Here is a 461,373-nt window from a genome sequence, read left to right on the forward strand (position 1 = left end):
TCGCGGCCATGATGGTCACGGGCTCCTGTGTTGACGGTAGTTGGATGCGCGGCGCTTAGGCGGGGCACGCGGCTAAAGCAACCTATGCGGCCTTTTCCCAGCGGCCGGAGTCGTTCTGCTTCCAGTAGCGACGCTCGACGTCGTCGTGGTCGGCTAGCGCCTTCCAGGCGAGGCGGGCTTCGCGGATGGCTTCGTCGTCGAAGATGTGGAAGGCTCGGTCAAAAGTTAGGATAAGGTCACGCCAACGTCCGTCTACCACCGCGACGTTGCGGGCGGCGTTGGCGGGGGCGGTTTCTGGAATATTTTGAGCGATTAGAATGGGTTGGGCGGTGTCGTCGTTGCTGCCGACCTGGGCGTGGGGTAGGAAGCTCTCGGGAGCGTAGGACCAGAGCAAGCGGTCGAGCGCGACGCGCTGTTCTTCGGGTTCGGCGACTATCAGGAGGCGGCCGCCGGTTTGGACGACGCGCTCGGCTATGCGTGGGAGGACGCGGTCTAGGGGGCTGGTTTGGTGGTAGAAATCGACTTGCATAGTTTCCTCGCCCTAACAAAATCGCTCCGTCATCCCGACGGAAGTCAGCATCCAGAGCCATGGAGCGCATCGTTTGGTATCCTGGGTCCTGACTTTCGTCAGGATGACGAAGAAGAGGATGACGGGAGGGGGCGGCGTTCCCCCTCCCCGTCGTTCAGCCCTCGAAGTTGTCCGCTACGAACTGGTCGAGCAGGCGCACGCCGTAACCCGTCGCGCCCTTGTCGTGGTTGGTGCCGGGCTTGTCGGACCAGACCATGCCGGCGATGTCGAGATGCGCCCACTTCACGCCTTCGTCGACGAAGCGCTTGATGAACTGGGCGGCGGTGATCGAGCCGGCGCCGCGGGGGCCGACGTTCTTCATGTCGGCGATCGGCGAGTCGATCAGCTTGTCGTAGGCGGGCGACAGCGGGAAGCGCCACAGCGTGTCGCCGGTGGTCTTGCCCGCCGCGATGAGCTGATCCGCGAGCGCGTCGTCGTTGGCGAAGATGCCGCCATTCTCGGTACCCAGCGCGACGATCATCGCCCCCGTGAGCGTGGCGAGATCGACGATCGTGGTCGGCTTGTGCGCCTGCTGTACCCAGGTCACGCAATCGCAGAGCACGAGGCGACCCTCGGCGTCGGTGTTGAGCACTTCGATCGTCTGGCCGGACATCGAGGTGATGACGTCGCTCGGACGCAGCGCGGCGCCGTCGGGCATGTTCTCGACCAGGCCCATCACGCCGACGACGTTCGCCTTGGCCTTGCGGCCGGCGAGCGCCTTCATCGCACCGGCGACCGCGCCTGCGCCGCCCATGTCCCACTTCATGTCTTCCATGCCCGCGCCGGGCTTGATCGAGATGCCGCCCGAATCGAACGTCACGCCCTTGCCGACGAACGCGAGCGTGGGCGCGTCAGCCCCTGCCCCGTTCCACTTGAGCGCGAGGATGCGTGCTTCACGGCGCGAGCCCTGGCTGACGCCGAGCAGCGAGCCCATGCCGAGCTCGGTCATCTGCGCTTCGTCGAGCACGGTGATCTCGAGCCCGAGGCCTTCGATGTCCTTCGTCACCTTCTCGACGAAGCTCTCGGGATAGACGACGTTCGGTGGCGACGTGACCAGCCAGCGCGTCAGGTCGAGCCCCTCGGTGACCGCAGCCGCGTCGGTCCAGGCTGCATCGGTGCCCTCGGGCGCGCCGGCAACGGTGATCTCGGTCAGCGTCGGCTTCGACTTCTCGGCCAGCTTGGTGCGGTACGTGTCGTAGCGCCATGCGCGCTGAGCGGCGGCAGCGGCGAAGTGGGCGGCGGCCTCCGGGGTCGGTGTGCCGCCGGCCGAGAGGTCGGCGACTACCGAGGTTGCGCCCGAAGTCAGCAGGCGCGCGGTGATCGCGCCGCCAGCCTTCTCCCAATCGGCAGTCTCGCCGGCGCCAACTCCGACGAGCAGGACCTGGCGAACCGCGCCGTCGACCGGCACGAACAGCTCGACCACCGAGCCTGCCTCGCCTGCAAAGCGTGCCGCAGCCGCTGCGCTGGTCGCCACTGCCTCGACATCCCCGCCGATCGCGCTCCACTTGATCTTGGCCACGCCATCCTTTGCAACGGGGACGGCGAGGATCGGGGCGTTGGCGGGAACGGTCGGGGCGAAGACGATCTGCATGAAGAAACCTCGGGAAGCTTTGAACGGTAGGATGGGCTTGGCCCTAAGTTGATGCCGCGGGCTTGGCAAAGCAAGGTGGCGGCCTGTCATCTCACGGCGATTGCAGCGAAGCGCCGGTGGTGCGATAGGCGGGCGATAGGGCGGCAAACGGCTGCCGAGTGCCAAAGGGGTTGGTTCGGATCGTGTTGCGTATCGACCTTTTGACGGGTTGTGCCGTTTCGCTCGCCTTGGCGTGCGGACTGGCGAGCTCGCCCGTGCATGCCCAGGATTTCCAGAGCCGTCCGGTCCCGCCCCCCGTGCAGGACGCACCGGTCGCCAATGCGCCCGCCGCGACTCCCGCCGAAGACCAGGTGCAGTTCAGCGCCAACGGCCTCGAATACGACACCAACACGCAGATCGTCACCGCGACCGGCGAGGTCCGGATGTTCCGCCAGGGCAACCGCCTGCGTGCCGACAAGGTCGTGTGGAACCGCCAGACCGGCAAGGTCGTCGCATCCGGCAACATCGCGGTCACCAATCCCCAGGGCGACATCGCCTATGGCGACGAGATCAACCTGACCGATTCGCTCAAGGACGGCGTGGTCGACAACATGCTCGTCGTGCTCGAACAGGGCGGGCGGCTCGCGGCCAAACAGGGCACGCGCGACTCCGACGGTACGGTCAACCTCAAGACCGCCGCCTATACGCCGTGCGCGGTCGGCACCTCGGCGGGTTGTCCGAAGGAACCGACGTGGAAGATCACCGCGGTCCGCGTCACCTATCGCCCCGAGCGCAAGCGAATCTATTACGCCGGCGCGCGCCTGCATCTGTTCGGTCTGCCGAGCCTGCCGCTGCCCAAATTCTCGAACCCGGTCGGTGGGGACAGCGACAGCGGGCTGCTTTCGCCGAACGGCGGCTACAGCCGCGTCAACGGTCTCGAAGTCAGCGTCCCCTATTATTTCAAGCTCGCGCCCAACCAGGGGCTGATCGTCACGCCGCACATCTACAGCAGCGTGCTGCCGATGGCGCAGGTCGATTATTCCGCGCTCAGCACCAAGGGGGCGTTCAGCGTCCGCGCCTATGCGACCGAGAGCCGGCGCAGCGACGACCTCAACACCGCCAACCCGACCGATACCGAGATGGCGTTCCGTGGCTATGTCGACGGCATGGCGCGCTATCAGCTCTCGCCGAACTGGACCGCGAGCGGATCGCTTCGCCTGACCACCGATCGCACGTTCCTGCGGCGGTACGATATCTCGCGCGACGACCGGCTGCGCACTACCGCCAGCCTCGAACGGATCGACGACACCAGCTATTTCGCGGTCAGCGGCTGGTATGCGCAGACCCTGCGCGTCAAGGACAGCCAGGGCCAGCAACCAATCGCGCTGCCCGAGATCGATTACCGCAAGCGGTTCGACGACGGCCTGATCGGCGGTAAGTTCCAGCTCCAGCTCAACACGCTCGCGCTGACCCGCACCGATGGGCAGGACACGCAGCGTGCGTTCGCCAGCCTCCAATGGGACCTGCGCCGGCTGACCAATTGGGGGCAGGAAGTCACGTTCACGGCGTTCGCGCGCGGCGACCTGTATAATACGAACGATACGCTGGCGACGACCAACCTCAGCTATCGCGGCCTAGAAGGGTTCAGCCAGCGCGCGATCGGCGCGGTCGCGGTCGATGTGAAATGGCCGTTCATCGGCACGTTCCTCGGCGGTACGCAGCGCTTCACGCCACGCATCCAGCTGGTCGCGGCGCCGAAATTCGCGAACATCACGCTGCCGAACGAGGATTCGCGCGCAGTCGATCTCGACGACACCAATCTGTTCTCGCTCAACCGGTTCGCCGGCTATGACCGGTTCGAGGATTCGTCGCGCGCGACCTATGGCGGCGAATGGGCGTTCGATCTGCCGGGGATCAGCTTCACCACAAACGTCGGCCAGAGCTATCGGTTGAGCACGCGCCCGACGATCCTGCCCGACGGCACCGGGCTCAGCGATCGCTTCTCCGACATCGTCGGTCGTACCGAACTGCGGTTCCGGGATTTCGTGTCGATCGTCCATCGTTATCGGCTCGACAAGGATGGTTTCGCTATCCGCCGCAACGAGATCGACGCGACGATCGGGTCGCGCGCGACCTATGTCCTGGTCGGCTATCTGAAGCTGAACCGCAACATCGACGCCTCGATCGAGGATCTGCGCGATCGCGAGGAAATCCGCGCGGCCGGCCGCGTCCAGTTCGCGCGCTTCTGGTCGGCGTTCGGGTCGGCGGTGGTCGATCTTACGAACAAGTCGGAGGACCCGCTGTCGGCCAGCGACGGCTTCACGCCGATCCGCCACCGCGTCGGCTTCCAGTACGAGGACGACTGCCTCCGCCTCGGCGCGACCTGGCGGCGGACCTACAACAACACGGGCGACGCGCGGAAGGGCAACAGCTACCTGTTGACGCTGGCCTTCACCAATCTCGGCCGCTAAGCCCGCATTCAGCTACGATGAGGCAAGCCTTGACGGATGCGCCGCCATGACATGGCGACGCGGTCCGCTAGGCCGATGATGGGATATCGACACTTGAAGCATGATGTTCGACTGGCGGCGCGTGGCGGCCGTATGATCGGGACCGTCGTCCTGGCGGCGCTCGCCGCGAGCACGATCGCACAGACCGCGCCGCGCCGGGCGGCGCCCAAGCCGGCTGCGTCACGGGCTGCTCCATCGAAGGCTGCTGCTGCTCAGCCTGCTCCGTCCCAGCAGGCTCCATCTCAGCCGAATGCGGATCAGGCCAACTCGAGCCAGACAGTCCAGGATCAGAGCGTGCCGGACAATACCGGCCTCGATATCCCGACCAACCTCCAGATCTTCGGCAAGCTCGACCCCAACGTCCGCAAGCCGACCGCGGTCGTCAACGACACGGTGATCACCGGGACCGACGTCGACCAGCGGGTCGCGCTGGTGGCGATGGCGAACGAGGCGAAGTTGTCGCCGGAGGATCGCGATCGGCTCAAGCTGCAGGTGCTGCGCCAGCTGATCGACGAGACCCTCGAGATCCAGGAAGCCAAGACCGCAGACGTCGTCATCACGCCTGCCGAGATGACGCAGAGCTTCGCCGGCGTATCGAAGCGCTTCAACCGCACGCCCGAGGCGATGCGTGCCTATCTGCGCGAATCCGGGTCGTCCGAACGATCGCTCAAGCGGCAGATCGAAGGCGAACTCGCCTGGCAGCGCTATCTGCGCAAGCGCGTCGAGCCGTTCGTCAACGTCGGCGACGAGGAGGTCAAGTCGATCATCGACCGTCTCCAAGCCGCGAAGGGCACCGACGAGTTCAACCTGAAGGAAATCTATCTCGCGGCGACGCCGGCGAACAGCCAGCAGGTCTATGCGAACGCCAAGCAGATCCTCCAGGAGATCCAGAAGGGCGCGCAGCCGTTCGAGTATTTCGCGCGGCAGTTCTCGGAAGCGTCGACGCGTGCGGTCGGCGGCGATCTCGGCTGGATCCGTGCGGCGACTCTGCCGGGACCGCTGTCCGAAGCCGCGACCTCGATGCAGGTCGGCCAGGTCGCCGGACCGATCGAGGTGCCGGGCGGCTATTCGATCCTGTACCTGACCGACAAGCGCCAGGTGCTGACCGCCGACCCGCGCGATGCCAAGCTCAGCCTGAAGCAGCTCACGTTGCGGTTCCCGCCCAACACGACGCAGGCGCAGGCGAGCACGCGCGCGCAGGCCTTTGCCAAAGCGACGCAGGACCTGCGTGGTTGCGGCACCGTCGAGAAGGTCGCGGCCGGGATCGGCGCCGACGTGGTCGACAACGACACGGTCCGGATCCGCGACCTGCCGCCGCAGCTGCAAGAGATCATGCTGAAGCTCCAGGTCGGCCAGTCGACGCCGCCGTTCGGTTCGGCCGAACAGGGTGTGCGTGCACTGGTATTGTGCGGCCGGGACGAAGCCGCCGGTGGATCGGTGCCGAATTCGGAGCAGATCCAGGGCCAGCTCGAACAGCAGCGCGTCAACCTGCGTGCGCAGCAGAAGCTGCGCGATCTGCGGCGCGATGCGATCGTCGACTATCGTTGAGCGCGACGTGATCGCCACGCCGCCAATCGCGATCTCGATGGGCGATCCTGCCGGGATCGGGCCGGAGATCATCGCCAAGGCGTGGGACGCGCGCGTCACGCATCACCTGCCGCCGTTCGTCGCGGTGGGCGATGCGCGCGCGATCGAGCGGGTCTGGACGGGGCCGATCGCACGCGTCGCCGATCTGGCCGAGGCGGTCGCGGCATTTCCCTCCGCCCTGCCGGTGTTGTCGGTAGGCGATGGCGGCGCGATCGTCCCGGGACAGCCCGATGCGGATGGTGCGCGCTCTGCGTTGCATGCGCTGGAACTGGCGGTCGGACTAGTCCGGAACGGCGCGGCGCGCGCGCTGGTGACGGGGCCGGTGTCGAAGGCGCAACTCTACGCGATCGGCTTCACGCATCCGGGACAGACCGAGTTCGTCGCCGAGCGCTCCGGTGTCGCCGCCGATAATGCGGTGATGATGCTGGCCGGGCCGTCGCTCAAGGTGGTGCCGATCACCACGCATATCCCACTTAACGCTGTCTCGGGGGCGCTGTCGATCGAGTTGATCGTGGCGAAGTCGCGCGTGACCGCCCGCGGTCTGCTCAGGAATTTCGGGATCGCGAATCCGCGTCTCGCCTTTGCGGGGCTCAATCCGCATGCCGGCGAACAGGGCGCGCTTGGCCGCGAGGAGATCGAGATCATCGCGCCAGCGGTCGCTATCCTGCGCGAGGAGGGCATCGATGCGACCGGACCGTTCGCCGCGGACACGATGTTCCATCCGCGGGCGCGGGCGACGTACGATGTGGTCATGTGCTGTTATCACGATCAGGCGCTGGTGCCGTTGAAGACGATCCATTTCGACGAGGGCGTGAACATGACTCTGGGCCTGCCGATCGTGCGGACTTCGCCCGATCACGGCACGGCGTTTGCAATTGCCGGCAAAAATATCGCCGAGCCGGGCGCAATGATCGCGGCGATCGCGATGGCGGGTGAAGCGGCGGACCGGCGCGCTCAGACCGCTGCCCAGTCGTGAGCGAGGCTGCATTGACGGAGCTTCCCCCGCTGCGTGAGGTGATAGCCCGCTATGGACTGAACGCGAGCAAGGCGCTTGGGCAGAATTTCCTGTTCGACGGGCAGTTGCTCAAGCGGATCGCCGCGGTGCCGGGCGACCTTCAGGATGCCGAGGTGCTCGAAGTCGGCCCCGGTCCTGGTGGCCTGACGCGCGCATTGCTTGCGGCGGGTGCGCGGGTGACGGCGATCGAGCGCGATCGGCGGTGTATCCCTGCGCTGGCAGAGCTTGGTGAGGCGTATCCGGGGCGGCTCCGGGTGATTGAGGGCGACGCGATGGAGGTCGACGCGCCTGCGCTGTTCGAGGGCAAGCCGCATATCGTGTCGAACCTGCCGTACAACATCGGCACGGCGTTGCTGGTCGGGTGGCTGTCGACATCGTGGTTGCCGTGGTGGCAGTCGTGCACGCTGATGTTCCAGAAGGAAGTCGCCGAGCGGATCGTCGCGAAGACCAACGACGACCATTACGGGCGGCTCGCGGTGCTGGCGCAGTGGCGCTCGACTGCGCGGATCGCGATGCCGGTGCACCGGTCGGCGTTCACGCCGCCGCCGAAGGTGATGTCCGCGGTGGTGCATCTGGTGCCGGTGGAGGCGCCGGAGGGGGTGAACTTCGCGGTGCTGGAGCGGCTGACGGGCGCGGCGTTCGGGCAGCGGCGCAAGATGCTGCGGCAGAGCCTGAAGGGCGTGCCGGGCGCGCTCGATGCGCTGGAGCGGATCGGCGTGGAGGCTACGCGGCGAGCGGAGACGCTTTCGGTTGCCGACTTCACGGCGTTGGCGAAAGCTGTCGGTTGACCCCGTCTCCCCAAGACAATTTCGTCATCCTGACGAAAGTCAGGATCCAGAGTTACTGAGTACGACGATCGTCGCTCTGGATCCTGGATCAAGTCCAGGATGACGAGAAAATGGATGATCAGTCCTTGGCCGCTACTGGTGACTTCTCGACCTGAGCCGTTGCGATCGGTGGGCCCTTGGCGATCACCGCCGCGAGTTGCGTCGCTTCGGGGCAGACACCCTTGCAGAGCGTGCGGATCTTCACGAGATTGTCCTTCGCGCGTACCACGGCGCCCTTCGCGACCAGTGCCTCGCCCTGCCCCTTGAGCGCCGCGACGTCGTTCGGCTCCAGCAGCAAGGCCTCGCGGTACAGGCGGATCGCCTTGCCTGGCAGGTCACGCGTTTCCGCGACGCGCGCGAGCAGCAGGAACGCGGCGCGGTTTCGCGGATCGACCGCGACCGACGTCTCGAGCACATCCGTCGCGCCGTCGAGGTTGCCCGCCGTCATCAGCGAACGGCCCTGCGCCAGCAGCTGCATCGAACGCGCGTCGATCTGGGCGTCGGGGCGCTGCCCGCTGAGCGACGTCGACACGCATACGACGGTAAGCGCGGCGGCAAGGGCAACGGACGAAAAACGCATCATCGTCTCCAGGCGGGATACAGGTTTGGCCGTGAGTTGAGCCATAGGTCGGCTGGCTAGCACGCAGCCCGGAGGCGCGCGACAAAAAAGCCGTCGGTGCCGTCGCGGCCCGGTTCCAGGCGGACGCCGTGGCCGTGCTTCGCGCCGGCGGGGAGCGACAGGGCTTCCGTCGTCCAGCCGGGGTGCGCGTTGAGGAACCAGGTGACCTGGTCCGTTCCTTCGGCGTCGAGCAGCGAGCAGACGATGTAGACGAGCGCGCCGCCGGGCTTGACCAGCGTGGCGGCGACGGAGAGCACCTGCTGCTGCGTCGATTGCAGCCGCGAGACGCGGTCGGGGGTAAGCCGCCAGCGCGCCTCGGGGTTGCGCCGCCAGGTGCCGGTGCCCGAGCAGGGGGCGTCGACCAGAACGCCATCGGCGCGACCGGCCCATTCGCTGAGCGCCTCGATCTCGCGCGTCGGGTTGAGCAGGCGGCTCTCGACGATCGTCGCGCCGGCGCGCGTGGCGCGGGGGGCGAGGCGCGAGAGGCGGTTGCGGTCGGTGTCACACGCGAGGATCACGCCTTCGTTCTTCATCGTCGCGGCGAGCGCGAGCGTCTTGCCGCCGGCGCCGGCGCAAAGGTCGACGATGCGTTCGCCGGGCTTTGCCTGCATCGCGAGGCCGACGAGCTGGCTACCTTCGTCCTGCACTTCGAGCGCGCCTTCGTTGAAGAGCGGGAGCGCTTCGACGTTGGTGCCGGTGGGGAGGCGGATGCCATCGGGAGCATGCGGGGTGGCTTCTGCTTCGGGGAGTGCTGCCAGAACGGTCGCGCGGTCGGCGATCAGCGTATTGACGCGCAGATCGAGCGTGGCGCGGCCGGCTAGGTCGGTGAGTGCGGCACCGTCTAGGCCGGATGCGCGGAGGGCCTTGCTTAGCCACTGAGGCGCAACACCGGCGCGAGCGCGCGGTTCGTCCTTGGCGATCGGCGCGGGCGCGTGGGTGGAGCCGTCGAAGGTTGCAGCCACTTCCGGATCGGCGTCGGCGACGAGCAGCATCGCGGTGCGGCCGTTCTCGGGACGGTCTCCGGCCTTGCGGATTGCGGCGTAGACGAGTTCGCGGACCGCGCGGCGGTCCTTGGAGCCGGCGTAGCGGCGGGTGGCGAAATAGCGGGCGATCAGCGTGTCGGCGGCGGCGCCGGACTCGCGGGCGGCGGCGATGATCTGGTCGAGGAGTTCGATCGCGGCCTGGGTGCGTGCTGGGGGAGTCACTTCTGGGCTCCCGACTTCGCGTGGGTTCGGGGGGAGGCTTGGTACGGAGTGTTCGTCATCATCCCCTCCCCTAGCCCCTCCCGCGGGCGGGAGGGGAATAATTTCGGGGCTTGGGGTCGGGATCGTGGTGGTCACTATCCTTCCCTCCGTCATCCCGGCGAACGCCGGGACCCATGGACACGGTGGACCCGGCGATAGCGTGCAACCACCGCCCGGCCCGCAACCATGGGTCCCGGCGTTCGCCGGGATGACGGATGGGTGTGACCATTGCCGCATCGTTCTAGCTTTGGACTTACACACCATCGTCATCCCCGCGCAGGCGGGGATCCAGATCCTCGAAGGTTTGCGATCACATCGTGAGGCCAGCCAGTATGGGTTCCCGCCTTCGCGGGAATGACGATGGTGAGTAGGGACACCTCTCAGTCGCTTGCGAATAAGTAATTGGCAACCGACACACCCCCGGCCCCTCCCTTTCAGGGAGGGGGGAAGTTTCGGCCTTTACCGCGTGGGGTAGTTCGGCGCTTCCCGCGTGATCGTCACGTCGTGGACATGACTCTCCATCAAGCCTGCGCCGGTAATCTGCACGAACTCCGCCCGCGCTTGCAGATCCGGGATCGTCGCGGAGCCGGTATAGCCCATCGCCGCCTTGATACCGCCGACGAGCTGGTGAACGACATCCCTAGCCGGCCCCTTGTACGCGACCTGGCCCTCGATGCCTTCTGGAACCAGCTTCAGCTGGTCCTTGATATCGCCCTGGAAATAACGATCCGCGGAGCCGCGGCCCATCGCGCCGACCGAGCCCATGCCGCGGTACGACTTGTATGCACGGCCCTGGTACAGGAACGTCTCGCCCGGTGCCTCGTCGGTGCCTGCGAGCAGCGAGCCAATCATGACGGTCGACGCGCCCGCCGCGAGCGCCTTGGCCATGTCGCCCGAGGTGCGGATGCCGCCATCGGCGATCACCGGAACGCCGGCCTTGTGGCCCGCCTCCGCGCAATCCATCACTGCGGTGAGCTGCGGCACACCGACACCGGCCACCACCCGCGTGGTGCAGATCGAGCCCGGGCCGATGCCGACCTTGATCCCGTCCGCGCCTGCACCGATCAGCGCCCGCGTTGCTTCGCCAGTCGCGACGTTGCCCGCTACCACCTGCACCGAGTTCGACAGCTTCTTCACCCGCTCGACTGCGCGGCCAACGTCGCGGTTATGGCCGTGCGCGGTGTCGATCACGATCAGGTCGCAGCCGGCGTCGACCAGCTGTTCGGTCCGGTCGAAGCCCTTGTCGCCGACCGTCGTCGCGGCGGCCACGCGCAGACGGCCCGCCTCGTCCTTGGTCGCATCGGGGAACATCACCGCCTTCTCGATGTCCTTGACGGTGATCAGGCCGACACAACGATACTGCGCATCGACGACCAGCAGCTTCTCGATGCGGCGGGCGTGGAGCAGGCGGCGTGCCTCTTCCTTGCCGACTTCGGTCGAGACGGTGGCGAGGTTCTCGTGCGTCATCAGCTCGCTGACCGGCTGTTGCGGGTTGCCCGCGAAGCGCACGTCGCGGTTGGTAAGGATGCCGACCAGCTTGCCGTCCGCTTCCACGACCGGGATGCCGCTGATCCGGTGGCCGGACATGAGTGCCTGCGCTTCGCCGAGCGTCGCGGTCGGCTTGATCGTGATCGGATTGACCACCATGCCCGACTCGAAGCGCTTGACCTGACGGACGGCAGCGACCTGCTGCTCGACGGTCAGGTTACGGTGAAGCACGCCCATCCCGCCGAGCTGTGCCATGACTATGGCCATGTCGGCTTCGGTGACGGTGTCCATCGCCGAGGACAGAATCGGGATGTTGAGCGCGATGCCGCGCGTCAGCTGAGTCCGGGTATCGGCCTGGCTTGGCAGCACGTCCGATTCCCCCGGATACAGGAGGACGTCGTCGAAAGTGAGGCCGAGGCGGATATCCATGAGAGCTGCCGTTCCTGGGTGTGAGGTGGCGCGCCATGTAACCAAACGCGCGGCGTACGGCTAGGCCTGTCCTTCGCGCACGTGCTATAGCGGTGCGATACACGGATGGGGGATTGTTCGATGGGCCTGATCGTTGCCGCGCTCCTGCTGGCGCTGGTGCTGCTGTACCTCTTCACCAGCATCAAGATCGTCCACCAGGGCTATCAATACACGATCGAGCATTTCGGCCGCTTCACGACGGTCGCCCGGCCCGGCTTCAATTTCTACCCCGCGTTCTTTTACCGCGTCGGGCGGAAGGTGAACATGATGGAGCAGGTGATCGACATCCCCGGCCAGGAGATCATCACCAAGGACAATGCGATGATCTCGACCGACGGGGTCGTGTTCTTCCAGGTGCTCGACTCGGCGAAGGCCGCGTACGAGGTGTCGGACCTGTACCAGGCGCTGTTGCAGCTCACGACGACCAACCTGCGGACCGTGATGGGCTCGATGGATCTCGACGAGACGCTGTCGAAGCGCGACGAGATCAATGCGCGGCTGTTGAACGTGGTGGATCATGCGACAACGCCGTGGGGCGTGAAGATCACGCGCGTCGAGATCAAGGACATCCGCCCGCCGGCGGATATCGTCAACGCGATGGGGCGGCAGATGAAGGCGGAGCGCGAGAAGCGGGCTAACATTCTGGATGCGGAGGGTTCGCGGGCTTCGGAAATCCTGCGCGCCGAGGGGCAGAAGCAGGCGCGAATCCTCGAGTCCGAGGGGCGCAAGGAGTCGGCGTTCCGTGATGCCGAGGCGCGTGAGCGGGCGGCGGTTGCGGAGGCTTCGGCGACGCGTGCGGTGTCGCAGGCGATCGAGGAGGGTGGCGCGCAGGCGATCAACTACTTCATCGCGCAGAAATACGTCGAGGCGATCGGCAAGTTCGCGACCTCGCCCAATGCGAAGACGATCTTGTTTCCGGTCGAGGCTACCCAGTTGATGGGGACGCTTGGGGGGATCGGCGAGCTGGCGAAGGATGCGCTGCGTGACGCGACCGCGTCGCCGCCGGCTAAGCCTGCCGCTCGGGGACCGTTCGAGTTGTCGAAGTCGACTGAGGTTCCGAAGAACTGATGGACGTGATCGGGGCGGCTGGCGCTTGGTTGATCGCGGCGCTCGTGCTGGGGATTGCCGAGTTGGCGGTGCCGGGCGTGTTCCTGGTGTTTCTCGCGATCGCTGCGGCAGTGACCGGGGTCGCGGTGTACGTGTTGCCGGACTTGCCGGTGGCGGCGCAACTGGCTGCCTTTGCGGTCTGGAGCGCGGTTGCGGTGCTGATCGGGAAGCGCTGGTACCGGGATTACCCTGTCGAGGGCGGGGATCCTATGTTGAACGATCGGTCGGCTCGGTTGGTGGGTGAGGTTGTGGTGGTGGAGACTGCGATCGTTGGGGGGCGTGGTCGGGTGTTGGTGGGAGACGGGAGTTGGCCGGCTCGGGGTGAGGATGCCGCGGTTGGAATGCGCGTTCGCATCACTGCGGTTGTGGATGGCGAAATCGTAGTGGAGCCCCTCGACTCGTCATCCTGACGAAAGTCAGGACCCAGAGCCATGAGACGCGACGCCTGGTGCTCTGGGTCCTGACTTTCGTCAGGATGACGGGTGGGGACAGGGCACGCCGTATCACGTGCCCTCACCTTCCCACTCGACTTCGTCGTGCGGGCCCCTTCCTCTCCCCGGAGGGAGAGGAGGTTTAGGCTACCTCTCGAACCTTCGGGCCGCCTGCCTCACACCTTCGTCGACATGCTCGGCGAACTGCGCGAAGTTCTCGACGAACAGGTCGACGAGCTTGGCCGCCGTGGCGTCGTACGCGTCCTTGTCCGCCCAGGTCGTGCGCGGATCGAGGATCGCGCTGTCGACGCCCGGTACGCTCACCGGCACCTGGAACCCAAAATTCGGGTCCATGCGGAACTCGGCATCGTTCAGGCTCCCATCCAGCGCCGCGTTCAGCAGCGCCCGAGTCGCCTTGATCGGCATGCGGTTGCCGACGCCGTATTTGCCGCCGGTCCAGCCGGTGTTGACCAGCCAGCAATCAACGCCGCCCTTGGCGATCCGCTCCTTCAGCAGGTTGCCGTAGACCGACGGATGTCGCGGCATGAACGGTGCGCCGAAGCACGTCGAGAAGGTCGCGTCGGGCTCGGTCACTCCGATCTCGGTCCCGGCGACGCGCGCGGTGTAGCCCGAGAGGAAGTGGTACATCGCCTGGTCGGGCGTGAGCTTGGCGATCGGCGGCAGCACGCCGTACGCGTCCGCGGTCAGCATCACGATGTTGCGCGGCACCGGCCCCATGTTCTCGGCCGACGCATTCGGGATGAAGTCGATCGGGTACGCGCCGCGGCTGTTCTCGGCGAGCGTGTGGTCGTCGAGGTCGAGCAGCCGCGTCGCCGGGTCCATCACGACGTTCTCCAGCACCGTGCCAAAGCGCTTGGTGGTTGCGAAGATTTCGGGCTCGGCATCGGCGGAGAGGCGGATCATCTTGGCGTAGCATCCGCCCTCGAAATTGAAGACGGCTGTGTCGGACCAGCCATGCTCGTCGTCACCGATCAGCGTCCGGCTGGCGTCGGCCGAGAGGGTGGTCTTGCCGGTCCCCGACAGGCCGAAGAACACCGCGGTGTCGCCGTTCGCGCCCATGTTCGCCGAGCAATGCATCGGCATGACGCCCGTCGGTGGCAGCAGGTAGTTGAGCAGGCCGAACACCGACTTCTTCATCTCGCCAGCGTATTTCGTGCCGCCGATCAGGATCAGCTTGTCGGTGAAGTTGACCGCAATCACGGTTTCGCTGCGGCAGCCGTGACGCGCGGGATCGGCGCGGAAGCTCGGCAGGTCGACGATCGTATAGTCAGCGACGAAGTCCTTCAGCGCAGCCTGCTCGGGACGCACCAGCATCGTCCGGATGAACAGATTGTGCCACGCCAGTTCGGTGACGACGCGGACGTTGACGCGGTGATCGGCCTGCGAACCGCCGTACAGGTCCTGCACGAACAACTCGTCCTTGGCGGCGAGCGCAGCGAAGAAATCCTCCTTCAGCGCGGCGAAATGTGCGGGCTCCATCGCCTTGTTGCTCTTGCCCCACCAGACCGTGGTGTCGGTCTCGGCATCGCGAACGATGAACTTGTCCTGCGCCGAGCGACCGGTATGCGGCGCGGTCTCGACGACCAGTGGACCGTCGGCGGACAGCGTCCCCTCGCGGCGTTCGAGCGCGGCTTCGACAAGCTGCGCGGTGACCAGGTTCCAGTGCAGGGTGGCGCGGGTGTCTATCCCCTGCGCGGCTAGGCCGCCGGCCGGAATACGTTCGTTGGACAAGGCATCTCTCCAGATGGTTTCGCATACGTATGTATGTCGTTGATCGCGGATGTAGGCGGCGGCCCCGGACCGGTCAAATGCGCCGCTTCGACGCGGTCCCGATACGGCCCCAGTTGAGTGCCGCCGCGGATTGGCCTACGCCGATCCGCCAATGACCGAGGCGAGCAAGCCAGAGATGACGGCCCAGAAATGACGGCAACGATCGCGCTGGTCGACGACGACCGCAACATCCTGACCTCCGTGTCGATCGCGCTGCAGACCGAAGGCTTCGTCACGCGCGTCTATTCGGACGGCGAGACGGCGCTGAAGGCGCTGACCGACAACCCGCCCGATCTTGCGGTATTCGACATCAAGATGCCGCGGATGGACGGTCTCGAACTGCTTCGCCGGTTCCGCGAGAAGAGCCAGGTCCCGGTGATCTTCCTCACCAGCAAGGACGACGAGCTCGACGAAGCACTTGGCCTCGCGATGGGCGCGGACGACTATATCGCCAAGCCGTTCTCGCAGCGGCTGTTGATCGCCCGTATCCGCGCGATCCTGCGCCGGACCGAGCTGACCCGGTCGCCGGGCACCGAAACCGAGGCGGAAGCCGCCGGACCGCTTGCGCGCGGTCGGCTGAGCATGGATCCGGCGCGGCATCGCACGCTGTGGGGCGGCGAACCGGTGACGCTGACGGTCACCGAGTTCATGATCCTCGAAACGCTTGCGCAGCGTCCGGGCATCGTCAAGACGCGCAACCAGTTGATGGACGCGGCGTATCAGGACGACATCTATGTCGACGATCGCACCATCGACAGCCACATCAAGCGACTGCGCCGCAAATTCCGGCAGGTCGATCCCGCCTTCGATGCGATCGAGACATTATATGGTGCCGGGTATCGATTTTCTGAGGAATGAGCTCGGCGTCGATGGGCGCGATCTCACGCTGCGCTGGTCGGGGCAGATATCGCTCACGCGACGAATCCTGGCGGTCAACATCTTCGCGCTGCTGCTGCTGGCGGGCGGGTTCTTCTATCTCGATTCCTACCGCAGCCGGATCGTCGACAGCCGCGTCGCGCAGACCGCGCGTGAGGCGCGGCTGATCGGCGAGGCGATCTCGTCGGTCGATCCCACACAACGCAATCCGCTCGTGCTGAGACTGGCCGCCGACACCGGATCGCGCATCCGCCTGTTCGACGCTGGTGGCACGACGATCGTCGACAGCCGGGTGCTGGGGCTGCGGAATTTCGTGCTGCAGGACCCCGACAAGGAAGATCGCGACCAGGTCATCGCACGGTTCCTCGACGCGGCGATCGACGTCGTCGTGATGGCACCGCGACCGCCGCTCTACCGCGAGCGGAACGACGGACAGCGCTGGCCCGACGTCGCCGCCGCCGAGGCACGCCGCAAGGTTGCGACCACCGTCTGGCGCGCGCCCGACCGCACGCCGGTCATCACCGCGGCCGCGCCGCTTCGCACGGGCGGGGTGGTGATGACCACGGTCAATGCGCGCGACATCACGAAGACGGTGCGGATCGAGCGGTTCCGGCTCAGCATGGTGCTGCTGGTGGTCTCGATCGTCTCGATCCTGCTCTCGCTGTTCCTTGCGCGCACGATCGTCCGGCCGCTCCGTCGCCTCGCGCGCGCGGCGGTACGCGTCAGGCTCGGGCGTGCGCGCGAAGTGGTGGTCCCCCGCCTCCCCTCGCGCCGCGACGAACTCGGCATGCTCGCGCGCGCGCTCTCCGACATGAGTCTTGCGCTCAGGGCGCGGATCGACGCGACCGAAGCGTTTGCTGCGGACGTCACGCACGAGATGAAGAACCCGCTCGCCTCGCTGCGGTCCGCGGTCGAGGGATTGTCGCGCGTGAAGGACCCCGCGCTCCAGGCACAGTTGCTCGAAATCGTCCGCGACGACGTCCACCGACTCGACCGATTGCTCTCCGACATATCCGAAGCGTCGCGGCTCGATGCGCAGCTCAGTCGCGCCAAGTTCGAGCCGGTCGATATCGCGGCGATGATCGACGGGCTCGTCGCGCAGCGCGACGCGCGCGGCATCGAGCGCGGCATGCGCCTGGTATTCGACCGCAATCCCGACGCCCCCACCACGGTGCTGGGCGAAGGCGCACGGCTCGAACGCGTGTTCGAGAACCTGATCGACAACGCGCTCTCGTTCTCGCCCGACGATGGTCTGGTCGCGATCTCGGCGATCCCCGAGCGCGACGACCTCGTGATCCGCGTCGAGGACGAAGGCCCCGGCGTTCCCGAGGAGGCGCGCGACGCCGTGTTCAAGCGCTTCCACTCGGTCCGGCCCGACAGCGAGACGTTCGGCCAGCATTCCGGGCTGGGCTTGGCGATCGCACGGACGATCGTCGACGCGCATCAGGGATCGATCAGCGTCGAATCGCGCGAAGACCGGCTTTGCGGTGCGCGGTTCGTCGTACGGCTACCGCTGGCCGATCCGTCGTTGTAAGGACCGCACGTGGCGATCCCCTCCTCCGACCGGCTCCACGCCACCTCGGTCGCGATCGACGGCGTGGCGGTGCTGATCGAGGGCGCGTCGGGATCGGGCAAGTCCGACCTCGCGTTGCGCCTGATCGACCGCGGCGCGACGCTCGTCAGCGACGACCAGACCTTGGTAGTGCGCGCGGGCAAACTGTTGCTCGCACGGGCGCCGGCGACGATCGCCGGTCGGATCGAAGTCCGCGGCATCGGGATCGTCGCCCTGCCGCATGTCGACGACGTTCCGGTGGGCCTGCTCGTCCGAGTCGATGGCGCGGTCGAGCGGATGCCCGAACGCCGGGCCCGGAAGATCGCCGGGATCGACGTCCGCCAGTTCGCGGTCGACCCGTTCCACGCCTCCGCCCCGATCAAGGTCGAACTCGCCCTACGCAACCCGGAGCCTCTGACATGACCGTTTCGCTATGAGCCGCGCGAGCAAGGATATCCTGCTAGTTACCGGCATGTCCGGCGCGGGTAAGACCACCGTCCTCAAGACGCTGGAAGACATCGGCTGGGAAGTCGTCGACAATCTCCCGCTGCTGCTGCTCGACAGGCTGCTCGACGCGCCGTTGCCCAAGGGGTCGACCGACGATTCGCAGCCGCTGGCGATCGGGATCGGCGCGCGGACGCGCGATTTCGACCCCGAGCGGATTATCGGCCGAATCCGCGATCTTCGAGAGCGTCACGGGATGGAGGTCGGGATGCTGTTTCTCGACTGCGCCGGATCCGAGCTCGAGCGGCGGTATTCCGAGACCCGGCGGCGTCATCCGCTCGGACTCGACCGTCTTGCGCGGGAGGGGATCGGCCAGGAGCGTGAACTGCTTGCGCCGTTGCGCGACTGGGCGAACCGGTTGATCGACACCACGGACATGTCCGCGAACGAGCTCGCGCAGCAGATCCGGTCGAGCTTTGCGGGCGATCATCTCGGCGAACCGACGCTGGCGGTCCAGTCGTTCGGGTTCGCGCGCGGGCTGCCGAGCAACGCCGACCTCGTGTTCGACATGCGGTTCCTGCGCAATCCGCACTGGGACCCGATGTTGCGGCCCGGCACCGGGCTCGACGCCGACGTCTCCGCCTATATCGTTGCCGACCCTGCCTATGAGGATGCGGTCGGCCGGATCGAGGACCTGCTGATCCTGCTGCTCCCCCGCTACCGGGCGGAGGGGAAGTCGTACGTGACGGTCGCGATCGGGTGTACCGGAGGGAGACACCGCTCCGTCCATGTCGCCGAACGCGTGGCGCGGCGGTTGCGCGAGGAAGGTTTTTCGCCCACTGTGCGTCACCGCGACCTGGGGGCCGCACCGCAGGATGCGCTTGAGGGATCGTCGGTCGTCACATGAGTATGAATAGCCCGCTATGATCGGCCTTGTTCTCGTTACGCACGGTCGTCTGGCCGAAGAATTCGTTCGCGCGATGATCCATGTCGTCGGTCCGCAGGAGCGCGTCGCGACGATCGCGATCGGCCCCGACGACGACATGGAAAGCCGCCGCGCCGACATCGCTGCGGCGATCCATGAGGTCGATACCGGGCGCGGCGTGATCGTGCTGACCGACCTGTTCGGCGGCACCCCGTCCAATCTCGCTATCTCGCTGATGGAGCGCGGCCGGATCGAAGTGATCGCCGGAATGAACCTGCCGATGCTGATCCGGCTCGGTTCGGCGCGCAAATCGATGACCGTCGTCGCGGCGGTTGCCGCGGCGCGCGAGGCAGGACGCAAGTACATCTCGGTGGCATCCGAGGTTCTCGGCGAGGCCGCTGCGTGAGCGAGGTGTCGCGCACCGTCCAGATCACCAACCGGCGCGGGCTCCACGCACGGGCCAGCGCCAAGTTCGTCACGCTTGCCTCGTCGCATGCCGTCGAGGTGCGCGTGACCAAGGACGGCTCGGACCATGTCACCGGCACCTCGATCATGGGGCTTATGATGCTCGGCGCGGCGATGGGCGACGCTATCACGATCAGCGCGACCGGCGATGGCGCGGAGCATACGGTCGCCGCACTCGCCGAACTGGTCGAGGCGAAGTTCGGCGAGGATTGACGTCTTTCTCCCCTCCCGCTTGCGGGAGGGGTCGGGGGAGGGCATGAGCGACGGCGTGTTTACAAACCCCTCCCCCAACCCCTCCCGCAAGCGGAAGGGGAGCTAGATGCCCCGCGAGATAACCGCCTTTTCGAACCCGCTGATCAAGTATGTCCGCGACCTGCGCGACAAACGGCATCGGCGCGCTGCCAGGCAATTCCTTGCCGAGGGCCTACGCATTCTGACCGAGGCGCGTGAGACCGGCCGCCTGCCCCGCACATTGTTCTACGCCGCGGCCAGCGCCAACCACCCGCTGGTTCACGCATTGTCGATGGACGTCGAGGATGCCGGCGGCGACTCGGTTCAGACCACGCCCGACATTCTCTCAAAGCTGTCCGGCAAGGACAACCCGCAGGCGGTCGTCGGCGTGTTCGACGAGTTCGACGCGACGCTCGACGACCTCGACCGCACCACGTCCGGCATCTGGCTGGTCGCCGAGCGGCTGCGAGATCCGGGCAATCTCGGGACGATCCTGCGCACCGGCGATGCGGTCGGCGCGGGCGGGCTGATCCTGATCGGCGAGTCGGTCGACCCCTTCTCGGTCGAGGCGGTCCGCGCGAGCATGGGCGCGCTGTTCACGATCCCCGTGGTCAAGACCGAATGGGAACCGTTCCACACCTGGCTGCGCACCGGTCCGGGTCAACTTGTCGGCCTCAGCCTCGATACCGACACGGATTATCGGTCCGCGAAATATACCGGTCCGACCTTCCTGCTTACCGGTAACGAAGCGCAGGGCATGCCGCCCGAGATGGCCGAGGCCTGCGACGTACTCGTGAAGATCCCGATGCTCGGCAAGGCGGACAGCCTCAACGCGGCGGTCGCGACCGCGGTGATGGCGTATGAAGTGCTCGCCCGGCAGGAAAAATCCGCCGCTTCCGCCTGAACCGACGAAATAGGCCCGATTGGCAATGCTTAGCGAGTCCGGTTCAGCTATGGGTGGGGTGCGTCGTGCGAAAGCATCGACGAGATACGGGTAGACAGGATGAGTATGGCGCGCGGTTTGGATGATGGACGAGTGAAGAGCGGCATGGTCCGGCTGGCGCTGACGGCGGCACCGCTGCTGCTGGCGACGCCCGTGTTCGCGCAGGTGACGCCGCCGCCGATCGTCCCCTCGGTGCCGGCGGTCGTCCCGACGCTCGCGCCGCCGGTGATCACCGTGCCGACGCTGAGCGACAAGCAGGCGACGCAACTCGACAAGCTGCTAAACGGCGATATCGTCGCGCAGGGACTGAAGTCCGCCGCTACCGCGACGACGATCGCGCCGAGCAAGGACGAGCTGGTGCGCGCCGCGCTCGATCATGCGCGCGCGGTTCATGCCGGTCGCCTCAGCGAGGCCGATTTCCAGAAGGATTGGGGCTTGCGTCCGCCTGCCTATGATCCGACGCCGGCGTTCGCCGACGCGGTGCGGCAGGACCGGATCGCGGCGTGGTTCGCCTCGCTGCCGCCGCCCTATGCTGGCTATGACGGCCTGCGAAAGGGACTTCAGAATTATCGGTCGATCGCCTCGGCGGGGGGCTGGCAGACGCTGGCGTCGGGTCCCGACTTCACGATTGGCGCGACCGGTCCGCGCGTGCTCGCGCTGCGCAAGCGCCTGGCGGTTGAGGACAAGGACGTCGATGCCAACGGCGACAAGTTCGACGCGCCCCTGCTCGAAGCGGTTCGTCGCGCGCAGCGTCGCTACGGCCTGAACCCGAGCGGGATCGTCTCGACCCAGACGCTCGCCGCGCTGAACGTGTCGGCGGGCGATCGCGTCCATCAGATCATGGCGAACATGGAGCGCTGGCGCTGGCTGCCGCAGAACCTGCCGCGCGATCGGATCCAGGTGAACATCGCCGCTGCCGTACTGACCGTGTTCGACGGCGACGTCCCTGTGCAGTCGATGCGCGCGGTGACCGGTCGGCCGGGCGACGAGACGCCGATGCTGTCGTCGACGATCCACAGCATCGTCATCAATCCGCCCTGGAACGTGCCGACCTCGATCGCGACCAAGGAATTGTGGCCTAAGGAACGCGCCAACCCCGGATACTTCAAACGCAACGGCTTCAAGGTGATCGGCGGGACGCGGTTGCAGCAGCAGGCCGGCGACCAGAGCGCGCTTGGCCGCTTCAAGTTCGACTTCCCCAACGACTATTCGGTCTATCTCCATGATACGCCGAGCCGCGCCAAGTTCGCGAGCTTCAGTCGGCTTTCGAGCCATGGCTGCGTACGCCTTGAAAAGCCTGCCGAACTTGCCGACCTGTTGCTGAAAGGCGACCCGACCTGGACGCCCGAGATGGTCGACGCCACGGTCGCGAAGGGCGATACGGTCCGCGCGCCGCTGATCAAGCCGGTCTCGGTCTATTTGCTCTACTGGACCGCGTTCGCCAGCGGCAACGGCCAAATGAACTTCCGCGCCGATCCCTATGACTGGGACGGCATCCTCGCTTCCAAGATCGAGGCGCGCACCGCACGCCAGACGATCGCCGCTCGCTGAGAGACACGCCATGACGATATCCCGCACCCGTACCGCCATCGCCGGTGGCCTCCTCGCCGCGATGGCGCTGGCCAGCTGCTCGCGCTCCGAGCCAGAGCAGCCGCCGACGGATACCAACATGGTCGAGGATACCGGCGTGAGCGAGACCGAGGCGGCCCCCGCCCCGGTCGAGGCGGCACCGGTCGAGACTCCACCGCCTGCCCCGGCCATGGTCGAGCCGCCACGCGAGAAGCCGATCACGCCCGATGAGCAGATGCAGGACGACGCCGATGCCACCGGGATGACCGCCCGCGTCAACCGCGACGATGCACCCGCGGCGAACGAAGCCGAACCGCAGCAGTAGTTCGTTCTCCTGCGGACGCAGGAGCCCAGGATAACGGGCGTTGACGCCTGTGATCCTGGCTCCTGCGTAAGCAAGGTCAGGCTGCCATCGCCGCCATCACCCGGTCGCGCAGCGCGACGGGGCAGATCAGCAGGTCGGGCATGTAGACATCCCGACAATTATACACGAGTGGCGAACCGTCGATCCGGCTGCAATGCAGGCCGAACGCCGCCGCCACCGCGACCGGCGCGGCGGAATCCCACTCATACTGGCCGCCCGAATGGAGGTAGATGTCCGCCTCGCCGCGGACTACCGCCATCGCTTTTGCGCCTGCCGAGCCCATCGGGATCAACGTCGCACCTAGCACCTCGGCGACCTTCACCGCCTCGGGCGCGGGCCGTGTCCGACTAACGACCATCCGCAGCGGATCGCCCGGTGACGGCACCGGCGCAGGCTGGTCGGAGCGCAGCACCACGCCTAGTCCCGGCAATGCGACAGCACCAACGGTCGCGACCCCGTTGATCGCGAGTGCGACATGCACCGCCCAGTCGTCGCGCGCCTCACCATATTCGCGCGTGCCGTCGACCGGATCGACGATCCACACGCGCGACATCGCGGTCCGCGTGCCGTCGCAGCGACGTTCCTCCGACAAAAGGCCGTCGTCAGGCCGCGCGTCCTGCAGCGCATGGACAAGGAAGGCGTTGGCCGTCTCGTCCCCGGCCTTGCCGAGCGCACCCGGCGAAAACACGCCCGACCGCCGCACTTCAAGCAGCAAGCGCCCTGCCGTCTCCGCCAGATGTGCGGCGAGTTCGCCGTCGGTCATCGCGCTCATGGGATCAGCATCGCGACGATCGCGTCGGCCGCCTCGTCGGGGGTCATCTCCGTCGTATCGATCCGGATCTCCGGGTTGGCCGGCGCTTCATAGGGCGAGTCGATTCCGGTGAAGTTGGCGAGCTTGCCCGCGCGCGCCTTCGCATACAGCCCCTTCACGTCGCGGCGCTCGGCGTCCGCAAGCGGCGTGTCGATATGCACCTCGATGAACTCGCCCGGCGCGATCATCTGCCGCACCATCTCGCGCTCGGCGCGGAACGGCGAGATGAACGCGGTGATCACGATCAGCCCGGCATCGGTCATCAGCTTGGCGACCTCGCCGACGCGCCGGATATTCTCCACGCGGTCCGCATCGGTAAAGCCGAGATCGCGGTTCAGCCCGTGGCGGACATTGTCGCCGTCCAACAGGAAGGTGTGGCGGTTCATCCTCGCGAGCTTCATCTCGACCAGATTGGCGATCGTGGACTTGCCCGCGCCCGACAGCCCGGTGAACCACAACACCGCGGCCTTCTGGTTCTTCAGGCTAGCGTGCGCCTCGCGGCCGATGTCGGTCGCCTGCCAGTGCACGTTCTGCGCGCGCCGCAGCGAGAAGTGCAGCATGCCCGCCGCGACCGTTGCGTTGGTGATCTTGTCGACCAGGATGAATCCGCCGAGCTGGCGATTGTCCGCATAGGGTTCGAACACCAGCGGCCGGTCGGTCGACAGGTTCGCGACACCAATCGCGTTCAGCTCCAGCGTCTTGGCAGCAAGCCGTTCCATCGTATTGACGTTGATCGCGTATTTAGGCTGCTGGATGGTCGCCGTCACAGTCTGCGTCGCGAGCTTTAGCCAATAGGAGCGGCCCGGCAGCATCGCCTCGTCCGCCATCCACACGACCGTCGCCTCGAACTGATCGGATGCCTCGGGCGGCGAGTCCGCCGCAACGATCACGTCGCCGCGTGAACAATCGATCTCGTCTGCCAAGGTCAGCGTCACCGACTGCCCGGCGACCGCACGCGGCAAGTCCCCGCCGAACGCGACTACGCGAGCGATCGTCGAGGTCCGCCCGCTCGGCAGCACGCGTACGGCATCACCCGGCGCGATCGATCCGCTGACGACCAGCCCCGAGAACCCGCGGAAATCGAGGTTGGGCCGATTGACCCACTGCACCGGCATCCGGAACGCGCCCGCCTGATCCTCGCTGACGTCGAGCGTCACCGTGTCGAGATGGTCGATCAGCGTCGGCCCGTCATACCAAGGCGTGTTCGCGCTCGGGGCCGTGATGTTGTCGCCCTTGAAGCCCGAAATCGGCATCGGCGTGAAGCCGGCGATCCCGATCGAGCCCGCAAACGCCGCATAGTCCGCAACGATCCGATCGTAGGTCGCCTGGTCGTAGCCGACGAGGTCCATCTTGTTGACCGCGAGCACGAGGTGGCGGATGCCGATCAGATGCGCGAGATAGCTGTGGCGCTTGGTCTGCGTGAGGATACCCTTGCGCGCATCGACCAGGATCACCGCGAGATCGGCGGTCGACGCGCCGGTGATCATGTTGCGCGTGTATTGTTCATGCCCCGGCGTATCGGCGACGATGAACTTGCGCTTCTCTGTCGAGAAATAGCGATAGGCGACGTCGATCGTGATGCCCTGCTCGCGCTCGGCAGCGAGGCCGTCGACCAGCAACGCGAAGTCGATCTCTTGGCCTTGCGTGCCAACCTTCTTCGAGTCGCTCTCCAACGCCGCGAGCTGATCCTCAAAGATCATCTTAGAATCGTACAGCAAGCGCCCGATAAGCGTCGACTTTCCGTCGTCCACCGACCCGCAGGTGATGAACCGGAGCAGGCTCTTGTGCTGGTGCTGGAGGAGATAGGCGTCGATGTCCTCGGCGATAATATCCTGCACCTGATAGGCGGACTCCTGCGTGCGCGTAGCCATCAGAAATAGCCCTCCTGCTTCTTCTTCTCCATGCTGGCCGAGCCCGCATCGCGGTCGATCGCGCGGCCCTGGCGTTCGCTGGTGGTGGTCAGCAGCATCTCCTGGATCACTGCTGACAGAGTGTCGGCCTTGCTCTCGACCGCGCCGGTCAGCGGGTAGCAACCCAGCGTGCGGAAACGAATCGAGCGCTCGACCGGCACCTCGCCAGGCTCAAGCCGAAAGCGATCGTCGTCGACCATCAGCAACATCCCGTCGCGCTCGACGGTCGGGCGCGACGCGGCGAAATAGAGCGGGACGATCGGGATATCCTCGAGCTGGATATATTGCCAGACGTCGAGCTCGGTCCAGTTCGAGATCGGGAAGACGCGGATGCTCTCGCCCTTCGCTTTCCGCGCATTGTAGAGGTTCCAGAGCTCGGGGCGCTGCTGCTTGGGATCCCAGCGGTGATGTGCGGCGCGGAACGAGAAGACGCGTTCCTTCGCGCGGCTCTTCTCCTCGTCGCGCCGCGCGCCGCCGAACGCCGCATCGAATCCGTGCAGGTCGAGCGCCTGCTTGAGCCCCTCGGTCTTCCACATATCGGTGTGGAGCGCGCCGTGATCGAAAGGATTGATCCCGCGCGCCTCGGCCTCGGGGTTCTTGTAGACGAGCAGTTCCATGCCGCTCTCTGCCGCCATCCGGTCGCGCAGATCGTACATCGCCTTGAACTTCCACGTCGTATCGACATGCAGCAGCGGGAATGGAGGCGGCGACGGATAAAAGGCTTTGCGCGCGAGATGCAGCATCACCGCGGAATCCTTGCCCACGCTGTAGAGCATCACCGAGCGCTCGCACTCGGCGACCACCTCGCGCAGGATATGGATGCTCTCCGCCTCGAGCCGCTGGAGATGCGTGAGCGACACGGGGCCGGTATCTGAAGTTTTCGTCATCTCCTCAGACGTAGGGCGTCGGGGCGGCGCGTACAGCATCGTATTTCTCGCCCGCCCCCAAGATCGAGCATTACCCCTCGGCTGGATCCAGCATCAGCGGGGCATGCCGATCGACCAGCGTCGCGCTCGCCGTGTTCAGGCCGATGACCTCGACCTCGCGCCCGTGGCGGCGAAGCTTATCGACGACGGTTTCGAGCGCACCGACTGCGGTCACGTCCCAGAGATGAGCGTTGGTCAGATCGATGCGGACGGCGCGCGCTCTTTCGCGCAGGTCGAAGCGGTCGGCGAAGATGTCGGCGCTGGCGAAGAAGATCTGCCCGCTTACCCGGTAGATACGCGTGTCGGTTGCCACGTCGTGATCGATCGCGACGTCCATCAGCCGGGTGACCTTCCAGGCGAAGAACACGCCGCTCAGCAGCACCCCGACGCCGACGCCGAGCGACAAATCGTGCGTCGCGACGGTGACGACGACGGTCGCGACCATCACCGCGCTCGACATCTTGGGATGCCGCGCGAGGTCGCGGAGCGAGCCCCAGGAGAAGGTGCTGATCGACACCATGATCATAATCGCGACCAGCGCGGCAACCGGTACCTGCGCAACCCACGGCCGCAGCGGCACCATGACGATCAGCAGGAACACGCCTGCCACGAGGGTCGAAAGCCGGCCGGTGCCGCCGTAGCGGACGTTGCCGACGGTCTGGCCGATCATCCCGCACCCGGCGATCCCGCCGAACGCGCCTGCGGCGATGTTGGCCAGGCCGAGGCCGGTGCACTCGCGCGCTTTCGAGCTGGTCGTCTCGGTGAGGTCGTCGACCACGCTGGCCGTCATCATCGATTCCAGCAAGCCGACCGCCGCCATCGCGAACGCATAGGGCGCGACGATCCGCAGCGTCTCCCAAGTGAAAGGCACGTGGGGAAGGCCGAGCGACGGCAGTGAATCCGGCAAGCGGCCGAGATCGCCCACTGTCTTAAGCGGCATCGGAAACCACATCGCGATCGCGGTGAGGACGACGACGCAGATCAGCGGCGACGGGATCGCGCTCGAGATCCGGGGCATAAGGTAGATGATCGCGAGGCCGCCGGCGATCATCGCATAAGCCTGCGAGCTGACACCGACCATCTGCGGCACCTGCGCGGAAAAGATCAGGATCGCGAGCGCGTTGACGAAGCCGGCATGGACCGATTTCGAGACGAACCGCATCAATATGTCGAGCTTGGCGAGCCCGAAAGCGATCTGGAGCGCGCCGGCGAGCATCGTCGCGACGAGCAGATATTGCAGGCCGTGCGCGTGGACAAGCGCGGCGGCTACGAGCGCGACGGAGCCTGCCGCGCCGGAGATCATCGCAGGGCGTCCGCCGGCAAACGCAATGACGATGCCGATCACGAACGAGGCGAACAGGCCGACTTCGGGATCGATGCCGGCGACGAACGCAAAGGCGATGACCTCGGGGATCAGCGCAAAGGTGCCGACCATGCCGGCGAGGACGTCACGGCGCGCGGCCGTCGGGCCGCTGAACCATTCGGCCCGGTAACGAGAAAGTGATGTCATGTGTGTATCCGCAAAGGACGCTAGAACCGCGGCGGTTGCGCGGGCGGTTCATTCGAGCGGCGTCGGTGCGTTGTCCGGCGGATCGGCGGCCGGAATAGCCACCCGGAATTGCACCGGGTCCAGGGCGAGTGAAGCTTCGTTAGCGGAGCGGGTGCTGCATTGCAACATGCCGTGCGGATGGGGAACGCGACCTGCATACTTCCGTCATGCCGGGCTTGTTCCGGCATCCACGGCTCCGCATTCTCTGCAGCGTTTGATCTCGCGGAACCGTGGCCCCCGGAACAAGCCCGGGGTGATGGAGTGGATTGGGCGACCTCGCCTGGGGACGCTGATCAGCCCGTTACGTAAATAGATCCACGACCTCGGTGCCCTCACCCACCGCCTGCAACAACAGCGTCCGGTGGCAGTGACACGGGTCACGCTCGTAGCAGAGCAGCGCGCTCGGCTTCTCCGCTGCCAGCCCGAGCATGATCGCGGCCGCCGCCTGCGCCTCGGGCAATTCGAGTTGCTCGTCATACACCGCGGTCAGCGTCGCGACGTCGCCCTTCTTCGCTGCATCGCGTCCGCGCTTCGGCGTCCCGAGCGCCTTCAGATGTACGTAATCGATCTCGATCTCGCGCAACGCGGCGGCGAGCGAGGTCTTCGAAAACCCTGGTCGCCTCGACAAAGGAAGTGCACGGACGTCGATCACGCGCTGCACCCCCGCCGCCTTCAGCGCCGCCAAGAAATCGGCCATCGTCGTGGCTTCGTAGCCGATCGTGAAGATCTTTGTAGGTTTCGTCATACAGGCGAAGTGGGAGTGCCAGCCTGACACGACAACCGCTGACACGACGGGCATCCCGCGCTATCTGACCGGAATGACCCACGATATTCACGTCATCGGCGGCGGCCTCGCCGGTTCCGAAGCTGCCTGGCAACTCGCTGAAGCGGGCCTCAAGGTCCGCCTCTCCGAAATGCGCGGCAGCGGCGAAGAGACGCCTGCGCACCAGACCGACGGCCTCGCCGAACTCGTCTGCTCGAACAGCTTTCGCTCGGACGATGCGGAAAGCAACGCGGTCGGGCTGCTGCATCAGGAACTGCGCACGCTCAACTCGCTGATCATGCGTCAGGCGGACATCCACCGCGTCCCCGCCGGCTCGGCGCTTGCGGTCGATCGCGACAATTTCTCGAACAGCGTGACGGAGGCGATCGACCAGCATCCGAACATCACGTTGGTGCGCGAACGCATCGATGCGTTGCCCGATGGCCCGACGATCATCGCCACCGGGCCGCTCACCGCCGCCTCGCTCGCCGCGGGGATTGGCGCCGAGACCGGCCGCGAGGCACTCGCGTTTTTCGACGCACTCGCCCCGATCGTTCACCGCGACTCGATCGACATGGAGACGGCGTGGTTCGCGTCGCGCTGGGACAAGGGCGAGGGCAAGGATTACATCAACTGCCCGATGGACAAGGACCAGTATCTTGCCTTCCACCAGGGCCTGATCGATGGCGAAAAGACCCCGTTCAAGGAGTGGGAGAAGGACACGCCCTATTTCGACGGCTGCATGCCGATCGAGGTGATGGCGGAGCGCGGGGTCGATACGCTGCGCTATGGCCCGATGAAGCCGGTCGGGCTCGATAATCCCAAGACCGGGCGTTGGCCGCACGCCGTCGTCCAGCTTCGCCAGGACAATGCGCAGGGTACGTTGTGGAACATCGTCGGCTTCCAGACCAAGATGAAGCACGCCGACCAAGTCCGCCTGTTCCGCACCATCCCCGGCTTGGAAAACGCGGAGTTCGCGCGACTGGGCGGCTTGCACCGGAATACGTTCATCCGCTCGCCCGAACTGCTGGACGAGACGCTGCGGCTCAAGTCGCGCCCGAACATCCGCTTCGCCGGCCAGATCACCGGATGCGAAGGCTATATCGAGAGCTGCGGGATCGGCATGCTCGCGGGGCTGTTCGCCGTGGCCGAGCTGACCGGCAAGACGCTGACGCCGCCGCCCTACGCGACCGCGCTCGGCGCGCTGCTCGGCCACATCACTGGAGGGGCCGAGGTCGAGACGTATCAGCCGATGAACGTGAACTTCGGGCTGTTCCCGCCGATCCCCGGCCGGACGAAGAAAACCGATCGCAAGCGGATGTACACCGATCGGGGTCGCGTGGCGTTGGCGGAGTGGCTCAACTCTCCTCGGCAACAGCCTGAGCCGGTGGACAATTCACCCGAGCTGGCCCCTTCCGCTTGACCGCGGTCGTGGCAAATTCGGGCGCGGTCATCGCGCCCGATTTGTCACGGTCCGCGTCGGCGAACTTGGTCGTCGCCTTCACCGCCCATTCGTCGAACGACAGCTTGCCGTCACCGTCCACATCCAACCGCGCGTAAGCCTTGCGTCGCTGGACCAGATATTCCTCGCGCGTGATCTTCGCATCGCGATCCTTGTCGTAGCGATCGAACCGCTTCTGCTCGCGAGTCTTCTCCGTGGCTTCGGGGGCGGCATCGGGTAGCGGATCGCTGGCGACCGCGGCGCCGCCAACCTGCGATATCGGTTGCGGCGGCAGCAGCGGCCCAGGTCGTGCATCGCCGTTGAAAAACATGAACCCCGCGACGATCAACGCGATCACCGCCGTCCCGCCTGCCAGATACCGCCACATCGCCGCCGCTCCTACTGCCCAGGCCGTACGCTAGGCCTCGCGGGCGGCGATCCCCATTTGATTGGTCAGTATCCGGTCAGTCTATGCCACGCCAACCGCCCGACCCGCTTCGGGCTGCTCGGCGGCGCTGGCGAAGCCGAAACGTCGAACCGCGCCGACAGCGCCAGGGCACCAAGCGCGCGCGCTTTGACGGGCCAGCGGCGATGCAATGCCGCGTCGAGTGCCTCGCCCGCCCGCGTGCGTGCTAACGCACGACTGGGCGCGTCGCTTAACCGCTGCGACAGATCGGCGAGCGCCCAGCCCTCGCCCGCCTGCCCGATCCGCGAATCCGTCACCGACAGCACTGCACCGGCCAGTTCGAACAACCGCCGCCCCCGATCGCGCGCGAACCGGTCCACGGCGGTCGCATCTAGCACCGGCTCCAACAAAGCCTCCCAGCCATCGGTCATCCCCGCCAGCATCACCCCCGACACGCCCACAGGCAACACGCACGCCTGGAGTGCGGTCAAAACCGGTTCGGCTGGCGCCGGGGCAGTATCGAGCCGCCCCAGCGCCTCGTACCACCACGTCAGCCGCATCTGCCCGACCAAAGGCTCGCGCGTCGTCCGCAGGATCGCGCCTAAAGTATCGTCGAGCGCGAACAGCGCTTCCAAGGCGGGGCGCTCGGCCGCCTCGGCATAGCCCATCGCCAGCCGAAATTCAGGTTTCGTCATCGGGTTTCCTAAGCTTTACACCGTGGTCGATGCCGGATGGGCCAACCGCAGCGTAAACATTCCTTAAGTCGCGCATGCGATACGGATTTCGGGTGGATTCAGATCAACTATGACGATGCTTTACGACGATATGCCGGTACGGCGCCAGCTATCGCGGCCGGCTTGGGCAACGATCGTGCACGAAACGCGTGGCTCGCCGGCGATCGAGTTCGCCATCGTCGCGCCGATGTTGATCGCGCTCCTGCTCGCGATCACCCAGATCGCGCTGTTCTTCTTTGCCCAGCAAAATCTGGAAACCGTCGCGGAAAACTCCGTGCGCAAGTTAATGACCGGTAATGCGCAGCAGACCAACATGACCCAGGCCCAGTTCAAGAACGCGGTCTGCGCGGATCTTCCGCGTTTCATGAAATGCGCGAACCTGATGATCGATGTTCGTACCGCGAACTCATTCTCGGATGCCAATACGGGTGCGCCCACTATCACGTACGATTCGACGGGTAAACCAACGAATCTCCAGTTCGCGCCCGGCGGCGCGGGCAGCATCGTCATCGTCAAGACGATGTACGTGTGGGACGTCGCCGATGGACCGCTCGGCTTCGACATCTCGAACATGTCGAACAACAAACGATTGCTGATCGCCACGTCGGTCTTCAAGACCGAGCAATACGCATGACCGGCGCGCTTCTGGGCAGGCTTGCGCGTGACACGCGGGGAGTCTCGCTCATCGAGTTCGCGATCTCGCTGCCATTCCTGATCCTGCTTTTCACCGGCAGCTTCCAGTTGAGCGATGCAGTGGCGGCCAATCGCAAGGTCACCATGGCGACCCGGACGATCGCCGATCTCACCTCGCAATACACGGCCGTATCCGATTCAGACCTCGATACCATCCTGAATGCCAGCCAGCAGGTCTTGGCGCCTTATTCTGCAGATGCCGCGACAATGACGGTGACGCTGGTGAAGACCGACGCGCTGTCCCGGTCCACGGTCGCCTGGAGCGATGGGAAGAATACCACGGGTCTCAGGCCGTGTTCCGCCTTCAACCTGCCGCTTGCGATCAAGCAGGCCGGCACATCGATGATCGTCGCGCAGGTAGTCTATAAGTATAAGCCGACGTTCGGCGCGACCTATATCGGCATGATACCGCTGACCGAAACGATCATCATGAGTCCGCGTGGATCCACCACGATCACATACTCGGGCCCGTCATGCTAATGCTCCCGAAAACCGGTGTAACATCATGAAGATATCCTTCAAATCCTCAATGCGGCGGTTGATGGGAGATCGGCGCGGTAACGTGCTGATGATCATGGGATTTGCGACGATCCCGATGGTGTTCGCAACGGGCATGGCGATCGATTACTCGGGTGCCGCGCGGCTACGTACCAAGTTGAACGCCGTCGCCGACGCGGCCGCTCTCGCTGCGGTCACCACGCCGATGATGAGCCAGACGAGGGAAGCAGGCGCGCTTGCCGCCTACACCATGTTCACATCGCAGGCGTCTAACATCAAGGGATTGGAATACACCGTAACCTCTCCGGTGATCACCTCGACCGCAACCGTAGCGTCGTACGACTATGGCGCGTTCAAGATCGTCATCACGCAGACCAATTCCACCGGAATCAATCGCACCGCGGTCGTCAGCTACAAGGCGCGTTCGCAGAACAGCTTCGCCGGCGTGCTGGGCATGGCGACACTGCCGATCAGTGGATCCTCGACGACGAACGCGAAGGTCGCTCCGAACATCGACTTCTACGTCCTGCTCGACACATCGGGATCGATGGCGTTTCCAGCGACGTCCGGCGGGATCACCCAGTTGCGATCGCTGACCGGCGGCTGCGCATTCGCCTGCCATTCGACCAATGACGCGACTGCGCGGTCCAAGAATGGATCATACACTGATTATTACGGCGTCGCCCTTTCCTACGGTATCCCGCTGCGCGTCGATGAGGCCCGCAAGGCAGTGCAGTCGATGATGGCGCAGGCGACCCAGACATCGGCTAACAACAACGCCGATTATCAAGCCGCGATGTACACGTTCGCGGCGGCCGATCCTCGAGCCCCCAACAGCTTCAAAATGCTGGCAAGCCTGACTGATAATCTTCAGTATGTTTCGGATAGAGCGGCGCAGGCCCAGACATCATTATATTATAACAACGGCTGCCCGACCAAAGGTTTTTGCAATAACGATGCCGATACTGGATCGAGCGATGCCTTTGTGAAGATGAATGCCCTCATGCGCCTTCCCGGAAACGGAACCAATGTCCTAGGCGACAGGCCTCAAGGGATCATGTTCGTCATCACGGACGGTATGCGTGACGAGCAACGGGCATCGGGTGTTCCCGAGATCGCATTCGACACCTCATGGTGTGCTGCCGTCAAAGCCAAAGGTATTCGCGTTGCGATCCTCTATACCGAGTATCTAAAAATGTCGATGGATGGCGACGCGTGGTCCCAAGCCAATGTCGTGCCCTATCTGAGCCAAGTCGAACCCGCGCTACAGAATTGTTCGTCCGACGGGCTTTACTACAAGGTCACGACCGACGACGATATTTCGACTGCTCTCAATCGCCTCTTCTCGCAAGCCGTGTCCACCGCCCGCATCACGCAGTAGGCGGTGGACACGAGAAGCGTTATTACTTGTACGTAACCTTCTTCACCGCCTTCACGACCTTCGCGACATCGACCAGCATCAGCTTCTCAAGATTTGCCGCATAGGGCATCGGTACGTCTTCGTTCGTCACGCGCAGCACCGGCGCGTCGAGGTCGTCGAAGCCGTGCTCCATCACCACCGACACGATCTCCGAGGCGATCGAGCAGGTTGCCCAATTCTCTTCGACGATGATCATGCGGTTGGTCTTGGCGAGGCTCTTCAGCACCGTCTCGGTGTCGAGCGGGCGTAGCGTGCGCAGGTCGATGACCTCCGCGTCGATACCCTCCTCGGCGAGCTTGTCGGCGGCTTCGAGCGAAATGCCGACGCCGATCGAGTAGCTGACGATCGTGACGTCCTTGCCCTCGCGGACGATCCGCGCCTTGCCGATCGGCAGGACGTGGTTGTCGAGCTTGGGGACGTCGAAGCTGCGGCCGTACATCAGCTCGTTCTCGAGGAACACGACCGGATCCTCGGTGCGGATCGCGGCCTTGAGCAGGCCCTTTGCGTCCGCCGCGTCATACGGCGCGATCACGATCAGGCCGGGGACGCTGGCATACCACGCCGCAAAGTTGTGCGAATGCTGGGCACCCACGCGCGACGCCGCGCCGTTCGGACCGCGGAACACGATCGGGCAGCGCATCTGCCCACCCGACATGTAGTTGGTCTTGGCGGCCGAGTTGATGATGTGGTCGATCGCCTGCAACGCGAAGTTGAAGGTCATGAACTCGACGATCGGGCGAAGACCGCCCATCGCCGCACCCGCACCGATGCCGGCGAAACCGTATTCGGTGATCGGCGTGTCGATCACGCGACGGTCGCCGAACTCGTCGAGCAGGCCCTGCGTCACCTTGTACGCGCCCTGATACTGCGCGACTTCCTCACCCATCACGAAGACGCGGTCGTCCTCGCGCATTTCCTCGGCCATCGCGTCGCGCAAGGCTTCACGGACGGTCGTCTTGACCATCTCGGTGCCCTCGGGGATCGCCGGGTCGGAGATGCCGACCTTCTCGGCCGACGCGACCAGCTGCTGCGTGCCGCTCTCGGCCTTGGCGGGCGAAGCGCCTTCGGGAACCGGGGGAGCCTTGTCGTCCGACGGCGTTTCCTTGGGCGCCGCGTTGGCCGCATCGCCCGAGCGTGCTTCCGCAGGCTTCTGGTCGCTCGCGCTCTCGCCCTCTTCGAGGATCGTCGCGATGACGGTGCCGACCTTCACGTTGTCGGTGCCCTCGGCGACGCTGATCGAACCGATCGTACCTTCGTCGATCGCCTCAAACTCCATCGTCGCCTTGTCGGTCTCGATCTCGGCGAGGATGTCGCCCGACTTGACGCTGTCGCCTTCCTTGACGAGCCACTTGGCCAGCGTGCCCTCTTCCATCGTTGGGGAGAGCGCGGGCATCTTGATCTCGATCGCCATCAGTACTTCTCCACCAGAACGTCGGTGTAGAGCTCGGCAGCATCCGGCTCCGGGGTCTGCTCGGCGAAATCGGCGGCTTCGTTCACGATTTTCCTGATTTCCTGTTCAAGGGACTTGAGGTCCGCCTCGGTCACGCCCTGCGCGTCGAGCAGCTTCTTCATGTGATCGATCGGATCCGACTTGTCGCGGACCGCCTGAACCTCGTCACGCGTGCGGTATTTCGCCGGATCGGACATAGAGTGGCCACGATAGCGATAGGTCTTCATCTCGAGGATGACCGGGCCCTTGCCCGCGCGGACCCAGGCCAGCGCTTCCTCGGCGGCACCGCGGCAGGCGAGCACGTCCATGCCGTCGACCTGGATGCCGGGAATGCGGAAGCTCTCGCCGCGGCGATACAGCTGGTCCTCGGCGGAGGCGCGGTTGACGCTCGTGCCCATCGCATACTGGTTGTTCTCGATCACGAAGATGATCGGGAGCTTCCACAGCTCGGCCATGTTGAAGCTCTCGTACACCTGGCCTTGGTTCGCGGCGCCGTCGCCGAAATAGGCCATGCAGATGCCGCCGTCGTTCGAGTATTTATGCTTGAACGCGAGGCCGGTGCCGAGCGACACCTGCGCACCGACGATGCCGTGGCCGCCGTAGAATTTATGCTCGGTCGAGAACATGTGCATCGACCCGCCCTTGCCCTTCGAGATCCCCGAATTGCGCCCGGTCAGCTCGGCCATGATCACCTTGGGATCGATCCCGTAGGCAAGCATGTGGCCGTGATCGCGGTAGCCGGTGATCACCGAATCGGTCTCGCCGTTGAGCGCGGACTGCAGGCCGACAGCGACCGCTTCCTGGCCGATGTAGAGATGGCAGAAGCCACCGATCAGGCCCAAGCCATAGAGCTGGCCCGCTTTTTCCTCGAAACGGCGGATCAGCAGCATCTGCCGATACATTTCGAGCAGTTCGTCCTTCGACGCTTCGTACGGCTTTGGTTCGGCCGGTCGTTCGCGGTTCGTAATCGGCGGTTCGGCGATTGCGCGTGCTGGTGGGGGGGTCTTGGCCACGATGTGGGAAACCTCGTTTTCCGTAGGGGAGTTGAGGGAGCCTATAGGCGCGGACGGGGCGGAACATCAATTCCCGTCTGGGGTATGTCCGTTTTGGGGGCTTGGGATGGGGCGCTCGATAGGTCGCGCGAGCCCTACCGCACGAGCAAACCACCCCGGCGAAGGCCGGGGCCCAATTGGTAAGGTTGTAGTAACGACGCTCATCGCTCAGTTGGCGACGTCCCCCAATTGGGCCCCGGCCTTCGCCGGGGTGGTGCCGATATGCAGGGATAGCGGTGGTGACGATCCGGTTGCTCAGATGGGATACCCCCGCCTCCTTGTTCTCCCGCGAAGGCGGGAGCCCAGACTGGGCTCCCGCCTTCGCGGGAGAACATGCTACGTCCGACTGAGTCACTATCCCTACCCCAAGCAAAGCTCCGGTTGCCCTCCCCTTGCACCACCGCCTAAAGCCAACCGCAATGGACTCCACCGCAGACCCCCATCAGCATCCCTTACGGATCGCCAATTTCCGCGCCTATTGGCTGTCCCGCTTCACCGGCACCATAGCCGTCAGCGCGATGTCGATCGTGATCGGGTGGCAGGTCTACAACATCGCCCGTGAGACGATGGACATCCGCGAGGCCGCCTTCATGCTCGGCATGATCGGGTTCGCGCAGTTCGTGCCGTTGTTCCTGCTTACCCCGATCACCGGGCTCGTAGCGGACAGCTTCGACCGCCGCTGGATCGTCCGCGGCACGACCGCGCTGCTGGTTGTCACCGCCGCGACATTGTGGTTGCTGACCTGGACCGGCCACCTCACGCTCGGCGTGCTGTTCGTCGCCGCGGTCGCGTTCGGCGTCGCCCGAGCCTTCTCCGGCCCGGCTTATTCCGCGCTCGCCCCCAACCTCGTCCCCCGCGCCGTCCTCCCGACCGCGATCGCGATCAGCTCGATCGCCTGGCAGGTCGGCACGATCGCGGGCCCCAGCGTCGGTGGCCTCCTCTACGCGATCCACCCGGAGGTCGCCTACGGCGTCGCGACGATCCTGTTCGTCGTCGCGCTCCTCTTCATGTTCCTGATCGGCCCGGTGCCGCAGCCCGCCGCGCAGACCGATCATCGCCCCCTCGCCCGGATCATCGAGGGCTTCACCTATGTCCGGCGCAACCGCCTCGTCCTCGCGACGATCACGCTCGACCTGTTCGCGGTGCTGCTCGCGGGCGCAACGTCACTGCTCCCGGTCTATTCGCGCGACATACTCCACGTCGGGTCTCAGGGGCTTGGCGTGCTTGCGGCGGGCATGGGCATCGGCGCGGCGGTGACCGCGATCTGGTTCTCGTTCCGGCCGATGAGCAGCAATGTCGGCGTGAAGATGCTGATCGCCGTCGTCGTGTTCGGCCTCGCGATCCTCACCTTCGGCGTCGCCACACCGATCGTGAACCTGCTCGGCATCGCGCCCGGCACGATCGGCGGCATCCCCGTCCAGCCTGCCTTCGTCCTCAGCCTCGTCGCGCTGATCGTCGCGGGCGGCGCGGACATGATCTCGGTCTATGTCCGCCAGTCGCTGATCCAGCTCCACACCCCAGACGCGATGCGCGGCCGCGTCAGCGCCGTGTCGCAGCTCACGATTTCGGCGTCGAACGAACTGGGCGAATTCGAGAGCGGCGTGATGGCGTCGCTGCTCGGCCCGGTCGGCGCAGTGGTGTTCGGCGGCGTCGGTGCTATTGCGATCACGATCGGCTGGGCGCGACTGTTCCCGGAACTAGGCCGCGCCAAAACCTTTGATCCCCCAGAGATCCTAGAGACCGAACCCGAACACGGAGAAGCCAAGCCATGAAGGCCAACTCGATCCTCGATACGATCGGCAACACGCCGCACGTCCGCCTGTCGAAGCTGTTCCCCGAATCCGAAGTCTGGGTGAAGTCCGAGCGCTCGAACCCCGGCGGGTCGATCAAGGACCGCATCGCGCTCGCGATGATCGAAGCGGCCGAGAAGGACGGCCACCTCCAGCCGGGCGGCACGATCATCGAGCCGACCAGCGGCAACACCGGCATCGGCCTCGCGCTTGTTGCCGCGGTGAAGGGATACAAGATCGTCCTCGTCATGCCCGAAAGCATGTCGATCGAACGCCGCCGCCTGATGCTTGCCTACGGTGCGACGTTCGACCTGACTCCACGCGAGAAGGGCATGAAGGGCGCGATCGAGCGCGCGAAGGAACTGGTCGAGCAGACGCCGGGCTCGTGGATGCCGCAGCAGTTCGAAAACCCTGCGAACATCGCCGTGCATGTCGCTACGACCGCACAGGAAATCCTCGCCGACTTCCGCGACACGCCGATCGACGTGATCATCACCGGCGTCGGCACCGGTGGCCACATCACCGGCGTCGCCGAGGCGCTGAAGAAGGAATGGCCGTCGCTGAAGGTCTACGCGGTCGAGCCCGCAGCCTCGCCGGTGATCGCCGGCGGCCAGCCCGGCCCGCACCCGATCCAGGGCATCGGTGCCGGTTTCATCCCGGTCAATCTGCACACCCAGGCGCTCGACGGCGTGATCGAGGTCGATGCCGCGGTGGCGAAGGACATGGCGCGCCGCTCGGCGACCGAAGAGGGCATGCTGGTCGGCATCAGTTCGGGCGCCACGCTCGCAGCGATCCTGCAGAAGCTCCCCGATCTCCCTGACAACGTTCGGATTCTCGGCTTCAACTACGACACCGGCGAGCGCTATCTGTCGGTCCCGGACTTCCTGCCCGAACAGTGACACGTCCTACGTCCGCGCGCGGCGCATCCTCTTCCGCGCGCGGGTTTACCGCGTTGCATGGCATTCTGACCGGTATCGCCGGGCTGGCGATCGTCGGTCCGGCCTTGGTCGTTGCCAACGCGCCGGTCATCGTCCCGGCCAAGCGCATGGCGCTGCCGCGGCAACGCGTCGTCCCGAAGGCCGAGATACCCCAGGTCGAACCGTTGAAGTTCGTCGACCTGACGCCGACCGACGCCCGCGCCTTCAACGCGACCGTCCCGTTCTCGACCGAGCCCAATCCGGCGGCCAAGCCGTTCCGCTTCGCCGGTGCGCCGGACGACCTCACGCGGGCGACCGACTGTATGGCGGCAGGGATTCTCTACGAAGCCGGCGACGACACGCTCGGCGAACGCGCGGTGGCGCAGGTCGTGCTCAATCGCTTGCGCCATCCGGCCTTCCCCAAGACCGTGTGCGGCGTGGTGTTCGAGGGACAGGACCGTAGCACCGGCTGCCAGTTCAGCTTTAGCTGCGACGGCGCGATCACGCGTTGGCACCCGACCGAGGACGCCTGGCGTCGCGCGCGCGAAGTCGCCACCGCGGCGCTCGGCGGCGCGGTGTTCAGCCAGGTCGGTTATGCCACGCACTATCATACCGACTGGGTCGTGCCCTATTGGCAGTCGAGCCTCGACAAGATCACCGCGGTGCACACGCATCTGTTCTTCCGCTGGTCCGGCTGGTGGGGGACGCCGGCGGCGTTCGGCCGTCATCCCGAAACCGTCGAACCGGTCATCACCCAGCTCGCCGGCCTGTCCGACGCGCACAAGACCGGCGCGGCCTTCGACGAAGCGCAAGCGGCGTTGGCCGAGGCCTCCGCGGCGATGGGGTTCGTCACGGCAGCGGAGTCGGATGACGCTGGCGCCGATGACGCCTCCGCGCGGCGCATCGACGCGGATACCGTCGTGGTCGTGTTCCCGCGCGGGCAATCGCCCGACACGCTCGTGACGGCTGCGACGCAGTCGTGCGGTAATCGGTCGTTCTGTCGGTACATGGCGTGGCTCGACGGCACGAAGGTGCCCACGTCGCTGCCGCTCGACACCGCGCAGATGACCTCGCTGACGTTCAGTTATCTGCGCGATCGGTCGAACGGCTATGAACGCGCGTTGTGGAACTGCCGCGAGTACAAGCGCGCGGATCCATCGCAATGCCTCCAGCCGCCGGGAACGAAGATCGCGGCCCCACCGCCTGCGGCACCAGATGCCACTGCCAAGCCACCCGCAGCGGCGGACCTCAACGGCGTGAGGCGGAAGCCCGCGGCTTCGTCCGATCCAGTCGCACCGGCACCCAAAGCCGTCGCCGGTCAGTAAGTCGCAAAGGCCTGAAGGCGATCAACAGTTCGAGGGATGCGGCACATCGTCGCATCCCTCGCTTTGCGGCAGACCTTCTACTTAGCCAGACCGAGCTGTTGCAGCATGAACGCCTGCCACTCGGAGTTCTGCCGATAGCGTTCGAACCGTCCCGACTTGCCGCCATGCCCCGCCTCCATGTTGACGCGGAACAGCAGCGGGTTCTTGTCGGTCTTGAGTTCGCGGAGCTTCGCCACCCATTTGGTCGGCTCGTAATATTGCACCTGGCTGTCCCACAGCCCGGTGCCGACATAGAGCGCGGGATAGGCCTTCGCCTTGACGTTGTCGTACGGCGAATAGCTCAGCATGTAGTCGTACGATGCCTTCTGCGCGGGGTTGCCCCATTCGTCATACTCGAAGGTCGTCAGCGGGATCGATGCGTCGAGCATCGTCGTCACTACGTCGACGAACGGCACCTGCGCGATGATCAGCTTGTAGTCCGCCGGCGCCATGTTCGCGACGCCGCCCATCAGCAGCCCGCCCGCGCTGCCGCCCATCGCCGCGACGCGGTCCTTCGCCGCGTATTTCTGCGCGACGAGATAGCGGGTGACGTCGATGAAGTCGGTGAAGCTGTTCTTCTTGTTGAGCAGATGCCCGTCGTCATACCAGCCGCGGCCCATCTCCTGCCCGCCGCGGATATGCGCGATCGCATAGACCACGCCGCGATCGAGCAGGCCGATCCGGCCCGGATCGACGGCCGGGTCGCTTGAGATTCCGTAGCTGCCATAGGCGTATTGGAAGAGCGGCGCGGTGCCGTCACGCTTGGTGCCCTTGGCGTACACCAGCGAGACCGGCACGCGTGTGCCGTCGCGCGCCGGCGCCCAGACGCGTTCGGTGACGTATTTCGCGGGGTCGTAGCCCGGCACCGGCGCGACCTTCAGCACGCGGCGCTCGCCGGTCTTCGCGTTGACCTCGTAGGTCGTGGTCGGCGTCACGAGCGAGCCGTAGGTGTAGCGCACCCACGGCGTCGCGGTCTCCTCGTTGACGTCGAGCGACATGCGATAGGCAGGTTCGTCCGCCGTCACCGGCGTCGACTTGCCTGCATCGTTCAGCACGCGAATCATCCGGTTGCCGCCCTCGCGCTGGTCGATCGCGACGAACCCGTCGAACGGCTTGAAGCCTTCGATGAACACGGTGTCGCTGGCTGGCGTCAGGTCACGCCATGCCGCCGTGCCCTTGGCCAGATCGGCGTCGGCGACAGTGACGAGCTTGTAGTTCTTAGCGGCCTTGCTGGTGCGGATGATCCAGCGATTGCCGATGTGATCCGCGCTGTAGCGGAACTCGCGCGCGCGCGGTGCGACGATCGTGAAGTTGCTCGGGGCGGCAGCCGGTGCGCAGCGTTGCTCGTCGCTGACCGTGCTGCTGACGCCGATGCAGACGAACTTGTCGTCGGCAGTGCGCGAGACGCCCATCGAATAGGTGTCGTCCTTCTCCTCGTACAGCAGCCCATCGCTCGCGACGGGCGTGCCGAGGATATGCGCCTTAACGCGGTAGCCGCGCAGCGTGACCGGGTCCTTCTCGACGTACAGCAACGTCTTGTTATCGTCCGCCCAGACGACGTTCGGCTCGATGTTCGAGAGCGTGTCGGCGATCGTCGCGCCGGTCGCGAGGTCCTTGACCTTGAGGACATATTGGCGGCGCCCAACGGTATCTTCCGCCCAGGCGACGCGGGCGTTGTCGGGGCTCACCGCCCAGTCGCCCAGCGCGAAGAAGCTGTGTCCCTTCGCCATTGCCGGCTCGTCGAACAGCGTTTCGGCGGGCGCGGTACGGCTGCCCTTGCGGCGTTCGAGGATCGGGTAATCGGCGCCGGTCTGGAACCGCGACCCGTAATAATAGCCGTTTTTCGCGTACGGCACCGAGCTGTCGTCCTGCTTGATATGCGAGACGGTCTCTTCGTACAGCTTGGCCTGGAGCGGCTTCAGCGACGCGAGCTGCGCATCGGCATACGCGTTCTCCGCCGCGAGATAGGCGAGCATCTCGGGGTTTTTCCGCGTGTCGTCGCGCAGCCAGTAATAATCGTCCTCGCGCGCGCCGTTCGGCGACGTCACCTGGAACGGCTTCTTGGCAACGCGCGGCGGCTGGACCTGCGCGACCGCCGCGGTCGAGACCAGCGCCACGCCGGCGAGCATCATGTACCGTATCGTCATCGTGCTGCTCCCTGTGCCGGCGTCGTTACGCCTGCCGGCTTCCGGTATCGATCGAACCAGGCGATGATCGCCGACGCCTTCGCCGCGGATTGCGACGGGCGGGCGGCAAGGCCACCGTGGCTCGCGCCTGGCACCTTGACCAGCGCGGTCGGTACGCCGCGAATCTGAAGCGCCGCGTAATATTGCTCGGACTCGCTCACCGGCGTCCGGTAATCGTCGCCCCCGACCACCACCAATGTCGGCGTCTTCACGTTACCAACCAGGCTTAGCGGCGAGCGGTTCCAATAGCTCATCGGATCCTCCCACGGCAGCTTGGTGAACCAGTAGCGCGAGGTGAACAGCGTGTTGTCCATCGTCAGCGCCTCGCTGATCCAGTTGATCACCGGCTTCTGCGTCGCGGCGGCCTTGAACCGGTCGGTCTTGCCGACGATCCACGCGGTCAGCAGCCCGCCGCCAGAACCGCCGGTCACGAACAGATTGTCCGGATCGGCGGTGCCGTCCTTGATCGCCGCGTCGACCGAGGCGATCAGGTCGTCGTAATCCGCGGCAGGGTAGGTCTTGTCGATCAGGTTGGCGAACTCGGCGCCGTAGGAGGTCGACCCGCGCGGGTTGGTCCAGAGGACTGCGTACCCGGCGGCGGCGTAGAGTTGCATGTCGGTGGCGAAACCGGGGCCATACGCGGCGTTCGGACCGCCGTGGATCTCGAGGATCAGCGGTACGCGCTGGCCTGCGACACGTCCCGGCGGGGTGGCGATCCACGCGTCGATCGGTCGACCGTCGGGTGCGGTCACCGCGATCTTCCGCACCGACGCGAGCGCCTTCGATCCGGTCAGCACCGCGTTGAGCGTCGTCAGGCGGCGTGGCTTCCCGCCCGCCAGCACCCAGACGTCGGCGGGGGCGCTCGCATCGCCGCCGGTATAGGCGATCGTGCCGCCCTTCGAGACCGAGAACTCACCGCCGGTATAGGGCCGGTCGAGCCCGCCCCCCGCGACGTTGTCGATCAGCGGCGTGACGCGGCCGTCGACACCGACGCGCGCGACGCGGCGCTGGCCGTGGTCGTCGTAGGTCGCGTAGAGGCTACGGCCATCGGCAGCCCAAACCGCGTCCTCGATCGCGCGGTCGAGCGTGGCGGTCAGCGAGCGCGGCGCCGCGGCACCGCTGTCGCCGACATAGAGCTGCGTGTTCTCGTAGCTGCGGCGCTTGTCGTCGAAGCCGAGCCACGCGATCTTGCTGCCGTCTGGCGATACGCGCGGCTGCGCGTCGGGACCGTCACGCGTCGTCAGCGTCCGCATCGTGCCGCTTGTCGCGTCGACCGCGATCACGTCGGAGTTCATCACCTGGCGATCGGCGGCGGGTCCGCGGATCGCAGCGAAGACGATGCTGCGGCCATCGGGCGTCCAAGACAGCGGGCCGCCGTCGTCGAACTTGCCATATGTCAGTTGTCGCGCGGCACCGCCATCTGCGCCGACTACGAAGAGATGATCGTAACCCGGCTTTACATAGCCCGGCCCGTCGTTCCGGTAGTTCACCCGGTCGATGATCGTCAGCGGCTCGGCCCATTTCGCGCCCTCGGGCTTGGGCGGCTGCGTGCCGAGCTTGGTCCCCTCGCCCGCTACCGTCGCGATGTAGGCGAGCTTGGTGCCGTCCGGCGACCACGCGAGCGCCTGCGGATCACCCGGAAAACTCGTCACGCGCGCGCTTTGCGCACCGCCGATCCAGCGGACGAAGAGCTGCGATCCCTCGCCGTCGCGCGCGGCATAGGCGATGCGTGCGCCGTCGGGCGACCAGCGCGGGCTGCTGCCGTCGGTGGCGAACGGCGTCTGGCGACCGCTCGCGACGTCGATCAGCCAGAGCGAGGATTGCATCTTGTCGGTCATCACGTCGCCGGTGCGGCGAACATAGACGATCGTCTTGCCGTCCGGGCTGATCTGCGGGTCGGCCGCGATCGTCAGGCCGAACAGGTCGCTGCCGGTGAAGCTGCGCGTCGGGCCGTCGGGCACGGGGGCAGGCACCGGCGCGACCGGCTGTTGCTGGGCAAAGGCCGGCGTCGCCGCGAGCAGGAGGAGGGCAAGGGTCAAGCGCAACGAACGGCTCCTTCGAATGAACCGCGCGAGGATGACACACTATTACGGGGTGGCAAGCGGTACGAACGTCACCGGCAAACCATCCTTCGGGCGCGGGATCGGGAAGACCTGCCATGCATCGCCGCTGCCCGCCAGCGCCTCGATCCGGTAGCGCGTGAGCAGATGCGCGATCAGCAGTCGCATCTGCATCGTCGCGAAGTGCAAGCCGATGCACATGTGCGCGCCGCCGCCGAACGGGACCCAGGCGAACCGGTGACGGCCCTTCGACGCTTCGGGCGTGAAGCGGAGAGGGTCGAACCTGTCGGGATCGGGCCAGTGCTCGGCCATCCGGTGCGTGAAGGTGATGGCGGTGTTGACGCTCGTACCCTCCGGGATATCGAAGCCGCCGAAGCTGAAATCCTTGAGCGCGCGGCGCGGGATCGACGGCACCGGCGGCATCATGCGCAGCGATTCCTTGAATGCGTATTCGGTGAGGACGAGGCGATCGAGTTGCTCGGTCAGCGGCACGGCCGGGTCGAGCGCAGCGACCTCTTCGCGTAGCCGCTCCTGCCATTCCGGGTTGCGCGCGAGCAGCATCATCAGGCTGGTCGCGGACGAGGTGATCGTGTCGTGCGCCGCCATCATCAGGAAGTTCATGTGGTCGGCGATCGCCAGTGCGGACAGCGGCGCGCCGTCGTCATCGGTCGCGCGGCAGAATTGCGAGAAGAAATCTTGGCCGTTTCCGGTCCGCCGCGCGGGGATTTCACGCTCGAAAAAGCCGACCAGATACGCGCGCGCCTTCACGCCCTTGCGCATCTGCGTACCGGGCCAGGGTTTGCGGATCGGCGAAACGCTCGCCTGGACCTCGTCGACGAACGCCTGGTTGATCCGGTCCGCCTCCGCGCCGAGCGGCACGCCGAGGAAGCTGGTCGCGGCGAGATCGAGCGTGAGCTTTTTCACCACGTCGTAGAAGCGCAAGGTCTGCCCGGCCCAGCCGCCGATCGCGGACTCGATCCCAGCATCGAGTTCGGTCGCATAATGCCGCATCGGTTCGGGCTTGAACGCGACCGACAGCGCCTTGCGATCGGCGCGATGCTTGTCGAAATCCATCAGCATCAGGCCGCGCGGGAACAGCATGTTGAGCAGCGGCCCCCAGCCTTGCTCAGACGAGAAGATCTTGTCGCGATCGAACAGCACCAGTTCGTTCGCATCGGGACCGAGCAGGTTGACGCCGGTCCCGCCGAGCGCACGATTGCGATAGATCGGGCCGTACCGCGCTGCCATGCCTTCCGAAAATGCGATCGGATCGGCCAGCAGCTTGAACGTGTTGCCGACGAACGGCAGGCCGTTGCTGCCCGGAATATGGTCGAGCGCACCCTTAGGCTGGCGCGGAAGCCAGTGCGGGCTGGCATTCTGCAACATGGCGTGGCTCATCGTCGGATCCTCAGCGACATGCCGGCTTGGCAACGCCCGAATACGGACATAACTAATGTTCTGCAACCGGGGCGCGGATCCCGGCGCTTTGACAGGAGAGATGCATGGACCTCGCAAATAGTGCTGCCGTCGTAACGGGCGGCGCGTCGGGCCTGGGCGCCGCGACCGCGCGCGCGCTAGCGGCCAAGGGGGTGAAGGTGGCGATCTTCGACCTCCAGGCGGACAAGGGCGAAGCGCTAGCGGACGAGATCGGCGGGGTGTTCTGCAAAGTCGACGTGACGTCCGACGATAGCGTCGATACGGGGTTCGAGGCGGCGCGAGCGGCGCACGGGCAGGAGCGGATCCTAGTCAATTGCGCGGGCACGGGGAATGCGGCGAAGACCGCCGGGCGCTCGAAGCAGGACGGATCGATCAAGCATTTCCCGCTCGATGCGTTCGACCGGATCATCCAGATCAACCTGGTCGGCACGTTCCGCTGCCTCGCGAAATCGGCGGCTGGGATGTTGACGCTGGAGCCCGGCGAGGACGGAGAGCGCGGCGCAATCGTCAACACCGCGAGCGCGGCGGCGGAGGATGGCCAGATGGGCCAGGCCGCGTATTCCGCGTCGAAGGCAGGGGTGGTCGGGATGACCTTGCCGATTGCGCGCGATCTTATGAGCGAGGGGATCCGCGTGAACACGATCCTGCCGGGGATCTTCGACACGCCGCTGCTGGCGGCCGCGCCGCAGCAGGTGCGCGATGCGCTGGCGGCGTCGGTGCCGTTTCCGAAGCGCCTCGGGCGGCCGGAGGAGTTCGCGGCGCTCGCGCTGACGATGATCGAATGCGGGTATTTCAATGGGGAGGACGTGCGGCTGGACGGCGCGATCCGGATGGCGCCTCGTTAACGGGCTAAACGTTGGCTCATCCCCCCCCCCCCGGCGGAGGCCGGGGCCCAATTGGGGAACGTTGCTAACGAGGAGCTGCGCTCCGTTACTACGACCTTTCCAATTGGGCCCCGGCCTCCGCCGGGGTGGTGCCTCGTCGCCGAGGTGTTGCTTGTAGCGGTCCTCAGGCCGCCCGCGCCAGTTGTCGGCCCTTGATCATGTCCGCGGCCTTTTCCGCGATCATGATCGTCGGCGCGTTGGTGTTGGACCCGATCAGCGTCGGCATCACCGAGGCGTCCACCACCCGCAACCCCTGAAGCCCGCGCACCGCCAAGGTCGCATCGACCACCGCCAGTGCATCGTCTGCGGCGCCCATCTTGCACGTCCCCACAGGGTGGTAGATCGTCTCGGCGGTCCGCCGCACCCAGGCGTCGATCTCGTCGTCGGTCCGCACATCCTCGCCCGGCGACAATTCCCCCGCCCGGTATGGATCGAGCGCCGCCTGCCGTGCCACATCGCGACCGATGCCGACGCACGCGCGCATCACGCGCCGATCTTCCGCGGTCGCGAGATAGTTCGCGACGATCGTCGGATCGGCGAACGGATCCGCGGAGCGCAGCCCGATCCGTCCGCGACTCTGCGGCCGCAACTGGCAGAGATGCAGCGTGAAGCCGTCCTCGGTCGCCTTGATCTTCCCGTGGTCCTGCATGATCGCGAGCACCGCGTGGATCTGCACGTCGGGCCGCGACAGCCTCTCGCGCGACGACACGAACGCGCCCGCCTCGAGGAACTGCTGCCGCCCCGCCCCCTTGCCGCGCAACAGGTAATTGAGCCCGACGCCAATCATCCCAACGCCCTTGGTCATCGCATAGCCGGTGCGCAGCCCGCGCGATTTCCAGTTCATCACGACGTCGAGGTGATCCTGAAGGTTCTCGCCAACACCGGGCAGCGCGTGCACCACGCCGACCCCCGCCGCGGTCAGCCGGTCCGGATCGCCGATTCCCGACAGCTGGAGGATATGCGGCGACTGCACCGCGCCCGCGCATAGCAAGACCTCGCGCGTCGCCGTCACACTCTCCGCGCGCGCCCCCTTGTCGAGCACGTAATCGACGCCGGTCGCACGTCCCTTGTCGATCCGGATCCTAGTCGTCCGCGCGCCCGTGACGCAGGTCAGGTTGCGCCGCGACAGTACCGGCCGCAGATACGCCGCCGCCGTGCTCCACCGCTTCCCGTCCGCAACGGTCAGGTCGTAGCGCCCGAACCCCTCCTGGCTCGCGCCGTTGAAATCCTCGGTCACCGGATAGCCAGCTTGGCGCCCCGCCTCGACCAGCGCGTCGTAGAACGGGCTGTCGGACTCGCCGCCCGAGATCGTCAGCGGTCCCCCGCCACCATGCAGGTCGCTTTCGCCGCGATGATGCCCTTCGAGCCGCTTGAAATACGGCAGCACGTCGTCGAACGACCAACCGGGCAAGCCCATCTGCCGCCATTCGTCGTAATCCTGCGGATGGCCCCGCGTGTAGATCATGCCGTTGATCGACGAGCTGCCGCCCAGCCCCTTGCCGCGGGGCCACCATAGGCGACGGTTATCGAGATGCGGCTCGGGCTCGGTCGAGAAGCCCCAGTTGCTCGCATTCTTGCTCTTGATGAGTTCGCCGACGCCCGCGGGCATCCGCACCAGCACGCCGTCGTTGCGCCCGCCCGCCTCGAGCAGCAGCACGCTCACATCAGGGTCCTCGGTCAGCCGCGCGGCGAGCACACAGCCGGCCGAGCCCGCGCCGATAATCACGTAGTCATACGTCCGCATGCCCGCATCCCCCCGTTTCGCGCTCCGCTTTTTTACGGAGTCGCGTCAGTCCGCTACGCTAGCGCTCGCACAGCAGGGTCAGCAATCCCTCACGCAACACGCTGCGGTCGATCCCCTCGTCGGCATGGACCTGGCTGAGACCGATCGCCAGCAGCGCATAGCTGCGGATCTCTGCTTCGACCGCCTCGAATCCGTGAGCGACCAGCTCCGCGATCAGGAACGCCATCACCTTTTCGTCATGCTCGCGGATCGCCGCCGCCGCCCGCACGTCGCTCTTTCCCCACGCCCGCATCGCCAGCGCCAGCTGCGCCATGTCGTGATCGCGGACATGGTCCGCAAACGCACGGATCCGCTCGACCGGCGCAAGATCCGACGCGGAGAGCGCTACGATCAAGGGGTCGATATGCGCCTCGACGAAATACCCCGCGAGCGCCGCATGATACCCGTCGAAGTCCTTGAAGTGATGATAGAAGCTACCCGTCGATGCGCCAAGCGTCTGCGCCAAACCGCGAAGCTTCAGCGCGCGCAACCCGCCATCCTTCAGCAACTGCAAGCCGATTTCCAGCCAGTCGCGCGGCGCAAGATCCGCCCGTGGTGCCGTCGCGTCTTCCACCAATACCCTGCTTGACAAGCCATTCCCCATAACGAATGTTACGCCGTGCTGGCACCGGACGCAATCCGGCACCAGGCACCACGACCGAACCGGCGGGTGCAACAGGAGAGCGATGTGGCCGAGGCACTGATCATCGACGCCGTCCGTACCCCGCGCGGTATCGGCAAGACTGGCAAGGGCGCGCTTGCGCACATGCACCCCCAACATCTCGCCGCGACCGTCCTGAAGGCGATTGCCGAGCGAAACAAGCTGGATACCGCCGATGTCGACGACATCATTTGGTCGACCTCGACTCAGCGCGGCGAGCAGAGCGGCGATCTCGGGCGGATGGCGGCGCTCGATGCGGGGTATGACGTCAAGGCGAGCGGGACGACGCTCGACCGGTTCTGCGGCGGCGGGATTACCGCGGTGAACTTCGCCGCGGCGCAGATCATGAGCGGGATGGAAGACCTGGTCATCGCCGGGGGGACCGAGATGATGTCGCTCACCACGATGATGATGCAGGACGACATGGCGGCGGGTAAGCGACCGCTCGGGATCGGCTCGGGCAACGCGAGGCTCGACGCCGCGCATCCGCAATCGAACCAGGGCATCTGTGCCGACGCCATCGCCAGTATCGAGGGGATCGACCGCGAAACGCTCGAAGCGCTCGGGCTGGAAAGCCAGCGCCGCGCGGCGGTGGCGATCGCCGAAGGGCGGTTCGATCGCAGCCTCGTGCCCGTCACCGACGACACCGGTGCGCTGGTGCTCGAAAAGGACGAATACCCGCGTCCCGACACCACCGCCGAGGGGCTCGCTGCCCTCCGCCCCTCGTTCGCCGGGATCGCCGACATTCCGCTCGACGACAAGGGCACGACGTATCGCAAGCAGATCAACCGGCGTTATCCCGACGTCGATATCAAGCACGTTCATCACGCCGGCAATTCCTCCGGTGTGGTCGATGGCGCCGCCGCCGTGCTCCTCGCGAGCGCCGACTATGCCGCCAAGCACGGGCTGAAACCCCGCGCGCGGATCGTCGCGATGGCGAACATGGGCGACGACCCGACGCTGATGCTCAACGCCCCCGTCCCCGCCGCGCGGAAGGTGCTCGCGAAGGCGGGGCTGACGGTCGACGACATCGACCTGTGGGAGATCAACGAGGCGTTCGCGGTGGTCGCCGAGAAGTTCATCCGCGACCTGAAGCTCGACCGCGACAAGGTGAACGTCAACGGCGGCTCGATCGCGCTCGGCCATCCAATCGGCGCGACCGGCGCAATCCTGATCGGCACGATATTGGACGAACTCGAACGCCGTGACCTGAAGCGCGGGCTCGTGACGATGTGCGCGGGCGGCGGGATGGCCCCGGCGATCATCATCGAGCGCGTCTGATGCATCCCGTCGCGCACGCGCTGACGGCCCCCGACAAACCCGCCTACATCATGGCGGCGACGGGCGAGACGGTGACGTATCGCGACCTCGATTTGCGCGCGAACCAGGGGGCGCATCTGCTACGCTCGCTCGGGCTGAAGCGCGGTGACGGCATTGCGGTGCTGATGGACAATTCGCCGCGCTATCTAGAGGTGATGTGGGCGGCCGAGCGCACTGGTGTGTACTGCACCTGCCTGTCGTCGAAACTGACCGCGAGCGAGGCGGCGTACATCATCCGCGATGGCGACTGCCGCGTGCTGATCGCGAGCAAGGGTTGCGCGGAGGTTGGGGCGGCGTTGGTACCCTTGCTTGGCGACGTGGCTCGCTACATGGTCGATGGCGCGATTGACGGGTACGCGGCGTACGAAACCGCCCGTGACGCGATGCCGCCCACGCCTATCGCCGACCCCTCGCCCGGCGGCATCCTGCTTTATTCCTCCGGCACCACCGGCAAACCAAAGGGGGTAAAGCACGCGCTATCGGACGAGGAGTTCGGCACCAACGTCTCGCCGCTCGTGATGCTCGGCAAGGGGCTGTACGGCTTCACGCCCGAGATGGTCTATCTCTCGCCTGCGCCGCTTTATCACGCCGCGCCACTGCGCTGGTCGATGGCGGTACATCAGGTCGGCGGCACCGTCGTCGTGATGGAGCATTTCGACCCCGAGGCCGCGCTCGCCGCGATCGAGCGGTTCCACGTCACGCACGCGCAATGGGTGCCGACGCACTTCATCCGGTTGCTCAAGTTGCCGCCCGAAGTCCGCGCCCGTTACGACGTGTCATCGCTAAAAGCGGTGTGGCACGCCGCCGCGCCCTGCCCGCTGCCGGTCAAGCAGGCGATGATCGACTGGTGGGGGCCGATCATCGGCGAATATTATGCTGGCACGGAGGGCAACGGGTTCTGCGCGATCTCCAGCGCGGAGTGGCTGACGCACCAAGGCTCGGTCGGCCGCAACCTGACCGCGCAGACGATGATCTGCGACGAGGACGGCAATGCACTGCCAACGCGCGCTGAAGGCGACGTCTACTTCGCGGGCGGTGGGGCGTTCGAATATCACAACGATCCCGTCAAGACCGCGGAAGCCGCGAACGCGCATGGCTGGACGACGCTCGGCGACGTCGGCTGGCTCGACGAGGAGGGCTATCTCTACCTCACCGACCGCAAGAGCTTCATGATCATCTCGGGCGGCGTGAACATCTACCCCGCCGAGATCGAGAACCTCCTCGTCACGCACCCGAAAGTCGCCGACGTCGCGGTGATCGGCGCGCCAGACGACGAGATGGGCGAACAAGTGGTGGCAATCATCTGCCCCGCCGATCCGACCGAAGACCGCGCGCAACTCGCCGCCGAACTCAGCGCCTTCGCCCGTGCGAACCTCAGCCATGTGAAAGCGCCGCGCCGGATCGATTTTCGCGACACCTTACCGCGGCACGAGACGGGCAAGCTCTACAAGCGCCTGCTCCGCGACGAATATTGGGCGCATTCGAAGGAGTCTGCATGAACTTCGATTATTCCGACGACCAGAAATTCCTCAAAGACGAAGCGCGCAAGTTCCTGGCCGCGCACTGCGGCAGCGACCGGGTCCGCGCGGTGCTGGACGATCCCGCCAAAGCGTATGACGCGGAGTTGTGGAAAGCGGTCGGCGCACAGGGCTGGCTCGGCGCTGCGATCCCCGAGGAGTTCGGCGGGCTGGGCCTCGGCCACATTGAACTCTGCGCGATCGCCGAGGAACTGGGGCGGGCCTGCGCACCGATCCCGTTCGCCTCGACCGTCTACTTCGTCGCCGAAGCCTTGATGCTCTACGGCAGCGACATCCAGAAAGTCCGATGGCTGCCGAGGATCGCGGCAGGTGACGTCATCGGCGCCTTCGCGACCTCGGAAGGCGCGGGCCCGGTCACCGCGCGCTCGATCCGCACCACCGTCTCCGGCGGCAAGCTCACCGGCGAGAAGATCCCCGTCACCGATGGCGACGTCGCCAACCTGATCGTCGTCCTCGCGCGCGACGGCCTCTACCTCGTCGAGAAAGGGTCGGGCGTCACTGCGGAAGTCCTCGAAACGCTCGACCCGACGCGGAGCGCCGCCCGCCTCACCTTCGCCGACGCCCGTTGTGAGAAACTGGGCAGCGATGACGGCATCGCCGCGATGCAGGCGGTGTTCGACCGGGCCGCGGTCCTCCTCGCATTCGAGCAGGTTGGCGGCGCGGATCGCTGTCTTGAGATGGCGAAGGGCTATGCGCTCGATCGCTACGCGTTCGGCCGACAAATCGGCGGCTACCAGGCGATCAAGCACAAGCTCGCCGACATGTACGTGAAGAACGAACTCGCGCGCTCGAACGCCTATTATGGCGCGTGGGCGCTCAATGCAGGCGCCGCCGAACTGCCGCTCGCCGCCGCCACCGCGCGTGTCGCCGCCTCCGACGCCTACTGGTTCGCGTCGAAGGAGAACATCCAGACGCATGGCGGAATGGGCTTCACCTGGGAGTCCGATTGCCACCTCTATTACCGCCGCTCGCGCCAGCTCGCGCTCGTAGCAGGCAGCCCCGCCGCGTGGCGCGAACGCCTCGTCGGCCAACTCGAAATGCGCAACGCCGCCTGAAAGGACGAGCATGGACTTCAAGGACAGCGACGCCGAAGCCTCCTATCGCGCCGCCGCGCGCGCCTGGCTCGACGCGAACATCGCCGAGCATGATGCTGGCCACTACACCGACGATATGGTCAAGGCGAAGGCATGGCAGGCGCGGAAAGCGGCCGGCGGCTACGCATGCATCACTTGGCCGCAGGAATGGGGTGGCGGCGGCGGCACGCCGATCGAAAGCGTCATCTTCGGCCAGGAAGAGTCGAAGCACGCGGTCGACGGTAGCTATTTCACGATCGGCCTCGGGATGTGCGTGCCGACCGTGATGGCCTATGCGGACGGCGCGACCAAGCACCGCTTCGTCGGCCCGGCGGTGCGCGGCGACGAGATATGGTCGCAGCTCTTTTCCGAGCCCGCCGGCGGCTCCGACGTCGCCGCGATCCGTACGCGAGCCGTCCGCGAGGGCGACGACTGGATCATCAACGGCCAGAAGGTCTGGACCTCGGGCGCGCATTACAGCGACTACGGCATCGTCCTGGTCCGCACCAATCCCGACGTGCCCAAGCACCAAGGCCTGACGATGTTCTGGCTCGACCTGAAGGCGCCGGGGATCGAGATTCGCCCGATCCACCAGATGTCCGGCGGGTCGAGCTTCAACGAGGTCTGGTTCGAGGACGTCCGGATATCCGACGCACAGCGCCTTGGCCCAGTCGACGGCGGCTGGAAGGTTGCACTGTTCACGCTGATGAACGAGCGTCTCGCGATCGGCACGAGCGGCGGCGTCGGCCCCGAGGACATCCTTGCCTTCGCCGCGCAGGCCAATGGCGCAGACGGCCCGCTGCTGAAGGACGCCGCGTTCCGCCAGACGCTCGCCGACTGGTGGGTGCAATCCGAAGGCCTGCGCAACACCCGGATGCGAACGATCACCGCGCTGTCGAAGGGGCAGGTGCCCGGCCCCGAAAGCTCGATCGGCAAGATCGTCGCCGCCAACCAGCTACAGGCGATCGGCAACACCGCGGTCGAGGCGGGCGATCAATATGGCATCATATCCGACCCCGCGCTTACCCCGCTCAAAGGCGCGTTCCACGCCGCGACGATGTGGGCGCCGGGCTTGCGCATCGCCGGCGGCACCGACGAGATCCTCAAGAACATCATCGCCGAACGCGTCCTCGGCCTCCCCGGTGAAATCCGCGTCGACAAAGACCAGGCGTTCCGGGATCTGCCGGTAGGGGCGTGAGGCGCAGTGTTGCCCGCCCCGCATCCTTCGTCGCCGCCGACGCGGTGGAACGTCACGCCCGAAGACGTAGCCCATGGGGCAATGCCGTTGCTTCGCTATCTGAGGCTTGGGGGCTTGCCCGATGACCAACGGAGGTTCAGTTTTTACCGATGAAAAACTTGGATATCGCCGAACGCCGGTCGATCGGTCACGATCACGCCGCCGAAGTTTCGATCCGGATCGGCGCACGGACGAAATTCGATGCCCGCGTGACCAACGCTGGCCTGCTTTCCGTCGGCGTCCTCGTGTCAAGTATTCTGCTGTCGAGCGCCGTCATCGTCCTGGCAGCGGGAGGTAAGCACAAGCGAAAGCCGTTGGCACCGCCTCCCGCCGAGCACCGCAACTAACGGCGGTATCTACAACGTCACACGATCGCTTGGCGTTCGCTTTGACCCCGCACATTTTGCGAGGCGGGTTCGTTACCCATTCGAGGATGCCCCGATGACCGACATGCAGACCATCCTCACCGCCCAGCGCGAAGCGTTCATGGCCGAGCTTCCCGTCACCAAGGCGGTCCGGCTCGACCGGCTCAAGCGCGCCGCGGCGATGGTGCGGGACAATGCAGCGCGGTTCTGCGACGCGGTGTCGGAGGATTTCGGGCATCGCAGCCGTGAACAGACGATGATCACCGATATCGGCGCCTCGCTCGCGCCGATCGCGCATGCCGCCAAGCATCTCGATCGCTGGATGAAACCCGACCGGCGTCCGGTGCAGTTCCCGCTCGGCCTGCTCGGTGCGAAGGCTTGGGTCGAATACCAGCCCAAGGGCGTGATCGGGATCATCGCGCCGTGGAATTTCCCTGTGAACCTGCTGATCGGTCCGCTCGCGGGCGTATTCGCCGCGGGCAATCGCGCGATGGCGAAGACGAGCGAGTACACCCCCGCGACCGCCGCATTGTTCGAGGAGATCTCGCCGAAGTATTTCGCGCAGGACGAACTCGCGATCGTCTCGGGCGATGCAGAGGTCGGCAAGGCCTTCTCCGCGCTCCCATTCGATCACCTCATCTTCACCGGCGCGACCGCGATCGGCCGCCACATACTCCACGCCGCCGCGGATAATCTCACGCCGGTCACGCTCGAACTCGGTGGCAAGTCGCCCGTCATCCTCGGCGCGTCGGCGGATATCGCGAAGGCCACCGAACGCGTGACGCTCGGCAAGATGATGAACGCAGGCCAGATCTGCCTCGCACCCGATTACATGCTCGTGCCCTCGGCGGACGAGGCCAAGGTCGTCGACGGCATCAAGGCGGCGGCCAGCGCGATGTACCCGACGCTGCTCGCCAACGCAGATTACACCTCGGTGGTCAACGACCGCCATCACCAGCGCCTTACCGACTGGATCGCCGACGCCCGTGCGAAGGGCGCGACGGTCGAGGTCGTGAACCCCGCCAACGAGGATTTCGGTGCCGCCAACTCGCGGAAAATGCCGCTCCACATCGTCCGCGACGCGACCGACGACATGATCGTCATGCAGGAAGAGATCTTCGGCCCGGTCCTGCCGATCCGCCGCTACGACGGGATCGACGATGCGATCGCGCAAGTGAACCGCCGCGATCGTCCGCTCGGCCTCTATTATTTCGGCAGCGACGACGCCGAACGCCGCCGCGTGCTCGATCGGACGATCTCGGGCGGGGTGACGCTCGACGATGTGATCTTCCACATCTCGATGGAGGAACTCCCGTTCGGGGGCAGCGGGCCTTCGGGGATGGGCGCGTATCACGGCATCGACGGTTTCCGCACGTTCAGCCACGCGCGCGCCGTCTTCAAGCAATCGCGGCTCGACGTCGCCAAGCTCGCCGGATTGAAGCCGCCTTATGGTGCAGCCGCCGCCAAGACGATCGCGCGCATGATCCGCTGATCATCCGTCCGGATCGATTGGCTGCGTCGACAAGCAGGGAGGACAGGATGGCCAAGTGACAGGCCGCCCGCACCCGGCTACCCCCGATTCGTGTACCGTCTTCGCCGCCTTGCCCTGTCCCATCGCTACCTCGCAGCGTTGCTGTGCGTGGCGGCGCTGGCGATGAAGCTGCTGGTGCCCTCGGGCTACATGGTGTCCAGCGAGCACGACCGGATCGCGATCACCCTCTGCTCGGGTATGACCCCGCAGGACATGGCCCCAAAGGCAATCGCAATGCCGGGGATGCACGACGACGGTGCCGAGTCGGCGATGAACCACGATCGCTCGACCAAGCACGACAAGGCGGAAATGCCCTGCGCATTTTCCAGCCTGACCGCGCACGCGCTGGAAAGCGTCGATCTCGTCCTGCGGATCGCTGCGATCGCCTTCGCCATGGCGCTTGCGTGGCGGTATGTCCGACCGCTCCCGCGCGCGCTGACGCGGTATCTGCGCCCGCCGTTACGCGGCCCGCCGGCATACCTCTGATCCCCTGAAACGCATGTCGCCGAGCGCGATGTGTACCGCTTCATGACGCGCATACCCGAGCTGCGCGCCGATCACTGGAATTGCCGATGTTTCGATTCACGCCTCCCCACGAGGCGACGATGGCGCTGGCCGTCGTCGTGCCGCTGCTCGCCTTCGCCACCCCGAGTGCCGCGCAAACCGCCAATGCCCCGCCGACCGAGAGCGATACGCGCTTCACGATCGGCGATATCGTCGTGACCGCGCCGAGCATGGCGCGCTCGACCGGCAACGTCCTGACCTCGGTCGATCTGCTCGGCGGCGACGTCGCGCAGCGCCAGTCGGTCGACAACGCCTGGGAGATCTTTGCGCGGCTGCCGGGCGTCGTGCTGACCGACTTCAACCAGGGCACGACATCGGGCCGCTTCTCGATCCGCGGGTTCAACGGCGAGGGCGAAATCAACGCGGTCAAGCTGATGATCGACGGCGTCCCGACCAACGACAATGCCGGCGGGATGACCGGTATCGACATGATCGCGCCGCTCGACATCGCCGGAATCGAACTGGTCCGCGGCACGTCCGATCCGCGCTGGGGGCTCAACAACATCGCCGGCAACGCCAACATCCTGACCCGGATCGGCGGTAATTACCTCGACGCACGGCTTATCGGCGGCGCGTTCGGGACCGCCGATGGCCAGGTGTCGGCGGGTCTCGAACGCGGCAAGTTCAGCCAGAATTACCTGGTCAGCTATCGCCGGACCGATGGCTATCGCGACCATGCCGACCTCGATCGTCTCAATCTCGCGGGCAAGTGGTTCTACGATTTCGGCGCGACCCGCCTCGGCGCGATCGTCCGCTACTCGACCGCGACCGCACAGGAACCGGGCTATCTCACCGACGCCGACGCCTACACCGACCGGCAGCGATCCTATGCCGTGTCCGAAACCGATGGCGGCAAGCGTCGGATCGGCCAGTACAGCCTCCACCTCGATTCGGATCTGGCCGACACGCTGGCGCTCAGCGCGAAGGGCTATGCGAACAGCCTCACCGACGACCGCTATGTGCGGTTCTCGGCCAGCGTCGCGCAGCAGCGGCGGCTGACCGACGAATGGCAATATGGCGGCATCGTCGCGCTGCATTACCACCCGCACGTCGACTTTCTCCACGCGCTGATGATCGAGGCGGGGGGCGACATCCAGGTGCAGGACAATCGCAGCCTGCGCTGGCTGACCGATCGCCGCGTCATCACCAGCCAGACGCGCGACCAGCAATTCGGCCTGACCGTGTATGGCGGCTATATCCAGGCGGTGATCGAACCGACCGCCTGGCTCAAGATCACGCCGGCGTGGCGGGTCGACCGGGTCGACGGGCATTTCGCCAACCGGCTCGCGGGCACCACCGCACCGATCAACGACTATGGCACGATCAGCCAGCCCAAACTGAGCGTGGCGATCACCCCGGTCCGCGATGTCACGCTCTACGCCAATTACGGCCGGACGTTCCAGATCGGCGCGGGTTCGGGCGCCTATCTGGTGCCGCCGCGCACCGTCGATGTCGCCCCCTCGATCAACGAAGGATATGAGGGCGGTATCAAAGTTACACGGGGTCGCTGGCTCGAGGCGCGCGTCGCGCTGTGGCAGCAGACCGCGAGCGGCGAACTGAAGCGACGGCTGAACGATCCGTCGGGCGATTTCGACAATCTCGGCAAGACCCGGCGGCGCGGGATCGATCTCCAGCTCGACCTCAAACCCGCGCGCGGCGTCGACCTGTGGGGCAGCTATTCGCACCAGACCGCGACGATCGTCACGCCCGACCCCGCAACGCCGTCGCAGGCCGGCAACGCGATCGATCATGTCCCGCAGAACGTCGTCTCGGGCGGGCTCGACGTGACGGCGGTCGACCGGTTGCGGCTGTCGCTCTGGGGCAACGGCCAGTCGAGCTACGAACTCACGCCGGCCAACACGCAGGGACGCTATGGCAGCTATGTCGTGCTCAACGCCGAAGTCGCCTATGCCGTGACACCGCACGTCGAACTGTCGCTGCAGGTCAAGAACCTTGCCAACGACCACTATGAATATGTCTGGTACGACGGGACGCAACGGCTCCACGCCCCCGCCGATCCGCGCGCGCTGTTCGGCGCGGTGCGGCTGCGGCTCTGATGATTGCCCGGATTACCGCCCCGATCGCCGCCCCGATTCCCGCCCGACCACGATCGGCGCGCGTCGTCGTTCGTCACATCCATCTGTGGCTCGGTCTTTCGGTCGGACTGATCTTCGCGTTCGCCGGCCTGACAGGCAGCGCGCTCGTCTTCTACCCGGAAATCGACGCTGCCTTCAGCCAGGCGTTACGCGCGGTGCCGGACGGTACGCGCCCGCCATCGTGGCAGGCAGTCGTGGATACGCTCCACCGCGAGCATCCCGCGCGAACCGGTGCCTGGCGGGTCGAGATCGACCCGAGCGGCGGCGCGATCCCGGTCCGCTACTATACGCCGAAGGAGACCGCAGGCCGCGCGTTCGCGCCGATGCTGCTGTGGATCGACCCGGTCCGCCTGACGACGATCCGGACCGGCTTCTGGGGCGATACGGTCGTGACGTGGATCTACGACCTGCATTATCGCCTGCTGCTCGGCGAACCGGGCGGCATCGCGATGGGCATCGCCGGAATCGCGATGCTCGTCCTGATCGTCAGCGGACTCTGGGCGTGGTGGCCGAGACCGGGTGGATGGTGGCGGGCGCTGCGGTTCAAGCGCACCGCCGCCGCGATCCGCCGGCTTTACGATCTTCACAAGCTGACCGGGCTTATCGGACTGATCCCGCTGCTCGCGATCACCGCGACGGGCGTCCTGCTCGACCTGCCCGACCAGACCCGACCGTTGATCGCGCGCGCGTCGCCGCTGTTCCACATGCCTGCGCTTGTGGTCGAACCGGTTGGGCGCGCGCTGCCGGTCGATCGCCTGATCGCAGTCGCCCATCGCCGGTTTCCCGATGGCGCGCTTGCCTGGATCGAGACACCAGCAACGACCACGGCGCCGATCCGGATCAATCTCGCGCGGCCGGACGAGCCGAGCCGCCGGTTCCCCCGGACCAACGTCTGGCTAGACCCGTATACCGGCCGGATCCTCGCCGTCCGCGATGGTCTCGCCGACACCAGCGGAGATACCGTGCTGAGCTGGCTGCACCCGCTGCACGGCGGCGAAGCATTCGGACTGGTCGGGCGGTGGCTGGCGTTCGTCACCGGACTGGTGCCGAGCGCGATGCTGGCGACCGGGCTGCTGCGCTGGCGCCAACGATCGCCGCCCCGCCACCGGTCCTAGCACGCGGCTAGGCGATACCCGCACCGCGCCGAACCGCCAGCGCGACGCCCGCCCAGTCGACATCCTCGCCCTCGCTGGCGATCACCGAGCGCAGATGGTCGCGGACGATACCGAGGATCGGCATCGGCGCGCGCAAGGTGGTCGCCGCGGTGTCGGCCAGCGTCATGTCCTTGAGACCGAGCGGTGCGGCAAAGCCGGCGGGGTGGAACCGGTCCTCGACGAGGATGTCGCCATAGGTCTGGTAGATCGGCGCGCCGAACAGCGTGCCGGTCAGCACGTCGAGCAACGTCCTTCGATCGACGCCGCCTTTTTCGGCCAGCGTCATCGCCTCGGCCATCGCCTCGATCGCCGCCATGATCATGAAATTGCCGCTGAGCTTCACGAGGTTCGCAGCCGACGGCGTGTCGCCGATCCGGAACGTCCGCTGTCCGATCGCAGCGAACAGCGGCTCGCACCGATCGAGATCGGCCGGCGCACCGGCAGCGATCACGAATAACTTGGCGGCCTCCGCCGCGACCGGACGGCCGAACACCGGCGCCGAAACGAACCCGTTTCCTGCATCGGCTGCGAGCCGATCCGCGAGTGCGATGCCGATCGTGCTGTGCGACACGTGCAGCGCGGGGGCGCCTTGAATACCCCCCTCGCCGTACACCACCGCCTCGAGCGCGCGATCGTCCGCGAGCATGGTCATCACCACTTCGCCTTGCGCCGCGTCGACCGGCTTCTCGGCCAGGTGAGCGCCTGCTTCGACGAGCTTGGCGGCCTTGTCGGCGGACCTGTTCCACACCGTCACGTCATGCCCCGCCTTGAGCAGATTGGCGGCCATCGCGCTGCCCATCTGGCCGAGGCCGATAAAACCGATCTTCATGTCATCAATCCCTGTCCTGGTACGCCACATCAGAGCGCAGGGATGGCGCGGACGTTCCGATCGCGCATAGTGCCAATGACCGAAACCGCGTTAGTCCGACGATCGAACGAGTTCGACGATCTCGAAATCATACCGATCCCAGCCGCGCGCGATGCCGGGATCGCTGGCGGCAGCACGCTTGCGGCGGGCCTCGGCGAGCGACTTGGTATGGCCCCAGAACACCTCGGTCCGCCCACCGCCGAGATGTGCTACCAGTCGCCAGTAATGCGTGAACGGCGTCGCTGTGGGGCCGATCGTCTTCACATACCCGTCGGGCAAGGTCGCGGTCAGCAGATACTTCTTCTTCGCCATAGACTGCCGAGCATGCACCAAGATCGTCGACACGACCATTGGTCGTGCATCGGTGGGCATCCAGCGCGACGCACGTCCCGCACGGGGTTGCGCCTCGGCGATGCCCCGACGATGTACTCGCGATGGGCAGTGCGTGGCCTCACGTTCAGGCAAAGTGCGGCCCACCAGTGCGCAACGCCCCGCAACAAGGATGGAGACGATCTATGACGACGGCCTATGACACGAGCCTCGGCCTGTACATCGCTGGCGAATGGGTGAGCGGCGGCGGGCGCGAGACGCGCGACGTGCTCAATCCAGCGACCGGCGCAGGTCAGGCCGCGTTGCCGCTCGCGACCGCCGCCGATCTCGACCGCGCACTCGAGGCGACTCAGCGCGGGTTTATCGCCTGGCGCGCGACCCCGCCCGAAAAGCGCGCGGCGATCCTCATCCGCACCGCGCAATTGCTCCGCGAGCGCGCCGATCACATCGCCCGGATCGCGACGCTCGAACAGGGCAAGATCCAGGCCGAGGCGAAGGGCGAAGTCGCGTTCGCCGCCGCGCTGCTGGACTTCCACGCCGGTGAAGCGCTGCGCATCTATGGACGCGTGCTGCCGCGTCCGTCGGGTTCGCGCAGCCTCGTCCTGCATCAGCCGGTCGGCCCGGTCGCGGCGTTCTGCGCCTGGAACTTCCCGGTGATGAACGTCGTCCGCAAGATCGCGCCCGCACTCGCGGCGGGGTGCTCGATCATCATCAAGCCATCCGAGGAAACCGCGGGCAGCGCGGTCGAAGTGCTGAAATGCTTCCAGGATGCCGGCCTGCCCGGCGACGTCGCGCAGTGCGTCTTCGGCGTCCCCGACATGGTCTCCCGCCATTTGCTCGCCTCGCCGATCACGCGGAAGCTGAGCTTCACAGGATCGGTCCCGGTCGGCAAGGCGCTCATGAAGCTCGCCGCCGACACGATGATGCGGACGACGATGGAGCTTGGCGGGCATGGTCCGGTGCTGGTGTTCGACGATTGCGATCTCGACAAGACGCTCGACACGCTGGTCGCGCACAAGTTTCGCAACGCGGGGCAGGTCTGCGTCGCGCCGACCCGCTTCCATGTCCAGGACGGCATCTACGACCGGTTCGCGGCGGGCTTCGCGGAACGCACGCGCGCGCTGAAGGTCGGCGACGGGATGGCCGCGACCAGCCAGATGGGCCCGATGGCCAATGCGCGCCGACCCGAGGCGATCGCCGAACTGGTCGGCGATGCGACCGATCACGGCGCCAAGCTGCTGGCGGGCGGCGAATACGGCGGCAGCGGCGGGTTCTTCTTCCGGCCGACCGTGCTGTCGGACGTGCCGTTGTCGGCGCGCGCGATGAACGAGGAGCCGTTCGGCCCGATCGCGCTGCTCAGCCGCTTTGCCACCGACGAAGACGCGATCTCCGAAGCCAACCGCCTGCGGTTCGGTCTGGCCGCCTATTGCTTCACCGAGAACGGTCGCCGGCAGAACGTGCTCGGCGACGCGATCGAGGCGGGGATGATCGCGATCAACAACGTCCGGCTCAGCTATCCCGACAGCCCGTTCGGCGGGATCAAGGACAGCGGCCACGGCTCCGAGGACGGTCCGGAAGGCGTTGCCGCACACCTGATCACCAAGACCGTACACATCAGCTGATCGCGACCAACTCTCGTCGCGGACCGCGGCCGATGCACGCTATCGCGGTGCATCGGCCGCCTAGAATGCCTGGGCCAGCCGGCGATGCATCGAACGTACCGCACTCGGCAGCGTATCGGGCAGCGATTGCGCGGCGTCCAGCAGCGCGACCCGTCGATGCAGGTCCGTACTCGAGTCGATCAACGCACGCGCACGGGCCGGCAGGGATTCAAGCAGAACCCTGTCGGTAACCGGCCCATCTCCCAGGCGGCGCGACGGATCGAGCGCATCCTTGACGTCCAGCTCACCAGCTTGAACCGCACGCTGCGTGAGCAGCCATGCGATCACATGCATGAGCCGAGTCGTGACCTTGAGCGATTCGCAACTGAAACCGACGCGCACGAACGGATCGAGCCCGTCGCGCTCGTTGCGGCCCACTTCATCGAAGTAGGCGCGCGCTTCGTCGGCCAGCAGCATCGATTCGCTATACAGCGCGTCGATCAACCGACGATGCATCTGCGTTTCGTGTCGAGAGTCAGTCATGGACAGCGCGATGGCATAGCGCGCCTGCCTAGCCCATCATGGCAAACGCTGCGTTAACCAAGATCTGTCCCGAAATGCGTCGGTCGGTGCGACGGGCTTGTGATCTGAGCGCGGAGCTCGTCAGACGAGGACGGCGATCACGCGATGATGTCGGGGATCAGCATATCCTCGCGCGCGGCAATCTCGTCGCGGAGCCGCAGCTTGCGTTTCTTCAATCGCGCCATCTGCAACTGATCGGGCACGGGCTTGGCCGCCAGCGCCGCGATCGCGTCGTCGAGATCGCGATGCTCGATGCGCATGGCTTCGAGTTGAGCTTTGGTCTGCGCCTCGTCCACCTCGTCCCCCGGTATTAGTGGCTGCTGCCGTGCCCCTTAGCAAATCCGCCGACCGGCGCGAGCGCTAAACCGACCGGGCCGGCGATTTGCGTCGATGCGGGACGATCTCCGATCGGTGCACCGGTCATCGCGGAAAACCGGTCGTTCAATCGATTTGGTCCATTTCCGATGAAGACATTTCCATGACACAGTGGTTTACTCTGCTCCCCAACCCGAATGCAGGAGGTATCCTACCGTGCAGACGACGCATCAGACAGCTCTGGAAACCAAGCACGCCGTGCTCGACAAACGGATTGCAGCCGAAGCTCACCGGCCTTTGCCCGATGCGACCATCCTGGCAGGATTGAAGAAACAGAAACTCAAGCTGAAAGAGGAAATCGTCAGCCTCTGATCCGCTGCCTTTCAGTACCGCAGCACTCCCCGGACGCTGATCCGGGGGGACACTGCGAGGCAGTGCGCGCGATCAGCGTTCGGTCGTCGCCTTGGCATAGAAGGGCGTATTGGCCGATTGCGACACACCGGCAACCTTGCGGGCTTTCTTGGGATCGATCGGCGAGTCGAGCGCGATGCCGACGCGACCCTGGGTGCACCATGCGACCTTGCCGCCGATTTCGCCGAGGCCGCGCAGTTCCAGCAGTACCGGCGTTGCGATCGCGACGACCTTGTCCAGTTCGAGCATCAGTCCGCGCTCGGACAGATTGCGGACGCGAACCTCCCGAGGTCCCCGCTCGTCCGCCAGCCTGAGCTTCGCCATGAGAAACAGGCTGTCGCGGGTACCGACCCGGTTGCCCGACACATTTGGAGACGACGTGTCCTGCCTGTCTGCCGCGGCGTCAGTGGTCGTCGACCGGTCAAAAGCTTCTGTCACGCCATTCGTCCCGTTTGGTCGCCGTCCGCTCCCGGCCGCCCCGATCCATACCGCCGACGGATCATAGCATCATACTGCGACGAAAGACCTAACGGATCCGACGGATGCCGCTGACCCGCGCCGTCGACCCGCGGCGCTCAATCCTCGCGCGAGACCTTCTCGTGCCGCTCGTGACGTTCCTGCGCCTCGACGGTCATCGTCGCGATCGGTCGTGCCTCCAGACGCGCCAGACTGATCGGCTCGCCGGTGACTTCGCAATAGCCGTATTCGCCCTCGTCGATCCGGCGGATGGCGGATTCGATCTTCGAGACCAGCTTGCGCTGCCGATCGCGCGTTCGCAGTTCGATCGACCAGTCGGTCTCGCTCGACGCGCGGTCGGTCAGATCGGCTTCGCGCAGCGAATCGACCTGCAGCTGCGACAGGGTTTCCTGCGACTCCCGCAGGATCGCTTCTTTCCAGGCCTGCAGCTTGCGTCGGAAATAGGCCTGTTGGCGAAGACTCATGAAAGGTTCGTCGGCATCGGGACGGTACGCGCCGTCTGCGCCGTCATCCGCGCTACGGTCGTTTGCCGCGCCGTGGTTGGAATTGTCGGTATCGTCCATACGATTCATAACGGTCGCCATACCACTCTCCCTTTGGCCCCGTCGGATCAGCCACGCCGATCTCCAGAAGCCTCCCCCAAATGGTGAAAGCGCCTATAGTCGCAGCCGTCCGGCACCACAAGCGACCCCACTTGCGCATCCTGCATCAAAACGGACATTTTATTGCGTGGCTTGCCGCACACGTCGCGCGCCAACATTTGGCAAGACCGAACCGGACCTTATCCGCTGGCAGCACGCCCCCGATACCGCGGCACGCGCCTGCTTTTGGTGCTTTTATGTCCCAGCCCGGCACGTTAACGTCGATCGTGTCAGCTATGGATGCGTAAATAGTTCGTTACCTATACTAGGTTCGGATAATGCGGTTGCACTTAACCGTTTCTTTTGCAGTTAGTCGGATAGCAGGATGCAAGCTGCGGACGGGGTGCGGCATTACAGCGAATGTCGACAATGAAAGAATGACGATATGTCGGTGAGGATGGCTCTGGCTAAATTGTGCGCATGCGCATGCGGCGGTGCGTTGATCGGCGGGGGTGCGGTGCACGTCGCCGAGCGGCCGGCACGGACCGCGAACACCAAGCGCGTCCTGGTGAAACATGCGGTTCATCGTCAGGTCGCGTCGGTTGCCCGCCCGCGCCTGCGTCGCCGGGTAACGACGACGACCAGCACCGCCTGCACGCCGACGATCGTCACGGTCGCCAATGCGGCACCAAACCCCGCGATCGCGCCGGTCGGTAGCGGCTTCATCGGCGGCGGTGGCGGTGGTGGCGTTCCCGTCGTGGTCGGCGGCAGCGGCGGTTTCTTCGGCGGATCGGGTGGATTTGGCGGCGGCTTCGGGGGGGGCTTCGGCGGCGGTGGCGGCGGATCGAGCGGCAGCATCGTGATCTCGTCGACCTCGAGCGGTGGGTCGACGTCGTCGTCGACCGGCGGCGTCAGCAGCACATCGGCATCGGGCGGATCGAGTGGCGACGTATCGTCCTCGTCGAGCGGCAACGTGTCTTCGTCCTCGAGCGGCAATGTCTCGTCGTCGTCCAGCGGCAACGTGACGTCGGCATCGAGCAGCAGCACCTCCTCCGCCTCGTCGACCTCATCGGCAAGCAGCACGTCGACCAGCAGCAGCACGAGTTCCGGCGGTCATCATGGCGATCCGCCAGGATCCAGCGGTGGCCCGCCCGCCCCCGTCCCCGCGCCGCCGATGGTGTTACTGTTCGGCGCCGCCGCAGCCGCGCTGGTGGCCCGCAAGCGGTTCGCGAAACCGGCGGCGGCCAAGGCCTGAACCGGCCATATCGGCAACGAGCAGGAAAAAGGCCCCGGTGGATCGATCCACCGGGGCCTTTTTTGTTAGCGGCAATCAGGCGTTCTTGAGTGCCTTCTCGATATCCTTGATCGGATGTCCGGTCAGGTCCTTGTCGAGTTCGCCCTTGAGGCGGCTGACCACTTCCTTGTGATAATGCTTGCGCAGTTCGCCGAGAGTCTTCGGCGGCGCGACCACGATCAGCGAGTCATAGGTGTTCTTCAGCGCACCGCTCTTCAGGAAGTCGGCGGCGTCGGCAGCGAAACGGTCTTCCTCGATCTGGTGGAAATCGGTCGGCTCGACCGAACTCTGCACGCCGCCCTGTGGCGATGAGGCCCGGCCTGCGGAGTCGGTAGCCTGATCGCGGGTCGCCGGATTGTCCTGCTCCTGCGCCTTTTCGACGACGAGATTGGGGAACTCGGTGTCGCCCTCATTGCGCAGGAACAGCATTTTCCGGCCGTCCGCGACAAGCACGACGGAGTTGTGGGGAAGCTGCATGCGGTCTCTCCTTTTCGCTATGCGTATGCGGAGTGAACGCGTCGGGTACCGGGGAGGTTGCGCCGCCTTGCGTACGCCGCCAGCCCTCGGCATAGCCCAGCCATGCACGACATACGCCTGATCCGCGACGATCCCGCCGCCTTCGACGCCGCCCTCGCCAAGCGGGGTGTCGCACCGCAGTCCGCTTCGCTGGTGACGCTCGACGAGCAGCGCCGCGCGACGATCGCGGACTCGCAGACCGCGCAGACCCGCCGCAACGAACTGTCGAAGGCGATCGGCCAGGCCAAGGCGCAGAAGGACGAGGTCAAGGCGCAGGCTTTGATGGCTGAAGTCGCGAGCCTGAAGGAGGCGCTGCCCGCTCTGGAAGCCGACGAAGCGCGGCTTGGTAGCGAACTCCAGGCCATGCTTGCCGCGATCCCCAACCTTCCCGCGACCGACGTGCCCGAGGGCGGCGGCGAGGACGACAACGCGCTCGTCCACACGCGTGGCACGCCAGCGACCTTTGCTTTCACGGCGCGCGAGCATGATGCGATCGGTCCTGCGATCGGCCTCGATTTCGAGACCGGTGCGGCGATGTCGGGCGCACGCTTCACGCTCGTCCGTGGGCCGGCCGCCAAGCTGCAACGCGCGCTTGGCCAGTTCATGCTCGATCACGTCGCCGAAGCGGGCTTCGAGCAGGTGTCGCCGCCGCTTCTCGTCCGTGACGAGGCCGTATTCGGTACCGGCCAGCTCCCCAAGTTCTCGGAGGACCTGTTCCGGACGACCGACGGTCGCTGGCTGATACCCACCGCGGAGGTGAGCCTCACCAACATCGTCCGCGAACAGATCCTCGCCGAGGCCGAACTGCCGCTGCGCTTCACCGCGCTGACGCCGTGCTTCCGCTCCGAGGCGGGCGCTGCGGGTCGCGACACGCGCGGCTATATCCGCCAGCATCAGTTCGACAAGGTCGAGATGGTCTCGATCGTCACCCCCGACATGTCCGAGGCCGAGCATGAGCGGATGACCGCCTGCGCGGAAGGCGTGCTCGACGCGTTGCAGCTACCGTTCAGGCGGATGCTCCTATGCACCGGCGATATGGGTTTCACCGCGGCACGCACCTACGATCTCGAAGTCTGGCTGCCGGGCCAGGCGCGCTATCGTGAAATCAGCAGCGTCTCTACCTGCACCGACTTCCAGGCACGTCGGATGAACGCACGCTATCGGCCCGAGGGCGAGAAAGGCACGCGGTTCGTCCACACGCTCAACGGCTCCGCGCTAGCGGTCGGGCGGACGCTCGTTGCGGTGCTGGAAAACTACCAGCAGGAAGACGGCTCGGTCGCGGTACCGACGGTGCTTCAGCCGTATCTTGGCGGGCTGACCATATTGGAGCCCAAGCGCTGATGCGGATCCTGCTGACAAACGACGACGGTTATCATGCGCCCGGTCTGAAGGTGCTGGAGACGATCGCCCGGACCTTGTCCGACGATGTCTGGATCGTTGCACCCGCCGAGGAACAATCGGGCGCCGGCCATTCGCTCACGCTCTCGCGGCCGATCCGGGTGCGGAAGCATGGCGAGAAGCGGTATGCCGTCGCGGGCACGCCGACCGACGCGGTGATGATGGCGCTCGCCAAGATCATGAAGGATTGCCCGCCCGACCTGATCCTGTCGGGCGTCAACCGGGGCGCGAACCTTGCCGAGGACGTGACCTATTCGGGCACGGTGTCGGCGGCGATGGAGGGCGCGCTGGGCGGCATCCGGTCGATCGCGTTGAGCCAGATCTACAGTCGCGAGGGCATGGGCGACAGCGTGCCGTTCGAGGCGGCGGCGGCCTGGGGCGAGCGCGTGTTGCGGCCGTTACTCGACGCACCGATGGCGCCGGGAACGCTGGTCAACGTCAACTTTCCCGCCGGCCCCGCCGATGCGGTAAAGGGCGTGCGTGTGGTCAGCCAGGGCCTGCGGGACTACGGGCGGTTGGAAATCGTCACCAACACCGATCCACGCGGTTACGAATATCACTGGTTCGCGCTGGGTCGGACGGTCGAGACGCCGGCGCATGCGACCGATCTCGAAGCGACCGCGGACGGATTCGTCTCGGTGACGCCCCTGCATCTCGACCTGACCCACACCGAATCGCTGGACGTGCTCACCCAGGCCTATCGGTGATGGTCCGCGCGCGGTCCCTGCTGGCGGCGGCCTCGCTGCCGTTGCTCGGGCTCGCCGCGTGCATTCCGCAGGTCGAACGCCCCGCCGGCTACGGCCAGCCGGCCCCTGACCGTCGTCCGCAGCGCCCGTACCGCGATCCACCCGTTCAGCGTTACAATCCGCCACCTCGTCGGGATCAGGCCGTACCGCAGGACAGGTCCGACGACCGACCCGGCCGCGATACCGGCGCGGTGACGACCCTGCCCGCGCCGCGCCCGGCCTGGGAGGCGCGTCCGGTCCGCGCTGATGCCAAGACGATCCCTGACACGACGTATCTCGTGCAGCCCGGCGATACGCTGAGCAAGGTCGCCGATCGGAGCGGTGCGGGGCTCGAGGCGATCGCGCGCGCGAACGGTCTAGACTCGCCCTACACGATCGAGACCGGCGAGCGGCTGACGATCCCCGGCGGGCGCTATCACCAGGTCCGGCGCGGCGAGACCGGCATCGCGATCGCGCGTGCCTATGGCGTCGAATGGTCGCGGATCGTCTCGGCCAACGCGCTGGTCGAGCCATACGTGCTGCGCGCCGACCAACGGGTCCTGATCCCCGACGCCCCCGGCGGCGGCAGGCCCAGTGCCGCGGAACGCGCCTCGGCGTTCAAGCTCGACATCGACGACATCCTGACCGGCGGCGAGCCGGCGCTCGCCAATAACCAGGCACCGGCGAAACCGATCGCGACGCCGCGACGCGTGCTGCCGTCGAACGCCGTGGTAACCGCCCCCGCGAGGATCGCGAGCGGCGGTTTCCTCTGGCCGGTCGACGGCAGGGTCGTAAAGCGCTTCGGCCCCGGCGCAAGCGGCGAGCGCAACGACGGCATCAAGATCGCGGTGCCGATGGCGACGCCGATCCACGCCGCGGCTGACGGCGTCGTCGCCTATGTCGGCGACGGCATCGCCGCGCTCGGCGGTCTGGTGATCGTCAAGCACGGCGGCGGCTGGACCAGCGTCTACGGCCACGCGTCGAAGCTGCTCGTCCAGCGCGGCCAGAGCGTGAAGCGCGGCCAGACGATCGCGCTGTCGGGCGACACGGGCTTCGCGGATCGCCCCGAACTCCACTTCGAACTTCGCAAGGGTCGAACCCCCGTAGACCCCACGTCGCAGTTGCCACGGAGCTGAATCCCCCCTCCCGCTTGCGGGAGGGGTCGGGGGAGGGCATGGGGGCGTGGAAGCCCCTCCCCTAACCCCTCCCGCAAGCGGAAGGGGAAAGAGACGCACCATGACCTACCAGTCCGACCTGCTCACCACGCTGACCTCGCGCGGCTATGTCCACCAGATGACCGATGCCGCCGCGCTCGATGCGCTCGCCGGCAAGCAGGTGGTGCCCGGCTATATCGGCTTCGATCCGACCGCTCCGTCGCTCCACGTCGGCAGTCTCGTCCAGATCATGCTGCTCCGTCGGCTCCAGCAGACCGGGCATAAGCCGATCGTCCTGATGGGCGGCGGCACCGGCAAGATCGGCGACCCGAGCTTCAAGGACGAAGCGCGCAAGCTGCTCGGCGAGGACGGGATCAAGGCCAACGTCGCCTCGATCCGCCGTATCTTCGAACGCTTCCTGACCTTCGCGCCCGAGGGCGAGGTGGGGGGGCCCACCGACGCGGTGATGCTCGACAATGCCGAGTGGCTCGACGCGCTCGAATACATCCCGTTCCTGCGCGATGTCGGCCAGCATTTCTCGGTCAACCGGATGCTCGCGTTCGACTCGGTCAAGCTCCGTCTCGACCGCGAACAGTCGCTGAGCTTCCTCGAATTCAACTACATGATCCTTCAGGCGTACGACTTCCTCGAACTGTCGCGGCGCGCCGACTGCCGGTTGCAGATGGGCGGCTCGGATCAGTGGGGCAACATCGTCAACGGCATCGAACTCGCGCGTCGGATGGACTCGACCGAGGTCTACGGCGTGACCACCCCGCTGATCACGACCGCGGACGGCGGCAAGATGGGCAAGACGATGTCGGGCGCGGTCTGGCTGCACGAGGACCAGCTGCCGCACTTCGATTACTGGCAGTTCTGGCGCAACACCGACGATCGCGACGTCGGCCGCTTCCTGAAGCTGTTCACCGACCTCCCGCTCGACGAGATCGCGCGTCTCGAGGCGCTCGAAGGCGCCGAGATCAACGCCGCCAAGATCGTCCTCGCCAACGAAGCGACCGCGATGTGCCGCGGTCGCGATGCTGCCGAACAGGCCGCCGAGACTGCGCGGAAGACGTTCGAGGAAGGCGCTTCGGGCGACTCTTTGCCGAGCTTTGCCGTCGCCGGCGGCGCGATTGGGCTAGTCGAGGCGCTGGTCAGTCTGGGCTTCGTCGCGTCCAACGGCGAAGCCCGCCGCAAGATCGCCGAGGGCGCGGTGCGGGTCGATGGTGAGGCCGTGAAGGAGCCGACCGCCTCGATCGACGTCGCGGCGCCGGTGCGCCTGAGCCTCGGGAAGAAGCGACACGGGATGCTAACCCCTTCGTAACCAACGCCTTTATGTTACGGCAAACACGGTATTAAGCATCCCCGTTTGCACCGGCTTCACCGCAAATGGGTTAAGTCGGTGATCTTCGAAACGGGGGACGTCCGATGCCAAACTATGCCACGGCTGTTCGAGACCATCGCGGCGAACCGCGCGACGAGGTGATGCACCGCACGCATGCGATCGACGGCGACGGCCGCAAGATGAAGCTGGTACTGGTCAACATGTCCGCGAACGGGCTCATGGCGCGGTGCGAGGGGGCACCTGAGGCTGGCGACCGGTTGCGTATCGCCCTGCCGATCCTGGGCGGAGTCGATGCGATCGTGCGCTGGTCGCTGGGCGGACGGATTGGCTGCGAACTCGAACGGACGATACCGCTCTCCGATTATTACGGCATGCTCACGGTGATGGTCCGCAACAGCTGACGTCAGCCGGCGCGGACGAGCAGCACGCCGCCGATCACCAGCACGACGCCCGCGACGCGCATGAGGCTGATCGGCTGGGCGCTGAGCCCGAGCAGACCGAACCGGTCGAGTACCAAAGCGGTCACCAACTGGCTCCCGACCGCGATCGTCAACGCGGATGCGAGCCCTAGACGCGGCGCCGCATAGGCCAGCGCAGCGACGAAGCACGCACCGTAAAGCCCGCCAAGCCAGGCCCAGCCCGGTGCGCCCTTCAAAGCCGACGGCATCGTCCGATCGGCCGCCGCCCAGATCGCGAACAGGATCGCGGTGCCCATCGCGAACGACACGAGCGATGCCAGCCAGACCGAGCCGGACGCCTTTGCCAACGCAGCGTTGGTCGGCGGCTGGACCGCCAGCCCGACGCCGGCGAGCAGGACGATGAGGATCGGGAAGAGTGCTGGCATGCGTCCCCCGTGTCGTCCCGCGCGGACGAAAGCAACAGGTCTTACCCCGATCGCAGCAGCGCTACCCCGGCATCGCGGTCGAACAGGTACAAGGCCGTCCTCGCCGCCTGCCCTCTCGGTCCTTCAAGCCCGCCGTCGCGATCGATCAGCAGCCGCGCGTCGTCGTGCGCGCATTGCAGCAGGTCGGCCATCATGTCCGGCGTCGCGAGCCGGAACGCCATTTCGCCCGACTGTTTCGTGCCGAGCAGTTCGCCCGCGCCGCGGAGGCGCAGATCCTCCTCGGCGATGCGGAAACCATCGTTGGTCTCACGCATCAGCGCGAGACGCGCGCGGGATGTTTCGCTGAGCGACGACCCGCGCATGAGCAGGCAGATCGATCGCCCGGTGCCGCGCCCAACCCGCCCGCGGAGCTGGTGGAGCTGGGCGAGGCCGAAGCGGTCGGCGTGCTCGATCACGATCAGCGTCGCGTTGGGGACGTCGACGCCTACCTCGATCACCGTCGTCGCGACGAGGACCGACGCGCGCGCAGCCGAGAACTCGGCCATCACCGCGTCTTTCTCCGCCGGCTTCATGCGACCGTGGACCAGTGCGACCTTGTCGCCGAAGCGGGCGCGCAGTGTTTCCGCGCGCATTTCGGCGGCGGCGAGGTCGCTCTTCTCGCTTTCCTCCACCAGCGGGCAGACCCAATAGGCCTGACCGCCATCCGCCAGATGCCGGCCGAGCGCGTTGACGACGTCGTCGAGCCGGTCCTCGGAGATTACCCGCGTCTCGATCGGCTGGCGGCCCGGCGGCATCTCGTCGAGGCGGCTGACGTCCATCTCGCCGTACTGGGCGAGCGTCAGCGTGCGCGGGATCGGCGTCGCGGTCATCGCGAGCAGATGTGGCGGCGCGACGCCCTTCGCCTGCAATGTCATCCGCTGCGCGACGCCGAAGCGGTGCTGCTCGTCGACAACGACGAGCCCCAGGTCCTTGTAGCCGACCGCGTCCTGGAAGATCGCGTGCGTACCGACGAGGATGTCGATCTCGCCACTCGCTAGCGCCATCAGCGTCGCCTCGCGTACGCGGCCCTTGTCGCGACCGGTAAGCACACCGATCTCGATAGGCAGCCCGGCGAGCGTTTTCCGGAGCGTCTCGTAATGCTGACGCGCGAGGATTTCGGTGGGCGCGAGCATTGCCGCCTGCGCGCCTGCCTCGACCGCGATCAGCATCGCCATCGCCGCGACCAGCGTCTTGCCCGAACCGACATCGCCTTGCAGCAGCCGCAGCATCGGCGCGGTCTGCGCGAGATCGCCCTCGATCTCGCCGACGGTCCGCGATTGCGCGCCGGTCAGCGTGTAGGGGAGCTTCAACATATCGCGCAGCCGTCCGTCGCCCTGCAGCGCCCGCCCCCGCCGCTTGCGGGTGTCCGCGCGGACGATCGTCATCGCCAACTGGTTCGCGAATACCTCGTCATACGCCAGCCGTTCGCGTGCCTTGGCATCCGACGGGTCGGCATGGATGCGTTCGAGCGACTCGTGCCAGCCCGGCCATTCGCGTTTTGCCTTCAGCCCAGGTTCGATCCACTCGGGCAGGTCCGGCGCGCGCGCGACCGCCTGCGTGGTCAACGCCGCCAGCCGCCGCGACGTGAGGCCTTCCGACAGCGGATAGATCGGCTCGCGCTCGCGCAGCTCCTCGTCCGGCTCGACGATGTCGGGATGGACGATCTGCAATTCCTGCCCGTATTCGTCGAGCCGGCCAGAGATGCGCTTGGCCTCGCCGATCGGCAGCAGCTTCTTCGCCCAGCCCGAACTCCCGCCGAAGAATACGAGGCTGACGTAATTACCGTGCTCGTCGGTCGCCTGCACCCGCGTTGGGCCGCGGCCGGCGCTGATCCTGTAGTCGCGCGGGGTCAGCGTGATCGTGATGATCCGCCCGGCATCGCTCGACATCAGCTCGGTGCGCGGCAGGCGATCGACGTAGCCGGTCGGCAGATGGAAGGCGACGTCGACGACGCGCGCGAGCCCGAGCCGGTCGAGCGGCTTGGCGAGCGCGGGCCCCACCCCCTTCAGGACGAGGGTTTCGGCGAACAGCGGATTGAGGATTTCGGGTCGCATGACTATCTGGCCTCTATAGCCTAGCCGACGCTCGCTGCTACAGGTCCCAGCAAAGTAGTAGTTTGCAGGGTGGCCCGCCAGCGGTCGCCGGCTCTTCGTGTTTGGAGTTCGAAATGGACCACGAGACCCGCCTCAAGCGCCTGGGCTTTCGCAGCTCGCACCGCGGCACGCGCGAAGCCGACATGATGATCGGCGGATTCTTCGCGACCTATGGACGGACGTGGACACCGGAAGAGCTCGACTGGTTCGAGGCGCTGCTGGAGGAACAGGACGTCGACATCATGGGCTGGGCGATCGGCTCGATCGTGTGCCCCCCCGAGTGGGACGGCCCGATGATGCAGGCGATGCGCGACATCAACTACGTGACGGTCGTGAAGTAACATACTCCCTCTCCCCTCCGGGGAGAGGGTCGGGGTGAGGGGCAGCCAAGCAGTGCGGCGCCCGGAACAGCCCCTCACCCAACCCTCTCCCCGGCGGGGAGAGGGCTTTAGGAAAACAATGCCAGACCTCAAGACGATCCTTTCCTCGACGAGCCCGCTGATCCTCTCCGGCGTACCGTCCGGCTTCCAGCCGTCGCTGCTCGCCGACCTCGCGCGCGCCGCGAAGACCCGCGCGGTGTTCATCGCGCCGGACGATGCGGCGATGCGCGCGGTAGCCTCGACCGCGGCGTATTTCGCGCCCGATCTCGAAGTGCTGAGCTTCCCGGCCTGGGATTGCCTCCCCTACGACCGCGCCTCGCCGACGCTCCGCATCATGGCCGAGCGTGTTGCCGCGCTCCAGCGACTCCAGGGCAAGCAGAAAGGTCCGCAGCTCCTACTGACTACTGCGAACGCGGCGACGCAGCGCGTCCTCACCCCGTTCCGCATCCGCCAGCTCGTCGCGCGGCTTGCGCCCGGCGAACGGATCGGCCGCGACAAGCTCGCCATGCTGCTCCAGGCGAACGGCTATGTCCGCACCGACACCGTCCACGACCAGGGCGAGTACGCGGTGCGCGGCGGGATCGTCGATCTCTACCCGTCGGGCGAAGACCACGCGCTGCGACTCGATTTCTTCGGCGACGAGATCGAGAGCGTCCGTACCTTCGACGCGGCGGATCAGCGCACCACCGGCCGGATCGACGGCTTCGTCCTGCTCCCCGCCTCCGAAGCGCTGCTCGACGAGGACTCGATCAAGCGCTTCCGCACCCGCTACCGCGACGCTTTCGGCGCGACGGCGACCGGCGATCCGATGTACCAAGCGATCTCCGAAGGCCGCCGCATCGCGGGCATGGAGCATTGGCTCCCGCTGTTCGAAGAGAAAATGGCGACGCTGTTCGACCATCTCGGCGCCGACGACGTGGTGGTGCGCGACAACGGCGTCGCCGCGGCGGTGGAGAGCCGGCTCGAATCGATCGCCGACTATTACGAGAACCGCAAGCGCGCCGAGGCCGCCCAGCCCGGCAGCTATCGTCCGATGCCCGCCAAGGCGCTCTATCTCGACGCGCAGGAATGGTCCGGCGGCGTCGAGGCGTTCGCCGCGCATATCACCTCCCCGTTCCACGAACCGCCGAGCGACACCGTTCTCGACTTCGACGTCGACGGCCCACGCGATTTCGGTCCCGAGCGCGCGGCGCAGGCGAACATCTACGAAGCCGTCGCGGATCACGTCGAGAAACTGCGCAAGCAGGGCCGGAAACCTATTCTCGCCAGCTACTCGATCGGCGCGCGGGAACGCCTTGGGAGCCTGCTCGCCGACCACGGCATGAAAGGCGGCAAGCACGCCGAGACGTGGCAGGACGCGCTCGGCATCGCCGACACTGCGCGCAGCTTCGGCGTCGCGCTGATCGTCCTGCCGCTCGATCACGGCTTCACCGCGCCGGGGATCGCGGTGCTCACCGAGCAGGACATGCTCGGCGACCGCCTCGTCCACCGCAAGAAGCGCAAGAAGTCCGCCGACGCGTTCCTCGCCGAACTCGCGACGCTGACGCCGGGTGATCTGGTCGTCCACACCGAGCACGGCATCGGCCGCTACGAGGGCCTTACCTCGATTCCGGTTGGCCAGAGCCCACATGATTGCGTCGCGCTGAGCTATGCCGGCGGCGACAAGCTGTACGTGCCGGTTGAGAATATCGACGTCCTCTCGCGCTACGGCTCGTCCGAGGAAGGCGCGACGCTCGACCGGCTTGGCGGCGAGGGCTGGCAGCGTCGCAAGTCGAAGATGAAGGAGCGGATTCGCGAGATCGCCGGCGAACTCATCGCGACTGCCGCCGAACGTGCGCTGCATCCGGGCGACGTGCTCGAACCCGATGCGAGCGGGTATCCCAGCTTCGTCGATCGCTTCCCGTACGAGGAAACCGAGGACCAGGACCGCGCGATCGAGGACGTGCTCGGCGATCTCGCCGCGGGCAAACCGATGGACCGACTGGTGGTCGGCGACGTCGGCTTCGGCAAGACCGAGGTCGCGTTGCGCGCCGCCTTCGTCGCGGCGATGGGCGGCAAGCAGGTCGCGATCGTCTGCCCGACGACGCTGCTCGCACGCCAGCACTACAACAACTTCGTCGCCCGCTTCGAAGGCTTCCCGATGAACATGGGCCGCCTGTCGCGGCTCGTGACCGCGAGCGAGGCGAAGGCGACCAAGGAGGGGCTCGCGAACGGCACGATCGACGTCGTCATCGGCACGCATGCGCTGCTGGCGAAGAACATCGATTTCAAGCGCCTCGGGCTGGTCGTGGTCGACGAGGAGCAGCGGTTCGGCGTGACGCACAAGGAGCGGCTCAAGGCACTGCGGGCGGACGTCCACATGCTGACGCTGACCGCGACGCCGATCCCGCGCACGCTGCAGATGGCGATGTCGGGGATCCGCGAGCTGTCGGTCATCCAGACCCCGCCGGTCGATCGTCTCGCGGTGCGGACGTACATCATGCCCTTCGACCCGGTCGTGCTGCGCGAGGCGCTGCTGCGCGAGCATTACCGTGGCGGGCAGAGCTTCGTCGTCACGCCGCGCGTCGCGGATCTGCCTGAGATCGAGGATTTCCTGCGCGAACAGGTGCCCGAGATTCGCTTCGTCGTCGCGCACGGCCAGATGTCGCCGACCGAGGTCGAGGAGCGGATGTCGGCGTTCTACGACAAGAAGTTCGAAGTGCTCGTCTCGACCACGATCATCGAGAGCGGGATCGATATCGCGTCCGCCAACACGATGATCGTCCACCGCGCCGACCGCTTCGGCCTCGCCCAGCTGTACCAGTTGCGCGGGCGCGTCGGACGATCGAAGACGCGGGCCTATGCGTATCTGGTGACGCCGCCCGAGCGCCAGATGACGGTGACTGCGGAGAAGCGCCTGAAGGTGTTGTCCGATCTCGATTCGCTGGGGGCTGGCTTCCAGCTGGCGAGCCACGATCTCGATATCCGTGGTGCCGGCAACATGCTCGGCGACGAGCAGACCGGGCATATCAAGGAGGTCGGATTCGAACTCTACCAGGCGATGCTGGAAGAGGCGATCATGGACGCCAAGGCCGGCGGCATGACCTCGTCGCGGCCGCGCGATTTCTCCCCGCAGATCACGGTCGATGCGCCGATCCTCATTCCCGAGGATTACGTGCCCGATCTCGACCTGCGGATGGGGCTGTATCGCCGCCTCAACGATCTCGACGAGAGCCAGGAGATCGAGGCGTTCGCGGCCGAGATGATCGACCGCTTCGGCCCGCTGCCGGATGCGACCGAGAATCTGATCAAGGTCATCGAGATCAAGCTGAACGCGAAACGCGCGTGCGTGTCGAAGATCGACGTCGGACCTAAGGGCGTGCTGGTCTCGTTCCACGACGACAAGCCGCCGAACATCGACAAGCTGCTGGCGTATGTCGAGCGGCTGAACGGGGTCGCGCGGTTGCGGCCCGACAGCAAGCTGGTGCTCCAACGCGCGTGGGGCGATCCGAAAGCTCGGCTGCATGGGGCGCTGCAGTTGTCGAAGGGGTTGGCGAAGGCCGCTTCTTAAGCCCTCTCCCCCTCGGGGAGAGGGTTGGGTGAGGGGCGCCGCGAGCGCTGCCCTCTGCAACGGCCCCTCACCCCGGCCCTCTCCCCGCAGGGGAGAGGGAGCAGGGTAACAAAAGGGCCGGACTACCCTGGGGTAGCCCGGCCTTTTTATCGTCGCGGAAGCCTTAGCTTACTTCGGCAACACGACGCTCGGCCCGATGCTGTCCACAACCTTGCGCGCATCGAACGCGCGGATATTGTCGCGCGGGATCGGGCCCTTGCGCATCACGATCTCGGCGGTCGCCTCATAGCGATCGATCGTGCGGACATCGAAGTCGTTGCCCCATGGGCCACCACCGAAACCGCCATAGCCGCCGCCGAACCCGCCGCCAAAGCCACCATAGGGGCTCCAGTTACGCCAGCCGAAACCGCGGCCGTAATAGCGCCACGACGGACCCCAGTAGCCGCCGAAGCCGCCATATCCGAACCCGCCACCGAGACCCGGCGTCGTATAGGTGCGCGACTGAAGGTTGGTGTCGCGGTCGGCCATCAGGTAGTAATCATAGCCGTTCTGCAACGTCAGCTCGGCGGCACGGAAGAAGAGGTACCGCTCGACGGTATCGCGCGACGTGACGCTGTTGCCGGCGAAGCTCACGAGGAAGCGGCCGGGCTCGACCTGGCGGTCGCTGTAGCCGGTGCGGTTGAACCCCTGCCCCGTCGCGGGGCGATAAGCGGTCTCGGTCGCGCATCCGGCCAGCAGCAGCGCGCCCGTTGCGAGCGCTGCGAGTGCGACCTTGCGACCCGGTGTCTTGAACATGGTGTCGTCTCCGTTCGCGGCGAATGCGGCGAAACGCCGCTTATTAGCCGTCAATGGTGGAACGGTTGATGAACGGGATCGCTCCAATACGCCACCATACTGACTCATTTTTCATGATCCGCGTTACTCGCCAATGACATGCAGCGCGAGCGTGCGACGATGCGGGCGGCGGCGGTGTTCGAACAGGTAGATGCCCTGCCATGTGCCGAGCGCGATTTGGCCGTCGATCAGGGGGATCGAGAGTTGGACCTGGGTGAGCGCGGTGCGGAGGTGCGCCGGCATGTCGTCCGGGCCTTCGTCGTCGTGTTCGTACTTGTGCGATTCGGGAGCGATGCGGGCGAAATAGGCTTCGAGGTCGGTTCGAACCTCGGGCGCCGCGTTTTCCTGGATGAGGAGCGAGGCGGAGGTGTGGCGGCAGAATACCGTCAGGAGGCCTTCGGTGAGGCGTTGGTCGCGGGTCCAGCGGGCGATCTTGTCGGTGACGTCGACGAGGCCTTGGCGGGTGGTGTCGATGGCTAGGGTCGTGGTGGCTTGGCGCATGGGGTCCTAACGATCGGTCGGACGGGTTGCTCCACCGTTCCCCCGCGAAGGCGGGGGTCCAGGAGTCCCATAGGCCATCGCCAGTAGCCTGGACTCCCGCCTTCGCGGGAGAACAGAAGGCCGCATCATACTGCCCCACCCCGGCGAAGGCCGGGGCCCAGTTGGGGGACGTTGCTAACTGCGGACACGCTTCGTTACTCCGACCTTTCCAACTGGGCCCCGGCCTCCGCCGGGGTGGTGAACGGTTGGGAGGTTAGAGCGTCAGGTCACTCAGCCGCTCAAACAGCCCCGTGGCACTGCTTGTACTTCCGCCCTGACCCGCAAGGGCAAGGCGCATTGCGGCTGACCACACCCTCCCAGTTCGCCGGATCCTCGCCGATGTCGGCCTCCTGCGGCTGAGGGATCTGCAACGGCGGCATCGTCGACGTAATGTGACCCCGCGTCCCCGCATCGAAGTCGTTCGAATCATCCTCCCCTGTGAACGGGTCGAAATGCGTCGTGATGAAGTCCGGCAACTCGGGCAACCCGACCGGCGCCTGCATCTGGAACTGCGCATGCGCGATCGTCTTGGTCACGTCCTCGCGGATCGTCTCGAGCATGCGCTGGAACAGCGAGAACGCCTCCTGCTTATACTCGTTGATCGGCGTCTTCTGCGCATAGGCGCGGAGGTGGACGACCTGGCGTAGTGCATCGAGCGTCGCGAGATGCTCCTTCCAGTGATGGTCGAGGTTCTGCAACAGGATCGACTTCTCGACCGACGTCCACGTCTCCGCATCGAGATCCGCCGACTTCTGCGCGATCGCCTCGTCCGCCATCGCGCGGACGCGCTCCTCGATCACCTCGGGGTCGACCGACTCCTCCAGCAGCCATGCATCTATCTGCGGCTCGAGGTTCATCACCTCGGCTAGACGCGTCTTCATCCCCGCCACGTCCCATTGCTCGGGATACGAGTTGGGCGGGCACGCGTCGCCGACGATCACGTTGACCGTCTCCGCGCGCATGTCGGTCACCACGTCGCCGACCGTATCGGCATCCATGATGTCCGCGCGCTGCTCGTAGATGACCTTGCGCTGCTCGTTCATCACGTCGTCATACTCGACGACCTGCTTGCGGATGTCGTAGTTGCGCGCCTCGACCTTCTTCTGCGCGGTCTCGATCGCCTTCGACAGCCACTTGCTGCCGATCGCCTCGCCGTCCTCGATGTTGTTGCGCATCATCTTGGCGAACAGCGTGTCCGGCCCGAAGATGCGCAGCAGATCGTCGTCGAGGCTGAGATAGAAGCGCGACAGACCAGGATCGCCCTGACGCCCCGAGCGCCCGCGCAGCTGGTTGTCGATACGCCGGCTCTCGTGCCGCTCGGTACCGAGCACGAACAGACCGCCCGCGGCGAGCACCGCCTGCTTCTCCGCCTCGATCTCGATCGTGATCCGCTTCGCCGCCTCGTCATATTCGGGCGTGCTCTCGACCAGTTCGGGATGCTCGTCGAGCATGCGGAATTCGAGGTTGCCGCCGAGTTTGATGTCGGTGCCGCGGCCCGCCATGTTGGTCGCGATCGTCACCGCGGACTTGCGCCCGGCCTGCGCGACGATGTGCGCCTCCATCTCATGGAAGCGCGCGTTGAGGACCTTGTGATCGACGTTCTCGCCGACCAGGAACTCGCTAAGCATCTCGGACTTCTCGATCGACACCGTGCCGACCAGCACCGGCTGGCCAAGGTCGGCGTGATGCTTGATCTTCTTGGCGATCGCCGCGAACTTGTCCTTGGTATCCTTGTAGAACTCGTCTTCCTCGTCGACGCGCTTCACCTCGACGTTGGTCGGGATGCTGACGACGTTGATCTTGTAGATGTCGTAGAACTCGGCCGCCTCGGTCGCCGCGGTGCCGGTCATGCCACCGATCTTGGGGTACATGCGGAAGTAATTCTGGAACGTGATCGAGGCCATCGTCTGGTTCTCGGGCTCGATCTGGACGCCCTCCTTCGCCTCGACCGCCTGGTGCAGGCCGTCCGACCAGCGCCGGCCGTCCATCATGCGACCGGTGAACTCGTCGATGATGATGACCTTGCCGTCCTTGACGATGTAGTCGATGTCCGACTTGAACATCACGATCGCACGCAGCGCCTGGTTGAGGTGATGCACGACCTGCGTGTTCTCGAAGTCGTACAGGTTCTGCCCCTCCAGCAGTCCGGCCGCCTCGAGCATCCGCTCGACCTTCTCGGTGCCGTCCTCGGTGAGGATGATCGTCTTCTGCTTCTCGTCCTTGTCATAGTCGATCGGATCGAGCTGCTTCACGACCGCGTCGACCTGCATGTACAGTTCGGACTTGTCGTCGGTTGGACCCGAGATGATCAGCGGCGTACGCGCCTCGTCGATCAGCACCGAATCGACCTCGTCGACCACCGCGAAGTTGAACGCACGCTGCGTCATCGCGCTGCGCTCGTACTTCATGTTGTCGCGGAGATAGTCGAAGCCGAACTCGTTGTTGGTGCCGTAGGTGATGTCCGCGGCGTACGCGGCGCGGCGTTCCTCGTCCGACAGGTTGGGGATGATGACGCCGATCGTCATGCCGAGGAAGGTGTAGACCTGCCCCATCCACTCGGCGTCGCGCGCCGCGAGGTAATCGTTGACGGTGACGACGTGGACGCCGTCGCCGGGGAGCGCGTTGAGATAGGTCGCGAGCGTGGCGACGAGCGTCTTGCCCTCGCCGGTCCGCATCTCGGCGATCTCGCCACGGTGGAGGACGATGCCGCCGACCATCTGCACGTCGTAATGGCGCTGGCCGAGCACGCGGTGCGCCGCTTCACGGACCGTTGCGAACGCCTCGGGAAGCAGGTCGTCGAGCTTCTCGCCCTCTGCGAGCCGAGCACGAAACTTGACGGTCTGCGCGGAGAGCTCTTCGTCGGACATCGCCTGAAGCGACGGCTCGAACGAGGCGATCTTGGCGAGGATCGGGTTGAGCGACTTGACGTAGCGGTCGTTGGACGAACCGAACAAGGATTTGGCGAGGCCACCGAACATGGGCTGATTTCCTGAATTTGAGACGCGGCGGCACGCAGGGGGCGCACGCGGAAGCGGATCGCTCTGATCCGAAGGTTACGACAAGGTCACACCAAGACGCTATTCGCGGCGGCGCTCTGCCCATAGCGGATGCGAGACGACTGCTATCGTGCGCAGCGTGGTAGCGACCGCGACCTGAGGAAGAACGGGAAGCCCAGATACGGGTCTTATCAAGACCTTGGCTGGCGTTGCTGCTATTGACTGCGAGCAGACGCTGCCCTGTGCTACGGCCTGTGCCGACTGACCACGCCCGCCCGGCACCGCGCCGGTCAGCGCGGACAAGAGTGCGGAGAGGAGTAGCAGCAGGTTCATGCGGAACCGGCTGTATGCGAGCCCGTGCGATAAATCTACCATTCGTCTTAACAGAGCACCCGGCGGACGCGGCGGGGGAGCGTCCGCCCGGGCGATCTCCGCGCGCGTCGTCTTGCCGCCCGCCCGGCAAAGACTATGAAGGCGTCATGCAGACCTCGCCCCTCGCCTTGCCCTTCCCCGACGCCCCTTCGATCGACGGAGTCGCGCTGCATGTCGCGCGCGCGCAATACAAGACCTGGGATCGGTGCGATCTGACGTTCGTGACGCTCGATCCGGGGACAGTGGTCGCGGGCGTGCTAACGACGAGCAAATGTCCCTCCCCCGAAGTCGAATGGTGCCGTGCGGCGCTGACGCTTGGTCAGGCGCGCGCGCTGGTGGTGAATGCGGGCAATTCGAACGCCTTTACCGGCTCGCGCGGCCGGGCGGCGGTCGAAGCGATCGCGGCGCGAACGGCGGCACATCTCGGGTGCCAGCCTTCGGACGTGTTCGTGTCCTCGACGGGCGTGATCGGCGTGCCGTTGCCGATCGACAAGGCCGAGGCCGGATTGGACGCCGCGTTCGCCGCGGAACCCTGCGGCTGGGAGGATGCCGCCGCGACGATCATGACGACCGACACCTTCACCAAGGGCGCGGTGACGACCGCGGTGATCGGCGATCGCACCGTCTCGCTGGTGGGGATCATCAAGGGCTCGGGGATGATCGCGCCGGACATGGCGACGATGCTCGGCTTCATCTTCACCGACGCCGCGGTCGAGCCGGAATTCCTGCAGGCCGCGCTGTCGAAGGCGAACGCGCCGAGCTTCTCGTGCATCACCGTCGACAGCGACACCTCGACCAGCGACACGGTGCTGGCGTTCGCGACGGGCAAGGCCGGTAACGTCGCGCTGGCGGACGATGACAGCGTGGGGGCGGACGCCTTCCGCGCTGCACTGGCAGACCTGTGTCATCAACTCGCCATGCTCGTCGTTCGTGACGGCGAAGGCGCGCAGAAGCTGATCGAGATCCAGGTAACTGGCGCGGACAGCGACCGCAGCGCACACCGCATCGCGATGAGCATCGCCAACTCACCCCTGGTGAAGACAGCAATCGCCGGCGAGGACGCCAACTGGGGCCGCGTGGTCATGGCGGTCGGCAAGGCCGGCGAACCAGCAGATCGGGACACGCTCTCGATCCGCTTCGGAAATACGCAGGTTGCCGAGGGTGGCTTGGCGCTGAGCCGCTATGACGAGGCGCCAGTAGCTGCGCACCTGAAAGGCCACCAGATCGAAATAGGCGTCGATCTTGCGCTCGGCGAGGGTAAAGCCACGGTATGGACTTGCGACCTTACGCACGGCTACATTTCGATCAACGCCGACTATCGGTCGTGATCACGACAGCAGGCTAGAGTGCGTCGATTGCGAGAATCCTCTCGACCACTACCATGCCGGGAAAGGCGCCTTCGTGCCCAAAGCATGACGACCGTCCGAAGGAGTCGCGATCATTGCAATTCATGTTCAGCGTCTCGGCCCCCACGAACCGGACCCGATAGGCATGCGGCGTCATAACCTCTGCAATGCGGTCCGCTAAATTGGCGCGGACGAGAGCTTCCCTCCGGTTTATCTCGAGCCAGACACTCGAACGCGAAGCGGGAATGACCGCCAACGTCGTGGCACGGTCAAAAAATTGCTGCCCTTCGAACGTGTCGTACCAAACGCCTCCGTATATCCGAGCCGGCTTCAGCGGAATACATGCCCGGATCATAGCAGTGTGGTCTTGGCGTCGACGCGCTGCCTCACACGCGTCTGACCTATATAGGTCAGACGATGACGGCGCTGCCGCCAGAAGCAGCAGCGCCGTCATTAACATCAGGCCAGCTCACCCTCGAGCCATGCCTTCAACCGGCCCTTGGGCTCGGCGCCGACCTTGGTCGCTGCCGGTGCGCCGCCCTTGAAGAGGATCATCGTTGGGATACCGCGCACGCCATACTTGCCCGGCGCGTCGGGGTTCTCGTCGATGTTGAGCTTGGCGATCGTCACCTTCTCGCCCAATTCTTCCGAAATCTCCTCGAGCGACGGCCCGATCATCTTGCACGGGCCGCACCATTCCGCCCAGAAATCGACGAGCACGGGCCCGTCGGCGTTCAGTACGTCCGCATCGAAGCTGGCATCGGTGATCTGCTTGGTCGCCATCGTAAATTCTCCTTGGTTGAGTCGTATCTAAGGTCGCCCGCGTGTGCGCTCAACCACCGGGGCGCTAGCTTTGCTCCGTGGGCCGATAGTGCGGCTTGTTTGCGACCAGCGTCTCGTCGTTCAGCACGATCAGCCGCGGGCCGGCCGTGTACAGCAAGGCTGCCTCGACCGACCGGCCGGGGAAGATCACGCTCAAGGCTTCGGCATAGGCTGCCATCTGCTTCAGATGGTATTCCGGCACATCGTCGAGGCTGCGCGGTGCGCGGCGGCCGGTCTTGAAGTCGACGACGCGGATGCGGTCGGGCTCGATCAGCAGGCGATCGACCGTCCCCGACACGACCATGCCGTTCGCGAGGGTCGCGGCGATCGGCGCTTCGGCCAGCGTATCCGCGCTGAAAAGCTCGGCAAAGCGCGGATCGTCGAGCACTGCGACCACGCTCTGCACGATCTCGGAGCGTGCGGCGGGATCGTCGACGCCGCCAGCCTTCGCCAGCCAGCGATCGGCTGCCGTCGCACGATCGGTGGCAGCAACCGCCGGCAGACGCTCGAACAGCGCATGGATCAACCGGCCCCGCTCCGCTGCGACGCGCATCGCCGGCGTCGGCGGTGGATCGGACACCGCGTCGTCACCCAGCGCAGACGGCGACAGCGGACGAGGCGGACGCGCTTCTTGCGGTGCGGGTTGATGCGCCCAGGCAGGAAGCTGCGCGTTAGCCGCAATCTCGACCGAAGCCGAAGCCTTGGCGATCACCGCAGGCTGAGGCTCGACCCCGGCGAACGTCCGCGCGCCCTCGCCCACCGGTACCTCGAGCGCCGTCAGCGCACGATCGGACGCAGCGTACCAGCTGTTCTCGGGCGGCACGCCCTTCGCGCGCGGCCCGAGCGCACCGGCGATCACCAGCCGCTCTTCGGCGCGCGTGGCGGCGACGTAGAACAGCCGCCAATGCTCCTCCAGTTCGCGCTGCTCGGCGGCCGACACGACGGCATCCAGCGGCCCGCCCCGCTCGCTCGACCGCGGCCGGAACACCGGGATCGGCGCGGCCCCCGGCTCGGGCGCCCATTTCAGGATCGAGCGTGGCGCCGCCGACGGATCCGCCGTCGCATCCGCGAGGATCACCAGCGGCGCCTGCAACCCCTTGGCGCCATGTGCGGTCATCACCCGGACCGCGTCGAGCGGCGCCGACGGATCGCGGACGATCTCGACATCGCCGCGGTCGAACCAGTCGAGGAAGCGCTGCAATGACGGCGTCGTCGTGCTCTCGAACGTCAGGGCGGCGTTGAGCAGTTCCTCGATCGGATCGCGCGCCTCGGTCCCCAACCGCCGAATCAATTTGCGCCGGCCATCGAGCGGCCCCGACAGTAGCTCCTCCAGAAACTGATACGGCGTGGCGATATCGGCGCGCGCGAGCATCGCCAGCAAGGGCGCGAGCCGCGTGGCGGGTTGCGTGCGTTGCAGGTGCCGCCAGAGCGGCCCGGCCTCGCGCGGTGCGGCGGCCATCAATTCGTCCTGCGTCCAGCCGATCAGCGGCGACACGAGCAGCGCCGCGACGCTCAGATCGTCCTCCGGCTGCAACACGAAGCGAATCGTCGCGAGCAGATCCTGCACCGCGAGCGGCGCGTTCAGCCGCAGGCGATCTACGCCCGCAACCGGCACGCCCTCGGCGTAAAGCCGCGCGACGATCAGCGAGGCGAGATCGCCGCGGCGCTTGACCAGGATCATGACGTCCTCGGGCCGCAACCGCCGCCCCTTGCTCTCCAGCATGAGCCCGGTGTCGGGGGCGAGCCAGCTTTTCACCGCGCGCGCGATATCGCTCGCGAGTTTACGGACCGCGTCGTCGACCCAGCCCTCTTCGTCGTCCTCGCTGCCGCCCGCCGACACCGGTGGCCATAAGGTCACAGTGCCCGGCCCGGCGACCTCGCTTGCGTGACGCTCGACCTCGCCGGCAATACCCAGCCCCGGCTCGCCGATCGCATCGATTGCTGCATCGACGAACTCCAGCACGGTGCGCGTCGAGCGGAAGGAGTGGCGGAGCGACAAGCGCGCCAACGGCAGCCCACGCTCCTCTTCGGGCCAGTCGTCGTCGCCCTCGGCCTCGCTCGAACGGCCGCCGAAATACTGCTCGGCGGCCTGGAAATTGAGCGGATCGGTGCCCTGGAACCCGAAGATCGCCTGCTTGTAATCGCCGACCGTGAACAGCGTCCGCGTCGACGGCGCATAGATGCCGCGGCCGACGAAGAACTCATCCGCCAGCGCACGCACGATCCGCCACTGGTGGCCGTTGGTATCCTGCGCCTCATCGATGAGCAGATGCTCGGTCGCCTGGTCGAGCTTGTAGCGGACCCACTCGCCGATCCCCGGCTGGTCGAGCAGCGCCACCGTCGTCGCGATCAGGTCGTCGAAATCGACCGCGCCCGCGCGTCGCTTGGCCAACGCATAGCCCCGCGCATAATCGCGCCCGACCTCCAGCCCGTCGGCGAGCAGGTCGCAATAGGTCGCGCGCTGCACCATCGACAGCACGTCGGTGCACGCCTCACCGAGATCGCGCGCGAGAATTTCGTAATCGGGCTCGGCATCGATCAGTTTATTCGAGGCTTTGCGCTGCGTGCCCGTGCCGGTCAGCACGACGCTGGCGAGCTCGTCCAAGGTCGCCGCGCGATCCTCTGAGTCGAGCCACCGCTGCACGGTCGCCGCCGCGGCTTGCCCGGTGGCCGTCCCCCACGCGCGGTTCGCCGCGGCAATGCGCGCGATCGCGTCGAGGTCGAGCGCGTCGCACCACTCCGCGATTGCCTCGTCGATATCGCCGGAGGGCAGGCCGAGTTCACGTCGCAGCCAGGGCTGGATACCGACTGGGAGGGCCTCCAACGCGGGCAGCGCGCGGGCGCAGGCAAGCAAGAACGCCTCCGCCCCACCCTCGCCCATGCGAAGCGACAGTCGCCCGACGATCTCGACCGGGCGCTCGCGGCCTTCGCGCTCGGCGTCCGACAGCATCGACGCCAGCGCCTCGCGTGCGAGCCCCGCCTCTTCGCGCGCTTCCAGCGGTCGGAAGCCCGGCGTCAGCCCGGCCTCGACCGGGAATGCTGCCAGCAATCCCTGGCAGAAGCCGTGGATCGTCTGGATGCGGAGCCCCCCGCCCGGCGCATCGAGCACCTTGGCGAACAACGTGCGTGCACGGTCCTGCAGAGTCTGAACCGGGCTCTCGCCGAGCGCGATCAGGTCCGCCGCCAGCGCCGGCGCGGGCATGCGTACCCATGCCGCGAGCCTGCCGTTGATCCGCTGCGCCATCTCGGCCGCGCCTGCCTTGGTGAAGGTCAGGCACAGGATCGCGCCGGGATCGACGCCGCGCAGCAGCAGTCGGAACACGCGGGCTGCCAGCACCTGAGTCTTGCCGGTACCCGCCGACGCCGATAGCCAGACGTGCGAGGCGGGGTTGCTCGCATCGGCCTGCGCGCCCCTTAAGCGGGGCAGCGTGGCGAGCGCGTCACCGCTCACGACCATACCATTCGTCGCGTCGCATCAGCTGGTCATACTCGGCATAGGGGGCGTATTCGGGGACGAGTTTCGCGGTGAACGCGGCGCTGCCGGTCAGCCATTCGCCGACGACTTCGGTGAAGTTGTGCGCGGCGATTGCCGTGAACTCGGCGGTCGGTATCTTGTCGCGCTTGCCCTCGGCATCGACCGGGCTCTCGATATAGCCGAACGCGTCGCGCTTCTTGCCGAGCGACCAATATTCGAACGCGCCCGCAGTACCGCGCACGTCCTCGAACCCGCCGCGTTCGGCGATCAGGCCGAGCAGGCCGAGTTGCAGGCTGTACCCGGCGCGCACCGCGGTCGGGGACGGTGGCTTGCCGGTCTTGTAGTCGATGATCGCGAGACGTCCGTCGGGCAGCGTGTCGATCCGGTCGTAGCGTCCCGACAAGGTCACGCCGGCGATCTCGATCTTGCCCTTGCCCTCGGCGCTGGCGACGGTGCGCCCGTCCTCACCCTGCGCGACGATCGCGCCCGCGATCCAGTCGATCGCCTCGAGCAGCCGCGGCTGCCAGAGCGCGCGCATCATCGGATGCGTCCGCTCGTCGTCGAGCATCGCCTTCGCGCGCTGTCGCAGCGTGTCGACGGTGCAGTTGTCCTGCTTCCACCATTGCTCGAGGATGTCGTGCACCGCGGTCCCGCGCCATGCTGCACTTGGATCGGCATCGACCGGATCGAGCGGCATCAGCCCGAGCACGCGGCGGGCGTAGAAGGCGTAGGGGTCTGCCTTGAGGCGATCGACCTCGGTGACGGAAATGGCCTTCGGACGCAGCAGCGCGGGCGGCGAAGGCGCGGGACGGTCGGCGGGGAGATGCTCGCCCGGATCGTCTAGCGCTCGCGTCCAGCCTTCAAGCGCGGTGGCGCGCTCGAACCGGTCGCCGGCAAGCGCCTGCAACCGCAACCATAAGCGCGACGCCAGCGCGGGCGACTTCGCATCCCTCCGCGCACGGGTGACGACCGCGCGAGGAGCGCCAAGCGCCTGCGCGAAATCATGCGCCGCGGTACCGACACGTCGCTCCAGACCCGGCAGGCCAAGCTCCATGCGGATGCGGGGCGCGAGCCACGGGTCAGGCGCAGGACGACCCGGCCAGACGCCTTCGTTCAGGCCGCCGAGCACCATGACGTCGGCGGTCTGCAACCGCGCTTCGATCAGGCCGTAGATCGCCAGCCGTGGGTGGCCGCCCGGCGCTGGCCGGACCGCGACCTCGTCGAGCAACGTCCGTAACAGTTGCGGCAGTTCGCGTGGATCGATCCGCGGCGGCCCGGCGGGGGCTTCGGCTTCCAGATTGGCAAGGAACTCCGCCGCGGCACGCCCTGCGAGACCAGACCAGAGATTGTCGCCGCACAAGGTCTGCGCCGTCTCGCGCAGGCAGGCGAGCACCGACGCCAAGGGCTGCGGCCCCTGGTCGAACGCGTTCGCCAGCGGCGTCAGCAACGGCTGGACGTCTGCCCACCATGTCGCTGCCGTGCCCTTGCGCTCCTCCAGATGTCCGGCGATCCCGTCGAGCCCCGCTGCCGGCCGTGGTCCGCGCAACCGCCGGTCGAGCGCACGCGCACCGTCTAGCCATTCAAGGCGTATGGAGCGTTCGGAGGGCTTGTCGCCCGCCCGGACAAGCGGGTGCTTCAGCAACGCCAGTAATGCGAGCGGCGAGAAGCGCTGCGCCGCCGCTTCGGCCAGCGCGAGCAGCAACGTCCCCGGCGGCAGGATCGACAAGGGCCGCCCCGCGCTGTCGTCGATGCCGATGCCCCAGCGCCCGAGATGCGCTGCCACTCGCCGCGCCAATGCACGATCCGGCGTGACCAGCGCGGCGGTCCGCTCCGGCACTTCCAAAGCCTCGCGCAGGACCAGCGCAATCGCTTGCGCTTCCTCTGCTGGCGTTGCGAGTTCGGCGGCGGTCACGCCCTTCAAGCGGCGACCCTCCGCTGCGATCTGCGTCCACTTGCCGGTGAAATCCGCGGGCGCCAACGCGTTGGCGATCGCGCGGCCGCGTGCGGCGTCGGCGTCATGTCCGCCACCTTCACGCCATGTCTGCACCTCGCCGCGCGCGATACCCATGCGCAGGAGCATCAGTTTCGCGTCGAACTGCGGATGGGTTTCGATCGAACGACGCGTGAGCCCGGTCACCGGGTTCGGATCGTGCGGACCGAGCGCGTCCCACTCCTCGTCGGGCAGCGCGAGGTCGAGGCCGGCGAACACCACCATGCCCTGCGGCATGTCGGCGATGCAGCGGAGCAGGCGCGCGACCGCTGGCGCGGAATCGGTCACGCCCGCCGCGCAGACGATCCCGGCGGGTGGCGCATTCCGCCAGCGCTGGGCGAGCCCGTCGAGCAACGCCGAGCGCCGCGTCGCTTCATCGATCCGCTCCAGCCGCGCGAGTTCGCCCGGCCAGCGTTGCAGGACGATCTCGAACGTCGCCAGCGCGCGCAGCCAATGCTCGGTCAGTTCGGGGCCAAGCTCGATATCGCGCAGCTTGGTCGGCGGCACTTCCTCGACCAGCAACTGATCGAGCGTCCGCGCGAGTTCGCCCGCGAGGCGCACCGCTTCGGCGGCATCGACCGGATGGCCTTCGCGCGCGCGCTCCTCTGACACCAGTCGGGCTAGGATCATCCGCCGCTGATAGGGCGGTACCGCGGGCAGCGGCGGATCGATGTCGTCCGCCGGATCGAGTGCGGCGCCAACCGCTTCGCCCATCTCCGGATCGCCCAACGCCACAAGCCGCGGGAGGACGAGGCCACCAGCGCTGGCACGAACGAACGCTTCGGTGACGGCCTTCACCGCGCGGTTGTTCGGCAGCACGACGAGCGCGCGGGCGAGTGCGAGCGGATCGCGCCCCGCCCGCCGGGTCAGTCCGGCGACCAGCGCATCGGCGAACGCCCGGTGCGCGGGGATCGTGTAGAGCGTCGGGCGATCCGCCGTGGCGACGTCAGCCATCCGCGAGGATCGCCTCGGTCTTCGGGATCGCGGCCGGCGTGCCGACGTCGAACCACAAGCCCTGATGGACCTGACCGTAGGCGCGGCCGGCGGCGATCGCGCGGTCCCAGAAGATGTTGGTCGAGAACGGCCCCTCCGGCCAGTCGGCGATCAATCGCGGGTGAAGAATTTGGATGCCGGTATAGGCGAACGGTGCGACTCGGCCGGGCTTGCGGCGGCCGGCGATCCGCCCGTCGCTGCCGAGATAGAAATCGCCCATGCCGCCGTGGTTGTTGGCGCGCGCGAGCGGCACCATCAGCAACAGCGCGTCCATCGTCGCATCGTCCCAGCGCGACGCGAGCAGCCGGATCGCATCGACCGGTCCGTCGATCCACAGATTGTCGCTGTTGACGACCAGCACCGGCGCATCGCCAAGCAGGCCACGCGCCTGAACGAGGCCACCACCCGTCTCCATCAGCATCTTGCGCTCGTCGGAGATCACCACGTCGATCCCCACGAACCGGTCGGTGACGTGCGCCTCCAGCGTGTCCGCGAGATAGTGGACATTGACCACCGCGCGCTTGATACCGGCGGCCTGGAGCCGTTCGAAGACGTGGTCGATCAACGGCTTGCCCGCGACCTTGACCAGCGGCTTGGGTCGCGTCGCGGTCAGCGGACGCATCCGCTTGCCGAGGCCGGCTGCCATCACCATCGCCGTTTCGGGGACAACGCCACGCGGTGTCGGCCGGATCGTCTGCTGGCGGGTCATGCCGCGATGGCCAGCGGATCGCCGCGTCGATCGGCGGGGACGTTCGCCGCGAACCATGCCGCCACCGGGGCAAGCACCGGTTGTGCCAGATCGCGCTCCAGATAGCGCCACACCCGCGGGCACATCGTCGGATAATGCGGCTTCCCGTCGCGCTGCCAAAGCCGCGTGAAAATGCCGAGGATCTTGGCATTCCGTTGCGCGCCAAGCACGTGATACGCGTTCATGAAGTCGTTCCCTGCATCGGCCACCGCATCGGACGCCGTCCGGTAGCGCGCGAGCATCGCCGCCTCGACCGCCGGATCGACGTCGCGCCGCGCATCCTGCAACAGCGACACCAGATCATAGGCCGGATGCCCCGCCAAGGCGTCCTGAAAATCGAGCAGTCCGAGCGACCGCTCAGACCCCACCAGCATCAGGTTTTCGGCATGATAATCGCGCAACACCGTCACCGGCGCCAAGGCTATGGCGTGATCGAATACCGCATCCCATGCCGCATCCCAGCCCGCCAGATCGGGTTCGATGCCGACCGCCGGGCAGTACCATTCGACGAACAGCGCCGCCTCGCGCTTCAGCACCGCACGATCATAGGGGGGCACGGGTCCGGCAGGATGCGTGCGCAACCGGACCAGCAGATCGATCGCCGGTGCATAAAGCGACAGCTCGTCGTCGGGCGCGGCATCGACCGCCTCGCGCAGCCGATCGTCGCCGAAATCCTCCAGCAGGACGAGGCCCTGATCGAGATCGCTCGCGAGGATCTCAGGTGCCGCGAACCCGTGATCGACCAACCACCGCGCGATCGCGATGAACGGCCGCGGATCCTCGTGCGGCGGCGGCGCGTCCATCAGGATCGCCTGGCGCCCTGCTTCAATCGCGCGGAAATAGCGGCGGAACGACGCATCGCCCGCGACCGGGAGGATCTGCGCCCCACCCCAGCCATGAGCGTCGAGAAAAGCGGCGGCGCCGGGCGGCGGGGTCATGTCGGCCATCGCGACCTCCAAGCTTCCGGGGCTCCCACTGTCAAGCTGCGCGTGCCGTCCGGCTCGATCGTCAGGCTCAAGCGAAGAGCATCCGGCCAGTGATCGGGCCCTGCGCGCTCCGGCCATTCGACCAGCAGCAGCGAATCATAGCGCGCGTCGTCGAGCGCGAGTTCCTCGATCTCGGCGGGGTCGTCGATCCGGTAGAGGTCGACATGGAGCACGGGGAAGCGCACTTCGGGTGGCTCGTAGGGCTGGACGATCGCGAAACTGGGCGACGGCGCTTCGCCGGCGAGCCCGAGTGCGGCGAGTAGTCCGCGGGCGACGCTGGTCTTGCCGGCGCCGAGCGTGCCCACAAGCGTGATGACGTCGCCGGGTCGGACCAGATCGGCAAGCATAGCCCCGAACGCTTCGGTAGCTTGCGGGTCGGGTAGTCGGATCACGCGCACGAGCCCTCTCCCCTCCGGGGAGAGGGTTGGGTGAGGGGCTGTTCCGGGCGACGCACTGCTTGGCTGCCCCTCACCCCAACCCTCTCCCCGGAGGGGAGACGGAGTAGATTCAAAACGATCATCGACGTGGCAATTCTACGGTGATCAGCGTGCCCGCGCCGGGTTCGGATACCAGCTCGATCGTCCCGCCATGCGCCTCGACGAACTGTTTCGCCAACGGCAGTCCGAGACCCAAAGCCCGATCCCCCATCGGCTTCGACTCCGCGAACCGGTCGAACGCATGCGCGACCGCCTCCGCATCCATCCCGACCCCATCGTCCGACACCACGATCCGCGCCGACGTCGCATTGCCGTCGGTATGCAACAGCACCCGTCCGCCATCGGGCGTCGCCGCGACCGCATGCCGCAACAGATGCTCGACGACCTCCTTCAGCCGCTTCGGATTGCCGTTGACGCGTCCCGTCGACCGCGCGACCTCGACCGCGAAGTCGAGTTTGCGCCGTTTCGCCGACGGCAGGATCGTCTCGGCCGCGGCGCGCACGGTGTTGGCGAGATCGACGTCGCTGCGGTCGGTCTCGTCGCGGTCGCTCTCGGCGCGCGTCAGGTCGAGCACGTCGTCGACCAGCAGCCCGAGCCGCTCGACCGACTCGAGGATCGCGCCGACATACCCGACGGCTTGCGGCGTCATCTCGCCCGCATAGCCGCCGTGCAGCATCTCCGCGAACCCGCTGATCGACGTCAACGGCGTGCGCAGTTCATAGCTCATGTTGGCGACGAACGCGGTCTTGACCTTGTCGGCGGCCTCCAGCGCGTCGGCACGGTCGCGCAACGCCTGCTCGGCGCGCCGGCTGTCGGTGATGTCGAGCATCGTGAACAGCGCGTTGCCATCGGGCAGCGGCACTCCGGCAAACTCGAAATGGCGCCCGTCGGCGAACGCCACGCGCCCGCCGCGCTGCTGGCGCTCGACCGTCGCCGAGCGGACCAGATCGGGGATCAGCGCCGAACGGCTCGGCGTCGCGAGCTTGCCGCCGACCGCCTCGGCGAACGCGTCGACCCGAGGATGTGCCGCCAGAAACTCCTCCTCGAGCCCCCACAACAGCCGGAAGCGGTTGTTCCAGACCTGCAACCGGCCATCGGCGGCGAACACGCCGAGCGCCTCGAACAGATTGTCGAACGTCGCGGTCCTCACCCGCAACAGCGTGTCGCGCGCGCTGGCAAGCTGGACCTGCTCGGTGCGATCCTCGAAGATCAGCAGCAGCCCGCCATCGGGGAGCGGCTGCGCGACGACGCGGAGATGCGTGCCGCCGCGCAAATGCCAGTTCTCCTCGATCGCGCCGCCGCCGACCGGGCCGCTCTGCGATCCGCCGGTCTGCAGGAACCAGTCGCGCCGTTCCGCCTTCCAGCTCGGGAAGTCGCGGACCTCGGGCAGGCGATTGGCCTCGCGCATTCGCTCGAGCACGCGGTCGAATTCGGGGCGGTCGGCGAGCCATTCGCTGCGCATCGCGAACATCCGACGGAACGGCTGGTTGCAGAACACGAGCGACCGGTCGCCGCCGAACTGTGCTACGCCCGCGGAAAGCCGGTCGAGCATCGCGCGCTGCGCTTCGGCAAAGCGCTTGGCGCCCGACCGCGCCTGTTCCAGCTCCTCGATATCGATCGCGAACCCGGCGACGCCACCGCTCGGCAGCGGCACGTCGTAGATCTGCAACGAGCGTCGTGCGCCATCGATCGTCGCCGGCAAGACCTGCTGATGCGGCCGGCCTTGTTCCCGCGCTACTGCAGCCCCGGCGAGCGGCCCGCCGCGCCCCGATCCCTCGACCAGCTCCAGCCCGCGCGCGACGACGTCGGCGGCATCGCGCCCTTCGACCGCATCGACATAGGCGGTGTTGACCATCGTCAGACGCAGATCGTTGGCGCGGTACCACATCGGCATCGGCGCCGCCTCGATCAGCCCGGTCAGCGAGTCGTACGCCGATCCCAGCCGCGTGGTTTCGGCGCTGAGTCGGGCGATCTCCGCCTCGCTGTCGGTCGCATCGAACGCCCACAGCAAAACCGCCCCCGCCGCGCCCATCTCGCCGGGCGCACGGCCACCGCGAAACGTGATTGCCCGGGTCGAGCCGACCAGCCGCACCGACCGCACGAACGGCCGCCCCGCGCGCTGCGCCGCCGTGATATCCGCAATCAGCCGCGCTGCGTCGTCGGCGGACAGCCCCGTCCCGCCAGTGGCAAGTTCGGCGATCGAGCGCGGGGCCACATCCAGCCCGAGCCAGTCCGCCATCCGCTGCGTCATTTCGATCCGCCCGCCGGAGCGGATCACGGTGACGATCGCGGGCGATCCGTCGAGCAGCGTCTGAAGATGCGCATTGGCCTCGATCATTTCGGCGGCAGCGGATCTGGCGCGCAGGCCCGCGTACAGCAGCGCCAATCCCGCGAGGATCGCCAACAGCAGGAATGCCCCCACCGTTACGGCGGCACCGGTCCCGAGGACCATCATCGGGAAGCCCGGTTCGACATCATTCGTCCATGTAGGCCAAACCGTCCCTCGGGGGAAAGCCACCAGAAAACGAAAAGGGCGAGCCCGACATGCGGACCCGCCCTTCACGGTCTACCACTACGTGGTCGACATATCCCTCAGCTTAGAGCTTGACCGACGCACCGATATACATCGCACGACCGATGTTGTCGTAGATCGCGTCGCCGTCACCGTTGCCGAGTAGGCCGTAAGGCGGCTTCTTGTCGGTCAGGTTATCGACGCCGCCGTATAAGGTGAAGCGCTTGTCGACGTCGACCGACGCGCGAACCGCATGATAGATCACCTTCGGATGATACACGACGTCGGCGTAAGTCGGGTTGAGCGCCGGAACGCCGTTGGTGTCGTGCTGTGCTTCCCAATCGGTGATCGACTGGCGGCCGATATACCGCACCTGATACCCGAGCGTGAAGTTCTTGTGCGTCAGGTCGACCGAGGCGTTGACGTTCCAGATCGGATCGCCGAGCTCACCCCTCACCCGATCAGGCCGGCTGGGCTCGTTAAGATACGGGAAATCGGTCCGGTCGCGGACCCAGTTTCCGATCACGCGGAACGTTGCCTTGGTATCGGCACCGAAGCGGCGGTTGTAGCTCGCGTCGAAATCGATGCCCTTGGCCTTCAGCGCAGCGAAGTTGACCGTGCTCTGCAACAGCGCCGGCCGCGCGAACAGGCCGTTCGCTTGGCGCGGATTGATCAGGTTGCAGAAGGTGTTGCCGAGCGTCGGAGCGTCGTAGCATGCATCGAGGATGGTCTGTGCGTCGACCGACTGGATGACCTTGTTGATCTTGATGTCGTAGTAATCGACCGTAAGCGCGAAACCGGGAAGGAAGCTTGGCTGGAAGATCGCGCCATAGGTCCAGCTCCGCGACTTCTCAGCCTGCAGATTGGGGTTTCCGCCTGAAAGGATCTCGGTCGAGCCGGCCCGTGCGGTGCTGTTGACGAAGCCAGCCGGAACACCTGCCGCCGCGCAGTTAGCAGCACGCGTCGAGCGCCCCGTGTTGATGAAGTTGACGTCGCACGGATCGTCGAGCTGCGGGAAATCCTGGCTGTTCGAGGCGTAAAGGTCGTTCAGCGTAGGTGCACGAACCGACCGCGAATAATTCACCCGGAACTTGATGTCGTTGATCGGCGCGTAGATCCCGCCGAAATTGTAGGCGTAGACCGTTCCGGTGGAACCCTTGTAGTCCGCAACGCGACCTGCGCCGTTGACCGTCAGCTCCTTGGCGAAGCTGATGTCCTTGAGCAGCGGAACTTCCAACTCGCCATAGGCTTCCTTCACAGCAAACGCCGGCGGGCGGAAGTCGGGGATGACGTTGAAGAACGTGTCGCCGCCCTTGATCGTGTCATCATAGGCCGAGAACGCCGTCTCGCGACGATACTCGCCGCCGACCGCGAACCGAACGGGACCGCCGGGCAGTTCGAACAGCTGCGAGCTGTCGCCGACGATGTTGGCCGTCACGTCGAATTCGGTCGCCTTGCCGCGGCTGGTCGACGTCGTGTTGATGTAGTTCAACGCCGCCTGGCTCGCGCGACCCTCGCCCAGGATGTCGAGCGGCGCGCACGACGGATCAACCACAGTCGCCTGGTTGATACGGCACACGATCTGGCCTGCGCCGTTACGAACAGCGTCGATCGCGTTGTAGAAGCGCGACTGGAACTGGTTGTTGTAGAACTTCGACTTCGTACGGAACTCGCCGTAGTTCACCGAGACGTCGTACTTCCAGTCGTCGTTGAATTTGCCCTCGGCACCCACCACGATCCGATACGTGTCGCGGCGATCCGCCTCGTCACGCGTCCCCAGATCGGAGTTGTTGCGGTTGACCCGGAAATACTCCGAACCGGCCGGCAACAGCGAACGGATAGTCGCTGCCGCCTGTGGGTTGAGATAGGCATTGTCGAAGGCAACCGGAATGCCGCTGGCCAGATACGTCTCGCCCTCGGCGCCATCGCCCTGCGTACCGCCTTGGTTGAACGTACCCGTGCCCTGCGCATAGCTGTCGACACGCACGAACTTCGCCTCGAAGAACGGCTTGAACGCCTCGGACACATCGAAATGCCCGATCAGATTGGCCACGTACCGCTTCAAGCCGGGGTTCAGCGTACCCTTGTCTCGCAGGGTCGGGCCGCTCCCGTTCTGGTTGCTGTTGTTGCCCGACGGACGAAGATCGTTTCCGTAATTATACTCCGACAGCGTCCCGTCGGTGCCGAAGCCGAACACGCGCGGCGCGCCATTGGCCCGGCAAGCCGCGGCGACGCTGTTGCAATCCAGCAGGTTGCCGTCGCCATAGGGGATGAAGTTGCCGCCATTGTCGTAGCCGAAGCTATGCAGGCCCTTCAGGAATGTCCGCTCCGGGACGCCTGCGCCATTCGGCGCAACGCGGGTGATCTGATTGCGACCCGAATAGATGCCCGTCAGTTCGGGGCGGTCGGCATAGGTCAGGAGGTCAGCCTGATTATACTCCAGGCCGAGCGCGATGTTGCCGCGACCCTCGGCGAAGTTCTTGCCGAACGTGCCCGACAACCGATACGTGCCGCGATTGCCATTGTCGGCGATCCCGCTCTGCGCGTTGAGCGAGACGCCGTCGAAATTGCGCTTCAGCACGAAGTTGACGACGCCCGCCATCGCGTCCGAACCATAGACTGCCGAGCTGCCGCCGGTAACGATATCGACGCGGTCGATCAGGTCGGTCGGGATCGTGTTGGTATCGACCAGGAAGTCGCCAACCGATCCAGTGATGTGGCGGCGGCCATTGACGAGAACGAGCGTACGCGTTGGTCCAAGACCGCGAAGATCGAGCAGGTTGATACCGGCGGTACCGATGAACTGCGTCGAATTCGCTTGGCTGTAGGTCGAGCGCAGCGACGGCAGGTCGTTGAGTACGTCGCCGATGACGACCGCACCGGTCCGCGTCAGATCGGCCTGCGTCACCGTGGTCACCGGAATCGGCGAATCGAGCGTCGGGCGCGCAATGCGCGAACCGGTTACGACGATATCGCCACCGGCGTTGGCTTCCGGCGCCACGGTCTGCGCGACCGAACCCGTCGTGGTGTCGGAACCGACCGGCGCGGCAGGATCGGTACCGGGAGCCTGGGTCTGCGCGTCTACCGGTGTAGCCGTTTGCGCTGCTGCCGGGATCGCCGCAGCCAATACGAACGCGACCGTGGACGCCGTTACGAACAATCCGGACTTCCGGACCGAAATACCAACCATTGTGAAGAACCCCTGAACCTGAGCTTTTTTGCTGAGGCCGAAAGGACACCTTTTATGCCGCTTTATCAACGGGGGTGGCGAAACATTACAAACATGTTGCATCGCTGCAACACGGATCCGCAACGAAAAAGCCGCGCCCGCCTGATGGCGGACGCGGCTTTCGAAAACCCTACGGAATCCTGAGGATCAGTAGCGGTAGTGGTCCGGCTTGAACGGGCCTTCGACCGGCACGCCGATGTAGCCGGCCTGCTTGTCCGAAAGCTTCGACAGCTTCACGCCGAGCTTCTCGAGGTGGAGCATCGCGACCTTCTCGTCGAGGTGCTTCGGCAGGACGTAGACTTCGTTCTTGTAGTTCTCGCCCTTGGTCCAGAGCTCGATCTGCGCGAGCGTCTGGTTGGTGAACGAGGCCGACATCACGAACGACGGGTGGCCGGTTGCGCAACCGAGGTTCACCAGGCGACCCTTCGCCAGGATGATGATCTGCTTGCCGTCCGGGAACTTCACCAGATCGGTGCCGGGCTTCACTTCGGTCCAGTCGTAGTTCGACAGCGCGGCGATCTGGATCTCCGAGTCGAAGTGGCCGATGTTGCAGACGATCGACATCGGCTTCATCGCCTTCATGTGATCGGCGGTGATGACGTCGGCGTTGCCGGTCGCGGTGCAGAAGATGTCGGCGCGGCTGACCGCTTCTTCCATCGTCACGACCTCGAAGCCCTCCATCGCCGCCTGCAGTGCGCAGATCGGATCGACTTCGGTGACCATCACGCGCGCGCCGCCGTTGCGGAGCGACTGGGCCGAGCCCTTGCCGACGTCACCGAAGCCGGCGACGCAGGCGACCTTGCCGGCGAGCATGACGTCGGTCGCGCGACGGATCGCGTCGACCAGCGATTCCTTGCAGCCGTAGAGGTTGTCGAACTTCGACTTGGTGACCGAGTCGTTGACGTTGATCGCGGGGAACGGCAGCTCGCCCTTCTTGGCGATCTCGTACAGGCGGTGGACACCCGTGGTGGTCTCTTCCGAGACGCCCTTCAGGTTTTTGACGGTCTCGGTGAGGTAGCCGGGGTTCTTCGCGACGTACGCCTTGAGCGCACGCTGCATCTCGACCTCTTCCTCGTTCTCGGGCTCGGGCATCGTGTGGCCGGCTTCGAGCTTGGCACCCCAGAGTGCGAACATCGTCGCGTCGCCACCGTCATCGAGGATGATGTTGGCGGTCTGGCCCTCTACGTCGCGATCCCACGAGAAGATATCGCCGACATAGTTCCAGTAATCGGCCAGGCTCTCGCCCTTGATCGCGAACACGGGGACGCCGGTCGCGGCGATGGCGGCGGCGGCATGGTCCTGCGTCGAGAAGATGTTGCAGGTCGCCCAGCGGACATCGGCGCCGAGCGCGGTCAGCGTCTCGATCAGCACCGCGGTCTGGATCGTCATGTGCAACGAACCGGTGATCCGCGCGCCCTTGAGCGGCTGCGCGGCGCCGAATTCGGTGCGCAGCGACATCAGACCGGGCATCTCGGTCTCGGCGATGTTGATCTCGGCGCGGCCGAAATCGGCGAGGCTGATGTCGGCGACGACGTAGTCGGCCTTGGCGTCGGTCTTCGTAGGCGCAAGCGTGGTGGCCACGAGGAGTCTCCTGAGAATATCGTGATCGGCGAGCCTCATGCCCGTGCCGGATACTGCATCATAGGAGAATTGAGGCCCCAAATCAAATATAAAGATATCTTTATATGAGGGGTCGGAGGGCCGTGAGTTTGCTCGTGCCACCCAAGATGGTCATCCCCGTCAAGGCGGGGATCCACATCCTCAGCCGTTCAAGACTCGATCGCAAGGTTAGCCAATATGGGTTCCCGCCTCCGCGGGAATGACGATCACGAGGTCGGGCCGTTGCCCCCGAAGTCAGGCCCTACCCGTCTCCGCGACGAGCAACCGCGGATCCACGCCAGCCTGCGCGAAAGCCAGCGTCCAGCGATCCTCCGCCGCGGTCTCGAACAGCAGTTCGGCGTCCCCGGCCACGTTGAACCACCCCGGCCGCGACAGCTCGCCCTCGAGCTGTCCGCCATCCCAACCGGCATAGCCGAGCGCCACCACCCACTCCGACGGGCCCTTCCCTTCGGCGATCGCGCGGAGCACGTCGACCGTGCTCGACAGCTTCCACCGCCCGGCGACATCGACCGAGTCCTGCCCGCCCCAGTCGGACGAATGTACGACGAACCCGCGCCGCGGCTCGACGGGGCCACCGAAATGCACCGGCGCGTTGGGCGCGTCGCCCGGCTCGATCCCGAACTGGTCGAGCAGGTCGTGGAAGCCCAAACCATCGATCGTCGCGCCGATCCCGATGCCGATCGCGCCGTTCTCGTCATGGCTGCACATCGCGATCACGGCGCGGGCGAAGCGTGGGTCGCTCATGCCCGGCATCGCGAGCAGGAATTGTCCCGAAAGAAAGCGCGTCTTGTCCATGACCAGGAACATAGCGTTGCACGTACCCCGTCGCCACGCTTGAAATCCGCCGTCCGGCGTCCAAGGTACGCACCGCGCGCGACGACCGCGCGGCACAGGAGATTTCAGATGACGATCAGCGTCGGCGACCGCCTTCCCACCACCACTCTCGTCAAGGCCACCGCGGATGGCCCCGATCAGGTCGATACCGACAGCTTCTTCAAGGGCCGCAAGGTCGCGCTGTTCGCGGTCCCCGGCGCGTTCACGCCGACCTGCTCGGCCAAGCATTTGCCCGGTTTCGTCGAGAAGGAAGCCGAGCTGAAGGCCAAGGGCGTCGACGAGATAGCCTGCGTGTCGGTCAACGACGCGTTCGTGATGGGCGCGTGGGGCAAGTCGGCGGGTGCTGGCGATATCACGCTGCTCGCGGACGGCAATGCCGATTTCGCCAAGGCGATCGGGTTGACGATGGACGGCTCGGGCTTCGGCATGGGCACGCGCAGCCAGCGGTATTCGATGCTGGTAAACGACGGCGTCGTCGAGCAGCTGAACGTCGAGGCACCCGGCGAGTTCAAGGTCAGCTCGGCCGAACACCTGCTCAGCGAGATCTGATCATTCCTCCTCGGCACGGGGAGGTGGCAGCCCGTCAGGGCTGACGGAGGGGGCTCTCCGCGAACGTACCGTGTGCGGCACGCCCCCTCCACCCTTCGCTTCACGAACGGTCCCCCTCCCCGTGCCGGGGAGGATTTCGAAGTCTTGCCACCGTAACGTCCGCCACCTAACACTGCCCGATGACAATCGCATCCGACCTCGTCGCCAACCTCGACCGCCTCTACCGCGCCTCCGTCGAGCGCCTCCAAGCCGCGATGAGCGCCTATATCGCCGACGGAACGACGCCCGATCCAACCAGCCGCACCGACGGCTCGTTCGCCTATCCCGAGATCCGGCTGACCTATAAGGGCGGCGTCGATCGCCCTACCCCGCTGCGGTCGTTCGGCCGCCTGGTCAACGCAGGCGAATACCGCATCAGCGTCACCAAGCCCGCGATCTTCGCCGAGTACCTGATCGAACAGCTCACGCTGCTGATCGAGGATTACGACGTCACCGTAGAGGCGGTCGAGGGTCGCCAGGAAATCCCGTTCCCCTATGTGATTGAGCCCGGCCACGCGCTGAGCCTCGACGAGGTGTCCGCGACCGAATTGTCGCGCCACTTCCCCGCGACCGAGCTCGCGCATATCGGCGACGAGATTGCGGACGGCCTCTGGATCGCGCACGACGAGACGCGTCCGCTTGCGCTGTTCGACGGCCTGCGCACCGATTTCAGCCTTGCCCGCCTGCGTCACTACATGGGCACGCCGGCGGAGCACGCACAGCGCTTCGTGCTGTTCACCAACTATCACCGTTATGTCGACGAGTTCGTCCGCTGGGCCGGCACGCAATTGGGGGAAGGCAGTCGCTTCACCAGCCTCTCCGGCGCAGGCGGCATCACCATCTCGTCGGGCGACGACATCGACAAGATCATCTCCGACAGCGCCTGGCGCCGTCACCAGATGCCCGCCTATCACCTGATGGCGGACGACCGCACCGGTATCACGCTCGTCAACATCGGCGTCGGGCCGTCGAACGCCAAGACGATCTGCGACCATCTCGCGGTGTTGCGCCCAGAGGCGTGGCTGATGATCGGCCATTGCGGCGGGCTGCGGCCGAGCCAGCGGATCGGCGACTATGTTCTGGCGCATGCCTATCTGCGCGACGACCATGTCCTCGACGACGTCCTGCCCCCCGAAATCCCGATTCCCGCGATCGCCGAAGTCCAGCTCGCGATGGCGAAGGCGGCCGAGATCGTCTCGGGCCAGTCGGGCGAGGAACTCAAGCGCCGCCTGCGCACCGGCACGATCGTCACCACCGACGACCGCAACTGGGAGCTGCGCTACTCGAAATCTGCACTCCGCTTCTCGCTCAGCCGCGCCGTCGGCATCGACATGGAATCCGCGACGATCGCCGCGCAGGGCTATCGCTTCCGCGTCCCGTATGGGACGTTGCTCTGCGTCTCGGACAAGCCGCTCCACGGCGAGCTGAAGCTGCCGGGCCAGGCCAACCGCTTCTACGAACGCGCGATCAGCGAGCATCTGCGGATCGGGATCGAGACCTGCGAACAGCTCCGCCTGGAGGGCCCGAAGCTCCATAGCCGCAAGCTCCGCGCGTTCGACGAGCCGCCGTTCCGATAACGTGGGCCGCTAAAAATCGGAGCGGATCGCGCGAGAATGGGTTACGCATCCGGAATCATTGCTGAGGGAAGATAACCGTGGCCGACACCGACACGCCCGATACGGAAGCAAAGAAGCCCGTCACCCGCCGCCGCGCGCCGCGCAAGGCGAGCGCGCCCAAGGCGGCACCGGCCGCCACGTCCTCGACCAAGCCGGTCGCGCCGAAGCCGGTGCCGACGGCAAAACCGGTTGCGGACAAGCCCGTGGCCGCCGCGCCGCCAAAGCCCGCAGCCAAGCCGACGCCAAAGCCACGCTCGACCAAGCGCAGCACGCCGCGGCCGGTCCCCGCGCGCAACTCGGCGACGCCGGTCCCGGTCGCCAAGCCGCCGGAAAAGACGCGCGGCAAATGGGGTGCCGCGGCGATCTTCAGCGGCGTTGCGGTTGCGGGAGCGGCGGTTGGCGCGCTGCTCACCTTGCGAGGCAGCACGCCCAAGGCTCAGCCAGCGCCCAAACCAAAGGGCAAGCACGCGCATCAGGCCGACGGCGCGGACTCGTCGAAGTCGTTCGACGCCGGCATCGCCGATCCAGGGACGGTTCCGGAGTAGGCGCCGCTCCTGCTCCCAGATGAATACTCCACCCCGGCGAAGGCCGGGGCCCAATTGGAACGTCCTTTGTCACGAACCGCACCGCCCATTCAGTGGCGTTTCCCAATTGGACCCCGGCCTTCGCCGGGGCGGTAAAACACAAGAGCCGCGCTGCCGACCGTTCCCCCGCGGAGGCGGGGGCCCAGCTAAGACCACGGAAGCGTTTGTAACCCTGGGCCCCCGCCTTCGCGGGGGAACCAGAAGTTAGTGAGCAATCCCTACTCTTTGAAAAGCGACGTCCGTCAGGATGACGGACGAAGCTTCGCGTGCTTACCGCGCGAGAAAGTCCGCGATCGCCTGGCCGAGTTCGGGCTTCACGACCGCACTCATATGTCCACCGGGAGTCTCGACGTATTCCCCATGTAACAAAACCGCCGCTAGGTCCGGCGCAGACCCGTTGTCCTGATCCTCACCGCCGCACACGACCAAGGTAGGCTGCCGGATCGCCTTCACCGTATCCAACGGCGTATCCACGAACGTCTCGAGTATGCCGAGCAAGGCGACCGGATCGCCGCCGGTGGTCTTGAGGAACGCCTCCGCCAGCCACTCGGGCGTGCCCTGCACATGCTGCCCGAGCCTGGTCAGGATGTTCCGGAAATGCCCGGCACGCCGCGACGTCTGCGTCAGCCCCTCCAGCCCCATCCCCGAGAAGATCACCCGACGCGGCGTCGCGCCCGTCGCCAGCATCCGCGACGTCGTCCGCGCACCCAGCGAATAACCGCCCAGATCATAGTCGGTCAGCCCGAGATGCGCGATCAGCGCATGCCCGTCCTGCGTCAGCGCGTCGGCCGGATACGCCTCCAGCCCATGCGGCTTGTCGCTCTCGCCGTGCGCACGCAGGTCCGGCATGATCACGCGAAACCCCTTCGCGGCGATCTTGGCGGCGTGGCCATAGCGGATCCAGTTGGTCTTCGCGTCGGAGAAATAGCCGTGGATCAACACCACCGCGCGCGTATCATCGGTGGTTGGGCCGACCTCGTGCCACGCCAGCCGCGTGCCGTCGAAGCTCTCGAAAAACTGCGTCTCGCTCGGGGTGCTGCTCACAAACTCATCCTGCATTGCCTGTCGTCGCCAGATCCAAGGGCGGCGACACGCCGTCGCCGCCCCGCGCGTTCACGCCTTCTGCAAATGCCGACGCCCGAGCAGCTCGGCGATCTGCACCGCGTTCAGCGCCGCACCCTTGCGGAGGTTATCGCTGACGCACCACAGGTTGAGGCCGTTCTCGACGGTCGGATCCTCGCGCACGCGGCTGATGTAGGTCGCGAAATCGCCAACGCACTCGATCGGCGTGATGTACCCGCCGTCCTCGCGCTTATCGACCAGCATGATGCCGGGCGCCTCGCGGAGGATGTTCTGCGCTTCCTCGGCCGAGATCTCGTTCTCGAACTCGATGTTGATCGCTTCCGAATGGCCGACGAACACGGGTACCCGGACGCAGGTCGCGGTGACCTTGATCTTCTTGTCGAGGATCTTCTTGGTCTCGACGACCATCTTCCACTCTTCCTTGGTCGAGCCGTCGTCGAGGAAGCTGTCGATGTGCGGGATCACGTTGAAGGCGATCTGCTTGGTGAACAGCTTGGGCTCGGCCGGATCGCCGACGAAGATGTTGCGGCTCTGCTCGAACAACTCGTCCATCCCCGCCTTGCCCGCGCCCGACACCGACTGATAGGTCGAGACGACCACGCGCAGGATCTTCGCCGCATCGTGCAGCGGCTTCAGCGCGACGACCATCTGCGCGGTCGAGCAGTTGGGGTTGGCGATGATGTTGCGGACCTTGTAGCCGTCGATCGCCTCAGGGTTCACCTCGGGCACGATCAGCGGCACGTCGGGGTCCATGCGGTAGAGCGACGAATTGTCGATCACCACGCAACCGGCGGCGGCGGCGATCGGTGCGTAGACCGCGGTGCCCTCCGAGCCGATCGCGAACAGCGCCATGTCCCAGCCGTTCCAGTCGAAATGCTCGATGTTCGTGCATTTGATCTGCTTGCCGGTGTCGCCGTAGTCGACCATCAACCCCTGGCTGCGCGACGACGCGACGCAGGCGATCTCGTCGGCGGGAAACTCCCGCTCCGCCAGGATATTGAGCATCTCGCGCCCGACATTGCCGGTCGCCCCTGCGACCACCACCCGATAACCCATGTTGTCACTCCGATTGGACTTGGCCGCGCAGTACCGACGTTGCGCGGCGAGGTCCAACGGCTTTCGACTTGTTGCGCGGATAGGGGGAGTTTGGGAGGGCGGGTGGCGATAGCCGACATTGGGCAGTTGCCGCCTTTCCCGAAAAGGATGGTGAAGCGGGAAAACTTCCGCAGGCGTATTAACGGGCCGGCGACTGCATAAGCTCTATCGTGATATGATCGGGGCCTGAAACGTATGCCACCAACGTACCCTTCCGGGGACCACCCGCGATCGGCAGTGGGCTACCCTTGGCCTTCCATCCTGCTGCTTCGACGCGGGCAATAGCGGCATGAATATCCTTTACGGTCAGCGCCAGGTGGGCCGCTCCGATCGATCCCGCGCTGGAAGACACCGCCCCGTTCTGGTGCCCTCTTGAATATTGCAACAGTTCGACAACGTAGCCGTCTGGTGCCCTGACAATCGCCGTTTTCACACTCGGATCATCGACACCTGTCACCTGATGCAGGAAATCGCCCCCCATCTCCGATTGTCGCTCAAGTGTGAAACCGAGCGCTCCCGTCCAAAACCGAACGGCTTCGTCCAAAGACGATACAGCGAAACCCGTGTGGTCCACGGCAATTACGTTTGCGGCGTCGTTCATTGCTGCACTCTCACTGGGCCTGAACGTCCCGGGGGTGGGTGACTTCAGACGTTGGCAACGTCAACTCAGGCATCGTCCAACTTCCTGCACCCGTCAGTCGTGCGTCCTGGCCTGCCACGTCGCATGCTCGATTCCGTGCACCTTAGCCAGGTGATCCGTGATCGCATCCAGTTCCTCCGACGGCACGTTCGTCGCCACCAGAGTCGCGGCGATCTCGACCCGGTCCTCGCCGCGCTCGGTCACGGCCAGCTCCGCCACCTGCAGTTGCGCAGCCTCCAGATGCTCGACCACCAGATCGCCGATCGGCCCCGCATCCCCCGCCGCAACCGTCACCATCACGCTGTAGGTGGCCTCGATCGTCCGCCCCTCGGTCGGGATCCGGTTGATCCCGTCGACCAGCGGCCGCAGCGCGGTGTTCGCCAGCAGCACCACGAACGTCAGCAACCCCGCCTCCGCGATCATGTCGCTGCCCGCGCACGACCCCACCGCCGCCGAGCACCAGAGCGTCGCCGCGGTGTTGAGGCCGCGGACGTTCATCCCCTCCTTCATGATCACGCCTGCGCCGAGGAAGCCGATCCCCGACACGACGTAAGCGATGATCCGGATCGACTCGACGTCGCCGCCCAGCCGCTGGCCGAGGTCGACGAACGCGGCCGACCCGAGCGCGACCAGCGTGTTCGTCCGCAACCCCGCGGTGCGCTGGCGATATTGCCGCTCCGCCCCGATCAGCGTCCCGAACACGAACGCGGCGATATAGCTCACCAGCGTGTCGAGGAACGGCCACAGGTGAAACGTCTCGACGAACCGCACCGGGAGTTACTTCGCGGGCGTCGGGGACGCGGCTGACGTGGCCTCGGGCACCGGCTTGTCCTTCACCGTCCGGTCGAGGAAGTTCAGGATCGTCCCCCAGACATGCTCGCTGATCCCCGGCCCCGCCACGCGGTGCGTATAGCCTGGGTAGAACATCATCTCGAACGGCGTATCGGTCGCCTGCATCCGCGCCGCGACCTTGGTCGAATTGTCGAGGAACACGTTGTCGTCCGCCATGCCGTGGATCAGCAACAGCGGATCGACGATCTTGTTCGCCTCCTCGACCGCCGCCGACGTCGCATAGCTCGCCGGGTCGGCCGCCGGATCGCCGAGATAGCGCTCGGTATAATGCGTGTCGTACAGCTGCCAGTCGGTGACCGGCGCGCCAGAGACTGCCGCCGCATACACGCCCGGAGTCTTCTCCAGCATCTTCAGCGACATGTAGCCGCCATAGGACCAGCCATAGGTCGCGATCTTGCTCGGCTCGACGAACGGCAGCGACTTTAGATAGTTCGCGCCGGTCAGCTGATCCTCGACCTCGACCGTCCCCATCGCGTGATAGATCTGGTTCTCGAACGCGCGGCCACGATTGTACGAGCCGCGGTTGTCGATCTTGAAATAGATGTAGCCGCGATCGACCAGATATTGCGGCAACGCGCCCTGCCAGCCGCGCGTGACGACCTGACCGGTGCCGGGGCCGCCGTAATGCTCGAAGAACACAGGGTATTTCTTGCCGGGCTCGAGCGGTGGCGTGATCATCTCCCAGTAGAGCGTCATGCCGTTCTTGGCCTTCAGCGTGCCGAACTTGGTCTCCTGGTGGCTCGCCAGATACGGATAATAGGGATGCCCCTCGACCACCGCATTCTCGTTGATCCACGAGATCCGCTTACCGGTCGCGTCCGCCAGATACACCTGCGTCGGCTGCTTCGGGTTCGAGCGCGAGATGATCAGGCGGCTCGCGGCCGCATCCATCGTCGCGCTGTTCCACCAGCCCGCTTCGGTCAGCCGGGTGATCGCGTTGGGCTTGGCGACGTCGACCGAATAGAGCTGCTGTTCGAGCACGTCGTCCTTGTTGCCGAGGAAGAACACGCGTCCCTTCGCTTCGTCGATGCCGACCAGATCGGTGACGACCCAATCGCCCTTGGTCAGCTGCGTCCATTTGCCCGACGCGAACCGGTACAGATGCCCGTAGCCGCTCCGCTCCGAACGCCAGATCAGGCTGCCATCCTTCAGCACGCGGTAGGCGTCAGACAGGTTGAGCCAGCTCTTCACGCCCGATTTCTCGGTGAACAGGATCGTCGACTTGCCCGTCGCCGGATCGACGCGGAGCATCTCCATCAGCTTCTGGTCGCGGCTCTGGCGCTGCACCAGCAGCATCCGGCCATCGGGCGTCCAGTCGACGCGCGCTAGATAGATGTCGCGGTTGGTACCGAGATCGACCCTCACCTGGCCCGAGCCATCGGGCTTCATGATGTAGAGGTCGACCAGCACGTTGGGCGTGCCGGCCGCGGGATAGCGCTGTTCGTACACCTTGGTCCCGGTCGCGCCGATCGACGCGCGGGTGGCGACATGGACCGGCGCCTCGTCGAACCGCTCGACCGCGATATGCTGCTCGTCGGGCGCCCACCAATAGCCGGTGTCGCGGTGCATTTCCTCCTGCGCGACGAACTCAGCCTCGCCGAAATGGACGGTGCCGCCGCCACCGGTCGTGACCGCCCTCGCGGCGCCACCACTCAGTGGTTGGACGACGACGTTCTGGTCGCGGACGAACGACACGAAGCCGCCCTTGGGGCTGACCACCGGGTTCAACTCGCCACCCGGCGTGTCGGTCAGCCGCGTGACCTTGCCGTCGAGCCCGGCGAGATACAGGTCGCCGTCGAGCGGCACGAGGATCGACTTGCCGTCGGGCGCCCAGTCATAGGCGACGATGCCCTTCTGGCCGCCGATCCGCGCGCGCTCGCGCTGCATCTTCTCGGCTTCGGTCAGCTCGGCACCGCTGCCGACCTTCTTCGAATCGACCAGCATCCGCGCCGCCCCGGTCGCGGTATCGACCGCCCAGAGATCGAAGCGTTCCTTCTCGTCGTCGCGGTTGCGCAAGCTCGTCAGCAACGTGCCATCGGGCGACAGCCGGACCGCTTTGGGCTGCGATCCCGACAGGTCCGGATTGCCGAACACGCGCGCCATTGTCAGGTCGCCGGGCTTGGCCGCCTCGACCGGTCGTGCCGGTGCGGGCACAGGCGCTGGTGCAGCGGGCGCGGCCGGGGGCGTGACCTGATCAGCGGCCATCGCGGCGGTTCCGACCGAAGCAAGTGCAAGCCCGAGCAACCATGTGCGCATCCTGTAGACTCCGTGGGATCAGGTCGCCGATCCTACCCCGGCGCCGGGCGCGTTATCGCGACGGCGCGTCACGGCGTAAAGACCGGATCGCGTACCGTCGGCGATTGTCCAAGAAACGCGGGATTTGCGACCGTCCTCGCGACCAAGATGCTATAATTAATTTCACGTACACCATGTTCCTACGCGCTTCGTACAGGCGATGCGGCGCAAGGGAACGGCGTGGCGCATACGCAGCGCACGACTTGTTCGACCGGAGCACGATGGTTTCCCACGCGGCACTACAGATCGGGACGTCGAATGCGTGGGACGCGCTCGTCCGCCTGGGCGAGGCCGACGGCAGCGCCGCGCACCCGCACATGCGCCGCCTCGTCCTCGGGACGCCGGTGCAGCGCACGCTCTCCGACGCGATCCACGCATTGTGCGCGATCCACGGCGACCATCCGGGCATGATCGCCGATGTCCTGACGCAGGCAGCGCAGCCGCCAGCGACCGAATGGCTCGCCGCCGCCGCGGTCGGATTTGCCGAGGAACGCGCCTATCTCGCGCAACTCACAGCAGCGGTCGGCCCGTTGCCGTCGACGCCGGGCCAGGCCCTGACCGAAACCGCGCTCGTCAACGAACGCCACGCGCTCGAAATGCTGGCTCGGTCCGAACGGCGTGGCTGTGCCACCGGAGCCGCCGCCGCGCTGGTCTACGACTGGGCCGCGATCCGCGGTGTCCTCGATGCTGCGGCGGAACGGTTCTCGGTCGCCGTGCCCGCGACCGGCTTCCCCCACGAGTCCGTCACGGCTGCGACGATCGCCGAACTCGGTGCAGCGCCCGGTTGCGATCGCGCGATCCTGTTCGGCGCGCAGCAATTGTTCGCGCAGCATCGCGGCCTGTGGTCGCTGCTCGAAGCCCGCGCGAGCGCCCGCGGCGATCTGTAACGCGCTTGCGCTGAAGACCGCTTCCCCTCTATCCATACCGGGTATTCAGAACCGGACGGGACATCGCATGAAGCGCTTCGAGGGCACCCAGAGCTACGTCGCGACCGACGATTTGAAAGTCGCGGTCAACGCCGCCGTGACGCTGCGCCGCCCGCTGCTGATCAAGGGCGAACCCGGCACCGGCAAGACCGTGCTCGCCTACGAGATCGCCAAGGCGCTCGGCGCGCCGCTTATCGAGTGGAACATCAAGTCGACCACCAAGGCGCAGCAGGGCCTCTACGAATACGACGCGGTCGCCCGCCTGCGCGACGGCCAACTCGGCGACGCGCGCGTCCACGACATCGGCAACTATATCCGCAAGGGCAAATTATGGGAGGCGTTCACCCAGCCCGCGCCGCCCGTCCTGCTGATCGACGAGATCGACAAGGCTGATATCGAGTTCCCGAACGACCTGTTGCAGGAACTCGATCGGATGGAATTCCACGTCTACGAGACGAAGGAAACCGTGCGCGCGGTCGAGCGCCCGATCGTCATCATCACCAGCAACAACGAGAAGGAACTGCCCGACGCGTTCCTGCGCCGGTGCTTCTTCCACTATATCAAGTTCCCCGACCGCCAGACGATGCAGGCGATCGTCGACGTGCATTTCCCCGGCATCCAGAAGATCCTCGTGAGCAAGGCGATGGACCTGTTCTACGATGTCCGCGACGTGCCGGGGCTGAAGAAGAAGCCCTCGACCAGCGAACTGCTCGACTGGCTCAAGCTGCTCCTTCACGAGGACATGCCGCTCGACATCCTCCAGAACCGCGACCCGACCAAGGCGATCCCGCCCTTGCACGGCGCGCTGCTCAAGAACGAACAGGACGTCATGCTGTTCGAACGTCTGGCGTTCATGGCGAAGCGGCAGAAGAACCAGGGGTAAGCGTTTCGCGACGGGCGCACGCCGACCCGACCGAAAAGCGCGGCAGGACCATGCGTTAACCAAAGCCGGCAACCGACCAGTCACTCGGTGCTTTGTACACCAGCGGCATGAAGCGACTCCCCCGAACGCTCCTCAGCCTCGTCATCGCCGCCGCAGCGGCGACCGGCGGCCATGCCACGTCGTTGCTGAATTACGTCGGCGAGTGCGTCCCCTTCGCGCGTGCTGCGTCGGGTATCCAGATCTACGGCAACGCCTGGACCTGGTGGGAGCAGGCGGACGGCAAATACGAACGCACGCACAAGCCCAAGGAAGGCGCGGTGATCGTCTTCGCCAAGACCGCGCGCCTGCCGATGGGCCATGTCGCGGTCGTCAGCCGCGTCGTCGAGAAGCGCGTCGTGATGCTCACCCACGCCAACTGGTCGCGCCAGAACGGCGAGCGGGGACATGCCGAGCAGGACGTCACGCTGTTCGACGTCTCGCCGCGCAACGACTGGAGCGACGTGAAGGTCTGGTACAAGGACGTCGACGGCCTCGGCGGCGGGGTCTACCCGGTCTATGGCTTCATCTACGGCCACACGCACGCCGCGTCCGAACTCACCAGCCGCAACCCCGATTATGTCGGTGCGCTGATCGACGCCTACGTTCCGGTCAGCGGCAAGCCGATCGCGCGGTAACGCTCGGCCGGTCGTCCTGACCACCACCGGCATCCTGACGAAAGTCAGGACCCAGAGCCAAGACCCGCGCCGCCCGTAACCCTGGGTCCTGACTTTCGTCAGGATGACTGCGCGAGTAGAGTTGCCGTTAGCCCAAGAACCGTGCCACCTGCGTCTTCGACAAGACGGTGAGGATAACGATGCGGTTCAAGGCTCTTACGACGATCACGCTGGCCCTGCTCGCCACGTCGGCACCGTCCGCGATATCCGCACAGAAAGAAAAGGCACCGCAGCCCGGTGGCGACATCCCGACCAAGTTCATCCCCGCCAACGCGAGCTTCGATTTCGACCGGCGCGAAGTCGACATTAAGATGCGCGACGGCGTCACGCTCCACGCGGTGATCGTCCAGCGCAAGGGCCTCACCGACGCCCCCATTCTTCTCCAGCGCACGCCCTACAACGCCGAGAGCAGCGCCAGTCGGTCGTCGAGTTCCAGCGGCGCGATGAACCTGCGCGCGTCGGATGCGATGTTCTTCGACGCCGGCTATATCCGCGTGTTCGAGGACGTCCGCGGCAAGAACGGCTCGAACGGCGCCTACATCAACGAACGTCCGCTGATCGGCCCGCTCAACAAGACGAAAGTCGATCACTCGACCGACGCCTACGACACGATCGACTGGCTCGTGAAGAACCTCAAGAACTCGAACGGCCGCGTCGGTATCATCGGCACTAGCTATGACGGCATGATGGCGGCGATGGCGCTGGTGAACCCGCACCCCGCGCTGAAGGCCGCCGTCCCGATGAACCCGGTCATCAACACGTGGAAGGGCGACGACGACTTCCACGGCGGCGCCTTCCGCCAGGTCGGTTACGACTATTACTACAGCCAGGACGCGGCCAAGGGCGAAGCCGGCGACCTGTGGCGCAATGCGTACGACGATTACGACACGTTCCTGCGCGCCGGATCCGCCAGCGATTTCGTGAAGAGCCGCGGCCTCGCGCAGCTCCCGTTCGTCCAGCGCATGCACGATCACCCGGCGTACGACGCGTTCTGGCAGGGCCAGGCGCTCGAGACGATCCTGCCCAAGCAGCCACAGACGGTGCAGACGCTCTGGGTCGCCAGCCAATGGGACCAGGAGGACATCTACGGCGCGGTCGCGGCGTACGAGGCGGTGTCGAAAGTCGACCCCAACCACGTCAACCACCTCGCGCTAGGCCCCTGGGCGCATGGCGGCGCGAACGGTGACGGCTCGACGCTCGGCGCGATCCGCTTCGATGCCGACACCGCGCTGTGGTTCCGCAAGAACGTCCTGCTCCCGTTCCTCGACGGCGCGTTGAAGACCGGCGCGACGCCGCCCGCGCTCGCCCCCGTCACCGCGTTCCAGACCGGCACGAACCAGTGGCAGACGCTCGCCGGCTGGCCGAACGCGTCCGCCACGCAGAAACTCTACTTCCAGCCCGCGAGCGGCCTCGGCGCCACCGCCCCCGCGCAGGACGGCCACGACGACTACATCTCCGACCCCGCCAAGCCGATCCCCTACCGCCTCCGCCCGATCCGCCCGACCTACGCGACCGGCTCGACCTGGCGGCAATGGCTCGTCGACGATCAGCGCCCCTTCTCCGACCGCACCGACGTCCTGACCTACCAGACGCCGCCACTCACCAGCCCGGTCGCGATCGCCGGCGCGCCCGTCGCGGACCTGATCGCCAGCACCACCGGCACCGACGGCGATTTCGTGGTGAAGCTGATCGACGTCTACCCCGCCGAATATTCCGACAAGCCCGAGATGGGCGGCTACCAGCTCGCCGTCTCGATGGACATCTTGCGCGGCCGCTACCGCGACGGGTTCGACAAACCGACCCCGATCGTCGCCGGCCAGCCGACGCATTTCCGCGTCGTGCTCCCCAACGCCAACCACGTCTTCCTCCCCGGCCACCGCATCATGGTGCAGGTCCAGTCGAGCTGGTTCCCGCTCTACGACCGCAACCCGCAGACCTACGTCCCCAACATCTTCGACGCGAAGCCCGCCGACTACCGCAAGGCCACGATCAGCGTCTTCCACTCGGCCGCGCAACCCAGCGCGATCGAACTGCCGATCGCGGCTACCAAGTGAGGACGTGACCCCATGTTCCTGAACTTCCTCGACGAACTCCGCAGCGCCGGCATCCCCGCCAGCCTCAAGGAGCACCTCATCCTGCTCGAGGCGCTCGACGCCGAGGTGATCGAGCGGACGCCCGAGGATTTCTACTACCTCTCCCGCGCGGTGTACGTGAAGGACGAGGGGCTGCTCGACAAGTTCGATCAGGTCTTCGCCAAGGTCTTCCGCGGCCTCGCCACAAGCTACGGCACGGCCCCCGGCGAAGTCCCCGAGGACTGGCTGAAAGCGGTCGCCGAGAAGTTCCTGACCCCCGAGGAGATGGCGGCGATCAAGTCGCTCGGCTCGTGGGACGAGATCATGGAGACGCTCAAGAAACGCCTGGAGGAGCAGAAGGAACGCCACCAGGGCGGCAATAAATGGGTCGGCACCGGCGGCACGAGCCCGTATGGCAACGGCGGCTACAACCCCGAAGGCGTCCGCATCGGCGGCGAGAGCACGCACAAGCGCGCGCTGAAAGTCTGGGACCAGCGCGAGTTCCGTAACCTCGACAACACCAAGGAACTCGGCACCCGCAACATCAAGGTGGCACTCCGCCGCCTGCGCCGCTTCGCGCGGGACGGCGCCGCCGACGAACTCGACATCGACGGCACGATCGCCGGCACCGCGCGGCAGGGCTATCTCGATATCGTCATGCGCGCCGAACGCCGCAATGCGGTGAAACTGCTGCTGTTCCTCGACGTCGGCGGCTCGATGGACCCGTTCGTCAAGCTCTGCGAGGAACTGTTCTCCGCCGCGACCACCGAGTTCAAGAACCTCGAATTCTTCTACTTCCACAATTGCCCGTACGAGGGCGTGTGGAAGGACAACACGCGACGCTTCGCCGAGCGCACGCCGATGTGGGACCTGCTCCACAAATACGGCCACGACTACAAGCTGATCTTCGTCGGCGACGCGTCGATGAGCCCGTACGAGATCACGCATCCCGGCGGCTCGGTCGAGCATTTCAACGAGGAACCGGGCGCGGTGTGGATGCAGCGGCTGACCAACACCTATCCGGCGGCGGCATGGCTGAACCCGGTGCCCGAGGCGCAATGGGGATACTCGCAATCGGTGCGCATCATCCGTGAACTGATGACCGACCGGATGTACCCGCTGAGCCTCGCCGGGCTCGACGACGCGATGCGTGAGCTGACCCGTAAGCGGTGAGTTTGGCGCGGTAAGCGGCGAACTGTAACGGAACCGTCACGGTGGCGATCGGTTTATCGGGCATCATCCCTTACCGAAGGACAAGCCCTATGTCGTCGATCCCCAACTCCGCCATGCCGCACGCCAAGGTCCATCACGACGACGACCACAAGCCGAAGCCCGACGCGAAGAAGACCGCGGCGACCAGCGACTGGGTCGAGGACGCGACCGATGCGGCCAAGGCCGGCCTCGCGACGGCGACGGATGCGGTGAAGTCGCACCCGAAGACCGCGATCGCGGTTGGCGCGACGGTGATCGCGGGTATTGCAGCGGCGATCGCAGCGCCTGCGCTACGCGCCAAGGATGCGGCGGAGAAGAAGACGCCGCCAAAGAAGCCCGAGCCGAAGAAGCCGGCAAAGGCGAAGAAGCCGCACTGATACAGAGCTGCCGCCCCCACCCTCCTAACCACCCCGGCGAAGGCCGGGGCCCAATTGGGGGACGTCGCTAGCTGAGCGCGCGCTTCGTTACTGCAACCTTTCCAATTGGGCCCCGGCCTCCGCCGGGGTGGTAGAAGGCTAAGTGCGGTTACCGTGGAGCGGGTGCGAGCAACGCGAGCGCCACCCTCATCCCCTTGTTCTCCCGCGAAGGCGGGAGCCCAGTCTGGGCTCCCGCCTTCGCGGGAGAACAACCTTACTGGTCACACGGGACAAGCGTAAGCCAGCCCCCTCAAACCCGATCCACAACCCCACCAGGCATCGCCACCGGCACCCCAGTCGTCCCCGGAAAACTAATCGCCAGCCCCTGCAGCGTCCGAACCGCCATATACGCAAACCCCTCGGCCTCCAGCGCATCGCCGTTCCACCCGAGCACATCGGTAGGCTCCACCACCAACCCGGTCCGCTCCGCAATCATCGCCAGCATAGTCGGATTATGCCGCCCACCCCCCGCGACCAGCAACCGAACAGGCCGAGCCGGCAAATGTCGCAAAGCCTCAGCCACGGTAGCCGCCGTAAACGCAGTCAAAGTCGCGGCCCCATCAGCCGCCGACAACCCCCGAGCCGGCTGGATCGTAAAGTCATTGCGATCCAAAGACTTAGGCGGGAGCGCATCGAAAAACGGATGGTCGAGCATCGCCGTCAGCACCGTCTCGTCGACCCGCCCGGACGCCGCCAACGCCCCCCCGGCATCGTACCGGGCACCAGTCTCCGCCTCGACCCAGCTATCGATCAACCCGTTCGCCGGCCCCGTATCGAACGCTGCCAGCCCGTCGCGGTCCGTCATCTGCGCCCGCTCCGGCGACATCTCGCGCGAATCGTGCACGTCCCGCCCGCCGGGAATGAAGGTGATGTTCCCCACCCCGCCAAGGTTCAGCACCGCGACCGGACCCTCGAGCCCCGCCGCCAAAGCCGCATGATAGACCGGCAGCAACGGCGCCCCCTGCCCGCCAGCCGCGACATCTGCAGACCGAAAGTCCGACACCGTCGTGATCCCGGTAGCCCGCGCGACCGCCGCCCCGTCGCCGATCTGCCACGTCCAGCGCCGATCCGGCCGATGCGCGATCGTCTGCCCGTGAAAGCCGATCACATCGACCTCCGCCGCCGCAACCCCCGCATCCGCCAACAACTTGTGCACCGCAAACACATGCGCCCGTGTAATCAGGTCCCCAGCAGCGACGACCGGCGGACTGGCGCGCGGCTTGTCGAACGTCAGCGCCATCCGCGTGGCCTCCGCCAGTTGCGCCCGCGCCGCATCCGAATACGGCTCGCCACGAAACGCGATCGGCCGCACGAACGCCTCGCCGTCGGTCTCGATCAACGCCGCGTCGATCCCGTCGAGCGACGTCCCCGACATCAGTCCAATCGCCAGCATATCGGTTCCTTCCCGCGCAATCCGCCCACCCATGCAGGATGCATTTTCCGCCGCCTAGAAAAAACCGAACTTTGCGCCTATGTGCGCGGGCTTCATGGCAACAACACTCCCCTCCCCGCCGAAGATCGGCATGGTCTCGCTCGGCTGTCCGAAGAACCTCGTCGACAGCGAACGGATTCTCACGCAGCTCCGCGGCGACGGCTACCAGATGTCGCCCGATTATGCCGGCGCCGACATCGTCCTCGTCAACACCTGCGGCTTCCTCGACTCCGCCAAGGAGGAGAGCCTCGAGGCGATCGGCGAGGCGATCGCCGAGAACGGCCGCGTCATCGTCACCGGTTGCATGGGCAAGGAAGCCGACGCGATCCGCGCGCGTTTCCCGCAGGTCCTCGCGATCACCGGCGCGCACGAATACGAGCAGGTCGTCGGCGCGGTCCACGAGGCCGCCCCGATGCCGCCGTCGGCGTTCCTCAACCTGATCCCCGACGCCGGCCTGAAGCTGACCCCGCGCCACTACAGCTACCTGAAGATCTCGGAAGGCTGCAACCACCGCTGCTCGTTCTGCATCATCCCGAGCTTGCGCGGCGATCTCGTCAGCCGCCGCCCCGACGCGATCCTGCGCGAGGCGGAGAAGCTGGTCGAAGCCGGCACCAAGGAACTGCTGGTCATCAGCCAGGACACGTCGGCGTACGGCGTCGACCTCCGCCACGCCAGCTGGCCGGTGAAGACCGGTGGCCCGATGTCGCGGAACGAAGCCCGCGAGGTCCGCGCGCACATGACCGACCTCTCGCGTGAACTCGGCAGAATCGCGCCGTGGGTGCGCCTCCACTACGTCTACCCGTATCCGCACGTCGACCACGTCATCCCGCTGATGGCGGAAGGCCTCGTGCTGCCGTATCTCGACATCCCGTTCCAGCACGCCGCGCCATCGGTGCTGCGCCGGATGAAGCGCCCCGGCAACGATGCGAAAGTGCTCCAGCGCATCCACAACTGGCGGACGATCGCACCCGACATCACGATCCGCTCGACCTTCGTCGTCGGCTTCCCCGGCGAGACCGAAGAGGATTTCCAGTATCTGCTCGACTGGCTCGACGAGGCTCAGCTCGACCGCGTCGGCGCGTTCCGCTTCGAGCCGGTCGAGGGCGCTGCGGCGAACCTGCTGCCCGATCATGTGCCCGAAGAGCTCAAGGAAGAGCGCTACGCCCGCATCATGGAGAAGACCGCGGCAATCTCCGCGGCCAAGCTGCAGGCCAAGATCGGCCGCACGCTCGACGTGATCATCGATGCGGTCGACGAAGAAGGCGCCACTGGCCGCTCACAGGCGGATGCACCTGAGATCGACGGCGAAGTCTTCCTCCGCGACGCCGGCCACCTGACGGTCGGTGACATCGTCCCGGTCACGATCGAAGACGCCGACGATCACGACCTTTACGGCGTCCCCGCTTAAATCCCTCCGTCACCCCGGACTTGCTCCGGGGTCCACCGTTCCGCAAACTCGATAGCATCCGTTACGCGGAACGGTGGATGCCGGAACAAGCCCGGCATGACGGAAAAGTCAGACGACGTTGCGACCGGTGAACAGCTTGATCAGAACGACGATGACCGCGATCACCAGCAGGATGTGGATCAGCCCGCCTGCAACATGGAAGGCAAACCCTGCCAGCCAGAGGATCAGCAGGATGACGGCGATGGTGTACAGCATGGTTGTGTCCCCTAAGGCGTGAAAGGCTCCCGGCCCCGCGATGAAACGTGCGCGGATCGCGGCGTGTTCCGTCAACATTTCTGCCCTAGCCTAACCCGTTCAACCAGCGCGGAATTAAAATCGCGGCGTTGCGTACGCCGACCGGTTCTGCTTCGTTGCGCGCCATGATCCTTCGCCTTCTCGCCGTCGCCGCGTTGCTTCCGGCCCCCGCCATCGCGCAGTCGCTCACCCCCGCCGAAACCGCGCAGATCGATACGCTGGTCACCGGCGCGCTCGGCGATACCGGCGTGCCCTCAGCCTCGATCGCGGTGGTCCGCGGCGGCCGGATCGTGTTCGCCAAGGCGTACGGAAAACCGTCCGAGGCGATCGCCAAGGCAGACCCGAAACTCCCCTACCAGATCGCCTCGATCTCCAAGCAGTTTACCGCCGCCGCGATCCTGCTGCTCGAGGACGAAGGCAAGCTCAGCCTCGACGACACCGTCGCCATGTACATCCCCGGCATCACCGGCGGCGACCGCATCACGATCCGCCAGTTGCTCAGCCACACCTCGGGCCTCCAGGATTACTGGCCGCAGGACTATAGTTTCGCGGCGATGGCCAAGCCCGTCACGCCGCAGCAGATCGTCGATCGCTGGGCCAAGAAGCCACTCGATTTCCAGCCCGGCACGCAGTGGCAATATTCTAACACGGGCTACGTCGTCGCCGGGCTGATCGTCGAGAAGGTCGCGCGCCAGCCGCTGCTGAGCTTCCTCCAGCAACGCATCTTCAAACCGCTCGACATCCACGCGCTCGACCAGGACAAGGCGATCGGCAAGGCCTATCCGCAAGGCTATGGCCGCTTCGCCCTCGGCCCCGTCCGCCCCGAAACCCCCAGCGCAGACGGCTGGCTCTACGCCGCCGGCGAACTCTCGATGAGCGCCGAAGACCTCGCCAAATGGGACGTCGCCCGCCTCAACCGCACCACGCTCCCCGCCGACGACTGGGCCGCGCAGGAAACGCCGGTGAAACTCGCCGACGGCAGCAGCAACGGCTACGGCCTAGGCGTCTTCACCGGCAGCGCGAATGGCCGCCGCTATGTCGAGCACAGCGGCGAAGCGGTCGGCTTTCTGTCCGAGAACACCGTCTATCCCGACGACAAGGCGGCCATCGTCGTTCTCACCAACAGCTGGTTCAGCGACGCAACGGGCCGCATCGCCTCAGGCGTCGCCAAGATCGTCCTGCCGCTCGCGCCAGCCAATGCCGAAGACACCGCCGCACTCGGCCGAGCTCGCGCCGTCTACGACCAGCTCCGCACCGGCACGCTCGACCGGAAAGGCCTTACAGAGGACGCCAATTACTATTTCAAACCGGTCGCGCTCGCCGACTACAAGACCAGCCTCGGCGCGCTCGGCGAACCGACCGCGTTCGCACAAACCGGCAAGACCCGCTTGCGCGGCGGCTTCGTCAACCGCACCTACCGCATCACCTATCCCGACCGCACGCTCTCGCTCAGCACCTATGCCGAGCCCGGCGCGAACGGCCGATTCGAACAACTTCTGGTGGCGCCCACACAATGACCGACTTCGCCTCGATGCTCCAACCCGACCGCGGGCAGCCCGCCCGAACCATCCACGTCGTCCACCCCGATGCGTATGAAGGCTGGCTCGCCAAACAGTCGCAGCGCATCCGCACGACCGTCACCGCGCACCGCCTGACCGGCAAGCCCGGCGACCGCGCGGTGCTGCCAGGCGAGACCGTGGAGGACTGGTCGATGCTGCTGGTCTGCAACGAAGCCGTCACATCGCCGTGGCGGATCGCCTCGCTCGGCGCATCGCTGCCCGCGGGCACCTACCGTCTCGCGGAAGGCCCGGTCGGCGCGGCCGGGCTCGGCTGGATGCTCGCCCAGCACCAGTTCACACGGTACGTGAAGCCCGATGCAATCGGTCCGCGCGTTCTGCTCACGCAAGACGCCGCGCATATCGACGAGACGATCCGCCTCGCCGAAGCGACTGCGCTGGTCCGCGACCTCGTCAACACCGGCGCCTCCGACATGGGCCCCGCCGACCTGGAGGCCGCTGCCGAGACGCTCGCCAAACGCCACGGCGCGACCGTCACGACCACGCGCGGCGATGCGCTAGCGGCCGGCTACCCGATGATCCACGCAGTCGGCCAGGCGGCGAGCAAGGACCGCGCGCCGCGCCTGATCGAACTCGAATGGGGCGACCCGTCTCACCCGCGCATCGCGCTGGTCGGCAAGGGCGTCACCTTCGACACCGGCGGTCTCGACATCAAGCCGTCGGCGGGCATGCGGCTGATGAAGAAGGACATGGGCGGCGCGGCGCACGCGTTGGCGCTCGCGAGCCTCGTGATGGCCGCCAAACTGCCGGTCCGCCTTCATTTGCTGATCCCCGCGGTGGAAAACTCGATCGCCGGCAACGCCTTCCGCCCCGGCGACGTGCTCGCGACGCGCAAGGGGCTGACGGTCGAGAACACCAACACCGATGCGGAGGGCCGCCTCGTGCTCGGCGATGCGCTGACCAAGGCGGGCGAGAGCGATCCCGAGCTGATCCTCGACTTCGCCACGCTCACGGGGGCGGCGCGCGTCGCGCTCGGCCCCGATCTGCCGCCGATGTTCACCGACGACGAGTCGCTCGCGGCGGATCTGCTCGCGTCGGGCTTGGAACAGAACGACCAGATGTGGCGCCTGCCGCTCTGGAACGGTTACGACGAGATGCTCAAGTCGGACATCGCCGACATGGTCAACGCCCCCGATGGCGGGTTCGCGGGTGCGATCACCGCAGCGCTGTTCCTCCGCCGGTTCGTGCCCAAGGATACGGCATGGGCGCATCTCGACGTGTTCGCCTGGCGGCCGTCCGCCAAGCCGGGGCGTCCGAAGGGTGGCGAGGCCTATGCCCTTCGCGCCGCCTTCGCGATGTTGGTTAAGCGATACAGCCGCCCCTGATCCGTCACCCCGGACTTGTTCCGGGGTCCACCGTCCCGCAAAATATCGATCCGCGGATGTGCGACACCGTGGATGCCGGAACGAGCCCGGCATGACGGGAGGGCGACGTTACCCCGTGGCGAACTGCCCGAACGGCAGCAGCTTGTCCGCCAGCGCCTTCGTCGCATTCGCATCACCCGCGCGCAGCGGCACCAGCACCGCCATCGCCGCCTTGCGAACATACCCGTCGATCGCGGTCGGCGTCGGCGCCCTGCTCGCCGTCTCGACCAGCGCGCGTCCCCGAACATCGTTCGGATCGAGCTCGAGCCGCAACAACCCCGCCAAGCCGGCAAACATCGCGCGGTTACCCCCCAGCGCCACCGACCGTTCCAGCGCGTCGAACCCGGTCGCCTTTTGCGCGCCGGCCACCGCACGCCCGACGAACCGCCCGAGCTTGGCGATCACCCCGATATGCCACGCGCCCAATGCAGCCTGCGCCTCGGCATTATGCGGATAGCGTGTCACCAACGCCTCATATTGCCGCCGCGCGGCAATCGCCTGCGATCGATTGCCGAGCAGCTTGGCACGATACCCATTCGCCATCGCCTGCATGATCGCGGCCTCGGCATCGTTCGGCGAACGACTGAGCGCCTGTCCCGCGGCCGCAGCGGCCTTGTCGATCCGGGCCAGCGCGACACCGCGATCGCGGTCGACGAACCCGGCCTGGGTCAGCAATTCGCGCGGTGTCTCTGCCCTGGCAGGGATCGCAGATACCACCGCGCAGGCCGCGATCGACGCGCCGACGCATCCGGGAAACCACTTGGCCATATCAACCCTCGCACGAAAACCCATCCACGCCGATCAGACGATCATCTCGCCGAATCGTCCATTAATCATAAGACCATAGGGTTTATCGGGACTTAACACTTCTTTACACGGGCACGTCTTTACGCTGGTACGCGCCCCGTTACAGGGATGCCGCGGCTTGGATGATCGGCACGAACTTCTCCGCGGTCAGGCTCGCCCCGCCGACCAGCGCGCCATCCACGTTCGGCGTATCCAGGATCGACGCCGCGTTCGCCCCCGTCACCGATCCGCCGTACAGGATACGCACTCCCGCCGCCGCATCGCCGATCAGCATCCGCAGTTTGGCGCGCGCGATCGCGTGGATCGCGGCGATCTCGTCGAGCGTCGGCGTCCGCCCGGTGCCGATCGCCCAGCGCGGCTCGTAGGCGAGCGTGAACCAGCTGCCGTCCGCATTGTCGGGCACCGATTTCTCGATCTGCGCCTGCACCACGCGCTCGGCACGGTCGGCGTCGCGCTCGGCTTCGGTTTCGCCGCAGCACAGGATGACGTGCAGCCCCTGCCGTCGCGCCGCCGCCGCCTTCGCCCAGGCGTCGTGGCTCGTCTCGTGCTGGTCCGCGCGCCGCTCCGAATGGCCGACGAGCGTGAACGACGCGCCGACCTCCTTGACCATCGCCGCCGAGACACAGCCAGTATGCGCGCCCGAGTCCGCCTCGTGGACGTCCTCCGCCCCGATCGCCAACCCCGGCACGCGCTCCGACGCGCCGGCGATCAGCGTGAACGGCACCGCGACCGATACGTCGATCCCCGGCGCAGCGCTCGCCGCCGCGGCGATCGCATCGAGTTCGACGAGCATCGCCCGCGACCCGTTCATCTTCCAGTTTCCCGCTACCAGCTTGCGCCGCATCATGTTCTCCCGAGCATTTTGCCCAGCGATAGCGCCGCCGCCAGCCCGCACACAACCCTAAGCGCGCCCATCCGGGCCAGCATCACCTCGACGCGCCCCGACTTGAAGAGCCGCCTTCGCCCCCGTAAAGCACGCATGTTCCCATCCCTGTCGATCGGCTGTCCATGCTCGCTTTCTTCCGCCGTCTTACCCAATCGAAGGCCGGCGTGATCATCACGTTCCTGGTGCTCGGCGTCATCGCGCTCGCGTTCGCGGCGGGCGATGTCACGGGGCTCAGTTCGATGACCGGCGGCGCTGGGATAACCGGCGGCGACGTCGCCAAGGTCGGCAAGGCCGAGGTGACCGCGAACGAGCTCAAGACGCAGGCGCAGACGCAGCTCGAGGGCTTCCGCCAGGAACAGCCCACGCTCGACATGGCGACCTTCGTCAACCAGGGCGGGCTCGAAGGCACGCTCGACCGGATCGTCTCCAGCATGGCGCTCGAGCAGTTCGGTCGTGCGCAGGGCATGGTCGTGAGCAAGCGCTCGGTCGACGGCCAGATCGCCAGCATCCCCGCACTGCAGGGCCCGACCGGCAAGTTCGACGAGAATCTGTACCGTCAGATTCTCGCCCAGCGCAAGCTGACCGACGCGCAGATCCGCAGCGACATGGTCCGTGACACGTTCGCGCAGCAACTCACGCTGCCGAGCAACGGCGCGACGCAGGTGTCGAGCCAGCTCGCGCTCCCCTACGCCTCGCTGCTGCTCGAAAAGCGCACCGGCACGATCGGCTTCATCCCCGCCGCGGTGGTCCCTGCCGGCCCCGCGCCGACCGATGCCGACCTCACCGCCTTCTACAAGCGCAACATCGCGCGCTACACGGTGCCCGAGCGCCGCATCGTCCGCTACGCGGTCATCACGCCCGAGCAGGTCAAGGCGCAGGCCGTCCCGACCGACGCGGAGATCGCCAAGACCTATCAGCAGGACAGCGCCCGCTACGCCGCGACCGAGAAGCGCACGATCACGCAGGTCGTCGTCGCCGACCAGGCCGGCGCCACCGCGCTCGCCGCCAAGGTGAAGGGCGGCGCGAGCCTCGCCGACGCCGCCCGCGCCGCCGGGCTCGAAGCCTCGACGCAGACTGGCGTCGAAAAGGCCGCTTATGCCGGCACCACCTCGCCACAGGTCGCCGACACGGTGTTCGCCGCCGCCGACGGCGCGGTGATCGGCCCGGTCCGTACCCAGCTCGGCTGGACCGTCGCCAAGGTCGACAAGATCGACAAGGTCGCGGCCCGTTCGCTCGACCAGGTCCGTGGCGAGATCGCCGCCGCGCTCGGCATCCAGAAGGCCGCCGCGGCGCTGTCCGACATCCACGACAAGATCGACGATTCGCTGTCGAAGAATGCTACGTTCGACGAAGTCATCGCCGACCAGAAGCTCAAGCCGGTCACCACACCCGCGCTGATCGCGAGCGGTGCCAACCCCGACGATCCAGCCAGCCAGCCGAACGCCGCGATCGCGCCGCTCGTCGCCGCTGCGTTCCAGGCTGCCGAGGGGGATGCCCCGCAGCTCGTCCAGCTCGGCACCGACGGCGGCTTCGCAGTCGTCGCGCTCGGCCGTGTCGTTCCCGCCACGCCGCGTCCACTCGCGCAGGTTCGCGCCGCGGTGCTCCACGACGTCACCGCCGACCGCGCGCGTCAGGCGGCGCGGAAGGTCGCTGCCGACGTGCTCGCGCGGATCAACAAGGGCATGCCGATCCAGCAATCGCTGGCGCAGACCAAGCTGCCGATCCCCGCCGCGCGTCCGCTGACCGCCTCGCGCGCGCAGATCGCCGCGGATCCGCGCGGGGCACCGCCCGCACTCGCGCTGATGTTCAGCATGGCGCCGAACACCGCCAAGACGCTGGCCGCCCCCGACGACAGTGGCTGGTTCGTCATCAAGCTCGACAGCATCGCCAGCGGCAATGCGGCCGGCAACGCGGCCGCGATCAAGGCGGCGCGCGCCAATATCGGCCGCTCGGTCGGTCGCGAATATGTCGAGCAGTTCGCCAAGGCGGTCCGCGCCGATGTCGGCGTCAAGACCAACGCGGCCTCGCTCGCACGCGTCCGTGCCGACTTGCTCGGCCAGGGCGGTAGCGGGAACTGATCGCATGAGCGCGCGTGAAGCTTTGGCCGAAGGGCGCCCGGCGCTCGTCTGGCGTCGTCAGGTCGCCGATACCGAAACGCCGGTCGCTGCGGCGCTGAAGCTCATCGAGCCGGGGCGTGGCGACTTCCTGCTCGAATCGGTCGAGGGCGGCGCGATCCGCGGTCGGCACAGCCTGATCGGACTTGCCCCCGACCTGCTCTTCCGCGCGCACGGCCACAGCGCCGAGATCAATCGCCAATGGGCGACCGATCGCGAGACGTTCGCGCCGTGCCCGGTCCCGACCCTCGACGCGTTGCGGATGCTGGTGGCGGAATGCAGGGCGGAGGTTCCCGCCGAACTGCCCCGAGCGCTGGCCTGCCTCGTCGGCTATTTCGGCTATGAGACGATCGGCTTGGTCGAAGCCCTGCCGCAACCGCCGGTCGACCCGCTAGGCATGCCCGACATGATCTTCGTGCGGCCGACCGTCATCCTGGTGTTCGATCGCCTGACCGATGCGCTCTACCTCGTCGCACCCGCCTGGGCGGATCCGGCACGCGATCCCGACTCGATCGTGGCCGAGGCCGAAGAGCGTCTCGACGCGGTCGCTGCCAAGCTCGCCAGCACGCCCGTTCCCGCGCCGGTCCGCGCCGACGTCGCCGAACCGACCTACACGCCCGCGCTCCCCGAGGGCCGCTACGGCGAGATGGTCGCCACTGCTAAGGACTATATCCTCGCCGGCGACATCTTCCAGGTGGTGCTCGCCCAGCGCTTCAGCACGCCGTTCGCGCTGCCGCCGTTCGAGCTCTATCGCTCGCTTCGCCGCATCAACCCGTCGCCGTTCCTCTATCACCTCGACCTCCCCGGTTTCGCGCTGATCGGCTCGAGCCCCGAGATCCTCGTCCGCGTCCGCGACGACGAAGTCACGATCCGCCCGATCGCCGGCACGCGCCCGCGCGGCAAGACCCCCGCGGAGGACGAAGCCAACCGCATCGGCCTGCTCGCCGACCCGAAGGAGCGCGCGGAACACCTGATGCTTCTCGACCTCGGCCGCAACGACGTCGGCCGCGCCGCGTCACCCGGTTCGGTAAAGGTGACCGCCAGTTACGGCGTCGAATTCTACAGCCACGTCATGCACATCGTCTCGAACGTCGTCGGCACGCTGTCCCCCGACAAGGACGCGCTCGACGCGCTGTTCGCCGGGTTCCCCGCCGGTACGGTCAGCGGCGCACCGAAGGTCCGCGCCTGCCAGATCATCGCTGAGCTCGAACCCGAACGCCGCGGTGCGTACGCGGGCGGGGTCGGCTATTTCTCCCCCGACGGCTCGATGGACTCGTGCATCGTCCTCCGAACCGCGGTGGTGAAGGACGGCACGATCCACGTCCAGGCGGGCGCCGGCATCGTCGCCGACAGCGTCCCCGAATACGAACAGCGCGAATGCGAAGCCAAGGCCGGCGCGATCCTCGCCGCCGCGCGTGAAGCGGTTAGCCGGGCGAAGGCATCGGGGTTCGGGCAGTAGATCCGGTCACCCAGGACTGACCTTCGCCTTAACATTCCCCCCCGGCGAAGGCCGGGGTCCAGTTGGAAAGGTCGCGGTAACGATGCGCGACCTCCTTTACGAATGTTTCCCAACTGGACCCCGGCCTTCGCCGGGGCGGTCATTCGAGGTTACAGAGCAACCCCCACAACAGAGAGCTTAGGGCTGCGTGTTCGACTCGCTAGCAGAAGCCCGACGTTCCGCGGCATACGCCTGATTACGCTGCATGAAGCAGCCCGACTGACCGCCCGTACCGACCGCCGAACACGTATCCGGCAACCCGCCAGCCACGCGCCCGACCTGATCCATCGTCGCCGCGCGGTTCACCCAGCTCTGGTTCTTCGCGGCGATCGGCTTGTCGTCGCGCAGCGATTTCGGGATCCGGTACGGCTGGTCGAGCGTCGAGCACACGACGATCTCGCCATTGCTCGACTTGGGGCATTTCTGGTCGCCAGTTAGCGTGACGCTGCGGATCCGCTGGGGCGGCGTGTCGACCTGCGCGTCCTGCGCGTAAGCCATGCCGGGAAGGGCGATCAGTGCAGCGAGGACGACGGTACGTAACATCGGTTAAGCTCCTTTGAACGGATAACGTCCGTCACGCGGCATTGCTCCGCGCTGAATGATGCGCGCCTGCCCCGCCGATATAGGGACGACGCCGGCGATCCGCGACCGCCACGCGGCGAAATCGGGGCAATCGGTCGCAGCCATCGATCAAGCGCGACGTCCGGGCGCGCTGCCATGTTGCACCACGCCGCGCTTAGGCTATGGCGACGCCATGATCCTCGTCGTCGACAATTACGACAGCTTCACCTGGAACCTCGTCCATTATCTGATGGAACTGGGTGTCGAGGTCGAAGTCGTCCGCAACGATGCGATCTCCGCCGGGCAGGCTCTGTCGTCGGGCGCGGACGCGTTCCTCATTTCTCCCGGCCCCTGCACGCCGAACGAGGCGGGCGTAAGCCTCGACCTCGTCGCAGCCTGCGCGGACGCCGGCAAGCCGCTGCTGGGCGTGTGCCTCGGCCACCAGGCGATCGGCCAGCATTTCGGCGGCAAGGTCGAACGCGGCGGCCTGATGCACGGCAAGACCTCGCCCGTCGTCCACGACGATACCGGGCTGTACGCCGGGCTGCCCTCGCCGTTCATCGCCACGCGCTATCACTCGCTGATCGTCAACGCGGTGCCCGACACGCTGGTCGTCAACGCGACCGCGCAGGACGGCACGGTCATGGGCTTCCGCCACAAGACGCTGCCGATCCACGGCGTCCAGTTCCACCCGGAGAGCATCGCCACCGAACACGGCCACGAAATGCTGGCGAACTTCCTCAAGATGGCGAACATCCCCCACCAACTCCCCTCCCGCCTGCGGGAGGGGTCGGGGGAGGGCAGCGCCGCACCGACGACCTTCGAGGTAGCCCCTCCCCTAACCCCTCCCGCAAGCGGGAGGGGAATGTGACCACCACCACGCTCCTCCCAGACCCTAGCTCCCCCCTATCCCGCGAATCCGCACGCGAGGCCTTCGCCGACATCCTCGACGCCCGCGCGAGCGACGACGCGATCGCCACTTTCCTCACCGATCTCGCGACCCGCGGCGAAACCAGCATCGAGATCGCCGAAGCCGCGCGCGCGCTCCGCAACCGGATGATCCCGATCGACGCTCCCGCCGGCGCGATCGACGTCTGCGGCACCGGCGGCGACGGCCACCACACTTTGAACGTCTCGACCGCGGTCGCGCTCGTCGTCGCCGCTACCGGCGTCCCCGTCGCCAAGCACGGCAACCGCGCCGCCTCCAGCAAGGCCGGCGCTGCCGACACGCTCGAAGTCCTCGGCCTCGACATGGACCGCGCCGGCGCCACCGCGGAGGCCAGCCTCAACGAGATCGGCATCGCGTTCCTGTTCGCCGCCAACCACCACCCGGCGATGAAGCGCATCACCCCGATCCGCCAACGCATAGCCAAGCGGACGATCTTCAACCTGATGGGCCCGCTCGCCAACCCGGCCGGCACCACCCGCCAGCTCATCGGCATCGCCCGCCCCGACTACGTCACGCTCTACGCCGAAGCACTCGAACAGCTCGGCACCGAAGCCGCGCTCGTCGTCTCCGGCGAAGAAGGCCTCGACGAACTGTCCGGTGCCGGCCCCAGCATTGTCGCCTCGGTCGGCAGCGTTACGCTGCCGGGCAAAGTCACCCCCGAAGACGCCGGCCTTACCCGCCACGCCATCACCGAGATCCGCGGCGGCGACGCGCGCCACAACGCCGACGCACTCCGCCGCCTGCTGAAAGGCGAGGCCGGCGCCTACCGTGACGCCGTCCTGCTCAACGCCGCCGCCGCCTTGATGGTCGCCGGCACCGTCCCCACTCTCGTCGACGGCGCGGCCAAGGCCGCCGCCGCCCTCGACACCGGCAGCGCCGACGCGCTGCTCGCCCGCTGGATCGCCTACTGACATGACCATGCTCGACCGTATCCTCGAGACCAAGCGCGCCGAAGTTGCCGCGCGCAAGGCCACGACCTCGCTCGCGGACATCGACGCCGGCATCGCCCGCATGTCGAAGCCGCGCGGCTTCCGCGCCGCGCTTGACGCGAAGACCGGCTACGCGCTGGTCGCCGAGGTCAAGAAAGCCAGCCCCTCGAAAGGCTTGATCCGCGCCGACTTCGATCCCGTAGCCCACGCCCGAGCCTATGAAGCCGGTGGCGCCGCGTGCCTGTCGGTGCTGACCGACGAAAAGTGGTTCCAGGGCTCCGACGCTTACCTCACCGCCGCGCGCGACGCCGTCTCGATCCCCGTCCTACGGAAGGACTTCATGGTTGACCCATGGCAGTCGACCGAAGCGCGCGCGATCGGTGCGGACTGCATCCTGATCATCGTCGCAGCACTCGACGACATCCAGATGGCCGAGATCGAAGCCTCCGCGCTGGAATGCGGCATGGACGTGCTGGTCGAGGTCCACGACGCGCACGAGATGGAGCGCGCGCTGAGGCTCAAGTCGCGCCTGATCGGCGTCAACAACCGCGACCTGCGCGACTTCTCGGTCGACTTCCAGCGGACCTACGACCTCGTCGGCAAAGCCCCCAAGGACTGCACCTTCGTCGCCGAGAGTGGCCTCACGACGCGCGCAGAGCTCGACGCGATGGCCGAACACGACATCCACTGCTTCCTGATCGGCGAAGCGCTCATGCGCCAGGACGACGTCGAAGCAGCCACGCGGGCGCTCGTCGGATGACCGGCCTGACCCACATCGACGAAGCCGGCGCGGCAAGAATGGTCGACGTCGGCGGCAAGGTGGTCACCGCCCGCGAAGCCATCGCCTCCGGCCGCATCACCATGTCCGCCGAAGCCGCCGCGGCGATCGGCGCCGGCACCGCGAAAAAGGGCGACGTCCTCGCCGTCGCGCGCGTCGCCGGCATCATGGCTGCCAAGCGCACCAGCGACCTCATCCCCCTCTGCCACCCCCTCCCGCTCACGAAGGTGGAAATCGATCTGGTCGTCGACGAAACCGGCGTAACCGCTACAGCCACCGCCTCCACCGAAGGCAAGACCGGCGTCGAGATGGAAGCGCTCACCGCCGCCACGGTAACGCTCCTGACGATCTACGACATGGCGAAAGCGATCGACAAGACGATGGTGCTCACCGAAATCCGCGTCCGCGCAAAGTCCGGCGGCAAATCCGGCAACTGGACCGCCTGACAAGGAACCCTCTCCCCAAGGGGGAGAGGGATAGACGCCAAAGGCGGCGACGGTGAGGGCAAGCCAAGCAGAACGCGCTCAGCTGAACTCAATCCCCACCCATAGCCCATTCATGATCCTCCACGATCGTAGACTCGACCGGCCGCCCCGCCGCATCGAGCGAGGGATCATACCGAAACCGCTCCTCGATCAACCGACACGTAAGCGTATCAAGCTCCCGGCTTCCGCTCGACCGAGTCACCCGGCACCGCGAAACCCGCCCATCGGTCTGCACCAGATAACGCACCGAAACCCGCCCCCGGATACCCGTCTCCGCCGCCTCGCGCGGATAATCGGAGTCCTTCAACCGCCCCTTGCGCCACCGCGGCGGCGTCTCCTCGCCACCCCCACCGTCGCCATCGCCATACCCACCACTTCCGGTGCCATTACCAATCCCCCCACTCCCGGTCCCCGGTCCGCGAACATCCGAAGCGCCAGCCGTCGCCTGCGCCCCCACCCCAGCCTTCTCCGCAACGACGACAGGCGGCGGCACCACAACCGGCACCACCGGCTTCGGCGCGACCACTTCGGTAGCCTTCGATTTCAGATTAGGCGGCGACGCAGCCCCCTCCGGCTTGCGGCTAGGCGAAGGCCGAGGCCTCACCTTCTCCTCGGGAGGCGGTGGCGGAGGCGGTGCCGCATCGAACACCTTCAACGCATCGCTCACCGCCGCCGGCATCGTCACCACAAGCCCGTTGAGCAGCGCATAGCCCAGCACTCCCGGCAACAGGACGGCACTCACCGCCGCCCCGATCCTGTCTCTCGCCCGAGGCTGATTACGTGTCATCATGCTGATCTGGTGTCTCTTTCCTCCAAACAAAGCCCCGCAAAGGATGAACCAGTGCTGGCCAACCGTCGAGGAACGCTATCGAGGACCCATTCGCACTCGGCAGTCATCGCCCGAGAAGCCGACGAGCAAATCAAAACACCACCCCGGCGAAGGCCGGGGCCCAGTTGGGAAGGCCAAGGTAATAACGAACGCCATCGGCCAAACCCGTGTTTCCCCGTGAAGGCGGGGACCCAGTCTGGGCTCCCGCCTTCGCGAGAGAACAAGGAGGTGGGAGCGACGTTCGATATTACGCAGGCTAGTCAGTCACAAAGCCGTCGCACCTCGTCCAACAACGCCTGTCCTACACACCAAACCCATGCCAAACACGGAACCTACCCCCACGCCCCGCGCTTCCCCATACAACACGCCAAAAGCGCCAACCGCCAAAACGCTCCCAGCGTCTACACTTCCTATACTTCACTTTTCAGAACCGCCCAAAAACAGAGCCTTAGCATGACCCTAGTCCCCGTCGCCGAAGCCCAGTCCCGCCTCTTCGCCATGGCCCCCCGCGTCGACCACGAGACCGTGGCCTTGCGCGAAGCCGCCGGCCGCTGGGCCGCCGAGGACATACTCGCCCGCCGCACGCAGCCCGCCGCCGACCTCTCGGCCATGGACGGCTACGCGATCCGCTACGCCGACCTCCCGGGCCCCTGGACCGTCATCGGCGAAAGCGCCGCCGGCCGCCCCTTCGCAGGCCACGTCGCCCCCGGCGAGGCCACCCGCATTTTCACCGGCGCGGCCATGCCCGACGGCGCCGACACCGTCATGGTCCAGGAAGAAGCCGAGCGTGACGGCGAAACCCTGATCCTAGCCGGCGAAGGCCCGCCGACACTCGGCCGCAACACCCGCCGCAAGGGTCTCGACTTCTCGACCGGCACCTGCCTGATCGCCACCGGCGACCGCCTCAGCCCAGCCCGCATCGCCGTCGCCGCAACCGGCGGCCACGGCAGCCTCACCGTCAACCGTCGCGTCCGCGTCGCCGTCGCCGCCACTGGCGACGAACTCGTCCCCCCCGGCTCGACCACCGACGGCGTCGCGCTCCCCGAATCGAACGGCATCATGCTCGCCGCAATGCTCGCCGACATGCCGGTAGACATCGTTGACCTGGGCATCCTGCCCGACAATCTCGAAATCCTCCGCGAAGCCTTCGCCAGCGTGCAGGCAGACCTGCTCGTCACCACCGGCGGCGCGTCGGTCGGCGATCACGACCTCGTCCGCCCGGCGATCGAAGCCGCCGGCGGCACCATCGATTTCTGGCGGATCGCGCTGCGCCCCGGCAAGCCGATGATGGCCGGCCGGATCGGCGAGATGATGGTGCTCGGCCTACCCGGCAACCCGGTCTCTGCGTTCGTCACTGCAACGCTGTTCGTGAAGCCCGTCGTCGCGCACATGGCCGGCGCTCGCGACCCGCTCCCCCAATCGACGCACGCCTTGCTCGGCGAAGACCTCCCCGCCAACAACGCCCGCACCGACTACCTCCGCGCCGAACTGCGCGACGGAAAAGCCTATGCCTCGACGATCCAGGACAGCTCGATGCTGCTCACGCTCGCCCGCTCGACCTGCCTGATCGTCCGCCCCGGCAACGCCCCCGTCGCAAAGACAGGCGAATCGGCTGAAATCCTCGTGATCGCGTGAAGCGAGCGCTTGACGGCGTTAATTATGTTCCATAGAAGTTCCCAGTCTGTTCCGGACGGAGAACCGCCATGCTCACGCGCAAGCAGCACGAACTCGTCTGCTTCATCAACGATCGCCTCAACGATACCGGCGTCTCGCCGTCGTTCGAGGAGATGAAGGACGCCCTCGACCTCAAGTCGAAGTCGGGCGTCCACCGTCTGATCAGCGCGCTCGAGGAGCGCAACTTCATCCGTCGCCTACCGAACCGCGCGCGCGCGCTCGAAGTGCTGCGCATGCCCGAACGCCCGGAAAAGAAGACCCCGTCCAAGCCGTCGAACGTCAAGGCCGCCCCCGCCGCCGCGACCCCGCAACCGGCCAACGACGTCATCGAGATCCCCCTCCACGGCCGCATCGCCGCCGGCGTCCCGATCGAAGCGTTCGAAGGCAGCACGATGCTAGCCGTCCCGGCTACGCTGCTGGGCACCGGCGAACACTATGCCTTGGAAGTCTCGGGTGACTCGATGGTCGAAGCCGGCATTCTCGACGGCGACTACGCCCTGATCCGCCGCACCGAAACGGCGCGAGACGGTGAGATCGTCGTAGCGCTGATCGAAGACAGCGAAGCCACCCTAAAATACTTCCGCCGCGAAGGCGCCATGGTCCGCCTCGACCCGGCAAACCGAGCCTACGACCCCCAACGCTACGCCCCCGCCCAAGTCCGCGTCCAAGGCAAGCTCTCCGGCATCCTCCGCCGCTACGACTGAGCCGCAGATGACAGCCGATGTGGTCGTCCGGCCCGTCGCCCTCGTTCTCCGGTCGCACCGGTGAGGCGGGATGTGGATCGGTACGACGAATTATTCGTGTTGTCGGCGACGGGCAACGGTTGTGTTCGGCGGAGACAGTAGCGTTCAGGATGGCGCAGGTGTTTCGGCACAGGCTCTACAGAAGGCTGTGGGCAGCATGGACGGCTCTTCTCAATGCGGCATGGCGTTCGGAAGACGATCTCGCATTCCATGACAAAACGCAGTCCTAGACAAAAAATAGATAATCTCTGCGCCTCCGCGCCTCTGCGCTAACATCTTTTTGACGCCCCTTGGCGCAGCAGAAGATTGGTTCGCGCGGAGGCGCAGAGGTGTTCCGCTCCGAGAAGAACCTCGCTGTTCCAAACACCTTCGAAATGAGAACCAGACAACTGCCCGCCAGATCTACTCTACCCTCAAAAACTTCTCCGCGGCTCCGCGTCTCCGCGTCTCCGCGTCTCCGCGTGAACATTCATCCGACTACAATCGCCGGCGGCTACGGAAAATTATATTCACGCGAAGGCGCAAAGAAATTATATTCACGCGAAGGCGCAAAGGCGCAAAGCTTGTGTGCCTGGACCAGACTACCGTCCTCTCCGGGCACAGAGGAAGCCTAAATGACGCTCTCGTTGATTGAATGGCCGCGGTTTACCGGATTGTCCGGCCTTTACGCCTTTGCGTGATCAATTTTACGCGTCAGCGTATCCCATTTGCTCGGAACGCCGCTGCTGAGCCCCGAAACCCGCCCCGCTGCAGATTGAATGGAGTACGTTCGAGGATCGGCGGATCGCGCCAGGGGTGGCGGTCGCCCGCATTCAGTATCGTCACGACCGTCCCCGTCCCCAAGGTCAGCGCGACGCCGCCCGTCCTCCGAAGAACGCGGCGATCCAGTTTCAGCCAACGCGGTACGCACCGCTTCGGCAGCCCACGTTCGCTAACGACGACGTCGGCACTCCGACAGGCGGCGATCAGCTCGGCTATCGGCACCATGTAGGCGCTGCGAGTCGCAAGGATGCGCCACATCCGCCCCCGTGCGGTGATATCGGTGACACACAGATCACGACTGCACCGCGCGTCGGGTTGGTCCGCCAGCAACAACGGCTCGCCGTCCACCCCGCCGTTCTCGGCCAGCATGTCGCGCGTATAGTCGCCGGCCCGATCACGCAGCATAGCAAGCCCCGCTGCCGTCCGTACCGCGGCATGGCGCCCGTCACCGGTCACGAGAACGTCCGGCGCCGGCGTCGTCAGCGCCCAGACCGCGCCGATCGCCAGTGGTACGAGCCCGAGCCGCCGCCACCGTGTCCGCCACAAGGCTATCCAGATGCCACCAACGATCATCGACGCGAACGCCGCCGTCGGCATCGCGGGCAAGGACCGCACCGAACCTGGTGCGCTGGCGACAAAATGTGCAAGCCACAGCAGAGCATCGAGCGAGCGCTGCACCAGCCACCATATCGGCGCCCCGAGCCCGCCCGCATCGAGCAGCAACGCCAAAGCCTCCAGCGGCATCACCACGAAGGTCGTCAGGGGGATGGCGATGATGTTGGCGAACGCGCCGTAGAGCCCGGCTTTGTGGAAATGATAGACGGCGATCGGCATCAGTGCGAACTCGACGAGCAGGCCGGTGAGCAACAGCGATGCTATGCCGCGAGCGAGGCGGCGCGGTCTGCCTTCCTCATGCGGGCCGAAGAACGCGCGAATGGCTGGATGCTCGTGCAGCGCCATGATCGCGGTGATTGCCGCGAACGAGAGTTGGAAGCTCGGCCCCGCCGCCGATTCGGGCAGCACGAACATGACGCACGCCGCGCCCGCCGCGACGAGGCGTAAGGTCATCGCCTCGCGCCCCATCGCCAGCGCCGCCAGCACGAGCAGCGCCGCGACGCACGACCGGATCGTCGGAACCTGGCTGCCGGTAAGCAATGTATAACCGATCGCCGCCGCCGCCCCCGCCAGCGCGGCGATCAACGGCAGGCGCGCATGCAGCGCCAGCCACGGACTGAGCGCCAGCAGACGCAACACGATCAACATCGTCGCCGCCACCGCCGCAGTGATATGCAATCCGCTCACCGACAACAGATGCGCGAGTCCAGCGCGGCGCATCGCCTCCGAATCCTCCTCGCTGATCGCGCCGACGTCGCCGGTTGCGAGCGCTGCAGCGATACCGCCTGCGCTGCCGTCCAGTCGCGACACAATATGGTGCGACAGCGCGACGCGGATGCCGGCACCCGACTCGCTCGGCGTCGTCACGACCACCCGTGCGAAGCCCCGCCCCGTCGCGCCGATCGCGCCGAACCATGCGACGCGGGCGAAGTCGTAGGCGCCTGGCACCGCGGGCAGCGGCGGTGGCATCAGCCGCGCCCGCAGATGCACGACCGCCCCCGTTCCCAGCAGCTTGGGCGCATCCGCTTCCGCCAGATTAACGCGGACGCGGTATGGCAGCGCAACCGGTTGCCCGTCGGTCTCCGCGCCTTTCCCGATCGGCAGGAGCGTCAGCCGGACCAGCTTCCGCGCCACCAGCGGCTCGATCGCCTCGACCCTCGCGGAGAAGCTAGCGATCGTCGGTCCACCCAGCACTGGTCGCGCCACCGACTCCGATCGCGCCCAGATCAGCCCAAGCCCTAACGCCGTCGTCAGTAGCCCGATCGCCAGCGACCGCGCCGCACGTCCGCCCCGCCCCACCGCCAGACACGCCAGCCCGCCAGCCACCAACAGCAGTATCGCCACGCGCCACGCCACCGGGTCCGGCAGCGCGAACCACAACGCGATCCCGCCGCCCAGCATCACCGGCAGCCACAACACCAGCTGGTCGCGCTCCGCCTCCAGCCAGCGCTCCACGGCAAGCCCGACGACAGCCCCCCATCGCGGCACGCCCATTTGTCGCCGCCAAGGACGCATGCTAGGGGCGGCGACGGCTGTCATGGCCATCGTTTCTCCATCGTTCTTACAGTCTGGGAGCACCCGCGGTTGGGCGCAATATCTGATACGGGCACCGCCGCTTCGGCCGCACCCGTGGTTACCCGTTTCGCTCCGTCGCCGACGGGGTTCCTGCATCTTGGCGGCGCGCGCACCGCGCTGTTCAACTGGCTGTTTGCGAAAGCTAATGGCGGCAAATTCCTGCTGCGGATCGAGGATACCGACCGGGTCCGCTCGACCCAGCCGGCGATCGACGCGATCATCGACGGAATGCGCTGGCTCGGGCTCGACTGGGACGGCGACGTCGTCATGCAGTTCGCGGGTGCCGAGCGTCATGCGCAGGTCGCACACGAAATGGTAGCAAATGGGCATGCCTATCGCTGCTACATGACCAACGACGAGATCGCCGCGATGCGCGCCGAGGCACAGGCCGCGAAGAAGCCGCTCCGCATCCGCAGCCCTTGGCGCGACCGCCCCGAGAGCGAGGCACCGAACCTTCCCCATGTCGTCCGCCTGCGCGCGCCGCAGGAAGGCGCCGTCACGATCGAGGACCGCGTCCAAGGCGCCGTCACGGTCAAGAACGAAGAGATCGACGACCTCGTCCTGCTGCGCTCGGACGGTACGCCGACCTACATGCTCGCGGTTGTCGTCGACGATCACGACATGGGCGTGACGCACGTCATCCGCGGCGACGATCACCTCAACAACGCGTTCCGCCAACTGCCGATCTATCGCGCGATGGGTTGGCCCGAGCCGATCTATGCGCACATCCCGCTGATCCACGGCCCCGACGGCGCCAAGCTGTCGAAGCGTCACGGCGCAGTCGGCATCGAAGCGTACCGCGACGAGATGGGTATCCTTCCCGAGGCGTTCGACAATTACCTGCTCCGGCTCGGCTGGGGTCACGGCGACGACGAGATCATCAGCCGTGAGCAGGCGGTCGAGTGGTTCGACTTGTCGGGGGTCGGCAAGTCTCCCTCGCGCTTCGACCTGAAGAAGCTCGAGAACCTCAATGGCCATTATATCCGCGAAGCCGACGACGCGCGCCTTGCGCAGCTCGCCGCCGATCGCCTCGGCCACGACCTGCCGACCGGCGGACTCGATCTTCTGACTCGCGCGATGCCCGTCCTGAAGCCACGTGCCGCAAACCTGAACGAGCTCGCCGAAGGGTCGAATTTCCTGTTCAGCCAGCGCCCGTTGGCGATGGACGACGCCGCAGCGAGCCTTTTGCAGGGTGAAGCGAGTGCGATTTTGGTCAATGCCCATGCCGAACTTGACGCGCTCGCCACGTGGGATACGGAGGCGCTCGAAGGCGCGGTACGGCGCGTGGCCGAAGCGCGGGGCGTCAAGCTCGGCCAGGTCGCACAGCCGCTTCGCGCCGCGCTGACGGGACGCAAGACGTCGCCGGGGATCTTTGATGTGCTCGATCTGCTCGGGCGCGACGAGAGCCTGGGACGGATCGCCGACCGAATGGCTAGCTGATAAGATTTCGAGGAAGGATACAAGCATGAGCGAGACCGCAACCCTCAAGGTCGACGGCAAGGATTTCGAGTATCCGGTGATGTCCGGTACGGTCGGACCCGATGTCATCGATATCCGCAAGCTGTACGCGCAGACGGACAATTTCACCTATGATCCGGGCTTCACCTCGACGGCGTCGTGCCAGTCGAAGCTGACCTATATCGATGGTGACGCGGGCACGCTGCTGCACCGCGGCTACACGATCGGCGAGCTGGCCGAGCAGTCGAACTTCATGGAAGTCGCCTATCTACTTCTCAACGGCGAACTGCCGAGCGAAGACGAGCTGGCGAACTTCTCGACCACGATCACGCGCCACACGATGGTGCACGAGCAGCTCGCGCAGTTCTTCCGTGGCTTCCGCCGCGACGCGCATCCGATGGCGATCCTGTGCGGCGTCGTCGGCGCGCTCTCGGCGTTCTATCACGATTCGACCGACATCCACGATCCGGCCCAGCGCGTCATCGCGTCGCACCGCCTGATCGCCAAGATGCCGACGATCGCCGCGATGGCGTACAAGTACAGCGTCGGCCAGCCGTTCGTCTATCCGGACAACACGCTGAGCTACACCGGCAATTTCCTGAAGATGACGTTCGGCGTGCCGGCCGAGAAGTACGTCGTGAACCCGATCGTCGAAAAGGCGATGGACCGCATCTTCATCCTCCACGCCGATCACGAGCAGAACGCGTCGACCTCGACTGTCCGTCTCGCCGGGTCGTCGGGTGCCAACCCGTTCGCGTGCATCGCGGCCGGCATTGCCTGCCTGTGGGGCCCCGCGCATGGCGGCGCGAACGAAGCCGCGCTCAACATGCTGCATGAGATCGGCACGGTCGACCGGATCCCCGAGTATATCGCTCGCGCCAAGGACAAGAACGATCCCTTCCGCCTGATGGGCTTCGGTCACCGCGTCTACAAGAACTACGATCCGCGCGCGGCCGTGATGCAGACGACCGTCAAGGAAGTGCTCGGCGAGCTGGGCGTCACCGACCCCGTGTTCGACGTCGCGATCGAGCTCGAGCGTCTGGCGCTCAGCGATCCGTACTTCATCGAGAAGAAGCTCTTCCCGAACGTCGACTTCTACTCGGGCGTGATCCTGTCGGCGATCGGCTTCCCAACGTCGATGTTCACGGTGCTCTTCGCGCTCGCCCGCACCGTCGGCTGGGTCGCGCAGTGGAACGAGATGATCACCGATCCCGACCAGAAGATCGGCCGTCCGCGCCAGCTCTACAGCGGTCCGACCGCGCGTGACTACGTCCCAATGGCGTCACGCTGATGAAGACGCTCCGGCCGATCCTGATGGTCATCGGCGTTCTCAGCGCGCTGATGGGTCTGCTCTGGATCGGCCAGGGGCTCGGATACGTCCACTGGCCGCAGTCGAGCTTCATGCTCGACCAGCGGCCTTGGGCGGATCGCGGCGCATTCCTCGCCGCGTTCGGCCTCGCACTGATTTTAGTGGCGCGCAGGATCCGCCGGTAAGGTCAAGACGAACCGCGCACCTTCGCCGGGCGCGCTCTCGACCGTGAGATCCCCCTGCATCGCCCGCGCCAAGCGCCGTGCGATATACAGGCCGAGCCCATTGCCGCCGGCCTCGGACGTGTCGACCCGCTCGAACTTCTCGAAAATCCGGACCTGATCCTCGGGCGCGACGCCCTTGCCCTGATCCGCCACGGTCAGCACCGCATGCGTCGCGCCGCGTGTCACCGTCACCGACACGTCCGATCCGCGCGGCGAATACCGCAGCGCGTTCCCGACGAGATTGACCAGTATCTGCAGCACGCGGCGGAAGTCGCCGATCGCCGGCACGCGTACGTCGGTCGCAGGCCGCGCGATCGAGACGCCGAGATTGGCCGCGCGCACGGTCAGAAGCCCGGCTGCACGACGCGCGACGTCCGCGAGGTCGATCGGTTCGGGCGCGATCGTGAAGTCGGGCCGCTCGACCGCCTGGAGATCGACCAGATCGTCGACCAGCGACAGAAGGTGCCGCCCGGCGGTCGCGATGTCGGCGGCATAGTCGGCGTAGTCGCCCTGGACCGGGCCGTCGGACTGCGCATTGATGCTGTCGGCATTCGCCACGATCCGCGCCAGCGGCACGCGCAACGCCTTGTCGAGCCCGGTCGTGAAGGTAGCGGACAGAACCGTGGGCTCGGCGGGCGCTGGCGTATCCTCGACGACCACGCGGGCCGCGCCGACGAAGCCCGCGAAATCACCCGACACGTCGTAGCGGACATTGGCCGTCAGCATTACCGCTCGCCCCGAACTCCGCAGTCGCGCCGGCTGTGCCGTCATCGGACGCCGCCGGGCGAGCGAATCGAGGATCGGCAATCCGCCGTCCGATCCGGAATCGAGCGCGAACATCGCCGTCAGCGGCTGCCCGAGCAATGCGAACGGATCGAAGCCATGCTTGGGCCCGGCGTCCAGCGTGACGAACGTCAGTCGCAGCGCGGCATCGGTTTCCCATCGCCAGTCGCTATCGCTGTCGAGGAAGCCCTGCACCTCGGGCGAAGGCCGCGTCGGGCGCCACGCTGCGATCTCGCGCCAGCCGCTGACCGTCAGCCGGACATTCTCGCCGTCGGGCTGCGCGCGGACCCAGAGGTCGACATCCGCCTCGTCGTCGGCGACGACCACACTGCGCGAGACGACGATCCCGAGCCGCCGCGCGAGACGCGCGATCGTCGCGAGTTGCGGAACCGCCAGCGGCGCACCGCGCATGCCGCCAGCGCGCTGGTTCAGTGCGACCAAGGCCGGATCCGCAAACACCAGCGTGCCATCGGCGGCGACGATCGCATGCGCGATGGGGTTCTCGGTGGTAGGATCGAACATCGTCATCGACGGTCCGTACGCGCAAGTGCTCGCAAGGCCAGGCGAAAATCGCGGTTCAGCGCCAACGGCGCGACCGCGGCCTGGGCTTCCGTCACGTCGATCGAAGCAATTTCGTCGAGCGCGTCGGCGAACGCCTCGATATCCCGCCGCGGATCCGCTTCGGACAAAGCGAGGCCGATCCTGGCGATCGTCTGTCGATCCATGTCGATCGCCCGCAACGCCAGCCACAGCCGATCGCCATCCGGTTCGAGCGTAATCGCCCTTGCCTGATCGAAGGCGATGCCGAGAGCATGCGCGAGTACCGCGACGAACAGCGACAGCCGACGATCGCCGATCGATTCGACCAGAACGGCGGCCAGCTCGTTCGGTCGCGCATCCATCGCGCCCGCCAGCCGCATCGCGACCGCATCCGCCCGCTCGCCTTCGTCGTGCGCGGCCAGGCTGCGCTCGGCGGCGTCGGTGATCGCCCGGTCGCCCTCCCGCGTCGTCACGCGCTGCTCGTCGCGGATCGTTGCGGCGACCCACCAGACGAGCCGATGATGGAGTTCGGCGGGCAATTCGCTGCCACTGGCCAGGCCCTGTTCGTTCGATACGCGCCGTCGACTTTCCGCCGCCAGCAATGCCGACGCGGCGGACGCGACGACGCGATCGGGTACGCCTGCCAGCCGCACCACCAGGCTCGCCTCGTCCGGATCGGCGATGTCGACGGGGAGCGACGCGGCGATCAGGTCATGCCGGACCCGCGCGATCAGCTCTTCCATCAGGTCTTCGTCGCGTAACAGACCGGCACGGGTCAACCGGGCAACGACGCCAGCGCCTTTCGGCCGCAGGACCGCCTCGCCAACCTTTACCAGACCTTGCCCGGCCAACAGCCGCGCCGCGTGACGACGGATGTCGGCTTCGATCGCTTCGACGATACCGCCCAGGACCCGGGCAAGCATCAGCCGGGTGCGATCGTCGAGCCGAGCGTCCGCATCGAGGAAGAAGTCGGCGATCGTTCCCGCCAGCCGCGTTTCGGCACGTAGGCGCGCGCTTTCCGCACGGGCGACGGGCGCATGAGGCGACGGCATCGCGTCTTGGACAGGATCTTGGCCGACAGACATGATCCGGTAGGTAGTCCCCTGTCGTTAATGTCGGCCTAAGGATCGCGACGAAGTCGTTCGATCGCATCCGCCAGGGTCGCAGTCGCATATACTGCAGCAAAACCAAGCCCAAATACGGGAAACCCGAGCAGCGCGAACGCGCCGACGATCAGCAGATAGGCCGCCGGGCTCCCCCACCAGAGCCGACGATCGCGTTCGAGGATAGCGCGCTCGGCAAGGCTGCCGATCGCGATCAGCGCAGTGCCGATCGCCAGCGCCGTATTTTCACCGGCACGTCCCGCGACTATGAACGCGAAGACCAGGGTCGACGCCGCAGCGATGCCGCCGATCGCCAGCGTCTGCCACCGCGCCAGTGGGGCCTCGTCGCGAAGATCGCTCAGGACCGAGCCGAGCGCCAGCGCGACGCAGGCGACCAGCGCGATCACCAGACCCGTCGAGGCAAGACCGAACCCGATCGTCACCAGGCCAGCGACGCCCAGCGCCAGCCCCGCCCCGCCGACGCTTGCGCCCGCCGCGCCACGATCGACCAGCAATGGCAGGGCAAGCCGCGCGATCGGCGCCAGCACGAACCGATCGAACCAGCCGCGCCGCCCCGATACGATCGTCATCAGCACCGCGCGTCCGCGCTCTTCCAACGTGCGAGCCTGGCGTTCTATGCCGTGTCCGCCGCGCACCGCATCGGTCGGCAACAGCACCTGGGTCGCGCGCGACTGAATCGCGAACCGCAACAACGACGATTGCAGGTCGTAATCCTGCGGCAGTCCGGCAACTTCGGCGATCCGGCTCGCACTGAGCCGCGCGACGCCCGCCCACGCCATCTGGCCGCCGACCCGCTCGAACCCCGGCCCAGCATCGGCCTCCGGCACGACGAGCAGGCAATCGCCCTCTTCGGCGGCCATCGCCTTGACGATCGCATCGGTCGTGACGAGTCCGTCGCCAAGCATCAGCACGCGCGCCAGCGGATGAAGCTTTTCGACCGCCTCGGCGGCAGATCGCACCGTATCCACGCTGACGCCGCGCCGTCCGATCCGATTGATCGCCCCCAGCAATTCGGGCGTCATCCGCGCGACGACGACGATCACCTGCGCCACGCCGGCGGCGATCAACAACCGCGCCTGATACTCGATAAGGGTAACGCCGCTGAACGGAAGCGTGGCCGCCAGGCGATCGGGGCGATCGTCCGCGTCGTGAATTGCAAATAATAGGCCGGCAAGCATCGTCGGCTGTTAGGCGGTCGATGGCGTCCTGCAAAGCCCGGGTTCGGGTGGAACGCCCCTCGATACGGCCCAATCCGCTTGAAAACGCGGATCGAACGGTGGCAGATCAAAGACTCGCGACGGCCCGGCGGAGTTTCTTCAGACCTTCGGCATCGCGTGGATCGCCGTCCGCGACCACGGTCGCGATCGTCATCAACCGGATCGCGCCAAAGCTCGCGGCCAGTCCCTTCAACCGCCACGCCGCGGCGCGCCAGTCGTCGACGTCGGTCGCCAGCGTCATCGCCGTCAGTGCCCGTTCGGCGCTTTCGATGAACGCGATTCGCAACTCGGCGATCAGGATGGGTTCGTCACCCACCGCGGCCGCCAGCGTGGCATCGATTGCTCCGGGGTCATACGCCATGTCGCCCTGCTTACCGGACGGATGCTTAAGGGAAGATTGCACAAGACGTTTTGTCCGGCCACGTTTCGTGATACTTCGACAGCTCATGAACGGGGGTTCGCCAATGATCGGGTTTCGTGCGGCGGCAGGCAATGCCCATCCCATTCGCGCGGATATCGTGATGGAACCGGTATCGGACCCTATGCCCCAGAGCGCGTATCAGGAAACTTTCGAAGCGTTCGAGGTGGATGATCCCGCACGCGGACTTGGTCGGGTGTTTGCGGGGATTGCGATCTTCGGCGTGTTGGCATGGCTGTTCGGCATGATCTGGTTTGCACGGGATGCGCTGGCGACGATCGAACCCCTCGCGCTCGTCCAGTTCGTCGCCGCGCTCTGCGTTGTTCCCGCGCTTGTCGGAATCGTCTGGCTCCTCGCGATGCGGACCAGCCGCGCCGAAGCGTATCGGTTCGGCGTCACCGCTCAGGCGATGCGCGGCGAGGCGGCAAGCCTGGAGCGCACCGTCGCCGCCCTGTCGAATACGATCGAGGCCAACCGCGCGCAGCTCGCCGAGCAGGTCGATACGTTCCTGCTGATAGGCAATGGCGCGACCGAACAGCTTGCCGCGATCGGTCGCGGCATGGCGTCGGAGATCGATCAGGCCGCCGCGCACGCCCGCAACCTCGCCACATCGACCGCTGGCGCGCAGTCCAGCCTCGGCGTCCTGATCGCCACCCTTCCCCGCGCACAGGCGGATATCGACGACGTCGCCAAGCGGCTCGAACGTACCGGTCTGTCGGCGAGCGAACACGCCGCGGCCCTCGATGCGCAGATCGTCGCGCTCGCCGAACGCGGCCGCGAGGCCGACACAATGGCGAGCGGTGCCGCGCAACGTCTCGCCGCGCATATCGTCCGGATGGAAGCGACCAGCCAGACCGCTGGCGCGCATCTCGAATCGGTCACCGACGGCATGTCCGCCGCAGTCGACGCGCTACTCAACCGCACCGCCGATGCCGTCGATCTATCGAGGCGGGGGATCGCCGCGCAAGGCGACGCGATGCTGGCGATGGTCGGGGCCAACCAATCCGCGCTCGACAGCGCCGCGCGGGATAGCGCGGAAGCGCTCGCGTACCGCATCGCCGCGGTCGAGGACGCGATCGAACGCGTCGCGATCCGCCTCGACCTGCAACGCAGCGCCGGCGACCGGATCGTCGACGACCTTCATGCCGGGCTCGGCGACGTCGAGGCGCGGATCGAACTGTTGCACCGCCACGGTACCGAGCGCACGCAGGGTCTCGCCGCATCGATCAGCGCGCTGGGCGGTTCCGCCGACGCGATGACCGAGGCGCTCCGGACCGGCGACGACATGGCGCACCGGACGATCGCCACGACCGAGACGCTGCTCGTCGCGCTCGACGCCGCGGCACGCGAGATCGACGAGACGATGCCGGCCGCACTCGGCCGCCTCGATTCGCAGGTGCTGGCCAGCAAGAGCATCGTCGTCTCGGCGCGTCCCGACCTGCTCGCGCTCGTCACCGCGGCGGAGAGCACGCACGACGCGATCGAGGCGATTGCCGGGGTCATCGGCGAGCAGCGCCTGGTGCTGGACACGCTCTCGATCGACCTGCTCAACACGCTCAACACCGGCCGCGCGAAGGCCGATGCCTTGGGCCAAATGGTCGACGAGGCGATCGGCCGCACGCAGCATTTCGCGGAAGACGCCGCGCCGCAACTGATCGAGGCACTGCACCGCGTCCGCGAGACCGCCGCTGTCGCCGCCGACAAGGCGCGCGAGACGCTTTCGAAGGTCATTCCCGAAGCCGCGGCCGCGCTCGAAGCTGCCAGCGCCGACGCGATGCGCCGCGCGACCAACGACACCGTGGAACGCCAGGTCAAGGCGCTCACCGACGCGACCGGCGCTGCGGTCGACGCCGCTACCGGCGCGACCGAACGCCTCGCGCGCGAAGTCCAGGCGATCGTCGACCAGACCGCGATCGTCGAAACGCGGATCCACGAAGCCCGCACAGAACGCGAAGACGCCGACCAGGAGACGTTCGCGCGCCGCGTTTCGCTGCTGATCGAATCGCTCAACTCAGCGTCGATCGACATCACCAAGGCGATCGCGCCCGAAATCTCCGACAGTGCGTGGGGCGCATATCTCAAGGGCGATCGCGGCGTCTTCACGCGACGCGCCGTCCGTATCCTAGACGCCAGCGAAGTCCGCGAGATCGCCGGACTCTATGACGAAGACGAGACCTTCCGCGAGATAGTCAACCGCTACATCCACGACTTCGAAGCGATGCTCCGCACGATCCTGACGCAACGCGATGGCTCGCCACTCGGCGTGACGCTTCTGTCGTCTGACATGGGTAAGCTGTACGTGGCACTGGCACAGGCGATCGAGCGCCTGCGCTGAACCGGACCTCATAGGAGCTTTCGAAATGATCCAGCGTCACCGCTAAAGCGGCCCTCGCCAGCGGAGCAACCCGCCGGCCGGACTCATATTTCGAGGCTTACATGCCCAGACTGAACACCAAGATCTGCGTCGTCACCGGCGCAGCACGTGGCATCGGCCGCGCGATCGCCGAGCGCTTCCATGACGAAGGCGCCGTCGTCATCCTCACGGACATAGACGAAACCGCCGGCGCCGAGACTGCGGCGGCCATCGGCTGCCGGTTCGAAAAGCTCGACGTCCGCGAAGAGGCGGATTGGCGACGCTTGGCGGAGACCTTTCCGGTGGTCGACGTGCTCGTCAACAATGCGGGCGTAACGGGTTTCGAGCACGGCATGGTCGCGCACGATCCAGAACATGCTAGCCTTTCAGACTGGCGCGCGGTCCATGCGGTCAACCTCGATGGCACGTTCCTCGGCTGCCGCTATGCGATTGGTGCGATGAAAACGGCGGGCACAGGCTCGATCATCAACATCTCGTCGAGATCCGGGCTGGTCGGGATTCCCCTCGCCGCGGCCTATGCGTCGTCGAAGGCGGCAATCCGCAATCACAGCAAGACGGTGGCACTGTATTGCGCGCAGCAGGGGTGGAAGATCCGCTGCAACTCGGTGCATCCCGCAGCGATCCTGACGCCGATCTGGGAGCCGATGCTCGGGGATGGGCCGGACCGCGAGGCGCGGATGGCGGCGCTGGTGGCCGATACGCCGTTGAAGCGGTTCGGGATGCCGGATGAAGTGGCCGCGGTCGCGGTGATGCTCGCGTCGGACGAGGCGACCTACATCACCGGGACGGAGGTCAATATCGATGGCGGTTTGCTGGCGGGCTCGGCCGCATCGCCGGGGTAACGATCCTCCCCCGCAAGGGGGAGGTGGCGCGAAGCGACGGAGGGGAAGGAACACGGAACAGAGGTTACCCCTTCCTCCCCCTCCGTCTGGCAAGAGCCAGCCACCTCCCCCTGGCGGGGGAGGATTGCTGGTCGTTCAGCGCGTGACCATGTTGCCGCGGTCGAACAGGTCGACGCTCTGTGGCGTGATCCACCCGTAAGAATAATTCAGCTGGAACAGCACAAACAGGACCGTCGCCACCACGGTCACCCGCCAAGCCGTCCGCCCCGAGCGAAACTCGTGCGGCGCGCTTTCGGCTTGGCCGGGGACGTGTTCGCCCCCGACCTCACGCGTCGTCTTCACGCCGAATGGCAGGACCAGGAACACCGAGAACGACCAGAACAGGACGTAGATCGCGAGTGCCGAGGTCCACCGCACGCGATCAGCCCTCGATCAGCAGGACGTCGACGATCGGCTGCTTGCCGGTCCAGCGCTTGGCGACCTTGCGCACTGCGAGCCGGATCTGCTCGCGCATCTTCTCGCTCTCGCGCTTGCCGCCGCGCACCGTGTCGGCCGCTGCCTGCACCGCGTCGGCGATGAACGCCGCGCGGTCTTCCTCAACCGGCACGCCCTGCACGCGGACCTGCGGCTGGCCGACCATCCGGCCGTCCTTGCCGAGCGCGACACCGACCGAGATCTGACCGTTGATCGCCAGCTTGCGCCGCTCGCTCAGTGTCGCACCGTCCGCCGGCAGGATCACGTCGCCGTCGAGCACCAGACGCCCGACCGTCGCATTGCCGATCTTCGCCGGACCCTTGGGCGCCAGACGGATGATGTCGCCGTTGCTCTGCACGATCGCGCGCGGAATGCCCTGCTCGAGACCGAAGCGCGCATGCTCCATCATATGGCGCATCTCGCCGTGCGTCGGCACGAGCACCTCGGGCCGCAGCCAGTCGTACATCTGCGCGAGTTCCGGCTGACCCGGGTGACCCGATACATGGACGTGCGCCTGGCGCTCGGTGATCATGCGGATGCCCTTGGCCGCCAGCGTGTTCTGGATGCGACCGATCTGGACCTCGTTGCCCGGGATCTGCTTCGACGAGAAGATCACCGTGTCGTCGGCGTCGAGCGTGATCGTGTGCTGGCCATTGGCGACACGCGCCAGCGCCGCGCGCTCCTCACCCTGGCCACCGGTGGCGATGATCAGCACCTTGTTCTTGGGCAGGCGCATCGCCTCGTCGGGGCTGATCGTGTCGGGGAAATCCTTCAGATAGCCCGTCGCGCGCGCGACCTTGATGATCCGGTCGAGCGAACGCCCGGTCACGCACAGCTTGCGCCCGGTTTCCTTCGCGACTTCGCCGAACGTGTGCAGACGCGCGGCGTTCGACGCGAAGCTGGTAATCATGACGCGGCCCTTGGCCTTGCTGACCTCCTCGAACAGTCCCTTGCGGACCGTGCTCTCGCTGCCCGACGCGGTCGTGTTGAAGATGTTGGTCGAATCGCAGACGAGGACATCGACGCCCTTTTCGCCGATTGCCATGAAGCCCTCGGGTGTGGTCGGATTGCCGATCACCGGGTTCTTGTCGAGCTTCCAGTCGCCGGTGTGGAACACCCGACCGTAAGGCGTGTCGATCAGCAGCGCATTCGCCTCGGGGATCGAGTGCGACATCTCGACGAAGGTGAAGCCGAATGGCCCGAGCTGGAAATTGCCGCCCATCGGGATCATCTTGAGCTTCACGCGGTTGGCGATGCCCTCTTCCTCGAGCTTGCCGCGGATCAGGCCCATCGTGAACGGGGTCGCGTAGATGGGCACGCCGAGGTCTTCGGCGAGATATGGCAGCGAGCCGATGTGATCTTCATGGCCGTGCGTGATGACGATGCCGAGCAAGTCGTCGATCCGGTCCTCGATAAAGGACAGGTCGGGCAGGATCACGTCGACGCCGGGATATTGCGGATCGGCGAAGGTGATGCCGAGATCGACCATCACCCACTTGCCCTGGCAGCCGTACAGGTTGACGTTCATGCCGATTTCGCCGGAGCCGCCAAGGCCACAGAAAAGGAGTTCGTTCTTCGGAGTCATTGATTACTTTCAGGATTATACAGGAATATGGCCCGCAGGCCGGTCGGCGCGAGCCCAATGGCCCTAGATATGGTGACGATCCCACATCATCGCCAGCCCCTGGATCGTCAGGTCGGCTTCGATGACATCGAACACGTCGGTCTGTTTCTCGAATAATGTGGCGAGGCCGCCAGTCGCGACGACCTTCACGGGACGGCCGATCTCGCGCTTCATGCGCGCGACCAGCCCCTCGATCATTGCGACATAGCCCCAATAGATGCCGATGTGCATCTGCGAGACGGTGTTGAGCCCGATGACGCTCATGTCCATCGGTGCCTCGATCGCGATCCGCGGGAGCTTCGCCGCGGCGGTCACCAGCGCGTCGAGCGACAGGTTGATCCCCGGCGCGATGATCCCGCCCTTGTACGCGCCGCTATAGTCGACGACGTCGAAGGTGGTCGCGGTGCCGAAGTCGATCACGATCAGGTCGCCGGGATGCAGCGCATGCGCAGCGATCGTGTTGACCGCACGGTCAGCGCCGAGCGAGGCAGGCTCGTCGACGTCGATCGCGATGCCCCATTCGACCGGCGCATGGCCGGCGATAAGTGCTTCGGTGTCGAAGTATTTCGACGCGAGCACCTGGAGGTTGTGGAGCGCGCGCGGCACGACGGTAGCGACGATCACGCCCTCGACCGCGGTGCGATCATGCCCGCCGAGCTGCATCAACTGGCTCAGCCACACCGCATATTCGTCCGCCGTCCGCCGCGAATCGGTTGCGATCCGCCAGCGCGCGACGATCTCGCCGGCTTCGACCAGCGCGAACACGACATTGGTATTGCCGGCATCGATCGCGAGCAGCATCAGCGGGGCCTCAAAGCAGGAAGACGTCGGCAGCGTGAATGACACGCCGCTCGCCAGACGCCAAGCGGAGGATCAGCGCACCGTCGGTGTCGAGCCCGACGAAAAGGCCGTCGATCCCGCTGCCATCGGGAAGCCGGGCAGTCAGCGCGGTGCCAGCGGGATGGGCGCAATCGACCCAGCGCTCGCGAACCGGTGCGATGCCCTCGGTCCGCCAGCGACCGATCCAACGCGCAAAACTGTCGGCGAGGATGTCGAGGAACATTGCCGGTTCGACCACTACTCCATGCGCGGCGAGATCGGTCGTCGCACGGTCGGGCAGATCGGGATGATGCGCGATGTTGACGCCGTAGCCGACGATCACCGCATTGTCCGCGCGTTCGAGCAGGATGCCCGACAGCTTGGCATCCGCGAGCAGCAGGTCATTGGGCCATTTCAGGACCAGCGTCTCGCTCGCATCGGTCGTGCCCTGGCAGATCCCGGCGACCAGGAACGTCGACACGGTTTCCTGCAAGGCGACCGCAGCAACCAGCGCGAGGCTGGCCGCGGGCGGATCGTTCGGTCGCAACCGAACGAGCGTGCTCGCGTAGAGGTTACCCTCGGGCGACGACCATTCACGCCCGAGCCGCCCCCGCCCCGCCGTCTGCCGGATTGCACGCAACCAGAGACCGTCTTCGGCCCCGCCGCGTGCAAGCTCCAGCAGGTCGGCGTTGGTCGATCCTGTCTCCGCGACGGTGCGGATGATGCTCAGAACAACGCCCGTGCGGCCGCCATCGTCCACGCGCCGAGCACGGGGATGAGGAGGTAGCCGGCTGGCGACACGAACACCGCGGCGATGGCGATCAGGCCACCCTCGACCTTGCTCTCCATCGGCGCGAACGCGGGTGCTGGATCGTCGAAGTACATCGTCTTGACGACGCGCAGATAGTAATACGCACCGATCACCGAGGCGGCGATGCCGACCACTGCCAGCGGGAACAGCCCGGCGTCGACCGCCGCGCTGAACACCGCGAACTTCGCGTAGAAGCCGAACAGCGGCGGGATGCCGGCGAGGCTGAACATGAAGATCGCGAGGGCCGCTGCCAGTGCAGGCCGGGTCCGCGACATGCCAGCGAGGCTGTCGATCGTCTCGACCGGCTGCCCGTCGTCACCACGCATCTGCAACACGACCAGGAACGAGCCCAGCGTCATCGCAACGTAGATCGTCAGGTACATCAGCACGCCCGACACGCCTTCCGGCGTCCCGGCCGCGAGACCGATCAGCGCGAAGCCGACATTGTTGATCGACGAATAGGCGAGCAGGCGCTTGATGTTGGTCTGGCCGATCGCCGCGACCGCACCGAGTATGATCGACGCGAGCGCCGCGAAGATTACGATCTGGCGCCACTGGTCGGTCGCCGGGCCCATCGCATCGACCGCAACGCGGACGCTGAGCGCAAGTGCCGCGACCTTGGGAGCCGACGCGAAGAACGCGGTGACCGGGGTCGGTGCGCCCTCGTACACGTCGGGCGTCCACATGTGGAACGGCACGGCGCTGATCTTGAACGCAAGGCCGGCGAACACGAACACCAGACCGAACAGCAGGCCGAGCGACTTGGTGCCGGCATAGGCTTCCGAGATACCCGAGAACAACGTCGTACCGCTGAACCCGTAGACCAGCGAGATGCCGTACAGCAGAATACCGCTGGCGAGCGCGCCGAGCACGAAATACTTCAAGCCCGCTTCGGCAGACCGTCCGTCGCGCCGCATGAAGCTGGCAAGGACGTATGCCGCAAGGCTCTGGAGTTCGAGACCGACATACAGCGTCAGCATGTCGGTGGCCGAGACCATGATCCCCATGCCACATGCCGACAGCAGGATCAGCACCGGATACTCCGGACGCAGATCGTCGCCGTGCGTGCGCGCGAAGAAGGTCGGCGCCATCACGATCGCGACCGCCGAGGCGATATAGATCAGCACCTTGGCGAACGCGCCGAACGCGTCTGCGCGGTACAGGCCGTCGAACGCATAGCCACCAGACGAAGCCGGGCCGACCAGGGCGATCCCTGCCCCGACCAGCACGAACACGGCGGCGATCGAGACGGCGCGCGTGGACTTGTCCCCGCCCCAGGCCGAGACGAGCATCAAGGCGATCGCACCCAACGCCAGCACCAGTTCGGGCAGCGTCATTGCGATGTTAGCGGCGTAATCCATCAGTGTGCCTCCCCGTGCGCGGCACTATGGACGGTGGCGGGCTTCCCCGCAGTTGGGTTTGAATCGCTGGCAGGCTTGGCGCGGTCGACACGGGCGAGAAGCACGCCCACGTCCTTGCGCATCGGTGCCAGGAAGCTCTCGGGATACACGCCCATCCACAGCACGACGGCTGCGATCGGAGCGAGCAGCCACATCTCGCGGCCCGACAGGTCGACCATCGCACGGACGTCGTCCGACTTGATCTCGCCGAACACGACGCGGCGGTACAGGAACAGCATGTACGCGGCGCCCAGGATGATGCTCGTCGTGCAGAGCAGCGCGGTCCAGGTCGAAACCTGATACGTGCCCATCAGCGACAGGAACTCGGCGACGAAGCCGCTGGTGCCCGGCAGGCCGATCGAGGCCATCGTGAAGAACAGGAAGAAGATCGCGTACTTCGGCATGTTGATCGCGAGGCCGCCATAGCGCGAGATCTCGCGGGTATGGAGCTGGTCGTAGATCACGCCGACGCACAGGAACAACGCGCCCGATACCAGGCCGTGGCTCAGCATCATGATCATCGCGCCCTCGATACCCTGCCGATTGAAGGCAAAGAGTCCGATCGTGACGATCGCCATGTGGGCCACCGACGAATAGGCGATGAGCTTCTTCATGTCCGACTGCACGAGCGCGACCAGCGACGTGTAGATCACCGCGACTGCCGACAGACCGAAGATCAGCCAGGTCAACTGGCCCGAGGCTTCGGGGAACATCGGCAGCAGGAAGCGCAGGAAGCCGTATCCGCCGAGCTTCAGCAGCACGCCTGCCAGGATGACCGAGCCTGCGGTCGGTGCCTGGACGTGCGCGTCGGGCAACCAGGTGTGAACCGGCCACATCGGCATCTTGACCGCGAACGATGCGAAGAACGCCAGCCACAGCCATGTCTGCACATGCGCGGGGAAGTCGTAGTTCATCAGCGCCGGGATGCTGGTCGTGCCCGCGGTCTTCGCCATGTACAACATCGCGATGAACATCAGGACCGAGCCGAGCAGCGTGTACAGGAAGAACTTGTACGACGCGTAGATCCGGTTCGCGCCGCCCCAGATGCCGATGATGAGATACATCGGGATCAGGCCGGCTTCGAAGAACACGTAGAACAGGAACAGATCCTGCGCCGCGAACGTGCCGATCATCAGCACTTCGGTGAACAGGAACGCCGCCATGTATTCGGGCACGCGCGTCGTGATCGAGCGCCAGCTGGCGCCGATGCAGATCGGCATCAGGAACACGCTGAGCATGATCAGCATCAGCGCGAAGCCGTCGATACCAAGCGACCAGCCGAAGGGGCCGAAGATGCCGGGGGCGTGCTCGACGAACTGCCACTGCGCGCCGCCGATGTCGTAGTTCATCCACAGCATGATGCCGAGAACGAAGTCGATCAGCGTCGCCGCCAGTGCCAGCGTCCGTGCCATGTTCGCCGAGACGAACAGGCACACGACAGCCGCGATCATCGGGACCGCGATCAGGACGGAAAGGATAGGAAAGCCGGTCATTACAGTCCGATCGCCCAGGTTACGGCTGCGGTCAGCCCGATCAGCATGACGAAGGCATAGGTGTAGAGGTATCCCGTCTGGAAGCGGTTGGCCACGCGGCTACCGATCTGGACGACCCAGGTCGCGCCGTCGGGCCCGAACCGGTTGATCGTCTTCTCGTCGCCGCGGTGCCACAGGAAGCGGCCGATCGCGAACGCCGGGCGGACGAAGATCAGGTCGTACAGCTCATCGAAATACCACTTATGCAGCAGGAAGTCGTAGAGCACGCCGAACTGTTCGACGACCTTGGCCGGGAACGTCGGTGCCTTGATATAGGCGTACCAGGCGGTCAGCAGGCCGAGCAGCATCGCGATCGTCGCCGACAACTTCACGAGCAGCGGCACGCCGTGCATCTCGTGCATCAGATGTTCGCGGAACGCGAGTGCGCCCTTCCAGAACTCTTCGCCCGCGGTCGGCTCGATGAAGAAGCTGTGGAAGACGAAGCCGGCCAGAACCGCACCGATCGACAGGACGATCAGCGGGATCAGCATCGGCAGCGGGCTCTCATGCGGATGGTAGCCACCATCGCCCTCGGCCGGTGCATGCGCGGCGTCGTGATGACCGATCGGCGCATGACCTGCGTCCTCGGCCTGCGCCGGGTTCGCATGATGATCATCCGCGTGATGCGCATCATGCGCGTGGTCGTCGTGACCATGCGCGTCGTGAAGCGCATGCTGGATGTGCTCCGATGCGGCCCAGCGCGGCTTGCCCCAGAAGGTCAGGAACATAACACGCCACGAATAGAAGCTGGTCAGCAACGCGACGAGCACGCCGACGAACCATACGCCCGGCTGGCCCGCAGCCCAGCTCGCCTCGATGATCGCATCCTTCGAATGGAAGCCTGCAAAGCCGATCGCGGTGTTGCCGAAGATGCCGGGGATGCCGACGCCGGTGATCGCGAGCGTACCCGCCATCATCGCCCAGAACGTCACCGGGATCTTCTTACGCAGGCCGCCATAATAGCGCATGTCCTGCTCGTGGTGCATCGCATGGATCACCGAACCGGCGCCAAGGAACAGCAGCGCCTTGAAGAACGCGTGCGTGAAGAGGTGGAACATCGCAGCGCCGTACGCGCCAACACCCGCCGCGAAGAACATGTAACCGAGCTGCGAACAGGTCGAATACGCGATCACGCGCTTGATGTCGGTCTGGACGAGGCCGCAGGTCGCGGCGAACAAACACGTCGCGGCCCCGACCGAGGTCACCACGGTCAGCGCGACCGGGCTCATCTCGAACATCGGCGACAGGCGGCAGACCATGAACACGCCAGCCGTAACCATCGTCGCCGCGTGGATCAGCGCCGACACCGGGGTCGGGCCTTCCATCGCGTCCGGCAACCAGGTGTGCAGGCCGAGCTGCGCCGACTTGCCCATCGCGCCGACGAACAGCAGCAGGCAGAGCACCGTCATCGTGTCGAAGCGGTAGCCGAGAAAGCCGAGCGTCGAACCCGCCATGCCGGGGGCCGCGGCCAGGATCTCGGGGATCGAGACCGTGCCGAACACCAGGAACGTGCCGAAGATGCCGAGCATGAAGCCAAGATCGCCGACGCGGTTGACGACGAACGCCTTGATCGCGGCTGCGCTGGCCGACGGCTTGCGGAACCAGAACCCGATCAGGAGGTAGGATGCGAGACCCACGCCTTCCCAGCCGAAGAACATCTGGACCAGATTGTTCGCGGTCACGAGCATCAGCATCGCGAACGTGAACAGCGACAGATACGCGAAGAAGCGCGGCTGGTCGGGATCTTCGTCCATATAGCCCCAGCTATACAGGTGGACGAGCGCCGAGACCGACGTGACGACCACGAGCATCACCGCGGTCAGCGCATCGACACGCAGCGACCACGCGACGTTCATGTCGCCGGAATGGATGAAGTCGAGCAGCGGCGCGACGGTGGCCGTGCTGGTGCCCGAGAGGAAGCCGATGAAGATCGGCCAGGACAACAGGCACGACGCGAACAGCGCAGCCGTGGTGACGAGTTTCGCCGGCACGTTGCCGATCGCGCGATTGCCGAACCCGGCAACGATCGCGGCCAGTAACGGCAGGAAGACGATAAGCTGGATCAACCGTATTACCCCTTCATCCGGTTGACGTCGTCGACCGCGATGGTGCCGCGACCGCGGAAATAGATCACGAGAATGGCGAGGCCGATCGCGGCTTCACCCGCGGCGACCGTCAGCACGAACATCGCGAACACCTGTCCGACGAGATCGTGGAGGAACGCCGAAAATGCGACGAGATTGATGTTCACCGCCAGCAGGATCAGCTCGATCGCCATCAGGATGACGATGAGATTCTTGCGGTTCAGGAAGATGCCGAGCACCCCCATCGTGAACAGGATCGCCGCGACGACCAGATAATGGACGAGACCGATCGTCACAGTTCGACTCCCTGCCCGACGACCGGGCTCGTGTTGCGCGTGGCGTCCTGCGGACGGCGCGCGTTCTGGCGGCTGATGTTCTGCGCCTTGACGCCGCCACGCTGGCGGTGGGTCAGGACGATCGCCCCGATCATCGCGACCAGCAGCACCAGGCCGGCACCCTCGAACACGAACAGATAGCGCGTGTAGAGCAGGTTACCGATCGCCTGGATATTCGGCACGGTGTCGTCGATCGGTGCGGCACGACGTGCGAGCTGGATCGGACCTGTGCTCCACGCACCGATCGCGATCATCACCTCGGCGGCGAGCGCGACGGCAAGCGCGAGGCCGATCCCGAAATACCGGGCGACGCCTGCGCGAAGCTCGGTGAAGTCGATGTCGAGCATCATGACGACGAACAGGAACAGCACCGCGACTGCCCCCACGTAGACGATGACGAGCAGCATCGCGATGAACTCGGCACCGACCAATATCATGAGGCCCGCCGCGTTGAAGAACGCGAGGATCAGCCACATTACCGAATGGACCGGGTTGCGCGACGCGATCGTCAGCGCGCCCGACAGGACGACGACGAAGGCGAAGAGGTAGAAGGCTAAGGCCTGAATCACGATTGCGGCCCCTTAGACGCCCACGAGAAGAATGAGCGCGCCATTAACGGTACGGCGCATCGGCGGCAAGGTTCGCCGCGATCGCGCTTTCCCAACGGTCGCCGTTATCGAGCAGCTTCGACTTGTCGTAGATCAGCTCTTCGCGCGTCTCGGTGGCGAACTCATAGTTCGGCCCCTCGACGATTGCATCGACCGGGCACGCCTCGGCACACAGGCCGCAGTAAATGCACTTGGTCATGTCGATGTCGTAGCGCGTCGTGCGGCGCGAACCGTCGTCACGAGGCTCGGCTTCGATCGTGATCGCCTGCGCAGGGCACACGGCCTCGCACAGCTTGCACGCGATACAACGCTCTTCGCCGTTCGGATAGCGACGCAACGCATGCTCGCCCCGGAACCGCGGCGACACCGGATTGCGCTCGTACGGATAGTTGATCGTCGCCTTTTCCTTGAAGAAATAGCGAAGCGTCAACGCGTGCGCCTTCACGAATTCCCACAGGGTAAACGACTTGATGATCTGAGCGACGCTCATGAACCCACTCCAACGCGCGTCAGCATGAGATAGCCCGACACGAGGAAAACCCAGAACAGCGAGACGGGGAGGAAGACCTTCCAGCCGAGCCGCATCAGCTGATCGTAGCGATACCGCGGCACGGTCGCCTTCACCCAGCTGAACAGGAAGAAGAAGAACAGGATCTTGGCGAACAGCCAGATGATCCCAGGCACGTAGTACAGCGGCGCCCAGTCGACCGGTGGCAGCCACCCGCCCCAGAACAGCGTCGCGTTGAGCGCGCACATCAACAGCACGTTGGCGTACTCGCCGAGCCAGAACAGCGCGAACGACATCGACGAATATTCGGTCTGGTACCCGGCGACGAGCTCGCTCTCCGCCTCGGTCAGATCGAACGGTGCGCGCTGCGTCTCGGCCAGCGACGAGATGAAGAACATCACCGCCATCGGGAACATCAGCGGGTTCAGTATGTACCCGTTGAAGAACCAGACATGCGACTTCTGCGCCATCACGATCGCCGATAGGTTGAAGCTGCCGGTCCACAGCACGACCGAAATCAGAATGAAGCCGATCGCGACTTCATACGACACCATCTGCGCGGCCGCACGAAGCGCCGAATAGAACGGGTATTTCGAGTTCGAGGCCCAGCCCGACAGGATGATCCCGTACACGCCGAGCGACGACGCCGCGAGCACGTAAAGCAGCCCGACGTTGATGTCCGCGAGCACGACGCCGACCCCGAACGGCACCACCGCCCAGACGATCAGCGCGACCGTGAATGTGATGATCGGTGCCAGCAGGAACAGCGTGCGGTTGGCGGCTGCGGGGACGATCGTCTCCTGCAGGAACACCTTCAGGCCGTCGGCAAAGCTCTGCAGCAGACCGAACGGACCGACGACGTTGGGACCACGGCGCAGCGCCATCGCCGCCCAGATCTTACGATCGGCATAGATGATCATCGCCACCGCCAGCATCAGCGGCAGCGCGATCACGAGGATATCGATGATCGTGGCGAGGAAGAACGCCCAGTCGTAACCGAGCGAGGATTCGAACCAGGAGATCATTCGGCTGCCTCCGCATAATCTTCCCCGTGGAGAAGTTCGGCCGAGCAGCGCTGCATCGTCGGCGACGCACGGCAGATCGCGTTGGTCAGGTAGAAGTCCTTGATCGGATAGCCGGCGAGGACGCCCTGTCCTTCGCCGTTCAGCGGAGGCGGGTTCCACTCGAACGTCGCGAGCGCCTGATGCCGCAGCGCAGGCACGTCCGCGTACATTTCCTCGCGGAGACCCTCAAAGCTGTCGAACGGCAGCGTGTGGCCGAGCGTATCGGACAGCGCGCGGAAAATCGACCAGTCGTCGCGCGCATCGCCCGGTGCGAACACCGCACGCTCGCCGCGCTGGACACGTCCCTCGAGATTGACCCACGTCCCCGACTTCTCGGCATAGGTAACGCCCGGCAGGATGACGTCGGCAGCCGCCGCACCCTTGTCGCCGTGATGGCCCACGAACACCTTGAAGCCAGCGAACTTCGAGTAATCGACCTCGTCCGCACCGAGGAAGAAGCCGAGCTTCGCCCCCATCACGTCGGCGATGCCGCCCTTCTGCGCATAGCCGAGCATCAGCCCACCCATACGCGAGGCTGCCATGTGGACGACGTTGAAGCCGTTCCAGTCCGCCTTCACGAGACCCAGCGTATCGACCAGCTTCAGCGCAGCCGCATGGCCACCCTTCAGCGCGCCACCACCGACGATCACCATCGGACGCTCGGCCTTGCCGAACGCCTTGGTCACCGCCTCAGGCAGGCTGCCGAGCAACGCTAGATCGTCGCCGAGCCACTCGACCTTGTACGTCAGGTCCGTCTCCGGCCCGATCGCAAAGACCTTCGCGCCCTTCTTGATTGCCTTCCGCACCCGCGTGTTCACCAGCGGCGCTTCCCAGCGCAGATTGGTGCCCACGAGCAGGATCGCGTCGGCACGCTCGGTGCCGGCGATCGTCGTGTTGAAATTGACCGCGGCGATGCTTGTCGCGTCATAGTCCATGCCGGTCTGACGGCCTTCGAGCAGGCTCGAACCCATCTTCGCCAACAGCGCCTTGGCGGCGTACATAGTCTCGCAATCGACCAGATCGCCAGCGACGGCCGCAACGCTCGACCCGGCGTTCACCGCCTTGATCGCCGCAAATGCTTCGTCCCACGTCGCGGGCTGGAGCTTGCCGTTCACGCGCACATAAGGCTTATCGAGGCGACGGCGCACGAGACCGTCGATCGCGTGGCGCGTCTTGTCGGTCGCCCATTCCTCGTTCACGTCCTCATTGATCCGCGGCACGCAACGCAGCACCTGGCGACCACGGCTGTCGAGCCGGATGTTGGTGCCGACCGCGTCCATCACGTCGATCGTCAGCGTCTTGCGCAGTTCCCAAGGACGCGCCTCGAACGCATACGGCTTCGACGTCAGCGCGCCCACCGGGCACAGATCGACGACGTTGCCCGACAACTCGCTCTTGACCGCATTCTCGAGATACGAGGTGATCTGCATATCCTCGCCGCGGAAGATCGCACCGATCTCCTCGACGCCGGACACTTCCTCGGCGAACCGGATGCAGCGCGTGCACTGGATGCAGCGGGTCATGACCGTCTTGACGATCGGGCCCATATACTTCTCGGTGACCGCGCGCTTGTTCTCGTCGTAGCGCGAATGGCCACGGCCGTAGGCGACCGACTGGTCCTGCAGATCGCACTCGCCGCCCTGATCACAGATCGGGCAATCGAGCGGATGGTTAATCAGCAGGAATTCCATGATGCCCTCGCGGGCATTCTTGACCATCGGCGAGTTGGTGAAGATCTCCTGCTTGTCCGCTGCCGGCAGCGCGCACGACGCCTGCGGCTTGGGCGGACCAGGCTTCACCTCGACCAGGCACATCCGGCAATTGCCGGCGATGCTCAGCCGCTCATGATAACAGAAACGCGGGATCTCCTTGCCGGCAAGCTCGCACGCCTGCAGCACGGTGGCGCCCTGCGGCACCTCGATCTCTACGCCATCGACTTTAACTAAGGGCATTACTCTGCGGCTTCCATCATCGGCGCGGTGTCGCCACCGCGCTCACGGATACGGCGCTCCATCTCGGGGCGGAAATGCTTAATCAGGCCCTGGATCGGCCATGCTGCGGCATCACCCAGCGCACAGATCGAGTGACCCTCGACCTGCTTGGTGACCTGCTGGAGCATGTCGATCTCGGACAGTTCGGCGTCGCCGGTGCGCATCCGCTCCATCACGCGCCACATCCAGCCGGTGCCTTCGCGGCACGGCGTGCACTGGCCGCAACTCTCATGCTTGTAGAAGTACGAGATGCGGCTGATCGCGCGGACGATGTCGGTCGACTTGTCCATGACGATGATCGCCGCGGTGCCAAGACCCGAACCGACCGCCTTCAGGCCATCGAAGTCCATCGCGCAGTCCATGATCTGCGCGGCGGGCACGAGCGGCACCGACGAGCCACCCGGGATGACCGCGAGCAGATTGTCCCACCCACCACGGATACCGCCGCAATGCGTCTCGATCAGGTCGCGGAACGAGATGCTCATTTCCTCCTCGACCACGCACGGCTTGTTCACATGGCCGCTGATCTGGAACAGCTTCGTACCGCGGTTATTCTCCGCGCCAAAGCTGGAGAACCACGCAGCGCCACGCCGCAGGATCGTCGGCGCAACCGCGATCGACTCCACATTGTTGACCGTCGTCGGGCAGCCATAAAGACCCGCACCCGCCGGGAATGGAGGCTTCAGCCGCGGCTGGCCCTTCTTCCCCTCGAGGCTCTCCAGCATCGCGGTCTCTTCGCCGCAGATGTACGCGCCGGCGCCACGGTGGACGAACACGTCGAAGTCGTAGCCCGACCCGCACGCGTTCTTGCCTATGAAGCCACGATCATACGCCTCGGCAACAGCTGCGAACAGCGTCTCGGCCTCGCGGATATATTCGCCACGGATGTAGATGTACGCGGCGCGCGCGCGCATCGCGAACCCGGCGATCAGCGCGCCTTCGATCAGCTTGTGCGGATCGTGGCGGATGATCTCGCGATCCTTGCAGCTGCCCGGCTCGGATTCATCAGCGTTGATGACGAGGAAGTTCGGCCGGTCAGGCTTCGGCTCCTTCGGCATGAACGACCATTTGGTGCCGGTCGGGAAACCCGCACCGCCACGGCCGCGCAGCCCCGACGCCTTCATCACATCGATGATCGCGTCCTGGCCGAGCGCCATCAGGTCCTTGGTATTGTCCCAATCGCCGCGCATGATCGCCGCGTCGATGGTCCACGGCTGGAAACCGTAGACATTGGTAAAAATGCGATCCTTGTCGGCGAGCATCAGGCCCACTCCCCCCGGTAATCGTGGTTCGCGTCGACCATCGCCTTCAGCGAGGTCGGGCCGCCTTCAGGGCAGCTCGCGCGACGACCGAATTGCGGTCCCGGCGTCGGGTGCCCGCCATTGGCCAGCGCCTCGAGGATCTCGGTCGTCTTGTCGTAATCGAGGTCTTCGAAGTTATCGTCGTTGATCTGCACCATCGGCGCGTTCGCGCACGTGCCTAGGCACTCGACCTCGGTCAGCGTGAACATGCCGTCCGGCGTCGTGCCACCCTTGACCAGACCGCGGTTCTTGCACGCGGCAAGAACATCGTCCGACCCGCGCAGCATGCACGGCGTGGTGCCGCAGACCTGCACATGGAAGCGACCGACCGGCGCGAGGTTGAACATCGTGTAGAAGGTCACGACCTCATACACGCGCATGTACGGCACACTGATCTGACGCGCGACGAACTCGATCACCGGCACCGGCAACCAGCCCTGCGTCTGCGTTTCCGCGCCGACCTGGCGCTGCGCCAGATCCAGCAACGGGATCGACGCCGACTGCTCGCGACCCTTGGGATAGCGCCCGAGGATCTCGTTCGCCTTCACCTGGTTCTCGTCCGTCCACGCGAACGAACTCCAGCGTGCGCGGGTCTCGGCCTCGTCGGGAATTTTCGGAGCTTCAGCCATCAGCGGTCACATTCACCAAAAACGATATCCATCGCGCCGAGTATCGCGGTCGTATCCGCCAGCATGTGGCCCTTCGCCATGAAGTCCATGGCTTGCAGATGCGAGAACGCGGTCGGCCGGATCTTGCAGCGGTACGGCTTGTTCGAGCCATCGGCGACCAGATACACGCCGAACTCGCCCTTGGGGCTTTCGGTCGCGACATAGACGTCGCCGGCGGGCACGTGGAAGCCCTCGGTGTAGAGCTTGAAGTGATGGATCAGCGCTTCCATCGACTGCTTCATCTCACCGCGCTTGGGCGGCACGACCTTGCGATCGAGCGACGCGATCGGCCCCTCGGGCATGTCGCGAAGGCACTGCTTCATGATCCGCGCGGACTGACGCACTTCCTCGACGCGCACCATGAACCGGTCATAGCAATCGCCACGCGTGCCGACCGGCACCTCGAAGTCCATCTTGGCATAGGCGTCGTAGGGCTGCGACTTGCGCAGATCCCAGGCGATGCCCGAGCCGCGGATCATCGGACCCGAAAAGCCCCATTTGATCGCGTCGTCGCGGCTGACCACGGCGATGTCGACGTTGCGCTGCTTGAAGATGCGGTTGTCCGCAACGAGCGAGATCGCATCCTCGAACAGCCGCGGCAGGCGCGTGTCGAGCCAGTCGCCGATGTCGGCGAGCAGCTTCAACGGCGCGTCCTGATGCACGCCACCCGGACGGAAATAGTTCGAATGCATACGCGCGCCCGAGACACGCTCGAAGAAGTTCATGCAGTCTTCGCGGATCTCGAACAGCCACAGGTTCGGCGTCATCGCACCGACGTCCATCACGTGCGAGCCCAGATTAAGCATGTGGTTCGAGATGCGTGTCAGTTCGGCAAAGAACACGCGCAGATACTGCGCCCGCTCGGGCACTTCGAGGTCGAGCAGCTTCTCGACCGCCAGCACCCAGCTGTGCTCCATGCACAGCGGCGAGCAGTAATCGAGACGATCGAAATACGGCAGCGCCTGCGTGTAGGTCTTGTACTCGATCAGCTTCTCGGTGCCGCGGTGGAGCAGGCCGACATGCGGGTCGACGCGCTCGACAATCTCGCCGTCGAGTTCCATGACGAGGCGCAACACGCCGTGCGCCGCGGGATGCTGCGGACCGAAATTGATCGTGTAGTTCTGGATCGTGACGTCGCCGGTCGTCGGATCGGCTGCGTCGGCTTCACCCAGAAGCTCTTCGACATACAGACTCACTGGTTCTGTCCTCCACCCTTGGTCGGAACCACGTCGGGGTTGGCAGGCTTCGGCGTCGCATCGGACTCCGACTTGCCGGCGCCCGTCTGCGCGGTCGACTCGGTGCTCTTGGGTTCGGTCGGCGCCTGGGTCGGCGACTGCGCCGCATTGGCCTTGACGATCGCGTCCGCCGACAAGGGCGTCTGCGCACCCTTGGCCTGCGGCAACGCACCCTTCTCGTCACCTGGGAGCACGTAGTTCGCACCCTCCCAAGGGCTCATGAAATCGAACGTACGGAAGTCCTGCGCAAGCTGCACCGGCTCGTACACGACGCGCTTCGACTCCTCCGAATAGCGCAGCTCGACATACCCGGTCAGCGGGAAGTCCTTGCGCTGCGGATGACCGCGGAAGCCGTAATCGGTCAGGATGCGGCGCAGGTCCGGGTTGCCGCTGAACAGCACGCCATACATGTCGTACACTTCGCGCTCGAGCCAACCGGCAACCGGCCAGATGTCCGTCACCGACGGCACCGGCTTTTCCTCGTCAGTCGCGACATGCACGCGCAGGCGGTGGTTCCGCGTCAGCGACAGCATGCAATAGACGACCTCGAACCGCTCTGGGCGATCCGGATAGTCGACGCCGGCGATCTCCATGAGCTGCTGATAGACAAGCCCCGGTGTGTCGCGAAGCGCGATCATTGCTTCATACAGGTCTTCGCGACGAACGTGCAGCGCGACTTCGCCAACATGGTCGACCGCGTCGAGCAGCATGCCGCCGAGCGCCGCGCGGGCGCTGTCGATCACGCCGTCGTTCGACGTGTATGCTGGTGCGGGAGCCCTCAACGCTCGATGCTCCCGGACCGCCGGATCTTCCGCTGCAACTGCATGATGCCGTACAGCAACGCCTCAGCCGTCGGCGGGCATCCGGGGACGTAGATGTCCACCGGCACGATCCGATCGCAACCACGCACGACGCTGTAGCTGTAATGATAATAGCCGCCGCCGTTCGCGCACGATCCCATCGAGATCACGTACTTGGGCTCGGACATCTGGTCATAGACCTTGCGGAGTGCAGGGGCCATCTTGTTGCACAGCGTGCCGGCAACGATCATCACGTCCGACTGGCGAGGGGACGCGCGCGGTGCAGCGCCGAAGCGCTCCAGATCGTAGCGCGGCATGTTGACGTGGATCATCTCGACCGCGCAGCAGGCGAGCCCGAACGTCATCCACCACAGCGAGCCGGTTCGGGCCCACTGGAACAGCTCTTCGGTGGACGTGACGAGGAAACCCTTGTCCGTCAGTTCACCGTTCAATCCGTCGAAAAAGCCCTGGTCGGGTGGCACCAGCGAACTGGGCGAACCGGGTGCGGGCTGAAGCTCTACTCCCAATCGAGTGCTCCCTTCTTCCATGCGTAGACGAGGCCAAGGGCCAATTCGCCGATAAAGATCATCATCGAAATCCACGCGGTCCAGCCCAGCGTGAAGACCGAGACGGCCCAGGGATACAGGAACGCGGCCTCGAGATCGAAGATGATGAAGAGGATGGCGATCAGGTAGAAGCGTACGTCGAACTGGCTGCGCGGATCCTCAAATGCGGGAAAGCCGCACTCGTATTCGCTGAGCTTTTCCGGCGTAGGCTTATGCGATCCGGTGAGGCGCGAGACGGCCATCGGCAGGAACACGAACGTGCTCGACAATGCGATGGCGACCCCGAGGAACAGGAGGATCGGAAGATAGTGCGACAGGTCGACCAAATTGCTTCTCGCAAGTGCGAACGGAACGGGGCCGCTTTAGGCCGATGGGGGGTGATGGGCAAGGCGTGGAGGGTGTGAGAATCACTCGCAAGTGGAGGGATAGGGTGGCGGGAAACATGCGTTACTCGGCATGCCCGGCTGCACTTGGCGTGCCCGGCTACAGCCGGGGCTGCTGCAAATAGCGCAACGTCGCCAAACCCTCTCCGTCACCCCGGACTGGTTCCGGGGTCTACGGTGCCGCAAACCAATGGTGGAAGAGGCTGCGGAACGGTGGATGCCGGAACAAGCCCGGCATGACGGAACAACTTAACGATCCTCCACCCCGCAGGGGAAGAATTCGATACCCTCCCCATTCCTCGTCATCCTGACGAAAGTCAGGGCCCAGGGTTACAAACGGCAACCCTATTGGCTCTGGGTCCTGACTTTCGTCAGGATGACGGATGAAGGGTGCCGATCTGCCCGAGAATTTCCGTTACGATCAGCGCGCCTTAGCGCAGTGCGCCGGCCACCAGCTTATGCAACCGCGAATGCAGCGCATCGTTCGCAGCGAGGAACTCGTTACGCTCCATAGCGCGATCGCCGCCGCGGAAGTCGGTGACGAAGCCGCCGGCTTCCTTCACCAGCAGCATGCCCGCCGCAACGTCCCAGGGCTTCAGGTTCGATTCCCAGAACCCGTCAAAACGCCCGGCCGCAAGCCAAGCCAGATCGAGCGCCGCAGCGCCCAAACGACGGATCCCCGCAACCTCAGGCGCAACCGCGCCGAAGATCCGGCTCCACTGCGCGAAGTCGCCATGCCCCAGGAACGGGATCCCAGTAGCGATCAGCGATTCGGACAGATCACGCCGCGACGACACGCGCAGACGCTGGTCGGTGAGCCATGCCCCCCGGCCCTTCTCAGCCCAGAAGCTCTCGTCGGTCAGCGGCTGATACACCAGCGCGGTGGTAACCTCGCGCTTGCCGTTCGGCATCGGCTCCTCGACCGCGATCGAGATGCAGAAATGCGGGATGCCGTGGAGGAAGTTCGACGTCCCATCCAAGGGATCGACGATGAACCGCGGCTTGTTGGGATCGCCCTCGACCTCGCCGCGCTCCTCCATGAGCATGCCCCAGTCGGGACGGGCGTGCGACAGTTCCTCGAAGATCGTCTGCTCGGCGCGCTGATCGGCCTGGCTGACGAAATCGGCCGGACCCTTGCGGCTCACCTGGAGCTGCTGGACCTCGTTAAAGTCGCGGCGCAGGCGCGGCGCGGCCTTGCGGGCGGCGCGCTCGATGACGGTCATGATGCCGGAATGGCTGGGCATTAGAAATCTCCTCCCCTCCCGCTTGCGGGAGGGGTCGGGGGAGGGCTTGAACCGATACGCGAAGCTGGAAGAAGGCCCTCCCCTAACCCCTCCCGCAAGCGGAAGGGGAATTTAGTCCGCGCGCCTAACGTACGTCTGCTCGTAAACATCGACGACGATCCGCGTGCCCGCACCGATGTGCGGCGGCACCATCACGCGCACGCCGTTCTCGAGCACCGCAGGCTTATACGAAGACGAAGCAGTCTGCCCCTTCACGACGGCGTCCGCCTCAACGATCAGCGCCTCGATCGTGTCGGGCAGCTGGACCGAGATCGGCCGCTCTTCCCAGAGCTCCATCACCACGTCCATGCCGTCCTGCAGGAACGCCGCGGCGTCGCCCAGGATGTCGGCGTCGAGCGAGATCTGCTCGTAATTGATCTTGTCCATGAAGGTGAGCATGTCGCCTTCGCGGAACAGGAACTGGAAATCGACGGTCTCAAGCCGCACCTTCTCGACGCTCTCGGCGGAACGGAAGCGGATGTTGTTCTTGCGGCCGTCGATGAGGTTCTTCATCTCGACCTGCATATAGGCACCGCCCTTGCCGGGCTGGGTGTGCTGAATCTTGACGGCGCGCCAGATGCCGCCCTCATATTCAAGAATGTTGCCGGGACGAATCTCGACCGCGTTGATCTTCATGACCGATTCCTGCTGGAAAGAGCTAGGGGCCGTCCGCGAAGCATAACCCTGAAGCATGACTCTGCGGAAACCCGAAGCGGCGGGCTTTAGCGGGACGACCCCGTTCCGGCAAGCAGCGGGTACGGGTTCACGTTCTCACCCTGCCACCAGCGCTCACCCGGCTGCATCTTCGTCAGCCCGAAATGCAGGTGGTAATTGCCCGCCCCCGCATCCCCGGTATCGCCGACATAGCCAAGCGTATCGCCTGCCTTGACCGCCATCCCCTCGCGGATCCCAGCCGCGTACCCGGCAAGGTGCGCGTAATAATAGGTCCAGCGGCGATCCGGCGAACGGACGTAAAGCGTGATGCCGCCAAGCCCGCTCTGGAACAGCTTTTCGATCCGCCCCGGCGCAGCCGCAACGACGGGCGTGCCGCCCGGTGCCATGATGTCCGTCCCGTGATGGCCGCGTAGACCGCCGCCCCGCGCATCGTTCCAGCTGTCAGCAATCGCTTTCCGCGACACGCCAGCCACAGGGACGGTCAGCGCTCCCGGTGTCACGGTAACAGCTGCGACATCGGCGGAAGGCACCGGCTTGCGCCAAGGCACGCGCCGCTCAATGCCGCTACCGCTGCTGCCAAACGACACCATCGAGGCGAACGCGCCGACCGCCACCACGATCAGCCCGAGAATGATCCAGAACGTCCGCGTCATCGCCTCAGGCCTGGAACACGGCCTTGGTCCCCGGCTTGATCATCATCGACAATCGCGCCGCATCCCAGTTGGTCAGGCGGATACAACCATGGCTCTCGGCACGCCCGATCGTCTCGGGGTTCGGCGTACCGTGAATGCCGTAATGCTCCTTCGACAGATCCATCCAGACGACACCGACAGGACCATTCGGCCCCGGCGGCAGCATCTCCTTCTGCTGCCCCTTCTTCGCATCCCAGAACAGCGCCGGATTGAAGTGGAACTTAGGATTGTAGTCGGAGCCCTTGATCGTCCACGTGCCGAGCGGCAGCGGGTCATGGCTCGACCCCATCGTCGCGGAGAATTGCGCGATCAGCTTGTCGTTCGCATCGAGCACGCGCAGCACGCCGTCCGACTTGTCGACCACGACATGATCCGCCTGCGGCTGCTTCGCATCGACGTTCAGCATGGTGAGCGTCGCGATCCAGTCGGGCTTCAGCTTCGAATCATACGCGCGCGAGGTCGGCAGAGCGTTCGGGAACACGACCTTGGTGCCCGGCGCCAGCCTCGTGGTCGGCGAGTTCAGCGCCACGATCACCGCCGGCGTCGTGTGGAACATCTCGCCGAGCTTCTCCATGACTGTCTTGTAGCCTAGCGACGGGAGCTCGGCCTGCTTGGCTGGATCCTTGGGGAACGGATTCACGAACGGTCCCGCCAGCATCTCCGGCGTCAGCGCGACCGTCACGGTCGGCCGCGCGGCGCGGTACGGATACAGCGCCTGCAACGTCCGCGCGTCAGCCTTGCCGGTAATCGGCAGCCCCTTCGCCTCCTGGAACCCCTTCAGCGCGGCGACCAACGACTGCCCGCCGCGACCGTCCAGTACGCCCGGCCCGAAACCGAGATGGTCAAGGATCACCTGCACGTGCAGGATATTGCGATCGATCGGTACGGGCTTGGCCGGCTCTGTCTGCGCCAACGCGGGCGACGCGCCCCCGAACAGGCACGCCGCAAGAACCGAAGCTTTCGTCACAAATGCCGTCATGCCCGTCATCCCAAACCGTTACGCTCGTGCATCAAACGGTCGGGACGACGGTTGTTTCCAACGGTTCAGCGCGATCTCAGCGCCGGGCGAGAACCTCGCCGAAGGCCTTGATGGCAGCGACCTCGTCGCCGCCCCAGACGGCGCCCGACACCGCAATGAAGTCCGCGCCAGCCGCCACGAGCGGCGCGGCGTTTTCCGGCGTTATGCCACCGATCGCGACGCAAGGCATCTCGAACAAGGTCGACCACCAGGACAGGATCACCGGCTCGGCGGTATGCGTCGCGACCTTCGTCCTCGTCGGATAGAACGCCCCGAACGCAACATAATCGGCCCCAGCCTCGCCCGCTTCCATCGCCAGATGACGACTGCCGTGACAGCTCACGCCGATCTGCGCATTGGGCCCAAGCTGCGCCCGCGCCTCGCGCGGATCGCCATCGTCCTGCCCGAGATGCACGCCGTCAGCATCGAGCCGCTTCGCCAACCCGATATCGTCGTTGACGATGAACGCGACATCGCGCTCGGCACAGATCGCGCGCAACGGCTCGCCCAGCGCCGCAGCTGCATGCTGATCGATATCTTTCACGCGAAACTGGAACGCAGCCACCGGCCCGGCGTCGAGCGCCCGAGCAAGACGCACCGGAAAGTCGCCACCGACGTCCAGCGGCGACACCAGATAAAGCTGGCAAGCCGGCCGACGTATGTCGCGGCGGAAATTCTCGGCGAAATTGGGATCGAGCGGGCCCAGCGGATCTTCGAATTCGGTCATGTCCGCCCCCTAGCCGCTCATATCCGCCACGTCACCCCGGCGCATGACCGAGGCGACGTGCAGGCAAACCGAGGCTTATTCCTCGTTCTTGTAGATCCGGATGATCCGGTCGAGCATCGCCAGCGCCTCGTCGCGCGGACGCTGGAAGGTGTTGCGGCCGATGATCGAGCCGTTGCCGCCGCCGTCGCGAATGTCGCGCGCGTCCTGGAAGATCGCGTCCTCGCCCTTCGACGCGCCGCCCGAGAAGACGTTGATGCGACGTCCGGCAAAGCTTGACTGGACGACATGCTTCACGCGGTCCGACTGCTTCGACCAATCGGTGTTCGCATACAGCGGCTTGGCTTCCTTCTGCTCGATATGCGCGGTCGGCAGCTTGGTCTTGATGATGTGCGCGCCGAGCAGCGCTGCGATGTGCGCGGCATAGGCACCGACGTCCAGCGCGAGCTCGCCGTCCTTGGTCAGCTCGCCGCCGCGTGGGTACGACCAGATCACCGTCGCGATCCCGACCGACTTCGCCTCTTCGCTCAGCTCGCGGATTTCCTCGACGAGATCGAAGAACTGGTCCGCGCCCGGGTAGATCGTGAAGCCGATCGCCGCCGACCCGAGCCGGACCGCGTCCGACACCGTCGCCGTCACCGCCTGATCGATCGTCGTCGCCCAGCTGTTCGAGCTGTTGCACTTCAGGATCGTCGGGATCTGCCCCGCAAACGTATCCGCCCCCGCTTCGAGCATCCCGAGCGGCGCGGCATAGGCGCTGAGCCCGGCATCGATCGCCAGCTGATAATGGTAATGCGGATCGTACGCCGCCGGATTGACCGAGAAGCTGCGCGCCGGGCCATGCTCGAACCCCTGGTCGACCGGCAGGATAACGAGCTTGCCGGTGCCGCCAAGCTTGCCCTGCATCAGGATGCGCGCGAGGTTCGCCTTCACCGCCGAACTGGTGGCTTCGTACTTGTCGAGAATGGTTTTGACTTGCGGGGTGATCGTGGAAGTCATGCTGAAATCCTGTCTTAAAGTTCGAGCCAACGGCGCAGTGCGTCGTCGACTCGGGTCATGGTGGTGATGGGTATCGTACCGATAATCTTGACGATCTTGTTGCGGTCGAGCGTATCAACCTTGTCGATCTGGATCTCGCTATCGCGAAAGAGGCCGGTTTCCGCCGATGCCTCGAGCGACACGCGAAACAGGTTCGTCCCGCTAATGACGCTGGTCAGGGGGCACAGAGAAACCGTCGCGTGATCTGCAAAAAGGTCTGATTGGACCACAAGAAAGGGGCGCGGCTTGCCAGAGAAATCGCCCTTGCCCGCTCCGACGACGATCATACCGCGGACGAATTTCATGCAGGGGGCGCCCCGATGAGTGCGTCCCAATCCTCTCCACCTGTTTGCCTATCGTGATCAGCCGCCGCGAGCGACTGACGCCGTGCCTCCGCCAGGAAAGCCTCGTCGTGGCGTTCGACATAGCGTCGCACGGCTTCGCGTGCGATATCGCTCTTGCTGCGCCCCTGGGTGCGCGCAACCGCCGCGAGTCGCTCTTCGAGTTCGCTATCGAGCCTGACGCCGAGCATCCGAGTCTCCGTTTAACATGTTAAACATAGGCGCGCGTATCGCTGGGATCAATCCCCTGTGCGTTCGGTAGGTCGCGTGATTGACGGAAGGTCGTCCGCCGTCGACACTGTCTGAAAGGGGACACAGGTGATGACGATTTTCCGCTCAATCATGGCGTGTGCGGCGCTGCTGGGGGCATTCGCGGTACCGGGACCAGCAACTGCCGCTGCGGTAAAGATCGGCGAGCATGCGCCCGACTTCGAACTGACGCTGATCGACGGCAACAAGGTCCGCAGCGCCGACCTTCGCGGGCAGGTCGTCGTTCTGAATTTCTGGGCAACGTGGTGCGGGCCTTGCAAGGCGGAACTGCCGCTGCTCGACAATTACTATCGGCTTCGCAAGGATCACGGGCTGCGCGTGTTTGCGGTGGCGACAGAGGATTCGCTCCCCGCGTTCAAGCTGAAACCGCTGTTCGCGGCCATGGCGATCAGTTCCGCGCGGCGGATCAAAGGACCGTTCGCGGTGATGGGCGCGCTGCCGACCAACTACATCATCGATCGCGCCGGCATCGTCCGCTATGCAAAAACCGGCGCGTTTAGCCTAGATGACCTGAATGGTCTGCTGATCCCCCTGCTGAAAGAGCCGGCGCCTTAACGCGTGAGCGCTGCAACGCCGGGGAGGTCCTTGCCTTCCATCCATTCGAGGAACGCGCCGCCTGCGGTCGAGACGAAAGTAAACGCGTCCGCGACGCCAGCGTGGTTGAGCGCGGCGACCGTATCGCCACCACCGGCTACCGAAACGAGCGAGCCGCCCTCGGTCAATGCCGCTGCGGTCTTCGCCAGAGCCACGGTTGCCCTGTCGAACGGCGCCGTTTCGAACGCGCCGAGCGGGCCGTTCCAGACCAGCGTGCGGCAGTTCTTGAGCACGTCGCCGAGCGACTCGACTGCGGCCGGCCCGACGTCGAGGATCATCTCGTCGGCGGCGACTTCGTGGACGTTGACGGTGCGGGTGGCGGGGTTCGGCTTGAACTCCTTCGCGACCACCACGTCGTACGGCAGGTGGACGATGCAGTTCGCCTTCTCCGCCGCTTCCATGATCTGTTCGCAAACGCTCGCAAGCTCATGCTCGCAAAGGCTTTTACCGACATCGACGCCGCGCGCCGCGAGGAAGGTGTTCGCCATGCCGCCGCCGATGATCAAATGGTCTACCTTGGTGACGAGATGGCGCAGCACGTCGAGCTTCGACGACACTTTGGCGCCGCCGACGACTGCCGCGACCGGATGCTCGGGCTCGCCAAGTGCCTTCTGGAGCGCATCGAGTTCGGCTTCCATAGCGCGACCGGCGAAGGCGGGCAGGACGTGCGCGAGACCCTCGGTCGAGGCATGCGCGCGGTGCGCAGCCGAGAAGGCATCGTTGACGTAGAGATCGCCAAGGCTTGCAAACCGCTGGACGACCGCCGCGTCGTTGGTCTCCTCGCCGCCGAAGAAGCGCGTGTTCTCCAGCACCGCGATATCGCCGGGTTCGAGCGTAGCGACGGCATCATCCGTCCCTTCCCAGTCGATGTAGCGGACTTCGCGGCCGAGCACTTCGCTGTAAGGCTTCACGACTTGCGACAGCGAGAATTCGGGGCTCGGGACGCCCTTGGGACGACCGAAATGCGCGAGGACGAGGACGATCGCGCCTTTGTCGGCAAGCTCGCCAACGGTCGCAACGGTCGCGCGTAGCCGAGTGTCGTCGGTGACGCGACCCTCGGCCATCGGCACGTTGAGGTCTTCGCGCACGAGCACGCGCTTGCCCTGGATGTCACCCATATCATCGAGCGTCTTGAATGGCTTGGTCATGGTTCTTCGATCCTGATCTCATCACCGACGGCGATACTGCCGCCCATCAAAACTCGTGTACAGGCCCCGCCGCGCCAGTCGGGCGTCAGCGCGGCGAACAATCCTAGCGCCAATGCATCCATGCGGTCGCACGGATCGGTGTGGCGCGTCACCTCCAGCACGACGTCCGCGCCGATGCGCAGCCGCGTGCCGGGTATCTGGGGAAGATCGAAGCCGTCGACCAGCAGATTGGCACGTCGCTCGTACCACGGAATATCGCGCCCGACTTCGGCCATCGCCGCGTCCCAGTCGCCACGTTCGAGCAACGTGACCTGCCGCCGCCCCTTGCCGCCGGGCTTCACGCGACCGCGGAAGTCGCCGTGCAAGCCAGCCTCGATGGTGATCTCGACATCGTCGATAACCTCCATCGGGGCTTTGGCGCGGGCGTGGCGCGCGATGCCGGCAATCGCGCTGACCATCGTTAAGGCCTGGGGCCGGGCCACCGCCCCCTCCCCGTTCGTGTCGAGCGCAGTCGAGACACCATTTGTCACGGGAGACGACTTCTCGACTGCGCTCGAAGCGAACGGGAGAGGAAGTACATTGATCGCAGGCTTAGATGAACTTCGCCATCGCGGTCGCCGTATCGACCATGCGGTTCGAGAAGCCCCACTCGTTGTCATACCAGCTGACGACGCGGACCAGCTTGCCGTCGATCACCGCGGTTTCCAGGCTGTCGATCGTCGACGATGCCGGGGTATGCTGGAGATCGATCGAGACGAGCGGCTCGTCCGACCAGTCGAGCACGCCGACCAACGGGCCGCTCTCGGACGCCGCCTTCAACACCGCATTCACCTCTTCACGCGTCGTATCGCGCGACGGCGTGAAGGTCAGGTCGATCAGCGATACGTCCGGCACCGGCACGCGGATCGCCGAACCGTCGAGCTTGCCCTTCAGCTCCGGCAGCACTTCGGCAACCGCACGTGCGGCCCCCGTAGTCGTCGGGATCATCGACATCGCCGCAGCACGCGCGCGACGCAGGTCGGGGTGGATCTGGTCGAGGATCTTCTGGTCGTTGGTGTACGCATGCACGGTCGTCATCAGGCCGCGCTCGATGCCGATCGCATCGTTCAGCACCTTGGCGACGGGCGCGAGGCAGTTGGTGGTGCACGACGCGTTCGAGACGATCGTGTGATCGGCGGTCAGCTTGTCATGGTTGACGCCGTAGACGACGGTCAGGTCGACATTCTTGCCCGGTGCCGAGATCAGCACCTTCTTCGCGCCGGCATCGAGATGCTTCTGGCAGCTCGCCTTGTCGGTGAAGAAGCCGGTGCATTCCAGCACGATGTCGACGCCCAGCTCGGCGTGCGGAAGATTGGCGGGGTCGCGCTCGGCGGTGACGCGGATGCGCTTGCCATCGACGACCAGCTCGTTGCCCTCGGCCGAAACCTCACCCGGATACTTGCCGTGCACGCTGTCGCGCTTGAACAGCCAGGCGTTCGACTTGGCATCGCCGAGATCGTTGATCGCGACGAGTTCGAGTGCGCCGTTCGACTGTTCGAGTACCGCGCGGGCGACGAGACGGCCGATGCGCCCGAAACCGTTGATCGCAACCTTGACCGTCATTGCTGTCTCTCCGCTACGCCCGCGAGTCCGTTCCGGGCGCGCAGCCTTTGCGGGGCGGTGGGGCGCCCTGTCAACACCGTGGATGGTGATGGGTTTCGCCTAAACCGACTTGTCGCACCCCCCGTCCATGCTATCTCGCATGGCATGTCAGAAACACTTCCCGACGGACCAACCGCCGTCGAACGGATCGACGCCGCGATCGCACGGATCGAATCCGCCATTGCAGCCCGCACCGAAGCCGGCGACGCGCTCGCCAAGCGCCACGCCGCGCTCAAGGCGCGGATGGCCGAAGCCGTCGCCGCGCTCGACGACGTCATCACGCGTGGGAGCCCGAATTGATGGCCCAGGTCATGCTCGATATCGGCGGCCGTCCCCACGCCGTCGCCTGCCGTGACGGCGAAGAGTCGCGCGTCCGTCTGCTGGGCGCGATGGTCGCCGAACGCTGGGCCACCGCGGACCGGGCGGCCGGCGGTCTCAGCGCCGAGCGCGCGATGCTGTTCGTCGCGCTGATGCTCGCCGACGACCTCGACGAAGCCGCGCACCGGCCACCCGAAGGCTCCGCAGTCAGCGAGATCGCACTTACCCGGATCGCCGATCGTCTCGAAGGGCTCGCACAAGCCCTTGAGCTTAGCCCGCCCAACGCCTAGATTGGTTGTGGCGGGTTCTGCCCGGTACGAGCCTTTATTATCCCTGAGGCTATTCATCATCCATAGGGGGCTGTCCCTGTTAGGATCCTGGTCCGAAGCACATGGTCCCCACCTGACGTACCGTGCGTCAGTGGATAACCCGGCACACGGCCATGGTGGGCCCGCCACACCACCATCTTCCCCCTATCTCAGGGTCGCACGCGCATGACCGACAAGAGCGCGCTGAGAGCCTCGCTCCGCGCCGCGCGGGAAGCGCACCCGCAGGTCGAGCTTCCTGTGTCGTCGACGTTTCTGGCACGGCTGAAACCCGGACTTACGGTCGCCTCCTACGTCCCGTTTGGAGGCGAAGCCGACCCCTCGCCCTTTGCGCGCGCCGCCGTCAATGCCGGATGCATCATTGCCCTGCCCCATGTCGTCCGCCGCTCGCTGCCGATGCGCTTCCTGTCTTGGGCGACCGAGGCGGCGCTGATCGCCGGACCGTTCGGGCTGCACCAGCCCGCCGAGGACGCCGCCGAACTCGAACCCGACATCATCCTGACACCGCTCGTCGGCTTCGATCGCAGCGGCAACCGGATCGGCCAGGGCGCCGGCTATTACGACCGCGCCTTCCTCGCCCACCCGAACGCGTGGCGCGTCGGGGTTGCGTTGTCGGTGCAGGAAGTCGACACGCTGACCCCAGACCCGTGGGACGTCCCGCTCCACGCCATCGCCACCGAATCAGACTGGATCACGCCATGACGCCAACCTGGCGCAAACCCGTCGGCATGCTCGGCATCTTGCTACTGATCCTGGTGTGGTGCGTGGCCATCGTCAGCTTGTCGAACATCGTCGGCAGCTGGCACTGGCTGGGGCAACTGGTGTTCTACCTGTTCACCGGCCTGATCTGGATCGCGCCGCTGAAGCCGGTCCTGCGCTGGATGGAGCTCGGGCGCTAACGCCTGCCAGCTCCCGCTCTGCTCGACACGCTCTTCGGCCCTCCGGGCGTCGTGGAACACGCCCCCACCCCCGTTCGTCCCGAGTAGCCGTCGAGTAGCCGCGCAGCGGCGTATCGAGAGGGCGTATCGAAGGACAGGTTGGCGCGCGGAACCCATGCTTCGATACGAGCCCTCGATACGCTTCTTCGAAGCTACTCGGTCTCTACTCAGCACGAACGGTGTGGGGGAAGATGGTCCTAACCCGGTGGGAGGACTGAATGCTCTCGGCATCCGAAACTTTGAAGGGTTTCGGCCACCCCATTAGGGTGGCGCGAGTGACGGGACTCGAACCCGCGACCTCCGGCGTGACAGGCCGGCGCTCTAACCAACTGAGCTACACCCGCATTCCCAATGACGAACCTTAGCGCCCCAAAGGAACACGCGGGAAGGCTCGTCAAAACCTCAACACTATCTCGAACCATCTACCCGGTCAGGGCAAACGATGGCGCGAGTGACGGGACTCGAACCCGCGACCTCCGGCGTGACAGGCCGGCGCTCTAACCAACTGAGCTACACCCGCTGAAACAGCGTGGAGGCGGCAACTAGGCGAGGGTTCGGATACCGTCAACCCAAATTATCCGCCAGTTTCACGTTGTGTCTCGGGCGGGTCCCCACGACGGCGATTTCGCCCAGTCTTGGGCTGCACCAGCGTCCCGTGCTCGAACAGGAACCCGGCGATATCGGGCTTGCCGGCGGCCTTCACGATCGTCTGGATTATGATCAGCAGCGGAACCGCGAGCAACGCGCCCGACGTGCCCCACACCCATCCCCAGAAGCTCAGCGAGATCAGGATCAGCAACGGGCTGATCGTCAGCCGGTGCCCGACCACGAACGGCGTGATCGCGTTCGCCTCGACCAGGTGCAGCCCGTACATCAGCGCCGGCGGCAGCATCGCCATCCAGATGTCGGAGAACGTCATCAGCCCCCCCAGCGCGAGCAGGAACGCTCCGATCACCGGCCCGAAATACGGGATGTAATTGAGCAGCGCGACGATCCCGCCCCACATCGCCGGATACGGCATGCCGATGAACCATAACGCCGTCCCGGTGACGATCCCGAGCACGATGTTGATCAGCGTGATCGTGCCGAGATACGCCGACACGTCGTCGACGATGTCCTGGATCACGCGCGCGGTCGCCATCGCCCCATCGAAGCTGGTCCGCCCGGTGATCGTCTGCCGCCGCATCCGCGTCCAGCCCGAGAGGAAGAAGAACACAATAAGGACACCGAACAGGAATTGCACGATAACGGCCGGCGCCGACGTCGCAGCAAGTTCCAGGATCGACCCCGGTGCGGCAACGCCTGCGGTCGCGGGCTGCTTGATCGGCGTCGACGCGACCTGCCGCAGCGTCTTGTTCACGTATTTCTCGAGGCTCGAATACAAATCGAGCAACGGTGCGAGGTTGCTCTGGATTCGGTCCAACCGCGTCGGCAGCAGGCGGAAGAAGTCGGTGGCCGGCACCAGGATCGCGGCGATCGCGATGTTCGCCGCTATCAGGAACACGAGGATGCAGAGGATCGCGGCGAGCGGCGACGGCACATGACGCCGCTCGAGCCATTCCAGCACCGGCACGAGCGCCACTGAGATCACCAGCGCGATGGTCAGCGGCAGAAAGAACTCCGCACCCGACTTCAGCGCGAACGGCGTGGCGAGGATCAGCCCGACACCGGCGGTCAGCGTCAGCGCGGCGAGCAAACGGTCGCGCCGCTGCGCAATTCGCATAGCATCCTCGACCCCGACCGCGATCGGCAACCCGAACGCACTCTCGGCCGGCGGACCTTCCGCAAAGACGCCGTCCCCGCCCTGCGGTTGGTGCGTTTCCTGGCGAAGACCCTCGTCCGTCATGGCAATTCCTTTGCCACTCCCATCCCGTAATCCCGGCCGGCATTCAAGCGGCGCGCGGCGCCAGCGCGATGGAATTCCTCGAAAAGACCGCGTTAAGTCTGATGATATCTTGCTGCGGAGACACTTTACCTCCGTCATCCTGACGAACGTCAGGACTCAAATCCAAAAAGCGCTGCCCTCCGTTGCCCTGGGTCCTGACGTTCGTCAGGTTGACGGAGCAGTATCAGGTACGGTCTCCTACGCCGGCACGCCCACCCGGTCCTCGAACAGCACCTGCAGGTCCTTCTTCAGGATCTTCCCGTTCGCATTCCGCGGCAAAGTTTCATGCACGAAGCGCACCGCGACCGGCGTCTTGAACGCCGCCAGATGTTGCCGCACCCAACTCTGCAACTCCGCCTCGGTCGTCACCGCGCCCGGTGCGAGATGAACCACCGCAGCCGGCTCCTCGCCGAGGATCCGGTGCGGAATGCCGATCAGCGCCGCATCGGTCACCGCGGGGTGCGCGTAGAGGACGTTCTCGACCTCGCTCGAATAGATGTTCTCGCCGCCGCGGATGATCATGTCCTTGGCGCGGTCGACGATGTAGCAGAATCCCTCTTCGTCGAGCCGCGCGAGGTCGCCGGTCCGGACCCAGCCGTCGACGAACGTCGATGCGGTCGCTTCGGGTTTGTTCCAGTAGCCCTTCACGATCATTGGGCCGCGTGCCCAGAGTTCGCCGACCTCGCCCACCGGCATCTCCGTCGCGCCGTCTTCCGCCATGATCTTCAGGTCGGCGGCGGCGACCGGAGGCCCCGCGCTGGTCGGGCGGTTGAGGTAATCCTCGCCGCCGTGATGCGTGACGGTCGCCATCGTCTCGGTCATGCCCCAGCCATTGCCGGGCATCGCGCCGAACTCGGCATGGATCCGCTTCACCAGTTCGGATGCCGCTGGCGCGCCGCCATAGGCGATCGATTCGAGTGACGAGAGATCGTAGCGGCCACGGTCGGGATGCTCGAGCAGTTGCCACGCGATGGTCGGCACGCCCCCGGTGATGTTGACCTTCTCGCGCTCGATGATCTCCATCGCGCGGATGGTGTCCCATTTCCGCATGAAGATCATCGTGCTGCCGGTCGCGATCACCCCCATCATGCCCGCCGAGCAGGCGGTGACGTGGAACAGCGGGATCACGGTGAGCGCCACGCGCGGCGTCGGCTCGGGCGGTGCCTCGCCGCGGCGCAGGAACGAGCGCGCCGAGGAATAGCCGCCTGAGATGATGTTCGACATCATGTTGCGGTGCGTGCCGAGCGCCCCCTTCGGCGCGCCGGTGGTGCCGCTGGTGTAGAAGATCGTTGCATCGTCGTCGGGCGCGATCGTTGCCTCGGGCAGGCCAACGTCAGGCAACGCAGCCCAGTCGTGCGGCGTGCCGATCACGTCCTCAAGCTGCGTCACGATCCCGGTCAGCGGCTCCGCGGCGCGCGCGACGAACACGTGCTCCAGCGCCGGCAGCGTCGCGTAGGCCGCCTCCAGCCGGTGATGACGCTCGTCGTCGGTGATCAGCACGCGCGCGCCCGAATCGGCGAGGCCGTATTCCATCTCCGCGCCGGTCCACCACGCGTTGAGCGGCACCATGATCGCGCCGATGCTCGCACCCGCAAAGAACGCGACCGGCCATTCGGGCAGGTTGCGCATCGCCAGCGCGACGCGGTCGCCGGGACCGATCCCCATCTCGCGCAACCGGTGCGCCAGCACCGCGATCGCGCGAAAGTTCGCCTCGTAGGTGACGCGCTCGTCCTCATACGCCGTGAAGACCCGTTCGCCATGCGCGCGCGCCGCCTCGGCCAGCCAGCGCAACGACGGCGGCGCGTTCTTCCAGATGCGCGTCTCGATGCCGTCGATCGTCAGCATCTCCATCTCGAACTTCGCGCCGGGCGCGGTCAGCATTCGCTCGGCATCGGCGAGCGACATCGCCGGCCAGGAGGGATCGAGTGCGATGATCGGTTCGCTTGCCAAGACCGGTTGACTCCAGAGTTGAATTTCGGGTTTGGCTTATCGCCTGTTCGAAGACAGGTTATAGTTGATTCCTGCCGCACTCAAGGCAATAGAGGCACCAAGTTCGAACTAGGGGTATGGAGCGGGTCATGACAGGGACGGCCAAATCGTGAGAATCGCTGGACCTGCCGCGCATGGCTTCGATGCGAGCCGGTTGGCGGCGATCGATACGCTGCTCCGGACGCGCTACGTCAAGTCGGGCAAGCTGCCGAACGCGCAATTGCTGATCGCGCGCGACGGCGAGATCGTCCATTTCTCGAACGCGGGGGCGGCGCGTGAGGGCGGCAAGAGCGTCGACGAAGGATCGCTATTCCGGATCGCATCGATGACCAAGCCGATCACCTCGGTCGCGTTCATGATGCTGGTCGAACAGGGCCTCGTTGCGGTCGATACGCCGGTCCACCACGTGCTGCCCGAGTTCAAGGATATCGGCGTCTATGATGGCGGCGGTGGCGGCGTGCCCTTCGCGACCAGGCCGACCGCCGAGCCGATGCGGATGGTCGACCTGCTCCGCCACACCTCGGGGCTGACGTATAGTTTCCAGAACCGGTCGAATGTCGATGCCGCGTACCGCGAGGGCAAGATCGAGGGCTGGCACGGCGGCTATGACCTCGACGGCTTTATCGGCGCGCTGGCGAAGATCCCGCTCGAATTCTCGCCAGGCACCGCGTGGAATTATTCGGTCGCGACCGACGTGCTCGGCGCGGTCGTGCAGCGCGTGTCGGGCCTGCCGCTCGACCAGTTCTTCAAAGAACGCATCTTCGCGCCGCTGAAGATGGACGACACCTTCTTTCAGGTTCCCGCCGACAAGCTCGACCGCCTGACGGACTGCTACACGCTCGCACCCGGCAAGGGCCGCGTGATGTACGATCGCGGCGCGGAGAGCGCATGGAGCCGTCAGCCTAAGCTCGTGTCCGGCGGCGGCGGGCTCGTCTCGACCGCGCTCGATTATCACCGGTTCAATACGATGCTGCTGAACGGGGGCGAACTCGACGGCGCGCGCATCCTTGGGCGCAAGACTCTTGACCTGATGACGCAGAATCACCTGCCCGGAAAATCGGATCTCGCGGCGATGTCGAAGTCGCTGTTCAGCGAGGCGTCGAACGCGGGCACCGGCTTCGGGCTCGGGTTCGCGATCACCGACGACGTCGCGAAGACGATGGTGCCGGGGTCGAAGGGCGAATTCTACTGGGGCGGGATGTTCTCGACCGCGTTCTTCGTCGATCCCGTCGAACGCCTGTCGATGGTGTTCATGACACAGCTTTCGCCGAGCAGTTTCTATCCCATCCGCCGCGAGCTGAAGACGATGATCTACGCGGCGATGACCTGATCCCCCAACGGCCGTCATCCCGGCGGACGCCGGGACCCAGGGCCGCACGCACACCGAATTTGGCTCTGGGTCCCGGCGTTCGCCGGGATGACGGGGTCAGCACCAGGAGACTAGAATGACCAGCCCGATCCGCACCGAACGCCATGACGATGTGCTCGTCATCATCTCGAACAATCCCCCCGTCAACGCGCTCGGCGCCGCAGTCCGGCAGGGTCTCGAAGCGGCGGTCAAGGAAGGCGTGGCCGACGACAGCATTACCGCGATGGTCATCCGCTGCGACGGCCGCACGTTCTTTGCGGGCGCCGACATCACAGAGTTCGGCAAGGAAATGGTCGAGCCCGGCCTGCCCACCGTCGTCGACATGATCGAGGCGTCGTCGAAGCCCGTCGTCGCGGCGATCCACGGCACCGCGCTGGGCGGCGGCTGCGAAGTCACGCTCGGCTGCCATTACCGCGTCGCAGTCCCTTCGGCGAAGATCGGTACGCCCGAGGTGAAGCTCGGCCTGCTCCCCGGCGCGGGGGGCACGCAGCGTATTCCGCGGATCGCCGGCGTGAAGCTCGCGCTGGAGATGACCGCGAAGGGCGATCCGATCTCGGCGAAGAAGGCGCTCGATGCCGGCCTGATCGACAAGATCGTCGGCGAGGACTCGCTCGAAGCCGACGCCGTTGCCTTCGCGCGCGAGATCGCCACGAAGCGTCCCCTGCCCCGCGCGTCCGAGAAGACCGCGCAGGCCGATCCCGATGCGGTCGCTGCGTTCAAGAAGGAGAACGCCCGTCGTTTCCGTAACTTCGACGCGCCGGCTGCCAACATTGCCTGCGTCGAGAAGGCCGCCGACGGTTCGAGCTTCGAAGAGGGCATCGCCTTCGAGCGCCAGGAATTCATGAAGCTGATGATGGGCGTGCAGTCGGCTGCACAGCGCCACATCTTCTTCGCCGAACGCCAGGCGGCCAAGATCGACGACGTCCCCGCCGACACCAAGCTGCGTGAGATCAAGCGCGTCGGCGTGATCGGCGCGGGCACGATGGGCGGCGGCATTTCAATGAACTTCCTGTCAGCGGGCATCCCCGTCACGATCGTCGAGATGCAGCAGGAGGCACTCGACCGCGGCACCGGCGTCGTGCGGAAGAACTACGAGGCGACCGCAGCCAAGGGCCGGATGAAGCCCGAGCAGGTCGAGCAGGCGATGGGCGCGCTGAAGCCGACGCTCGACTTTGCCGATCTGGCCGAATGCGACCTGATCATCGAGGCGGTGTACGAGACGATGGAGGTGAAGAAGGAGATCTTCACGCGTCTCGACGCGATCGCCAAGCCAGGCGCGATCCTGGCGTCGAACACGTCGTATCTCGACATCGACGCGATCGCCGCTTGCACCAAGCGGCCCGAGGACGTCGTCGGGATGCACTTCTTCTCGCCGGCCAACGTGATGAAATTGCTTGAAGTCGTACGCGGCGACAAGACCGCTGACGACGTGCTCGCGACGGTCATGGCGCTGGCGAAGAAGATCAAGAAGGTCGCGGTGGTGGCCGGCGTCACCTACGGCTTCATCGGCAACCGGATGCTGATGCCGCGTCAGGTCGAGGCGACCAAGCTGCTGCTGGAAGGCGCGAGCCCGGAGCAGATCGACAAGGTCCATGTCGCGTTCGGGATGCCGATGGGGCCGTTCCAGATGAGCGACCTGGCCGGCGTCGACATCGGCTGGCACCGCGATCCGAGCCGGATCGAGAACATCCGCGATGCGCTGGCGGCGGAGAACCGCTGGGGCCAGAAGACCAAGGCGGGGTTCTACGATTACGACGAGAAGCGGACGCCGTCGAACTCGGCGCGGGTCACCGAGATCATCGACGATTTCCGCAAGAAATCGGGCGTGACGCCGCGCGAGATCAGCGACGAGGAGATCGTCGTGCGGACGCTCTACACTATGGTCAACGAAGGCGCGCTGATCCTCGAAGAGGGCAAGGCACAGCGCGCGTCGGACGTCGATGTGGTGTGGATCTACGGCTACGGCTGGCCGGTGTACCGCGGCGGACCGATGTTCTGGGCGCAGTCCGAGGGGTTGCCGAAGGTCGTCGCGGGGCTGGAGAAATACGGGTTCCCGGTGGCGAAGTCGCTGAAGGACGCGGCGGCATCGGGCGGTCGGCTGAAGTGATCGATCGCGGTCGTTTCCTGCCGGTAGTCGATCGCTGATGGAGCGGTCCGCGCTCCAGACGGCGGCTGCGATCCGTGCGGGCGAGACGACCGCGCTCGCCGAGTGCGACGCGGCGATCGCGCGGATCGAGGCGCGCGACGGTGCGATCAACGCCGTCGTCGTCCGCGATTTCGCGCGGGCGCGAGAGGCGGCGCGGGCGCTCGATGCGGAGGGTCCGGACGACCGGCTGCTGTTCGGCGTACCGATGACGGTCAAGGAATCTTTCGACGTCGCCGGTCTTCCGACCAGTTGGGGCGTCGGCGTCCACCGTGACAACATCGTCGACCGCGATGCCGTCGCCGTAACCCGGCTGAAGGCGGCGGGCGCGGTGATCCTCGGCAAGACCAACGTGCCGGTGCGGCTGAGCGACTGGCAGGCCGACAACCCGATCCATGGCCGGACGAATCATCCCATCGATCCGACGCTGACACCCGGCGGATCGTCGGGTGGTGCCGCGGCGGCGCTCGCGTCGGGGATGGTACCGCTCGAACTCGGCTCCGATATCGGCGGCTCGATCCGCGTGCCGGCCGCCTTCTGTGGCGTCTGGGGGCACAAGCCGACCTATGGCGCCTTGTCCGATCTCGGCCACCGCGTGCCCGGCACCGATGGGGCGAGCGCGGTTCTCGGCGTGATCGGGCCGCTCGCGCGCAATCCGGAGGATCTGGCCGTCGTGCTCGACGTTCTAGCCGATCTTCCGCTGCCTCGCCCGAGCGTCGATCTTGCCCGGCCGCGCATCCTGCTGCTGACCGCGCATCCCGCAGCGCGCGTGGATGCGTCCATCGTATCGGCGATCGAGCATGTCGGTGAGGTGCTGAGCCGCTCCGGCGCAACCGTTTCGCATGCAGTGCCACCGATCGACCTCGCCGCGCAGCATGCCGACTATATACGGATGCTCGGCATCGCGATGACTCGCGGCGGACCCGCGCGCGACGGCAAGGTCGCGACGCTGTCGCACTGGTTCGACCTGCTCGATTCGCAGACGCGGTTGCAACGCGCCTGGGGCGCGCTGTTCGAGCAGTTCGACGCAGTAATCGCGCCGGCGAGCGGCGTTAACGCCTTCCCGCATATCGCCGAGCGCAACGTCGCGCGGCGCACGCTGTCGATCGATGGCGAGGATACCCCGTTCGGCGTCCAGTTCGCCTGGGCGGGCCTCGCCACGTTCCCCAATCTGCCCGCGACCAGCGTGCCCGTCGGGACCGACCCGCGCGGCCTGCCGATCGGCGTGCAGGTCATCACCAACCGTTACCGCGACCACGACGCGATCGCCGTCGCCGCGCTGTGCAATCGACTAAGCAGGAGCTGATCCGATGTCCGACCTTGATACTTTCCGGTCCGAAACGCGTGCGTGGCTCGCGGAGAATTGCCCGCCCGAGATGCGCAAACCCGTGCGGTCGGAGGACGATGTCTGCTGGGGCGGGCGCCAGTTCAAGCCTTCGAGTCCTGCGCAGAAGGAATGGCTCGACAAGATGGCGGCGAAGGGCTGGACCGTGCCTGATTGGCCGAAGGCCTATGGCGGCGGTGGCCTGTCGCCCGCAGAGACGAAGATCCTGCGCGAAGAAATGGCGGCAATAAAGGCGCGCAACCCGCTCAACTCGTTCGGGATCTCGATGCTCGGGCCGGCATTGCTCAAATACGGCACCGAAGAGCAGAAGCTCGATCACCTGACCAAGATCGCGCGCGGCGAGATCCGCTGGTGCCAGGGCTATTCCGAGCCGAACGCAGGCTCCGACCTTGCCGGTCTCGCCACATCGGCGGAGGACAAGGGCGACCATTATCTCGTCAACGGGCAGAAGGTGTGGACGTCCTACGCCGACAAGGCGGACTGGATCTTCTGCCTCGTCCGCACCGACAAGACGTCGAAGCAGGGCGGGATCAGCTTCGTGCTGTTCGACATGGCCTCGCCGGGCGTGTCGACCAAGCCGATCCTGCTTATTAGCGGCAATTCGCCGTTCTGCGAGACGTTCTTCGACAATGTCGAGGTGCCCAAGGTCAACCGCGTCTACGAGGAGAACGAGGGCTGGGACGTCGCGAAGTATTTGCTCGGGCATGAGCGCGAGATGATCTCGGGAATGGGGCTCGCGTCGAGCGGCGGCAATCCTTTGATCGACGGGGCGATCGCGACTGTGGGCTTGGGGCATGACGGGCGGCTGGCCGATCCGCTGTTGCGTGCGTCGATCGCGCTGTTCGAGGTGCGCGCGAAGGCGTTCGGGGCGATGTCCGAGCGGTTCATCGACGAACTGAAGGCGGGCAAGGCGCACCCGGCCCAGCCGAGCATGATGAAATATTACGGGACCGAGCTGAACAAGGGTCGGTACGAATTGATGATGGCGGCGGGCGGATCGGATGCGCTCGAATGGGACAGCGAGCGGTCGCGCGGCGGTGCGATCCCGCGGTCGTGGCTGCGCACCAAGGCGAACTCGATCGAGGGCGGGACGAGCGAGATCCAGCTCAACATCATCGCCAAGCGGATCTTGGAATTGCCTGCCTGACATTTGACCGTTCTCCCGCGAAAGCGGGAGCCCAGAATCACGAACGCTGCGCGTGGGGCTCCTGAGCCCCCGCCTCCGCGGGGGGAACCAGAATGCCACTGTATCTAGACGACGACCAGACCGTCCTTCAGGACACCATTCGCGATTTCGTCGCCGAGCATGCGCCGGTCAGCCACATGCGCGCGCTGCGCGATGCCGACGACAAGACCGGCTTCTCGCGCGACCTTTGGAAGCAGTTCGCGGAGATGGGCTTTACCGGCATCCTGATCGGCGAGGAGCAGGGCGGGCTCGGGCTCGGCCATGTCGAGGCGGGCGTGGTGCTGGAGGAGATCGGGCGCAATTTGTCCCCCTCCCCGTTCCTCTCCACCGCGGTCGCGGCGGTCGAGGCCTTGAAGGGCACGGCGCTGGCCGAACGCTGGTTCCCCGGCATCATCGCCGGCGAGACCGTCGCCGCGCTCGCGATCGACGAGGGCGCCAAGCACCGCGACACCGTGGCGATGACCGCGGAACGCTCGGGCAACGGGTTCAAGCTGACCGGCGCCAAGCGGTTCGTGACGCATGGCCACACCGCCGACCTGATCATCGTCGCTGCGCGCACCGGTGGTAGTGCCGACGACAAGGATGGCATCACGTTGTTTGCGGTGCCGAAGGACGCTGCCGGGCTGACCGCGAACGCCGAACGCCTCGCGGATGCGAGCTTGGCCGCACGGCTAGAGTTCGAGGGTGTTGAGGTCGATGCAGACGCGGTGATCGGCGAGGTTGACGCAGGTCGTTCGCCGCTCGATCGCCTCCTTCGCGCAGGTCGGACCGGAGCTTCGGCAGAACTGCTAGGCGTTGGCGGCGGCGCCATGGACATGACGATCGGCTATATGAAGGAGCGCAAGCAGTTCGGGACGCTGATCGGCAGTTTTCAGGCGCTCCAGCACCGGGCCGCGCATCTGTATTCGGAGATGGAGGTGGCACGCGCCGCCGTGTTGAAGGCGCAACAGTTGCTCGACCTGGGCAGCGACCGCGCCGACGAGGCGGTCTCGGTGGCCAAGGCAATGACCGCGCTGGCGACCACGCTCAGCGTACAGGAGGGCATCCAGATGCACGGCGGCATCGGCATGACCGACGAGTACGACATCGGCTTCTACATGAAGCGCGCGCGGGTGCTGGCGGAGATGTTCGGCGATGCGAACTTCCACGCGGACCGGCTGGCGGTAGCGGCGGGGTATTGACCCAAACCTGTACCCCCGCGAAGGCGGGGGCCCAGTCTGGGCTCCTGCCTTTGCGGGAGAACAAGGAAGTTAGATGACCGCGGAAACTGCAGACACGTCGCCCGAAGCACTTGCCCAAGGCCTCGTCGACCTGCTTGAGATCGAGGAGGTCGATACCGATCTCTATGTTGGCAAGCGCCAGCCGGGCGGGGTCGGTCGCGTGTTCGGCGGGCAGGTGATCGCGCAGGCTTTGCAGGCGGCGCAACGCTCGACCGAAGGCCCCAAGGCCGCGCACTCGCTGCACGCGTATTTCATGCGGCCGGGCAACGAGGACTATCCGATCGTCTTCCGCGTCGTCCGCGACTTCGAAGGCCGCAGCTTCGCCACCCGGCGCGTGATCGCGATGCAGAAGGGCCAGCCGATCCTCAACATGGCGGCGTCGTTCCAGATGCCGGAAGAGGGGCTGCACCATCAGGATGCGATGCCCGACGTGCCGGCGCCTGAAACCCTGCGCTCCGACCGCGACCTGCGGCTGGAGAATATCGACGGCATCCCCGAGAAATTCCGCGCGCACATGTTGCGTTGGCGGCCGATCGAGGTGCGCCCGGTCAACCCTCGCAGCTGGATCGATCCTGCCCCGCAGGAGCCGCATTATGCCAACTGGTTCCGCCTGGTCGCGCCGATCGGCGACGATCCGGCGATGCACCGCGCGATCCTGGCCTATGCGTCGGACATGGCGCTGCTGGGCACCGCGCTGCTGCCGCACGGCATGAACTGGATCACACCCGGCATGCAGACCGCCAGCCTCGACCATTCGCTCTGGCTGCACGAGGATTTCCGCGCCGACGACTGGTTGCTCTATGCGTGCGACAGCCCATGGTCGGGCCACGCCCGTGGCTTCAACCGCGGCAAGATCTACGCACGAGATGGCCGGCTCGTCGCCAGCGTCGCGCAGGAAGGCCTGATCCGGATGCGCCAGTAACTTGCCCGGTTACTTGCGCACCCAGACCTTCTCGCCACCGATCCACGTCTCGCTGACCTTGGTCGCGCGCAGATCAGTCGGCGAGGCAAGCGTCGGGTCCTTGTCGACGACAATGAAGTCCGCGCGCTGGCCCGGCGCGAGCGCACCGAACTGCTTCTCGGCGAACCCGGCATAGGCCGCAGCACCGGTCATCGCCCACCACGCCTGTTCGCGCGTCACCAGTTCCTGCGGCTGCCACCCGCCCTGCGGTTGCCCGTTGGCATCCTGCCGCGTGAACGCCGACGCCCAGGTCGCGAACGGATCGGGCTTTTCGACTGGAAAGTCGGTCCCGAACGCGAGCTTGGCGCCGTTGGTCAGCATCGATTTCCACGCATAGGCCCCCGCCAGCCGGTTCGGCCCGAGCCGCGCCTCCGCCATCGTCCGGTCGCTGGTCGCATGAGTCGGCTGCATCGAGGCGATCGTGCCGAACTTCCCGAACCGCGGCAAATCCTCGGGCGCGACCACCTGCGCATGCTCGATCCGCCAGCGGCGATCTCCGGTATAGGTCTCGCTCTCGACCTGGATCGCGTCGAGCACTTCCTGGTTGGCCTTGTCGCCGATCGCGTGGACCGCGACCTGATAGCCGTCCATCGCCGCGCGGCTCATCTGATTCTGGAGCTGGTCGTCGGTCAGGAAGCCGAGGCCCGACTGACCCGGTGCGTCCGAATACGGCTTCAGCAGCCACGCGCCACGCGACCCGAGCGCACCGTCCGCATATAGCTTCACGCCGCCCATCCGCAGACGATCGTTATAGAGCCACGGTGTCGGCCCCTTGCCGCCGATCCGGCTCGCGGTGTCGATACCGAGCGCATAGCTCATGATTCGCACGCGAAGCCCGCCGATATCCGCCATCCGGCGATAAGTCAGCCAGTCGTCGAGGGTGGTGCCCATGTCGGCGACAGCGGTGACACCGTAGCCGAGAAGGATGCTCTGCGCGGTCAGGAATGCGGCGTCGCGCTCCTTGGGAAGCGGTTGGGGTACGACCTTCTCGATCAGCGCCTGCGCGCCGTCGACGAACACGCCCGCGGGCGCACCGCCGGTCTTCTCGATGCGTCCGCCGGAAGGCGAGACGGTGGCGGCGGTGACACCGGCTTCGCGCATCGCCTCGCGGTTCGCCCAGCCGGCATGGCCATCGGCGCGCGACAGCCAGATCGGGTGACCACCCGAGACGGATTCGAGATCGGCGGCGGTCGGGAAGCGACCCAGCCCCCAGACCTCCTGGTTCCAGCCGCGCCCGAGGATCCACTTCCGATCGGGATTGCCCGCGATGTACGCCGCGATCCGCGCCTTCGCCTCGTCGAGCGACTTGGTCATCGACAGATCGAGCGACAACGCGCCGAAGCCGAGTTCGAGGACATGGCCATGCGCATCGACGAAGCCCGGCAGCACGGTCTTGCCGCCCATGTCGACTCGCCAGTCGTAGAGTGGCTTGCCGGCGTTCTTCTTCAATTCCTTGCGGCTAAGCTTGGGGGCTTCCTCGCCGGGGGGCACGAGCCGCGTGACGCGACCGTCCTTGTCGACCAGGATCGCCTTGAAGTGGATCACGCGGCCACCGTCGGCGACCGTGATGCCGTTGACGTTGTCGACGATCCCATCGGCAACAGCGGGGGTCGAGAGCAGCGCGATCGCGGCTGCGGAAACCATCAGACGCATCACTTCGGCAATCTCCGTACCAGCGCGCTCGTATCCTGACGGGCGCCGCCAATCGCCTGAACATCGGCGTAGAATTGATCGACTAGCGCCGCGACGGGGAGCACCGCGCCGTTGCGCCGCGCTTCGTCGAGCGCGAGACCCAGGTCCTTGCGCATCCAGTCGACCGCGAAGCCGAAGTCGAACTCCTCCTTCGCCATCGTCGGCCAGCGATTGACCATCTGCCAGCTCTGCGCCGCGCCGCCCGAGATCGCCTCGAACACCTTGTCGAGATCGAGCCCGGAGTTTTGCGCGAACCGGATCGACTCTGCGACGCCCTGGATCACCCCGGCGATCGCGATCTGGTTGCACATCTTGGTCGTCTGACCCGCGCCAGCCTCACCAACATGGACCACACGCAAAGCATAGGCCTGCATGAAGGGTTCGGCCTTCGCCATCGCCTCGGCCGAGCCGCCGCACATGATCGAGAGCTTGCCGTTCTCCGCGCCAGCCTGTCCGCCCGATACGGGTGCGTCGACCACCAACGCACGCTCGCCCGCGAGCCGCCTTGCGATTGAGGCCGAGACCGTCGTGTGATCGACGAAGACCGCATCGTCGCGCATCGCGGCGAACGCGCCATCGTCGCCCAGAGTGACCGAGGCGAGATCGTCGTCGTTGCCGACGCAGGCGAACACCGCATCGGCATCCTTCACCGCGGCGGCCGGCGCGTCGGCGACCTTGCCGCCATATTTATCTGCCCATGCCAACGCCTTGGCCTGAGTCCGGTTGTAGACGGTTACGTCGTGCCCTGCCGCGGCGAGATGTCCCGCCATCGGCGCGCCCATGACGCCGGTTCCGATGAATGCCAGTTTTGCCATAGCGTCCGCGCATAAGCGGTGTTTCCCACGCGCGCCAGATGGTCTAGCGGGTCGGACATGGCTACCCACGCTGCCGTAGCGGCACCCACCCTCCCCGTCTCGATCGACGACGTCCGCGTCGCGCATGACCGGATCCGCGACTCGATCGTCCGCACGCCGACGTTGATCAGCAAGACGCTGAGCAAGATGACCGGCGCGACGGTGTATCTGAAGTTCGAGAACCTCCAGTTCACCGCGGCGTACAAGGAACGCGGCGCGCTCAACACGCTGTTGCAGCTGTCGGCCGAAGCACGCGCGAAGGGCGTCATCGCCGCATCGGCAGGCAATCACGCGCAGGGCCTCGCCTATCACGCCAACCGGCTCGGCATCCCGACGACGATCGTGATGCCGACCAACACGCCGACCGTGAAGGTGATGCAGACCGAGGGCCATGGCGCCAACGTCGTTCTGCACGGCGAGACGTTCGACGCGGCCTATGCGCACGCCCGCATCCTCGAGGGCGAGTGCGGCTTCACCTTCGTCCACCCGTTTGACGACCCGCGCGTCATTGCAGGGCAAGGCACCGTCGCGATCGAGATGCTGGAGGACGTGCCGCAGATCGACACTTTGGTCATTCCGATCGGTGGCGGCGGGTTGATCTCGGGCATGTCGACGGTCGCGCGGGCCTTAAGCGAAGCGCCGGGCGGTCACCCCATCGAGGTCGTCGGCGTGCAGGCCGAGCTGTTCCCATCGATGTATAACCGTATCAACGGCACTGACATGGCCTGCGCCGGCGATACGCTGGCCGAGGGCATCGCGGTCAAGGAGCCGGGCGCCATCACCTCGAAGATCGTTGCCGAGCTGGTCGACGACATCGTCCTCGTCAGCGAACGCAGCCTTGAGGAATCGGTCAGCCTGCTGCTCCAGATCGAGAAGACGGTGGTAGAGGGTGCGGGTGCCGCTGGACTCGCCGCGTTGCTGTCACATCCCGAGCGGTTCGCGGGGAAGACCGTCGGCATCGTGCTGTGCGGGGGCAATATAGATACGCGGCTGCTCGCCAACGTGCTGTTGCGCGATCTGGCGCGGTCGGGTCGCCTCGCAAGGCTCCGGATCCGGTTGCAGGACAAGCCCGGTGCGCTGTTCCATGTCGCGCGAATCTTCGACCAGGAACGCGTCAACATCATCGAGATCTATCACCAGCGCGTCTTCACGACGCTGCCGGCGAAGGGTCTTATCACCGACATCGAATGCGAACTGCGCGACCGCGCGCATCTCGATCGGCTGGTAGGTGCACTGCGGGCTGGCGGGTACGAGACGTCGACCGTCGAGCTAGCGTGATCCCATTCTGATACGGTCACTTACCGCGTTAACCGACATTCGTGGTAAACCGATTGCACGTTTGCGCTGGGCGGCCATATACGAGGCGACGCGGCTGATCGCGCCTGCCTGAAGGACTTTCCGCTCGGTGACTGCGCCCTTTCGTTTTCCGCGCTTCTTCGTCACCAGCCCTGCGCCGTGCCCGTATCTGCCGGATCGTCAGGAGCGCAAGGTGTTCACCGAGCTGACCGGTCCGCATGCGAACGAGTTGAACGATGCGCTCGGTCGGATCGGGTTTCGTCGCAGCCAGGGGGTGGCGTATCGGCCGTCTTGTGCGGGCTGCACGGCATGCGTCTCGGTCCGCGTGGTTACGGATGAGTTCGTGCCCAACGCGACGCAGCGCAAGTTGCTGAAGCGGCTCGGCGATATCGAAGTGACCGCGTGCAAGGCGTGGGCGACCGACGAGCAGTTCCAGTTGCTGCGTCGTTACCTCGGGACGCGGCATCCGGGCGGCGGCATGGCGGGGATGGACGAGGACGACTATGCCGACATGATCGAGCATTCACCGGTGAATTCGGTGATTGTGGAGTACCGCGAGCCGACTGTCGATGGGGTGCAGGGCGCGCTGATTGGCGCCTGTTTGACCGATCGCCAGGCGGATGGATTGTCGATGGTCTACAGCTTCTTTGCGGCGGACGACGCGGCGCGGCCGGGGTTCGGCAACTTCATCATCATGGACCATATCCTGCGGGCCCGCGATGCCGGGCTGCCGTATGTGTATCTCGGATACTGGGTAAAGGGCTCACCGCGGATGGAGTACAAGACGCGGTATCGACCACTGGAAGTGCTGGGGCCGGCTGGGTGGCGGCGGCTGGAGGATGCTGATCTGGTGACGCAAGCCGTGCGGGTTGCTGCGCTGGTTTGAAGACGGGGGACTCATTTTAGTCCACTTGCGGATCCCAAGAACCACCACCCCGGCGAAGGCCGGGGTCCAATTGGGAAACGCTGCTAATTGAATGCGGCCCTCCGTTAAGACCACCTTGCCAATTGGGCCCCGGCCTTCGCCGGGGTGGTGCATCGGCGGAAAAATCCGTTGCCCCCATGTTCTCCTGCGGTCGCCTTGTTCTCCCGCGAAGGCGGGAGCTCAGTCTGGGTCCCCGCCTTCGCGGGGAAACAATCTAGTCCTCGCGCTGCACCACGACGTCGACGTCGAGTTCCTCGCCACCTTCGCCGAGCCGGGAGCCCGCTACCGGCGCCGCACCCGCCGCGTCGAGCGCCATTGCCACCCGGACGTAATGCTCCTCAGGCGACATCCCCGTGCACGGATCGAACCCTACCCAGCCGAGCCCGTCGACAAACGCCTCGGCCCAGCCATGCGGAGTCGGCAGATGCACCACCTCGTGATCGTTATTATGATACCCCGACACATACCGCGCCGGCGCCCCGAGCGACCGCGCGGCGACGGCGAACATCTGCGCCATGTCGCGCGGCGTGGCGCTTTCCATACGGAAGGCGGCGGAGGCGGTCCGACCGGGTTCGGGACGTCCGGCATCGAATACGAACCGCTTGTGGAATGCCCGGTTCAGCCGGTGCAATGCGCCGATCCGGTCGTGTGCGCCCTCGGCCGCATTGGCGGCGAACTTCGCGATTGCCGTGTCGAGAACGGTGGCCTCGGTGGACCGGAGGAACAGCGCGGGCGGCAGCGTCTCGTGCACGCCGTGCAGGACGCCGTCCGAATGACTGGTCAGCACCTCGCCCTTCACAGTGATCTCAATCCCGTCGACCGGCCCTTCGGCATACAACATCGTCACCGCGTTGCCGAAGCCGTCGCGACCGGGCCGCAGCCGCGCATCGCAATCGACGTCGATCCGCCACGACGCTACGGTCTGGTCGTGCGTGTTCTCGGGCGTAAGGCGGAGCATCTGCACCAACCGGCCCTGCGGCTGCGCGAAGCGGTAGATCGTGTGATGATCGATCGAAAGGCGCATCAGAGGAACTTGAACTGACGGCCGATCGCGCCGTGCAGCAACGCGTTCTCGGCGATGAACGCCTGCAGATACTGGTGCAGCCCGGAGGCGATGACCTCGCCCGATCGCGTCTTCGCCATCCGCGACGCACGCATCCGAGCCATCCGGTCGGCCTCGCCGTGGTTGCCGGTGCGCTTGGCGAGCAGGTTGAGCACGTCGACCGTCTCCTCGACCGACGCGGCCAGACTGCGCGGCAGTTCGGACCGTGCGAGCAGCAGGTCGATGACGTCGGCAGGCCGCAGCCCGTCATTGTAGAGCCACCGATAGGCAGTGACCGCGGACACGGTCTGGAGGATCGTCGTCCACTGATCACGGTCGATCGCACCGCCGAGCCGTTCGCCCTCGGGCAGCAGGATGTGATATTTGACGTCGAGCAGCCGCGCGGTGTTGTCCGCGCGCTCGACCGCCTGACCAAGCCGGATGAACCACGTCGTCTGGTTGCGGAGCATGCGGTGGACCGCACCTTCGAACCCGCGCGTCTCGTTCTTCACCGCCTCGACCAGATTCAGCTGCGACGTCGTACTGCCCGGCGTGGCGCGGTTCTCGAATAGCAGCCATGCGCGGTTGATCGCGGTCCAGGCCTCGCGGGTCAGCGCGGTGCGGACCGCCTTGGCATTGTTGCGCGCCATGTCGAGGCAGCGGACGATCGATCCCGGATGGCTCGAATCGAGCGTCAGGAAGCGCACCACGTCGCGTTGCCCGATCTCGACACCGGTCGCAGCGAACGCCTCGTCGGTTTCGGTGACGGCCAGGGCGGACGCCCAGGCGGCATCACCCGAGGGTTGCGACGAGAGCACATCGAGGCGGACGGTGGCTTCGACCAGCCGGGCGATAAAGTCGGCACGCTCGAAATAACGGCCGAGCCAGTAGAGCGAGGAGGCGGTGCGCGACAGCATCAGGAATTCCCGCCGGCCGTCTGCGCGCCCGACGTCTGTGCACCCAGGGTCTGCGTCATGCCGCCCATCGTCTGCGTCATCCCCCCGGCGTTCATCCGCTGCGACTGGTCGGCCATCAGCACGAAGCTGTCCTTGGTGCCGCCGCCCTGGCTGGAATTGACCACCAGCGATCCTTCCTTGAGCGCGACGCGGGTGAGGCCCCCAGGTACAACTTGGACGCCCTTGGAACCGCTCAGCACGAACGGGCGGAAGTCGACGTGACGGGGGCTAAGGCCGCCTTGCGCCATAGTTGGTACGGTCGACAGAGCGAGCGTCGGTTGCGCGATGTAGCGATGCGGCTCGGCAATGAGCGCGGCGCGGAACTCCTCGATCTCCTTTTTTGAGGCGGTCGGGCCAACGAGCATGCCGTAGCCACCCGAGCCGTCGACCAGCTTGACGACGACGTCTTCGAGGTTGTCGAGGACGAACTTCAACGCCTGTGGTTCGCGGCAGCGCCACGTCTCGACGTTGCGCAGCTTGCACTCGCCGCCCGAGTAGAACTTCACGATGTCGGGCATGTAGCTGTAGATCGCCTTGTCGTCGGCGATGCCGTTGCCCGGCGCATTCATGATCGCGACGTTGCCGGCGGCATAGGCTGCGATCAGCCCAGGCACGCCAAGCGCGGAATCCGGACGGAACACGAGCGGATCGAGATAATCGTCGTCGATCCGGCGATAAATCACGTCGACCTTCACGCGCCCAGCGATCGTCCGCATCCACACGACGTCGTCGTCCACCACCAGATCGGCGGCCTCGACGAGCTCGATGCCCATCGAGTCCGCCAGGAAGCTGTGCTCGTAATAGGCGGAGTTGTAGTGGCCGGGGGTCAGCAGCACGCAGGTCGGGTTGGAGCCCGTGCCGTGCGGCGCGACCGACTTCATCGTCTCGAGCAGAAGGTCTGGATAGCTGTCGACCGCCGCAACGCGGAACTCGCGGAACAGTTCGGGGCAGAGGCGGAGCATCGCCTCACGGTTTTCGAGCATGTAGCTGACGCCGGACGGCGTGCGCGCGTTGTCCTCGAGCACGAAGAAATCGTCGGGGCCGGTGCGGACGAGATCAATCCCACAGATATGCGCCCATACGCCGTGTGGCGGGCGGATACCGGCAATCTCGGGCCGGAACTGCGCGTTGCCGAGCACGAGGTCCTCGGGAAGGATGCCCTCCTTCAGGATCCGCCGTTCGCCGTAGATGTCGTCAAGGAACGCGTTGATCGCCTCGACGCGCTGAACGAGGCCATCCGATAGGCGGGTCCATTCGTCGTGGAGGAACACGCGCGGCACGATGTCGAACGGGATGATCCGCTCGGCCGCTTCGTTCTCGCCGTAGACCGCGAAGGTGATGCCGAGTTGCCGGAACGTCGTCTCGGCGGCTTCCTGCCGGCGTCGCAGCTCGGCGTCTGGCGTATCCTCGATCCACTTGCCGAGAGCTGCCAGTTCGGGCCGGGCGGTCGTGTCGCCCGGTGTTCCCATGATTTCGTCGAACGCTTGTTTCCCCATCGAAACGGTCAATTCCCCATCAAGCGTTGCGGTTCCATGCTGCAACGCATCGCTGCGGTGCACAAGGGTTGAATGTGGCCTGCCGCCGCGCACGTCTTTCATCCTGACGAAAGTCAGGATGAGGGTCATTGCCGATGACGCTTGGTAATCTGGATCCTGACTTTCGTCAGGATGACGGAATCGGGGGGCGTTAGATGCGGCTTAGGTGCCTAGGCCTTCGAGCAGGCCTGGCGTGAGGACCTGCGGGAGGACGGTAGGTTCGGCCGCGCCTGGTGCGTAGTATAGGTATAGCGGCACACCTGCCCGGTTGTGGGCTTGGATGAAGCGACCCATTACCGGGTCGCCATCGGTCCAGTCACCGATCAAGGCCGCCACCTTGTGCTTGGCAAAGGCATCGCGGACGCCGGTGGTGTCGATCGCCGCCTTCTCGTTGACCTTGCACGTCAGGCACCAGTCGGCGGTGAAGTACACGAACACCGGACGCTTCTCGGCGCGCAACGAGGCGAGCTTGGCCTCGGTGAACGCTTCGTCGCCAGCGGTCGCTACTTTTGCGGACACTGGCGGCGCGCGCGAGATCAATACCGCGCTGCCGACGAACACGACGAGCAGCAGGATTTGCGCAACCATGCCGAACGACTTGCCGTTGCGCTGGCGCGAGCCGCCGATCCACAGCACCGCGCCGATCGCCAGCACCGCGACCAGCGCGAGCGTCAGCGTGTCCACCCCGGTCTGTCGCCCGAGCACCCAGCCGAGCGCGATCGCAGTCAGGAACATTGGCACCGACAGGATGTGTCGGAACGTCTCCATCCATGCGCCTGGCTTTGGCAGCCACCGCCGCCACGCAGGGATGAACCCGATCGCAAGGAACGGGAGCGACAAGCCGATCCCGAGCCCGCCGAACACGGCGAGCGCCGCCGGCCACGGCAGCACCAGCGCCGCGCCGAGCGCAGCGCCCATGAACGGCCCGGTGCACGGAGTCGCGATGAATGCGGCCAGCGCGCCGGTCGCGAACGCGCCGCTTGCGCCGCTTTCGCCGGCAAACCGCGGTGTCGGGACCTCGAACAGCCCGGCGAGGTTAAACGCGATCGCGGTGCTCAGGAGCAGCAATGCGACGATCGCACCGGGATGCTGCAACTGGAACGCCCAACCGACTGCGGAACCGCCTGCGCGCAAGGCCAGGATCGCGCCACCGAGGCCGAGGCACACTAGAACGACGCCTGCGGTGTAGGCCAGCGCCTCACCGCGCGCGTCCTTCTCGCTCGCGCCGCCGCGGGCGAGGCTGAGCGCCTTGAGGCTGAGGATCGGGAACACGCACGGCATGATGTTGAGGATCAGGCCTCCGAGCACTGCGCCCGCGAATGCGATCAGAGCCGTCAGCCAGAGACTCTCGCCGTTCGCGCTGGTCGCGCCGCCGCCAGCCGCTTCGGCCACCACACCTGGCGTCGCCTTGACGCCGAGCCCCTGCCCGTCGCCGATCCGGAGCACGCCCTCGATCGGTCCGTCAACCTTGGCGTTCGCGGCGACCTTGGTGCTGATCGTCAGTCGGTCGCCGTCACGCGCGACCGTCTGCGCCGCGCCATTCTCGATCGCGCCGGTGGTGACCGGGAAGAAATACGCCTTGTCGATCTTCGCGCCTGCGGGGAACGGCACCGCGATCCGCATTGTCCCGTTGCTCACGGCGTAGGTCCCGCCGGCATCGAGCGGCTTGGGGATCGCCTGACGCCAGCCCGCGAACGCGGCGGCCTGCGATGGCGCGCCATCACCGATCGTAAGGTCGAGCGAGAGCGCCTTCTCTTCGGGTACGCAGATCGTCGCCGAGCAGACGAGGTAGCTCGTCTTCAGGCGGATGGGGAATTTCGACCCCGCCGCCAGCCCCGCCGGAACCTGGATCGTCACGAGCGGCGCATAGGGCGCCTCATAGACGTAGTTCATCAGGCCAGCGATCAGCAGCGTCGTCGGCACCGGCCATTCGGGCTCGCCCGCCTTCGCGCCCGTCGGCAAGGTCCAGTCGAAGGTCGCCGGAAAACCCGCATCGCCGGGGTTGCGCCAATAGCCGTGCCAGCCTGTTTCGGGCGTCGTCGCGAGTGCGATCGTCAGCGGGGCGCCGGCTTTCGGGTGATCGCTTTCTGCGACCAGCTTCATCATCAGATGCTGGCTGGAGCCGTTCAACGATTCCGCAAACGCGGGCGCACTTGCCAGCCCGCAGACGGCCAGCAAGACCGTCATGAGGACGCAACGTAATCCGCGCATGGCCATCCTTGTTTCGTTCATCGCGCAAAGCCATAGCGGTGACCTTGTCGTATTGCACTTCAAAGCGACGGCTGCGCTTGATGGTCGTCGCTGACTAAAGGACTGTTCGTGAAAGCACTTATCGCCGCGTTCCTGCTGACTTCGGCCGCTTCAGTCTCTGCTCAGACGGCACCGCCCCCTGCATCGACCCCGACGACGCCGCCAAAACTGATCGTCGCGATCTCGGTCGACCAGTTCGCCGCCGACCTGTTCCAGCAGTATCGCAATCACTATACCGGTGGCTTCACGCGGCTGTTGAACGGCGCGGTGTTCCCGAGCGGGTATCAGAGCCACGCCGCGACCGAGACGTGCCCCGGCCACTCGACGATCCTTACCGGCATGCGGCCCGCGCATACCGGGATCATCGCCAACAACTGGATCGACCAGCGCGCCGGGCGCCCCGATAAGGTGGTCTATTGCTCGGAGGACGAGCGCGCACCGGGTAGCACGCACGAGAGCTATACCGTGTCCGACATGCACCTGAAGGTGCCGACGCTCGGCGAGATGATGAAGGCGCGCGATCCGCGGACGCGCTCGGTCTCGGTCGCGGGCAAGGATCGCGCGGCGGTGATGATGGGCGGCCACAAGGTCGACGAGCTCTGGTGGTGGGATGGCAAGACGTACGTTTCGTATGCGGGGCGCGCGGTACCGCCGGCGGTGCAGCGCACGCGCGACGCGGTCGCCGCGCTGATCGCCAAGCCGCAGGCGGCGCTCCCCCTGCCCGGCTATTGCGCAGGTGTGAACCATCCGATCGTGATCGCCGGCAAGACCTATGGCCAGGGTCGGTTCGAACGCGAGGCGGGCGATGCCAAGGGCTTCCGCGTTTCGCCGGCCTCGGACGCAGCAGTGTTCGCGATGGCGGCGGCACTGGTGCAGGACATGAAGCTCGGCAAGGGTCCGCAGACCGACATCATCGATATCGGCGCGTCGGCGACCGATTACATCGGGCATACCTATGGCACGCAGGGCTCGGAGATGTGCATCCAGATGGCGCAACTCGACAAGACGCTAGGCGATTTCTTCAACGTGATGGACGAGACCGGGGTCGACTACGAAGTCGTGCTGACCGCGGATCACGGCGCGCACGATGCGACCGAACGCCAGCAGCAGCGCGCGATGCCGATGGAGGCGCACATGGACGAGAACGTGCTCGCCAAACAGGTGGGCACTGCGATCGCCAAGGACATGGGGCTGCCGGGTAGTGTGCTACTCGGGACCGAAGGCGACGTGTATATCGACGACACGCTGCCAGCGAAGACGCGGGCCAAGGTGCTTGCCGAGGCGCTGCGCCGCTATCGCGCGATGCCGCAGATCGCGGGCGCGTACTCCGCCGCCGAGATCATGGCGACGCCGATGGCGAAGTCCCCGCCGGAGACATGGACGCTGATCGAACGGGCGCGGGCGTCGTTCTATCCCGAGCGGTCGGGGCAAATGGTGGTGCTGCTCAAGCCGCGCGTGACGACGATCGTGTCGCCGGCGGGCGGCTATGTCGAGACGCACGGGTCGCCGTGGGATTACGACCGCCGCGTGCCTATCCTGTTCTGGCGCAAGGGGATGACCGGGTTCGAGCAGCCGCTGTCGGTGGAGACGGTGGATATCGTGCCGACGTTGGCGGCGACGATCGGGTTGCCGGTGTCGGGGCTCGACGGGCGGTGCCTCGATCTCGATCCGGGGGCTGCAAGCACTTGCGCTAACTGAGGCGCGCTAAGCCTCGCAAAAAGAACTGTTCTCCCGCGAAGGCGGGAGTCCAGTCTGGGCTACCGCCTTCGCGGAAGAACACGCTTCTGGGTTGGAGCAATGGTGACGCATCCCGCGCGCGCGCCTTTACCGGGTCTCGAACGCCCGAAGACCCGCACCCAACCGGTTCGCGCCGATCGGGAGCTTGTCGTGGCTGAAGTCGATCAAGAAAGCGGGGTTGGTCGTATCCCCCGGCGACAGCCGCGCGTCGTTGTTCTCGACACGCAGCCCGGTCGACGGATAGGTCCGCGCCTCAGCCGCGACGACGATCATGCCGGAGTGGTTTTCCTTGTCCTTGCCCTGCACGAAGGTGTTGCGCGCGATCAGGCCGGTCGCGCCTTCGGGCAAGTCGATCATGTAGTTGGTCTTGTGCCCCGCGGTATCGTCGAAGCTGTTGTCGGTGATCGTGACCGTGGGGCTGCGCAGCTTGACGTAATGCCCGCCATTGCCGCGCTCGAACCGCGAATTGGTGACCGAAATGCTGCCCTTGTTGTCGAGGTAGATCGAATGCGCGCAGCTCGGCGACTGGTCGCACTGGCCAAGCCCCGAAAAGGTCGACCGGTCGATCGTGATCCGCTGGTTGGTCGGCTGACCGCCGAGAATTCCCTCCTGGCTGTTGAGGAACATGGAGTTCGTGACGGTGAGGTCGCCCGACTCTGTACGGATGCCGGCGCCGTTGCCGTCCGATACGCGGTAGCCGCGGAAGACAAGGCCATCGACCACCGACCCGTTGCCGCGCAGCACCAGCGCCGCCTTGTCCTCGCAGGCGACGCTGTCGAAGATCGCCTTGCCGGGCTGAACCGCCTTGAAGGTGATGTGGCCACCCTGCTGGATCGCGCACTGCCGATAGGTGCCGGGGGCGATCAGGATCGTCGCGGTCCCCATCCGGATCGACGTCACCGCCTCCTGCAACGTCGCGAACCCCTGTCCGTTGACGGTGAACGGCGCGGTGCCCTGAGCAAAGGCGGGCGCCCCGGCCGGCGCCGCCAGCAACGCCAGCAACGCCAGCGCAAACAACGATCGTCTCATGGGAAATCCTTTCGCGGGTACCGGCCCGCCCGGCGCACGGCACCGACGGTGACACACGGCGTATCAGGTCGCACCGCTTCATGTCAGCCGCTTTAGGTGTCCCGCAATGGCGCAGGCCCCGCGTGGTGGACCGCGACCATCAGCCGATTGCCGCCGCACTCACGCGCGGATAGTGTGCGCCCGAAACGAAGCCGGCGGGGGGAACCGATCGGCGCCGGGGGATCTGCATGCACGCCATGACGCCGACGGAGGTCTTCCTCCTCGCGATACTCATCATCTTTACCGTGCCGTATCTGGTGTGGCGCCTCGGCCGCACCGATTACTGGGCGCCACTGGTGGTGGTGCAGATCTTCGGCGGCATCCTGCTGGGGCCGGGCGTACTCGGCGCGGCGTATCCTGATTATTACGCGACGGTCTTCACGCCCGCGACGCTCGGCTCGCTGAACGGGATCGCGTGGTGGGCGGTGATGATGTTCGTGTGGGTCGCCGGCATCGAACTCGATCTCGGCGAGGCATGGAAGCGGCGCGGCGAAACCGGCGTCACCGCAGGGCTTGCGCTCGTGGTGCCGCTGATCACGGGCAGCATCGCCGCGGTGCTGATGCTGCGCTACCCCGGCTGGCGCGGGCCGGACGGCGCGACGTGGCAGGTGGTGCTCGGCATCGGCATGGCATGCGCGGTCACCGCGCTGCCGATCCTCGTGCTGTTCCTCGAAAAGCTCGATGTGCTGCGTCAGCCGATCGGCCAACGGATCCTGCGCTATGCCAGCCTCGACGACATCGCGATCTGGGGCGTGCTCGCGCTGATCCTGCTCGATTGGGAGCGCGTCGGCCGGCAGGGCGGCTTCCTGGTCGGGTTCGCGATCGCCACATTTGTCGGGCGCAAGCTGATGACGCGGATCGAGGAACACGATCGCTGGTATGTCAGCCTGATCTGGCTCGCCGGCTGCGGGTTCGCGGCGGACTGGGCGGGACTGCACTTCATGGTCGGCGCGTTCCTGTCGGGCGCAGTGCTCGATTCGAAATGGTTCACGACCGCGAAGATGGACCAGTTCCGTCACTTCGGTCTGCTTGCGGTGATGCCGGTGTTCTTCCTGTCGACGGGCCTGAAGACGCAGTGGGCGGTCGGCGGCTATGCGGTGTTCGGCGCGGCGGCGTTGCTGCTGGTCGCGTCGGTCGGCGGCAAGCTGGCGGGCGTTCACGCCGCGGGGCGGATCCTGAAGTGGCGGCCAGGCGAGGCGTCGGCGATCGGCTGGCTGCTCCAGACCAAGGCGCTGATCATGATCATCTTCGTCAACATCCTGCTGGATAAGAAGATCATCACCAACGAGACGTTCACGGCGCTGCTGTTGATGGCGCTGGCGAGCACGATGCTGACGGTGCCGGTGGTTGCGCCAAAGCTGAAGAAGCTGGCGGGGCTGGTGGGGAAGAGCGGCTAGCAACGCCATGTCGTCATCCTGACGAAAGTCAGGACCCAGGGTTACGAACGCCGTCCAGCCTGGCTCTGGGTCCTGACTTTCGTCAGGATGACGGGTGGTTGGCGGCTCAGGCCCCCGCGTTGAGCAGGTCGTGGCGTTTCAGGGCGTGGCGGAGTTGGTCGTAGCTCAGGCCTAGCGCCTCGGCGGTGGCGCGCTGGTTGAAGCGGTTTTCCGACAACGCGCGCGAGAGCAAATCGCGTTCGAAGCGCGACACGCGGGACTTGAAGTCCGAGGGACCTTCCTCACACGCGACGACCGGGTCTTCACCGTCCTCCGCTTCGATCGGTTGCGATGCCGCGGCCGCCGGCCTCGGCGCGGTCGATGCCCCCGGACGGTGTGGCGACTGAAACGGGTCGATCTCGATTGCGTCGATCGGCCCCGCTTGTTCCCAGCGATACACCGCGCGCTCGACGACGTTGCGGAGTTCGCGGACGTTGCCCGGCCAGCGATACGCGATCAGCGCATCCATTGCCGCGGGGCCGAACCCCTCCCAGCGTTCGCGGCCCAGTTCGGACGCCATGCGCCGGCCAAAATGTTCGGCGAGTACCACCACGTCGCCGGTCCGCGCGCGCAGAGGCGGCAACGTCACCACCTCGAACGACAGCCGGTCGAGCAGGTCGGCGCGAAACTCGTGGCGGTCGACCTTGTCCGGCAAATGCTCGTTGGTCGCAGCCACGATCCGCACATCGACGCGCATCGGCCGCGACGAGCCGATCCGCGTGATCTCGCCATACTCGACCGCGCGCAGCAGCCGGTCCTGCGCCGCCATCGACAGCGTGCCGAGTTCGTCGAGGAACAGCGTCCCGCCATCGGCCTCCTCGAACCGCCCTACCCGCGCCTTGGTCGCGCCGGTGAACGCACCCGCCTCGTGGCCGAACAACTCCGCCTCGATCAGCGTCTCGGGCAGCGCCGCGCAGTTCATGATCACCAGCGGCTGGTCCCACCGCGGCGACAGGCGATGGAGGCGTTCGGCGACCAGTTCCTTGCCCGTCCCGCGCTCGCCGATCACCAGTACCGGACGATCCAACGCCGCCGCCCGCGACGCGCGTTCCAACGCTGCCATGAACGTACCGGACTCGCCGATGACCTGGGTTGTTCGCTCCATGGCGAAGATGTGGCGCGAATTCCCAACTCTTGGCAAGCTTGCGGTGCCACCCCGGCAGTCGAAATCGCGCAAACCCCTGCAAACCCAACATTTTCAAAACTGGCACGAGAGATGCACAGCTTCAGGCAACCCGCCGAATAGCGGAACCAACCATCCTTAAAGGGGACCCACCATGTTCAACACCACCATCGCCCGCACCGTCGCCGCCACCCTCTGCACCATCGTCGTCAGCGCAACCTGCGTCCTCGGCGCAGTCGGCCCCGCGATCGTAAACAACGCGGTCCCCGTTGCAGTTCACACCGCAATCGTGGCCTAATACCCCGACGGCTCGCCAAGAGCCTCGGGCCGACCCCTGGAGTAGGATTTACATGGGCATCTTTTCCCGCACCCGCGACATCGTCGCCGCCAACTTCGCCGATCTCATCGAGAAGGCCGAAGATCCGTCGAAGATGATCCGCATGATCATCCTCGAGATGGAGGAGACCCTGGTCGAGGTTCGCGCCTCCGCTGCGCGCACCATCGCCGACCAGAAGGAGATGCGCCGCCATATCTCGAAGCTGGAGCAGCTCCAGGACAACTGGACCGAGAAGGCCGAGCTGGCGCTGAGCAAGGACCGTGAGGACCTCGCCAAGGCCGCGCTCGTGGAACGCCAGAAGGCGTTCGACATGGCCGAGCAGTTGAAGGCCGAGGTCGGCGTGCTCGACGATGCGCTTCGGGCTTCTGAGGAGGACATCGCCAAGCTCCAGACCAAGCTCCGCGAGGCACGCACCAAGCAGAACGCGGTGCAGACCCGGCTGGAGAGCGCGAACAACCGCACCCGCCTGCGTGAGATGTACAACGGTCCGAAGACGCACGAGGCGTTCAGCCGCTTCGACATTCTCGACCGCCGCGTCGACGAGGCCGAGGGCCGCGCGGATGCGATGGGGCTCGGGGTCGTCAAGACGCTCGAAGAGGAAATCGCCGAGTTGCGCAGCAACGACAAGGTCGATGCCCAGCTCGCCGCGCTGAAAGCGCGCCTGAAGAAGGACGACTGAGATGGACGATTTCATGCCAGTTCTGGTCTGCGGCATTCTCTTCATCGGGCTGCCGTGGGTGATCCTGCACTACATCACCAAGTGGAAGCAGGCGCCGCGGATCACTGAAGAGGACGAACGGTTGCTCGACGAGATGCAGGCGCTCGCACGTCGCCTCGAAGACCGCGTGATGACCGTCGAACGGATCATCGCCGCCGATAACCCCGACTGGAAGCCAGGCCTCGGCACAACGCAGTCGCCGTATCTTTCGGATCGTCAGTCCGAACGCCCATTGGATCGCCCCCTCGATCGGAGGAACTGAAATGTCTGGCAGCCGCACACAGTTTTACCTCGATAAACAGAATGCCAAGTGGAAGGGCGTCTGCGCGGGGATTGCCGACTATACCGGCATCGATGCGCTCTTCGTCCGGGTCGGGATGGTCGTCCTCACGCTCGCCGGGGGCTTTCCCTGGACGCTGCTGGCCTATTGGATGGTCGCATGGATGGGACACGCCAAGCCGATCGGCCTGTACGAGACGCCCGATGACGCGAAGTTCTGGCAGGGCGTCCGCTCGAACCCGAAGCGCTCGACCGCCGAGGTGCGCAGCAAGTTCCGCGACATCGATCGCCGCCTTGCCGACATCGAGACACACTATACCAGCCGCTCCAGCAACAGCCTCGCGGCAGAGATCGACAGCCTGCGCTGAGACGCGGCGTCGATCCAAAAGGGGGAAATACCATGCCACCAGAAGCAGCACTCATACTGGGTATCATACTGGGAACGCTGGCAACGCTTACGATCCAGGCATTTGGTCGCCGCAAGGCGCGGATCGCGGTCAAGGCCGCGAACCGGGATGCGGAACGCAGCATCGCGCTGCTCGACAGTGAGAATGCGCGCCGCACCGGTCAGATCGACCGCTTGCAGGAGCGTATCCAGGTCCTCGAAAGGATCACCACCGATCCCGCCGAGCGCACCGCACGCGAAATCGAGGCGCTTCGCCTCCAGCCAAACTGAGGGATCGAACAATGGATATGGGTTGGATGGTACCGGTCGGCATCGTCGGTGCGGTCAGCGCATCGCACGCTTTCCGGACATGGGTTCGCGCCAAGCATGGGTATCCGCTGGAAAGCGATCATGGCGGCAAGCGCCACCGTCTCAGCTACCAGCATGGGACAGGCCCCGACGATCAACGCAAGGTCGAGCTGCTGAGCAGCGAGAATGAGCGCCTGACCGGGCAGGTCTCCCGCCTCGAGGAACGGATCGCAGTCCTCGAACGCATCGCCACCGATCCCGCCGAGCGTACGGCACGCGAGATCGACGCCCTCCGCGACCGTTGAAAGGGATCCTGACGATGATAAGCCCGATACTTATTCCCATCCTCGGGATCTGCTGCGGACTGCTCGCGATCTTTGGCGGCGTCGTGGTTCGGCCCTGGTTCGCCTACAAGAACCGCAGGATGGAACTCGACGCGCAGATGATCGCGGAAAAGTCGGCGCAATATGCGGCGCACACCGGCCGGCTGGAACAGCGGGTCCGCGTGCTCGAACGGATCGTTACCGACCGCGGGATCGAACTGGCGGACGAGATCGAGCAGCTTCGCGACGAACGCCCGCTCAACGGAGCCCCGCTCAACGGGGTCCAGACATCACAGGAGACAGGATCATGAATGGTGGACAGGTGATGGTCGTGATGATCGTCGTGATCGTAATGATTGCCGGTATTATCAAAGCCGGCCTCAAAAACGCTCACCGCAATGACGGGGTGTCGCTGATAAACGATCCCGAAGCGGCGCGGCTGCGCGACGAGGTGCAGCAGATGAAGGAGCGCATCCAGGTGTTGGAGCGCGTGATCACCGACAACCACAAGAGCGTCGATCTCGACCGAGAGATCGAGCGGCTCCGCGACCGCTAGGAGGCGGACATGATCGAACCTAACGTCTATATCACCTTGGCGCTGGCGAGCCTTGCGGGCCTCGCGATGATCGTGGCCGGTGGCTTGGCCGGATGGCGCGGATGGCTATCGCTGCGGCGGCTGGAGCTGGATCATACACAAGACGGTCGGATGCCGATGGCGGTGTCGACCGGGTCGCGGATCGAGATCGCCGACTTGAAGGAGCGGATCAAGAAGCTCGAGGCGATCGCTGCCGGGGTGGATCTTTAAGCCTCGCCAAAACCACACGACCACCCCGGCGAAGGCCGGGGCCCAGTTGGAGAGGTAGTAATAACGAATTACCGTACCTCACCATAGCTGTCCCCCAACTGGACCCCGGCCTTCGCCGGGGTGGTAGCAACCAGAGATACGCCTCTGGTTTGTTCCCCGGTGTTGAAGCGCTGAGGCCGAACCGCTACCGACCGCGCCATGGCCACTCTCACCGATATTCGCGAGGAATACGACTTCCTCGAACCCGACGATCGCTACCGCCTGCTGATCGACCTCGGCAAAGAGCTCGAACCGATGCCGGATGCGCTGAAGACCGATACGACGTTGGTGCGCGGGTGTTCGGCTTCGGTTTGGGTGTATCCAACCACGACCGACGATGGCCGACTACACTTTCTCGCGGATTCGAATGCGGCGATTACCAAGGGCATCATCGCTCTGGTGTTGCTAACGGTGCAGGATCAGGCGCCGGGCACGATCGTCGCGACCGACATCACTGCGGAACTTGCGCCGTTCGATCTGAGCAAGCAACTGAGTTCGAACCGCACGCAGGGGATCCCGAACATGATCGCGCTGATCCGGGAAACGGCCGAGCGGTACGCCGACTGAGACCGTGCCCTCACCCTTCCCACGGCCAAGTGGCCGAGGGCCCCTTCCCTCTCCCCTCAGGGGAGAGGGAGAGACGCCGGAGGCGGCGAGGGTGAGGGCACGTCGCGGTGTTCGGTAAGAGTTGCAACGATTTCATCCGTATCCGCACCAACCGGCACCAGCATCCACCGGTCCGGCCGAGCGCCGTCGATCATCACCACCGCGTTCTTCGGGCACACGCCGAGACACTTGATCTCGACCACCCCGCGATCCGCCTTGCGGCCTTTCTTGAGACCGAGCGCCTGACGCAACAGTTTCACTAGCGGCGTCCGGCCCTTCTCGCCGAACCCGCCGTCGAGCTTTTTCGAACATTTGCCGCAGACCAGAACGCTCCCCTGCCAGCGACTGGCAAGAACCCGGATCACGCCGGTTTCCACGTCCGCTGATCCTCGGCCGCCTTCAGCACCTCGTACGCCGCCTGCACGCCCTGGAACCGCTTGGCCGCATCCTTGTCGTTCGGGCGCACATCGGGATGGTTCGCCTTTGCCATCCGCCGCCACGCCGCACGCACGTCCTCGAACGTCGCATCGGGTTCCAGGTCCAGTACCTCCAGCGCGCGCATCTCGTCGCGCGACCGGCTGCCGTCGCCCGAGCCGGCCCAGGCATAATGCTTCGGATCGGTGTAGCCGTCAGCCGTGCGCGTTTCCGCCGCCTCCCGCTCGGCCGCTTCCTCCGCGCTCAACCCTTCGAAATAATTCCAGCCGCGATTATATTCCCCGGCATGGTTCATGCAGAAATACCAGCGGTCCGGGCTGTTCGGCGATTTCGGTGCCGGGCAATTACCGGGCTCGTTGCAGCCATGCCGGTCGCACAGCCGGACGGTCACCGCCTCGGTGCTCGCGCCATACTCGCGCCAGCGTGGAAAACCCCAGTCGGAAGATCGTGTCGTGCTTCGAGCCATAGCGGCCCGAGATAGGCGTCCCTACGGACAACGCAACCGCGCGTGACGAAGCCGAGCCAAACTCGTCCGTTCCAACTATCTTCCGCATCGCAACATTCCGCCTTGAGTCAGCCACCGTTCATCGATTAATGAACATGAACTATTTGTCATGTGGCATGGATAGATGCGTCCGGTGCGGACGTATTCCCAGCCGACACCTTAGCGACAGGAGCACTGGTGCCGACTCTCATTCCAAAGCTTACCACATGGCGTGCGGATCTTCCCGCCTCCGTCGTCGTCGCGCTCGTTGCGCTGCCCCTCTGTCTCGGCGTTGCGCTCGCGTCCGGCGCGCCGCTGTTCGCTGGCATCATCTCCGGCATCGTCGGCGGTATCGCGGTCGGCCTGTTCTCCAAGTCGCCGCTGTCGGTCAGCGGCCCCGCCGCCGGCCTGACCGTGATCGTGCTCACCGCGATCGAGAGCATGCCGAGCTACCAGATGTTTCTGATGGCGGTCGTGCTGTCGGGCGTTCTCCAGATTTGCTTCTCGCTGACCCGCGCCGGTATTCTCAGCGAGTTCGTGCCGTCGTCCGTCATCACCGGCATGCTCGCCGCGATCGGCCTGATCCTGATCCTGAAACAGATCCCGCATGCGGTCGGATTCGACCGCGAAGCGGTGGGCATCTTTGAATTTACCACCGCCAACGGCGTCAACACCTTCTCGCGGATCCTCGACAGCCTCTCCGCCAGCGTGACGCCCGGCGCGATCCTGATCGCCGGCGTCAGCCTTGCCTTCCTGTTCTGGTGGGATGGCGCCAAGCCGAAGGACGGTCCCCTGCGCTTCGTCCCCGGCCCGCTCGTCGTCGTGCTGATCGGCATCTTCGGCAATATGCTGCTCGGTTTGGTGAAGCCCGACTGGCAGCTCCAGGCAACGCACCTCGTCCAGGTGCCGATCACGCAGACACTGTCGCAATTCCCGTCGCTGTTTACCTTCCCCGACTTCTCAGGGATCACGATGGGCATCGTCTGGAGCAGCGCGGTCACGCTCGCGATCGTCGCCAGTCTCGAATCGCTGCTGAGCGTCAAGGCGGTCGACGAAATCGATCCGCGCCGTCGCTCGACCGACAAGAACTGGGAGCTGATGGCGCAGGGTGGCGGCAACATCCTGTCCGGCCTGGTCGGCGGCCTCCCCGTCACCTCGGTGATCGTCCGCTCATCGGCGAACGTCGATGCCAAGGCCGAGAGCAAGCTGTCGACGATGCTGCACGGCTTCTGGCTGCTGGTCAGCGTCGCGCTAATCCCGTCGGTACTTAACCTGATCCCGCTGTCGGCACTCGCCGCAGTGCTGATCGCGACAGGCTACAAGCTGACCAAGCCCAAGCTGTACACCGAACGCTTCAAGCAGGGCTGGACGCAGTTCATTCCATTCGTCGTCACCGTGGCTGCGATCCTGTTCACCGACCTGCTCGAAGGCATCGTCATCGGCCTCGCGGTCGGCTTCGTTTTCGTCGTCGCGCGTAACTTCCGCACCGCGATCACCTTTGCCTGCGACGACGAGGACTGCCTCGTTCGCGCACGGCGCAATCTGTATTTCATCCATAAATACGAGTTGCAGAAGTCGCTCGCCAAGGTGCCCGACAACGCGAACCTGCTGATCGACCTGTCGTCGACCAGCTATGTCGATCTCGACAATGTCGACATCATCAACGCGTTCATCAAGGGCGCCGCGTATCGCGGCATCACCGTGCTCATCCGCGGCGATCTCGCGCTGCGCACGGTCAAGCTGATCAACGCCCCCCAGACCGAGGTCCGTTTCGCATGAGGCAGTACAAACAGCTCCTGCTCGCCAACAAGGCGTGGTCGGCCGAGATCATCGAGGAAAGCGCCGATTTCTTCCAGCGCCAGCTGGTCGGGCAGAACCCGGAGTTCCTGTGGATCGGCTGTTCGGACAGCCGGGTCAGCCCGGAACAGATGACGATGACGCCGCCGGGCAACATGTTCATCCACCGCAACATCGCCAATCTGGTCAACGACGACGACATGAACCTGATGTCGGTGCTGCAATATGCGGTCGACGTGCTCGGCGTGCGGCACATCATCATCTGCGGGCATTATGCGTGCGGCGGGATCCGCGCGACGCTCGACGGCGGCACCACCGGCCCGGTCGACGACTGGCTCTCGACCGCGCGCTGCGTGCTGCACGACCATGCCGACGAGATCGACGCGCAGCCCGACCGCGAGCAAAAGGTCAACCGACTGGTCGAGGTCAACGTCCGCGACCAGCTCCTCCGCCTCGCGCGCACCAAGACGATCCAGGGCGCGTTCGCGCGCGGGCAGGAAGTGCTGCTCCACGGCTGGGTCTACGACATCCGCGACGGGCTGATCAAACCGATGATGGAAATCGATTCGACCACCGTGCTGGAAGAGGTCGGCCGGCCGGACAAGGTGCTGGTGTAGGGCTCGCTCCCTCCCAACGGTCGTTGGGAGGGCGTTAGCTAAAAGTCACGATCCACGCCGCGCCGATTCCGGCAGCAGAAACTTGATGCGGCTTGTCGTGGCACCACAACCGAGGCCTCCGTCGGGCCGATAAGTCTTGGCATATTTCGCCATCGTGAAGAATTTGGTCCCCGCTTCGGAGAAGATGAACGGCGGATAGCTCAACAGCGCGCGCTGGTTGACGACGTTGCCATCCGCGCCGATGTCGTACTGAATCTGGGTCCAGCCTTCGAAACCCCATCGCTGGGCTTCCATCGGGAACGCTTCCGATCCGGGCTTGGATACCATCTTGGGTGGTGCATCCATGATCGCACACTGGTTCGCCGTCAGGCCACTGGAGGCGAACGTCGCGCGGGCCGCATCGATCTGACCGTTGCGTTCCTCGATCGACGCGATCCGGATCAGCGCGCCGACGCGGAGCGGATCGTTCGGCCGCAACGCCTTGTCGTCCGCCACTTGCCGAAGCGTGACGATTGCCGTGTCGTTCTTTTCGGACTTTCGCGTCCGTGCAACGGCGCCATCGACCATGATCAGCCGGATCGCCGCTCGCGCCTGAGGATCGTTCGCATAGACGGGTTCCGATACCATCGGCGTCAGCGTGCGCTCAAAGACACCCGGCTTCCAGATATCGGTGACCGCATCGACGCGTCCTGGCAAATCGAAGGTCAGTCGCGCACTGGGGGGCCCATCGTTGGCCTTCGCGATCGCCAGAGCGCGTGCGTACAGTGCAGCCCGCTCTTCGCGCGCGACGGTCGGATTGCTCGTCAGGCGGTAGATGGCGGCGAGCGTGCGCAAACCGTCAGGCGACTGGGCCGTCGCCGAAGCCAGTTCGGCCCGCTGCCCCGCGAGCGCTGCCGCCTGCGGCCCTACCGGTTCGGGCGCTACCGTGACGCCCTTGCTGGAGAGCCATTGCTCCAACGCACCGTCCAACCCGTCGCCGATTGATGGCCGCTGGAACGCGGTCGAACAGCGCATCTCGACCCGCACGTGATAGCGATAGAACGCCGGAATCGCCTGGACCTTTTCGGCAGGCCACGACCAACCCTTGACCGCACGCGCGAACTCCAGCGCGACCTGACCGCCACCCGCGGCATAGATCGGCACCGCTTGGTCGATCGTGCCGTCGGATGCGATGTTGAACTCGACCACCGCGACGTCCTGCGGCTTGAGACCGGCATCGCCGCCACAATCCGGCGAGCGCATCTCTGCGGCGGGATCGAACGAACCTTTCACCATGCGTCCTGCACCGGTATAGGCCATATACCGCCGTGCCTCTTCCGCGTTGCCCCCCAGCAGGAACGCAATCGCGGCGTCGGACCGTGCCGAGGCGTCCATGATATCGACCTTGTCCGTTTCGAGGCCGCCGAGAAGCCTGATCGCCTGCAACGCGCTCGCACGGGCGCCGGCGATATCGCCAGTATTGAGTTTCAGGAGCGTCCGCTCGCGCGCGAACCGCGCGGCTACGCTCTTTTCGAGCTTCGACTTGGCGATCAGCGTGTCGCTTCGTGCCAAAGTGGCGGCTGCTGCGGTGGGATCTATGAAAATCTGCGCGGTCGCCAACGCCAGCATCGCGCCCAGCTTGTCCCCCGTGGTGATGGCGCTCGCCTCTGCCTGCTGCAGCGCAGTCACGGCGCCCGCGTAATCGAGCGTGTCGGTCGCGACCTGGCCCAGGATCAGGAACGCGCGCGTCCGATCCTCCGCGAGACTGGCGTCGTCCGCCGGAAGCAAGGCAAGCCCCGCCCGGGCGGCCTTCACCGATTCGTCGGCGCGGTTGAGCGCGAACAGAATCGGCGCCTTGCGGATCAGCACGATGCCGCGGCTGCGCGACCCGACCTTGGTCCGTGTTTCCAGCTTTTCCCAGGCCGCCAGTGACGCCGTGCGATCGGGCTTGGCATCCAGCGCGGTTGCTGCATCGAAATCTTGCTGGACCGTCGTCGACGGCGGCGGCGTCTGCGCGCCTACTGGCACAAGCCCGCCCGCCATCGCCAACACGCCGGCACTCAACAGCGCGATCGTCTTGATCCGCATCACTTCCCCCACGTCGCACCCCGCATCATTTGCGCGCAGTCTGCTACGGTTCGGGGAAGGATGCCAGAGGGTCTGTAAGCCGGGTTCTGTCCATTTCCGATCCTTCGATACGGAAGTTAGGCGACCATTCCTCTAGGACGACGGTTGCCCGCCGCCTCAAGCAATCAACCCGGGTGACGAGCTGAAACGAAGCCCATGTGCCACCCCTATTCGATCTTGCTCCCGGTGGGGTTTGCCGTGCCGCCCCTGTTACCAGGCGCGCGGTGCGCTCTTACCGCACCCTTTCACTCTGACCGCCCCGACCGAAGCCGAGGGTTGGCCGTCTGCTCTCTGTGGCACTTTCCCTGAGGTCACCCTCGCCGGGCGTTACCCGGCACCGTCGTTTCGCGGAGCCCGGACTTTCCTCGCGTGTCCTGAGACACCCGCGGCCGCCCGACCCTCTGGCGAGGCGAGCCCTAGCGTGAGTGCGGGCGATGCACCACCGTTTTCGTGGTCAAAACGGCTGCCCACCCCCTGCCCCTCCCTTTCCGGGAGGGGGAGAGTTGCGTTCGTTAGTCGTCGCCCATCGGTTTCGGCAGCAGCAACGCCAGCAATATGCAGCGGCACTCCGCATCGACCTCGCCATCGACCAGTTCCGGGCGAAACCGCCGCTGAAAAGCCATCGTCGCCGCCATCCGGTTCTCGACGTCGTAGCCGAAGCGTTCGAGCGCAAGGCAGAAGCCGCCTTCGGTCCAGCCGGGATCCATCAAATTCTTGGTTGGCCGTGGCAATGCCAGTCGCCGCCGTGCCAGTTCGTGCCACGGGAACAACTCGCCAGGGTCGCGTTTACGCGTCGGCGCGATATCGGAGTGGCCGACGATGTTGCCTCGCGTGATCTCGTGGCGATCCTTGATCTCGGCGACCAGCGCCACGACCGATGCGATCTGCTCGGGCGGGAACGGGCGATAGCCGAACTCGTGGCCGGGATTGACGATCTCGATGCCGATGCTCGCGGAATTGACGTCCTCGATCCCCCGCCAGTGCGACTTGCCCGCGTGCCAAGCGCGCTGGTCCTCGGCGACCATCCGCAGAACCGTGCCATCCTCTTCGACCAGGTAATGCGACGAGACCTTCGCCTCGGGATCGCGCAACCGGGCGATCGCTGATGCGCCGTCCTTCATGCCGGTATAATGCAGCACGATCATCGTGACGGGCTGCGTGCGATCGTCGAAATTGGGTGACGGCGTCTCGATGAACTTCAAGCCAGCTTCCCTTCGAGCCGTTCTGCACGCGTGGCACAGAGGGCGCCGCGACGCCGTGTACCGCCCGACCACTGCCCAACGACATCAGTAGCGTCAACGGGTTGCCGAAGTAATAGGCTGCGGCGGATACCGATCGGCGCCGCCAGCGCCCAGACGATACCGTCAGCTTCGTCCTGGGTGTCCTTGCGTCTCGTAGCATCCGCGAAAGCGCTTGCTCGGTTCGAACACGCGGGTCTGGCCGATCACGGTCTCGCCGGCGCCCATGACCAGAAGACCGCCCGGCCGCATCGCCGCGGCAATCTTCGGAAAGACGTGAAGCTTGGTCTCGCTCGACAGGTACAGCAGGACATTGCGGCACAGGACGATATCGAACCGACCCGGGGGCGGCTGATCCGACACCAGGTTCATCCGGCGAAACGCGATCGCCTTGGCCAGTTCCGGCTTGGCGACCCAATCGCTCCCGGTGGTATCGAACCAGCGGACCATCCGACGAACCGGCAACCCGCGCTGGATTTCGAATTGCGAGAAACGCCCCGTCCTCGCCCGGACGATGGCCGCATCGGACACGTCGGTGGCGATGATTTCCGGCATCGCCGCGCCGGTGGTTTCCTGCCGTTCCGCAAACAGCATTGCCAGCGACAGCGGTTCCTGACCGGTCGAACAGCCCGCGCACCAGATTCGCGGACGCTGACCCGTGCTTTCGGCAGCGGCGATCGCCTCGACGATCGTTTCGAAAATGTGTGCATCGCGAAAGAACGAGGTTTCCTGATTGACCAGCGCATCGACGATCCGGTCGCCGATCAGCCGGTCGCTTCCCTTGAGCAACTGGGTCACCAACTGATCGAGCGTATCCAACTTCTGATCGCGCAACAGCGGTTTCAGCGCCGTATCGAGGCGCCATGATCGATAGGCGGCGATCTGCTGCCCGGTCCGCGCCTCCAGCAATGCGGTGAGAACGCTGACCGCGGTCGGCGAGGCGACCGACGTGGGGAGCGCCGCGGGGAGTGCCGCATGAGTCATGCGCGCCGTCGCGATGCGACGAGGCGACCGATCGCGTCGGGCGCCAATACCGCGTCGGCAACGCCCGATCCCACCACAGCGCCGGGCATACCCCACACCACCGACGTCTCCTGATCCTGCGCGACGACGCATCCGCCCGCGTCGTGGATTCGGCGCGCGCCTTCTGCCCCGTCGCGGCCCATGCCACTCAGCACGACCGCCATGACCCGTGCGCCATAGACATCGGCCAGCGACGCAAGCATCGGGTCGACCGATGGCATGCACCCGCTTGCTACGGCCTCGTGCGTCAGGCGAAACGCCGCCCCGCCATCGCTGAGCCTGACGCATTTGAGATGAGCGTCGCCTGGCGCGACGACGATGCGGCCCGGGCGTATCCGCAACCGGTCGACCGCGACTTCGCAGACCCGCCCCGACAACAGCGCCATCTGTGCGGCGAAATACGGCATGAACGATGCCGGCAGATGCTGGGTGATGACGATCGGCAAACGGAAGCCGCTCGGCAGTTCGCGGAACATCCGGCTCAAGGCGTGAATGCCGCCGGTCGATGCCCCGATCGCGACGATGTCGTAATCGTCGCCCGTCGCGCGGCGAGCCAATGGCGTCGTCGGCATGCCTATAGAGCGCGAGACAGCAGGCTGGGTGATGGGGGAATACGATCCGGGAAGTGGCGATGGCGTCGATCGAACCACGAGTGCCGGCGGCAACTGTCCCGGATGCTCGCAAAGCTTTTCGAGCTTGGCGACAAGCGCCGCGCCGAACCGCGCCGACAATTCGCTCGCGGTCGGTTTGACGAGCGTTTCCGCGGCCCCCATCGCGAGCGCCTGCACGGTCGCCGCGCCGCCGTTGTCGACCGACGACGACACGATGATGACCTTCGCGCCGCCCCCCGCCGCGATCAGATCTGGCAAGGCCGTCAGTCCGTCGACGCCTGGCATCTCAATATCCAGCAGGATGAAATCGACCGTCGCCCGCGCGAGGAACTCCAGCGCGGCCCCGACATTGCCGACTGCGCCGACCACCGAAAACCGATCGCTCGCGTCGATCAGCCGCGCGATCACGGCGCGCGCGACGACCGAGTCGTCGACGATCAACACGCGGGTCGTATCGGTAGAAACGTCCGCAATGCGCCGTGGAGAGGGATGAGGCCGCGCCGTCATCGAATCGCTCGGATCAGGCCATGCCGACGATCTGGAGCTTCGATTCGAGCGTGTCACGGTCGAACGGCTTCATGACGTATTCGTCCGCGCCGGCTTCGATCGCGGCGCGGATATAGGCCATGCCGTTTTCAGTGGTGCAGAACACGACCTTCGGACGACGCGGGACGTCGGCCTCGCGCAGCGCACGCAGGAAATCCATGCCGTTCATGACAGGCATGTTCCAGTCGAGCAGGATCACGTCGGGAACCGATGCCATGCAGGCCTGCAGCGCCTCGCGGCCGTCGCACGCTTCGGTGACGGTGAACTCGAGCGTCTCGAGGATGTGACGGGCGACCTTTCGGATCACCTTCGAATCGTCGACGACAAGACAGGTCTTCATCAAAAGCCTTCCGGGGAAATCGTTGGGGTGATGATAGCCCGCAAACCGTAAGCGGCGGGTTAAGGGTAGCGGATCACCCGCTATTTCCCGTCACGCCGCCGGCTCATACCACGGGCGCGGATGCGGGGATGAGCGCGGCCAGATCGACGATCAGCAACGGTTCGCCATCGCGCTCGACGATCCCCGTCCCCGCCGTGGCCCAGCCGTGCTGCAACGCCAGACCCGGCGACAGAGCGAGTCGCTGGAACGGCGCAACGTCTTCGACCGAGTCGACCAGGATCGCGTAATGATGCCCCTCGACCATCGTGATGACCGCGCGTCGTGCGGTGTCGGGCGTCGGCGCCAGCCCGAGCGCAGTGCCGGTGTCGATCACCGTGACGACCCGGCTACGCAGCGCAGCCAGACCGCGGACGAACGTGCCGGCCCGCGGCACCGCGACGATATCGCCGATATCGACCACCGAATCGACCTGCGCCGCATCGATCGCGACTCCGCGCCCCGCGATATGCGCGATCAAGAATAGATCGCTCATTGCGCTCTCCGTGCCGCGATCGCCGCGATCAGCGCGGGCCGATCGTACCGATAGATGCTCCCATCATCGTCGCCTTCGGCGGTGCGGAAGCGCCGGAGCATGACCACCGGCGCGGCGGTCTCGCGGATCGGCGCATCCTCCATCGCCAACGCGACCGCTGCGGTTTCTCCCGCTGCGAGTGCCGTGACGCAACGATAGCCGGACGCCTCCAGCGCGGGCTTGAGGAACGTCTCCATCCAGCCCGACCCGTCGACCTGCAACAGGCAGACCGGCGGCGCTGCGGCCTTCATCGGTTCGCCGGCGAACAACGCATGCGGGTCGACCAGTTCGACCGGCTCGCCGTCGATCAGCACGACCCCCGCGATCGGTCCGCCACTACCGGCAACCGCCTGGCGCGCTGGGGCGACTTCCGCCGGCAATTCGACGATCTCGATGGCGTCGGTGATCGCGTACGCCATTTCGCTTTCACCGTCGGTAAGCCGCAACACGGACACATCGGCACGGCCGCCGAACTCGCCAACCGCGTAGAGCGGAACGAGGGCACCGCCGACCGACAGCCGCATGGCGCCGCCGCTCCACCGGATCGCGTCGGTCGGGACGACTTCGACCCGGTCGATCACCGCAAGCGCGATCGCGCGCCGCTGACCGTCCAGATCATCGAACAATAATGCGGGAATGCCCGGCACGACCGCTTCTTCCGCCGCCGCATGGTTTGCCAGGGTCGGCGCGAACCGCAGCCCTGCGACTGCGGCGATTCCCGATGTGTCGAGCAGCAGCATCGGCAGGCCGTTGTCGGGAAGCGTCTTGCCCGCATAGACACCGGTCGCCATCACCGCGGGCGACGCCGGCTTCACCACCAGTTCTTCGGTATCGACGACGCTGTCGACTCCGAGCGCATACTCCCCCTCACGGGTCGAAACGATGACCAGCGTCGGCGGCGGTCCCGCCCCCAGTCCGAACAGCGATGCGAGTGCCACCATCGGCATGCGACGTCCGCGCACGGTAACGGCCGCCGCGTCGCCGATCGTCTCGATCCGAACCTGATCCCCGCGGACCGTCACGATCTCCTCGATCGACTGGCGCGGAATCGCGAACCGCTGCGTGCCGACGCCGATGACGATCGTCGACAGGATGGACAACGTCAGCGGCACATGAACGACGATCCGCAGCCCATGGCCGGGATCGTTGGTCAGGGCGATCCGGCCACCGATCTGGTCGATATTCGCGCGAACCACGTCCATGCCCACGCCGCGGCCCGAGATGGCGGTCACTTCGTCGCGGCTCGATAGCCCAGGTGCGAAGATAAGGTCGAGCTTGGCCGCGTCGCTCATCGCTGCGAGTTCGGCCGCCGAATACAGCTTCTGCTGCTCCGCCTTCGCGACGATCCGCGCGACGTCGATCCCGCGTCCGTCGTCGGCGATCTCGATCAGGATCTGGTTGCCGGACTGACGTGCCGACACCACCAGACGGCCGGTTTCCGGCTTGCCCGCGGCGCGGCGCATCCCCGGCACCTCGATGCCGTGGTCGATCGCATTGCGGACGATGTGGACGAGCGGGTCGCGCATCAATTCGATCATCTCGCGGTCGAGCTCGACGTCGGCGCCTTCGATCACAAGATGGACCGCCTTGCCCAGTTCTGCGCTCGTGTCGCGGACCATGCGCGGCAACGCGGAGAACAGCGCGTCGACCTTCTGCATGCGCGTCCGGGTGACCGTATCGCGCATGTCGGCCACCGTCAGCGACAGGCGTTCAAGCGCGGCTTCCACCTGCGGATCGACGCTGCTCTCGCTGTCGCGCAACCGTCGGGCGAGTTCATTGCGCGCCAGCACCATCTCGGACATGCCGCTCATCATGTGATCGAGCAGATCGACATTCAGGCGAACGCTCCGGCTCGCGGCGCGGCTTTGCGGTGCGCTGGCCACATGCACCAGCGGTTTGGCGTCCGGTGCGAGCGCGGCGATCAGCAGGCTTTCGCTGGTATCGTCGAGCGACGCGCCGGCATCTATCGCCTCGACGAGTTCGCCGATCCGGTCGACGATGGCCAGCACCGCGTTGACCATCGCCGTATCGGGAACGCGCGACCCATCGCGCACCGCCGCCAGCACGTCCTCCGCCGCGTGGCTTAGCCGACCGAGCCGCGGCAGATCGAGGAACCCGCAGCTGCCCTTGACGGTGTGGACGAAGCGAAAGATCGAATCGAGCCTGGTGCGATCGGCGGGGTCCGATTCCCACGCGACGATCTCGCCGGAGATCGCCTCCAGCGTTTCGCGCGTCTCGGCAATGAAGTCCTCTAGCAAATCGTCCATGCGCGCCCCGCGTTTCAGACACGGTCATGCCTATCGGAGGTTAAGGGCGCGTTAGTGTCGATGTAGGTCTTCGACCGCGACGCCCGAGCCTGTGGGAGCCCGGTTTCGTCGCGGAACGGGTCAGCGCGCGTCGAAGACGGCGCCGAAGATCATGATACCTTCAGCTGGTTCGGATACGATCACCGTTCCGCCAGCCTCCTGGACGAGCGTGTTAATCAGATAGGCCGCCGCCGCGCGCGGCGTGACGCTGTGCTGGCCTTCGCCTTCGACCAGCGTCCGGCGTATCTCCGGATCAAGCACGATCTTGGCGCCTTCGATCTTCACGACGATCTCGAGCTGGCCCTCGTTATCTTCGCCGCCGACCTCCATCGTGCCGCCGCGCACCAGCGATTCGGTGGCGACCAGCACGAGGTTGAGCAGTACCTTCACCGCAGACTTGGGCATCGCCGATGTCTCGACCGCCCAGACGAACGTGATCCGCTTGTTCTCCGCGACCAGCCCCTCGATCGCCGAGCGCGCTTCGCGTGTGTCGACGGCCTCGCCAAACCCCCCGGCCGCGCCAAAGGCCAGGCGGAAGAATTTCAGCTTGCTGGCCGACACCCGCGCGCTGTCGTGGAGCAATTCCATGCACCGCTCTCGCATCGCAGGATCGGTTTCGTCGGCGAGCAACTCGAGCCCATTGTTGAGCGCCCCGACCGGCGACAGCAGATCGTGGCACAGGCGCGAACAGAGCAAGCTCGCGAAATCGACCGGGCTGACCGTCATGAAAATCCCCTAATTCTGGAGCGTCTTGTGGCGACCGGGCGGCAAGTGCGCAATGCCAACTTCGCATGCCGTGCATGGAGAGGTGCATGAGGAAAGGCGCCGCCCCAATTTGCCCATACCCGGAATGGGCGGCCACCGCCTCACTTCCCCCCTCCCTGAAAGGGAGGGGTTGGGGGTGGGTCAGCCGGTTTGATCCACGACCGATTAGATATGGGGAAGCCAATTCACCCCCAGCCCCTCCCTTTCAGGAGGGGAGAGAAGGTGGGCGTCGCTAACCAACCACCTCAACCATCTCCTCTACGAACGCCCCCACCTCGACCGATCGCCACGCCCGAGCCGCATCGCCGCCAAGGATCACCCAAACCGCCCCGTCCCCCATAGCCTGCGCCACATCCCGAGGAGACGGAACCGGCAAACCGGACGGATGCGAATGGTAGTGCCCGACCACCGCCAGCCCCCCGGCCCGAGCACGCCGATGCGCGGCAAACAACGCGGCCGGATCGATCTCGAACGTCCGCGCAGGGTTCGCCGCTACGTTCGCGCACGCAGCGATCGCTTCGATCCGCCCCGCCGCCCCGAACAGCAGCCCACACACCTCCGCATCCGGCGACGCAGCCGCTTCTGCGACCAGCCGCCGCAGCAATTCGCTTGAAATCGTCACGCTCATCGCCACATCGGTAGGACATGGACCGGGGGGTTTCCATCGTCGAAGCATCGATCACGCCGGCCACGGATGGCTGGCGGCTCGATCGCGCGCTTGCCGAACTGCTTCATGACATGTCGCGTGAGCGGTTGAAGGCGCTGATCGCCGCGGGCCAAGTGTCGCTCAACGGTCGCGAGTGGCGCGATTCGGCGAAGAAGGCCGCTGCCGGTCAGGTGTTCGCGGTCACCATCCCGCCGCCGACGCCGCTGCACAACGAAGCGCAGGATATACCGCTCGTCGTCGCATACGAAGACGACGACCTGATCGTGATCGACAAGCCCGCTGGCCTCGTCGTCCATCCTGCCGCAGGGAATTTCGACGGGACGCTGGTCAACGCGCTGCTCCACCATTGCGCCGGCAACCTGTCTGGCATCGGCGGCGTCGCGCGACCCGGCATCGTCCACCGCATCGACAAGGACACGTCGGGGCTTATGATCGCCGCCAAGACCGACCGCGCCCACGAAGGCTTGGCGAAGCAGTTCCACGACCACAGCATCGACCGCCGCTACAAGGCGATCGTCGGCGGCATCCCGCGCCCACCGAGCGGCACGGTCAACGCACCGCTCGCCCGGAGTCCGCAGAATCGCAAGAAGATCGCGATCGTCGAGGGCGGCAAGCGTGCCGTGACGCATTTCTCGACTATAAAGACACTGCGCGATGCAGCGCTGATCGAGTGCCGGCTCGAAACCGGTCGGACCCATCAGGTCCGCGTGCACATGGCGTCGATCGGCCACGCCTTGTTGGGGGACCCGGTCTATGGTAGAACAAAGCAAGCTCAGAAGTCGCTGCTCGAAACGCTCGGTTTCCGCCGGCAGGCCTTGCACGCAGCACATCTGGGGTTCATCCATCCGGTGAAAAGCATCGCTTTGGCGTTCGAAAGCGAAATGCCCGCAGACATGCAGGAACTGTTCACCCAGCTTCACGTATAGATAATAGGTCCCATGCCGCATTGCGGCAATCGGGATCAGCAGAAAGGGATTACGACAATGGCAGCCCGCTCCAACGTTCCAGCGACGATTCCTGCGCTCGGCAGCGAGGCCGGTCTCAATCGCTATCTCGCCGAGATCAAGAAATTCCCGCTCCTGAAACCCGAGCAGGAATATATGCTCGCCAAGCGCTTCCAGGAGCATGGCGATACCGAGGCCGCGGCGCAGCTGGTGACCTCGCATCTTCGTCTCGTGGCGAAGATCGCGATGGGGTATCGCGGCTATGGCCTGCCGACGTCGGAGCTGATCTCCGAGGGCAATATCGGCCTCATGCAGGGCGTGAAGAAGTTCGAGCCCGAGCGTGGTTTCCGTCTTGCGACCTATGCGATGTGGTGGATCCGCGCCTCGATCCAGGAATACATCCTGCGCTCGTGGAGCCTCGTGAAGATGGGCACCACCGCCGCGCAGAAGAAGCTGTTCTTCAACCTGCGCCGGATGAAGAGCCGCCTCGATGCGTTCGAGGACGGCGATCTGCGCCCCGAGCATGTCACCAAAATTGCGACAGATCTCGGTGTCGCCGAAACCGACGTCGTCAGCATGAATCGCCGCATGGCGATGGGTGGTGACACGTCGCTCAACGTGCCGATGCGTGAGGACGGCGAAGGCCAGTGGCAGGATTGGCTGCAGGACGATGCGCCGCTGCAGGATAAGATCGTCGCCGACGCGCAGGAAGCGGATGTTCGCCACTCGATGCTGGTGTCGGCGATGGACGACCTCAACGAGCGCGAGCAGCACATCCTGACCGAGCGTCGCCTGACGGATGATCCCAAGACGCTCGAGGAACTGTCGCAGGTCTACGGCGTATCGCGCGAGCGCGTGCGGCAGATCGAAGTGCGCGCGTTCGAGAAGCTGCAAAAGGCGATGATGCGGATCGCCGGCGAGAAGCGCCTGCTGGCAGCGTAAAGTGGCGCGCACCGTCGTCATTGGCGGCGGTGCAGCCGGTATTGCTGCGGCGCGGACGCTGCATGACGCGGGCCATGATGTCTTGCTGGTCGAGGCCAGCGACCGCCTGGGTGGTCGAGCCCACAGCCTGCCCCTAGCCTCCCTGATCCCCCGCGAAGGCGGGGGTCCAGACTGGACCCCCGCCTTCGCGGGGGAACATGTTGATGCCGGTTGCGGCTGGCTGCACTCCGCCCAACGCAATCCTTGGACGTCGATAGCAGAGGCTACCGGCTTCACCGTCGACCGCTCCGATGCAAACTGGCGTACCCAGTGGCGTGACCTTGGCTTCTCGCCTGAAGATCAAGCGTCCTCCTCCGTCGCCTACCAAGCCTGGAACACGCGCGCCGTTGCCGCCCTCGAAGGCGCCGACCGCCCCCTCTCCGACTTCATTGACGCGCACGACAAGTGGCGCCCGAAGATCGACGCGATCTCCGGCTACGCCAACGGCGCGAACCTGACCCAAGTGTCGCTCCACGACTGGGCCGCCTACGAAGACGCCTCCACCGACGACAACTGGACGGTCAGGCAAGGCTACGGCACACTCGTCGCCAGCCATGCCGCTGGTCTGAACATCCGCCTCTCCACCCCGGTAACGCGCATCGACCACAGCGGCCGCCACCTCAAGCTCGACACCACCGCCGGCACGATCGAGGCGGACCACGTCATCGTCTGCGTCCCCACTACCGTCCTCGCCAGGTCACAGATTGTGTTCGACCCGCCGCTCCCCGACAAGCACGCCGCCGCCGCCGACCTCCCGCTCGGGCTCGCGGACAAGGTGTTCCTCCACGTCGACCGTCCCGAATGGACAACCAACGCGCACTTGATCGGTGACCCGTACAGCGCCTGCACGGCGAGCCACCGCTTGTCGCCGTTCGGCTGGCCGATCGTCGAAAGCTTCTTTGGCGGTGATTGCGCGGATATGCTGGAGGACGGCGATGCAGCACAGTTCGCGATCGACGAACTCGTCGGACTTCTGGGAAGCGACTGGCACAAGCGCTTCACTCCGCTGGCCACGACCCGCTGGCGCCATGAACGCTATATCAGTGGCAGCTACAGCCACGCGCTCGTCGGTTGCGCCGGCCAGCGCGCCGTCCTCGCCGCATCGGTCGACGGCCGTATCCACTTCGCCGGTGAAGCATGCCACGCCTTCGACTTCTCCACAGCCCACGGCGCGTACGAGACCGGTGTGACCGCGGCCCGCGCGGTCATTGGCGAGGCCTCGACGATCGCATAAGGAGCGGCGATGGGCCTTATCCGCATCGCCGCCAAAATCGTCTTCGCTTTCGTCCTCATCACGGTCGCGTGGGTCGGCATCTACCGCTTCGTGCCGGTGCCGTTCACTTGGACAATGATGGGCGACGTCATCAACGGCCACGGCGTGACGAAGGACTGGATGCCGCTTTCAGAGATGGATCCGGACATGGCGCGCGCGGCAATCGCGGGCGAGGATTCTCGGTTTTGTTCGCATCACGGCTTCGATTTCAAGGCGATGGCAGGCGCGGCGGCGCGCAATGCGCAGGGCGGCCGGATCCGCGGTGGGTCGACGATTAGCCAGCAGACCGCGAAGAACGCATTTCTGTTCCAGGGCGGCGGCTATGTGCGGAAGGCGTTCGAGGCGTATTTCACCGTGCTGATCGAGGCGATGTGGCCGAAGCGGCGGATCATGGAGGTGTACCTCAACATCGCCGAGACGGGGATCGGGACGTACGGCGCGAACGCCGGGGCGATCCGGTATTTCAACCATGATGCGTCGCATCTGTCGCCGACCGAGGCGGGCCGGATCGCGGCGGTGCTGCCTCTGCCGAAGAAGCGCGCCGCGATTGATCCGCACGGGTTTGTGCGGAAGCATGGGAACACGCTGTCACGACGGGTTTCTGTCGTGCGGAACAACGGGTTGGATGGGTGTCTGCGATAGGGGCGGCGCCGTGATGCGACGCCATGAGGATACCCCACCCCGGCGTTGCACCCCCCCGGCGAAGGCCGGGGCCCAATTGGAAAGGCTTTTATAACCAAGCGCTGCACTCAGTCGGACGCGTCCCCCCAGTTGGGCCCCGGCCTTCGCCGGGATGGCGTCACCTGTACATGCGTCGTGGACGTTACTGCGTCGACTTCTCGACCGCGTCGCCTGCCTTATCGGCTGCACTACCAACGCTTTTCGCCGCCGAAGTGATGGCCGCGTCCTTGCTGTTCTGTGCGCCCTGGCGGCTGAACAGGTAATAGCCACCGATTAGCACCGCAATTAACAACACGACGGCGATCAGCGTGCCGCCACCGCCGCTCCGGCGCTCGATAACGGTGGTGTGGGTGGTCGGGGTTTCGACGATACGCTCTTCGGCCATTTTGACTCTCCCTGATTACTGGAGAGCGCAACGCCGACCGAAGAACGATTGTTCCCGCGCCGAAACGAACCCGATTTGGTTCAGAAAGGCAGCTTGAAGCCTGGTGGCAGTTGCAGGCCGCTGGTCATCTTCGACATCTCGGTCCCCGACACAGCATCCGCCTTCGCCCGCGCGTCATTGAACGCGGCCGTGAGAAGGTCCTCGAGCATTTGCTTCTCGCTCACCTGCATCAGCGAATCGTCGATCGCGATGTTGATGATGCGGCCCTTGGCGGAGGCCTTAACCTTGACGAGCCCGCCGCCGGACGCGCCCTTGACCTCGATCGTATCGAGACTGGCTTGAGCCTTTTCGAGTTCGCTCTGGACGTTCTGCGCCATGGCGAGGATTTCATCGATATTCTTCATGCGTTGCTCCTTTGGCCGGGCCACGATTCGAGCTGGGCGTCGGGAAACGCTGCCACCGCGGCCTTCATGATGGGGGATTCGAGAATAGCCTGGCGCACCGCGGCATCGGCGGCGTCCTGCGCCTCGCGCAGCGTCGGCGCGCCAGGGGCGTCGACGATCGACACTTTCCACGCGGTCCGCGTCACGCTCTTCAACAACGTGTTGAGTTCGGCGAGCGTGTCGGCCGAGACCGGGCGGCTGCCGCTGAGGACGAATTCGGGCGGCGTGTAGCTCACGACGCGTGCACCGTGGCGAAGACGCGCGGCGATCGCGAGGCCGCCTGATTCGTCGAGCAGATCGACCAGCGCTTCGAACGTCGGCGGCAGGATCGGGCCGGTCGCGACGGGTTCGGGCGCCTTCGCTGCTGATCCAGCGTTCCAGGGCGGCGCTTCGCCGGACGGGGGTGTAGGTGGCGGCGGCGCCGTTGGTGTAGCCGCCGGGGCCGCACCGCTGGCGATCTGGCGGGCAAGTTCGCCGGGGTCGGGCAGCGTCGAGGCGTAGATCGCGCGCAACAGCGCCATCTCGGCGGCCTCGATCGGCAGCGCGGCCTTGGCGACCTCGTCATGCCCCTTGAGGAACAACTGCCACAGGCGGTGCAGCGCGGGGAAGCCGAGCGATGCCGCCCATTCCTCGCGTGCCGCACGCTCCTCCATCGGCTGCGCAGCGTCCGCCGGCGTGCCGACCTTGGTCAGCGTGATGCCGTGGACGGTTTCGAGCAGCGAGCGGAGCACCGACAGTGGATCGACGCCGTAATCATATTGGCGGCGCATCGAGGCGAGCGCCCCTGCCCCGTCACCGGCGAGGATCAGCGTCAACAAGTCGCGGACCGCGCCGCGATCGGACAGGCCGAGCATCTGGCGGACCGCGTCCGCCGTGACGCCGCCGCCTTCGAGCCCGGCATGCGCGATCGCCTGGTCGAGTATCGACAGGCCGTCGCGCGCGGAGCCTTCCGCGGCGCGCGCGATCAGCATCAGCGCCTCGGGATCGGCGGTGACGCCTTCTTCGGTCGAGACCCATGCGAAATGCTTGGCGAGCTGTTCGGCGGAGATACGGCGCAGGTCGAAGCGCTGGCAGCGCGAGAGCACCGTCACCGGGACCTTGTTCACTTCGGTCGTCGCGAACAGGAATTTTACATGGGGGGGCGGTTCCTCCAGCGTCTTCAGCAGCGCGTTGAACGCGTTCTTCGACAGCATGTGGACTTCGTCGATGATGTAGATCTTGAAGCGCGCGGTGACCGCCGAATAGCGCGACGCGTCGATGATCTCGCGGACGTCGTCGACACCGGTGTGGCTCGCGGCGTCCATCTCGATCACGTCGATATGGCGGCCCTCGGCGATCGCGCGGCAGGGTTCGCAGACGCCGCAGGGATCGATCGTCGGGCCGCCGTCGCCATCGGGGCCGATGCAGTTGAGCGCCTTGGCGATCAGGCGGGCGGTCGATGTTTTCCCCACGCCGCGGACGCCGGTCATGAGGAAGGCGTGCGCGAGCCGGTCGCGCTTGATCGCGTTGCCGAGCGTCTGGACCATCGCGTCCTGCCCGATCAGCTCGGAAAAGGTCTGCGGACGGTATTTTCGCGCGAGCACGCGGTAGGCGGGGGCGTCCGGCGTTTTCACGGGCTGCGGGGGTTCGCCCAAGTCGAAGGAATCTGACATTGCGGTCGTCATAGCGGGTGCTGCGCGCGCTGTCGAAGGGGTCGGAAGTTCACAAAGTTCACACGCTGGGAAGGGTCTGCACGTCGACGTGCCCGGAGGCTGGCGAGTGGATTGTCGGAACCTGTGATGTGGGCAATGCCGGTCATGCGCAGCTTATGCCACAACGGCGCGGCGTAGGATAATGATTTGGAACGTTGCGGGAACATCGGGCGTAGTTTCTACCCGGTTGCGCTTGGGTGACTGGTTAGCTGAGAAGTTTAGAAGTGCGCTGCGGCTTAGCCGCATCGTCAGACGGCGCTTTGCGCCGCTGGCCGCGCTCCCGTTTGCTTGCAAACGTTCGCGGTGGGAGCCGGGACGACCCGTGGCTGGGTCGTTGTGGCTGCTTCCTTCCGGATCTGACCAAGTTGGCGACGACCACGTCCGCCCGACTCCCGCGGCGCATATGGCGGGGTCGGGCGGGATGATCAAGCCGCTTTAGTGGCGGCCGTCCGATCAGCGACGAACGCGGACCGTGCGGCAGACGCGCTGGCGGTGATGGTTGCGGTACACGTTGCGGCAAACCTGGCGCGTGCGGACGACATGACGACGGTAGCCGGGACGGCGATCGTCGTGGCGAACTACCGTGCGCTCATGGACGACGGTCCGCTGTGCCGAGGCTTCGGCGGCGATGCCGACGGGGGCGAGACCGGTGAGCGCGACAAGGCCGGCGGCGGCGAGGGTGAACAACTTCATGGGACTTCTCCTGCTGGGTGCGGGTTCTGATGACCCCTGCAACCTATGTTACCAAACTAGAGGCTGTCGGTGCGGTTCCGTATCGACGCGGGAATCACCGTTCGAAGCAGCGACGAACCGGGCCGTAATAGCCGCGCTCGATCCGGCAGACGACGCGCGACCGACCGTAACCGCGCGGGCCGCGATAACCGTAGCCGCCGCCACGATAACCATCACGGTAGCCGCGATAGCCGTGGCGCGGGCCATCCCAGCCGCGCCGGTCGTCCCATCCGCGCCCCTCATGCCGACCACGATCGTGCCAGCCCGGACCGTCGCGCGGACCGTCCCATCCATAACGCTGCGCGTCGGCGGGTGCCGAGGCGACCAGGGTTCCCGCGGCTAGCGCGCCAGCGGCGAACATTGCGATGATCTTCATGTCCGGTACTCCTCTCAAGACCTCGTACATTGAGGCGATGAGGGAGTAGTGTGCCTCGGGCCGTGCACGTTCCCTGAACCGGCCGTTGTCTTCCTGTAAGCTTTGCTGACCTAAGCGGGGATCCGCACGGTCAAGCCGTCGAGCGTATCGGTCAGGCGGATCTGGCAGGCGAGACGGCTGGTGCGCGTCGCGTTGTGCGCGAGATCGAGCATATCCTCCTCGTCCTCGCTTGCTGGCTGCAGTTTGAGAAAATCGGCCGCATCGACGATGACGTGACAGGTCGCGCAGGCGAGCTGGCCTTCGCAGGTGCCTTCGAGCGGCTGGTCGTCGGCTTGCGCGACGTCGAGCAGGCGGTCGCCGGGGTTGGCCGCAACGCTGCTGACGGTGCCGTCGCGGGCGATGAAGCGGACGATCATGGCCATTGCGCCTCGGCTGCGGCGACGATCGCATCTATCGCATCGCGGAGGTCGGTTTCGGTGGTGTAGCGACCGAAGCCGAGGCGGATGCTGGACCGCGCCTGCGCTTCGGTGAGGCCGATCGCGCGGAGGACGTGGCTGGAGCGGCCTGACCCGCTGGCGCAGGCGGACCCGGCGGAGAAGGCGATGTCGCGGAGGTCGGACATCAGGCGGTTCACGTCGAGGTTTGCGCGCCGGACGTTGAGGTTGCCGTGATAGCGGTGTTCGATCGAGCCGTTGATCGTCCAGGTGGGGCCGAGGCGGTCGAGTGCGAGCGACCAGAGGCGGTCGATGTGCGCGGCGTCCTGGGCCTTGCGGTCGACCATGAGCTTCGCGGCGACGCCGAAGCCTGCGCAGAGTGCGGGTGACAGCGTGCCCGAGCGGCCGGGGGCTTCCTGCCCACCGCCATGCATCAGCGGTGAGAGGTCGACGCCGTCGCGGATCCAGAGCGCGCCGCTGCCCTTGGGGCCGTGGATCTTGTGCGCGGAGATGGCAATCAGATCGACGGTGCCGGGGATCGGAACGCGGCCATAGCCTTGCACCGCGTCGCAGAGCATCAGCGCGCCGGCTGCTTGGGCGATCCCGGCGAGCGCAGCGATCGGCTGGATGACGCCGATCTCGTTGTTGACGAGCATCGCCACAACGAGCCCGGTGCCGGGTTGGATTACGGCGCGGGCTTCGTCGAGGTCGACCACGCCGTCTGGGTTGACCGGGAAGATCGTGACTTGGCGACCCCTCGCCGCTTCGGCTGCGACCGTGTCGAGGACGGCGGCGTGTTCGGTGGCGAGCGTGACGATCGGGCCGGGCGTACCCTTGATCGCCCAGTTTAGTGCTTCGGTTGCGCCGCTGGTGAACGCGACGCGGCCGCCGGGGGGGAGCAGCGCGGCGACTTGATCGCGGGCGACTTCGACGGCTGCTTTGGCGCGGCGACCTTCGCGGTGGGGGGAGTGCGGGTTGGCGTGCTGTGATTCGAGCCACGGGAGCATCGCGGCGAGCGCTTCGGGCGCGAGCGGGGTCGTCGCCTGGTAGTCGAGGTACGTCATGCGGCTCGCTTTATGTCCTGGGCGATCCGCGTCCAGGCTTCGGCGAACTTTGCGACATCTTCGGCTGTCGTGGTCCAGCCGAAGCTGACGCGGACGACTTCGGCGGCGGCTTGTGCGGAATAGCCCATTGCGGCGAGCACGTGGCTGGGGCGCATGCTGCCCGACGAGCACGCGCTGCCGGCCGATACGGCGAACCCGGCCATGTCGAGGCGGATCAACTGGGCCGCGGAGCTGACTCCCGGCATGCGGTAGGAGGTGATCGTCGGGATGCGCGGCGAATGGTGCGCAACTATTTTGCCGCCGCCCGCCAGGATGGCTTCGTCGAGTTTGGCGCGGAGATCGGCCATGCCCGGGAACCAGTCGCCAGGCGCTTCGAGCGCGGCGGCGAACCCGAGCGCGCCGGGCAGGTTCTCGGTGCCGCCGCGGTAGCCCCGCTCCTGCCCGCCAGTCGGGTCGAGCAGGCCGAGATCGCGGACCAGCAGCGCGCCGATGCCGGGAGGGCCGCCGAGCTTGTGCGCGGAGACGATGATAAGGTCCGCGTCGGGGAGCGGGAGCTTGCCGGCGGTCTGCGAGCAATCGGCTATCCAAAGACCGGTGGGTCGATCCTGAAGCACGCCGGTTTCGCTGTTCGCGGATTGCAGCGCGATCACCTGGGCGTCCTTCCCGTTCACGACGATACCGCCTGCGTCGACTTCCAGCATCACCGGCTGCTCGGCCGCACGGAGGACCGAATCATGCTCGACCGCCGCCACCGCGACGCCGGGGCGCCCACGCAGCGCCAGTGCCACGGACTCGCTCGCGCCGCTTGTGAGGATCACGTGATGCGGCCAGTCCAGCGCGCTTGCGATCCGCTTCCGCGCGTCCTCCAGCGCAGCCCGCGCCGCGCGGCCCTCGGCATGCGGCGAGGACGGGTTCGCCCAGCGCGCCATGCCTTCCGTCACCGCCGCGACAGCCTCGGGGCGCATCGGTGTGGTGGCCGCGTGATCGAGGTAGATGCGGGGTCCGTGAGCAGGCAGGGTCGGTTCCAATTGCGAAAAGGGGCGCGGACCTTATATAGCGTCGATAATCCGGCACTCCACCCGAGTGCGTATCCCAGCTCGCGAGTGCCTATGCCAGAAGTCATTTTCCCCGGTCCCGAAGGCCGTCTCGAAGGTCGTTTTGCGCCGGGGCCACGTCCGCGCGCGCCTGTCGCGATGATCCTGCACCCGCATCCGTCGGCCGGCGGCACGATGAACAACGCGATCGTGCAGCAGCTCTACAAGACCTTCCAGCGGCGTGGGTTCGCGACGTTGCGGTTCAACTTCCGTGGCGTCGGCAAGAGCCAGGGCGTGTTCGACAACGGCGTCGGCGAGCTGAGCGATGCGGCGAGCGCGCTCGACTGGGTGCAGAGCTTCCATCCCGAGGCGCAGACGACCTGGATCGCGGGCGTCAGCTTCGGTGCGTGGATCGGCATGCAGCTACTGATGCGCCGGCCGGAGATCCGCGGGTTCATCTCGGTCGCACCACCGGCGAATTTGTACGACTTCACGTTCCTGGCGCCGTGCCCGTCGAGCGGGATCATCATCCAGGGCGAGGCCGATGAGGTCGCGACGCCTGGGGCGACGCAGAAGCTGGTGGATAAGCTGCGGACGCAGAAGCACATCACGATCCATCACGACACGATCCCGAAGGCTAACCACTTCTTCGAGCACGAGATGCCAGAGCTGATGGGGAGCGTGGACAAGTACCTCGACATGCGTTTGGACCCGAACTCGCCGATTAGGTGAGGTCCTTCTCCCCTGGGGGGAGAAGGTGGCGCGGCAGCGTCGGATGAGGGGGAGTTGGGATGGGCTGGCGCTCTCCAACTCCCCTCTCCCTTCCCACCGCAAGTGCGGCGGGCGCCTTCCCTCTCCCCGCAGGGGCGAGGGAGGTTAGAGCGTCCAGATCGCTACGTTGGCTAGCAAAACCGCGGCCATCACTAACATCAGCACGCCCTTCTTGCGGTCGCGTCTCTTCGCGATCAGCACCACGCCGCCGATCAGGCAGGCGAACATCCCCAGCATCGCAATCGCCGGCGCCGCTGCGGCGATCGACGTCAGTGCGGCGTTCATGCTGCCATCGCCTTTGCATAGGCGGCAAGGTCGACGTTGCCGCCGGACAGGATGACTAGCAGGCCGGGTTCGAGCTTCACCTTGCCGGAAAGGACCGCGGCGAGGCCGACAGCGCCGCCGGGTTCGATCACCAAGCGCAGTTTCTCTGCCGCCCAGCGCTGTGCCGCAGCGATTTCCGGTTCGCTGACGGCGACGCCGGTGGCATCTCGGCGGGAGAGCACATCGAACGTCAGCGGTGACACGCGCAAGGTCTGGAGCGAGTCGCAGGCGGTCGGCGGCGGGTTGGAGCCGACGGATTCGATCCACGATGCCTCCAAGGAGCGGCGCATGTCGTCCCAGCCTTCGGGCTCGACGACGGTGATCGCGCTGTCCTTCAACGCCAGCGCGATGCCGGCCGACAGTCCGCCACCGCCGCACGGTATCACGACGCGACTTGGCACGCCCATCCCTAATCCCGCCATCTGCGTGGCTGCCTCGATGCCTGTGCTCCCCTGCCCCTCGATGATCCACGGGTCGTCGAAGCTCGGCACCAGCGTTGCGCCGCGCGCTTCGGCCAGCCCAGCGGCGATCGTCTCGCGGCTTTCGGTGGCGCGGTCGTAGGTGACAACCTCCGCGCCCAGCGCCAACGTCGATTCGCGCTTCAACCGCGGTGCGTCTGACGGCATCACGATCGTCGCCGCGATGCCTAGCCGTTTCGCTGCCCACGCCACGCCCTGCGCGTGATTGCCCGAGGAGAATGCGACGACGCCTTTTTGTCGCGTCGCCTCGTCCAAGGCGGTGAGCCGATGCCACGCGCCGCGAATCTTGAACGCGCCGATTGGTTGCAACGACTCGGCCTTGAAAGCGACCGGTACGCCCTTGATTTCGCTGACGAACAATGGCGTCGGCGGGAGGATGCGGGCGATCTTTTCCGCGGCATCCCGCACACCCGCCCGCGTCGGTTGTCGCAAAATCGTCACACACCGTCTCCTATCCGCCAAACGCTATTTACATGGGGGACGCGTAACCCTAGATCGCGCTTCCGCTGCCCCATGGGACTTCCAACCGCAAGGCAGTGTTTTTGTAATTTGTCTCAGGACATTGGAGGTCCCTTGAATTGGTCAAGCATCATATCGCGCTGGGGTTAGCGAAAGCCCATTCGACCGCCGACACCTCCCGCATCGGGAGCGGCATCGACATCGCTAAAGGGCGTCCGGTCAATCCGGTAACGCTCGTTCGTCCGCACGCTGCTGCGCGCGCCGCTAGGTTCTTCGTCGAGAAGTTCCCGGGCCGCTCGATGTATGCGGTGAAGGCGAACCCGTCTCCCGAACTCCTGCAGATCCTGTGGGACAATGGCATCACGCATTACGACGTGGCGTCGATCGCCGAAGTGCGCCTGGTCGCGCGGACGCTGCCCGAGGCTACGCTGTGCTTCATGCACCCCGTGAAAGCCGAGGAAGCGATCGCCGAGGCGTATTTCACGCACGGCGTCCGCACCTTCAGCCTGGACAGCCTGGAAGAGCTGGACAAGGTCGTTCGCGCCACTCGCGATGCCACCGACCTGACGCTCTGCGTGCGTCTGCGCGTATCGTCGGAGCATTCGAAGCTGAGCCTCGCGTCGAAGTTCGGTGCCGCCCCGCACGAAGCCAAGGAATTGCTGTTCGCGGCCCGCCAGGCAGCGGATGCACTCGGCATCTGCTTCCATGTCGGCTCGCAGGCGATGACCCCGGAGGCCTATTCGAACGCGATGGAGCGCGTCCGTGCGGCGATCGTCGACGCGGCGGTCACGGTCGACGTCATCGACGTCGGCGGCGGCTTCCCGTCGTCGTATCCCGGCATGGAGCCCCCGCCGCTCGAGCATTTCTTCGAGACGATCCACCGTGCGTTCGAATCGCTGCCCGTCAGCTATTCGTCCGAGCTGTGGTGCGAGCCGGGCCGGGCGCTGTGCGCGGAATATTCGTCGATCATCGTGCGCGTCGAGAAGCGTCGCGGGACCGAGCTGTACATCAACGACGGCGCGTATGGCGCGCTGTTCGATGCGGCGCATATCGGCTGGCGTTTCCCGACCGAGCTGCTCCGCGAGCCGGACAGTCGCGCGAAGGACATGGAGTTCAGCTTCTATGGTCCGACGTGCGACGACATGGACTATATGGTCGGCCCGTTCATGCTGCCCGCGGACACGCAGGCCGGTGATTACATCGAGATCGGCATGCTCGGCGCCTATGGCTCGGCGATGCGGACCGCGTTCAACGGGTTCGGATCGGACGAGACGGTGATCGTCACCGACGAGCCGATGGTCTCGTTGTATGACGAACGCTTCCAGGACCTCGCGTCGAACGTCGTCAAGCTGTAACCAAGCTTTAGTACCGCGCCCTTCTTCCTCCCCTCCCGTTTACGGGAGGGGTCGGGGGAGGGCTTGTCCGCGAGCGTGGCGTTCGCGGATATTTCAGTCCCTCCCCTAACCCCTCCCGCAAGCGGAAGGGGGCTTTATGGAGAATGTTATGACCGAAGACACCCGCATCGACGCGCAGCGCAAAGCGGAACTCCTCTCGACCACCGTCGAGCATATCGACATCACCAGCTTCGACGCGCGGCCGATCGTCGACGCGATGAAGAAGATGTCGTTCACCAGCCGCGATCTCGGCCGTGCGACCGATATCTACAACCAGATGCTCGCCGACAAGGACTGCACGATCTTCCTCGTGATCGCAGGCTCGACGAGCGCCGGCGGTTGCATGGACCTGTATGCCGAGTTGCTGCGCAACAACATGATCGACGGCATCGTCGCGACCGGCGCGACGATCGTCGACATGGATTTCTTCGAGGGCCTCGGCCACAAGCATTATCAGGCGCTCGAAGTACCGCACGACGACGTGCTGCGCTCGCTGATGATCGACCGGATCTACGACACCTACATCGACGAGGAAGAGCTCCAGCACGTCGACCACACGATCTTCGAGATCGCCGAGACGCTAGAGCCACGCGCCTATTCGAGCCGCGAGTTCATCCGCGAGATGGGCAAGTATCTCGTCGAGCACGGCAAGAAGGAGAATAGCCTCGTCAAGCTCGCCTATGAGCATGACGTGCCGATCTTCTGCCCGGCATTCGTCGATTCGTCGGCAGGCTTCGGTCTGGTCAAGCACCAGGTCGACGCGGTGAAGGCGGGCAAGCCGTACATGGTCCTCGACGCGATCGCCGATTTCCGCGAGCTCACCGAGATCAAGATCAAGGCCGGCACCACGGGGCTGCTGATGATCGGCGGCGGCGTGCCGAAGAACTTCATCCAGGACACCGTCGTCTGCGCCGAGATCCTCGGTCACGACGACGTCCAGGTTCACAAGTACGCGGTGCAGATCACGGTTGCCGACGTGCGTGACGGTGCGTGCTCGTCCTCGACGCTGCAGGAAGCGGCTTCGTGGGGCAAGGTGAACACCGGGATCGAGCAGATGGTGTTTGCAGAGGCCGGTTCGGTCATGCCGCTGCTGGCGTCGGATGCATATCATCGTGGCCTCTGGAAGGACCGTCCGGTCCGCAAGTGGGGCGCGAGCTTCGATAAGGCCTGAATCTTACGATCCTCCCCCGCCAGGGGGAGGTGGCAGGCGCTTGCCTGACGGAGGGGGAGGATGCGGAACCGACGTTATCGCCGCCTCCCCCTCCGTCGCTTCGCGACACCTCCCCCTGGCGGGGGAGGATCAGAGATACCGTTGCTCCTGTCGGGCAATTGAGGCAGCCTCCTCCGGATAACCGGGGGAGGCTTTTTCATGCATAGCGAGATCCTGCGACCGATGGTCGTGCTCATCGCGTGGACGCTCGTGATGCTGGGCTGGACGCTCGCGACAAGGTTGCCGGCGATGAAAGCGGCCGGGGTCGACATGCGGACGCTCGTCGGCACCAAGGCGGCGGATGCCGACCGCGCGCTGCCGCCTCACATTCAGTGGAAGGCGCACAATCACAACCACCTGATGGAACAGCCGACGCTGTTCTACGCGGTCTGCGCCGTGCTCGCGCTGAGCGGCACGGGCGACGGCGTCAACGCCTGGCTCGCCTGGGGGTATGTCGGATTGCGGATCGCGCACAGCCTCGTTCAGGCAACCAACAACCGCGTCCGCGCCCGCTTTCTCTTCTTCATGCTGTCGAGCCTGATGCTCGTTACGCTCACGTTGCATGCCGCGCTCGCCGTGTTTTGAGAGGCGCCCGACACCGCATGCGAATAATCGCCGATCGCGGCGCCGGCCTCTCCCCGAACGCAGTCCGATCGTCTAGGATTTCGCCATGACCTTCGATCGCCGTTCTTTGCTCACCCTCCCCCTCGCCGCCGGGCTGGCACTTCCCGCATTCGCGCGAAGCGGCGCACAGTTCACCGCCGCTCAGCCGCGCGCGACGGACATGCCGATGTGGCCGCCCGCAGAGCGGTTCGCGCTATGGCCAGCTATCCCGGCAGGCGCGCCGAACCCGCTGCCGATCCCGCAGCCGCGCATGCCGCGCTACCCGGACGGCTATCGCGACTTCCAGATGCGCGGCGTGGTGCGGCCCGAGGTCGGCGTATTCCGGCCAGCCCGGCCCGACGGCCGCGCGGTGCTGATCGTCCCCGGCGGCGGCTATTCGATCACCTCGCTCCGCAACGAGGGCATCGACGTCGCGCGCGTGCTGAACGGCTTCGGGATCACCGCATTCGTGTTGAGCTACCGCCTGCCCGGCGAAGGCTGGGCCGACCGCGCCGATGTCCCGCTTGCCGACGCACAGCGGGCGATGCGGCTGATCCGCGCCAACGCGCGCACTTACGGGATCAGGGCGGAGAAGCTTGGCGTGCTCGGCTTTTCCGCCGGTGGCCACCTCGCCGGATCGGTCGCGGTGCTGCACGACTTCAAGGCCTACCGCCCGATAGACGCCATCGATCGCCATTCGGCACGCCCCGCCTGGGCTGGCTTGATGTACGCGGTCTCCAACATGGATCCCGGCCGCAGCCACGGCGGGTCCCGCGCCAACCTGCTCGGCCCCGACCCGCTGCCCGCGGTGCAGGCGCGCTACGCGGTCGACCGCCAGTTGAAGGCCGGCGATCCGCCGCTGTTCCTCGTCCACGCCGAAGACGATAACACCGTGCCCGTTGCCAACAGCGTCGACACGCTCGCCGCCGCGCGCCGCGCCCTCATCCCGGCGGAGGCACACTTCCTCCAGCATGGTGGACACGGTTTCGGAACGCGCCTGTCGCCGCGTTCGCCGGGATCCTTGTGGCCGCAATTGTTCGATCGCTGGATGGGCGAACTCGTCGCGGGCTAGCGTCGCCGCGTCTAGGGAGCAAGTCGCAGGGTCCCGCGTTACCCTACGATACCGGGAGAGCCACGATGACCCAGCCGCACGACCAGCCCCGCGACGTTTTTCACGAGGAGGGCGAGGTCATCATCGATGGCCCCGGCGGCGCGGTGATCGCGATGACCCCCGAGGCGGCGCTGCGAACCGCGGGTCGGCTCGACGATGCCGCGCTGGAGGCCTTGATCGCGCGCGCAAGGACCAGCGTCGAGCCCATGCAGCCGCATTGAGACCTAGCCGAACACCCGTTTCATCGAGCGTTCGAGCATCACGAACTGCCATAGCGTGCGGCCGTGCTCGGCCCGCCCCGCCCGGTGTTCGTCGGCGATCCGCGCGATCGTCGCCATGTCTAACCACCCGGTTTCGCCCAGCGTTCGCGACTTGGCGAGCGCGACCGCCTCGCCCGCCAACGCGCCCCTGAACCACGCGCTGATCGGCGTGACGAACCCCATCTTCTGACGATAGAGGATTTCGCGCGGGAGATACGGCTCCATCGCCTTCTTCAACAGCCATTTGCCCTCGCCGCGACGGAGCCGCATGTTCGCCGGCAAGGTCGCGCAGAATTCGATCAGGCGGTGATCGAGCAGCGGCTCGCGCGCCTCCAGCCCGACCGCCATGCTCGTGCGATCGACCTTGGTGAGGATATCGCCGGGCAGCCAGTGCTTGATATCGGCATATTGCGCGCGGTCGATCGCATCGCGCGCCGGGGCATTCGCCATCGTCGCAACGTAGCGATCCTCGGCACGATAGCCACCAAGCTGCGCGCGGGCACTGCCAGTGAACAGCTGCGCGCGAAGCTCAGGTCCAGTCACGCCGACCGATCGCGCATAGGCCTCGCCACCGCCTTGCGCGAGCGCGAGCAGCGTCGACTTGGCGCGCAACGGACGCGGCGCCCAGTCGGCCTTTGGATAGAACCGGCCCAGCGTTCCGAAGACCTCGGTACGAAGATGCGCCGGGAGCAGGCCACGAACGCGCTCTTCCGCCGCCTGGAATTTATACCGACGATAGCCAGCGAGCGCTTCGTCCGCGCCGTCGCCGGACAAGGCCACGGTGACGCTTTCGCGTGCCAGGGCGCATACCTGATAGGTCGCGAGCGCGGAGGCGTCGGCAAAGGGCTCGTCGAAGCTTGCGACGAGCGTGTCGATCAGGCCGAAATCGCCCGACGCGACGACCCGCTCGCGGTGGTCGGTGGCGAAACGACGCGCGACCGTGTCGGCGAACGCGCGCTCGTCATGCCCCGCTTCGTCGAACCCGATCGTGCAGGTGCGGACGGCCTTCGGGCTCGCCTCCGCCATCAACGCGACCACCGCTGAACTATCGACGCCGCCCGACAGGAACGCGCCGAGCGGGACGTCGGCAACCATCCGCGAGCGGACTCCGACGCGCATCCGGTCGACCAGTTCCTCGCCGAGCGCCTTGGCCGAGCCGGTCGCGCGATTGGAGAAGTCGATGTCCCACCATTTGCGCGGTTGCGGCACCGGACGTCCGCGCTCGATCCACAGGAAATGGCCGGCCGCGAGCTTCTTCACCCCGGCGACGATACATGCGTCATCTGGCACGTAACCGAACGCCAGATAGTCCTCGACCGCGCCCAGATCGGGCACGCGGCGCAGTTGCGGATGCGCCAGCAGGCCCTTCAGTTCGGACGCGAAGGCGAGCGACCCGTCCGCGAGCTCGACATAGTGGAGCGGCTTCACCCCCATCCGGTCGCGCGCGAGGAACAACGTGTGCGCTTGCGAATCGTGGATCGCGAAGGCGAACATGCCGTTGAGCCGGTCGAGCATCGACGGGCCCCAGGCGCGCCAACCGTGGAGCAGGACTTCGGTGTCGCCTTCGGTGCGGAAGATCGCGCCCTTGGCGGTCAGTTCGGCGCGGAGGTCGGCGAAGTTGTAGATCTCGCCATTATACGTGATCGTCAGCGGCCCGTCCGACATCGGCTGCGGCGAGCCCTCGAGATCGATGATCGACAGGCGACGATGGCCGAGGCCGACCCCCGGCGCGGTCCAGATCCCATCGCCATCGGGGCCACGATGCGCCTGCGCGGCGATCATCGCGAGGACGCGATTGGGCTCGACCGGCTTGGGCGTACCCGGATGGAAGATCCCGGCGATGCCGCACATCTAGCGTGTCCCCGCGATTTGGCCCGCGGCGCGATCGGCGATCCGGTCGACTGGCCCGAGCGCCGAGAGGAAGAGCGCGATCGGGCGCGGATCGGCGCCCTCGGTCGACAGGTGGATCGCCACTGCGCGTTGCCGACCGCCGAGCAGCCGCGCCTTCATCGTCTCGATCTTCACCAGCGTCTCGTCATGGGTGGTTGCATCGCCCACCCGGTACCACGTCGCGACGATCCGCTCCACGGGGCCGGGCGCGGTGATTCGCATGACGCTGCCGCCCGCGCCGCTCGCGTCGGCGATGTTGGGAAGATCGGCGACGCGCACCCAGCGGTCCTCCTCGCGCAGCACGCCCGTGCCGAACGCGATCAGTTCCTTGCCCTCGTGCTGGCTGCCGAACACCGCGATGCTCATGTCGACGGTCGCGCCCGAGGCATCGGCATAGCGACCGAACAGATAATGGTCCGCGCCGGGATAATAGGGCATCCACGGCGCGCGCGCGCTGACCGGCACGCGGTGCCAGCCGGCGATCTCGGGCAGGTCGATATGCGCGGGCAATCGCTGTGCCCGTCCGGCGACCGCCGCGCTCCAGGCGGGAAACACCGCGACGGTCGCCACCGCGAAAGAGGCGGCGAGCACCGCGCCGGTCCGATGGCGGGGCGGCGCCTGGAGCGTGGCGGGGTCGAACGCGGGATCATCGGGTGCGCGGTCGAACCACCGCCAGCCGATCGCCAGCACGCCCGCCATCACCACGCCAAAGAACACCCAGCCGTAGATGATGTGATCGATCCCGGTCGCCGCATCGACCGAGGTCAGATCGGCCGCCCAGATCGTCCCGAACGCGCGGAACCCATTCGCGATCACCGGCACAACTACCGAGACGACCAGGAAGATCGCGCGGCGTCGGCCGGAGACGAAGCACAGATTGGCGACGAGCACGCCGAACGCGACCATCGCGATGACGAACTTGGCGCCCGAGCACGCTTCCGCCACCTCGAAATAATAGCGGCCGGCGTGGATCAGCACGCCGTCGACCTCCGCGGGCACGCCGACCAGGTGCAGCAACGGCATGACGATCGCGACCGTCACGGTCTGGAGTGGCGGCTCGAGACCTTCGCCGAACGGCACGAGGAAGAACGCGTAGCACAAGGGGAACAGCAGTCCGCGCGCGACATTGGGGCCGAGGATCGTCAATACGGCGCCTTGCAGCATCATCACCAGCCCTAGCTGGCGCGCGAAACCGACCGACGCGGCGTCGCCCATCAGCCAGCCGACCCCGCCGATCGCGATCAGCGCGAGACCCGGCCACCAGCCGGTCGGCACGAGCTGCGCCAGCTCGATGCGGCGCTGCCATACCAGCCACGCGATCACCGGGCCGATGAAGAGGCAATGCCCGAAGGTCGTGCTGGTCCACCAGATCCGCGCGAGATCGCGGACGTCGCTGCGGAAGATCAGCAGGATGATCGCCGCCACCAGCGCGAGCGCGATACCGTGACGGCGCCAATGGGTCATGCTTCGAGGTCGAGCAATGCGTCGAGCGGCGCGAGGCGTGCGTCCCAGCCATAGCGTTCAATCACCTGCGCGCGCGCCGCGGTGCCGAGTTCGGCGGCGGTTTCGGGGGCTTCGAGAAGTGCTACTACCTGGTCCGCGAAGTCGCGCGCGGTTTCGGCGACGCGGATCGTGCCGGCGTGGTCGATCCCTTCGGCCGCGGCGGTGGAGGCGACGACTGGACGCGCCATCGCCATCGCCTCGAGCACCTTGTTCTGGATCCCGCGCGCGAGTTTCAGCGGCGCGACGCAGACGTCGGCGGCAGCGAGCCAGCCGCGGACGTCGTCGACTTCGCCGGTGACGGTGACGTGGTCACTGGCGCGCGCCTGCACCGCGGACGTCGGCGCGCGGCCGACGATGGCGAAACGCGCGGGAGTGTGCTGGCGGACGAGCGGCAGGATGTCGCGCGCGAACCACGTGACCGCGTCGATGTTGGGGCGGTAGTCCATCTGCCCGGTGAAGACGATCATCGTTTCTGCGCGCCTCTCGCTATCCGTCGCGCTGCTAACTACCCCCCCGGCGGAGGCCGGGGCCCAGTTGGGGGCCGTTGATGATAATGGGTTGTCCGCAATTACTGCGACCTTTCCAACTGGGCCCCGGCCTTCGCCGGGGTGGAGGCCGTCGCGCAGGGTGAGGCCCGTGCCCGACTTGGCGAACTGCGCGGCCGGATCGAACTTTACCGAGTCGATGCCGTTCTCGACTGCGAGCACACGCCCGGTCGCGCCGCCGTCGCGAAACATCGCGGCTTCGGCGGTGCTGACGAACAGGCTCGCCGAGACCCGCCCCGCAACCTCGCGTTCGAACGCCCCCAAGAGCCGAGCCTCACGCCGCATCATCCAGCGCATCGGCCCGCGGGAGTTTTCGGCGAACCCGGCGAACTTGGCGGAATCGACGTCGACGAAATCCATCACGACCGACGGCGCGTCGACCGGCAGATACTGCGCCATCTGGCCCGAGAAGCAGTAGACACCGCTGACGTTAGGCATCACGCGATCCACCGCCGCCTGTATCGCCGGGCTGGCAAACGCGGTCAGCGATACCGGTCTGCCGGTCGCCAACGCCTCGACCGCCGCCCGCTTTTGCGACTTGGTGCGCCGCACGATCGTGCAGCTCGCCAGCATGTCGGTGAACGCCGCCGGCGGATCGACGTCCGCCGCGTCGTCCGCAAACGCGACCAGATGGACGCGCGTGCGCTTCGCCAGATACTGGAGGATGTGAAAGCTGCGGATCTTGTCGCCGCGGTCGGGCGGAAATGGCACGCGGTGCGCCAGGAACAGCAAGCTCACCCCAGACCTCGGGAGATCCACGGTCCGGCGGCGTTGGCAGCCCACAGCGGCAACCGCTTCCACGTCCGCACCATCAGCGCATATTTGGGGTTGAGCGGATTGACCTCGCGCGCCGGTCCGTTGCTTCGCTTGGCATACAGCCGCGGCTCCGGCACGAACCCCCAGTTCTTCTTGAACGCCGCCGCCCCGGTGCCGGTCTTCGACCGCCCGAAATCGAACCGCGTGCATCCCCGCGCGCGCGCGTGTCCCATCAGCGCGAAATACATCCGGTCGTTTGCACGAAGGCCCCGCGCAGCGTCGGTGCCGCCGCCCCAATAGGGATAGACGATGCCGTCATGATACAGGCTGAGGACGCTCGCCACCGCCCTGCCCTCATGCCGGACGGTCAGAACATCGGCATCCATAGTATTCACGACGCTACGGAAAAGTTTGGCGGGAAAGACCGGCGTGCCGAGATTGCGGACCGACTCCGCGTAAACATGATAATGCTCTGCGAGCAGTTTGCGGTCGTTGCCCGTCACGATCTCCAGATCGAACCCGAGCGACCGACGGACTTCAGCGCGCTGTTTCCGCGGGATCGCGAGCAGTTCGGCGTCGTCGTCCACGGCCAGATCGCGCGCGAAGCCGAGATAGCTGGTATCATCGCTCACCCAACCCTCAGGCGCCCGGCCGCCGCGCAGTTCGACCGACGGACAGCCGGTCCGCAGCGCGAGGTTCCACGCCCCCGCCGCGAGCGGCTCGACCGCATCACCGAGCACGCCGCCATCGACGCCGAACCCGGTCGACACCAGCGCGCGCCCGAACAGCGGCGAGCGCATTTCGGTCAGTGGCAGGACACCGTCGATCGCGCCGCCAGTGGTCTCGGCGATCAGATACCGCGCGCGCTGGCCGCAGCCGTCCTGGACCGCTTGGCTCCACGCCGGCAGATGGAACGGCGTGGCGCCGTCGGTCGTCGCGACGAAGGCAGCGATCCGCGCGCATTCCGCCGGATCGCGAAGGTCCGCTTCGCGCACGCCGACGGGCATCGGCGCGGTCACGCCAGTCGGGCCGCTTCGCGCGCGACGACCGTATCGACGCGGCCCCAGGCGTGGCGCCCGAGCAGCCCGCGCAACTTGCCCGCCATCGCGCCCAATCGCGAATAATGCCGGATCTTCGAGCGCAGCGGTGCCGCGGCAACGCGTGGTTGCGACGGATCAATCTCCCAGGGATGGAAGTAGAACATTGCAGGCCGGTCTTCGCGATTGACCTGACGTACCGCGAAATCGGTGATTGCCGCGGGGAGCAGGCGGAAGAACCCGCCGCCCGTGGCCAGCTTGCGCTCGCCGAGTTTGGCGACCGTCACCGGTACCTCGATCAGCGCGCTGTCGGCTAGCGGCTTGAACCCGTAGCGCGGCGCGTCGAGCCAGCCGTAATGATCGTGCTTCACCGGCGCGACGCTCGAGGAATAGGTATAGCCCGCCGCGGCCAGTTCGACATGCGCCCAGGGCGTACGCTGATCGATCGAGAAGCTCGGCGCGCGGTAACCGGTGACGTTGGTGCCCGCCGCATCCTCGATCGCCTTGCGCGCACGCGCCAGATCGGCGCGGAACACCTCCGGCGTCATCGTGAAGACGCGCTGGTGATCCCAGCCGTGGCTGGCGATCTCATGCCCCGCCTCGACGATCCGCCGGACCAGCGCGGGATAGCGGTGCGCGACCCAGCCGAGCGTGAAGAAGGTCGCCTTGGTATCGCGCTCGGCAAACAGCGCGAGGACCGCGTCAGTGTTCGCCTCGACGCGTGGCAGCAGCGAATCCCAGTCCGCCTTGTCGATCACGGTCTCGAATGCACCCACCTGGAACCAGTCCTCGACATCGACCGACATGCCATTGAGAATGGGGCCATTGAGAACGGTAGGTTTCTGCGCCGTCACGTCAGGCCGCATCATGCCAAGCAGCAACGCCGCGGATCGGCGAATAGTCAGGCTTATCAGTGTCGCTCTCGACCCAATCGACGAGCAAAGTCAGCACACGGCGCAGCGCCTCGTCCTGCAATTCGACGCGCGCCTCTAGATCGGCGATCCGATCGACGATCGCCGGATCGAGGGGCGCCGAGGTAGGGACAGCGGCGGGCGCGGCCTGACGATCGGTCGCGCCTTCCGTTGCACGCGCGCCCTTGGTGTCGGTCGCGATCGTCGGCAGGTCGCCCTCGAGATCGCGCTGGACCGCGCGCACGACGGCAGCGTCGATAACCGTCAGGTCCTCGATGGCGGCATGCAGCATCACCCTGCCGGCGAGCATGTTAAGGCGACGCGGCACGCCAGCCGAGCCGGCGTAGAAGGCGGCGAACGCATCGTCCGCGAAGTCGGGATTACCGGTCCAGCCGACCACCGACAGACGGTGCGCCAGATATTCCGACACTTCGTCAGCCTCCATCGGATCGAGATGGTGGATCGCAATCACGCGCTGGCGGAGCTGTTCGAGCCGGTCCGATCCGTGCAGCCGATCACGAAACTCGGGCTGGCCGAGGAGGACGATCTGGAGCAGCGCGTGCCCGCCGGCCTGGAAGTTGGACAGCATCCGCAATTCTTCGAGCGCGGAGATCGGTAGCGCCTGCGCCTCGTCGACGATCAGCAGCGTCCGCTTGCCGGTCCGCGCGACCGCGTGCAGCCCGCGCTCGATCGCGGTGAGCAGCTCGGCCTTGGTCAGCCGGGCGGGATCGACCTTCAGTTCGGTGGCGACGATCCGCAGCAGATCGTCCGCCTCGATCGCGGTGGAGACGAGCCGGATCGCGTTCAACCGCTGGTGATCGATCGTATCCATGAGATGGCCGACCAGCGTCGTCTTGCCCGCGCCGATATCGCCGGTGATGACGATAAAGCCCTCGCCCTGCGCCAGACCATAGCCGAGATACGCCATCGCCTTGCGGTGCGTCGCGGTCTCGAACCAGAATTTGGGATCGGGGGTCAGCTGGAACGGCCGACCCGTCAGACCATAATGCTCGTCGTACATATCTTACTCGCCTTCAGAACTGGTACCGCGCACCGATCAGCGCCTGCGCCGACCAGTCGCTGTCGAGATCGCCGACCTTGAAGCTGTAAAGTCCGAGCGACGCGGTGGTGCCAAGTCGCCCGAAATATCGATAATAGGTGCCGGTCGCGCCGTACGACCAGACGCTGTCCTCGCCGGAGATGGCTTCCAGCGGGACATTGGCGACGCCCGGCTCGTAATAGTTCGCGAACAGGTCCGCGTTGATCCCCGAGACCTGGCTGAGCGACCGCGCGTAGAAGAGTTGCGCATAATAGCTTTGATCCTCGAGCCCGGTCACGACCAGCCCCGGCGCGCCGTCGGGCGCATAGAGACGGCGATTGGTGTAGCCCACGCCGCCGCCCCAGGTCGAACGACCACGGGTGGCGACGATCACGCCGTCGACCCCGCGTGCGCGGTAGCTCGCGGTCGAGATCGACTGGAACACGTTGTCGAGGCAACCGCCCGGTTGCGCGCCGCTGGTGCCGAACACGCAACCGTTGAACTGCTGGCCGAAGCCCTGCTGTCCGCCCGAGATGAAACTGGTCGGCAGATTGCCGAGACCGGTGCGAAGCTGGCGGCCGAAGGTCTGGATGCCGTCATAGACGTTGACCGCCATGCCAACCGACTTCGACGCCTGGTACGTCGCGGTGCCGGTGAAGCTGAGCGATCCATAGCGCTTGCCGAGATGCCCCTCGACCGAGGTCCGGCGGTTGGGTCGCCAGATCACGCCCGCATCGTAATACAGCCCGTCGGTGCGATACGCGATCCGCCGCGGCGACGCGTCGTTGGTGACGAACCGGCCATCCCTGTCGAGCACCGGCGCACCGGCGGCATCGACCAGCGCATCCTTCTGGCTGGTCTCGATCTTCTCGTAGCCGACGCCCGCGGTCAGCGCGACATAGGGCGAGATCGGCTGGAGGATATCGCCGCGGCCGTAATAGCCCTCGTACCGCTGCTTGAGCTGGCTGGCCGTTTCGCGGTCGTAGGCACCGCTTACGGTGATGCCGAACGGCGCCACGCTGCCCGGCGCGGTCGAGGCGCGCGCGGTCACGGTGTTGCCGATCGAATCGTCGTAATAATCCAGCCGCTGGCCCGCGAGGGCCGATCCGCCGAAGGTGGGGGTCTCGACCTTGGTATAGCCGAGGCGATAATTCGCATCGAACGTGACTGGTCCGGCGCGCGTGGTGAGGCTCGGTCCGGCATAGACCGAGTAGAGCTGCGACACGTTGTCGACATTGCCGACCAGCAAGCCCGGTGCGGCGCCGCGGATATCGGAGCGGGTCCGCGTGGCGATGCCGCCTGCCTCGAGCGTCAGGTTCGGTGTGACGCGGGCATCGACGCGCGCGAGCCCCGAGTGAATGTCGTTGTCGACGGCGTTCTTGTTCCAGGCGAACCGGTGTTCGTAGCGGTAGCTGACCTGCCCCGACACGCGCTGCGTCGCGATCGCCGCATCCACGCCGGCGGCAAGGCTGGTGTAGGTGAGCACGTCGCCGCCATTGAGGTCGGCGTCGAAGATCTGGCTCGCCTCGATATAGGGCCTGACCGACACGCGTCGTTGGGTCTGGCCGGACTGCGCGGTCTGCTCCAGTTGCGCGGGTTGGTCGGTCGGTGCAGCCTGCCCAGACTGCACAGCCTGGGCCGCCGCCGGCGCGCTGAACGTCAGCGTTGTGCCCGTCAGCGCGAGTATCCGGAACACGTGCCGGCTCACTGCGACACCTCATGGCCGTAATAACTGCCGAACCGCGCGCCGCCCTGGACGAAGGACACCGCGTTCAGGACGAGCTGGATGTGCTCGCATCCGTCGAGGAGGTTGACCGCGGCGCGGAGTTCGCTTTCGGGCGTGCGATCGGCGCGGACGACGAGCATCACCTGGCCGACGCGCATCGCCAGCACCGACGCGGGCGACGCGGCGAGCGCCGGGGGCGAATCGAATATTATGATGCGCCGGGGGCTGGCCGCGAGCAGTCGCGCGATCACGGTTCTGGTCCGCGCACTGGCGAGCAACTCGGTGTCCATCGCGGTCTTGGTTCCCGCAGGCAGCACCGAGAGGTGCGCCACGTCGGTCCGGATCACGAGATCCTCGACGTCGATCGCCGAATCCGCGAGCGCATCGAGCAGCCCGGCCCCAGCGCTGAGCCCGAGCTGGTTAGCGACATCGGGCTTGGCGACGTCGGCATCGACGAGCAGCACTTCGGTGTCGCGCTCGGCGGCGATCGAGAGCGCAAGGTTGATCGCGCAGAAGGTCTTGCCGTCCTCGGGCCGTGCCGAGCAGACCAGGATCATGCGCGCCTTTTCGGGGCTGTCACTTTCCGCGATCCGTGCGCTGGCGATCAGCAATTGCCGCTTGATCAGGCGAAACTCTTCGGCGAGCGGGCCGACCGGCGCGCCGGGCACGATCATGCCGTTCGCCGCCAGCATGCCGCGGTCGATCCGCGCGGTATCGTCGGACTCGTCCGGCGGCAGGTAGAATTCGTCGGACAGTTCGCTGCCAATCGGCGCGCGCAGTTCTTCGGGGATCGCCAGGAAGCTGGCGTCCTCGAACATGGCGTCGAAGGCAGGACCGTGGGTCGGAATGCGGTCCGGTGCCCCGGTCGAGACATCGTCGACGGCAGGAATGTCCGCAGGCCGCAGATCGTCGACCGGCGCGGGCGGAGCGCTTCGCGCGCGCAGATGCGCGTTGAAGTCGTAGACCTTGGCTGCGCGTTCGAGCAGCGAGGGTTCGCGATCAGGTTTCGTCACGGTCATCCCCCTTTATGCCGCCAGTCCGCGCTGCAGGATCTCGACCCCCAGCAGCAGGACATAGGCCGCGCCCAGAGCGGCGGTGCCCCCCAGGAACATCTTCAACTTCGCGCGCCGCTGGTCCGACTGGACCCGCGTCACGACTTCGCCGATCGACCCGATCACCGGCATCCCCGCTGCCTTTTCGAGCCGCGTCGTGGTCGCGAACGTCGTCCGCAACTGCCCCATCGCAAACGCTGCGCCGATCCCCGCCGCGAGTCCAGCGACCAGCACCCCCGACAGCAGGAGCATCCGGTTGGGCGCGCTCGGCGTCCGCGGCATGGTCGGCGGATCGATGACGCTGAACTTCACGTGATCGCTCTGCGACTGCGCCTGCCCCATGAGCGCGGTCTGCTCGCGCTGCGTCAGCAACGTGTCGTACTGGTCCTTGAGCACCTGGTAGTCGCGATCGATCGAACCCTGTTCGGCGGCGACCTCGGGATCGCCCGCGAGCTTCGAGTTGAGCATGTCGAGATCGCCCTGCAACTGGCTCTTCCGCATCCGCAGCGACGCAACGGTCGCCTGACGGTCCGCTACCATCGACTGGAGCGAGGCGTAGAGCGGATTTTGCGCGCTGCCATTGGCGCTGCCACCGGACAGCGGCTCGCTCCGCGCCGCAGCGGTCGCCGCGGAAAGCTGGCTCTTCAGCGCCACCACGTCGGGATGGTTCTCGGTATAGCCGCGCGCGCGCGCATCGGCGAGCTGGCCCTGGATCGCCTGCAAACGCGCGCGGGCCGGACCCGCCGCGCCGGCGACACCGCCGACGCCCGCGACGGTCGCGGGGGTTCCCGCCATCTGGCCCTGCACTGCGGCAAGGCTCGACTGCGCCGCCGCCAGATCGCCATCGACCTGCGACATCTGCGACCGCGCCGCACCGATCCGGTCGCTGATCGACCCGGTCCCCGGCAACGCGCCGAGATAGCGGTTCTGGAAATCGGCGCGCTTGCCCTCGGCGTCCGAGAGCTGCTTCTGCCGTGCCGCGAGCTGCTGGTCGAGGAAGGTCAGGCTCTGCGTGGTCTTCGACCGATCACCCGCCAGATTCTGCTCGACGAACAGGTCGATCAGCTTCTGCGTGACCTGTCGCGCAAGCTTGGGATTGGAGGCGGTGGCGGTAATCTGAAACAGGTTATCCTGTTGCGAGACGATCTTGATATTCTGTGCGAGGCTCGACACGCGGTCGGCGACGTCGCGGTCGCTCGACACGGTTGCCGCCAGATCGGTGCCGCGCACGACCTTTTCGAGCGTCACCGCGGAGGTCAGCGTGGTGCGGATCGCATCGACGCTCATCGGCACGCTCTGCGGCACGCCGTCCATCCCGGCGGGCAGGATCGTCTGCATCTGGACGAACACGCGCGCGGTCGACTCATATCGGCTCGGGATCTGCGAGACGACCAGCCAGCCGAGCACGCACACGCCCCACGCCACGCCGAGCGCCAGCCAGCGCCGCGTCCAGATCGTGTGGAGCGCGATGCGCACCTCGTCGTAGATCCCGTTCATCTGGGCGTGCCTCAGAACATCGATTCGGGGATGATGATCACGTCGCCCGGCTCGAGCCGGACGTTCGCCGAGGAATCGCCCTTCTTGAGCAGATTGCCGATCTGCAGCCCGTATTCGGTCTGCTTGCCGGTCGCGCGGTCGTAGCGGACCAGCCGTGCCTTGTTGCCCGCGGCATATTGGCTGAGACCGCCGACCGCGATCATCGCGTCGAGCAAGGTCATGTTCGCGCGATAGGGGATCGAGGCGGGCTTCTCGGTCGCGCCGACGATGCGGACCTGCTGGCTGTAGGTGCCGCTGAAATTCTCGACGATCACCGAGACGATCGGATCCTTGATATAGGCCGCGAGCGCCTTCTTGATGTCGTCGCTCAGCATCGCCGGGGTCTTGCCGACCGCGGGCATGTCGTTGATCAACGGCGTCGTGATCCGGCCGTCGGGACGCACCTGGACCTTCGACGACAATTCGGGATTGCGCCAGACGAAGATGTTGAGCTGATCAAGCGGGCCGATGACGTATTGCTCGCCAGGCAGCTCCTTGTTCGCAACATAGGCGGCAGGCGGCAGTTCGGGACGACCGCCGGTGCTCGTGCAGGCACCGAGCGTGGTCGCGGCCACGCCAAGGGTCAGCAGGGATTTCGAAACGGATCCGGAACGCATTGGCAATTTTCTCCTGGTGTCACACCGCCCATCGGCAGCCCGACAGTCGGCTAAACTCGGCCTTCGCTATGGAGGGAACAGGTGAAGATAGCGTTAGGAGCGCCCCGTAACCATGCTCCGATAGGTCAGCACCGCGTCGCTATAGCACAGATACGATCTCGGTGGCGGGTGGATGCCCGAGAAACGCCGCCGGGCTGGCGCTCGCACCATAGGCTCCGGCCATGAAGATCGCGATCAGATCGCCGACATCGACGGGAGGCAGCGCGACCTTGTCGCCGAGCCGGTCGAGCGGCGTGCACAAGGGGCCGACGACGGAAACGGTTTCGGTGGGCGCGTGGCCCATACGGGCGGCGACCGCGATCGGATAGTTGCGGCGGACGACGGTGCCGAAATTGCCGCTGGCGGCGAGCTGGTGGTTGAGGCCGCCGTCGACGATGACGAAGGTCTCGCCCTGGCTTTGCTTTATGTCGATGATGCGGGTCAGATAGACACCGGCTTCGGCGACGAGCCAGCGACCGAGTTCGATCGCGAACCGCGTTTTAGCGAGAATTGCGGGACGGGATGCAAGCGCTTCGGCCAGTGCATCGCCGACACGCTCGACGTTCAGCGCTACATCGCCGGCGAAATAGGGCACGCCGAAACCGCCGCCGAGGTTGACCAGCGGGGGCGCGACGCCCACCTCGTCGCTCAGCCTGGCAGCGAGCGCGATCGTCGCGGCCTGGGTTTCGGCAATCGCGGCAGGATCCAGCGCCTGGCTGCCGGCGTAAATATGAAAGCCGCGCCAGTCCGCGCCGGCCGCGACGATCGCCTGCACGAGCGCGGCCGCCCGCACCGCATCGACCCCGAACGGCGATGCCCGCCCGCCCATCCGCATGCCCGAGCCGCGGAGTTCGATGTCGGGGTTTACGCGGACCGCCATGCGCGGTGTTTGCCCGAGGCGATCGCCGATCGCGAACGCCCGCGCCGCCTCCCCTTCCGATTCGACGTTGAGCGTGGCGCCGGCGGAGATAGCGATGGCGAGTTCGTCGTCACGCTTGCCGGGGCCGGCGAAACTGATCGAGGCGGCCGGTTTGACGATCATGGCCTTCGCGAGTTCGCCCGAGGAAGCGACGTCGAGCCCGTCTACCAGCGGCGCGATGGCGGTCAGCAGGTCGGCGTGCGGATTGGCCTTGATGGCGTAATGCAGATCGATCGCCGGCATCGCCGCGCGGAACCGTGCGATGCGGGCAGCAACGATCGCCATGTCGTAGACGAACAGCGGCGTGTCGCCGGCCTCTACAGCCCAACCATCGGCAGTCCGACCGCTGATCGTTAGCGCGCCCGACTGCACAACAAACTCACGAGGAAGAGCACCCATCGGTTTCATGACGCGCTCCCTTCCATGTTCCCCCGCGGAGGCGGGGGCCCAGACTGGACTCCCGCCTTCGCGGGAGAACAACCTTTTACCTCCGACGCAATGCCAGACCTGTCCAGCTTCCCATTGGCATTGCGCGGCAATTCGTCGCGCCACAGATAGGCACCCGGCTGCATGAAGCTCGGCAATGCCGTCCGCAACCGCGCCCGCAACGCCGGCTCCTCGCTCGCGTCCCCAGACAGCATCACCACGATCGCCTGCCCCAATCGCTCGTCCGCAACGCCGACTGCCACAGCTTCGCGCGCCTCTCCCCCCGTCAGCACGGCCTCCTCGACCTCGAGCGGACTGATCCGGTTCCCCGCGCTCTTGATCATCTCGTCGTCGCGACCGACGAACCGGAACAAGCCGTCCTCGCCCTCGACAACGGTATCTCCCGACCAGACCGCCATGCCGTTGCCATCGGGGGCCGGCCGAAACCGCTGCGCCGTCCGCTCCGCATCCTGCCAATAGCCTTGCGCCACAAGCGGCCCGGCATGCACGAGTTCCCCCGCCTCACCCGGTGCAGCGCGCGTGCCGTCGGGCTTCACCACCGAAACCTCGGCAAACGGGATCGCCCGCCCCATCGCATCGGGCTTCGAGTCAATCAGCGCCGGATCGAGATAGGTCGACCGGAACGCCTCGGTCAGCCCGTACATCGCATACACGTCCGCCGCCGGAAACCGCTCCCGAAGCCCGCGTACGAGCCGCGGCGTCAGCGCACCGCCCGAATTGGTCAGCCGCCTTAACCGCGCCGCAGTCTCCGCGGGCCATTCCGCCTCCAGCAGCTGCACCCACAAGGGCGGCACGCCCGCCAGCGTCGTCGCCCCGACCCGCTCGACCGCCTTTACCACGTCACGTGCGACCAGATAGTCGAGCGGCGCCACCGATGCGCCTGCGATCCAGGTCGAGAATAGCTGGTTCTGGCCGTAGTCGAACGACAACGGCAGCACCCCCAGCACCCGGTCGTGAGGCTCCAGTTTCAAAAAATGCGCAACCGAGATCGCCCCGAGCCACAGGTTCGTATGGCTGAGCATCACCCCCTTCGGCCGGCCGGTAGAGCCGGATGTGTAGAGGATCGCGGCTAGCGCGTCGGGGTTGGCATTGGATGGCCCCATCACATGAGTGTTCCCCCGCGAAGGCGGGGACCCGGCAATCACGGGCGCTGTGCTCTGCAATTCTGGCCCCCCGCGTTCGCGAGGAAACAGGAGAAGGTCCGTCTCGTCCACGATCGCGCACCCCTCCGGCACGTCACCATCGTCCAAGGTCCCAGCTCGTGCACCCTGCGTCACCAGCAACCGTGCCCCGCTATCCCCAAGGATATGCGCGACCTGCGCCCGCCGCAGCAGCGGATTGACCGGCACATGCACCAATCCCGCCCGCGCCACCGCCAGCGGCATGAGGCACGCGACGCGCGTCTTGGGCAGCCATGTCGCAACCCGATCACCCGCCGACAGCCCCCGGCCATCAAGCCAACCCGCCAGGGTCCGGACGCCGGCCTCAAGCTCGGCAAACGTCATGACGCCCGCCTTGTCGACCAGCGCAACGGCGTCGGGCGCACTCCGCAGCGCGATGTGGTCGATAGGGTATGGCTTGGGGTCGAGCGCGATCATGTGCCCCTAATAGCGACAAGCCCCCTTAGCGCGAACCCGTTGCCGAATTCACCCTCACACGCTAGCGGGACTGGGTCCGTAACCGTTCAGGCGATGCTCGTGATCTTCGAAGGCACTTCCCAAGTCGAAACGACGGTACGCGCCGTCCTGGCCGATATCCTCGGTCTCAGCGCCGACCGCGTCGCCGCGTTCACGCCCGACACACCGCTGTTCGGCGCATTGCCCGAACTCGATTCGATGGCGGTGGCAAGCGTGCTGACCGAACTCGAGGACCGCCTCGGCATCCTGATCGAGGACGACGAGATCGACGGCGAGATGCTCGAGACGTTCGGCGCACTCGTCCAGTTTGCCGCGAGCAAGGCACTGGTCTAGCCTTGGCCGGGATGACCGGCATCCGCTTCGATACCTATGACTGGAGCGGCGGCCGCGAAGCGATGCTTCGGTTCGGCCCCGATGCCGGCCCGATCGTCATCGCCGCCCTCCCGCTGTTCGAGGAAGCGAACCGCACCCGCCAGTTCCTCGTCACGATTTTGCGCGCACTCGCAGTTCTTGGGATCGGCAGCGTGCTCCCCGATCTCCCCGGCACCGGCGAGAGCATCGTCGTCACCGGCGAAGCGCGACTCCGCGACCAGCGGACAGCCTATACCGAGATGGCTCAGCAACTTGGCCGGAACACTTACGGCATTTCGATAAGAAGCGGCGCGCTCTTAGATACCGACGCGGCCCTCGCCGGACGATGGCAGCTATCTCCGAAAACGGGCGAAGACCTGTTGCGTGAACTGGACCGCGCACGAATGGCCTCCCGCTCCGCTCGAGCCGACGAAACCGAATATGCCGGCAACACGCTGTCCCGCGAAATGCTGGCCGACCTCCGCGACGCCATACCCGTCGCTGGAACGGGTCCCCTGCGAGGTGTCAGGCTCGAATCCGACCCGCGCGAAGCAGACGTGAAATATGCTGCCTCACCCCTGTGGCGTCGGTCAGAGCCGGACAACGATACCGCGCTGGCTCAGATACTTGCAGACGACATCTCACACTGGATCGCATCGTGCGAAAGCTGATCGCGTTCGCTTGCGAAGGCAAAAGCCTTGCAGCAACGCTGGACGAGGCAGAGGGGTCTACAGGACTCCTCATTGTGTCCGGCGGCAATGAAGTCCGGAGCGGCGCACATCGCGGGATGGCGATGCTGGCCCATCGACTGGCCGCCGCTGGCATACCCGTGTTCCGTTACGACCGCCGCGGCGTGGGCGATTCGACGGGCGACAATAACGGCTTCCTCAGCGCCGAACCTGACCTGATCGCAGCAGCCGCTGCGTTCCGTCGCGCGGCACCGACGGTCAGCCGGTTGGTCGGTTTCGGCAATTGCGACGCGGCCAGCACGCTCGCGCTGTTCGGACGATCGGCGGGAATCGACCGGATCATCGTCGCAAACCCCTGGGTCGTGCAACCGATCGACGACCTCCCCCCCGCCGCCGCGATACAGGCCCGCTATCACAGCGCGCTGCGCGACCCCGTAACCTGGCGACGCGCGCTCAAAGGGCAGGTCAGCTTTGCCAAGCTTCTCAGAGGCTTGAAAAGGGTTTTTGCCGCCAAGACTGAAGAGCGTACTTCACTAGCGACCAACGTCTTGACCGCGCTTGACGGCTGGCACGACGACGCCGCCATCGTCCTTGCGACGGGCGACGCGACCGCGATCGCTTTTGCCGCACGGTATCGCGGTGGCGCGCAAGTGAAGCGGTTCGACACGACGTCACATAGCTTTGCCGGGACGGAGAACGCCGCAGCGCTCCACGCCGCGATCGTCGACGGGATGGCGCAGGAGTAGCTGGTCAGGTCCTGATAAACGCACGACCAGAGCCATAACCGCTATCGTTTGGAAACCTGGATCCTGACTTTCGTCAGGATGACGATGACGATGACGAAAGACGCGGGCGTTATTCCGCGGCTTCGGCCAGCTCCGCAAACTCGGCCGCCGCGAGGAACCGCTCGGCATCCAGCGCCGCCATGCAGCCCGTGCCCGCCGCCGTCACCGCCTGACGGTACACCTTGTCGGCGACATCGCCACACGCGAACACGCCCTCGACGCTGGTCCGGGTCGAACCGGTTTCGACCGAGATATACCCGTCCGAATCGAGATCGATGTGGCCGCGGAACAACTCCGTCGCCGGGTGATGCCCGATCGCCACGAACCCGCCATCGACCGCGAGCCGCGAGCGCTCGCCGGTCACCGTGTCCTCGAGCTCCAGCGCGACCAAACCCGCATTGCCGCCGCCGTCGACGAACTCGCGAACCTCCTTGTTCCAGAGCACCGTCACGCCCTTGTGTGCGAACAGGCGTTCCTGGAGGATCTTCTCCGAGCGCAGCGAGTCGCGGCGGTGGATCAGCGTCACGTCGGGCGAATGGTTGGTCAGGTACAGCGCCTCCTCGACCGCGGTGTTGCCGCCACCGATCACGGCGACCTTCTTGCCGCGGTAGAAGAACCCGTCGCAGGTCGCGCAGGCGCTGACGCCCTTGCCCTTCATCGGCTCCTCGCTGTCGATCCCGAGCCACTTGGCCTGCGCGCCGGTCGCGATCACCAGCGTGTCGCCCTCATACACGTCGCCGCTGTCGCCGATCAGGCGGAACGGGCGGCTGGTCAGGTCGACCTGCACGATCGTATCCCACATCATCCGCGTGCCGACATGCTCGGCCTGTGCCTGCATCTGCTCCATCAGCCACGGCCCCTGGATCACGTCCTTGAAGCCAGGATAATTCTCGACGTCGGTGGTCGTGGTCAGCTGGCCGCCGGGCTGGATACCCTGCACGACGATCGGCGCCATCCCGGCACGCGCGCCATAGATCGCGGCGGAGAGCCCGGCGGGGCCCGAGCCGAGGATAAGCATGCGGGTCGTGTGCGTCGTCATCGGAGTTCCTTGGAGATTCGAGACTGCATCTAGGGGATGCGCGTCCGGATTTGAACCGCCGGTAAATCTGTGCCGCCTGCATCGAAAGCTTTGCCACTGCGTTGGACGACAAAAGCGGAGATGAGCATGAGCGACGACCGGACCGTAGAGATCGAGGATTACACCGCACCAGCAGGCGGCTGGGGGTCGATGAAGTCGCTCGTCGAGATTTCCGCGCGCGAGAAGGTCGGGCCCGAGATCGTCCGCGAACTGGCGCGCCAGAACAAGCCCGACGGCTTTCAGTGCGTCAGCTGCGCGTGGGGCAAGCCGGCGCATCCGCATGTCGCCGAGTTCTGCGAGAACGGGGCGAAGGCGACCGCATGGGAGCTGACCTCGTTCCGCGTGACGCCCGCATTCTTCGAGCAGCATACGGTCAGCGAACTGATCGGCTGGAAGGATTTCGACCTCGAACAGGCCGGGCGGCTCACGCACCCGCTGAAATATGATGCCGCGACCGACAAGTACGCGGCATGCAGCTGGGACGAGGCGTTCGCCGGTATCGGCGCGAAGCTAAAGACGTATGATCCGACCAAGGTCATTTTCTACGCGTCGGGCCGCGCCAGCCTCGAGACGTCGTACATGTATAGCCTGCTCGCGCGGATGTATGGCAGCCAGAACCTGCCAGACAGCTCGAACATGTGCCACGAGACGACCTCGGTCGGGTTGAAGTCGGCGATCGGTTCGGCGGTCGGCACGATCCACCTGTCGGACTATGAGAAGTGCGACGCGATCTTCTACTTCGGGCAGAACCCTGGGGTGAACAGCCCGCGGTTCCTGCATCCGCTGCGGGATTGTGCGAAGCGCGGCGTCGAGATCGTCGTGTTCAACCCGCTCAAGGAGCGCGGGCTCGAGAAATTCCAGGACCCACAGAACCCGATCGAGATGGTGACGGGCAAGTCGACCCCGATCGCCTCGCAATATCACCAGCTGAAGACCGGCGGCGACGTCGGCGCGATCATGGGGATGTGCAAATATTTGATCGAGGCCGATGATAACGCCAAGCGGATCAATGGCCTGCCCGTGCTCGATCATGCGTTCCTTGCCGAGCACACGACCGGGTTCGAGGCGTTCGCCGAGGTCGCGCGTGCGACCGAATGGGCGACGATCGAGCATGAGAGCGGCCTGCCCCGCACGGAGATCGAGGCGGCGGCGAAGGTCTATGCCAAGTCGAAGGCGGTCATCGCGGTCTACGGCATGGGGCTGACGCAGCATGTCGGCGGGATCGACAACGTCCACATGGTGGTCAATTTGATGCTCCTGCGCGGCAATATCGGCAAGCCCGGCGCGGGCATGGGCCCGGTCCGTGGTCACTCGAACGTGCAGGGCCAGCGCACCGTGGGCATCACCGAGAAGCCCGAACTCGCGCCGCTCGACAAGCTTGCCGAGCAATATGGGTTCGAGCCGCCGCGCGAGAAGGGTTGGGATACGGTCGAGGCGTGTGAGGCGGTGCTCGATGGCAGCGCGCAGGCATTCGTCGGTCTTGGCGGCAACTTCGTCCGTGCGATCCCGGATCATGCGCGGATGGAGCCGAAATGGCGCGCGCTCGACCTCACGGTGCATATCGCGACCAAGCTCAACCGTTCGCACCTTTTGCCGGGTGAGACATCGTATCTGCTCCCCTGCCTCGGCCGGATCGAGACCGACATGCAGGGCACCGGGCCGCAGAGCGTTTCGATCGAGGATTCGTTCAGTCAGATCTACGGGTCGAAGGGCAAGGCGACACCGGCTTCCGAGACGTTGCTGTCCGAGCCTGCGATCGTCGCGGGGATCGCCAAGGCGACGCTGGCGCCCAATCCGAAGCTCGATTGGGATGCGTGGGTGCGTGATTACGCACGCGTTCGCGACGCGATCGAGGTGACGTATCCGGACCTGTTCAAGAACTTCAACGACCAGATGTTCACGCCCGGCGGATTCTGGAAGGGCGTGCCCGCGGCCCACCGCGAGTGGAAGACCGAGAGCGGCAAGGCGGAGATCAACGTCCCGCAGTCGCTGAACGTGACCGGGTTCGAGGAGGCGGAGGGCCGCTTCCGGCTGATGACGCTGCGCTCGAACGACCAGTTCAACACGACCGTCTACGGCTATCACGACCGTTTCCGCGGCGTGAAGGGCACGCGCGACATCGTGTTCATGAACCGCAGCGACATGATCCGGATGGGGATCACCGATGGCGACGACGTCGATCTCGTGGGTGACGCAGGCGACAATTCGGATCGCCGCCTGAACAAGTTGCGCGTGGTCGAATATGCGATCCCCGATGGCTGCCTCGGCGCCTATTATCCCGAGTGCAATCTGCTCATACCGGTTGCTCACCACGCCCGCGAAAGCCATGTTCCGGCAGCGAAATCGGTGCCGGTTCGGATCGAGAAGGCGCGCTGACCAAAGCGCATGTTCTCGGTGTCGTCCTGGCGGGCGGGCGATCGTCGCGGTTCGGATCGGACAAGGCGATGGCGGTGCTACACGGCCGCACCTTGGCCGACCGCACCCGCACCCTGTTGTTGCCCCATGTCGAAAGCGTCGTGATTGCCGGACGTAATGGGGCGATACCAGACCTGCCGAGCCCGGATATCGGGCCGTTGGGGGGTATCGCCGGCGCACTCGATCATGCGGCCTCGCACGGGTTCACGTCGGTCATGACGATCGCGTGTGACATGCCGTGGTTGCCGGAAGGGTTGCTCGCGGCACTATCCGATCATGCTCCGGCGTATTGCCCCGATGCGCCGGTCCTCGGACATTGGCAGACCGGTTCGCTTGGAAAACTGTTGACGCATATCGAGACCGTGCCGCGGCGATCGGTGCGCGGTTGGGCAGAAGCGATCGGCGCTATCGCGATTCCGGCGGGTTCGCCTATCCCGAACGTCAACACGCCACAGGACCTCAAAACCTTATGACCACGTCGCGCACGCAAGCGATCAAGATCCTGCGGGCTGATTCGATCACGGCTGGTGAGCGCCCTATCGCGATCGAGGTCCCTGTCGCGATTGAGATCGACGGGCTCGGCTATGCAGTGATGATGATGACGCCGGCGGACCTCGCCGAATTCACGACCGGCTTCCTGCTGACCGAGCGGCTCGCGGACAGCGCCGACGACGTGCGCGACATCGATATCTTCGAGGCGGAGGCGGGGTGGATCGTTCGCGTCGGGCTGTCAGATCGCTGCAAGGGCCGCATCCACGACCGCGTCCGCCATCGGACCAGCGACACGAGTTGCGGGCTATGCGGGATCTCCGGGCTCGAACAGCTCCGCAAACCGGTCCCGAGGACGCCGTCAAAGCCCGACACACCTGTAGACGCACTGTTCACCGCGTTGGGCGGGTTGCGCGCCCACCAGCCTCTCAACGCAGCGACAGGGGCAATCCACGCCGCTGCTGCCTGCGACCGCGAAGGTCGGATCGTCGCGGCGTATGAAGACGTCGGCCGTCACAATGCACTCGACAAGCTCGTCGGCGGCATCGCGATCACGAGGCAGCCTATCGATGGCTTCATCCTCGTCACCTCGCGGATCAGCTTCGAGATGGTCGACAAGGCACTGATTGCCGGTGCGCCGATGCTGGTGGGCATCTCGGCGCCCACCAGCCTGGCGATCGATCATGCGCGCGAGCACGGCCTGACGCTGCTCGCGCTGGCGCGCAGCGATGCGATCCTGGTGGTCAACGATCCATGGAAGATCTTCGACTAGCCGCAGACGGTGCGGCTAGTCGAGGCGTCTCACTTGGTGGCCTGCACCACATCGGTTCTGGCCGCGGCGAGATAACCACCGACGACGAACACGAGCCCGCCGATGATGTTGCCGAGGCTGACGATCGCGAGATTACGGATCATCCCGAAGATATCGATCGACGCATGCGGCACGAGCAGCCCCAGCGTCAGCGCGGTCATGTTGGCCACCGAATGCTCAAACCCGGCGGCGACGAACGCGAGCAGGATCCACGCCATGCCTATGCACTTGGCGGCATCGCCGGTCATCCGTGCGGCTGTCCAGATCGCCAGACAGACGAGCCAGTTGCACAGGATCGCGCGCGCTAGCAGCGCAGTCGCGTCGACCGACACCTTGTGCTGGACGTAGGCGTGGAACATCGTGTCGGCATTCGCATAGATCGCACCGCCGCCGCCCGCCGCGAAGATGAACGACAGGATCACGCCGCCAACGAGGTTGCCGATCCAGACGACGACGATCAGCTTCAACGCGTCGGCAATGCTGACGGTGCGCTTCGCCAGGCCGAAGCCGAGATACATCACGTAGCCCGTGAAGAGTTCAGCGCCGGCGAACACCGTCAGGATCAGCCCGAGCCCGAAGGTCGCGCCCATCACCAAGGGTCGCACGCCGGGTTCGAGGCCCGACCCCGTGCTGAGCGCAAGGATCATCGCGATACCGATATACGTGCCCGCGAGGATCGCGCCTGCAAAGAACCCGACGGGAGAGCGTCGCAGTGCCTCCGCCTTGGTCGCCGCGAGGGTCGCATAGGTGTCGATCGTCGACGAATAGCCGGTGCTCATGCGTGAACTTTGCTTTCTTGGCCGACGATCCCGGCACGCACCACGCCGCGATCCGAACCCATGTCGGCGGCGGCGGGACGGACGGTCACCGGGATGGATTTGTAGGACGGGGTGAAGCTTTGCGGGTCGTGATCCTCGAGCGCGATCAACGGCTGCGTCTCGGGGTAGTAGGAGGCGACGCAGCCGTCGGGCAGCGCGTACCGTACCAGCATCAGCTTCTGGACGACGCGATCGGGCCGCGCGAACTGGAGCGCGGTGGCGATGTCGACGACGTCGCCTTCCTTGTGCCCGAGCCGTGCCATGTCGCGCTCGTTCATGAACAGGATGTCGCGACGCCCAAACACGCCGCGGTAGCGATCGTCGAGGCTGTAGACGGTGGTGTTGTACTGGTCGTGCGCGCGCAGCGTGGTGAGGCGCAGCACGGTCGGATCGCCTGCGCTCTCGTCCTCCTCGACGCCCTTGGCGACGATGAAGTTCGCCTTGCCGCTGTCCGTCTTCCACTCGCGCATCGCCGCCGAGTTCGGCAAGTGGAACCCGCCCGGCTTGCGGATACGTGCGTTATAGTCGGCGAACGCGGGGAACACCGCCTCGATCTTGTCGCGGATCAGACTGTAGTCGCCGACATAGGCGTCCCAGTCGATCTCGACCGGCGCGCGGCCCTTGGCGGCGAAGGTCGCCTTGGCGATCTCGCCGACGATCCAGATCTCCGACTTCACGTTGTCGCCCGGCGGCATCAGGAAGCCGCGCGAGGCGTGGACCATCGACATCGAATCCTCGACCGTGACCGACTGCTGGCCGGTCGCCTGCATGTCCAGTTCGGTTCGGCCGAGGCATGGCAGGACATAGGTGGCCTTCGCCATCAGCAACTGCGTGCGATTGAGCTTGGTGGTGATGTGGACCGCGAGATCGAGGTTGCGGAAGCCCTCCGCGCACGCCTGCGGATCGGACGAGGCGATGGCGAGGTTACCGCCGAGGCAGACGATCGCCTTGGCATGGCCGTCGCGCATCGCCGCGATGCTCTCGACCACCGAATGGCCGTGGTCGCGCGGCGGCTCGAACCCGAACACGTCGCGCATGTTGTCGAGCAGCAAGGGCATCGGGCGCTCGGTGATGCCGACGGTGCGGTCGCCCTGGACGTTGCTGTGACCACGCAAGGGGCAGATGCCCGCGCCCGGCTTGCCCATGTTGCCGCGCAGGAGAAGGAGGTTGGCGATCTGCTGGACGTTGGTCGTGCCGGTGCGGTGCTGGGTGACGCCCATGCCGTAGCAGCAGATCGTCGACTTCGACTTCGAATAGGCGAGCGCGACTTCGTCTAGATCGGTGCGCGAAAGGCCGCTGGAGCGCTCGATATCCGCCCATTCGGTGGTGGCGAGATCGGCGATATAGTCGTCGAGTCCCGCGGTATGCTCAGCGATGAACGCGTGATCGAGCGCGGGTTCGCCACCCGACACCTTGGCAGCCTCGTCGAGCGCGACCAGCGCCTTGGCGATGCCCTTCAGCGCGGCCGCGTCGCCGCCGACCTTCACCTGGTAATAGCTGCTCGCGATCGGGGTTGCCGACATCGTCGCCATCTCGACCACCGACTGCGGCGATTCGAAGCGTTCGAGCGAGCGTTCCTTGAGCGGGTTGAAGACGATGATCTTGCCGCCGCGCTTCGACACTTCGCGCAGCGTCGCCATCATCCGCGGATGGTTGGTGCCGGGGTTGTGGCCGATCGACAGGATCAGGTCGGCGTGGTCGAAATCCTCGAGGCTGACGGTGCCCTTGCCGATGCCGATCGACTTCGGCAGGCCGACCGAGGTCGCCTCGTGGCACATGTTCGAGCAGTCGGGAAAGTTGTTGGTGCCGTAGAGCCGCACGAACAGCTGGAACAGGAACGCCGCCTCGTTCGAGCAGCGGCCCGAGGTGTAGAACTCGGCCTGGTTGGGATCGGGGACCGCGGCGAGGCCCGCGCCGATCTCGCGCATCGCGTCCGCCCAGCTCACGACCTCATAGCGATCGGTGGCGGCGTTGTAGCGGAGCGGCTCGGTGACGCGGCCCTGGTCCTCGATCCAGTGATCGCTCTGCTGCCAGATGTCGGACACGCTGTGCGCGGCGAAGAAGTCGGCGCCGATCGTCTTGGCGGTGGACTCCCAGGCGACGGCCTTCGCGCCGTTCTCGCAGAATTCGAAGGAGGAGGTGTGCTTCGGGTCGGGCCATGCGCAACTCGGGCAATCGAAGCCATCGGGCTGGTTCGACTTGAGCAGCGTCTGGCCGCCGCGCACGACGATCTGCTGCGCCTTGAGCGAGACGGCCACCGCCTTCAGCGCGCCCCAGCCACCAGCCGGACCCGTGTAATCGGCAATCCCATCAGGGCGTTTGTCACGCATGCTCGTCTCTCCCGTAAGGCCGGACCGACGCGAACACCAAATACGCAGCACGACGCCTGACCATTAACCCAAGGCAATAGAACGGCATTTTGCGATTGCGAAGACGAGTTTCCCGCACTTGGTGATCGCTTGCGTATGTCGCGGGAGCGGGACCATGAGCGCCGTGCGCCAAGTCTGAAATGGTAGCGAAGGACCGCGACCAACGTAGCCGCCGCAGGCGATCTCTCATCGTCTGAAGACATCTTACAGCACTGAATATCCGCCCAACGCCCTCTCCCGGGCGCGAGCCCCTCCGCGACCAGCGCTGACCTGAAACCACCGCCCTACCCACGCAAGCGCGGCTGAACACACCGATTCAGCTGGCGCTTTCGTGCGCCCATCGACTTCCCATCGGGAGCCGACACGATGTCGCTTACCTTCTCTTCCACACCTACGCTTCGCGGCTTCGGCCAGATCGCGGGCACCATCGCCAAAGCCGCGGACGGATCCGTCCGTGATCGCGGACCCGACGCGCAGGTTCGCCGCGGATGCGTCGACGAGGCCGCTCCGGCGGCACAGCCGTGGGACCGCAACCGGTTCGGGTCGACCGCTGAACGGATCTCGACCGTTGAATCGCTGGTTGCGCTCGCGAAGGAGCTGCAGGCGGCACATGCCGCGGAATTCCCGCGGGGCAGGAAGCTACAGCTCGAGCGCGATCACGAGGCGCTGTCGGCGGAACTGAAGGAACTGATGGGGCGCCCCGTCGCGGATCGTCCAGTCGGCCGCCCCGCCACCATCCGGATCGCGCTGGACGCGATCGAGGTCGACCTCAAGAAGCATTCGCTCGGGATCACCCGCACCGACGTCGCTGTGTACGAAGCGGTTTTCAACTTCCTGTGTTTCGCGGGTTCGGGACGCTGGTTTCCGTCTTGGGCGAAGATCTCGGTGGCCGCACGATGCTGCGAGAAAAGCGTCGGCCGAGCGTTACGCCGCCTCGGGCATCACGGACTGCTGGCATGGATCAGCCGCAGCACTACCAAGTCACGGCGTAGCGATCCCGCGGCAAAGCAGCGAGTGCAAACCAGCCACGCATATTTCCTCGATCTGAAGAAGCGGATGGCCGAACGCGTCTACCAACGCTTCATACAGCTACGCGAGTGCCGGGTACGCCGGTTCGGACGATCGGCCGCCGCTGAGCCTGTCCAGGCGCCACCGCCGCCTCCGAGCAAGGACGTCGCCGAACAACGCCGTTCGATCGCCAGCCTTGGCGCTTCCCTCTTTGGTTCAGACGGACATCTTGGCCGAGTATGAAGCATCTAGGTCTATAGATCAGAAGGAACGTCTCCGCTGAACGCGGAGCCGGCGCCAGTTTGATTTCCCCCAAGGCCGAAACGGCATGCCTCAAGGACCCGACCGCCAAGACCCGGCTGTCGGAGCGAGGCGGCTTGCGCCGCCCCGGGCTGTCGATGGGGGAAGTGTGCGAGATCCGTTGTTCTTTTCTTGCGTCGCGCACGCGGCGCGGTCGAAGCAGAGACCCATATGACGCCGCTCGATCGAATTACCGACTGCCGTTTCGACCGCACACGCCAGTGGGCGGCACGACTGGCGATCTGTCGCTTCGTCAGCGGTCGCGGTGACGCAACCCACCCCGCATGGCGAATTGGATCCAACGCCCCGCTCGGCTCGATCGCGGCCGACGACTGGGAGGCGTTCGAACATGAGCCATGTCAATTCTGCGGTGCGCCTGGCGCCGACATTCTCGGCGGTGACGCCGGCGGGGTCGGCATGGAATATTGCCGCGCTTGCGGGAACGACTGGATCGTCGGCGATTACGACTGGCGAAACCTCGCCGACTGTCTGCGGTACCGCGAGGATCTAGCGGCCGGCCTCGTTGCCCACGTATGACCGATCGGGAAATCAGCGAAGCTTACCTCAGCGCGCACTTGGCTTGCGACGTTTACGATCTGGAGCGTGAAATGCGACGTCGAGGTCAGATATCCGATGACGAATGGCAGCGGCTCCAAAGCCGCCGATCCCGCGACCTCGCAATGTGCCGACCAGGATGCTCAGCCGGCCGCTGCTCGAGGTGACGCGGTCGGGGCGGCCGGCGCCAACAGATCCGCCCACTCCTGGAACAGATCGCGCAGGCGCTGGAGGCGCTCGCTCCGATCGTAGGCCGCTTTGACCTTGTCCTTCGGCGTGTGCGCCAGCGCCCGCTCGATATCGGCGCCGTCGGATCCCCGCTCGTTCATCACCGTCGAGAACGACGCGCGCCAGCCGTGCGGGACATGGCGCCCCTCGAATCCCGCGCGATCGTACATTGCGCCGATCGACTTCTCACCGATCATCCGCCCGGCGCCAGTCGAAAAGATGAGCGCTTTAATTTCCGCCTCATCATTTGCGGCGTCCAAACTTAACGCGCGGACCTCGCGCAGCAGCGCGACCGCCTGGCGCGACAGCGGCACAGCATGGTCGTTCTTCGCATCGAGCTTCTTCGCTGCCGCCAGCTTCATCCGCGCGGCCGGTACCCGCCAAAGCGGCGCGGCCCCGTCGAGATCCTCGATCTCCTCCCAACGCGCGCCTCGTACCGCGGCGAAGCGGACCGCGGTCAGCGCCAGGAATCGCGACGCGTGTTTCACCACTCGCGCGACGTCGACCAGCTCGGCCGCCGCGAGCAGCGCGCGCGCATCCTCGATCTCGAGCAACGCGGGATGATGCTGTGCCGGCGCCGGCGGGGTGAGCGCGCGGCTGACGATCGCCGCGGGATCCTGGTCGACCAGGTCCTCCGCCATCGCATAGGCGAATACGGCCGAGATCCGCTGGCGGACGCGGCTGGCCGTGACCAGGCTGCCGCGCTCCTCGATGACGCGCAGCGCGTTCAGGATCACCGGCACGGTGACGGCGCCGATCGGCATCGCGCCGATCGCCGGAAACACGTCGCGCTCGAGGCTCGCGAGGACGTCGCCGGCATGCACGACCGTCCAGCGCCGGCGCATGTGCGCGTACCACTGGCGCGCGACGTTTTCGAAAGCACGAGCCCGGCCGGTTTGCGCAAGTTCGCAAGTCCGAGGATCCTCGCCGCGGCCGAGCTGCTCGCGCACTTGGTCGCACCGGGCCCGGGCAGCGTCTAGCGACACTTCGGGAACGGCTCCGATCGTCAGCAGCTGCTCCTTGCCGCCGAAGCGGTACTTCATCCGGAACGACTTCCGGCCGGTCGGCGCGACGTAGAGGTGCAGGCCGCCCTGGTCGAACAGCTTGAAGGCGGCCTCTTTCGGCCGCGCGGCTTTCACCGCGGCGTTGGTCAGCATAGGAATGTCCTAAGTGGAGGAAATTATGCAGTGGTGGATAGAAACGGCTGGCAAACTAGCGCCCGCGTTCATTGCACTGTTGGTGCTGGCGACGACCCGAACCCAAAACCGGTCGATTAATGCCGTAAGTCTTCGTGCTGCTCAGGTAGAGGACCAAAAACTCCGGCTTGCTCTACTCGAGCGTCGCCTTGAAGCGATCGACGCAATTCGAACGGCCGTTGGTCATTATCAGGCAACGGGAGAGCTAACCGGCGAGGCACGCGGCAAGCTTATCGACGCACTTCGTGTGGCCGAGGTTGTCTTCGCAGAGGAAGACGAAAAAGCGATCAGCGAAATCATTCTAATGGGCTGGCGCTGGAGCACGCTTAATGGTCGATTGGAGAGACGCAATAACGATGACCAGCGAAACGCTCTCATCGACCAGCTGGTCGAGCTCGATGGGCAGTTCGGCGACAAAATTATGAAGTTATTGCCGAAATTGATTGCCGCTACCCGGGTGCAGGATGTTCCGCCCCTCCAGCTGTCTCATCCGAATAAGTGGAATGGCCTTACACCTCTGAAACGACGCTTCCGTAAGAGATAGCGGCGGATATCCTATCCGCCGCCACCACGCCTTTCAGCGGGTTTGGGCGCAGGCCGTACCCCGATTTCGGGTCATCGATACCCCGGCCGCTTTCGCCCAGACCCGGACGCTCAGGATAGCGATCCGGACTCTCGAGAACGACCATTCGTTCAGCACGATCGGCGGAATGAATGTCCCGCTATGCAGTCCAGATCGAGATCGGGCACGGTTTAACCGGCACATCCAGCCCCAGGTCGGATAGCGTCAGCAATCTGGCTGGTATGATGTGGTCGCGAGGTTAGTTTGACTCACTCGACCAAGGGGCGAAAAGGTTGCAGCTTGTCCATGCGTTGACCCATCGCGGTCGGTTAACTGCCAAATGCAACCGTCATCAATCGAGAATTTGCGACCGGACTTCGCTATCCTTACGCCGCAATATCCAGAGTAATGTCCGTCTTTTTTGACCTTATCCAGCAGGATCTGTCGATCCGCACGATTGATCGGCTCTGCGGATAGGCGTGATGGTAGCGATGTAAACTCGCTCCATCCGTAACCGAAACAGCGCTGAGCTGCGATATTGGCGTAAATGAAAACGGGATCGGGATCGGCGTTGTGAGCGACAACAGCAAACGGTGCTTGATGATAAAGCCAATGTTCATCGCAGTTATCAGGAAATAGGGCATCGCCCACGATGCGGCGGTAACTTCCGACCAATAGCTCGAAGAACGGCTTATCGAGGTAGATTTGGCCGGTCGGTCGAGCGGGGGGCGAACCTGAAGCCTCCCCTGCTTCGATTTTCCGACCCTTGTGAGCCTCGATGTTCTGGAAAATGCCGGTCATTTCGGAAGCACTTCTTTCGAACGTTGCGGGAGAAGACGGATTGGGCTTGGGGCGGGAGCACGAAGCACGCTTCTACAGGGCAATCACGCCGCCCGCATCTGGCCGAATCGGTACTTTATCGTAGGGTTCGACCGCTTCGACTGGCCTCGCCAGCTGAATGAGCCGAACATCGACAGAGCTAGCGGTTCGCAGTGATGGGCGAATGGCCACAGCCGGCAATGCACGACTGAAAGCCGGCCGTCTGCTACCCGCGTCATTCCCCATTCGCCGGATATCCCCTCCGCCTCCGCCGCGATTTTGCGGGTTCTGCGCGCGTCGTGCGTGCCGAGGCGGCCGAACTTCGCGATAAGGTACCGATTCGGCCAGATGCGAGCGGTGTGATTACCCTGTAGAAGCACCGCATCCGTACAGATTGCGGTTATTCAAAAGCCTGCCTCCAAGCTCGAAACGAGGATGTCCGCGTATGAACGTCTTGACCGATCACGCCGAACTTGATGGGCATGACCAGCTCGCAGCCTTGATGGCAGCCAATGTTCACCCGCCGATCCACGAGACGCTGGATATCGTTTTGGTCGAACTCGAGCGTGGCCGTGTGGTGTTCGAGGGTTCGCCGTCGGGCAAGGTCTACAACCCGATCGGATCGGTGCATGGCGGCTATGCGGCGACATTGCTCGACAGCGCCTGCGGCGCCGCGGTCCATTCCAGCCTGCCTGCTGGTCAGGGTTTTACGACGTTGGAACTCAAGGTGTCGTATCACCGGGCGCTGAGCGAGGCGAGCGGACCAGTGCGTGCCGAGGGCAAGGTGGTTTCGCTAGGGCGCCGTGCGGCTTTTTCCGAAGCTCGACTGCTGGATGCACAGGGACGACTATGCGCATCGGCGACATCGACCCTGCTGATCTTCCCTATGGCGGCTTCCGCCACGTGACCCGATCGAGCAGCAGGCTATGCTCGCACGCGACTATGGCCTGCCTGCCCGATAAATTGATATCGGGTAGCAGACCGTAACCGCAGTTGACCGTCGTTTTCGAGAAAGGCGGCAGCGTCCCGCGATGGTAGCGATCGCGATACCCCCGCCCGGAAGCGGCCGTTCCGCTTTCCTTGCCATTCCGGACATTCCCGAACGGCGGATATTCCCTCCGCCGCAGTCACGCATTTCTGCGGATTTTACGCGGCATGTACCCCGGTTTGGGGCAAGTGATACCCCGGCCCAAACCGCAGGATAGCTACTTGAAAGCACGAAGTTTCAAGCCGTTGCGTTCCGGATGATCAGCTCGGTGACCTTCTTCCCCCGGCTGGCCGCGGCCGACGACAACGTCCAGGTCGTCTCGACCTCGGCGATCGCAAAGCGTGCGAACGTCTCGCGGATGAACGGCGTGTCGTTGATCGACAGGATGAACTGCCCGCGGATCCCCGCGAGCTGCTCTGCCATCGCCTGATACTGCTCGCGGCCGAAGTCGATCCCGTATCCGGTCGTCTCGTCATAAGGCGGGTCGAGGAAGAACAGCGTGCCGGCACCGTCGTAGCGTCGGATGACATCGGCATAGTCCAGCTGCTCGATCGTGACCGGCTCGAGGCGATCGCGCAGCAGCTTCAGCTCCGCGCGCAGCTTGCCAAGGTTGATCCGGGATTCCTGATCGCGGCGTACGCCGAAGGTCCGGCCGACAACGCGGCCGCCGAAGGCCAGGCGCTGGAGATACAGGAAACGCACGGCGCGCTCGATATCGGTGAGCAGCCGAGGATCCATCGCATTCTGGCGATCGAACTCGGCGCGGCTGGCGATCAGCCAGCGCAGCTCGTCGACGAAGGGCTCGTAGTGCCGTCGGATAACGCGGAACAGGTTGGCGACGTCGCCGGAGAAGTCGTTGATCACTTCCACCGGCGCCGACGTCGGCCGGCGGAGGAAGACGCCGCCCATGCCGACGAACGGCTCGACATAGGCGCGATGGGGTGTTGCCTCGATCAGAGCGCAAAGGCGCTTCGCCAGGTTACGCTTCCCGCCCAGGTAAGCCGCGGGAGGGCAAGCGGTCTTGGTTGTATGCATGGTGGAGGTGGAGCCTTCATGACGAGGCACGGGCTACGCGCGCCATGATGGCCGCCGATCGACATGATCGACGGAGTCCCGGCCAGCTGGCCGCGGGATGGTTAGTGCGACGATCGTCGCGAAACTGGTGTGTGGAGAATCGCTGCGCGACCAACCGTCCGGACGGACCGGGTGGTTAGCCGCGCAGGATCCCAGGGAACTACGCCCCGCGTATTTCCCCGAAGGGTCTTCTATTCCGCGGGCCACCCGGCGAACCGGAACCCGGGATCATTCCGCGCGCGCGGGCCAGTCCTTGCGGCTAAGCTTGGATCGGCGATCGCAGCTATGTCAGATCAGCAAACTGCCGTCTATCGCGCGGCCCGTTCTGGCGTTCAGTAAGGCGACGCGGGCAGTCGGTTGACGACGAGACGCTTGATCCTGATCGACGTTGCTCCAGCTGCCGCGGCTTGCGCCGCGATGCCGCGCAGACCGATCGACATGAACGCTTTTGTCGTCATGGCCGGCGAGATCTGGATAACGCGGGTCCGCTCGAAGAGAACGTAGTCCTCGTCCGGACCCACCGTCGACGCGCCGTTGTTCATGTCCTGCGTCGGCTGACCGACCTGTACGCCGCTGCTGTTCGTGCCGTTGACCGAAACCTCGAGCTGGATGGCTCTCAGGTTGGCCGCGCCAGTGACCTCGATCTCGGCATACGCCTCGATAAAATCACCCGGCGACCAGTTCGCCAGGGCGATGTCGCTCACCAGGCGGACCGCGTCGTTTGCTGCCAGAAACTTCGGCGACAGAATGACATTGCTGCCGATCCCCGACGCGTCTGCCACGACCGAGGTTGTCATGGTCGCACCGCCGGCGGTGACCGCATTGCAGCTCCCGGGCATCACGCTGCCAGCCGCCACTGTCGATGCAACCATCGTGATCGAGCCGGACGCCGTTGCAGCGTTGCTCAACACATATTCGCCGGCGCCTCCGTTCGCCGGACGCGAAAGGATCGTCGTATTCGCCGGGATGCCGGTTCCGGTGACCGGAACGCCGATCGGGAGCCCCGCCGCCAGGGTTACGACAACGGTCGCGCTACCGCTCGTCGTCGTCGCCGGCGCAGACACGGTCCCCAGGGCACCGCCGCTCGCGACCGCGAACACCGGATTGCTGGCCAGCTGCAGGCGCCCTGCTGCCGGGAGCGTGACGTTGTCGCGGGTCGGAACGGTGAAATACGGCGCGGGGACGATCTGGGCGAGCTTCGCCCGAAGACTCTTGCCGGCGTAGTAAGAGCCGCGGGCGTTGAGGTGCGTTCCATCCTCGCTGAACTTGGCCTTGAACTGCGGGATGGCCGCAGCCGGATCGACCAGCACGATCGCGCGCATGTCGTGATAATAGACGTTCGGCGTCGCATTCGCGTAAGCGATGACCATCGCGTTATAGAGACGGGCGTTCTGCGCTTGGGTGGCGTCGTAACCGTTGGCGCCGACTTCAAGCTCTATCAGGACCTGGGCGCCGGACGCGAGGAACGCGTCGGCCGCTTGCTTCACATCTGCAAAGGTCTGCGCGACAACTTGCCCCGAGCCAATGACAGCTCCGGAAACCGCATGCGTATAGGTTGCCGCCCCGCCGGTCTGCGCGAAGTTGTTGGCGCCGAAATAGATGCGCACCGTGCCCATGCCGGCCGCTACGATCGCCGGAACACGGGCAAGCCCCTGGTCGGTACGGTCCCCGGCTACGCTGAAGGACTGGCCGACGAGATAGTTTGCGCCGGCCAGGTCGTTCGCCCAGTTCAGGGGCGACAGCGCTCCGCGGTTGGCCTGCGCGGGGTCGAGATAGTCGGCCGCGCCGCGGCTGTCCGCCCAATCGGCAATGTAGAACAGCGGCTTGGTCGGCGGAGCGATACCGCTGCCGATCGGCGTCCCGATCGATGCGAGGACGCCTGCCGCTGCCCCGACCATTACGACGCTATAGGGCAGGAACACCCGCCGCATGGCACCGCTGGCGCCATGCTGGATCACCACCTCGGTCAGCATGCCAGGATCGAGCGGCCCGCCGACCGAAAGCTCACCGGCCTCAGCAGAGTTAGCAGCGGCCGCGACGCCCGAACGAACCGCAGCCGAAGCCACGGCGTCCGCAACCGACACGCGCTCTGGCGCACGATCCGGGAAGCGGCCGTCCCAAAGTAGAATGCTCTTCATGGCGTGTTCCTTGTCAATTTGCCGCGGGGCAGTCGGCGGGCGCGGCGCCGGTCGACAGGATTGCGGAGGCGCAGCGCCGCTCGAGCTTCACGGCCGCGGCGCGCGTGTTGCCCCGCCACACCGCGCCGATCGCCTCGGCCAGGCGCTCGTAGACTTCGGCGAGGATCCCCTTGTCGATCGTCACCAGCTCGCCGGTCGGCTTCGCGGCGAGCGGTTTCAGCCGCTCGGTGCGGGTCAGTTCAGCGGGCAGCATCGGCAGCTTCGGCCGCTCGATTCGAGCGATCGATGCCGGCGTTGATGCTGTCGCGCAGGCGGTCGACAGGAGCGGCAGGCACAGCAGCAGCATCAGCTGCGGACGAAGCATCGTTGAGCGCATTTCGGAGATCCTCGATCGTGGACTGGACGTAGGCGTCGGTCTGCGCGTCGATCCGGACGGTGCGCGCGGCGATGGCCTGGGTGACGGAGGTTGCGGCGCGTTCGTCCGTCCGTGCCTCGGTGATGCGCTCGGCGTGGGCCTTTTCCGCTTTCGCGGTCACCTTGGCGGCGCCGGCGGTCTCTCCGCCCCGCCTGATCATCGCGACGCCGGCGACGATCGCCAGGGCGATGACGATCGCGACGATGATGCGGATCCGCGTCACGACGTCACCGCCGAGCATTTACGGCGATCAACGTTGCCGACGCGGTGCGCGATCCAGCCCTTGTAGAAGACCTTCAGCTTCGGGTTCACGCGGACGAGCCGCGCGTATTCCGTCCCCTGGGCAGCATCGAGGTTGTTCAGCGTGGCGACGCAGAGGTTGCCGGCGCCGAGCGCTCCCTGGCACGCACGATAGGCCGCAATCGTGCCAGGACCGACGCGACCGTCCGTTACCAGCTTGGCGTTGCACAGGATGTTGATCGACTGCTGGAACCATGTCGACGGACGCGCCGGCCCCATGTTCACGGTCGTATCGAACAGCTCCTCCGCGACCGCGGCGTCGACCGGCACGAGCGCTGCGTAACCTGGCTGCACAAGATACCGGCGGTAGTAGATGCTCTCGGCCACCTCGCGCGGCAGCGTGCGCATCGGGCCGACGTAGCCGTTCTGCACAGCGACCGCCTTCGTGATGCCCATATGCGTTTCACCGCCGGGATCGTTCGGGTGGTTCACATAGCCACCCTCAACGGCGATCACGCTGGCGATCATTGCCAGGGCGGCCGCGGCGATGCCGCCTGCAGCCTTCGGCGCGACCTTGCCGCTGATCGACTTCCACAGGCTCTGTCGTTCGGCCGCAGGCTTCTGCGGGATCAATCGGGCGACGATCGTCGCCATGAACAGGATCGTCGGCACGGCGTGCGCGATCGATTCCGGGAAAACGCCGCGTAGCTCGTCGGGAAGCCCGTTCCAGATCTGGAGCAGGGTGTCGGGGGCGGCCGCGGCGAAGGCGGTGAGCAGGGCACCGAGCGCAGACATCTGTATCGTACTTGCGGAGCCAGATCGCAGCACTCACCGTCCCAGGCGGAGGGTTCAAAGCCTGCACACCGACGCGAACATATTGGTCCGCTATGTTGCCATTCCCGCCCTTCCCGCGGGTTTGTTGCGAAGGGGTGGCGCCTAGGAACTGACCCGCCGAGTTGAAATAAACGAAGTAAGCATCGATCGCGCAACGGTGCGAATTGGCAAAGACATAGAACTGGTAATTCTTCCCAGCGTCGGCCGGAAACTTGGCGCTCTGCCAATCGCAATACGCCCCGTTACCTCCCGGCGTCCCCTGCACAATAGAAAGGACGTGCTCTCCGGGCGGGTGGTAGGACTCTCCCGCAGCATCCGTGCCGGCGCTAACGACGCCGCCACCTTGCTGAGCGAACGACCAGCCGTCGGTCGACACAATCGTGCTGTTAGCGAGGAGGTTCGAACTCCCCACGCGCGCCGACAGGGTGCTGACCGTCTGCGCCAATGCTCCGACCTTCGCGTCGGCGATCGCCGTTGCGCGGTCGTTGGCACGCGCCAGCAAATTGCTGTCCGCCCCGCCCTGCACCTGAGCTTCCAGGGAGGCCGTTCGCTGAGCAGTAGCATAACGGTTCGGCAGATCCGCAAGCGTGTCTTCGGTCTGCTTTACGCGAGCGGAGACGAGCGGCAGATCGACGGATGCCTTCTGGGCCTTGATCTCGCCATCGGTCGCGGGGCGCGCGCCGCACTTCAGCCAGTGGATCGTCTTGGCCGAGGTGGCACCGAACGCTGACCAATTGGCCATAGCGTACAGGGTGGCCTGTCCTACGGACTCGGACTTCACCAGAAGCGACCAGTTGCGGATGCCCGGTCCACCGACCCCGACGACGCCCTCATTGTCAGGTGTCGTAGAAAAATTCAGCGACGGAAGGCCATCGATGTACGCGCCCGCTCCTTGGTAGTTGCCGGTGGAGCACCACACCGACGCCTCGATTACCCAATAGCCTTTGGCGACGAACACGGCGGTGGCGAGCCCTGCATCGTTACCGTCCGCACCACTGGTACGCGCGGGACGGCGGGCGCTCTGTTCCTGAAGGATCTCGGCGAGAAGATTCGGCGCGGACAGCGCGGCAGCGTGTCGCGTGGGCGGATCCCCGGCGGGCTTTGCTATGGCTACGATGTCGTTCGCGAGTTGAACGATAAGGGCGAACTGGAGGCCGGCCGCCGGCGAATCAATCTCGACCAGGCTGAAGTCGTCGTGCGGATTCTCACCGAATACGTCGCCGGCCGAAGCCCGAAGCTGATCGCGCATGGCCTGAACCTCGACGGCATCGTCGCCGCGCGCGGCGGTGAGTGGCGCGCCAACGCGATCGTGGGGAACAAGGCGCGTATGATCGGGATCCTGCACAATCCGATCTACGTCGGCCGCTTCGCTTATAATCGCGTCCGGATGCTCACGGATCCGGAGAGCCGCAACCGCGTCTCGCGACCGAACGCAGCCAGCGATCTGCAATTCGCCGAGCTGCCCGAGCTGCGAATCGTGACAGACGAACTTTGGGAGGCGGCACAGGAAGCCCGTGAGCAACGCGGGAACGGCAAGCTGGTCCATCGTCGCCGGCCGAAGCACCTGCTGTCAGGACTGGTGCGCTGCGGGCTCTGTGACGGTTCCTACACGGTCATCTCGGATAACCGGATGGGGTGCGCTCGGCATCGCGAGGCCGGCACGTGCTCCAACGCCCGGCGGATCGAGCGGACCGAGCTCCAGCGTCGGGTGATCTCTGGCTTGGAGGATCAGCTGCTATCGCCAGAGGCGGTGTCGCTGCTGGTCCGCGAATATCACGTCGCGCGAGAGAAGCAGGTTCGCGAAGGCGCGAAGACCCGCCTAGCGCTCGAGCGCCGGCTGCGTACCGCCGAGGCAGCGATCGCAAGGCTTGTGGCGGCGATCGCCGACGGAGCGGCTGACTTTTCGGACATCAAGGCGGCGCTCGCCGAGAAGACCGCAGAGCGAGATGCGGCAAGGGCCAGCCTTGGTGAGGAGGATGCGGTGCCGGTGATCGCGCTGCATCCCCGGATCGCTGAAGCATATCGCGCGAGGATCCGCGGCCTTTCTGAATCGATCGGCCGTGGCGAAGCAGCTGGCGACCCGGTCGTCGCGCAAATCCGTGAATTGATCCAAGTGGTTTACGTAAAGCCGCTGGACGATGGCAATGAAGTCGAGGTCATTCCCTCGCTTCAATCAGCGGTCGCATTTGCGACTGGTTCTAAATCGAACACCACAAGGAGGAGGTCTCCTGTGGCGGATATGATGGTAGCGAAGGAGGGACTTGAACCCCCGACCCCAGGATTATGATTCCCGTGCTCTAACCAACTGAGCTACTTCGCCGTACCGTCCGTCAGGGAAGCGTTCTTCCCTGCGAGGCGCGGCCTATAGGAAGCGGTTTCGAGGCGGTCAAGCGAACATGTGCCGGGAAATCGCTTCCCATGGTCCGCCGCGATACCACCACGCGCCCAGACCGGCGATTTCGACGTCCTTGGGCGCGAAATCGCGCTGCAGATTGCCGAGCAGAAGCTTGGCCACCTGCGGGCTGACCTTGTTCTGGATCGTGACGTGCGGACGCCAGCCGCCGGCATCCTGCGGGGTGAGCATGCCGGTGAACGCGTCGGCGAGGCGCGCTCGGATACCGACGAGCTCGGGGGACTCGATCCGGTAGGCAACACCCCGCCCTAGCGATATCAGCCCGCCCACACGGGCCTGTGGGGCACGGATGCCGCGCGTTTCCTGGTTGAGGCGGTGCTTGAGCTCGTCGAGGCCCGAGGGCGGCAGGTGGTGGAACAGCGTCAGGTGCGCGTCGAGCTGGTTGCGTTCGGGCGGAAAATGCTCGCGGCGCATCGCGTCGAAGAACGCGGTGTCCTGGCGGCCGAACAGGGCGGTGACGATGATCGGTGCTACTTCGGTCGGACCCGTCATCAGAAAGACACCTCCCCGGCGAAGGCCGGGATCCAGTTGGGAAACGTCGATGACGGACGTTGCGCTTCGTTACTGCAACCTTTCCGACTGGACCGCGGCCTCCGCCGGGGCGGTGCGACTTTGGCGGAGCGTATGGGGTAGATCATCAAATCTCGACCTGGCTGCCTAGCTCGACGACGCGGTTGGTCGGCAGGCGGAAGAACTCCATCGCGCTTTCCGCGTTGCGCAGCATCCACGCGAACAGCTTTTCGCGCCAGATCATCATGCCGGGCTTGTCCGACGCGAGCAGCGTCTGGCGCGACAGGAAAAAACTGGTGTCCATCATCTTGAAGTCCGCACCGCAATTATGGACCTGCCGCAGCGCCGCGGGCACGTCGGCGTCTTCCATGAAGCCGTAGCGCAGCACGAGACGATGGAAGCCGTCGCCAAGCTCCTCGCGCACCGCGCGGTCGTTGGCGGGCCAGTAGGGCTGGCCGACGATCTTGACGGTAAGCAGGATGACGCGCTCGTGCAGTACCTTGTTGTGCTTGAGGTTGTGCAGCAGCGCGTGCGGCACGCCGTCCGCGGTCGAGGTCATGAATACCGCGGTCCCCGGCACGCGCGATGCCGAACTCGCGGCCGAGCCGATGAACACCTTTATCGGCATCGCCGCCTCGTGCATTCGGTCGATCATCAGCTGCCGCCCCTTCGACCAGGTCGTCAGGAAGGTGAAGATGATGAACCCGACCAGCAGCGGGAACCAGCCGCCGGCGGGAACCTTGGTCAGGTTGGCCGCGAAATAGGCGCCGTCGACGGTGAAGAAGATCGCCAGCAGCGGGATCGCCGCGATCTTCGGCCAGTTCCAGAGCCTGAACAGCACGACGCCGAGCAGGCACGTGTCGATGAACATCGCGCCGGTCACCGCAATTCCGTACGCGCTCGTCAGGTTCGACGAGGTGCGGAAGAACAGCACGAGCAGGATCACCATCACCATCAGCGCGCCGTTGACGAGCGGGATGTAGATCTGGCCCGCGGTCGAGGCGCTGGTGTGCTCGATGCGCAGGCGCGGGATGAAGCCGAGCTGGATCGCCTGCTGTGTTACCGAGAACGCGCCGGAGATCACCGCCTGCGAGGCGATCACCGCGGCCATCGTCGCGAGGATGACGAGCGGAAGCTGGAGGCTTTCGGGGGCAAGGTTGTAGAACGGGCTGACGAGCGCCTCGCGACCATCGCGGAAAAGTAGCGCGCCCTGCCCCATATAATTGAGGATCAGTGCCGGGAGCACGAAGAACAGCCACGACAGTCCGATCGGCTTGCGGCCGAAATGCCCCATGTCCGCGTACAGCGCTTCCGCGCCGGTGACCGCGAGGACGACCGATCCGAGTGCCAGGAAGGCTCGCTCGGGATCGATGATGAAGAACTCGACGGCGTAGTGCGGCGACAGCGCCCACAGCACCTCGGGGGTCTGGACGATGCTGAGAATGCCGAGCACCGCGATGACGCTGAAATACACCAGCATGATCGGCCCGAACACGAGGCCGATGCGTGCGGTACCACTCTTCTGCACCCAGAACAGCGCGATCAGGATGACGATCACGATCGGCAGCACGAGTCCGCCGAATGCGGGCGCGGCGACGGCGAGGCCCTCAACCGCGGACAACACCGAGACCGCGGGCGTGATCATGCTGTCGCCGTAGAACAAGGCCGTCGCGAACACGCCGAGCAAGATGATGCCCTTGCTCCACCGCTTGGTCTTGGTCTTGCCCGAGACGAGTGCGAGCAGCGCGAGGCTGCCGCCTTCGCCCTTGTTGTCGGCGCGCATGATGATGATGACGTACTTGACCGTCACGACGATCATCATCGACCAGAACATCAGGCTGATGACGCCCATGATGTGCGCCGCGTCGAGCGCGAGCTTGTGGTGGCCGGCGAAGGTCTCGCGGAAGGCGTAGAGCGGGCTGGTGCCGATATCGCCGAAGACGATGCCGATCGCACCGAAGGCGAGCTTCAGCATGCCGTCGGAATTGTGATGCCCCGTCTCGAGATCGAGATTGGCGGGTGGCACGGTCGAAGCCGCGGCGGTCTGATCGACGCTCACTGGACGGTGAATCGACCCGGAAGTGCAGCAATCTTCATCGAATTTCCGATTTCACCCTGTGCCCCAAGCCGGCGCATTTAGCATGCGGGCCGGAAGGCGGCAACGGCGGGGCTGGCAACGTGGATTAACCGCGCCTGATCGGACCAGCGGGTAAGGGCATAACGCCCCCGCTTCCGTTCTCCTGCGAACGCAGGAGTCCAGGGTCACGGGCGCCGTCTTTTCTGGCCCTGGATTCCTGCGTTCGCAGGAAAACACTAGCGCCTGATCACCTCTCGGATCACGAAATGCGACGCCAGCCGTGTTACCCCCGGCAATTGCGACAGCGTCTCGCGGTGGATGCGCTCGAACGTCTCGCCGTGGCGGATCTCGACGTGGAGCATGTAGTCCGCCTCTCCGCTCATCAGGAAGCATTGCACGACCTGCGGACACTCGACGATCACCGCCTCGAACGCCGCCATCGTCTCCTTGCGCTGATCCCGCAGCGTGACGTTGACGAGCACGATGCTCGGATCACCGCGCGCTGCCTGCGACAGCACAGCACGGTAACCGACGATCGCGCCGCTCTCCCGAAGTTGCGCGACACGGCGATGCGCGGCGCTCGCCGAAAGGCCGACAGCGTCGCCAAGCTCGGCGCTGGTGAGGTCGGAATTGGCGGCGAGCAGGTCCAGAATCCTGCGTTCGATCGTGATGCTCAAGATTATCCCGTTTCGGCAACAATGGATGCAATGATCTTGCAGATGCGGTATCGCACCGAGACCAGTTTGCGAACCCTTCCCGTCCAAGGCGCGCTACTATCGCGCAAACGATAATGGAGTGGAATCAATGCGCGTCGGTGTCCCCAAGGAAATCAAGAACCACGAATATCGCGTCGGCCTGACCCCGCCGTCGGTCGCCGAACTGGTCGCCGCCGGTCACGAGGTCGTCGTCGAGACGCAGGCCGGCTCGGGCATCGATTTCGAGGACCAGGACTATGTCGACGCAGGTGCGACGATCCTGCCGACCGCCGCCGCCGTATTCGCCGGCGCCGACATGATCGTGAAGGTCAAGGAGCCGCAGCCGAGCGAGATCGCGATGCTCGAACCGCGCCATCTGCTATTCACCTACCTCCACCTCGCCGCCGACAAGCCGCAGGCCGAGGGGCTGATGAAGTCCGGCGCGACCTGCATCGCGTACGAGACCGTCACCGACAATCGCCGCGGGCTGCCGTTGCTGAAGCCGATGTCCGAGGTCGCGGGCCGCATGTCGGTGCAGGTCGGCGCGCATTATCTCGAGAAGGAGCAGGGCGGACGCGGCGTGCTGCTCGGCGGCGTCCCCGGTGTCGCGCCGGCGAAGGTCGCGATCCTCGGTGGCGGCGTCTCGGGCGTCAACGCAGCGCAGATGGCGGTCGGCATGCGCGCCGACGTGACGATCTACGATATCTCGAACGATCGCTTGGCCGAACTCGACATGTTCTTCTCCAGCCAGATCAAGACGGCATATGCGTCTAAGGCTGCAATCGCGGCAGCGGTGAAGAATGCGCATCTGGTGATCGGCGCGGTGCTGGTGCCGGGCGCCGCTGCGCCGAAGCTCGTCACACGCGAGATGCTGAAGACGATGAAGCGCGGCTCGGTGCTGGTCGACATCGCGATCGACCAGGGTGGGTGCTTCGAGACGTCGCACGCCACGACGCACGAGGATCCGGTGTTCGAGGTCGATGGCGTGATCCATTACTGCGTCGCCAACATGCCCGGCGCAGTCGCGCGCACCTCGGCGTTCGCGCTGAACAATGCGACGCTGCCGTTCGCGCTAAAGCTCGCGAACCTCGGCGCAGAGGCCGCGATGAAGGCGGACCCGCACCTCGCCAACGGGCTGAACGTCTACAAGGGCAAGATCGCGTACAAGGCGGTCGCCGATGATCTAGGTTTACCTTACGAAGCTTGGGCCGGCTGACTCGGGAACGGATACGGAACATGGGTGTTGGACAGGGGAAAGGAATTTCCAATGTCCGACACCCCGAACCCCAAGTCCGAACCATTCTCGAACGCCGAGAAGGACCCGGACGACTGGACCACCGGCGACGAGAAGATGACCGGTGCACAGGCGAGCTACCTCAAGACGCTGTCCGAGGAAGCGCACGAGGAATTCGACGAGACGCTGACCAAGGCGGATGCGTCGAAGAAGATCGACGAATTGCAGTCGAAGACCGGACGCGGGCAGTAAGGCCTTCATCCCGTCATCCTGGGCTTGACCCAGGATGACGGGATTATTTTTGGGCTGTGGTCGGCGTATCCTGCACAGACAGGAACCGATCCAGCAACGCGAGCCGAGTGGCGATCTCGCCCCGGTATGAGATGTTGGCCGGTGTCAACGCCAGCGCCTTTGCCCAATATGGCCGGGCCGTCGCGAACTCTCCCGAACGTACATACGCCAGCCCCAGGAAGAACGGCGGAGCAGGATGCTTCGGCGCCAACCGCATTGCCTGCTGGAACGCAAACAGCGCGGGCGGCGAAACCTGGTTCGCATCATGCGCCGCTAGCGCGTTGGCGAGCCCCGTCCACATTACCACGCTCCTCGGGGCGATCCTGAGCCCTCCGAGCAATACCTGCACCGCCGCGCGACGGTCGCCGATCCGCGTCATCGCGTCCGCCGCAACCAGATACGCTGCAGCGCCCGTATACCGCTCGAGCATCTGGTCGCGCAGTTCGAGCATCGCGCTGTCGTCCGGCGTTGCAGCAAGTCCGGGGGACACTTCATGGCCGGCAAGCCCTGGCTGCCCCTGCCACGCATACCCCGCCGCACCGAGCATCAATGCCGCCGCAACCATTGTCCAAAGAACGCGGTTCACCTTCAATACTGCGAGCAGCGCAAACGCCCCCACCCCGATCGCGGCCAGCCAGAAATACCCCATCAGCGTGTTCTCCGCCGGAAGCTCGACCGCGCGATCCAGCTGCCGATGCCGAGCAGCAGGATCGGCGCTAGCCACAACGGCCATGTCAGGCCGGATAGGGGCGGATCATAGGTCACGTAATCGCCGTAGCGCGCGATCAGCCAGTCGCGGATCGAGGCAGGCTTTTCACCACGCTCGATCCGCTCGCGGACGAGCGCGCGCATGTCGGCCGCCATGTCGGCATCGCTGTCGGCGATCGACTGCCCCTGACAGACGAGGCAGCGTAGCGTTTCCATGAGTGCGCGGGCGGAAGCCTCCTTGGCGGGGTCGGCGAGTTGGACGTTGGCGTAATGCGCTGGTGGCGCAACCGGCTGGGCTAAGGCCGGTGAGATACACAGCAACAGCGCCGCAACGACCTCCCCTCCCGCTCGCGGTAGGGGTCGGGGGAGGGCATGACGCGAACGCGTGCTTGGTAAGCGGGAAGAAGCCCCTACCCTAACCCCTCCCGCGAGCGGGAGGGGAACAGTAAACGGCACCCTCACTTCGCGTCCTTCACGGCTTGCACGATCTCGGCCACATTCTCAGGCCGGATATCGCCGATGATCTGCTTCACGACGATCCCGCGGCCATCGATCACGAACGTCTCCGGCACGCCCGACGAGCCCAGCGCCAACTGCACCTGGCTGGCCCGATCGCTGCCGATCCGCTCGTACGGATCGCCGTTGCGTCGGAGGAACCCGCTGATCGCCGGCGCGGTATCGCGGATCGCAATCGCGTCGATCGGTACGCCCATCGCCTTCAACCGCATCAGTTGCGGCGCCTCGGCGATGCACGGGATGCACCAGCTCGCGAAGACGTTGAGCAACCGCGGCTTGCCCTGCTGGAACGACGCGCTGGTCAGGCCCGGCTTGCCGGGGACCATCGCCGGCAGCGCGAAGTCGGGGAGCGGCTTGCCGACCATCGCCGATCGCACCACCTTCTCCGCCGGCCGGAACAGCCCACTCGCCACCACCGCGAACAGCAGCGCGAAGATCGCCAGCGGCGCCCAAAGTGCGAACCGCTTCATGCCCAATCAGCCCGCATTGCAGTCCGTCGCTCGCGCCGCACCCGTCCGAGCAACGACAGCATGCCCCCCAGCGCGATCAGGACGCCGCCGAACCAGATCAGCGTCACGAACGGCTTCCACCACAGCCGAAGCTGCCACCGCCCCTGCCCGTCCGGTTGCCCGAGCACGGTATAGAGCTGCCCGTCGAGCACCGTCAGGATCGCGGATTCGTTCGTGCTCGTCGGCGGGTTGGCGAAGAAGCGCAGTTGCGGGCGCAGGACGCTTTCGCTGCCGCCGCGCGTCGCGGTGAGCCGCGCTTCCAGTGCCGACCAGTTTTCGCCGATCACCGGCGAAATGCCGTCGAGCGTCACCGTATACGGCCCGACCCGCGCCGGTTCACCCGCGCGCACCGCGACCAGCGTTTCCTTGGTAAAGGCGCTGTCCGACGCCATCCCGGCAAGGCTGACCGCAATGCCGAGATGCGCGATGACCATGCCGTAGGTGAACAGCGGCGTGCGCCTGAGGTTGCGCTTCCATAGCGGCGCGACGCTGGCGACGGCGAGCCCGGCGGCCAGCGACAATCCGGCCCAAGGCAGCACGCCCGGCCACACGAACAGCAGTGCGATCGCCGCCACCAGCGTCGCACCGATCGGCAGCATCACGCGGCGCAGCACCGCCTTTGCATCATCCCGCCGCCATCGCAGCAGCGGCCCGACCGCCATAACCGCGACCAGCAGCAACGCGATCGGCCCCGCCGCCTTGTTGAAGAACGGCGGCCCGACCGACAGCTGCACGCCAAAGCTCGCCGCGACGATCGGGTAAAGCGTACCGATCAGGACGATCCCGAGGATCACCGACAGCAGAAGGTTGTTCGCGACCAGTCCGCCCTCGCGACTGACCGGATCGAAGGTCGTGCCCGCGCGGACGGTGCCGATCCGCGCGGCGAACAGCGCGAGCGCTCCGCCGATGTAGATTGCGAGCAACGCCAGGATGAACGCCCCGCGCTCCGGGTCGACCGCGAACGCATGCACGCTCGTCAGGATGCCGGACCGCACCAAAAAGGTGCCGATCATCGACATCGAGAACGCGACGACCGCTAGCATGATCGTCCACGCGCGCAGGCCGTCGCGCGTCGCGAGCACCGTCACCGAGTGGAGCAATGCGGTGGCGGCGAGCCACGGCATCAGCGAGGCGTTCTCGACCGGGTCCCAGAACCACCAGCCGCCCCAGCCAAGCTCGTAATAGGCCCAATACGAGCCAGCGGTGATGCCGAGCGTCAGGAATATCCACGCGATCAGCACCCAAGGCCGCATCGCCTTGGCGAACGCTGGCCCCACATCACGCGTGGCGAGCGCGCCGACCGCAAACGAGAACGCGACCGAGAGGCCGACATAGCCGGTGTAGAGCGTCGGCGGATGGAACGCCAAGCCGGGGTCCTGCAGCAGCGGGTTGAGCCCGAGGCCATCGGGTGCTGCTGGGTTGAGGCGGGCGAACGGGTTCGAGGAGAACAGCAGAAACGCGTAGAAGCCGAGCGCGATCGTCGCCTGTGCGCCGAGCGTCGCGGTCAGCGTGCGTTCGGGCAGCGAGCGTTCGAAGATCGCCACCGCCCCGCCGGCCAGCCCGAGGATCGTTACCCAGAGCAGCATTGAGCCTTCATGGTTTCCCCAGGCACCGGCGAACTTGTAGAGCCACGGCTTGGCCGAATGACTGTTCTCGACGACCAGCTTCACGGACATGTCGGAGTCGAGGAACAGCTCGATCAGCAGCGCCATGGCGAGCAGCGCGAGCAGCCCCTGGACCATCGCCACCGGCCGCACTGCCGCCGCGACGTCGTCACGATCGCGCGCGATACCGATCGCCGCCATCACGAGCTGCAACGCCGCGAGCGCGCCCGCGAACCAGAGCGCGGCGAGGCCTGCTTCGGCGATCATAGCTTGGCGTCCGGTTCGAGCGTCTTGGTCTCGTGCATCTTGCCGGCCATTTCCGGCGGCATGTATTTCTCGTCGTGCTTGGCGAGCAGATTCGACGCGACGAAGCTGCCGTTGGGCTGGAACTGGCCTTCGGCGACGACGCCCGATTTCTCGCGGAACAGGTCGGGGACGATGCCGGCGAAGACGACCGGCGTGGTTGCCTGGCCGTCGGTGACGGTGAAATGCACCGTGATGCCGTCCTCGGCGCGCTTGACCGAGCCGCCCTCGACCATTCCGCCGAGCCGGACCACGCGGCCGAGAGGCAAGCCGTCGCGACGCACGTCGGAGGGCGCGTAGAAGAACGCGGCCTGATCTTTCAGCGCGGACAGCGCGAGCAGACCCGCGACCACGACCGCGCCGAGTGCCAGCAGCGCCAGCGTCAGGCGTTGATGCTTGGCCTTCATTTCTCGGCCCTGCGCATCGCGAGGTAGCTCAGCAACGCGATGAGCGCGCCGCCGCCCAGCGTCACGACATACGCGGCGGTCACGAACGGCCAGGGGTTCATGCTCTCGCCATTCTGCGCATCCGAGCTTCGGATTTCGCCACGGCGAGCATCGTTCGCATCCGCATCAGCACGATGCCTGCGAACACGAAGGTGAAGCCGGCCAGCATGATGGGCAGCGGCCAGAGGATCGAACCGTCGATGGTCGATTGCGTCAGCCCGATGCTCGGCCCTTGGTGGAGCGTGTTCCACCATACCACGGAATAGCGGATGATCGGCAGCAGCGCCGACCCGGCGATCCCGTAGAGCGCCGGCACGCGCCCGTCGCCGCTACGATCCGCATCGGCCCTCGCGAGCGCCATGTAGCCGAGATATACGAAGAACAGCAGCAGCATCGAGGTCAGCCGACCATCCCACTGCCACCACGTCCCCCAGGTCGGCCGTCCCCAGATCGAGCCGGTCATGAGACATAGCGCCGCAAACACCGCACCCGGCAGCGCGATCGCGCGCGCGGCGACGCTGGCGAGCGGGTGGCACCAGACGAGGAACATGATGCTGGAGATCGCGATCCCGCTCCACCCGCCCATGCCGAGCCAGGCGGCGGGAACATGGATGTAGAGGATGCGGACGGTCTCGCCCTGGAGATAGTCGGGCGGTGTCTGAGTCAGGCCGGCCCAGCAGCCGATCGCAATCAACGCGACGCCGGCCCAGAAGAGCAACGGCGTCAACGGCTTGGCGATCTTCAGGAAGCGCGCGGGGTTTGCGAAGGCATGTAGGGTGGCCACTGGTGGTACCACTATGGCAACAATACGAGGCTGTCACCTTGGACTTGAGCCCCTCTCCCCATAGGGGAGAGGGAGGGGCCCGCCGCACTTGCGGTGGGAGGGTGAGGGGCGTGAGGCTCGGGTCGTTTACCCCAACTCCCCTCATCCGGCACTGCGTGCCACCTTCTCCCCGGAGGGGAGAAGGACGCTTAGCGGCCGATCAGGCGCTTGGCGATCGAGTCCGACACGTCCGACGCGGGCTGGCCCGTGCGGTCGCTTTCGTTCCAGACCTCGATCAGGCGCTCGGGGATCCGCGCGATCCGTGCCTTCACCTCGGCTTCGTCGCCGTGACCCAGATACTCCAGGCCGACATTGATGATCCCGCCTGCGTTGATCACGTAATCCGGCGCATACAGGATGCCGCGAGCATGCAGCCGAGCGCCGTCCTCGCGGACGCTCAGCTGGTTGTTGGCGCCACCCGCGACGACCTTCGCCTTCAACGCCGCGATCGACATCTCGGTCAGGATCGCACCCAGCGCGTTCGGGCTGAAGATATCCGCCTCGGTCGTCAGGATCGCCTCGGCCGCCACCGCGGTCGCCCCGAGCTCAGCCGCCAGCTTCTGCGCACGGCCCTCATCAACATCCGCCAGCGTGAGCACCGCGCCGTCCTTCGCCAGCAACCGCGCGAGACCGCCGCCGACCGAACCGACGCCCTGGATCGCGACGCGCACGCCCTTCATGTCGGTCGCGCCGAGGCCACGCTGTGCCGCCGCCTTCACGCCGAGATAGATGCCGAGCGCGGTGTACGGCCCCGGATCACCACCCGCAGCGCCGCTCGCGACCGGCAGGCCGGAAACGTAGCGCGTCTGGCTGGCGATCACCTTCATGCGGTCTTCGGACATGCCGACGTCCTCGGCCGTCACGTAGCGCCCGCCAAGCGAATCGACCGCGCGGCCGAACGCCTCGAGCTGGGCGGTCGTGATGACGTCGCCGGGCTTGGCCGCGAGGACCACGCCCTTGCCGCCGCCAAGCTCCAGGCCCGCCATCGCGTTCTTGAAGCTCATGCCGCGCGACAGGCGCAGCGCGTCGGTCACCGCGCGGCCGTTGTCGGCATAATGCCAGAAGCGTGCGCCGCCGGCTGCCGGCCCGAGCTTGGTCGAGTGCACCGCGATCACCGCATGCAGGCCCGATTCGGGATCGGTGAAGGCATGAACGCCCTCGTGGTCGTCGAAATCGGGAAGGTCCCAAACCGCTGTCATCGCCGGCTCCTGAGGAGAATAAAATTACCGGGAGGCGAAATATTATTTTCCAGCCGGTTTTACCAGCCCAAAGCGCTCACGATGGGGAGGCTCGGAAAAATAATGGGAAAATGGGGCGACCGACGGGACTTGAACCCGCAACATCCGGCATCACAAGCCGACGCTCTAACCAATTGAACTACGACCGCCGCGTAGGCATCGCCCCCTAGCGGGGGTCGCCGGGCGGCGTCAACCGTCGACTTGCCAAAAGACGTCAAAAACGTCCTTCGATGGCGAGCTTGTACCCGTTCGGGCCGCTCACGAAGCCCGCCTGCTCGAGCTTATGGATCGCCAGCGGATCGGACGGACGCAGCGACAGCTCGGCGCGGTAGGTCCCTGCCCCCTCGATCCGGAGCGCGATGCTCTCGGTCCCGGCCTGGCTCGCCAGCGGCAACAGCAGCGCCGTGCCGTCGCAGCGCGCGGTGCCGCTCACCGACTGCGGCAAGGTGATCCCGCCGACGTCACCCGCCAGCGTCGCGCGGACGCGGCCCTCGGCGGCTTCGCACTGGCCATCGCGGAAGCGGACCGAGACGTCGTCGAGGTCGAGCGCGGAGACTGGCACCGGCGCGAACAGCCGGCCGGTCGCGACGCTGGCGGTCATGTGGTCGACGCCGAAGCCGTGGCGACTGACGCTCGCCGACCCGCGCAACGGCTTGGCCGACACCGATTCGGGACCGGCGAAGACGATCGTCGCGCGGCCGACCAGCAGCGGCAGGGGCGACAGCCGCGCGTGCAGATCGCCGAGCGCGAGATCGCCGAACCGCGCCTCGGTCAGCGTCGCGCCCCAGATCGTCCCCGACACGCGCCGCGCAACCAGCCCTTCGTCGCCGACGCCGACCCAGCCGAGCACCGCGCGCATCGGCAGGAAGACGATCAGCGCGATCAGCAGCATCCCGCCAAACAGCGCGGCGGGGCCGGTACGCAAACGGATCCGCCTCATGCCGCGCGTGCCTTCAACGTCAGTGCGACGCCGACGGTCTTGTCGCCCTTGTCGGTCATCGCCACCGAATCGACGAGGATGCCGAGCCGTTCGAGCCGTGCGAGCCACGCGACCAGCGCCGCGGGGCGCGCCGACTGGATGCCGACCCGCACCCGGCTCGCCCCGTCCTGATCGAGCGAGGCGAGCGCGAAGCCGGCTTGGTCCGCCTCTGCGCGCACCGCGTCGGCGAGCGTGCCGGTCAGCGGCGTGGCGCGCGTCCGCTGGATATCGCGCAACGTCGCGACCTGCGCGCGCGTCTCGCCGAGCCGCGTGACGGCATCGGCATGACGTTCGCGCGCGCTCGACAGGCCGTCGCCGACCGGGCGGATGATCAGCGCCCACAGCAGCGTGAGGACCGCGAGCCCCGCCATCACGAGCAGCAATCGCCGCTCCCGCAGCGAGCGTCCTTCGAACCACGTCTTCAGTCCGGTCATCGGCCGCTCTCCGGGCTGATCGTGAGTTCGCCCGTCACGCGGCCGGCGGCCGCCTGGAACACGCCGGCGCGGACCGAGAAGCCCGCAGCTTCGAGCGCGCGCTTCAGATCGGTCGCCAACGCTTCCCGCTCGACCGCCACCGACAGGCGCAGGTCGCCGTTCGCCTGGAAATCGAGCGCGGTGACTTCGGTGCCGGGCGTCGCACGCACCGCCGCGAACACCGCCGCGGTCGTGCTGGTGAACCCCAGCCCCGGTCCCCGCACGCGCGACAGGCGCTCGTCGAGCTGGCGGCTGGCGTCGACCACCGTCTCACCGCGCGGCAAACCGGTGACCGCGACCGTATTGGCCTCCGCCTCCAGGGCGTCCGCGCCGAAGCTGTACTTGGCGATGCGGACGAGCGAGATCGCCAGCGTCACGGCGAGGATCGTCAGCGATAACAGCGCGAGCCGACGGATCAGCCCCCAGTCGATCGCGAACCGTCGCCGCCGCGCGAACGGCCCCTGTCGAAGATCCAGCGAGGGCGACGCGACGGCGGTGACGATCGCTGCCTCCAGCGTATCGCGGTCGATCGTCGCGGGCGCGGTGCCACCGGTCACCAACTCGGTCAGTCGCGCTTCGTCGGCGAACCCGCTGGACGTGCCACGCACGACACCGCTGCCAGCGAGTTCCGCCCGCGCGTACCCCTCTTCGGGTCGCGGGAGGAGCATCGGTGCGGGGATGAGCGCGACCGGATCGACGCCTGCCTCCGCCAGCATCAGCAGCCAGTCGCGCATCGTCGCAGCACCGACGACCCCGATCGGTCGGTCGCTGGCGCCTTCGTCCCCGACCGCAACGTGGAGTTCGACGAGCGGCGACGCACTTGCCTCACTCGCCAGTATCCGCGCGGCCGCCGTTGCCTGCGCCGCAGACCGCGACGGCAGTTCCGCCCAGTGCAGCGTCACCGCATCGGCGGGCGCGACCGCGATCGTCTCGCCGTCGATCGCATCGGGGATACCCTCCCCCTCCCCGACCACGCGCGCGTCCGCAACGCGCATCCAGCGATATCCGGTCTCGCCGGCGGGAAGGAACAGCAAAGTCGTCATGATGGCTCGCCCCATTGCCGCGATACGAGCTGCGCGGGAAGCCGGTTCGCTTCGATCAGCGCACGTTCCTGCATTTGTGTCGTGCCGAGCGTCACGTCGATATCGAGCGTGAACCATTTCGACTGCACCTGCGCGTCCGCACCGGGCGCGATGTTGGCGGCGCCGAGCAGCGACGCGCCCTTCTGCAATTCGTCGAAGGTCGCATAGCCTTGCACCGGTCGCCGCAGCAGCAGTTGCTGGGCGGCACCGACCGACAGCGTATCGGGATACATCATCGCCAGCAGCACGCTCTGTTCGGGCAGCAGGGTGTTGACGTTGATCGGCGATGGCTTGGCAAATGGCAGCGTGCAGATCCACGGCCGGATCTTCGTGTAGATCTCTGGCGTCATCCCGGCGATCGCGCGCAGTTCGCTGGGGTCGCTCATCAGCGTGCCGGCGGTGCGGTACGACGGCACGCGGCCGAGATATGCGCCGTCCTCGGCCCCCATCGGTGACTGGTCCTGATCGCTGTCGATCCAATCGGTCGTGCCCGCCGCGACCTGTTCGGCGACCTGCACGGGTACGTCGAGCAGTCGCATCAGGCGGACGAACTGCGGCCGGACTTCGCCACGCGCGACGTACACGCCGGGGGTCGGCATGCCGACGAGAGAGTTAAGGTTGAAGCAGTTCGCACCGTCGCGGACGCGCGCGGTCGCGAAGCCTCCGGGGACCGGCAGGCCGAACGGGGTGTTGCTCCAGCCGCCGGCCAGCGTGACTCGCGTAGGCTTTGGCGCGAGCAGGTTGGAGACCCGAGTCAGCGCCATCGTCTCCGCCGCGAGTGCATAGGCGCGCGCCTGCTCGCCCGTCGCGGCGTTGCTCGCGAGGCGGGTCGACAGCCGGAGTTTTTCCAGCGCCGCGCCGGCCATCACCGCGATGATCGCGACGAGCATCAGGACGGTGAGCAACGCCGCACCCCGTTCCCGCCCACGCTCAAGGCCGGGATCAGGTGCGCGCACCGGGCGTCTCCTGTCCCGGAGGTGTGCCCGCCGGTGGCGCGGCGGCGGGACCCGTTCCATCGGATGGCGCGGGCACGTAGCTGGTGCCGACGAGAAACATCTGGCGGAACTGCGTACCGTCGTCGCGCTGGACGGTGAGTTCCATCGCGTCGGGCAACGGCCTGCCGCTCGCACCGTCCCATCGATCGCTCCAGGCGCCCGCGATGCGATAGCGGAGTGCTACCTGCCGGACTTTCGTGAGCAACGCGGCAGGCGGCAACGGCTGCGCGCCGTCGACCATCGGATAGGCGATCCGCTGGAACACGCCCCCATCGACGCGGTAGGCGACCTTCTGCATGCTGGAGCGCGCCGCACCGTCGATATTGCTCCAGCCGGCGCGAACTAGGCGGAGCATCGGCGTGACGCCCGATCCGCTTTCGCCGATAAACGCGGGGACGCTGGTGCCGGCCTCGTCGCGGGTAGCGCGGTTCGATGCCTGGGCGAGATCGGCGGACAGGATCGACATCGTCCGGGTGAGCGCGCTGATGTCGTCCAGCTTCGCGCCGGTCGAGCTCTGCGCCTTCACGCTGAACGACAGGATCGCCACGCCGGCGGCGGCGATCATGCCGAAGATCATGAGCGACACCATGACTTCGATGAGCGTGAAGCCGGCCTCGGTTTTCGGAGGCGTCACATCACCATCCGCGGCGCGGGTCGCACCATCGTCAGACGACCGAGTTGCGTGCCGGTCCGGTCGGCGACCGCCACGTCGATCCGCAGCACGCTCGATCCGCCGAGTGCGCTGACCTGTCGGGTCCACGTCCAGGGCTGGCCGCCGTTGGTCTCTGTACCGGTGACGCGACCTGCCGTCGGTGGCTGCGCGCTGGTGACCGCGTCGATCGCGATGTTGCGCGCGACCATCTGCGCGACGAGCGTTTCGTCGAGGATCGAGGCGCCGCGGATCGTCGCGCTCTCCAGACGTACGAGCGCCATCGCCGCGAGGCTGAACACTGCCAGCGCGACCATGATCTCTATGAGGGTAAAGCCGCGCTCAGCCCGCATCGGCTCTTACGCTGCCGTCGGCGTCGATGTGGACCGTCGCTGCTACACCACCGCGATCCAGGCGAATCTCGGCGGGACGATCGACAAGGCCGGTCGGGTCGAACGTCACGCGCAGGCGGCCGCTGGTATCGCCGATGCTAGCCCTGGTGCCTTCGTTCCAGCGCTCGACGCGCATCGGTTTCTCGGCGATCGGCGTCCAGCCACCAGCGAGTCGCCGGTCGAAGCCGTAGCCGCCGCCGCTGATCCAGACGCTCACCGGACGCGCCTCGACGATCGCCGAGTCATGCGCGGCGCGGGTGCGCAGGGCGAAGCGCGTCGCCTCGTCGAGCACGCGGCCGCGCGGGTCCGGCATGACGAGCACGGCTACCGCAGAGGCCAAGCCGATGATCGTGACGACGACCATCAGCTCGACCAGCGTGAAACCACTTTCGCGTCTCCGCGAAAGTGTCCCCGCGCAGGCGGGGACCCAGTCCAAGGACCTATTGCCAGCTGCCGATATCGGCATCGATCCCCTCGCCGCCTTCCTTGCCGTCCGCGCCGAAGGTCCAGACGTCGGCCTCGCCGTGCGCGCCGGGCGAGGCATAGAGATACGGGCGCCCCCAGGGATCGTTCGGCAGCTTCTTCAGATACCCGCCACGCTGATAGCGCGACGGATCGGTCAGTCCCGCGGGTGCGGTGACAAGCGCGTTCAAGCCCTGCGTGGTGTTGGGGAAGGTCATGTTCTGGAGCTTGTAGAGTTCCAGCCCGCCCTCGATCTGCGCGATATCGGCCTTCGCCTTCTGGATCCGCGCGGTGTCGCCCGAGGGCAGCACGTTGAGCGCGACGATCGTCGCTAGCAGGCCGATGATCACGATAACGACCATCAACTCGACGAGGGTAAAGCCGGCCTCGCGGCGCTTCTTTCTGACTTCGGGACGCATACGAAACCTCATTGTCCGGCCAGCGTGTTGAGCTGGAGGATCGGGAGCAGGATGGATAGCACGATCGTCGCGACGATGCCGCCCATCACGACGATGATCAGCGGTTCGAGCAGCGAGAGTGCGGTGGCGGTGAAACGGTCGAACTCGCGTTCGAGATAGTCCGCGGCGCGCTCCAACATCTCGTCGAGACGACCTGCGGTTTCTCCGCTCGCCGCGAGATAGGTCAGCAGCGGGGGGAAGACTCCGGCGCGGCGCATCGCGGCAGAGAGCGAGCCCCCGCCGCGGATCGCGTCGACGATCTGGTCGGAGGCGAGGCGGAGGCGGCGGTTGTGGATCGTGCTGGCGGTGAGGTTGAGGCCGTCGAGCAGCGGCAGGCGGCTCGCGACCATCGTCCCGAGCGTGCGCGCCATCCTCGCCGCGTGAAGGTCTCGGATCAGGCGACCGAGCAGCGGGATGCGGAGCAGCCAGCCGTCGAAGGCGAGCCGGATCGTCGGATCCTTCAGTGCCTGCCACCCGGCCAGACCACCGCCTACGACGACCAGCAGCATAACCCACCAGTATCCGACGAGGAACGCGGAGAACGCCATTACCATTCGCGTGAGCAGCGGCAATTGCTGGCCGACCGTGTCGAATTGCTCGACCACCTGGGGCACGACGAACATCATCAGCGCGGTGACGACGCCGAACGCGACGAGCGCGAGGATCGAGGGATAGGCGAGCGCGGTGATGAGCTTGCCACGGATCTCGGCCTGGCGTTCGAGCAGAGCGGCGAGGCGATCGAGAATGGTCGGGAGCGAGCCCGAGCTTTCGCCGGCGGACACCATCGCGCGGTAGAGCGGCGGGAAGCTTTTCGGTTCGCGCGCCATCGCGTCGGCGAGGCGGCGGCCTTCGACGACGCCGGCGTGGACGTGCTGGACTATCGTGCGGACGCTGTCCTGTTCAGTCTGGCGGGTAATCGTGCGGAGCGATTCCTCCAGCGGTGAGACGCGGTTGAGCGTGGCGAGCTGGCGGGTGAAGAGGGTGAGGTTCTTGCCCGACATCTTCGGCGTGCCGAGCTGGAGCCCGAACAGCGGACGGCCTTTGGTTGCCTGAGGTGGCGTGCCGGGGGTGATCTTCACGACATAGAATTTGCGTGCGTCGAGAGTAGCGCGCGCGACGTCAATGTCGGCGGCCGCGACGTGCCCCCGGCGTTCCGCTCCCTTGGTGTCGATCGCGATATAGTCGAAGTCAGCCATCATCCTCCCCTGCAAGGGGAGGGGGACCGCCGCGAAGCGGTGGTGGAGGGGGCGTGCCGCGAACGCTGCGTTGCGCTGCTGGCGGCGTACGGCCGGTGATGCGAGCGTGGTGAACCCCCTCCACCAGCTTCGCTGGTCCCCCTCCCCGTTCCGGGGAGGATATTTAGGGCGTTATGCAACTGCTGTATCCTCGACGACTTCCGTGGTGTCGCGGCGGGATACTCGGACGGCTTCTTCGGCGGTGGTCTGGCCGGAGAGGACTAGGTCGCGGGCAGACTGTGCCAGGTTTGGCGATTTCGCGAATGCGTGCGCGGTGATTTCCGATTCGTGACCGTCGGTGTTAATCAGGCGGCGGATCGTGTCGTCGATGCGAACCGCTTCGAAGACGCCGATGCGGCCCTTGTAGCCGGTCTGGTTGCAGTCTTCGCAGCCTTGCGCGACGTAGACGATCGCATCCGGGGCGATGCCGAGCAACGGGGCTACCGTGTCCGACGCGGGCACGGCTTTGCGGCACTTCGGGCAGAGCCGGCGGACGAGGCGCTGGGCGATCACCGCGCGCAGCGTCGAGGCGAGCAGGAAGCTCTCGACCTTCATGTCGCGCATCCGGGTGATCGCGCCGATCGCGTCGTTGGTGTGGACTGTCGACAGCACGAGATGGCCCGTCAGCGATGCCTGCACCGCGATCTCGGCGGTCTCGCGGTCGCGGATTTCGCCGACCATCACGACGTCGGGATCCTGGCGCAGGATCGCGCGCAGCCCTGCCGCGAAGGTGAGGCCGACCTTGGGGTTCACCTGGGTCTGGCCGACGCCGTCGACGGCGTACTCGACCGGGTCCTCGACGGTGAGGATGTTGCGGCTGCCGTCGTTGAGCAGGCGGAGCGCGGCATAGAGCGAGGTGGTCTTGCCCGAGCCGGTCGGCCCGGTGACGAGGATGATGCCGTTGGGCTCGCTCAGCGCTTCGTTGAGCAGCGCGAACAGCGCAGGCGGCAGGCCGAGCGCTTCGAGGTCGATGCCCGCGTTCTCCTTGTCGAGGATACGCAGCACCACGCGCTCGCCTGCCCGCGACGGCAGCGTCGAGACGCGGACGTCGAGCAGCTTGCCGCCGAGTGTCAGCCCCATGCGGCCGTCCTGCGGCACTCGTCGTTCGGCGATGTCGAGGCGGGCCATCACCTTGATGCGGCTGACGACCACGGGCGCGACGTTGGGCGGCATCCGCAGCGTTTCGCGCAGCACGCCGTCGATGCGCATGCGGACGACGAGGCCGGACTCGTACGGCTCGATATGGATGTCGGACACGCCGTTACGCGCGGCGTCGGCGATGATGCCGTTGATGAGACGGATAGCGGGGGCATCGTCGGCGGTGTCGAGCAGGTCCTCCGCCGTGGGCATGTCACCGGCGAGCAGGTCGAGTTCGTCGCCCATGCCGACTGCGGCAAGCGCGTTGGCCTGGCCGTCCATCGCGTAGATGTTCGACAGGAGTCGGTCGAAGGCAATCTGTTCGACGAAGGTTACGTCGAACGGGCGGGCGAGGTAGCGGCGGAGTTCGAGCAGGACTTTGGGATCGGCGCCGGCGCGCATCGCGATGGTGAGGTGGGAATCGGTGTCGGTGTGGTCGACTACGACGCCGAACTTTCTGGCGAAGGCGTAGGGGATGGTGATCTGGGGGAGTTCACTGCTCCCCTCCCGCTCGCGGGAGGGGTTGGGGGAGGGAATGACATACCCCTCGATCGCGTCGCCCGTGATCGAGGCAGGCCCTCCCCCGACCCCTCCCGCAAGCGGAAGGGGAGAAGCAGCGTCGATCTCGTGGCCTTCGCGGATGATCATTTCTTGGGTCGCACGACCATCGTCGAGGTGCGGACCGGCACCGCGATGCGCGGGTCTTCGATGTTGCCGGGGATCGGTGCGCTCGGGATCGGCGGGGCTGCGCCCATGTAGTCGCGGACGAGCTGGTCGATCGAAGGCTCCGCGCCCGGCTCCTGCAGGCCCTGCTGCAGGCGGACATAGCCATAGCGCTGCTCGGTCAGCTTGCGGCTATCCTCGGCAGTGCGCAGGATCGTCGGGCGGATGAAGATCATCAGGTTGGTCTTCGACCGCTGTTTCGCCTTCGACGTGAACAGATGGCCGAGCACGGGGATGTCGCCGAGCAGCGGGATCTTCTCGATCGTGCGGCGTTCGTTGTCGTCGAGCAGGCCGCTAATCACCGCGATCTGACCGTCGTCGACGGTGCGGACGGTCTCGACCTCGCGCTTGTTGAGGATCAGGTCGCTGTTGTCGCTCGACACCGGCCCGGCGATCGAACTGACTTCGAGGCGCAGGTTGAGCTTCACGGTACCACTCGAGTTCACCTGCGGGCGGACGGTCAGCTCGATGCCGACATTCTGGCGCTGCGTGGTGCGGAACGCGTTGTCGAAATTGGTGCTGAGCGCCTGCCCCGTGGTGATCGGGATTTCCTGCCCGACGAGGCTGTGTGCCTCCTGGTTGTCGAGCGTGACGAGATGCGGGACCTGGAGCAGGTTCGAGGTCGTGTCGCTCTTCACCGCGTTGATGATCGCGCCGAAGAAGGTGCTGCCGATCTTGCCGCCAAACCCGCCAAAGCCGCCGGTGGCCGCGAGGATCGACGCGATTGCCGACTGCTGCAGCGCGTCCGCCGCGGCATTGGGGGTGTTCGTTTCGGTGCGCGTGCCATCGGGCGCGACGACCGTCGTGCCGTTGCCACCGATCGAGCGTGCGCCGATCGCGCCGGCGATCTGGAGGATGTTGGGCGCGGAGTTCGAGAAGGTCGACGCGCCGAACGCGCCACCGCTCGGGTCGCCGACGATGAACTGCGCACCGAGCGTCCTCGCGGTCGAATCGGAGACCTCGGCAACGATCGCCTCGACCAGCACCTGTTCGCGGCGCGTGTCGAGTTGGCGAACAACCTCGTTCAGCTGACGCTGGATCTCGGCGGGCGCGGCGATGACGATCGCGTTGGCGCCGGCAAAGCGCGTGACAACCGCGGCGGTCTTGCCGCCTGCCGCGGTGATCGCAGCTTGGCCGGAGCCGCCGCCCCCGCCGCTCGAAGACGGGCCCGACTGCGGGATCTGTGGTTGCGAGAAGTTCGACTGGCCGCCGGACGCACCGTTGGTGCTGCTCGACCCGAAATTCGAGCGCGACAAGGCGGTCTGCACGGGCTGTGTCGGAGTCTGGCCGACGAGCTCCTGGAGCACCGGCAGCAACTGCTCGGCGTCGGCGTTCTCAAGGAAGACGACCTTGATCTCGGTACCGTTGCGCGCCTTCTGGTCGAGGTCGGCGGCGACCTGCGCGAGGCGGGCGACGGTGGTCGGATCGCCGCGCAGGGCGACGGCGTTCGACCCCTCGACCGCGACGACCGATGCGCTCGGACCGGCGGCGGCACCACCGCCCTGCCCGCCTTGACCGCCCCCAGTGCCGGTTCCGATCAGCCCCTGGAGCGCAGTCGCGATCTCCTTGGCACTCGCATTCTTGAGGGCGACGACGCGGGTGGAGGATGTGTCGGTGTCGATCCGGCGAAGGACTTCGCGGATGCGGCGGATGTTGTCGGCGAAATCGACCACGACGAGGCTGTTGCCGCCGCGGTTCGCGCTGACCGAGCCTTGCGCGCTGACCAGCGGGCGAACCGTCTCGACCGCGGACTGCGCGTCGATCGCGCGGAGGCGGATGATCTCGGTGACGTAGCTGTTGCGTGCGGCACCCGCGACGCCAATCCTGCTCGGCTGCGACGCGGCGTTGTCGAGCGGCTGGACGCGGAACGCGCCGCCCGAGGTCGGCACCGCGACGAGGCCATTGGCGCGCAACGTCGAGAGGAAGATCTCGAAATATTCGGAGCGCGACAGCGGGCGATCGGTGACCACCGTCACCTTGCCGGCGACGCGGTTGTCGATGATGAACGTGCGCCCGGTGACCTTGGCGGCGTCGGCGATGAACGCGCGGATGTCGGCATCGCGGACGTTCAGCGTGGTCTGCGCATGAACGCCGGCCGCGAGTGCGAGCGCCACGACGGGACCGAGAAACAGTTTTTTCATTGGGGTGGCGCGATCGTGATGGCGAGCGGCAGGGTATCCTGGCCGCGTTCTACGGTAATGGGGACGTTGCCGCCGCCCGCGAAATCCTTGGCGATGCGGTCGAGATCGCCGGGGCCGGAAACCGGCCGCCCGCCGATCGAGGTGACGACGTCGCCGTCCTTGAGCCCGGCGGACCGGAACGCGTTGCCCAAGCCCTGCGACCGGACGGTGAGCCCGCTGATGCGGCCGCCGTCGATGCGGGGGATGAAGCCGATCTCGCTCCGCAACTGCGCGACGGGGATGCCGACCGCCGGGGATGCCGCGCCACCGGGGGGCGCTCCGGGCACGACCGGGGTGACGGCGCCTGACTGGTCGAGGAACAGGTCTTCGTCGGCGCCACCGCGGTCGATCGTGACATGATCGAACGCGACCGCCTTCAGGCGTACGCCGGGCTGGATCTCGTCGCCGACCGCGACGCTTTGCTGGAGGCCGTCGGGACCGGCGATGATCGCGGAGTTGCGGCCCATCGCCTCGTCGATGCGCGTGCCGAACAGGGTCAGCTGGAGCGACGTGACGGTGGCGGGCGCACCCGCCGCGCCGCCAAGGCGGAAGAACGGATCGAACCCGCGCAGGATATCGGCGGGTGACCCGACCACCATCGGCGCAGCCGGGCGCCAGTCGCCGAGCGGCGTGATCGGTATCACGATCGTCCAAGCCAGCCGGGCGCACTGCGTGGCCAGCCCGGCCAGCAGCGCGAGTTCGACGACACTATAGACATTCACCACCGGCATACGCCGCAAGATACGGCGCGCCCGCGCGTCCAGCTTCAACCGCATCCGCGACCCACCCCAATTTCCCGCATCCCGTCGCGTAGGCATGCCATGTTACAATTCCGCGTCAATGGCTTGCCCGCCGAATATGCGCAATCCGGTGCCGGGCGCGCCGAGATGACGGACAGGGTAGCGCATCGCGTCGGCGATGGGCAGAAGACGCGCATGTCCGATACTTCTCCGTCCAGTGGCTCCGGCCTGCCCCCCGCAGCGATCCTGGCGCGGCTGTCCGTGCCCGGCGTGCAGCGCGTACCGAGCCCGAAGCTCGACCTGTTCGTGCGGCGCGACTTCCTGCCGCCCGACCTGTGCGCGGCGCTGATCGAGCGGATCGACGCGGTACGACGCCCCTCGACGATTTCCGATTCGAACGGTGATGCGAGCTATCGGACGAGTGAGACGGGCGATCTTTCGCCGCTTGATCCGGTGGCGATCGACGTCGAGCACCGGATCGCGGCGCTGACCGGACTCGACCCGGTGCACGGCGAGCCGCTGCAGGGCCAACGCTATGCGGTCGGCCAGGAGTTCAAGGGGCATACCGATTATTTCGAGCCGAACGGGGTGGACTATACGCGCTATTGCGGCGTCGCGGGGAACAGGACGTGGACCGTCATGATCTACCTGAACCGGCCAGACGCGGGCGGCGCGACGCGCTTCAAGGCGATCGACAAGATCGTCCAGCCGGAGACGGGCAAGCTGCTCGCGTGGAACAACCGGCGAGCGGATGGCAGCCTCAACCCTGCGACGCTGCATCACGGGATGAAGGTACGGTCGGGGGTCAAGTATGTGATCACCAAATGGTTTCGCGAGAAGGCATGGGGCTAGGCTGAGCTGAGTAAGGCTTAGCCGGTCAGATCAGGGGCAAGCGGACGTGCCGAGCGATCTCGATCTCGTCTGAAAAGTTAAGCACCTCCCCGGCGAAGGCCGGGGCCCAATTGGGCAGCGTTGCTAACCGAGGTCGCGCTACGTTACTCGGCGCTTTCCAATTGGGCCCCGGCCTTCGCCGGGGAGGTAGTTACCGACTGGCGGTCACCCGCCGTCAGTCCGCCTCAGAACGTCGTGCTGATACCCAGCGTGAACACCTGCCCCAGATTATACCGGTTGATGTACACCTTGTTGCCATTCTCGAACGTCTGGCCTTCGCTGAACCGCGTCTTGGTGAGGTTGCGCGCCTCGGCCTTCACCTCGAATTTGGCACCGCGCAGTTCGATGCCCTGGCGCGCGACGAGATCGAGGCGGATGCCGGGCCTTTCGATGATGTCGGGCAGGAAGCCCGCGCCGCCGAGGTTGGACGGGCCGCGGTTCGTCACGCGGTCGCTGGCATAATTGAACAGCAGCGTGATCTGCGACAGCCGCTTGGTATCCTCCAGTCCAAGCTGGACGTTGACCAAGTGATCCGACTGACCGGTGAGCGGCGCGCCGTCACGGAAATTGCCCGTCGCGGGCGCAAACCCGATATCGCACCCCGCGACCTTCGTGGTCTGGTCGACCACGTTCGGCACGCAGGTGTCGTCCACCGTGATCGACGAGTTCGTATAGGTGTAATTGGCGATGAACAGCAGGCGGCGCGTCGCGAAGAAATCGCTGCCGAGCGTGTCGAGCGGGACGTATTTCTGGAACTCGACCTCGCCGCCGTACAGCTTGGCCTTGGGCAGATTGGTGAAGCCGGTCTGGAGACGATCGTCGGCACCGGTGTAGAAACCGACCTGCTCGATCGGCTTGTCGATCTGCTTGTAGAACGCACCGAGCGTGAAGCGCTGGTCCCGCGCGAAGAACCACTCGTACCGCGCATCGAGATTGTACAGCTTGGTATCCTGCAACAGCGGGTTACCGAAGAACAGGCGATCCGATTCGGGATCGCGGAACTGCTGTGGCGCAAGCTCGCGGAACTGCGGGCGCGAGATCGTCTTCGATCCACTGACGCGAAATTGCATGTCGGGCGCGAAATTCCAGGTCAGCGTGGTAGCCGGCAGGAAATAGTCGTTCTTCAGGCGCGTCGTCGCGGAATCGATCGGGGTCACCCGCTCGTCCGCCGTCTCGTAGCGGACGCCGATCGTCCCGCGGATACCGTCGGCGACCTCGGCTTCGGCCTGGACATAGCCTGCATGAATGCGCAGCGACGCGTCATACTGGTACGCGCCGAGCGGGGTGTTGAACTGCAGCTCCAGCGAGTTGTTCGGATCGTTCGTATCGATCGCGAGCAGATAGTCCGGCCGCAGCAGATTGTAGGGATAGCCCGGCGCCGTGCCACCACCGCGCGGCGTCTGGTAATTGAACTGAAGGCGCGACGACGTGCGTTTCGTATCCGAATAGAAATAACCGGTCGAAAGCGTCACCGGCCGCGCGGTCGACAGCTTGTAGGCCAGATCGGCCTGCCCGCTGTAGAGGTCCTCCTTCAGTTCGCTGAAGATGATCGACGCGAACGGCGAGAAGCGCTGGGTCACCTGATAGGCGCCGTTGCACTGCGCGCCCCCGGTGCCGTTCGGATCCTGCACGGTGATCGGCAGACCCGTCGTGGTGGTGTTCGAGCAGAGGTAATCGAACTGCCGCTCGTACGGCGCGTTGCGCTTCGAATTTGCGTACGCGCCGCGGACGTCGAGCGTCAGCGCGTCCACCGGCTTGAACGCGCCGACCAGCTGGGTCTCGAACAACTGGCGTTCGAACCAGTTGGTATTCTGCTGGAAGCGCAGACCGCTCGAGTTGTTGTAGGTGGTCGCCGCCGATCCGCGCGCCTGCTTGAGCGTATCGTGGATGTAGACGTTGGTGAGCTTGACGCTGTTCTCGCCGAACTCGTAGCCGATGCCGAGCAGTCCGTTGGCTACCATCCGGTTGTCGGTCAGCAGCGTCTGGAAATCGTTGCGCAGCAAACCCTCGGGCGTGACCGAATCCTGCTGCGTGATGTTGCGGGTGCGGAAGGTGTTGCTCGCGCTGACCGATGCGATGACGCCGAGCCGGCCGGAGCCGATGTCGAACACCGTACCGCCGCTGATCTCGCCCGAGAAATTGGCGGGAAGCTGATTGTTGCGCTGGAGCAGCGAGGTCGAGGCGTTGCTGAGCGTGGCGGCCTGCGCGGCGGAAATGTTGCCGTTGCCCTTTGGCGCATCCTTGATGAAGCTCGGCACCTTGCGGGTGCCGTCGTCGTAGCCGATCCAGTCCTTATCACCACCATAATAGGTGTAGCCGAGCTCGCTGGTCGTCGCGGTGTCGGCCGAAACCGAGCCGCCGAACGACAGGAAGTTCTTGTCCGGGATCGTCTTGGTCGTGAGGTTGATCACGCCGCCGCCGAATTCGCCGGGATAGTTCACCGAATAGGTCTTCTGGACCAGTGCGGACCCGACGATCGTGGTCGGGAAGATGTCGAGCGGGACCGAACGGCGTAGCGGCTCGGGGCTCGGCAAGGGCGAACCGTTCAGCAGCGACGACGAGTAGCGATCGCCAAGGCCGCGGACATAGACGAAGCCGTTGCCGACGATGCTGAGACCGGTAACGCGCGACAAGGCGCCGGCGATGTCGCCTTCGCCGGTGCGGGCGATGTCCTCGGTCGACAGGACCGATACGACCTGCGGCGTCGCACGGACGAAATTCGGGATGTTGCGGCCGACGACGACGATGTCCTCGCCGCCATTGGGATCATAGCCAGGCGTCGACACTTCGGCCTGTGCACCTGCGGCCTGTGCACCTGCAGCCTGTGGCGCAGACGTGTCCACCGGCGTCGAGGTAGGCCCCGTCGGCGTGGTCGAGGCGGGTGGCGATGCGGCGGGCGCCGGTGCGGCGCCACCAGTTTGGGCCAGCACCGCGGGCGCGACCAGCTGCGAGGTCAGGAGAAGTAAGGTGGCATAGCCGAAGCGCGTTTGCATGGCCGAATATCCAGATCAGGGGTCTATGGGCGAATGCCGGGGCGGTCTTTGGAACCACCCCGGCATCGCTGCTCACATCATCGACTGCGGAGAGCCGACCGGAGGCTTACCGGCCGTTGCAGTTGAAGTAGACCGAGGTGAAGATCGGCGGGCCGACGTCCTGCTTCGCCGCATCGGCCGCGCGGATCGTCGAGCGATCGGCCTGGCTGGTTTCCTGCGCGATCAGGTTGAGGCAGGCGACGGTCGCCGGCGTCTTCACGATGCCGTTGATGAAGCGCATGTCCGACCCGCCACGCTGGCGGATCGCTGCCGGTGCAAGTGCGGTCTGCAGGAACGTGAAGTTCGAATACTGACCGAAGGTACGGGGCAACAGATCCTCGGCACCGTTCGAGTCGATCTCGGTCGAGAACGAGTCGGCGGTCGCACCCAGCAGACGCTGTGCGGCGATGATGAACTGCATGAAGCCGCGATAGCCGTTGTCGATATCGTAGCCGTCGTCGTCCGCGCCGGTGACCGCGAAATACTTGATGTTCGTGGTGCCGCCGAAGATCTCGATGCCGTCATCGGACGAATTGTGGCTCTGGACGTGATCGATCGTCGTGCCCGAACCGGTGCCGCCCAGCGTCAGGCCCTGAAGCTCGTTGCCGTCGCTGATCGCGATGCCGCTGTAGCGGATCTGGACATACTGCATCGTGCCGCTGTTGTCCGCGGCGGTCGGGCCACCGTAGAAGCGCCCGGTGACGCCTTCGATCGCCTGCTGGCAGGTCGTGCTGGTGCCGCCCGCGTTGTTCGGACCGGTGCCGGTGGCGCAAACCGCGACGGGGGCGCGGCCGAGCAGGATGATCCCGCCCCACTGGCCCTGCGTCGCATCGCTGACGCCGTTGGCGGTCAGGTTCTGCTGCGACGTGAAGATGATCGGCGCATCGCGCGTGCCAACGGCGCTGATCTTCGACCCGCGGTTGACGAGCAGGAGGTCGGCGGTGACTTCGGTCGAGTCCGCCGCGACGACGACGCCCGGCGCGATCGTCAGCGTCACGCCGGTATCCGCACCGGTCGTACCGACATCGGCACCGACTTCGGTCTGGCCGCGCAGGCGATAGAACACGCCGGCGATCTTCGGCAGCGTCAGGCTGGACGAGATCACGGTCGGCAGGCGGCAGGCGCGGAACGTCTGGACCAGGCCGTCGTCGATCGTGCCGGTCGGGCATGCTGCGGCCGAACCGCCAGTGCCGACAGCGGGAACCGCGGTGCAGCTAGCGGTGGTGGTGCCGCCGAACTGTGCCGAGGTCGAGTTGCAGGTCCAGCCCTGGAACGCGGTGTCGGTCGGACCGTTCAGCGCGCCGACGAAGTTGGTGCTGGTGAAGAACGGGTTGATCGACGACGGGTCGGTCGCGGTCGTGGCGGACGTCGCGGCGGTCGGGTACACGCCGGTCAGGACGTTGGTGCCGCTGACGTTGTTGTTGGTGCCAGCGTTGACGATCGCAAGCTGCTCGTCGGCGCTGATCGTGATCGTGCCGTCCGAGCGGCCGCCCGAGGTCGAGGCGAACTGCGCGGCGGTAATCGCCGTCGGCGTGGGCGTCGGGGTGGCAGGCGTCGGCGTCGGCGTAGCGGGCGGCGTGATGATCACCGTGCCTGCGCCCGGCGAAGCGACGTCGTCGGCCCCACCGCATGCGGTGAGTGCGAGGCAGGCCGTGCCGGTCAGCAGGATCGTGCCGAGGCGAGTAAAGCTGGTCATGCGAAGGACTCCCGAGTCGTACCGTTGATTGTTCGGATCGACCCAGGCTCCCCCCTGCCGACCGTGACATGGCGGTTAGGCTGACCAGATGACGCTGCGATGCGATTTGGGTTACGCTTGCATGACTGTGATGTGACGGTTCGATGACGGTCGATAGGAATGCTGCCGCCCTACGGGGTTGAAAACTGCGCTATCGAACACATCTCTTCCGATCCGGCGCGCGATGATTTACAGGCGCTGCCAGTGTCACCGCTCGCGCAACCCTGCGTCCGAGCGGTCAGACCTTCATTACAGGATTATTCGACGACAATGGCCTCTTTCAAGGACCCCAGTTTCCAGGACCGCACGAGCAGCGCAGCCGCCGCCAAGCAGAAGGCGCTCGAAGCGCTCCGTGCCAAGCCGCCGATCGACGAAGCGGTCGTCGCAGAGCGCCTTGCCGCGCGCGAGGCCAAGGAATTGGCCGAGCGCGAGAAGCGCGCTGCGAAGCGTGCTGCCGAGGACGAGGCCAAGGCTGCGAAGAAGGCTGAAGCCGAGGCTGCTGCTGCGAAGAAGCGCGAGGCGGAGGCTAAGGTCGAATTGACCGACGCTGAGAAGAAGGCGATTCGTGACGCCAAGTATGCGGCGCGGAAGAACAAAAAGAAGTGATTTTGGGGCGGCTCTGTGGCCGCCCTTGTTTTTTTGAATCAACGGCTGCTCGCTGAAAGCACCTGCCCAAAAAGACTACCACCCCGGCGAAGGCCGGAGCCCAATTGGCAAGGTCGCAGTGATGAAGCGCACACCTAGGTTACCGACGTTTCCCAATTGGGCCCCGGCCTTCGCCGGGGTGGTGTCGTAACTCGCAGGCACCTTTCCCCGTTACCTTGTTCTCCCGCGAAGGCGGGAGCCCAGACGGGGCTCCCGCCTTCGCGGGAGAACACACTAGGTGCAGGTAGTGGACGTAACGACGCCTACTCGGCCTGCTCCCAACCCCCACCAAGCGCCTTGAACAACGCAACAGTCAGCTGCCGCAACTGCGCATCGCTCGACACCAGTTGTTCGCGCGCGTTCAGCACGTCCGTCTCCGCATTCAGCAGCGTCGTCTGCGCCACGAAGCCGGTCCGGTACTGCGACTCCGCCGCCTTCGCGCTGCTCTGCGCATCGACCACCGCCCGCTGCAAAGCCGCGTTCCGGCGTCGTTCGGCTGCGATCTGCGCGAGCGGATCCTCGACATCGCGCAACGCCTGCAACACCGTCGAGCGATAGCGCAGATACGCCTGCTGGCGGTCCTCCTCGCGCGACTTCACGGTCGCCTTGCGCCGGCCCCAGTCGAGCAATGGAAACTGCGCCGCACCGGACGCGGTCAGCTGGAGGCTGTCGCCCGAGAACAGATTGCCGAGCGCGGTCGAGATCAGCTGGCTCATGCCGGTAAGGCTGAACTTCGGATACATGTCCGCCACCGCAACGCCGATATCCGCCGTCGAGGCAGCGAGATCGCGTTCGGCCGCGCGAATGTCGGGGCGACGGCGCAACAGTTCGGACGGCAACCCCGCCGGGATCGTCGGCACACCGAGCGGCGCGACTGAGGGCGCGGCGAGTTCGGTCATCAATGTCGCAGGCGGCTCGCCGAGCAGGATCGCCAGTGCGTGCATGCGGACGTCGACATCGGCGCGGACTGGTTCGGCGCGCGCCTGCGTCGAGGTGATCGAAGCACGCTGGCGGGTGACGTCGATCGGCGGGACGAGGCCGACCTTCGCGATGTTGCCCGCGATCGTCAGTGCACGTTGCTGGTTGGCGATCTCGCCCTCGATCGTCGCGATCTGCGCCTGGTCGAGCCGCAGCGCGAAATACGCCTGCGCGACTTCCGCCGCGAGCGTCACCGCCGCGTCGCGCTTCGACCAGACCGCCGCTTCGGTGCGTGCCCGCGCACCCTCGGTGCTGCGCCGGACGCCGCCGAACAGGTCGAGTTCCCAGCTCGCATCGAAGCCGACGGAATAGGTCGTGATCCCGCTGCCGGGCAGTGCGATGCCGCCGGTCGAGCCGGTGCCGCCTGCCCCCGTGCCGCCGCTGAACGCGCGCGCGATCGACGAGAGGCCGGCATTCTTGCTGAACTCGATATGGCTCGGGCTGGCGCTCGCGTTGACGCTCGGCAATCCTTGCGCGCGCGCGACGATCTCCTGCAACCGCGCCTGCCGAACGCGCGAGGCGGCGATCGCGATGTCGGGATTGCCCTTCAGCGCGCGCTCGACGAGGCGGTCCAGTTGCGGATCACCGAACGCCGACCACCAGCGCGCCGGGTCGACCGAAGTACCAACGCTAGCCTGCGGACCGACGAACGCCGGCGGCACCGCCATCTCCGGCGGCGTGTAATTCGGGCCGACGGTGCACCCCGCGAGCAGGGCCGCAACCGCAACCACCATGAACCGCGCACGCATCAATGCATCCCTCCCGAGGGTGCGCCGCCGGTCTTGCCGGAGCGCATGAATAGAACCAGTGGCGTGACGCACAGCACGACCACCATCATCGCGCGGAACACATCGAGGAACGCGAGCATCGTCGCCTGCCGCTGCATCTGGCTGTAAAGCACGGCCAAAGGCGTCGTCGCATCGCCCTGCCCGCCGAACACGCTCGTCGCCTTCTGCATCCAGTCGTTATAATTCGGATCGAGCGGATTGAGCGTCTGCGTCAGTTCCGACTGGTGACGCTGCAACCCGCCTGCAAGCTGAGTCTGCGCGAAGCAGATGCCGATCGTCCCGCCGAGGTTGCGCGAGACGTTGAGCAGGCTTGATGCCTGCGCGGTCTGCGTCTGCTTGAGCCCGACATAGGCGATCGCGTTGATCGGCACGAACAGGAACGGCAGCGCCATCGCCTGGAACAGCCGCGCGAACGCCGCGTCGGAGAACGCGATGTCGGCGGTCAGGTGGCTCATGTTCCACAGCGCGAACGCCTGCACCAGCAACGCCGGGAACAACAGGAAGCGGACGTCGACCAGCCCACTCAATCGCCCTGCGAACGGCACCATGACGAGCGTCGCGAGACCGCCCGCTGTCAGTGCCAGACCCGCGTCGAGCGAACTGTAGCCAAGCACCTGTTGCAGCATCTGCGGAATGAGCTGCGTGGTGCCGAACAGGATCATGCCGGTGACGCCCATCACGCCGATCGTCAGCGCGAAGTTGCGGTTCTTCATCAGCTTGAGGTCGATTACCGGGTCCTTGTGGTTGAGCTCCCAGACGACCAGCGTGACCAGCGACACCGCGGCGATGATCGCCGACATGACGATGAAGCCGCTCGCGAACCAATCCTCACGCTCGCCGCGATCGAAGGTGAGTTCGAGGAAGCCAAGCCCCAGCGCCACCAAGGCGACGCCGACATAGTCGATCGTCAGGCCGTTCTTGAACCGCTCGTCGCGGTCCTTCTTCACCTGATCGGGCTCGTCGACGAACGTCTCGACCAGGAACCACGCGGCGATGCCGACCGGCACGTTGATCAGGAACACCCAGTGCCAGCTCGAATATTCGACGATGTAGCCGCCGAGCGTTGGCCCGAGGACGGGGCCGACGACGACGACGATCGCGAAGGCGGCGAACGCCATCCCGCGTTGTTTCGGCGGGAAGGTGTCGGCGAGGATCGACTGTTCGACTGGTGCCAATCCGCCGCCGCCGATGCCTTGTAAGACGCGGGCGACGACGAGGGTGCCGATGTTCGGCGCGAGGCCGCACAGCAGCGAGGCGAGCGTGAACAACGCGATCGAGAGGAGGAAATAGCGCTTCCGCCCGATCGCGTCCGACAGCCAGCCCGAGATCGGGATAACGATCGCGTTGGCGACGAGGTAGCTGGTCAGCACCCACGTCGCCTGATCGGTGGTGATCGACAGACCGCCCGAGATATGATCGAGCGCGACGTTGGCGATCGAGGTGTCGAGCACCTCCATGAAGGTCGGGATCGAGATGATCGCGACGATCAGCCACGGGCTGTACTTGCCCGCCGCCGACCGGCTCGGCGACCAGGTATGACCGCCCCCCGCATCGACTTTCGCAGGAGCTTTCGCCACCTCAGCGGACCTTGACGGTCGGCACCACCGACATGCCGGGGCCGATCGGATAGCGCTTCGGGTCGGGGCCGTTCTTCGCGTCGAACACGATCCGCACGGGGACGCGCTGGACCACCTTCACATAGTTGCCGGTCGCGTTCTGCGGGGGCAGCAGGGCGAACGCCTGGCCGGCGCCGCGCTGGATCGAGTCGACATGGCCCTTGAAGTCGACGCCGGGATACGCGTCGACGTGGATGTCGACGGGCTGGCCGATCCGCATCAGGGTAAGCTGCGTTTCCTTGAAGTTCGCGGTCACCCACATTGTGTCGGGAACGATCGCCATCAGCTGCGTGCCGGGCGCGACATACGAGCCGACATTGACCGAGCGGTTGACGACCTGCCCTGCGACCGGCGCGGTCACGCGGAGATCGCCGATCGTGACGTTCGCCTGATCGACCTGCGCGCGGCGGGCGTCGATCACCGACTTGGCCGCGCCGACCTGCTTCCTGGCGACGCTGATCTGTGCGGTGGCGGTGTCGATCTGTTCGCGCGCGGCGGCGGCGTCAGCGGCGGTCTGGCGAGCGGTGGCGTGCGCCTGATCGAGCTGCTGGCCGGCGACCGCGCTCGGATCGAGCCGCAGCAACGCCTCGTAACGCGCGAGGTCCTGCTGCGCCTTTACCGCAGCGGCCATAGGCACGCGCGCCTGTGCGGCTGCCTGCTGACGTTGCGCTTCGGCAGCGGTGACCTGCGCCTGCGCCTGCGCGAACTGAGCGCGCGCCTGCGATTCGTTCGCCTGCGCCTCGACGACCTGCGCATGGCGGCCCGACGACTTGATCACCGCGAGCAGGCGACCGGCCTCCACGTGCCGGTTGTCGATATCGGCGACCTGCACCAGCGTGCCCGCGACTTGTGGCGCAAGGCGGACGATGTGCGTGTCGACGAACGCGTCGTCGGTCGACTCGAACTGGCGCGCATGCAGCCAATAGAGCACGCCGCCGATGATCAGTCCGCCGACGACGATGACGAGGATGATCCAGAACAGCGGCTTCTTGAACACCGACGGCTTCTTGTCGTCCTCAGACCCGTCCTGCTGGTCGGTATCGGACTGCTGGTCCTCGCCGTTCGGATCGGGCTTCCGATCCTCATCGTCATGGTCGTTATCGGAGTGGTTCGTTTGGTCGGTCATGCCTGGCCCTGTTCTTCAGCACGCATCGAATCGAGAATGGCGTCGATATTGGCGTCGATCCGCGCCTTGATATCGAGGATGTCGTTGGGTTCGAGCGTGTCGCGCTCGAGCAGTTTGAGGCAGGTCGCGCGGTTCGCCCGCAGCGTGATGACCTGTCCCATCAAGGTGATCGTCGCGATCCGGCCGGTGCGGATCTCGGCACAACCGGTGGCGATGCAGACGAGGTCGCTCAGTCTGCGCACCATCTGACCCATCACGCCGCCATAGATGCGCTCGAACGCCTCGCTCGGATTCATCTGCTCGCGGAGCACGAACAGCGTCCAGTCGGCGCTCTCGTTGCTCGCCATCTTGTCCGCGAGCCGGCCGAAGATGCGGTGAATCTGGGCGCGGGCTTCGCTGGCATCGTCCGCTGCGACGTCGTGCGACAGCTCGGACGGGTCGCCCATCACGGCGGACATGCGCTCGGCGATCCGGTCGGCGGCGGCGAGGTACAAACCCTCCTTGCCGCCGTAGTGATAGGTGATTGAGGACATCGCGGTGCCCGCCGCGGCGGCGATCCCACGCGTACTCGCTCCCTCCAGCCCTTTGGTGCCGAATTCGCTGATCGCGATGTCGAGGAGTCGGGACTGGACCACGGAGGGCGTTTAGTTCGATCGAACGAACCAGCCTAATGAACAATCTGTCATGGTGCGCGGAGGAGTGATCTCCGCCGGATGCCCCGACACGCAAACCACCCCGTCATCCTGACGAAAGTCAGGATCCAGGGTAACGGACGTTGTACTGCGTGGCTCTGGGTCCTGACTTTCGTCAGGATGACGGACGAGGGTTAATGGCGCGTGCTGCGTGATTACGCAGCCCCGACCCACGCCAAAAACAGCAACGCCGGCCCCTTCGTGCGAAGGAACCGGCGTAAATCTGGTGGGCGCGGCTGGGATTGAACCAGCGACCCCACCCGTGTGAAGGGTGTGCTCTACCACTGAGCTACGCGCCCGAAACTCGTTCGGAAGCGGGCCTTTAGGCAGACCCCGTCCACCTGTCCAGCCCTATCGACACCGGTCCTAGTTGACCGCGTCCTTCAGGCCCTTGCCGGCCTTGAACTTCGGCTGGGTCGACGCCTTGATCGTCATCGGCTCGCCGGTCCGGGGATTGCGGCCGGTCGAGGCCTTGCGCTTCGAGATCGAGAACGTGCCGAAACCGACCAGGCGAACCTCGTCGCCCTTCTTGAGCGATGCCTCGATCGCGTCGAACACCGCCTCGACCGCCTTGACCGCGTCGGCCTTCACCAGCCCGGACGTGTCGGCAACCGTCGCGATCAGCTCCTGCTTGTTCATATAATCCCCCGGAAAAAACTCGAATCAGCCACGATGGACTCGCGACCGCACTCAGCGCGCAATAATGCGGCGGCCCCGTCTGCTGTCAAACGAAACCGCCGCGTCATTGCTTACCAAACATGGATCAGTGGTGAAGGCCACCCCCGACCGGTGCGATCGGTGCCGGTGGCAGTGCCGCCAGCTCATCCGCATCGGTCCACTCGATCGCTTCGAGTGGTTCGGTCAGCGCCAAGCGAAGCACCTCGTCGACGTGCGAAACGGGGATGATCTTGAGCCCCGCCTTGATGTTCGCCGGGATCTCCGCGAGGTCCTTCTCGTTCTCTGCCGGGATCAGCACCGTCTCGATCCCGCCACGCAGCGCGGCGAGCAGCTTCTCCTTGAGGCCACCGATCGGCAGCACGCGACCACGCAGAGTCACCTCGCCGGTCATCGCCACCTCGCGCCGGATCGGCACGCCGGTCAGCGTCGAGACGATCGACGTGACCATGCCGATACCCGCCGACGGACCGTCCTTCGGCACCGCACCCTCGGGCAGATGGATATGAATGTCCTTCCGCGCGAACAGGCTCGGCTTGATCCCGTAGCTCGGCGCGCGCGCCTTGACGAAGCTGAACGCGGTCTCGATCGACTCCTTCATCACGTCGCCCAGCTTGCCGGTGAGCTTGGCCTGGCCCTTGCCCGCGACCGTCACGCTCTCAATCGTGAGCAGCTCGCCGCCGACCTCGGTCCAAGCGAGCCCGGTAACCGCACCGATCTGGTTCTCGGTCTCGCCGAGCCCATGGCGGTACTTCTGCACGCCGGCATATTCGCCAATGTTCTCGGGCGTGATCGTGACGCTGGTGGTCTTGTTCTCAAGGATCTGGCGCAGCGCCTTGCGGCACAGCTTCGCGATCTCGCGCTCCAGCGTACGCACGCCGGCCTCACGCGTGTATTGCTGGATGAGCGTACGAAGCCCCTCCTGCGTCAGCGTGAACTCGCCCGGCTTCAGGCCGTGCGCCTCGATCTGCTTCTCGACCAGATGACGTTCGGCGATCTCGACCTTCTCGTCCTCGGTATAGCCCTCCAGACGAATGATCTCCATGCGATCAAGGAGCGCCTGCGGCAGGTTGAGCGAGTTCGCCGTGCAGACGAACATCACGTCCGAAAGGTCGATATCGACCTCAAGGTAGTGATCCTGGAACTTGCCGTTCTGCTCCGGGTCGAGCACCTCAAGCAGCGCCGAGGCGGGGTCGCCACGGAAATCCTGGCCGAGCTTGTCGATCTCGTCGAGAAGGAACAGCGGGTTCGACGTGCCGGCCTTTTTAAGGTTCGTCACGATCTTGCCCGGCAGCGAGCCGATATAGGTGCGGCGATGCCCGCGAATCTCGGCTTCGTCACGCACGCCGCCGAGCGACTGGCGGATGAACTCGCGGCCGGTCGCCTTGGCGATCGACTTGCCGAGCGAGGTCTTGCCGACACCCGGAGGGCCGACGAGACACAGTATCGGCCCCTTCAGCTTGTTGGTGCGTGCCTGTACGGCGAGATACTCGACGATCCGGTCCTTGACCTTCTCGAGCGCGTAATGATCCTCGTCCAGCGTCACCTGCGCGGCGGCGATGTCCTTCTTGATCTTCGACTTCTTGCCCCAGGGGAGCCCGAGCAGCACGTCGAGATAATTGCGCACGACGGTCGCCTCGGCGCTCATCGGCGCCATCGTCTTGAGCTTCTTGAGCTCCGACGTCGCCTTGCCACGCGCTTCCTTGCTCATCTTGAGCGTGGCAATCTTCTGCGTCAGCTCGGCGATCTCGTCGCCTTCGCCCTCGCCGTCCTCGTTGCCGAGTTCGCGCTGGATCGCCTTCAACTGCTCGTTGAGGTAATATTCGCGCTGCGTCTTCTCCATCTGGCGCTTGACGCGGCTTTTGATCTTCTTCTCGACCTGCAGGACGCCCAGCTCGCCCTCCATCGCCGCAAACGCCATTTCGAGACGCTTCGACGGGTTGGTTTCGAGCAGGATCGCCTGCTTCTCGGCCACCTTGATCTGGACGTTCGCGATCACCGCGTCGGAGAGCTTCGACGCGTCCTCGATCTCCGACAACTGCACCGACGTTTCCGACGAGAGCTTGCGGTTGAGCTTGGCGTAGTTCTCGAACTGGTCGACCACCGAGCGCATCAGCGCGATGAGTTCGGGCCCTTCGACCTCGGCATCGGCGACCGGCTCGACCGTGGCGGTGAGGAAGTCGCCGCTTTCGTCGAGCGTTTCCAGCGTCGCGCGGCCCTTGCCCTCGACGAGCACGCGGACGGTGCCGTCGGGCAGCTTCAGCAGCTGGAGCACGGTCGCGGTGACGCCCATCGAATACAGGTCGTCGCGCGAGGGATCGTCCTCGGCCGGATCGACCTGCGCGACGAGATAGATCTCCTTGTCCGCCGCCATCGCCGCTTCGAGTGCGGCAACGGACTTATCGCGGCCGACGAACAGCGGCACGATCATGTGCGGGAACACGACGATGTCGCGAAGGGGAAGGACGGGGTACTGGGTCATGAACGCTCCGGTGGGTGCCTGCATGGGGGCATAATCTAACAGCTTATATGGTGAGGATGAACCGTCCATCAATTGCTTGGCGGTGGGATCGGTACGATCCGGTCCGAAACGATGCCGCAAGGGCTCCGCCACCCCCCGCCCTTCGGCTGCGCTCAGGAGAGCCTTGTTCGGGGGTCCAGCGTTCGAATACCCCATCGTCATCCCCGCGAAGGCGGGGATCCATATCGTCGGGGGTCGGCGATCATGCTGCGGGGTTAGCCGGTATGGGTTCCCGCCTTCGCGGGAATGACGACGAATATAGGCTTATAGCTTGTATCGCCCCGACCTCCGCGCGAGAATACGCCATGAAATCAGGTCTTTTACTCGCCGTAAGCGCCGTAGCACTTCTCACCGCCGCCGCGCCGCTTCCGAAGAAGGGCGAACCCGCGATCACCGCGCAGACGCAGCGGTCTGGGGGCATACCGACACCCGAGCAGACCGCGCTACGGTTCGACAGCGCGGATCTGGCGTTCGAGGTGTTGCCCGAGACGGAGAGCCTGAATGGCGTCGCGACGTTAACCTTCACCGCGAAGGCCCCCCTCACCCGCCTGCCGATCGACCTCGACCGCAACCTGCCGGTCAGCGCGATCGCGATCGACGGCGTGCCGCTCGCCCCCTCGGCGTGGAGCAATCCCAAGGGTCGACTGACGATCACGCTGCCCAAGCCGGTCGCGGCGGGCGGCAAGGTGACCGCGAAGATAACTTTTGGCGGCACACCGCACGTCGCGGTGAAGGCGCCGTGGGACGACGGCATGGTCTGGTCGAAGACGCCCGATGGCCGGACGTGGTTCGCGACGACCGCGGAAGGCTATGGCTGCGACCTGTTCTGGCCGTGCCTCGATTTCCCGACCGGCGAGCCCGCGCTGGTGACGCTGCATATTACCGTGCCCAAGGGGCTGAAGGCGCCATCGAACGGCGTGCTGCTCGGCGTCGATACGCTGGCGGACGGGCGGACGACCTGGAACTGGCGGGCCAAGCATCCCAACACCTACGGCATCGCGCTGAACGTCGGGCCGTATGAGGAGATCAGCGGCGCGTACAAGAGCCGCTTCGGCAACAGCATCCCGATGTATTACTGGTACCTGCCGGGCGAGAAGGTGCAGGCAGAGAAGCTGTTCGCCGAGTTCGCGCCGACGCTCGATTTCTTCGAGAGCATGATCGGCCCCTACCCGTTCGGCGACGAGAAGCTCGGCGTGGTCGAGACGCCGCACAAGGGCATGGAGCACCAGACGATCAACGCGTACGGCAACGAATACGCCAAGGCGCCGGAGGGGTTCGACTGGCTGTTCCAGCACGAGTTCGCGCATGAGTGGTTCGGCAACCAGCTGACCGCCGCCAACTGGGACGATTACTGGCTGCACGAGGGCTATGGCACGTACATGCAGCCGCTCTATGGCCAGTGGCGCGAGGGGCGTGCGCGCTATGCGGCGATGATGCAGGGCGAGCGCACCTCGATCATGAACCTCAAGCCGATCACGCAGCAGCGCGTCACCACCGAGGAGGAGGTGTACGAACTCGACAAGGGCGGAGCGGGGCAGGACATCTACTACAAGGGATCGTGGATGCTCCACACGCTGCGCGCGCTGATCGGCGACAACGCGTTCTTCGACGTCACGCGGCTGGCGGTGTACGGGCGCGCCGATCCGAAGCCGGGCAATTTCGCGCCGCGGTTCGGGTCGACGAAGGAATATGAGGCGCTCGTGCGGAAGGTGACGGGGAAGGACTATGCGTGGTTCTTCGACGTGTATCTCCGGCAGGCGGCTTTGCCTGAACTGGTCGAGACGAGGACGGGGAATACGTTGGGCTTGGCCTGGAAAGTGCCGGGTAACGGCTCCTTCCCACTTCCGGTGCAGGTGCAGATCGACGGCAAGACGCGGACTTTGCCGATGACTGGGGGGAAGGCGAGCTTGTCGGTCCCGGCCGGCGCGCATGTTGTGATCGACCCAGATGCGCTGGTCTTGCGTCGGAGTATCGCACTGGAAGACGTGGCCACCTGGAAAGCCGCGCAAGCTGCGAAGGCCAAGCCCCAATGACCACTCCACCGTTCCCACGTGAAGGCGGGGCCCCAGGAATCACAGATGTCGCCCTACGTGACCCTGGGCTCCTGCGTTCGCAGGATAACATCTGGGCGTCTCGCGCGGCGGAGATGGCAGCGATCTTCATGGTCGGCGACGGCCTGATCGGCCTTCTCCAATCCCGCCGCCACGTCGATCTGTGGAAGGACGATGCGCTTGGCACCGAGAAGCTGGTGAAGCCCTTCGTCGACCGCTTAGGCCGCCGCCGCCTCTACGCCGTCGCGCAGATCGCCGCCGGCCTCGCCTTGGCCGCACGCCAGAAGCGATGACCCTGCCGCGGTGGCCCCTGCTGGCACTGGCGCTCGCCGGTTGCGGTTCGAGCCCCGACGCCGGCACGACCAGCCAGATCGCCAGCGGCGAACGCGTCTTCCGCCGCTGCACCGCCTGCCACACGATCGGCCAATATGCGGGTGATACCGATGGGCCGAACCTCTACGATGTCATGGGCAACCCGATCGGCGAGCGGCGCCCGCGTTTCTCCTACACCGCCGGGCTGAAGGCACTCGGCGGCAACTGGGATGCCAAGCGCATGGATGCTTGGCTCAGCAACCCGCGCAAGATGGTGCCCGGCACGACGATGGCATTCGCAGGCCTTCCCGCCCCCAAGGACCGTGCCGACGTCATCGCCTACCTATCGACGCAGGGCCCCTGAGCTTACGGCACCACCGTCGTGAACAGATAGGCGGCGAAGATCACGAGGTGGACGACGCCCTGCAACACCGTCGTCCGCCCGGTGCCGAGTGATAGCGTGGCGACGAACAGCGACAAGGCCAGCAGCGTCATGCTCTTCGCATCGATCCCAAGCGCAAGCGGCAGGTCGAGCACCAGCGACACGATCGCGACGCTCGGGATCGTCAGCCCGATCGTCGCCAGCGCGGAGCCGAGTGCGAGGTTGAGGCTGGTCTGCAACCGGTTGCGTCGCGCGGACTTGTAGGCAGCCAGGCTTTCCGGCGCGAGCACCAGCGCCGCGATGACGACACCAACCACCGTCAGCGGCAGGCCGGCACCGAGTACCGCGGCCTCGATCGTCGGCGACAGCGTCTTCGCGAGCAGCACCACCGAGACGAGCGCCACCAGCAGCGCGGCGAAGGCGATACCCGTTGCGCGGCCCGATGGCGGCGCGGCGTGGTCGTCCTTGTCGTCGGTCGACGGCAGGAAATAATCGCGGTGGCGCACTGTCTGCACCAGCACGAAGGTGCCGTAAAGGATCAGCGATACGACCGCTACGAAGATCAGCTGCGACGACGCGTAGGTCGGACCCTGTGTCGACGACGTATAGTTCGGCAGGATCAGCGACAGCACCGCCATCGCCGCAAGCACGCCGAGCGCTGCCGTCATGCCCTTCAGCGTGAAGCGTTGCTCATGATGCCGAACCGCGCCCGCGAGCAGGCAGATGCCGATGATGAAGTTGAGGATGATCATGATCGCCGCGAACACCGTGTCGCGCGCGAGCGTGGTGGCGTCGCCGGCGTTGGAGAGCATCAGCGAGACGATCAGCGAGACTTCGATCACGGTGACCGCGATCGCGAGGACGAGCGTGCCAAAGGGCTCGCCGACCTTGTGCGCGATCACTTCAGCGTGATGGACGGCCGCGAGGACGCTGCCGATCAACACGATCACAGCGGCGGCGGTGCCGAGCGTGCCCATCTTGGCAAGCCCGGCAAGGACGGCGAGCAGTCCCAAGCCCGGCGCGATCAGCGTCCAGATCGGGAGCGCCAGACGGTCCGGCATCGTCTCCACCACATCTTCGCTCGGTCGGTCGGCCACTTCGATCGTCATGCATGCTCCCTCGTTCCACTTAAATAACGAATGCGCGAGGGGCGCGATGGGTCCGCGTGACAGTGTTTCGTGCGCAGCAAGCTCGCCACAAGGTCGGCGCCAAAGGGCATTGAAGGTTGGTCGGCGTGTTTCATCCGGCCGAGGATATCCGGCTTTCTCATTCACCTTCGCCGGTCGACCCGGCCTTCGCCAGTCGCCCGTTCGTCTAACGGATCAACGCGTCCGGCAGAATCGGAAACACCTGATATACGGCCACCACCAAACCCAGCCATATTGCAGCCACGAACAGGCTCCCCGGCCAACCCGATGAAGGCAATTTCGTGCCAGCCTGCCCAAGCCAATAGTGTGCGCGTCGGCGACAAAGCCGTAGCAGGGCGCACCGGAGCAGCGACGACACCATCCAGTCAAACTCGCCCCAGCCCGCATCGGCCAAGATATGGATCGGCGCTCGCTGATAGAAGCTGAGTATCTGTGCTGCTACGCGCCGTATCGGATCGATCGCCCGGTCGCCGCCGAGCCTGAACAGCACGTAGTCGGAACCTGTTCTCGTCACGCGTTCGAGAGAGCCCGGCAACGTCGTACTACATGCCACCTGCTCAACTGATCGACCTTAGTCGTACGGGAGCGAAGGCTCACGGTCGTATGCGGAAGGCGAACACATCCGGATACAACCGCACTACGTAAGGGCCAATTCCGGCAGCGGCCAGCAGCAGCACCCCCACGATGACGAGCGACCAGACAGTTGTCGCATTACCGGTGGCGCCGGCTTCGACGACGTGTGCCGTCGCGACGGGTTCACCAGGTTGATACCGCACGGTCACTTGCTGACCTTTGTCCAGGCCCGCCTGCGTGTTCGCCGGAAAGGTGAAAGGCGATCCTCCGCGTGGTGCCACCGTCACGATCGCATGATGTGGCCCATCCGCCAGCGTCGTCACCACTCCAGGCGCCGTGATGGTCGCACGATCGACCGTGGGCGGGCTTGTCGCGATCTTGAACGCCGACACAAAGCAGACTGCCGCGAGACAGAGTATAAAGAAGAGGGTTACCCGCATCTGCTCACCCGATATATCCGAGATACCCCGTGCCGCCCGCAACCAGACCCCGCGTATCCCCCTGCCATCCGATCACAGCGCTGGGGTTCAGCGGACCGACCCCGCGTAGCGTGTCGATGATCAGCAAGGCCGGATTGGTCAGATCGATGAAGGCTTGTGGGTTCAATCCGCAAAGGAAGAAGCCGAAACTACGTCCCTTGATCGGCGATGAAATCCCGACGTCGCCCATGATGCACGGCCCGATGAAGTCTGCCCGGGTGAGTTCACGGTGAGCGGCAGCGGCGCCTTTCATGATAAAGCCATCATTCCAGAGCGAGGTGGGAGCGCCGCTGCCGTTGAAGGCCCGCCCGGACAGCCATCGACCGATCGTCCCACCCAATTTCGGTACTTTCAATCCCGGGGTGCTGAGCCCCGCACCGACACCGCCATAGTGGAACACCTGACGCTTGGCGTTCGGATCGAACAGCTTCAGGACGCCGCCGGAGACCGCGACGACATCCAAGCTTAATCCGCCGCCGCCCGAGGTCTCCCATCGCCAAGCCGATCGTCCTGATACGAAAAACATCGCTCCCCCAACACCTACCATGCGATACTATTCGACCTGTTGCGACATCCAATCCGCGCTGGCGCCCACTTCGTTAGCGTCGGGAGGGATCAGGCGGCGTCGCCGGTCTTCTTCTTCTCGGCATAGACGCGGATCGGTTCCTTGCGGCCTTCGATCACGTCCTTGTCGATCATCACCTCGTCGACACCGTCCATGCCGGGCAGGTCGAACATCGTGTCGAGCAGGATGCTCTCCAGGATCGAGCGCAACCCACGCGCGCCGGTCTTGCGTTCGATGCCCTTCTTGGCGACCGAGACCAGCGCGTCGTCGGTGAAGCCGAGCGCGACGTCCTCCATCTCGAACAGCTTCTGATACTGCTTGACCAGCGCGTTCTTCGGCTCCTTGAGGATCTTCACCAGCGCGTCGACGTCGAGATCCTCGAGCGTCGCGATCACCGGCAAACGACCGACGAACTCGGGGATCAGCCCGAACTTCAGCAGATCCTCGGGCTCGACCGACTTCAGCGTCTCGCCGGTCTTGCGCTCGTCCGGCCCGGCGACGTACGCGCCGAAACCGATCGACTTGCCCTGGAGACGATCGCCGATGATCTTCTCGAGACCCGAGAACGCACCGCCGCAGATGAACAGGATATTGGTCGTATCCACCTGCAGGAATTCCTGCTGCGGATGCTTACGGCCTCCCTGCGGCGGCACCGACGCGGTGGTGCCTTCCATCAGCTTGAGCAACGCCTGCTGCACGCCTTCGCCCGACACGTCGCGGGTGATCGAGGGGTTCTCGGCCTTGCGCGAAATCTTGTCGATCTCGTCGATATAGACGATCCCGCGCTGCGCCCGCTCGACGTTATAATCCGACGCCTGGAGCAGCTTTAGGATGATGTTCTCGACATCCTCGCCGACGTAACCCGCTTCGGTCAGCGTCGTCGCATCGGCCATCGTGAACGGCACGTCGAGGATGCGGGCGAGCGTCTGCGCAAGCAACGTCTTGCCGCAACCGGTCGGCCCGACGAGCAGGATGTTCGACTTGGACAGCTCGACATCGGCACCCTTGGCGCCGTGGTTGAGCCGCTTGTAGTGATTGTGCACCGCTACCGACAGCACGCGCTTGGCGCGCTTCTGGCCGATCACGTAATCGTCGAGGACGTCGCAGATCTCCTGCGGAGTCGGCACGCCGCCGTCCTTCTTAGATACCAGCGCAGACTTCGTCTCCTCACGGATGATGTCGTTGCATAGCTCGACGCACTCGTCGCAGATGAAGACCGTCGGCCCGGCGATCAACTTGCGGACCTCGTGCTGCGACTTCCCGCAGAACGAGCAATAGAGGGTGCTCTTCGAGTCGCCACCGCTCAGCTTCGTCATTCAATCACCTCTCGCGCATGTCGGTGCACGTGCCGTTTCCGGGGCCGCTACCGTAACGCACCCCGGAGTTCCTACAATCAAATAAACCGGCGGGGTTTACGATTCACCCCATGCCCGTCTCGTTCAAGCGGGTTTCGGGGCATCCTCGGATACCGCCGGACGCTTGTCGAATACCTCGTCGATCAAACCGAAATCCTTTGCCTCGTTCGCTTCGAGGAACGTATCGCGGTCCATCCGGCGTTCGATCTCTTCGATCGGCTGGCCGGTGTACTGCGAATACAGTTCGTTCATGCGCTTGCGGATGCGCAGGATCTCGCGCGCCTGGATTTCGATGTCGCTGGCCATGCCCTGTGCACCACCCGATGGCTGATGGATCATGATGCGCGCGTTGGTCATCGCGACGCGCATGCCGGGCTCGCCGCTCGCGAGCAGGAAGCTGCCCATCGACGCGGCCTGGCCGATGCAGACGGTGCCGACGCGCGGACGGATGTACCGCATCGTGTCGTGGATCGCCATGCCCGCCGTGACGACACCGCCCGGCGAGTTGATGTACATAAAGATGTCCTTCTTCGGGTTCTCGGACTCGAGGAAGAGCAGCTGTGCGGTGATCAGCGAGGCCATGCCGTCCTCGACTCCGCCGGTCACGAAGATGATGCGCTCGCGGAGCAGGCGCGAGAAGATGTCGAACGAACGTTCGCCGCGGTTCGACTGCTCGATGACGATGGGAACCAGGCCTGCTTGCGTCTGCTGCAGGCCGAGCCCGGCGCTGGCCAACGGGCTCGCGAAATCGCCGGTCTCGAACGGATTGTGCATGGAAATCTCTCTTATGCCCCAGTGAACCGCTAACATCGGCGGTCCGAGAGGGGAGTTCAAGCCCTGCTAAGCCCTCGCCCCCTCGGGGAGAGGGAGGGGCCCGCCCGCGCTTGCGGGTGGGAGGGTGAGGGGCGGTTGGGATCCGCCAACCGCCCCTCACCCTCCCGTCGCCAAAGCGGCTCCTCCTTCCCTCTCCCCGAAGGGGCGAGGGAGTCAGATGCCTGGGGCTGGGTATGCGAGGTAGGCTAGGCGGCGGACTTCTCGGCGGCCTCGGACGACCGTGTCCAGGATCAGGCCGGTGAACACGTTGAGCGCGGCGAAGATGCCGAGGCCGGTGATCAGGATCGCGGTCGGGAAGCGGGGGACCTGGTGGATCTCGATATAGGTCAGCACCAGCGGGATGCCGAGGATCAGCGCGAGCAGGCCGAACACGCTGCCGATCGCACCGAAGAACCAGAGCGGACGCTCGATCCGGTACAGCGTCATGATCGTGCGGAGGATGCGCCAGCCGTCGCCGTAGGTGCTGAGCTTCGATTCGGAGCCTTCGGGGCGCGCGTAATAGGGCGTCTCGACCTCGCCGATCGGCATCTTGAGTTCGAGCGCGTGGACGCTGATCTCGGTCTCGATCTCGAACCCGGCGGACAGCGACGGGAAGCTCTTCACGAACCGGCGCGAGAACACGCGGTAGCCCGAGAGGATGTCGGTGAAGCTGCGGCCGAACAGGCGCGCGAGCATGCCGGTGAGCAGCGCGTTGCCGAACCGATGCCCGCGGCGATAGCTTTCCTGGACCTGGCTGATGCGTGAGCCGACGACCATGTCGAGCTGCTCGTCGAGGACTCGAGCGACCAGATTCGGGGCGGAGGCAGCGTCGTAGGTCGCGTCGCCATCGGCCATCACGTAGATGTCGGCGTCGATATCGGCGAACATGCGGCGGACGACCGCGCCCTTGCCCTGGATCCGCTCGGTTCGGACCACGGCGCCGGCGGCGCGCGCGACCTCGATCGTGCGGTCGGCGCTGTTGTTGTCGTACACGTAGATGGTGGCGCCCGGCAGCGCATCGCGGAAACCCGCAATCGTCTGCGCGATCGCGGCGTCCTCGTTGTAGCACGGGAGCAGGACGGCGATTCTCGGTTCGGTCATGCCCTGCCCTCGCATTGAAACGCCACGATCGACGTACGGCGCCTTCAGGCTGAACACCTCGGGCACGGACGCCTCTTCACTTCCTTGTTCTCCCGCGAAGGCGGGAGCCCAGTCTGGGTCCCCGCCTTCGCGGGGAAACAATTTCTTACCGATTCCCATCCACCCGTCACCCCGGACCTGTTCCGGGGTCCGCCGTTCCGCATGCTCTTCGGGTTGAGAGTGTGGAACGGTGGATGCCGGAACGAGCCCGGCATGACGGAGGCGAAGCTTACGCCTCGGTCTTGGTCGGAGCCTTCTTAGCGCGCGGCTTCTTCGCCGGTGCGTCGGCAGCCTCGGTGCCCTCTGCGTTCTCGGCAGCAACCGGCGACGATTCCGTCACAGCGGTCTCCGCTTCGACAGGAGCCGCCTTCTTCTTGGCAGGCGCCTTCTTCGCAGGCTTGGCCTCGTCCGCTGCGTCCGAAGCCGGTGCCTCGTCCGTCACGGCGTCATCCGATGCAGCCTCGTCCGACGCTGGCTTGGCCTTCTTGGCAGCAGCCTTCTTCTTCGGCTTGTGGTTGTCGTGGTCATGCGTGTGCGTGCCGCTGGCGAAACCGTCCTCGCTCTCGATCGCTGCTTCCAGCTCCTCGCGCGTCGCTTCGCGGTCGGTGATCTCGGCCTTCTCGAACAGGAAATCGACGACCTTGTCCTCGTACAGCGGCGCGCGCAGCTGGGCGGCCGCCATCGGCTCCTGCTGGACGTACTGCATGAACTGCTGGCGCTGCTCGGCGGGATACTGCTGCGCCGCCTGTGCGAGCAGACGCTGCATTTCCTGGTTCGAAACCTCGACGCCGTTCGCCTGACCGATCTCGGACAGGAGCAGGCCCAGACGCACGCGACGCTCGGCGATCTTGCGGTAATCGTCGCGCTCGCCTTCCATCTCGGCCATCGCAGCCTCGGGATCGGCCTCATGCGTGGCTTCGTGCTGGAGCTGCGACCAGATCTGGTTGAACTCCGCTTCGACCATCGACGGCGGCACTTCGAAGTCATGACCCTCGGCAAGCTGGTCGAGCAGCTTGCGCTTCATGTGCGTACGCGTGAGACCGTTATGCTCCTGCTCGATCTGCCCCTTCAACAGCCCCGTGAGCTGCTCCAGGCTCTCGAGACCGAGCGACTTCGCCAGGTCCTCGTCAATCTTGCTCTCGCCCGCGGTCTTCACCGACTTGACGGTGATGTCGAACGTCGCCGGCTGCCCTGCAAGCGACTTTTCCTGATACTCCTCGGGGAAGGTCACGTTCAGGACCTTGTCGTCGCCGGACTTCACACCGACGAGCTGATCCTCGAAGCCCGGGATGAGACGACCCGAACCGAGCTCGACGCCCATGTCGGTGCCGGTGCCGCCCTCGAACGCAACGCCGTCCGCGGTCTTGCCGACGAAATCGACGGTAACGAGATCGCCCATCTTGGCGACGTAATCGTCAGCTGCGTCGTCCCACTTCTTCTGCTGGTCGGCGAACTTCTGGAGCTGCTCAGTGACCGCGTCGTCGGAGACGGGCACGGTCAGGCGCTCGAGCTTGATGCCGTCGATCGCGGGTGCGGGAACCTGCGGGAGGACCTCCATCTCGACCTTGACCACGGCGTCCTTGCCGAGGTCATAGCCGTCTTCCAGCTCGACCGAAGGCTGCATCGCGGGGCGAAGCTGCTTCTCGGCGAGGAGCGTCTGGACGCTCTCCTGGATCGCCGCGTTCAGCGCGTCCTGCGTCAGCGCCGGGCCGTGCATCTTGCGGATGAGGTTCGCCGGCACCTTGCCCGGACGGAAGCCCGGCATCTTCATCTGCGGCGCGAGGCGCTTCAGCTCGACATCGACCTTGGCATCGATATCCTTCGCGGTGATGGTGAGCGTAAAGGCGCGCTTGAGGCCCTCGTTCAACGTCTCGACAGTCTGCATGTCCGGCCTTTGTCTAAAAGAGCATTCAGGATAATTCTTCGGGCGGTCGCCTCGCCTGCGCGGCGGGCTGGTGCGGGCGAAGGGACTCGAACCCCCACATCTTGCGATACTTGGACCTAAACCAAGCGCGTCTACCAGTTCCGCCACGCCCGCACAGGACATCGCCGTAGCGGGCGCGTCTATACCAACGATGCATGCGGGGGCAAGCACATAGGCAACTCCCAACGCAACCGCGCTCGATTACAGGCGTTGAACACCCAGAAGGAGAGACATCATGGCTACTCAACCCCCGGCAGAATTCCCGACCCCGACGTCGCCCGTCGAGCCGACCGCGCCGCCGCCCGAGTTCAATCCGCCGGCGCCCGACATCGACGTGCCTGTGCCAGGAACGCCGTCGAACGATCCCGCACCCGTCCAGCCGGAGTTTTGAGCGTGAGCGATCCGCATTCCGGCACCAATCCCGAAACGCTCCCCGAGGATCGTGACGAGGATACCCGCAGCGACATCGAACAGGCAGTGGAGTCGCGCTCCGACGCGGTCGAGCGCGGCGAAGGCGGCGACGAGCCCGAGACGTTCACCGACAGCGGCCTGCCCGACGGCGTCGGTGGCACCGGGGGCGTCGTGAAGAACCAGGACAACGACGCGCAGTAAGCGTCATGAGGTCGGTAGATGGTGGTCGGTGCGATACGCATCGACCGCCATTAACAGGCCGGCAATTTCCGCCGTCGAAAGCAGAAAAGCGCGTTCTCCGCCGTTTTGCGCCATGATCTTGAATGGCAATGACGTGATCCCGTCGCCTGCGTACAATTTGGCATTGGCGCTGAGCAACGCCGCCGCGATCGCAAACCCGACGGTCTCGGACCTCAGGCAGGCAAACCCCCTCGGGCAAGATGCTTTCAAGCGCGCAATCCGTTGCGTCGCTATCGTGCGCGGCCCGGCGGGCGTTGCATAATTGGCCGTATCCCAGTTCGCCCAACCATAGTCGCGGTACCGTATCCTGACATAGGCCTGATACGCAGTCCGGCCCGTCTTCTTGTCGATAAAAGCGCGAAGAAATACGTCATCGAGCGCCGGCCTCAGCAGCGGCTTTCGATCGACGAACCCGTTCGCGGTGGTGATCGTCGCGACCGTGTCCAGATCATCGTCATGAAGCGTCGTTCGGGCCTGGAATTGCGCCGGCGTCATCGCCGCAAGCCGCCGCTCGCCGCTGGACCTGCTTGATGCGGCCGATGCCTGACCGATGGCGAGCGTCAGGATCGCGATTGTCATTGTCCATCTGATCGCCATCTGCCGCCCCCGGGTCGCAGTGAAGCGCGTTCGACGGACACGCGCAATCCGCAGGAACGGCAATCCGGCCGGTTTCGGATCGGTCCCTTTCGCGAGCGCCTTTTACCCACGCGTCGGTCAGCACCGATACAGGTTGCCGCGCCTACGCTAAGATACTGCCAGCACCTCTATTTCAGGACCCGTCGATCTTCACGCTGCCCAACCCCGGCCAACCGCACACGCTGTATGTCGCACTCGGTATCGCCGTCGTCGTGCTCGTCGTCGCGCAGCGCATCCCGATCGTGCGGACGCTGGTGAATATCGGCATGACGCTCGTGTTGGTCGGCCTGTTGTTCGTCGCGGTCGACCAGCAGCGCCAGTTCGACCCGTATGTCGGCAAGATCGCCCGGTTCCTGAAGATCGAGGACCAGCAGGTGGTCGGCGGCGAGGTCCGTATCCGGATGTCGCCGGATGGCCATTTCTGGGCGCGCGCGACGATCGACGGTGTCAGCCAACGGCTGCTGATCGACAGCGGGGCCACGATCACGGCGATTTCGGAAAAGACGGCGGAGAAAGCTGGTGTTGAGGCGCGGGTTGGCGTGGTGCCGATCGTTTTGCAGACCGCCAACGGCTCGATCGCGGCGACGACGGGGAAGATCGCGAGTTTGCGTCTCGGCGCGATCGTCGCGCGGAACTTGCAGGTGGTGGTGTCGCCCGCGTTCGGCGAGACCAACGTGCTGGGGATGAACTTCCTGTCGCGCCTCGCGTCGTGGCGGGTAGAGGAGAACACGCTAATCCTCGTGCCGCATCATCCGCAGAAGGTCGACGGGTAAGGCCGCGTCCGTATACAACCACCCCGGCGAAGGCCGGGGCCCAATTGGAAAGGTTGCAGTAACGAAGCGCTGCCCACCGTTATCACCGTCCCCCAATTGGGCCCCGGCCTTCGCCGGGGTGGTGCCTGTCGAGGGCGGGCGGACTACACTTCTGCTAGTGCCCTCGCGAACGCGGGGGCCCAGGAATCAAGCAGCGCTGCATTCGGTTACCCTAGACTCCCGCCATCGCGGGAGAACGGAAAGGGCGGGAGAGAGAGCAAAGAAGTCGGTAGCTTTACGAGGCCATCGACTCCCCCAGCATCCCCTTCAGAACCTCGTTCACGACAGCAGGGTTAGCCTTCCCCCCCATCGCCTTCATCGTCTGGCCCACGAAGAACCCGAACAGCTTGTCCTTACCGCCGCGGTAATCAGCGACCTTGTCCGCGTTCGCCGCCATCACCTCGGCGATCACAGCCTCGATCGCGCCGGTATCGCTGGTCTGCTTCAACCCGCGGTCCTCGACGACCTTCGCCGCGCCGTCGCCGGTCTCGAGCATCACCTCGAACACCTGCTTGGCGAGACTCCCCGACAGCGTGCCGTCCGCGATCAGCCCCAGCAATTCCGCAGCCTGCGCCGGCGACACCGGCGAGTTCTCGATGTCCTTGCCAGTCCGGTTCAACGCGCCGAACAGCTCGGACGTCGTCCAGTTCGCCGCCGCCGCCGGCTTCACGCCCGCGTCGAGCAACGCATCGAACCACCGCGCCGCCTCGACCTCGGCGGTCAGCACCGTCGCCTGATACGCGGTGATCCCGAGCGCCTCATACCGCGCGCGCTTCGCATCCGGCAGCTCGGGCAACGAAGCCCGACACTCGGCCAGGAACGCGTCATCGAGCACCAGCGGCAACAGATCGGGATCGGGGAAGTAGCGGTAATCATGCGCATCTTCCTTCGACCGCATCGACCGCGTCTCGTTGCGATCGGGATCGTAGAGCCGCGTCTCCTGCTGGATCTTGCCGCCGGCTTCGAGCACCTCGACCTGACGCCTGGCCTCCTGCTCGACCACCGCCATCACGAAGCGCACCGAATTGACGTTCTTCGTCTCGGTCCGCGTGCCCAGCTCGTCGCCGGGCTTGCGCACGCTGACGTTGACGTCGGCGCGCATCGAGCCTTCTTCCATGTTGCCGTCGCACGACCCGACATAGCGCAGGATCGATCGCAGCTTCCGCAGGTAAGCCCCTGTTTCCGCTGGAGATGCGAGATCGGGCTTCGACACGATCTCCATCAGCGCGACGCCCGACCGGTTGAGATCGACATACGACTGAGTTGGGTGCTGGTCGTGCATCAGCTTGCCCGCATCCTGCTCGACATGGATGCGCTCGACGCCGATCCGCTTGCCCGCGGCATCGGGGTTCTTCTCGTCGAGGCTGATGTCGATCGCGCCTTCACCGACGATCGGATGATAAAGCTGGCTGATCTGATAGCCCTGCGGCAGATCGGCGTAGAAATAGTTCTTCCGGTCGAACCGCGACCACTTATTGATCTGCGCCTCGATCGCCATGCCGGTGCGGACCGCCTGGCGGATGCACTCGCGGTTCGGCACCGGCAGCATTCCCGGCATCGCCGCATCGACGAGCGACACCTGCGTGTTGGGCTCCGCGCCGAACGCGGTCGCCGCGCCCGAGAAGAGCTTGGCGTTCGACGTCACCTGCGCGTGCACTTCGAGGCCGACCACGACCTCCCACTCGCCGGTTTCGCCCTGGATACGATAGTTCGATTCAGTCATTGTCTTTCAACCTACCGCTTGAGCGCCGGAACAAGCTGAGCTTTTTCTCAGCTGCTGCCTTGACCGGCCGCTCGATCTTTACTCTTCGCCGGGCAGGCATGTCATCTTCTCGACCCGGAACAAAGCCGGGCAATAATCGGAACAAGTCCCCAATCGCGCCCAGCCAGTCCAGTAGATTTACCACCAAACATCCGGCCTGGCGACGAACCCCGCTCGCTGTTCGATCGCGAGCCCTGCGTTCAGCACGCCTTGCTCGTCGAGCGGCTTGCCGATGATCTGAAGCCCGAGCGGCAGACCCTGCTTGTCGAGACCACCGGGCACCGACATCGCCGGCAGGCCTGCGAGGCTCGACGGCACGGTGAAGACGTCGTTCAGATACATCGCGATCGGATCGGCCGACTTCTCGCCGAGCGCGAACGCCGCCGACGGTGCGGTCGGGGTGAGGAGGACGTCGCACGTCTCCCAAGCCCGTTCGAAATCGCGCGCGATCAGCGTCCGGACCTTCTGCGCCTGCGTATAATACGCGTCGTAGAAACCGGCTGACAGCACGTACGTGCCGATCATGATGCGGCGCTTCACCTCGGGGCCGAAGCCATCGGCGCGGGTCGCAGCGTACATGTCCTGCAAACCGGCGCCGGTCGGCAGGTCGCGGATCCCGTAACGCACGCCATCATAGCGCGCGAGGTTCGACGAGGCTTCGGCGGGCGCGATGATGTAATAGGCGGGGAGCGCGTATTTGGTGTGCGGGAGCGAGACCTCGACGATCGTCGCGCCGGCATCCTTCAGCCAATCGATGCCCTGCTGCCAGAGCGCTTCGATCTCCTCGGGCATCCCGTCGACGCGATATTCCCTGGGAATACCGACGCGCAGGCCATTGAGATTGACCGACAAACCCGCTTCCCACTTCGGCACGTCGAGCTGCAACGAGGTGCCGTCCTTCGCATCGAACCCGGCCATCGCCTCGAGCAGGATCGCACAGTCGCGAACGTCGCGCGCCATCGGCCCGGCCTGGTCGAGCGACGAGGCGAACGCGATCGTCCCCCAGCGCGAACAGCGGCCATAGGTCGGCTTGATGCCGCTGATACCGGTGAAGGCGGCGGGCTGGCGGATCGACCCACCCGTGTCCGTGCCGGTCGCACCTGGGCAGAGCCGTGCGGCCACTGCCGACGAAGAACCGCCCGACGAGCCGCCGGGTGCCAGCGACGCGTTACCGCCGTCGTTGCGCTTCCACGGCGAGATCACATTGCCGAACGCGCTGGTCTCGTTCGACGACCCCATCGCGAATTGGTCCATGTTCAGCTTGCCGAGCATCCCCGCGCCCGCATCCCACAAATTCTGCGAGACGGTCGATTCGTAGGTCGGCTTGAAGCCTTCGAGGATATGGCTCGCGGCGGTCGTCGTGACGCCACGCGTGCAGAACAGGTCCTTCATGCCGATCGGCACGCCGGCCAGCGGCTTGAGCGTCTCGCCGGCTGCGCGCGCGGTATCGGCGGCGGTTGCGGCGGCGATCGCGTGGTCTGGCGTCTCGACAAGAAACGCGTTCAACGCCTTGGCCTGGCTCACCTTTACGATGAACGCATCGGCGACTTCGCGTGCCTTGAAGCTGCCGTCGCGGACACCATCGCGGATGCCTGCGATCCCGAGATCTGTGAGGTCGGTCATTATTCGATCACCTTCGGCACGGCAAAGAAACCATGCTCTGCCACCGGGGCATTGGCCAAAACCTGCTCGCGGATGCCGCCGCCGGTCAGCGGGTCGGCGTTGACGACGTCGTCGCGCAGCCGCAACGTATTGGGGATGACGGCGGTCATCGGCTCGATACCGGTCGTGTCGACCTCTTCGAGCATCTCGATCCAGCCAAGGATGTTTCCGAGTTCCGGCGCCATGCGGGCGGCGTCCTCGTCGGTGATCGCGATGCGCGCAAGGCTCGCGATCCGCTTCACGGTTGCAGTATCTACGGACATGCCGTGCGGCTAGCACCGGGCGCGCAGGCGGCGCAACACCCTTCGTGTTCCCCCGCGGAGGCGGGGGAACACGAAGCTGCGCGATTGCAACGGCGGCGCGCATACGGCACGGGAGCCGGACCGCCTGCACGGAAGGTCCCGCTTGGCCCGCAAGTTTCTCTATTTCGTCGCCGCGATGATCGTCCTCGCGATCGCCGCGCTGCTCGCCTACCGCCTGTTCGGCACGCAGTTGATGCGCGCGGTGATGGTCCCAAGCGAGACGTTCCAGGCCCAACGCGAAGCCCCGCGCAACATCTACGCGCGAAAGATCATGTGGCTCGCCCGCCCCGATGCGCCCGGCAATCCCGCGCTCTGGACGCCGCCCGGCTACACGCCCGGTGAACGCGGCACGGGCGCGGCGATCTTCTTCATCCACCCGACGTCGTACATCAACCGCGACCACTGGAACGCACCGATCGACGATCCAGAGACCAACGCGCGAGCGGAACTGTTCCTTCGTGGCCAAGCGAGTGCGTTCAACGAGGCCGGCGACATATGGGCGCCGCGGTATCGCCAGGCGACGTTCGGCGCATTCCTGACCAGCGTCGCGGACAGCGAACGCGCGCTGGCACTCGCCTATGGCGACGTCTCCGCCGCATTCGACCGTTTCCTCAAGGAAGCCGGCCCAACCCGCCCGATCATCCTCGCCGGGCATAGCCAGGGCGCATTGCATCTCACCCGACTGCTCCGCGACCGAATCGCCACCGACCCGAAGCTGAAGGCACGGATCGTCGCAGCCTATGTCGTCGGCTGGCCCGTCTCGCGCACAACCGACCTGCCGCGCATGGGCCTCCCCGAATGTCGCGCCGCCGATCAGACCAACTGCATCCTGTCGTGGGAAAGTTTCGCCGAGCCCGCCGATCCCTCCCTGATCGTCGACGCGTACGACCAGACCACAGGCTTCAACGGCCAGCCGCGCAAAGGCACGCCGATGGTGTGCACCAACCCGCTGACCGGGATGCCGTACACCGCCGCGCCCGCCATTGCCAACCTGGGCACGCTCGTCCCCTCGGCCGACCTGACGACCGCGACGATCGCGATCGGCAGCGTGCCCGCACGCTGCGCCGACCGCGGCTTCCTGCTAATCGGTGAGGGCCCGAACCTCGGGCCGTACGTGCTGCCCGGCAACAATTACCACGTCTACGACTACAGCCTGTTCTGGGCGAACATCCGCGCCGACGCCAACCGCCGCCTGAAGGCTTTCAAATGATCACGCTCTCCGCCGCGCAGTTCCGCGACGCGCTCCCGAACGGCGGCCGGCTGATCGGTCTCGACGTCGGCACCAAGACGATCGGCACCGCGCTCTGCGACGCCGGCTGGTCGTTCGCGAGCCCCGCGCTCCTGATTCGCCGCACCAAGTTCCAGAAGGACAAGGCCGCACTCGCCGAGATCATCAAGGCGCAGGCGGTCGTCGGGCTCGTCATCGGCCTGCCGATCAATCTCGACGGCAGTGAGAGCCCGCGCTCGCAATCGACGCGCGCGTTCGCGCAGAACCTCAAGGACATGGGCCTCCCGATCCTGCTCCAGGACGAGCGCTGGTCGACCGTCGCCGTCACCCGCACGCTGATCGAACAGGACGCCAGCCGCGCCAAACGCGCCGAACTCGTCGACAAGATGGCCGCCGCCTATATCCTCCAAGGCGCGATCGACGCGCTGGTCACGGCGCAGATCTAACGCGCGCACCACTTGCCCCCTGCCCCTGCGGCCACTATCCCGCAGCTTTAATGCGAACCTCAGATCACCGCCCCGCCGCCCTCATCGAAGGCGGCGCCGTCTTCCCGCACCGGCATCTCACCGGCATCGACGGGCTCCAGCCACACGAGATCGCGTTCCTGCTCGACGAGGCGGAAACGTGGGTGAGCGCAAACCGCAGCCATGCGACACCCGACAAACGCCTCGCAGGCCTGACGCAGATCAACGCCTTCTTCGAGAACTCGACCCGCACGCTTCTGTCGTTCGAGATCGCCGGCAAGCGGCTCGGCGCGGACGTGGTCAACATGCACGCCGCGCAGTCGAGTGTGAAGAAGGGCGAGACGCTGATCGATACGGCGATGACGCTCAACGCGATGCGCGCCGACGTGATCGTCATCCGGCATATGTCGAGCGGCGCGGTGCGGTTGATTGCGGACAAGGTCGACTGTCCGGTCCTGAACGCCGGCGACGGGCGCCACGAGCATCCCACGCAGGCGCTGCTCGACGCGCTGACGATCCGCCGACGGAAGGGCTCGATCGCCGGGCAGCGCGTCGTGATCTGCGGCGATCTGCTGCACAGCCGGGTCGCGCGGTCGAACATCCTGGCGCTCACCGCACTTGCCGCGGAGGTCCGGGTCTGTGCGCCGTCCACGCTGATGCCGCCGATGATCGAGCGGATGGGCGTCACCGCTTTCACCGATTTCGACAATGCGCTGGAGGGTGCGGACGTGGTGATGATGCTGCGGCTCCAGAACGAGCGGATGGATGGCGCCTACGTCCCCTCCACGCGCGAATATCGGCTGCGCTACGGCCTGACGCTCGACCGGTTGGCAAAGGCGGCACCCGATGCGCTGGTGATGCATCCCGGCCCGATGAACCGCGGCGTTGAGATCGATTCCGCGGTGGCCGATCACGCGCGCTCGGCGATCACCGAACAGGTTGAGATGGGGGTCGCCGTCCGTATGGCCTGCCTCGACGTGCTGACCAGACGAGCACGCGGCGTGGAGGGTTGGGCATGATCCTCGCGCTCACCAACGCAACCCTCGCCTGCCCTGCCGGCGGCGTGACGAAGGGCAATCTGCTGGTCCGAGACGGCGTGATCGTCGCGACCGGGATCGTCGACATTCCCGCCGATGCGGACGTCGTCGACTGCGCCGGCAAGACCGTTGCGCCTGGGATCGTCGATCTCGGCGTCGCGAAGGTCGACCGTGCTGCGTTCCGCGCGGGCGGGATCGTGCGGATCGGCTTGATGCCGGACCAATCGCCCGTGCTAGACGACCCCGGTATCGTCCAGCGTGCCGCGCTGATCGGCAAGCCTGACCTCTGGATTCACCCGATCGCGGCGGCAACGCGCGGCCTCGAAGGCCACGACCTCGCCGAAATGGCGATCTGCCTGTCGGCTGGCGCGAAGGCGGTCGGCACGGGGAAGCACTGGATCGCCGACAGCGGCGTGATGCGGCGCGTGCTCGCCTATGCGCGCGATCTCGACGTGACGGTGATCGCGCATGCCGAGGATGGCGGCCTGACCGCCGGCGCAGTTGCGACCGAGGGCGAGACGGCGACCCGGCTCGGCCTCCCCGCCGCGCCGGCTGTGGCCGAGGCGCTGGCGATCGCGCGCGACCTGATGCTCGCCGAGGATACCGGTGCGCGGATCCACATCCGGCAGGTCACGACCGCCGCCGGGTTCGATCTGATCCGTGCGGCGAAGCGTCGCGGCGTTGCCGTCACGTGCGGGATCACGCCGGCGCATCTGCACCTGTCGGAGATCGCGGTCAGCGATTTCCGGTCGTTTGCGCTGCTCTCGCCACCGTTGCGCGCGGAGAGTGACCGGCGTGCGGCGCTGGCGGCGATCGCGGACGGGACGATCGACGTGCTGTGCTCGGGGCACGAACCGCGCGGACCGGAGGAAAAGCGGCTGCCGTTCAGCGATTCGAGCAGCGGGATGGCGGGCGCGGAGACGTTGCTGCCGCTCGCGCTGATGCTCGTGCGTGACGAGCATCTGACGCTGGAACGGCTGTTCGCGCTGCTGGCGCGCAACCCGGCGCGGGTGCTGGGGCTCGATACGGGGACGCTGGAGGTAGGGAAGCCTGCCGACCTGATGCTGTTCGACGGACAGGCGCCGTGGCAGATCGTCGGGGAGGCGTTCAAGGCCGAGGCGGGGAACACGCCGTTCGATGGGCTGCCGGTGCAGGGCCGCGTGTTGCGATTGTGGAAGGGCGGTCGCGAAGTTCGGTGAGGCGCGGGCCTGCCGCCCGACCGCTAAATGCACCACCCCGGCGAAGGCCGGGGCCCAGTTGGAAAGGTCTTCGTAAGGGAGCGCCGCCCTCACTTAGCGACGTTCCCCAACTGGGCCCCGGCCTTCGCCGGGGTGGCGGTTACCACGGGCGGAAAGTCTGCCCCTTTATCGCGACGCCAGCTGCATCCCCGGTTTCCGCAGCCATTGCGCCATCGTATCGCCCGCGCCCATCCGGACGAAGCACGCGCCGCCCTTGGCGCGGTACTGGCGACACATCGAATCCGCCGCAGACCGGCTGAGCCCACCGACCGACAGCCGGTAGAAATCCTCGCCATCCGCTTTGAAATTCATCCCGTTCGGCGTGTAGCCCGCGAGCACCGCGAACCGCTTGGCGGCACGACCCCACGCATCGCGCGCGACGCCCGCGCTGTCGAACGCCCCCAGCTGCACGTACCAATGGCCGGCGGCTGGCGCCTTCACCTGATAGGCCGCGCTCGCCATGCCGCGTCCCGATCGAGCAGGCATTGCGGCGAGCTTGGTCGGACCGCCAGCCGGACGGAGCATCATCGCCGGCAGGGCCTGCACGAATTCCTGCCGTGGCCCGAACGACACCTTCGAGAAACCCGCGACAGGCGCGGCGGTCGATACGGCAGCAACCTCGACCGGAGCCTCCACCGCCACCGGATCGGCCGCCGCGAGCGCCTGCTCGGATGCTCCCGGCAGCGCTGGCAGCATTGGCGCAGGTACGTTCAGCGCCAGCGCGACTGGCTGGCCGCCATCCGCCGCCGCCCGCACGCCAAGCAGGCTCGCGACCTGATCCGATGCCTTGGCGGGCTGTGCGAAGGTCGCCCATTGCTCAAGCCGCGCATCGACATCAGCCGGCGCCATGTCCGCCGCCGCGACGACGCGCGCCGATTGCCATTGCCCCGCCAGCGCGAGGCTCAGCCCGAGATTTTGGCGGACCTTGGCGCTTGTCTGCGGTGACCGCGCGACTTCGGTCAGGACAGCGATCCCGCCCGCCGTGTCGCCGGCCAGCGACATCGCCAGCCCGCGGTCGCTTGCCGGGATGATCGCTGCATTGCTGTCCAGCGTGCGCCGGGCCGCCTGCCAATCGCCCGTCGCGATCTGCGACAAGGCGAGGTTCAGCGCGGCCTTTCCGTTGGCGGGCGACAGCTGAAGCGTGTCGGCGAAGGCGTGGCCCGCAGAGGTGAAACGGCCCGCCTGGAGATAGCTCTGCCCCAGCAGCATCCGGTAGGCGGCCGATTGCGGCATCAGCGCCACCGCGTGTTCGGCATAGCCGACCGCAGCCGGTCCGTTACGGCTCGCCAAGGCGGTCTGCGCCCTGCCCGCGTCACCCGCGGCACCGTTTGCAGCGCCCTTTGCCGCCGCCTTCGCCGCCAGCGCGGCGCTGCGATCGCCGGCCGATGCCACGCCGCCGCCATTGGCCGCACAGCCTACCATCGTTCCGCCGAGCAGCAGAGCGGAGACGCCGCTAAGAAATAGTGCACGCGTGTTCATCGGGAAAATCCCTGTTTTAACGTTTGCGGGGCTTTGCCCGCGGCAGTTGCGCGACGAGCGCATCGACTTCGGGCAGGCGGCGCAGGAATTCGTCGAGCGCCTGGATGACCAGCTGCTGCGAAGAGGTTTTGGTGACGGCGCTCGCCAGCCTGAGTTTCAGGTGCCGATCGGCATCGAGCCGCAACGTGAACGCCGCCTTCGTAACTCTGGTCTTTGCAGCGGCCTCGCGGCCGATCCGCGATGCGGCCGCAAGCGATACCGGTGTCACGGCGACCGTGCGCTGTTCGAGTTCGGTCGCGAGCGCGTCGCGTTCGATCAACACGGACGGCATCCCGTCGCGGTCCGGCCCTTCGCCCAGGTCGTTCCAGCCGAGATCCTCGCCGACATCGGCCGGTGCTGCGCCGGTCACATCCTGAGGCCGCATGGCCGGCCGCGCGGTACCCTTGCGCGCGAGCAGCGAGGGGGACAGCGATGCCATCGGTTTGGGCTGGGTCATCGCGTCACCCGACGATCCGACGGCCGAAGCCCCCGGCGGCGGGGCGGATTGCCGCGGCGGCCGGCACGGCGAAGACGGTGCGTCTGAAATTCTTCTCGAGCCGGTCGCAGACATAGGTCCACAACGCTTCGATCTCGGCGGTCGAGCGGCTCTTCGCGTCGACCTCCATGACCGTTCGGCCATCGATCATCGACGCCGCGAAATCGGTGCGCTGGTGGATGACGACCGGAGCGACCGTGCCATGCTGCGACAGCGCCAAGGTGGCGTCGGCGGTAATCCGCGCCTTGGGCGTGGCGGCGTTGACGACGAAGATCAGCGGCTTGCCGGCGCGGGCGCACATGTCGACGGTGGCGCCGACCGCACGGAGATCGTGCGGGCTCGGGCGGGTCGGCACGACGATCAGTTCGGCGACCTGGATGACGCTCTGGATCGCCATCGTTATCGCCGGCGGGGTGTCGATCATCGCCAGCTTGAAGCCTTGTTGGCGGAGAATCTCGAGATCGGCGGCGAGGCGCGCGACGGTTGTCTGCGCGAAGGCGGGCTCGTCCGCGACGCGCTCGTTCCACCAGTCGGACAGCGACGCTTGCGGATCGATGTCGATAAGGACGACGGGACCGTGTCCGGCACGCTCGGCCTGGACCGCGAGATGGCCCGTCAAGGTCGTCTTCCCCGATCCCCCTTTCTGCGATGCGAACGCTAGAACGCGCATAGTCCCCGAACCCCTTTTGTCGACCGGGGGAATGCCATGCGCGGGCATAAGAATAGGTTAACGCGACGTCATAATGGGTGCATTTAGGAGTCGAAATGGATGCGATCGGGGCAGAATTCCTGCCCCGCCTTCCCTTGCCGGACGAACGGCGGCATGGTGGTGCGATATTGACACGAGGTAGACCGATGAAGGCTGGGCACGGACGTTTCTGGGGTGCTGTGGTGCTGAGCAGCATGCTGGCGACGGGGGGCATGCTGGCGGCGGATCGCGTTTCGGCCGCGCCGTCCGGCACCGACGTCAAGTCCGGGGTCGACGCCTGGGCGAAGGGCGACTTCCCCCGCGCGGTCGGCGTCTGGCGTCCGCTCGCGATCGCCGGCGACGCCGATGCGCAGTTCAATCTCGCGCAGGCGTACAAGCTCGGCCGCGGCGTACCGCTCGACCTGACGCTGGCCGAAAGCTGGTTCCGCAAGGCGGCGATGCAGGGGCATCTCCAGGCCGAGGATAACTACGGTCTGGCGCTGTTCCAGTCGGGCAAGAAGACCGAGGCGCTGCCGTGGCTTGAGAAATCGGCGGCGCGCGGCGAACCCAGGACGCAGCTCGTGCTGGGGACGATGCTGTTCAACGGCGACGGCGTGACGCGGGATTATCCGCGCGCCTATGCCTTGATGAGCCGCGCTTCGGCATCGGGGCTCCAGTCAGCCTCGCAGACGCTGACGCAGATGGACCAGTATATCTCGCCGGCGGACCGCGAAAAGGGCACCGCGCTGGCGCAGCATTATGCGTTGCAGGCGCAGGCGTCGCCGCCTTCGACGACGCCGCGATCGACGGTCGGCGTGGCCACCGTGCCTGCATCGCGTCCCGCCGACATGCCGCGGCCCGCGAACCTTCCCGCCAGTTCGTTGCCGGCGCGTGTGCCTGCTCCGGTTCGCGAGCCCGCCGCGCTATCGCCCGCAAAGCCGTCGAAGGCGGAGGTGGCCAAATCGGAAGCTGCAAAGCGGAGCGCGGCCAAATCTGCCGCCCCCAAGCCAGCCGTGGTTCGCGCGACCGGAAACTGGCGGGTCCAGCTCGGCGCGTTCCGCGATCAGGCCAACGCGGAAACGCTGTGGAACCAGGTCCGTGGCAAGCTTCGCGGGGCACAGCCCTTCTACGCCAAGGCGGGCGGCGTGACGCGGCTCCAGGCCGGCGGCTTCGCATCGAAGGCGGATGCGACGCGCGCCTGCTCGGCGGCGGGTGTGCCCTGCGTGATCGTCGCGCCCTGAAGCTCCACGGCGGTGGCGCGGAGTGCCGCGGCTCGACCGCCAGATTGCGCCGCCCCGCCGTATTCGCAGAGGAGCGATGCCTTGCGGCAGGGATCAAATAGCCGGACCGGTCGTTTCGTTTCGACATCGACCGGGAGCTAGATGAATGATTTCGAAGACCTTGGCGCTGGCACTTGCCGGCGCAACGCTGTTGGCCGCGTGTTCTGGCGAGCAGCCTGCGACTACCAATACCGACGCGATGGTGGATAACGGCGTATCGCTGCGTAACCTTGCCGAGACCGAGGTGGCGGTACCCAAGCCCGAGCAGCTGACGGTCAAGGGCCGGCTGATCCCTACCCCCTCCGATCCGACGTCGCGCCACTTCCTGTTGCGCGAGCGCAAGGCCGTAGGCGGAACGATCATCGCGATCCTGCGCCAGGAGCATGACGGCAAGGTCGCCTATGCGCGCACCGAGACCGATTGTGGCAAGCGGCTGTTCCATGTGCTGGGCGTTGGGCCGAACCGGGCGCTGGTCGAAACCAACGTAGCGCATGACGGCCCGCTACGACCGATCAAGGGCCTGCCGTTGCGGGAAGAGCTTGCGACGTACGTCTGCGAAGCGAGTGGCACGCCGCTGGCGAAGGGGTGAACGACTAATTGGCCGCCAGAAACGGCGGCTGATTGGAAGCGTCCACCTCTGTTTACCCCGTCATCCTGGGCTCGACCCAGGATCCAGAGCCAAGCAGCGTAGCCTTCCTGGCTCTGGATCCTGACTTTCGTCAGGATGACGGAATTTGACTAGTCCAACACCCAATGCCGCCGCGCGATGCCTTGTGCGTACAGTAGCGCGGTAAGGTCGCCGTGATCGATCCGCGCTGCTGCGGCAGCCGCGACGATCGGCTTGGCGTGGTAGGCCATGCCCAGCCCCGCCGCCTCGATCATCGCCAAGTCGTTCGCGCCGTCACCGATCGCGAGTGCTTCCTCCACCGCAATCCCCCGCTCGGTGATCGCGGCGCGTAGCGTCGTCAGCTTCGTATTCGACCCGACGATCGGCTTGGTCACTGTCCCCGTCAGTACGCCACTCTCGATCTCCAGCACGTTGGCGATCGCGCGGTCGAAGCCGATCTCCTTGGCTACCGGCTCCGCGAACCGCGTGAAGCCGCCCGATACCAGCACCGCCAGAGCACCCCGCGCGCGCATTGTCCGGACCAACGCCTTTGCGCCCGGCATGATCGTGACGCGTTCGGTCAGACAGCGTTCGATGTCGCTTTCGGCTAGTCCCTTGAGGAGGGCTACGCGCGCATCGAGCGCCGCCTCGAAATCGAGTTCGCCGCGCATCGCGCGTTCGGTGATCTCGGCAATCTGTGGCTTGATGCCCGCGTAGTCGGCGAGTTCGTCGATGCATTCGACGGTGATCATCGTCGAGTCCATGTCGGCGACGAGCAACGTCTTGGTGCGCGTCAGGCTCGACTGTACGACCACGTCGGTCGCCACGAATGCCCCCTCGAGCGCGGTCCGAGCAGCGTCCGGCGCCATCCCGAAGATCAGGTCGGCGGCGTCCCCCTCGTCGATCCAGCCGCTAGCGCCCGGTGCGCAACCGGCGTCGCGCAAGCGGTCCATCGCGGTCGAAATATCGCCTGCGGTCAGCGTGCCCGAGGCTATAAGCGTTGCCGTGAACATAGAAACTCTCCCGAAGCTGGCGCTCATCGCAGGGCCGACCGCGAGCGGCAAGTCCGCGCTCGCGCTCGCCATCGCCGCGCGCCACGACGGCGTCGTCATCAACGCCGACTCCGCACAGGTCTATGCTGACCTCCGCATCCTCACCGCGCGCCCGTCGGCGGAAGAAGAGGCCAGCGCCCCGCACAGGCTCTTCGGTCACGTGGATGCCGCCGATGCGAGCTACTCCGCGGCGCGCTGGGCTACCGAGGCGACGCTGGCGATCCGCGACACGCTCGCGGAGGGGACGCTGCCGATTCTGGTTGGCGGGACCGGGCTCTATATCCGCACCTTGCTCGACGGTATCGCGCCTGTCCCAGACATCGACCCGGCCCTTCGCGAGGAGGTCCGCGCCCTCCCCGTCGCGGAGGCGCACGCAGCACTCACGCAACTTGATCCGCAGGCCGCGACCAAGCTCAGCGCAGCCGACACCACCCGCGTCGCCCGCGCGCTCGAAGTCGTCCGCGGTACCGGCCGTACGCTTACCGACTGGCAGACCGAGAAGGTCGGCGGGATCGGCGAGACGATCGACATCCGCGCGCTGATCCTGATCCCCGACCGCGACTGGCTCAACGCGCGCATCGACCAGCGCTTCGCCGAAATGGCCGACACCAGCCGCGAGGAAATCACCGCGCTCCTCGCCCGCATCGACATCCCGCAGGACGCGCCGATCCGCCGCGCGATCGGTGTGCCCGAGATCGCCGCCTTGGTCCGCGGCGAGACCTCGAAACCCGACGCCATCGCCGCCGGATCGCTCGCCACGCGGCGCTACGCCAAGCGCCAATATACGTGGCTCCGACACCAGCCGCCCGCCGACTGGACGCGCACCGAAGCGCTCGACCTCCCAACGCGCCTGCAGCAATTTGAAACTATATTACTAAAATGATGTTTGACACGCATCTTTTATATCGGTAGCCGGCCCCTCCACGAGACGCTAAAGGCAGCGTTCTCGCAAAGGATGATATGAAATGACCGAGAAGAGTGGAGCCGATATCCTGATCGAGGCGCTGTGCGATCTCGGCGTGGAGGTCGTCTTCGGCTATCCGGGTGGTGCCGTGCTGCCGATCTACGACGCGCTGTTTCGCTCGGGTCGGATCAAGCACATTCTGGTGCGCCACGAGCAGGCTGCGACGCATGCCGCAGAGGGTTACGCGCGCTCGACCGGCAAGCCCGGTGTGGTGCTCGTTACCTCGGGCCCCGGCGCGACCAACGCGGTCACCGGGATCACCGATGCGCTGATGGACTCGATCCCGATGGTCGTGATCACCGGCCAGGTGCCGACCGCGCTGATTGGTACCGATGCGTTCCAGGAGGCCGATACGGTCGGCATCACGCGCCATTGCTCGAAGCATAATTACCTCGTGAAGGACCCCGCCCGCCTGGGCGACGTGATCCACGAGGCGTTCCACATCGCCACCTCGGGACGTCCGGGGCCGGTGGTCGTAGACATCCCCAAGGACGTGCAGGTCGCGACCGCGCGGTACAAGAAGCCGGGGCCGATCCAGCACAAGACCTATCGCCCGCAGGTGAAGGCCGACCAGTCGCAGATCGAGCAGCTCGTCGACATGCTCGCCGCGGCCGAACGCCCGATCCTGTATACCGGCGGCGGCATCATCAATTCGGGTCCGGCCGCCAGCCAGCTGCTGTGCGAACTCGTCCGCATCACCGGCGCGCCGGTGACGTCGACGCTGATGGGCCTCGGCGCCTATCCCGCGTCCGGTCCGCAGTGGCTCGGCATGCTCGGGATGCACGGCACGTACGAGGCGAACATGGCGATGAACCAGGCCGACCTCGTCGTCGCGCTCGGCTCGCGCTTCGACGACCGCGTGACCGGGCGGCTCGATGCGTTCAGCCCGAATTCGCGAAAGGTGCATATCGACATCGATCGCTCCTCGGTGAACAAGACCGTGCGCGTCGATCTCGGGATCATCGCGGATGTCGGTCATGCGCTCGAGGACATGGTGCGGATCTGGAAGAGCCGCCAGCATCCCAAGCCCGACACGACCGACTGGCAGCGGCGGATCGCCGGCTGGCGTGCGGTGAAGTGTCTCGATTTCCCCGAGAACGATCCGAACGAGATCATGCCGCAGCGCGCGATCCGGGCGCTGTTCGATGCGACGCACGCCCGGTCACCGATCATCACGACCGAGGTCGGCCAGCACCAGATGTGGGCGGCGCAGCATTTCGGGTTCGAGAAACCGAACAAGTGGCTGACCAGCGGCGGTCTCGGCACGATGGGGTACGGCCTGCCCGCCGCGATCGGCGCGCAGCTCGGCAATCCGAATGCGCTGGTGATCGACATCGCCGGCGAGGCGTCGATCCAGATGAACATCCAGGAGCTGGCGACCGCCACGCAATACCGGTTGCCGGTGAAGATCTTCATCCTCAACAACCAGTATATGGGCATGGTCCGCCAGTGGCAGGAGCTCACGTACGAGAGCCGCTATGCGGAGAGCTATTCGGATTCGCTGCCCGATTTCGTCAAGCTCGGCGAGGCGTATGGCTGGAAGGGCATCCTGATCGAGACGCGCGACCAGCTCGACGGCGGGATCGCTGAGATGCTCGCGTATGACGGTCCGGTGATCGTCGATTGCCGCGTGTCGCAGCTGACCAACTGCTTCCCGATGATCCCGTCGGGCGCTGCGCATACCGACATGATCCTGCAGGCGAACGAAGTGTCCGGCACGATGGACGACGAAGCGAAGGCGCTCGTGTGATGGTGCCCCAGATCGCACCAGAATCCCCCTCCCGCTTGCGGGAGGGGTTAGGGGAGGGCCTGATGACCACGTCGTCGCCAGCCCTCGCCTCCCCTCCCCCGACCCCTCCCGCAAGCGGAAGGGGAGAGTAAGAAACCATGCACATTTCCCAGGAAAAGGCCGAGCGGCACACGCTCGCCGTCATCGTCGACAACGAACCGGGGATCCTCGCCCGGATCGCCGGCCTGTTCACCGCGCGCGGCTATAATATCGAGAGTCTGACGGTGAGCGAGATCACCGCCGACAAGTCGGTCAGCCGGATCACGATCGTCACCAGCGCCTCGCCGGCGACGATGGAGCAGATCATCGCGCAGCTCGACCGGCTGGTGCCGGTGCACAAGGTTACCGACCTTACGGCACAGGGCGCGCACGTCGAGCGCGAGCTTGCGCTGGTGAAGGTCCGCGGCACCGGCGACCACCGGATCGAGGCGCTGCGTCTCGCCGACGTATACCGCGCGCGCGTGGTCGATGCGACGACCTCGAGCTTCGTGTTCGAGGTCACCGGCGGCATCGACAAGATCGACAAGTTCGTCGAACTTATGGGTGAAGTCGGTCTGATCGAAGTAGCCCGAACCGGCATCGTCGCGATCGCCCGCGGCAAAGAGCCGGCTTAACCACCACAAGTTTTGTTCTCCCGCGAAGGCGGGAGCCCAGTCTGGACCTCCGCCTTCGCGGAGGGACACACCTTATCGAAAGGACCATTCCAATGCGTGTCTATTACGATCGCGACGCCGACCTGAACCTCATCACCGACAAGAAGATCGCGATCGTCGGTTATGGTTCGCAGGGCCATGCGCACGCGCAGAACCTCCGCGATTCGGGCGTCAAGGACGTCGCGATCGCACTGCGCGAAGGCTCGGCCACTGCCAAGAAGGCGATCGAGGCGGGCTTCGCGGTCAAGTCGAACAAGGAAGCCGCAGCCTGGGCGGACATCGTCATGATCCTCGCGCCCGACGAACATCAGGCGGCGATCTACGCAAGCGACCTGCACGACAACCTCAAGCAGGGTGCGACGATTGCGTTCGCGCACGGCCTCAACGTGCATTTCGGCCTGATCGAGCCCCGCGCCGATCTCGACGTCATCATGATCGCGCCGAAGGGCCCCGGCCACACGGTGCGCAGCGAGTACGTGCGCGGCGGCGGCGTCCCCTGCCTGATCGCGATCGACCAGGACAAGTCGGGCAACGCGCACGACATCGCTCTGGCATATGCATCGGGCGTCGGCGGCGGTCGCTCGGGCATCATCGAGACCAACTTCCGCGAGGAATGCGAGACCGACCTGTTCGGCGAGCAGGCCGTCCTGTGCGGCGGCATCACCCACCTGATCCAGGCCGGGTTCGAGACGCTGGTCGAAGCCGGCTACGCGCCCGAGATGGCGTATTTCGAGTGCCTCCACGAGACCAAGCTGATCGTCGACCTGCTGTATGAGGGCGGCATCGCCAACATGCGCTACTCGATCTCGAACACCGCCGAATATGGCGACATCACCACTGGGCCGCGGATCATCACCTCGGAGACCAAGGCCGAGATGAAGCGCGTCCTCGCCGACATCCAGTCGGGCCGGTTCGTGAAGAACTTCATCCTCGATAATCGTGCGGGGCAGCCTGAGCTGAAGGCGGCGCGGAAGCAGGCGCTGGCGCATCCGATCGAGAAGATCGGCTCGGAATTGCGCGGGATGATGCCTTGGATCGGGAAGAATGCCTTGGTGGACCGCGAGCGCAACTGAGCGAAGCGAACGCGCGTGAGCGCGGCCGGCACGACGAAGCCTGCCCATAGGGCACGGCTTCGCCGGGTCCGACGGGCGGGCGTTCCCGCACTCCACACCACCCCGGCGAAGGCCGGGGCCCAATTGGAACGGCTCCAGTAACGGAACGCGGTCTTCCGTTAGCCACGCCCCCAATTGGGCCCCGGCCTTCGCCGGGGTGGTTTTGTGAGTCAGAGGCCGTTCTCTCCTCCCTGTTCCCCCGCGAACGCGGGGGGCCAGGGTCTCGGGCGGTACTCGTGGTTTAGCTGGCCCCCCGCGTCTGCGGGGGAACGAGAGCTTGCGATGCACTCTACCGGGAGCGGGAGCGCGACGCCCACCAACCCAATTCCGAAACACAGCGTTGGCATAACGCCGTTTGACGCGCCCCCTCACCTCGGCCAGCATCGCGCGATCAACAGGAGACCCCGCATGCGCCTAGTCCTAGCCTCGATCCTTGCCCTTACCGCCGCCCCCATCATGGCGCAGACCGCCGCCATTCCCGGCGCCCCCGTCAAGGCACGCGTCGCCGCCGGCACCTATGCGGTCGACCCGAACCACACGCAGGTGACGTGGCAAGTCAACCACATGGGCTTCTCGATGCTCGAAGGGCAGCTCGGCGCATCGGGCGGCAGCATCACGATCGATCCCGCCAAGCCGAACGCGACCAAGGTCGAGGTGAACTTCGCGATCGACCAGCTCTCGGTCACCGCAGCGCCGTTCGCCGGCCATCTGAAGTCGAAGGACTTCTTCGACGCCGCGACCTACCCGACCGCCAAGTTCGTCTCGACCAAGGTCGTCGCGACCGGCGACAAGGCGACGATCACCGGCGACCTCACGCTCAAGGGCGTCACCAAGCCCGTCGTGCTCCAGGCGACCTTCATCGGCGCCGGCGCGAACCCGATGAACAAGAAGCTCAACTTCGGCTTCCGCGCGACGACCTCGATCAAGCGCAGCGACTTCAACCTCGGCGCCTACGCCCCGGTCGTGTCGGACAAGGTCGACCTCACGATCAACGCGGCGTTCTCGGCGAACTGATTGCGCTTCCCGCTACGACGCGGCCACGGGAACCGACAGGGTGACCGTGACCGTGACCGTGACCGTGTTCGTGGCGGAATGGATCGCAACCGCGGTCACCCAGTCGTCCTGTTGATCGGTGTAGGCCGTCTCTACCGGCGTCAGCACTGGGGCTACGATGCCGCCGGGCTCATCGGCGACGAAGTCATATCCTTGCACGCCGTCTTTTGGTGGCGTGACGTAAATGTGTTTCGACAAGGTCGGGTTCTTCCAGCCGCTGGTGTTGACGAAACCATCGGCCTCTATTTTGAGTGTCGGCGGAAGACTCTTTGCCGTTTCGACGTGGACGCATCCGATGCTGTAGATCGTCTTGGTCATGTCTCTCTCCCCATCCGGCCGATCACCGGACTACGCAGATGCTATCATGCACTCGATCCAGTGTATTCGGCAGGCTGATCCGTTTTGGCTGGACAACGATGCAGCACAGGCGATAGCGGTTGGACCAATGACGCACGGCCGCCTCCTGCTGCTTCGACTTACGCGCCCTTAGGCGCGCCGATCGTTTGCGCGGTGGCTATGCCCCGCGCCTCGCGCCTAAGGGCTGACCCGAACGCTCCCGACGACACGAGAGACTGGCCATGCTGCGCGACCCATCGACCAAATACCGTCCCTTCCCGCAAGTCGACCTGCCCGACCGCCAATGGCCGTCGAAGACGATCGTCAAGCCCCCGCGCTGGCTCTCGACCGATCTGCGCGACGGCAACCAGGCGCTGATCGACCCGATGGACGCGGAGAAGAAGACGCGGTTCTTCGACCTGCTGTGCAAGGTCGGCTTGAAGGAGATCGAGGTCGGTTTCCCGAGCGCGGGTGCGACCGAATTCGACTTCATCTCCGGCCTCGTGAAGACCGGCCGCATCCCCGACGACGTATCGATCCAGGTGCTGACCCAGTCGCGCCGCGACCTGATCGAGACGAGCTTTGCCAGCCTGGTCGGCGCGAAGACTGCGATCGTCCATCTCTACAACGCGGTGTCGCCGGCATGGCGCAAGATCGTGTTCGGCATGGACCGTGCGCAGGTGAAGCAGATCGCCGTGGATGGCGCGAAGGTGTTGCGCGACGAAGCCGCCAAGCAGCCTAACGTCTGCTGGCAGTTCGAATACAGCCCGGAGACGTTCTCGACCGCCGAACTCGATTTCAGCCTCGAGGTCTGCGAGGCGGTGATGGACGTCCTGATGCCGACGCCCGACAACCCGATCATCTTCAACCTGCCTGCTACCGTCGAGTGCGCGACGCCGAACATCTATGCCGACCAGATCGAGTGGTTCGGCCGCAACATCCGCAACCGCGACGCGGTGGCGATCTCGCTGCACACGCATAACGACCGCGGTACCGGCGTCGCGGCGGCGGAGCTCGGCATGATGGCGGGCGCGGACCGCGTCGAGGGCTGCCTGCTCGGCAATGGTGAGCGAACCGGCAATTGCGATCTCGTGACCGTCGCGCTCAACATGTACACGCAAGGCGTCGACCCGAAGCTCGACCTGTCGGACATCGACGGCGTCGTGAACACGGTCAATTACTGCACCAACATCCCCGTCCACCCGCGCACGCCCTATGCCGGCGACCTCGTTTTCACCGCGTTCTCGGGGTCGCATCAGGACGCGATCAAGAAGGGCTTCGCGGCGCAGGAGGCGAAGAACGATACGCTGTGGGAAGTGCCGTATCTCCCGATCGACCCCGCCGATCTGGGCCGCAGCTACGAGGCGGTGATCCGCGTCAACTCGCAATCCGGCAAGGGCGGCGTCGCCTGGGTGATTCAGCAGGACAAGGGCCTGAAGCTGCCCAAGCGATTGCAGGCGGACTTCAGCCGGCACGTGCAGGCCTATGCCGACGAGACCAGTCGCGAGTTGAACGCCGCGGACATCTGGGGCCTGTTCGAGCGGACCTACATGCCGCAGGCGGACGACCGGGTTGAGTTGCGCGACTACGAGGAGAGCGGCGCTTCGGGGCAGCGCGTCTTTATCGGCCGCGTCGCGATCGATGGCGAGGAGCGGTCGATCTCCGGGCGCGGCAACGGGCTAATCTCGGGCGTGATCGCGGCGATCGCCGAATCGACTGGGCCGACGCTCGACGTCGTCGACTACAACGAGCACGCGATCGGCCACGGGGCGGATGCGCAGGCGGCGGCGTATGTCGAATGCCGGACGGCCGAGGGCAAGACGGTGTTCGGCGTCGGCATGGACACCGACATCGCCACCGCCTCGGTCCGCGCGGTATTGTCGGCCGCCAACCGAGCCTGATACGCACCTCCCTCTCCCCTCCGGGGAGAGGGTCGGGGTAAGGGGCAGCCAAGCAGTGCTCCGCCCGGAACAACCCCTCACCCCAGCCCTCTCCCCGGAGGGGAGAGGGAGCAGTGCATCACTTGCGGTCGCGTAATCCCCAGCACGGGGAGGATTAGCGAGTGCGGACGATCTCGCAGCCGACGCGGGCGTCGGGGTAGACATCGGCCTTCACCGTTCGGACCTTGACCCGCCTCACCCGCTCGTCCGCCAAGCACAGCCCGGCGATCGCCTCGCAGAGCGTCTCCTGCAATGCGAACGGACGCTCCGCCGCCAGCGCGCGGATCCCCGTGCGGACGAAATCATAGTCGAGCACTTCCTCGATCGCATCCTCGCCGAGTGGGCCTGGATACATCACCGTCATCTCGACCGACACGACCACCCGCTGCGGCGCCACCTCGTGCGGATGGATGCCTAGCCGCATCATGACTTCGAAACCGTCGAGGATCGTCGTGAACTCAGCCATTGCGTCCCTCGAACATCACATCGCCATCGCGTGTCAGAAACCGTTGTCCGCAATCAACGAATACATTCTGCCCCGTCACGCCTTTTGCGTTCAGCAGCCACGCGACCGCATCCGCGACCGCCTCGGCGCCAACCGGACGCTTGAGCAAATTGTCGCTCGCCACGGCCGCGAACTCTTCTTCGCTTTGGTCGCCGCTTGGAAGGGTCAATCCCGGCGATACCGCGTTGACGGAGATACGCGGGCCAAGCGCCTGCGCGAGCATCGTCGTTGCCCCCTCCAGCGCGATCTTGCCGCAACTGTACGAGAAAAAGTCAGGGTTGAGGTTGGCCACCTTCTGGTCGAGAACATTGACCACCGCGCCATCCACAACACCGTCCTGCGACGCGAGCGCCGACGCAAGCAGCACCGGCGCGCCGCAATTGATCGCGCCAAGCTCGGCGAACAGCACCGGATCGACGCTCGACGGGCGATCGAACGCGAACTTCGATGCGCAGTTTACCAGCCCGTCGATCGGCCCCCCAATCGCTGCCCGCGCCGCCGCGAACAGGTCGCCGATTGCGCCGAGATCGCTCAGGTCCCCCGCCACCGCAGCGGCCTGCCCGCCGCCATCAACGATCTCCGCCACTAGCGCCGCCGCCTCGTCCGGCGAATGCCCTTGGTGCACAACAACGGCATGACCATCCGCCGCCAGTCGCCGGACGATCGCCGCCCCCAGCCGCTTCGCCCCGCCCGTCACCAGGACGGTTCGCATCAGACGCCGCGCCCCATCAACGCCAGCACTTCCTTGCGGCTGCGTTCGTCGTCGCGGAACACGCCCATCATCCGGCTCGTGACCATCGTCACGCCCGGCGTGCGGACGCCGCGCGCGGTCATGCAAGCATGGCTCGCCTCGATCACGACTGCGACGCCCTGCGGCTTGAGGTTGTCCCAGATGCAGTCGGCCACTTCCGCGGTCAGACGTTCCTGCACCTGCAACCGCCGCGCGAAGCCGTGCAGCACGCGCGCGAGCTTCGAAATACCGACCACATGGTCGCGCGGGAGGTACGCGATGTGCGCCTTGCCGATGATCGGCGCCATGTGATGCTCGCAATGCGACTGGAACGGGATGTCCTTCAGCAGGACGATCTCGTCATACCCGCCGACCTCCTCGAACACGCGTTCGAGGTGTTTCGCCGGATCGTCGCCATAGCCCGCGCAATATTCCTTCCACGCACGTGCAACACGACGCGGCGTATCGAGCAGCCCCTCGCGGGTCGGATCATCCCCCGCCCAGCGGATCAGCGTACGGATCGCCGACGCTACGTCTTCGGGCACAATCACCTTGCCGTCGGGACCCAGCACATCGCCCCCAGCTGGCCGCCCGTCGGACCCGTTCAGTTCATCCCGCATCGCAACACCCTTTGTCAGCATACCCAAACATCGGAACATGGGTCCTCTTTTGCAACTGTTTCATTTGAGCAACGCGCCGTAAATCCCCGTAATACGGGGTTCAAAAAGCGTTGACGGTTGATTTTTTTGGTCGTTACTTCGCCATACCTGAAAATCTAAATCGTGAATCGGCAAAGACCGGCACGATCGGGGAGAGGACTGCCATGGCAAAGTTCGAATTGCTCGCCGCATCGGCGATGATACTCCTGTCGATTGCGCCGGCAATGGCGCAGACCGCGACCACCACATCGGCCGAAAACACCGCGCCCACCAACGGGCCCGGGCAGGAAGCGCCGTCGACGCAGACCACACGAGACGTGCCCACCGCCGATCCCTACGCGTCGCAGGATATCGTGATTACCGCGCAACGCCAATCGCAGCGTCTGCAGGATGTTCCGATCGCTGTGAGCGCTTTTACCGCTGACAACATCGCCAAGCAGCAGATCGTCAACCCGAGCGCGCTTCAGCAGACGTTGCCCAACATCACCTTCACCAAGACCAACTTCACGACGTCGAGCTTCACCATCCGCGGGATCGGCGACCTGTGCACCGGCGCGACCTGCGACACCGCGACCGCGATCCACGTCAATGACATGCCGCTGGTGACGACCCGCCTGTTCGAAAGCGAGTTCTTCGACCTGGAGCGGATCGAGGTCCTCCGCGGACCTCAGGGAACGCTGTTCGGTCGCAACGCCACCTCGGGCGTGGTCAACTTCATCTCGGCCAAGCCCGATCTCTCCGGCGTGCATTCGGCGGCCGAGTTCGAATACGGCAATTACGATTCGAAGCGCGTGAAGGCGATGCTGAACCTGCCGTTCACCGACACGCTCGGCATCCGCGTCGCCGGCACCTATCTCAACCGTGACGGCTATACCAAGAACCTCTACGACGGTCGCAAGATCGACGGGCGCGACCTGTATTCGATCCGCGGCACGCTGTCGTGGGAGCCGACCAGCGACACCCGGGTCGACCTGATCGGCTATTATTTCCGCGAGAAGGATGATCGCTCGCGGTTGCAGAAGCAACTTTGCCACCGCGATCCGACCGGCATCCTCGGCTGCCTGCCCGACCGGCTCGCCAACGAGACCGCGAACGGTAACTCGACGCTGTCCGCGGTGCTCAGCTCCAACGAGTTCTTCGCGGTAAACAATCCCGCGCTTGCCCGCTTCGGGCTGCAGAGCCTGTACGGTCAGGATACCTACACCGGCGTGGTCAACCCGGCCAACGTGCGGACCGTGTCGCTCGACTACAGCCCGACCTATTTCGCCGAGGAGGAGCAATATACCGCCAAGATCTTCCACGATTTCGGCCCGGTCAGCCTGAACTTCACCGGCGGCTACACGCGTAACGCGGTCGACAGCACGACCGATTATAACCTCGCGGTCGAGAACCCGCTGGCCAACAATGTCGGGCTCGCGACGCTCAACGCGCTCGCCCGCCCTGGATCGCCGTTCGCGTTCCTGAACGGGGTGCGCCAGACGCTGATCCCCAACGGGCCTGCGGGCGGCGCGTGCCAGTCGGCGGCGGACCCCAACAACGTCGGTATCTACGGCGGCAACGCCATCGGCTGTTATCCGCAGAGCCTCGACTTCGATCGCTCGCGCCAAGTGAACCGGCAATATTCCGCCGAAGCGCATCTCGACAGCAATTTCGACGGAATATTCAACTTCCTGCTCGGCGGAATCTATGTCGACAGCAAATCCACCAACACCGACTATTTCGTCAACGCGTTCGGGCTCGATTACGCCTCGGGCATCCTCGGCTCGGCAAACGCGGCGGGGGCCGGGCTACCCGCCGGCAACGGCTATTTCCTGTCGACGCCCTTCTATCGCAACAGCGACACCGAGTTCCGCCTGAAATCCTACGGCATCTTCGGCGAGACGTATTTCAAGTTTACCGACAAGCTCAAGCTGACCGTCGGCCTGCGCTACAACCACGACAAGAAGACCGACGAGGCGCGCAACCTCGCGCTCAACGTGCTGACACCGATCGGCGCGACCGGGATCGAGCAGGGGCTGAACTACGGCACGGTCGATTTCGACCCGAACCTGCCGGGGCGTCAGGAGTTCGCCAATGCGCAAGTCAGATTCTCGCGGCTGACCGGGCGCGCGGTGCTCGACTACCGGATCACCGAGAACAACCTGCTCTATGCGTCCTATTCGCGCGGGTACAAGTCGGGCGGAATCAATCCACCGCTGCTGCCGATGTTCAACGTCAGCAGCACGTTCCTGCCCGAGCAGGTCAATGCGTACGAGATCGGCTCGAAGAACACCTTTGGCGGCGGCCGGTTCAGGCTCAACCTCACCGGCTTCTATTATCAGTACAAGAATTTGCAGCTGAGCCGGATCGTCGCGCGGACCTCAGTCAACGACAATGTCGACGCCGATATCTATGGCGTCGAGGCGGAGGCGATCATGAGCCCGATCCCGGCATTCGTCGTCAACATGAACGCAAGCTACCTGCATTCGAAGGTTTCGAGTGACAAGTTCCTGGTCAACCCGCGCGACGTGTCGGGCGGGCGTTCGGATGCGGTGATCATCAAGGACATCACCAACGCGTCGAACTGCGTCGTCGTGCCGAACGCGGCGGGCAATGCCGCGCTGTCGAACGGCTATGTCGCCGCAGTCAATCGCGCGATCGGCCTGCGCGCGCCGACTGCGATCCCGACGGTGGCGGCGACCGGCGCGTTCGGGATCTGCTCCGCGCTCGGCGCCAACGCCGCGGCGAGCGGCGTGTCGGTGCTCGACGGCGTGACCACCAACATCCGCGGCAACCGCCTGCCGCAGGCACCGACGTACAAATGGTCGGTGGGCGCACAGTACACGATCGACTTCGCCAACGGCATGAGCCTCGTCCCGCGTGCCGACCTCAACTATACCGGCGGGTTCGCGGCGAGCATCTTCAACACCGCGATCGATCGGATCCCCGGCTATGAGGTCGTCAACATGCAGGTCCAGCTCAACGCCCGCGAAGACCGCTTCTACGTCCGCGCCTATGTGCAGAACCTGACCAAGAACGATGCGACAACCGGGCAGTATGTGACCGACCAGTCGGCCGGGCTGTTCACCAACATCTTCACGATCGAACCCCGCCGGTACGGCGTGGCGGCCGGGTTCAAGTTCTGAGGCGGCGCACCCCTCGGACGCTCCGGTTGCTCTAACGATCCTCCCCGGCAGTGGGAGGTGGCGCCGAAGGCGACGGAGGGGGCGGACACGGAACAGATGTTTCCCTTATCGCCCCCTCCGTCTGGCAGCGCCAGCCACATCCCCCGGGCGGGGAGGATCCCACGACACGGCCGTCATCCTGACGAAAGTCAGGATCCAGAGCCAATCAGCGCGGCATTCGTGACCCTGGGTCCTGACTTTCGTCAGGATGACGTGCGGGTGGGGCTACGTGCTGGCTCATGCAGAGCTTGGACTCTCCCTTGCCCTCACCCTTCCCACGGCGAAGACCCAAGAGCCCCTTCCCTCTCCCATCGGGAGAGGGATAGACGCCGAAGGCGGCGAGGGTGAGGGCACGGCCTGCAGACCGATAGTCTTGCAGCATGCGGAGCGGCGGCGGTTAGCGCCTGAGCCGCTCCGCATGCCACGCGACATGGTCCGTCATAAACGTCGAAATGAAGTTGTAGCTGTGATCATACCCCCGCTGCATCCGCAACGTCAGGTCGATCCCCGCCGCCTCGCACGCCGCAACCAGCAACTCGGGCTTCAACTGCTCGACCAGGAAACCATCCGCCTCCCCCTGATCGACTAGGATCTCCCCCACCCGCGCGCCATCCTCGATCAGCGCGCAGGCGTCGTAAGCGCGCCACGCCGTCCGGTCCGCCCCGAGATACCCGCCAAGCGCCTTCTCGCCCCAGGCGCACTGCAACGGCGCCACGATCGGCGCGAACGCCGATATGCTGCGGAATCGCTCCGGATTGCGTAGCGCGATCGTCAGCGCACCATGACCACCCATCGAGTGCCCGAAGATCCCCTGACGCGCCATGTCCGCCACCGGAAACTCCGCCGCGATCAACGCCGTCAGTTCGTCCTCGACATAGGACTGCATCCGGAAGTTCTTCGCCCAGGGTTCCTCGGTCGCATCGACGTAGAAGCCGGCGCCTTTGCCGAAGTCGTACGCGTCGTCGTCCGGCACGTCGTCACCGCGCGGCGAGGTATCCGGCGCGACCAGGATCACGCCCAGTTCTGCACACGCGCGCCGGTACTCGCCCTTGTCCATGACGTTGGCGTGCGTGCAGGTGAGCCCCGACAGGAACCACAACACCGGCAACCGGGCCCCCTCGTCACGAGGCGGCACGTACACCGCGAAGGTCATGTCGGTGCCGGTCGCGGTCGAGGCGTGGCGGTAGACACCCTGCGTGCCGCCATACGCCTTGCTGGTGGAGACGGTTTCCATCACGCGACCCTATGCAATGCGCAGATCTTGTTCCCCGACGGATCGCGCAGATAGGCGAGATACAGCTTCCGCCCTCCCGTAGCCTCCCGCACGCCCGGCGGATCCTCACAGGCCGTCCCGCCATGCGCGAGACCCGCGGCGTGCCATGCATCCGCAGCCTCGGTCGAGGCCGCCGCGAACCCCATCGTGCTGCCGTTGCCGTGGCTAGCCGGCTCCCCATCGATAGGCTTCGTCAGCAGAAAGCGCCCGCCGTCATGAGCATAGACCACCCGCCCCCATTCGTCCGTGACGCCTTCGGGCACGCCAAGCGCGCCCAAAGCCGCGTCGTAGAACGCTTTCGACACGGCGACGTCGCTCGCGCCAAGCATGATATGCGTGAACATGCGCTCGCCCCTCAGTAGATCACGACGGAGCGGATGCTCTCGCCGGCGTGCATCAGGTCGAAACCCTTGTTGATCTCGTCGAGCGTCAGGCGGTGCGTGATCATCGGGTCGATCTCGATCATCCCGTTCATGTACCAGTCGACGATCTTCGGCGTATCGGTCCGCCCACGCGCGCCGCCGAATGCCGTCCCGCGCCAGTTGCGTCCGGTGACCAGCTGGAACGGCCGCGTCGAGATCTCCTTCCCTGCCTCGGCCACGCCGATCACGATCGAGGTGCCCCAGCCGCGGTGGCACGCCTCGAGCGCCTGCCGCATCACGGTCGTGTTGCCGGTCGCGTCGAAGGTATAGTCCGCGCCGCCATCGGTGATCGCCACGATGTGCTGGACGATATCCCCCACATCTTTCGGATTGGCGAAGTGAGTCATGCCGAAGCGACGCCCCCATTCTTCGCGGTCCGGATTGATGTCGACGCCGACGATCATGCCGGCCCCTGCAAGCCGCGCGCCCTGGATCACGTTGAGCCCAATCCCGCCAAGTCCGAACACGACGACCGTATCGCCCGGCTGGACCTTCGCCGTATGCACCACCGCGCCGACGCCCGTCGTCACGCCGCAGCCGACATAGCACGAGGTATCGAACGGCGCGTCCTCGCGGATCTTCGCGACAGCGATCTCGGGCAACACGGTGAAGTTCGAGAAGGTCGAGCAGCCCATATAATGGAAGATCGGCTGGCCCTTGTAGCTGAACCGCGTCGTGCCGTCGGGCATCAGCCCCTTGCCTTGCGTGGCGCGGATCGCGGTGCACAGGTTGGTCTTGCCGCTGAGGCACGACTTACACTGGCGGCACTCGGGCGTGTAGAGTGGGATGACGTGATCACCGACCGCGACGCTGGTCACGCCCGCGCCGATCTCGCGAACGATGCCGGCGCCTTCATGCCCCAGCACGCTCGGGAAAAGACCTTCCGAATCAAGCCCGTCGAGCGTGTACGCGTCGGTATGGCAGATGCCCGTCGCCATGATTTCGACGAGCACTTCGCCGAATTTCGGCCCTTCGAGGTCGAGTTCGACGATCTCGAGCGGTTTTTTTGCCTCGAAGGCTACGGCGGCGCGGGTCTTCATGAGTGAATCTCCTTGATTGCCGCCCTGATGGCCCTCGCGCCCCGGCTCCGCAACCCGTAGGCGATGCAACCAATGCCGCGTTCCCGCGCTTGATCCTTTCAAATCAAGGAGATGGCGCGATGAAGGATCCAAAGAAGGGCGACGAGGTCACCTGGAAATCGCACGGCGGCGAGGCGCACGGCACGGTCGAGAAGAAGCAGACCAGCGACACGAAGATCAAGGGCCACACCGTCAAGGCTTCCAAGGAGGAGCCCCAGTTCATCGTAAGGAGTGACAAGGGCGGCAAGGCAGCGCACAAGGCGGACGCGCTCACCAAGGCGTGACCACGCGCGCAGTGCCTAACGCACGCGCGCAACAGGAAGGAATGCTTATGGCTACAGCTCCCAAGACCGGCGGCATCCACGCCCCCGTCCAGCCCTCTCCCGAGCTCGGCGAGATCGTCGGCAACGACAAGCTGCCGCGCAGCGAAGTGATCAGCAAGGTGTGGGTCTACATCAAGGCCAACAACCTCCAGAACCCCGAGAACAAGCGCGAGATTCTGGCTGACGAGAAGCTGAAGAAGGTCTTCGGGCGTGACAAGTGCACGATGTTCGAGATGAACAAGTACATCTCGCAGCACGTCAAGGCCTAACCGCCCGCACTGCACGGCAAGCGGCGACGGGGCATCGTAAACGATACCCGTCGCCCTTGATCGCCTCTCCAAGACCCCCACTACCCAAGCGCCGGTCTGATCGTCCTGCCCGTAGTGGCCACGCAATCAGCTTTGGCCGATCACCAACCGGGTGCTTGATCGCCTCATCCGACCGTCGTACTGCGCACTCGGATGCCCCCGTAGCTCAGCCGGATAGAGCGACGGTTTCCTAAACCGTAGGCCGCGTGTTCAAATCTCGCCGGGGGCACCAGCTTTTCCGCGACCGTCATGTCCTTGCCGTCAAAGATGTTTATCCGGCTCTCGCACGCGTGCATGGAGGCGGGATGCTTTCGACCGCGATGCTCGCCGATGCCGTAATCCTGCAGCCCGACTTCGTCGTCATCGACGTCGAAACCGCGTGTTCGCGGGTCAGCAGCATCTGCCAGATCGGCATCGTCGGGTTCCGCGACGGCTGCGAGATCTTCGACTACGAGACGCTGGTCGACCCGCACGACGAATTCCACCTGTTCAACACGCGCATCCACGGCATCGCCGAGCATCACGTCGTCGGCCAGCCGAGCTTTGCCGACGTCCATGCCATCGTCGATCGCCATCTGAGCGGCCGCACGACCGTCGCGCACTCGTATTTCGACAAGGGGGCTCTCGCAGCCGCCTGCCGGGTTCATGACCGCCCGGCGATCGAGACGGTATGGCTCGACAGCGTCCGCGTCGCCAAGCGCGCCTGGCCCGATCTGGAAAGCCACCGGCTCGGCCTGCTCGCGCGATATCTCGGCATCGCGCACAAGCATCACGACGCGCTGAGCGATGCGCGCGCGGCCGGCTGGGTGATCGTCAAGGCGATCGATCATACCGGAATCGCGCTCGACGAATGGCTCGCCCCGCCGCGCAAGCCCGGCCCCGCCCCCCGTCCAGCGTTCTCCGGACCGCTCGCTGGCGAGCGCATCGCGCTCCTCGGCGCGCCGCGCGACGGGGCGTTGGCGGAGCGGATCGCGGCGCTCGGCGGCCGGATCGTGTCGGCGGTCGGCAACACCACGACGCTGCTCGTGATCGCGGGGCGTGCGCCGTTCAGCTACTCGGTGCGCAACAGCGGTGCGTATCGCCGGGCGGAACATTATCGAAGGCTCGGCGGCGCGATCCGGATCGTCTCCGACTTCGAGCTCGGCGTTGCGGACGGGGTTGCAGGACCGACCGGCGCCTGAAGATACGGTATCGTCCCCCCAACGGGGAGATTGCTGCGCGGATGGCCCTTTACCTTGGCAACGTCCCGGCAACCTGCGACCGTCGCTCCAAACCAAAATGGAGGATGACATGCGGGCAGCGATAATGGCCATGGCAAGCGGAGCGGCGCTGGCGAGCGGCATGCTGGCGGTACCAGCGATCGCGCAACAGGCGCGCGTTGCGGAGGGCATGCTCGGCGGCACGCGTCTGGCGACTTCGACGGCGGCGGCGGCGGCGGCGGCGGCGGCGCCCCCCGTCGACGCATATCTCGGCATCCCCTACGCCACGCCGCCGATCGGTGCGCTCCGGTGGCAACCACCCAAGCCCGCTGCCCGTTGGAGCGGCGTGCGCCAGGCCGACACGTTCGGGCCGCGCTGCATGCAACAGCCGTTGTTCGCCGACATGAAGTTTCGCTCGCCGCGGATCGACGAGGATTGCCTGACGCTCAACGTCTGGACGCCTGCCGGCACCAAGCCGGGCGCGAAGCTTCCCGTGCTGTTCTACATCCACGGCGGCGGCGCGATCGCCGGCGACGGTTCCGAACTTCGCTACGACGGTGCGGCGATGGCGCGTCAGGGGATCGTCGTCGTCACGATCAACTATCGCCTCGGCGTGTTCGGCTTCCTCGCGACCGGCGAGATGGCGACGGAATCCCCGGCGCATGCCGCGGGCAATTACGGATTGCTCGATCAGGCGGCGGCGCTCGAATGGGTCCGTCGCAATGCGGCCGCGTTCGGCGGCGATCCCGCACGGATCACGATCGGCGGCGAAAGCGCAGGCTCGATGTCGGTCAGCGTGCTGATGACGTCGCCGCTGACCCGGACGCGGTTCGCGCGCGCGATCGGCGAAAGCGGGGGTGTCCTTCCGCCGACCTTCCGGCCGAAACCGCTCGCGACCGCCACGACGCAAGGCGAGGCGTTTGCCCGCGCTGCTGGAGCCACCTCGCTGGCCGCCCTCCGTGCGATGCCCGCGGCCGATCTGCTCAAGGCGCAGGATCAGGCGCACGCGGGGGCGGACTTCATCGTCGACGGGCTGTTCCTCACCGAACCGCCGATCGATACTTACACCGCGGGTCATGCCGCCCGCGTGCCGTTGCTGGTCGGCTCGAATTCGCAGGAGGGCGCGTGGACCAGCATCCTGCGCGGTCAGCCGCCTACCGTCGCCAACTACCGCGCCGCGATCGGTACGCTCTACGCGGACCCGGACGCGCTGTTCGCGCTGTATCCGGCAGCATCCGACGCCGCGGTTCCCGCCGCCGCGACCGCGCTGGCGAGCGACGCGTTTCTCGGCGCATCGACCTGGCAATGGTTCGACCTGCATCGCCGCTCGCGACAGCCGACCTATTATTATTATTTCGCACACCCGCGGCCGCGGGCGCTGCCGCCGCTGACCAATCCCGATGTCGCACCGCTTGGCGCGGTGCACAGCGCGGAGATCGAATATGCGCTGGGCAATCTCGATACCAACCCGGCCTATGCCTGGACCGCGGACGACCGCCGGATCTCGGCGGTCTTCCAGGGGTATTTCACAGCGTTCATCAAGACGGGCAATCCCAACGCCGCCGGGTTACCACGCTGGTCGCCGGCCGTACCCGGCGCGGGACCGATCCAGCGGCAGACGATCGACGTGACCACCGGGTCGACGCCGTTCGAGGCGCAGGCGCGCTACGAGGCGGCGGTGCCGTTGCTCGAACGTCGCGCGCGCTGACCGGTCAAAGCCGGCCGAGGAAGACCGCGCCCGGTACGGCGAGCTGTTTTCCGGTCGCGGACAGCCTGCCATCCGGACCGATCGCGAAGATCGCCAGCGTCGCCGATCGTTCGTTGGCGACCACCATCCGGCGCGCGTCGTCGAGCAGCAGGAAGAAGCGCGGCCAGTCGCCACCGCTGGCAATGTGCTGGAGCAGCGTCGGTACCCCCGCCGCATCGAGCGCGAACACGGCGATGCCGTTCTGTCCGCGGTTCGAGACGTAGAGCCGCCGGCCGGTCGGATCGATCGCGATATGCGCCGCCTGCGACGCGCCGCGATAGCCCACCGGCAACGTCGACAGCCGCGACCGCGTGACGAAGCGGCCGTCCGCGCCCGCATCGAGCGTCACCAGCGTGTTCGAAAGCTCGCATACGACATAGGCGCGCGGCAATCTTTGGTGATGCACGAGGTGGCGTGGCCCCGCGCCAGAATCCGCGTGCCAAGCCGCAACCGGGCGAGCCAGCGTCCGCGCTGTCGCATCGAAGCGATAGGCGTAGAGCGTGTCCGTCCCGAGATCTATCGAGTGCAGCCACCGCCGGTCCGGGCTGAAGCCGACCCAATGCGCGTGCGGCCCTTCCTGACGTGCCGTATTGGGCCCCTTGCCGACATGGTCGAACAGCACCGGGTCGCCCGGCACGCCGGTCCGCGGATCGAGCCGGTGGAACGCCACGCCGCCGCTGGAATAATTCGCGATCGCAAGGCAGCCGCTGGCGCGGTCGAGCGCGACGTAGCACGGATCCGCACCCTTGGTGGGGGCGGTCCCGCGTTTCGTCCAGCCCGGCGCATACGCCGAAATCTCGCCCTGCGTCTGTTCGCGCACGAGGTAATAGGCGCCGCCGGGGCCGCCTCCCACGCCGAACGACGCGTCGTCGATCCGGGGAATCGGTGCCTCGACCTGCCACCGGTCGCGATCGGGATCGTAACCGATCGGGTAGAGGCCCTTGCCGCCCTCTCGCGAGTAGGTTCCTGCGATCAGCCGTACCGAGCGCTTTGCCGCCGCGGGTACGGCGATCGTCGCCGCCATCGCGGTCAGCGCGGATCGTCGCGTCATCGTCCAGTCGGTCATCGCAAACCCCTCACAGTCACCTGAACCCGAGCCAGTACAGCAAGCCGATGTTGACCGCGAGCAGCGGCAGTGCAGTCGGCACCTGCGCGCGGATGACGGCGTTCCTGTCCTTCAACTCGAGCAACGCCGCGGGGACGAGATTGAAGTTCGCCGCCATCGGCGTCATCAGCGTGCCGCAGAACCCGCTGAGCATGCCAATCGCCGCGACCACCGCGGGGTCGCCGCCGTAATGCCGCACGAGCAGCGGGATGCCGATCGCCGCCGCCATCACCGGGAACGCCGCGAACGCGTTGCCCATGATCATCGTGAACAGCGCCATGCCGAGCGTATAGGCGAGCACCGCGCCGATCAGGCTCCCCTCGGGGATCGCGTGGCCGGCGAGACCGCCGACGACATCGCCGACGCCGGCCAGCGCGAACACCGCGCCGAGGCTTGCCAGCATCTGCGGGAGGACCGCAGCCCAGCCGATCGCATCCATCAGCCTGACGCCCTCGGCGAGCGGCGTCGCGACGCGCGGGCGGAACCAGAGGTGCATCGCGACCAGCGCGATCAGAACGCCGCAGGTCAGCGCGACGAGCGTTGCCTGCTTCGGGTCGACGAGGCTCGGGACTGCGCGGAACAGGACCGTGCCGCCAAGTGCTGCGGCCGGGATGATCAGTGCGGGCAGGAATATCCAATTGCCGAGCCGGGCGGCCTCGACACGCCGTTCGTCGAGCGTGGTGGTGGCACGCCCGCCCCGCCCCATCGCACCCGAGCCGGCAATCGCGACGAGCGCCAGGACGAGGATACCGTTACCGACATCGCCCAGCCGCCCGCCAAGCAGGAAGCTGATCGCCAGCACCGCGTAGAACGCCGCATTGCCGAAGCGCTTCGGGTTGGCGCGATCGGTCAAGCTCAGGACCCCGAACGCCGCGAACATCAGGCCGGCGACGCCGTAGATGAAGCCGGTGCCGATCACCGCGCGCGTGCCAGCCGGCGGTCGAGCAGCCACAGGCGGAAGCCGTGGATCAGGAATGCGGCAATCGCGGTCGGGATCGCCCACATCGAGAGGTGGAGCGGCTGGATGACGATGCCATAGCCTTCGAGGACACCCTTCATCAGCAGGATCGAGCCGATCGCGATGAAGATATCCTCGCCGAAGAAGAGCCCGATGTTATCGGTCGCGGCCGCCATCGCCGGGATGCGGTCGCCGCCGGTCGCAACGCCCTGCGCTTCGGCGGCGGCTTCGGCCATCGGCGCAACGAGCGGCCGGACGCTTTGTGCGGGGCCGGCGATCGAGGTCAGGCCGAGCGCCGCGGTCAACTGGCGGAACAGCAGGTACCCTATCAGCAAGCGCCCGACCGTCGCACCACGCAGCTTGCCGATCGCGAGCCGCGCGCGTTCCTGCAATCCGTGGCGTTCGAGCATCCCGATCACCGGCAGCACGATGTAGATCACGGTGACGTAGCGGTTCTCGTTGAACGCCTTCCCGAACGCGGCGAGGATCGCGAGTGGGGCAAGTCCAGCGGCGAGCCCGGTGACGAGTGCGGACACCGCGACGACGAGCAGTGGATTGAACCGGAGCAGGAAGCCGGCGACGATCACCGCGATGCCGCAAAGAACCAGCATCGACGCTCAGCGTGCCTGCTTGGCGAGGTCGGCGTCGAACGCCGTCCGCGCCTTCGCGACGATCTTCGGCAGCAAGGTCGGATCGACGAACGCGGCCGCATCGCCCGCTTTACGGCGCTTGCCGCGCGCGATCACGTCGGCGAGTTCGGGATGCGACGGCAGGACGATATCGGCGTGCAACGTGCCGAGCATCGCGATGCTGCGGCGGTAATCCCCGACGATGCCGGGATAGGCGCGGTTGCCGATCAGGCGGTTGCCCGCAACGCTGACGCTGCACGGGAACACGACGTCGAGCGCGCGCGGCGTGGCGCGGATCCGCATCGTCCAGGTCGTGCACCCGGGCGTGTGCCCCGGCGTCGCGCGTGCCGTGAGCGTTACGTTGCCGAGCGTGACCGTGTCGCCGTCACGCACGCCGCGATCGACGTGCACCTTTGGAAAGCGAATGACCCCGTAAGTGGTCTCGCCCGGTGGGATGCCGGTTTCGAGCGCGCGGACATCCCGAGCGCCGGCGACCACGCGAGCACCGGTCGCACGCTTGAGCGCGGCCACGCCGGCGGCGTGATCGAAATGCGCATGGGTAACCAGGATCAACTTCACATCGCGGAGCCGGACGTCGGTCGCAACGATGTTGCGCGCAATCATGCCAGCGTTCTCGGCGAGCGTGCCGTCGATCAGGATCGCACCCGCATTCGTCTTGATCAAATAGGCGGCGATCCCTTCGCTGCCGACGTAAGTGATCGGCCCGGCGATCGGGAACGGCGCCTGGGGTCGCGTCCAGGCCGGGGGATCCGCCGCGCCGAGCAGCAGCGGCGCACCGACGACAGCCATCAGCACTCCCGTCAGTGATCGGAGCCGGTCGAATTTCATTCAGACCCGCCCGACGTGCAACGCAGCATAGTCGGATATCCGCTCGCGATGCCAGTATCACGCCAATGCGATATCGAAAAACGGCGGCACCTTCGCATCTTTCGTCCGTACCCAATCTGTCTATCGCCGAGCTGGATAGAGCGGATACGCGCGGTTGGCCATCGCAACCGGCACAGGAAGGTGGCGACGAACCTATTGCCGGTACTTAGAAAGGCATTGCCGACCCGGCGACGCGGGCCGGCAATGCTTAAGCAATTACGCCGCTTCGAGCGTCTTCTCCGGCTGCGCTTCGACCTGCTCGGCAGATAGCACCGCATCGATCTCGATCCGGCGCGGCTTCATCGCCTCGGGCACCACGCGCTGGAGATCGAGGCTGAGCAGCCCGTCCTGGAACCGGGCAGTTCCGACCTCGATGAAGTCGGCGAGCTGGAACCGCCGCTCGAACGACCGTGCGGCGATGCCCCGATGCAGATACTGCGCCCCGTCCTTCTCGTCGGCCTTGCGACCGGTGACGACGAGCTGGTTCTGCTGCGCGACGATCTCGATCTCGTCGGGACGGAACCCGGCGACCGCGAGCGTGATCCGGTACCGGTCCTCGCCGTCGCGGATGATGTCGAAGGGCGGATACCCTTCATCCTCGCGAAGCCCGGTTTCGAGCAGGTTGAACAACCGATCGAAGCCGACGGTCGAACGCCGATAGGGTGCAAAGTCAAACGTGTTTCTCATTTCCAAATCCTCCTGATGAAGCAATTTGGGCATGAGAAGCGTCGGAGGAGAGCCGACGCCCTCAATGTCCCGCCGGACCCGTTCGGCGCCCGGCAGCGGCAAAATATTTCGTACGAAATCGCGTTTCAAGAGGTTCGAGAACCAAAAAAACGCGATCTATCTCGGTTCAGAAGAAAGGGGGCGCTGATCATCAGGACACACGACTGGGCGTACACCCCATCATAGGTCCGCGGCGCCCCTCATTCCCACTCGATCGTGCCAGGGGGCTTCGACGTGTAGTCGTACGTCACCCGGTTGATGCCCTTGACCTCGTTGATGATCCGGGTCGCGACGCGGGGCAGGAAGTCGCCGGGGAACTGGAACGCCTGCGCGGTCATGCCGTCGGTCGAGGTGACCGCGCGCAACGCCAGCACGTTGTCGTAGGTGCGGCCGTCGCCCATCACGCCGACGCTGCGGACCGGCAGCAGAACCGCGAAAGCCTGCCAGATCGTGTCGTAGAGCCCCGCCGCGCGGATCTCCTCGAGATAGATCGCGTCGGCCTTGCGCAGGATGTCGCAGCGTTCCTTGGTGACCTCGCCGGGGATGCGGATCGCGAGGCCGGGTCCGGGGAACGGGTGGCGGCCAACGAAGATCTCGGGGAGGCCAAGCTCGCGCCCGAGCACGCGGACTTCGTCCTTGAACAGCTCGCGCAACGGCTCGACGAGCTTCATGTTCATCCGCTCGGGCAGGCCGCCGACATTGTGGTGGCTCTTGATCGTCACCGACGGACCGCCGGTGAAGCTGACGCTCTCGATCACGTCCGGGTACAGCGTGCCCTGTGCGAGGAACTCCGCGCCGCCGAGCTTCTTCGCCTCGGTGTCGAACACGTCGATGAAGGTCTTGCCGATGAACTTGCGCTTCAGCTCGGGGTCGGTGATCCCGGCGAGGCCGCTGAGGAACAGCTCCTCGACGTTCACGTGGATCAGCGGGATGTTGTAAGCGCCGCGGAACAGGCTGACGACCTGCTCGCTCTCGCCCGCGCGCATCAGGCCGTGGTCGACATAGACGCAGGTGAGCTGCTCGCCGATCGCCTCGTGGATCAACACCGCTGCGACCGCCGAGTCGACGCCGCCCGACAGGCCGCATATGACGCGGCCCTTGCCGACCTGTGCGCGGATCTCGGCGATCTTGGTCTCGCGGAACTCGGCCATCGTCCAGTCGCCGCTGAGTCCGCAGACGTGGCGCGCGAAGTTGGCGATCAGCTTGCCGCCATCCGGGGTGTGGACGACCTCGGGATGGAACTGCACGCCGTAGAAGCGCCGCGCCTCGTCGGCGACGATCGCATAGGGCGCGCCGGTCGAGGTGGCGACGGGGGTGAAGCCGGGCGGGATCGCGTCGACTTTGTCGCCGTGGCTCATCCAGACCTGATGGCGCTCGCCTTCCGCCCAGAGGCCGTCGAACAGCGCGCAGTTGGACTTGACCTCGATGAAGGCGCTGCCGAACTCGCCGCCATCGCCCGAGACGATCACGTTGCCGCCGAGCTGCGCGGACATGACCTGCTGGCCGTAGCAGATGCCGAGGATCGGAATGCCGGCCTCGAAGAAGCGCTGCGGCACACGCGGGGAGTTCTCGGTGGTGACCGAGGCGGGGCCGCCCGAGAGGATGATGCCCTTGGGCTGCATCCGGTCGAACGCGGCCTCGGCGGACTGGAAGGGGGCGATCTCGCTATAGACGCCAGCCTCGCGCACGCGGCGGGCGATCAGCTGGGTTACCTGGCTGCCGAAATCGACGATGAGAATGCTGTCTGGGTGCTCCATGTCGGGCGCATAGCCGGATGGAGGGCGTAACGAAAGAGGCCGCGCCTCCCGGATGGGAAACGCGGCCTGCAATTCTACTAACGAGAGGCGGGGATTATGCCGCTTCGTTGTAATCCTCGTCCGACATCACCGGACCCGAATCCTGGCCCTTCGCCGAGACGTCGCGGTCGACGAACTCGATGACGGCCATCGGCGAGGCATCCGACATGCGGATACCGGCCTTGATGACGCGGGTGTAGCCGCCGTTGCGATCCGCATAACGGGTCGCGAGCGTGTCGAACAACTTGATCAGCTGCGCATCGTCGAGCAGCTTGCCGTGCGCGAGACGACGGTTGGACAGGCCACCCTTCTTCGCGAGCGTGATCAGCTTCTCGACGTAGGGACGCAGTTCCTTCGCCTTGGCGACGGTGGTAGTGATCTGCTCGTGCTTGATGAGCGCGGCGCTCATGTTGCGGAACAGAGCAAGACGGTGGGCCGAGGTCCGCTGAAGCTTACGGCCGCCTACGCGATGGCGCATGTTTAATACCTTTTCGTTCGTTCAGGGGCCGTATGAGGTACCCGGGAGCTGGTCGCCGTTGAGGCCGCGACCGATCGCCTTTCGTTCAAAGGTTAGGATAAGGTCACGCCTAGGACGCTTCCTCGGCCCTTCCCCTCGTCTCCAGCCGGGTGGCGACTCGGCGAAGCCGTGTCGTCGAACGGGTCGGCCAAAACCGACCCGCCGGCCGGGTTGTTTCGTCTCCGAGGCAAGCTTGCTTGCCTCGGTGCGAAATCAACCCATAATCTCCTGCTCGAGCTTCTTGGCCATCTCTTCGATGTTCTCAGGTGGCCAGCCGGGGATTTCCATACCCAGGCGAAGACCCATCGACGACAGCACTTCCTTGATTTCGTTCAAGGACTTGCGGCCGAAGTTAGGCGTACGCAGCATCTCGGCTTCGGTCTTGCCGACCAGATCGCCGATGTAGATGATGTTGTCGTTCTTGAGGCAGTTCGCCGAACGCACCGACAGTTCCAACTCGTCGACCTTCTTGAGAAGGTAACGGTTGATCTGCTGCGTGTCGCCTGCTGGCTCCGCACCACCGGCAGCGGGTGCTGCCTGGCCGATCGGGGCCGACGAACGCGTCACCGACGAATCATCGAAGTGGACGAACAGCGCGAGCTGGTCCTGGAGGATGCGACCGGCATAGCCGACTGCGTCTTCCGGGGTGATCGTGCCGTCGGTTTCGATCGTCAGCGTCAGCTTGTCGTAATCCAGGTCCTGACCGACGCGGGTCGGGTCGACCTTGTACGAAACCTGACGTACCGGCGAGTACAGCGCATCGACCGGGATCAGACCGATCGGCGCATCGGCCGGGCGGTTTGCGGTCGCGGGCACGTAACCCTTACCGATGTCGGCGGTCAGCTCCATGTTGAGCGTCGCACCCTCATCGAGGTGGCAGATCACGAGATCCTTGTTCATGATCTCGATGTCGCCCGAGACGGCGATGTCGCCGGCCTTGACTTCACCCGGACCCGTTGCCGAGAGCTGGAGGCGCTTCGGCCCCTCGCCCTGCATGCGGATCGCGATCTGCTTCACGTTGAGGACGATGTCGGTCACGTCCTCGCGGACGCCGGCCAGAGACGAGAACTCATGCAGCACGTTCTCGATCTTGATCGAGGTAACGGCCGCGCCCTGCAGCGACGAGAGCAACACGCGACGCAGCGCGTTGCCGAGCGTCAGGCCGAAGCCACGCTCGAGCGGCTCGGCGATGAAGGTCGCCTTGCGCTTGGTGTCGCCACCGGCCTTTTTCTCCAGGCCGCTGGGCTTCTTGAGTTCCTGCCAGTTCTTTGCGTTGACAGACACATGCTTCCCCTAATTTGGGGGCCGACGAACGGGTGTGTCCGCCGACCAATAAAATACACCCGTGCGGCGCGATCAACCGCGCACGGGAGGCGGAGAATCAGACGCGACGACGCTTCGAAGGGCGCACGCCGTTGTGCGGGATCGAGGTCACGTCGCGGATCGACGTGATCTGGAAACCGACTGCCTGAAGCGCGCGCAGTGCCGATTCGCGACCCGAGCCAGGACCCTTGACCTCGACTTCGATCGTGCGGACGCCGTGCTCGGCGGCCTTCTTGCCGGCGTCTTCCGCTGCGACCTGGGCCGCGTACGGAGTCGACTTGCGCGAGCCCTTGAAGCCCATTGCGCCGGCCGACGACCACGAGATCGCGTTGCCCTGAGCATCGGTGATCGTGATCATGGTGTTGTTGAAGCTGGCATTCACGTGAGCGACGCCAGAGGTGATGTTCTTGCGCTCGCGCCGCTTAATGCGCTGAGGTTCGCGTGCCATGGTGTATTTCCTGACCTGTATCTGCGTGACGCCGGGCGGCCCGTTGGGACCAGCGCCGGCGGAGTAATCCATTGAAAAAGTGGATTACTTCTTCTTGCCGGCGATCGGCTTGGCCTTGCCCTTGCGGGTGCGCGCATTGGTGTGCGTGCGCTGGCCGCGGACCGGGAGGCCCTTGCGATGACGCAGGCCGCGATAGCAGGCGAGATCCATCAGGCGCTTAATGTTCATCGAGGTCTGGCGGCGCAGATCGCCCTCGACGGTGTGATCGGCGTCGATCGTCTCGCGGATGTGCAGGACTTCCTGGTCGGTCAGGTCCTGGACGCGGGCGGTATCGGCGATGCCGAGCTTCGCGACGATTTCCTTGGCCTTGGTCGAACCGATGCCGTGAATATAGGTCAGCGCGATCACCACGCGCTTGTTGGTCGGGATATTAACACCCGCGATACGTGCCATGAACTTGGTTCTCCTGCTCCACGGGCTTCGGCATGGCTGCACAAAGCCCATCTCTTAGCGATGATCCGAACGCACGATAGCGACGAACGCAAACAAGCGCCGCCGGAACCGTCGTGTCGGGGAGAGTTCGAATAGGCGCGCGCTAACGCAGTGTCAAGCGACCGGTTCCGCGGGCGAGGGCACGGCTCGGCGCATCGCTAGCCAGCGGCGGAACGAGACGACCGTCCAGATGATCTCGACTACGCCGAACGGCCACGCGCCCTGGAGGAACCCGTAGATCGAGCCGAGCACGCACCCGAAGGCGAAGCCGAGCGTCCACCAGTGCGAGCCGGCTTCCTTGGCGTAACATAGCAGGGTGAAGGATACCGCGGCTAGGCCGAATAGGGAGAGGGAGTCCATTTGCGGCCTTCTGCCCGGGATGGCGAGCAAAGGCTATGTTTGGTCGGTTACGCCCGTCACCCCGGACTTGTTCCGGGGTCCACCGTGCCGCGAACTCCACGCCCCGAGTTCGCGGAACGGTGGATGCCGGAACAAGCCCGGCATGACGGAGGAGACGGCCCACTACCACGAAGCCAATGTGCAAGATGGAAGGAGGATGACGCGCCCTCCCCACGCGTCATCCCGGACTTGATCCGGGATCCAGAGCCATGAGCGGGGCCGCACTAAACTCTGGATTCTGACTTTTGTCAGGATGACAGAATTGAGCGGTCATTCGCCGTTCGCGCCCGCTTTGCTCCGCGCCAGTACGTGTGCCCGTTCCCAAGCGTCGGTGCGAAGCGCGTCGAACTGTTCGTTGTCTTCCGCTGGCGCGACGCCACCGGATTGCAGGATCACGTCGTTCAGCGATCCCATTCCGGCGTAGAGACGCAAAAGCCGGTCGACGCCATGATAGTCGGACCGTGCGATACTCGATCTGCACCGCTCGATCTGCTCGGCCCATCCGCCGTCACCGTGCAGCCTTAGCAATCTCGTCATTGCTTCGAGCGTTCCAACGAGCTGATCAACATCAGAGTGCAGTGTCATTTTCGCCCGAACAGCTTCTCGATGTCACCGTGGGCGAGTTTTACCCAGGTCGGGCGCCCGTGGTTGCATTGGCCGGAATGGGGGGTGACTTCCATTTCGCGGAGGAGCGCGTTCATCTCGGGGACCGACAGGATGCGGCCGGCGCGGACGGAGCCGTGGCAGGCCATCGTGCCGGCTACCGCGTCCAGGCGCTCCTTTAGGGACAGGGCTTCGTCGAAGGCGGCGAGTTCGTCGGCGAGGTCGGTGACGAGGCCTTTGGGATCACTCTGGCCTAGCAGCGCGGGGGTGGCGCGGACCAGCATGGCGTGGGGGCCGAAGCGTTCGAGGTCTAGGCCGAATTCGGAGAGTTCTTCGGCGCGGGATTCGAGGCGGTCGCAGGCGGACTCGTCGAGCTCTACGACTTCGGGAATCAGGAGGGCCTGGGACGCGATGGTACCGCCGATCAGGGCTGCGCGCATGCGTTCGAGGACGAGGCGTTCGTGGGCGGCGTGCTGGTCGACTAGGACGAGGCCGTCTTCGGCTTCGGCGACTATGTAGGTTTTTGCCACTTGGCCGCGGGCTACGCCCATGGGGAAGGCTATGGTTTGGGGTGGGGGTGCCCAGGCGGGTTCTGCGCGCGCCTGTGGGGGTGACGCTAAGAAGGTCGGGCGGGAATCGTTGACTGCGCCGTAGCTTCGGTTTTCCAGCGGCAGCCTTTGGGGCGTGCCCTCACCTTCCCATCCGCTTTGCGGACGGGCCCCTTCCTCTCCCCCGGGGGAAGAGGAGATGTTTTCTGGTTGCCACATTGAAAGGGCGGACTCGCTGGCGCGTTGGCTTCTGTGGCCGGCGGCGTCGAGGGCTCGGCGCAAGCCCGAGACTATGAGGCCTCTGACCATCGCGGGGTCGCGGAAGCGGACTTCGGTCTTGGCGGGGTGGACGTTGACGTCGACCTGGTCGGTGGGGATGTCGAGGAACAGCGCCACCACCGCGTGGCGGTCGCGCGGGAGCATCTCGGCATAGGCGCCGCGGATCGCGCCCATCAGCAGGCGGTCCTTTACCGGGCGGCCGTTGACGAAGAGATACTGGTGGTCGGCGATACCGCGATTGTAGGTCGGCAGGCTTGCTACGCCGCCGAGGACCAGACCTTCGCGCTCCAGATCGATCGCGACGGAATTGTCGGCGAGCGCGCGGTCGGTGAGCGTCGCCACCCTGCCCGGCCGATCCTCGACCTGCATTGCCGACAGCGCGCGGCGGCCGTCATGCTCGAGCGTGAAGCCGATGTCGGGTCGCGCCATTGCGAGCCGACGGACGACGTCGAGGCAGGCGGCGTATTCGGCGCGCGGGGAGCGGAGGAACTTGCGGCGCGCGGGGACCCGCGCGAACAGGTCCTCGACCACCACGCGCGTGCCGGGCGGAAGCGCGGCCGGGCCTTCGCGCTCGACGCGGCCGTTGTCGACGGTCCGCGCCCAGCCTTCGGCGCCGCGGATGCGACTTTCGATCGTCAGCCTCGCGACGCTCGCGATCGAGGGCAGCGCCTCGCCGCGAAAACCGAGCGTCACGACCGATTCGATATACTCGTCGGGCAGCTTCGAGGTGGCGTGGCGTTCGAGCGCCAAGGCCATGTCCGCGGGGGTCATCCCGCAGCCGTCGTCGGCGACTTCGATCCGCGACGTGCCACCTTCCACAAGGAGAATCGCGATGCGCCCTGCCCCTGCGTCGATGGCGTTTTCGACTAACTCCTTCAACGCGCTGGCGGGTCTTTCCACCACTTCACCGGCGGCGATGCGATTGACCAGATGCTCGGGGAGACGCCGTATTGACATGGGTTTGCGTCTAGACCAAGCGACGGCATCCCGCGACCCGCAAACGCCACTTAAATAGTATAGGCACCCGGTGCTCGAAACCACCGGCGGGCTCCGCGAGATGATGTGTGTGCGCATGTTTTTGCTGGCGGTTCGCCCGTCCGGCGGACTGGATACGGGACCCTGATTGAATGGCCTTCTACTCGCGTTTCTTCAAGTTCATGTCGCACGACATGGCGATCGACCTCGGCACCGCGAACACCGTCGTCTACGTCCGTGGCCGCGGCATCGTTTTGAACGAGCCGTCGGTGGTCGCGGTCGAGACGATCAACGGGATCAAGCGCGTCAAGGCAGTCGGCGACGACGCCAAGATGATGATGGGCAAGACGCCGGGCAACATCGAGGCGATCCGTCCTTTGCGTGACGGCGTGATCGCGGACATCGACGTCGCCGAGCAGATGATCAAGTATTTCATCCAGAAGGTCCACGGGCCGCGCAAGTTCGCACGCTGGCCCGAAATCGTGATCTGCGTGCCGTCGGGTTCCACCAAGGTCGAACGCCGCGCGATCCGCGATGCCGCGTCGAACGCGGGCGCCTCGCAGGTCTGGCTGATCGAGGAGCCGATGGCGGCGGCGATCGGCGCGGACATGCCGGTGACCGAGCCGATCGGTTCGATGGTGGTCGACATCGGCGGCGGCACGACCGAAGTCGCGGTGCTGTCGCTCCGTGGTCTCGCCTACACCACCTCGGTGCGCGTCGGCGGCGACAAGATGGACGAGGCGATCGTCAGCTATGTGCGCCGCAACCATAACCTGCTGATCGGCGAAGCGACCGCGGAGCGGATCAAGAAGGAGGTCGGCATCGCCAAGCCGCCGGTCGACGGCATCGGCATGATCATCCAGATCAAGGGCCGCGATCTCGTCAACGGCGTGCCCAAGGAGATCCAGATCAACCAGGGCCAGATCGCCGAAGCGCTGAGCGAGCCGGTCGCGACGATCGTCGAGGGCGTCCGCGTCGCGCTCGAGAACACCGCGCCGGAGCTGGCCGCGGATATCGTCGACCAGGGCATCGTTCTGACCGGCGGCGGCGCGTTGCTGCAAGGTCTGGACGAGGTGTTGCGCGACGAGACCGGGCTGCCGGTGACGGTCGCCGAGGACCCGCTGACCTGCGTCGCGCTCGGCACCGGCCGCGCGCTCGAGGATCCGTTGTTCCGCGGCGTGCTGATGAGCGGTTAACGGTCTGTTTTTGCTTTAAGACACGCGGACACGAAATCGCGTCGTCCGAGTCGCAGGGGTAGGTCCCCCGGCACATCGGCGGCGCCCGAGACAGGGGGACAGGCGCATGGCGCCAGCCCGCGACCGGCGCACGGGGTTTTCCCGGCGTCGGCAATATGGTGTGTTCATGGGCTATGTGCTCGCCGTCGCCGGTGCGGTGGTGGGCCTGGTGCTGCTCGTCGCGTCGACGTTCAATCCGCCCGCGTTTTCCGCGCTGCGGATGGGCGTCGCGGGGGTGACGACGCCGGTTTCGACGGGGCTCGCGACGGTCGGCTCGTCGGTTTCGGGCATCCCCGATGCGGTCGCCAACTACTTCTTCGTGAAGCAGGAGAACGTCGCACTCCGCGCCGATCGCGAGCGGACGCGGGCGCTGCTGATGCGCGCGCGGACGATCGCGTATGACAATCGCCGGTTGCGCTCGTTGCTGGCGATCCGCGATCGTTCGCCCGATCCCGTCGTAACCGCACGGCTGGTGAGTTCGAGCGCATCGAGCGGACGTCGCTTTGCCCTGCTCAACGCCGGCCGCTGGAACGGCGTGCTGCCCGGCATGCCGGTGCGCGGCCCCGACGGCCTGATCGGGCGCGTCGTCGAGACCGGCCCCAACGCGGCGCGCATCCTGTTGCTCAGCGACGGCGACAGCATCGTGCCGGTCCGCCGCACGCGCGACGGGATGCCCGCGATCGCGGCGGGGCGCGGCGACGGGATGATCGACATCCGCTCGGTCAACGCGACCAACGTACGGTTCAACGCTGGCGACCTGTTCGTGACGACCGGCACCGGCGGCATCTATGCGCCCGGCGTGCCGGTCGCGCGGGTGATGAAGGCGGGGTCGGATTCGGTGATGGCGCGGACGTTCGCCGATCCCGACGCGCTCGACTTCGCGCTGGTCGAGCGGATGTTCATGCCGGTGCCGCCACCCCGTCCGGTAGCACCGCAATGATGCCGCCGCGCGTCGTCGACAGCGTCGACTACAAGCCGTTCGCAACCAAGCTCCCGGCGGGCCGCGCGCGCGCGATTCCTTGGGCGACCGTCATGGCCGGGTCGCTGATCACGATCATCCCGGTGGTCGCGACGATCCCGCTGTTGCCGCCATTCGGCTTCGTCATGCTCCTCGCCTGGCGCCTGCTCGCACGGTTCGCGTTCCGGCCCTGGGCCGCCGCCCCGCTCGGCTTCTTCGACGACCTCGTCAGCGGGCAGCCGCTCGGCAGCGCGGTGCTGATGTGGTCGCTCGCGTTCGTCGCGATCGACATGATCGAGCAGCGCCTCGCCTTCCGCGACCATTGGCAGGACTGGCTGATCGCGGGTGGGCTGATCGCGGCGTGCATCCTCGTCGGCCGCTTCATCGCGGTGCCGGTCGGTGCGCATGTCGACACGATCCTGATCGCGCAGATCGCGGTCACGATCCTCATGTTTCCGCTGGCCGCGCGGATCGTCGCGACGATCCAGAACAAGCGCGGTGCCGAGTGAGGACTACGCGGATCGTCACCGAGATGTCGCAGGCGTACAGCTTCTCGCGCCGCGCGTGGATGCTGGGCGCGGCGCAAGGCGGCGTCGGGCTGTTGCTCGCCGGGCGGATGGCGTGGCTGTCGATCGCGCAGAACGAACGCTACACGATGTTGTCGGAAAGCAACCGCGTCAACATGACGCTGCTGCCGCCGCGCCGCGGCTGGATCGTCGATCGCCACGGCGTGCCTATCGCGAACAACCGCACCGATTTCCGCGTCGACATCATCCCCGATCGCCTCCGCGACAAGGAGCGCGTGCTGCCGCTGCTCGGCCGCATCCTCCAGTTGCCGCCCGAGGAAGTCGAGCGGATCGCGATCGACCTCGAACATGCCGCCGGGTTCCAGCCGGTCCAGGTCGCGGAGAATCTCGACTGGGAGCGGTTCGCGGCGGTCAGCGTACGCCTGCCCGAACTGCCCGGCGTCGCGCCGACGCGCGGGTTCGCGCGGAGTTATCCGGCGGGCGCCGCGGTCGCGCACCTGACCGGCTATGTCGGGGTGCCCAACGCCGAGCAGTACAAGAAGACGCACGATCCGCTGCTCGTCACGCCCGGGTTCAAGCTCGGCAAGGACGGGCTCGAGAAGATGCTCGAGGCCGAGCTCCGCGGCGTCGCCGGCGCCAAGCGCGTGGAAGTCACCGCGCGCGGCAAGCTGGTCGCCGAGCTCGCCACCAAGCCCGACGTGCCTGGCAAGACCGCCCGGCTGACGATCGACGCGGGGCTTCAGGAATATGCCGCGCGCCGCCTCGGCACCAATTCCGGATCGGTCGTCGTGCTCGACACCCGCACCGGCGAGATGCTCGCGATGGTGTCGATGCCGGCCTATGATCCGAACAGCTTTTCGGACGGGATCAGCCATCTCGAATGGCAGATGCTGAGCGACGACGATCACGTGCCGCTGATGAACAAGGTCACGCAGGGGCTGTATCCGCCGGGCTCGACCGTGAAGCCGATGAACGGCCTTGCACTGATGAATGCGGGCGTCGATCCATCGACGCGCGTGAACTGTTCGGGGGCGATGCGGCTGGGGACCAGCGTGTTCCACTGTCACAAGAAAAGCGGCCACGGTCCGCTCGATCTCAAGAACGCGATCATGCAGAGCTGCGACATCTATTTCTACGAGATGGCGCGGCGGGTCGGCTACAACGCGATCGCGCCGATCGCGCGCACGCTCGGGCTCGGCCAGAAGTTCGACCTGCCCTTCTCGACGCAGCGCTACGGCACGGTCCCCGATCCGGCGTGGAAGCTGAAGAAGTACAAGCATGACTGGACCGTCGCTGATTCGCTGAATGCGTCGATCGGCCAGGGCTATGTGCTGGCCAACCCGTTGCAGCTCGCGGTTATGGCCGCGCGGCTGGCGTCGGGCCGTGCGTTGCAGCCGAGCATCCTCGCCAGCCACGTCCACCGCGACTCCCCTGCCCTCGCGATCGATTCCGAGCATCTCGCGCGCGTCCGCGATGCGATGTTCGGCGTGATCAACCAGGGCGGCACCGGCGGTGCGGCGAAACTGCTGATCCCCGGCGTCGCGATCGCGGGTAAGACCGGCACCGCGCAGGTCCGCCGCATCACCATGGCGGAGCGGCGCTCGGGCGTGCTCAAGAACGGGCAGCTGCCGTTCAAGATGCGCGACCACGCGCTCTTCATCGGTTTCGCGCCCGCCGATAACCCGCGCTACGCGCTAGCGGTAGTGCTCGAGCATAACGGTCACACCGTGCGCAATCTCGACACGCCGATGATCGGCCGCGACATCATGACCTACATGCTCGACCGCGAGCGTGCGCTGAAGTCGCTCGCCGAGGTCGAACCGACCTGGGGCGGCGACATCCGCACGCGCATGGCAGCGACCGCGGAGACCTACCGCAAGGCGCAGTCCGCGCCGCCAGCGGCGATCGCGACCAAGACCGACGCGATCGTCCCCAGCGACGCCCCCGCGGTCGAGAATGCGACCGACATGGCCAACGCGACGCAGGAAGCGCTGACGGCGCCGGGCGCGACCGTGGCAGAGGACGATTTGCGGGACCGCCAGCAATGATCACATCCACGCCATGCCCATGAACCGTATCGTCCCCGAGCCGCTCGCCAAGCTGCCGTGGCGCGTTCTCCTGCTGGTGGTCGCGATCGGCTGTTTCGGCCAGGTCGTGCTGTATTCCGCGGCGGGCGGCTCGCTCAAGCCCTGGGCGCTGTCGCAGGGCATCCGCTTCTTCGTCCTGCTCGGCGGTGCGATCGCCCTCTCCTATGTCCCCGAGCGGACGTGGAAGGCGGGCTCGCTACCGGCCTATGCGCTGATCGTCGTGTCGCTGGTCGCGGTCGAGATCCTCGGCAAGGTGTCCGGCGGGTCGCAGCGCTGGCTCGACCTCGGCTTCATCCGCCTCCAGCCCTCCGAGTTCATGAAGCCGGCGATCGTGCTCGCCTGCGCCAAATTCTACGACATGCTCCCGCCCGGCGAGACGCGACGGTTCAGCGCGGTCTGGCCCGCCGCGTTGCTGATCGGCGTCCCCGCCGCGATCGTCATGAAGCAGCCCGATCTCGGCACCGCGCTGATGATCTGCGCGGGCGGCGCGACGGTGATGTTTCTCGCCGGCATCCCGCTGCGGCTGTTCGCAGGCGGAGCGATCACCGCTGCGGTGGCGATCCCGCTCGCGATCAACTTCGCGCTGCACGACTATCAGCGCAACCGCATCCTGATCTTCCTCGATCCCGAAAGCGACCCGCTCGGCACCGGCTATCACATCAGCCAGTCGAAGATCGCGATCGGCTCGGGCGGTATCTGGGGCAAGGGCTTCCTCCAAGGCACGCAGAGCCATCTCGACTATCTTCCCGAGGGCCATACCGACTTCGTCTTCGCGACGATGGCGGAGGAATGGGGCCTGGTCGGCGGTTGCCTGCTGATCCTCGCCTTCCTGCTGGTGATCCGCTGGGGGATCGAGGTCGGCCAGCGCGCGCAGACCCGCTTCGGCCGGCTGACCGCGGCGGGGCTGTCGACGACGATCTTCTTCTACGTCGCGATCAACCTGATGATGGTGATGGGCCTCGCCCCCGTCGTCGGCATCCCGTTGCCGCTGGTGAGCTTCGGCAGCTCGGCGCAGATGACCGTGTTGCTGTGCCTCGGCATCCTGATGTCGATCGACCGCCAGAACCGCAAGACGGTCGGCTGGTAGGGCGAAAAACCGACTTATTTCGCGAAAAAGCGGGTTGATCGACCAAAACGGACTCGGATCGACGAAAAGGGGGTTGCGGGTCCCGATGAGTCTGCTAACAGCGCGCCTCCAGCAGCGGGGCGCCACACCAGGGCGCCACTCAAAACCGCACCGGAATGGACGCATAGCTCAGTTGGTAGAGCAGCTGACTCTTAATCAGCGGGTCCTTGGTTCGAGCCCAAGTGCGTCCACCATAGTTTCCAACGGCTTCGCAGCGATGCGGGGCCGTTTTGCTTTGGGATTCTCCTGAGTTTCCCCTTTTTGTGCGCTTCGGCGCTGAAGGCAATGCCGCCCACAGACAGTAGCCGCTGTGTGGTCTGGCCCGCCCCGCCGTCTCTGCTCCAAGCCCAGACCGAAGCAGCGCTTTTGGTGGGAAGCAGCCCGGCTGCTTTTGGTAGAAATTGAGGGAAAGCAGCCATTGGTTGCCAACCCCCTATCACTTACGGTCAGGCGATGACGCTCTACCGCAAAGCATGGCTGTTCACGGGGTGGACGATGCTCGTGTTCGTTACTTCGCCGCTTTGGCTGTTTTGGCCGTTCATGACCTTGGGTCTCATTGGAGCCCTGCCGGGAATGGCGTTGTGGCTAGCGCACAGCGCAGCGTTCCTGTGGCTTTTCCGGTGTCCCGAGTGCGGCACATCTCCGTTCACAACGCGGCTTGGCTCCGTCGGAATCAGCCATCCATGGCCTCGTCGTTGCTGCTCGAAATGCGGCAAAAACCTTACGACGAATTAGGTCTGCTTTGGAGAGGAAACCGGCATGTCCGGTTTGGAGCGCGCTGCGGGCTAGGCGCGATAGCTTGAGGCTGACCAAAATAAATTGACGCCGCGATGCCCGTAGCGGGTCAAGGGATAGAGCGCGTTTCCCGGGCCGTTGTCATTGCTTGGGCCGAACCAAAGCTCGCTGATCGCCACTCCTGCAACGCGCTGCAACGGAAGATCAATGTAAGCAACAACAGCCGATCCGGCGGCGCGGAAGCCTACTGCTTCGCCCGCAACCTCTTCGCCATTCGCCGTGCCACTCTCGTCAATTAATTCCCAGCCGTCCTCTGAGATGTCGACGCGCAATTCATGGAGCGCGCGTACTTCTTGCTCTTCCTCAAACGATGGATGTTTGTAGCCATGGATGAGGCTGGCAAGCAACGCGGCGTCTTGCCCCACGGCGTCTTTGAAGTCGCCGCCCTTTTCCCGCCAAGTCAGGTACATAGCAGCTAGGAAATTACTAACCTCTGTGACTTGTTGCTCGGGATCGTAAACGACCTCGAGCAGCGTGACCGGCATGGCATCGAGTGCTAGCCCACTAAATCCGATCGACCATCCTTTGGCATCATCGGCATAGCCGCGCCACTGACTGAGCACATCTGGTCGCTTCGAAAAGCACGCGATCACCGGGTGACTTTTAAGCTGCTTGGGCGACAGATAGTCATCGATACGATCGAAAAATCTTGTATCAAGTCCGTCAAGCGCCGGGCGATCTGGGACCATTTCGAGCACTGCATTGGCTGCCCGCTCAAACAGCTCGTAGCAATATCTCCATTCGCGCGGATCGTTCATCATGTTGATATCGCTGAACCGCAGCTTTCCGTGCTCCAAGATCGAGAGCAGCGTCGGGGTACTGCAATAGTGATATAGGATGGTTTCCGGTGCCGGCCTCAAAACACGATCGTACGTGAAAGCAAATTTGGGATCTGAATTGTCCGTCAATGTCGTTTCCCGTCGTGGCGCTTTCGCCAACCAACATTGGTTCAACGTTAAATGCAAGCGTTGGACAAACTGGTATCGGCGTCTCGGCGGATATCGCTCAAAAACCTGTCAGTCTGCTCCCGGCCGATTTTCGATCGTCAGCGAGCATCTGAACAAATGACCGGTTCTGGTAGGTGCCCGAGCCGTGTCGAATGTCGTCTTCTGGGCGTTAGCGGAATAGCCGAGATGGGAGAAAAGCGGACGTTCGACAGCGCTTCGGTCGAGGTGGCAGCTTGACCAATATTTTGGTCAGCAGGATGCCGAAACGGGCAAGCGTCGCCGAAGCCAGTCAGCAATTTGTAGTGCTTCAGGTGCGTCGACATGGGGAGCCAGATGGATCGTCTCGGCACCGTAGTCGAAACGAACGGTACCCCATTGTTGCTTCGTGAAAGGCACATACTCGGCTCCGTCATTGTCCTCTCCGGCCCATTGAGACATGTCTATGCGCAGATTGTCGATCATGTGGGCGCTATACCGCCACGTGCGTGCAAACGGGCCAGCACGCCTTGTGATCGTCAACTCGCCTTGATGTACCCGAATGATGTCGACGCCGACGATTTGACCTATAAGTAAAACCGTTGTTCCGGCCAACACTAGCACCAATACGACAATCCAAACTGGCGTCATCGCATCCTGATAGTGGCTGATTACCGCCTTGCTGCCACCCCAGGCCCAAAGGAGCAGCCAGATACTCAGGAATGCCGATCCAACCCACGCCTTCCGTGCGGGGAGCCGAAGATGCTCAACGCCTTCCTTCCACTCGACACGGAATTTGAGTCGACCTGCTTCCACAACACTCGCATCCGGCCTGTTCGACATGAGTCTCGCCATGAGTGCTAGCTGTTAATACCGAGCGAGCGAGATACCGGCTATGTAGTCATTTGGGCGTAGGCGACGTACTGCCATATGGTTCAATTCTGATTTAGTTGACCAGATCTCTCAGTCTGCCTGGGGTGTCACGGGGGTACATCGCGACATAGGACGTCGAGAAGCCTCGCGTTTCCGCGCGGCAGAGGCGGCTCTGGCGGAGGGGTTATACGCCGCGGCCGGGATCGCCAATCTCCGGGACCGAAGGAACGCGCACCTTCCGCTGTTGAGAAGGCAGATGGCGTTAGCGTACTTCGCTCCACGCTCGGACCTTTCCCGAAAAGGATCGGGAAATGGGAATGAAAATCGTGTTGTATCGGGCAGGTGAAGCTGCTGGACTGCCGTCTGAGCGCAGGGGTAGACCGATACGATAGTGTTTTCGCGATTTGAACTTGTCAGGGCCGACCCGCCAACCCTCTGTAGCCCAGAGACCGCCAGAACCTCTCCGCCGTGTCGTTTGCTTTAAGGATAGGGAGACTTGACTCCTGCGCTTGCGATCCGCGGCTCAATGCTTGATCGGGTCAGGATTAGATCAGCCGATGCCCGCCCGGACAGTCCACCGAATGTGAAGCCCTGTTCGGCAGCCAGCAATTGGCGCCTCTCGCGCTATAGGCGGGTGTGCGGCGTCGATAGGCTTCATACCGTGATCGCCCGGTTGTTGCTCGGAAATTCAAAACCTTTAATTCGCGCCATAAAATTATTGGCATGGCTTGAATGTCAGAGCCGGTCATCTGATAAGCCGGTATGCCAAGACCAATCAGCCCGACCATTTTCGGACGAAAAGTTTCGTATTTGAGACATTTTCCTCAGATGCAGCGAGCTTTGCGGAGAAGATACCTTCATAATCGTGCTTTTGCACAATCTCTCGGCAACGAGATGGTACTTTGCCGGATGCTTGGGCAGTATAAGATATTTGTGGATCCGAACGATTGGAGTGTATCACCGCATATTATCGCGGATGGTATTTGGGAGCCTCGCGTCACCGAAATTGTTATAGACACTTTGAAAAAAGGTATGACCGCGATAGATGTAGGCGCAAATCTTGGCTATTTCTCGATGATCATGGCTGATAGATGCGGTGCTACCGGAAGAGTTGTTGCAATTGAACCTAACCCGGCAATGGCCCAGCGCATTGAGGCCACATGCATTTTAAACGGCGTTACGGATAGAGTAACGGTGCACACTTTCCCTGTCGCAGAGCGCGACGGTCGGGATGTTACGCTAATGATCCCATTAAACCATCCGGGAGGAGCCCAACTTACCGGCGCAATCGTCGCGAATTCGATGCGCATCGAATGCAGCACACGTCGATTGGACGGCATTCCTGGTGCTCTGGAAGCAAATTTTGTCAAAATCGACGCGGAAGGTTTTGAGGAGGCAATTTGGCAAGGCATGCGCCGGATGGTTGACGGCCAACATCTTCGTACCATGGTTGTCGAGTTTTCTCCTTCTGTGTACGCCGACGCCGGGCAATTTATCGATGAGATTACCAAAGCCGGCTTTGCAATTCATGACATCGAACACGGAATCGGCCGCCAGCCCATTGGGCGAGACGCTCTTATGAACGGTGAAGAACCCTTACGAATGCTCCTGCTTCGACGTTAGATTTGGCAACGTCGGCTGTGTTCGCTCTAGTGCGCGAAAGAAATAGCTGCCAACGACGTAATCTATGTGATAGCGGAATGGCCGAGTTGGGAAAGAAAGCGGACGGGCAGCTGGCGGGACAATGCGCTGGTAAGCGGGCGCCGTGGCTTACCGACTTGTGAGCAGCCGTTTCTTAAACAACGCGTCCGGAGCCTTGGCCGCTTCGACCCTGATACGACGATTTAACACCCTACCCTCAACGGACCACCTAATAGAAGCAGCCCGACCAGCACTTCTAAGAAATCCGGCAACTAGCCAGCCAGAAGTGCTGCTGCATAGATCAGCGCAAATAACGCGAACCATGTGAATGCTGTGGCACCAACGAGGAGTAGCGGTGTTCTGCCTTGATAGTGTTGGTGTGCAAAGCGCCAAAACGCCGCCTTAATACTGCACCCATCTCTATTTCCGGCTAACCGTAACGTCGAATTTGCCAAAGCGCCACCTGCGCTGCGATCATCAACAATTGGGCGATATCGGAATGGCCGAGATGGGAAGCAGGATGGCGATTTAAAATTTTTCGCAAAAAGAGAGGCCGCATTAGCTGATTCATTGATTATTGCGCCACTCTTTGACGGCAGATGAAAGCGAGCCTCCAAGGAAGCGCACATGACCGCTCGCCGCTTTCAAGAAAAGCGGATCTTTTACAGCCATTCGCAATACAGCCCTCTCAGGCAAGAAAGCGCGATTATCTGGCTGTAGTAATTGGAACAGGCCCGAAGCCGGAGGCTCGGTAAGAATCATAGTTGCAAAATCGATACCTAGTTGCTTAGTATCCTTCATGCACAGCAACGCATTTAATCTTGCCTGTCGAATTTGCGCGGCATTCTCCGCCGAGAATAGAGCCGGATTTAATGAGTCCACGATAGCTTTAGCTTCTTTTTCTCTGCCCACTCCATGCAAGGCGCAGGCTTGAATCCAAGAAAATTGGGCTTCGCTACCGGGCAATTTGATACTTATGATATCTTGAGGATTGATTTTTAAAAAATCATCTAGAGACTTTGTTATGGTTTCCAAAGCCAGATTATAATTTCCGCTTCTTGCCAGATATTGCGATAGCGTCACTTGGTAATTTATGCGTGCATCTGGGGGAGTTTTGTCATCTTTAATATGTTGATGGAGTATATTGAGAACTTCGGCAAAATCACCATCCTCGAACAATATGCTTACCAGTCTTATATTTAGCACCATTCGATCATATTGACCATCTAACGTCGTCGGCGTCGATTGAATCTGCTGAGTCAGCATAGTTACGGCGTCTTTTCGGCGGCCGGACTGGTTAAGCACACGTGCATATTGAAGCTTAGCGGCTTGCAGCGCGCCCGAGTTTTCTTCCGTTTGACCCCTTAGGTCAGCATTTGGCAATCCGATGTCTGCCGCCGCTTTTGCGCGCAGTAGGACCTTGTCGCGAAGCACTACAAGATCTGACCCGGCCCATGTGAGCAAAGCAGGCCAACTAAAACTCAATCGTTCATCCGCGAGCACCGCAAGAGCGTCGCTGGGATTTTCAATGCGACGAACGAGTAAGACTTCGTCAGCCGAAACGCGGAGCGTTATAAGCGCCGAATCTCCAACAATGTGAAACTCGGCCTCACCAGCCTTATCGCCCCACTTAACAGGGGTATGCACAAACGGTTCTGAAGGTACTACTTGCTGAGCCGACGCATTCGTGAGGGGAATCAGGTTGAGAGCCAACATGAACCCAATCATTCGGAACCTCATAGACGATCGATAACCGCTTCCCATCTAATTAACCCTATTGTTATTTGCGAATCCAAATCTACTTAGTTAGATGGTATCCGCAGGTCGTTCGGTTTGCTATGGTCGCCTCGAGCATCATAATTTTCGCTGACAGCAAAATATTAATGTGAAACAGCTCGGACGCCCGATCGGTTTGTCATGTTACCACGCTGAACGAACGGCTGATCCTAGGCAAGGGTCACATCGCTGTGAAAGGCAGCAAATGGCAAAACTGCCTGACGGCATGGGTCTTCAAAGACCCACTATCGGCCATCCAACGTACCCCGCCCGTCTCCCAACATCGGCGGCGCGGCCCGCCAACGACAAGCGGCTCGATGGCGACAATCCGTTCGGCGACACGCTGTTCACCGAGCGCAACTGGCAGATCCTCGACGAACTGAAGCGCGTCGCAGCGGAGATTAACGAGACGCCGGCGCGCGTCGCGCTGTCCTGGGTGGTCGGGCAGCCCGGCGTCGCATCGACGCTGATGGGCGTGAGCCGGACGGAGCAGGTAACCGACAATGTCGCCGCACTCGGCCTCACGCTGCCACCCGAGCACCGTGCTGCGCTCGATGCGGTGAGCGGTGGCAACCTGCCGTTTCTCGACGGCCTGTTCGCCCCTGCCGTGCGCAACCGGGTCGTCTTCGGCGGCGGCGATGTCCGAAGCTGAAACGTCATCCTGGAGCCGGCAGTCCGAGACGAGATCTGCGCCCGGTCGGCTCCAATCAGCAACCGCGTCCTCTGGCGCGTTACTTCAAGGTGCTACGATGGCACTACGGTAAGGGTTTCGCGGAGCGGGACAGGCCCAGAATATCGCAAGACGAGCTTGAACACGGCCGATCCCCGTCAGGCCGCCCCGTCCTCGACATACTGGAAAAACCGGAAATCGGCGGGGCGTGCGGTCCCGGCGAGATCCTGGCAGGCCATGCCGACAAAAGTTCCGGTGAAGTTCGGCAGACCGGGCAGCGTCGCCTCGTCCGACAGGAGGCTGGCATCGAATGTCTCCGGCAGCCACCGCCAATCGGCGGCGCCCATTGCCCGAAAGCCGAAGTTCAGCCGTTCTCGATCGACGCTCGCACGGAGTTCGATCGGTCCGGGCGGAAGCGCCACGGGCGACGTCAACGTACTTTGTCCCTCGCCGATCGGCAGGACGGACAGGATCTGAAGCTGACGCTCGCCCGCATCGCCCGCGGTGACATGCAGAAAGAGGTATTTGCTGCTGTTGTAATAGCAGATCAGCCCCGCCGCCTGCTGGAAATGCTCCGGATCGAAGTCCATCAGCGTGCGGACGTCGTAACGGAACGCCTGCGGTCGGCGCGCGACCAATGCCTGATGGAAGTGACTGCCGATCGTCTCGCGACCGAACAGGCGCAGATGGCCGGGTCGCTCGGTCAGGCTGAAGAGATAGTCGGGGTACGGCGTGCGAAGCCATTGAAACGACTGCGGCAGCACCGGCAAATCGAAAACGTCCAGTGCGCGAACGGGAGTTTCGACGACCGTATCGGCGAGCGGCTCGGCACTGCGCAGCCAGCCATCGTCGTCCCAGCGCATCGGCCGGATCGCAGTCTCGCGCCCCAGCACGCACCGGTCGCTGTCGGGCAGCGGCCGGCCGCAAAGATACGCCATCCACGTCTGTCCATCGGCGGTTTCGACGAGATCACCGTGGCCAAGCCGTTGCAGCGGCGCGTCCGGGCTGTCGCGGGCGGTCAGGACGGGGCCATCGGGATGTACCGCATAAGGCCCGAAAAGATTACGCGAGCGCGCCATCACGACGGCGTGTCCGCGCCCCGTGCCGCCTTCTGCGACCAGTAGGTGATACCAGCCGTCGCTCTTGTAGAGATGTGGGCCTTCGGTAAAACCGAGCGCGGTCCCTTCGAAGATCATGCGGCGATCGCCGATCAGGCGGCCCGCTGCGAGATCCATCTCCTGCGCGACGATACCCGCGAACCGCTGGCGATCGGGGCGGTGATCCCACAGCATGTTGAGCAACCAGCTACGGCCGTCGTCGTCATGAAACAGCGCGGGATCGAATCCGCTGCTGTTCAAATGCACGGGATCGGACCAGTCGCCGTCGATCCGATCACTCCAGACCCAGTAATTATGAAAATCACGGAGCGAGGCGCCCTTCGCTCCGTCGACGGTAGTGCGGCCGTAGCGCTTCACATCGGTGTAGATCAGATGGAAGCGGCCATCCTTGTAGCTGATGTCGGGCGCCCAGACGCCGCAGGAATCGGGATCGCCGCGCATGTCGAGTTGCGCCGGCCGCGACAGTGGCCGACCGCTTAACTGCCAGTCCGTCAGGTTGCGGCTGTGATGGATCTGTACGCCCGGAAACCATTCGAACGTGGACGTGGCGATATAATAATCGTCGCCGACGCGCACGATCGAGGGATCGGGGTTGAACCCGCGCAGGATGGGGTTGGCCGGTGTCATACGATGTGAAGTCATGCGGTCTTTCGCACCATGGTCCAGAGCAGCGCTGCGCCGACGATATCGAGCAGGCCCAGCAATATGAAGAAAGGCTGATACCCGACCTGGTCAACGAGCGCGCCCAGCGTCAGCGTGAAGATCAGAACACCAAGATTGGCCGCGGTTCCCGATATACCGGTCGCCGTCGCCACCTGATCCTGTGGGAACAGGTCGGAACACAAGGTGATGACGGTGACCGACAGCGTCTGATGCGCAAACCCGCCCAAACACAACAGCGCGATCGCGGCGATCGGGCTCGTGACGCTGCCGACGAACATCATGCCGGTCATCATCACCGCGCCGAGCGTGAAGGCGCTGCGCCGCGCATCGATCAACTGGACGCCGCGGCGTTGCAGGAAGGCGACCACGGCCGGGCCGAACAGGCATCCCAGGTCCGCTGCGAGGAAAGGCAGCCAGGCGAACAGCGCGATCTGCCCGAGATCGAAATGGCGCGCCTGCACCAGGTATAGCGGCATCCACAGCGACAGCATGCCCCAGACCGGATCCGCCAGGAACCGCGCAGCGGCGATCGCCCACAGGTTGCGGCGGCGGAGCAATTCACCAAGCGGCGGTCGACGCCGACGCTTCACCAGTTCGGCTTCCTGTCCCTCGACGATCAGCGTGCGTTCGCCATCCGACAGCGCGCGGTGCCGCCCGGGTGGCGCATACCAGAAGAGCCAGAGGACGACCCATGCCAGCCCCAGTCCGCCAGCGACGAAGAACGCCGCCCGCCAGCTGTGATTGAACACCGCCCAAGCCACCAGAGGTGGCGCGAAGACCGCACCGAACGAGGCGCCGATCTGATAAAGGCCGCCGGCGATCCCCCGTTCGCGCGCCGGAAACCATTCCGCCACGAGCTTCATGCCGGCTGGCTGCGCGGATCCCTCGACCAACCCCAACGCACCGCGAAGGCCGGCGAACCCCATCCACCCGGTCGCGAAGCCATGTCCCAGCGTGATGAGCGACCAGATCGAGACGAACAGCATGAAGCCAATCTTCAGCCCGATCAGATCGAGCAGATAGCCTGCCACCGGCTGAAACATGATGCCGAACTGGAATGCGCCGGTGATCCAGGAATATTGCTCGGATGAGATGTGCTGCTCGGTCATGATCGCCGGCGCTGCCACACCCAGGATGCTGCGGGTCAGATAGTTGATGACCATCGCGCCGACGAACACCGCGATGATCGTCCAGCGGATATAAGGAAATCGCTTCATTTGCCTGCCCTTACTGGTAACGCTAACATCATACGATCGAGCCTTGCTATGAGTGTCGGCAACCCGTCGCAACGATAAAGTTCGTGGCGGTCCGATGCACTGCCGTGCGTCGCCCGCATGGCGATTCGGACGACAATCCGGCGGGTGGCGCGGATATCCATTGACCCCCAAGCTGACGACGATGCACGTCGGGGCATGACGCCGATTTTCGAAGCCGAAACCCCGCACACTGCCAAGACGATTGGCACCACTAAGTCGGCGGCTGGGTAGAGATACGCATGCAGCGCTCTCCCTCTCGGCCTCGCGGGGCGACCGTCATCGATGTCGCCAAACGGGCCAATGTATCGCCGATGACGGTGTCGCGGGTCATCAACGGCGACGCAGGCGTGCGTGCCGAGACCCGCGCGCTGGTCACCGATGCGATCGCCGAACTCAACTACACGCCCAATTTGACGGCGCGCAATCTGGTCACTTCGCGCGAGGTCCGGATCGGCGTGATCTATTCCAACCCTAGCGCCGCGTTCATGAGCGACCTGCTCGCCGGCGTGTTCGAGGAGGCCTCGATCCACGCCGCGCAGTTGATCCTGTTGAAGGGCGAGAACGGCAAGCCACCGACCCGTGCCGCGGTCGAGGGGCTCATCGCATCGCGGATCGGTGGCATGATCCTGGCGCCGCCGCTCGGTGAATCCGAGATCATTCGCGCGATCGTCGCGGACGCGAACCTGCCGCTCGCGATCGTCGGCGGCGTTGCACACGGCGCGATCTGCGTCGGCATTGACAACCACCGGGCGGCCTACGACATGACCCGCCATCTGATCGGGCTCGGGCATCGCCATCTGGGCTTCGTGCTGGGCAATCTCGACCAGTCCGCCGCGACCGAACGTCTGGCCGGATTCCAGGCTGCGATACAGGAGGACGGCGCACTCGAAACGCAGATCGTCCAAGGCGATTTCAGCTACGCCTCCGGTCTGATCGCCGGCGAGACATTGCTGGCCGGGTCGCGACCGCCCACGGCCGTATTCGCGAGCAACGACGACATGGCCGCGGCGGTAGTCTCCGTCGCGCACCGCCGCCACCTCGATGTGCCGAGCGACCTGACCGTCGTCGGGTTCGACGACAGCACGGCCGCGATCACGCTCTGGCCGCCGCTGACGACGATACGCCAACCGGTCCGCGCGCTGGCCGCGGAGGCGCTGCAACGGCTCATCCAGGCGATGCGCCAGGGCGGGGGCACCGGGAAGGCTACGGCCAAGTCTCACATCCTCGACCACGTGCTCGTCGAACGAGAATCGACCGCTCCTCCACGCGCGATCACCCAGACGATTTGAGCGTCCCCGGTACGGCGGGTCAGCCCGCACCGCCTGCCGATCTCGATACCGAACCAGAAACACCAGCGTCGGTCTGAACCACGGGAACCATCGTGCCGTCGGGATTGTAGCGAAGATGCTCCACGGTAACCGCGCGGCGCCCGATCGCGCCGTTCAGTTCGCCGATCGCAAGCGACGCGTTGTGCAGGAACAGATACCAGTTACCCCTGAACTGCGCGATGCCCGGATGGATCGTGAAACTGTACTTGCCCGACCCCGTCAGCAGTCCACGATAGGTCCAAGGTCCGGCCGGCGACGGCGCGGTCGCATAGGAGACGTGCTCGTCGCGCTGCGTCGCACGATCCAGCGACGCGTAGGTCAGGTAATACAGCTTTCCCCGTTTGTGCAGCCAGGGCCCCTCTTCGAAATGCGGCGGCGTGATCTCATGGATCGGACCGTCGATCTCGATCATGTTAGGCTTCAGCTTGGCGATGTAGCATTGCCGGTTGCCCCACGCGATCCAGGTCGTCCCGTCGTCGTCCGTCAGCACGGTGGGATCGATATCCTCCCAGCTATGCGTCCCCTTCGGCGTCATGGCATTGGTGATCAGCGCCGATCCCTTGGCATCGACGAAGGGACCGGTCGGCGTGTCCGATACCGCGACCGCGATCGCCTTGCCCGGATGCGTCTTGTCGTGTTCGACGGCCGCGTAGAACCAGTATTTGCCGTTCTTGGTGATCGCCTGTGACGCCCATGCGTCCTTCTTGGCCCATTTGAAGTCGGTGACGTTCATTATCGCGCCGTGATCCGTCCACGTCTTCATGTCGGTGGTCGAATAGACCAGCCATTCGCGCATGTTGAACATCTCGTCGCGTTGCGCTTCGTCATGCCCGACATAGAGATACAGCGTATTACCGACGACCAGCGGCGCCGGATCGGCCGTGAACTTGTCCCGAATGATCGGGTTGCCGCCGCGGACGGCGGCGGGCTTCCGGCCAGGAACCGCCCCGATCGGCGAGCCCCCGATCGTCAGGGCCGCGAGCGTGACGACGAGACAGACGCGAACTCGGCGCATGATCGATATTCCCGATCGATCCTGCATCACATGCTGAACCGGACGCCGACGCGGAACGTCCGGCCATACACGTCGTACAGCTGCGGATTGACGAAATACGGGGACCTGGCCGGATCCTTGTCGAACACGTTGTCGACCTTGAAATAGCCGGTCACCTGCTTGGTAAGGTTATACGTGCCGCCGACGTCCATGTAGAAGGCGCCCGGTATGAAATTCCGATCGATCGTAGGGTGATTGTTCGTCGACGCCGGGCAATTGCCGGGCGAACATTGAACATATTGATGGCCAAGCACCCCGTCGCTGAACCAGCGCTCCTGCAGCAACAGCGAGAAGTCGTCATTGGCATAGGTCTGCGTCGCCAGCCATTTCCAGTCGGGCGTGCTGCCGATGTTGACGCCCGCCGTATCGTTGGGGATCGTTCCAGGCAGTCCCGTATCGGTCACGAACTTGCGGATATTGGTCGCCAGCGCGCGCAGCGTGAAGCTGCCCGGCAAGCCAAGCGGACGCCGCCAGCGATAGCTTGCCTCGATATCCAGGCCCTCGGTGTCGATCGATGCGAGGTTGAACGCCTGGACGTTGATGAAATTGGGCCCTGCCGGGTTGTTGAGATTGAATGCACCGCAGCTTTCCGGAAGGATGTTCTGGAAACACAGGTTGACGATATCCGCCGCGCCGAGGCTGGAGATCACGTCCTTGATCTTGATATGGTAGTAGTCGACCGACAGGCTGAGACCCGGTAGCCAGGACGATCCGGAAAACGCGATGCCCGCGGTGGTGTTACGCGCGATCTCTGGCGTGAGCGCGGTGTTGCCGATCGTGTTCTGGATCGCGAGCACGTTGACGTTGCGGAACGGATCGAAAAATCCCGGTAGCGTGGTCGTCACCGGAGCCGCGAACAACTCCGACAAGTTCGGCGCTCTGACGTCGCGAGAGGTCACGCCGCGCAAGCGCAGACCATCGATCGGTAGGTCCCAGGTTCCACCGAGCTTCCACGCCCAGACGGTGCCCGACGTGCTGTAGTCGGTCGCGCGGATCGCGCCGTTTATCGTCGCGCGTCCGGTTCCCTTTGAATTGAGGATCGGCACGTCGGTTTCGACGAACGCTTCCTTCACGCTGTAGGCACCGCTGCCATTCTTGTAATTGCCCGCATACCAGTTGTTGCCCCCGGCGAGCAGCGTGGGATCGGCGGGATAGTCGGGCGTGTTCGGCGTAGCGCCGGTGCCCGCGCCGTAAGGATCGGCCCGCACGGTATAGAATTCATGCCGGAACTCGCTGCCGAAGGCGAACGAGACGGGTCCCGCCCAAAGACTGAATGGAGAACCGGAGAAATTGACGCTGATCACGTCCTGCGTCTGGCGGGTCCGCTGGTACGGGCCTTTGTCGGGCATGATGTAGCCGAGCGCCCCCTGCGACGGATTGCCGCCGAATATGTTGAGCGGCTGACACCCGTTCGCGCGTGCGATAGGATCGGCACACACGATCGCCCCGTTCACGGTCGTCGCGTTGATCGCCTGGTTGAAGCGGTTCGACAGCAGCACGTTGTTGACGTCGATATTGGAATAGTTCGTGCCGTGCTCGTAATACATGTCGTAGGTCCAGTCGGACCCGGCGACGGACTGACGCCCCTTGGCACCAGCGACAAACCGATACTGGCGACGATCGGTATAGACCTGCGTGTTGCCCAAGGCGGCGTTGCTCGTGCCGTATTGGAAGTTCGTGATCCCCGCCGTGGTGCAGGCGGCTTGGACCGAGGCGGGCACGAACGGATTGGCGCACTGGATCGTCAGGTTCGGACGGTTCTGGCCGCCGACCGGCTGGTTGTTGGTCTTTACCTGACCGATGTTGGCAGAGACGTAGATCTCGTTGTCGGGCGCCCAGTCGAAGCCGATCCGACCGTAATTGTTCACCCGCTGCAGCCGCGACTGGAGCGAGCGCCCGGCATCAACGTTGCCGGACAGGTCGCCGCCGATACAGAAGCCGGGCAGGCAACCATTGATGTTCCCTGCCGCGTCGCGCGCCGGGGTGCCGTTCGAGCCATATTGGAACTGGAACGGGTTGCCGGCCTGGTCGAACGCCGTTCCCTGCAGTGGCCCCGCCGTGATCAGTCCGAACTTGGTATAGTTGTAGGGCTGAGCGAAATCCCGGAACAGGTATTGCGGCGATCCGTCGTTCAGGACGTTGCGATTGATCAAGGTCGATTGCCGGAACCAGTCGCGTCCGCCGGAAAGTTCGGTGCCGAAGTCTCCGCCGCCGATGCCGTTCTCATGCGCGTATTCGGTGCTGGCGACGATGTGCAGGCGATCATCGAGCAAGCTCGTTCCAGCGGCGAGCTGGAGAAGGACCTGTTCGTTGTCGCCGTAGGTGGTGACGCCCCCCTGGACGTTGCCCTTGATGCCCTTGAACCGGGTATCTGTGATGAAATTGACGACCCCGCCGACCGCATCCGATCCGTAGGAGGCCGAGGCTCCACCGTTGACGACATCGACGCGTTTGATGAGAAGCTGCGGGAACAGGCTGACGTCGGGCACGCCGGTGACGTTGGCACCAACGACGCGCTGACCATCGATCAGCGTCAGCGTGCGTATCGCACCGACGCCGCGCAACGAGAAGGAACTGAGCCCCTGCGTGCCGCTCGACGTGCTGAACGTACCGGTGCTCGTGCCCGTCGATCCCTGCAACGACGGCAATTGGGCGATCGTGGTGAAGACGTTCGGTTGCGCATTGGCGGCGATGGCGTTGGCGTCGATCACCGTCGTCGGCGTCGGCGCGGTGAAACCGCCGGTCGTGATACGCGATCCGGTGACGACGATGTCCGGCGAAGACCCCGGTTCGGCCGTGGCGGGATCCGACGTTGCAGGAGCGATTTGCTGAGGAACCGGCGTCGTGACAATGCCCTCGGGAGCGACGGGCGCGGCAGACCCGCCCTGCGCTTGTGCCCAGGCTGGCACAGACAGCATGCATGCGGCCATCGCCATCAGGCTGGTGGCGCCAATCTGCCGTCCGCGTGCGCGCAACGTCCTCGACCCGATTGCCATCGTCATCCTCCCATTATCGTCCAGCTTTAGTCTGGTAACGTTACCATGCCTTTTTCCTCGTTTGCGCAGTCCTGTCAATAGTCCAACAAAACAGGACCAGCGCTATGCTCTATCTTAGCTTGTGGGCGCACCCCTCGAAGTCCGCACGACTCGTCAAGTGCCGAACCCGAAACAGATATGATCGCTCGGCTATCTCGATCGCTGCGATTCTGCAGGAAATGGGCTCCCCCACGAACCATCGCGCTGCAGATGCAATAACGGTTGACATATATCCACATCGCATATTAGTAATATGCCAGAAGGATATATGGGGTCACATGAACGAGACCGAGTTCCTCGATGGATATGATCCAAATCGGTACGAGCGACCGTCGGTCGCCGTCGATCTGATCCTGGCCAGCGTCGTCAACGGCAGGCCCGCAGCGTTGCTCATGCAGCGCGCCGAACATCCCTGCATGAGCGCGTGGTGTCTGCCCGGTGGGTTCGTCCGCATCGACGAGAGCCTCGATGCCGCGGCACACCGCGTGCTCGCAACGAAAGTGCGGATGGCGGACGCGTATGTCGAGCAACTCTACACGTTCGGCACGGTCGATCGCGACCCCCGCACCCGGGTGATCAGCGTGGCGTATTTCGCGCTGCTTCCGCCCGATCGCTTTGCCGCCGCACTGAAGGCCGCGCCCGACCTGACGCTGGCCGAAATCGTCGTCCCCTGGTCCGGCGAAACCGGTGGCCCGGTCGCGGCACGGTCGCAGGATGGCGACGCGCTGCCATTGGCGTTCGACCATGCCGACATGCTCGGGCTCGCGATTCTGCGGCTGCGCGGCAAGCTCGATTATTCGGATGTCGCCTACGCGCTGCTGCCCGAACGCTTCACGCTGCGGGCGCTGCAGGACGTCCACGAAACGATCCTCGGGCGATCGCTCAACAAGCCCGCCTTTCGCCGCCGGATGCTCGCCACGAATACGCTGGTGGCGACCGGCAAACGCGAGACCGGTGCCTCGTTCCGCCCCGCCGAACTTTTCCGTCATCATTCGACACAGGAGTAACCGTCATGGCCTCGATCAAGAACCTCGGTTTCCTCGCCCAATTGCGCAGCGATGCGAGCAACCACGTCATCCGCTACCGCAGCGGCAAGGTTAAGCAGAGCGGCCGCGGGCTCGTCTTCTGGTTCCGTCCGGAGACTGCCAGCATCGCCGAACTGCCGATGGACGACCGCGAGATGGCGATATTCGTGAAGGGTCGCAGCCAGGATTTCCAGAGCGTGGCGATCCAGGGCACGCTGACCTGGCACGTCGCCGATCCCGAACTGCTCGCCTCGCGCGTCGACTTCAGCCTCGGCCTGCTCACCGGTGCCTATAAGAGCGAACCAATCCAGCGGATCGAGACCCGGCTGGCCGGGCTCGTCAACCAGGCGGCGCTGCAATATCTCGCGCAGGGCTCGGTGCGGGCGCTGCTCGATGCCGGTCCCGAGCCGCTGCGTCACCAGCTCGAAGCTGCGCTCGCCAACGATCCGGCGCTGAACGAAATCGGCATCGCGGTCACTGCGGTTCGCCTGACGAACCTCGCGCCATCGAGCGAACTCGAACGCGCGCTCCAGACCCCGACGTTCGAGGCACTCCAGCAGAAGGCTGATCAGGCGACGTTCGAACGCCGTGCGCTCGCGGTCGAGAAGGAGCGTGCGATCGCCGAGAACGAACTCGCCAACCGCACTGAGCTTGCACGCCGCGAGATGCTGCTCATCACGCAGGAGGCAGAGAACGCACGCAACCGCGCAACCGGTCTGGCCGAGGCGCAGCAGGTCGAGGCGGGGGCGGAAGCCGAGCGCATCCGCACGATCGAGAGCGCCAAGGCGGAAGCGGAGCAAGCCCGGATGACGATCTACCGCGACCTGCCACCAGGCGTAATGCTCGGGCTCGCCGCGCGCGAACTGGCGGGCAAGCTCGATACGATCGAGCATCTGAACATAACGCCCGATCTGCTCGCCACCGTGCTCGGCGAATTCCGCAATGCACAGCCGGCCCCGGCGGCGCAGACTGCGCTGCCCCGCTGATGGCGACCAACGCCCCGCGCGCGGTCTTCGTCACCCGCGAGACCGACTATGACCTCCTGCTCGCGCGGCACGCGACGCGTGGGCAGGCGAAGTTCTTTCTGGAGACGCGGGGCCAGGACATCGACGCGATCGAGGATCGGCACCGCCGCTTCCACGCCACGCTGCATGAGGCTCGCTCGCTCGTCCCCGACGACTGGCGCCAGGCAAGTGTCGCTCGTGCCGATCTCGACCGATTCCTGTTCGGTCCGGAGGACGTGATCGTCGCCGTCGGGCAGGACGGGCTGGTCGCCAACGTTGCCAAGTATCTCGACGGGCAGCCCGTGCTCGGGCTCAACCCCGCTCCCGATTTGTACGACGGCGTCCTGGTGCGCGTGCCGCTCGCGCGCCTGTCCGCGCTGCTGCCTGCGAGCGTCGCGGGTGCGGCGCCTGCCGAGCAGCGGACGATGGTCGAAGCGCGATTGGATACCGGCGAACGGCTGCTGGCGCTGAACGAGGTGTTCGTCGGTCATCGCAGCCACCAGTCCGCGCGCTACCGGATCACGTGCGGCGACCAGGCCGAGGACCACTCGTCGAGTGGGCTGATCGTTGCGTCGGGGACCGGCGCCACTGGCTGGGCACGCTCGATCATGGAGGCGACGCATGCCGCGCTCCCGCTCGATCCGCAGGAGCGCGCGGTCGGATTTTTCGTGCGCGAACCCTTCCCCAGCGTGGCGACCGCGACCTCGCTGCGGGCCGGCAAACTCGCGGGCATGCCGCTCGCGGTCACGTCGCGGATGAACGACGGCGGAGTGATCTTCGCGGATGGCGTCGAACAGGATTTCTTCGCCTTCGACTGGGGCCGCGGCGTCACCATCGCCCCCGCCCCCCGGACCCTCCATCTCATCACCGGTTGACAGCGCGCGACGGTAACAGCAGCCGCGCGCCGCGGGCGCGCGGTCCCTATCTGGTGGTACGCGACATCGCGCGATCACCGCGGACGATAGGCCTCAAGTCGTATCGGGTGCCTCGGGTCTGCACGCGTGACCTTTCGCCCGTCGGAGACCAATGCCTGAGCATTCGGTCCAGCGTCGCTGTTCAGGCGTAAGGATTCGAAGATTCGGTTCTGCCACACGAACGACCGCAGCGCCGGATCGAAACGGAACGTGGTGAAGTCCGTCCAGTGTTGGCCGCACGCGACCCCGCTCTCGAGCGTGAAGTAACGGCCTTTGATCGCGATATGCCCGGCGTCTTCGACCGGGTCGCATTGTCCGCCTTCGTCGCGACGCAGGACGATGCGGTCGTTACGGTCGATCAGCTTGGCGACGCCGCCCGAAAGGCGATAGACCAGCAATGGACGAGCGGGCGCTTTTCGTACCGCCGCCCCCGGCTGTCCGCCTTCGTCAGGCCGTGCGACGACAACGATGCAGATCGGCTGCGGTGGGTCCAAAGTACGACTGCAGGACGCCACGCGTACGATATATCCGGCAGGCAGCTTGGCCTTGACCGCATTGGGAAGCGCAACCGGTTCCCACGCAGCGGCCGGAGCGGCACCCGTGGCAAGCAGGAGCGCAGCGGCAAGGCGCACGGGAATGCTCACGCGCAAGGGGTCCGTCGTCGAAGCGCGGTCCGGATCGGGCAGGACGGTGAGAGATGGGGTTTGGGCCATGGCATCGATCATGCCGGAGATATCGATCGAACCCAAGCCGATACTCTGTAGCAGCACCAGTCGGCGATCTGATACCACGTTGCGAACGGTGCCGGCGCATCGCAGGCCATTTGCGGCATTGCCGCAGCATCGATACGAGCAGGGCGAACTGGCCTGCTCGGGCAGCATCCGGTATGACGAAGACCACCACCAACCAGCCGCCCATCTCGATCGGCGGGTGCCGTCGGTGCACCCTGTCACCGAGGTTGAGCGCCGCTAGCGAAGGGGGACAGCGAGACGATAATGATCGTCTGTTCGAGTTGGGGCGCGAGCGTTGCCGAACGGACCTGCCGCCGTGGGTATTTTACCGTTCCCCGCCACACGGAAGCTCGGAGCCTTATGGAGCGGTAGTCGCAGCCGGTATCGGCTGATCGCGTTGGCGCGCCTTGAGTTCGCGCAGAAAGCCGTGAAGCACCTCGGTCGACAATCCGTGCAGCACGAGCCGGAAACCGGCACCCAACGTCGAGAAGGGCACGAGCGGGTGGCGATTGTTGATCATCGCCAGATGCTTTTCCTCGCCCGTCAGCCGCGCCACGTAGAGCCCGATCGTCTCGTCGAGCTGTAGCGAATTGGCGGCGCGCCAAAAATCGCGATCGGTCAACAGCATCGCGTAGGCCGGCGTGTAAAGCTCGATCGCGGTCTGCAGATCGACGATGTTGAGTCGGCCGTTGGGCAACGGATCGAGCACGATCTCGTCGGTGATCGCGGAGAAATCAATCCTGTCGACGCGTGCGACGCTGGTGCCGCGTCGTTCCAGCTCGCGGTTGAGGCCGATCAGATAATTGTAGATGTTGAGATCGTGATTGAGGAACAGGTCCTCGCGCACATCGTCGATCCGACGCGGCGTCATGGGTTTCAGCGGCGGATGGAAACCCGGCGTGGCATTGTCCGAGATGAACCGCAGGACCTGCGCACCAAGGTGGAAGTGACGCAGGATCAACAGATTGGCGTCGCGCGACAGGAAATGCTTCATGCCCAGTGCGATCGACCGGTGCAGGAACCTGGGCGCATGGGGCCAGCGCGGGCTGATCGTGTGGACCAGCTGGGCGAGGATGATCGTCAGCCGCGCGAACGGCCGCACCAGCGGAAGCAGGAATTGCCGACAGCGCGAGGATTGGTCCCGGATCAACGCCGCCTTGGCTATGGGCTCGAACGGCAGCGAGCGGTCCAGCGCCAGCGCCAGCCAGGGGTCGGGATCGTTCGGATCATGGCCGGGGACGGCATACTCAGCCATTGTCCAGCTCCTCGAGCTGGAGCCGGTACAGCCGCGCCACGATTTGCGCATGGCGGACGATCGCCGCGGATGCCGTCTCGCCGCCCGATCCCACCGCCAACGTCAGAGCGTGGTCGAACTCGGCCATATGCGCGACGTCGTTCTCGCCATGATACCGCAGGAACGTGAGCGCATCGGGCGCGAGGTCGAGCTGTGCAGCAAGCTTGTCCGCCCACGGTCCGGCCAGGCGATTGCCCAGGCTTTCGATGATGAACATCGCGCCGAGCAGGCCGACCGGGTCGGGTTGCGATGCCGCCTGATACATGAACGCGTTCAGTGCCTCGGTCCCGATATTCTTGGGCGCCGACCGGATCTCCTCGAGCGTGCCACCGGCGACGACGTAATTCTGTTCGAGCAGGCGATAATCGCGATGCTCGGCGGCAGCATGGGTGATGAACATCGCACGCAGGTCCTCGTGCGCCGGACCGAAGCTGGACGCGGCGCGACTGATCCAGCGGCCACCCTCGACCACCTGTTGACGCAGGTTGCGCAGCAGGCTGCGATACTCCTCGAGGCGCAGGCGCCCACCGGTCAGGCGCGCGATCACCGGCACCTGGATCAGCGCGCTTTCGAATTCTATCCATACGCGGGCGAGACCGCGGTTGGTCGCCTCGATCTGGTCGGTCATGCTCATCTTTCCCCCTCCACCACGGTCAACGCCGCATACGCCATCACGCACTGGCCGCTTTCGGGTACGGCGCACAGGATTCGTTGGCCGGGTACGAGCCGCCCTGAGCGCATCAGGTCGTCGAGCAACAGGAACAGCGCCGCCGCACCGACATTGCCCTTGTCATAGAGGTTGGTGAACCACCGTTCCTCGGGAATCATGCACCCTGCCCGCTCGGCCAGCCGGACCATCTCCTCGCGCAACGAATGCGCGGAGAAATGGCAGAGGAACCAGTCGACCTTACCAGTGTCGACCTTGCCCTCGTCGACCAGCCGCATCAATTCGCCCAGCCATACCGGCAGCATCCGGTGCAGTGTGTCGACGTCCTGTCGCAACTGAAACGCGCCGGCTCGCGCGGCGGCCTCGGCGCCGTCGTGCAGGCTCCACGGCAGGACCGCGCCGCCTGGGCCGGGCGCGCTGCCGCCGGTCATGCACGGGCCGAAACGATCGGCGAAGGAGCGCACCGATATCCAGTCGATGCGCAGCGACAGGCCGCTCTGTGCCGGCCGGTCCTCGACGACCAGTGCAGCCGCGCCGTCGCTCAAGGTCCAGCGCAGGAATTCGGCGTCAGCAGGCAGCGTGCCGTCTTCGCCTAGCGTGGCCGTGCCGCGATATTGGCCGGGGCGAAAATAGCGGCTGGCAAACTCGGCGCCGACGGCAATACCGGCGCGGTGCTCCCCCGCACGGATCTGCAGCGCGGTCGATTTCAGTGCCATCATCGCGCTTGCGCAAACGCTCTGCATACTCGCGATTTCCAGCGGCGGCAGACCCGACGCGGCGTGGACCCCGCTTGCCAGCCCGGGCACCAGCAGATCGTTCTGCGTCGTCGCGGTAGCGAGATAGCCGATCTCCCGCCGGTCGATCTCCGCATCCGCCAGCAGCGTGCGAACCGCCACCGCAGCCAGAGTCGCCAGCGTCCAGTCGGTGGTCCCGTCGGGCCGGATCGCATAATGGCGGGTGCGAATGCGGTTCTGCCGCAGAACCAGCCGTCCCAGGCGATCCGATTGCGGGGACAGGTGACCGATATGATCGGCCATCATCGCGTTGCTGATCGGTGGCCCAGGCAGGAACTGGGCGGTGCGAGTGATGAAGGCGTCGCGCATGACGTCACCATGGCGCGGTCGCTTATCTTGGGTCAATGCGGCATATCGGCACGGACGACTGTTACGGCGGGCGGTATCGATGTTCGGACACGTTTCAAACGGCAGGGAAGTTTCCGTGTGATTATCCTCCGGTGTAAGAGCGATTCGCAGGTCGCGCCGGAAGACCGGGTATCGTGATCGCCGCGCTCGCCATGACGCTGCTTACGGCCTCCCCGCCAGCAGCGGCCTTTTCGCTGGATTGCGCCTATGCGGCGCGGGGCGGCGAGTTGGAACCACACGGGCCCTGCGCACGGATCGAGGATGACGTCCCGCATATCGACCCCGCACATCTCGCCCGCATGACCTTCGAAGGCGGCCTGGCGGAGGTGCGTATAGGCGGTGCCCGAACCGGCGGCGGGATCGCCTATGTCAGGCGCGACGGGCGAGCCGTGAGCGTCTTCATCCTAGATAACGGCGCGGACTATTTCAGGGAGGGGCTGGTACGCGGACTTCGCCACGGCAAGCTCGTCTATTATGATCACGCCCTGCGTCCCGTTATCGTGACCGGATATGACTGGGGCTATCCGTTCGATCATGGTCGGGCCGAGGTCTGCACCGGATGCAAGGAGCAAAGGCTCGACGACGAACATTCCACTATGGGCGGCGGACGTTGGGCCGTGATCGACCGCAAGGGGCGTGTGCGCGCTACAGCGCGCCGACCATGATGACGGTGCGGCGTTCTACATGACCGTATGAGCAGTCCTATCCGCGCAGGGATAGGACCACGCCTTCATCGAAACCGTAAAGCCGTCGCTTGCAGTGATCCCATCGCCCTCGACCGCGAAAAAAGCGTAGCGCGGCGGCCCGGTCCTGCCTGTCTCAAACCAGCTGGAAGCCTTATGTTCAAGCAGCCGGCCCTGCATACATCGCTCTGCTGATGCCATGCAGCGTGACGATGCCGGCAATCACCGTATCGTCCAAGCTGCCGCTGCAAAGTCTTTGTCGAATTCCCCAGCGCGTGCTTCTGATCCGGTCGGTGCGGCTGTAGACTGCGGAAGTTGGTACGTCGGGTCGAACGTCTGCTCGTGCTCAAACCGCCGCCCGTATGCCCCCCGTCGACAGGATACGCGACAATGCCTGCTCTTGCTGCCGCTGCGATCTGCATCGCTGTAACCCAACCGTCCTCGCCCGGCGAGGCGCTGGAAATTCCGCCGATGACGCTGCCCGCGTTACCGAAACCCGGACGTGTCGCCGCCTCCGCCGCAGGCTTCGCCCCGCCCGGGTGGAAGGTGGAACGATCCGTGCGAGCCGACATCGACAAGGACGGCCGTCCCGATATCGTCGCGGTGCTGAGGGGTACGGACAAACGTTGCGTGATCGGTAATGATGGCGGAGGAGGGCCGCTCGATACCAACCCGCGCGTGCTAATCGCTGCGGTTGGTGCTCCGGCTGGATACACGCTGCGGGTCGTCAACGCCGCCGTCATCCCGCGGCTCGAAGATCCGTATATGGACGATCCACTTGGCGAGGACGGCCTGACGGTCAGCGCCGGCATCATCCGTCTTCGGCTGGGTGTCTGGCGCAGCATGGGCGGCTGGGGGACCAGCACCAACACCCTGTCGTTCCGATGGGACGGCGCGCACTTCCGGCTCATTGGCTTCGACCGCGACTACACCCACCGCGGCAGTGGCGAGACCGAACTGTTCAGCGCGAATTATCTGACCCACCGGGCCAAGGTCACGACCGGCACGATCGAGGACGAAACCCTCGGCAAGGTCCGCTGGAAGACCTTGCCCGCGCGTGCGGTGCCGACGCTGGACACGATCGGCGATGCCCTGGAATTTGCGGAATCGCAGCGTTGAGACCTATCGCCTAGCCGAGCGCGGCATCCTCTTCGTCGGATGCCGCGACGCCGCCCCAGTCGATCCGACGGGTGGCGTACATCACGCCCGCCAGCGCAGCGAACAACATGCCCGAGCCGATCAGCAGCGAATAGGCTTCGAGGCTGAGCAACACATACAGAACCGCGTAGAGCCCGGCGAGCAGCGCCGCGACCACGCCCGCCCGCCTCCAGCTTTGCAGGATCGCCGCGGAATAGCTGCTGATCAGCGCGACGATCGCGAGGCTGGCGACCAGATAGGCGCCGAGGAACCCGATCACCTCGGCGAGGGCCAGCAGCAGGATGAAGAACAGCACCAGCCCGGCACCGATCAGCAGATAGGCGACACCCGGCACCGGCGCGCCGCCGATGATGTCGAACATCAGCAGTGCGAGGAATGTAAAGCCGATGAACATGAAGCCGTATTTGGTCGCGCGATTGACCTGAGAATAGAGATTGATCGGGTCGAGCAGCCCGATCGTCACCGCTTCGTCCGCCCCCATCTCCTGCTCGCCGATCGTCACGACCGGCCGGTTCAGCGCAAGATTGCCGATCTGCCAGTTCGCCGGAAACGCCGACGCTCCTGGTGTCCGGTTCGGCAGGAAGGCCCCGGTGAACGACGGGTGCGGCCAGGCGGAGAGCGCGTCGATGCTGGTCTGTTCGGCAGAGGGCAAGAACGAGAGTTCGTCGCTGCCACGCAGATCGAACGCGACATCGAACAGCAGCGCCGCGTTCGCTACCCCGACACCTGCCGCGATCGGCCCCCGCCCGGTGAAGCCGCTGCCGCTGGTCGTCGCCAGGCTGGCCCCCGGGATCAGCGGCAGCGTGCGGCCGTCGACGCGGATCGCCGGCCGCGACCCCGCAAGTCCCTTGGCGTTGCCAATCCCGACGCGGATCTCCGCATCCGCCAGGCGCAGGCTGTCCGGCGGGATGTTCAGTGCTGCAAAGTCGGGCAGGCGAAACTGGCCGGCGATCTGGACGCGCGAGCGATACACTACCGCTTCGTAGATCGAGCGATGCCGCCGTTCCGCATCGATCCGAGTGCGGATCGCCGAGCGCGTCGGCGCGACGAACAACAGCTTGTCCTCACGATCGGTCCGTCGGACGGTGCGCCCGCTTTCGACCGCATCGCGCGTTACCACGCGGCTGAACGGAATGACCAGGAACGGCCCGGCGATGCGCTGCGGGCCCCCCCAGCCCTCGACGATTGACGTGCGCGCGACCTGCGACTGGCTCTCGCGGTCATAGACCAGCAGGTAGGTGGCGAAGAGCGGTATGGACAGCAGCAGCCCCAGCAGGATGGTCATGGCGAGCTTGCGCCCCGGCGTCGTGCGCTTCGACGAAGACGAAAACTTGATCATGATACCCCCGGCGGTCTCGACCGCTGTTGAACATCCTGAATTGGACGTCGCGGTTCGTCAATCGGAAGTGGTCCTGTCGAGACCATTGCTACCTCGAGAGAAATATCCTTGGGCACCACCATCAGTTCATCCTGATCATACCTTGGTTGCCGAACTGACATCGTTTCCGCCGCCCGCGCTCGCCGCGAACGCCCAACGGCATGGGTACGGCGACCTTGGTGATTGTGGAGCGAAGCAAGGTGGGGATGCTGATCAGCGTAGACGTCGAGATCTACGCCGCTGTCATGCTGCAGCCTTGCGCATCTCCGCGTAGCTCGGCGGGATCAAGGTGAGCCGCGAAATCGACACCGCCCCGCTGCGCGTGGCTCTGGCAGAGGTGCCGATTTGTCGCGCCGGCGTAGCGGCATTCACCGCTCAGGCTGCATCGTGCGCAGCGCACGCGTCCACAGCCAGGCCATCATCAGGCAGCACAGGGTCAGCGTACCGCCAAAAATAACCGATAATACCTGCCCGACGTCGTCCGCGGCGGGCATACGCCCCTCCAGCGCCATACGCCGCAGCAACACCGCATTCTCGGCCAATTCGAAGCCATGCTCCCGCATCCTGGCGCGCATCCACGTCGGCAGGCGCACCATCGAAAGCGCCCCGTCGATCGGCGGGACCGGCGGATCGGCTTCGGGCCCGGCTCCGCTGGCGGGATAGCTTGCCAGCATCACGACGGTGACCGGATCGGTCGGGGATTGGCCAGGCGCGCGGAGCGGCAGGTAATAGTCCTCGTAGCTGCTCGTTCGCGTATTCCAGCGCCGTAGCCATGCCTGATCGTAACCCGGCAGCGCGTCGGCTAGCCGTGCATAGCGTGGCATCTCGCCACCACCTTTGCGGGCCAGTGCCGCTATTGTCAGCCTTGGCAACGGTTTGCCCGCATCTGGCGGCGTCCGGCCGAAGAGGACATAGCCGGCCGCCGCGGCTACGGCGAAAACCCCCGCCGCGATAAGCGCACCTGCGCGGCTGCGGCGCAAAGACCGCGCTTTCTGCGTGCTGGTGGGCAAGCGCGACCGCCAGTTTGGATTGCGTTTCGGATCGAGCGCGTCCTGCATGCCGCACAGAAACGAGCGTTCCGGACGCCGGGGAAGCCACCGCAGGACCGCATGCGGCAACCACAAGGTCAGCGCGACCACGGGGAGCCCGGCCACCGTGACGCTATCGTGCCCGAACAGACGATCGACGAGCCCCTCGCTCCAGGCGAACGGACCGATCTCGAAGATCGCACCGATGATCAGCATGGCCACGCTTGCCAACAGACCAAGATAGAGGGCCCAAGCACCCAGCCTTGCCTGTGCGGAATCTAGCGCGTCGCCTGGAAAAAACGCGGAATCGCCCGCTGCAATGGCCGACCATGCGGCCTTGGTCGCCGGCTGGTTTGAGTTCGGGGGTCGCATCGTTCAAGTCTATCGCCGTTCCATCCCCGAGCAAGACCAGCGGTAATGGTAGGACAGGTCCTCCCGGCAGCCACTGACTCGTCAGCATGATCACGCTGTAGCAGGCTACCAAACAGGCCGCCGTGAGCTTAGCGGACGTTTTCGAACATCCTTTCATAGGTCCCCTTGTAGAACCAACCGTCATCGGCTTCGAATTCGCAACAACACACGAGCGGGAATATGGCTACGGGCAGCAAGCTTGGGTCCAACGCGCAGTGCGGTCGACGGTGATGAGCAGTGCGGCGACCGCACAAGCCCAACGCCTTCCTAACTGGCCGCAAATAGGTCCCGCGTGGCACTGGCTGCTCGACGTCAGCCCGGCGTCTCGTTCGAGAGTTCCGGGCAAGTCGGTACGAGCGCGCACTCGGCGTCCGGGCACAATCCTTTCGGTCGTGGGTTTCTCCGCTATGACACGCCACGACTTCGACAGCAGCACGACGACCACCGATGACGGTTTGGTTGAGCCGGCCGATCGCCCCGCCCCCTTGCGGATCGCCGTCATCGCCCATCTGCGGCATCCGATCGCGATGCCGTTCATGGGTGGCATGGAAGCGCATTGCCATCAGCTCGTCACCGCGCTGGTGGCGCGCGGGCACGACGTCACGCTGTTCGCCAGCGGCGACAGCGACCCGGCGCTGCCTCTGCACCCGATCGCCGAGCGCCACTATGAGGCGGTCCTGCCCTGGGCGCAGTGGCATGGCACGCCGCAACTGACCGCGTTCCAGGATGCGGCGTTCGGGAGGGCATGGGAGGCGATCGGCGCGGGCGCGTACGACATCGTCCACAACAACACGATGCACCCGACGCTGCATGTCCTGGCGAAGCGCGACCGCGCGGCGATGGTGACGTCGCTCCACGTGCCCCCGTTTGCCGGCCTGGCGAACGCGGTCGCGGATACCAGCGCGAACTGGCTGCGGCAGACCGTGACGTCGCACGCGCATCTCGCAACATGGTGGACGGCGCCGCCGGCCACGGTGTCGGTGGTCCATAACGGCATCGATACGGCCCGGTGGCGGTTTCACGCCGTCGGCGATGGCCGGGCGATCTGGGCAGGCCGCATCACCCCGAACAAGGGCACCGCGGTCGCGCTCGAGGCGGCGATTTTGGCCGGGGTCGAGCTGGACGTGGTCGGGCCGATCGACTGCATGGAGTATTTCAGCGACCGGGTGGCGCCGCTGCTCGATCACGCCCGCGTTTATCGCGGCCATCTCGGCGGCGACGCGCTGGTCGAGGCGATCGGCACGGCATCGGTATTGCTATCGACACCGATGTGGGATGAGCCGTTCGGGCTGATCGCCGCCGAGGCGCTGGCGTGCGGCGTGCCGGTTGCCGCGCTGGATCGCGGCGCGATGCGCGAGGTGGTCGGCGATTGCGGCGCGCTCGCGACCGATGCCGCCTCGCTCGCGCAGGCGATCGACCGTGCTACCGCGATCCCGCGCGCCGCATGCCGCGACCGGGTGACCCGGCTGTTCTCGCTGACCGCAATGGTCGAGGGGTATAAACGCGCCTATGCGGCCGCGATCGCTGGCGCCCGAGCCTCGAGTTGCGCCAGCACCACGGAGGTACTCGCATAGGGCTGGTCGACCTGTTGCCGGGTCAGCGCTAGGTCCTCCTCGGACACGGTGCGAAGCCGCACATGCTCGCCTTCGCGCAGCGTTATCAACCCCATGAGCGTGAAGGCCTTCAGCCAATGCTCCATGGTGAAATGCCCCCATTTGTCGCGAAAGCGCGCCGCATTTGCGATCACGCTGTCGACATGATGGACCGGGGGCATGTGGTGCGGATGATATTGGTGATAGACGCGCGCGCCGCGTACCCAGTGGATGGGGATGCCCGCGGTCATCGCGACCCGCCCGAAATCTGTGTCCTCGCCGCCATAGCCGACATACCGCTCGTCGAACCCGCCGAGTGCGAGGAACGTCGCGCGCCGCATCGCGAAGTTGAGCGACCAGAAACAGCGATAGTCGGTGCAGTCTCCCAAGGCCTCGATCGGAGGCCCGGCCCGCTCGGAATGCTTGACGCCGAGCGCTGCGAACCGTGCGAAATCTAGCCCCTCCGCGGTCGCACCCGATGGCAGGTACAGCACCTCGCCCATCAGCACCGCATCGACCGCCCCCAGCTGAGCCAGATAGTCCGCGACGAGCGATGGCGCCGGGATGCAGTCGACATCGAGGAAGATCAGCTGTTCGCCCTGCGCCGCCCGCGCCGCCGCATTGCGTGCCGCGGCCAGCGGAATACCGTCGGCGCCGATCATGATCTGCCGGATCGGAAACCGCGTCTCGGGCAGGTCGTACGCGTCGGCCTGCATCACCGCGATCACGAGTTCGTCGGGCACCGTCGTCTGCATGTCGAGCGCCCGGACGACATTGGCAAGGTGGGCCGCACGGCCATGCGCGAGGGTACAGATCGAGACGGTCATGTCAGGCTTTCGCATGGTGAGTAGAGGGTGCAAATTGAGTCGAGGCAGGAGCAGGGTCGGGCGGGAGCGCGACGACCGGCTGCGCCCAGGCATCGTCCGCGACCTTGGCAAGCCACGATGCCGCGTCCCGCGCGGCATCGGCGGCATACAGCGCGTGTTGACGGGACAGGTCGAGCGTCGCTGCACGGGTCCAGGCGTCCATCCACGCGCCGGCATGCGACGGCCAATGCTCGAGCATGGTCGCCGCCCCCGCCTGATCGAGCGTTCGCGCCTTCCACAGCTGTTCGTCGAAATAGCGCCATTCGGGGACGACGATCCATGGCCGGCCGATCGCCGCGATCATGTGCACCGTCGTATTGCCCGCCGACGATACGACCCGGTCCGCCGCCGCGATATACAGCGCCGGCGTGTCGACCCAGCCGAGATGCCGCAGGTTGCCGGGCGCGGTGGCGTGCCACTCCTGCTCGACCGCGCCGATCGTCAGCCAGAGCGTGTCCGGTTCGGCGCGCGCACCCAGCGTGAGCGGCGTCGCGGGCGTACCATTGCCACCACCACCAGCGACGACGACGACGATCTCGGCGTCGAGCGGCAGGCCAAGCGCGGCCCGTGCCGCACGCCGGTCGATCGAGTCGATCTCCACCCCGACGCCGGGAGCGTAATGCGTCTTGGCGAGCATCCAGTCCGGCCGCCCCGGTTGCTCGAGCGCTGCCGAATAGGGCGCCAATATGCCCAGCGCGGATTCATACGCCGCCATATGCCCGGCATCGCTGCGGTCGCCGTGCTGGAGGACGCTGACGCACGGGACCGACGCGATCCGTGCCAACAGCGCGAGTTCCGCCGAGACGTCGGTGACGAACAGCGCAGGACGGGCCGCGTCGAACCAGGTCGCGATCGTCGCGACCGCATGCGTGATGCTCTTCCACCCGAGCGGCGCGCAGTGAAGGCTGGACGGCGTGCGGACATTCGCCAACCCGATCGGTTCGTCGCCCGTCACTTCGAACAGCGACGGGATCGTGCGGATCGTCACGTTCGACGCGAGCGGCGGGAAGATATCCGCACGCGCCGAGAACAGCACCACCGGCCGGTCGGAAGGCAACGCGTTGACGATCGCCGCTGCGCGCTCGGCGTGGCCGCGCCCCTGATGGTGGACGAAATACCCGATCGGCCGCGTCATGCCGCGCGTTCCATCGCGAAGGCGCGCATACCCTCGACGATACCCGCGGCATGCGCCCCCCGCGCGAGATAGATGGTGGGGCGTCCGACCAGCCCGGCAAGCTCGCTGCTGTGATTGGCGACGAGAATGCCGTTGCGGCAGATCGAGAGCATGTCGAGATCGTTGCCGCTGTCGCCCGCGGCATAGACATGATCGCGCGCGATCCCCAGCTTGCCTGCGACCCACGTCATCGCCGCACCCTTGCCCGCGCGCTCCGGAACGATGTCGAGCAGGCGGCCGTGACTGTGGATGACGCGTACCGGAAGGTCCGCCACAGCCGCGCGGATGGCGGCGACCACCGCAGGCTCTTCGGCGAAATAGCTGCGCTTGTGACGCCGCTGCTCGACCGCCGGCTGGCGCTCGACGCCCGCCAATCCGCAGACCCGCCGGTCGACCGCATCGGTATTCCAGCCTGCATCGATATGCGCGCTATACTCGGCATCGGCGATCAGCCGCGCACCATCACGCCAATAGATCTCGGCACCCACCGACGTGACGAGAACTTCGGGCGCAGGCTGCCCCCATTCCCCGAGCAACCGCTCCGCTTCCTGCAAGGACCGCCCGGTCGCGACCCCGAAGGCGAGGTTTGGCTGCGTCTTCAGATACGCCGCCATGCTGAGCGCGCCGACCGTGCATCCGGTCAACGTGTTGTCGATATCGCACAGCAACAGCCGCGACGGTCGCGGCTTCACCGTCCGGATCGCGCGAAGACCATCGACGATCGCGACGAAGCGCGCGGCATAGCCGTTCCAGTCGAGCATCCGGGCGTTGACGCGCCCTGCTCGCGAGGCACGCTTCCAGGCGATCCGATCGTCAAGCAGCGCGTTGATCGCGGCGGCAAAACCGGCGTGGTCGCGCGGGTCCGCGACCGACCCGTGCCCCAGTCTTGCGACGATATCCGCGGGGCCGCCATGACAGGTCGCGACGACCGGCAAACCGTGCAACGCTGCTTCGGTCAGCGTCAGACCATAGGGTTCGGTCAGCGCAGGATTGACGAACACCCCGCCCGTTTCCTGCGCGAGCGCATAGAGCGAGGCGACATCGCCCGCGGTATGGCGCTTGGGCAAGGCGAGCGTCCCGTAGAGGTCGTGCCTGTCGAGCCCGGCCAGCAGCCCCCCGATGACCGCTCGCTGTTCGTCCTCGCCGGTATCGGGCCCGTCGCGCAGCCCGGCGACGATGACGAGATTGGCACGATCGCGGAGCCGCGCGTCGGACGCGAACAGATCGATCAGCCCGACCAGGTTCTTCTTGGCGACGGGACGCGCGATGGCGAGGATGATCGGCTTGTCGGGTGCCCGCAGGAACGGCGCGATCAAGGCCCTCGCTCTGGTCGGGTCTGCCGGTGCGCTATCGGCGAGGCCCGCGCCGGGCGGCACGCAGTGGATCTTCGCCGGACACGCCGATGGATACAGCATCAACTGCCGCTCGGCCTCGTCGCGCGAGGACGCGATGATCGCGTCGGCGGCGGCGATCGCCTGATCTTCTTCGGCGATCCGCGGCGCCAGCGTCCCGTTCGAGCCTGACGAACACCCCGCCTTCTCGATGCCGAGCGAATGCGCGGTATAGATGAAGGGGATGCCGAACCGCTCGCGGACCAGAATGGCGACATCGGCAGCGTCGGCGAAGTGCGCGTGGATCACATCGGGCCGCCGCTCGAGCGTTTCGATATGGTCGATCAACGCCTGCGCGAAGGCCGGGCGGTCGGCAGCGCCGGTCCCCTTGCCCAGATAACGACGGTTCGCAGTCGCGATACGCCGGATCGCGAGCTTCGCCGACACCCGCTCGTACGGCACGGCATAGGCGCCGCCGAGGTCATCGTCTTCGATCAGCCGCGTGACGATCTCCACCGAGTCGACATCATCGCGCGCCGCCAACGCCAGCGCCGCCCCCAACGCGTAGGTGATATGTCCGCCGGTGTCCTCGGTAAGGCCAAACTCGATCGGCGGCCCCTTCAAACATCCACCGAGGGCGATCGCCATAATAAACAATAGAAACCAACCCCAATGCAAATGTCTTCAAGACAGACCGATGCCGTCGGCTGTTAACGCATCGTTCAGTTTGAAGGTTGCGCAACGCAACGCCATTTGCCGAGTAAATCATCTTAACCGAAATTAGGTCGTTTTCCGGCCGGGGCGCCGTCTCGCTTTTGCAATCGTGACGGCCGCAATGTCTGGGAATTTTCGGCTTGCTGGTCAGGTCATAAGTGACTGCGCCGATGGACTTCGCCTGCGTCTTCGGCTTTCCAATCGTTCCCGCGACACCGCCTTAAGGTGCGGCGAAGCGGCTCTCAGTATTCGAGCATATCAGCCGCCGTTATCGTCGCGTGAAGGCGCGCGCTGCGCTATGCGGCGCGGGTCCGCGGAGACTCGGCGCTCGCCGGGCTCGACCTGATGATGGAGCCACGATGATCGACCATCCCACCCGCCGGACGCTGATCGGCGCCGGGCTTGCCGCCGCCACGACGGGCGTGCTGCCCGGTACCGTCTCGAGCGCGATCGGGCGGGCGCTCGCGATCCCCGCCGACGTCCGCACCGGCACGATCGCCGATGTCGATCATGTCGTGATCCTGATGCAGGAAAATCGCGGCTTCGATCATTATTTCGGCACCTTGCGCGGCGTCCGCGGCTTTGCCGATCCGCTACCCATTCCGCTACCGGAGAACCGTGACATCTGGTCGCAGGAAACCGCGGACGGCCGCCACGTCGCGCCGTTTCATCTGTCGACCGAGGAGCATTTCGCGCTGATGCGCATGGCGGGCACGCCGCATACCTGGCCCGATGCGCAGGCGGCGTGGGATCACGGCCGGATGGCGCGCTGGCCCGCGGCCAAGACCGAACGCTCGCTCGGCCATTACGCGCGCGCCGACCTGCCCTTCCAGTTCGCGCTCGCCGAGGCGTTCACGATCTGCGACGCCTATCACGCGGCGATCCAGACCGGCACCAACACCAACCGCATCATGCTGTGGACCGGCACCAACGATCACGCCGGCACGCACGGCGGCCCGGCGATCGGCAATTCGCACGACAGCCTGCCCGCCGATGGCGGCTGGCCCGAGGGGTATCGCTGGACCACCTATCCCGAGCGCTTGCAGGCCGCCGGCATCGACTGGCGGATCTATCAGGACATGGCGGACAATTTCACCGACAACCCGCTGGCCGGGTTCGCCGCCTATCGCGGCGCCGCGCCTGGCTCCCCGCTGCACGATCGCGCGATGACCACGCACGGGCTCGACCGGTTGCGCGCCGATGTCGTCGGCGGGACGCTGCCGCAGGTATCGTGGATCATCGCGAATGCGGCCGGGTCGGAGCATCCCGGCCCGTCGAGCCCGGCGCAGGGTGCCGCCTATACCGCCGCGGTGCTCGACGCGCTGACCGCCGATCCGAAAATCTGGGCACGGACAGCGCTGTTCGTGATGTTCGACGAGAATGACGGTTTCTTCGATCACGTGCCGCCGCCCGCACCGCCCTCGCCCGACGCCAGCGCGCCGGGCGGTTTCGCGGGCACGTCGAGCATCGCCACCGCCGCAGACTATCATCATGTCGCCAGCCCCGGCGAGGCCAAGTCGGATACGCCCGAATGTCGCGGCCGGCCTTATGGTCTGGGTCCGCGCGTACCGTGCTACGTCGTCTCGCCGTGGAGCCGCGGCGGCTGGGTCGATTCGCAGGTGTTCGACCACACCTCGGTGATCCGCTTCCTCGAAACGCGCTTCGGCGTGGCAGAGCCCAACATTTCGGCCTGGCGCCGCGCGGTCTGCGGCGACCTGACCTCCGCATTCGACTTCACGCGCGCAAATGGCGCAGCCCCTGCCTCGCTGCCCGACCCGCGCGCGACGGCCGCACGCGCCGCCGCGCTGAAGGGGCAACCCGAACCGCACGCGCCCGCTGCCGGTGCGCGTCCGCCGCAGGAACCGGGTATCCGGCCCTCCCGCGCGCTCCCCTATGATCTGGACGCGACGATCGCGCGGATCGACGCGACGGGCATCACGCTCGACCTCGCCTGCCGCGGCGCGCCGGTCGTCGTCCACGTCTACGATCGCCATCGTCTCGACCACATCCCGCGGCGCTACACGCTCGCCGCCGGTGATCGCATCGCGGCGACATGGCCGCTCGACGACGAAGGACGCTACGATCTGTGGCTGCTCGGCCCGAACGGCTTTCATCGCCACTTCGCCGGGCAAAAGACTGCCAAGGCCGTGTCGTGGCGGCTCGAGCCGGCGCGTGAAACGCTTTCGGTGACGGTGCCGCCGGGCCTGAAGGCGGTATCGCTGCGCCATACCAAGGCGCATCGCGGCTGGCGTGGCGACGGGCGGCCTCATCCGTTGTCGCTCGCCGAGACCGGCGGCTGGTACGATATCCTCGTCACCGATCCCACCGATCCCGCCTTCCGCCGCCGCATCGCCGGAAGATTGGAGACCGGACGCGCGTCTTGGTCCGAACCGCCACTCACACGCGCTTGACGACCGCGACGCGCGACGCGTGGCGATCGCAGGCAGGTCGCTGGCGCGAGACGGTCATGTTCGCGGACCGCGTTCGATTTCGCCAAGCCCCCGGCCCCGTCGCCGACAGTCTCGCGGTCACCGCCCGATCAGGCCGGGTCGCGCAGGCTCACGCAAGGCGTTCCGGATCGACGGGCGTATACTGCGGTACGAGCAAGTGGATCACCAGCAGCGCGACGAAATAGGCGCAGCCGGCGACCACGAAGATCGGCCCATAGCTGCCGACACCCGCCAGGATCGTGCCCGCGAACTTCGCCATCAGCATCCCGCCGCACGCCCCCGCCAGCCCGCCGAGACCGATCACCGATCCGCCCATGCCGCGCGGGAACAGGTCGCCGGGGATCGCGTACACGTTGGCGGAAAAGCCCTGATGGCATGCGCACGCCAGGCCGATCGCCGCGACCGCCCACCACAATCCCGGTGCCTGCGCCGCGAAGATGATCGGCAGCGCGAACAACGCGCAGGCGAACAATGCGGTCTTTCGCGCGCGGTTGGGCGTCTGGCCGCGTGCCAGCAGTCGCGACGAGAACCAGCCGCCCGCGACCGATCCAACATCGGCCAGCACGTACACGGCGACCAGCGGCGGGCCGAAATCGAGCATCTTCACGCCGTATTGCCGATTGAAGAAATCGGGCAGCCAGAACAGGAAGGTCCACCACACCGGATCGATCAGGAACCGACCGAGCATATACGCCCAGGTCTGTCGCAACCGGAGCAGCGTGCGCCAGCGGACCGGCTTCGCGGCCGGGACGGGATCGGCCTCGATCCACGCCAGTTCCTCGGGCGTGATGCGCGGATGCTTGCGCGGCGATCGGTAGAAGGCGAGCCAGGCGACCAGCCAGATCACGGTCAGCGCGCCGGTCGCGATGAACGCCATCCGCCAGCCGAACGTCACCGCGATCACCGGCACGATCAACGGCGTGAGGATCGCGCCGACGTTCGAGCCCGCGTTGAAGATGCCGATCGCCAGCGCACGCTCGCGTTGTGGAAACCACTCGTTCGCCGCCGCCAGTGCCGCCGGAAACGCACCGGCCTCACCGATCGCGAGCGGGATGCGCGCGAAGATCATCATGCCCGCGCTGGTGAAAAGCGCATGCGCGACATGGCCGATCGTCCACAGCGTTACCGCGACCGCATAGCCGATCTTCGCGCCGACCCGGTCGACGAACCGCCCGAACAGCACATAGGCGATGCCGTACGCCGCCTGGAATGCGATCGCGAGATCGGCATAACCCTGCTCGCTCCAATTATAGCGCGCCTGGAGTTCGGGCTTCAGCACCGGCAGCACGAGCCGGTCGATATAGCTCAGCGCAACCGCGGCGAAGAGCAGCGCACACACGATCCACCGCACTTTGCCGCGCGGTTTCTCGATCGTGGCGGCGGCGGTCACCAGTTGCACAGCGTGCCATCCTCGAGACGCGCGACCGGGAGATAGGCACGTTTGTACTCGTAGGTCGCGGCGAGATCCTCGTCGATGTCGACGCCGAGCCCCGGTGCCTCCCCCGGATGCATCATGCCGTCGTCGAAGGTGTATGCATGCGGGAAGACGGCATCGGTCTCGTCGGTGTGCGGCATATGCTCCTGCACGCCGAAATTGGGCACCGACAGCCCGAAATGCAGCGCCGCCGCCATCGCCACCGGCGACAGGTCGGTCGCGCCGTGGCAGCCGGTCCGCACCTGGTACAGGTCGGCGAGCGACGCGATCCGGCGCAGGTGCGTGATGCCACCCGCGTGCACGACGGTCGCGCGGATATAGTCGATCAGCTGGTTCTGGATCAGGTCCTTCGCGTCCCAGATCGAATTGAACACCTCGCCGACCGCGATCGGCGTCGTCGTGTGGTGGCGGATCAGCCTGAACGCCTCCTGGTTCTCGGCCGGCGTCGGGTCCTCGATCCAGAAAAGGTTGTAAGGCTCGAGCGCCTTGCCCAGCCGGCCCGCCTCGATCGGCGTCAGCCGGTGGTGGATGTCATGGAGCAGATGCACGTCCCAGCCCATCGCCTCGCGCGCGGCCTTGAACAGCTCTGGCACGACGCGGAGGTATTTCTCGGTCGACCACACGCTCTCGCTCGGCAGGTCGGCATCGGCGGGTTCGTAGCGCGCGCCATGCTTCGCGACGCCGTAGGTCGAGGCGAGCCCCGGCACGCCGCATTGCAGCCGGATCGCCTTGTACCCCTTCGCCTGCTCCGCCTTGGCGACCGCTATCGTGTCCTCGATCGTCGTGCCGTTCGCGTGCGCGTAGACCATGCACGCATCGCGCGCCGCGCCGCCGAGCAACTGGTACACCGGCATCCCCGCGAGCTTGCCCTTGATGTCCCAGAGCGCCGTGTCGACTGCCGCGATCGCCGCCATCGTCACCGGGCCTCGACGCCAATACGCACCCTTGTAGAGATACTGCCAGACGTCCTCGATCCGGTGCGCGTCGCGACCGATCAGGCACGGCACGACGTGGTCGGTCAGGTAGCTGGCGACGCTCAACTCACGGCCGTTGAGCGTGGCGTCACCGAGCCCGGTGGTGCCGTCGTCGCATTCGATCTTCAGCGTGACGAAATTGCGTCCCGGACAGGTAACGATGACTCGGGCGGAAACGATTTTTGGCATCGATGGTCCTCCAGGGACTTTCGGTGAGGGTGTTTGGGCATCACGCGGTTGCGCTGGCCATAGGGGCCGAGGGCGACATCGCCGGCGCGACCTCCTGCCCGATAGTCGCAGGCGTCAGGGTGTTGCCGCGGTCCCCCCGCGGCGTGGCTGCAGGGCCAAGGCCGTGCGCGATCGCTTCGATCTGATGCCGGACACCGTGATCTCCTATCGTAAACGCGACAATCTTCCGAGCCGCCGCTGATAGCGATACCATGACGGACCGGCCGCAATCATGTCAAACCAAAAGCCGTGTTGGCGGCTGACCAGTGCGATCGCTCCGATAGGCGGCGTATCGATCGCGACGACTCCTGACCGCATCGACGCCGCCCAGCTATCGTCGAGGCACACCGCCGACCATCAGACTGCCGCTCTGCCGTACGCCAAGCCTAGCTCCAACCCGCGCAGTTCCGCGAGCCCGCGAAGCCGTCCGATCAACGAATAGCCGGGATTGGTCCGCTTGTTCAGATCGTCGGCCATCTGGTGACCATGATCGGGACGCATCGGCAGGCTGCGGCCCGTCCGTGCCTGCAAGGCCGCCAGCTCGGTCATGATCGCCGGCATGTTAGCATCGCCCTGCAGATGCGCAGCCTCGTAAAAGGCACCGTCGGGCTCGCGTTGCACCGACCGCAAATGGACGAAGCCGATGCGGTCGCCGAGCCGCCGGACGATGCCCGGCAAGTCGTTGTCCGCGCGCGCGCCGAACGAGCCGCTGCAAAAGCACAGGCCGTTCGCGACCGAAGGCACCGCTGTCACCAGTGTGCGCACGTCCGCCTCGGTGCTCACCACGCGCGGCAAGCCGAAGATCGGAAACGGCGGATCGTCGGGATGCACCACCAGCCGGATGCCTTCCGCTTCGGCAACCGGACACACCGCCTCCAGGAACGCGATATGGTTCGCCCGCAGCGCCGCCGCGTCGACCTCGGCATAGGTCTCGATCTGCTCGAGCAGTTGCGCCGAACTGAAGCTCTCTTCGCTGCCCGGCAGACCGGCGATGATCGTCCGCTCGAGCGTATCGCGCGCGGCGGCGTCCATCGTCGCGAACCGCTCGGCGGCGCTGGCAACCAGCTCGGGCGCGTAATCCCGGTCGGCGTTCGGGCGACGCAGGATATGGATATCGTAGGTGGCGAGCGCCTGAAGCTCGAACCGCAACGCCCGGGCGCCGTCGGGCAACGCCCAGCTCAGATCGGTCCGAGTCCAGTCGAGCAACGGCATGAAATTATAGGTCACCACCTCGACGCCCTGCCCCGCAAGATTCCGCAAGCTGGCGATATAGGCCGCGATCAGCCGGTCCCTGTCGCCTGTGCGCCGCTTCAGATCTTCGGCGACGGGCAGGCTTTCGACCACCTTCCATTCGAGGCCAGCCTCTTCGATCAGGATCCGGCGTGCGGCAATCGCGTCCGTCTTCCAGACGTCGCCATTGGCCACTTCGTGCAATGCCGTGACGATTCCGGTCGCACCGGCCTGCCGTATGGCCTGGAGCGGCACCGGATCGCGCGGGCCAAACCAGCGCATGGTCTGGGTCATCATCATTCGCCGATCATCCCGTCCTGTCCACGCTGTGCTGACGTGCCCCATCGTAGTAGCAGCGATATAATTGGTCTGACAACTTGCAAGCGCCGGCTTGCACGCGTTTCACGATCTGGCGCTGCGGCCATAGCGTTGCCGGGTGCCCGCAAGCGCGAGCCGTGCCTGTTCCATCGCCATTTCCTCGGTCTGGAACAGCAGGTGATCCATGACCGATGTCAGATGCCCGTGCATCGCCGCGCGCGCGCCCCCGGCATCATGCGCGCGCAAAGCATCAACGATCGCAGTATGTTCGGCGATGACGGGGCGCACCTTGGCGTTGCGCGCCTTGGCGTGAAGAAGCGCGCATTCGGGCGATGTCGATCGCAGATGCCACAGATCCTCGATCGTCCGGACGACACCCGCATTTCGGGTCGCCTTCGCGATCGCCATATGAAAGTCGCGATCGGCGATCTCGGTCACTTCGACGCGCGTATTTTCGGCCGTCATTGCCTCGACCAGACGATCGAGCACATCCAGTTCCGCGTCCGTAATCTGCGCTGCGGCGAGCGCGGCGGCCTCACCCTCGAACATGATCCGGGCCTCGGTCAGTTCGAACGCGGTGATCGCGAATCCCGGCTCCTCGCCCTGCCCCGGCAACCGACAGACATAGGCCCCGGAGCCAACGCGCACTTCGATAAAGCCCTGCACTTCCAACGCGATGAGCGCTTCGCGCACGGCCGGACGGCTTGCGCCATATTCGATAGCGAGTTCCCGTTCCGCGGGCAGCCGATCGCCGATCGCATAGGTCCCGGCAGTCAACTCTTCGACCAGGCGCCGCGCGATACGCTGATAAAGGCGATCGTTGGCCGGGACGTCGTATGCTCCAGCCCTTACCGATCCATTGCGGGATACAGATTTCGCCATCGGACTTACCAATCCCCTTGTTTGTCAGAATGTCTACAACGACCCGCGAAGAAAGCGAGCGCCGCCGCATCGATGCTGGTCGGAAGCCCGGTCCGGGGATCAACGTCCCGGGCTCGTGCTGCGACACTAAACGTGGCTGCGGGAAGCGTTGCAAATGCGCCAGCGCTCATCGAGGCACGACGCGATACGGCCTGCGCCAACAGATCCGCTCCTTCATCCTTCGGTACCCGCCATCGAGCCACCGGTTCATGCTGCGATTTGCGCATCACGGTGCCCTTGCTGCTGCGAGCAATGCATTCTCGGGATCGACATGTATCTGGCGATATCGGACCGTGTGCTGAGGGGGCGATGTTTCATGCCGCCCGCCACAGGCTCTTCGTGGAGCCGCAACGGCGGCTTAACACCTCGTCGCCGAACTCGGCCTGCGTCCTGCGCCGATTCACCGGGTTCACGACCAAGATGCCTACCAACACTACAGCGACATACCGATCGTCGGCGACAGGTCGCTCGCGCCGCGCCTGTCGCTATCCAGGATTTACCGGCGCATCGACAATGCCGGGAAGCGGGTTGGCGAGCATCCTGATGACGGTCGCGACCGTGCCACCCCGCCAAACGAGCGGCGGGGCGGCCGCATCACGATCGCCCCGCTCTCCGACTAGAAGGTCCCGCGCAGACCGACCAGGAACTGACGCCCCGGCTTGTACTGCGTGAAGGTCGCGTTCTCGAACTGGAAGTACGAGCGCAGCGTCGCATTCGTGAAGTTCGCCACGTTGACGGTCAGCTGCGGGGCGTTCTTCAGGCCGAAGATCTTGTCGAGATCGAACGACGACGAGAAGTCGTACGTCGTATAGTCGGTGCCGAACAAAGCCGCAGCCGGAATGCCGTTCTGCGCCGCACCGCTGTTCTGCGATCCCTCGCGCGAGGTCGTCGACACCCGCAGCATCACGCCGTGCTTCTCGTAATACCCGGTGATGTTGTAGGTGAACGGCGCCACGCCGAACGCGGTCGCCGGACCATCGCTGCGCTGGTCGACCACCGTCGCATTGGCGTTGAAGCCGAACCCGGTCACGCCGATGTGCTTGGTAATGAAGTCGAGCGGCTGGACCCACTGGAATTCGAGGCCGTTGATCGTCAGCTTGTTGGGCACGTTGACCTGCGACGTGACCTGCACCTGTGCAGCCCCTGGACCACCACGCGAGTTGATCGCGATCTGCTGCGTCGGGTTCAACGTGTCATACGTGATCCCGTACTGCGCCAGGTTCGAGAACGGCACCGTGCTGATGAAGGTGTTGGTGAAGCCCTCGATCGATTTGCGGAAGGCGTTGAAGCTGATCACTCCCTCGCGGCCGGTATAATATTCGAAGCCCAGATCGAGATTGGTCGACAGATAGGGCTTCAGCGCAGGATTGCCGATGTTCGCCTGATCGGCCGAGGGGGCACCGAAGCTGACGCCCGGCAACTGCGCGGACGGATCGGGACGCGTCATCGTCCGCGATCCGGCGACGCGGACGACGGCATGTTCGCTGACGTCGTAGGCGAATGTCGCCGCCGGCAGCCACTTCGCATATTCGTTGCGCGTCTGGACGATGTTGACGATGTTCGCATAGCGGCTGCCATCGGGCAGCGAGGCGCCGGTCGTGGTGGTGTTGCGCGGATCGGGCAGCGAGACCCGGCCGGTGATCGTCTGGATCGTGTTGACGTAACGCAGACCGACATTGAAGCGCAGCATGTTGCCGCCGAGTTCCTGCTCGCCGTTCAGCGTCGCGAACGCCGATTTGACGACCTCGCGGATCGTACCGCCGCTGGCGCCGGTATTGGCCCCCCCGCTCTCCGGCGCGTTGTCGTGAAACTGGTCATAGTTGCTGGCGGCCGCGAACTTCGGCCAATCGACCGTCACGAACCCGGCCGGGCCCGGCTTGAGATAGGTCGGCGCTGCCGAATTCGGGATCAGCGAACCACCATATGTCACCGGACCCGCCATACCTGCCGTCGATCCGGTGCCATAGCCCGGATACGAAGGATAACCCGCCGGGATCACGCCGGGAGCATTGCGCCCTTCGCACGGCGGCTGCGAATTGGGCGAGGGTACGAAGATGCTGGGATTGTTGCCGCAGACGGCGTTCTGATACGCTTGGCTGTTGTCGAAGCCCTGGATACGACGCGATACATCGTCGAACGCGCCACCGACCTTCAGGTTGAGCGCCTTGCCGCCCCAGGTCAGGTCGCCGCGTGCGCCCTTGTTGGTGTTGAGACGGCGCTCGTCCTGGATGTTCACGCGGCTGCCCGCGTTCCAGCCGAAATTGGCGGGGTCGTTGAGGTCAAGTGCGCTCTGGATCGACGGGACACCGCCGGTATTCGTGTAGGTGACGGTGTTGCCGACGCCCAGCGGCGTGGTCAGGCCCACCGACGGGCTTTCGCGGTGGAACGTCGAGCGTGCGTAATTGCCCTGAAGGTTGAGCTTCAGCGTGTCCGAAATCTCCCATTCGCCGCCGGGATTGACGCTGAACAGCTTCGTCGTCTCGGTATACGGACGGAATTCGTTGAAGAACTGCGCGTTGGCGAACGTACCGCCGGTGACAACGCAACCGATCGTGCAATCCGCCTTGTCGAACGTCAGGTTGGTCGGGATCACGGCGCCGTTGCGCACGATCCACGCCACGTTCTCACGGATCAGGTCGTTCTTCTTGTAGCCGTACAGCCCGTCGACATAAAGGTGCAGCGTGTCGGTCGGCTGCCACTCGGCGCTGACGATCGCGTTGAACCGATCACGCGGACCGCGGATGCTAGTCGAGCGGCCGAGACGCGGCAGCAGCGCGTTGTCGATCTGCTGGATCGATGCGCCCGGGTTGTTCGCGAGCAGGAACGCGCTGTTGATCGGCGTCCCCGCTACCAGACCCCCACCGGCGCCGGTCGGTACCACCGCGGGAATCGTCCAGTTGCCGCCACCGGTCGTGTTGCACCCCGATGTCGCGCCGCACTGAGCCGCAGTTAGAGCAGGATTGGTATAGCCAATCGTCTCGAACCCACGCGTGTCGGTGAACAGGCGCTGCGCCGAGACGCCTGCGAGGATACCGAACTTGTCGTTGCGCCAGCTGCCGATCAGCGAGCCACGCGCACCGATCCGGTCCTCGGGCGACTGCTTGGTACCCTGGACGTTATAGGCGAGGAACGAGGTCGCACGATCGAACGGCCGTGCCGAGCGAAGGTCGATATTGCCGGCCGCGCCGCCTTCGAGAAGGTCGGCGGTGTAGCTCTTGTTGACGGTCAGCTTGGTGAACAGGTCGGTCGGGAAAAAGCTCAGATCGACCGAGCGATCGGTGCCCTGCGCATCGGTCGCGCCCGACGACGCCACCGCGATCGTCGCGCCGTTGAGAGTCACGTTCGTGAAGTTCGAGCCCAGCCCGCGGATCGCGACGTTGGTGCCTTCACCTGTCACGTCGCGCGTGATCGTAATGCCGGGAATGCGATTGAACGATTCGGCGATGTTCGTATCGGGAAACTTGCCGATATCCTCTGCGAAGATCGAATCGGTAAACCCGGTCGCCGCACGCTTGGCGTTGGTCGACTTGGCGAGACTGGAGCGGTAGCCGGTGACGACGATATCGGCGCTGTTCGCTGCATCGATCGCCCCCGGAGTCTGATCGGAATCCGGCAGGGTCGCTGCCGGCGCGGGCGCCGATGCCGGGGCAACAGGCTCTACTGCGGCCGGGGCTGCGCCTTGCGCTGCGGGCGGCGAAGGATCTTGCGTCGGCGGTATGGTCTGCGCTGCGGCCATGGTCGCGGACACTGCGGCCATCGTCGTCGCGCCCAGCAGCGCCGCGCGCGTCAGACGCGATACCATTTTAAAAGGGGTCATGATCAGAATCCTCTCTGGAGCCTCGCCGACGTTGCAGCGAGAATGCGTTTATGGTCGGTGGAAGTCTGGACGCGCGTCAGTCGGCGCGGAGCGTCGATCGCTCCGGCGTGCTGATTGCAAAACATGAAGCGCGAAACCCATCCAACCCCCGATCATGCCTGTCTTGAGCAGGCTATTGATAGCGGTACCTTTAGGTCGACTGATGACCGAGTCAAGGCCCACCGGCATGGCCAATTTGAACGCGCAGACGGCCGGGCGGCGACATAATCGTGAAAAAGATTGCGCTTCTGTATGACCAGTTCGCCCAATGACCCCAGCGTCAGTCACACCATTTCCCGTCGCGGCCAGCCGCAGCCCTGCTTCGCCGATGCGGAGGCGAGCGTGGAAAAAAGAGAAAGGTACCGCTCCCGCGGCCCAGCCCCGCTAACCTTCGAGTAGCGCGGATTGCGGAACGTCATTTATCGGTGGGGTAAATCGTCGCTGCCAGCTTTGACATCCCGCCGAATACCAATACTCTGACAAAAAATCGATCTGGAGAGAGATGTTGGCGGATGGATGTTGCGCGGGCAGGTCCCGTCGAGATTTTCTCATGGGGACAGGGACGGTTGCGCTGACGGGCGGGTCGCTGCTGGCCGCTACAAGGTCCGCCGTCGCAGCGCAGGCACCGATCTCGGCGTCAGGACCGGCGGCAACGGTGATGCCGTTCGATCTCGCCGACGTCACACTGGGCGACGGTCCCTTCCTGCAGGCACAGCGCAAGACCGAGGCGTATCTGCTGACGTTGCTACCGGACCGGTTGCTCCACAATTTTCGCGTGAACGCAGGTCTGAAGCCGAAGGCGCCCGTCTATGGCGGATGGGAATCCGATCCGACCTGGGCGGACATCAACTGCCACGGCCATACGCTCGGCCATTACCTGTCCGCGTGCGCGCTGGCGTACCGGTCGACGGGCAATGCTGCGTACAAGCGCAGGGTCGACTACATCGCGCGCGAACTGGCTGCGTGTCAGAAGGCCGCGAACAGCGGTTTTATCTGTGCGTTTCCCGATGGCGCGAAACTGGTCGCGGCGCATCTTCGGGGCGAGCCGATCACCGGCGTACCGTGGTATACCTTGCACAAGGTCTATGCCGGGCTGCGTGACGGGGCGATGCTGGCGGACAGCGCAGCATCACGCGCGGTGCTGCTGAAATTCGCCGATTGGGCGGTGATCGCGACGCGTCCGCTGAGCGACGCGCAGTTCGAGACGATGCTCGAGACCGAGCATGGCGGCATGAGCGAGGTGTTCGCCGACCTGTTCGCGATGACCGGCAACGCCGACTACAAGGCGACGGCGGAGCGGTTCGCGCAGAAGGCGATCATGGCGCCGCTCGCCAAGCGCCGCGACATGCTCGACGGGATGCACGCCAACACGCAACTGCCCAAGATCATCGGCTACCAGCGGGTGTGGGAGATCACCGGCAACCCCGACTACCATGTCGCGGCCGCGTTCTTCTGGCAGACGGTGGCGCGGACCCGGTCGTTCGCCACCGGCGGGCACGGCGACAACGAGCATTTCTTCCCGATGGCCGATTTCGCCGATCACGTCTTCTCCGCCAAGGGATCCGAGACCTGCTGCCAGCACAACATGCTGAAGCTGACGCGGGCGCTGTTCCTCCACGATCCGCAGGCGGGCTATGCCGATTATTACGAGCGTACGCTCTACAACGGCATCCTCGCATCGCAGGATCCCGACAGCGGCATGGCGACCTATTTCCAGGGCGCCCGCCCCGGCTACATGAAGCTGTACCACACCCCTGAGCACTCGTTCTGGTGCTGCACCGGCACCGGCATGGAGAACCACGTCAAATACCGCGATTCGATCTATTTCCACGATGCCGACGCGCTGTACGTCAACCTGTTCCTGCCGTCGTCGGTGCGGTGGCGCGACAAGGATGCGCTCGTCACGCAAACCACGAGTTTCCCCGAGACGCCGACGACGACGCTGCGCTGGGGCTCGAAGCGCCCGACCAGCGCGACGCTGAAACTGCGGCATCCGCACTGGAGCGACACCGCAGTCGTGCTGGTCAATGGCGTCGAGACCGCGCGATCGGCCGCGCCCGGCAGCTATGTCGACGTCGCGCGAACGTGGCGCGACGGCGACCGGATCGAACTGCGGCTGGCGATGGAAGTCGCGGTCCAACGTGCGCCCGCCGCACCCGATATCGTCGCCTTCACCTACGGACCGCTGGTACTCGCGGGTGCACTCGGGCGCGAAGGACTGGCGCCGGGATCGGACATCATCGTCAGCGAGCGCAAATACGGCGAGTATAACGCCACGCCGTTCACCGCGCCCGACCTGGCGGGCGATCCCGACACGCTCTCTGCGACGGTAAAGCCCGGCCCGAGGCCGCTCGAGTTCACGACGGTATCGGCCGAGGGGCAGCCGATCCGCCTGATCCCGTATCACCGGATCGCACACGAGCGGTACGCAACCTATTGGAAGGTCGCGCGCGGGGCGGCCTGACGCACCAACCGGCATCGCTGCGGTCCGATGTTCGATCCGGTGCGCGCGTCGCCGCTTGCGGGTTGAGGTGGACGCGGTAAGCATGGCGACACCTTGCCGTCTGCCGGAGCTTTCGATGCGCCTGACCCTTGCCGTTGCCCTTCTCGCCGCCACGTCGCCGGCCTCCGCCCAGACGCTGCATCAATATGGCGGCCTGGCGTTGTCCGCGGCGGGCGACCGGATGGCGACGATCGAGGGCAATGGCGGTCACAATGTCGTGACGATCCGCGCCGCCGCCGATGGCCATGTGGTGCGGACGATCGATCCGTGCCCGACGTGCAGCTATGCCGGATTGACGTTCGCCCCGAACGGCGATCTGGTGTTCCTCAGCCGCGACACCAGCGCGGGCACGGTGCGCCTGACCTATGCCGATGCAAAGACGACGCGCACCATCGCGACGATCGGCGGCATCGCGCAGACGCCGCGGGTATCGCCCGACGGCAAGCGGATCGCCTTGCTGGTGACGCTGGGCGCCGCGAAGGAATCGGGCGCGACGCAGGCGGGCGTGCGGATGATCGGCGAAATCGGCGAGAAGAACGATGAGCAACGCCTCGCCGTGTTCGACATCACGCGCACCAACGAGGCGGTAAAGCCGCTGTCGCCGGCCGGCCGCTATGTCTACGAATATGACTGGACGCCCGACGGACGCGGTTTCGTCGCGACCACCGCGCTCGGCAATGGCGACAACAACTGGTGGGTCGCGACGCTCGATGCGATCGATGCGCAGACCGGCGCGATCCGCGCGATCGCCAAGCCGACGATGCAGATCAACCAGCCGCGCGTTTCGCCGGACGGGCGGTCGGTCGCCTATATCGGCGGGTTGATGAGCGACTTCGGATCGATCGGCGGCGACGTCTACACGGTCGGTCTCGGCGGCGGGACACCGCGCAACATCACGCAGGGTGCCAAGTCCACCGCGACGACGATCGACTGGACCCGAGCGGGCCTGCGCGTCGTCACGCTCGCGGGCGACCAGGTCCAGTTCGGCACGCTGACGCCCGGCCAACCGGTCGTTCCCGGCTTCGCAAAACCCGTGAGTACGGCGGCGGGCGACGGTCGCGCGGCGTTTTCCGCCGATGGCCGGGTCGCCGCTGCGGTGGTGCAGGACTACGAACGCGCGCCGGCAATCTATGCGGGCTCGATCGTCGCCCCCGGCGCCGGGGTGAAGCAGGTCACGCATGACAACGACGCCGCGCCTGCCCTCGCCGCCGCGCGCAGCATCAGCTGGAAAAACGACGGCTACGACGTGCAAGGCTGGCTGCTCGCCCCCCGCGTCGCACCAACCGGCAAGGCGCCGATGATCACGATCGTGCACGGCGGGCCGTCGGCCGCGTCCACGCCGAACTATCTGTATCCAACCTCACTCAACGCGGCGCTGGTGAAGGCCGGCTATTACGTCTTCCTGCCCAATCCGCGCGGCAGCTATGGCCAGGGCGAGGCGTTCACCGCCGCCAACAAGCGCGATTTCGGCGGCGGCGACCTGCGCGATATCCTCGCCGGGATCGACGCGGTCGAGCGCGTCGCACCGGTCGACGACAAGCGGCTCGGTCTCGGCGGGTGCAGCTATGGCGGGTTCATGGCGATGTGGGCGAACACGCAGACCGATCGCTTCAAGGGCATAGTCGCGGGCGCCGGGCTGTCGAACTGGGTCAGCTATTACGGCACCAACGGCATCGACCAGTGGCTGCTGCCGTTCTTCGGCAAGTCGATGTACGACGACATGAAGGCGTATGAGGACGTCTCGGCGATCTACCAGGCCAAGCGCGCGAAGACGCCGACCTTCATCTATGTCGGCGAGCGCGACATCGAGGTGCCACCGACGCAGTCGATCGAATGGTGGCACGCGCTGAAGGACCGCAACGTCCCAGTCAGCCTGGTGATCTACCCCGATGCCGGGCATTGCGTGACCGGGCCCGAACAGTCCGCGGACGTGCGCCAGCGGGCGATCGCGTGGTTCGACCGCTATGTGAAGGCGGCGCGCTAACGGCGTCGGGGGAGACCTTCGGATCGGCACTCAGCGTGGAACGTGCGTGGGCGCTTGTTCCTGTCAAACATGCAATCGTCATTCCCGCGCAGGCGGGAACCCATACTGGCAAACCTCGCGATATGATCGCGACCGTTTGAGCATCTGGGTCCCCGCCTCCGCGGGGATGACAGGATATGAACGGATCTCGCGCATCACACCGATTGTCGATCGCCCCCCCCTGCCCGCAAGTGGGTTCGCCGGATCAAGGCACGGTCGTCGCGTGGATCGGCAGCAGCGCGGCGCCGATCGTCGCGGCGGCGCCTTCGAGCGTGGACACCGAGATCCGCGGCGGCGTGGCGACGTGATCGCCGATGTGCATCGCCGCGAAATCGATATGCTCGACCAGTGCGGTCAGGATGCGATTGGGCAAGGGGCTGGAAATCACGAACTCGCCGGGGTCGATCCAGGCGATGCCCCAGTTGACGATCACCGCGATCTGGCTGGCAGCGCGCCGCACCCAGCGATCGACGACATCCTCGTACCCGGCGATCGCCGCGTCGAAATCGACCAGCGAATGGATCGCGCACCCCGCCGCGCGCAGCGTCACCAGCAGATCGAGCGTCGAGGGACGCGCGTCGGTACTGGGATAGAGACAACCGATCTCCCCGGCACTCGCCATCGCGCCCCGCAGGATACGCCCTTCGATGATGACGCCCGCGCCGATCCCGTGGCCGAGCAGGATCACCACCGCGGTCGAACAGCGTCGCATCAGGCCGCCGATATAATATTCCGCGAGCGCCGCGGCGTTGGCATCGTTCTCGATCCAGACCGGGTGGCCGATATGCTCCTCGAACAGCGCCTTGAGGTCGATGCCGCGCCACACCGCCAGGCTGTCCACCGTCCAGCGCTTGTTCCCCTCGGGCGACGTCGAAGATCCGGGGACGCCGATCCCGACCCCCAGCAGCCGCCGGCCCAACAGGCGGTTCGCGATCGCCAGATCGTGCATCGTCGCGGTTACGCACGCGGCGAACACGCGCGGGTCGGGATCGTCGAACGGTTGCGAGCTGTGCGCGATCACGCCGCCGGCATAATCGACCAGCGCCACCTCGATCAGCCCGCGGTGCAGCATCGCGCCGACCGCATAGCCCGCCTGCGGCGATATCCGCAGCGGGACGGCCGGGCGCCCTGGCGTGACGGCATCCGCGGTCGCACACTCCTCGATCAGGCCGTGCGCCAGCAGGTTGCTCGACAGCCGGGTAAGCTTCGATGCGCTCATCGCGAGATCGACCGCCAACTGCTTGCGCGACCGGGAGCCCGTCGATCGCAGCACCTGCATGATCCGGCGCTCGTCGTCGTCCAGCCTGAGCCTCATGTGTGACACCTCCGCACGCTTTCACGACAATCGGCTACACCATTAGTTTATTTCGTGAAATTAATTAAAATTGTCACATTGCGCGCCCAGCGGCTGCGTCAGGACACAGGGTGGGAACCAATTGATGACGAAGACTCGCTTGCGCGGTGGCTGCGCACTGATCGCACTCGGCATGATGGCGTACACGCCGGCCTGGGCCCAATCTGCTTCGACGACGCCTGCACCGACGACCGCGTCGACCGACGACGCGTCCGCAACGCAGGCCCCGTCCGCACCTGCACCGGACGCGGCGACGCCCGAAACCGGCAGCGACATCATCGTAACCGGCTCCGCGCGTCAGCAGCGCCGCTTCGACGTGTCCTACGCGGTAAACTCGCTCAGCAACGCCGACATCCAGAAGCTCGCGCCGATCAACTTCGCCGATCTGCTCGGCAAGCTGCCCGGGTTCGCAGTCGAGAACACCGGCGGCGAGGTCCAGAACATCATCCGCCTGCGCGGTCTGCCGAGCGACGGTGGCCTCGTCACGTTCCAGCAGGACGGCCTGCCGATGTTCCACGAGAATGACGGCAACTTCTTCCGCGGTGACAGCATCAACCGGTTCGACCTGATGACGCAGCGTGTCGAGGTCGTGCGTGGCGGCCCTGCCCCGGTCTATGCGAGCTATGCCGCCGCGATCGTCAACAACATCACCGTCTCGGGCACCGATACGACGCGCGGCAAGGCGCAGGTCACGCTCGGCGATACCGGGCTGTACCGGCTCGACGCGTACCAGGCGGGCCCGATCGACGATTCGACCTATTACGCGATCGGCGGGTTCATCCGTCATCACGACGGCTACCGCGACAACGGCTTCCCCAATGATCGCGGAGGCCAGATCCGCGGCAATATCAAACACGACTTCAGCAACGGATCGCTGCGGATCTCGGGCAACTACCTGAACGACCACAACGTGTTCTACCTGCCGATCCCGACCGCCGATCCGCGCGATCCAACCAAGTCGCTCAACCAGTATATCGATTTCTTCAGCGGCACGATGAACTCGCCGGCGCTGCGCAACGCCGACATTCGCTTCCGCGAGGCTGACGGCACGACGCGCAACGTCAATGCCGATCTCGGCAATGGTCGCCACACGCAGTTCGGCAATGTCGGCGTGCAGTACGACGCCGATTACGACGGCTGGAAAGTTGCGGCAAAGGGCGGCGTCAGCGTCGGCAAGCTGCATTTCGACGCGCTCTATTCGACCAGCAATCCGTCGGACGCCAACGCGTTTGCCGCGAGCAACCTGACCGCGGCACGCTCCGCGTTCGGCGCCGGCGTGACGCGGCTCGGCTATGCGATCGCCGGGACCAACGGCGCCGAGGTCTATGATCCAAACGCCGCGTCCGGGCTCGTCGTGCCGGCGCAGTTCCGCGACGTCGTCTCGAAATATTATTCGACGCAGGGCGACCTCAGCGTCACGCGGTCGATCACGACCGGGTTCGGCACGCATGATCTGCGCGTCGGCGTGTATGGCAGCCTGTACGGCGAGACCAACGAGGTCGCGTATCAGGACTATCTGCTCGAGGTGAAGGGCAAGCCGCGGACGCTCGACCTCATCGCCTACAACGCCGCGGGCCAGGCGGTCGGTTCGATCACCGACAACGGCGTGCTGCGCTATACGACCACGCTCAACCGCGGCAACACCGACGCCTCGATGTACGCGCTCTACGCGAACGACACGTGGGAACTGGTCAAGGGCCTGACGCTGGACGGCGGCATCCGCCATGAGCGCTACAGCTTCAAGGGCTCTGCGTTCGCGACTACGTCCGCCAATCTCGGCGATCCGAACACGCTGGCCGACAACGCGGTGCGCGCGTTCACCGGCCAGATCATCAACTCGAAGCTGAGCCCGAGCATCACCAACTGGACGGGCGGCGTCAACTACGACGTCACGCAGCATCTCGGCGCCTATGCCCGCGCGTCGCATCTCGAAACGCCGCCATCGACCCAGGTGACGTATCAGATCAATCCGACGATCATCACCTCGAAGGCCAACCAGTACGAGGTCGGTCTGAAGGCGGCGTTCGGCCGGTCGTATCTGTACCTCATCGGCTTCTATACGCGTTACAATCCGCTCAATGCATCGTTCGTCGCGCTCGACCCGGTGACCGGCCGCAACGACCAGTCGGTGCCGTTCATCGGCAAGGCCGAGATCAAGGGCATCGAGATCGACGGCAACCTAGCGCTGCCGCACGGCTTCGCAGTGACCGGCGCGCTGACGGTCAGCGATCCGCAGTACAAGAGCCTGACCAACGCCAATGGCGCAAGCGCCGGCGCCGTCGAAGGCAACCAGATCGTCCGCGAGCCGAAGGTTTACGGCAACATCCGCCCGTCGGTCGACTTCGACGTCGCGGGCAATGCGGTGCAGCTGTACGGCCGCTACGAATATACCGGCAAACGCTATGTCGACTTCTTCAACAACACCGCGCTGCCTTCGTACCAGACGGTCGGCGCGGGCATGACGCTGACGCACGACACGTGGCAGATGCAGGTGGTGGGCGACAATCTGTTCAACGCGAAGGGCCTGACCGAAGGCAATACCCGCACCGACCAGCTGAGCGGCCAGGGCACCGCTGACGCCATCTATGGCCGCCCGATCTTCGGCCGCAACGTTCGCCTCGTGGTCAGCAAGTCCTGGTGACGGGGCTGCGTTTGATGCTTGCGGCGCTGGCGATGACGGCGGCCGCCCCGGTGTGGGCGGAGACTACCGCTCCGGTAGCGGTGACGGATACCGTTGCCGAAGGCCTGTCGCAGCGGCTGTTCCCGATGCTGAGCGCGCTCGGCCGGTTGCCGGGCCTCGACACGCGGGCGCGGGCGGCGCGGATTGCCGCGTGTGGCGACGGGCCGGCGTGCGTCGTCGAGGCGACGATGTGGAGCGATCAGGACCGGGCGGCGGTCGCGGCAGCGGTGGCGCGGCTGGGGAAGGCTGGCGTGCGGCAGAATGCGGACCTGTCGGTGACGGCGGGGGTCGACCAGGAGCTGGAAGCGCTGAACGTCGTCCTGCGGGTTTACGGACTGGGGCTGCCGGGGCGCTATCCGAAGATCGACGGGCCGGTCTTCGCGGCCGATACGCCCTTCTTTGCCGACAGCGTGAAGGTCGCGATCGATACCGCGCGGGCGGCATCGCAGGCACGGCCGGACACGATCGCCGCGAGCGTGCGGCTGGCGGTGGCGCTGCTCGACGCAAACGATGCGACCGCGGCGACGCGGTTCGACCCGCTCGATCAGCGCGAGAATGCGCGCGCCCAAGCGGTGGCGGCGCGGACGAACTGGAGCGCGTACCGCTACTCGCTGCTGATCGTCCCCGGCGTCGGCCCCGAGGACAGCGCGACGGTGCTGAGCCCCCGCAGCAAGCTCCACGCGCTGCTCGCCGCGCAACGCTATCGCCAGGGTCTCGCGCCGTTCATCCTGGTTTCGGGCAGCGCGGTCCACCCGCGCGGCACGCGGTTCGTCGAGGCGGTCGAGATCCGCCGCGCGCTGATCGAGCGCTACGGCATTCCCGCCGACCACGTGATCCTGGAGCCGTATGCGCGGCACACGACCACGAATTTGCGCAACGCGACGCGGCGGATGGTCGCGCTCGGCATCCCGCTCGACCGGCCGACGCTGATCGTCACCGACGCCGAGCAGAGCAAGTATATCGAGAGCGCGACGTTCACCGACCGCAACCGCGCGGAGCTTGGATATCTACCGGGTGCGGTGGGCCGGCGGCTGTCGGTGTACGATCTCGAATTCCGGCCGTCGCGGCTATCGCTGCGCCAAGATCCGCGCGATCCTCTCGATCCATGAGCGATTCTTTCGGGCGGTCAGTCTCCAACACCCGTGTCACCACCCCGGCGAAGGCCGGGGCCCAATTGGGGGACGGTTGTAACAGAGACTCGCGCTCCATTACGCCGACCTTTCCAATTGGGCCCCGGCCTTCGCCGGGGTGGTTACGCAAAAGGAGGGCGAGATACCCCCTCCTTCTTGGCCTGCTCCTCACCCCCGCCGCCCTCACCGCACAAGAAACCCCCGCAGACCTCGTCGATCCGTTCGTCGGCGCGCTCGCGGACTTCGGCCAACTCTCCCCCGCGGCGGTCACCCCGTTCGGGATGATGCAGCTCGGCCCCGATACCAGCCCCGCCAACCACGCGGGCTATGATCACGCAGCGACCACATTGCTCGGCTTTTCGCATACCCGCGGCGTCGGCGTGGGCTGCGGTGGTGCGGGCGGCGACCTGATGATCTCGCTGCGCTATGCCGGCAGCACCGGCGCCGCACTAATCGACAAGGCGAGCGAGACTGCACGCGCCGGGACGTACCGCGTCCGCTACGACCACGGCATCCTCGCCGAGATGGCAGCGACGCGCGGCGCAGGCGTGTTGCGTTTCACCTTGCCTCGCGCCGGCGCGGTCGATCTGCGGATCGACCCGCGACACAGCTATTCAAAGCGACTGGCAGCCAGTTGGGCGAGCCTCGCCAGCGACGACCTCCGCGCCGATCTCGAGGCCGGCACGGTCTGCGATCAGGGCGCCTATCACCTCCACACCGCCAGCCGGATCCTCGTCAACGGACGGCCGATCCACCAGACGCTGACCACCGGCGCGGGCGATCTGGCGACGCTGCACCTCACCGGCAAAGCGGGCGATGCGATCGAGATCCGCACCGGCCTGTCCACCGTCGACGCAGCCGGCGCGGCATCGGTTCGCGATAGAGAAATCGCCAGCAAGTCCCTCGCCACCGTCGCGACCGAGACGCGCGCCGCCTGGAACCGTATTCTGGGTCGTGTCGTGCTCGGCGGCTCGCGAGACCAACGCGCGCTGTTCTACACGTCGCTCTACCGCGTGATGGAAACCCCGGTCGCGATCGACGATCCCGACGGGCGGCACCGCGACAAGGACGGCACGATCCAGACTTCGCCGAAGGGCCGGACGCGCTACGCGAACTGGTCGCTATGGGACAATTACCGCACGCAGATGCCGCTGCTCGCGTTGCTCCAGCCCGAGCGCAGCGTCGACATCGCAAACTCGTTGGTCGCGCTGTACGCGGGCGGCAAGGCGCAATGGTCGACCCCGCACGAACCGTTCCTGACGGTCCGCACCGAGCATGCCGGGATCGCGCTACTCGACATGCATCGCAAGGGCATCGCGTTCGATGCGGCCGCCGCGCTGGCGGGAATGGCGGCGGACAGCGACACGCTCAAGCGCGGCACGCCGGACGAACAGATCGAGGCGGCCTATGACGATTGGGCGACCGCCGAACTGGCGCGCGATCTCGGCCGCACCGATCTCGCGCGCACCTTCACCGCTAAGGCGCAAAGCTATCGCCCAATGTGGCGATCGGTGTTCCAGACGCCGGGCGCGGACGGCGACGTGGTCAAGGCGCGCGGGCTGTATCAGGGCACGTTGTGGCAATATCGCTGGGCGCCGATCTTCGACCTGCCGTGGATGACCGCGACGGTCGGGCGCGAGCGGCTGCTGGGCGAGCTGCATCATTTCTTCGATGCCGGGTTGTTCAACATGACCAACGAGCCCGATATCCAGGTGCCGTGGATGTTTGCCGCACTAGGCCAGCCGCAGCAGACCGCCGATCTGGTCCAAACGATCCTGACGAAGCCGATCGCGCACCCCTATACCAACAGCGGCAAGCTGCCGGTGCCGTTCGTCGGTCGCAGCTTCGCGCTGTCGCCGCAGGGGTTCGCCGACGGGATGGACGACGATGCCGGCGGAATGACCGCGTGGTACGTGTTCGCGACGCTCGGCCTGTATCCGCTGGTGCCGGGCGAGCCGTGGTACGTGGTCACGACCCCTGCGTTCGATCGCGCGCAGATCGATCTCGGCAACGGACGCAGATTGACGATCCGCCGCGACGGACCGGAAGACGGTATGATAGCACGCGCCAGCCTGAACGGACGCGCCCTGCCCGACTTCCGTGTCGACCACGCCGCGTTGCTCCGCGGCGGCACGCTGACGATCACGACCCGCGCACGAGACGGACGAATTGTCCCGCAACTGCAAGACATCGGCGTTAAAGTCCCGGGCGATGGACACCGCCGCCCCCGCTAGACCGGATATCCCCGGCGATCGCAGCCCGGTGCGACGCGTACAGATGCTCGGCTATGCCAGCGGCAATTTCGGCAAGAACGTCCTCGCCTCGACGATGGACTTCTTCCTGCTGTTCATCCTGACCGAGCGCTGGGGCATATCGCCCGCGGCGGCGGGGCTGGTGGTGATGATCGGCCTCGTCTGGGACGGCGTCTGCGATCCGCTGCTCGGGCGGCTCGTCGATCGGTCCGCCGACCGGCTCGGCGCGTACCGTCGCATGCTGTTCGTCGGCGCACCGGTGGTCGGCATCTTCTTCGCGATCTTCTTCCTGCGACCGGGTGCACCGGGATCGCTCGGGCAACATGCGATCATGGTGTGGGCGATCACGATCGTGCTGCTGTTCCGCAGCGCCTATTCGGTCTGCGACGTCGCGCACAACGCGCTGATGATGCAGCTGACCCGGACGCCGGGCGCCGCGACGACGGTGTCGGGTCTGCGCTACATGTTCAGCTGCTGCGGGACGCTGGCAGTGGCGTATTGCGCGCCAGCGTTCGTCGATCCGGATCGCGACGGCGGCCACGCGCTGGTGGTCGTCGCGGGTCTTGCCGCAGTCGCCTACGTCGTCACGCTGTGGTTGTCGGCAGCCGCCGCGCCCCGATCGACTCCCATGAGCACGCATGCGCAGAATGGATCGTTCGCGTGGATCGTCGGCAACCGGCCGCTGCTCATGCTGCTCGCGCTGGCGTTGGCGCAGGCGCTGACATTGCCGGTCCTGGCGCGATCGGTCGCCTATATCGGCAAGGGCGTGATCCACGACGCGGGCTGGACGGGCCATGCACTGGCAACGTTGGCACTGGCGCAGCTCGTTACGCTGCCGGGCTGGATGGCGCTCGCCCGCCGCCGCGAACGCCGCGTGGTGCTCCGGTTCGCGTTGGTCGCGATTGCGATCGGCCTCGGCATATTCGCCGCGGGGCCGGCGACGATGATCGCGGGGATCGCGGTGTTCGGGGCAGGCAATGCCGGGTTGCAGATGATGATCTGGATCCTGCTCGCCGATGCGGTCGATCACGGCGAGCGCCGCACCGGCGTCCGCCTCGAAGGATTGCCGGTCGCGTTGCTGCTGCTGACGTTGAAGGTCGGCGGCGGCCTGAGCGGCGCATTGCTCGGTCGCGGGCTATCGGCAATCGGCTGGACCGTCGGGCAGCCGCTGGTCCAGGAGAGCCGCGACCTCCTGTTGACGATGGCGTGGTCGATTCCGCTGGTCGGCGCGCTGGCGGGGCTCGCCATCGTGCTCGGGTCGACACCCGCGCGGCTCAACCGCCCCGCAGCAATCGCATGACGAGCGCCCGAATGCGGCCCTGATTTTCCTTCGTCGCGGCCAATACGCCATGCCGCTCCGGGGGCAGGAACGCGAGCGGATGGCCGTCTGGACGAAAGACGTAGTGATCGAACCACGCGCGCCACGCTGCGCGCTCGGCCGGCGGACGCTCGGCGATCGCGGTGAGCGCCAGCAGCATCGCGGTATAGGGTTGGTCCGGGCCGGCCGCGAACCCGTCCCACCAGAAATTGACGAGAACGTTGACGTCGCCTGTCGCCTCGACCTGGTGCCACCAGAGCTTGGGTACGTACAGCGCATCGCCCGGCTCCAGATCGAACACGCGCGCGCGGTGTCTGGCCTGCTCGAAGCGGGGGAAGCGCGGATCGCCCGGCGCGCTGCCGACCGCCAGCGCGATCGGCTGGCCCGCCAGCGTATGATCGATCGGCCCGACATAGAGATCGCCGATGGCGTCGGGCGGAAACAGCGTGAAGCGTCGACGCCCGGCCGCAACGCACGCAACATTGTCCATCGTGTCGTAATGGCAGGCGACGGTCGAGGCGTGGCCGATCCATATCCGCGGCAGCACCTCGGGCGGGACGAACGGCAGCCGGGTCATCTGCTCGACGCCGGGAAAGAACGTCTCCGCGGTCAGCGATCCCATGTACATGCTGGGGTGCCCCGGCTCGGCCGCGGTGTCGAGTATCCGCGTCAGCGCGTCGCGAAACGGCATCGTCGACCGGGTGAAGTTGAAGCCCGCCATCGTCGCGTCGTAATGATAGCGCGCACCGATCGCCGGCTCGCCGACGAACACCTCCGCAGAGCCTCCCGTCTCCAGCCGCAGCAACTGATCGGCGACCCCCTGCACCCCGTCCCCGGCCAGAAGCGGCCACGCGCGCGCCGCGCCGCGCATCAGCACCGGCTGACCCGGCGTCATGATCTGCGCGCGAAACCGCTCGGGATCGGTCAGCGCCTCGGCGAGCGTATCGCTCATGCGCGTCCGTCCGACAGTCGCGCGTTGCGGATCCGGCCAAGCGTCCGGATATGGCGAAGCGAGCCGGTCTGCGCATAGGCAAGTTGCAGATCGCCCGCGCGGAAGAGGTCGAGCACCGCGGCATCGGGCAAGGCGTGGAGCGCGTCGAGGCTGATCGTGTACAGTCCCTCGAGCCGGAGCCGATTGCCGTCGTCGAAATCGAGCGTGACGTCGATCGGCTCCAACAGGCCGTGCCCCAGGAACCGCTTGATCGCGTCATCGGTCGCCGGGATGCCTTCCTGCAGCGTATGCAGCGCCTGTTGCACGCGCTTCAATGCCAGCGTGGGCTCTCCATCACTGTCGAACACTGCCTCACCCCGAGCGCCCGCGAAGCCGGCATACTCGCGGTCGATCACAATCTGGCCGTCGTTGACGAAGAACCCCTGGCGTTCGAGATCGGCGGGGCGGTAGTCGGGCAACGCGCCGTCGACGGTCAACAGATTGTCGCCTGGCTCCAGTCCCATCACCACCCCGGCATAAAACGCGCCCGTCTCGGGATGCTTGGTGAACAGGATCGGGTAATAGGGTGCGGCGCGCGGAAACTCGTCGGCGACGATCTGCGCGAAATGCCAGGTCGCGTCGCAGGCGCGCGACACGCGCAGCGCGGCATGCTGTTCGCGGTTCAACATTTCCCATGTCGGCATCCGATCCTCCTGCGCGCGCGACTTTGGTTCGCACGTCTGCGGTCCGAACTCGCACACCCGAATACCCTTGCAAAGGGCCTTTGCATCCACTCCTACAAGAGCTTGCAATGGTTGCGACTTGGCGTATTGTGAGCGCTACCGTGATGGTGTGGGTCGGGCATCCGACTCAATGCATCGCGCAAGATATTGCCGGATAGCCCCTCGATAAGGGGCACGCGGCGTCGTTGAGGGGATGTTGAAATGACTCTGGATACCCGTTCGATATTCGGCGACCGCGGACGTGCGCGTCGGGCCCGCGCGCTGGCGTGCGCGAGCAGCATGGCCGCGCTCGCCTGGGCATCGCCCGCGCTGGCGCAGGACCAGACCAATCTTCAGAATGCGACGACCGATCGCCCTGCCGCCGTGCAGCCTGCCGTACCCGCCACCGCCAACACGACGACTGCGACCGAAGCCGGCCAGCCGCAGGATCTCGCGACCGCGCAGGACGCGTCGCAGGGTAACACCACGGGCGACGACATCGTCGTGGTCGGTCTGCGCGGATCGCTCCAGCGCAACCTCGACCTCAAGCGTACTTCGTCGGGCATCGTCGACGTCATCTCTGCCGAAGACATCGGCAAGTTCCCCGACTCTAACGTCGCCGCCTCGCTTCAGCGCCTGCCTGGCGTCTCGATCCAGCGCTCGGGATCGCGCGGCGAACCGACCGGGATCACGGTCCGCGGCTTCGGCGGCGATTTCAACACGACGCTCTACGATGGTCGCCGCATTTCATCCGCGACCGGCGGTCGCCAGATCGACTTCAGCACCGTCGGCGTCGATTTCATCGGCCAGCTGAGCGTGCTCAAGACCCCCGACGTCTCGCTCGCGTCGAGCTCGATCGGCGCGACCGTCAACATCGCCTTCCCGAATCCGTTCGATCACCCCGGTTTCCGTGTCGCGACGACCGCGTCGGGCTCGATCCAGGATCGCTCGGGCAGGATCGTGCCGACCGGCGGTCTGCTGGTCAGCACCACCACCGCCGACGGCAAGTTCGGCGTGTTGGCGGACGTCATCTACACCCGTCGTGATACCGATACCAATCGCGTCTATGTCTCGGGTTGGCCGGGCGGCAATTTCGCCCCCTGTCAGCTGACCGCGGCGTGCACGACCGCGCAGGCGGCGAACAAGACGTTGCCCGGCTGGTTCCCGCAGCAATATGGCGCGGAGCAGCAGCGCGTGCAGGACGAGCGCGTCGATGCGCGCATCTCGCTGCAATATCATCCAACCGACGATCTGATGGTGACGCTCGACAATAATTTCTCGCGTCAGACCATCACGCAGGAGAATTACGCGTTCGGCGTCTGGTTCAACCAGGGCGATCTGCGCAACGTGACGCTCGACAAGAATGGCACCGCGACCGACTTCACGCAGGTCGGCACGCCGACCGACTTCACCGCCGCGCTCAACAAGCAGATCCTCCAGACCAACCAGACCGGTCTCAACGTCAAGTACGACGCGACCGAGAACCTCACGCTCGAAGCCGATGGTGCCTATGCCAAGAGCTGGCTGAACCCGGGCAACGTGATCGGCAGCCGCAACGGCGACATCGGGTATGGCGGTAATCTGGGCAATACGCTGCGATTCAACGTCGATGGCGACAGCAAGAATTCCTTCCCGTCGATCAGCAATTTCGGTCCCGCCGGCGATGCCGCGAACTGGGCCAATCCCGCGCTGATCGGCTCGCACGTCACGGTCAACCAGACGCAGCACAATACCGATCAGCTGTTCCAGTTTCGTGGCAACGCCACCTGGAAGCAGGATAATCTGACGCTGAAGGCGGGTGGCCAATATTACCAGGACACCTTCAACTTCCGCAACCAGAGCACGTTCACGAACAATTTCTGGCAGGCCTATGCCGGCTATGGCGGGCCATCGGGTCGCGACACCGGGATTTCGCCGCTGCCGGCCAATCTGTATAGGGGCTCGGTCAGCCTCAACAACTTCATCCCCGGGTTCAACGGCAGCCTGCCGCCGTCGGTGTTCGTGTTCAGCCCGGTCGCGTATCAGAATTACCTGAGCAGCCTCGGCAATCCGCAGACGCAGAACATCCCGGGCTATAATTATGCCGGCGTGAATGGCTTTACCGGCGCGTTCGACGAGGCGGTCGATCCAGGCAGCGTCCTGCGCGTCCAGGAAAAGACGTGGTCGCTCTATGTCAGCGCCAACTTCAAGACCGAAGTCGGCGGCCTGCCGTTCACCTTCAACGCGGGCGTCCGCAACGAGGTGACCAATCTCAACGCGACCGGTCAGGGACGACTGCCGACCTCGATCGTCACGAGCGCGGCGGATCCGACGCTGCTCAGCATCCCGACCTACACCGAGATCCAGGCGGTCAATAACAAGAGCTCGTATTCCTACCTGTTGCCAAGCGTCGACATGAAGCTCGAGTTGACTGACAAGCTGGTACTGCGGGCGGATGCGTCGCGGACGCTGACCCGTCCGGCACTGAACCTGCTGACGCCGGTCCTCAACGTCGGCAACGGCCAGCGCGTCGGAGCCTTGTCGGCGGCGGGCGGCAACCCGAACTTGAAACCGTATCTCGCGGACAATTTCGATCTGGGTGCGGAATGGTATTATCGCCGCAACTCGTATCTGTCGGTCAACTTCTTCCTGAAGAACGTCAGCAACTTCATTATCGGCGGCGTGACGCGGCAGACGATCAACGGGGTGGTCGATCCGACCACCGGCCAGCCCGCATCGTTCGCGGTATCGCAGCAGGTCAACGGTCCCGACGCGACCGTCCGCGGCGTCGAGCTGGCGTGGCAGCAGGTGTTCGGCGACACCGGCTTCGGCTTCCAGGCCAATGCGACGTTCGTGAACACCAACCGTCCGTACGACGACAAGAACATCTCGCAGACCGGCTTCGCGGTGACCGGCCTTGCCAATTCGGCGAACTTCGTCGGCTTCTACGACAAGAGCGGGTTCCAGTTCCGTGCGGCGGCCAACTGGCGCGACAAGTATCTCCTCCAGTTCGGGCAGAACCAGAATACCGGTTCGTTCGGTGCCGAGCCGACCTTCGTCAACCAGAGCTTCCAGGTCGATCTGACGAGCAGCTACGACATCACCAAGAACTTCAGCATTTTCGGTGAGGCGCTCAACGTCAACAACAATCAGCAGAGCACGCATGGTCGCTACAGCAACCAGCTGCTCGACGTGTTCGATTACGGTCGCCGCTACACGCTGGGCGCGCGCTTCCGCTTCTGAGCTCTCCCCCCTGGCGGAGCATGACGATGTTGTGCTCCGCCATTTTTCGAATACGCTGACCCATGCACCAGATCAGAAACATCGTCATCGTCGGAGGGGGCACGGCCGGCTGGCTGACGGCGGGCGTGATCGCCGCGCGGCACAAGGGTCAGCGCGAGCACGGCTTCACCGTGACGCTGGTCGAATCGCCCAACATTCCGACCATCGGCGTCGGCGAAGGCACGTGGCCGACGCTGCGGGCCACGCTGCGCAAGATGGGCGTGTCGGAAACCGAGCTGTTCCGCCACTGCAACGCCGCGTTCAAACAGGGCGCGCGGTTCAATCGCTGGACGACCGGCGCGGTCGACGACGGCTATTACCACCCGCTGATGCTGCCACAGCAGTTCGGCTCGCTGAACCTCGCCCCGCACTGGCTGGCCGAGGACGGCGCCGACAGCTTCTGCGACGCGGTCACCCCGCAGGGACGGATCTGCGACGAGGGCCTTGCGCCAAAAACGATGGCGACGCCCGAGTTCGACGGGGTGGCGAACTACGCCTATCACCTCGACGCGGGGAAATTCTCGCATTTCCTGCAACGCCATTGCTGCGACACGCTCGGCGTCCGGCACGTGCTGGCCGATGTCACCGACGTCATCCTCGACGAGACCGGCGATATCGCGCGCGTCGAGACCGCACAGGGCGTGTCGATCGAGGGCGACCTGTTCGTCGACTGCACCGGGTTTGCCGCCAAGCTGATCGGCGAAGCGATGGGCGTGCCGTTCCGCAGCTGCGCCGATACGCTGTTCTGCGACACCGCGCTCGCCGTGCAACTGCCGTACGAGCGCCCCGACGACCCGATCGCCAGCCACACCATCTCGACCGCGCAATCGGCCGGCTGGATCTGGGATATCGGCCTGCCCCACCGCCGCGGCGTCGGGCACGTCTTCTCCAGCAGCCATATCGACGTCGACGCCGCAGAGCAGGAACTGCGCGCGTATATCGGCCCGGCAGGGAAAGACCTGCCCGTCCGGAAACTCTCGATCCGCGCCGGCCACCGCGAAACGTTCTGGAAGGGCAATTGCGTCGCGGTGGGGCTCGCGGCCGGGTTCCTCGAACCGCTCGAGGCGTCGGCGATCGTCCTGATCGAACTGTCCGCCAAGATGATCGCCGAGCAGATGCCCGTCTGTCGCGAGGTAATGGACGTCGTCGCCAACCGCTTCAACGCGACGACCCAGTATCGCTGGGGCCGGATCATCGATTTCCTCAAGCTGCATTATACGCTGACCAAGCGCACCGACACCGACTTCTGGCGCGACAATGTGCGGCCGGAGTCGATCCCCGACCGGCTGCGCGGGCTGATGGAGCTGTGGCAATACCAGTCGCCGTGGATCCATGACGAGTTCGATCGCGCCGAAGAGGTCTTTCCGTCGGCCAGCTATCAATATGTGCTCTACGGCATGGGCGCGCGTACCGCGGTGATGCCCGGCACGATCGAGGCGGACGCCGAACTGGCACGGCGTGCGCGGCGCGAGAACAACGTCCAGACGCAGCGCATGATGAGCAGCCTGCCCGGTCACCGCGACTTGATCGACCGCATCGTCAAGCACGGGCTTCAGCCGATCTGAGCCGCCCCGTCGATCCCTGTTCGATCCGAACCCCAAGGAAAACGATCCGATGAAGACCGCCCTGCGCCTCGCGCTCTACGCCGCTATCGCCGGTGCGGCCTCCCCGGCCTTGGCCGCGCCGCGTCTCGATGGCGTGCTCAGCGATCATGCGGTGATCCAGCGCAGCCAGCCGATCGTGCTGAGCGGCGATGCGGCAGCGGGTGAGACGATCCTGATCGCGCTCGCCGGGCGCACCGTGACGACCAAGGCAGGGCGCGACGGCCGGTTCGAGGCGCGCCTGCCCGCGCTGCCCGCAGGTGGCCCCTACGACCTGACGATCGCGGCGAACAGCGGTGCCGCGGTGGTGCGCGATCTCCTGATCGGCGACGTCTTCCTCTGCTCGGGCCAGAGCAACATGGAGCTGGCGGTCGAGAACGCGCAGACGCTGTTCCCCGACGCGCATCCGGCGGTCGACGATCAGCTGCGGCTGTTGACCGTGGCCAAGGTCTCCGCGGCAAGCCCCGTCGCGCGCTTCGCCGAGCAACCGCGCTGGGCAGCAGCGGGGCCGGCGACCGTGCCGACCTTCTCCGCGGCGTGTTTCTACATGGTGCAGGCGCTGCGGCGCACCGCCAAGGTGCCGATCGGCGCGATCCATTCGAGCTGGGGCGGATCGCGGATCAGCGCGTGGCTGAGCGACTCCGCGTTGCGCAAGGCAGGCCTCGGCGCCGAGGCCGATCTGCTAGCCTTGTACGCGCGCGATCCCGCTGCCGCCGACCGCAAGGCGTCGACGATCTGGGAAAGCTGGTGGCGCGCCGGATCGGGCGACGCGGTGGGCCGCGAACCGTGGCAGCCGGCAGCCGCACTCGACTGGAAGCCGGTGCCGGCAATGACCAATTTCGAAACCTGGGGCGTGCCCGAACTCGCCGACTATAACGGTATGATCTGGTATCAGCGGACGGTCGAGGTCACCGCGGCGCAGGCGCGCGGACCGGCGATCCTGTCGCTCGGCACGATCGACGATGCCGACCGGACCTGGGTCAACGGCCAGGGCGTCGGTGGCAGCAGCCTCGCCAGCAAGGCGCGCGTCTACACGCTGCCGGTCGGCACGCTGAAGCCCGGCAGCAACGTCATCACCGTCAACGACGACGACGTCTACGCGTTCGGCGGGATGACCGGCCCCGCCGAGGCGATGCGCGTGACCTTCGCCGACGGCAGCAGCACCGCGCTCGGCAGCGGCTGGCGCTATGCGATCGCCAAGCGGCTCGATGGCGCGGCACCGCGCGTGCCGTGGGACGACATCAACGGCGACGGCACGCTGTACAACGCGATGATCGCGCCGCTGGCGTCGACCAAGCTTGCCGGCATCGCCTGGTATCAGGGGGAATCGGACACCGGCATCCCCGGCTACGACCGCCGCCTCGCCGCACTGATCGCGGACTGGCGCACGCGGTTCGGCACGCCCGGGACGGGGTTCGGAATCGTCCAGCTCGCGAACTACGGCAAGCCGACCAGCGTGCCGAGCGACAGCGGCTGGGGCTATGTCCGCGATGCGCAGCGCCGCGTCGCCGCCGCTGACCGCCATGCCGGGATCGCGGTCACACTCGACATCGGCGATGCGCTCGACATCCATCCCGGCGAGAAGCACGAGGTCGGGCAACGCCTCGCGAAGGTCATGCGGTCGGCGGTCTATGGCGCGCCCGGCGGTCCGTCGGGTCCCGCCATCGCCGCAGCCGAGACCGGTGCCGATGGCGGCATCGCGCTGCGCTTCGGCGACGTGACCGGTGCGCTCCACGCACGCGGTGCGAACCAGGCGATCGGGTTCGAACTGTGCGACGCCGCGCCGGGCACCTGCCGCTATGCTGCGGGCAGCGTCGCCGGCACCACCGTGACGCTCCCGGGCGACGGCAAGCCCGTCACCCGGGTCCGCTATGCCTGGGCGGATGCGCCATCGGTGAACCTGTCCGACGACGCGATGTTGCCGGTCGGCACGTTCGAGATCCCCGTCGCGCCGCGGCGATGATTACCGTGGCGGCGCGTTTCGGAACTTGAACGTCGCTCGGGGTTCGAGCGCGCCCAGCGTGAACGAGTCGACGTCGAGCCAGCCCCTGCTGGGGCCCGGCGCGTAGCAGAACAGCGCGAACTGCTCGCCCTGGAACGTCCCCGTCCGCCACGCGAAGGCGAGCGGGAAGTCGCCGCCGAGCCCGGTCCAGCGGCGGCCGTCGAGACTATACGCGACGCGGGCACGATCGATCGTGAAATCCATCTCGGTGCGCAACCACAGCGCGCGGCCAGCGCCGACCACGCTGCGACCGCGCGTTTCGGTACGTGCGCCGTCGACCGTGTCTTCGGTCACCTCCATCGCTACCGAGGCCGTGCCGCCGGCGTCGCGCTCGATCGTCAGGTTGCCGCTATATTGCCCCAGCGTCCCGAACCCGCATCGGTCGCCCGGCGCGAGATGGCCGATATCCAGCTTCACCTCGGCGCGGCTGGCGGGCCCCTGCCCTTTCTGCGTCAGCGTGTTGCGCGCCGACCAGAAGCGTGGCGCGATCGTCGGTTTCAGCCGTAACCAGCCCGGCCGCGCGGTCAGCGACCAGCGCCTCGAGTCCGGATTATGGTTCCACTGCCATTGCAGGCCGAGACGCGGACCCGCGAAATTATCGGAGCTCGCCGGCTCGGCGAACGGAAACCCGGCGATCGGCTTTTGCGCGATCCGGGGTACGCGACCGGGCGCGTCCGCGGTGCCCCACACCGGCCAGTCGTCGCGCCAGAATACCGGGCTGAGATTGGTCATCCGGCCGACCGCGCCGCTATCCTCCATGACGAACCCGAACCAGCGGCCGTCGGGCAGGTCGACCAGCGCGCCCTGATGCCCGCCGGTCGTGTCGTCGATCTGGTCGCGCGTCTCCCACGGTCCGAACAGGCTGCGCGACCGCGACACCGTCAGCCCGAGCCGCGGCGGCAACGCGTTGAACAGATAGTAATACGCACCGCGGCGGATGATCTTCGAGCCCTCCGCGCCCTTGATGTAATGGATTTTGCGCGCATCGGTGACGTGCGCCAGCTCCTTGTCGAGCGTGAGCAGCGTGATCGTGCCGTCGGCGGTCGAAGCGGTGGCGACATACGCGCGCCCGTCGGGCTCGATGAACAGCCCCGGATCGAACGCTTCGCGTTCCAGTTCGTGATAGCGCCACGGCCCGCGCACGTCCTTGGCGTACCAGATCCGCGTCTTCTGCCCGACCGGCGTATTGGCGAGATAATAGGTGCCCGCGTGATAGCGTAACGACGAGGCGTACAGCCCGTGCCGGTACGCGTTGCCGCCCTTCAGATCATATTCCGGCTTGCCCTCGAGCCGATCGACGAGGTGCGAGGCGAGCGTCCAGTTGACCAGATCGCGGCTGTGCAGGATCGTGATCCCCGGCACGTTGGCGAACGTCGTCGTCGCGAAATAATAGTCGCGGCCGACGCGGATGATGTCGGGATCGGGATAGTCCGCGAACAACACCGGATTGCGGAAAGTCCCGTTGCCCTGATCCGACCGCCAGACCTGCGCTGACGCAGGAATCGCCAGCAGCGCGAGCGCCGCGATCAACGCCCCGCCCCTCATCGTGCGAACGCCAGGCTGCGCGAGAAGAACGGGATCATCACGTCTTGGACGCGGCCCGCGACACCACTGGTATGGTCGCCGGGATAGACCGCGAACTGGTTGGCGATGCCGTAGCGGTCGAGCCCCTCGTGCAGTGCGATCGCATCTCCCTTCAGCCCGTCGCGGTCACCGACATCAAGCCCGATCGCGGCATAGCGCCGCAGGTTACCGACATATTGATCGAGCATCGACAGCGGTGCGTTGGCTGCCCAGCGCGCGATCACGTCGGGCTGCGCGACGCCGTCCTTGATCGGCAAATCGAGGAACAGCGGCGGCGCCTTCGGGTTCGGCGACCACGCCGCCGCGGTCGCGAGTTGCGCGCGCAATCCCCACGACAGGCCTGCGCTTTCGGTCGGCGAGCGCAGCGCCCGCAACGTCTTCTCCGCCGCCGCGTCGGGCGTGCCGAGCGCGCGTATCGACAGGCAGCACGGGCTCATCATGTAGAGAGCGCCGAAGACGTCGGGGTGCTTCATGCCGATCCGCGCGGTGCCGTAGCCGCCCATCGAATGCCCCGCGAGCCCGCGGCTGCGGCGGTCCGCCAGCGTCCGGTAATGCGCGTCGACATAGCCGACGAGATCGTGCGCGATGAACTGCTCGAAGTCGCCGACCGTCACCGAACTCGCATAGAACGAGCCGTTGTGGATCGTCTTGCTGTCGGGCAGCACGACGATCATCTCGCGCGCGCCCTTCGCGAACGCGCCTTCGATCGTCTGCGGGACGTGGATTTCCTTCGCCCATTGCTCGGCGCCGATCGAATAGCCGTGCAGCGCGTAGACCACCGGATAGCGGCGTGTCGGGGTGCTGCGATAACTCGGCGGCAGCATCACCAGCACCACGCGATCGGCGCTGTTGCCTTCGAGATTGCCCTCGATCGCGCGCGAGTGGACGGTGATCCGCTCGACCGTCACCGGCTTGGCACCCGCGACCGGCGGCGGCGTGGTGGTCGCGACCTGCGCATGCGCCGCGCCGGATATCGCCAGCCCGAAGGAGAGCACGGCCATCAGGAATTTCGTCATGGGTGCGATTCCTCGAAGGGCGGAGAAGATGGGCATGTGGCGGTCATGCCTGCGTCAGTCCGGCACCGCGCAGCCTGACGCTACGCCCCGGCACCAGCGTCACGTCGACGGTGCGGTCGCCCAGCCGGATCCGGAGGCGTCCGTGGATCGTGGAACGGAGAACCGCTTCGGTCAGCGTGCCGCGCTCCCACCGCACGTCCACCACGCATGCTCCGCGTGCGCGCAAGCCGGTGATCGCCCCGGTCGGCCACGCGCGCGGCAATGCCGGGAGCAGCAGGATCTCGTCGCCACGGCTCTGCATCAGCATCTCCGCGATCGCGCGCGTGCCACCGAAATTGCCGTCGATCTGGAACGGCGGATGCGCGTCGAACAAATTGGGATAGGTGCGCGCGGGGCCGAGCAGATAGGCGAGGATACGGTGCGCGTGCTCGCCGTCGCGCAGCCGCGCCCACAAATTCGCGCGCCATGCGGTCGCCCAGCCGGTCGATTCGTCGCCGCGGATCTCGAGCGAACGCCGTGCCGCGTTGGCCAGCGCGGGCGTCGCGTCGAGATCGATCTGCTCGCTCGGGAACAGGCCGTAGAGATGCGAGACGTGGCGATGGCGCTGTTCTGGCGCGTCTGCATCCCAGTCGGCCTGCCATTCCTGCAACTGGCCGCCGCGACCGATCCTGTCGGGCGCCAGCCGCGCACGGGCCGCCGCCAGCTGCGCGACGAACGCCGCGTCGGTGCCGAGCAACGTCGCCGCCCTGCCGGTCTGGTCGAACAAGTCGCGCAGGATCTGCATATCCATCGCCGGCCCCGCGCAGATCGATGCGCCCTTCGGATGCACGTTCTCGGGCGACAGCGACGGATTGGTGACCAGCGCGCCGGTCTTCGGATCGGTCTGAAGCGTGTCGAGGAAGAACAGCGCCGCGCCGTGCAGCAGCGGGTAGATCGACCGCAGGAAGCCGAGATCGCGACTATAGTCGTAATGGTCCCACAGATGCGTGCACAGCCACGCGCCGCCGGTCGGCCACAGCCCCCATTGCGCGCCATCGATCGGCGCAGTCGCGCGCCACAGATCGGTGTTGTGATGACCCACCCAGCCGCGCGCGCCGTACATCGTCTTCGCCGTCCGCGCGCCGGTGACCGCCAGCTCGCGCACCATCTGCACCAGCGGCGCGACGCATTCGGGCAGCGCAGTGACCTCGGCCGGCCAGTAATTCATCTCGGTATTGATGTTGACGGTATATTTCGACTCCCAGGGCGGGCTGGTCTCCGCGTTCCAAATCCCCTGGAGGTTGGCCGGCTGACTTCCCGGTCGCGACGACGCGATCAGCAAATAGCGTCCGTAATTGAAATACAGCGTGGCGAGCGCAGGGTCGGCCGCGGCGCGATCGGCCAGCACCCGCTCGTCGGTCGGCCGATCGACGATCGCGGTCCGGCCGAGGTCCAGCCTCACCCGCCGAAACAGCGCGCGGTGCGCCGCGGTCGCGTCCGATCGCAGCCGAGCGAAGCCGCGCCGCGCCGCGCCCTCGACCGCCGCCAGCGTCGCCGCGTCGGGATCGCCGCCGACATCGTCGAACCGGCGATAGCTCGTCCCCATCGCGACCAGCAGCGTGACCGACCGGGCGCCGGTGACGCGCAGTCGCTCGCCGTCCGCCGCCACCCTGCCGCCGTCTGCCACGACCCGCACGCGCGCCGCGAACCGCAATCTGCCCGCAACGCCAGCCCGCGCGGCGTTGCGACCGGTCAGCGTCAGCATCCCCCCCGCCGCGACGACACCCGCGTCCGGTTGCGGCGACGTCAGCCCGACCAGCAGGTCGAACGGTCGGTCGCCGGTCATGTGCACTGCGATCACCTGCTCCCCCGGCGATGCGAAGATCTCACGCCGGAACCGCGTCCCGCCGAGCGTGAAGCTGGTCGTCGCGATCGCCGCATCGAGATCGAGCTCGCGGGTATAGGCGCTCGCCTCTCCCGCTACACCCGGCAGCTCGAGCAGCAGGTCGCCGACCGGCTGATACGCCATCTGCGTCTTCGGCACGCCCATCAGCCGCCCATTGGCGAGCGTCTGCGCCTCCGCGAACGCACCCGCCTCGATCAGCCGCCGCACCTCGGGCAGCGCCGCCCGCGCGTCCGGGTTGACCGGGTCGTATGGCCCGCCGGACCACAACGTGTCCTCGTTCAGCTGCAACCGCTCGCGCGTCGTGCCGCCGAACACCATCGCACCGAGCCGCCCGTTGCCAACCGGCAGCGCTTCGGTCCAGACCTTGGCCGGCTGCCGATACCATAACCGCGTTTCACCCGGCGCGGACATTGCCGCCTCAGCCGCCCTTGGCAGCGCCAATGCCGGCACGGCCAGCGCGACGGTAGCTCCCACGCCTTCAAGCAATTCGCGACGCGACGGCGATGCGTGCGGTCCCTTGGCGGACAGTTCGGTCATCCTTCTCCCTTCCGCGATCATCACGAGCGGATCTGCGGAAGACCGGACCCTGTCCGACACTCGCCACGCCGCCCGTTGCACCTGCGTTGGGACGGAGCGTAACTTGGTACCGGTATCTTAGCTACCCCCAAGCCACCTGTCGCCGCTTCGGAGCACGCGGCTGGCCTTCAAGAATGTTAGCGCTATAGTGCTAAGGCAGCAGGCGCGTTCAGTGCCGCGAGACGACGGGAGAGGACCACCATGACGCGCTTCGATCGATATGCAGGCGCCGCACTGCGCGCGACCGCCGTCCTGCTTGCAGGCACGGCCGCCGCCGCCCCGGCAAGCGACGCCCCCCGGTTCAGCCGCTTCACCTATGACGGCCACGCGCAGGAGCAGGTCAAGGCCGCCGCCGGCGAGTACCGCAATCCGATCCTGTCGGGCTATTACCCCGACCCGTCGGTGACCCGCGTCGGCGACGACTTCTACCTCGTCCTGTCGTCGTTCGCGCATTTCCCCGGGCTGCCGATCTTCACCTCGAAGGACCTCGTCCACTGGACGCAGATCGGCAACGCGATCGATCGGCCCGAACAGCTCGACTTCACCGGCATGCGCACCTCGCAGGCGGTGTTCGCGCCCGACATCTCCTACCACGCCGGCACCTTCTACATCGTCAACACCTGCGTCGAGTGCAAAGGCAACTTCGTCATCACCGCGAAGAACCCGGCCGGTCCCTGGTCCAATCCGACCTGGCTGCCGTTCGAGGGGATCGATCCCTCGATCTACTGGGAGGGCGACAAGGCCTATGTGGTCAACAACCGCGCGCCGAACGAGCCGCCGCGCTACGACGGCCACCGCGCGATCTGGATCCAGGAATTCGACTGGCGCGCGGGGAAAATGGTCGGCGAGAGCACGCAGCTGATCAACGGCGGCGTCGACCTGACCAAGAAGCCGGTCTGGATCGAGGGACCGCACATCTTCCGCAAGGACGGCTGGTATTACCTGACCGCGGCGGAAGGCGGCACGAGCGTCAACCATTCGCAGGTCGTGTTCCGGTCGCGGCAGTTGCGCGGCCCGTTCGTGCCGTTCGCGGGCAACCCGATCCTGACGCAGCGCGACCTCGATCCCGCCCGCGCCAACCCGATCACCTCGTCGGGCCATGCCGAACTCGTCCAGACCGCCAAAGGCGACTGGTGGGCGACCTTCCTAGCGGTCCGCCCGTATGACGGCGACTATTACAACATAGGCCGCGAGACGTTCCTGCTGCCGGTGACGTGGAAGGATGGCTGGCCGATCATCCTGCCCAAGGGCCAGGCGATACCATTCGTCGGCGAAAAGCCCGATCTGCCCAAACAACCCGCGTCCAAGATCCCGACGAGCGGCGATTTCGGCTATGTCGACGACTTCGACGGCACCAAGCTCGCGATGCAGTGGATCGGCGTGCGCACCCCGAAACAGCCCTTCTACCGGCTCGATCGCGGCGACCTCGTGCTCGGCAAGGGTACGCCGATCGGCGACCTGTCGGGCGTGCCCGCGTTCGTCGGGCGGCGTCAGCAGCATCACGTCGCGACGATGTCGACCACGGTAAAATTCGCACCGGACATTGACGGCGACCGTGCCGGCCTCGCGGCGATGCAGAGCGACCGAAACTATCTGGTGTTCGGCGTCACGCGGATCGCCGGCAAGACCGTCGTCGCGCTGTATACCGCGGCCGACGGGCGCGAGCGGCTGGTCGCGTCGGCCCCCGTCGCGGTCGGTCCCGTCACGCTGACGATCCGCGCCGACGGCGGGACGATGGCGTTCGATTATCAGGTCGCGGGCACCCGCCGCACGCTGTCGGACAAGGTCGACGCACGCTTTCTCAGCACCAAGTCCGCGGGCGGGTTCGTCGGGACCGTCGTGGGACCCTACGCGTGGACGCATTGACCGCGTGACGGCGTAGGTCAGGCATGCGCCCGCGAGTGCGGATGCATGCTTGACGCTGGCGCCATGCTCTCCGACTGTTGGGCGCGATGGCTTACCCCCCCAATCCCCGCTGGTCGAGCGACCTGATGCAGGCCGCGCTGGCGCTGCACGACAATCAGCTCCACGTCGCCGAGCCGCTGCTGAAGGCCTATCTCAAGCGCGATCCGTTCGATGCGCGCGCGATCCGCATGCTGGCCGAACTCGCCGGGCGGATCGGGCGATACAAGGACGCCGAGACGCTGCTGCGGCGCGCGGTCGAACTCGCCCCCGGCTTCACCGCGGCGCGCGCGAACCTCGCGCTCGTGCTTTACCGCCAGAACCGCGCGCCCGAGGCACTGACCCTGCTCGATGCGGTGATCGCCGACGAACCCGACAATCCCGGCCATGCCAACCTCAAGGCGGCGGCGCTCGGTCGGCTCGGCGGGTTCGAGGATGCGATCACGCTGTACGAAAAGGTGCTTCACGACGCCCCCGATCAGCCGCGCGTTTGGCTGAGTTACGGCCATATGCTCAAGACCGTCGGGCGCCGCGACGACGGTATCGCCGCGTATCGGCGCGCGCTGTCGCTCCAGCCGACGCTGGGCGATGCGTGGTGGAGCCTCGCCAACCTCAAGACGGTGCGGTTCGATGACCACGATATCGCGGCGATGGAGGCGGCCCTCGCGCGCGACGACGTCGGCGACGAAGACCGCTTCCACCTCGACTTCGCGCTCGGCAAGGCGTTCGAGGATCGCCGCGACGCCGCCCGCTCGTTCGCGCATTACGACGCCGGTAACACGCTGCGCCGCAAGCGCATCAGCTATGATGCCGACGAGACCACCGCGTTCGTCGACCGCAGCATCGCGGTACTGACCCCAGCGCTGCTCGACGCGCGTCGCGGACAGGGGTGCGACGCCCCCGACCCGATCTTCGTACTCGGCATGCCGCGCGCCGGCTCGACGTTGATCGAACAGATCCTCGCCAGCCACAGCCTGGTCGAGGGCACCACCGAACTCCCCGACATGCCCGCGATCGCGCGCGGCATCGCCGACTATCCGGGCGCGATCGACACCCTATCAGCGACAGCGTTGCGCGAGACAGGCGAGGAGTATCTGCGCCGCGCCGCAATCCAGCGCCGTACCGAGCGCCCGTTCTTCATCGACAAGCTCCCCAACAACTGGGCGCACGTGCCGCTGATCCTGCTCGCGCTGCCGAACGCGCGGATCATCGACGCGCGGCGCGACCCGCTCGACTGCTGCTTCTCGAACTTCAAACAGCATTACGCACGGGGGCAGACGTTCAGCTATTCGCTCGACGATCTCGGCCGCTATTACCGCGATTACGTCCGCCTGATGCGCCACGTCGACACGGTCGCGCCGGGCCGCGTCCACCGCGTCGATCACGAAGCGCTGATCGACAACACCGAGGTCGAGGTCCGTGCGCTGCTGGCCGCGTGCGGACTCGACTACGAGCCCGCCTGCCTCGCTTTCCACGAGACCGATCGCGCGGTGCGCACCGCGAGTTCGGAGCAGGTCCGCCGCCCGATCAACCGCGACGGCGTCGATGCGTGGCGACCATACGAAACATGGCTCGACCCGCTGAAAACTGCGCTCGGTGACCAGCTCCGCGCATGATCCGTGGTAAAAACGTCACGCTCGCGTAATAAAGCTGCAAAATACGCCGGCTTCGTTTGACCTTCGCTGCACCGCACCACAGTCTCTGCGCATAATCGCTTGGGGGCTCGCGCATGCACATATTCGATCGTCGGTTGTTGATCGGCTCACTTCTCGCCTCCTCGGCAATCGTGTCTCCCGCCTACGCCCAGACCGATCCTGCCGCCGCCCAGACACCGGTTGCCGCCCCTGCCGCGCAAACCGCAGGCGAATACGAAGGCGACATCGTCGTCACCGCGCAGAAGCGCGACCAGAGCATCCAGAGCGTCCCGATCAGCATCCAGGCGATCGGCACCAAGCGGCTCGACGATCTCAACATCTCGAACTTCAACCAATATACGCAGTTGCTGCCGTCGGTGTCGTTCCAGACGACGCAGCCAGGCTCGACCGTCGTCTACATGCGCGGCGTCGCATCGGGTGGCGACGGCAATCATTCGGGCCCGCTGCCGTCGGTCGGCACGTATCTCGACGAACAGCCGGTGACGACGATCGGCGGTACGCTCGACGTCCACATCTACGACATCGCGCGGATCGAGAGCCTCGCCGGGCCACAGGGCACGCTGTACGGCGCGTCGTCGGAAGCCGGCACGATCCGGATCATCACCAACAAGCCCGACCTCAGCGGTTTCTACGGCCGGGTCGACGGCGAGGTGAACAGCGTCAAGTCGGGCGGCATCGGCAGCAAGCTCGAGGGCATGCTCAACATGCCGCTGTCGGGGTCGGCGGCGCTGCGCGTGGTCGGCTTCTATCAGCGCGATGCAGGCTATATCGACAACGTCGCCGGGTGCCGCAGCTACCTGCCCGAGCCGACCGCGACGTCGTGCACTTCCGCGAACGGCGGCGTGGTCGTCGACAATGCCGCATTCGTGAAGAAGAACTACAACGACACCGAGACCTATGGCGGCCGCGCCGCGCTGAAGGTCGATCTTGACAGCAACTGGACCGTGACGCCGACCGTCCTGTACCAGGAACAGCGCAACCACGGCACCTATGGCTACGACCCCAAGGTTGGCGATCTCCAGGTCCAGCATTTCTTCCCCGAATACCGCCGCGACCGCTTCATCCAGGGCGCGCTGACGATCGAGGGCAAGGTCGGCAACTGGGACGTCACCTATGCCGGCGCGTATCTCGACCGGAAAACGTACACGTCGAGCGACTATACCGATTACGCCGAGGCGTATGACTCGATGTACTCGTCCGCGGGCGGGCTCGCCGGCTATTTCTATTATCAGGACAACGCGGGCAAGACGATCGATCCGCGGCAGAAGATCATCGGCACCGATCACTTCAAGAAGATCAGCCAGGAATTCCGCGTTGCCTCGCCGTCGACAGACCGCTTCCGGGTCGTTTCGGGTGCCTTCTACCAGCGCCAGACGAACGCGATCTTCCAGGATTACCAGATCGCCAATCTCGGCACCGCGGTGTCGGTCAACGGATCGCCCGGTACCTTGTGGCTGACCCAGCAAAAGCGCGTCGACACCGATTATGCGGTGTTCGGCGAGGCGAGTTTCGACATCCTGCCGACCCTCACCGCGACCGCGGGGGGCCGCGCGTACATCTACGACAATTCGCTGATCGGCTTCTACGGCTTCGGCCGCAACCCGGCGATCGATCCGGCCGACGGCCGACCCTACACCGCCACGCCGTTCAACGCGGCGGGCAGCGGCCAGACCGGTGTCGCGGGATGCTATCTCGCCAATGGCCAGACCCTGCGGCAGGCCTATCTGGACGGCGGCGACACCTCGACGCTGTTGCCGGCGACGGTCTCGGGCTCGCCGTGCACCAATCTTGCGACCTACACGACGACCGGGCTGATCCCGAAGAAGACGCAGGGCCAGGGCGCGACCTACCGCTTCAACCTTACCTTTAAGCCGACCGACAAGGTCTTGGCCTATGCCACCTTCTCGCGCGGTTTCCGCCCGGGCGGGATTAATCGTCGCGGCGACGTCGCGCCGTATGACGCGGACTTCCTGACCAATTACGAGCTCGGCCTGAAGACGACGCTGTTCGAGCGATTGCGGTTCAATGCCGCGATCTATCAACAGCAATGGGACAAGTTCCAGTTCTCGTTCCTCGGCGCGAACAGCTTCACGATCATCCAGAACGGGCCCAATGCACGGATCCGGGGCGCGGAAGCCGATGCGAATTATTCGACCGGCGGCCTCTCGTTGACAGCTGCGGGTTCGTACACCGATGCGAAGACGCGCAACGACCTGTGCGCGACGCAGATCTGCAGCGGCGACGGCACCGACGTGCTCGCGCCATCGGGGACGCGCCTGCCGATCACGCCACGCTTCAAGGCGAGCGGCACCGCGCGCTACAGCATGCCGATCGGCACCGCGAAGGCGTATATCCAGGGCCTCGTCGCACATCAGAGTTCGGCGTCGGCGGATATCCGACTGGCGCAGGCGGCGACGCTGGGGCGGCTTCAGGCCTACACCACCGGCAACGCCTCGGTCGGCGCGGAAGTGTCCAACTTCACCTTCGAGGTGTTTGTCCAGAATCTGTGGGACGAACGCGCGGAGCTGTCGCGCTACCAGCAATGCGGCACCTGTTCGCAGCGGACCTACATCGTCACCAGCACCCCGCGCACCATCGGGCTGCGGGCTGGCGCGAAGTTCTAATGCGTATTCAAGGACATAAGATGACACTGAAGCTGTTCCTGACCTGCGCTGCCGTGACGGCCGCGATTCCCGCCACCGCCCAGACGACGACCTCGCCGGCCGCCTCCAACGGCCTCGAAATCGCCAAGAAGATGATCGCGTTTCGCAGCGTGCGCGGTCCCGGCAACCAGACGCCGCAGCTTGCCGCCTATCTGAAGTCGGTGCTGGTCGGCGGCGGCTTTGCGGCGAGCGACGTGACGGTCACCCCGGTCGACGACACCGCCTATCTGATCGCGACCTGGAAGGGGTCCGATGCGGCGCTGAAGCCGATCGTCGTCTCCGGGCATATCGACGTGGTCGAGGCCAAGCCCGCCGACTGGCAGCGCGATCCGTTCACGGCTGTGGTCGAGAACGGCTATCTCTACGGCCGCGGCGCGACCGACATGAAGCTCGATGCCGCGCTGGCGATCGCCACGCTGCTCGACATGAAGAAGGCGGGGTACAAACCCAAGCGCGGCATCGTCCTCGCGCTGTCGGGTGACGAGGAAACCGTCATGAAGACGTCGTCGCTGATCGCCGACCGGCTCAAGACTGCCGAGATGGCGCTCAACATCGACGGCGGCGGCGGGCTTTACGCGGAAGACGGCAAGGCCGAATATTTCACGGTCGGCGCGGCCGAAAAGACCTATGCCGACTTCCAGCTCGAAACGACCAGCGCGGGCGGCCACTCGTCCGCACCGCGCAAAGTGAACGCAATCAACCAGCTCGCCGCGGCGCTGGTGAAAATCGGCGACTATCGCTTCACGCCGCAGCTGTCGCCGATCACCAAGGGCTATTTCGAGGGCGTCGCACCGCGCCAGACACCAGAGATCGGTGCCGCAATGCGCGCCTTCGCCGCCAATCCCAAGGACCAGAAGGCGATCGAGACGCTCGCCGCCAATCCTGGCTATGTCGGCCAGATCGGCACGACCTGCGTCACATCGATGATCAGCGGCGGGCATGCGCTCAACGCGTTGCCGCAGCGCGCGACCGCGAACATCAACTGCCGCATCTTCCCCGGCGTGAAACCCGCGACCGTGATGGCCGAACTCGCCAAGGTCGCCGCCGACCCGGGCGTGAAATTCAGCGACGTCACCGAAGGATCGAACCCGACCGACGCCTCGCCGTTGCGCGCCGATCTGATGAATGCGGTCAAGACGGCGATGGCCAAGATCCGCCCCGGCGTGCCGATCTTCCCGAGCATGTCGGCGGGCGCGAGCGATTCGATGTGGTACCGTTCGGTCGGCGTGCCGAGCTACGGCGTCAGCCCGACCTTCATCAAGCAGTCCGACGACTTCAGCCACGGCCTGAACGAGCGGACGCCGATCGACAACATCCCGCTGGCGATCACCTATTACCGCTCGCTGCTCACTGACCTGACGAAATAGGTGCGGGCGGCTTACGAGTTCGCGCGCGCCCACTCAGCCGCGTCGGCGACCTGCGCGGCATCGGGCGTCACGCCGGTGTAGAGCACGAACTGTTGCAGCGCCTGCAGGGTCGCGACCTCGGTCCCGGTGATGCAGCGCTTGCCCGCGTCCGCGGCGGCGCGCAGGAACGGCGTCTCGGGCGGATATTGCACCACGTCGAACGCGATGTCGCACGCCGCGATCATGTCGGACGGGAACGCCAGCGCGTCCGCATCCGCCCCGGTCATTCCGATCGGCGTCACGTTGATGAGGAGGCGCGCGCTCCCGCCAACTTCCGAGGCCCAGCGATACCCGTACAGGTCGGCGAGCGCCTGCCCAGCCGTCGCATTGCGCGCAACGACGGTGCCGTCCCGGAAACCGCTGTCGCTCAACGCGGCGGCGACCGCCTTGGCCATCCCGCCCGAACCGTGCAGCACGAACGAGAGCGATCGATCGAGATCCGCGACCAGATCGACGACCGCGCCGTAATCCGTATTGTGCCCGGTCAGCACGCCTTCGTCGTTGACGATCGTGTTCACGCTGTCGATCGCACTCGCCGATGGCGCAAGACCGTCGAGCAGCGCGATCACCGCCTCCTTGAACGGCATCGAGATCGCACAGCCGCGAATATCCAGCGCGCGGATCCCGCCGATCGCCGCGGGCAGATCGGTGGTCGAAAACGACTTGTACACGTAATCGAGCCCGGTCAGTGCGTAGAGCCGGTTGTGAAAGCGGGTGCCGAAATTGCCGGGCCTCGCCGACAGCGACATGCACAAACGCGTATCGCGTCCGATCAGCGGTTTCATGCGGCTCTCCTTCATCATCCCGGCGTCTATATACCGTCCGGCCGGCGCCACCATCCCGCACCCTCAAAGCTGAGCTTTAGGCATCCGATCAAAATAGATATTGGTAATCCCACTATATCAATGGAGTTTATCGGCACAGGTTCGGGGGACGCGATATGGTGCTGACTGCTTTGCTGATGACGTTACAGAGTGCCGAGCAGGTGCCGCAGACCCCGCCCCCACAGCCCGCACCCGTGGCGACGTCGGCCGCGCAACCGACGCAGTCCACAGGCGAGCAGGAACGCGCAGGCCCGGCGTCGGGCGATGCAGGCGGCGACATCCTCGTCACCGCACGCCGCCGCGCGGAAACCGTCCAAAGCGTGCCGATCGCGATGTCGGTGATCGGCGGCACCGCGATCGCCGACACCGGCGCGTACAACGTCAGCCGCATCACGCAGCTGGCGCCGACGCTGCAATTCTATTCGACCAACCCGCGTAATTCGGCCGCCAATATCCGCGGGCTCGGCGCGCCGTTCGGCCTGACCAACGACGGCATCGAACAGGGCGTCGGCATCTATGTCGACCAGGTCTATTACAGCCGCATCGCCTCGGCGACGTTCGACTTCACCGATACCGAGCGGATCGAGATCCTCCGCGGACCGCAGGGCACCCTATACGGCAAGAACACCACCGCGGGCGCAATCAACGTCACCACGCGCGCACCGAGCTTCACGCCCGAGGCGCGCGTCGAGTTGAGCGGCGGCAATTACGATTTCTTCCAGGGCAAGGCGTCGGTGTCGGGGCCGCTGGTCGACGATAAGCTGGCGATCCGGCTGTCGACGTCGATCACGACGCGGCGCGGCACGATCTACAATTCGCGCACCGACATCTATCTCAACAGCCAGGACAATCTCGGGTTTCGCGGCCAGCTGCTGTGGCGCGCGGCCTCCAATCTCGATCTGACGCTATACGGCGATTACGGCCGGCAGAACCCCAATTGCTGCGTCCAATATTATGCGCGGGTCGGCACGACGCAGCGACCGCTCAACCGGCAATATGCGGCGCTGGCCGCGGCGCAGGGCTATGTCGTGCCGTCGACGAACGCGTTCGACCGGGTGACCGACGTCGATACGCCGTTGCGCGCGAAGCAAGAGCTGGGCGGCGCATCGCTGCTCGCGAACTGGGATCTCGGCCCGGCGACGGTGACGTCGGTGACCGCATGGCGGTTCTGGCACTGGGACCCGTCGAATGATCGCGACTTCATCGGCCTGCCGATCACCCCGGTCTCGGCGAACCCGTCGCAGCAGAGCCAGTTCAGCCAGGAACTGCGGGTCGGATCGAACGGTACGCACGCGGTCGACTACACGGTCGGCGTCTTCTACTTCCACCAGACGATCGATACGCAGGGTCTTCAGGTCCAGGGACCCGCGGCGAGCCGGTTCCTGCTCAATCCCGGCAACGGTGTCGCGCCCGGCGCTACCGGATGCGCGACCGCGACCACCGCGGCGTGCAACCCGTCGGTGCTCGACGGGCTGACCAGCCGCAACACGATCGGATTTACTAACACCAGCGCCGCGCTGTTCGGAAAGCTCACCTGGCATGCCACGAACAAGCTTCAGATCGCGCCCGGCCTGCGGTTGAACTACGACAAGAAGGACGGCGATTACGTCTCCGTTGTCACCACCGGCAATGGCGGCACTACGCTGACAGCCGATCAGCGCGGCGTGCTCGCCCCGCAAAGCTACAAGCCGACATTCGACAACTGGAACCTGTCGGGCGACATCACCGCGTCGTACACCGTGACCCCCGACATCCACGCCTATGCGACCTATGCGCGCAGCTATAAATCGGGCGGCATCAACCTGTCAGGCCTGCCGCTCGACGCCAACAACAACCCGATCCTCGCGTCGGCGACCGTGAAGCCGGAAAAGGTCAATCATTACGAGCTGGGGCTGAAGACGCAGTTCGCCGATCGGCGCGTGACGTTGAACATCGCCGGGTTCTGGACCGAGATCGCGGAGTACCAGGCGACCGTCACCAACAACCAGTATTCGGTGTTGCGCGGTTATCTGGCTAATGCGGGCAAGGTGCGCACGCGCGGTCTCGAATTCGACTCCGCGTTCCGGCCGTCGGAGCGGCTGAACCTGTACGTCAACGGCGCCTACACCGACGCCAAATACGTCAAGTTCGTCGATGCGCCCTGCCCGCCCGAGCTGACCGGCGGCACCGCGGCGGATGCGACGCACCCGGCAAGCCCCGCAGGCCAGGCCGGCACCGCGACAAGGCCGTCGTACAGCCCGGCAAGCTGCGACATCTCGGGGCAGCGCCTGCCCGGCGTCTCGAAATTCGCGCTCTCATACGGGGCGGAATACGACCTGCCCGCGCGGATCGCGGGCAAGGATGGTCAAGTCTATGTCGGCTATGACGGCAGCTACCGGTCGCATTTCTCGTCGAACCCGTCGGAGTCGATCTACACCGAGATTAACGGTTATTCGCTGAGCAACTTCCGCGTCGGGTTCCGCGAGCGCGAAGGGATCAACGCGTTCCTCTGGCTGCGCAATGCGTTCGACGAGTATTACTATGACGTGCTCGCGACCCAATCGGGCAGCACCGGTCTGATCGTCGGCCAGCCCGGCGATCCGAGGACCTACGGCGCGACCATTTCCACGCGGTTCTGACGAAAAACGGCGGCCTGTTTTCCAACAGGCCGCCGTCTTCATTCAAGCGGTATTGGCTCAGTAGGTCGACGTCGTGGTCGGCCGATACCGGTTCCGCTCGGCAGCAACTTCATCGCGCGTATAGGCGGGGGCAGCCTCGTCGAAGCGGCTCCAGCCGTCCTGGCGATACGCCGCGCCGCGCGTCGTCGCGTCGACCGAGCGGTTACGATCGAGCACCGCTTCGGCTTCTGTGACCAGATCGTCCTCGACGCGCGCGCTCAGCAGCGTGCCACCGCGACGGACGCCTTCCGAATAGACATGCGCGTCTTCTTCGGAATGCCCTGCGTCCTTCAATGCGCCGACGATCGTGCCGGTTGCAGCACCACCGGCAGCACCGATCCCGGCACCGACCACGGTCGAGGCGAGCCAGCCCGCCGCGACGATCGGACCGAGACCTGGGATCGCGAGCAGGCCGAGCCCGGCGAGCAGGCCACCGACGCCGCCAACCGCTGCGCCGGTCGAGACGCCGCGGCTGACATCGCCGCGGTCGTCGACGTCGCCGAGCGTCGTGTCGCTATCGCCATGCGCGCCGTCTGCGTTGCTGGCGACGATGCTGATATGACTATGCGGTACGCCCAGCCGCTCGAGATCGTGGAGCGCGGCGGTTGCGTCGGCATAGTCGTCGAACAGGCGTGTGAGTGTCTTGGTCATCGTTTCTCTCCTAAGAAATGGGATCAGCGCGCGGTCACGTTGCCCTTGTAGTCGAGCCCGACATGGACCTTCTTGCCGCCGCGGGTCGCCATGCCCCGCCAGACGCCGTCCTTGTCCTTGGTCAGCGCGGACACCGACCGATAGCCGGCCTTGGTCAGCCGGCCGCGCGCCTGGTCTTGCGAGAAGGAATTGGCGCCGCTGGCGGGGGCCGCAACGTGTGCGGCGTCGTTGCTCTTGATCGCGGGGTTGTGCGCGCCGGTATGCGTCGCGGTCTGTGCGACGGCGCTCGACGCCAGCAGCATTGCGCCACAGGCCATAAATGCTCGAACAGTCATCATACTCTCCTTTGTTTCTTGTTCTTCGATAATCCGCAGTCGGGGCGGCAGTTCCACGCTGGAACTGCCGCGCCGTTTGCTCAGCGTGCCGTGCCGCGACGAAACAGGTTGATGATCGCGAGCAGGATGACCGCGCCGACCAGCGAGATCAGGATCGACTGGATGTTGAGCGCGCCGTCCATGATCG

The 461,373-nt window shown here is 65.7% G+C and carries 410 protein-coding genes, 8 tRNA genes, 2 other RNA genes, 2 pseudogenes and 1 other annotated feature (2 of these 423 only partly in view); of the genes and pseudogenes, 174 read left to right on the plus strand and 248 right to left on the minus strand.

Annotated elements, in window-relative coordinates:
• The 3 genes from ndk to C8J44_RS02135 all read right to left on the minus strand — a co-directional run.
• On the minus strand, window positions 1-10 hold the start of the coding sequence (ndk, locus tag C8J44_RS02125) for a nucleoside-diphosphate kinase (protein WP_031393391.1). 413 nt of this gene lie to the left of the window's left edge; only the first 10 of its 423 coding nucleotides appear in the window; the start codon lies at window positions 8-10; its stop codon lies beyond the left edge, outside the window.
• Window positions 11-82: 72 nt separating this feature from the next.
• A complete protein-coding gene (locus C8J44_RS02130; protein WP_121903179.1) occupies window positions 83-529 on the minus strand; it encodes a DNA polymerase III subunit chi in 447 nt (148 codons plus the stop codon).
• Window positions 530-683: 154 nt separating this feature from the next.
• Entirely contained in the window at window positions 684-2,159 is a 1,476-nt protein-coding gene (locus C8J44_RS02135) for a leucyl aminopeptidase (protein ID WP_121903180.1), read from the minus strand.
• 182 nt (window positions 2,160-2,341) lie between these two features.
• Here C8J44_RS02135 and C8J44_RS02140 point away from each other — a divergent pair, with 182 nt between their 5' ends.
• The 4 genes from C8J44_RS02140 (at window position 2,342) to rsmA (ending at window position 8,038) form a co-directional block, all read left to right on the plus strand.
• Window positions 2,342-4,609, plus strand: a complete 2,268-nt coding sequence (locus C8J44_RS02140) for an LPS-assembly protein LptD (RefSeq protein WP_183128676.1) — start codon at window positions 2,342-2,344, stop codon at window positions 4,607-4,609.
• Window positions 4,610-4,702: 93 nt separating this feature from the next.
• Window positions 4,703-6,196, plus strand: coding sequence for a peptidylprolyl isomerase (locus C8J44_RS02145; RefSeq protein ID WP_259466667.1), 1,494 nt, complete (start codon window positions 4,703-4,705; stop codon window positions 6,194-6,196).
• Window positions 6,174-7,211, plus strand: a complete 1,038-nt coding sequence (gene pdxA, locus C8J44_RS02150) for a 4-hydroxythreonine-4-phosphate dehydrogenase PdxA (protein ID WP_121903182.1) — start codon at window positions 6,174-6,176, stop codon at window positions 7,209-7,211. The genes C8J44_RS02145 and pdxA overlap by 23 nt, the downstream gene beginning before the upstream one ends.
• Window positions 7,212-7,222: 11 nt before the next feature.
• Complete coding sequence (gene rsmA / locus C8J44_RS02155) at window positions 7,223-8,038, plus strand: 16S rRNA (adenine(1518)-N(6)/adenine(1519)-N(6))-dimethyltransferase RsmA (protein WP_107962431.1); 816 nt, start codon at window positions 7,223-7,225, stop codon at window positions 8,036-8,038.
• A gap of 118 nt (window positions 8,039-8,156) precedes the next feature.
• On the opposite strand, the gene C8J44_RS02160 is transcribed toward rsmA, so the two are convergent.
• The 3 genes from C8J44_RS02160 to guaB all read right to left on the minus strand — a co-directional run bounded on the left by C8J44_RS02160 (window position 8,157) and on the right by guaB (window position 11,857).
• Window positions 8,157-8,657: a M48 family metallopeptidase gene (locus tag C8J44_RS02160; protein ID WP_183128677.1), complete on the minus strand. Its 501-nt coding sequence runs from the start codon at window positions 8,655-8,657 to the stop codon at window positions 8,157-8,159.
• Between the two features lie 56 nt (window positions 8,658-8,713).
• Window positions 8,714-9,901: an RsmB/NOP family class I SAM-dependent RNA methyltransferase gene (locus C8J44_RS02165; RefSeq protein ID WP_121903184.1), complete on the minus strand. Its 1,188-nt coding sequence runs from the start codon at window positions 9,899-9,901 to the stop codon at window positions 8,714-8,716.
• 498 nt (window positions 9,902-10,399) lie between these two features.
• Window positions 10,400-11,857 carry an IMP dehydrogenase gene (gene guaB / locus C8J44_RS02170; protein ID WP_121903185.1) on the minus strand — a complete coding sequence of 486 codons (1,458 nt, stop codon included), beginning with the start codon at window positions 11,855-11,857 and terminating at the stop codon, window positions 10,400-10,402.
• Between the two features lie 120 nt (window positions 11,858-11,977).
• Between guaB and C8J44_RS02175 the strand changes: the two genes are divergently transcribed.
• Window positions 11,978-12,964, plus strand: a complete 987-nt coding sequence (locus C8J44_RS02175; protein ID WP_107955605.1) for an SPFH domain-containing protein — start codon at window positions 11,978-11,980, stop codon at window positions 12,962-12,964.
• Window positions 12,964-13,413, plus strand: coding sequence for an NfeD family protein (locus tag C8J44_RS02180; protein WP_121903186.1), 450 nt, complete (start codon window positions 12,964-12,966; stop codon window positions 13,411-13,413). Before C8J44_RS02175 ends, C8J44_RS02180 begins: the two co-directional genes overlap by 1 nt.
• 168 nt (window positions 13,414-13,581) lie before the next feature.
• Here the strand turns inward: C8J44_RS02180 and C8J44_RS02185 are convergent, their stop codons facing one another.
• Window positions 13,582-15,186 carry a phosphoenolpyruvate carboxykinase gene (locus C8J44_RS02185; protein WP_121903187.1) on the minus strand — a complete coding sequence of 535 codons (1,605 nt, stop codon included), beginning with the start codon at window positions 15,184-15,186 and terminating at the stop codon, window positions 13,582-13,584.
• A 189-nt stretch (window positions 15,187-15,375) separates the two neighbouring features.
• Between C8J44_RS02185 and C8J44_RS02190 the strand changes: the two genes are divergently transcribed.
• The 9 genes from C8J44_RS02190 to C8J44_RS02230 all read left to right on the plus strand — a co-directional run bounded on the left by C8J44_RS02190 (window position 15,376) and on the right by C8J44_RS02230 (window position 22,555).
• Entirely contained in the window at window positions 15,376-16,083 is a 708-nt protein-coding gene (locus tag C8J44_RS02190) for a response regulator transcription factor (protein WP_121903787.1), read from the plus strand.
• Window positions 16,052-17,635 (plus strand): stimulus-sensing domain-containing protein, encoded by a 1,584-nt coding sequence (locus tag C8J44_RS02195; RefSeq protein WP_121903188.1) that lies wholly within the window; start codon window positions 16,052-16,054, stop codon window positions 17,633-17,635. The genes C8J44_RS02190 and C8J44_RS02195 overlap by 32 nt, the downstream gene beginning before the upstream one ends.
• A 9-nt stretch (window positions 17,636-17,644) precedes the next feature.
• On the plus strand, window positions 17,645-18,076 hold the full coding sequence (locus tag C8J44_RS02200) for an HPr kinase/phosphorylase (RefSeq protein WP_121903189.1): 432 nt from the start codon (window positions 17,645-17,647) through the stop codon (window positions 18,074-18,076).
• A gap of 10 nt (window positions 18,077-18,086) precedes the next feature.
• Window positions 18,087-19,004 carry an RNase adapter RapZ gene (rapZ, locus tag C8J44_RS02205; RefSeq protein WP_121903190.1) on the plus strand — a complete coding sequence of 306 codons (918 nt, stop codon included), beginning with the start codon at window positions 18,087-18,089 and terminating at the stop codon, window positions 19,002-19,004.
• A gap of 16 nt (window positions 19,005-19,020) precedes the next feature.
• The gene (locus C8J44_RS02210; RefSeq protein WP_056048813.1) at window positions 19,021-19,428 is read left to right on the plus strand and encodes a PTS sugar transporter subunit IIA; all 408 of its coding nucleotides are present in this window, start codon (window positions 19,021-19,023) and stop codon (window positions 19,426-19,428) included.
• Window positions 19,425-19,700, plus strand: a complete 276-nt coding sequence (locus tag C8J44_RS02215) for an HPr family phosphocarrier protein (protein WP_121903191.1) — start codon at window positions 19,425-19,427, stop codon at window positions 19,698-19,700. Before C8J44_RS02210 ends, C8J44_RS02215 begins: the two co-directional genes overlap by 4 nt.
• 106 nt (window positions 19,701-19,806) lie before the next feature.
• Complete coding sequence (locus C8J44_RS02220) at window positions 19,807-20,622, plus strand: RNA methyltransferase (protein WP_121903192.1); 816 nt, start codon at window positions 19,807-19,809, stop codon at window positions 20,620-20,622.
• Window positions 20,623-20,766: 144 nt separating this feature from the next.
• Complete coding sequence (locus C8J44_RS02225) at window positions 20,767-22,212, plus strand: L,D-transpeptidase family protein (RefSeq protein ID WP_121903193.1); 1,446 nt, start codon at window positions 20,767-20,769, stop codon at window positions 22,210-22,212.
• Between the two features lie 10 nt (window positions 22,213-22,222).
• Window positions 22,223-22,555: a hypothetical protein gene (locus C8J44_RS02230; RefSeq protein ID WP_121903194.1), complete on the plus strand. Its 333-nt coding sequence runs from the start codon at window positions 22,223-22,225 to the stop codon at window positions 22,553-22,555.
• 76 nt (window positions 22,556-22,631) lie between these two features.
• Here C8J44_RS02230 and C8J44_RS02235 read toward each other — a convergent pair whose 3' ends face one another.
• The 5 genes from C8J44_RS02235 to C8J44_RS02255 all read right to left on the minus strand — a co-directional run bounded on the left by C8J44_RS02235 (window position 22,632) and on the right by C8J44_RS02255 (window position 28,535).
• Window positions 22,632-23,357 (minus strand): 3'(2'),5'-bisphosphate nucleotidase CysQ, encoded by a 726-nt coding sequence (locus tag C8J44_RS02235; protein WP_404969185.1) that lies wholly within the window; start codon window positions 23,355-23,357, stop codon window positions 22,632-22,634.
• 5 nt (window positions 23,358-23,362) lie between these two features.
• Window positions 23,363-25,276 (minus strand): sulfate adenylyltransferase subunit CysN, encoded by a 1,914-nt coding sequence (gene cysN / locus C8J44_RS02240; RefSeq protein ID WP_121903196.1) that lies wholly within the window; start codon window positions 25,274-25,276, stop codon window positions 23,363-23,365.
• Window positions 25,276-26,202 (minus strand): sulfate adenylyltransferase subunit CysD, encoded by a 927-nt coding sequence (gene cysD, locus C8J44_RS02245; RefSeq protein WP_121903788.1) that lies wholly within the window; start codon window positions 26,200-26,202, stop codon window positions 25,276-25,278. Before cysD ends, cysN begins: the two co-directional genes overlap by 1 nt.
• 70 nt (window positions 26,203-26,272) lie before the next feature.
• On the minus strand, window positions 26,273-27,751 hold the full coding sequence (locus C8J44_RS02250; protein ID WP_121903197.1) for a SulP family inorganic anion transporter: 1,479 nt from the start codon (window positions 27,749-27,751) through the stop codon (window positions 26,273-26,275).
• 68 nt (window positions 27,752-27,819) lie between these two features.
• Window positions 27,820-27,875: a sequence feature (sul1 is cis-regulatory element that is thought to sense ions involved in sulfur or methionine metabolism; They are found in Alphaproteobacteria), on the minus strand.
• 216 nt (window positions 27,876-28,091) lie between these two features.
• On the minus strand, window positions 28,092-28,535 hold the full coding sequence (locus tag C8J44_RS02255; RefSeq protein ID WP_121903198.1) for a DUF488 family protein: 444 nt from the start codon (window positions 28,533-28,535) through the stop codon (window positions 28,092-28,094).
• Between the two features lie 73 nt (window positions 28,536-28,608).
• On the opposite strand from C8J44_RS02255, the gene trmFO reads away from it, so the two are divergent.
• On the plus strand, window positions 28,609-29,976 hold the full coding sequence (gene trmFO / locus C8J44_RS02260; protein WP_121903199.1) for a methylenetetrahydrofolate--tRNA-(uracil(54)-C(5))-methyltransferase (FADH(2)-oxidizing) TrmFO: 1,368 nt from the start codon (window positions 28,609-28,611) through the stop codon (window positions 29,974-29,976).
• Here trmFO and C8J44_RS02265 read toward each other — a convergent pair.
• The gene (locus tag C8J44_RS02265) at window positions 29,912-30,382 is read right to left on the minus strand and encodes an EF-hand domain-containing protein (RefSeq protein WP_121903200.1); all 471 of its coding nucleotides are present in this window, start codon (window positions 30,380-30,382) and stop codon (window positions 29,912-29,914) included. The genes trmFO and C8J44_RS02265 overlap by 65 nt on opposite strands.
• A gap of 65 nt (window positions 30,383-30,447) precedes the next feature.
• Window positions 30,448-31,095 carry a squalene/phytoene synthase family protein gene (locus C8J44_RS02270; RefSeq protein WP_121903201.1) on the minus strand — a complete coding sequence of 216 codons (648 nt, stop codon included), beginning with the start codon at window positions 31,093-31,095 and terminating at the stop codon, window positions 30,448-30,450.
• 109 nt (window positions 31,096-31,204) lie between these two features.
• On the opposite strand from C8J44_RS02270, the gene C8J44_RS02275 reads away from it, so the two are divergent.
• The 3 genes from C8J44_RS02275 to C8J44_RS02285 are packed head-to-tail and all read left to right on the plus strand — an operon-like array spanning window position 31,205 to window position 33,706.
• Window positions 31,205-31,768 carry a TadE/TadG family type IV pilus assembly protein gene (locus C8J44_RS02275; protein WP_259466668.1) on the plus strand — a complete coding sequence of 188 codons (564 nt, stop codon included), beginning with the start codon at window positions 31,205-31,207 and terminating at the stop codon, window positions 31,766-31,768.
• Window positions 31,765-32,307, plus strand: coding sequence for a TadE/TadG family type IV pilus assembly protein (locus C8J44_RS02280; RefSeq protein ID WP_121903202.1), 543 nt, complete (start codon window positions 31,765-31,767; stop codon window positions 32,305-32,307). Before C8J44_RS02275 ends, C8J44_RS02280 begins: the two co-directional genes overlap by 4 nt.
• Before the next feature lie 25 nt (window positions 32,308-32,332).
• Entirely contained in the window at window positions 32,333-33,706 is a 1,374-nt protein-coding gene (locus C8J44_RS02285) for a TadE/TadG family type IV pilus assembly protein (RefSeq protein ID WP_121903203.1), read from the plus strand.
• Window positions 33,707-33,728: 22 nt separating this feature from the next.
• On the opposite strand, the gene C8J44_RS02290 is transcribed toward C8J44_RS02285, so the two are convergent.
• Window positions 33,729-35,156 (minus strand): pyruvate dehydrogenase complex E1 component subunit beta, encoded by a 1,428-nt coding sequence (locus C8J44_RS02290; protein WP_121903204.1) that lies wholly within the window; start codon window positions 35,154-35,156, stop codon window positions 33,729-33,731.
• On the minus strand, window positions 35,156-36,208 hold the full coding sequence (gene pdhA, locus C8J44_RS02295; RefSeq protein WP_056048766.1) for a pyruvate dehydrogenase (acetyl-transferring) E1 component subunit alpha: 1,053 nt from the start codon (window positions 36,206-36,208) through the stop codon (window positions 35,156-35,158). The genes C8J44_RS02290 and pdhA overlap by 1 nt, the downstream gene beginning before the upstream one ends.
• Before the next feature lie 458 nt (window positions 36,209-36,666).
• Between pdhA and C8J44_RS02300 the strand changes: the two genes are divergently transcribed.
• The 3 genes from C8J44_RS02300 to C8J44_RS02310 are packed head-to-tail and all read left to right on the plus strand — an operon-like array spanning window position 36,667 to window position 40,279.
• Window positions 36,667-38,019 (plus strand): MFS transporter, encoded by a 1,353-nt coding sequence (locus C8J44_RS02300; protein ID WP_121903205.1) that lies wholly within the window; start codon window positions 36,667-36,669, stop codon window positions 38,017-38,019.
• Window positions 38,016-38,936: a cysteine synthase A gene (gene cysK, locus C8J44_RS02305; RefSeq protein WP_121903206.1), complete on the plus strand. Its 921-nt coding sequence runs from the start codon at window positions 38,016-38,018 to the stop codon at window positions 38,934-38,936. Before C8J44_RS02300 ends, cysK begins: the two co-directional genes overlap by 4 nt.
• Window positions 38,933-40,279: a cell wall hydrolase gene (locus C8J44_RS02310; RefSeq protein WP_259466669.1), complete on the plus strand. Its 1,347-nt coding sequence runs from the start codon at window positions 38,933-38,935 to the stop codon at window positions 40,277-40,279. Before cysK ends, C8J44_RS02310 begins: the two co-directional genes overlap by 4 nt.
• 77 nt (window positions 40,280-40,356) lie before the next feature.
• Here the strand turns inward: C8J44_RS02310 and C8J44_RS02315 are convergent, their stop codons facing one another.
• Genes C8J44_RS02315 through C8J44_RS02325 form a run of 3 tightly spaced genes read right to left on the minus strand, consistent with a single transcriptional unit; the run spans window position 40,357 to window position 45,962 of the window.
• Window positions 40,357-42,465 carry a S9 family peptidase gene (locus C8J44_RS02315; protein ID WP_220683070.1) on the minus strand — a complete coding sequence of 703 codons (2,109 nt, stop codon included), beginning with the start codon at window positions 42,463-42,465 and terminating at the stop codon, window positions 40,357-40,359.
• On the minus strand, window positions 42,462-44,549 hold the full coding sequence (locus C8J44_RS02320) for a S9 family peptidase (protein ID WP_404969172.1): 2,088 nt from the start codon (window positions 44,547-44,549) through the stop codon (window positions 42,462-42,464). Before C8J44_RS02320 ends, C8J44_RS02315 begins: the two co-directional genes overlap by 4 nt.
• Before the next feature lie 42 nt (window positions 44,550-44,591).
• Window positions 44,592-45,962, minus strand: a complete 1,371-nt coding sequence (locus C8J44_RS02325; protein ID WP_121903207.1) for a cytochrome P450 — start codon at window positions 45,960-45,962, stop codon at window positions 44,592-44,594.
• Between the two features lie 104 nt (window positions 45,963-46,066).
• Here C8J44_RS02325 and C8J44_RS02330 point away from each other — a divergent pair, with 104 nt between their 5' ends.
• The gene (locus tag C8J44_RS02330) at window positions 46,067-46,846 is read left to right on the plus strand and encodes an SDR family NAD(P)-dependent oxidoreductase (protein ID WP_121903208.1); all 780 of its coding nucleotides are present in this window, start codon (window positions 46,067-46,069) and stop codon (window positions 46,844-46,846) included.
• A gap of 163 nt (window positions 46,847-47,009) precedes the next feature.
• Here the strand turns inward: C8J44_RS02330 and C8J44_RS02335 are convergent, their stop codons facing one another.
• Together C8J44_RS02335 and C8J44_RS02340 are read right to left on the minus strand one after the other, a co-directional pair.
• On the minus strand, window positions 47,010-48,629 hold the full coding sequence (locus C8J44_RS02335; RefSeq protein WP_121903209.1) for a choline dehydrogenase: 1,620 nt from the start codon (window positions 48,627-48,629) through the stop codon (window positions 47,010-47,012).
• A 58-nt stretch (window positions 48,630-48,687) separates the two neighbouring features.
• Window positions 48,688-49,242, minus strand: a complete 555-nt coding sequence (locus C8J44_RS02340; protein ID WP_183128680.1) for a TetR/AcrR family transcriptional regulator — start codon at window positions 49,240-49,242, stop codon at window positions 48,688-48,690.
• 114 nt (window positions 49,243-49,356) lie between these two features.
• Between C8J44_RS02340 and C8J44_RS02345 the strand changes: the two genes are divergently transcribed.
• The 9 genes from C8J44_RS02345 (at window position 49,357) to C8J44_RS02385 (ending at window position 60,168) form a co-directional block, all read left to right on the plus strand.
• Window positions 49,357-50,610 carry an acetyl-CoA C-acetyltransferase gene (locus C8J44_RS02345; protein WP_121903794.1) on the plus strand — a complete coding sequence of 418 codons (1,254 nt, stop codon included), beginning with the start codon at window positions 49,357-49,359 and terminating at the stop codon, window positions 50,608-50,610.
• The gene (locus C8J44_RS02350; protein ID WP_121903210.1) at window positions 50,610-52,148 is read left to right on the plus strand and encodes an acyl-CoA synthetase; all 1,539 of its coding nucleotides are present in this window, start codon (window positions 50,610-50,612) and stop codon (window positions 52,146-52,148) included. Before C8J44_RS02345 ends, C8J44_RS02350 begins: the two co-directional genes overlap by 1 nt.
• Entirely contained in the window at window positions 52,145-53,242 is a 1,098-nt protein-coding gene (locus C8J44_RS02355) for an acyl-CoA dehydrogenase family protein (protein WP_121903211.1), read from the plus strand. The genes C8J44_RS02350 and C8J44_RS02355 overlap by 4 nt, the downstream gene beginning before the upstream one ends.
• Before the next feature lie 10 nt (window positions 53,243-53,252).
• Complete coding sequence (locus tag C8J44_RS02360) at window positions 53,253-54,458, plus strand: acyl-CoA dehydrogenase family protein (RefSeq protein ID WP_121903212.1); 1,206 nt, start codon at window positions 53,253-53,255, stop codon at window positions 54,456-54,458.
• A gap of 149 nt (window positions 54,459-54,607) precedes the next feature.
• On the plus strand, window positions 54,608-54,844 hold the full coding sequence (locus C8J44_RS02365; RefSeq protein WP_056048730.1) for a hypothetical protein: 237 nt from the start codon (window positions 54,608-54,610) through the stop codon (window positions 54,842-54,844).
• Between the two features lie 7 nt (window positions 54,845-54,851).
• On the plus strand, window positions 54,852-56,354 hold the full coding sequence (locus C8J44_RS02370; RefSeq protein ID WP_259466736.1) for a coniferyl aldehyde dehydrogenase: 1,503 nt from the start codon (window positions 54,852-54,854) through the stop codon (window positions 56,352-56,354).
• A gap of 90 nt (window positions 56,355-56,444) precedes the next feature.
• The gene (locus tag C8J44_RS02375; RefSeq protein WP_259466670.1) at window positions 56,445-56,879 is read left to right on the plus strand and encodes a hypothetical protein; all 435 of its coding nucleotides are present in this window, start codon (window positions 56,445-56,447) and stop codon (window positions 56,877-56,879) included.
• An 86-nt stretch (window positions 56,880-56,965) separates the two neighbouring features.
• Entirely contained in the window at window positions 56,966-59,014 is a 2,049-nt protein-coding gene (locus tag C8J44_RS02380; RefSeq protein WP_259466671.1) for a TonB-dependent receptor, read from the plus strand.
• Window positions 59,014-60,168: a PepSY domain-containing protein gene (locus tag C8J44_RS02385; RefSeq protein ID WP_121903215.1), complete on the plus strand. Its 1,155-nt coding sequence runs from the start codon at window positions 59,014-59,016 to the stop codon at window positions 60,166-60,168. Before C8J44_RS02380 ends, C8J44_RS02385 begins: the two co-directional genes overlap by 1 nt.
• A gap of 7 nt (window positions 60,169-60,175) precedes the next feature.
• Here the strand turns inward: C8J44_RS02385 and C8J44_RS02390 are convergent, their stop codons facing one another.
• Together C8J44_RS02390 and C8J44_RS02395 are read right to left on the minus strand one after the other, a co-directional pair.
• Window positions 60,176-61,036, minus strand: coding sequence for an NAD(P)-dependent oxidoreductase (locus tag C8J44_RS02390; protein ID WP_121903216.1), 861 nt, complete (start codon window positions 61,034-61,036; stop codon window positions 60,176-60,178).
• Window positions 61,037-61,126: 90 nt separating this feature from the next.
• Window positions 61,127-61,387 carry a hypothetical protein gene (locus tag C8J44_RS02395; RefSeq protein ID WP_121903217.1) on the minus strand — a complete coding sequence of 87 codons (261 nt, stop codon included), beginning with the start codon at window positions 61,385-61,387 and terminating at the stop codon, window positions 61,127-61,129.
• Window positions 61,388-61,590: 203 nt separating this feature from the next.
• Here C8J44_RS02395 and C8J44_RS02400 point away from each other — a divergent pair, with 203 nt between their 5' ends.
• Window positions 61,591-63,027: an NAD-dependent succinate-semialdehyde dehydrogenase gene (locus C8J44_RS02400; RefSeq protein WP_121903218.1), complete on the plus strand. Its 1,437-nt coding sequence runs from the start codon at window positions 61,591-61,593 to the stop codon at window positions 63,025-63,027.
• A 60-nt stretch (window positions 63,028-63,087) separates the two neighbouring features.
• On the opposite strand, the gene C8J44_RS02405 is transcribed toward C8J44_RS02400, so the two are convergent.
• Window positions 63,088-63,549 (minus strand): DUF1465 family protein, encoded by a 462-nt coding sequence (locus C8J44_RS02405; protein WP_060525536.1) that lies wholly within the window; start codon window positions 63,547-63,549, stop codon window positions 63,088-63,090.
• 137 nt (window positions 63,550-63,686) lie between these two features.
• A complete protein-coding gene (locus tag C8J44_RS02410; RefSeq protein ID WP_082444168.1) occupies window positions 63,687-63,848 on the minus strand; it encodes a DUF465 domain-containing protein in 162 nt (53 codons plus the stop codon).
• A 271-nt stretch (window positions 63,849-64,119) separates the two neighbouring features.
• On the opposite strand from C8J44_RS02410, the gene C8J44_RS02415 reads away from it, so the two are divergent.
• Complete coding sequence (locus C8J44_RS02415) at window positions 64,120-64,275, plus strand: DUF465 domain-containing protein (protein ID WP_082444127.1); 156 nt, start codon at window positions 64,120-64,122, stop codon at window positions 64,273-64,275.
• 72 nt (window positions 64,276-64,347) lie between these two features.
• Here C8J44_RS02415 and C8J44_RS02420 read toward each other — a convergent pair whose 3' ends face one another.
• The 4 genes from C8J44_RS02420 to C8J44_RS02435 form a co-directional block, all read right to left on the minus strand.
• Window positions 64,348-64,752, minus strand: a complete 405-nt coding sequence (locus C8J44_RS02420) for a PilZ domain-containing protein (RefSeq protein ID WP_259466672.1) — start codon at window positions 64,750-64,752, stop codon at window positions 64,348-64,350.
• Window positions 64,753-64,889: 137 nt separating this feature from the next.
• A complete protein-coding gene (gene dksA / locus C8J44_RS02425) occupies window positions 64,890-65,375 on the minus strand; it encodes an RNA polymerase-binding protein DksA (protein ID WP_060525537.1) in 486 nt (161 codons plus the stop codon).
• Between the two features lie 585 nt (window positions 65,376-65,960).
• The gene (locus C8J44_RS02430) at window positions 65,961-66,473 is read right to left on the minus strand and encodes a hypothetical protein (RefSeq protein ID WP_121903221.1); all 513 of its coding nucleotides are present in this window, start codon (window positions 66,471-66,473) and stop codon (window positions 65,961-65,963) included.
• Between the two features lie 229 nt (window positions 66,474-66,702).
• Entirely contained in the window at window positions 66,703-67,143 is a 441-nt protein-coding gene (locus C8J44_RS02435) for a host attachment family protein (RefSeq protein ID WP_121903222.1), read from the minus strand.
• A 102-nt stretch (window positions 67,144-67,245) separates the two neighbouring features.
• Here C8J44_RS02435 and serS point away from each other — a divergent pair, with 102 nt between their 5' ends.
• The 5 genes from serS (at window position 67,246) to C8J44_RS02460 (ending at window position 72,202) form a co-directional block, all read left to right on the plus strand.
• Window positions 67,246-68,523 carry a serine--tRNA ligase gene (gene serS, locus C8J44_RS02440; RefSeq protein ID WP_121903223.1) on the plus strand — a complete coding sequence of 426 codons (1,278 nt, stop codon included), beginning with the start codon at window positions 67,246-67,248 and terminating at the stop codon, window positions 68,521-68,523.
• Entirely contained in the window at window positions 68,523-69,287 is a 765-nt protein-coding gene (gene surE, locus C8J44_RS02445; protein ID WP_121885142.1) for a 5'/3'-nucleotidase SurE, read from the plus strand. The genes serS and surE overlap by 1 nt, the downstream gene beginning before the upstream one ends.
• On the plus strand, window positions 69,287-70,441 hold the full coding sequence (locus C8J44_RS02450) for a M23 family metallopeptidase (protein ID WP_121903224.1): 1,155 nt from the start codon (window positions 69,287-69,289) through the stop codon (window positions 70,439-70,441). The genes surE and C8J44_RS02450 overlap by 1 nt, the downstream gene beginning before the upstream one ends.
• Window positions 70,442-70,541: 100 nt before the next feature.
• A complete protein-coding gene (gene tyrS / locus C8J44_RS02455; RefSeq protein WP_121903225.1) occupies window positions 70,542-71,780 on the plus strand; it encodes a tyrosine--tRNA ligase in 1,239 nt (412 codons plus the stop codon).
• 104 nt (window positions 71,781-71,884) lie between these two features.
• Window positions 71,885-72,202 carry a PilZ domain-containing protein gene (locus C8J44_RS02460; RefSeq protein ID WP_121903226.1) on the plus strand — a complete coding sequence of 106 codons (318 nt, stop codon included), beginning with the start codon at window positions 71,885-71,887 and terminating at the stop codon, window positions 72,200-72,202.
• A gap of 2 nt (window positions 72,203-72,204) precedes the next feature.
• Here C8J44_RS02460 and C8J44_RS02465 read toward each other — a convergent pair whose 3' ends face one another.
• Window positions 72,205-72,645, minus strand: coding sequence for a DMT family transporter (locus C8J44_RS02465; protein ID WP_121903227.1), 441 nt, complete (start codon window positions 72,643-72,645; stop codon window positions 72,205-72,207).
• A 41-nt stretch (window positions 72,646-72,686) separates the two neighbouring features.
• Complete coding sequence (recG, locus tag C8J44_RS02470; protein WP_121903228.1) at window positions 72,687-74,738, minus strand: ATP-dependent DNA helicase RecG; 2,052 nt, start codon at window positions 74,736-74,738, stop codon at window positions 72,687-72,689.
• 113 nt (window positions 74,739-74,851) lie between these two features.
• Here recG and C8J44_RS02475 point away from each other — a divergent pair, with 113 nt between their 5' ends.
• Window positions 74,852-75,118, plus strand: a complete 267-nt coding sequence (locus C8J44_RS02475; protein ID WP_056048683.1) for a succinate dehydrogenase assembly factor 2 — start codon at window positions 74,852-74,854, stop codon at window positions 75,116-75,118.
• Window positions 75,119-75,236: 118 nt separating this feature from the next.
• Window positions 75,237-78,707 carry a transcription-repair coupling factor gene (gene mfd / locus C8J44_RS02480; protein WP_121903229.1) on the plus strand — a complete coding sequence of 1,157 codons (3,471 nt, stop codon included), beginning with the start codon at window positions 75,237-75,239 and terminating at the stop codon, window positions 78,705-78,707.
• 168 nt (window positions 78,708-78,875) lie between these two features.
• Here mfd and C8J44_RS02485 read toward each other — a convergent pair whose 3' ends face one another.
• The 3 genes from C8J44_RS02485 to secA form a co-directional block, all read right to left on the minus strand.
• Complete coding sequence (locus tag C8J44_RS02485) at window positions 78,876-79,502, minus strand: CC0125/CC1285 family lipoprotein (RefSeq protein WP_121903230.1); 627 nt, start codon at window positions 79,500-79,502, stop codon at window positions 78,876-78,878.
• Window positions 79,503-79,625: 123 nt separating this feature from the next.
• Window positions 79,626-80,042, minus strand: coding sequence for a secondary thiamine-phosphate synthase enzyme YjbQ (locus C8J44_RS02490; RefSeq protein WP_121903231.1), 417 nt, complete (start codon window positions 80,040-80,042; stop codon window positions 79,626-79,628).
• A 278-nt stretch (window positions 80,043-80,320) separates the two neighbouring features.
• Window positions 80,321-83,059 (minus strand): preprotein translocase subunit SecA, encoded by a 2,739-nt coding sequence (secA, locus tag C8J44_RS02495; RefSeq protein WP_121903232.1) that lies wholly within the window; start codon window positions 83,057-83,059, stop codon window positions 80,321-80,323.
• Between the two features lie 497 nt (window positions 83,060-83,556).
• On the opposite strand from secA, the gene argJ reads away from it, so the two are divergent.
• Window positions 83,557-84,777 (plus strand): bifunctional glutamate N-acetyltransferase/amino-acid acetyltransferase ArgJ, encoded by a 1,221-nt coding sequence (gene argJ / locus C8J44_RS02500; protein ID WP_121903233.1) that lies wholly within the window; start codon window positions 83,557-83,559, stop codon window positions 84,775-84,777.
• Between the two features lie 477 nt (window positions 84,778-85,254).
• On the opposite strand, the gene trxA is transcribed toward argJ, so the two are convergent.
• From trxA to C8J44_RS02555, 10 genes are all read right to left on the minus strand, one after another.
• Window positions 85,255-85,578, minus strand: coding sequence for a thioredoxin TrxA (gene trxA, locus C8J44_RS02510; RefSeq protein WP_055877560.1), 324 nt, complete (start codon window positions 85,576-85,578; stop codon window positions 85,255-85,257).
• Window positions 85,579-85,642: 64 nt separating this feature from the next.
• The gene (gene addA, locus C8J44_RS02515) at window positions 85,643-89,074 is read right to left on the minus strand and encodes a double-strand break repair helicase AddA (RefSeq protein WP_183128681.1); all 3,432 of its coding nucleotides are present in this window, start codon (window positions 89,072-89,074) and stop codon (window positions 85,643-85,645) included.
• Window positions 89,058-92,036 (minus strand): double-strand break repair protein AddB, encoded by a 2,979-nt coding sequence (gene addB, locus C8J44_RS02520; RefSeq protein WP_121903235.1) that lies wholly within the window; start codon window positions 92,034-92,036, stop codon window positions 89,058-89,060. The genes addA and addB overlap by 17 nt, the downstream gene beginning before the upstream one ends.
• On the minus strand, window positions 92,029-92,784 hold the full coding sequence (locus C8J44_RS02525) for a nucleotidyltransferase family protein (RefSeq protein WP_121903236.1): 756 nt from the start codon (window positions 92,782-92,784) through the stop codon (window positions 92,029-92,031). Before C8J44_RS02525 ends, addB begins: the two co-directional genes overlap by 8 nt.
• Window positions 92,781-93,761, minus strand: a complete 981-nt coding sequence (locus C8J44_RS02530; RefSeq protein ID WP_183128718.1) for an aminoglycoside phosphotransferase family protein — start codon at window positions 93,759-93,761, stop codon at window positions 92,781-92,783. The genes C8J44_RS02525 and C8J44_RS02530 overlap by 4 nt, the downstream gene beginning before the upstream one ends.
• Window positions 93,758-94,198: a tRNA (adenosine(37)-N6)-threonylcarbamoyltransferase complex ATPase subunit type 1 TsaE gene (tsaE, locus tag C8J44_RS02535; protein WP_121903797.1), complete on the minus strand. Its 441-nt coding sequence runs from the start codon at window positions 94,196-94,198 to the stop codon at window positions 93,758-93,760. Before tsaE ends, C8J44_RS02530 begins: the two co-directional genes overlap by 4 nt.
• A gap of 127 nt (window positions 94,199-94,325) precedes the next feature.
• Window positions 94,326-96,701, minus strand: coding sequence for a PAS domain-containing sensor histidine kinase (locus C8J44_RS02540; RefSeq protein WP_121903238.1), 2,376 nt, complete (start codon window positions 96,699-96,701; stop codon window positions 94,326-94,328).
• 142 nt (window positions 96,702-96,843) lie between these two features.
• Window positions 96,844-99,948: a TonB-dependent receptor domain-containing protein gene (locus C8J44_RS02545; RefSeq protein ID WP_121903239.1), complete on the minus strand. Its 3,105-nt coding sequence runs from the start codon at window positions 99,946-99,948 to the stop codon at window positions 96,844-96,846.
• A 186-nt stretch (window positions 99,949-100,134) separates the two neighbouring features.
• Complete coding sequence (gene ahcY, locus C8J44_RS02550; protein WP_060525557.1) at window positions 100,135-101,568, minus strand: adenosylhomocysteinase; 1,434 nt, start codon at window positions 101,566-101,568, stop codon at window positions 100,135-100,137.
• A gap of 273 nt (window positions 101,569-101,841) precedes the next feature.
• Window positions 101,842-102,402, minus strand: a complete 561-nt coding sequence (locus C8J44_RS02555) for a YqgE/AlgH family protein (RefSeq protein WP_121903798.1) — start codon at window positions 102,400-102,402, stop codon at window positions 101,842-101,844.
• Between the two features lie 108 nt (window positions 102,403-102,510).
• On the opposite strand from C8J44_RS02555, the gene C8J44_RS02560 reads away from it, so the two are divergent.
• From C8J44_RS02560 to C8J44_RS02570, 3 genes are all read left to right on the plus strand, one after another.
• A complete protein-coding gene (locus C8J44_RS02560; RefSeq protein WP_056048648.1) occupies window positions 102,511-102,990 on the plus strand; it encodes a peroxiredoxin in 480 nt (159 codons plus the stop codon).
• Between the two features lie 179 nt (window positions 102,991-103,169).
• Window positions 103,170-104,606 carry an AMP nucleosidase gene (locus tag C8J44_RS02565; RefSeq protein ID WP_121903240.1) on the plus strand — a complete coding sequence of 479 codons (1,437 nt, stop codon included), beginning with the start codon at window positions 103,170-103,172 and terminating at the stop codon, window positions 104,604-104,606.
• Between the two features lie 77 nt (window positions 104,607-104,683).
• A complete protein-coding gene (locus tag C8J44_RS02570; RefSeq protein WP_121903241.1) occupies window positions 104,684-105,190 on the plus strand; it encodes a hypothetical protein in 507 nt (168 codons plus the stop codon).
• Between the two features lie 309 nt (window positions 105,191-105,499).
• Here C8J44_RS02570 and C8J44_RS02575 read toward each other — a convergent pair whose 3' ends face one another.
• The 5 genes from C8J44_RS02575 to C8J44_RS02595 all read right to left on the minus strand — a co-directional run bounded on the left by C8J44_RS02575 (window position 105,500) and on the right by C8J44_RS02595 (window position 111,104).
• The gene (locus C8J44_RS02575) at window positions 105,500-106,273 is read right to left on the minus strand and encodes an alpha/beta fold hydrolase (protein ID WP_404969173.1); all 774 of its coding nucleotides are present in this window, start codon (window positions 106,271-106,273) and stop codon (window positions 105,500-105,502) included.
• Window positions 106,274-106,342: 69 nt separating this feature from the next.
• On the minus strand, window positions 106,343-107,368 hold the full coding sequence (locus C8J44_RS02580; RefSeq protein ID WP_121885163.1) for an aspartate-semialdehyde dehydrogenase: 1,026 nt from the start codon (window positions 107,366-107,368) through the stop codon (window positions 106,343-106,345).
• Between the two features lie 178 nt (window positions 107,369-107,546).
• The gene (locus tag C8J44_RS02585; protein WP_121903243.1) at window positions 107,547-108,008 is read right to left on the minus strand and encodes a VOC family protein; all 462 of its coding nucleotides are present in this window, start codon (window positions 108,006-108,008) and stop codon (window positions 107,547-107,549) included.
• A 93-nt stretch (window positions 108,009-108,101) separates the two neighbouring features.
• The gene (locus tag C8J44_RS02590; protein WP_060525604.1) at window positions 108,102-108,818 is read right to left on the minus strand and encodes an MgtC/SapB family protein; all 717 of its coding nucleotides are present in this window, start codon (window positions 108,816-108,818) and stop codon (window positions 108,102-108,104) included.
• A 6-nt stretch (window positions 108,819-108,824) separates the two neighbouring features.
• Window positions 108,825-111,104: a DPP IV N-terminal domain-containing protein gene (locus C8J44_RS02595; RefSeq protein WP_404969186.1), complete on the minus strand. Its 2,280-nt coding sequence runs from the start codon at window positions 111,102-111,104 to the stop codon at window positions 108,825-108,827.
• Window positions 111,105-111,415: 311 nt separating this feature from the next.
• Here C8J44_RS02595 and C8J44_RS02600 point away from each other — a divergent pair, with 311 nt between their 5' ends.
• The 6 genes from C8J44_RS02600 (at window position 111,416) to C8J44_RS02625 (ending at window position 117,377) form a co-directional block, all read left to right on the plus strand.
• The gene (locus C8J44_RS02600; protein WP_121903799.1) at window positions 111,416-112,081 is read left to right on the plus strand and encodes a DUF6975 family protein; all 666 of its coding nucleotides are present in this window, start codon (window positions 111,416-111,418) and stop codon (window positions 112,079-112,081) included.
• Window positions 112,082-112,148: 67 nt separating this feature from the next.
• On the plus strand, window positions 112,149-113,003 hold the full coding sequence (locus C8J44_RS02605; RefSeq protein WP_060525606.1) for a MoxR family ATPase: 855 nt from the start codon (window positions 112,149-112,151) through the stop codon (window positions 113,001-113,003).
• Window positions 113,004-113,110: 107 nt separating this feature from the next.
• On the plus strand, window positions 113,111-113,677 hold the full coding sequence (locus C8J44_RS02610; RefSeq protein WP_121903245.1) for a CHAP domain-containing protein: 567 nt from the start codon (window positions 113,111-113,113) through the stop codon (window positions 113,675-113,677).
• A 179-nt stretch (window positions 113,678-113,856) separates the two neighbouring features.
• Complete coding sequence (locus tag C8J44_RS02615; RefSeq protein WP_121903246.1) at window positions 113,857-115,770, plus strand: CocE/NonD family hydrolase; 1,914 nt, start codon at window positions 113,857-113,859, stop codon at window positions 115,768-115,770.
• Window positions 115,771-115,782: 12 nt separating this feature from the next.
• Window positions 115,783-116,961, plus strand: a complete 1,179-nt coding sequence (locus tag C8J44_RS02620; protein WP_121903247.1) for a VWA domain-containing protein — start codon at window positions 115,783-115,785, stop codon at window positions 116,959-116,961.
• A gap of 89 nt (window positions 116,962-117,050) precedes the next feature.
• Window positions 117,051-117,377, plus strand: a complete 327-nt coding sequence (locus tag C8J44_RS02625; RefSeq protein WP_107962041.1) for a hypothetical protein — start codon at window positions 117,051-117,053, stop codon at window positions 117,375-117,377.
• 289 nt (window positions 117,378-117,666) lie between these two features.
• On the opposite strand, the gene C8J44_RS02630 is transcribed toward C8J44_RS02625, so the two are convergent.
• On the minus strand, window positions 117,667-118,809 hold the full coding sequence (locus C8J44_RS02630) for an anhydro-N-acetylmuramic acid kinase (protein WP_121903248.1): 1,143 nt from the start codon (window positions 118,807-118,809) through the stop codon (window positions 117,667-117,669).
• A gap of 94 nt (window positions 118,810-118,903) precedes the next feature.
• Here C8J44_RS02630 and rimO point away from each other — a divergent pair, with 94 nt between their 5' ends.
• On the plus strand, window positions 118,904-120,256 hold the full coding sequence (gene rimO / locus C8J44_RS02635) for a 30S ribosomal protein S12 methylthiotransferase RimO (RefSeq protein ID WP_121903800.1): 1,353 nt from the start codon (window positions 118,904-118,906) through the stop codon (window positions 120,254-120,256).
• A 108-nt stretch (window positions 120,257-120,364) separates the two neighbouring features.
• On the opposite strand, the gene C8J44_RS02640 is transcribed toward rimO, so the two are convergent.
• Window positions 120,365-120,511 carry a lmo0937 family membrane protein gene (locus C8J44_RS02640; protein WP_121903249.1) on the minus strand — a complete coding sequence of 49 codons (147 nt, stop codon included), beginning with the start codon at window positions 120,509-120,511 and terminating at the stop codon, window positions 120,365-120,367.
• A 164-nt stretch (window positions 120,512-120,675) separates the two neighbouring features.
• Here C8J44_RS02640 and C8J44_RS02645 point away from each other — a divergent pair, with 164 nt between their 5' ends.
• A complete protein-coding gene (locus C8J44_RS02645) occupies window positions 120,676-122,067 on the plus strand; it encodes a serine hydrolase (protein ID WP_121903250.1) in 1,392 nt (463 codons plus the stop codon).
• Entirely contained in the window at window positions 122,064-123,452 is a 1,389-nt protein-coding gene (locus tag C8J44_RS02650; RefSeq protein ID WP_121903251.1) for a M17 family metallopeptidase, read from the plus strand. Before C8J44_RS02645 ends, C8J44_RS02650 begins: the two co-directional genes overlap by 4 nt.
• 108 nt (window positions 123,453-123,560) lie before the next feature.
• Here the strand turns inward: C8J44_RS02650 and C8J44_RS02655 are convergent, their stop codons facing one another.
• Together C8J44_RS02655 and tpiA are read right to left on the minus strand one after the other, a co-directional pair.
• Entirely contained in the window at window positions 123,561-124,259 is a 699-nt protein-coding gene (locus C8J44_RS02655; protein WP_121903252.1) for a hypothetical protein, read from the minus strand.
• 139 nt (window positions 124,260-124,398) lie between these two features.
• A complete protein-coding gene (gene tpiA / locus C8J44_RS02660; RefSeq protein ID WP_121903253.1) occupies window positions 124,399-125,145 on the minus strand; it encodes a triose-phosphate isomerase in 747 nt (248 codons plus the stop codon).
• A gap of 161 nt (window positions 125,146-125,306) precedes the next feature.
• On the opposite strand from tpiA, the gene C8J44_RS02665 reads away from it, so the two are divergent.
• Both C8J44_RS02665 and trpE read left to right on the plus strand, forming a co-directional pair.
• Window positions 125,307-127,262, plus strand: coding sequence for a peptidylprolyl isomerase (locus tag C8J44_RS02665; protein ID WP_121903254.1), 1,956 nt, complete (start codon window positions 125,307-125,309; stop codon window positions 127,260-127,262).
• 4 nt (window positions 127,263-127,266) lie between these two features.
• Window positions 127,267-128,757, plus strand: a complete 1,491-nt coding sequence (gene trpE / locus C8J44_RS02670; protein WP_121903255.1) for an anthranilate synthase component I — start codon at window positions 127,267-127,269, stop codon at window positions 128,755-128,757.
• Between the two features lie 177 nt (window positions 128,758-128,934).
• Here trpE and C8J44_RS02675 read toward each other — a convergent pair whose 3' ends face one another.
• Window positions 128,935-129,339, minus strand: coding sequence for a hypothetical protein (locus tag C8J44_RS02675; protein WP_121885178.1), 405 nt, complete (start codon window positions 129,337-129,339; stop codon window positions 128,935-128,937).
• Between the two features lie 211 nt (window positions 129,340-129,550).
• Here C8J44_RS02675 and C8J44_RS02680 point away from each other — a divergent pair.
• The 4 genes and pseudogenes from C8J44_RS02680 to moaC all read left to right on the plus strand — a co-directional run.
• A pseudogene (locus C8J44_RS02680) lies at window positions 129,551-130,114 on the plus strand (anthranilate synthase component II); the annotation flags it as partial.
• 110 nt (window positions 130,115-130,224) lie between these two features.
• On the plus strand, window positions 130,225-131,217 hold the full coding sequence (gene trpD / locus C8J44_RS02685; RefSeq protein WP_121903256.1) for an anthranilate phosphoribosyltransferase: 993 nt from the start codon (window positions 130,225-130,227) through the stop codon (window positions 131,215-131,217).
• 1 nt (window position 131,218) lies between these two features.
• Window positions 131,219-131,995 (plus strand): indole-3-glycerol phosphate synthase TrpC, encoded by a 777-nt coding sequence (gene trpC, locus C8J44_RS02690; protein WP_056048598.1) that lies wholly within the window; start codon window positions 131,219-131,221, stop codon window positions 131,993-131,995.
• Window positions 131,992-132,459 carry a cyclic pyranopterin monophosphate synthase MoaC gene (moaC, locus tag C8J44_RS02695; RefSeq protein ID WP_121903257.1) on the plus strand — a complete coding sequence of 156 codons (468 nt, stop codon included), beginning with the start codon at window positions 131,992-131,994 and terminating at the stop codon, window positions 132,457-132,459. The genes trpC and moaC overlap by 4 nt, the downstream gene beginning before the upstream one ends.
• Window positions 132,460-132,547: 88 nt before the next feature.
• On the opposite strand, the gene C8J44_RS02700 is transcribed toward moaC, so the two are convergent.
• Window positions 132,548-133,240, minus strand: coding sequence for an energy transducer TonB (locus C8J44_RS02700; protein WP_259466674.1), 693 nt, complete (start codon window positions 133,238-133,240; stop codon window positions 132,548-132,550).
• A 540-nt stretch (window positions 133,241-133,780) separates the two neighbouring features.
• Between C8J44_RS02700 and glp the strand changes: the two genes are divergently transcribed.
• Both glp and lexA read left to right on the plus strand, forming a co-directional pair.
• Window positions 133,781-134,962, plus strand: a complete 1,182-nt coding sequence (gene glp, locus C8J44_RS02705; RefSeq protein WP_121903258.1) for a gephyrin-like molybdotransferase Glp — start codon at window positions 133,781-133,783, stop codon at window positions 134,960-134,962.
• A 68-nt stretch (window positions 134,963-135,030) separates the two neighbouring features.
• Complete coding sequence (gene lexA, locus C8J44_RS02710; RefSeq protein WP_121903259.1) at window positions 135,031-135,705, plus strand: transcriptional repressor LexA; 675 nt, start codon at window positions 135,031-135,033, stop codon at window positions 135,703-135,705.
• 732 nt (window positions 135,706-136,437) lie between these two features.
• Here the strand turns inward: lexA and C8J44_RS02715 are convergent.
• Window positions 136,438-138,615 (minus strand): ComEC/Rec2 family competence protein, encoded by a 2,178-nt coding sequence (locus C8J44_RS02715; protein ID WP_183128719.1) that lies wholly within the window; start codon window positions 138,613-138,615, stop codon window positions 136,438-136,440.
• 90 nt (window positions 138,616-138,705) lie between these two features.
• Between C8J44_RS02715 and gltX the strand changes: the two genes are divergently transcribed.
• Genes gltX through C8J44_RS02730 form a run of 3 tightly spaced genes read left to right on the plus strand, consistent with a single transcriptional unit; the run spans window position 138,706 to window position 141,648 of the window.
• A complete protein-coding gene (gltX, locus tag C8J44_RS02720; protein ID WP_404969174.1) occupies window positions 138,706-140,136 on the plus strand; it encodes a glutamate--tRNA ligase in 1,431 nt (476 codons plus the stop codon).
• A 25-nt stretch (window positions 140,137-140,161) separates the two neighbouring features.
• Window positions 140,162-141,445, plus strand: a complete 1,284-nt coding sequence (locus tag C8J44_RS02725; protein WP_060524737.1) for a citrate synthase — start codon at window positions 140,162-140,164, stop codon at window positions 141,443-141,445.
• Window positions 141,445-141,648, plus strand: a complete 204-nt coding sequence (locus tag C8J44_RS02730) for a hypothetical protein (RefSeq protein ID WP_121903261.1) — start codon at window positions 141,445-141,447, stop codon at window positions 141,646-141,648. The genes C8J44_RS02725 and C8J44_RS02730 overlap by 1 nt, the downstream gene beginning before the upstream one ends.
• On the opposite strand, the gene C8J44_RS02735 is transcribed toward C8J44_RS02730, so the two are convergent.
• The 4 genes from C8J44_RS02735 to C8J44_RS02750 all read right to left on the minus strand — a co-directional run bounded on the left by C8J44_RS02735 (window position 141,622) and on the right by C8J44_RS02750 (window position 145,712).
• Window positions 141,622-142,998 carry a sensor histidine kinase KdpD gene (locus C8J44_RS02735; protein WP_404969175.1) on the minus strand — a complete coding sequence of 459 codons (1,377 nt, stop codon included), beginning with the start codon at window positions 142,996-142,998 and terminating at the stop codon, window positions 141,622-141,624. The genes C8J44_RS02730 and C8J44_RS02735 overlap by 27 nt on opposite strands.
• Window positions 142,995-144,095: a DUF2336 domain-containing protein gene (locus C8J44_RS02740; protein ID WP_121903262.1), complete on the minus strand. Its 1,101-nt coding sequence runs from the start codon at window positions 144,093-144,095 to the stop codon at window positions 142,995-142,997. The genes C8J44_RS02735 and C8J44_RS02740 overlap by 4 nt, the downstream gene beginning before the upstream one ends.
• A gap of 35 nt (window positions 144,096-144,130) precedes the next feature.
• Entirely contained in the window at window positions 144,131-145,312 is a 1,182-nt protein-coding gene (locus tag C8J44_RS02745; RefSeq protein ID WP_121903263.1) for a hypothetical protein, read from the minus strand.
• Window positions 145,313-145,418: 106 nt separating this feature from the next.
• Complete coding sequence (locus tag C8J44_RS02750; protein ID WP_056048567.1) at window positions 145,419-145,712, minus strand: Hpt domain-containing protein; 294 nt, start codon at window positions 145,710-145,712, stop codon at window positions 145,419-145,421.
• Window positions 145,713-145,815: 103 nt separating this feature from the next.
• Here C8J44_RS02750 and C8J44_RS02755 point away from each other — a divergent pair, with 103 nt between their 5' ends.
• Both C8J44_RS02755 and C8J44_RS02760 read left to right on the plus strand, forming a co-directional pair.
• Window positions 145,816-148,104, plus strand: coding sequence for a hypothetical protein (locus C8J44_RS02755; protein WP_259466677.1), 2,289 nt, complete (start codon window positions 145,816-145,818; stop codon window positions 148,102-148,104).
• Between the two features lie 101 nt (window positions 148,105-148,205).
• Window positions 148,206-148,985 carry an SDR family oxidoreductase gene (locus tag C8J44_RS02760; protein ID WP_121903264.1) on the plus strand — a complete coding sequence of 260 codons (780 nt, stop codon included), beginning with the start codon at window positions 148,206-148,208 and terminating at the stop codon, window positions 148,983-148,985.
• A 135-nt stretch (window positions 148,986-149,120) separates the two neighbouring features.
• Here C8J44_RS02760 and C8J44_RS02765 read toward each other — a convergent pair whose 3' ends face one another.
• From C8J44_RS02765 to C8J44_RS02890, 26 genes are all read right to left on the minus strand, one after another.
• Window positions 149,121-149,402, minus strand: a complete 282-nt coding sequence (locus C8J44_RS02765; protein ID WP_093397299.1) for a DUF1467 family protein — start codon at window positions 149,400-149,402, stop codon at window positions 149,121-149,123.
• A 4-nt stretch (window positions 149,403-149,406) separates the two neighbouring features.
• Window positions 149,407-151,044, minus strand: coding sequence for a ribonuclease J (locus C8J44_RS02770; RefSeq protein ID WP_121903265.1), 1,638 nt, complete (start codon window positions 151,042-151,044; stop codon window positions 149,407-149,409).
• 63 nt (window positions 151,045-151,107) lie between these two features.
• The gene (locus tag C8J44_RS02775; RefSeq protein ID WP_121903266.1) at window positions 151,108-151,884 is read right to left on the minus strand and encodes a type III pantothenate kinase; all 777 of its coding nucleotides are present in this window, start codon (window positions 151,882-151,884) and stop codon (window positions 151,108-151,110) included.
• A 10-nt stretch (window positions 151,885-151,894) separates the two neighbouring features.
• Window positions 151,895-152,626 (minus strand): biotin--[acetyl-CoA-carboxylase] ligase, encoded by a 732-nt coding sequence (locus C8J44_RS02780; protein WP_121903806.1) that lies wholly within the window; start codon window positions 152,624-152,626, stop codon window positions 151,895-151,897.
• A 2-nt stretch (window positions 152,627-152,628) separates the two neighbouring features.
• Window positions 152,629-154,074: an NADH-quinone oxidoreductase subunit NuoN gene (nuoN, locus tag C8J44_RS02785; RefSeq protein ID WP_121903267.1), complete on the minus strand. Its 1,446-nt coding sequence runs from the start codon at window positions 154,072-154,074 to the stop codon at window positions 152,629-152,631.
• Window positions 154,074-155,606, minus strand: coding sequence for an NADH-quinone oxidoreductase subunit M (locus C8J44_RS02790; RefSeq protein ID WP_121903268.1), 1,533 nt, complete (start codon window positions 155,604-155,606; stop codon window positions 154,074-154,076). The genes nuoN and C8J44_RS02790 overlap by 1 nt, the downstream gene beginning before the upstream one ends.
• A complete protein-coding gene (nuoL, locus tag C8J44_RS02795; RefSeq protein WP_121903269.1) occupies window positions 155,606-157,711 on the minus strand; it encodes an NADH-quinone oxidoreductase subunit L in 2,106 nt (701 codons plus the stop codon). The genes C8J44_RS02790 and nuoL overlap by 1 nt, the downstream gene beginning before the upstream one ends.
• A 5-nt stretch (window positions 157,712-157,716) precedes the next feature.
• Window positions 157,717-158,025, minus strand: a complete 309-nt coding sequence (gene nuoK / locus C8J44_RS02800) for an NADH-quinone oxidoreductase subunit NuoK (protein WP_082441002.1) — start codon at window positions 158,023-158,025, stop codon at window positions 157,717-157,719.
• On the minus strand, window positions 158,022-158,633 hold the full coding sequence (locus tag C8J44_RS02805) for an NADH-quinone oxidoreductase subunit J (protein ID WP_056048540.1): 612 nt from the start codon (window positions 158,631-158,633) through the stop codon (window positions 158,022-158,024). Before C8J44_RS02805 ends, nuoK begins: the two co-directional genes overlap by 4 nt.
• A gap of 43 nt (window positions 158,634-158,676) precedes the next feature.
• A complete protein-coding gene (gene nuoI, locus C8J44_RS02810) occupies window positions 158,677-159,162 on the minus strand; it encodes an NADH-quinone oxidoreductase subunit NuoI (protein ID WP_055877898.1) in 486 nt (161 codons plus the stop codon).
• The gene (nuoH, locus tag C8J44_RS02815; RefSeq protein ID WP_056058320.1) at window positions 159,159-160,205 is read right to left on the minus strand and encodes an NADH-quinone oxidoreductase subunit NuoH; all 1,047 of its coding nucleotides are present in this window, start codon (window positions 160,203-160,205) and stop codon (window positions 159,159-159,161) included. The genes nuoI and nuoH overlap by 4 nt, the downstream gene beginning before the upstream one ends.
• Window positions 160,202-162,196, minus strand: a complete 1,995-nt coding sequence (gene nuoG, locus C8J44_RS02820) for an NADH-quinone oxidoreductase subunit NuoG (protein ID WP_121903270.1) — start codon at window positions 162,194-162,196, stop codon at window positions 160,202-160,204. Before nuoG ends, nuoH begins: the two co-directional genes overlap by 4 nt.
• Window positions 162,196-163,497: an NADH-quinone oxidoreductase subunit NuoF gene (gene nuoF / locus C8J44_RS02825; protein WP_107955021.1), complete on the minus strand. Its 1,302-nt coding sequence runs from the start codon at window positions 163,495-163,497 to the stop codon at window positions 162,196-162,198. Before nuoF ends, nuoG begins: the two co-directional genes overlap by 1 nt.
• A complete protein-coding gene (locus C8J44_RS02830; RefSeq protein WP_121903271.1) occupies window positions 163,497-164,165 on the minus strand; it encodes an NAD(P)H-dependent oxidoreductase subunit E in 669 nt (222 codons plus the stop codon). Before C8J44_RS02830 ends, nuoF begins: the two co-directional genes overlap by 1 nt.
• Window positions 164,165-165,376 (minus strand): NADH-quinone oxidoreductase subunit D, encoded by a 1,212-nt coding sequence (locus C8J44_RS02835; RefSeq protein WP_274705252.1) that lies wholly within the window; start codon window positions 165,374-165,376, stop codon window positions 164,165-164,167. The genes C8J44_RS02830 and C8J44_RS02835 overlap by 1 nt, the downstream gene beginning before the upstream one ends.
• A gap of 20 nt (window positions 165,377-165,396) precedes the next feature.
• Entirely contained in the window at window positions 165,397-166,221 is an 825-nt protein-coding gene (locus tag C8J44_RS02840) for an NADH-quinone oxidoreductase subunit C (RefSeq protein ID WP_121903272.1), read from the minus strand.
• Complete coding sequence (locus C8J44_RS02845) at window positions 166,218-166,766, minus strand: NADH-quinone oxidoreductase subunit B family protein (RefSeq protein WP_056058310.1); 549 nt, start codon at window positions 166,764-166,766, stop codon at window positions 166,218-166,220. Before C8J44_RS02845 ends, C8J44_RS02840 begins: the two co-directional genes overlap by 4 nt.
• Window positions 166,757-167,131, minus strand: coding sequence for an NADH-quinone oxidoreductase subunit A (locus C8J44_RS02850; RefSeq protein WP_121903273.1), 375 nt, complete (start codon window positions 167,129-167,131; stop codon window positions 166,757-166,759). The genes C8J44_RS02845 and C8J44_RS02850 overlap by 10 nt, the downstream gene beginning before the upstream one ends.
• 488 nt (window positions 167,132-167,619) lie before the next feature.
• On the minus strand, window positions 167,620-168,432 hold the full coding sequence (locus C8J44_RS02855) for an inositol monophosphatase family protein (RefSeq protein ID WP_056048515.1): 813 nt from the start codon (window positions 168,430-168,432) through the stop codon (window positions 167,620-167,622).
• A gap of 111 nt (window positions 168,433-168,543) precedes the next feature.
• Window positions 168,544-169,107 carry an elongation factor P gene (gene efp, locus C8J44_RS02860; RefSeq protein ID WP_093397280.1) on the minus strand — a complete coding sequence of 188 codons (564 nt, stop codon included), beginning with the start codon at window positions 169,105-169,107 and terminating at the stop codon, window positions 168,544-168,546.
• Between the two features lie 86 nt (window positions 169,108-169,193).
• Complete coding sequence (locus C8J44_RS02865; RefSeq protein ID WP_121903274.1) at window positions 169,194-169,799, minus strand: M23 family metallopeptidase; 606 nt, start codon at window positions 169,797-169,799, stop codon at window positions 169,194-169,196.
• Window positions 169,800-169,803: 4 nt separating this feature from the next.
• Window positions 169,804-170,817: a L,D-transpeptidase gene (locus C8J44_RS02870; protein ID WP_121903807.1), complete on the minus strand. Its 1,014-nt coding sequence runs from the start codon at window positions 170,815-170,817 to the stop codon at window positions 169,804-169,806.
• Between the two features lie 76 nt (window positions 170,818-170,893).
• Window positions 170,894-171,583, minus strand: a complete 690-nt coding sequence (gene thiE / locus C8J44_RS02875; RefSeq protein WP_121903275.1) for a thiamine phosphate synthase — start codon at window positions 171,581-171,583, stop codon at window positions 170,894-170,896.
• A 75-nt stretch (window positions 171,584-171,658) separates the two neighbouring features.
• Window positions 171,659-172,579 (minus strand): class I fructose-bisphosphate aldolase, encoded by a 921-nt coding sequence (locus C8J44_RS02880; protein ID WP_121885202.1) that lies wholly within the window; start codon window positions 172,577-172,579, stop codon window positions 171,659-171,661.
• 14 nt (window positions 172,580-172,593) lie between these two features.
• Window positions 172,594-172,923, minus strand: coding sequence for a type II toxin-antitoxin system PemK/MazF family toxin (locus tag C8J44_RS02885; RefSeq protein ID WP_244187087.1), 330 nt, complete (start codon window positions 172,921-172,923; stop codon window positions 172,594-172,596).
• Window positions 172,920-173,150 carry a ribbon-helix-helix protein, CopG family gene (locus C8J44_RS02890; protein WP_121903276.1) on the minus strand — a complete coding sequence of 77 codons (231 nt, stop codon included), beginning with the start codon at window positions 173,148-173,150 and terminating at the stop codon, window positions 172,920-172,922. The genes C8J44_RS02885 and C8J44_RS02890 overlap by 4 nt, the downstream gene beginning before the upstream one ends.
• A 130-nt stretch (window positions 173,151-173,280) precedes the next feature.
• Between C8J44_RS02890 and C8J44_RS02895 the strand changes: the two genes are divergently transcribed.
• The gene (locus C8J44_RS02895) at window positions 173,281-173,784 is read left to right on the plus strand and encodes a TlpA disulfide reductase family protein (RefSeq protein ID WP_121903277.1); all 504 of its coding nucleotides are present in this window, start codon (window positions 173,281-173,283) and stop codon (window positions 173,782-173,784) included.
• Here the strand turns inward: C8J44_RS02895 and C8J44_RS02900 are convergent.
• The 3 genes from C8J44_RS02900 to gap all read right to left on the minus strand — a co-directional run bounded on the left by C8J44_RS02900 (window position 173,781) and on the right by gap (window position 176,573).
• Window positions 173,781-174,971 (minus strand): phosphoglycerate kinase, encoded by a 1,191-nt coding sequence (locus C8J44_RS02900; RefSeq protein ID WP_121903278.1) that lies wholly within the window; start codon window positions 174,969-174,971, stop codon window positions 173,781-173,783. The two genes, C8J44_RS02895 and C8J44_RS02900, sit on opposite strands and share 4 nt — an antisense overlap.
• A complete protein-coding gene (locus tag C8J44_RS02905) occupies window positions 174,968-175,378 on the minus strand; it encodes an MOSC domain-containing protein (protein ID WP_220683090.1) in 411 nt (136 codons plus the stop codon). Before C8J44_RS02905 ends, C8J44_RS02900 begins: the two co-directional genes overlap by 4 nt.
• 184 nt (window positions 175,379-175,562) lie before the next feature.
• Window positions 175,563-176,573: a type I glyceraldehyde-3-phosphate dehydrogenase gene (gene gap, locus C8J44_RS02910; protein WP_121903280.1), complete on the minus strand. Its 1,011-nt coding sequence runs from the start codon at window positions 176,571-176,573 to the stop codon at window positions 175,563-175,565.
• A gap of 144 nt (window positions 176,574-176,717) precedes the next feature.
• Here gap and C8J44_RS02915 point away from each other — a divergent pair, with 144 nt between their 5' ends.
• The 4 genes from C8J44_RS02915 (at window position 176,718) to C8J44_RS02930 (ending at window position 178,155) form a co-directional block, all read left to right on the plus strand.
• Window positions 176,718-176,912 carry a hypothetical protein gene (locus tag C8J44_RS02915; RefSeq protein WP_181321090.1) on the plus strand — a complete coding sequence of 65 codons (195 nt, stop codon included), beginning with the start codon at window positions 176,718-176,720 and terminating at the stop codon, window positions 176,910-176,912.
• Complete coding sequence (locus C8J44_RS02920) at window positions 176,912-177,220, plus strand: cell division protein ZapA (RefSeq protein ID WP_056048487.1); 309 nt, start codon at window positions 176,912-176,914, stop codon at window positions 177,218-177,220. Before C8J44_RS02915 ends, C8J44_RS02920 begins: the two co-directional genes overlap by 1 nt.
• A gap of 204 nt (window positions 177,221-177,424) precedes the next feature.
• Entirely contained in the window at window positions 177,425-177,958 is a 534-nt protein-coding gene (locus C8J44_RS02925) for a 5-formyltetrahydrofolate cyclo-ligase (protein WP_121903281.1), read from the plus strand.
• The gene (locus C8J44_RS02930; protein WP_056048481.1) at window positions 177,955-178,155 is read left to right on the plus strand and encodes a DUF2842 domain-containing protein; all 201 of its coding nucleotides are present in this window, start codon (window positions 177,955-177,957) and stop codon (window positions 178,153-178,155) included. Before C8J44_RS02925 ends, C8J44_RS02930 begins: the two co-directional genes overlap by 4 nt.
• Window positions 178,156-178,461: 306 nt before the next feature.
• On the opposite strand, the gene C8J44_RS02935 is transcribed toward C8J44_RS02930, so the two are convergent.
• The 4 genes from C8J44_RS02935 to C8J44_RS02950 form a co-directional block, all read right to left on the minus strand.
• Window positions 178,462-178,538 (minus strand) — tRNA-Asp (locus C8J44_RS02935).
• Window positions 178,539-178,637: 99 nt separating this feature from the next.
• A tRNA-Asp gene (locus C8J44_RS02940) sits at window positions 178,638-178,714 on the minus strand.
• Between the two features lie 54 nt (window positions 178,715-178,768).
• Window positions 178,769-179,917, minus strand: a complete 1,149-nt coding sequence (locus C8J44_RS02945; RefSeq protein ID WP_121903808.1) for an AI-2E family transporter — start codon at window positions 179,915-179,917, stop codon at window positions 178,769-178,771.
• Window positions 179,918-180,277: 360 nt separating this feature from the next.
• Window positions 180,278-181,984, minus strand: a complete 1,707-nt coding sequence (locus tag C8J44_RS02950; RefSeq protein WP_121903809.1) for a class I adenylate-forming enzyme family protein — start codon at window positions 181,982-181,984, stop codon at window positions 180,278-180,280.
• Between the two features lie 193 nt (window positions 181,985-182,177).
• On the opposite strand from C8J44_RS02950, the gene C8J44_RS02955 reads away from it, so the two are divergent.
• The 6 genes from C8J44_RS02955 (at window position 182,178) to C8J44_RS02980 (ending at window position 190,253) form a co-directional block, all read left to right on the plus strand.
• Window positions 182,178-183,398 (plus strand): serine hydrolase, encoded by a 1,221-nt coding sequence (locus tag C8J44_RS02955; RefSeq protein ID WP_121903282.1) that lies wholly within the window; start codon window positions 182,178-182,180, stop codon window positions 183,396-183,398.
• 115 nt (window positions 183,399-183,513) lie between these two features.
• Window positions 183,514-185,544, plus strand: coding sequence for a 3-hydroxyacyl-CoA dehydrogenase NAD-binding domain-containing protein (locus C8J44_RS02960; RefSeq protein WP_121903283.1), 2,031 nt, complete (start codon window positions 183,514-183,516; stop codon window positions 185,542-185,544).
• 37 nt (window positions 185,545-185,581) lie between these two features.
• Window positions 185,582-186,886: an amidase family protein gene (locus tag C8J44_RS02965; protein WP_121903284.1), complete on the plus strand. Its 1,305-nt coding sequence runs from the start codon at window positions 185,582-185,584 to the stop codon at window positions 186,884-186,886.
• Window positions 186,887-186,890: 4 nt separating this feature from the next.
• Window positions 186,891-188,072: an acyl-CoA dehydrogenase family protein gene (locus tag C8J44_RS02970; protein ID WP_121903285.1), complete on the plus strand. Its 1,182-nt coding sequence runs from the start codon at window positions 186,891-186,893 to the stop codon at window positions 188,070-188,072.
• Window positions 188,073-188,164: 92 nt separating this feature from the next.
• Complete coding sequence (locus C8J44_RS02975; RefSeq protein WP_121903286.1) at window positions 188,165-189,292, plus strand: acyl-CoA dehydrogenase family protein; 1,128 nt, start codon at window positions 188,165-188,167, stop codon at window positions 189,290-189,292.
• A 73-nt stretch (window positions 189,293-189,365) separates the two neighbouring features.
• Complete coding sequence (locus C8J44_RS02980; RefSeq protein ID WP_121903287.1) at window positions 189,366-190,253, plus strand: acyl-CoA thioesterase II; 888 nt, start codon at window positions 189,366-189,368, stop codon at window positions 190,251-190,253.
• Between the two features lie 9 nt (window positions 190,254-190,262).
• Here C8J44_RS02980 and C8J44_RS02985 read toward each other — a convergent pair whose 3' ends face one another.
• Together C8J44_RS02985 and C8J44_RS02990 are read right to left on the minus strand one after the other, a co-directional pair.
• Window positions 190,263-191,936, minus strand: coding sequence for an amidohydrolase (locus tag C8J44_RS02985; protein WP_121903810.1), 1,674 nt, complete (start codon window positions 191,934-191,936; stop codon window positions 190,263-190,265).
• An 8-nt stretch (window positions 191,937-191,944) separates the two neighbouring features.
• Window positions 191,945-192,799: an NAD(P)-dependent oxidoreductase gene (locus tag C8J44_RS02990; RefSeq protein ID WP_121903288.1), complete on the minus strand. Its 855-nt coding sequence runs from the start codon at window positions 192,797-192,799 to the stop codon at window positions 191,945-191,947.
• Window positions 192,800-192,856: 57 nt separating this feature from the next.
• On the opposite strand from C8J44_RS02990, the gene C8J44_RS02995 reads away from it, so the two are divergent.
• On the plus strand, window positions 192,857-194,116 hold the full coding sequence (locus C8J44_RS02995) for a threonine ammonia-lyase (protein WP_121903289.1): 1,260 nt from the start codon (window positions 192,857-192,859) through the stop codon (window positions 194,114-194,116).
• Window positions 194,117-194,243: 127 nt separating this feature from the next.
• Window positions 194,244-195,020: an arginyltransferase gene (locus tag C8J44_RS03000; RefSeq protein WP_121903290.1), complete on the plus strand. Its 777-nt coding sequence runs from the start codon at window positions 194,244-194,246 to the stop codon at window positions 195,018-195,020.
• Between the two features lie 253 nt (window positions 195,021-195,273).
• On the opposite strand, the gene C8J44_RS03005 is transcribed toward C8J44_RS03000, so the two are convergent.
• The 4 genes from C8J44_RS03005 to C8J44_RS03020 all read right to left on the minus strand — a co-directional run bounded on the left by C8J44_RS03005 (window position 195,274) and on the right by C8J44_RS03020 (window position 200,803).
• Window positions 195,274-196,083, minus strand: coding sequence for a transglutaminase family protein (locus C8J44_RS03005; protein WP_121903291.1), 810 nt, complete (start codon window positions 196,081-196,083; stop codon window positions 195,274-195,276).
• The gene (locus tag C8J44_RS03010; RefSeq protein WP_056048449.1) at window positions 196,083-197,018 is read right to left on the minus strand and encodes an alpha-E domain-containing protein; all 936 of its coding nucleotides are present in this window, start codon (window positions 197,016-197,018) and stop codon (window positions 196,083-196,085) included. Before C8J44_RS03010 ends, C8J44_RS03005 begins: the two co-directional genes overlap by 1 nt.
• The gene (locus C8J44_RS03015; protein ID WP_121903292.1) at window positions 197,018-198,553 is read right to left on the minus strand and encodes a circularly permuted type 2 ATP-grasp protein; all 1,536 of its coding nucleotides are present in this window, start codon (window positions 198,551-198,553) and stop codon (window positions 197,018-197,020) included. The genes C8J44_RS03010 and C8J44_RS03015 overlap by 1 nt, the downstream gene beginning before the upstream one ends.
• Before the next feature lie 201 nt (window positions 198,554-198,754).
• The gene (locus C8J44_RS03020) at window positions 198,755-200,803 is read right to left on the minus strand and encodes a protein-disulfide reductase DsbD (RefSeq protein WP_183128683.1); all 2,049 of its coding nucleotides are present in this window, start codon (window positions 200,801-200,803) and stop codon (window positions 198,755-198,757) included.
• 108 nt (window positions 200,804-200,911) lie between these two features.
• Here C8J44_RS03020 and C8J44_RS03025 point away from each other — a divergent pair, with 108 nt between their 5' ends.
• Complete coding sequence (locus tag C8J44_RS03025) at window positions 200,912-202,540, plus strand: alkaline phosphatase family protein (RefSeq protein ID WP_121903294.1); 1,629 nt, start codon at window positions 200,912-200,914, stop codon at window positions 202,538-202,540.
• A 126-nt stretch (window positions 202,541-202,666) separates the two neighbouring features.
• Here C8J44_RS03025 and C8J44_RS03030 read toward each other — a convergent pair whose 3' ends face one another.
• Window positions 202,667-203,608 carry a right-handed parallel beta-helix repeat-containing protein gene (locus C8J44_RS03030; RefSeq protein ID WP_121903295.1) on the minus strand — a complete coding sequence of 314 codons (942 nt, stop codon included), beginning with the start codon at window positions 203,606-203,608 and terminating at the stop codon, window positions 202,667-202,669.
• A 227-nt stretch (window positions 203,609-203,835) separates the two neighbouring features.
• On the opposite strand from C8J44_RS03030, the gene C8J44_RS03035 reads away from it, so the two are divergent.
• Window positions 203,836-205,044 (plus strand): cation:proton antiporter, encoded by a 1,209-nt coding sequence (locus C8J44_RS03035; RefSeq protein ID WP_121903296.1) that lies wholly within the window; start codon window positions 203,836-203,838, stop codon window positions 205,042-205,044.
• Window positions 205,045-205,150: 106 nt separating this feature from the next.
• Here the strand turns inward: C8J44_RS03035 and pspF are convergent, their stop codons facing one another.
• The gene (gene pspF / locus C8J44_RS03040; RefSeq protein WP_121903297.1) at window positions 205,151-206,188 is read right to left on the minus strand and encodes a phage shock protein operon transcriptional activator; all 1,038 of its coding nucleotides are present in this window, start codon (window positions 206,186-206,188) and stop codon (window positions 205,151-205,153) included.
• 172 nt (window positions 206,189-206,360) lie between these two features.
• On the opposite strand from pspF, the gene C8J44_RS18375 reads away from it, so the two are divergent.
• The 10 genes from C8J44_RS18375 (at window position 206,361) to C8J44_RS03085 (ending at window position 209,968) form a co-directional block, all read left to right on the plus strand.
• A complete protein-coding gene (locus C8J44_RS18375; RefSeq protein WP_183128684.1) occupies window positions 206,361-206,504 on the plus strand; it encodes a hypothetical protein in 144 nt (47 codons plus the stop codon).
• 52 nt (window positions 206,505-206,556) lie between these two features.
• Window positions 206,557-207,222, plus strand: a complete 666-nt coding sequence (gene pspA, locus C8J44_RS03045; protein WP_056048430.1) for a phage shock protein PspA — start codon at window positions 206,557-206,559, stop codon at window positions 207,220-207,222.
• A gap of 1 nt (window position 207,223) precedes the next feature.
• Complete coding sequence (gene pspB, locus C8J44_RS03050) at window positions 207,224-207,523, plus strand: envelope stress response membrane protein PspB (RefSeq protein ID WP_056048427.1); 300 nt, start codon at window positions 207,224-207,226, stop codon at window positions 207,521-207,523.
• Window position 207,524: 1 nt separating this feature from the next.
• Complete coding sequence (pspC, locus tag C8J44_RS03055) at window positions 207,525-207,908, plus strand: envelope stress response membrane protein PspC (protein WP_121903298.1); 384 nt, start codon at window positions 207,525-207,527, stop codon at window positions 207,906-207,908.
• Between the two features lie 32 nt (window positions 207,909-207,940).
• Window positions 207,941-208,216, plus strand: coding sequence for a hypothetical protein (locus C8J44_RS03060; RefSeq protein ID WP_121903299.1), 276 nt, complete (start codon window positions 207,941-207,943; stop codon window positions 208,214-208,216).
• Window positions 208,217-208,233: 17 nt separating this feature from the next.
• Window positions 208,234-208,539 (plus strand): hypothetical protein, encoded by a 306-nt coding sequence (locus C8J44_RS03065; RefSeq protein WP_183128720.1) that lies wholly within the window; start codon window positions 208,234-208,236, stop codon window positions 208,537-208,539.
• 14 nt (window positions 208,540-208,553) lie between these two features.
• A complete protein-coding gene (locus tag C8J44_RS03070; RefSeq protein WP_183128685.1) occupies window positions 208,554-208,868 on the plus strand; it encodes a hypothetical protein in 315 nt (104 codons plus the stop codon).
• Window positions 208,865-209,113, plus strand: a complete 249-nt coding sequence (locus C8J44_RS03075; RefSeq protein WP_121903301.1) for a hypothetical protein — start codon at window positions 208,865-208,867, stop codon at window positions 209,111-209,113. The genes C8J44_RS03070 and C8J44_RS03075 overlap by 4 nt, the downstream gene beginning before the upstream one ends.
• Window positions 209,114-209,122: 9 nt before the next feature.
• Window positions 209,123-209,362 carry a hypothetical protein gene (locus tag C8J44_RS03080; RefSeq protein ID WP_121903302.1) on the plus strand — a complete coding sequence of 80 codons (240 nt, stop codon included), beginning with the start codon at window positions 209,123-209,125 and terminating at the stop codon, window positions 209,360-209,362.
• 198 nt (window positions 209,363-209,560) lie between these two features.
• A complete protein-coding gene (locus C8J44_RS03085; protein WP_121903303.1) occupies window positions 209,561-209,968 on the plus strand; it encodes a SufE family protein in 408 nt (135 codons plus the stop codon).
• Window positions 209,969-210,024: 56 nt separating this feature from the next.
• On the opposite strand, the gene C8J44_RS03090 is transcribed toward C8J44_RS03085, so the two are convergent.
• Together C8J44_RS03090 and C8J44_RS03095 are read right to left on the minus strand one after the other, a co-directional pair.
• Window positions 210,025-210,384, minus strand: a complete 360-nt coding sequence (locus tag C8J44_RS03090; RefSeq protein WP_259466681.1) for a (2Fe-2S) ferredoxin domain-containing protein — start codon at window positions 210,382-210,384, stop codon at window positions 210,025-210,027.
• Window positions 210,369-210,908: a J domain-containing protein gene (locus C8J44_RS03095; protein WP_121903304.1), complete on the minus strand. Its 540-nt coding sequence runs from the start codon at window positions 210,906-210,908 to the stop codon at window positions 210,369-210,371. The genes C8J44_RS03090 and C8J44_RS03095 overlap by 16 nt, the downstream gene beginning before the upstream one ends.
• Before the next feature lie 216 nt (window positions 210,909-211,124).
• Between C8J44_RS03095 and C8J44_RS03100 the strand changes: the two genes are divergently transcribed.
• A complete protein-coding gene (locus C8J44_RS03100; protein ID WP_121903305.1) occupies window positions 211,125-212,705 on the plus strand; it encodes a SulP family inorganic anion transporter in 1,581 nt (526 codons plus the stop codon).
• Window positions 212,702-213,340 (plus strand): carbonic anhydrase, encoded by a 639-nt coding sequence (locus tag C8J44_RS03105; protein ID WP_056048405.1) that lies wholly within the window; start codon window positions 212,702-212,704, stop codon window positions 213,338-213,340. The genes C8J44_RS03100 and C8J44_RS03105 overlap by 4 nt, the downstream gene beginning before the upstream one ends.
• Before the next feature lie 45 nt (window positions 213,341-213,385).
• On the opposite strand, the gene C8J44_RS03110 is transcribed toward C8J44_RS03105, so the two are convergent.
• The 10 genes from C8J44_RS03110 to C8J44_RS03155 form a co-directional block, all read right to left on the minus strand.
• Window positions 213,386-215,407 (minus strand): hypothetical protein, encoded by a 2,022-nt coding sequence (locus C8J44_RS03110; RefSeq protein ID WP_121903306.1) that lies wholly within the window; start codon window positions 215,405-215,407, stop codon window positions 213,386-213,388.
• Between the two features lie 59 nt (window positions 215,408-215,466).
• Window positions 215,467-215,851: RNase P RNA component class A (gene rnpB, locus C8J44_RS03115), an RNA gene on the minus strand.
• Window positions 215,852-215,958: 107 nt separating this feature from the next.
• The gene (locus C8J44_RS03120; RefSeq protein WP_121903307.1) at window positions 215,959-216,648 is read right to left on the minus strand and encodes an N-acetylmuramoyl-L-alanine amidase; all 690 of its coding nucleotides are present in this window, start codon (window positions 216,646-216,648) and stop codon (window positions 215,959-215,961) included.
• 162 nt (window positions 216,649-216,810) lie between these two features.
• Window positions 216,811-217,668, minus strand: a complete 858-nt coding sequence (locus C8J44_RS03125) for a protein-glutamate O-methyltransferase CheR (RefSeq protein WP_121903308.1) — start codon at window positions 217,666-217,668, stop codon at window positions 216,811-216,813.
• Entirely contained in the window at window positions 217,665-218,762 is a 1,098-nt protein-coding gene (locus C8J44_RS03130; protein ID WP_259466682.1) for a chemotaxis protein CheB, read from the minus strand. Before C8J44_RS03130 ends, C8J44_RS03125 begins: the two co-directional genes overlap by 4 nt.
• Before the next feature lie 76 nt (window positions 218,763-218,838).
• Window positions 218,839-219,204, minus strand: a complete 366-nt coding sequence (locus C8J44_RS03135; protein WP_056048393.1) for a response regulator — start codon at window positions 219,202-219,204, stop codon at window positions 218,839-218,841.
• 103 nt (window positions 219,205-219,307) lie between these two features.
• The gene (locus C8J44_RS03140) at window positions 219,308-219,736 is read right to left on the minus strand and encodes a chemotaxis protein CheW (RefSeq protein ID WP_121903310.1); all 429 of its coding nucleotides are present in this window, start codon (window positions 219,734-219,736) and stop codon (window positions 219,308-219,310) included.
• A complete protein-coding gene (locus C8J44_RS03145; RefSeq protein ID WP_121903311.1) occupies window positions 219,733-222,042 on the minus strand; it encodes a chemotaxis protein CheA in 2,310 nt (769 codons plus the stop codon). The genes C8J44_RS03140 and C8J44_RS03145 overlap by 4 nt, the downstream gene beginning before the upstream one ends.
• Before the next feature lie 120 nt (window positions 222,043-222,162).
• On the minus strand, window positions 222,163-222,807 hold the full coding sequence (locus C8J44_RS03150) for a histidine phosphotransferase family protein (RefSeq protein WP_121903312.1): 645 nt from the start codon (window positions 222,805-222,807) through the stop codon (window positions 222,163-222,165).
• 271 nt (window positions 222,808-223,078) lie between these two features.
• Window positions 223,079-223,474: a M67 family metallopeptidase gene (locus tag C8J44_RS03155; protein ID WP_121903313.1), complete on the minus strand. Its 396-nt coding sequence runs from the start codon at window positions 223,472-223,474 to the stop codon at window positions 223,079-223,081.
• Between the two features lie 17 nt (window positions 223,475-223,491).
• Here C8J44_RS03155 and C8J44_RS03160 point away from each other — a divergent pair, with 17 nt between their 5' ends.
• From C8J44_RS03160 to mtgA, 4 genes are read left to right on the plus strand one after another with little or no spacing between them, the layout of a single operon-like run.
• Complete coding sequence (locus C8J44_RS03160) at window positions 223,492-224,439, plus strand: RluA family pseudouridine synthase (protein ID WP_121903314.1); 948 nt, start codon at window positions 223,492-223,494, stop codon at window positions 224,437-224,439.
• 57 nt (window positions 224,440-224,496) lie between these two features.
• Entirely contained in the window at window positions 224,497-225,399 is a 903-nt protein-coding gene (rpoH, locus tag C8J44_RS03165) for an RNA polymerase sigma factor RpoH (RefSeq protein WP_056048373.1), read from the plus strand.
• Between the two features lies 1 nt (window position 225,400).
• The gene (locus C8J44_RS03170) at window positions 225,401-226,672 is read left to right on the plus strand and encodes an NAD(P)/FAD-dependent oxidoreductase (protein WP_121903315.1); all 1,272 of its coding nucleotides are present in this window, start codon (window positions 225,401-225,403) and stop codon (window positions 226,670-226,672) included.
• 9 nt (window positions 226,673-226,681) lie between these two features.
• Window positions 226,682-227,353 carry a monofunctional biosynthetic peptidoglycan transglycosylase gene (mtgA, locus tag C8J44_RS03175; protein ID WP_121903316.1) on the plus strand — a complete coding sequence of 224 codons (672 nt, stop codon included), beginning with the start codon at window positions 226,682-226,684 and terminating at the stop codon, window positions 227,351-227,353.
• A 181-nt stretch (window positions 227,354-227,534) separates the two neighbouring features.
• Here the strand turns inward: mtgA and C8J44_RS03180 are convergent, their stop codons facing one another.
• The 9 genes from C8J44_RS03180 to C8J44_RS03220 all read right to left on the minus strand — a co-directional run bounded on the left by C8J44_RS03180 (window position 227,535) and on the right by C8J44_RS03220 (window position 233,533).
• The gene (locus C8J44_RS03180; RefSeq protein ID WP_107963613.1) at window positions 227,535-227,777 is read right to left on the minus strand and encodes a hypothetical protein; all 243 of its coding nucleotides are present in this window, start codon (window positions 227,775-227,777) and stop codon (window positions 227,535-227,537) included.
• Between the two features lie 80 nt (window positions 227,778-227,857).
• A complete protein-coding gene (locus C8J44_RS03185; protein WP_121903317.1) occupies window positions 227,858-228,181 on the minus strand; it encodes a YbaB/EbfC family nucleoid-associated protein in 324 nt (107 codons plus the stop codon).
• Window positions 228,178-229,872, minus strand: a complete 1,695-nt coding sequence (locus C8J44_RS03190; RefSeq protein ID WP_121903813.1) for a DNA polymerase III subunit gamma/tau — start codon at window positions 229,870-229,872, stop codon at window positions 228,178-228,180. Before C8J44_RS03190 ends, C8J44_RS03185 begins: the two co-directional genes overlap by 4 nt.
• Before the next feature lie 339 nt (window positions 229,873-230,211).
• Window positions 230,212-230,307: signal recognition particle sRNA small type (gene ffs / locus C8J44_RS03195), an RNA gene on the minus strand.
• 57 nt (window positions 230,308-230,364) lie between these two features.
• On the minus strand, window positions 230,365-230,604 hold the full coding sequence (locus C8J44_RS03200) for a hypothetical protein (RefSeq protein ID WP_121903318.1): 240 nt from the start codon (window positions 230,602-230,604) through the stop codon (window positions 230,365-230,367).
• Window positions 230,605-230,698: 94 nt separating this feature from the next.
• Window positions 230,699-231,019 (minus strand): hypothetical protein, encoded by a 321-nt coding sequence (locus C8J44_RS03205; protein ID WP_060524613.1) that lies wholly within the window; start codon window positions 231,017-231,019, stop codon window positions 230,699-230,701.
• A gap of 110 nt (window positions 231,020-231,129) precedes the next feature.
• The gene (locus C8J44_RS03210; RefSeq protein ID WP_404969176.1) at window positions 231,130-231,435 is read right to left on the minus strand and encodes a 2Fe-2S iron-sulfur cluster-binding protein; all 306 of its coding nucleotides are present in this window, start codon (window positions 231,433-231,435) and stop codon (window positions 231,130-231,132) included.
• Window positions 231,432-232,517 (minus strand): cysteine desulfurase family protein, encoded by a 1,086-nt coding sequence (locus C8J44_RS03215; protein WP_121903320.1) that lies wholly within the window; start codon window positions 232,515-232,517, stop codon window positions 231,432-231,434. Before C8J44_RS03215 ends, C8J44_RS03210 begins: the two co-directional genes overlap by 4 nt.
• Window positions 232,514-233,533: a cysteine desulfurase family protein gene (locus tag C8J44_RS03220; RefSeq protein WP_259466738.1), complete on the minus strand. Its 1,020-nt coding sequence runs from the start codon at window positions 233,531-233,533 to the stop codon at window positions 232,514-232,516. Before C8J44_RS03220 ends, C8J44_RS03215 begins: the two co-directional genes overlap by 4 nt.
• Between C8J44_RS03220 and C8J44_RS03225 the strand changes: the two genes are divergently transcribed.
• Window positions 233,414-234,283, plus strand: a complete 870-nt coding sequence (locus C8J44_RS03225) for an alpha/beta hydrolase (protein ID WP_259466683.1) — start codon at window positions 233,414-233,416, stop codon at window positions 234,281-234,283. The genes C8J44_RS03220 and C8J44_RS03225 overlap by 120 nt on opposite strands.
• A 144-nt stretch (window positions 234,284-234,427) precedes the next feature.
• On the opposite strand, the gene C8J44_RS03230 is transcribed toward C8J44_RS03225, so the two are convergent.
• Both C8J44_RS03230 and C8J44_RS03235 read right to left on the minus strand, forming a co-directional pair.
• The gene (locus tag C8J44_RS03230) at window positions 234,428-234,607 is read right to left on the minus strand and encodes a hypothetical protein (protein ID WP_121903323.1); all 180 of its coding nucleotides are present in this window, start codon (window positions 234,605-234,607) and stop codon (window positions 234,428-234,430) included.
• The gene (locus C8J44_RS03235) at window positions 234,604-235,566 is read right to left on the minus strand and encodes a threonine/serine dehydratase (protein ID WP_183128686.1); all 963 of its coding nucleotides are present in this window, start codon (window positions 235,564-235,566) and stop codon (window positions 234,604-234,606) included. The genes C8J44_RS03230 and C8J44_RS03235 overlap by 4 nt, the downstream gene beginning before the upstream one ends.
• A 137-nt stretch (window positions 235,567-235,703) precedes the next feature.
• Here C8J44_RS03235 and C8J44_RS03240 point away from each other — a divergent pair, with 137 nt between their 5' ends.
• The 5 genes from C8J44_RS03240 to C8J44_RS03260 all read left to right on the plus strand — a co-directional run bounded on the left by C8J44_RS03240 (window position 235,704) and on the right by C8J44_RS03260 (window position 240,123).
• The gene (locus C8J44_RS03240) at window positions 235,704-236,939 is read left to right on the plus strand and encodes a type III PLP-dependent enzyme (protein ID WP_121903325.1); all 1,236 of its coding nucleotides are present in this window, start codon (window positions 235,704-235,706) and stop codon (window positions 236,937-236,939) included.
• 148 nt (window positions 236,940-237,087) lie between these two features.
• Window positions 237,088-238,149 (plus strand): 1,9-bis(guanidino)-5-aza-nonane synthase, encoded by a 1,062-nt coding sequence (locus C8J44_RS03245; RefSeq protein ID WP_056048328.1) that lies wholly within the window; start codon window positions 237,088-237,090, stop codon window positions 238,147-238,149.
• 198 nt (window positions 238,150-238,347) lie between these two features.
• Window positions 238,348-238,773 (plus strand): MAPEG family protein, encoded by a 426-nt coding sequence (locus tag C8J44_RS03250; RefSeq protein ID WP_121903326.1) that lies wholly within the window; start codon window positions 238,348-238,350, stop codon window positions 238,771-238,773.
• 85 nt (window positions 238,774-238,858) lie between these two features.
• Complete coding sequence (locus C8J44_RS03255) at window positions 238,859-239,863, plus strand: alpha/beta hydrolase (protein WP_121903327.1); 1,005 nt, start codon at window positions 238,859-238,861, stop codon at window positions 239,861-239,863.
• Window positions 239,864-239,928: 65 nt separating this feature from the next.
• The gene (locus C8J44_RS03260) at window positions 239,929-240,123 is read left to right on the plus strand and encodes a hypothetical protein (RefSeq protein WP_056048318.1); all 195 of its coding nucleotides are present in this window, start codon (window positions 239,929-239,931) and stop codon (window positions 240,121-240,123) included.
• Window positions 240,124-240,126: 3 nt separating this feature from the next.
• Here the strand turns inward: C8J44_RS03260 and C8J44_RS03265 are convergent, their stop codons facing one another.
• From C8J44_RS03265 to C8J44_RS03320, 12 genes are all read right to left on the minus strand, one after another.
• A complete protein-coding gene (locus C8J44_RS03265) occupies window positions 240,127-242,013 on the minus strand; it encodes an XrtA/PEP-CTERM system amidotransferase (protein WP_121903328.1) in 1,887 nt (628 codons plus the stop codon).
• A complete protein-coding gene (xrtA, locus tag C8J44_RS03270) occupies window positions 242,014-243,516 on the minus strand; it encodes an exosortase A (protein ID WP_121903329.1) in 1,503 nt (500 codons plus the stop codon).
• Entirely contained in the window at window positions 243,513-244,838 is a 1,326-nt protein-coding gene (locus C8J44_RS18675; protein ID WP_259466684.1) for a glycosyltransferase, read from the minus strand. The genes xrtA and C8J44_RS18675 overlap by 4 nt, the downstream gene beginning before the upstream one ends.
• Window positions 244,835-245,875, minus strand: a complete 1,041-nt coding sequence (locus tag C8J44_RS03280) for a FemAB family XrtA/PEP-CTERM system-associated protein (RefSeq protein WP_121903330.1) — start codon at window positions 245,873-245,875, stop codon at window positions 244,835-244,837. Before C8J44_RS03280 ends, C8J44_RS18675 begins: the two co-directional genes overlap by 4 nt.
• The gene (locus tag C8J44_RS03285; RefSeq protein ID WP_259466739.1) at window positions 245,872-246,759 is read right to left on the minus strand and encodes an XrtA system polysaccharide deacetylase; all 888 of its coding nucleotides are present in this window, start codon (window positions 246,757-246,759) and stop codon (window positions 245,872-245,874) included. The genes C8J44_RS03280 and C8J44_RS03285 overlap by 4 nt, the downstream gene beginning before the upstream one ends.
• Complete coding sequence (locus C8J44_RS03290) at window positions 246,749-247,825, minus strand: ExeA family protein (RefSeq protein WP_121903331.1); 1,077 nt, start codon at window positions 247,823-247,825, stop codon at window positions 246,749-246,751. The genes C8J44_RS03285 and C8J44_RS03290 overlap by 11 nt, the downstream gene beginning before the upstream one ends.
• 13 nt (window positions 247,826-247,838) lie before the next feature.
• Window positions 247,839-249,551 (minus strand): hypothetical protein, encoded by a 1,713-nt coding sequence (locus tag C8J44_RS03295; RefSeq protein ID WP_121903332.1) that lies wholly within the window; start codon window positions 249,549-249,551, stop codon window positions 247,839-247,841.
• Window positions 249,548-250,588 (minus strand): AAA family ATPase, encoded by a 1,041-nt coding sequence (locus C8J44_RS03300; protein WP_121903333.1) that lies wholly within the window; start codon window positions 250,586-250,588, stop codon window positions 249,548-249,550. The genes C8J44_RS03295 and C8J44_RS03300 overlap by 4 nt, the downstream gene beginning before the upstream one ends.
• 6 nt (window positions 250,589-250,594) lie before the next feature.
• Entirely contained in the window at window positions 250,595-252,118 is a 1,524-nt protein-coding gene (locus tag C8J44_RS03305) for an XrtA system polysaccharide chain length determinant (RefSeq protein ID WP_121903334.1), read from the minus strand.
• An 11-nt stretch (window positions 252,119-252,129) separates the two neighbouring features.
• Window positions 252,130-252,774, minus strand: a complete 645-nt coding sequence (locus tag C8J44_RS03310; RefSeq protein WP_060524577.1) for an XrtA/PEP-CTERM system exopolysaccharide export protein — start codon at window positions 252,772-252,774, stop codon at window positions 252,130-252,132.
• Window positions 252,775-252,913: 139 nt separating this feature from the next.
• A complete protein-coding gene (locus C8J44_RS03315; protein ID WP_121903335.1) occupies window positions 252,914-254,140 on the minus strand; it encodes a pyridoxal-dependent decarboxylase, exosortase A system-associated in 1,227 nt (408 codons plus the stop codon).
• A complete protein-coding gene (locus tag C8J44_RS03320; RefSeq protein ID WP_183128687.1) occupies window positions 254,137-255,777 on the minus strand; it encodes an acyl-CoA ligase (AMP-forming), exosortase A system-associated in 1,641 nt (546 codons plus the stop codon). The genes C8J44_RS03315 and C8J44_RS03320 overlap by 4 nt, the downstream gene beginning before the upstream one ends.
• Before the next feature lie 93 nt (window positions 255,778-255,870).
• Here C8J44_RS03320 and C8J44_RS03325 point away from each other — a divergent pair, with 93 nt between their 5' ends.
• The 3 genes from C8J44_RS03325 to C8J44_RS03335 are packed head-to-tail and all read left to right on the plus strand — an operon-like array spanning window position 255,871 to window position 257,602.
• The gene (locus C8J44_RS03325; RefSeq protein WP_183128688.1) at window positions 255,871-256,149 is read left to right on the plus strand and encodes an acyl carrier protein; all 279 of its coding nucleotides are present in this window, start codon (window positions 255,871-255,873) and stop codon (window positions 256,147-256,149) included.
• Between the two features lie 11 nt (window positions 256,150-256,160).
• Window positions 256,161-256,838, plus strand: a complete 678-nt coding sequence (locus tag C8J44_RS03330) for a hypothetical protein (RefSeq protein WP_121903817.1) — start codon at window positions 256,161-256,163, stop codon at window positions 256,836-256,838.
• Window positions 256,826-257,602, plus strand: coding sequence for a hydrolase 1, exosortase A system-associated (locus C8J44_RS03335; protein ID WP_121903336.1), 777 nt, complete (start codon window positions 256,826-256,828; stop codon window positions 257,600-257,602). Before C8J44_RS03330 ends, C8J44_RS03335 begins: the two co-directional genes overlap by 13 nt.
• 109 nt (window positions 257,603-257,711) lie before the next feature.
• Here the strand turns inward: C8J44_RS03335 and trxB are convergent, their stop codons facing one another.
• Entirely contained in the window at window positions 257,712-258,680 is a 969-nt protein-coding gene (gene trxB, locus C8J44_RS03340) for a thioredoxin-disulfide reductase (protein WP_056048273.1), read from the minus strand.
• 126 nt (window positions 258,681-258,806) lie between these two features.
• On the opposite strand from trxB, the gene C8J44_RS03345 reads away from it, so the two are divergent.
• The 3 genes from C8J44_RS03345 to fdhD are packed head-to-tail and all read left to right on the plus strand — an operon-like array spanning window position 258,807 to window position 262,395.
• A complete protein-coding gene (locus C8J44_RS03345) occupies window positions 258,807-261,095 on the plus strand; it encodes an FdhF/YdeP family oxidoreductase (RefSeq protein ID WP_121903818.1) in 2,289 nt (762 codons plus the stop codon).
• Window positions 261,002-261,607, plus strand: coding sequence for a molybdenum cofactor guanylyltransferase (locus C8J44_RS03350; protein WP_259466685.1), 606 nt, complete (start codon window positions 261,002-261,004; stop codon window positions 261,605-261,607). Before C8J44_RS03345 ends, C8J44_RS03350 begins: the two co-directional genes overlap by 94 nt.
• Window positions 261,604-262,395 carry a formate dehydrogenase accessory sulfurtransferase FdhD gene (gene fdhD, locus C8J44_RS03355; RefSeq protein WP_121903337.1) on the plus strand — a complete coding sequence of 264 codons (792 nt, stop codon included), beginning with the start codon at window positions 261,604-261,606 and terminating at the stop codon, window positions 262,393-262,395. The genes C8J44_RS03350 and fdhD overlap by 4 nt, the downstream gene beginning before the upstream one ends.
• A 29-nt stretch (window positions 262,396-262,424) precedes the next feature.
• Here the strand turns inward: fdhD and C8J44_RS03360 are convergent, their stop codons facing one another.
• Window positions 262,425-263,213, minus strand: coding sequence for a formate/nitrite transporter family protein (locus tag C8J44_RS03360; RefSeq protein ID WP_121903338.1), 789 nt, complete (start codon window positions 263,211-263,213; stop codon window positions 262,425-262,427).
• A complete protein-coding gene (locus C8J44_RS03365; RefSeq protein ID WP_121903339.1) occupies window positions 263,210-265,582 on the minus strand; it encodes an FdhF/YdeP family oxidoreductase in 2,373 nt (790 codons plus the stop codon). Before C8J44_RS03365 ends, C8J44_RS03360 begins: the two co-directional genes overlap by 4 nt.
• Window positions 265,583-265,987: 405 nt before the next feature.
• On the opposite strand from C8J44_RS03365, the gene C8J44_RS03370 reads away from it, so the two are divergent.
• Together C8J44_RS03370 and C8J44_RS03375 are read left to right on the plus strand one after the other, a co-directional pair.
• A complete protein-coding gene (locus C8J44_RS03370) occupies window positions 265,988-266,872 on the plus strand; it encodes a hypothetical protein (protein ID WP_121903340.1) in 885 nt (294 codons plus the stop codon).
• 228 nt (window positions 266,873-267,100) lie between these two features.
• Window positions 267,101-267,466: a hypothetical protein gene (locus tag C8J44_RS03375; protein WP_147453111.1), complete on the plus strand. Its 366-nt coding sequence runs from the start codon at window positions 267,101-267,103 to the stop codon at window positions 267,464-267,466.
• A gap of 161 nt (window positions 267,467-267,627) precedes the next feature.
• On the opposite strand, the gene C8J44_RS03380 is transcribed toward C8J44_RS03375, so the two are convergent.
• Window positions 267,628-268,869, minus strand: coding sequence for a phage integrase central domain-containing protein (locus tag C8J44_RS03380; RefSeq protein ID WP_121903342.1), 1,242 nt, complete (start codon window positions 268,867-268,869; stop codon window positions 267,628-267,630).
• A 25-nt stretch (window positions 268,870-268,894) separates the two neighbouring features.
• On the opposite strand from C8J44_RS03380, the gene C8J44_RS03385 reads away from it, so the two are divergent.
• Window positions 268,895-269,452, plus strand: coding sequence for a hypothetical protein (locus C8J44_RS03385; RefSeq protein ID WP_147453112.1), 558 nt, complete (start codon window positions 268,895-268,897; stop codon window positions 269,450-269,452).
• A gap of 243 nt (window positions 269,453-269,695) precedes the next feature.
• Here the strand turns inward: C8J44_RS03385 and C8J44_RS03390 are convergent, their stop codons facing one another.
• On the minus strand, window positions 269,696-270,271 hold the full coding sequence (locus tag C8J44_RS03390) for an MEKHLA domain-containing protein (RefSeq protein WP_121903344.1): 576 nt from the start codon (window positions 270,269-270,271) through the stop codon (window positions 269,696-269,698).
• A 463-nt stretch (window positions 270,272-270,734) separates the two neighbouring features.
• Between C8J44_RS03390 and C8J44_RS03395 the strand changes: the two genes are divergently transcribed.
• Entirely contained in the window at window positions 270,735-271,196 is a 462-nt protein-coding gene (locus tag C8J44_RS03395; RefSeq protein WP_121903345.1) for a PaaI family thioesterase, read from the plus strand.
• A gap of 318 nt (window positions 271,197-271,514) precedes the next feature.
• Here the strand turns inward: C8J44_RS03395 and C8J44_RS03400 are convergent, their stop codons facing one another.
• The 5 genes from C8J44_RS03400 to C8J44_RS03420 form a co-directional block, all read right to left on the minus strand.
• Window positions 271,515-272,312, minus strand: a complete 798-nt coding sequence (locus C8J44_RS03400; RefSeq protein ID WP_121903346.1) for a DNA adenine methylase — start codon at window positions 272,310-272,312, stop codon at window positions 271,515-271,517.
• Window positions 272,313-272,683: 371 nt separating this feature from the next.
• Window positions 272,684-274,489 carry an SGNH/GDSL hydrolase family protein gene (locus tag C8J44_RS03405; RefSeq protein ID WP_147453113.1) on the minus strand — a complete coding sequence of 602 codons (1,806 nt, stop codon included), beginning with the start codon at window positions 274,487-274,489 and terminating at the stop codon, window positions 272,684-272,686.
• A 13-nt stretch (window positions 274,490-274,502) separates the two neighbouring features.
• Entirely contained in the window at window positions 274,503-274,742 is a 240-nt protein-coding gene (locus C8J44_RS03410; protein WP_121903348.1) for a hypothetical protein, read from the minus strand.
• Window positions 274,729-275,145 (minus strand): hypothetical protein, encoded by a 417-nt coding sequence (locus C8J44_RS03415; protein WP_121903349.1) that lies wholly within the window; start codon window positions 275,143-275,145, stop codon window positions 274,729-274,731. The genes C8J44_RS03410 and C8J44_RS03415 overlap by 14 nt, the downstream gene beginning before the upstream one ends.
• Window positions 275,124-275,660, minus strand: coding sequence for a glycoside hydrolase family 108 protein (locus tag C8J44_RS03420; RefSeq protein ID WP_259466686.1), 537 nt, complete (start codon window positions 275,658-275,660; stop codon window positions 275,124-275,126). Before C8J44_RS03420 ends, C8J44_RS03415 begins: the two co-directional genes overlap by 22 nt.
• A gap of 1,513 nt (window positions 275,661-277,173) precedes the next feature.
• Here C8J44_RS03420 and C8J44_RS18915 point away from each other — a divergent pair.
• Window positions 277,174-277,683: pseudogene (locus C8J44_RS18915) on the plus strand (recombinase family protein); the annotation flags it as partial.
• A 114-nt stretch (window positions 277,684-277,797) separates the two neighbouring features.
• Here the strand turns inward: C8J44_RS18915 and C8J44_RS18685 are convergent.
• From C8J44_RS18685 to C8J44_RS03445, 5 genes are all read right to left on the minus strand, one after another.
• Entirely contained in the window at window positions 277,798-278,151 is a 354-nt protein-coding gene (locus C8J44_RS18685; protein ID WP_259466687.1) for a hypothetical protein, read from the minus strand.
• Window positions 278,152-278,221: 70 nt separating this feature from the next.
• A tRNA-Met gene (locus C8J44_RS03430) sits at window positions 278,222-278,298 on the minus strand.
• A 66-nt stretch (window positions 278,299-278,364) separates the two neighbouring features.
• The gene (locus C8J44_RS03435; protein ID WP_121903350.1) at window positions 278,365-278,883 is read right to left on the minus strand and encodes a 2'-5' RNA ligase family protein; all 519 of its coding nucleotides are present in this window, start codon (window positions 278,881-278,883) and stop codon (window positions 278,365-278,367) included.
• Window positions 278,884-279,028: 145 nt separating this feature from the next.
• Window positions 279,029-280,927 carry a potassium transporter Kup gene (locus C8J44_RS03440; RefSeq protein ID WP_404969187.1) on the minus strand — a complete coding sequence of 633 codons (1,899 nt, stop codon included), beginning with the start codon at window positions 280,925-280,927 and terminating at the stop codon, window positions 279,029-279,031.
• Between the two features lie 287 nt (window positions 280,928-281,214).
• Window positions 281,215-281,655 (minus strand): Lrp/AsnC family transcriptional regulator, encoded by a 441-nt coding sequence (locus tag C8J44_RS03445; protein ID WP_121903351.1) that lies wholly within the window; start codon window positions 281,653-281,655, stop codon window positions 281,215-281,217.
• Between the two features lie 127 nt (window positions 281,656-281,782).
• Here C8J44_RS03445 and ald point away from each other — a divergent pair, with 127 nt between their 5' ends.
• Both ald and C8J44_RS03455 read left to right on the plus strand, forming a co-directional pair.
• Window positions 281,783-282,889: an alanine dehydrogenase gene (gene ald, locus C8J44_RS03450; protein WP_056048250.1), complete on the plus strand. Its 1,107-nt coding sequence runs from the start codon at window positions 281,783-281,785 to the stop codon at window positions 282,887-282,889.
• Between the two features lie 51 nt (window positions 282,890-282,940).
• On the plus strand, window positions 282,941-283,159 hold the full coding sequence (locus tag C8J44_RS03455; RefSeq protein ID WP_056058060.1) for a DUF3072 domain-containing protein: 219 nt from the start codon (window positions 282,941-282,943) through the stop codon (window positions 283,157-283,159).
• Between the two features lie 43 nt (window positions 283,160-283,202).
• On the opposite strand, the gene C8J44_RS03460 is transcribed toward C8J44_RS03455, so the two are convergent.
• The 20 genes from C8J44_RS03460 to C8J44_RS03555 form a co-directional block, all read right to left on the minus strand.
• Window positions 283,203-283,931: a hypothetical protein gene (locus C8J44_RS03460; protein WP_259466688.1), complete on the minus strand. Its 729-nt coding sequence runs from the start codon at window positions 283,929-283,931 to the stop codon at window positions 283,203-283,205.
• Window positions 283,847-284,230 carry a cytochrome c-type biogenesis protein gene (locus C8J44_RS03465; protein WP_121903823.1) on the minus strand — a complete coding sequence of 128 codons (384 nt, stop codon included), beginning with the start codon at window positions 284,228-284,230 and terminating at the stop codon, window positions 283,847-283,849. Before C8J44_RS03465 ends, C8J44_RS03460 begins: the two co-directional genes overlap by 85 nt.
• A gap of 134 nt (window positions 284,231-284,364) precedes the next feature.
• Window positions 284,365-284,892 carry a DsbE family thiol:disulfide interchange protein gene (locus C8J44_RS03470; protein WP_121903353.1) on the minus strand — a complete coding sequence of 176 codons (528 nt, stop codon included), beginning with the start codon at window positions 284,890-284,892 and terminating at the stop codon, window positions 284,365-284,367.
• The gene (locus C8J44_RS03475; RefSeq protein WP_121903354.1) at window positions 284,889-286,802 is read right to left on the minus strand and encodes a heme lyase CcmF/NrfE family subunit; all 1,914 of its coding nucleotides are present in this window, start codon (window positions 286,800-286,802) and stop codon (window positions 284,889-284,891) included. Before C8J44_RS03475 ends, C8J44_RS03470 begins: the two co-directional genes overlap by 4 nt.
• Complete coding sequence (gene ccmE / locus C8J44_RS03480) at window positions 286,799-287,245, minus strand: cytochrome c maturation protein CcmE (protein WP_121903355.1); 447 nt, start codon at window positions 287,243-287,245, stop codon at window positions 286,799-286,801. Before ccmE ends, C8J44_RS03475 begins: the two co-directional genes overlap by 4 nt.
• A 97-nt stretch (window positions 287,246-287,342) precedes the next feature.
• Window positions 287,343-288,068 carry a heme ABC transporter permease CcmC gene (gene ccmC, locus C8J44_RS03485; RefSeq protein WP_121903356.1) on the minus strand — a complete coding sequence of 242 codons (726 nt, stop codon included), beginning with the start codon at window positions 288,066-288,068 and terminating at the stop codon, window positions 287,343-287,345.
• A gap of 188 nt (window positions 288,069-288,256) precedes the next feature.
• A complete protein-coding gene (locus C8J44_RS03490; protein WP_121903357.1) occupies window positions 288,257-289,306 on the minus strand; it encodes a Glu/Leu/Phe/Val dehydrogenase dimerization domain-containing protein in 1,050 nt (349 codons plus the stop codon).
• A gap of 111 nt (window positions 289,307-289,417) precedes the next feature.
• Window positions 289,418-289,494: transfer RNA gene (locus C8J44_RS03495), tRNA-His, on the minus strand.
• A 65-nt stretch (window positions 289,495-289,559) separates the two neighbouring features.
• Window positions 289,560-290,285 (minus strand): type II secretion system protein N, encoded by a 726-nt coding sequence (gspN, locus tag C8J44_RS03500; RefSeq protein ID WP_121903358.1) that lies wholly within the window; start codon window positions 290,283-290,285, stop codon window positions 289,560-289,562.
• Window positions 290,282-290,758, minus strand: coding sequence for a type II secretion system protein GspM (gspM, locus tag C8J44_RS03505; protein WP_056058034.1), 477 nt, complete (start codon window positions 290,756-290,758; stop codon window positions 290,282-290,284). The genes gspN and gspM overlap by 4 nt, the downstream gene beginning before the upstream one ends.
• Window positions 290,755-291,840 carry a type II secretion system protein GspL gene (gene gspL / locus C8J44_RS03510; protein ID WP_121903359.1) on the minus strand — a complete coding sequence of 362 codons (1,086 nt, stop codon included), beginning with the start codon at window positions 291,838-291,840 and terminating at the stop codon, window positions 290,755-290,757. The genes gspM and gspL overlap by 4 nt, the downstream gene beginning before the upstream one ends.
• Window positions 291,837-292,835, minus strand: a complete 999-nt coding sequence (gspK, locus tag C8J44_RS03515; RefSeq protein WP_259466689.1) for a type II secretion system minor pseudopilin GspK — start codon at window positions 292,833-292,835, stop codon at window positions 291,837-291,839. Before gspK ends, gspL begins: the two co-directional genes overlap by 4 nt.
• Window positions 292,822-293,508, minus strand: a complete 687-nt coding sequence (gspJ, locus tag C8J44_RS03520; RefSeq protein WP_259466690.1) for a type II secretion system minor pseudopilin GspJ — start codon at window positions 293,506-293,508, stop codon at window positions 292,822-292,824. Before gspJ ends, gspK begins: the two co-directional genes overlap by 14 nt.
• Entirely contained in the window at window positions 293,505-293,876 is a 372-nt protein-coding gene (gene gspI / locus C8J44_RS03525; RefSeq protein ID WP_121903361.1) for a type II secretion system minor pseudopilin GspI, read from the minus strand. Before gspI ends, gspJ begins: the two co-directional genes overlap by 4 nt.
• A complete protein-coding gene (locus tag C8J44_RS03530; protein ID WP_269083202.1) occupies window positions 293,866-294,351 on the minus strand; it encodes a GspH/FimT family pseudopilin in 486 nt (161 codons plus the stop codon). The genes gspI and C8J44_RS03530 overlap by 11 nt, the downstream gene beginning before the upstream one ends.
• 4 nt (window positions 294,352-294,355) lie before the next feature.
• Window positions 294,356-294,796 (minus strand): type II secretion system major pseudopilin GspG, encoded by a 441-nt coding sequence (gene gspG / locus C8J44_RS03535; protein ID WP_259466691.1) that lies wholly within the window; start codon window positions 294,794-294,796, stop codon window positions 294,356-294,358.
• An 8-nt stretch (window positions 294,797-294,804) separates the two neighbouring features.
• Window positions 294,805-296,031 (minus strand): type II secretion system inner membrane protein GspF, encoded by a 1,227-nt coding sequence (gene gspF / locus C8J44_RS03540; protein ID WP_121903825.1) that lies wholly within the window; start codon window positions 296,029-296,031, stop codon window positions 294,805-294,807.
• A gap of 171 nt (window positions 296,032-296,202) precedes the next feature.
• Entirely contained in the window at window positions 296,203-297,855 is a 1,653-nt protein-coding gene (locus C8J44_RS03545) for a GspE/PulE family protein (RefSeq protein WP_121903364.1), read from the minus strand.
• A complete protein-coding gene (gspD, locus tag C8J44_RS03550; RefSeq protein WP_121903365.1) occupies window positions 297,852-300,071 on the minus strand; it encodes a type II secretion system secretin GspD in 2,220 nt (739 codons plus the stop codon). Before gspD ends, C8J44_RS03545 begins: the two co-directional genes overlap by 4 nt.
• Window positions 300,068-300,886 carry a type II secretion system protein N gene (locus tag C8J44_RS03555; RefSeq protein WP_121903366.1) on the minus strand — a complete coding sequence of 273 codons (819 nt, stop codon included), beginning with the start codon at window positions 300,884-300,886 and terminating at the stop codon, window positions 300,068-300,070. The genes gspD and C8J44_RS03555 overlap by 4 nt, the downstream gene beginning before the upstream one ends.
• Window positions 300,887-301,045: 159 nt before the next feature.
• Between C8J44_RS03555 and C8J44_RS03560 the strand changes: the two genes are divergently transcribed.
• On the plus strand, window positions 301,046-301,702 hold the full coding sequence (locus C8J44_RS03560; RefSeq protein ID WP_056050327.1) for a 2OG-Fe(II) oxygenase: 657 nt from the start codon (window positions 301,046-301,048) through the stop codon (window positions 301,700-301,702).
• Between the two features lie 224 nt (window positions 301,703-301,926).
• On the opposite strand, the gene C8J44_RS03565 is transcribed toward C8J44_RS03560, so the two are convergent.
• Window positions 301,927-304,734, minus strand: coding sequence for a TonB-dependent receptor domain-containing protein (locus C8J44_RS03565; protein ID WP_121903367.1), 2,808 nt, complete (start codon window positions 304,732-304,734; stop codon window positions 301,927-301,929).
• 106 nt (window positions 304,735-304,840) lie between these two features.
• The gene (locus tag C8J44_RS03570; RefSeq protein ID WP_121903368.1) at window positions 304,841-306,469 is read right to left on the minus strand and encodes a hypothetical protein; all 1,629 of its coding nucleotides are present in this window, start codon (window positions 306,467-306,469) and stop codon (window positions 304,841-304,843) included.
• Between the two features lie 159 nt (window positions 306,470-306,628).
• On the opposite strand from C8J44_RS03570, the gene C8J44_RS03575 reads away from it, so the two are divergent.
• Window positions 306,629-307,114 (plus strand): DUF6481 family protein, encoded by a 486-nt coding sequence (locus C8J44_RS03575; protein ID WP_310886149.1) that lies wholly within the window; start codon window positions 306,629-306,631, stop codon window positions 307,112-307,114.
• Between the two features lie 302 nt (window positions 307,115-307,416).
• On the opposite strand, the gene C8J44_RS03580 is transcribed toward C8J44_RS03575, so the two are convergent.
• From C8J44_RS03580 to lon, 7 genes are all read right to left on the minus strand, one after another.
• Window positions 307,417-308,880, minus strand: coding sequence for an efflux transporter outer membrane subunit (locus tag C8J44_RS03580; protein ID WP_121903369.1), 1,464 nt, complete (start codon window positions 308,878-308,880; stop codon window positions 307,417-307,419).
• On the minus strand, window positions 308,880-310,496 hold the full coding sequence (locus tag C8J44_RS03585; RefSeq protein WP_121903370.1) for a DHA2 family efflux MFS transporter permease subunit: 1,617 nt from the start codon (window positions 310,494-310,496) through the stop codon (window positions 308,880-308,882). Before C8J44_RS03585 ends, C8J44_RS03580 begins: the two co-directional genes overlap by 1 nt.
• Window position 310,497: 1 nt before the next feature.
• Window positions 310,498-311,661, minus strand: a complete 1,164-nt coding sequence (locus C8J44_RS03590; protein WP_121903371.1) for an HlyD family secretion protein — start codon at window positions 311,659-311,661, stop codon at window positions 310,498-310,500.
• Window positions 311,658-312,296, minus strand: a complete 639-nt coding sequence (locus C8J44_RS03595) for a CerR family C-terminal domain-containing protein (RefSeq protein WP_121903372.1) — start codon at window positions 312,294-312,296, stop codon at window positions 311,658-311,660. Before C8J44_RS03595 ends, C8J44_RS03590 begins: the two co-directional genes overlap by 4 nt.
• A gap of 281 nt (window positions 312,297-312,577) precedes the next feature.
• Window positions 312,578-312,652, minus strand: a tRNA-Val gene (locus C8J44_RS03600).
• 67 nt (window positions 312,653-312,719) lie between these two features.
• Complete coding sequence (locus tag C8J44_RS03605) at window positions 312,720-312,992, minus strand: HU family DNA-binding protein (RefSeq protein ID WP_056048186.1); 273 nt, start codon at window positions 312,990-312,992, stop codon at window positions 312,720-312,722.
• 124 nt (window positions 312,993-313,116) lie between these two features.
• Window positions 313,117-315,510 carry an endopeptidase La gene (lon, locus tag C8J44_RS03610; RefSeq protein ID WP_107962240.1) on the minus strand — a complete coding sequence of 798 codons (2,394 nt, stop codon included), beginning with the start codon at window positions 315,508-315,510 and terminating at the stop codon, window positions 313,117-313,119.
• A gap of 344 nt (window positions 315,511-315,854) precedes the next feature.
• Between lon and C8J44_RS03615 the strand changes: the two genes are divergently transcribed.
• From C8J44_RS03615 to C8J44_RS03625, 3 genes are all read left to right on the plus strand, one after another.
• The gene (locus tag C8J44_RS03615) at window positions 315,855-317,582 is read left to right on the plus strand and encodes a M1 family metallopeptidase (RefSeq protein ID WP_121903373.1); all 1,728 of its coding nucleotides are present in this window, start codon (window positions 315,855-315,857) and stop codon (window positions 317,580-317,582) included.
• A 113-nt stretch (window positions 317,583-317,695) separates the two neighbouring features.
• The gene (locus C8J44_RS03620) at window positions 317,696-317,893 is read left to right on the plus strand and encodes a hypothetical protein (protein WP_121903374.1); all 198 of its coding nucleotides are present in this window, start codon (window positions 317,696-317,698) and stop codon (window positions 317,891-317,893) included.
• The gene (locus tag C8J44_RS03625) at window positions 317,890-318,276 is read left to right on the plus strand and encodes a cytochrome c family protein (RefSeq protein ID WP_121903375.1); all 387 of its coding nucleotides are present in this window, start codon (window positions 317,890-317,892) and stop codon (window positions 318,274-318,276) included. The genes C8J44_RS03620 and C8J44_RS03625 overlap by 4 nt, the downstream gene beginning before the upstream one ends.
• Window positions 318,277-318,278: 2 nt before the next feature.
• Here C8J44_RS03625 and C8J44_RS03630 read toward each other — a convergent pair whose 3' ends face one another.
• From C8J44_RS03630 to C8J44_RS03670, 9 genes are all read right to left on the minus strand, one after another.
• The gene (locus C8J44_RS03630; protein WP_121903376.1) at window positions 318,279-319,403 is read right to left on the minus strand and encodes a calcium:proton antiporter; all 1,125 of its coding nucleotides are present in this window, start codon (window positions 319,401-319,403) and stop codon (window positions 318,279-318,281) included.
• Window positions 319,404-319,608: 205 nt separating this feature from the next.
• On the minus strand, window positions 319,609-319,932 hold the full coding sequence (locus C8J44_RS03635) for a hypothetical protein (RefSeq protein ID WP_147453114.1): 324 nt from the start codon (window positions 319,930-319,932) through the stop codon (window positions 319,609-319,611).
• 103 nt (window positions 319,933-320,035) lie between these two features.
• Window positions 320,036-320,455, minus strand: coding sequence for a hypothetical protein (locus C8J44_RS03640; protein WP_147453115.1), 420 nt, complete (start codon window positions 320,453-320,455; stop codon window positions 320,036-320,038).
• Window positions 320,456-320,459: 4 nt separating this feature from the next.
• Complete coding sequence (locus C8J44_RS03645; protein ID WP_121885295.1) at window positions 320,460-320,957, minus strand: hypothetical protein; 498 nt, start codon at window positions 320,955-320,957, stop codon at window positions 320,460-320,462.
• Between the two features lie 152 nt (window positions 320,958-321,109).
• Window positions 321,110-322,375, minus strand: coding sequence for an ATP-dependent Clp protease ATP-binding subunit ClpX (gene clpX / locus C8J44_RS03650; RefSeq protein WP_056048170.1), 1,266 nt, complete (start codon window positions 322,373-322,375; stop codon window positions 321,110-321,112).
• A gap of 123 nt (window positions 322,376-322,498) precedes the next feature.
• Entirely contained in the window at window positions 322,499-323,188 is a 690-nt protein-coding gene (locus C8J44_RS03655; protein WP_056048165.1) for an ATP-dependent Clp protease proteolytic subunit, read from the minus strand.
• 213 nt (window positions 323,189-323,401) lie between these two features.
• Entirely contained in the window at window positions 323,402-324,328 is a 927-nt protein-coding gene (locus tag C8J44_RS03660) for a glycosyltransferase family 2 protein (protein WP_060524405.1), read from the minus strand.
• A gap of 268 nt (window positions 324,329-324,596) precedes the next feature.
• Entirely contained in the window at window positions 324,597-326,252 is a 1,656-nt protein-coding gene (gene tig / locus C8J44_RS03665) for a trigger factor (RefSeq protein WP_121903379.1), read from the minus strand.
• Window positions 326,253-326,320: 68 nt separating this feature from the next.
• Window positions 326,321-326,405 (minus strand) — tRNA-Leu (locus tag C8J44_RS03670).
• A gap of 121 nt (window positions 326,406-326,526) precedes the next feature.
• On the opposite strand from C8J44_RS03670, the gene C8J44_RS18380 reads away from it, so the two are divergent.
• Both C8J44_RS18380 and C8J44_RS03675 read left to right on the plus strand, forming a co-directional pair.
• A complete protein-coding gene (locus C8J44_RS18380; protein WP_183128689.1) occupies window positions 326,527-326,682 on the plus strand; it encodes a hypothetical protein in 156 nt (51 codons plus the stop codon).
• 2 nt (window positions 326,683-326,684) lie between these two features.
• Entirely contained in the window at window positions 326,685-326,903 is a 219-nt protein-coding gene (locus C8J44_RS03675; RefSeq protein WP_082444012.1) for a hypothetical protein, read from the plus strand.
• Window positions 326,904-326,906: 3 nt separating this feature from the next.
• On the opposite strand, the gene C8J44_RS03680 is transcribed toward C8J44_RS03675, so the two are convergent.
• On the minus strand, window positions 326,907-327,521 hold the full coding sequence (locus C8J44_RS03680; RefSeq protein ID WP_060524399.1) for a hypothetical protein: 615 nt from the start codon (window positions 327,519-327,521) through the stop codon (window positions 326,907-326,909).
• A gap of 269 nt (window positions 327,522-327,790) precedes the next feature.
• On the opposite strand from C8J44_RS03680, the gene C8J44_RS03685 reads away from it, so the two are divergent.
• Window positions 327,791-328,351: a TIGR02281 family clan AA aspartic protease gene (locus C8J44_RS03685; protein WP_259466692.1), complete on the plus strand. Its 561-nt coding sequence runs from the start codon at window positions 327,791-327,793 to the stop codon at window positions 328,349-328,351.
• Between the two features lie 274 nt (window positions 328,352-328,625).
• On the opposite strand, the gene gatB is transcribed toward C8J44_RS03685, so the two are convergent.
• The 3 genes from gatB to gatC all read right to left on the minus strand — a co-directional run bounded on the left by gatB (window position 328,626) and on the right by gatC (window position 332,077).
• Window positions 328,626-330,113, minus strand: coding sequence for an Asp-tRNA(Asn)/Glu-tRNA(Gln) amidotransferase subunit GatB (gatB, locus tag C8J44_RS03690; protein WP_121903380.1), 1,488 nt, complete (start codon window positions 330,111-330,113; stop codon window positions 328,626-328,628).
• Window positions 330,114-330,290: 177 nt separating this feature from the next.
• On the minus strand, window positions 330,291-331,775 hold the full coding sequence (gatA, locus tag C8J44_RS03695) for an Asp-tRNA(Asn)/Glu-tRNA(Gln) amidotransferase subunit GatA (protein WP_121903381.1): 1,485 nt from the start codon (window positions 331,773-331,775) through the stop codon (window positions 330,291-330,293).
• Complete coding sequence (gatC, locus tag C8J44_RS03700; RefSeq protein ID WP_056048145.1) at window positions 331,775-332,077, minus strand: Asp-tRNA(Asn)/Glu-tRNA(Gln) amidotransferase subunit GatC; 303 nt, start codon at window positions 332,075-332,077, stop codon at window positions 331,775-331,777. Before gatC ends, gatA begins: the two co-directional genes overlap by 1 nt.
• Before the next feature lie 142 nt (window positions 332,078-332,219).
• On the opposite strand from gatC, the gene C8J44_RS03705 reads away from it, so the two are divergent.
• Genes C8J44_RS03705 through C8J44_RS03720 form a run of 4 tightly spaced genes read left to right on the plus strand, consistent with a single transcriptional unit; the run spans window position 332,220 to window position 336,044 of the window.
• Window positions 332,220-333,326, plus strand: a complete 1,107-nt coding sequence (locus C8J44_RS03705) for a DUF3089 domain-containing protein (protein WP_121903382.1) — start codon at window positions 332,220-332,222, stop codon at window positions 333,324-333,326.
• Window positions 333,323-333,790, plus strand: coding sequence for a Holliday junction resolvase RuvX (gene ruvX / locus C8J44_RS03710; protein WP_060524389.1), 468 nt, complete (start codon window positions 333,323-333,325; stop codon window positions 333,788-333,790). The genes C8J44_RS03705 and ruvX overlap by 4 nt, the downstream gene beginning before the upstream one ends.
• A 50-nt stretch (window positions 333,791-333,840) precedes the next feature.
• Window positions 333,841-334,827 carry an aspartate carbamoyltransferase catalytic subunit gene (locus tag C8J44_RS03715; protein ID WP_121903383.1) on the plus strand — a complete coding sequence of 329 codons (987 nt, stop codon included), beginning with the start codon at window positions 333,841-333,843 and terminating at the stop codon, window positions 334,825-334,827.
• A complete protein-coding gene (locus tag C8J44_RS03720; protein ID WP_121903384.1) occupies window positions 334,824-336,044 on the plus strand; it encodes a dihydroorotase family protein in 1,221 nt (406 codons plus the stop codon). Before C8J44_RS03715 ends, C8J44_RS03720 begins: the two co-directional genes overlap by 4 nt.
• A gap of 165 nt (window positions 336,045-336,209) precedes the next feature.
• Here the strand turns inward: C8J44_RS03720 and C8J44_RS03725 are convergent, their stop codons facing one another.
• From C8J44_RS03725 to C8J44_RS03735, 3 genes are read right to left on the minus strand one after another with little or no spacing between them, the layout of a single operon-like run.
• A complete protein-coding gene (locus tag C8J44_RS03725; RefSeq protein ID WP_121903385.1) occupies window positions 336,210-337,562 on the minus strand; it encodes an SPOR domain-containing protein in 1,353 nt (450 codons plus the stop codon).
• Between the two features lie 16 nt (window positions 337,563-337,578).
• Window positions 337,579-338,058, minus strand: a complete 480-nt coding sequence (locus C8J44_RS03730; protein WP_121903386.1) for a hypothetical protein — start codon at window positions 338,056-338,058, stop codon at window positions 337,579-337,581.
• A 4-nt stretch (window positions 338,059-338,062) separates the two neighbouring features.
• Window positions 338,063-338,767: a ParA family protein gene (locus tag C8J44_RS03735; protein ID WP_056048126.1), complete on the minus strand. Its 705-nt coding sequence runs from the start codon at window positions 338,765-338,767 to the stop codon at window positions 338,063-338,065.
• 185 nt (window positions 338,768-338,952) lie between these two features.
• Here C8J44_RS03735 and C8J44_RS03740 point away from each other — a divergent pair, with 185 nt between their 5' ends.
• Window positions 338,953-340,026 carry an SPOR domain-containing protein gene (locus C8J44_RS03740; RefSeq protein ID WP_310886150.1) on the plus strand — a complete coding sequence of 358 codons (1,074 nt, stop codon included), beginning with the start codon at window positions 338,953-338,955 and terminating at the stop codon, window positions 340,024-340,026.
• A 145-nt stretch (window positions 340,027-340,171) separates the two neighbouring features.
• Window positions 340,172-340,654 carry a hypothetical protein gene (locus C8J44_RS03745; RefSeq protein WP_121903387.1) on the plus strand — a complete coding sequence of 161 codons (483 nt, stop codon included), beginning with the start codon at window positions 340,172-340,174 and terminating at the stop codon, window positions 340,652-340,654.
• A 149-nt stretch (window positions 340,655-340,803) separates the two neighbouring features.
• On the opposite strand, the gene serB is transcribed toward C8J44_RS03745, so the two are convergent.
• Window positions 340,804-341,685 (minus strand): phosphoserine phosphatase SerB, encoded by an 882-nt coding sequence (gene serB, locus C8J44_RS03750; RefSeq protein WP_056050315.1) that lies wholly within the window; start codon window positions 341,683-341,685, stop codon window positions 340,804-340,806.
• Here serB and miaA point away from each other — a divergent pair.
• From miaA to C8J44_RS03775, 5 genes are all read left to right on the plus strand, one after another.
• Window positions 341,678-342,607: a tRNA (adenosine(37)-N6)-dimethylallyltransferase MiaA gene (miaA, locus tag C8J44_RS03755; RefSeq protein WP_121903388.1), complete on the plus strand. Its 930-nt coding sequence runs from the start codon at window positions 341,678-341,680 to the stop codon at window positions 342,605-342,607. The two genes, serB and miaA, sit on opposite strands and share 8 nt — an antisense overlap.
• 82 nt (window positions 342,608-342,689) lie before the next feature.
• Window positions 342,690-344,438 carry an acetolactate synthase 3 large subunit gene (locus C8J44_RS03760; RefSeq protein ID WP_121903389.1) on the plus strand — a complete coding sequence of 583 codons (1,749 nt, stop codon included), beginning with the start codon at window positions 342,690-342,692 and terminating at the stop codon, window positions 344,436-344,438.
• Window positions 344,439-344,575: 137 nt separating this feature from the next.
• Entirely contained in the window at window positions 344,576-345,091 is a 516-nt protein-coding gene (gene ilvN / locus C8J44_RS03765) for an acetolactate synthase small subunit (RefSeq protein WP_056048113.1), read from the plus strand.
• 92 nt (window positions 345,092-345,183) lie between these two features.
• On the plus strand, window positions 345,184-346,203 hold the full coding sequence (ilvC, locus tag C8J44_RS03770) for a ketol-acid reductoisomerase (protein WP_121903390.1): 1,020 nt from the start codon (window positions 345,184-345,186) through the stop codon (window positions 346,201-346,203).
• Window positions 346,204-346,650: 447 nt separating this feature from the next.
• A complete protein-coding gene (locus C8J44_RS03775) occupies window positions 346,651-347,256 on the plus strand; it encodes a YceI family protein (protein ID WP_121903391.1) in 606 nt (201 codons plus the stop codon).
• A 12-nt stretch (window positions 347,257-347,268) separates the two neighbouring features.
• On the opposite strand, the gene C8J44_RS03780 is transcribed toward C8J44_RS03775, so the two are convergent.
• Window positions 347,269-347,613: a hypothetical protein gene (locus tag C8J44_RS03780; protein WP_121903392.1), complete on the minus strand. Its 345-nt coding sequence runs from the start codon at window positions 347,611-347,613 to the stop codon at window positions 347,269-347,271.
• Window positions 347,614-347,873: 260 nt separating this feature from the next.
• Between C8J44_RS03780 and leuA the strand changes: the two genes are divergently transcribed.
• On the plus strand, window positions 347,874-349,532 hold the full coding sequence (gene leuA, locus C8J44_RS03785) for a 2-isopropylmalate synthase (RefSeq protein WP_121903393.1): 1,659 nt from the start codon (window positions 347,874-347,876) through the stop codon (window positions 349,530-349,532).
• Between the two features lie 154 nt (window positions 349,533-349,686).
• Here leuA and C8J44_RS03790 read toward each other — a convergent pair whose 3' ends face one another.
• From C8J44_RS03790 to folE, 3 genes are read right to left on the minus strand one after another with little or no spacing between them, the layout of a single operon-like run.
• Window positions 349,687-350,037 carry a dihydroneopterin aldolase gene (locus C8J44_RS03790; RefSeq protein WP_121903394.1) on the minus strand — a complete coding sequence of 117 codons (351 nt, stop codon included), beginning with the start codon at window positions 350,035-350,037 and terminating at the stop codon, window positions 349,687-349,689.
• Window positions 350,030-350,788: an SDR family NAD(P)-dependent oxidoreductase gene (locus tag C8J44_RS03795; RefSeq protein ID WP_121903395.1), complete on the minus strand. Its 759-nt coding sequence runs from the start codon at window positions 350,786-350,788 to the stop codon at window positions 350,030-350,032. Before C8J44_RS03795 ends, C8J44_RS03790 begins: the two co-directional genes overlap by 8 nt.
• The gene (gene folE / locus C8J44_RS03800; protein ID WP_243645646.1) at window positions 350,788-351,426 is read right to left on the minus strand and encodes a GTP cyclohydrolase I FolE; all 639 of its coding nucleotides are present in this window, start codon (window positions 351,424-351,426) and stop codon (window positions 350,788-350,790) included. Before folE ends, C8J44_RS03795 begins: the two co-directional genes overlap by 1 nt.
• A 203-nt stretch (window positions 351,427-351,629) precedes the next feature.
• Here folE and C8J44_RS03805 point away from each other — a divergent pair, with 203 nt between their 5' ends.
• Window positions 351,630-354,590, plus strand: coding sequence for a TonB-dependent receptor (locus C8J44_RS03805; RefSeq protein WP_121903396.1), 2,961 nt, complete (start codon window positions 351,630-351,632; stop codon window positions 354,588-354,590).
• A 436-nt stretch (window positions 354,591-355,026) separates the two neighbouring features.
• Here the strand turns inward: C8J44_RS03805 and fghA are convergent, their stop codons facing one another.
• From fghA to C8J44_RS03820, 3 genes are read right to left on the minus strand one after another with little or no spacing between them, the layout of a single operon-like run.
• The gene (fghA, locus tag C8J44_RS03810) at window positions 355,027-355,863 is read right to left on the minus strand and encodes an S-formylglutathione hydrolase (protein ID WP_121903397.1); all 837 of its coding nucleotides are present in this window, start codon (window positions 355,861-355,863) and stop codon (window positions 355,027-355,029) included.
• The gene (locus tag C8J44_RS03815) at window positions 355,863-356,246 is read right to left on the minus strand and encodes a VOC family protein (protein ID WP_121903398.1); all 384 of its coding nucleotides are present in this window, start codon (window positions 356,244-356,246) and stop codon (window positions 355,863-355,865) included. Before C8J44_RS03815 ends, fghA begins: the two co-directional genes overlap by 1 nt.
• Window positions 356,247-356,257: 11 nt before the next feature.
• Window positions 356,258-357,364 (minus strand): S-(hydroxymethyl)glutathione dehydrogenase/class III alcohol dehydrogenase, encoded by a 1,107-nt coding sequence (locus C8J44_RS03820; RefSeq protein WP_121903399.1) that lies wholly within the window; start codon window positions 357,362-357,364, stop codon window positions 356,258-356,260.
• A 119-nt stretch (window positions 357,365-357,483) separates the two neighbouring features.
• On the opposite strand from C8J44_RS03820, the gene C8J44_RS03825 reads away from it, so the two are divergent.
• The 5 genes from C8J44_RS03825 to C8J44_RS03845 all read left to right on the plus strand — a co-directional run bounded on the left by C8J44_RS03825 (window position 357,484) and on the right by C8J44_RS03845 (window position 360,941).
• On the plus strand, window positions 357,484-357,687 hold the full coding sequence (locus C8J44_RS03825; protein ID WP_056048079.1) for a DUF2945 domain-containing protein: 204 nt from the start codon (window positions 357,484-357,486) through the stop codon (window positions 357,685-357,687).
• Between the two features lie 47 nt (window positions 357,688-357,734).
• The gene (locus C8J44_RS03830) at window positions 357,735-357,995 is read left to right on the plus strand and encodes an SWIB/MDM2 domain-containing protein (RefSeq protein WP_056411383.1); all 261 of its coding nucleotides are present in this window, start codon (window positions 357,735-357,737) and stop codon (window positions 357,993-357,995) included.
• 194 nt (window positions 357,996-358,189) lie between these two features.
• Window positions 358,190-358,266 (plus strand) — tRNA-Arg (locus C8J44_RS03835).
• A gap of 73 nt (window positions 358,267-358,339) precedes the next feature.
• Window positions 358,340-359,215: an exonuclease domain-containing protein gene (locus tag C8J44_RS03840; RefSeq protein ID WP_259466693.1), complete on the plus strand. Its 876-nt coding sequence runs from the start codon at window positions 358,340-358,342 to the stop codon at window positions 359,213-359,215.
• A 109-nt stretch (window positions 359,216-359,324) separates the two neighbouring features.
• A complete protein-coding gene (locus C8J44_RS03845; RefSeq protein ID WP_220683071.1) occupies window positions 359,325-360,941 on the plus strand; it encodes a carboxylesterase/lipase family protein in 1,617 nt (538 codons plus the stop codon).
• Window positions 360,942-360,945: 4 nt separating this feature from the next.
• Here C8J44_RS03845 and C8J44_RS03850 read toward each other — a convergent pair whose 3' ends face one another.
• The 13 genes from C8J44_RS03850 to mutL all read right to left on the minus strand — a co-directional run bounded on the left by C8J44_RS03850 (window position 360,946) and on the right by mutL (window position 372,648).
• On the minus strand, window positions 360,946-362,046 hold the full coding sequence (locus C8J44_RS03850; RefSeq protein WP_121903400.1) for a lactonase family protein: 1,101 nt from the start codon (window positions 362,044-362,046) through the stop codon (window positions 360,946-360,948).
• A 16-nt stretch (window positions 362,047-362,062) separates the two neighbouring features.
• The gene (locus C8J44_RS03855) at window positions 362,063-363,004 is read right to left on the minus strand and encodes a DUF979 domain-containing protein (RefSeq protein WP_121903830.1); all 942 of its coding nucleotides are present in this window, start codon (window positions 363,002-363,004) and stop codon (window positions 362,063-362,065) included.
• The gene (locus tag C8J44_RS03860; RefSeq protein WP_121903401.1) at window positions 363,001-363,654 is read right to left on the minus strand and encodes a DUF969 domain-containing protein; all 654 of its coding nucleotides are present in this window, start codon (window positions 363,652-363,654) and stop codon (window positions 363,001-363,003) included. Before C8J44_RS03860 ends, C8J44_RS03855 begins: the two co-directional genes overlap by 4 nt.
• 6 nt (window positions 363,655-363,660) lie before the next feature.
• Window positions 363,661-364,482 (minus strand): subclass B3 metallo-beta-lactamase, encoded by an 822-nt coding sequence (bla, locus tag C8J44_RS03865; RefSeq protein WP_259466694.1) that lies wholly within the window; start codon window positions 364,480-364,482, stop codon window positions 363,661-363,663.
• A gap of 294 nt (window positions 364,483-364,776) precedes the next feature.
• The gene (locus tag C8J44_RS03870; protein WP_121903403.1) at window positions 364,777-365,247 is read right to left on the minus strand and encodes an Hsp20 family protein; all 471 of its coding nucleotides are present in this window, start codon (window positions 365,245-365,247) and stop codon (window positions 364,777-364,779) included.
• 239 nt (window positions 365,248-365,486) lie between these two features.
• Complete coding sequence (guaA, locus tag C8J44_RS03875; protein WP_056482672.1) at window positions 365,487-367,043, minus strand: glutamine-hydrolyzing GMP synthase; 1,557 nt, start codon at window positions 367,041-367,043, stop codon at window positions 365,487-365,489.
• Window positions 367,044-367,137: 94 nt separating this feature from the next.
• Complete coding sequence (rplQ, locus tag C8J44_RS03880) at window positions 367,138-367,560, minus strand: 50S ribosomal protein L17 (protein WP_056047937.1); 423 nt, start codon at window positions 367,558-367,560, stop codon at window positions 367,138-367,140.
• Window positions 367,561-367,812: 252 nt separating this feature from the next.
• The gene (locus C8J44_RS03885) at window positions 367,813-368,883 is read right to left on the minus strand and encodes a DNA-directed RNA polymerase subunit alpha (RefSeq protein WP_031395236.1); all 1,071 of its coding nucleotides are present in this window, start codon (window positions 368,881-368,883) and stop codon (window positions 367,813-367,815) included.
• A gap of 97 nt (window positions 368,884-368,980) precedes the next feature.
• Window positions 368,981-369,370, minus strand: coding sequence for a 30S ribosomal protein S11 (gene rpsK, locus C8J44_RS03890; protein ID WP_031395237.1), 390 nt, complete (start codon window positions 369,368-369,370; stop codon window positions 368,981-368,983).
• 84 nt (window positions 369,371-369,454) lie between these two features.
• Window positions 369,455-369,823 carry a 30S ribosomal protein S13 gene (gene rpsM / locus C8J44_RS03895; RefSeq protein WP_056015521.1) on the minus strand — a complete coding sequence of 123 codons (369 nt, stop codon included), beginning with the start codon at window positions 369,821-369,823 and terminating at the stop codon, window positions 369,455-369,457.
• Window positions 369,824-369,976: 153 nt separating this feature from the next.
• On the minus strand, window positions 369,977-370,222 hold the full coding sequence (locus C8J44_RS03900) for a hypothetical protein (RefSeq protein WP_121903404.1): 246 nt from the start codon (window positions 370,220-370,222) through the stop codon (window positions 369,977-369,979).
• A gap of 309 nt (window positions 370,223-370,531) precedes the next feature.
• Complete coding sequence (locus C8J44_RS18105) at window positions 370,532-370,798, minus strand: DUF6966 domain-containing protein (protein ID WP_147453116.1); 267 nt, start codon at window positions 370,796-370,798, stop codon at window positions 370,532-370,534.
• A 44-nt stretch (window positions 370,799-370,842) separates the two neighbouring features.
• Window positions 370,843-372,648, minus strand: coding sequence for a DNA mismatch repair endonuclease MutL (gene mutL / locus C8J44_RS03905; protein ID WP_121903405.1), 1,806 nt, complete (start codon window positions 372,646-372,648; stop codon window positions 370,843-370,845).
• Window positions 372,649-372,818: 170 nt separating this feature from the next.
• Here mutL and C8J44_RS03910 point away from each other — a divergent pair, with 170 nt between their 5' ends.
• From C8J44_RS03910 to C8J44_RS03935, 6 genes are all read left to right on the plus strand, one after another.
• Window positions 372,819-373,862 carry a rod shape-determining protein gene (locus C8J44_RS03910; RefSeq protein WP_055878614.1) on the plus strand — a complete coding sequence of 348 codons (1,044 nt, stop codon included), beginning with the start codon at window positions 372,819-372,821 and terminating at the stop codon, window positions 373,860-373,862.
• 106 nt (window positions 373,863-373,968) lie between these two features.
• The gene (mreC, locus tag C8J44_RS03915) at window positions 373,969-374,841 is read left to right on the plus strand and encodes a rod shape-determining protein MreC (RefSeq protein WP_121903406.1); all 873 of its coding nucleotides are present in this window, start codon (window positions 373,969-373,971) and stop codon (window positions 374,839-374,841) included.
• Window positions 374,838-375,368, plus strand: a complete 531-nt coding sequence (gene mreD / locus C8J44_RS03920) for a rod shape-determining protein MreD (RefSeq protein ID WP_310886151.1) — start codon at window positions 374,838-374,840, stop codon at window positions 375,366-375,368. Before mreC ends, mreD begins: the two co-directional genes overlap by 4 nt.
• A 23-nt stretch (window positions 375,369-375,391) precedes the next feature.
• Window positions 375,392-377,434 (plus strand): penicillin-binding protein 2, encoded by a 2,043-nt coding sequence (mrdA, locus tag C8J44_RS03925; RefSeq protein WP_121903831.1) that lies wholly within the window; start codon window positions 375,392-375,394, stop codon window positions 377,432-377,434.
• A gap of 19 nt (window positions 377,435-377,453) precedes the next feature.
• Window positions 377,454-378,560: a rod shape-determining protein RodA gene (gene rodA / locus C8J44_RS03930; RefSeq protein WP_093397059.1), complete on the plus strand. Its 1,107-nt coding sequence runs from the start codon at window positions 377,454-377,456 to the stop codon at window positions 378,558-378,560.
• A gap of 157 nt (window positions 378,561-378,717) precedes the next feature.
• Window positions 378,718-378,793: transfer RNA gene (locus C8J44_RS03935), tRNA-Lys, on the plus strand.
• A 591-nt stretch (window positions 378,794-379,384) separates the two neighbouring features.
• Here C8J44_RS03935 and C8J44_RS03940 read toward each other — a convergent pair.
• Complete coding sequence (locus tag C8J44_RS03940) at window positions 379,385-380,302, minus strand: DUF2971 domain-containing protein (protein WP_147453117.1); 918 nt, start codon at window positions 380,300-380,302, stop codon at window positions 379,385-379,387.
• A 288-nt stretch (window positions 380,303-380,590) separates the two neighbouring features.
• Complete coding sequence (locus C8J44_RS18600; RefSeq protein WP_220683072.1) at window positions 380,591-380,803, minus strand: hypothetical protein; 213 nt, start codon at window positions 380,801-380,803, stop codon at window positions 380,591-380,593.
• Between the two features lie 1,320 nt (window positions 380,804-382,123).
• Between C8J44_RS18600 and C8J44_RS03950 the strand changes: the two genes are divergently transcribed.
• Window positions 382,124-382,813, plus strand: a complete 690-nt coding sequence (locus tag C8J44_RS03950) for an FkbM family methyltransferase (RefSeq protein WP_183128690.1) — start codon at window positions 382,124-382,126, stop codon at window positions 382,811-382,813.
• Between the two features lie 585 nt (window positions 382,814-383,398).
• On the opposite strand, the gene C8J44_RS18110 is transcribed toward C8J44_RS03950, so the two are convergent.
• Window positions 383,399-384,559: a M48 family metallopeptidase gene (locus C8J44_RS18110; RefSeq protein ID WP_220683073.1), complete on the minus strand. Its 1,161-nt coding sequence runs from the start codon at window positions 384,557-384,559 to the stop codon at window positions 383,399-383,401.
• A 253-nt stretch (window positions 384,560-384,812) separates the two neighbouring features.
• Between C8J44_RS18110 and C8J44_RS03955 the strand changes: the two genes are divergently transcribed.
• Complete coding sequence (locus tag C8J44_RS03955; RefSeq protein ID WP_121903409.1) at window positions 384,813-385,259, plus strand: aldo/keto reductase; 447 nt, start codon at window positions 384,813-384,815, stop codon at window positions 385,257-385,259.
• Between the two features lie 176 nt (window positions 385,260-385,435).
• Here the strand turns inward: C8J44_RS03955 and C8J44_RS03960 are convergent, their stop codons facing one another.
• Both C8J44_RS03960 and C8J44_RS03965 read right to left on the minus strand, forming a co-directional pair.
• Window positions 385,436-387,037 (minus strand): glycoside hydrolase family 43 protein, encoded by a 1,602-nt coding sequence (locus C8J44_RS03960; protein ID WP_259466695.1) that lies wholly within the window; start codon window positions 387,035-387,037, stop codon window positions 385,436-385,438.
• The gene (locus C8J44_RS03965; protein ID WP_121903411.1) at window positions 387,034-388,275 is read right to left on the minus strand and encodes an MFS transporter; all 1,242 of its coding nucleotides are present in this window, start codon (window positions 388,273-388,275) and stop codon (window positions 387,034-387,036) included. The genes C8J44_RS03960 and C8J44_RS03965 overlap by 4 nt, the downstream gene beginning before the upstream one ends.
• A 278-nt stretch (window positions 388,276-388,553) precedes the next feature.
• Between C8J44_RS03965 and C8J44_RS03970 the strand changes: the two genes are divergently transcribed.
• Window positions 388,554-389,603: a LacI family DNA-binding transcriptional regulator gene (locus tag C8J44_RS03970; protein WP_121903412.1), complete on the plus strand. Its 1,050-nt coding sequence runs from the start codon at window positions 388,554-388,556 to the stop codon at window positions 389,601-389,603.
• Between the two features lie 19 nt (window positions 389,604-389,622).
• Here C8J44_RS03970 and C8J44_RS03975 read toward each other — a convergent pair whose 3' ends face one another.
• Window positions 389,623-390,657: a glycoside hydrolase family 43 protein gene (locus C8J44_RS03975; RefSeq protein ID WP_121903832.1), complete on the minus strand. Its 1,035-nt coding sequence runs from the start codon at window positions 390,655-390,657 to the stop codon at window positions 389,623-389,625.
• A gap of 26 nt (window positions 390,658-390,683) precedes the next feature.
• Window positions 390,684-393,698, minus strand: a complete 3,015-nt coding sequence (locus C8J44_RS03980; protein ID WP_259466696.1) for a TonB-dependent siderophore receptor — start codon at window positions 393,696-393,698, stop codon at window positions 390,684-390,686.
• Between the two features lie 311 nt (window positions 393,699-394,009).
• Between C8J44_RS03980 and C8J44_RS03985 the strand changes: the two genes are divergently transcribed.
• From C8J44_RS03985 to C8J44_RS03995, 3 genes are read left to right on the plus strand one after another with little or no spacing between them, the layout of a single operon-like run.
• Entirely contained in the window at window positions 394,010-394,738 is a 729-nt protein-coding gene (locus C8J44_RS03985) for an NrtR DNA-binding winged helix domain-containing protein (RefSeq protein WP_121903413.1), read from the plus strand.
• Window positions 394,739-394,743: 5 nt separating this feature from the next.
• Complete coding sequence (locus tag C8J44_RS03990; protein WP_121903414.1) at window positions 394,744-395,742, plus strand: SPFH domain-containing protein; 999 nt, start codon at window positions 394,744-394,746, stop codon at window positions 395,740-395,742.
• Window positions 395,742-396,635, plus strand: a complete 894-nt coding sequence (locus C8J44_RS03995; protein WP_121903415.1) for an NAD(+)/NADH kinase — start codon at window positions 395,742-395,744, stop codon at window positions 396,633-396,635. The genes C8J44_RS03990 and C8J44_RS03995 overlap by 1 nt, the downstream gene beginning before the upstream one ends.
• A gap of 74 nt (window positions 396,636-396,709) precedes the next feature.
• Here C8J44_RS03995 and C8J44_RS04000 read toward each other — a convergent pair whose 3' ends face one another.
• Entirely contained in the window at window positions 396,710-397,399 is a 690-nt protein-coding gene (locus tag C8J44_RS04000) for a hypothetical protein (protein WP_147453119.1), read from the minus strand.
• On the opposite strand from C8J44_RS04000, the gene C8J44_RS18115 reads away from it, so the two are divergent.
• A complete protein-coding gene (locus C8J44_RS18115; RefSeq protein WP_147453120.1) occupies window positions 397,386-397,646 on the plus strand; it encodes a hypothetical protein in 261 nt (86 codons plus the stop codon). The genes C8J44_RS04000 and C8J44_RS18115 overlap by 14 nt on opposite strands.
• A gap of 117 nt (window positions 397,647-397,763) precedes the next feature.
• Here the strand turns inward: C8J44_RS18115 and C8J44_RS04005 are convergent, their stop codons facing one another.
• Genes C8J44_RS04005 through C8J44_RS04015 form a run of 3 tightly spaced genes read right to left on the minus strand, consistent with a single transcriptional unit; the run spans window position 397,764 to window position 400,469 of the window.
• Entirely contained in the window at window positions 397,764-398,660 is an 897-nt protein-coding gene (locus C8J44_RS04005; protein WP_121903417.1) for a DUF6999 family protein, read from the minus strand.
• Window positions 398,653-399,327, minus strand: coding sequence for an iron-containing redox enzyme family protein (locus C8J44_RS04010; RefSeq protein ID WP_220683075.1), 675 nt, complete (start codon window positions 399,325-399,327; stop codon window positions 398,653-398,655). The genes C8J44_RS04005 and C8J44_RS04010 overlap by 8 nt, the downstream gene beginning before the upstream one ends.
• Window positions 399,328-399,329: 2 nt before the next feature.
• Complete coding sequence (locus tag C8J44_RS04015; protein WP_121903419.1) at window positions 399,330-400,469, minus strand: 3-oxoacyl-[acyl-carrier-protein] synthase III C-terminal domain-containing protein; 1,140 nt, start codon at window positions 400,467-400,469, stop codon at window positions 399,330-399,332.
• A 173-nt stretch (window positions 400,470-400,642) separates the two neighbouring features.
• Here C8J44_RS04015 and C8J44_RS04020 point away from each other — a divergent pair, with 173 nt between their 5' ends.
• Together C8J44_RS04020 and C8J44_RS04030 are read left to right on the plus strand one after the other, a co-directional pair.
• Window positions 400,643-401,173 (plus strand): hypothetical protein, encoded by a 531-nt coding sequence (locus C8J44_RS04020; protein WP_121903420.1) that lies wholly within the window; start codon window positions 400,643-400,645, stop codon window positions 401,171-401,173.
• Between the two features lie 408 nt (window positions 401,174-401,581).
• Window positions 401,582-402,310, plus strand: a complete 729-nt coding sequence (locus tag C8J44_RS04030) for a hypothetical protein (RefSeq protein ID WP_147453121.1) — start codon at window positions 401,582-401,584, stop codon at window positions 402,308-402,310.
• A 10-nt stretch (window positions 402,311-402,320) separates the two neighbouring features.
• On the opposite strand, the gene creD is transcribed toward C8J44_RS04030, so the two are convergent.
• Window positions 402,321-403,688, minus strand: a complete 1,368-nt coding sequence (gene creD / locus C8J44_RS04035; RefSeq protein WP_121903423.1) for a cell envelope integrity protein CreD — start codon at window positions 403,686-403,688, stop codon at window positions 402,321-402,323.
• A 407-nt stretch (window positions 403,689-404,095) separates the two neighbouring features.
• Window positions 404,096-404,986, minus strand: coding sequence for a hypothetical protein (locus C8J44_RS04040; protein WP_147453122.1), 891 nt, complete (start codon window positions 404,984-404,986; stop codon window positions 404,096-404,098).
• A 587-nt stretch (window positions 404,987-405,573) separates the two neighbouring features.
• Here C8J44_RS04040 and C8J44_RS04045 point away from each other — a divergent pair.
• The gene (locus tag C8J44_RS04045) at window positions 405,574-406,740 is read left to right on the plus strand and encodes a glycosyltransferase (RefSeq protein ID WP_220683076.1); all 1,167 of its coding nucleotides are present in this window, start codon (window positions 405,574-405,576) and stop codon (window positions 406,738-406,740) included.
• On the opposite strand, the gene C8J44_RS04050 is transcribed toward C8J44_RS04045, so the two are convergent.
• Genes C8J44_RS04050 through C8J44_RS04060 form a run of 3 tightly spaced genes read right to left on the minus strand, consistent with a single transcriptional unit; the run spans window position 406,674 to window position 410,777 of the window.
• On the minus strand, window positions 406,674-407,585 hold the full coding sequence (locus C8J44_RS04050) for a glycosyltransferase family 2 protein (protein ID WP_121903425.1): 912 nt from the start codon (window positions 407,583-407,585) through the stop codon (window positions 406,674-406,676). The two genes, C8J44_RS04045 and C8J44_RS04050, sit on opposite strands and share 67 nt — an antisense overlap.
• A 1-nt stretch (window position 407,586) precedes the next feature.
• Complete coding sequence (locus C8J44_RS04055) at window positions 407,587-408,759, minus strand: glycosyltransferase (RefSeq protein ID WP_121903426.1); 1,173 nt, start codon at window positions 408,757-408,759, stop codon at window positions 407,587-407,589.
• Complete coding sequence (locus C8J44_RS04060; protein ID WP_121903427.1) at window positions 408,756-410,777, minus strand: HAD-IIB family hydrolase; 2,022 nt, start codon at window positions 410,775-410,777, stop codon at window positions 408,756-408,758. Before C8J44_RS04060 ends, C8J44_RS04055 begins: the two co-directional genes overlap by 4 nt.
• A 425-nt stretch (window positions 410,778-411,202) precedes the next feature.
• Between C8J44_RS04060 and C8J44_RS04065 the strand changes: the two genes are divergently transcribed.
• A complete protein-coding gene (locus C8J44_RS04065; protein ID WP_121903428.1) occupies window positions 411,203-413,254 on the plus strand; it encodes a phosphocholine-specific phospholipase C in 2,052 nt (683 codons plus the stop codon).
• A 148-nt stretch (window positions 413,255-413,402) separates the two neighbouring features.
• Here the strand turns inward: C8J44_RS04065 and C8J44_RS04070 are convergent, their stop codons facing one another.
• The 5 genes from C8J44_RS04070 to C8J44_RS04095 all read right to left on the minus strand — a co-directional run bounded on the left by C8J44_RS04070 (window position 413,403) and on the right by C8J44_RS04095 (window position 422,216).
• Window positions 413,403-414,692, minus strand: coding sequence for an MFS transporter (locus tag C8J44_RS04070; RefSeq protein ID WP_404969177.1), 1,290 nt, complete (start codon window positions 414,690-414,692; stop codon window positions 413,403-413,405).
• Complete coding sequence (manD, locus tag C8J44_RS04075; RefSeq protein ID WP_121903429.1) at window positions 414,680-415,891, minus strand: D-mannonate dehydratase ManD; 1,212 nt, start codon at window positions 415,889-415,891, stop codon at window positions 414,680-414,682. Before manD ends, C8J44_RS04070 begins: the two co-directional genes overlap by 13 nt.
• A 396-nt stretch (window positions 415,892-416,287) precedes the next feature.
• On the minus strand, window positions 416,288-417,457 hold the full coding sequence (gene uxuA / locus C8J44_RS04085) for a mannonate dehydratase (protein WP_259466697.1): 1,170 nt from the start codon (window positions 417,455-417,457) through the stop codon (window positions 416,288-416,290).
• A gap of 105 nt (window positions 417,458-417,562) precedes the next feature.
• Window positions 417,563-418,360 (minus strand): FadR/GntR family transcriptional regulator, encoded by a 798-nt coding sequence (locus tag C8J44_RS04090; RefSeq protein WP_121903432.1) that lies wholly within the window; start codon window positions 418,358-418,360, stop codon window positions 417,563-417,565.
• A gap of 655 nt (window positions 418,361-419,015) precedes the next feature.
• A complete protein-coding gene (locus tag C8J44_RS04095; protein ID WP_121903433.1) occupies window positions 419,016-422,216 on the minus strand; it encodes a TonB-dependent receptor in 3,201 nt (1,066 codons plus the stop codon).
• 589 nt (window positions 422,217-422,805) lie between these two features.
• Here C8J44_RS04095 and C8J44_RS04100 point away from each other — a divergent pair.
• Together C8J44_RS04100 and C8J44_RS04105 are read left to right on the plus strand one after the other, a co-directional pair.
• Window positions 422,806-424,719, plus strand: coding sequence for a glycoside hydrolase family 127 protein (locus tag C8J44_RS04100; RefSeq protein ID WP_259466698.1), 1,914 nt, complete (start codon window positions 422,806-422,808; stop codon window positions 424,717-424,719).
• Window positions 424,720-424,834: 115 nt separating this feature from the next.
• A complete protein-coding gene (locus C8J44_RS04105) occupies window positions 424,835-426,742 on the plus strand; it encodes a S9 family peptidase (RefSeq protein WP_121903435.1) in 1,908 nt (635 codons plus the stop codon).
• A 244-nt stretch (window positions 426,743-426,986) separates the two neighbouring features.
• On the opposite strand, the gene C8J44_RS04110 is transcribed toward C8J44_RS04105, so the two are convergent.
• Window positions 426,987-428,096 carry an ROK family protein gene (locus tag C8J44_RS04110; RefSeq protein ID WP_121903436.1) on the minus strand — a complete coding sequence of 370 codons (1,110 nt, stop codon included), beginning with the start codon at window positions 428,094-428,096 and terminating at the stop codon, window positions 426,987-426,989.
• A 124-nt stretch (window positions 428,097-428,220) separates the two neighbouring features.
• Between C8J44_RS04110 and C8J44_RS04115 the strand changes: the two genes are divergently transcribed.
• The 4 genes from C8J44_RS04115 (at window position 428,221) to C8J44_RS04130 (ending at window position 435,497) form a co-directional block, all read left to right on the plus strand.
• Entirely contained in the window at window positions 428,221-430,776 is a 2,556-nt protein-coding gene (locus C8J44_RS04115; RefSeq protein WP_121903437.1) for a TonB-dependent receptor, read from the plus strand.
• Window positions 430,773-431,924 (plus strand): YdcF family protein, encoded by a 1,152-nt coding sequence (locus tag C8J44_RS04120; protein ID WP_220683077.1) that lies wholly within the window; start codon window positions 430,773-430,775, stop codon window positions 431,922-431,924. Before C8J44_RS04115 ends, C8J44_RS04120 begins: the two co-directional genes overlap by 4 nt.
• Window positions 431,925-432,106: 182 nt before the next feature.
• The gene (locus C8J44_RS04125) at window positions 432,107-434,179 is read left to right on the plus strand and encodes a glycoside hydrolase domain-containing protein (RefSeq protein WP_235529592.1); all 2,073 of its coding nucleotides are present in this window, start codon (window positions 432,107-432,109) and stop codon (window positions 434,177-434,179) included.
• Window positions 434,157-435,497 (plus strand): MFS transporter, encoded by a 1,341-nt coding sequence (locus C8J44_RS04130; protein WP_082444000.1) that lies wholly within the window; start codon window positions 434,157-434,159, stop codon window positions 435,495-435,497. Before C8J44_RS04125 ends, C8J44_RS04130 begins: the two co-directional genes overlap by 23 nt.
• Here the strand turns inward: C8J44_RS04130 and C8J44_RS04135 are convergent.
• Together C8J44_RS04135 and C8J44_RS04140 are read right to left on the minus strand one after the other, a co-directional pair.
• Complete coding sequence (locus tag C8J44_RS04135) at window positions 435,472-436,467, minus strand: cupin-like domain-containing protein (protein ID WP_121903438.1); 996 nt, start codon at window positions 436,465-436,467, stop codon at window positions 435,472-435,474. The two genes, C8J44_RS04130 and C8J44_RS04135, sit on opposite strands and share 26 nt — an antisense overlap.
• Window positions 436,464-437,150: a SapC family protein gene (locus C8J44_RS04140; protein WP_121903837.1), complete on the minus strand. Its 687-nt coding sequence runs from the start codon at window positions 437,148-437,150 to the stop codon at window positions 436,464-436,466. The genes C8J44_RS04135 and C8J44_RS04140 overlap by 4 nt, the downstream gene beginning before the upstream one ends.
• 240 nt (window positions 437,151-437,390) lie before the next feature.
• On the opposite strand from C8J44_RS04140, the gene C8J44_RS04145 reads away from it, so the two are divergent.
• The 3 genes from C8J44_RS04145 (at window position 437,391) to C8J44_RS04155 (ending at window position 443,993) form a co-directional block, all read left to right on the plus strand.
• Entirely contained in the window at window positions 437,391-440,390 is a 3,000-nt protein-coding gene (locus C8J44_RS04145; protein ID WP_183128691.1) for a TonB-dependent receptor, read from the plus strand.
• Between the two features lie 62 nt (window positions 440,391-440,452).
• Window positions 440,453-441,994: a tryptophan halogenase family protein gene (locus tag C8J44_RS04150; protein ID WP_121903439.1), complete on the plus strand. Its 1,542-nt coding sequence runs from the start codon at window positions 440,453-440,455 to the stop codon at window positions 441,992-441,994.
• A gap of 49 nt (window positions 441,995-442,043) precedes the next feature.
• Window positions 442,044-443,993, plus strand: coding sequence for a sialate O-acetylesterase (locus tag C8J44_RS04155; RefSeq protein ID WP_121903440.1), 1,950 nt, complete (start codon window positions 442,044-442,046; stop codon window positions 443,991-443,993).
• Here the strand turns inward: C8J44_RS04155 and C8J44_RS04160 are convergent, their stop codons facing one another.
• The 3 genes from C8J44_RS04160 to C8J44_RS04170 are packed head-to-tail and all read right to left on the minus strand — an operon-like array spanning window position 443,994 to window position 449,054.
• The gene (locus C8J44_RS04160; protein ID WP_259466699.1) at window positions 443,994-445,562 is read right to left on the minus strand and encodes a glycoside hydrolase 43 family protein; all 1,569 of its coding nucleotides are present in this window, start codon (window positions 445,560-445,562) and stop codon (window positions 443,994-443,996) included. It lies immediately after the preceding gene.
• Window positions 445,563-445,573: 11 nt separating this feature from the next.
• Entirely contained in the window at window positions 445,574-446,632 is a 1,059-nt protein-coding gene (locus C8J44_RS04165) for an alpha/beta hydrolase family protein (protein WP_121903442.1), read from the minus strand.
• Between the two features lie 43 nt (window positions 446,633-446,675).
• On the minus strand, window positions 446,676-449,054 hold the full coding sequence (locus C8J44_RS04170) for a glycosyl hydrolase family 95 catalytic domain-containing protein (RefSeq protein ID WP_121903443.1): 2,379 nt from the start codon (window positions 449,052-449,054) through the stop codon (window positions 446,676-446,678).
• A 240-nt stretch (window positions 449,055-449,294) separates the two neighbouring features.
• Between C8J44_RS04170 and C8J44_RS04175 the strand changes: the two genes are divergently transcribed.
• The 4 genes from C8J44_RS04175 (at window position 449,295) to C8J44_RS04190 (ending at window position 456,680) form a co-directional block, all read left to right on the plus strand.
• Window positions 449,295-450,959, plus strand: a complete 1,665-nt coding sequence (locus C8J44_RS04175; RefSeq protein ID WP_121903444.1) for a glycoside hydrolase family 43 protein — start codon at window positions 449,295-449,297, stop codon at window positions 450,957-450,959.
• 86 nt (window positions 450,960-451,045) lie between these two features.
• Window positions 451,046-452,611: a sulfotransferase gene (locus C8J44_RS04180; protein WP_259466700.1), complete on the plus strand. Its 1,566-nt coding sequence runs from the start codon at window positions 451,046-451,048 to the stop codon at window positions 452,609-452,611.
• 137 nt (window positions 452,612-452,748) lie between these two features.
• On the plus strand, window positions 452,749-455,274 hold the full coding sequence (locus tag C8J44_RS04185; protein WP_259466701.1) for a TonB-dependent receptor: 2,526 nt from the start codon (window positions 452,749-452,751) through the stop codon (window positions 455,272-455,274).
• 20 nt (window positions 455,275-455,294) lie between these two features.
• On the plus strand, window positions 455,295-456,680 hold the full coding sequence (locus C8J44_RS04190; RefSeq protein ID WP_121903447.1) for a M20/M25/M40 family metallo-hydrolase: 1,386 nt from the start codon (window positions 455,295-455,297) through the stop codon (window positions 456,678-456,680).
• An 11-nt stretch (window positions 456,681-456,691) separates the two neighbouring features.
• On the opposite strand, the gene C8J44_RS04195 is transcribed toward C8J44_RS04190, so the two are convergent.
• Window positions 456,692-457,504: a shikimate 5-dehydrogenase gene (locus C8J44_RS04195; protein WP_121903839.1), complete on the minus strand. Its 813-nt coding sequence runs from the start codon at window positions 457,502-457,504 to the stop codon at window positions 456,692-456,694.
• A gap of 155 nt (window positions 457,505-457,659) precedes the next feature.
• Between C8J44_RS04195 and C8J44_RS04200 the strand changes: the two genes are divergently transcribed.
• Entirely contained in the window at window positions 457,660-460,161 is a 2,502-nt protein-coding gene (locus C8J44_RS04200; protein ID WP_121903448.1) for a TonB-dependent receptor, read from the plus strand.
• A gap of 57 nt (window positions 460,162-460,218) precedes the next feature.
• Here the strand turns inward: C8J44_RS04200 and C8J44_RS04205 are convergent, their stop codons facing one another.
• The 3 genes from C8J44_RS04205 to C8J44_RS04215 form a co-directional block, all read right to left on the minus strand.
• Entirely contained in the window at window positions 460,219-460,851 is a 633-nt protein-coding gene (locus C8J44_RS04205) for a hypothetical protein (RefSeq protein WP_121903449.1), read from the minus strand.
• Between the two features lie 23 nt (window positions 460,852-460,874).
• Window positions 460,875-461,186 (minus strand): hypothetical protein, encoded by a 312-nt coding sequence (locus tag C8J44_RS04210; protein ID WP_121903840.1) that lies wholly within the window; start codon window positions 461,184-461,186, stop codon window positions 460,875-460,877.
• 80 nt (window positions 461,187-461,266) lie between these two features.
• Window positions 461,267-461,373, minus strand: the end of a protein-coding gene (locus C8J44_RS04215) for a GlsB/YeaQ/YmgE family stress response membrane protein (RefSeq protein WP_060524249.1). It continues 163 nt past the right edge of the window; 107 of the gene's 270 nt are visible here — the last part of the coding sequence; its start codon lies beyond the right edge, outside the window; its stop codon occupies window positions 461,267-461,269.

The sequence above is a fragment of the Sphingomonas sp. PP-CE-3A-406 genome, from assembly GCF_003688625.1.
Taxonomy (GTDB): domain Bacteria; phylum Pseudomonadota; class Alphaproteobacteria; order Sphingomonadales; family Sphingomonadaceae; genus Sphingomonas.

Excerpts from the sequence above, each read along its gene's own strand:
- C8J44_RS02625 (WP_107962041.1), top strand. The coding sequence starts at position 117,051 with ATGTCGTCGATCCCCAACTCCGCCATGCCGCACGCCAAGGTCCATCAC.
- C8J44_RS04155 (WP_121903440.1), top strand. The coding sequence starts at position 442,044 with ATGAAGACCGCCCTGCGCCTCGCGCTCTACGCCGCTATCGCCGGTGCG.
- C8J44_RS03955 (WP_121903409.1), top strand. The coding sequence starts at position 384,813 with ATGGCAAAACTGCCTGACGGCATGGGTCTTCAAAGACCCACTATCGGC.
- gspD (WP_121903365.1), bottom strand. The coding sequence starts at position 300,071 with ATGAAAAAACTGTTTCTCGGTCCCGTCGTGGCGCTCGCACTCGCGGCC.
- C8J44_RS18115 (WP_147453120.1), top strand. The coding sequence starts at position 397,386 with ATGGCATCGATCATGCCGGAGATATCGATCGAACCCAAGCCGATACTC.
- C8J44_RS03830 (WP_056411383.1), top strand. The coding sequence starts at position 357,735 with ATGGCTACAGCTCCCAAGACCGGCGGCATCCACGCCCCCGTCCAGCCC.
- trmFO (WP_121903199.1), top strand. The coding sequence starts at position 28,609 with ATGACCCACGATATTCACGTCATCGGCGGCGGCCTCGCCGGTTCCGAA.
- leuA (WP_121903393.1), top strand. The coding sequence starts at position 347,874 with ATGCTGCGCGACCCATCGACCAAATACCGTCCCTTCCCGCAAGTCGAC.
- C8J44_RS03555 (WP_121903366.1), bottom strand. The coding sequence starts at position 300,886 with ATGCGGTTGAAGCTGGACGCGCGGGCGCGCCGTATCTTGCGGCGTATG.
- C8J44_RS03315 (WP_121903335.1), bottom strand. The coding sequence starts at position 254,140 with ATGAAACCGATGGGTGCTCTTCCTCGTGAGTTTGTTGTGCAGTCGGGC.
- C8J44_RS02475 (WP_056048683.1), top strand. The coding sequence starts at position 74,852 with ATGGACCACGAGACCCGCCTCAAGCGCCTGGGCTTTCGCAGCTCGCAC.
- C8J44_RS02400 (WP_121903218.1), top strand. The coding sequence starts at position 61,591 with ATGACGACGGCCTATGACACGAGCCTCGGCCTGTACATCGCTGGCGAA.
- C8J44_RS04055 (WP_121903426.1), bottom strand. The coding sequence starts at position 408,759 with ATGACGCGGCCGATCGGGTATTTCGTCCACCATCAGGGGCGCGGCCAC.
- C8J44_RS03310 (WP_060524577.1), bottom strand. The coding sequence starts at position 252,774 with ATGCGTTCCGGATCCGTTTCGAAATCCCTGCTGACCCTTGGCGTGGCC.
- C8J44_RS02995 (WP_121903289.1), top strand. The coding sequence starts at position 192,857 with ATGGCTACCCACGCTGCCGTAGCGGCACCCACCCTCCCCGTCTCGATC.
- C8J44_RS03370 (WP_121903340.1), top strand. The coding sequence starts at position 265,988 with ATGTCGCTTACCTTCTCTTCCACACCTACGCTTCGCGGCTTCGGCCAG.
- tig (WP_121903379.1), bottom strand. The coding sequence starts at position 326,252 with ATGCAGACTGTCGAGACGTTGAACGAGGGCCTCAAGCGCGCCTTTACG.
- C8J44_RS02220 (WP_121903192.1), top strand. The coding sequence starts at position 19,807 with ATGCCCCGCGAGATAACCGCCTTTTCGAACCCGCTGATCAAGTATGTC.
- ald (WP_056048250.1), top strand. The coding sequence starts at position 281,783 with ATGCGCGTCGGTGTCCCCAAGGAAATCAAGAACCACGAATATCGCGTC.
- C8J44_RS03030 (WP_121903295.1), bottom strand. The coding sequence starts at position 203,608 with ATGAGACGATCGTTGTTTGCGCTGGCGTTGCTGGCGTTGCTGGCGGCG.
- C8J44_RS02610 (WP_121903245.1), top strand. The coding sequence starts at position 113,111 with ATGAAGCGACTCCCCCGAACGCTCCTCAGCCTCGTCATCGCCGCCGCA.
- C8J44_RS04030 (WP_147453121.1), top strand. The coding sequence starts at position 401,582 with ATGCCTGCTCTTGCTGCCGCTGCGATCTGCATCGCTGTAACCCAACCG.
- C8J44_RS18600 (WP_220683072.1), bottom strand. The coding sequence starts at position 380,803 with ATGATCGACAATCTGCGCATAGACATGTCTCAATGGGCCGGAGAGGAC.
- ccmE (WP_121903355.1), bottom strand. The coding sequence starts at position 287,245 with ATGAAGGCCAAGCATCAACGCCTGACGCTGGCGCTGCTGGCACTCGGC.
- thiE (WP_121903275.1), bottom strand. The coding sequence starts at position 171,583 with ATGACCGAATTCGAAGATCCGCTGGGCCCGCTCGATCCCAATTTCGCC.
- C8J44_RS04150 (WP_121903439.1), top strand. The coding sequence starts at position 440,453 with ATGCACCAGATCAGAAACATCGTCATCGTCGGAGGGGGCACGGCCGGC.
- C8J44_RS02330 (WP_121903208.1), top strand. The coding sequence starts at position 46,067 with ATGGACCTCGCAAATAGTGCTGCCGTCGTAACGGGCGGCGCGTCGGGC.
- cysK (WP_121903206.1), top strand. The coding sequence starts at position 38,016 with ATGAAGGCCAACTCGATCCTCGATACGATCGGCAACACGCCGCACGTC.
- C8J44_RS03815 (WP_121903398.1), bottom strand. The coding sequence starts at position 356,246 with ATGTTCACGCATATCATGCTTGGCGCGAGCGACGTCGCCGTGTCGAAA.
- C8J44_RS02930 (WP_056048481.1), top strand. The coding sequence starts at position 177,955 with ATGACGCCAACCTGGCGCAAACCCGTCGGCATGCTCGGCATCTTGCTA.
- lexA (WP_121903259.1), top strand. The coding sequence starts at position 135,031 with ATGCTCACGCGCAAGCAGCACGAACTCGTCTGCTTCATCAACGATCGC.
- pdxA (WP_121903182.1), top strand. The coding sequence starts at position 6,174 with ATGCGATCGTCGACTATCGTTGAGCGCGACGTGATCGCCACGCCGCCA.
- C8J44_RS03395 (WP_121903345.1), top strand. The coding sequence starts at position 270,735 with ATGAACGTCTTGACCGATCACGCCGAACTTGATGGGCATGACCAGCTC.
- C8J44_RS03005 (WP_121903291.1), bottom strand. The coding sequence starts at position 196,083 with ATGCGCCTTTCGATCGATCATCACACGATCTACCGCTTCGCGCAGCCG.
- C8J44_RS03735 (WP_056048126.1), bottom strand. The coding sequence starts at position 338,767 with ATGCGCGTTCTAGCGTTCGCATCGCAGAAAGGGGGATCGGGGAAGACG.
- C8J44_RS03380 (WP_121903342.1), bottom strand. The coding sequence starts at position 268,869 with ATGCTGACCAACGCCGCGGTGAAAGCCGCGCGGCCGAAAGAGGCCGCC.
- C8J44_RS02715 (WP_183128719.1), bottom strand. The coding sequence starts at position 138,615 with ATGGGCGTGCCGCGATGGGGGGCTGTCGTCGGGCTTGCCGTGGAGCGC.
- serB (WP_056050315.1), bottom strand. The coding sequence starts at position 341,685 with ATGTTCACGGCAACGCTTATAGCCTCGGGCACGCTGACCGCAGGCGAT.
- C8J44_RS03740 (WP_310886150.1), top strand. The coding sequence starts at position 338,953 with ATGAAGGCTGGGCACGGACGTTTCTGGGGTGCTGTGGTGCTGAGCAGC.
- C8J44_RS02280 (WP_121903202.1), top strand. The coding sequence starts at position 31,765 with ATGACCGGCGCGCTTCTGGGCAGGCTTGCGCGTGACACGCGGGGAGTC.
- C8J44_RS03995 (WP_121903415.1), top strand. The coding sequence starts at position 395,742 with ATGGCGACCAACGCCCCGCGCGCGGTCTTCGTCACCCGCGAGACCGAC.
- argJ (WP_121903233.1), top strand. The coding sequence starts at position 83,557 with ATGCAGACCTCGCCCCTCGCCTTGCCCTTCCCCGACGCCCCTTCGATC.
- C8J44_RS03110 (WP_121903306.1), bottom strand. The coding sequence starts at position 215,407 with ATGCGGATCAAGACGATCGCGCTGTTGAGTGCCGGCGTGTTGGCGATG.
- C8J44_RS03135 (WP_056048393.1), bottom strand. The coding sequence starts at position 219,204 with ATGAAGACCTGTCTTGTCGTCGACGATTCGAAGGTGATCCGAAAGGTC.
- rimO (WP_121903800.1), top strand. The coding sequence starts at position 118,904 with ATGGCAACAACACTCCCCTCCCCGCCGAAGATCGGCATGGTCTCGCTC.
- C8J44_RS02405 (WP_060525536.1), bottom strand. The coding sequence starts at position 63,549 with ATGACTGACTCTCGACACGAAACGCAGATGCATCGTCGGTTGATCGAC.
- C8J44_RS02990 (WP_121903288.1), bottom strand. The coding sequence starts at position 192,799 with ATGGCAAAACTGGCATTCATCGGAACCGGCGTCATGGGCGCGCCGATG.
- mtgA (WP_121903316.1), top strand. The coding sequence starts at position 226,682 with ATGGGCCTTATCCGCATCGCCGCCAAAATCGTCTTCGCTTTCGTCCTC.
- C8J44_RS02485 (WP_121903230.1), bottom strand. The coding sequence starts at position 79,502 with ATGTTCAAGACACCGGGTCGCAAGGTCGCACTCGCAGCGCTCGCAACG.
- C8J44_RS02255 (WP_121903198.1), bottom strand. The coding sequence starts at position 28,535 with ATGACGAAACCTACAAAGATCTTCACGATCGGCTACGAAGCCACGACG.
- C8J44_RS03385 (WP_147453112.1), top strand. The coding sequence starts at position 268,895 with ATGCAGTGGTGGATAGAAACGGCTGGCAAACTAGCGCCCGCGTTCATT.
- C8J44_RS04015 (WP_121903419.1), bottom strand. The coding sequence starts at position 400,469 with ATGCGCGACGCCTTCATCACTCGCACCGCCCAGTTCCTGCCTGGGCCA.
- C8J44_RS03805 (WP_121903396.1), top strand. The coding sequence starts at position 351,630 with ATGGCAAAGTTCGAATTGCTCGCCGCATCGGCGATGATACTCCTGTCG.
- C8J44_RS02855 (WP_056048515.1), bottom strand. The coding sequence starts at position 168,432 with ATGCCCAGCCATTCCGGCATCATGACCGTCATCGAGCGCGCCGCCCGC.
- C8J44_RS03970 (WP_121903412.1), top strand. The coding sequence starts at position 388,554 with ATGCAGCGCTCTCCCTCTCGGCCTCGCGGGGCGACCGTCATCGATGTC.
- C8J44_RS03160 (WP_121903314.1), top strand. The coding sequence starts at position 223,492 with ATGGACCGGGGGGTTTCCATCGTCGAAGCATCGATCACGCCGGCCACG.
- surE (WP_121885142.1), top strand. The coding sequence starts at position 68,523 with ATGCGGATCCTGCTGACAAACGACGACGGTTATCATGCGCCCGGTCTG.
- C8J44_RS02490 (WP_121903231.1), bottom strand. The coding sequence starts at position 80,042 with ATGCGCCAAGCCACCACGACCCTAGCCATCGACACCACCCGCCAAGGC.
- trxB (WP_056048273.1), bottom strand. The coding sequence starts at position 258,680 with ATGACGACGCACACGACCCGCATGCTTATCCTCGGCTCGGGCCCCGCC.
- cysN (WP_121903196.1), bottom strand. The coding sequence starts at position 25,276 with ATGGCTACGCGCACGCAGGAGTCCGCCTATCAGGTGCAGGATATTATC.
- C8J44_RS03250 (WP_121903326.1), top strand. The coding sequence starts at position 238,348 with ATGCATAGCGAGATCCTGCGACCGATGGTCGTGCTCATCGCGTGGACG.
- C8J44_RS04170 (WP_121903443.1), bottom strand. The coding sequence starts at position 449,054 with ATGACCGAACTGTCCGCCAAGGGACCGCACGCATCGCCGTCGCGTCGC.
- C8J44_RS02545 (WP_121903239.1), bottom strand. The coding sequence starts at position 99,948 with ATGGTTGGTATTTCGGTCCGGAAGTCCGGATTGTTCGTAACGGCGTCC.
- nuoH (WP_056058320.1), bottom strand. The coding sequence starts at position 160,205 with ATGATCTCCTGGTTCGAATCCTCGCTCGGTTACGACTGGGCGTTCTTC.
- C8J44_RS02460 (WP_121903226.1), top strand. The coding sequence starts at position 71,885 with ATGCCAAACTATGCCACGGCTGTTCGAGACCATCGCGGCGAACCGCGC.
- C8J44_RS02605 (WP_060525606.1), top strand. The coding sequence starts at position 112,149 with ATGAAGCGCTTCGAGGGCACCCAGAGCTACGTCGCGACCGACGATTTG.
- C8J44_RS04115 (WP_121903437.1), top strand. The coding sequence starts at position 428,221 with ATGACGAAGACTCGCTTGCGCGGTGGCTGCGCACTGATCGCACTCGGC.
- C8J44_RS03620 (WP_121903374.1), top strand. The coding sequence starts at position 317,696 with ATGGCAGCGATCTTCATGGTCGGCGACGGCCTGATCGGCCTTCTCCAA.
- C8J44_RS03615 (WP_121903373.1), top strand. The coding sequence starts at position 315,855 with ATGAAATCAGGTCTTTTACTCGCCGTAAGCGCCGTAGCACTTCTCACC.
- C8J44_RS04200 (WP_121903448.1), top strand. The coding sequence starts at position 457,660 with ATGGTGCTGACTGCTTTGCTGATGACGTTACAGAGTGCCGAGCAGGTG.
- C8J44_RS03320 (WP_183128687.1), bottom strand. The coding sequence starts at position 255,777 with ATGATCGCGCTCGACCCCAAGCCATACCCTATCGACCACATCGCGCTG.
- C8J44_RS02890 (WP_121903276.1), bottom strand. The coding sequence starts at position 173,150 with ATGCTCGGCGTCAGGCTCGATAGCGAACTCGAAGAGCGACTCGCGGCG.
- C8J44_RS03720 (WP_121903384.1), top strand. The coding sequence starts at position 334,824 with ATGATCCTCGCGCTCACCAACGCAACCCTCGCCTGCCCTGCCGGCGGC.
- C8J44_RS03570 (WP_121903368.1), bottom strand. The coding sequence starts at position 306,469 with ATGACCAGCTTTACTCGCCTCGGCACGATCCTGCTGACCGGCACGGCC.
- C8J44_RS03470 (WP_121903353.1), bottom strand. The coding sequence starts at position 284,892 with ATGAAGCGGTTCGCACTTTGGGCGCCGCTGGCGATCTTCGCGCTGCTG.
- C8J44_RS03475 (WP_121903354.1), bottom strand. The coding sequence starts at position 286,802 with ATGATCGCCGAAGCAGGCCTCGCCGCGCTCTGGTTCGCGGGCGCGCTC.
- pspB (WP_056048427.1), top strand. The coding sequence starts at position 207,224 with ATGGACGATTTCATGCCAGTTCTGGTCTGCGGCATTCTCTTCATCGGG.
- C8J44_RS03960 (WP_259466695.1), bottom strand. The coding sequence starts at position 387,037 with ATGACTTCACATCGTATGACACCGGCCAACCCCATCCTGCGCGGGTTC.
- guaA (WP_056482672.1), bottom strand. The coding sequence starts at position 367,043 with ATGGAGCACCCAGACAGCATTCTCATCGTCGATTTCGGCAGCCAGGTA.
- C8J44_RS02725 (WP_060524737.1), top strand. The coding sequence starts at position 140,162 with ATGAGCGAGACCGCAACCCTCAAGGTCGACGGCAAGGATTTCGAGTAT.
- C8J44_RS03760 (WP_121903389.1), top strand. The coding sequence starts at position 342,690 with ATGACCGAGAAGAGTGGAGCCGATATCCTGATCGAGGCGCTGTGCGAT.
- C8J44_RS03225 (WP_259466683.1), top strand. The coding sequence starts at position 233,414 with ATGCGGCGAGGACGGGTTCGCCCAGCGCGCCATGCCTTCCGTCACCGC.
- dksA (WP_060525537.1), bottom strand. The coding sequence starts at position 65,375 with ATGGCGACCGTTATGAATCGTATGGACGATACCGACAATTCCAACCAC.
- C8J44_RS03655 (WP_056048165.1), bottom strand. The coding sequence starts at position 323,188 with ATGCACAATCCGTTCGAGACCGGCGATTTCGCGAGCCCGTTGGCCAGC.
- C8J44_RS04190 (WP_121903447.1), top strand. The coding sequence starts at position 455,295 with ATGACACTGAAGCTGTTCCTGACCTGCGCTGCCGTGACGGCCGCGATT.
- C8J44_RS03185 (WP_121903317.1), bottom strand. The coding sequence starts at position 228,181 with ATGAAGAATATCGATGAAATCCTCGCCATGGCGCAGAACGTCCAGAGC.
- C8J44_RS02450 (WP_121903224.1), top strand. The coding sequence starts at position 69,287 with ATGGTCCGCGCGCGGTCCCTGCTGGCGGCGGCCTCGCTGCCGTTGCTC.
- C8J44_RS02530 (WP_183128718.1), bottom strand. The coding sequence starts at position 93,761 with ATGACCCCGCCGCCCGGCGCCGCCGCTTTTCTCGACGCTCATGGCTGG.
- C8J44_RS02350 (WP_121903210.1), top strand. The coding sequence starts at position 50,610 with ATGCATCCCGTCGCGCACGCGCTGACGGCCCCCGACAAACCCGCCTAC.
- pspF (WP_121903297.1), bottom strand. The coding sequence starts at position 206,188 with ATGGAGCGAACAACCCAGGTCATCGGCGAGTCCGGTACGTTCATGGCA.
- C8J44_RS03985 (WP_121903413.1), top strand. The coding sequence starts at position 394,010 with ATGAACGAGACCGAGTTCCTCGATGGATATGATCCAAATCGGTACGAG.
- C8J44_RS04060 (WP_121903427.1), bottom strand. The coding sequence starts at position 410,777 with ATGGCGATCGCCCTCGGTGGATGTTTGAAGGGGCCGCCGATCGAGTTT.
- C8J44_RS03285 (WP_259466739.1), bottom strand. The coding sequence starts at position 246,759 with ATGCGGCCTGACGTGACGGCGCAGAAACCTACCGTTCTCAATGGCCCC.
- addA (WP_183128681.1), bottom strand. The coding sequence starts at position 89,074 with ATGGTCGTGAGCGGTGACGCGCTCGCCACGCTGCCCCGCTTAAGGGGC.
- C8J44_RS03630 (WP_121903376.1), bottom strand. The coding sequence starts at position 319,403 with ATGACGATCGAAGTGGCCGACCGACCGAGCGAAGATGTGGTGGAGACG.
- C8J44_RS03020 (WP_183128683.1), bottom strand. The coding sequence starts at position 200,803 with ATGCGCGGATTACGTTGCGTCCTCATGACGGTCTTGCTGGCCGTCTGC.
- C8J44_RS04105 (WP_121903435.1), top strand. The coding sequence starts at position 424,835 with ATGCGCCTGACCCTTGCCGTTGCCCTTCTCGCCGCCACGTCGCCGGCC.
- C8J44_RS02740 (WP_121903262.1), bottom strand. The coding sequence starts at position 144,095 with ATGTCTGTCGGCCAAGATCCTGTCCAAGACGCGATGCCGTCGCCTCAT.
- recG (WP_121903228.1), bottom strand. The coding sequence starts at position 74,738 with ATGCGACCCGAAATCCTCAATCCGCTGTTCGCCGAAACCCTCGTCCTG.
- C8J44_RS04095 (WP_121903433.1), bottom strand. The coding sequence starts at position 422,216 with ATGACCCCTTTTAAAATGGTATCGCGTCTGACGCGCGCGGCGCTGCTG.
- efp (WP_093397280.1), bottom strand. The coding sequence starts at position 169,107 with ATGAAGATCAACGCGGTCGAGATTCGTCCCGGCAACATTCTTGAATAT.
- C8J44_RS03360 (WP_121903338.1), bottom strand. The coding sequence starts at position 263,213 with ATGAGCACCGGCTATTCGTCGACGATCGACACCTATGCGACCCTCGCG.
- C8J44_RS04045 (WP_220683076.1), top strand. The coding sequence starts at position 405,574 with ATGACACGCCACGACTTCGACAGCAGCACGACGACCACCGATGACGGT.
- C8J44_RS04090 (WP_121903432.1), bottom strand. The coding sequence starts at position 418,360 with ATGGCGAAATCTGTATCCCGCAATGGATCGGTAAGGGCTGGAGCATAC.
- C8J44_RS03330 (WP_121903817.1), top strand. The coding sequence starts at position 256,161 with ATGACCGGCATCCGCTTCGATACCTATGACTGGAGCGGCGGCCGCGAA.
- C8J44_RS02390 (WP_121903216.1), bottom strand. The coding sequence starts at position 61,036 with ATGAAGATCGGTTTTATCGGCCTCGGCCAGATGGGCAGCGCGATGGCC.
- C8J44_RS02905 (WP_220683090.1), bottom strand. The coding sequence starts at position 175,378 with ATGGAGGTTATCGACGATGTCGAGATCACCATCGAGGCTGGCTTGCAC.
- C8J44_RS02730 (WP_121903261.1), top strand. The coding sequence starts at position 141,445 with ATGAAGACGCTCCGGCCGATCCTGATGGTCATCGGCGTTCTCAGCGCG.
- pspC (WP_121903298.1), top strand. The coding sequence starts at position 207,525 with ATGTCTGGCAGCCGCACACAGTTTTACCTCGATAAACAGAATGCCAAG.
- C8J44_RS03680 (WP_060524399.1), bottom strand. The coding sequence starts at position 327,521 with ATGACAATCGCGATCCTGACGCTCGCCATCGGTCAGGCATCGGCCGCA.
- rapZ (WP_121903190.1), top strand. The coding sequence starts at position 18,087 with ATGAGCCGCGCGAGCAAGGATATCCTGCTAGTTACCGGCATGTCCGGC.
- C8J44_RS03085 (WP_121903303.1), top strand. The coding sequence starts at position 209,561 with ATGGCCACTCTCACCGATATTCGCGAGGAATACGACTTCCTCGAACCC.
- addB (WP_121903235.1), bottom strand. The coding sequence starts at position 92,036 with ATGGCTGACGTCGCCACGGCGGATCGCCCGACGCTCTACACGATCCCC.
- nuoN (WP_121903267.1), bottom strand. The coding sequence starts at position 154,074 with ATGGATTACGCCGCTAACATCGCAATGACGCTGCCCGAACTGGTGCTG.
- glp (WP_121903258.1), top strand. The coding sequence starts at position 133,781 with ATGACCCTAGTCCCCGTCGCCGAAGCCCAGTCCCGCCTCTTCGCCATG.
- C8J44_RS02130 (WP_121903179.1), bottom strand. The coding sequence starts at position 529 with ATGCAAGTCGATTTCTACCACCAAACCAGCCCCCTAGACCGCGTCCTC.
- C8J44_RS02865 (WP_121903274.1), bottom strand. The coding sequence starts at position 169,799 with ATGACGCGGACGTTCTGGATCATTCTCGGGCTGATCGTGGTGGCGGTC.
- C8J44_RS03660 (WP_060524405.1), bottom strand. The coding sequence starts at position 324,328 with ATGACCGAACCGAGAATCGCCGTCCTGCTCCCGTGCTACAACGAGGAC.
- nuoI (WP_055877898.1), bottom strand. The coding sequence starts at position 159,162 with ATGAGCGTCGCTCAGATCATCAAGTCGTTTACCCTGTGGGAATTCGTG.
- C8J44_RS02555 (WP_121903798.1), bottom strand. The coding sequence starts at position 102,402 with ATGGACAAGACGCGCTTTCTTTCGGGACAATTCCTGCTCGCGATGCCG.
- C8J44_RS02950 (WP_121903809.1), bottom strand. The coding sequence starts at position 181,984 with ATGTCGCTCGCCGATGCCGAGCGAATGCTGACCGCGCCCGGCGCGAAG.
- gspM (WP_056058034.1), bottom strand. The coding sequence starts at position 290,758 with ATGACCGGACTGAAGACGTGGTTCGAAGGACGCTCGCTGCGGGAGCGG.
- C8J44_RS03715 (WP_121903383.1), top strand. The coding sequence starts at position 333,841 with ATGCGAACCTCAGATCACCGCCCCGCCGCCCTCATCGAAGGCGGCGCC.
- C8J44_RS03575 (WP_310886149.1), top strand. The coding sequence starts at position 306,629 with ATGCTGCCGCCCTACGGGGTTGAAAACTGCGCTATCGAACACATCTCT.
- tyrS (WP_121903225.1), top strand. The coding sequence starts at position 70,542 with ATGACCTACCAGTCCGACCTGCTCACCACGCTGACCTCGCGCGGCTAT.
- mreC (WP_121903406.1), top strand. The coding sequence starts at position 373,969 with ATGGCGCCAGCCCGCGACCGGCGCACGGGGTTTTCCCGGCGTCGGCAA.
- secA (WP_121903232.1), bottom strand. The coding sequence starts at position 83,059 with ATGTTCGGTGGCCTCGCCAAATCCTTGTTCGGTTCGTCCAACGACCGC.
- C8J44_RS03990 (WP_121903414.1), top strand. The coding sequence starts at position 394,744 with ATGGCCTCGATCAAGAACCTCGGTTTCCTCGCCCAATTGCGCAGCGAT.
- C8J44_RS02985 (WP_121903810.1), bottom strand. The coding sequence starts at position 191,936 with ATGGTTTCCGCAGCCGCGATCGCGCTGCTCTCGACCCCCGCTGTTGCC.
- C8J44_RS03795 (WP_121903395.1), bottom strand. The coding sequence starts at position 350,788 with ATGCGAACCGTCCTGGTGACGGGCGGGGCGAAGCGGCTGGGGGCGGCG.
- pspA (WP_056048430.1), top strand. The coding sequence starts at position 206,557 with ATGGGCATCTTTTCCCGCACCCGCGACATCGTCGCCGCCAACTTCGCC.
- C8J44_RS03140 (WP_121903310.1), bottom strand. The coding sequence starts at position 219,736 with ATGAGCGATCTATTCTTGATCGCGCATATCGCGGGGCGCGGAGTCGCG.
- C8J44_RS02180 (WP_121903186.1), top strand. The coding sequence starts at position 12,964 with ATGGACGTGATCGGGGCGGCTGGCGCTTGGTTGATCGCGGCGCTCGTG.
- C8J44_RS03125 (WP_121903308.1), bottom strand. The coding sequence starts at position 217,668 with ATGACTCATGCGGCACTCCCCGCGGCGCTCCCCACGTCGGTCGCCTCG.
- C8J44_RS02335 (WP_121903209.1), bottom strand. The coding sequence starts at position 48,629 with ATGCGGACGTATGACTACGTGATTATCGGCGCGGGCTCGGCCGGCTGT.
- C8J44_RS03605 (WP_056048186.1), bottom strand. The coding sequence starts at position 312,992 with ATGAACAAGCAGGAGCTGATCGCGACGGTTGCCGACACGTCCGGGCTG.
- C8J44_RS02750 (WP_056048567.1), bottom strand. The coding sequence starts at position 145,712 with ATGGCGTATGACCCCGGAGCAATCGATGCCACGCTGGCGGCCGCGGTG.
- C8J44_RS02325 (WP_121903207.1), bottom strand. The coding sequence starts at position 45,962 with ATGAGCCACGCCATGTTGCAGAATGCCAGCCCGCACTGGCTTCCGCGC.
- gatB (WP_121903380.1), bottom strand. The coding sequence starts at position 330,113 with ATGACTGAATCGAACTATCGTATCCAGGGCGAAACCGGCGAGTGGGAG.
- C8J44_RS03155 (WP_121903313.1), bottom strand. The coding sequence starts at position 223,474 with ATGAGCGTGACGATTTCAAGCGAATTGCTGCGGCGGCTGGTCGCAGAA.
- C8J44_RS03415 (WP_121903349.1), bottom strand. The coding sequence starts at position 275,145 with ATGCTCGGCGGTGACGTCGTGACGCGGATCCGCATCATCGTCGCGATC.
- C8J44_RS02745 (WP_121903263.1), bottom strand. The coding sequence starts at position 145,312 with ATGCTTGCCGGCCTATTATTTGCAATTCACGACGCGGACGATCGCCCC.
- C8J44_RS02525 (WP_121903236.1), bottom strand. The coding sequence starts at position 92,784 with ATGACCCGCCAGCAGACGATCCGGCCGACACCGCGTGGCGTTGTCCCC.
- C8J44_RS03205 (WP_060524613.1), bottom strand. The coding sequence starts at position 231,019 with ATGAAGATCATCGCAATGTTCGCCGCTGGCGCGCTAGCCGCGGGAACC.
- C8J44_RS02290 (WP_121903204.1), bottom strand. The coding sequence starts at position 35,156 with ATGGCGATCGAGATCAAGATGCCCGCGCTCTCCCCAACGATGGAAGAG.
- C8J44_RS02585 (WP_121903243.1), bottom strand. The coding sequence starts at position 108,008 with ATGAACGACGCCGCAAACGTAATTGCCGTGGACCACACGGGTTTCGCT.
- C8J44_RS03730 (WP_121903386.1), bottom strand. The coding sequence starts at position 338,058 with ATGACCCAGCCCAAACCGATGGCATCGCTGTCCCCCTCGCTGCTCGCG.
- folE (WP_243645646.1), bottom strand. The coding sequence starts at position 351,426 with ATGCGGGATGAACTGAACGGGTCCGACGGGCGGCCAGCTGGGGGCGAT.
- C8J44_RS03790 (WP_121903394.1), bottom strand. The coding sequence starts at position 350,037 with ATGGCTGAGTTCACGACGATCCTCGACGGTTTCGAAGTCATGATGCGG.
- C8J44_RS02620 (WP_121903247.1), top strand. The coding sequence starts at position 115,783 with ATGTTCCTGAACTTCCTCGACGAACTCCGCAGCGCCGGCATCCCCGCC.
- C8J44_RS02900 (WP_121903278.1), bottom strand. The coding sequence starts at position 174,971 with ATGACCAAGCCATTCAAGACGCTCGATGATATGGGTGACATCCAGGGC.
- C8J44_RS04050 (WP_121903425.1), bottom strand. The coding sequence starts at position 407,585 with ATGACCGTCTCGATCTGTACCCTCGCGCATGGCCGTGCGGCCCACCTT.
- C8J44_RS02600 (WP_121903799.1), top strand. The coding sequence starts at position 111,416 with ATGGTTTCCCACGCGGCACTACAGATCGGGACGTCGAATGCGTGGGAC.
- C8J44_RS03010 (WP_056048449.1), bottom strand. The coding sequence starts at position 197,018 with ATGCTGTCGCGCACCGCCTCCTCGCTCTACTGGCTCGGCCGTTATTTC.
- C8J44_RS03265 (WP_121903328.1), bottom strand. The coding sequence starts at position 242,013 with ATGTGCGGCATCGCCGGGATCTTCCATCCGGGTACGCCCAAGCCGGTC.
- C8J44_RS03725 (WP_121903385.1), bottom strand. The coding sequence starts at position 337,562 with ATGAACACGCGTGCACTATTTCTTAGCGGCGTCTCCGCTCTGCTGCTC.
- C8J44_RS03080 (WP_121903302.1), top strand. The coding sequence starts at position 209,123 with ATGATCGAACCTAACGTCTATATCACCTTGGCGCTGGCGAGCCTTGCG.
- C8J44_RS02210 (WP_056048813.1), top strand. The coding sequence starts at position 19,021 with ATGATCGGCCTTGTTCTCGTTACGCACGGTCGTCTGGCCGAAGAATTC.
- C8J44_RS02230 (WP_121903194.1), top strand. The coding sequence starts at position 22,223 with ATGACGATATCCCGCACCCGTACCGCCATCGCCGGTGGCCTCCTCGCC.
- C8J44_RS02250 (WP_121903197.1), bottom strand. The coding sequence starts at position 27,751 with ATGACATCACTTTCTCGTTACCGGGCCGAATGGTTCAGCGGCCCGACG.
- ilvN (WP_056048113.1), top strand. The coding sequence starts at position 344,576 with ATGCACATTTCCCAGGAAAAGGCCGAGCGGCACACGCTCGCCGTCATC.
- C8J44_RS03845 (WP_220683071.1), top strand. The coding sequence starts at position 359,325 with ATGCGGGCAGCGATAATGGCCATGGCAAGCGGAGCGGCGCTGGCGAGC.
- gap (WP_121903280.1), bottom strand. The coding sequence starts at position 176,573 with ATGACGGTCAAGGTTGCGATCAACGGTTTCGGGCGCATCGGCCGTCTC.
- C8J44_RS04065 (WP_121903428.1), top strand. The coding sequence starts at position 411,203 with ATGATCGACCATCCCACCCGCCGGACGCTGATCGGCGCCGGGCTTGCC.
- C8J44_RS03410 (WP_121903348.1), bottom strand. The coding sequence starts at position 274,742 with ATGCTGCCCGCTGAACTGACCCGCACCGAGCGGCTGAAACCGCTCGCC.
- gatC (WP_056048145.1), bottom strand. The coding sequence starts at position 332,077 with ATGTCCGTAGATACTGCAACCGTGAAGCGGATCGCGAGCCTTGCGCGC.
- C8J44_RS03910 (WP_055878614.1), top strand. The coding sequence starts at position 372,819 with ATGGCCTTCTACTCGCGTTTCTTCAAGTTCATGTCGCACGACATGGCG.
- C8J44_RS02270 (WP_121903201.1), bottom strand. The coding sequence starts at position 31,095 with ATGACGAAACCTGAATTTCGGCTGGCGATGGGCTATGCCGAGGCGGCC.
- C8J44_RS02760 (WP_121903264.1), top strand. The coding sequence starts at position 148,206 with ATGCCCAGACTGAACACCAAGATCTGCGTCGTCACCGGCGCAGCACGT.
- C8J44_RS03075 (WP_121903301.1), top strand. The coding sequence starts at position 208,865 with ATGAATGGTGGACAGGTGATGGTCGTGATGATCGTCGTGATCGTAATG.
- C8J44_RS02675 (WP_121885178.1), bottom strand. The coding sequence starts at position 129,339 with ATGTTACGTACCGTCGTCCTCGCTGCACTGATCGCCCTTCCCGGCATG.
- C8J44_RS04165 (WP_121903442.1), bottom strand. The coding sequence starts at position 446,632 with ATGACGAAATTCCTGATGGCCGTGCTCTCCTTCGGGCTGGCGATATCC.
- C8J44_RS04110 (WP_121903436.1), bottom strand. The coding sequence starts at position 428,096 with ATGAGGCTCAGGCTGGACGACGACGAGCGCCGGATCATGCAGGTGCTG.
- C8J44_RS02665 (WP_121903254.1), top strand. The coding sequence starts at position 125,307 with ATGCTCGCTTTCTTCCGCCGTCTTACCCAATCGAAGGCCGGCGTGATC.
- C8J44_RS02395 (WP_121903217.1), bottom strand. The coding sequence starts at position 61,387 with ATGGCGAAGAAGAAGTATCTGCTGACCGCGACCTTGCCCGACGGGTAT.
- gspI (WP_121903361.1), bottom strand. The coding sequence starts at position 293,876 with ATGCGGGCTGAGCGCGGCTTTACCCTCATAGAGATCATGGTCGCGCTG.
- trxA (WP_055877560.1), bottom strand. The coding sequence starts at position 85,578 with ATGGCGACCAAGCAGATCACCGATGCCAGCTTCGATGCGGACGTACTG.
- C8J44_RS02965 (WP_121903284.1), top strand. The coding sequence starts at position 185,582 with ATGGAGCGGTCCGCGCTCCAGACGGCGGCTGCGATCCGTGCGGGCGAG.
- C8J44_RS02160 (WP_183128677.1), bottom strand. The coding sequence starts at position 8,657 with ATGCGTTTTTCGTCCGTTGCCCTTGCCGCCGCGCTTACCGTCGTATGC.
- clpX (WP_056048170.1), bottom strand. The coding sequence starts at position 322,375 with ATGACGAAGCTGAGCGGTGGCGACTCGAAGAGCACCCTCTATTGCTCG.
- C8J44_RS02655 (WP_121903252.1), bottom strand. The coding sequence starts at position 124,259 with ATGGCCAAGTGGTTTCCCGGATGCGTCGGCGCGTCGATCGCGGCCTGC.
- C8J44_RS03015 (WP_121903292.1), bottom strand. The coding sequence starts at position 198,553 with ATGGGGAAACAAGCGTTCGACGAAATCATGGGAACACCGGGCGACACG.
- serS (WP_121903223.1), top strand. The coding sequence starts at position 67,246 with ATGCACGACATACGCCTGATCCGCGACGATCCCGCCGCCTTCGACGCC.
- C8J44_RS02975 (WP_121903286.1), top strand. The coding sequence starts at position 188,165 with ATGCCACTGTATCTAGACGACGACCAGACCGTCCTTCAGGACACCATT.
- C8J44_RS03210 (WP_404969176.1), bottom strand. The coding sequence starts at position 231,435 with ATGATCGTCCGCTTCATCGCCCGCGACGGCACCGTCAGCAGCGTTGCG.
- C8J44_RS03775 (WP_121903391.1), top strand. The coding sequence starts at position 346,651 with ATGCGCCTAGTCCTAGCCTCGATCCTTGCCCTTACCGCCGCCCCCATC.
- C8J44_RS03215 (WP_121903320.1), bottom strand. The coding sequence starts at position 232,517 with ATGACGTACCTCGACTACCAGGCGACGACCCCGCTCGCGCCCGAAGCG.
- C8J44_RS02770 (WP_121903265.1), bottom strand. The coding sequence starts at position 151,044 with ATGACTCCGAAGAACGAACTCCTTTTCTGTGGCCTTGGCGGCTCCGGC.
- C8J44_RS02135 (WP_121903180.1), bottom strand. The coding sequence starts at position 2,159 with ATGCAGATCGTCTTCGCCCCGACCGTTCCCGCCAACGCCCCGATCCTC.
- C8J44_RS04180 (WP_259466700.1), top strand. The coding sequence starts at position 451,046 with ATGGCTTACCCCCCCAATCCCCGCTGGTCGAGCGACCTGATGCAGGCC.
- C8J44_RS04140 (WP_121903837.1), bottom strand. The coding sequence starts at position 437,150 with ATGCCGACATGGGAAATGTTGAACCGCGAACAGCATGCCGCGCTGCGC.
- C8J44_RS03035 (WP_121903296.1), top strand. The coding sequence starts at position 203,836 with ATGCACGCCATGACGCCGACGGAGGTCTTCCTCCTCGCGATACTCATC.
- C8J44_RS18375 (WP_183128684.1), top strand. The coding sequence starts at position 206,361 with ATGTTCAACACCACCATCGCCCGCACCGTCGCCGCCACCCTCTGCACC.
- nuoF (WP_107955021.1), bottom strand. The coding sequence starts at position 163,497 with ATGCTCGCCGACAAGGATCGCATTTTTACCAATGTCTACGGTTTCCAG.
- C8J44_RS02300 (WP_121903205.1), top strand. The coding sequence starts at position 36,667 with ATGGACTCCACCGCAGACCCCCATCAGCATCCCTTACGGATCGCCAAT.
- moaC (WP_121903257.1), top strand. The coding sequence starts at position 131,992 with ATGACCGGCCTGACCCACATCGACGAAGCCGGCGCGGCAAGAATGGTC.
- C8J44_RS02285 (WP_121903203.1), top strand. The coding sequence starts at position 32,333 with ATGAAGATATCCTTCAAATCCTCAATGCGGCGGTTGATGGGAGATCGG.
- C8J44_RS04000 (WP_147453119.1), bottom strand. The coding sequence starts at position 397,399 with ATGATCGATGCCATGGCCCAAACCCCATCTCTCACCGTCCTGCCCGAT.
- C8J44_RS02895 (WP_121903277.1), top strand. The coding sequence starts at position 173,281 with ATGACGATTTTCCGCTCAATCATGGCGTGTGCGGCGCTGCTGGGGGCA.
- ruvX (WP_060524389.1), top strand. The coding sequence starts at position 333,323 with ATGATCACGCTCTCCGCCGCGCAGTTCCGCGACGCGCTCCCGAACGGC.
- C8J44_RS18380 (WP_183128689.1), top strand. The coding sequence starts at position 326,527 with ATGGCTACTCAACCCCCGGCAGAATTCCCGACCCCGACGTCGCCCGTC.
- C8J44_RS03850 (WP_121903400.1), bottom strand. The coding sequence starts at position 362,046 with ATGACCGACTGGACGATGACGCGACGATCCGCGCTGACCGCGATGGCG.
- C8J44_RS03390 (WP_121903344.1), bottom strand. The coding sequence starts at position 270,271 with ATGACCGGCATTTTCCAGAACATCGAGGCTCACAAGGGTCGGAAAATC.
- fdhD (WP_121903337.1), top strand. The coding sequence starts at position 261,604 with ATGACCACGTCGCGCACGCAAGCGATCAAGATCCTGCGGGCTGATTCG.
- C8J44_RS18110 (WP_220683073.1), bottom strand. The coding sequence starts at position 384,559 with ATGATTGGGTTCATGTTGGCTCTCAACCTGATTCCCCTCACGAATGCG.
- C8J44_RS02580 (WP_121885163.1), bottom strand. The coding sequence starts at position 107,368 with ATGGGTTATCGGGTGGTGGTCGCAGGGGCGACCGGCAATGTCGGGCGC.
- C8J44_RS02275 (WP_259466668.1), top strand. The coding sequence starts at position 31,205 with ATGACGATGCTTTACGACGATATGCCGGTACGGCGCCAGCTATCGCGG.
- C8J44_RS03825 (WP_056048079.1), top strand. The coding sequence starts at position 357,484 with ATGAAGGATCCAAAGAAGGGCGACGAGGTCACCTGGAAATCGCACGGC.
- C8J44_RS02630 (WP_121903248.1), bottom strand. The coding sequence starts at position 118,809 with ATGCTGGCGATTGGACTGATGTCGGGGACGTCGCTCGACGGGATCGAC.
- C8J44_RS02225 (WP_121903193.1), top strand. The coding sequence starts at position 20,767 with ATGGTCCGGCTGGCGCTGACGGCGGCACCGCTGCTGCTGGCGACGCCC.
- rplQ (WP_056047937.1), bottom strand. The coding sequence starts at position 367,560 with ATGCGCCATCGCGTAGGCGGCCGTAAGCTTCAGCGGACCTCGGCCCAC.
- C8J44_RS02465 (WP_121903227.1), bottom strand. The coding sequence starts at position 72,645 with ATGCCAGCACTCTTCCCGATCCTCATCGTCCTGCTCGCCGGCGTCGGG.
- C8J44_RS03095 (WP_121903304.1), bottom strand. The coding sequence starts at position 210,908 with ATGGCTCGAAGCACGACACGATCTTCCGACTGGGGTTTTCCACGCTGG.
- C8J44_RS03870 (WP_121903403.1), bottom strand. The coding sequence starts at position 365,247 with ATGAGAAACACGTTTGACTTTGCACCCTATCGGCGTTCGACCGTCGGC.
- C8J44_RS04145 (WP_183128691.1), top strand. The coding sequence starts at position 437,391 with ATGACTCTGGATACCCGTTCGATATTCGGCGACCGCGGACGTGCGCGT.
- C8J44_RS02540 (WP_121903238.1), bottom strand. The coding sequence starts at position 96,701 with ATGATGGTCCTCGGGACCGGTGCCGCCGTAACGGTGGGGGCATTCCTG.
- C8J44_RS03590 (WP_121903371.1), bottom strand. The coding sequence starts at position 311,661 with ATGACCGACCAAACGAACCACTCCGATAACGACCATGACGATGAGGAT.
- C8J44_RS03455 (WP_056058060.1), top strand. The coding sequence starts at position 282,941 with ATGTCCGACACCCCGAACCCCAAGTCCGAACCATTCTCGAACGCCGAG.
- lon (WP_107962240.1), bottom strand. The coding sequence starts at position 315,510 with ATGACCCAGTACCCCGTCCTTCCCCTTCGCGACATCGTCGTGTTCCCG.
- C8J44_RS03745 (WP_121903387.1), top strand. The coding sequence starts at position 340,172 with ATGATTTCGAAGACCTTGGCGCTGGCACTTGCCGGCGCAACGCTGTTG.
- C8J44_RS02560 (WP_056048648.1), top strand. The coding sequence starts at position 102,511 with ATGACGATCAGCGTCGGCGACCGCCTTCCCACCACCACTCTCGTCAAG.
- C8J44_RS02735 (WP_404969175.1), bottom strand. The coding sequence starts at position 142,998 with ATGACGATGTTCGATCCTACCACCGAGAACCCCATCGCGCATGCGATC.
- C8J44_RS03200 (WP_121903318.1), bottom strand. The coding sequence starts at position 230,604 with ATGAAGTTGTTCACCCTCGCCGCCGCCGGCCTTGTCGCGCTCACCGGT.
- C8J44_RS03860 (WP_121903401.1), bottom strand. The coding sequence starts at position 363,654 with ATGCTGGTTCTTTGCGGCATCGCGGTGATCGTCGCCGGCTTCCTGCTC.
- C8J44_RS02315 (WP_220683070.1), bottom strand. The coding sequence starts at position 42,465 with ATGACGATACGGTACATGATGCTCGCCGGCGTGGCGCTGGTCTCGACC.
- C8J44_RS02755 (WP_259466677.1), top strand. The coding sequence starts at position 145,816 with ATGATCGGGTTTCGTGCGGCGGCAGGCAATGCCCATCCCATTCGCGCG.
- C8J44_RS03290 (WP_121903331.1), bottom strand. The coding sequence starts at position 247,825 with ATGTACGACGAGCATTATGGTCTGACGGGTCGGCCGTTCCAGCTGACC.
- uxuA (WP_259466697.1), bottom strand. The coding sequence starts at position 417,457 with ATGATGACCCAGACCATGCGCTGGTTTGGCCCGCGCGATCCGGTGCCG.
- C8J44_RS02880 (WP_121885202.1), bottom strand. The coding sequence starts at position 172,579 with ATGACTTCCACGATCACCCCGCAAGTCAAAACCATTCTCGACAAGTAC.
- C8J44_RS03565 (WP_121903367.1), bottom strand. The coding sequence starts at position 304,734 with ATGCAAACGCGCTTCGGCTATGCCACCTTACTTCTCCTGACCTCGCAG.
- C8J44_RS02265 (WP_121903200.1), bottom strand. The coding sequence starts at position 30,382 with ATGTGGCGGTATCTGGCAGGCGGGACGGCGGTGATCGCGTTGATCGTC.
- C8J44_RS03070 (WP_183128685.1), top strand. The coding sequence starts at position 208,554 with ATGATAAGCCCGATACTTATTCCCATCCTCGGGATCTGCTGCGGACTG.
- nuoG (WP_121903270.1), bottom strand. The coding sequence starts at position 162,196 with ATGCCCTTAGTTAAAGTCGATGGCGTAGAGATCGAGGTGCCGCAGGGC.
- C8J44_RS03260 (WP_056048318.1), top strand. The coding sequence starts at position 239,929 with ATGACCCAGCCGCACGACCAGCCCCGCGACGTTTTTCACGAGGAGGGC.
- C8J44_RS03345 (WP_121903818.1), top strand. The coding sequence starts at position 258,807 with ATGAGCGACGACCGGACCGTAGAGATCGAGGATTACACCGCACCAGCA.
- C8J44_RS02410 (WP_082444168.1), bottom strand. The coding sequence starts at position 63,848 with ATGCGCATCGAGCATCGCGATCTCGACGACGCGATCGCGGCGCTGGCG.
- C8J44_RS03400 (WP_121903346.1), bottom strand. The coding sequence starts at position 272,312 with ATGCATACAACCAAGACCGCTTGCCCTCCCGCGGCTTACCTGGGCGGG.
- C8J44_RS02915 (WP_181321090.1), top strand. The coding sequence starts at position 176,718 with ATGTCAGAAACACTTCCCGACGGACCAACCGCCGTCGAACGGATCGAC.
- C8J44_RS02775 (WP_121903266.1), bottom strand. The coding sequence starts at position 151,884 with ATGCTGCTCGCGATCGATGCCGGCAATACCAATGTCGTGTTCGCGCTG.
- C8J44_RS03255 (WP_121903327.1), top strand. The coding sequence starts at position 238,859 with ATGACCTTCGATCGCCGTTCTTTGCTCACCCTCCCCCTCGCCGCCGGG.
- C8J44_RS03325 (WP_183128688.1), top strand. The coding sequence starts at position 255,871 with ATGCTCGTGATCTTCGAAGGCACTTCCCAAGTCGAAACGACGGTACGC.
- C8J44_RS04175 (WP_121903444.1), top strand. The coding sequence starts at position 449,295 with ATGACGCGCTTCGATCGATATGCAGGCGCCGCACTGCGCGCGACCGCC.
- C8J44_RS02645 (WP_121903250.1), top strand. The coding sequence starts at position 120,676 with ATGATCCTTCGCCTTCTCGCCGTCGCCGCGTTGCTTCCGGCCCCCGCC.
- rodA (WP_093397059.1), top strand. The coding sequence starts at position 377,454 with ATGAACCGTATCGTCCCCGAGCCGCTCGCCAAGCTGCCGTGGCGCGTT.
- C8J44_RS03820 (WP_121903399.1), bottom strand. The coding sequence starts at position 357,364 with ATGAAGACCCGCGCCGCCGTAGCCTTCGAGGCAAAAAAACCGCTCGAG.
- C8J44_RS03560 (WP_056050327.1), top strand. The coding sequence starts at position 301,046 with ATGTCCGATACTTCTCCGTCCAGTGGCTCCGGCCTGCCCCCCGCAGCG.
- C8J44_RS02650 (WP_121903251.1), top strand. The coding sequence starts at position 122,064 with ATGACCGACTTCGCCTCGATGCTCCAACCCGACCGCGGGCAGCCCGCC.
- C8J44_RS03405 (WP_147453113.1), bottom strand. The coding sequence starts at position 274,489 with ATGAAGAGCATTCTACTTTGGGACGGCCGCTTCCCGGATCGTGCGCCA.
- rpoH (WP_056048373.1), top strand. The coding sequence starts at position 224,497 with ATGGCAGCCCGCTCCAACGTTCCAGCGACGATTCCTGCGCTCGGCAGC.
- C8J44_RS02960 (WP_121903283.1), top strand. The coding sequence starts at position 183,514 with ATGACCAGCCCGATCCGCACCGAACGCCATGACGATGTGCTCGTCATC.
- gspN (WP_121903358.1), bottom strand. The coding sequence starts at position 290,285 with ATGAGGCGGATCCGTTTGCGTACCGGCCCCGCCGCGCTGTTTGGCGGG.
- C8J44_RS04195 (WP_121903839.1), bottom strand. The coding sequence starts at position 457,504 with ATGAAACCGCTGATCGGACGCGATACGCGTTTGTGCATGTCGCTGTCG.
- C8J44_RS02640 (WP_121903249.1), bottom strand. The coding sequence starts at position 120,511 with ATGCTGTACACCATCGCCGTCATCCTGCTGATCCTCTGGCTGGCAGGG.
- C8J44_RS03980 (WP_259466696.1), bottom strand. The coding sequence starts at position 393,698 with ATGACGATGGCAATCGGGTCGAGGACGTTGCGCGCACGCGGACGGCAG.
- C8J44_RS02980 (WP_121903287.1), top strand. The coding sequence starts at position 189,366 with ATGACCGCGGAAACTGCAGACACGTCGCCCGAAGCACTTGCCCAAGGC.
- gspG (WP_259466691.1), bottom strand. The coding sequence starts at position 294,796 with ATGCGTCCCGAAGTCAGAAAGAAGCGCCGCGAGGCCGGCTTTACCCTC.
- C8J44_RS04135 (WP_121903438.1), bottom strand. The coding sequence starts at position 436,467 with ATGAGCGATACGCTCGCCGAGGCGCTGACCGATCCCGAGCGGTTTCGC.
- C8J44_RS04100 (WP_259466698.1), top strand. The coding sequence starts at position 422,806 with ATGGGGACAGGGACGGTTGCGCTGACGGGCGGGTCGCTGCTGGCCGCT.
- gspF (WP_121903825.1), bottom strand. The coding sequence starts at position 296,031 with ATGGCTGACTTCGACTATATCGCGATCGACACCAAGGGAGCGGAACGC.
- rpsK (WP_031395237.1), bottom strand. The coding sequence starts at position 369,370 with ATGGCACGCGAACCTCAGCGCATTAAGCGGCGCGAGCGCAAGAACATC.
- C8J44_RS03105 (WP_056048405.1), top strand. The coding sequence starts at position 212,702 with ATGAGGCAGTACAAACAGCTCCTGCTCGCCAACAAGGCGTGGTCGGCC.
- C8J44_RS18105 (WP_147453116.1), bottom strand. The coding sequence starts at position 370,798 with ATGACGAGATTGCTAAGGCTGCACGGTGACGGCGGATGGGCCGAGCAG.
- C8J44_RS03460 (WP_259466688.1), bottom strand. The coding sequence starts at position 283,931 with ATGGCCGTTGTGGCTAGCGCCGATCCTGCTGCTCGGCATCGGCAGCTG.
- C8J44_RS03435 (WP_121903350.1), bottom strand. The coding sequence starts at position 278,883 with ATGACGGGTCCGACCGAAGTAGCACCGATCATCGTCACCGCCCTGTTC.
- C8J44_RS03490 (WP_121903357.1), bottom strand. The coding sequence starts at position 289,306 with ATGACAGCGGTTTGGGACCTTCCCGATTTCGACGACCACGAGGGCGTT.
- mfd (WP_121903229.1), top strand. The coding sequence starts at position 75,237 with ATGCCAGACCTCAAGACGATCCTTTCCTCGACGAGCCCGCTGATCCTC.
- C8J44_RS02830 (WP_121903271.1), bottom strand. The coding sequence starts at position 164,165 with ATGGCTGAAGCTCCGAAAATTCCCGACGAGGCCGAGACCCGCGCACGC.
- C8J44_RS04205 (WP_121903449.1), bottom strand. The coding sequence starts at position 460,851 with ATGACCAAGACACTCACACGCCTGTTCGACGACTATGCCGACGCAACC.
- ilvC (WP_121903390.1), top strand. The coding sequence starts at position 345,184 with ATGCGTGTCTATTACGATCGCGACGCCGACCTGAACCTCATCACCGAC.
- tpiA (WP_121903253.1), bottom strand. The coding sequence starts at position 125,145 with ATGATGCGGCGCAAGCTGGTAGCGGGAAACTGGAAGATGAACGGGTCG.
- C8J44_RS02360 (WP_121903212.1), top strand. The coding sequence starts at position 53,253 with ATGGACTTCAAGGACAGCGACGCCGAAGCCTCCTATCGCGCCGCCGCG.
- C8J44_RS03545 (WP_121903364.1), bottom strand. The coding sequence starts at position 297,855 with ATGATCATCCGCGAAGGCCACGAGATCGACGCTGCTTCTCCCCTTCCG.
- C8J44_RS02790 (WP_121903268.1), bottom strand. The coding sequence starts at position 155,606 with ATGACCGGCTTTCCTATCCTTTCCGTCCTGATCGCGGTCCCGATGATC.
- C8J44_RS03065 (WP_183128720.1), top strand. The coding sequence starts at position 208,234 with ATGGGTTGGATGGTACCGGTCGGCATCGTCGGTGCGGTCAGCGCATCG.
- C8J44_RS02190 (WP_121903787.1), top strand. The coding sequence starts at position 15,376 with ATGACGGCAACGATCGCGCTGGTCGACGACGACCGCAACATCCTGACC.
- C8J44_RS02380 (WP_259466671.1), top strand. The coding sequence starts at position 56,966 with ATGTTTCGATTCACGCCTCCCCACGAGGCGACGATGGCGCTGGCCGTC.
- C8J44_RS03375 (WP_147453111.1), top strand. The coding sequence starts at position 267,101 with ATGACGCCGCTCGATCGAATTACCGACTGCCGTTTCGACCGCACACGC.
- trpC (WP_056048598.1), top strand. The coding sequence starts at position 131,219 with ATGACCATGCTCGACCGTATCCTCGAGACCAAGCGCGCCGAAGTTGCC.
- C8J44_RS04210 (WP_121903840.1), bottom strand. The coding sequence starts at position 461,186 with ATGACTGTTCGAGCATTTATGGCCTGTGGCGCAATGCTGCTGGCGTCG.
- gatA (WP_121903381.1), bottom strand. The coding sequence starts at position 331,775 with ATGACCGACCTCACAGATCTCGGGATCGCAGGCATCCGCGATGGTGTC.
- C8J44_RS02565 (WP_121903240.1), top strand. The coding sequence starts at position 103,170 with ATGACAATCGCATCCGACCTCGTCGCCAACCTCGACCGCCTCTACCGC.
- trpE (WP_121903255.1), top strand. The coding sequence starts at position 127,267 with ATGAGCGCGCGTGAAGCTTTGGCCGAAGGGCGCCCGGCGCTCGTCTGG.
- C8J44_RS04005 (WP_121903417.1), bottom strand. The coding sequence starts at position 398,660 with ATGGCTGAGTATGCCGTCCCCGGCCATGATCCGAACGATCCCGACCCC.
- C8J44_RS03975 (WP_121903832.1), bottom strand. The coding sequence starts at position 390,657 with ATGCGCCGAGTTCGCGTCTGTCTCGTCGTCACGCTCGCGGCCCTGACG.
- C8J44_RS02970 (WP_121903285.1), top strand. The coding sequence starts at position 186,891 with ATGTCCGACCTTGATACTTTCCGGTCCGAAACGCGTGCGTGGCTCGCG.
- C8J44_RS02925 (WP_121903281.1), top strand. The coding sequence starts at position 177,425 with ATGACCGACAAGAGCGCGCTGAGAGCCTCGCTCCGCGCCGCGCGGGAA.
- manD (WP_121903429.1), bottom strand. The coding sequence starts at position 415,891 with ATGCCAAAAATCGTTTCCGCCCGAGTCATCGTTACCTGTCCGGGACGC.
- gspL (WP_121903359.1), bottom strand. The coding sequence starts at position 291,840 with ATGACGACTTTGCTGTTCCTTCCCGCCGGCGAGACCGGATATCGCTGG.
- C8J44_RS03150 (WP_121903312.1), bottom strand. The coding sequence starts at position 222,807 with ATGACGGTCAGCCCGGTCGATTTCGCGAGCTTGCTCTGTTCGCGCCTG.
- C8J44_RS03840 (WP_259466693.1), top strand. The coding sequence starts at position 358,340 with ATGCTTTCGACCGCGATGCTCGCCGATGCCGTAATCCTGCAGCCCGAC.
- C8J44_RS03245 (WP_056048328.1), top strand. The coding sequence starts at position 237,088 with ATGACCGAAGACACCCGCATCGACGCGCAGCGCAAAGCGGAACTCCTC.
- C8J44_RS03580 (WP_121903369.1), bottom strand. The coding sequence starts at position 308,880 with ATGCGTGCGCGGTTCATGGTGGTTGCGGTTGCGGCCCTGCTCGCGGGG.
- C8J44_RS03300 (WP_121903333.1), bottom strand. The coding sequence starts at position 250,588 with ATGACCGTGACGAAACCTGATCGCGAACCCTCGCTGCTCGAACGCGCA.
- C8J44_RS02365 (WP_056048730.1), top strand. The coding sequence starts at position 54,608 with ATGAAAAACTTGGATATCGCCGAACGCCGGTCGATCGGTCACGATCAC.
- C8J44_RS03640 (WP_147453115.1), bottom strand. The coding sequence starts at position 320,455 with ATGCGGGTAACCCTCTTCTTTATACTCTGTCTCGCGGCAGTCTGCTTT.
- mrdA (WP_121903831.1), top strand. The coding sequence starts at position 375,392 with ATGTCGCAGGCGTACAGCTTCTCGCGCCGCGCGTGGATGCTGGGCGCG.
- C8J44_RS02945 (WP_121903808.1), bottom strand. The coding sequence starts at position 179,917 with ATGCGAATTGCGCAGCGGCGCGACCGTTTGCTCGCCGCGCTGACGCTG.
- cysD (WP_121903788.1), bottom strand. The coding sequence starts at position 26,202 with ATGACGAAAACTTCAGATACCGGCCCCGTGTCGCTCACGCATCTCCAG.
- C8J44_RS02385 (WP_121903215.1), top strand. The coding sequence starts at position 59,014 with ATGATTGCCCGGATTACCGCCCCGATCGCCGCCCCGATTCCCGCCCGA.
- C8J44_RS04010 (WP_220683075.1), bottom strand. The coding sequence starts at position 399,327 with ATGACCGACCAGATCGAGGCGACCAACCGCGGTCTCGCCCGCGTATGG.
- xrtA (WP_121903329.1), bottom strand. The coding sequence starts at position 243,516 with ATGACCCATTGGCGCCGTCACGGTATCGCGCTCGCGCTGGTGGCGGCG.
- C8J44_RS02355 (WP_121903211.1), top strand. The coding sequence starts at position 52,145 with ATGAACTTCGATTATTCCGACGACCAGAAATTCCTCAAAGACGAAGCG.
- C8J44_RS02595 (WP_404969186.1), bottom strand. The coding sequence starts at position 111,104 with ATGGCCGCTGATCAGGTCACGCCCCCGGCCGCGCCCGCTGCACCAGCG.
- C8J44_RS03965 (WP_121903411.1), bottom strand. The coding sequence starts at position 388,275 with ATGAAGCGATTTCCTTATATCCGCTGGACGATCATCGCGGTGTTCGTC.
- C8J44_RS03190 (WP_121903813.1), bottom strand. The coding sequence starts at position 229,872 with ATGTCAGATTCCTTCGACTTGGGCGAACCCCCGCAGCCCGTGAAAACG.
- guaB (WP_121903185.1), bottom strand. The coding sequence starts at position 11,857 with ATGGATATCCGCCTCGGCCTCACTTTCGACGACGTCCTCCTGTATCCG.
- C8J44_RS03230 (WP_121903323.1), bottom strand. The coding sequence starts at position 234,607 with ATGAACGCCGCACTGACGTCGATCGCCGCAGCGGCGCCGGCGATTGCG.
- C8J44_RS02920 (WP_056048487.1), top strand. The coding sequence starts at position 176,912 with ATGGCCCAGGTCATGCTCGATATCGGCGGCCGTCCCCACGCCGTCGCC.
- C8J44_RS03305 (WP_121903334.1), bottom strand. The coding sequence starts at position 252,118 with ATGAACGGGATCTACGACGAGGTGCGCATCGCGCTCCACACGATCTGG.
- C8J44_RS04130 (WP_082444000.1), top strand. The coding sequence starts at position 434,157 with ATGGACACCGCCGCCCCCGCTAGACCGGATATCCCCGGCGATCGCAGC.
- mutL (WP_121903405.1), bottom strand. The coding sequence starts at position 372,648 with ATGTCAATACGGCGTCTCCCCGAGCATCTGGTCAATCGCATCGCCGCC.
- bla (WP_259466694.1), bottom strand. The coding sequence starts at position 364,482 with ATGGCTGTCGTCGGTGCGCCGCTGCTGCTCGGCGCGGCGGATCCCCCG.
- C8J44_RS02435 (WP_121903222.1), bottom strand. The coding sequence starts at position 67,143 with ATGCAGCTTCCCCACAACTCCGTCGTGCTTGTCGCGGACGGCCGGAAA.
- C8J44_RS02885 (WP_244187087.1), bottom strand. The coding sequence starts at position 172,923 with ATGAAATTCGTCCGCGGTATGATCGTCGTCGGAGCGGGCAAGGGCGAT.
- creD (WP_121903423.1), bottom strand. The coding sequence starts at position 403,688 with ATGATCAAGTTTTCGTCTTCGTCGAAGCGCACGACGCCGGGGCGCAAG.
- C8J44_RS03060 (WP_121903299.1), top strand. The coding sequence starts at position 207,941 with ATGCCACCAGAAGCAGCACTCATACTGGGTATCATACTGGGAACGCTG.
- C8J44_RS02175 (WP_107955605.1), top strand. The coding sequence starts at position 11,978 with ATGGGCCTGATCGTTGCCGCGCTCCTGCTGGCGCTGGTGCTGCTGTAC.
- C8J44_RS03900 (WP_121903404.1), bottom strand. The coding sequence starts at position 370,222 with ATGGACTCCCTCTCCCTATTCGGCCTAGCCGCGGTATCCTTCACCCTG.
- C8J44_RS02195 (WP_121903188.1), top strand. The coding sequence starts at position 16,052 with ATGGTGCCGGGTATCGATTTTCTGAGGAATGAGCTCGGCGTCGATGGG.
- C8J44_RS03365 (WP_121903339.1), bottom strand. The coding sequence starts at position 265,582 with ATGCGTGACAAACGCCCTGATGGGATTGCCGATTACACGGGTCCGGCT.
- C8J44_RS02615 (WP_121903246.1), top strand. The coding sequence starts at position 113,857 with ATGCGGTTCAAGGCTCTTACGACGATCACGCTGGCCCTGCTCGCCACG.
- C8J44_RS03780 (WP_121903392.1), bottom strand. The coding sequence starts at position 347,613 with ATGACCAAGACGATCTACAGCATCGGATGCGTCCACGTCGAAACGGCA.
- fghA (WP_121903397.1), bottom strand. The coding sequence starts at position 355,863 with ATGGAAACCGTCTCCACCAGCAAGGCGTATGGCGGCACGCAGGGTGTC.
- C8J44_RS02870 (WP_121903807.1), bottom strand. The coding sequence starts at position 170,817 with ATGACGGCATTTGTGACGAAAGCTTCGGTTCTTGCGGCGTGCCTGTTC.
- C8J44_RS02235 (WP_404969185.1), bottom strand. The coding sequence starts at position 23,357 with ATGACCGACGGCGAACTCGCCGCACATCTGGCGGAGACGGCAGGGCGC.
- C8J44_RS03145 (WP_121903311.1), bottom strand. The coding sequence starts at position 222,042 with ATGGACGATTTGCTAGAGGACTTCATTGCCGAGACGCGCGAAACGCTG.
- C8J44_RS03625 (WP_121903375.1), top strand. The coding sequence starts at position 317,890 with ATGACCCTGCCGCGGTGGCCCCTGCTGGCACTGGCGCTCGCCGGTTGC.
- mreD (WP_310886151.1), top strand. The coding sequence starts at position 374,838 with ATGATGCCGCCGCGCGTCGTCGACAGCGTCGACTACAAGCCGTTCGCA.
- C8J44_RS03180 (WP_107963613.1), bottom strand. The coding sequence starts at position 227,777 with ATGGCCGAAGAGCGTATCGTCGAAACCCCGACCACCCACACCACCGTT.
- rpsM (WP_056015521.1), bottom strand. The coding sequence starts at position 369,823 with ATGGCACGTATCGCGGGTGTTAATATCCCGACCAACAAGCGCGTGGTG.